Source organism: gamma proteobacterium symbiont of Lampromicra miyakona, assembly GCF_059730895.1.
Map to the genome: position 1 here is coordinate 1,430,529 of NZ_AP035932.1, position 458,933 is coordinate 1,889,461.

Here is a 458,933-nt window from a genome sequence, read left to right on the forward strand (position 1 = left end):
GATTATCGTCGTCACATTGTGCGCGCCGATACCTTCCATCTCAGCGCGGTGAACTGGTCGAACATTATGATGCTCGGCGCGATTGGTATTGTGTTCTTCATGGCCAATGGTCTCGGCTGGGCCAATACCGCTGTCGCCGCGACCTATTCGCTGACGCTGCTGTTCCTGCGCACGCCGCTGCTGGCGGCAGTAGGCGCGCTGCCGACGCTGCTCAGCGCACAGGTGGCGTTGCGGAAAATTAATACCTTCGATCTGGCTCCCTATAGCGCCGGTTTCAAAGCGCTGCCGACGGTGAGCGACTGGCAGACGCTGGAGCTGCGCGACGTCTGTTTCCATTATGGCGAGCACGGTTTTTCCGTCGGGCCGATCAACCTGACGCTGCGCCGCGGTGAACTGGTGTTTCTGATTGGCGGTAACGGCAGCGGTAAATCCACGCTGGCGATGCTGCTGACCGGCCTGTATCAGCCGCATTCAGGCCGCCTGCTGCTGGACGGTAACGAGATGGACTGGCATAACCTTGATGCCTATCGCCAGCACTTCTCGGCGGTGTTCACTGACGTGCACCTGTTTGACCGCCTGATTCGTCGTGGTGGTGAGCCGGCTAATCCGGCGCTGGTGCAGCAGTGGCTGGAGCGGCTGAAAATGCAGGACAAGCTGAAGCTGGAAGGCAACCGGGTACTCAACCTGCAGCTGTCGAAAGGGCAGAGCAAGCGGCTTGCTCTGCTGCTGGCGGCGGCAGAGGAGCGCGATATCCTGCTGCTCGATGAGTGGGCGGCCGATCAGGACCCGCACTTCCGCCGCATCTTCTACCGCGAGCTGCTGCCGTGGCTTCAGGCGTCCGGCAAAACCGTGTTCGCCATCAGCCATGACGATCACTACTTTATTCATGCCGATCGGCTGCTGGAAATGCGCGATGGGCAGTTAAGCGAGCTGACCGGCCGCGAGCGCGAAATGGCCACGCTGGACGCCGTCAAACGCACCGATACCGGCCATTGACGGCTGGCGGCAAAGCTTAGCAAAAACCCTTATTGGGCAGGACGTTGTCAGCGGGATACAGTGAATGGCAGCAGAGATCCTCGTCTCTGCCTCCCTGGAACACTTCTGTCGTCTTGTGTTGTCACCGGCCCGGGCTTATTCCGCGCCGGTTTTTTATTGCGTGCAGGCCGGGTGAGTGAGCAGTGTGACCACGCGCGCCGGCTGCAGCCAGAAGCGTGCGTCCAGCACGGTGCTGCGGGTAAATTCCGCGCTGAAATCCTGACACAGCTGCAGCCTGGCGCGCTGCTGCGGCAGGTCGAGCTCGATCAGCGCTGCCTGATGAAACGCCATCGGCTGATGCAGCCGCGGCCATAGCGCCTTATAAAGACTCTCTTTCAGCGAAAACAGCAGCGTTGCTGCCTGCGCAAAGGGCAGCGGCTGGCCCTCCAGCAGCGCGCGCTCCTGCGCGTTCATCAGCAGTTCCGCCGTGTCCTGCGCGGTTTCCTCTGCCATCACCTGCTCAACATCAATGCCCACATACAATGCCTCGCGCGTCGCGGCCATCACCACGCAGTCATGGCTATGCGACAGCGAAGCACGGATGCCTGCCGGCCAGCACGGTGAGCGGTCCGGTGCGTTGTGCAGCACGAAATCGCTGATGCCCAGCTGCGCCAGCTGTTGCCGCACCAGCCAGCGGCTGGCGAGATATTCAATTTTGCGTTTGCTGGCTGCCTGCTGTAGTGCAGACGGCAGCGGCAGTTGCCACTGCGCAGGTAAAGCGGCGTGCCACTGTTGCCGATCAAAGCGGCACCACGCCAGCGACAGCGATTCAGCGGTGTGGCCAGCGGCGGTGATGAAACCACAAGCGGGCAGCGGCAGGGATGTTTCGGCTGAGAACATAACGAGTAACGGCTGATGGAAAAGCGTGTTTTACCAGTCAGCCGCGGGCAGAGCAAGCCGAAAAGGCTGCTGCGGGTTAGCGATTTGGCGGGATAGCGAAGCTCTTCATCTGCACCACAAAATGGTGGTGGCCTTTAGTAATGCGTGCACCACGGTCACACCAGTGGCTCGCCAGGCGGAAGAAATCATCGCTGCCAATATCATACGCCAGCTCCACTTTGCTGATGCCTGAGTGCAGGAGTTCTTCCGCATCCTGCAGGTTTTTTGCTTTGATGACCATAACGAGATTCCATCAAATAAACGGGAGCTTTAGGGTAGGGGAAATCTGTGACAGTTTTGTTTCACTTTAATGAAATGCTGTCACAAATCAGTAAAAACGTGATCCCGGTCCGCTTTAATGATTGCAGATAAGTGCCTGATTCGCAGCATGAATGAAGTGTGATGCGAGATTATGCTGCAGGATTTTGCACTCTGAACAGTAAGGTCAGGGCCTGTCGTAGTGGTGGCGAATAGCCGCGTCTGGCGCGGTAATGACGCGGTAATGACGCGGTCATTTTCCATCTCTATCCTTCCTGTGGTGGCTGTATTATGAAGCCCATCACACATCGATAGCCGCTTCGTTTAACCGGGGTAAAGCGTGGGCGTAACATGCTGGTGGCTGACGAAAGAGGCTAAGGAGCGAACGATGCAAAAACTGGCTGGCATAATGTTACTGGGTTGCATGAGCGTAGGCGCTGCACAGGCAGCAGATCTCAGCTTCCAGAATGCGCAGGGCAATATTGAAATGGTGCCCGGCAAACCCACCTTTGTGCATAAACTGCACTACCGCAAGCTCTATGATGAAAAGCCGTTCCCGGATGCGGTGATTTATTACTACAGCAACGGGGTGTATAAGATCCTGTCGCAGGGCGAAAATCATTATGGCCTCTACGTGATGCAGGGCAGCGTTGAGGACCAGAGTTACACCATCCGCTATATTTCAGCGCCGTCAAAAGACTGGGGCAACAAAACCGCCTTCCATCAGCTCACCTTTGTGAATGGCGCGCAGGCAAAGGTGTTTATTCAAAACGCGATTACGGATACCGGTGAGCAGATCGCCCAGCAAAACGGCGAGTTTTTGCTGCAGGATCACGATCCCGCGCACGCGGCGGCAGACAGCTGGGACGATGATTTAAAAATCAAACGCTGACGGTTTCGCCCTTTATCTGTGCCGCGACCGTCGCGCATTTGGTGGCGGCACCCGATGCATTGTCCACAGCAAAGATTTTTCCTATCCCAGCGAGAATTGTTTCCGGCTGGCAACGCAGCGGAAACTCGATAATTATCAGGGCATGACTAAATATCGTGTAAGAGTGGGTTTTCACAACCCCTCAGCCCTGACCTTCAGGCAGCTGGATGAAATACTGGAACCGCAACGCTTCTGGCGCAGTGACACGCGCAGCGGTACGTTTCGCTACTTCATGGAGTATGAATATGAGTCGGACGTGCGCGATATCTGCGAAGTGTGCGAGCTGGCTTACTCGCAGGCGTGTAAGGTGAAGAAATGTCCGCTGATTCTGGTACAGCCCTGCGAGGCAGAGGTTTCACTCAGCGTTAACGATTGAGACTCGCCGCAGCGAATCTCAATCCTGCTGGCATCATGCCGCCATTTTACGGCACTCTTCTGCACAGCGCTGACAGGCCTGAGCGCATTGCTGGCAGTGCTGGTGTTGATGCTGCTGGCACGCCTGCGCGCACTGCTGGCAGATGTCGGCGCAGAACTGACAGAGCTGCTGCACCGATGCACTGTTTAGCGCCATGAACTGCGCCGTGAGGCGACAGGTATTGGCGCACTGCATATCCAGCCTGATGCATTCGCGCATCATCTCCACATTTTCCTCATCCAGACAGGATGTTGCGCAGTGGTCGCACGCGGCTGCGCACAGATAACAAGCCTCCACGCAGCGTTTATATTCATCAAGCATGTTTCCTCCTTGCATTGGTGATTAACCGTTTAAGCCTGGAAAGGATTGGTCATTATGCAATGAAGGAAAGCGTTAGGATTTATTACCGCGCTGTGCTTAACGCCGCGATTTTACAGCAGAAAATAAAAAAGCAGCCATAAAGGCTGCTTTTCTTTGGGATTTTGGTCGGCACGAGAGGATTTGAACCTCCGACCCCTGACACCCCATGACAGTGCGCTACCAGGCTGCGCTACGTGCCGAACGTGGAGGGTTATACTACTGGTTCCGTTGGCGATTGCAATATGCCGGCAGCTTAACTGCCTCATAATTAATCAGTTTGCCGTGAACCGTTTCTCTTCCGTCAGCACTTGCAACAGTAGCGCCAGCTGAGGTTTATGATCTTTCAGCTCTTTGCCCTGGGCATCGTACGCGCTGTAGTTACCGTTGTTGCTGAGCACCAGCGTCACCGTTGGCGTAGTCACCACCAGTTTGCCATCTTCACTGCTGGCGACCCAGTTATGGCTGCGCTGCGCGGCAAACAGATCTTCACCCTGTGAATAGTTAACCGGATTGGTGCGCACGTGCAGCAGGCGCTGCATCAGCGTGGTCATCACATCCTGCTGATCGGTCAGGCGATCGATGCTCTGCGCCGGGGTATTCGGCCAGTGCACCACCAGCGGCACCTGCAGCGTCGCGCGGTTGCCCGGATTATCGCTGTTGTCGAAGGTAATGGCGCGCTGCGCCGTGATCACCACCACGGTATTCTTCAGCGCATCATTCTGCTGCAGCGTATGCAGCACCGTTGCGATTTGTTCATCCACGCCTGTCGCCTGGCGCATATAGCTGCGCTGGCGCGCTTTGGTGCTGTCGCCGGTTACCGTCACGCCGTTGAGCGCGATCCATGAGAACCAGGGCGCGCCGCCTTTCTGACCATTGAGCCAGTTCTGCCACTGCGTCACCGTGGTGCTGTTGGGCTGGGTATCAGCCTGCGGCAGGCTGTAATCCGCCAGCAGCGCCTGACGGTACAGCGGCTGGCTAAAGCCATCGGAAGAGAACAGGCCGAACTGATAACCCTGGCTGTTCAGCGCGCCGAGCAGGGCAGAGGGCATGCGCGCCGCCAGCACGCCGTCCATGTAGCTGGAGGAGATACCATAGAACAGGCCGAACAGGCCTTTTTCCGGCTGCAGTCCGGCGCTGTAATGCTGGGTAAAGCGCACATTTTCACTGGCGAACTGATTGAGCGACGGCAGCGCTTTATCCACCGTGGCATTGTTCAGTCCGTCCACCGTCAGAATCAGCAGGTTGTGGCGCGTTCCGCCATCGCGGAACGTAATATCGCTGAGCGGATACTGCACCGACAGCGCTTCCGGATCGCCCTGTTGCACCAGACGGCGCTGATACTCCTGCGCATCCAGCAGGCCGTGTCGCTCCAGAAAGCGCCGTGCGGTCATCGGATAGGAGAGCGGCAGGTTGGCACGCTGCATGGTAATCGGCCGGTAGAAGTTGGCGTCGGCCCAGATATACAGCAGATGACTGGCAAAGAAGGCGCTGATAAACAGCGCGGCCAGCGGCTTGCCAAACGAACGCCGGTTAAGGCTGCGCAGCTTTTGCCAGCTCCAGGTGGCAAATAGCATCTCAACGAGGAAAATCAGCGGTACGCTGATAAACATCAGCTGCCAGTCGCGCGCCATCTCGCTTTGATCGGGGTTGACCACCAGTTCCCACACCACCGGATTGAGGTGCAGATGGAAACGGTTGAACACCGCGCTGTCGACCATAATCAGCGTCAGCCCGGCCGTGGCGACCACGGCGGAGAGCACGCGCAGCAACCGCTGCGACATGGCGACAAACGTCAGCGGGAAGATAATCAGCAGATAAGCGGCAAACACGATAAAGCTGAAATGGCCAATCCAGCTGGTAAACGCATAAATACGGCCGGCGAGGGAAGAGGGCCAGTCGGCGACCAACAGGTAGCGGCTGCCTAAAATAAGCGCAAACAGAATATTAAACAGGGCAAACCAGTGCCCCCAGCTGATCATCTGGGAGACTTTTTCACGGTAGCGCTGCCGGTTGGTTACCATATTTATGAGGTCAAATCTGCAATTTAGTGGGCGTTGTCATCGCGCACGGAAGACTGCAGCGCTTCCGCAAACGAGCGGGCGAGGCTGCGGCGCTGGGCCGGTGCGATGTCGGTGTTGATCAAATTGGTCACCATGTTCCCCAACACCATCAGGGAAAGATCGGTTGGCGCTTTGTCTTTTTCAAGAACCTGCGCCAGCTGCGCGAGAAGCTGTTCGACGCGCGCGTCGCTGTAACGGGATGATTGTGGCATATCGTCGACTAATCAAGTGTGAAAACGCGGTATATTACCGTAACAACGCACTTTTTTCCGCAATTTTATCGCAAGCAGAACGATCAGTTTGTGCGCGCAGTTGAAAGCGGCTGCGGGCGGTGTTTGAATACGCGCCTGAGCCAAAAGGAGAGTCTACCATGAGTCTGGATATCGACCAGATTGCCCTGCATCAGTTAGTCAAACGTGATGAAAACCAGCTGGAACTGGTGCTGCGCGATACTCTGTTACCTGCCACGCAGGCGGTAGAAGAGATGGCGGAAGAGTTACACCGCGTCTATAGCGCCAAAAGCAAGGCTTACGGCCTGTTTAATGAAGACAGCGAGCTGGCGGAAGCGCTGCGCAACTGCCGTAAAGGGCAGGATGACTTCCTGGCGTTCAGCCGTGCGGCTACCGGACGCCTGCGCGACGAGCTGAGCAAATACCCGTTCGCCGAAGGCGGCGTGGTGCTGTTTCTGCACTATCGCTATCTGGCGGTGGAGTATCTGCTGGTGGCGGTGCTGAACAGCCAGTCGAGCATGCGCGTTAATGAGCAGCTCGACATCAGCAGCACGCACTATCTGGATATCAACCATGCCGATATCGTGGCGCGTATCGATCTCACCGAGTGGGAAACCAACCCGGAATCCACGCGCTACCTGACCTTCCTGCGCGGACGCGTGGGGCGCAAAGTGGCCGATTTCTTCATGGATTTCCTCGGCGCCAGCGTCGGTCTGGATACCAAAGCACAGAACCGCGGGCTGCTGCAGGCGGTAGATGATTACTGTGCCGAGTCGAGCCTGGATAAAAATGAGCGCCAGAACTATCGCCAGCAGGTCTACAGCTACTGCAATGAACAGCTGCAGGCGGGCGAGGAGATTGCGCTGGAAGATCTCTCCAGCGAGCTGCCGCCGCTGGGCGAAAAAACCTTTCAGGCGTTTACCCAGGAGCAGGGTTATGAGCTGGAAGAGCATTTCCCGGCCGACCGCAGCACCCTGCGTCAGCTGACGAAATTTGCCGGTAGCGGCGGGGGATTAACGCTTAACTTTGATGCCATGCTGCTGGGCGAGCGCATTTTCTGGGATCCGGCCACCGATACGCTGACCATCAAAGGCACGCCGCCGAATCTGCGCGATCAGCTGCAGCGTCGTACCGGCGGCCAGTGATCGCCGGATTTGCGCCATAAAAAAACGCCGCAGATGCGGCGTTTTTTCGTCAACCCGTTAGCGATTAAGCGCGAACGAAGTCGATGTGGTGCAGTTTTGGCTTGAACGGGTGACGCTGAACAGCCTGAACTTTAACTTTGGTTTCTTTACCGTCAACAACCAGAGTCAGCACGTCGCTGTAGAACTCAGGCTTAGCCTGCATGTTCATCACAGCGTCGTGGTCCAGTTCGATAGAAACCGCAGCGTCTTTACCGCCATAGATGATGGCCGGGAATTTGTTCGCTGCGCGCAGGCGGCGGCTCGCACCCTTACCCTGCTCTTTACGTACTTCTGCATTAATAGTGAACATCTTAAGATCTCTTCTATAGTTCCTGCTACAGGCGACCCAGCAACAGGACGGTTATTCAATACGCTTTTACGGATGCAAAAGCGGGCGGCATTATAGCCGGATTGCCACAGCGGGGCAAATGATTCCGCCGTTTAGCGCAGCTCGTTGGCGCGGCGATAGCGTCCCTGATAATCGAACATTTTTTCCCGCACCTGCCAGAAGTGGCCTTTGGCGCGCGCCACCACAAAATCGGGATGGCGCAGCAGCGGCTGCAACGCCACCACATCGGCGGCGGTCTGCCAACCGAGCTCCACGCCGGGCGCACGCTGATGTGGCCGCATAAACAGCTGCTCAAAGGCGGTGCGCTGCGCCGGGGTGCGCAGGCGAAAGCGCTCGCTGACGCTGGTGCCATCCTCATCAAAATAGGTGGCTTGCAGCCACTCGCCTTTATCATCGCGTCCGTGCGCCAGCGTCATACCACTGCAGCGCAGTACGCGCGCGTCTTTCAGCTTCAGCGCCGCTTTCAGCATATCATCGGGGTCGACCAGCACCTTGTCGCACTGCTGGCAGCGGCGTGCGGCGATATCATTTTCTGCACCGCAGTCCGGGCAGCTTTTAAAGCGGAAACGGTAGTCGCACTGCGCGCGATTGCCCTCGTCATCGTCGATCACGCCCTGACAGCGGCGGCCAAAGTGCTCAATGATGTGGCCATCTTCGGTCGCCTTGCCCCAGAAGGTGTTGGCAAAGCCGCAGGCCGGACAAAACACCTGCACCGGCTGGTTATCGCTGGCGCCTTTCGGTGCGCCGACTTCGGGCGTAAAGAGATCGTGCGGGTTTCCGGCGTAATCAAGGATCAGGCAGTCGGTTTTGCCCGGTGCCAGCCGCAATCCGCGACCGACAATTTGCTGATACAGGCTGACCGATTCGGTCGGGCGCAGAATGGCGATCAAATCGACGTGCGGCGCGTCAAAGCCGGTGGTCAGCACCGCCACGTTAACCAGAAACTTAAGCTGCTGCGCTTTGAACTGCTGAATCAGCCGGTCACGCTCTTTCACCGGGGTTTCTGCCGATACCAGCGCACTGTTTTCCGGCAGCAGGCTGAGGATTTCCCGCGCGTGTTCAACGGTTGCGGCAAACACCATCACGCCGCGGCGCGTCTCAGCGAACTCGATAATCTGTCGCATGATCTGCGGCGTGACGCGCTGCTGCTGTTTCAGTTCGCGGTTAAGATCGGCCTCACTGAACAGGCCATTATTCTGCGGGATCAGCCGACTGAAATCATACTGCACCACCGGCATATCCAGCCGCTCGGGCGGCACCAGAAAGCCATGTTTGATCATGTAGCGCAGCGGTAATTCGTAGATGCAGTCGCGGAACAGCGCATTATCATCGCCGCGCACCATGCCGTGATAGTGGTACTGGTAAATCCAGCCTTTGCCCAGACGGAATGGCGTGGCGGTCAGCCCCAGCAAACGCAGCTGCGGATTGTGCTGGCGCAGATGGGCGAACAGCTGCTGATACTGGCTCTCCTCGTTGTCGCTGATGCGATGGCACTCATCGACGATCACCAGCGAAAAGGCGCTGTCAAAACTGGCCAGATTGCGCGCCACTGATTGCACGCTGCCGAACACCACTTTACCGTCGCTCTGCTTGCGCTGCAGGCCCGCGGCGAAGATGTCCGCCTGCAGGCCATACGCCTGATATTTACTGTGGTTCTGCTCCACCAGTTCTTTGACGTGAGCCAGCACCAGCACGCGACCGCGCGCCAGCCGCGCCAGTTCGGCGATCACCAGGCTTTTGCCGGCGCCGGTCGGCAGCACAATCACCGCTGGCGTGGCGTGGCGGCGAAAATGGGCAACGGTGGCATCAACGGCTTCTTGCTGATAGGGGCGCAGGGTAAACGACATGGGAACCGGCTTTTTCTGGAACGGACGCGCATTATGCCATGAAAGTGGCTGAAACGCAGGATCGGCACTATTAGCAGGCGAAGGTTCAGGCTATACTGCCCACACTTTTTCAACGGTTAACCCTGCTCTCAATTATGCCGTGGCCGCCGCGCTACGCTGTAAATGATTTACCGGGCAAACGCCGTTTCAGTTCCCCTCCGCAGTAACAGGCAAAAAAGCGAATTCATGCGACTCGACAAATTCATATCTCAGCAACTGGAAGTTAGCCGTGCCATCGCCGGCCGTGAAATACGTGGCAGAAAGATCACCATCAATGGCGAAGTGGTGCGCGACACCGCGTATAAAGTCCTGCCGGACGATGCCGTAGAGTACGACGGCAATCCGCTGACGGTGCAGCAGGGCCCGCGCTATTTCATGCTGAATAAACCGCAGGGCTATGTCTGCTCCACCGACGATCCGGATCATCCCACCATTCTCTATTTCATTGAGGAGCCGGCGGCGTTCAAACTGCACGCGGCAGGGCGGCTGGATATTGATACCACCGGGCTGGTGCTGCTGACCGATGATGGTCAGTGGTCGCATCGCATTACCTCTCCGCGCCATCACCTTGAGAAAACCTACCTGGTGGAACTGGAGCAGCCGCTTGACGCGGGGCTGATCGAAAAATTTGCTGCCGGCATTCAGCTGCACAACGAGAAAGATCTGACCAAACCGGCGCAGCTGGAAATCCTCGATGAGAAAGCCGCGCGCCTCACCCTCAGTGAAGGGCGCTATCACCAGGTGAAACGTATGTTTGCGGCGATGGGCAACCACGTCACGGCGCTGCATCGTGAAAGCATCGGTGAGATTGTGCTGGATGAGGAGCTCGGTGAAGGCGAATACCGTGAACTGACCGAGGCGGAAATCAATAGCATCGGCCTGCCGGACGAACTGAAACAGCGCAAATAGCGGGAGACAGCGGTGCGTAAGGAAAAAAATTCACCGGTGGGATTAGTGGTGATTCTGGGATTGCTGGCGATGCTGATGCCGCTATCCATTGATATGTATCTGCCGGCGATGCCGCAAATTGCCCGTGAATTCGCGGTGTCGGCCGGCAGCGTACAGATGACGCTGAATCTCTACATCCTCGGCTTCGCCATTGGTCAGCTGGTGTATGGCCCGCTGGCCGACAGCTACGGACGTAAACCGGTGATTGTGCTTGGCACGCTGATTTTCGCCTGCGCGGCGGCAGCCTGTGCGCTGTCGCAATCCATTGACCAGCTGATTCTGATGCGTTTCCTGCACGGGCTCTCCGCCGCCGCGGCCAGCGTGGTGATCAACGCCCTGATGCGCGACAGTTATTCGAAAGAAGATTTCTCGCGCATGATGTCGTTTGTCATGCTGATCACCACCATTGCGCCGCTGCTGGCCCCGATCATCGGCGGCTGGCTGCTGCTGCTGTGGAACTGGCACGCCATCTTCTGGACGCTGGCGCTGGCGGCGCTGATTACCACCGTGCTGGTGGTAACGCAGATCCGCGAAACGCTTAAGCCCGAGCAGCGGCAGCGTTTTCACCTGCGCACCACGCTGAGCAATTTTGTCGCGCTGGTGCGGCACAAACGCGCCTTCAGCTATATGCTGGCAAGCGGCTTCTCGTTTGCCGGGCTGTTTACCTTTCTTAATGCCGGGCCGTTTGTTTACATTGAAGTGAACCATGTGTCGCCGCAGAATTTCGGCTACTACTTTGGCCTCAACGTGGTGTTTCTGTTTGTCATGACGCTGATTAACAGCCGCGCGGTGCGCCGTTTCGGACCGCTGGCGATGTTCCGCCTCGGTCTGCTGATTCAGTTTGCCATGGGCATCTGGCTGCTGATTGTCAGCGCGCTCAACCTCGGTTTCCTGCCGCTGGTGTTTGGCGTGGCAATGTTCATTGGCTGCGTATCGACCGTCTCCTCCAATGCGATGGCGGTGATCCTCGACGAATTTCCCCATATGGCCGGCACCGCATCCTCGCTGGCCGGTACGCTGCGCTTTGGCGTCGGTGCGCTGGTTGGCGCGCTACTGTCGCTGGTCAGCGTCAACAGCGCCTGGCCGATGGTCGCCACCATCGCGCTGTGCGCTACCGTCTCAATCGTGTTGTTCAGCTACGCCGCCCGTCCGCGCCACACCGCGTGATGGCGGCGGGTCGATCCTTAGCCTGCTGTTATTTCACCTCCTGATTTGCCCCTCTCCGCATTCTCGCTCTGCTTAATGTTTCCATATTGTGAAAATTAATTGATAAAAAAGTAACGACATTGCGTCTAAAATGATTGTTAAGCGCCGCGTAACGCGGTAAACATAGGCATAAATGCGAGAAAGCTCGCAAATAATAAAGTTGCATCACGCTTTGTGCTTAAAACGAGAAAGCTATCCTTGACGTCCGTATGCTGAGCTTGCCAGGTGGGGATTCACCGCGATGAAGCCGTCCGTTGTGAATAACGTTAATGTCTCTGGGAACCGAAACACTATGCTGCAACTCTCGGTTGTGCATCGTTTACCACAACTTTACCGCTGGTCGCTGGAACATGCCGGCGCCATTGAACGCCAGGAAGCAGCGAACGGCGCGCATGACGGGGATCTGGTCGCGCTGCGCCTGCTGAGCCATGATGGCCATCCGGCGCTGGAAATCCTGCAGCAGCTCCAGGAAACGCTGGCGCAGATTCAGGTCGAGTGCAAAATTGCCGAATGTGAAGGGCAGCCGTGTTTGCTGATTCAGCGCGGCGACGAGAGCGCCACTAACTGTTGTCTGAAAAATCAGGGCGTGGCGATCGCCGAAACCTTTGACGGTCACTGAGGCCCGATCTCGCCCTGCGCGGAGGCCAGCAGCTGACGCGTATACTCTGCTGCGGGCGCGTTGAACAGCGCTTCGCATTCACCCTGTTCCACCACTTCACCCTGGCGCAGCACCACCAGCTGATGACACAGCGCGCGCATCACCTGCAAATCGTGACTGATAAACAGATACGCCAGCTGATGCTGCTGCTGTAAACGGCGCAGCAGGGTGAGGATCTGCTTTTGCACCGAGCGGTCCAGCGACGAGGTGGGTTCATCCAGCACGATCAGCTGCGGCTGCAGGATCAGCGCGCGGGCAATGGCGATGCGCTGGCGCTGACCGCCAGAGAATTCCGCCGGGTAGCGGCTGCGGCTCGCTGCCTCCAGGCCAACCTCTTCCATCACCGCAATGACTCTGGCTTCCTGTTCGGCAGCACTAAGCTGCGGCTGGTGCACCGCCAGCCCTTCGGCAATCACCTGCTGTACCGTCATGCGCGGATTGAGTGAAGAGTTGGGATCCTGAAACACCACCTGAATGCGCTGGCGCAGCGGCAGTAGCTGCTTCGCGCTCAGCTGATGCAGCGGCTGGCCGTCGAACCAGATCTCGCCGCGCGCAGCAATCAGGCGCAGCAGCGCCAGGCCGGTGGTGCTTTTGCCTGACCCGGATTCGCCGACTAACCCGAGGCTTTCGCCGCGCCGCAGGGTAAAACTGAGATTGTGTAGCGCGGTTTTTTCCGCCACGGTGCGCTTCAGCAGTCCACGGCGAATCGGGAAACCCACCTGCAAATTAGTTACCTGCAACAGCGGCGGCGCGTCGATCAGCGGCACCGGTGCGCCGTCCGGCTCGGCGGCCAGCAGCTCGCGGGTATAAGGCTGCTGTGGCTGGCGAAACAGTGCGTCACAGCGGTTGTGTTCCACCTCGCGCCCGTTGCGCATCACCGTCACGCTGTGGGCCAGCTGACGCACAATGTTCAGGTTGTGGGTAATGAACAGCATGCCCATGTTCAGTTCACGCTGCAGTTCGCGCAGCAGCTGTAAAATCTGTGCCTGCACCGTGACGTCCAGCGCCGTAGTAGGCTCATCGGCAATCAGCAGTTTGGGCTGCGTCAGCAAGGCCATGGCGATCATCACGCGCTGGCGCTCGCCGCCGGACAGCTGGTGCGGAAAATCCTGCAGGCGCGTCGCGGCCCGGCGAATGCCTACGCGATCGAGGCAGTTGAGAATCTCAGCGCGCGCCGCTTCACGCCGCATGCCACGGTGCAGCGACAGCACTTCATACAGCTGCTTTTCCACGCTGTGCAGCGGATTGAGTGACACCATCGGCTCCTGAAAAATCATCGCCATCTGGTTGCCGCGCAGCCCGCGCATCTCACGTTCGCTGGCCTGTAACACATCGCGCCCGTCAAACAGGATCTCGCCCTGCGGATAACTCACCGGCGGCTGCGGCAGCAGACGCATAATCGACAGCGCCGTCACGCTCTTGCCCGATCCCGATTCGCCCACCAGCGCCAGCGTTTCGCCGGCGTCGATACGCAGCGAGATATCTTCCACCACGCGGCGCTGCTGAAACGCCACCGCCAGATGATTCACCGTTAACAAACTCATTTAGCGCCCCCGGCTCGGATCAAAGGCATCGCGCACCGCTTCGCCGATAAAAATCAGCAGCGACAGCAGCAGGGCGAGGGCGAAGAAGCCGGAAAGGCCAAGCCACGGTGCCTGTAAATTGTTTTTTCCCTGTAGCAGCAGTTCGCCCAGCGACGGCGAGCCCACCGGCAGGCCGAAGCCGAGAAAATCCAGTGAGGTCAACGTGGTGATCGAACCGCACAGGATAAACGGCAGAAAGGTGAGCGTGGCAACCATGGCGTTGGGCAACATGTGGCGCAGCATGATGCGGCTATCGCTCACGCCCAGCGCGCGTGCGGCGCGGATATAGTCAAAGTTGCGCGTGCGCAGGAACTCGGCGCGCACGACGCTCACCAGGCTCATCCAGCCGAAGATCACTGTCAGCAGTAACAGCCACCAGAAATTGGGCTGAATCACGCTGGAGAGCAGAATCAGCATGAACAGCGTCGGCATGCCGGACCACACTTCAATCAATCGCTGGCCGATGAGGTCAACGCGGCCGCCAAAGTAGCCCTGCAGGGCACCCACCACAATGCCAATCACGCTGGAGAACAGCGTTAACAGCAAACCGAACAGCAGCGAGATGCGCGTGCCGTACAGCAGACGCGCCAGTACATCGCCACCGTTAGCATCGGTACCCAGCCAGTTTTGCGCCGACGGCGGTGACGGGAAGGGCACGTCGGTGGCGAAATGAATGGTGCTGTCGCTGAAGCGGATGGGCGCCCACAGCGCCCAGCCCTGCTGATCAATACGTTGTTTCAGCCACGGATCCTGATAATCCGCCGGCGTGGCAAACTGGCCGCCAAAATCACTCTCGCTGTAGTTAAACAGCAGCGGTGCGTACCAGCGCTGCTGATAGTGCACCAGCAGCGGTTTGTCATTGGCTAATAATTCCGCGCCCAGCGACATCACAAAGATGAGCAGAAACAGCCACAGCGACCAGTAGCCGCGCCGGTTGTGACGAAAGCGCTGCCAGCGCTGCTGGTTAACGGGAGATAAACGCATCATCGGCCCTCAAAATCAATGCGTGGATCGACCAGCGTATAGGTCAGATCGCTGAGAATATTCATCAGCAGGCCAATCAGCGTAAAGATATACAGCGTGCCGAACATCACCGGATAGTCGCGCTGAATGGTGGCATCATAGCCGAGCAGCCCCATGCCGTTGAGTGAGAACATCACTTCGATCAGCACCGAGCTGGTGAAAAACATACTGATAAAGGTGGCGGGAAACCCGGCGATCACCAGCAGCATGGCGTTGCGGAACACGTGGCCGTACAGGATGCGCTTCTCATCCAGGCCCTTGGCGCGCGCCGTGACGACGTACTGTTTGCGCACCTCATCAAGGAACGAATTTTTCGTCAGCATGGTCAGGGTGGCAAAGCCGCCAATTACCGTAGCCAGCACCGGCAGGGTGATATGCCACAGATAATCGCTGATTTTGCTGTACCACGGCAGCGTATCAAACTGCGGCGAAGTGAGGCCGCGGAGCGGGAACCAGTCGAGATAGCTGCCGCCGGCAAAAAGCACAATCAGCATGATGGCAAACAAAAACGCCGGAATTGAGTAGCCGATGATGATAAAGATGCTGCTCCAGATATCAAACGCGCTGCCGTTGCGCACCGCTTTTTTGATGCCCAGCGGAATCGACACCAGATAGATGATCAGCGTGCTCCACAACCCGAGGCTGATCGACACCGGCAGGCTCTCTTTAATCAGCTGCAGCACCGAGGCGTTACGAAACAGGCTGTCGCCAAAGTCAAAACGCAGGTAATTCCACAGCATTTCGCCATAGCGCTGCAGCAGTGGCTTATCGAAGCCGTAGCGATGGGTTATTTCTGCCACCACCTCCGGATCCAGCCCGCGCGCGCCGCGGTACTGGCTGTCGCCGGGATTGTCGCGCACCAGCGCACCGCGCGCGCCGCTGTCACTGCCGCCGCCGCCAGGCAGACCGGTGCTATGACCAAACTGGATGTTGGCCAGCGCCTGATCGACCGGACCGCCCGGCGCAATCTGTACGATAAAGAAATTCAGGGTGATGATGGCCCACAGCGTGGGAATAATCAGCAACAGCCTGCGCAGGAAATAAGCACCCAAACCGCTCTCCTCAGCGTCGATCGGCCGGTAAACGACCGGCTTTGTTCACATCGTACCACCAGTTTTCCAGCCCGGTGGCAAACGCCGGTTTAATCTGCGGATGGGAAAACTTGTCCCACCAGGCCAGCCGCTGTTCGGCGTTGTACCACATCGGAATCATGTAGGCGTTCCACAGCAGCAGGCGATCCAGCGCCTGACCGAGCGGCAGCAGCGCTTTTTCATCGCCCTGATGCGCCACGATCTGCTGCACGAAATGGTCGACCAGCGGATCTTTTACCCGCGCGGTGTTCCATGAGGAGCTGATGTAATCCGACTGCCAGACATATTGCAGGCTGGTGGAGGGCCACGGCATCGCCTGATAAAGCGACGGAATCATGTCGTAATCGCCTTCGCGCAGCCGGCGCAGATATTGCGAACTGTCCACCTGACGCAGCGTCATCGTAATGCCAAGCCGTGCCAGGCTGTGCTGGAACGGCAGCGCCCAGTCGTTCTGAGAACCGCTGCGCAGCAACAGTTCAAACTGAAACGGCTGGCCGGTTTTCACGTTCACCAGCTGCTGATTTTTGATCTGCCAGCCGGCCTGCTTCAGCAGCGCCATCGCCCGCAGCAGATTGTTGCGGTCAAAGCCGCTGCCGTCAGAGTGCGGCGGCGCGTAGGCGTTGTTAAAGACCTCGGCAGGCAGCTGCGCCTTGTAGGGCGCGAGCAGGACCAGCTGAGCGGCGTCAGGATAGCCTTTGGCGGCATAAGCGGTGTTCTGGAAGTAGCTGTCGGTCCGCTTGTAAGCGCCGTAGAACAGCGCTTTGTTCATCCACTCAAAATCAAACGCCAGCGTCAGCGCCTCGCGCACGCGGCGGTCGGCAAACAATGCTTTCTCGTTATTGAACGCCAGCCAGCGCGTGTCGGTGGCGACGTCATTCGGCGTGGTGGCTTTCACAATGGCGTGGCTGGTGAAGTTGCGCCCGCGATATTGTGTGGCCCATTTCTTCGCCGAACTCTCTTCGCGCAGGTCATAGGCACCGGCCTTAAACGCTTCAAAAGCCACGTTGTCATCAAGATAGTAGTCGTAGCGCAGGGTATCAAAATTAAAGCGACCGCGGTTCACCGGCAGATTGGCCGCCCAGTAGTTCTTCACCCGGCTATACTGGATGAACTGGCCGGATTTGTACGAAGTGACGCGGTAAGGCCCGCTGGCGAGCGGCGGATAGCCAATAGGCTCATTGAATTTTTTGTTCTGCCAGAATTTTTCCGGCAGCACCGGCAGCGTGATCCAGCTCAGCACCAGGTCTTTGTCTGGTTTGGGCATCTCAATGCGCACCGTCAGCCGGTTCAGCGCTTTCACCTGCACGCCACGAAACGCCACGCGAAACTGCGGCACGCCTTCGGTCATGAATTTGCCGAAGGTGAAGGCGACATCCTGTGCGGTGATCGGCGTACCGTCCTGAAACTGCGCGTGCGGATTGATCGACACTTCCATCCAGTGATAATCGCTGGGATAGCGTGCTGATTCGGCGATCAGCGGATAGTAGCTGCCGGGCTCATCGTCTGAGGTGGTAAACAGGCCGTCGTACAGCGTGTCAGTGCCGATACCGGGGTTGCCGCGCGACGCATAGCGGTTGAAGTTGTCGTAAGTGCCCACCACGGCGAGGGTGATCTTGCCACCTTTTGGCGCCGCCGGATTGGCGTAATCATAATGGCTGAAGTTGACCGCGTATTTCGGTTCGCCCAGCTTCGCAAAGGCATAGCTTTCATGGATAGTGACCGCGTGCACCGGCGCAATGGCGCTGCACATCAGTAGTGCTGTGGCAAGACGAAGCAGCATAAGTGGGGCGCTCTCCTGTGGTAATCCGCACTGTATGGTAGCAGTTTCATGCGCGGTACGTGACGTTAACCCAAACTGGCCTGGCTCTGATAGTAGCTGATCAGCTTTTCCGGGCGCAGCGGGCGGCTAAACAGATATCCCTGCAGATGCGTGACGCCGCGGTTAACCAGCCAGGCCGCCTGGTCGCCGGTTTCCACCCCTTCCGCCACGGTTTTCAGGTTGAGTTTCTTTGCCAGCAGCAACACGGTGTCAAGCACCGGCGAGGTTACGGTTTCGGTGCCGATACTCTGCACAAAGCCGCGATCGATTTTCAGGTAATCGAACGGATATTTTTCCAGGTAGATCAGCGCGCTATGGCCAGTGCCGAAATCATCGATGGCAATCTTGAAATTGTGTTCATGCAGCCAGGCGAAGATTTCGCCGGCGTTCTTCTCCCGCACCATGGTGCGCTCGGTGATTTCAAAGACATAGTTAAAATGATCGGCGGGCATACTGGCGATCCACGCCTGGACGTCGCGGCGAAAACTGGCCGATGCCAGATGCTGCGGTGACATATTCAGACTGAGACGGGTGCCGCGCGGCAGTTGCTGACAGAGAAAACGCGCGTCGCGCGCTACCAGGCTGAACAGATGTTGGGTAAGAGGAATAATCAGGTTTTGCGCTTCGGCGTGGCTGATAAATACATCGGGTGGGATCATGCCTTCAACCGGGTGGGTCCAGCGCAGCAGCGCTTCAACGCCATAGGGTTTGCCGTTGTGTGCCGTTACCAGCGGCTGATACTCAACGTGAAACTGACCGCGCCGGATGCCGAGCAGGATTTCACGTCCCGGTCGCTGATGCAGCGACAGCAGCAGCCAGCTGATTGCGGCAACCAGCAGCGCCAGCAGCAGGCCGGTCAGCAAAGCCAGCGTGTAATCGCGTGAGGCCAGCGTGCTGCCGTAAAGCACAAAGCGCATGCTGCCGTCATCAAGCGTCAGGTCGGTGAGGGCGGGCGGCAAATCGCGGCTGCGCACCACCTGGCTGGTGCCGCTGAGCAGCGCGCTGTCGCCTGCCACCAGCGCCATGCGCGTGATTTCGGGATGGTAAGAGGCCAGCAGCTGGTAAGGCGTCATGCTGAGGTTCATGGTGGCGAGGATGCCGGTTTCGTTCGCTCCCGGACTTTTCAGCCACAGCGCCAGCGCTGGTTTGGCGGGCTGCAGCGGCGTGCCGGGCAGCAGGCGGACATCACGGTCGCGCTCCAGCTCTGAATCGGGTGAAATGGCGCTGGCGGCCAGCAGAAATGCGCCGGTAGCCGAGGAGCAGTAAGCGTTGCCGTCGCGTACCAGTAATATCGCGCGAATGTTGCCGGCAAAGGCGGCGCGAGAGGTCAGCTCACGGTTGACGCTGTTGCAGCTGAGTTGAGTGTATTGCTGCAGTGGATAAAGGCTCTCGACCAGGGTTGACATCACCTGTTGCAGATCGTCACGGCTGTGAGCCAGCAGCTGCTGGTGTTGCTGGACGCGTTTTTGCCAGGTCAGCGTGAGCAGGACGGTGACAAACAGGATAAAAAACGCGACCCCAATAATTACGCTACTCCAGGCGATGCGCCGCGAGTAGCTGGCATGACGATTTAACGTCCCCGACAGTGGCATGGAGTTGGTTCCCCTGATCTTGCCCTTTTTATTATAAAAACGCATACAACTGTGCTGGTTCAAGGCAACGAGAATATAACGAGGCTGCGCGAAAAGTCTCGTTATATTTTTGATTCACAATTACTTTTTCCGCCATGGATTTGGCTTAAGCAACCGCAGACGAAAAAAACGCTGCCGGGGCAGCGTTTTCAGATTCTCTGGCTGAGAACATCAGGAAGGAAGGGGGTTAACTGGGGTTTTTTGCCAGTACCCGACGCGCTTCGCGGTAGCGGTTTTTCCAGTAACTGTCGTTAAGGCTGGAAATCATCACGCCGCTGCTGGTAGACGCGTGTACAAAATTGTCGTTGCCGAGATAGATGCCGACATGACGACCGGTGGAGCCGGCGCGGAACAGCACTAAATCACCCGGACGCAGTTTACTGCGTGAAATCTCTTTACCGCTGTCCTGCTGTTCCGAGGTGGAACGCGGCAGCTCTAAACCAAACTGTTCGCGAAAGGTGCGCTGAACAAAAGCAGAACAGTCAATGCCGCGTTTGGTGTCGCCGCCTAAGCGATAACGCACACCTTTCCAGTCACTGTACTGCTCCATGATGCGGGACTTAACGTCCACGTTCTGCACCATTTGTTCAAATTCGTCCTGAGACGCCTGAAGTAAAAAACCATTCTGGTTGTTAACTTCATGATTCTCGTTATTCGCGTTCTGACCGTTATGGGTACTGCTACATGCCGATAAGAGGGTTGCTAATGCTACTGCGGGAATAATCCGCCTGAGGTATCTCAGAATTGGTTGAGACTTGACCATTGTACGTGTTTTCCTTCGATGTCCTTACGACAGAATGTCGCCAGCCAGATGACAAAACGGGTTGAGATTAATAAGTGCGACCCTCTAAGACAATTCCTTAATTACTAAAATGTGTTAATGCACACATTTTTGTTGCTTAAGGTACCGAATTTTATGCTGCACGGTAGTAATCGGAGTTGAGGTTAACCGATTACAGACCGCGTGGCGAGTGCTTTTATATAAATTTTTATAGGTTTTTTTGATGTGAAATCAATCTGTAACACAACGGTTACTTTATCAACAACTGGTAGCGATTTAAGCGTCAATTAACGGCAGGAACAGCGGCTAATTCTGGCGCTAAGGGAGATTTTAAGAGGGTTCTGACTGGACAGGCCAGGAATAACGCCATTGTCAGACGATTTGACGCATAGGTTTTTCTTTTATCAGAAAACGCTTAGTTAGCTAATAATTTATTGCAGGATTAAATAAGCGCAGGCGATCTTAAAAACAGGAAATAATCGCCCGCGCTAAACAATTACGCCTGGGGTTTATATTTTCCGGGCAGCGAACGATAGAGCCAGTTCACCAGTTTGTCGCTGGCCGGTGTTAATAACCACCAGCTCAGGCCCACCAGCACCACCGACAGCGAACCGACCGCGATATCGGTAAACCAGTGCGCGCCTGCCATTACGCGCGGCAGGGAAAAGAGCACCACAATCAGCAGGCCCATCAGGAAGGCGCGGAAGCCGAAATAGCGCCACATAAAGCAGGCGAAGATAATCAGCATCATGCCGTGGTCGCCGGGGAAGCTGTCTCTGGACGCATCTTTTGCCGGAATACCGGTCAGTTCGCTGACGCGATGCACGTTATCAAAGAACAGCGTCGGGCTGGCATGCTTAACCGGCAGCAGGTGGCCCAGCTGGTTAAGAATCACCGCCGTCAGCAGCATGGTGATACCAATCGCCAGCATACGACGTCGGCCCTGCGGCGTTTCGCGGCGCCAGAACCACAGATAGAGCAGGCCCATCGCCAGCAGCGACACCGCATCAAAACCGCGGAAATTGGTGATCGCCACCAGCAGCGCAAAGCCGTGATGGTCGACCATCTGGTCGTTAAAGCCAAAAAAGATGCCTTTGTCGAGAGCGAACCAGAACCCGTGCTCTGGCGGCAGATACCACGACATAAATAGCATCACACCCAGTGCATTCAGCAGCAGGATGGTGATCAAACGAGTAGTGCGCATAAAAGTAACTCAAAAAGAAAAAAATAACGGGCAAACCTACCGCAGCTAATTTAAACGAATCTTCAACAGGGCAGTCTGCAAGGCGTTCCAGTCGGTGGCCTGATGGTGGATCAATTCGATACGGCTATCCGGCGGCGTGACCGGGCGCGTTTCGATGAACAGGTCTTCGCCCTGACGATTAATGCTGACCAGACCGTCAGCGGTACGCAGCACGCCTTTCACGCGATCCACCGGCGCAAGCCGCGCCCACTCTAAAGCCGGAATGGTATCGAACACCGTGTCACCATCGAAAATCCAGCCACAGGAAGCATAGCCCTGACCTTCATTTAACGCACGACGCCAGCGCGCTTCGCCTTCCAGTTTCAGCGCCGCCAGCCCCTGCGGGCGTGGCGAATGATGATGATGCGCGGCATCGGGTACCGCACGATCCGCCAATGCCGGCTGACTCAGCAACGCCGGATCAATGTTGCCCCAGCTGGCTTCCACCAGTTGACGGTCGCCCAAATGCTGCTGCTGCCAGCTCGCCAGCCGCTGACGATCTTCCGCATCCCATTTGTCGCTCTTGTTGGCGATGATGATGTCTGCGGCGATCAGCTGGTCGCGAAAGTTTTCATTCTCCGTGACGCGCGTATCGGCTAACTGACGCGGATCGAGCAGCGTCAGCGTGGCGTCCACGCGGATCCACGGCTGATAGACCGCCGCACGCAGCATATTCAGTAACTGTTTGGGATGGCCAAGGCCGGTGGGTTCGATAATCAGGCGGTCCGGCTGAGTCTGCTTCAGCAGCATATTCAGCCCAACCTGCAGCGGCAGGCCGTTAACACAGCACATGCAGCCGCCGGGGATCTCTTTCAGCGTGGCGCCGCGGTCGGCGAGCAGGGCGCCGTCAATGCCGATCTCGCCAAACTCGTTGACCAGAATGGCCCACTTTTCATTGGCCGGTTTGTGCGCCAGCAGATGTAACAGGGTGGTGGTTTTACCGCTACCGAGAAAACCGGTAATCAGGTTCACGCGCGTCATGATTTACTCCGTTAAAATAGCCGCGCCGGACAACCGCATCCGGCGCGCAGGCTGTTGTTATACTATAACAATCAACCGCCGCCGGAGAAAATCGTGCGCTTAATCGGCGCGTCCCATATAACGACGCTCGGCAATATGGATACGGATGCGATCGCCATTGCTCAGGTACTCCGGCACCTGAATCGACAGCCCGGTGCTCATGCCCGCCGGTTTGGTGCGCGCACTGGCGGATGCCCCTTTGATGCCAGGTGAGGTATCAACAATCTCCATGTCTACCGTCTGCGGCAGTTCCAGCGCCAGCACCTGACCATCCATGGTGAGCACCTGGATACCGGGAATGCCGCCTTCCGGAATAAACAGCAGCTCTTCTTCGATCTGATCTTTTTTAAAGCTGTACGGCGTGTAATCTTCGTCATCCATAAACACGTATTCGTCGCCGTCGATGTATGAGAAGGTCACCGCGCGGCGGCTGAGCTGGATGGCATCAATAATGTCGTCACCCTTGAAGCGCTCTTCTACTTTCAGGCCGGTGCGCACATCGGTGAAACGCATCTTGTACAGCGTGGCGGCACCGCGCGCGCTCGGGCTCTGGACATCGATATCCTTCACCAGCAACAGTTTACCGTTCCAGGTGACGGCCATTCCTTTTTTGATTTCGTTTGCCTTTGGCATAATGCTTGACTCGCTATAACCAGGTAGATGCGCGCCAACTTACTCGCGCGGTGAAAAACAGGCAAGTGAGGCCGGTGAAAATTGTTGGTCGCGCATAGAATTCCGCGGTGCAGACTGCTATTGTCGGCCGCTAATCTTTGCAGGAGCGCATGATGTTATGTCGAGACCAGTGCGGTGCCTGCTGCACAGCCCCCTCCATCTCTTCCCCCATTCCGGGTATGCCTGACGGCAAACCGGCCAATACCCGCTGCGTTCAGCTTGACGAACAGCAGCGCTGCAAAATTTTTGGCTCGCCGCTGCGTCCGGCGGTGTGTGCCGGTTTACAGCCACAGGCGGAGATGTGCGGCAACAGCCGTGCCGACGCCATGATCTACCTGCTGCAGCTGGAAGCCGATACCGCGCCCTGAGTTTAAGCTGACGCGAGCTGAACAGAACGCTCGTCGCAGGTGCCGCGTTACAGCAACCCGTCAGCGCGCCCGCTGTGAAAAATCCTAAATCCGCCGCGAAGTGTGCGGAGCATCAAAAATCTGCTACGCCGATTGCGCATTTTCTTGCCTGTAATCGGGTGCTGTACCATATTCCCTGAAACGTTTCAGCGTTGTCCTCCCGGCTAAGTCCGTGTCGCACAGCGTATTTTTTCGCCATCAGGCTGAAACGATTCACTTTCAGCAAGCGAGGAGAAATATGTTCCAGCTCGAAGTTCAGGCCATTCACACCGGCGCCAGCGCGTCCGATAAAGAACAGGCCATTCGTCAGGTTGCCGCTGCGCTTACCGCGGCCGGAAATGTGGCCGAAGGCTACGTCGACGGCATGCTGGCGCGCGAACAGCAAACCACCACCTTTCTCGGCAACGGCATCGCCATTCCGCACGGCACCACCGATACCCGCGATCTGGTGCTGAAAACCGGTGTGCAGGTTTATCAGTTCCCGCAGGGCGTGGACTGGGGCGATGGCCAGACGGCGTACGTCGCCATCGGCATTGCCGCCAAATCTGACGAGCACCTCGCGCTGCTGCGCCAGCTGACCCACGTATTAAGCGATGACAGCATCGCGGAGCAGCTGAAATCTGCCTCTGCTGAAGAGCTGCGCGCGCTGCTGATGGGTGAAAAGCAGGCCGCTGAATTCCAGTTCGATACGTCGCTGATCGCCACTGACGTGGCCGCCAGCGATCTGATGACGCTGCAGGCGCTGAACGCTGGTCGTCTGCAGGCGGCCGGTGCCGTTGACGCCAGCTTTGTCGCGGACGTCGTCTCGCACGCGCCGCTCAGCCTCGGTCAGGGCATCTGGCTGAGCGACAGCACGCACGGCAACCTCAACAGCGCGGTGGCAGTGAGCCGCAGCGCGACGCCGCTGACACATCAGGGCGAACCGGTAGCGCTGCTGCTGACGGTCGCCGCCACCGATCAGCGCCCGCTTGAGGTGTTGGGTTACCTCAGCAATCTGCTGCTGAACAAGCAGGCTGAACGCCTGCTGAAGGCGGACGCGGCAGGCATTCTCGCGCTGCTGACCAGCGAAGTGGATGAAGCTGCGGACGTCTTAACCGCGGAATTCACCATCCGCAACGAGCACGGTCTGCATGCGCGTCCGGGCACCGCGCTGGTGAGCGTGATCAAGCAGTTCAACAGCGATATCACCGTGACCAATCTCGACGGCAGCGGTAAGCCGGCTAACGGGCGCAGCCTGATGAAGGTGGTCGCGCTGGGCGTGAAGAAAGGCCATCGTCTGCGTTTCACCGCCAGCGGTGACGATGCGCAGCAGGCACTGCACGCTATCGAAGAAGCCATTAATAGCGGTCTGGGCGAGGGGGCAGCATGAGTCGTCGCGTTGCCACTATCACCCTGAACCCGGCGTACGATCTGGTCGGCTACACGCCGGAGATCGAGCGTGGCGAAGTTAACCTGGTCAAAACCACCGGGCTGCACGCTGCGGGTAAAGGCATCAATGTCGCCAAAGTGCTGAAAGATCTCGGCATCGACGTCACCGTCGGCGGCTTCCTCGGCAAAGAGAATCAGGACGGCTTTCAGCAGCTGTTCAGCGAACTCGGCATCGCTAATCGTTTTCAGGTGGTGCAGGGCCGTACCCGCATTAACGTTAAGCTGACGGAAAAAGACGGCGACGTCACCGACCTCAACTTCTCGGGCTTTGACGTCACGCCACAGGACTGGGACCGCTTCACCGCCGACTCGCTGACCTGGCTGGGTCAGTTCGATATGGTGTGCGTCAGCGGCAGCCTGCCAGCCGGCGTTGCGCCGGACGCGTTCACCAAATGGATGAGCGATCTGCGCACCCACTGCCCATGCATCATTTTTGACAGCAGCCGTGAAGCGCTGGTGGCCGGTCTGAAAGCGGCACCGTGGCTGGTAAAACCCAATCGCCGCGAGCTGGAGATCTGGGCCGGCCGCAAGCTGCCGACGCTGCAGGATGTGATTGACGCCGCGCACCAGCTGCGCGAGCAGGGCATTGCCCACGTGGTGATCTCCCTCGGTGCGGAAGGCGCGCTGTGGGTCAATGCCTCAGGCGAATGGATCGCCAAACCGCCTGCGTGTGAAGTGGTCAGCACCGTAGGCGCCGGAGATTCGATGGTTGGCGGCCTGATTTATGGCCTGCTGATGCGGGAATCCAGTGAACACACGCTGCGTCTGGCGACGGCGGTGGCGGCCATGGCCGTCAGCCAGAGCAACGTCGGCGTGACCGATCGTACCCAGTTGGCCGCGATGATGGCGCGCGTCGACTTACAACCCGTTAACTAACAGCAGGAGAGCGATAATGAAAACGCTGCTGATAAAAGATTCGTCACTCGGCCTGGCATCGGGCCATTTAGCCTCGGAACGTCTGCAGGCGGCGGCAGGGCAGGCAGGACTGACGCTGGTCGACAGCGCCGCGGACGCCGAACTGGTGCTGGTGATTGGCCAGCAGGTTACCGACAACGCGCAGCTCGCCGGCAAGTCCGTTGCCCTCGTGGACGTGCAGCAGGCGCTGCGCGATCCGCAGGCCGCGCTGGCGCTGGCTAAAGATGCGGCGCAACCGTGGCAGCCGGCTGCGGCAACCCCGGCGGCAAGCGCACCGGCGCAGAGCACCGGGCAGAAACGTATTGTGGCCGTCACCGCCTGTCCGACCGGCGTGGCGCATACCTTCATGGCAGCCGAGGCGATTGAGGCGGAAGCCAGCAAGCGCGGCTGGTGGGTAAAAGTGGAAACCCGCGGCTCAGTCGGCGCCGGCAACCCGATCACCCCGGAAGAAGTGGCGGCGGCCGATCTGGTGATCGTTGCGGCGGATATTGACGTTGATCTGGCGAAGTTTGCCGGCAAGCCGATGTACCGCACCTCCACCAGTCTGGCGCTGAAGAAAACCGCACAGGAGCTGGATAAAGCGCAGGCGGAAGCCAAAGTCTGGCAGCCTTCCGGCAACCAGGCGGCAGCCAGCCAGAGCGACAGCAAAGAGAAAGCCGGTGCCTATCGGCATCTGCTGACCGGCGTATCTTATATGCTGCCGATGGTGGTCGCCGGCGGTCTGAGCATTGCGCTGTCATTCGCCTTTGGGATTACCGCGTTTAAAGAGCAGGGCACCTTAGCCGCGGCGCTGATGCAGATCGGTGGCGGCAGCGCCTTTGCGCTGATGGTGCCGGTGCTGGCGGGCTTTATCGCCTTCTCGATTGCTGACCGTCCGGGCCTGACGCCGGGTCTGATTGGCGGCATGATCGCCACCAGCATCAACGCCGGTTTCCTTGGCGGCATCATCGCCGGTTTCATCGCCGGTTACGCCGCGAAACTGCTGAGCAGCAAAGTGAAGCTGCCGCAAAGTATGGAAGCGCTGAAGCCGATTCTGATCATTCCGCTGGTGGCCAGTCTGATTACCGGCCTGCTGATGATTTACGTGGTAGGCAAACCGGTTGCTGGCATCATGAGCGGCCTGACCAGCTGGCTGGCGAACATGGGCACTGCTAACGCGGTCCTGCTGGGCGCGATTCTGGGCGGCATGATGTGTACCGACATGGGCGGTCCGGTGAACAAAGTGGCTTACGCGTTTGGTGTTGGTCTGCTGAGTTCGCAAACCTACGCGCCGATGGCCGCGATCATGGCGGCCGGTATGGTGCCACCGCTGGCGATGGGGCTGGCAACGCTGGTAGCGCGTCGTAAGTTCAATAAAGGTCAGCAGGAGGGCGGTAAAGCCGCGCTGGTACTCGGCCTGTGCTTTATCTCCGAAGGTGCCATTCCGTTTGCGGCGCGTGATCCGATGCGCGTGCTGCCATGCTGTATCGTGGGTGGCGCAGTGACCGGTGCGATCTCCATGGCGATGGGTGCCAAACTGATGGCGCCGCACGGCGGGCTGTTCGTCCTGCTGATTCCAGGCGCCATTACGCCGGTGCTGGGTTACCTGCTGGCGATTGTGATTGGTACGCTGATTGCGGGTCTGGGCTATGCGATTCTGAAACGTCCGGAAGAGGAACTGGCCAAAGCCGCGTAACGGCAGCCAGGAACAACAAAGGGAGCCGCGGCTCCCTTTTTTATTGACGACAGGCCCCGGTGAAACCCGTTACGCCTGCTGCTCGGCCTTCAGCCAGGCAATTTCATCCTTCCAGATATCCGGATTGATGGTTTCGAGAATCATCGGGATACCGTCAAAACGTGCATCCTTCATCAGCCAGCTAAACGCGGTCTTGCCAATGTTGCCCTCGCCGAGGCTGTGATGGCGATCCACGCGGCTGCCGAGCGTGCTTTTGGCATCGTTGAGGTGCATACCGCGCAGATACTGAAAGCCCACCACGCGCTCAAACTCGGCAAAGGTGGCTTCACAGGCGGCTTCGCTGCGTAAATCATATCCGCCAGCGAAGGCATGGCAGGTGTCGATGCATACGCCGACGCGCGACTTATCCTCGACGTGGTCAATAATCGCCGCGAGGTGTTCAAAGCGGAAACCGAGGTTGCTGCCCTGGCCGGCGGTATTCTCAATCACCGCTACCACGTTGTGGGTTTTATCCAGCGCAATGTTGATCGACTCGGCGATGCGCTTCAGGCAGGCATCTTCATCAATCTGCTGCAGGTGGCTGCCGGGATGGAAGTTGAGCAGCGTCAGACCAAGCTGTTCGGCGCGCTGCATCTCATCGATAAACGCCTCGCGCGATTTCTCCAGCGCGTCCATCACCGGGTGACCGAGGTTAATCAGATAGCTGTCGTGCGGCAGGATTTGCGCGGCGCTAAAGTTGTATTGATCGCAGGCGGTTTTAAAAGCGTCGATCACCTGCGCAGAGAGCGGCGCGGCTTTCCACTGGCGCTGATTTTTAGTGAACAGCGCAAAGGCTGTGGCTTCGATTTCATGGGCCCGGATCACTGCCTGGTCTACGCCGCCGGATGCGCTTACGTGTGCGCCGATATATTTCATGCCGCTCTCCTGAATGGGCGATTGCTGATGCAAAACGCCCATGATAGCGGATGCGCTTACGCCATGAAATGTTGCACCAGCACATTCAGTGCGCCGCCGCCGAGAATCAGCCAGATAAACATCAGCAGACCAAGCAGCAGCGGTTTGACGCCCGCCTGCTTCAGCGCGCCGAAACGGGTGGTTAAGCCCAGCGCCGCCATCGCCATCGCCAGCAGCAGATTCGCCAGCTGATTCAGTCCCGCTACCACCGGCGGTGGCAGCAGATGGAGCGAGTTAAACAGCGCCACCACAATAAACAATAGGGCAAACCACGGAAAGCGGATCGGCTGCTGTGCCTGACGCTGGTGGCTGCGCTGGCGCTGCAGCCAGCTGCCGAGGATCAGCAGAAACGGTGCCAGCATCATCACCCGCAGCATCTTGGCGATCACCGCCGTGTTCTCCGTTTCCGCGCCCATTGCATGGCCAGCCGCCACCACCTGCGCCACTTCGTGTAGCGTCGAGCCGGTAAAGACGCCAAAGTGCTGCGCGCTGACCTGCGGCAGCAGCGTCCAGAGAAACGGGTACAGCACAATGCCGACGGTGCCAAACAGCACCACGGTGGCCACCGCGACCGCCACTTTCGACGGTGCGGCTTTGATCACCGGTTCACTTGCCAGCACCGCTGCCGCACCGCAGATGCTGCTGCCGGCACCAATCAGCCACACGGTTTCGCGATCCATTTTCAGTAAACGGATGCCGATCAGGCAGGTGATCAGAAAGGTTGAGCTCAGCACCAGCACATCAATCAGCACGCCGCTGACGCCGACATCGGCGATCTGCTGCACGGTGATGCGGAAGCCGTAAAGAATGATGCCGAGTCGCAGCAGTCGCTGTTTGGCCAGCATCACCCCACTGTCACACGGTGTCGCAACGCGGGGATACAGGCTATTACCCAGCACGATGCCGATAATGATGGCCAGCGTCAGCGCGCCGAATCCCGCGCCCGCCAGCCACGGCTGACTGGCCAGCCACGCGGCGCCTGCGGCGATGGCGGCGGTCAGCAGCAGTCCCGGCAGCCAGCGATGAACATGAAAAGGGGTTTTGTTGACGCTTAGTTCAGCCATAATACGCTTCTCCTCAGTGAGGCTTTAGCGTGCGCCTGGCTGGCTTAAAAGTGAAATTGATAATATATTTATAATCAACCGGAATAAGTGATAAGGAAGGGCAACAATGTTCATGCGCTTGCGCCGCTGGGCGAAGCTCATCAAACGGGACGTGCTGACGCTGTGGTTTGCCTGTCGCGATCCGCGTACGCCGTGGTGGTTTAAGCTGCTGGCGTTTGGCATCGTCGCTTATGCGCTCAGCCCCATCGATCTGATTCCGGACTTCATCCCGATTATTGGCCTGCTGGATGACGCGATTATCATCCCGCTCGGCGTGATGATCCTGCTGCGTCTGCTGCCGCGCGACGTGCGCATCAGCAGCGCCGAACGCGCCGAGGTGCAGCGGGCGCGCGGCAAAAAGATCGTCAGCTGGAGCGGCCTGATTCTGATGCTGCTGATCTGGCTGGCGGTGGTGATCTATCTGGTGAAGCGGTACGCCATGTAAGGAGCACGCATGCACATTACGCTGCGTCAGATTGAAGTGTTTACCGAGGTGCTGAAAAGCGGCTCCACCACTCAGGCCTCACAGGTGCTGGCGCTGTCGCAGTCGGCGGTCAGTGCGGCCCTGGCCGATCTGGAAAGTCAGCTCGGCGTACAGCTGTTTGACCGCGTCGGCAAACGGCTGGTGCTCAACGAGCACGGCCGGCTGCTCTATCCGCGTGCGGTCGGGCTGCTGGAGCAGGCGATTGAGATCGAACAGCTGTTTAAAGAGGACAACGGAGCGATTCGCCTGTTTGCCAGCAGCACCATCGGCAACTATCTGCTGCCGGGGATGATCGCCGCGTATCGCCGTGATTTTCCCACGCTGCCGCTGGAGCTGAGCGTTGGCAACAGCCAGGACGCCATCAATGCGGTGGCCGATTTTCGCGTCGACATTGGCCTGATTGAAGGGCCGTGCCATGAGCCGGATATCATCAGCGAACCGTGGCTGGAAGATGAACTGGTGGTGTTCGCCGCGCCGGATGCGCCGCTGTTACAGCAGCCGGTGACGCTGGAGACGCTGGCCGCTGCGCCGTGGATCCTGCGCGAGCGCGGTTCCGGTACGCGTGAGATTGTCGATTACCTGCTGCTGTCGCACCTGCCGCAGTTTCAGCTGGGGATGGAGTTAGGCAATTCGGAGGCAATTAAACACGCGGTGCGCCACGGCATGGGCATCAGCTGCTTATCGCGCCGGGTGATTACGGATCTGCTGGAGGCGGGCACGCTGACGGAAGTGCCGGTGCCCCTGCCGCGCCTGACGCGTACCCTGTATCGCATCCATCACCGGCAGAAACATCTGTCGAAAGCGCTGAGCCGCTTCCTCGCCTATTGCCGGGAATAGCCGCGGTCTGCCCTGTGCTGTGGCTAATAATTCCCGGCCGATTATGAAGGTAACTAATAACCCGAGGCGAATGCTATACAGTGCAGGCTTTGCTGCTACAATCGCGCCTTATTTTTATCCAGCATAGCGTTTACACATGCATAATGACTCAAAAACAACACAACAACCTGGGCTGCGCCGTGAATTAAAAGCGCGCCATCTCACCATGATCGCCATTGGCGGTTCTATCGGCACCGGCCTGTTTGTCGCCTCGGGTGCCACTATCTCTCAGGCGGGTCCTGGCGGTGCGTTACTCTCCTACGCGCTGATCGGCCTGATGGTCTACTTCCTGATGACCAGCCTCGGCGAACTGGCGGCGTTTATGCCGGTCTCCGGTTCCTTTGCCACCTACGGCGCCAAATATGTCGAAGAGGGCTTCGGCTTCGCGCTGGGCTGGAACTACTGGTACAACTGGGCGGTGACCATCGCCGTTGACCTCGTCGCCTCACAGCTGGTGATGAACTACTGGTTCCCGGACACGCCAGGCTGGATCTGGAGCGCGCTGTTCCTCGGTCTGATGTTCCTGCTCAACTACATTTCGGTCAAAGGCTTCGGCGAGGCGGAATACTGGTTCTCACTGATCAAAGTCGCCACCGTCATCATCTTTATTGTGGTCGGTGTGCTGATGATTACCGGCATCCTGCGCGGCGCGGAAAATGCTGGCTGGCACAACTGGACGGTGGGAGATGCGCCGTTTGCGGGCGGGTTTGCGGCGATGATTGGCGTGGCGATGATTGTCGGCTTCTCCTTCCAGGGCACCGAACTGATCGGGATTGCCGCCGGTGAATCAGAAGACCCGGCGAAGAATATCCCGCGCGCGGTGCGCCAGGTGTTCTGGCGCATTCTGCTGTTCTATGTGTTCGCGATCCTGATCATCAGCCTGATTCTGCCGTATACCGATCCGCAACTGCTGCATAACGATGTCACCGATATCAGCGTCAGCCCGTTCACGCTGGTGTTCCAGAATGCCGGTCTGCTGTCCGCAGCGGCGGTGATGAACGCGGTGATCCTGACGGCGGTGCTGTCGGCGGGTAACTCCGGCATGTACGCCTCAACGCGTATGCTGTTTAACCTGGCGCAGGAAGGCAAGGCACCGCGCATTTTTGCGAAACTGTCGAAAGGTGGCGTACCGCGCAATGCCCTGCTGGCGACCACGGTGGTGGCAGCGCTGTGCTTCCTGACCTCGAAATTTGGCAATCAGGAAGTGTACCTGTGGCTGCTGAATACGTCAGGGATGACCGGCTTTATCGCCTGGCTCGGTATTGCTATCAGCCATTATCGCTTCCGCCGCGGCTATGTGGCACAGGGGCTGAATCTGGCCGATCTGCCTTACCGCTCCGGCTTCTTCCCGCTGGGTCCGATGTTTGCGTTCGCGCTGTGTCTGATCATTACGCTGGGGCAGAATTATCAGGCATTCCTCGCCGATCGCATCGACTGGTACGGCGTAGCCGCAACCTATATCGGCATTCCGCTGTTCCTGGTGATCTGGCTGGGCTATAAGCTGACGCGCGGCACCCGCTTCGTGAAATACAGCGAGATGGAATTCCCCTCCTTTAAGCAGTAATGCCTGACAACGCGGCCACGGCCGCGTTTTTTTTTGCGATCTATTACGCTATGCAAACCTGGCGCAAACCATTCGGGCTTTGTTACAGAGACAGCATTGATAATTATTATCACCTGCTCTATTGTGGCAGCCGTTATAAGGCGACAGGAAACAGGTAGAACAATGCGTAGTACGGACTCCGCGCTGGTGGCGGAACATGGCACCGAAGCCGATACCCTGACCCGTTATCGTCAGGTTCTGCGTCAGCGACTGCTGCTGATTGGTGTGCTGGTGCTGGCGATCCTCGCTTCAGTTATCCTCGATTTCACCCTTGGCCCGGCCGGCCTGACTCTCGACACGCTGTGGCAAACGCTGCTCCATCCCGCAGCGGTGGACGCCGGCACGCGCGTGATCGTCTGGGACATCCGTCTGCCGTATGCGCTGATGGCGGTGGTGGTCGGCTTCTCACTCGGCCTCGCCGGTGCTGAAATGCAGACCATCCTCAATAACCCGCTGGCCAGCCCGTTTACGCTCGGCGTCTCGTCGGCAGCGGCGTTTGGTGCCGCGCTGGCGATCATTCTCGGCATTGGTATTCCCGGCGTGCCGGACCAGTGGCTGATCTCCGCCAATGCCTTTGTCTTCGCCTTGTTTGCCGCGCTGATGCTGGATGGCATCACGCGCTGGACCAAAGTCTCAACTTCCGGCGTGGTGCTGTTTGGCATCGCGCTGGTGTTCACCTTTAACGCCCTGGTTTCGATGATGCAGTTCATCGCCAGCGAAGATACGCTGCAGGGCCTGGTGTTCTGGACCATGGGCAGTCTGGCGCGTGCTTCATGGGAAAAACTGGGCGTGCTGAGCGCCGCCTTTGTCATCCTGCTGCCGTTCTCGATGCTCAGCAGCTGGAAACTCACGGCGCTGCGCCTGGGTGAAGATCGCGCGGTGAGCTTCGGCATTGATGTGCGGCGTCTGCGGCTGGCGACGCTGTTGCGCATCAGCATTCTCTCGGCGCTGGCGGTGGCATTCGTCGGCCCGATCGGCTTTATCGGCCTGGTCGCGCCGCACATTGCGCGCATGATGTTTGGTGAAGATCACCGCTACTATCTGCCGGCCAGTGCGCTGACCGGCGCGCTGGTGCTGTCGCTGGCGTCGGTGGCCTCGAAAAACCTCATTCCCGGCGTCATCATTCCGGTCGGCATCGTCACCTCGCTGGTGGGCGTGCCGTTCTTTCTCAGCATTATTCTGCGGCATCGGGGGACAGTGTGATGGAGCAGGGCTTACGCGTCAGCCACTTTTACGCCGGTTACCCGAAGCGGAACGTCATCGAGGATCTCAATGTCACGCAACTGCCACGCGGCAAAATTACCGTGCTGCTGGGGCCCAACGGCTGCGGCAAATCGACGCTGCTGCGCGCGCTGGCCGGTCTGAGCAAAGGGCAGGGCGAGCTGTGGCTCAACGGTGAAGAGCTGATGAGCCAGCCGTTTGCCCGGCGCGCGCAGCGCGTGGTCTATCTGCCGCAGACGCTGCCAGCCGGTGTGCATCTGCACGTGCTGGAGTCGATCATCGTGGCGCAGCGTGCCTCCGGCGGATTACACAGCGCCGCCAGTGAAGCGGAAATCATGCACCTGCTGGAGCAGCTGGGCATTGCCCATCTGGCGATGCGCTACCTCGATCAGCTGTCCGGCGGCCAGAAGCAGCTGGTTGGGCTGGCGCAGTCGCTGATTCGCCGTCCGGAACTGCTGCTGCTGGATGAACCGCTCAGCGCGCTGGATTTGAATTATCAGTTCCACGTGATGGATTTGGTGCGGCGCGAAACCCGGCTGCGCAACATGGTAACGGTGGTGGTGGTGCATGATATCAACATCGCGCTGCGTCATGCCGATCACGCGCTGATGCTGAAGCAGGGGCAACTGCTGGCCGACGGTGTGCCGTCGCAGGTGATTACGCCGGAGACGCTGGCGCAGGTGTATGGCGTGCGCGGCCGCATTGAGCACTGCTCACAGGGCATGCCGCAGGTAATGATTGATGGGCTGGTGGCAGAATCGCTGGCCTGACGCCAGACACGTTCTGCCCCTCAGCATCAGAGGGGCAGAGAAGTGCACTACGCCAGTAAATGCTGCGCGTGGAACCGCAGATGGTCCTCCACAAAGCTGGCGATAAAGAAGTAGCTGTGGTCATACCCCGGCTGGATACGCAGCTCCAGCGGGAAGTTCTGCTCGCGCGCCACTGCTTCCAGCCGCTCCGGGCGTAGCTGATCGGCGAGGAACTGATCGCTATCGCCCTGATCGATCAGCACCGGCAGGCGATGTTCAGCGTTCTGCATCAGCAGGCAGCTATCCCACTCGCGCCACGTCTGGCGATCGTCGCCCAGATAGGCGGCAAAGGCTTTCTGTCCCCACGGCACTTCGGTCGGGTTGACGATTGGCGCAAACGCGGACGCCGACGCAAAGCGCCCGCCGAGGCGCAGCGCCAGCACCAGCGCGCCGTGGCCGCCCATCGAATGCCCCATTACCGACTGGCGATCGCTCAGCTTGAAGTTATCCGCCACCAGCGCCGGCAGCTCCTCGCTGAGATAATCGAACATGCGATAATGTGCCGCCCACGGTTGCTGCGTGGCGTTGAGATAAAACCCGGCACCCTGGCCCAGATCGTACCCGCTGTCATTGGCCACTGCATCGCCGCGCGGGCTGGTGTCCGGCATAATCAGCACCAGACCGAGTTCGGCTGCCACGCGCTGCGCACCGGCTTTGGTGGTGAAGTTCTCATCGTTGCAGGTCAGCCCGGCGAGAAACCACACCACCGGCGGTGGCGCGTCGTCGCGCGGCGGTGGCAGAAAAATGCTGAACGTCATCGGGCAGTTGAGCACGGCGGATTGATGACGCCAGCGCTGCTGCCAGCCGCCAAAAATACGGTGTTCTTCCAGCAGCTCCAGAGTGGATGCCATGTCGCCTCCTGCTTATTTATTAAAATGCACCACGGAACGGATCGATTTGCCTTCATGCATCAGCTCAAATGCCTCGTTGATCTCTTCCAGCGGCATGGTGTGGGTGATGAAATCATTCAGCGCAAACTTACCGTCGAGGTAATCCTGCACGATGCCCGGCAGCTGAGTGCGTCCTTTCACGCCGCCAAACGCCGACCCGCGCCATACGCGACCGGTAACCAGCTGGAACGGCCGGGTAGAAATCTCTTCGCCGGCACCGGCAACGCCGATAATCACTGATTCGCCCCAGCCTTTATGGCAGCACTCCAGCGCGGAGCGCATCACGTTGACGTTACCGATACACTCAAACGAGAAGTCCACGCCGCCGTCGGTCATCTCGACGATAACCTCCTGAATTGGCTTGGAAAAATCTTTCGGATTAACCAGGTCGGTCGCGCCCAGTTTGCGCGCCAGGTCAAACTTGCTGGTATTGATATCAATACCGATGATGCGACCGGCCTTCGCCATTTTCGCCCCAATGATCGCCGACAGGCCAATACCGCCGAGGCCGAAAATCGCCACGGTGTCGCCTTCTTTCACTTTGGCGGTATTCATCACCGCGCCCATGCCGGTGGTTACGCCACAGCCGAGCAGGCACACTTCTTCCAGCGGCGCTTCTTTGCTGATTTTCGCCAGGGAGATTTCCGGTACGACGGTGTACTCAGAGAAGGTCGAGGTGCCCATGTAATGGAAGATTGGCTTGCCGTCTTTGAAGAAGCGGGTGGTGCCGTCGGGCATCAGCCCTTTGCCCTGCGTGGTGCGGATTGCCTGACACAGGTTGGTTTTGCCGGAGAGACAGAATTTACACTTGCCGCACTCTGGCGTGTACAGCGGGATCACGTGATCGCCGACCGCCACGCTGGTAACGCCTTCGCCCACCGCTTCAACCACGCCGCCACCTTCGTGACCGAGGATCGCCGGGAATACGCCTTCCGGATCTTTACCTGACAGGGTGTAAGCATCGGTATGGCACACGCCGGTGGCAACGATGCGCACCAGCACTTCCCCTTTCTGTGGCGGCATCAGATCCACTTCTTCAATCTTCAGCGGTTCGCCAGCAGCCCAGGCCACGGCCGCGCGGGTTTTAATCATGTTCATGCAATCCCTCTTCCTGTGATGTCGTGATTGGATAAAAAATAACGCTTACTCAGCGGCCTGCAGCGGATGCAGCAGTTCATCGTTGAGCGGGCGGTCATCAAACATTTCAATAATCAGATACTTCAGCGCCTCAACGTTGGGCGTAAAGGCGTCGCGGCGCCACATCAGCCAGGTGGCCGTGTCGCGCCAGGTCGGCGGCAGGCTGTGCTGCTGCACGCGCGCGCGGGCCGGCATCTGCGCCAGCACCGAGGCGGGAATCATTGCCACGCCGCCACCACCGGCTACGCAGGCGACCATGGCGTGATAAGACTGAATCTCCATAACGCTGTGCGGTGCGCTCTGGCTGTCGCGATACCAGGACTCCAGCCGGGTGCGGTACGAGCAGCTGTTGCCAAAGGCAAACAGCGTATCGCCCTGCGTATCGCGGGCGCTGTGAATCGGCGCGTGTTCGAGGCTGGTGATCAGCACCATCTCTTCACGAAAGGCGATGCAGCCATTCAGGTCGTCATGACTGGCCGGACCGTCCACCAGCGCCGCCGCCAGCGTGCCGGCGCGCACTTTATCGATGATATCGCCTGAGGTGCCGGTCACCAGCGACAGCGCGACGTTGGGGAAGCGCTGATGATAGGCGGCCAGCAATCCCGGCAGGCGGGTGGCGGCGGTGCTCTCCATCGAACCGAAGGCAAAGTTACCACCGGGTTCACCGGCGCGCGCCATGTTCAGCGCCTCGTCGCTCAATGCCAGAATACGCTGCGCATAATTGAGGAAATTGTGGCCCATCGGCGACAAACGAATGCGCTGCTTCTCACGAATAAACAGATCGACGCCGATTTCTTCTTCCAGCTGTCGCAGTCGCGTGGTGAGATTAGACGGCACGCGATGCAGCATTTCGGCGGCGCGCGCCAGTGAGCCGGTTTCGGCCACGGAACAGAACATGCGGAGCTGTACTAAATCCATATTCTCTTCTCGTAAACAACTTGGTTAATATTATTCACTTTTCGTGAGTCTAAACGTCATGCATGCTGCTGACAAGTGATAATCCAATCGATCCGGAGTCAGAATGGCGTGGCGAGTCGCGCTTAGCGCGTTTTTAAGTTTAGTGGTTGCAATGGGGATTGGGCGATTTGCGTTTACCCCGCAGGTGCCGCTGATGATTCACGACGATCAGCTCACGCTCGCCAGCGCCAGCCTGGTCGCGGCGCTGAACTATCTCGGTTATCTGGCCGGATCGTTTGACGCGATGCGCGCGCAGCGGCGCGTGGAGTGGCGGCTGCAGCTGGGTGTCTGGGGTGCCGTCGCGCTGACGTTGCTGTCCGCCTGTATCAGCGGGCCGTGGCTGCATGCGGTGGTGCGTTTTCTGATCGGCGTCGCCAGCGGCTGGGCAATGGTGCTGGTGGCAGCATGGAGCAATGAGCAACTGCTGCATCACGGCCGGCCGGGCCTGTCGGCAGCGGTGTTTGCCGGTCCCGGCACCGGCATCTTCATCAGCGGCATGCTGGCGGTACTGCTGCACGCCAGCGGCGTGAGCGCGGCGTTTGCCTGGGCGGCATATGGTGTGCTGGCGCTTCTGCTAATTGCCGCGATTGCGCGTTTCCTGCCGCGCAGCGGACAGCTGCATCGTCCGCAACAGGCCGCCGCACCGCTGCTGCTGACGCGTGACCTGAAGCGCCTGATCCTCAGCTACAGCCTCGCTGGCTTTGGCTATATTCTGCCCGCCACCTTCCTGTCGCAAATGGCGGCGGCGCGCTTCCCTGATAGCGCTTTTGCGCAGTTTGTCTGGCCGGTGTTTGGCGGGGCGGCGGTGATCGGCATCGTGCTGGGGATCGTGACGCGCCACTGGGGCAGCAGCCATCGGCGGCTGGCGCTGGTGCTGTGGGCGCAGGCGCTGGGCGTGATCGCCGCCATCGTACTGCCGGGCATCAACGGTCTGTTGCTGGCGGCGCTGCTGATTGGCGGCGGCTTTCTCTGCGTGGTGCAGCTGTCGCTGCAGTACAGCCGGGAGCTGGCGCCGCACCACGCGCGCTATCTCGCCGGCCTGCTCACGACCGGTTATGCCATCGGACAGCTCGGTGGGCCGCTGCTGTCCTGGATTTCCAGCCTGCTGTGGCACCGGCTCGATCCGGCGCTGTGGGTGGCCGGAGGCGGGTTGCTGCTGGCGGGGGCGCTGGTGATGCGGCGATCGCCCACCTGAAACGCTTTCATTTCCAATCGGATTGATTGCTGGATTAAGCGCGCGTTGTGTTTCACAATACGCGCTCAGAATTTCCCCCGCAGGCGCAGACCTGCGGGCGCATCACCTGCCGGAGAAGAGTACGATGAGCACCTTAAGTCAGGAAGCCGCCCTGGTTCACGAAGCACTGCTGGCGCGTGGCCTGGAAACGCCATTACGCGCCCCGGTGCGCGACATGGACGACGCGTCACGCAAGCGCGAGATCGCCGGCCACATGACCCAGATTATGCAGCTGCTGAATCTGGACCTGGAAGACGACAGCCTGATGGAGACGCCGCACCGCATCGCCAAGATGTATGTCGACGAAATATTTTCAGGTCTGGATTACGCCAACTTTCCGAAAATCACCGTCATCGAAAACAAGATGAAGGTGGACGAAATGGTCACCGTGCGTGATATCACCCTGACCAGCACCTGTGAACACCACTTCGTGATCATCGACGGCAAAGCCACCGTGGCCTATATCCCTAAAGACAAGGTAATTGGCCTGTCGAAGATCAACCGTATCGTACAGTTCTTCGCCCAGCGTCCGCAGGTGCAGGAGCGTTTGACCCAGCAGGTGCTGGTGGCGCTGCAAACCCTGCTGGGCACCAATAACGTGGCGGTGTCGATCGATGCGGTGCACTACTGCGTGAAAGCGCGCGGCGTCAAAGATGCGACCAGCGCGACCACCACCACTTCACTCGGCGGATTGTTCAAATCGAGCCAGAACACGCGTCAGGAGTTCCTGCGCGCGGTACGCCACAGCTAAGCAGCGCGGGCGGCGTCGTTGTCGCCCGTGTTCCTCTCACCGTCAGGGCACTCGATGCAACGCTATCTCGCGCTGGATTTCATTCGTGGTTGCGCCATTCTCGGCATATTGCTGCTGAATATCGTCGGCTTTGGTCTGCCCTCGGCGGCCTATCTCAATCCGGCCTGGCAGGGTGAAGCCTCCGTTTCTGATGCCTGGACCTGGGCAATCATGGATGGCCTGGCGCAGCTAAAATTCCTGACGCTGTTTGCGCTGCTGTTTGGTGCCGGACTGGCACTGCAGGTGCCGCGCGGCAGCCGCTGGATCTCCTCGCGCTTAACGCTGCTGGTCTTCATCGGGTTCATCCACGCGGTGTTCCTGTGGGAAGGCGACATCCTGCTGGATTATGGCCTGATTGGGTTGATTGTCTGGCGCATGCTGCGTGACGTGCCGTCGGAGCGGGCGCTATTACACACCGGCGTGCTGCTCTATCTGGTGGGCTGTGCCGTGCTGCTGGTGTTTGGCGTCATCTCCAGTCCGCAGCCGACGCGCTCATGGCTGCCGGGCGCGGCAGATCTGGAGTATGAGAGCTACTGGAAACTGGTCGGCGGCTGGGAAGCGGTGCAGAATCGCCTCGAACACCTGTCATCCGGCCTGATGGCGCTGGCTTCGCAGTATGGCTGGCAGCTGGCCGGGCTGATGCTGATCGGTGCCGCGCTGATGCGCAGCGGCTGGCTGAGCGGCCAGTTTAGTCTGCAACACTACCGACGCGCGGCGGCGCTGTTACTGACCATCGGCTGGCTGATTGCCATACCCGGCGTGCTGGCGCAGTGGCTGCTACAGTGGGAATTTCGCTGGAGCGGCTTTTTCCTGCAGGTGCCACGCGATCTTGCCAGTCCGTTTATCAGCCTTGGCTACGCTGCGCTCTGTCTCGGTTACTGGCCGGCCATCGCCGCCACGCGGTTCAGTTACGCCATTCAGTGCGTCGGGCGCATGGCGCTGAGCAATTATCTGCTGCAGACGCTGATCTGCACCACGCTGTTCTACCGCTTCGATCTGTTCCTCAAATTTGACCGCCTGCAGCTACTGGCCTTTGTACCAGCTATCTGGCTGGTCAATATTCTGTTCTCCGTGCTGTGGCTGCGCGTCTTCCCGCAGGGACCGATGGAGTGGCTCTGGCGCCGGCTGACGCAGCTCGCCGCCGGAAAAGCGGATAACGCGTCCACCGGCAGATAATGATGTTCATCACAAAGGTTGCATAATTGTATGTAACCGTTTTCATCCGTGTGACGTAATTCACGCAGCTGTTTCCGATGCCCTGACAGAATAGCGCCGTTACGCGCCAGTCGCGCATTTTCTCCTCTGTGGAACAACTGCATGATAACGATTCGTGATGTCGCCCGTCAGGCCGGGGTTTCCGTTGCCACCGTGTCGCGGGTGCTCAATAACAGCAGTGCAGTCACCTCTGATACCCGCGAAGCCGTGCTGCAGGCGGTTGAATCGCTCGGCTACCGGCCGAATGCCAACGCGCAGGCGCTGGCGACCCAGGTGAGCGATACCATCGGCGTGGTGGTCATGGACGTTTCCGATCCCTTCTTTGGTGCGCTGGTTAAAGCGGTGGATACCGTGGCGCAGCGCATGCACAAGCATGTGCTCATCAGCAATTCGTGGCATCAGGAAGAGAAAGAACGCCATGCCATTGAAGTGCTGATTCGCCAGCGCTGCAACGCGCTGGTGGTGCACGCGAAAACGCTTACAGACGCGGAGCTTGCCCGGTTTATGGATCAGGTTCCCGGTATGGTATTGATTAATCGTACTATTCCCGGTTACGAGCACCGCTGCGTCTGCCTCGACAATGTTACCGGGGCGCAGGTAGCGACGCGCATGCTGTTACAGCAGGGCCATCAGCGCATTGGTTACCTCAGCTCCAGCCATCCGATTGAGGACGTGGCGCAGCGCCGCGACGGCTGGCTGCAGGCACTGGCGGAGCAGGGCATCCGCCCGCCGGAGGGCTGGATTGCGCATGCCGAACCGGACATGCAGGGCGGTGAAGCCGCGATGGTGGAACTGCTGGGGCGCAATCTGCACCTCACTGCGGTGTTCTCCTATAACGATGGCATGGCGGCCGGTGCGCTCACCGCGCTGAAAGATAACGGTATTCAGGTGCCGCAGCATTTCTCTGTCATCGGCTTCGATGACATCCCCATTTCCCGTTACACCGACCCGCAACTAACCACGGTGCGCTATCCCATTGTTTCTATGGCGAAACTGGCGACTGAGCTGGCCCTGCAGGGCGCAGCAGGCACGCTCGATCCGCACGCCGCGCACTGCTTCATGCCTACGCTGGTGCGGCGCCATTCGGTGGCGCAGCGGCAAATTGTGGAGTCGGTCACTAATTCAGGCGATAGCGCCGTGTAACCGTTTCCAATCTGTGATTGTATTCACAGTTAATTAACATGGCGCTCACTATGATGGCAGCGTCTTACCGGACTGAAACATTATGTAACGCCGGGCTTTCCTTCCCCGGTCTGGTTTCAGTAGCCGATTGAAATGGTTCACAACACACTTCAGGAAGCGTTTACCTACAGGGAAGTCAGGATAGCGATGGTGGTCCGGCTTGGTAGCAGCGCCTGCCCCATAAAAAATAGCGTTTCAACCGACTGCGCTGTCTGCCCGCAGGCAATACGGCGCGATGAAATACCCTGCATAAAAAAACCGGAGATACCATGAATAAGAAGGTTTTCACGCTCACAGCACTGGTTGCCAGCATGATGTTTGGTGCAACTGCGCACGCCGCCGATACCCGCATTGGCGTGACAATTTATAAATATGACGACAACTTCATGTCGATGGTGCGCAAGGACATCGAAAAAGAGGCGAAAGCCGTTGGCGGCATTCAGCTGCTGATGAACGACTCACAGAACGACCAATCCAAACAGAACGACCAGATTGACGTGCTGATGGCGAAAGGCGTGAAAGCGCTGGCCATCAACCTGGTGGATCCGGCTGCTGCGGCAGTGGTGATCGACAAAGCGCGCTCGAACGACGTGCCGGTGGTGTTCTTCAACAAAGAGCCTAACGCGAAAGTGCTGGCCAGCTACGACAAAGCTTACTATGTCGGTACCGACTCCAAAGAGTCCGGCATCAAGCAGGGTGAGCTGATCGAGAAACACTGGAAAGCTACGCCAGCCTGGGATCTGAACAAAGACGGTCAGATTCAGTTCGTGCTGCTGAAAGGTGAACCGGGCCATCCGGATGCCGAAGCACGTACCAAATACGTCATCGAAACCCTGAACAAAGACGGCATCAAAACCCAGCAGCTGGCGATGGATACTGCAATGTGGGATACCGCGCAGGCGAAAGACAAAGTGGATGCCTGGCTGTCTGGCCCGAACGCCAACAAAATTGAAGTAATCATCGCGAACAACGATGCGATGGCGATGGGTGCGGTTGAAGCGCTGAAGGCGCACAACAAAACCAGCATTCCGGTGTTTGGTGTTGACGCCCTGCCAGAAGCGCTGGCGCTGGTGAAATCCGGTGCGATGGCCGGTACCGTGCTGAACGATGCGGAAAACCAGGCGAAAGCCACGCTGGACATTGCTAATAACCTGGCCAATGGCAAAGAGCCAACCGCAGGTACTAACTTCAAGATGGACGGCAAAGTGGTCCGCGTACCGTACGTACCGGTTGATAAAGAAAACCTGTCGCAGTTTGTGAAGTAATTCGTCCCGGGCGCGGCTTTTCTGCCGCGCCTTATTGCATCTGACCAACGCTTTTTTTAGCCAGGTAAATTATGGCCAGTGAGAATCCGACCACACAGCGAGAATATCTGCTGGAGATGACGAATGTCTCGAAATCATTTCCAGGGGTGAAAGCCTTAGATAATGTGAATTTAAAAGTGCGGCCGCACTCCGTCCATGCCTTAATGGGTGAAAACGGCGCCGGTAAATCCACTTTATTAAAATGCCTGTTTGGGATTTATAAAAAGGATACGGGGAGCATCCTGTTTCAGGGTGAGGAAATAGATTACAAATCCTCCAAAGAGGCGCTGGAAAATGGCGTTTCAATGGTGCATCAGGAATTAAATCTGGTGCTGCAGCGCAACGTGATGGACAACATGTGGCTGGGGCGCTATCCGCGCAAAGGTCCGTTTGTCGATCAGGATAAAATGTATCGTGATACCAAAGCGATCTTTGATGAATTAGATATTGATATCGATCCGCGCGATAAAGTCGCGACGCTTTCGGTATCGCAAATGCAGATGATTGAAATCGCCAAGGCGTTTTCCTATGACGCGAAAATCGTCATTATGGATGAGCCCACGTCATCGCTGACCGAAAAAGAAGTTAACCACCTGTTCACCATTATCCGTAAGCTGAAAGATCGCGGCTGCGGTATTGTTTATATTTCGCATAAAATGGAAGAAATTTTCCAGCTGTGCGATGAGATCACCATTCTGCGTGACGGCCAGTGGATTGCCACCCAGCCGCTGGAAGGGCTGGACATGGACAAGATCATCGCCATGATGGTCGGCCGTTCGCTCAACCAGCGCTTCCCGGACAAAACTAACGTGCCGGGTGAAGTGATTCTGGAGGTGCGCAATCTGACCTCGCTGCGCCAGCCATCGATCCGTGATATCTCGTTTGATCTGCATAAAGGCGAGATTCTCGGGATTGCCGGCCTGGTGGGCGCCAAGCGTACTGACATTGTGGAAACCTTATTTGGTATCCGTGAGAAGTCGGGCGGCACCATTAAACTGCACGGTAAAGCGATTAATAACCACAGCGCCAACGAAGCCATCAACCATGGTTTTGCGCTGGTAACGGAAGAGCGGCGTTCCACCGGGATTTATGCCTACCTGGATATTGGTTTTAACTCGCTCATTTCTAATATCAAGAAATATAAATCCAGTATGGGTCTGCTGGATAATAAACGCATGAAAAGCGATACCCAGTGGGTCATTGATGCCATGCGGGTGAAAACGCCCGGCCATCATACCCAAATTGGATCGCTCTCCGGCGGTAACCAGCAAAAAGTCATTATTGGTCGCTGGTTATTGACGCAGCCGGAAATACTGATGCTTGATGAACCGACGCGCGGTATTGACGTTGGCGCTAAATTCGAGATTTATCAGCTGATCTCGGAGCTGGCGAAAAAAGAAAAGGGCATCATTATTATCTCTTCTGAAATGCCAGAGCTGCTGGGCATTACCGACCGTATTTTGGTAATGAGTAATGGTCAGGTAGCGGGCATTGTCGATACTAAAACGACCTCGCAGAATGAAATCCTGCGTTTAGCGTCATTACACCTTTAATGAAGCAAGGGCTTTAACATGAAAGCGACTACTAAAAAGAATGCGCTAACCTGGTTAAAAGAGGGCGGCATTTATGTTGTCCTGTTGGTACTGCTGGCGATTATTATTTTCCAGGATCCGACCTTTTTAAGCCTGATGAACCTGAGTAACATTCTGACTCAGTCATCGGTCCGTATTATTATCGCCCTCGGCGTAGCCGGTCTGATCGTGACCCAGGGCACTGACCTGTCGGCGGGTCGCCAGGTGGGTCTGGCGGCGGTGGTGGCAGCAACGCTGCTGCAGTCGATGGATAACGCCAATAAGGTGTTCCCGCATCTGGAAACCGTGCCGATTCCGCTGGTGATTTTGACCGTGTGCATCATCGGTGGCGTGATTGGTCTGGTTAACGGCGTGATCATCGCTTACCTGAAGGTGACGCCGTTTATCACCACGCTGGGCACCATGATCATCGTTTACGGCATCAACTCGCTGTACTACGACTTCGTGGGCGCTTCACCGATTGCCGGTTTTGACGCTGGCTTCTCGAAGTTTGCCCAGGGCTTCCTGCGCTTCGGCGACTTCAAGCTGTCGTTCATCACCTTCTATGCGATTATCGCCATCGTGTTCGTCTGGATCCTGTGGAACAAAACCCGCTTCGGCAAAAACATCTTTGCTATCGGCGGTAACCCGGAAGCGGCGAAAGTCTCTGGCGTTAACGTTCCGCTTAACCTGATCCTGGTGTATGCGCTGTCCGGCGTGTTCTATGCCTTCGGCGGGATGCTGGAAGCGGGCCGTATCGGCAGCGCCACTAACAACCTCGGCTTTATGTATGAGCTGGATGCGATTGCGGCCTGCGTGGTGGGCGGCGTGTCGTTCGCTGGCGGGGTAGGTACCGTCGCGGGTGTGGTGACCGGTGTGATCATCTTCACCGTCATCAACTACGGTCTGACTTACATCGGCGTGAACCCGTACTGGCAGTACATCATCAAGGGCGGCATCATCATCTTCGCCGTGGCGCTTGATTCACTGAAATACGCGCGCAAGAAATAGCAGAGAACAAGGCCACCCATCAGGGCTGCGGCAACGCGGCCCTTTTTGTTTTTATTGCACAATAAGGATAGCGGTGAGAACTGCAGGGGATGGCCGGTATTTTGTAGGGTGCGCATTGATGCGCACCGGCAGCATCGCCGCGATCCTGCTTAACTCACCAACGTCAGATCCGGCTGCTGGCCTCTCGCCGATTATTTCCGCAGCTTCTCTTCCAGCTCGAGCAACTGTTCCGGTGTGACCGCCGGGTAGCTCTGCGCATCTTCCGGCACTTCATGCACCGCCGGAATCGGCACCAGCGGGCCAAGGAAACGCGGCTCGCGCTTCATCAGATAGAGATCCGCCAGCGCACCGAGACGCGCACCCACCTCGCGGAACCGCACCGACAGCATATTCTTGGGCGACGGCACGGCGTAGCACTGCGCCTGAATACCAAGGTGCTGGGCGATATACAGTGCGCGTTCACAGTGGAAGCGCTGGGTAATGATGATGAAGTCGTTGGTGTCGAAGACTTTGCGTGTGCGCACAATCGAATCCAGCGTACGGAAACCGGCATAATCCAGCACGATGTCCGAGGGATCGACGCCAGCTTTGATTAAATCGCGTCGCATGGTCATCGGCTCGTTGTAGCTCTGCAGCGCATTATCGCCGCTCAGTAGCAGATAATTCACCTTGCCGCTGTTGTAAGCGTTGAGCGCGCCCTGAATGCGATACAGGTAATACTGATTGATGACGCCGGTGCGGTAATACTTGGCGGTGCCCAGCACCACGCCGACCTGACGATGCGGCAGCGAAGCGACATCTTCATAAATAAACGGCGCGGTTCGCCAGCTAATCCAGCGATCGAGGCCGAGCGCGGTCGCCATCACCAGTAAGATGATGATAAACAGACCAAAGAAAACGCGTTTAAGTATGCGCACGGGCACTCGGTTGACGAAAATTCAGATGGGTCAAGGCTACTTGAGGCGGCACGGCTAAGCAAGTTTGCGCCGGTCGGCTGGCGTTTTTTTAAGCGCTGCCGCACCTGAAGCGTGCGGCAGCGTCGGTCTGCAATTAAATCGAGGTACGGCGATAGTGACGATACTGCGGCAGCCAGAAGTTGTTGTTGATGGCTTTCGACAGCACGTCCTCGGAGGTGACCACCGCCACGCCCGCCAGCTGCGCCGCTTTGCCCACTTCCATGGCGATCACTTTGGAGACGCCCTGGATATCCTTAATCTCTGGCAGCACCGGACCTTCACCGTCGTTAACCAGCGGTGAGCAGTCAGCCAGCGCGCGGCTGGCGGTCATCAGCATCGAATCCGTTACGCGGGTGGCACCGGCAGCGATCACGCCGAGACCGATACCCGGGAAGATATAGGAGTTGTTGCACTGGGCAATCGGGTAGGTTTTGCCTTTCCAGGTGACCGGTGCAAACGGGCTGCCGGTGGCGACCAGCGCGTCACCGTCGGTCCAGGCGATGATATCTGCCGGCGTTGCTTCCACGCGCGAGGTCGGGTTAGAGAGCGGCATCACGATCGGGCGTTTGCAGTGCTTGTGCATCTCGCGAATGATCTCTTCGGTGAACAGTCCCGGCTGGCCGGAAACGCCGATCAGGATATCCGGCTGGGCATTACGCACCACGTCGAGCAGTGAGATCGAATCGCTGGTGACATCCCAGTCTTTCAGATTGTCGCTCTTCTGCACCAGCTTGCTCTGGAAATCGAGCAGGTTAGGCAATTTGTCAGTGAGCAGGCCGAAACGGTCTACCATCATCACGCGCGCGCGCGCTTCATCATCGCTCAGGCCTTCGGATTTCATCTGTGCGACGATCTGCTCGGCAATACCGCAGCCGGCGGAACCGGCACCGAGGAACACCACTTTCTGCTCGCACAGACGGCTGCCTGCGGCGCGGCTGGCGGCGATCAGCGTGCCCACCGTGACAGCGGCCGTGCCCTGAATATCATCATTGAAGCAGCAGATCTCATCGCGGTAACGCTCCAGCAGCGGCATGGCGTTTTTCTGCGCGAAATCTTCAAACTGCAGCAGCACGTTTGGCCAGCGGCGCTTCACCGCCTGAATGAATTCATCAACGAAGGCTTCATACTCTTCGCCGGTGATGCGCGGATGGCGCCAGCCCATGTAGAGCGGATCGTTCAGCAGTTGCTGATTATTGGTGCCGACATCCAGCACCACCGGCAGGGTGTAGGCCGGGCTGATGCCACCGCACGCGGTGTACAGCGACAGCTTGCCGATAGGAATGCCCATGCCGCCAATGCCCAGGTCGCCGAGGCCGAGAATACGCTCGCCGTCGGTGACCACGATGACTTTGACATTCTGCTTGGTGGCGTTTTGCAGCATGTCTTCAATGCGGTCGCGGTTGTTATAGGAGATAAACACCCCGCGCGCGCGACGGTAGATTTCTGAGAAGTGTTCGCAGGCCGCGCCAACCGTTGGGGTGTAGATGATCGGCATCATCTCTTCCAGGTGGTTGTCCAGCAGGCGATAGAATAGCGTTTCGTTGGTGTCCTGGATGTTGCGCAGGTAGACGTGCTTGTCGTTATTGTTTTTGAAGTCCAGGAACTGACGCCAGGCGCGCTCGGCTTGCTCTTCGATGGTTTCTACGGCGTCTGGCAGCAGGCCATTGAGGTTAAATTCGTTACGTTCTTCCAGCGAGAAGGCGCTGCCTTTGTTCAACAGCGGAAATTCCAGCAGGATCGGACCCGCGTAAGGAATATACAGCGGACGTTTACTTTCGTACTCGAGTTCCATGCAGTGTTTGCTCCGGTTGCAGTGTTTTCTGACGTGTCGCCAGCAAGAAGGTAACGCCAGACCCGTTTATTGTGAAGTTCTGGCGCCCGATCCTATGAAAATTCCTGCAGATGTACAGCTTTTGTTAATAGAAGGTCACAAAAGCGGTAAAAGGATCACTAAACTGTTGGTTTCGAAACTAAAGTAACTGAGAAATTGCTGCAGCCGAGCGCGGCGAGGGTGGTGCGCGTGGCATCAAACTGGCTCAGCGTGGCGTCGGCGCTTTCTGCCAGCACCGCCTGCTGAATCTCCTCCAGCGCTTCGTTGTGCATATTCATCAGAATCAACGCGGCCTGTAATGGCGGCAGGCTCGGGTTAAAGGCGGCATTTTCGGCATAGCGCCCGGTGTAAATCTGGCCGCTGCGGCTCTGTAACGCCACGCCGCTATAACTCTGGCTGTAAGGTGCATGGCTGCGGCTGGCGGCATCAATCGCGGCCTGCTGCAGCGCATCGCCCTGCGGCAGGAAACCGTGGTCGACCGGCGTCAGCAGCCGTTCACTGATATTGAGATCGGCCGGGCCAAAGGCATCGGGTAAATAGTCGGCCAGCGTGCTGACCGCGCGGCCCGGCAGGCTGATGCGAATCGCCGTACCGCTATTGAGTTCATTCATAAACTGGCGGCAGTGCCCGCACGGCGTGTAGTTGACGGTAATGGTCGCCAGCTGCGCTTCGCCCCGCAGCCAGGCATGCGTGACTGCGCTCTGCTCGGCGTGGACCGTTTGCTGCAGCGGCGCATGTAAAAACTCCATGTTGGCACCGAAGTACCAGTGGCCAGTGATGCCGCGCGCAATAGCGCCCACGTTAAAGTGCGAAACCGGTGCCACGGCACAACAGGCGGCAATCGGCAGCAGTGCGAGTGCCAGCGCATCATCATCCAGACCGGTTGCCTGTTGCAGCTGAGTCACCTCCTGCGGTCGCAGCACGCCGTGAAAATCAGCGGCGTCCAGCAGCGGCTGAAGCGCGCTCTGCAGCGCAGCGGGCAGGGCAGAGAAAGCGGAAGTGAATCGTGCATGCATGATGTTATGGCCTCATTAACTCGTCAGCGGCGAAGCGCCGCCTCAAGGTTTATATGTGATCCATGTCGCTATGACAATGCAAGCTGATTGGCTTGTTTCAACTTTGCGAGATCTCTCGCAAGTTTTACCCCAGTAAGCGCATCAGCAAAGGAAAAATGAAAGGCGCCAGTAACGAGGTGATGATGCCGCAGATTACCAGCGCCAGTGAACTGAAGGCGCCTTCCTGATAGTCAATCTCCGCGGCGCGCGCGGTGCCGAGCGCATGAGACGCGTTGCCAATCGCCAGCCCGCGTGATGACTTGCTGCGCACTTTAAACAGATTCAGCAGCATGTGACCAAACACCGCGCCCAGCACGCCAGCAATCAATACACAAATGGCGCTGATGGCGGGAATACCGTGTAGCGAGCCCGACACTGCCATGGCGATGGGCGTGGTCACCGACTTCGGCAGGATGGTGGCTGCGATTTCCGGAGTCGCCCCCATCCACAGCGCGATCGCCGTGCCGGACACCATGGCGGTAATGCTGCCGATAAAGCAGACGCTAATGATGGTTTTCCAGCGCGCGCGAATCTGGTGCATCTGCTCATACAGCGGCAGCGCCAGCGCCACCACGGCGGGCTGCAGCAGCTGATTAAGCAGCGCGCTGCCAGCGAAATAGCGCGCGTAGGGCAGGTGCGTCAGCAGCAGCAGTGGAATAATGATCGCCATGGCCACCAGCAGTGGATTGACAATGGAGAGGTTGATTCTGGCTGCCAGACGGCGTGCCAGCAGATACGCCACCACAGTAAGCGGCAGTGACCACCAGGCGTCACTCATGGCCAGACTCCTTCGGACGCTGCAGGCGCTCGGCGCTCAGGCCGACAATCAGTAATACCAGCAGGGTGCTGACCATGCAGGAGACGACAATCGGGCCAAACTGTGCGCTGAGGATATCGGTGTAGCCCATCACGCCAACGCTGATCGGTACAAACAGCAGCGCCATGTAGCGGATCAACAGCTGACAGCCGGGTTTCACCCACGTTACCGGGATAATCTGCAGCGCCAGCAGGGCAAACAGCAACAGCATGCCAAGGATGCTGCCGGGAATGGTAAATGGCAGCAGGGCCGCAAGGCCGTTGCCGGCGTACAGCGCGGCATAGACGATGGCAAAGGCGCGCAGATAGCGCCAGCAGGCAGATAGCACGGTGGGCATGTCAGGCTCCTGTTTTCGTGGCGCTTCATCATACGCATTAAGCGCTTAGCGTGCTAGCGATCACACTGGAATGCAGATTCAGGATTTCAACACCTTTGCTTTGAAGCTGAGTAAAGCGGCGTAAGCTGGTGGGCAGAGCGAAGGAGCAGCGATGAACGACACCGTGCAACCGCAGCGCGCGCTGCGAAAAGCGATGCCGCAAGCGGAGCAAAAACTATGGCGTTATTTACGCAACCGAAATGTGTGTGGCGCGAAGTTTCGCCGCCAGCATCCAGTAGGAGGGTACATCGTTGATTTTGCCTGCGTTGAGCGATCGCTGATCGTGGAACTGGATGGTGGACAGCACAATACGCCTGAAGAGCAGGCTTACGATGCCCGGCGCACGGCGTATTTACAGCGCTGCGGCTGGCGCGTAATTCGCTTCTGGAATCATCAGGTGTTTAATGAGCTTGAGGCGGTGATGGCGGAGATTTATCGCTGTCTGATGTTGGCGCGATAAGCGCGGTGCGGTTTTCCCCTCACCCCAGCCCTCTCCCGCAGGCGGGAGAGGGGGTAGTCTTATGCGGGGTTTAGCTATGTGCAGGCCTGGCTCTGAACCCAAACCCCGCACTTAACGGTTCCCTCTCCCGTAAGCGGGAGAGGGTTAGGGTGAGGGCCAGCGCGCACCAACCGTTATTACACCGGCATAGTCGGCTGGGCACCGCTATTCACTGTCAGCACAAAGCTGCGCTTCTGGAATCATCAGGTGGTTAATGAGTTTGAGGTGATGATGGCGGAGATTTATCGCTGCCTGATGCTGGCGCGATAAGCGCGGTGCGGTTTTCCCCTCACCCCAGCCCTCTCCCGCAGGCGGGAGAGGGGGTATTCTTGTGCGGGGTTTTGCTATGTGCAGGTTTGATACATGGGTAACAACGTGCGCTGTTCGGCCCTTTCAATGCGGGAGAATGAGTCAAGCGAACAAGGTGCAGGCCTGGCACTGAACCCAGACCCCGCACTCAGCGGTTCCCTCTCCCGCAGGCGGGAGAGGGTTAGGGTGAGGGCCAGCGCGCACCAACCCTTACTTCACCGGCATACCCGGCTGGGCACCGCTATCCACTGACAGCACAAACAGGTCTTTGCCGCCAGGGCCGGCAGACAGCACCATGCCTTCGGACACGCCGAAACGCATTTTGCGCGGCGCCAGGTTGGCGACGATGATGGTCATCTTGCCCACCAGCACCGACGGATCCGGATAAGCGGCGCGAATGCCGGAGAAAATCTGGCGCTTCTCGCCACCCAGATCCAGCTGCAGACGCAGTAGCTTATCGGAACCTTCTACCAGCTCAGCCTGCTCGATCAGCGCTACGCGCATGTCGACTTTGGCGAAGTCATCAATGGTGATGGTCTCACCAATCGGTGCATCGGCCAGTGGACCGCTTGCCGCCGGCTGATTCGCCACTGCTGCGTCCTCTTTCGAAGCCGCAATCAGCGCCTCCACTTTTGCCATTTCAATACGACCATACAGCGCTTTAAACGGCGCTACGCTGTGGTTGAGCAGCGGCTGCGCAATGCCATCCCAGCTCAGTTCGCTTTGCAGGAAGGCTTCTGCGCGCTCGCTCAGCGACGGCAGTACCGGCTTCAGCCAGGTCATCAGCACGCGGAACAGGTTGATACCCATCGAGCAAATCGCCTGCAGGTCGGCATCGCGGCCTTCCTGTTTCGCCACCACCCACGGTGCCTGCTCGTCAACGTAGCGGTTGGCCAGGTCGGCCAGCGCCATGATCTCGCGGATCGCACGGTTGTACTCGCGGCTGGCCCAGGCTTCACCGATCTTCTCTGACGCATCAACAAAGGTCTGATACAGCGCCGGATCTGCCAGTTCGCTTGCCAGCTGGCCGTTAAAGCGTTTGGTGATAAAGCCAGCGTTGCGCGAGGCGAGGTTCACCACCTTGTTGACGATGTCAGCGTTCACGCGCTGAACGAAATCTTCCAGATTAAGGTCAATATCGTCGATGCGCGAAGAGAGCTTGGCCGCGTAGTAGTAGCGCAGGCTGTCGGCATCAAGGTGCTGCAGCCAGGTGCTGGCTTTGATGAAGGTGCCGCGCGATTTCGACATCTTCGCGCCGTTCACCGTGACATAACCATGCACAAACAGGTTGGTCGGCTTGCGGAAATTGCTGCCTTCCAGCATCGCTGGCCAGAACAGGCTGTGGAAATAGACGATGTCTTTGCCGATGAAGTGATACAGCTCGGTGCTGGAGTCTTTCTTCCAGAACTCGTCGAAATCGATGTCGCCGCGTTTGTCACACAGGTTCTTGAACGACCCCATGTAGCCGATTGGCGCATCCAGCCAGACGTAGAAGTATTTGCCCGGCGCACCAGGGATTTCGAAGCCGAAGTACGGCGCATCGCGGGAGATATCCCACTGTTGCAGACCGGCTTCAAACCACTCCTGCATCTTGTTTGCCACCTGCTCCTGCAGCGCGCCAGAGCGCGTCCACGCCTGCAGCATCGCGCTGAAGGACGGCAGATCGAAGAAGAAGTGTTCGGAATCGCGCATCACCGGCGTCGCACCTGACACCACCGATTTCGGCTCAATCAGCTCAGTCGGGCTGTAGGTCGCGCCGCACACTTCGCAGTTATCGCCGTACTGATCGGGCGATTTACATTTCGGACAGGTGCCTTTGACGAAGCGGTCAGGCAGGAACATGCCTTTTTCCGGATCGTACAGCTGCGAAATGGTGCGGTTTTTAATGAAACCGTTCTCTTTCAGGCGCGTGTAAATCAGCTCAGACAGCTGGCGGTTTTCGTCGCCGTGCGTGGAGTGATAATTGTCATAGCTGATGTTGAAACCCGCGAAATCGGTCTCATGCTCCTGCTTCATTTCCGCAATCATCTGCTCCGGCGCGATACCCAGCTGCTGGGCTTTCAGCATGATCGGCGTGCCGTGGGCGTCGTCCGCACAGATGAAGAACACCTGATTGCCACGCATTCGCTGGTAACGGACCCACACGTCAGCCTGAATGTGTTCAAGCATGTGACCTAAGTGGATAGAGCCGTTTGCGTACGGCAGGGCGCACGTTACCAGTAGTTTTTTAGCGACTTGAGTCATAATTTGCGTAGCATTCCGTGAATAAAAAATCGGGCTTAGATGTTAACCGAAGCACCCTCTGGCGTAAACACAGCAGCTCGGCCACGTCACTTTTAGCGCCTATCTGATATGATTGATGGCACACCGCCATCGTCTGGCGTCATGACTAAATAAGGAGTTGGGATGACCGCACAATCCCGGGACCATCATTCACCTGAAGCGTTGCGCGCCGTGGTTGTCGGCGTGCTGAGCGAGTTTGAGCATCCGACGCTGCAACACAATCTGACTACCCTCAAAGCGCTGCGCCACGTGGCGCTGCTCGACGACAAGCTGCACATTGAACTGGTGATGCCATTTGCCTGGGCCAGCGCGTTTGAGGCGCTGAAAGCCCAGACCAGCGCGGAACTGCTGCGCCTGACCAACACGCGCGCCATCGACTGGCGGCTGCGTCATGACATCGCCACCCTGAAACGCGTGAAAAATCAGCCGGGCGTCAACGGGGTGAAAAACATCGTCGCCGTCAGCTCCGGCAAAGGCGGCGTCGGCAAATCCAGCACCGCCGTGAATATGGCGCTGGCGCTGGCGGCCGAAGGGGCGCGCGTCGGTATTCTCGATGCGGATATTTACGGCCCGTCGATCCCGGACATGCTGGGCACCGAAAAGCAGCGCCCCACCTCGCCGGATGGCACGCACATGGCGCCGATCATGGCGCACGGCCTGGCAACCAACTCTATCGGCTATCTGGTGACCGACGATAACGCCATGGTGTGGCGCGGACCGATGGCCAGCAAGGCGCTGATGCAGCTGCTGAACGAAACGCTGTGGCCGGATCTCGATTACCTGATTCTGGATATGCCACCGGGCACCGGTGACATTCAGCTGACGCTGGCGCAGAACGTGCCGGTGACCGGCGCGCTGGTGGTGACCACGCCGCAGGACATTGCGCTGATTGATGCGCGCAAGGGCATGGTGATGTTCGAAAAAGTCAGCGTGCCGGTGCTGGGCGTGGTGGAAAACATGAGCATGCACATCTGCAGCGAATGCGGCCATCACGAGCCAATCTTTGGTACCGGCGGTGCGCAGAAGCTGGCTGAGGATTATCACACCCGCCTGCTGGCTCAGCTACCGCTGCACATTAATCTGCGCGAAGATCTCGACGACGGTGAACCGACCGTGATTCGCCGTCCGGAGAGTGAATTCACCGCGCTGTATCGTGAACTTGCGGGCCGGGTTGCCGCCCAGCTTTACTGGCAGGGTGAGGTGATTCCGGGCGACATCGCCTTCCGCGCGGTTTAAGCCTTAGCTGCCGCTGGTGCGCGACGCCAGCGGCAGGTGCATCAACACGTATTGGCCCTGTTCGCTCTCTCCCAGCGCTTCGCGCTGCCAGCCGTGCTGCTGATAAAACTGCAGCGCCGCTTCGTTCTGGAGCAGACATTTCAGCGCGCCGGTGGAGGTAAAACGCTGCTGCACCGCGTTCAGCAGCGCACTGCCGACGCCCTGGCCCTGAAAGGCCGGATCAACATACAAACTGTGCAGAAAATTATCGTTATCCATCACGCCGGCAAAGCCTGCGCGGTGGCCGTCGACCTCCGCTACCAGTACCGTTTCACCGGGAATAATCGCGTCGAAATCTTCCAGCTGCCAGTCGTCGCCGGCCAGCCATGTCCAGCTATGACGGCGCGCCGCGAGATACAGCGTGCGTAAAAAAGGGCGGTCGGCTTCTTCAAAAAGACGAATTTTCACTTCCAGACTCCATGCGAGTAAGCGGGCACGTTTTGTAGCGGCGTTGTGCACGCAGTAAAATCGTGCAGCAAAGATGATTGAATGTTTATAAAAAAATAGCAGTTGCCGCGCGCAAAGATAAAGCCTGTTAACTCTGCGGCTTTTCTGTGTAGAATGCCGCGGCAAGCCGCATCAAATCTGGCGTCGGCACTTTGATAGCTTTTGATTATCTGATTGATAACGTCTGCATATTAGAAGTTGGCCCGAAAATTATGTAGCCTGCATCACATCTTTTTAACGGAGGTCACCCATGTCTATCATCAATACCAAAATCAAACCGTTCAAAAACGCTGCATTCAAAAACGGCGAATTCATCGACGTAACCGAGAAAGACGTTGAAGGTAAATGGAGTGTTTTCTTCTTCTACCCGGCTGACTTCACCTTTGTATGCCCGACTGAACTGGGTGACGTGGCAGACCACTACGAAGAGTTCCAGAAACTGGGCGTAGACATCTACTCCGTTTCAACTGACACGCACTTTACCCACAAAGCCTGGCACGGTTCTTCAGACACCATCGCGAAAATCCAGTACGCGATGATCGGCGACCCGACCGGTGCTCTGACCCGTAACTTCGAAATCATGCGTGAAGCAGAAGGTCTGGCTGACCGCGGTACTTTCATCGTTGACCCGGAAGGCATCATCCAGGCCATCGAAATCACTGCAGAAGGCATCGGCCGTGACGCATCTGACCTGCTGCGTAAAGTGAAAGCGGCTCAGTACGTGGCTTCTCACCCAGGTGAAGTTTGCCCGGCTAAATGGAAAGAAGGCGACGCAACGCTGGCTCCATCACTGGACCTGGTTGGCAAAATCTAAGTCACCAACGCCCTTTGATCTTTCTTCCATCGGGTGCTGCGGCACCCGATTTTCTTCACAGGAACTCACTATGCTCGACACCAATTTAAAAACCCAGCTCAAGGCCTATCTTGAGAAACTAACGAAACCGGTTGAGTTGATTGCCACACTGGACGATGGCGCAAAATCCGCAGAGATCCGTACTCTGCTGACCGATATCGCGAGTCTGTCTGATAAAGTCAGCTTCCGTGAAGAGAACGATCAACCGGTACGTAAGCCATCATTCCTGATTACTAACCCAGGCAGCCACAGCGGTCCGCGCTTTGCCGGTTCGCCAATGGGCCACGAATTTACCTCACTGGTGCTGGCACTGCTGCAGACCGGTGGACATCCGTCGAAAGAGGCGCAGAGCCTGCTGGATCAGGTTGTTGCGCTGGACAGCGACCTGCATTTCGAAACCTATTATTCTCTGTCGTGCCACAACTGTCCTGACGTGGTACAGGCGCTGAACCTGATGGCGGTGCTCAATCCGCGCATCCGTCATACCGCCATCGACGGTGGCATGTTCCAGAACGAGATCACCGAACGCAACGTCATGGGCGTGCCGGCGGTTTACCTCAACGGCAAAGAGTTCGGTCAGGGTCGCATGAGCCTGGCAGAAATCGTCGGTAAGGTAGACACCAACGCGGATAAGCGTGCGGCTGAAGAGCTGAACAAGCGTGATGCCTATGAAGTGCTGATCGTCGGCAGCGGCCCGGCGGGCGCTGCGGCGGCCATCTACTCGGCGCGTAAAGGCATCCGTACCGGCCTGATGGGCGAGCGCTTTGGCGGCCAGGTGCTGGACACCGTTGACATTGAAAACTACATCTCCGTGCCGAAAACCGAAGGGGCCAAGCTCGCCGGTTCCCTGCGTGCGCACGTTGATGACTATGACGTGGACGTGATCGACACCCAGAGCGCCATCAAGTTGATTCCGGCAGCGAAAGAGGGCGGCCTGCACGCCATCGAAACCGCTTCCGGCGCAGTGCTGAAATCACGCAGCATCATCATTGCTACCGGCGCACGCTGGCGCAACATGGGCGTTCCAGGCGAAGAGCAATATCGCACCAAAGGTGTGACCTACTGCCCGCACTGTGACGGCCCGCTGTTTAAAGGCAAACGCACGGCGGTGATCGGCGGCGGTAACTCCGGCGTTGAAGCGGCCATCGACCTGGCCGGTATTGTCGAGCACGTTACGCTGCTGGAATTTGCCAGCGAAATGCGCGCCGATAAAGTGCTGCAGGATAAACTGCGCAGCCTGAAAAACGTCGATGTAATCCTGAACGCGCAGACCACCGAAGTGACAGGCGACGGCAGCAAAGTTACCGGTCTGACCTACATCGACCGCAATAACCAGACCAGCCACGAACTGGCGCTGAGCGGTATATTCGTACAGATTGGTCTGCTGCCTAACACCAACTGGCTGGAAGGCGCGGTAGAGCGCAACCGCATGGGCGAGATCCTGATCGACGCCAAAGGCGAAACCAGCCTGAAAGGCGTATTTGCCGCCGGCGACTGCACCACGGTGCCATACAAGCAGATCATCATTGCCAGCGGGGAAGGGGCCAAAGCGTCACTGAGCGCGTTTGATTACCTGATCCGCACCAAACCGGCTGAATAAGTTTTGCGATAGCCACGCAAGCGCCCTGCAACCTGTGTTGCGGGGCTTTTTTTTATCCCAGCCAGCGACGCGCCTGTTCATCGCTGATATCGCGATAATAAATTTTATGGATGCGCTCGCCGCAGCGTTTGCATTCGGCTTCGAGGTACGTGGAGTACCTGTAACGGCCGCCGGGGGCAACGGCGCCTTGACGGGAAATGGTGATATTGTGCCAGTAATGCGCGTGCGGAAGAAAACTGAATAAAGTCATTAGCGATTCCGGGTGAAGGTGAAACAGCGGTCTTCAAATCCGGAGGGGAATTAGGCCGCGTTATGCCGCCGGCCGGTTTGATATTAATCAAGTTGCGCGCTTTCTCCTGTTTATTTCCCGCCTACTGCCCCGGCAGATTAAATTAACTATCCTGATGAATTTTAGGGATTTTGTGAAAATTGATCTCCATCGATTTGTTTATATTTTCCTGATGAACACAAAATCATGAAAATTGATGGCGCACGTATTTTTGCTCTTCGTTGTCCGGCAAAAAAAGCGCACCCGCCGCAGGATTTACAACTTTAAGCTGACCCTTTATGCTGTGAAGGCACGTCTGACACGGACGTGCATGACTCGGGGTGCCCTTCTTTGTGGAGGCTGAGAAAGACCCGTAATACCTGATCTGGATAATGCCAGCGTAGGGAAGTCAGATGCCTGACCGCATTCGCCTTCCTGATTGCCGGTTGGGAGCCTTATGACACAGCCTGACCCTCTTTCCCCGGCGCAACTCGCGCATTCTCTGCAACTGCTGCGGCAGCAGGCACCGCTGGTGCATTGTATGACCAACGACGTGGTGCAAACTTTTACCGCCAACGTGCTACTGGCACTGCAGGCTTCGCCCGCGATGGTGATTGATGGCGATGAAGCGGCGCAGTTTGCCGGTTTCGCCGATGCGCTGCTGATCAACGTCGGTACGTTAACCCGTGAGCGCCGCGATGCGATGCTGGCGGCGGTACAGGCCGCTAACCAGGCCGGCACACCGTGGACGCTCGATCCGGTGGCGGTAGGCGCGCTAACCCTGCGTACGGAATTCTGTCAGCAGCTGCTGAGCCTGCGACCGGCGGCCATTCGCGGCAACGCTTCAGAAATTCTCGCCTTAGCCCACCAGGGCACAGGTGGACGCGGTGTGGATAGCGCGCATCAGGCCGATGCCGCACTGAACGCTGCGCAGCAGCTGGCGCAACGCTGCACCACTATCGTCGCGGTAACCGGCGAAGTCGATTACGTCACCGATGGCCGCCAGACGCTGGCAATACCCGGCGGCAGCCCGCTAATGACGCGCGTGGTCGGCACCGGTTGTGCGCTATCCGCCGTAGTCGCGGCGTGCAGCAGCCTGCCGGGCGAGCGCATCCAGCACGTGGCAGCGGCCTGCCGCGTAATGTCACTGGCGGGAGAGCAGGCCGCGCGCAGCGTGGCAGGGCCGGGCAGCTTCGTCGCCGCTTTTCTCGATGCGCTGTGGACGCTGGAGGTGGCGGCATGAAACGCATCAATGCATTGACCATTGCCGGCACCGATCCCAGCGGTGGCGCGGGTATCCAGGCGGATCTGAAAGCGTTTTCCGCGCTCGGCGCGTACGGCACCAGCGTGATTACCGCGCTGGTGGCACAGAACACCCGCGGCGTGCAGTCGGTGTATCGCATCGAACCGGCATTTGTCGCGGCGCAACTCGACTCGGTGCTGAACGACGTGCGCATTGACGCCGCCAAAATCGGTATGCTGGCGGAGACGGCGATCGTTGAGGTGGTGGCAGAGAAGCTGAAACGCGCCAGCCTGCCGTTTGTGGTGCTGGATACGGTGATGATTGCCAAAAGCGGCGATGCGCTGCTGTCGCACGATGCGGTAGCCAGCATTCGTGAACTGCTGCTGCCGCAGGTATCGCTGATCACGCCCAATCTGCCGGAAGCCGCGGCGCTGCTGGGTTGCCGCATGGCGCAGGACGAGGCGAGTATGCTGCAGCAGGGCGATGCGCTGCTGGAACTGGGCTGCGAAGCGGTGCTGATGAAGGGCGGTCATCTCAGCGATGCGGAAAGCCCGGACTGGCTGATCACCCACGCCGGCCGCCAGCGCTTTACCGCACCGCGCGTTAACACCCGTCATACGCACGGCACTGGCTGTACGCTGTCGGCGGCGCTGGCGGCATTGCGACCGCGCCATGCGGACTGGGCGGGCACCGTAGCGGAGGCCAAGGCCTGGCTGCAGCAGGCGCTGCTGCACGCCGATTCGCTGGAGGTCGGCCACGGCATTGGGCCGGTGCATCATTTCCATCAGTGGTGGTAGGGCGTAACGCCAGATTGCCGTTTTTTCACTGCGTATCCGTCTGAAAAATGGAGTCAGCAATTTGCCAGCCTGGCGCGTTTCGGTCCAGGCTGTGGGGGCGAATCGGCAGGTGCCGGTTCTTTTCCAGCCATTTATCAGGAGCGAACATGACGGACATCGTACAGTTATTGGGTAAAGAGGCGGATACGCTTCTTCAACATCGCTGCATGACCATTCCAGCGGATAGCCTTTATTTGCCGGGCGCGGATTATGTCGATCGCGTGATGATTGATAACAATCGTTCTCCTGCGGTACTGCGCAATATGCAGACGCTCTACAACACCGGCCGTCTGGCGGGTACCGGCTATCTGTCGATTCTGCCGGTGGATCAGGGCGTGGAACACTCTGCTGGCGCCTCGTTCGCTGCCAATCCGGCCTATTTCGACCCGAAGAATATCGTCGAGCTGGCGATTGAAGCTGGCTGTAACTGTGTGGCATCAACCTATGGCGTGCTGGCCTCCGTGTCACGTCGCTACGCGCACCGAATCCCGTTTATGGTCAAGCTGAACCATAACGAAACCCTGAGCTATCCCACGCAGTATGACCAGACGCTGTACGCCAGCGTCGAGCAGGCGTTCAACATGGGCGCGGTTGCGGTCGGCGCCACCATCTATTTTGGCTCTGAGCAGTCACGCCGGCAGATCGAGGAGATTGCAGCGGCCTTCGAGCGTGCGCACGAGTTGGGCATGGTGACGGTGCTGTGGGCCTATCTGCGCAACAACGATTTCAAGAAGGATGGGGTGGATTATCACGCCAGCGCCGATTTAACCGGTCAGGCTAACCATCTGGCGGCCACCATTGGTGCCGACATTGTGAAGCAGAAAATGGCGGAGAATAACGGCGGCTATAACGCGGTGAAGTTTGGCCACACCGATGAGCGCGTGTACAGCAAGCTGACCAGTGAGAATCCGATCGATCTGGTGCGCTACCAGCTGGCCAACTGCTACATGGGCCGCGCCGGGCTGATTAACTCCGGCGGTGCTTCAGCCGGTGCGACCGATGTGGCGGAGTCAGTGCGTACGGCGGTGATCAATAAACGCGCCGGCGGCATGGGGCTGATTCTTGGGCGTAAGGCGTTTAAGAAGTCGCTGAAAGAGGGCGTGGTGCTGATTAATGCGGTGCAGGATGTGTATCTGGCGAAGGATGTGACGATTGCCTGATGGTGTGAGGGCGTTTTTTTCACCCTCACCCTAGCCCTCTCCCGCGCGCGGGAGAGGGGACAGAAATGTGCGGTTTTTTAATGCGTTAATTCTCTGACAGCTTACTGGAACAGCTCCCTCTCCCGGTGGGAGAGGGCCGGGGTGAGGGCATCACACCGCACCGTATCAAACCGCACCACACCTCAAGCTCAAAGCCCCCCAAAACACTACGGCCCTTCAAACCATTCGCTGTTGCGCTCGGCAATCGGCGTGATGGTCAGAATCATCTCCTGCAGATGTCGCCGCATCGCCTTCTCCGCCGCATCGGCATCTTGCGCTTTCAGCGCGGCAAAAATCTCTTCGTGCTGCTGAATCAGGCTCTCCGGCGGCGACACTTCGCTCAGCGTCAGAAAGCGCACGCGGTCCATCGTCGCTTTAATGTTCTCCACCGTTTCCCACGCCAGCAGACAGTCAATGCCTTCGGCAATCAACCGGTGAAACTCATCGTCGAGCGCCAGAAACGCCTGGCTGTCGTGGCGTTCCGCTGCCAGACGCTGCAGCTGCAGATTGTGTTCCAGCGCCATCAGTCCGGTGGCAGCGATCTCCAGCGCGGCGCGGCGAACCACAGCGATCTCCACCGCTTCACGAATGAAACGGCCATCGGCCACGCGCTGGGCGGAGATTTTGCGCACGAAGGTGCCGCGCTGCGGCAGGACCTGCACCAGGCCGGCTTCCGCCAGTTTGATAAAGGCTTCCCGCACCGGCTGCCGCGATACGTTGAAGCGCGCCGACACTTCTTTCTCCGACAGCAGCGAGCCCGGATGGATCACGCAGGTCACGATATCCTTCCGCAGATAGCGATAAATTTGCTGATTTACCGGTTCGCTGGTGGTTATGGTATAGGCAATCGACATGCAGCAATATCCGTATTACGGCTGGCCGCCGCCAGCCCGATGAGAAAGCGTCAGTCTAATCAGCACGCTGCGTCTGCGCTACACATTTGTGCAGGCGGCTTAGCCTTCTGTGACCAGCGCCTGCACCGTGGCGCGTGCACCGGTAAGCCGCAGCTGCTGATACAGCTCGGTAAGCCGCGTAACAAACACCGTGTGATAACGTAAGTCGTCGCCGAACACCGCCTGCAGGCGCAGTAAGGCCTCAACGCGCTGCGGGCCATCCTCGCTATTGGCAACAATGCTGGCCAGCTGCGCGCTGAGCGGATCGCGAATCTCAATCGCCGCGCCCTGCTCATCGGCGCCGCTGATATAGCGCATCCAGCCTGCCACGCCCAGCAGCAGATAATCACAGGCCGTCCCGTTACGCAGATGCCAGCGCACGCTATCCAGCAGGCGCTGTGGCAGCTTCTGCGTGCCGTCGGTGGCGATTTGATAAGTGCGATGTTTAATCGCCCGGTTTTCGTAACGGGCGATCAGCGAGTCGGCATAGGCGACCAAATCTACATCCTGCGTGCGCAGCGTGGGTGCCTGATCCTGCAGCATCAGCGCGCGCGCCGCCTGACGAAAATTGGCATCGGCCATGCAATCGCTGATGTGCTGATACCCGGCCAGATAGCCGAGATAAGCCAGGAACGAGTGGCTGCCGTTGAGCATGCGCAGCTTCATCTCTTCGTACGGCAGCACATCACGCACCAGCTCAGCACCGGCCTGTTCCCAGGCCGGGCGGCCGCTGACGAAGTTATCTTCAATCACCCACTGGAAAAAAGGTTCGGCCTCCACCGCCACCGGATCGCGACTGCCCAGCCGCGCTTCCAGCGTCGCGAAAGCTTCATCGGTCATCGCCGGTACGATGCGATCCACCATGGTTGAGGGAAAGGTGAGGTGGGTCTGAATATAATCCGCCAGCGCCAGGCTGCGACGCTGCGCCAGCTGGGTTATCACATTGCGCGTAACGTGGCCGTTCTCCGGCATGTTGTCACACGACATCACGCTAAACGGCGGCAGATCGCGCTGGCGACGGCGTTCGATCGCCGCCAGGATCACGCCGGGCAGCGAGCGCGGCGCGTCAGGATGCGCCACATCGTGCATGATGTCCGGATGCGTCAGGTCGAGCTGGCCGCTCGACGGCAGCGAACAGTAGCCTTTTTCCGTGACCGTCATCGACACGATGGCGATTTCCGGCTGGCTCATCGCTTCAATCACCGCCTCAATACCGTCACTTTTCGCGTGCAGCGCCTGGGTAATTACGCCAACAATGCGCGTGTGCAGGCTGTCGTCGGCCATTTCGGTCACGCTGTACAGCAAATCCTGCTGGCGCAGAGCGGCGATCAGCGCGCCGCTGTTGAGATTCACTTCGCAGTAGCCCCAGTCGCTGCCGTGCTGCGCCAGTTGGTCAGTGGCCAGCGCCTGATGCGCGCGGTGAAAGGCACCAAAACCGATGTGCACCATGCGGGTTTTCAGCTGGCTGCGGTCGTAACGGGGGTGCTGTACGTCAGCGGGAAGGCGATCGGGTTGTAACATGCATAATCCTTGTGGCAAACGGGGCGCGCGGCGCCCCGGCAGAGTCATTCGATTAAACGGAAACCGGTTTGTCGCTGGCTTTCGGGCTGCGAATCACAAACAGCACCAGCAGCGCGCCAAGGGCCGCCACCACGCCCGCCAGCACAAAGGCGCTGTCAAATTTGCCGGTGTGCTGCACGATGAAGCCGGTAACGATCGGGCCGATAATGCCGGACAGGCTGCCAATCAGGTGAATAAAGCCGCTGATGCTGCCGACGCGGCTCTTGTGCACCACATCCTGAATAATCGCCCAGTAAATGGCACCGGTGATGTAGAGGAAGAAGATGGAGATCGACATCATGATCACTGCCGAATTCACCTCTTTGATGGTGCCCGCCAGCGCCACACATATCGCTGCCGCCAGCAGCGACACTACCAGCACAATCTTGCGCGATAGCAGCAGCTTACCGGTGATATTAAAGATTTTATCGGAAATCCAGCCGCCCAGCGCCAGGCCAATGAAGCCGACAATCCACGGGATCATGGTCGTGATGCTCATGGCTTTGATATCCAGCCCGTGCGCCTGCACCAGATAGGCCGGGAACCAGCTCAGGAAGAAGAACAGAATGTAGTTGTAGCAGAAGAAGGCGAACGCGGTGACGAGGATAATCGGCTGACGCAGATAGTAGCCCATGCCGTGCGCTTTGCCGTCCGCGTCGATGATATCTGCCGGCTCTTCCGCTTTCAGTTTCTCTACCAGCGCGCGCTCCTGCGCAGAAACGCGCTTACTGCGCGCCGGATTATCGGCGGCGAAGAAGAACCACAGCGCCATCCACACCAGACCAATCAGGCAGATCACCACAAACGCCGGACGCCAGCCGAAGGAGAGCGCCAGGTAGCCGACAATCGGCCCGGCGACCGCGCCGCCGAGCGGGGAGCCGGCACTCAGCAGGCCCATGGCGGTGGCGGCCTGCTTTTTCGGGAACCAGCCATTGATGGCTTTGTTGGCCGAGGCGCAAATCGGACCTTCCGCCATGCCGAACAGCACGCGCAGAATCATCATCGACCAGAAACCGGTCGCCAGCGCGGTCATACCACAGAACAGCGACCACATGCCGACGGCGGTGCCGAGCACAATCGTCGGACCAAATTTATCGGTGGCTAAGCCGCCAATAAAGTTGAACAGCGCGTAGCCGAAGAAGAAGCTGCCGAAAATCAGGCCGAACTGCTCGGCATTGATCATCAGATCTTTTTCCACCAGCGGCACGGTGAGCGACAGGGCAATACGATCGAGGTAATTGATCATATAAACCAGGAACAGCAGCAGTACGAGGGTCCAGCGTAGATTCTTCAGCATAGAAACTCCGTTTCCCTGTTCTTCTTCAGGCTGCAGCGTCACGGGGAGATGACCTTGATGACCGCGGCGCTGCGCCTGATTTATGCAGGGGATTATTGTTGTGGCCGGCGGGTACGCACCGGCATCAGGGACATCTGGTGTGGCGCATCATTCAATCCATTTGCAGGATCACTTTGCAGCAGGTGCGCGGGTCTTGTTCAAACAGCGTCATGGCGCGCTCGATCTGCGCCAGCGGGAAATAGTGGGTAACCAGTTTCTCCGGCTGGATCAGTCCCTGTTCCAGCCACGCAATCACCTGCGGGAAGCGGTTGCTGTTCAGGCGCGAGGTAAACAGCGACAGCTCTTTACTGGTCAACGCCTGCTGCGTCAGGCTACACGGCTCAGCAGAAAACCCGAGCAGGCCGATGCGCGCCGCCGGCGAGGCCAGCGCAGCCGCTTCAGCGAGGATCGCCGGATGGCAGGCGGCGTCGATAATCAGCGTCGGCTGAACGCCTTCCAGCTGCGCCGCCAGCGGGATCTCGCTGTTGTTGAACAGGCGATCGGCACCGTTTTGCTGCGCCAGCGCCAGCCGCTCCGGCAGGCGGTCCACCACCAGCACCTGCTGTACGCCGTACACGCCTTTCAGCACCTGAATCGCCGTCAGCCCCATCGGACCGGCACCGTAAATCAGCGCCACATCCTGTGGCTGCGGTTTGAGGAACGCCGTGATATTCGCGGCAATGGTGAAGGGCTCAACCAGGCTGGCGAGTTGGTCGGGAATGCTCGCCGGCAGGCGATGGGCATTTTTTGCTGGCGCCACCGCATACTCACTGAAGCCGCCGTCGCGGTGGACGCCAATCACCTGCAGTGACTGACAGACATTAGGACGGCCAACGGAGCAGGGATAGCAGTGGCCGCAGCTCACCACCGGATCGACCGCCACGCGCTCGCCCAGCCGGCTGGCATCAACGTCCTGTCCGACCGCGTCAATCACGCCAAAGAACTCATGGCCGATGACGCGCGGATAGCGGGCAAATGGATTGTGACCGTGCCAGATGTGCACGTCAGAGCCACAGATGCTGGCAAATTTCACTTTTACCCGTACTTCATCAGCGGCGGGCTGCGGCAGCGCGCGCTCGGCCAGTAGTAGTTTACCCGGTTGTTCAATCACCACACTTTTCATCATTTACTCCTGGCTGGTGGCCTGAAGGTGCGGCACATCAGCAATAACGCGACAGTAATGACGAAAAAATACGCGCAATAATACTACCATACAAGTTGCTGTTGCAGAGTTGTGAACGCAATCACAGAGCGGATGGGGTAGTTGCATAGAGAGTTTTAAGAATGGCGTTGCGGTGCGCATCACTGCGCACCCTGTAAGGTCATTAGCCAGTTTGCAGGCTCGCCATTTATGGCAACCGTGAAAAACGCAGCAAAATGACAGGCCTGCTGCGATCGACGGCACGCTCGCCGCGCAACATTACGGCTGCCGTAACGTTACCGCGCTGAGCGTGCGCCACAATAACTCTTTATCCTGCGGTGACACGTTGCGCTGCTGAATGTCACGCATAAATTCGGCCTTTTGCGGTGCCTGCAGCGTCGCGCCCTGTTTCAACTGCGCGGCAAGCTGCGTCAGAATCGCGTCGCTGTAATGACCAATGCTTTTGCGCACCTCATCCAGCGGACGCGGCTGCCAGTGCGGCTCCGGCGTTGCCAGCCAGTCGGCGCGATAGCGATACTGCACCGCTTTCGCCACATCCATCTGTGCCTGAATAAACGGCTGCACCGTGGCATCGTCCAGGCCCAGCTCACGCGCTTCCGCCAGGGCTTTGTCCAGCACCTTGCGCTCCTGACCCAAATCTTCAATCGGCTGATGATGCTGCGCTTTATAGCCCGCCACATCCTTCATGTAAGACAAACGCGTGTTGATAAGCTGGCCTGGCGAAGGACTGCTGAGTTCTGCCGCGGCGGCGGAACAGCTGCAAATCAGCAGCGCTAACGTGGCCGATCGTAACTGCATTTCCATACTGATGCTCCCAATGTTCAACCCAGGCGCTGGATCTGCGCGAGGCTCAGGCTAAGACAAAATAATGACATGACAAAGTACAGGGTGAAAAATTATCTTGTTTTTTAATCTACCAACTAGTAGGTTTGTTTTCCAGCGCCTTTTGCCGCAATGTTATTGCGCTTCAGGTTGAATGATTTCTGGCACAGGGCTGCCGCTGAGGCAGCGCTTATCATCAAAAGGAACACTCCATGACGGTCTTATCACATTACAAACGCCTTTCACTGCTGATTGCCGGTTCACTGCTGGCCGGCGCCACGCTGTCGCCGGCGATGGCGGCAGAGATGGCAGGGCAAAAAGTGCAGGTACGTGGCGTTGTTGAATCGGTAAACGGGCAGCAGCTCACTATCAAGTCACGCGAAGGATCGGAGGTCAGCGTGGCCATGAAGCCAGGCGCGATGGTGTCTGCGGTGGCGAAGGCCAGTATCAGCGACATTAAAAAGGGCGATTACGTGGGCATTGCCTCGCTGCCGAAAGCGGGCGGCGGTGATGGCGCGCTCGAAGTGCTGATTTTCCCGGCGCAGCTGAAAGGTGCAGGCGAAGGCAACTTCAGCTGGGATCTGAAGCCGGGCAGCTCAATGACCAATGCCACGGTCGCCAATAGCGTCACCTCGGTGGACAACAGCGAAGTGACGGTGAGCTATCACGGCCATCAGAAAAAAATTGCTATTCCGGCCGGTACGCCGGTGGTGACGTTGGCGGCGGCCACCCCGGATGACCTGAAACCCGGCACCACGGTGTTTGTTCCTGCCGAGAAGGGCGCCGACGGTAAGCTCACCGCAGGCAATATCATTGTCGGCAAAAACGGCGTAGTGCCGCCGATGTAATCCGGCTCCAGCCAGGCCTCGCCTGGCTGGTAAGGGGCTCGATGATGCAACAGCCTTCACCTTCCCGCAGTAAAACGCTAATCCGTCGTCATTCGCTGCTGGTGCGAGTGACGCACTGGGTCAACGCCCTGTGTTTTGCCGTACTGCTGATGAGCGGACTGCAAATCTTTAATGCGCATCCGCGTCTGTATGTCGGCCTGTATGGCGCGGACCATGAGCAGCCGGTGTTTGAAATCGGCAATCGTCAGCAGCAGGGATTTGTCCGGCTCGGCTCGCTGCAACTGAATACCACCGGCGTGCTCGGTGTCTCGAAGCTGGAGGGCACGCTCACAGCGCGCGCGTTCCCCGGCTGGCTGACGCTGCCGTCGTGGCAGGATTTGGGAGCCGGTCGCCACTGGCACTTCTTTTTTGCCTGGCTGCTGCTGTTCAACGGCGTGATTTATCTGCTGCACGGTTTCTGGCACCGGCACTTTCGCCGCGATCTGTTGCCCGACCGTCAGCAACTGGGCGCGCGTCATTTGTGGCAGGAGATTTGCGACCACGCCCGGCTGCGCTTTGCCCGCGGTGAAGCGGCGCGGCGCTATAACGCGCTGCAGAAACTCAGCTATCTGCTGGTGATCTTCATACTGCTGCCGCTGATGCTGCTCAGTGGATTAACCCTGTCGCCAGCGCTGGATGCGGCGCTGCCGTTTTTACCCGATCTGTTTGGCGGCCGTCCGACGGCGCGCACGGTGCACTTTGTCACCGCCACGCTGCTGGTGCTGTTTGTGCTGGTGCATGTGGTGATGGTGCTGGTGTCAGGCGTGTTCAATAACCTGCGTTCGATGATCACCGGCCGTTACGCGATCGACAAAGAGGATACCCCATCATGAAAATCGAGCTGTCGCGTCGCCGCCTGCTGCTGGGCGCGCTGTCCGGCGCCGGCGCGGCGCTGCTGAGCGGTTGCGATCAACTGACGCAAAACGACACGGTCAGCGGCTGGCTCAATCAGACCGAGCGGCTGACGCGTGCCAGCCAGCGCCTGCTGGGCGGCCAGCGGCTGGCACCAGAGTTCAGCGAGGCCGATATTTCGCCGCTGTTCCGCGCCAACGGCACGCAAATGCCTGACTCCGACGAGTATGCGCGTTTGCTGGCGAACGGGTTTGCCGACTGGCGGCTGCGCGTCACCGGGCTGGTGCAACAGCCGCTGAGTTTATCGCTCAGCGATCTGCAGCGTTTTCCCAGTCGCACGCAAATCACCCGTCACGACTGCGTGGAGGGCTGGAGCGCGATTGGCAAATGGCAGGGCGTACCGCTCGGACTGGTGCTGGATGCGGCGCGCCTGCGGCCAGGTGCCCGCTACGTGGTGTTCCTGTGTGCCGACGAGCTGGAGCAGACGCTGGACGGCAGCGGGCGCTACTACGAAAGTATCGATCTGCAGGATGCGTGGCATCCGCAAACGCTGCTGGCCTACCGTATGAACGATCAGCCGCTGCCGGTCGCGCACGGCGCGCCGCTGCGTCTCCGGGTCGAGCGCCAGCTCGGTTACAAGCACGCCAAGTATCTGATGGAAATCAAAGTGGTGGATTCGTTTGCCCAACTGTGGGGCGGACGCGGCGGCTACTGGGAAGATCGCGGTTACGAGTGGTATGGCGGTATCTAACCGTCAGAACGCAGAAAAGCAAAAAGCCTGCTGTAAAAGCAGGCTTTTCTAAATCTGGCTCCTCTGACTGGACTCGAACCAGTGACATACGGATTAACAGTCCGCCGTTCTACCGACTGAACTACAGAGGAATCGTTTGGAACGGGGCGCATATTATCGGGCAGGCTGTGGCTTGTCAAAGCTCTTTTTCACAATTTTTTCTGACTGCTGAATAAAGCGTCAATTGCCCGGCGCGGGCCCGCGCGATGGCGCGAATTAGCGCCAGCACTGCGCCTGATTGTGAGAGATGTCACCAATGCTATGCAAAATTACATTCTGATTTGTCGCTTCTGTCAGATACCTCGCATGTATGATCACAGATATTTCATTTCGCCGTTGTCGCCGCCCAAAACGAAACATATATTCCGGGAAACTCTTCCCCGTGAACCGCAGGTGCAGCATGAACAAAGTCAGAATCGGTATGATTGGCAGTGGATATATTGGGCGTTGTCACGCGATTGCCTACGCGCAGGCACCCACGGTGTTTGCCCTGAAGGGCGAGATTGTGCGCGAGATGCTGGCAGAGGTGAATCCGGCGCTGGCGGCGCAGCAGGCGGCGACGTTTGGCTTTGCCCGTTCGACGGGCGACTGGCGCGAGCTGGTGCGCGATCCGCACATCGACGTAGTCGATATCTGCGCGCCCAATTTCCTGCACAAAGAGATGGCGCTGGAGGCGATTCGCCACGGCAAGCACGTCTACTCCGAAAAGCCACTGTCGCTCTCGGTGGCCGATGCCGAAGAGATGGTGCAGGCGGCGCAGCAGGCGGGGGTGAAAACCCTGGTGGGCTTCAACTACATGAAAAACCCCACCAGCCAGCTGGCACGGGAGATTATCGCGCGCGGTGAGATCGGCGAAGTGGTGCACTTTTACGGCACCCATAACGAAGATTACCTGGCGCGCGCGGAGACGCCGCTCGACTGGCACTGTCAGAAAGCACTGGCCGGTCTCGGCGCGCTTGGCGATCTGGCGGCGCATATCGTCAACATGGCGCACTATCTGGTCGGTGATATTGATGAGGTGAGCGGTGACATGATGACGGTGATCAAACAGCGACCGGATCCGAAGGCGCCGTCACGAATGTTGCCGGTGGAAAATGAAGATCAGGCCAGCGCGCTGCTGCGCTTTAAAAATGGCGCGCACGGCGTGATTGAAACCTCGCGTATCGCCTGCGGCAGCAAGATGGGGCTGACTTATGTGGTGACCGGCACCAAAGGCACGCTGCGCTACACGCAGGAGCGCATGGCTGAGCTGGAACTGTATCTGCACGACGATCCGGCCGGTCGCCAGGGCTTTAAAACCATTCTCACCGGCCCGGCGCACCCCGATTACGCCAGCTTCTGCGTCTCGGCTGGCCACGGCATCGGTTTTAACGATCAGAAAACGGTCGAGATTCGCGATCTGATTAACGGCATCGCCGCCGGCGATCGCATGTGGCCGGATTTTGCCGAAGGGCTGCAGGTGCAGAAGGTGCTGGAAGCGGTGGCGATTTCCGCCGTGGAGCGCCGCTGGATGAAGGTGTGATGCAGAGCGTCAGCCGCAGACGCACGTAACCGCTCGCCATCAACGGCGACCCTACACGGTGCGTGCAGGGATGGCGAGCCTCACAGGGTGCGCATTTATGCGCACCGGGATAATGCAGAAATTTTCCAAAGATTACGCCAGCAACGCACACTGCGGCGGCAGGCGGCAGCTCAGCGCGCCGGGCTGCACCTCAATCACAAACTCGCTGCCGGACAGCGGCTCGCCGTCGAGGTTAAAGGTCATCTCATGCGGTGAACGGATGGTCAGTGACGTCAGCTGTGCCGCGACAATGTTCGGGTTTTCGTCGTCGCGCGTCAGCGAGTGCAGCAGCGTTGGCAGCAGCTCCTGGGCGGTTACGATGCTGAGATTAAGTTGTCCGTCATTGATCAGCGCTTCCGGACACAACCGCTGTCCGCCACCGGCCTGACGGCCATTGCCAATGCCAATCACCAGCGCGTCACCCTGCCAGTGAAAGCCCGGTCCGCTGATTTCGCAGCTGTCCGGCTTCAGCGCATCAACGCGCATCAGGCCATGAATAAAATAGGAGACGCCGCCCAGCGCCGATTTCAGTTTCTCCGGCGTTTCCGTAGTGATGCGTGTGCCAAAACCGCCGGTCGCCATGTTGATGAAGTAACGGTCGCCGTTCACCCGCGCCAGATCGATGGCCGTGGCTTTGCCCAGCACCGCCAGCCGCAGTGCCGCTTCCATTTCTGCCGGGATACCGGCGCTGGTAGCAAAATCGTTGGCAGTGCCAAGCGGTAAAATCCCCAGCACCGGCCGCTGCGCTGGCGGCAGGGCGGCCAGCGCGGTGGCAATCTCATTGATGGTGCCATCGCCGCCGCCAGCCACTACGGTTTCCGCCTGCAACTGCAGCGCTTCCTGCACGTAGCGGTCACCGTCGCCTTTTTCCCAGGTCACGCGCACCGCCAGGTTAAAGCCTTCGTCGCGCAGGGTATTCACGGCGGCGCGCAACTCTTCATTGCCTGCGCCTTTTCCATTCAGAATCAGCAAAGTGAGGGGTTTATTTTGCATTATCGCTTCCCTGATGAGTAAGACAGAGCTGTGGTTATAGCATAGCTGCGGCGGGAACTTTATCGGCGAACGATGAAAAAAAGAAAACCCGCACGGGGGAGCCGGGCGGGTGAATGAGGTGGTTCCTGGTACTACCTGCTGTTTGTTGTTACTCGTTAGCAGCAGGCGCGATTCTAAAGCGCGGCGAAGCGGCGGTCTGTGATCCTGTTCTAACTTCGCCGTTTTCTTTTCATTTAGTGCGATTTTTACCGTGCGGATCGTAAGTGCTGTTACCGTCGGTAAAATTGCGCAGCAGCAGCGCATAAGCCAGATCGACCCCCTCCGGCACGCTGATCCAGACGCGATGACCATCTCCCGGAGCCACCTCAACCGCGGCACCCTTGTCATTCTGCATCGCCTGCAGCGTGCAGTTGAGATTGCCGTCCGGCGTCATGATCTCTACGCTATCGCCCAGCATGAACTTGTTCTTCACCGCCACCTGCGCCCACGTACCGCGCCGCTCACCAGTGAATTCACCTACAAACTGCTGACGCTCCGAAATGGAAAAACCCTGCTCGTAGTTTTGATAGCTGTCATGGGTGTGGCGACGCAAAAAACCTTCGGTATAGCCGCGGTGCGCCAGCCCTTCCAGCGTCTCCAGCAGTGCCGGATCGAAAGGTTTGCCGTCGGCCGCATCGTCGATTGCGCGGCGGTACACCTGCGCGGTGCGCGCACAGTAGTAGAACGATTTGGTGCGGCCCTCAATTTTCAGCGAATGCACGCCCATCTGGCTCAGGCGTTCGACGTGCGCCACCGCGCGCAGATCTTTCGAGTTCATGATGTAGGTGCCGTGCTCATCTTCGAACGCGCTCATCACCTCGCCTGGCTTCATCTTCTCTTCCAGCAGGAATACCCGGTCGGTAGGCTGACCGACGCCGAGCGTCGCGGACTGCACCGCAACCGGCTGATGAAAGCCAACAATGTTGCCGACTTCATCCTGCTGGCCTTCGGCCACGTTATATTCCCAGCGGCAGGCGTTGGTACAGGTGCCCTGATTGGGATCGCGCTTATTCAGATAGCCAGAGAGCAGGCAGCGGCCGGAGTAGGCCATGCACAGCGCGCCGTGAACAAAGATTTCAATCTCCATCTCCGGTACCTGCTGGCGAATTTCGGCGATCTCCTCCAGCGACAGCTCGCGTGACAGAATCACGCGCGTCAGCCCCATCTGCTGCCAGAACTTCACCGTGGCCCAGTTCACCGCGTTAGCCTGCACCGACAGGTGAATCGGCATCTGCGGGAAGGCGTCGCGCACCAGCATGATCAGGCCAGGATCGGACATGATCAGCGCATCCGGCTGCATTTCGATGACCGGCGTCAGATCGCGGATAAAGGTTTTCAGCTTGGCGTTGTGCGGGGCAATGTTTACTACCACGTAAAACTTCTTGCCGAGCGCGTGCGCTTCGCTGATGCCTTTAGCGAGGTTTTCATGGGTGAATTCGTTATTGCGCACGCGCAGGCTGTAGCGCGGCTGGCCGGCATACACCGCGTCGGCGCCGTAGGCAAAGGCGTAACGCATATTTTTCAGCGTGCCTGCCGGCGAAAGCAGTTCGGGTTTAAGCATGGGAAGTTCTCACTGATGTCAGGTCAGCATGTCATCACGGATGGCACGTGCAGCGGCCGCGTCAGGCGGCCCTGCAAAAGGTGGGGAATTGTAGGCAGGGCGACTCCCGATGTAAATTGACCTGGATCAATCTAAGCGGTTACAGCAGGCGGCCAACATCCGCTTCCCAGCGATATCCCATGCCGTACACGGCGCGAATAAACGGCTGTTCGGCATCAAGGTTCTCCAGCTTGCGCCGCAGGTTCTTGATGTGGCTGTCAATGGTGCGATCGGTGACCACGCGATAGTCGTCATACAGATGGTTCAATAGTTGCTCGCGCGAGAACACTTTGCCCGGCTCCAGCGCCAGCGTTTTCAGCAGGCGGAACTCGGCGGGCGTCAGCTCCAGCGGCTGTTCGCGCCAGCTGGCCTGGAAACGCCCTTCGTCGATCAGCAGATGCGAGGCCAGCTGCGCCTCTTCTGGCGAACGTTTCACCCGGCGCAGAATGGTTTTCACCCGCGCCACCACTTCACGCGGGCTGAAGGGTTTGCAGATATAGTCGTCAGCGCCAATCTCCAGCCCGAGCAGGCGATCGATCTCTTCCGTGCGTGCGGTCACCATGATAATCGGCAGCTCGGAGAAGCGGCGGATTTCCCGACACAGCGTCAGGCCGTCACGGCCCGGCAGCATCAAATCCAGCAGCATCAGGTCTGGTGGCGTTTGCTGCACGTAACTCAGTACCGCGTTGCCATCGGCGAGATGGTGCGTGCGGTAGTTTGACGCCTGCAGATAATCAATCATCAGCTGCGCCAGTTTGGGTTCGTCTTCCACAACAAGAATCAGGGGATCGCTATTTTCCGTGCTCATAAAGGGTGTCTAGTGAGGAACATACGGCAAGTTTAGCGTGATTTTCAGCCCACCTAAATCAGAGTCGGCCGCATTAATGCTGCCGTCATGCGCCTCAACAATATTCTTGCAGATCGCCAGACCGAGCCCGGAGCCGCCGCTGGCGCGATTGCGCGAGCTTTCGGCGCGGAAGAAGCGCTCAAACAGCTGCGCCTGCTGCTGGCGCTCGACGCCCGGTGCGCTGTCGGCAAACTGCAGCTGCCACTGCTCGCCGCTGAGCTGCATACTGAGCTGCACCGTGCCGCCGGCATCGGTGTAGCGCAGGCTGTTTTCCAGCAGGTTAGTAAACAGCTGCATCAGCCGGTCCGGATCGCCAAAGCTGCTGGCCTGCGCCGGCAGCATCAGGCTGAGCGTCAACCCCCGGCTGCGATAGCGTTCGCCAAAACTGCCCGCCACCACCTCCAGCAGACTGACCAGATCCACCGGCTGTTTGCGGTAGGCGAGGGCGCCCGCGTCGGAGAGCGACAGCTGGTGCAGGTCTTCCACCAGCTGGGTCAGCAGCGCGACTTCGCTCTGCAGCGAACTGATGGCGTCGGGCGTCAGCTTGCGCACGCCATCCTGCATCGCCTCCAGCTCACCGCGCAAAATCGCCAGCGGCGTACGCAGCTCATGGGAAATATCGGCCATAAAGGCGCGCCGGTTGCTCTCGTTTTTCTCCAGCGAGCGCGCCAGCTGGTTGAAGTCGCGCGCCAGCTGACCAATTTCGTCGCTGCTGCCGACCTCCACCCGGGTGGTAAATTTGCCCGCCGCCAGCTGATGGGTGCCGTCCACCAGCCGTTTCACCGGCGCCAGCAGGCCGCGCGCCAGCAGCCAGGTGACCAGCGCGGCCAGCAGCGTGGTGAGGCCGACGATCAGCCAGCTGGTCTGGCGCTGCTGATGGTCAAAGTTGATGTCGGTGCTGCGCGTCAGTCGCTCGGCGGGCGAGGCAATCACCCAGCCAACAATCTTGCCGTTGCTGGTGGTGATATTGCGGCGCGAGCCTTCCGGCGGCACCGGCGAGCGCGGGCCGGACAATATTTTGTACTGCTGATCGATAATCCAGAACTGGGTGCGCCAGCCGTGCGGCGGCAGCTGAGTGCCGCTGCCGGGATTCTGTTCCAGCGAGCGCAGAATGGTGAAAATCAGCCGGTCGTTGTTACGCAGAAAATCCCAGCTACCGTGCTGTTCGTATTGATCGGCCAGCGCATCGCTCAGCAGCGTCAGGCGCTGCTCGTTGCCCTTTTTGATGTAATCGACAAAGCCATGCTCAAAGCTGAGGCGCACGCCCCAGTGCATGGTGATGATCACCAGCATGCAGGTGGAAAAAATCGCCATAAACAGTTTGGCGCTGATGCCGAGTTTTACCGGCTGCTTCATCCTTTACTCCTGCCTCTCAGGTCCACATTTTTACTCACATCGGCGGGTACGCGCCAGAACACCAGCGCCGGCAGCGCAATCACCAGCGCCATGCACAAATAGGTGTACATAAAGGTTTGATGGGTCGCGGCGCTGTCGCTCACCGCGCCATGGCCGAAAGCGCCGAGCAGCAAACCAGCCACGGTGACGCCGATACTCATCGACAGCTGCATGATCATCGACAGCAGGCTGTTGCCGCTCGAGGCCAGCTCGTCCGGCAGCTCTTTCAGCGTCAGGGTATTCATGGACGAAAAGCGGATGGCATTGACCATGCCCTGCAACAGCAGCACCACGGGCAGCAGCCAGATCCAGCCAAGCAGCGCCACCACGGGAAACAGCAGCACCACCAGCGCCAGCGCCAGGGTGCCGCCCACCAGCGCGTTACGATAGCCAAACAGGTTCACAATGCGCACCACCACGCGTTTGATGCCCATGTTGCCCAGCACCATCGGGATCATCATCAGACCCGCGTGGAACGGGCTAAAGCCGAGACCCACCTGCAGAAAAATCGGCGTCATAAACGGCAGCATGCCGCTGCCGATGCGGCCGGTGAAGCTGCCGAGCAGGCCGATGGCGTAAATGCGGTTGTCAAATAGCTTCAGGCTAAACAGCGCGTTATCGTTGTTGCGGCCGTGCATCAGGTAGAACAGCAGGGAAAACACCCCCAGCAGAATCAGCAGGCACAGCAGCAGCGGCGAGCCGCCGGCGCTGCGCTGGCCGTCGAGCGCCAGCGTCAGCGTAGCCATGCCGACCGCCAGCAGCACAAAACCGAGGAAGTCAAAGCGTCGCGTCTGCATGGTGTAGTTCGGCATCAGCAGCAGCGTGGCAATGGCACCGATGATGCCGACCGGAATGTTGATCAGGAAGATCCAGTGCCAGCTGGCATACTCCACCAGAATGCCGCCCAGCGCCGGGCCGAGCAGCGGGCCAATCTGGCCGGGCAGGGTGACAAAGGTCATGGCCGACATGTACTGCTCACGCGGCACGATTTTCATCACCGTCAGCCGGCCGACCGGCACCATCATCGCGCCGCCGATGCCCTGGACCACGCGCGCCATCACCAGCTGCTCGAGTGACGTGGCGAAGGCACACAGCAGCGAACCGAGGCTAAACAGCACGATGGCGCAGAAGAAGATGTTGCGCACGCCAAAGCGGTCCGCCAGCCAGCCGCTGAGCGGCAGCGTGACCGCTACGGTGAGCACGTAGGAGACAATCACCGAGTGCATATGCAGCGGGCTGACGTTGAGATCGTGGGCCATCGCCGGAATCGCGGTGTTCACAATGGTGGTATCCAGCGTCTGCATAAAAAAGCCGAAGGCCACAATCCACAGTTGCCAGCGGACGGTGGCGGTTTGTGCGTTCATGGTCATCCCGTGTTAACAGTTTCATCAGCCGCAGGTCGCGTAGCGGCGCGATTTATCGCGCGTTGAATTGCGCCGCTACGCTTAGTGCAGGTATGACGTCATGGCTCCGTTATCAACCGCGGCTGCTTTTTCCGACGGCGCAGTTTATCCATCATCAGGTACACCACCGGTGTGGTGTACAGCGTCAGCAGCTGGCTCATCACCAGCCCACCGGCAATGGTGATGCCCAGCGGCTGGCGCAGCTCCGCGCCGTCCCCGCTGGTCAGCACCAGTGGCAGCGCACCAAACAGCGCCGCCAGCGTGGTCATCAGAATCGGGCGGAAACGCAGCTGGCACGCCTGGAAAATGGCGTCGCGCGCCGACAGGTTGCCGTTGCGCTCCGCCTCCAGCGCGAAATCCACCATCATGATGGCGTTCTTTTTCACGATACCGATCAGCAGCAGGATGCCGATCAGCGCAATCAGGCTGAACGGCGTATTAAACAGCTGCAGCGCCAGCAGCGCGCCGACGCCCGCCGAGGGCAGGGTAGAGAGAATCGTCAGGGGATGCACGTAGCTCTCATACAGAATGCCGAGCACGATATACACCGCGGCAATCGCCGCCAGCATCAGCCACAGCTGGTTCGACTGCGAATCCTGAAATACCTGCGCGGTGCCGGCGAAGCTGCCGCGCACGCTGGACGGCACGCCAATCGCCGTAATGGTGCGGTCAATGGCCTCTGACGCCTGCGACAGCGAGACCCCTTCCGGCAGGTTAAACGAGATGGTCGAGGCCGCCGACAGCCCCTGATGGTTGACCGACAGCGGCGCGTTGGCCGGCTGCCATTTGGCAAACCAGCTGAGCGGAATCGCTTTGCCGTCGCTGTTGATCACGAACATCTGATCCAGCGCGCTGACATCCTGGGTATAGCGCGGATCCACCTCCATCACCACTTTGTACTGATTCAGCGGCTGGTAGATGGTGGAGATTTGCCGCTGGCCGAAGGCGTTATTCAGCAGCGCATTGGCCGCCGACACGTCGATGCCGAGGCGCGCCATGCTTTCGCGATCGTAAGTCAGCGCCATTTCGCTGCCGTTGTCCTGCTGATCCGAATTCACATCGGCCAGCTCTGGCAGCGCGGCAAACGCCTTGCGGATTTTCGGCTCCCACTCACGTAAATCGGCGAGGTTATCCGACAGCAGGCTGTACTGGTAGCTGGCGTTCGACTCGCGTCCGCCGACGCGAATATCCTGCACCGCATTAAGGTAGAGGTTGGCACCCGGTTCTTTCGCCAGCTTCACGCGCAGGCGGGCGATCACTTCCTGCGCGCTTTCGCTGCGTTCTGACAGCGGCTTGAGTGACACAAACATCGAGCCGCTGTTGGTGCGCGAGCCGCCGGTGAAGCCGGTGACGTTATCGACCGCCGGGTCAGCCTTGATGATGTTCATGAAATCCTGCAGCTTGCCGCGCATCGCCTGAAACGAAATGCTCTGATCGGCGGAGATAAAGCCGTTGAGACGGCCGGTGTCCTGTTCGGGCATAAAGGTTTTCGGGATGGCGATAAACAGCCAGATGGTCAGCCCGACGGTGCCGAGCAGCAGCAACAGCACCCAGATCGCGTGGTTCAGCACCCAGCCCAGCGAGCGCGCATAGCCCTGCTGCACCGCCAGCAGCACGCGGCCAAATCCGCGCGTACGCGGCTGGCTGCGCTTCGCCTGCGGTTTCAGCAGATACGCGCACATCATCGGCGTCAGGGTAATGGAGATAAACAGCGAGATGAGAATCGCCACCGACAGCGTGATGGCAAACTCCGAGAAGAAGCGGCCAATAATACCGCCAATCATCAACAGCGGCAGGAACACCGCAATCAGCGACAGGCTCATCGACAGCACGGTAAAGCCCACCTCGCGCACCCCGGTCAGTGCCGCCTGCAGCGGCTTCATCCCAGCTTCGACGTGACGCGCGATGTTCTCCAGCACCACAATGGCGTCATCCACCACAAAGCCGGTGGCGATGGTCAGCGCCATCAGCGACAGGTTATTCAGGCTGAAACCGCACAGGTACATGGCGGCGAAGGTACCAATCAGCGACACCGGTACCGCCGCCGCCGGAATCAGCGTGGCGCGGCCGTCGCGCAGGAAGAAAAACACCACCAGAATCACCAGCGCCACGGCGATCACCAGCGACTGCTCCACTTCATGCAGCGAGGCGCGGATGGTGGGCGAGCGGTCCTGAGCGATTTGCAGGTCGATGGCCGCCGGGATCACCTCATGCAGCTCCGGCATTTCCGCCCGGATGCGGTCGACGGTATCGATAATGTTGGCGTCCGGCGACTTGCGCACCACCAGCAGCACCGCTGGTTTACCGTTGGTCATCCCGGCGTTGCGCACGTCCTGTACCGAATCCTGCACGTTCGCCACATCGCTCAGCCGTACCGCCGCGCCGTTGTTGTAATGCACCACCAGCGGCTGGTAGACGCTGGCGGTTTGCAGCTCATCGTTGGTCCGTACCTGCCAGCGCTGCTGGGTATCGTCGATGGCACCCTGCGGACGGCGCTGGTTGGCGTTGCTGATGGCGGTGCGCACCGCATCCAGCGACACGCCCTGATTAAACAGCGCCTGCGGATTGAGGTCGACGCGCACCGCCGGCAGCGAACTGCCGCCTACCGTGACATCACCGACGCCATCAATCTGCGACAGCTTCTGCGCCAGTTGCGTCGACGCGTAATCATACAGCTGACCGGGATTATAAATATCCGAGGTCATGGTGAGGATCATGATCGGCGCATCGGACGGGTTGGCTTTGCGGTAGGTTGGACGATTGGGCATGCCGGTCGGCAGCAGGCTCTGGGCGGCATTGATCGCCGCCTGCACATCGCGCGCCGCGCCGTTGATGTCGCGGTCGAAATCAAACACCAGGATGATGCGCGTGCTGCCCAGCGAGCTGGTGGAGGTCATTTCACTGACGCCGGCAATGCGGCCCAGCGAGCGCTCCAGCGGCGTGGCGACCGAGGCCGCCATGGTTTCCGGCGACGCGCCGGGCAGCGAGGCCGAGATCAGAATCACCGGGAAATCCAGCTGCGGCAGCGGCGCCACCGGCAGCAGACGGAAGCCAAGAATGCCCGCCAGCGCAATCGCCAGCGTCAGCAGCGTAGTGGCAACCGGCCGATGGATAAACAGGGCGAAAAACTTCACGACTGCGCCTCCGTGCCTTTCAGACGCCGGCGCGTGGCGTGGGCAAGGCGATCAAACAGCAGATAGATCACCGGGGTGGTAAACAGCGTCAGCACCTGGCTCAGCACCAGGCCACCGACCATGGCGATGCCGAGCGGACGACGCAGCTCCGCGCCGACGCCGGTGCTGAGCATCAGCGGCAGCGCGCCAAGCAGCGCCGCCAGCGTGGTCATCAGAATCGGCCGGAAGCGCAGCAGACAGGCCTGATAGATCGCCTCACGCGGCGCCATGCCCTGTTCACGCTCGGCGGCCAGCGCGAAGTCGATCATCATGATGGCGTTCTTCTTCACGATACCGATCAGCAAAATGATGCCGATGATGGCGATGATATCCAGCTCGTTGCCGCTCAGCATCAGCGCCAGCAGCGCGCCAACGCCGGCGGTGGGCAGCGTCGACAGAATGGTAATCGGGTGGATGAAGCTCTCATACAGCACGCCGAGCACGATATACATCGCCACTACCGCCGCGACGATCAGCCAGATGGTGCTGGTCAGCGCCGCTTCAAACGCCAGCGTGCTGCCCTGGAACTGCGTCATCATCTCTGCCGGCATGCCGACCTGATCTTCTGCCGTGGTGATCGCCTGCAGCGCATCGCCGAGCGAGTAGCCGTGCGCCACGTCAAACGAGAAGGTGGCCGACGGGAACTGGTCGAGATGATTAATGCTCAGCGCAGCGTGGCGCTCTTCGATTTGCGCGATGGCGCTGAGCGGCACGCTGCCGCCGTCGCTACTGTTCAGGCGAATCGCATCGAGACTAGCGAGACCGGGGGTTTGCGTGTTGTCCTGCTCCAGCACCACGCGATACTGATTGGCCTGGGTGTAAATCGTTGAGATCAGGCGCTGGCCAAAGGCGTTGTACAGCGCGTTATCAATGTCGGCCATGCTGATGCCGAGCCGGCTGGCGCTGTCGCGATCGACGCGCACAAAGGCTTCCAGCCCCTGATCCTGCCAGTCGCTGCTGACGTTGCGCAGTTGTGGCAGCGTATTGAGCTGTGCCAGCAGTTTCGGCACCCAGCTGCCCAGCGACTCCAGCGAACCTGACTGCAGGGTAAACTGGTACGGCGTGCGGCTCGCCTGGGTATCAATGGTCAGGTCCTGTACCGGCTGCAGCCACAGCGACACGCCGGGCAGGCGATCGATCGCCTGCTGCAGCCGCTGCTGCACTGCCGGAATACGATCGTCACGCTGGTCCAGCGGTTTCAGGTTAATTTGCAGCCGCGCGCTGTTAAGCGCCGCGTTGGTGCCATCCACGCCGACGAACGAGGTCAGGCTCTGCACCGCCGGATCTTTCATAATGATCGACGCCACGTCGCGGGTGCGCTGCGCCATACTGGCGTAAGAGACCGACTGTGGCGCCTGCAGCGTGCCCTGAATGATGCCGTTGTCCTGCTGCGGGAAGAAGCCCTTCGGAATCACCACCCACAGCAGCACCGTCAGCAGCAGTGTGCCAAGCGCCACCGACAGCGTCAGCCACGGGTGGCGCAGCACGCGCGTCAGCCAGCGGCCATAGCCGGCAATCACCTTATCGAACATCGCCTCGCTGGCGCGGGAGAAGCGGTTCTGCCTGCGCAGCGATTCGGCGCTCAGCATGCGCGCGCACATCATCGGCGTCAGCGTCAGCGAGACCACCGCCGAGATCAGAATCGCCACCGCCAGCGTCACGGCGAACTCGCGGAACAAACGGCCAATCACGTCGCCCATAAACAGCAGCGGAATCAGCACCGCGATCAGCGAGAAGGTGAGGGAGATGATGGTGAAACCAATCTCACCGGCACCTTTCAGCGCGGCGGTCATCGGCTTTTCGCCTTTTTCGATGTAGCGCGAGATGTTCTCGATTACCACGATGGCGTCATCGACCACAAAGCCGGTGGCGATGGTCAGCGCCATCAGCGTCAGGTTATTGATCGAAAAGCCAAGGAAATACATGGCGGCGAAGGTGCCGACCAGCGACAGCGGCACCGCGACCGCCGGAATAATGGTGGCCGGGACGTTGCGCAGAAACAGATAGATGATCATCACCACCAGCCCGATGGCCAGCATCAGCTCATGCTGGGTATCCGCTACCGAGGCGCGAATGTTGGTGGTGCGATCGGTGAGCAGTTTGACGTCAACCGACTTCGGCAGCGTGGCGGTCAGCGACGGCAGCAGCGCGCGGATGCTGTCAGCGGTAGCGATAATATTGGCGCCCGGCTGGCGCTGCACGTTCAGCACAATCGCCGGCTGACGGTTGGCCCAGGCGCCCAGCCAGCTGTTTTCTGCGCCCTGTTCAACCGTGGCGACGTCGCCCAGCCGCACCGGCGCGCCGTTGCTGTAGCTGACGATCAGCTTGCGGTAATCCTCCGCGGAGGTCATCTGGTCATTGGCTGACAGCGTGATGGAGCGCGTTGGGCCATCAAGACTGCCTTTCGCCGAATTGACGTTGGCGTTGCTGATGGCGGTGCGCACCGTCTCGCTGGTAAGGCCGAGGGCCGCCAGCGCCTGAGCGTTCATCTTCACCCGCACTGCCGGGCGCTGGCCGCCGGAGAGCGTGACCAGACCGACGCCGGAGACCTGGGAAATCTTCTGCGCCACCCGCGTCTCCACCATGTCCTGCACCTGTGTCAGCGGCATGCTGGTGGTGGTAACGGCCAGCGTCATGATTGGCGGATCGGCCGGATTCACTTTGCTGTACACCGGCGGATTTGGCAGATCGTTAGGCAGCAGGTTAGTGGCAGAGTTGATCGCCGCCTGCACTTCCTGTTCGGCAACGTCGAGCGCCAGCGTCAGCTGGAACTGCAGCGTAATCACCGAGGCACCGCCGGAGCTTTGCGACGCCATTTGCTTCAGGCCGGACATCTGCCCGAACTGGCGCTCGAGCGGCGCGGTAATCGACGAGGTCACCACATCCGGGCTGGCGCCGGGATAGAGCGTGACGACCTGAATGGTCGGGTAATCGACTTCCGGCAGCGCGGAAACTGGCAGGAAGCGATAGCCCAGCACGCCGGCCAGCAAAATCGCGATCATCAGCAGCGTGGTGGCCACCGGGCGCAGAATAAACTGGCGTGACGGGCCGCCGCTGGCGTCGGGAGGCATCACCTGCATTATTGACGTTCTCCGCGAGCCGGTTGCGCCGCGCGCGTGCTGTGCGTGGCGGTACTCTGTGCGGCGACAATTTCCACCGTGGCGCCTTCGGTCAGACGGTCGAGACCGTCAGTGACCACGCGCTGACCGGCCTGCAGCCCGGCATCAATCACCACTTTCTGGCTATCCTGCAGCCCGGCGGTGACGCGTTTCTTACTCACTTTGTTATCGCTGTTCACCACCCAGACAAAGTGGCCGTCGTTGCTCATCTGCAGCGCGGCGGTCGGGATCACCACCGCGTTTTGCAGCGTATCGACCTTCAGCCGGGCATTAACAAACTGATTGGGAAACAGGGCGTCGTCCTGATTGCTGAAGCGCGCCTTGAGTTTAATGGTGCCGGTGGTGACATCGATCTGGTTATCAATGCTCAGCAGCGCACCCGTGGTCAGCAGGGTTTTATTGCTGCGATCCCAGGCTTCAACCGGCAGCGGCTGGCCGCTTTTCTGGGCTTTCAGGATCTGGCTGATATTGTTCTCGGCAACGCTGAACACCACGTCAATCGGGTGCGTCTGGGTGATCACCACCAGACCATTGGTATCGCCGGCGGTAATGTAGTTGCCGACATCCACCTGCTTCAGCCCGACGCGTCCGGCAATCGGCGCGGTGATGCGGCTGTAGGTCAGATTGAGCTGCGCGCTGGCCACATTGCCTTCGTCGGCTTTGATGGTGCCGAGGGTTTCACTGACCAGCGAGCGCTGGGTATCCAGCTCCTGCTGCGACACCAGCGAGGTTTTCGCCAGCTTTTCATAACGGCTGAGGTCGCGGCGCGCGTTAGCCAGCGTCGCCTGATCTTTGGCCAGCTGGCCCTGCGCCTGGGTGAGCGCTACCTGCCATGGGCGGGGATCGATTTCTGCCAGCAGCGCGCCGGCCTCCACCTGCTGACCTTCCGTGAAGTGCAGCGCCATCAGCTGGCCATCGACCCGACTGCGCACCGTAACGGTATTGGCCGCGGTGACGGTGCCAAGTCCGCTGAGGTAATAGGGCACGCTTTCGGTGGTCGCCGTTGCGGCCTGCACCGGTGCCAGCGGACGGCGTCCGCCGCTGTTGTTGCCACCGCGTCCGTGATGCGGCTGACCATCAGCCTGGTTAGCCTGTGCTGGCTCGGCCGGATGCTGCCACCAGTAGTAAGCGCCCGCCAGCGCAGCCAGTACCACCACGCTAATCAGGCCTGTTTTTAATCGTTTATTCATTGCTCTGTGTGCTCTCCGGCGGTTTCGTTTTCCCCACATGCGCGCGCAAACGAACCGCGGCGCAAACGAAATGATTGTAGTCGCCCGGGTCGGGCAAAAATTGAAGGAATTAAGAATATCGCCCCGGGCACGCTAAGTATTCATATTCAGTAAATATTTTGGCAGCAATACGCATAAGCGTGACTTTTTCCTTTGCTAAGCTGAATGACAGACCAGTCTCGTTTCACTAAGGAGGATCACATGCGTCAACACAAAACCCGTCAGCTGGGCGACAGCGGTATCAGCGTGCCGCTGCTGACGTTTGGCGGCAACGTTTTTGGCTGGACGGTCGATGAAAAAACCTCGTTTTCACTGCTCGACGCGCTGGTGGAAAAGGGGCTGTTCTTCATTGATACCGCAGACGTTTACTCACGCTGGGCGCCGGGCAACGCCGGCGGTGAATCGGAAACCATCATCGGTAAATGGCTGAAAAAAAGCGGTAAGCGCGACAGTATCGTGCTCGCCACCAAGGTAGGCATGGAGCTGACGCCGGAGAAAACCGGGCTGAAACCGGCCTATATCCGCCAGGCCGTGGAAGATTCGCTGCGCCGCCTGCAGACGGATGTCATCGATCTTTACCAGGCGCACCGTGATGACGACAGCACGCCGCTGGTGGAGACGCTGAAAGCCTTCGACTCGCTGATCAAAGAGGGGAAAGTGCGGGCAATCGGTGCGTCCAACTACAGCGCGCAGCGCCTGCAGGAAGCGCTCGACATCAGTAAGCAGGAGGGACTGGCGCGCTATGAAACCCTGCAGCCGGAGTACAACCTGTACGATCGCCAGGAGTATGAAAGCGGACTGGAGCAGGTGGCGGTGAAAAACGGTCTCGGCGTGATTAACTACTACTCGCTGGCCAGCGGTTTCCTGAGCGGGAAATACAAAAAGCCGGAAGACGCCAGCAAAAGCGCGCGCGGCCAGGGCATTGTAGAAAAATACCTCAACGATCGCGGTAAGCGCATCATTGAAGCGCTGGAAGATGTCGCGGCCTCGCACGACGCCTCTGCTACCCAGGTGGCGCTGGCGTGGCAGATTGCGCGACCGAGCATCACGGCACCGATTGTCAGCGCCACCTCGCTGCAGCAGCTGGATGAGCTGGTGAAAGCCACCGAGCTGGAGCTTAGCAAGCAGGAGATTGAAGAGCTGGCCAGCGCCAGCAAGCCGTAACGCGAAGCGGGACGCTGCGGCGTCCCGTCACGTAATAATTTTTTCGCCACGCAAAAAATGCCTTTTTCCTCCAGAACATATCCATTCATCGATCGCTGTCACAATTGCGTTAAGTCACTGTCACCTTTGCACTCACTGCGCACAGATTTGCAAAAACTGACATAACCTCAGCATTATTCTCTGCCCGTTCCTCTCCGGAAATTCACAGAAGAATAATCATCATGAACAGAAAAAAAGCAGTGCAGCATATGCCTCGCCTGGCAGCGGGCACCCTGATGTTTGCCATGTTGAGTGCGTCGGCGGTGGCAGCCGATGCGTTCAGCTACGATTCCCCCTACATGTTTGGCGACTGGGGCGGTAACCGAACGCAGCTGGAAAACGACGGCGTGAAGTTCGACGTTAACTACACCATGGAGAGTGCCTCGAACCTGGGCGGCGGTGCCGATACCAACACCTCGATGCGCTACAGCGATCAGTGGGCGTTTGGCCTGAATCTTGACCTGCAAAAACTGCTCGACTGGCAGGATGCGCAGTTCCAGATGACCATTACCGACCGTAACGGTCGCAACATCTCCGATCAGGTGGCAGACCGCCGTACCGGCATGCTGTCATCGGTGCAGGAAGTGTACGGACGTGGCCAGACCTGGCGTCTGACGCAGTTCTGGCTCAGCAAAGGGCTGTTTGATAACACCGTTAACCTGAAAGCCGGTCGCGTCACCGTCGGGGAAGATTTCGACAACTTCGATAGCAAGTTCCAGAACCTTGCATTCGGCAGCGGCCAGGCGGGTAACTGGCGCGGCGACCGCTGGTTTAACTGGCCGGTTTCCCAGTGGGGCGGCCGCGTGAAGGTTAACTTCACGCCGGAAGTGTTCTTCCAGGTGGGCTTCTACAACCAGAACAGTGCCAACTACGATCGCGGTGACGGTTTCCGTCTGGATACCAGCAACTCCGAAGGCAATCTGGTGCCGGTGGAACTGGGCTGGAAACCGACCTTCGGGCCGGCCAACCTGCCGGGTAACTACCGCATTGGTTACTACTACTCGTCGGCCAACGGCGATAACTACGGCAGCTGGCGCGATGGCGCTTATCAGAGCAAGGATCACGCTTACGGCGGCTACGTGCTGTTACAGCAGCAGCTGACCGCGCAGGGCGGCGATGCCAGCCGGGGTCTTGGCGTGACGGTGCAGGCGGTGATGAACGATCACAAGACCTCGAAAACCGACAACTATCAGTCGATCAGCTTTACCTGGAAAGGGCCGTTTGATGCGCGTCCGCAGGATGAGATTGGCGTCGGCGCGGCGCGTATTCACGTCAACAGCGCGTATACCCGTTCGCTGCGTCAGCAGAATGATGCCAACGGCGAAACTGATTTCGACAGCCCAACTTATCTGCCGATTCAGGATGGTTCCGAGTACAACTACGAGGTTTATTACAATGCGCAGCTGACCAAATGGCTGCAGCTGCGTCCAAACCTGCAATACGTGGTGGCACCGGGTGCGGTGAGCGAAGTGAAAGATGCGTTTGTGGGTGGAATCAGTGCGAACGTGAATTTCTAATCTGGCAGAATGTGTGACTTTTCCCTCTCCCTTTGGGAGAGGGCAGGGTGAGGGGAAAATCGCACGGAGCTGTCTGGCCCTCACCCTAACCCTCTCCCGCAAGCGGGAGAGGGAATTATCTGAACATCACTTCGGCCCAGCGCGCCAGGCCGGCGGTGACCGAGCCGAAATCATCGCCGCTGGCGATGGGCGTGTCGGGCAGTGCCTGCTGCAGCGCGGCGCGCAGGATCGGCGAACGGGCGCTGCCACCGGTGAGGTAAATCACCTCCGGACGGGTGTCACAACTGGCCAGCGCCAGCTGCACCTGCTCAAGAATGCGCGCCAGCGGCTGGTTGATCGCCTCTTCCAGCTGCGCGGCGCTGATCTCCGCCTGCAGCGTTTGCGCAATAAACGCCAGCGAGGCCGCAGTCTCGCGCTGATCGGAGAGCGCAATCTTGCTCTCTTCCGCCGCGCGCACCAGCCGGTAGCTCAGCTTCTGCTGCCATACTTTCAGCAGATGCGCGACTTTATCGCCCTGTTCGGCATCACGCACCAGATCGCGCAGCAGCTTACCGCTGGCGGCCGAGTAGAAGTCGCTTTGTGCCGGCACATCGTTAATCGCCACCGCGTTCCACCACGGCAGGGCGGGCAGGGCAGTGCCCTTCAGCGTGTTACCGCCCAGACCCAGCAGCGGCATCAGCGTTTTGAACGCCAGCATGATATCGAGGTCGTTACCGCCGACGCGGCAGCCGCTGTGGCCAAGCAGGCTGGCACGGCGATCGGACTGATTACGCCACTGCGGCCCCATCAGCAGCATGGAGCAGTCGGTGGTTCCGCCGCCGATATCCACCACCAGCACGCGTGTCTCCTGCTGCAGCGTGGCTTCAAACTCCAGACCGGCGGCAACCGGCTCGAACTGAAACTCGACGTCGCGGAACCCGGCACGCTGTGCAGCACGCAGCAGAATGCCCTGCGCCTGCTGGTTGGCGTCTTCACCGCCCAGCCCCTGGAAGTTGATTGGCCGGCCAATCACGGCCTGATCAATCGGTTGATCGAGCTGGGTTTCACCCTGCTGGCGAATGTGCAGCATCATGGCGCACACCAGATCTTCAAAGAAGGCGATCTGCTGGGGTTTCAGGCCGCTGGCACCGAGGAACGACTTCGGCGATTTGACGAACCACACCTCTTCCGGATCGACCATATAGTGCTGCAGCGCGGTCAGACCAAACTGTACGCTGGCAGGCGTTACCTCGATATCCTCTTCGCGGTTATAACGCAGCGCGCGCTGCAGCAGCGCGGTACTTTCGCTGTCTGGCGTGGGGACCTGATGGTGGCGGTGCAGCCATTCACTGATGGCTTCGCGCGTGGGCGCGCAAATCATGGAGGGAAGCAGGCGCTGACCGTTTTCCAGGGTCAGTAACCGCGGTGTGCCGCTATCCGTTACCGCGATGGAACAGTTAGCCGTGCCGTAGTCGAATCCGATAAACATTGTATCCCCCATGCCAGAAAAAAGGGGGCGACTTTAGCGCAGCCAACGCGGGCTGGCAATGGGCAGCGCCGCAGTTTATCCCTGAACTTCCTGGTAAACCTGATACTGGCCGCGCCCGGCGTGTTTGGCGCTGTAACAGGCGACATCGGCCTGCGACATCACCACATTGCTGATGCAGTTATGCTGATCGATTTGCGTGATACCGGCGCTGGCACCGACGTGATACGGCCGGTCCTGCCAGATAAAGGTAAAGTCATGCACCGCGCTGACGATGCCCTGCACCACCTCGCGCACCTGGTCAACATTGCTGTAGGGCAGCAGCAGGCCAAATTCGTCACCGCCGAGGCGCGCCAGCACATCGCTATTGCGCAGGTGCTGTTGCATGAGATCGGCCAGTGCGCGCAGCAGCGCATCGCCGGCGGCATGGCCGGCGGTATCGTTGACCGCTTTAAACTTATCCAGATCGATAAACACCAGCACGTGCTCGCTGTGATGCGCGGCAGCGTCATTTACCAGTCGCTTCAGCTGCTGTTCAAAGCTGTGACGGTTCGGCAAACGCGTCAGCATATCGTGAGAGGCGCTGTAGCTCAGGCGTTTCATCATGCGGCGCGACTCGCTGACGTCATGAATGACCATTACGGCACCAATGTCGCTGCCGGTCAGGGTTTTCAGCGGCGTGATGCTGTAGTGAATCTCGACCTGGGCACCATCCGGCGTATGCAACACCAGCTCTTCTTCGAGGTCCGGTGTGGTTTTGCTGGCGGGCAGGCTGCACAGCAACAGATTCTCCACGCGCGGCCCCTGCGCGCCACGCGTAATCGTCAGCAGTTCGCTCAGCGCCACGCCAGCCGCTTTCGCCTGCGGCCAGCCGCTCAGCGTCTCGGCCACCGGATTCATGAAGGTCACCCGCATCTCATCGTCAGTACAAATCACCGCTTCACCAATCGAGTCGAGGGTGATGGCCATGCGTTCCTTCTCCTGGAACAGCGCTTCATTCAGCGTGCGCAGCGAAGTAATGTCCTGGCAAATGCCGAGCATGCGTTCGATCTGCCCGTCCTTGCTGATGATGCTATTGGCCTCGGAGCGCACGTAGCGCACGCCCTGCGGCAGGTTGATGCGGTACTCCAGCTGGAAGGCGCTGCGGCGTTCAATCGCCTGCTGAATGGTGAGCGCGGCCGCTTCACGTTCCTGAACATCGACCAGATGCAGCCACAGGTCGTAGCTCGGCACCCGGTGCGGCTCCAGCGCAAACAACTCGTACATGCGCTTGTCCCATAACATCTCGCCGTTTAGCAGGTTCCACTCCCACACGCCGATGCCGCCCGCTTCATTGGCCAGCGTGATGCGTTCCATCAGCCGCTGGTTGACCTGCTCGCTCTGCTTCAGCTCGGAGATATCCACAATCTGCGCGATAAAGTAGAGCGGTTGCAGCCGCGCATCATGCACCATCGAGACCGTGAGGCGCGCCCAGACGATCTCGCCATCTTTGCGGAAATAGCGCTTTTCCAGGGTATAGGTCAGGATCTCACCGGCGATCAGCCGCTCCAGCTGCTGCAGGTCGCTGTTGAGATCGTCCGGATGGGTGATCTGCTGGAAGGTGAGTTTTTTCAGCTCTTCCGCCGCGAAGCCCAGCGTGCGGCACAGCGACTGGTTGACCTGCTGCCAGCCGCCTTCCGGTGATACCAGCGCCATGCCGATGGCGGAATACTCCATGGCGTTGCGGAAGCGGGTTTCGCTTTCGCTGATGTGGTGCTTTTCACGCTGGAAGGCATCCATCACCAGCGACATCACGTGGCTCGGCAGCAGCACCAGCAGAAACGGCAGCCAGGTGCTGACCTGGCCGAGCAGCAGATCGTTGCGCGCCAGGTTGACCCAGTCGAGCGCCAGCAGCAGCGAGATAAAGCTGGCGTTAAGGAAAAACAGCAGAAAGGCTTCGAATTTGGGCAGGCGCACCGCGCACCAGAACAGAATCACCACGATAAAGGTAAACGGCCACGGCAGGAAGCGCAGCGCCAGATAGCTGGCCAGCAGCGTGACCATCAGCGTGAGCAGCGTCTCCAGCTGACGTTCCGGCGTGATCAACTGGCGCAGCGGTTTATCAGGCCACAGCAGCAGCACCGGACCGAAGGCCAGCACGCCAATCACTTCAGAGATCACCCAGGTGGAGAAAAACGGCAGCGAGGCGTGGCCGTCGACGTGCAGCATCCACAGCGCCACGACGCCGCCCAGCAGCGGCGCGATCAGGCCCGCAGCCAGCGCAAAGCGTATCCAGTCGGCCAGTGAGTTGAGCGGGGCTTTGCGGTCGAGCAGCGCGCGCAGCATCAGCCCGCCGAGGATGGCCTGCACCATATTAAGGATGGCGAATTTGACATTGCTCAGGGCCGGGCCGATCACCAGCAGATTGGCCAGCGCCGTGCCGAGCACGCAGCTGGCCAGCAGCAGCGGTACCTGTCGCGAGGGCGCGCGGAACACCACGACGGTCATTAACGCGGTGGAGTACCAGAGCGGGGAAATGCGGCCGCTGACAACAATCAGTTCCAGACAGAACAGCGTCAGTAAAAATGCCAGCGCGCAAAGCAGCAGGGCGCTGAGCCACTTTTTTTGCGGATTATCCTGCGAGGTTACTATCTCAAGAGTCATGCACGAATCCAGCAGCGCGCATTGATTACTCGAAGAAAAATGCGCCAGTCAATCTCTTAATCCATGCTAGCACATCTGTCAGATATCTTTGTGCGGAAATGTTTTTTTGCGGCCTGCATCCAGGTGCGCATGAATGCGCACCCGACAAAAACGGTGAAATCTGCTGGCAGTATCGCGCCTGCTGGATCTGCAGCGATTCAGGTAAGGACACGACAAATTGCACAATTTTGTAGCGGCGCGATTTATCGCGCAATAAATTGCGCCGCTACCGTATGTGCAATCATTTGTGGAACGTGTTCAAAACGTAATGGACAGACCTTACACCCTTTACCGCGCAACGCACTCAGCGGAACAAATCGGCGCGGGTGAAGGGCTTTTCCAGCCCGGCGAGGTCAGCGGAAAAACGCTCGAGGAACTGCTGGGTGGTGGCGACGCGGCCGTGGCCCATCAGCAACAGCGGAATCAGAAATGCCACTGCCACCTGCACCACGCTAAAACCCTTCAGCGCGGTGCGACGCTGGCTCAGCAGGAACGCGCTGCTCAGGGTAAAGCCCAGCATAAGTCCGGCCAGCACTTCACTCACCGAGTGCGCATGGATCACCAGGCGCGATAATCCCACCATCAGCGGAATCAGATAGCCGATACCGATGGTCAGGGCGCGCCAGAACGTAGGCCAGCGGCCGGAAATCAGCCACATCATCACCGGCCACAGCGTCGCTGACATCGCGCTATGGCCGCTGAACCCGGTAAAGTTGTAGCGCGCGCTGCCAATGCCGAAGCCGAGAAACATAATCTTCGAGATGCTGACCAGCAGGCCCGCCAGGCCAAACGCCAGCAGCCAGTACCAGACGGTGCGACGGTTGTCGCTTTTCCACGGCAGCACCAGTGCGATGATCACCGCAGTGGGGATCAGCAACATACTGTCGCCAAAATAGGTCAGGGTTCTCCAGCTCATACTTTTCCTTGCAACGACTATCGGGCTCCCGCCAGTCACACGGCGGGCAGAGAAACAGTGTATCGATTAAGCCGCTGGCTGCAAAACGGGATAGTCTGAAAAGGCGGCGCGCCGGTTTTCACTGGCATCAACCCGGTGAAATCCCTATAATTGCCGCCAACTAACCCTCTCAATCGGCCTGTTTTTGTGCAGACAGAAACCGGCTCCAGTTATCAGGTCTTAAAAAAGTATGACTGACAAGTCTCATCAGTGCGTGATCGTTGGCATTGCAGGTGCATCCGCATCCGGAAAAAGTCTTATTGCCAGCACGCTCTATCGTGAAATCCGTGACCAGGTCGGTGACGAGCATATCGGTGTGATCCCCGAAGATGCCTACTATAAAGATCAAAGCCACCTCACCATGGAAGAGAGGGTGAAAACCAACTACGACCATCCGAGCGCGATGGACCACGATTTGCTGCTGCAGCATCTGCGCGCACTGAAGGCCGGCGAAAATATCGACCTGCCGGTTTACAGCTACGTTGAGCACACCCGCACCGACGAGTGTATTCACCTGAAGCCGAAGAAAGTGATTATTCTGGAAGGGATTCTGCTGCTGACCGATGCACGGCTGCGCCAGGAGCTTAACTTCTCGATCTTCGTTGATACCCCGCTGGATATCTGCCTGATGCGCCGTATGAAGCGCGACGTCAACGAGCGCGGGCGCTCGATGGACTCGGTGATGAGCCAGTACCAAAAGACCGTGCGCCCGATGTTCCTGCAGTTTATTGAGCCTTCTAAGCAGTATGCCGACATCATTGTGCCGCGCGGTGGTAAAAACCGCATCGCCATTGATATCCTCAAGGCCAAAATTAACCAGTATCTTTGACGACGCCCGTCCGGTTCAGCGTGACCGGAACGGGACACCGTGCGTCCGGATGGACGTGACGCGAACGGTTTGTCACAACCTGACCACCTTTCGCTACACTTAAATCATGGAGTTTCTGCGATGAGATTATGCGATCGCGATATTGAAAGCTGGCTGGACAGCGGCAAGCTGGCCATCGATCCCCGTCCGCCGGTTGAGCGCATCAACGGTGCCACCGTGGATGTGCGCCTCGGTAACCAGTTCCGTACCTTTAGCGGCCACACCGCACCGTTTATAGATTTGAGTGGTCCAAAGCATGAAGTGAGCGCGGCGCTGGATCGCGTAATGAGCGATGAGATTGTGCTGCCGGAAGGCGAAGCGTTCTTTCTGCATCCGGGTGAACTGGCGCTGGCGGTGACGCTGGAATCCGTCACCATCCCCGACGATCTGGTGGGCTGGCTGGATGGCCGTTCGTCACTGGCGCGCCTCGGGCTGATGGTGCACGTTACCGCGCACCGCATCGATCCGGGCTGGCAGGGCCGAATCGTGCTGGAGTTTTACAATTCCGGTAAGCTGCCGCTGGCGCTGCGTCCCGGCATGCTGATTGGCGCACTGAGCTTTGAACCGCTGTCCGGGCCGGCGGCGCGTCCTTACAATCGCCGCGAAGACGCCAAATATCGCGGGCAGCAGGGCGCTGACGCCAGCCGTATTGATAAAGACTAACGTTTCTCCTGGAGTGATTTCGCGCCAGCGGCCTGAAATCTGACGGTGATGAGGATGCAATGAGAAGACTGATAACCACGCTGGCCATCCTGTTAGTGGTGGTCGTAGCGGGCATGACGGCACTGGTGTTGCTGGTCAATCCCAACGACTTTCGTACCTATATGGTACAGCAGGTAAAACAGCGCAGTGGTTATCAGCTTGAAGTGAGCGGCGACCTGCGCTGGCACGTCTGGCCGCAGCTCAGCATTCTGGCGGGCCGCATGAGCCTGACCGCGCCCGGCGCCAGCCAGCCGATGGTCACCGCTGACAATATGCGCCTGGACGTCAATCTGTGGCCGCTGCTGTCGCATCAGTTGAGCGTCAGCCAGGTGATGCTGAAAAACGCGATTATTCGCGCTACGCCGGACAGCGCGGTGCAGAAACCGCAGGGCGCGCCGATTGAGCCGGGCGATAGTGAACCGGCCATCGCCGCCAGCAATGGCTGGACCTTTAACATCAGTAAACTGCGCATCGCCGATAGCCTGCTCATCTGGCAGCAGCCGGGCGGTGACGAGTACAACTTCCGCGATCTCAACCTCAACCTGAATCAGGACGATAACCGGCAGGCCAGCGTTGAGCTGGCGACACGCGTGTCACGTAATCAGCGCAATCTCAGCCTGAACCTAAAAGGGCAGATGGACGTGGCGCACTATCCGCACCGTATCAGCGGCCAGCTGGATGAGCTGGATTACACGCTGGACGGCGCGAACCTGCCGCCGCAGGGCATCAAGGGCACGCTGAGCGGGCAGGCGCAGTGGGATGGCGACCAGCAGCAGTTTGCGCTGAACAAGCTGCAGTTAACCGCGAACGACAGCGCCCTCGACGGCAGCGCTGAGGGCCGGCTGGCCCTGCCGCAGCAGCTCAACCTCGCGCTGCATGCGACCTCGCTCAATCTGGATAACCTGATGGCCAGCGCGCCCGCCAGCGATAACAGCACCACGCAGCAGGCTAACGTGATGCGCACGCCGGTGATCGCTGAGCCGCGCGCGCACAATAATGCCGACTCGCCGCTCAATAGCATGGATTTGCAGCTGACGCTCGACGCTGACAGCAGCGTGTGGCGCGGTCTGACGCTCAGCAATCTGCAAATTGACGCCCGCAATCAGCGCGGACTGCTGACGCTCAACAAGCTGCAGGGCAAATTTGGTGACGGCCACTTTTCCATTCCCGGCTCGGTGGATATCCGTCAGCCGGTCACGCAGGTGGCGTTTCAGCCGGAGCTGAGCAGCATTGCCATTGCGCCGCTGCTTAAAGCGCTGGAACTGCCGGCTTCGCTGCAGGGCACGGTCTCGCTCAAGGGCGACATCAGCGGTGCCGGGCTGAGCGTGGCAGAGGCGAAACAGAACTGGCAGGGCAATGCAGAACTGGAAGCCACTAATCTGCAGCTGGCGCAGCTGAATCTGCAGCAGATGGTGCGCCGCGCCGTGGCGCGCGTCAGCAATCGCGTCAGTAACGATCAGCCGGATGATCAGGGAATTGAACAGTTAAGCGGGCGCATCAGCCTGAAGCAGGGCAACGTCACGCTGCCGGATCTGCAGGGCGGCAGCAGCCGGCTGGCGCTGCAAACCCACGGCAACGTGGATGTGGTGAAGCAGCAGCTGGATGTCACCATTAATATGATTCTGCGCGGCTGGCAGGGCGACGACCGGCTGGCGAAAGTACTCAACGGCCAGCCGATTCCGCTGCGCATGTACGGCAGCTGGGGCAATCTGCAGTATTCACTGCCAGTGGACGACGTGGTGCGCCAGCAGTTGCAGGGCGAAGCCAAAACGCGCCTCAATCAGTGGCTGGATAGCCAGAAGTCTGCACCGCGGCAATAAAACCCGATGCCGGTGCGCATGAATGCGCACCCTACAAAAAACCGATGCTTTCCGTGTAGGGTCGCCATTTATGGCGACCAGCTAAGCAACACGCGATAAATCATGCCCCGGCGCCGGGTTAAATAAACGGTGCGGGCGCGACCGGCACAATCTCGACTTTTTGCACCCGATGGTTCTCCACCTGCAGGGTGCGCAGCAGATAATCCCCGACGCGCAACTCCTCACCTTCGGCCGGCACGTGCTGCAGGCTATCCATCAGCAATCCCGCCAGCGTATGGTAATTGCGCCTCTCGTCGAGCGGCAGCGCTACGTATAGCGCTAAATCTTCCAGCGGCATATGGCCGTTGGCGATCCAGCCGCCATGCTCTGCGGGCTGAATATCGTAACGGGCATCAATCTCTTCCCCTTCATTGGGCAGGTTGCCGGCGATGGTCTCCATCACGTCGCTCAGCGTTACCAAGCCTTCCACCGAACCAAACTCATCCACTACAAAGGCAAAATGGGTGCGCGCATGGCGAAACTGCTCCAGCGCCTGCAGCAGGGTGACGCGCTCGGGAAACACCAGCGGCTGGCGAATCAGCGCACGCAAATCCAGCGATTTACTGTGCAGCGACTGATGCAGCAGATCGATCACATGCACCACGCCCAGTGGCTCGCGTCCCTGTTCGGTGATCAGCAGGCGCGTATGCTGGTTGCGGTCGAGTTTATCCATGATCGACTGCGGGTCTTCGCTCAGATCGATGTGCTCGACGTCATGGCGTGACGTCATGATGCTGTTGATTTGGCGCTGACCCAGACCCAGCACGCGCATGATCATGCGCCGCTCCTGACGGTTAAACAGCGCTGCGCCCTGGTTATCACTCAGCAGCGATGCCGTGTCGGCATCCAGATCGGCGCGCTGCGCTTCACCGCGCAGAATGCGCAGCACGGCTTCGGCAGTGCGCTGGCGCAGCGGCCGTCCGGCGGTAAGAAAACGGCGGCGATTAAACAGCGCCAGCTGGTTAAAGATCTCAATCACAATCGAGAAGCCAATGGCCGCGTACAGATAGCCTTTCGGGATGACGAAGCCGAAACCCTCTGCCACCAGACTAAAGCCGATCATCAGCAGAAAGCTCAGGCAGAGAATCACAATGGTAGGATGGCCGTTAACGAAGCGCGTCAGCGGCTTGCTGGCCAGCAGCATTAACAGTATGGCGATGGTCACGGCGATCATCATCACCGGCAGGTCGTTGACCATACCGACGGCGGTAATGACGGCATCAAGTGAAAAGATGGCGTCCAGCACCACGATTTGCGCCACCACTGGCCAGAATTTAGCACCGCTGTTATTTTGACCCGACTCCTCGTCGCTGCCCTCCAGCCGGGCGTTCAGTTCGGTGGTGGCTTTAAACAACAGGAAGATACCGCCGCCCAGCAGCAGCAGGTCGCGTGCGCTGAAGCTGTGCTGGAAGAGGGTGAACAGCGGTTGGGTCAGCGTAACCAGCCACGACAGCGACGCCAGCAGCACCAGCCGTGATACCAGCGCCAGCAGCAGGCCGAACACCCGCGCGCGGTCGCGCAGCGTCGGCGGCAGCTTCTCCACCAAAATGGCAATAAAAACCAGGTTATCAATACCCAGCACCAGCTCAAGAACGATTAGCGTGACTAATCCTGCCCAGAGCGACGGATCGATGATCCACTCCCACATACTTTCATCACCATAATGTCTAAAAATGAGCTTAGTCTGATGATAGTTAATCGTCAGACAGGGTACAAATACGCCCCGGCCGCGCGGATGTCGCGGGCTGGCGGCTTATTAGGATTAATCTTACCTTGTTCAGCCGGGAGATAAGTGAAAAGTATGGATAAACATCCTGTGTGGATGAAGACCACTATTTATTCTTATCCAGCGGCAAAAGCGTACATTTTTAATGCGACTAATCTGAAGGCGGGTATCGAATTATTCTGAATTTTGGCGTGAAATTGCCTGGCGGGGCTGGCATCAATACTTATGGCTGGTAGTCTTTTTCCTAAAATAGTGCAGGGAAGACGGGGCCTACTTGTAAACAAGCCAGTAATAACTAGTATAGCAACGTGTTAGTAAATGTCTGCGCCAATGTTGTTAATAGCGCGCTGTTTAGCTTCTTAATGTTGTGAATTGTGATCGTGCACGGGTTAAGGCGGGTATTTCCCGGCGTGGCGACAAAGCGCGGACAAAAAATAGGGTGTTGTAAGCGGTATTGGCAGCGACAGCCAAGGGCGGTAGCGTGCCTGACGTAGTTTTCACAGGTTAAGAATTGTCTGGCCTTGCGGCAAAAGGAAGTCAGACTAATCTGTTGGTATTTATCACAATTTTCTTGCTTAACTGGAAAGAGAATTGGCCTAAATGCCGGGGAGTTCGCCGCAGTTTGTCTCGCTGGTTTAGTTAGTGCATCGCTCATTAATTACTCAGGCTTAGGCGTTAGGGATTAAGGGAAATAAAATAAAAGAGTCAAATATGCGCGATAATGAATTTACATATAAAAGTCTTCTGACAAAAATTTTACTGGCGTGCTCGGATTTAATTTGTTTCAACGCGGCATTGTTTATTGCACTCGCGCTGATTAATTCGTTCGCCGATTCTCCACTGGCAGATATTTCTGAAAAAGACCTCAACTTAAAAATCGCCACCCATATCTGTCTGTCCTTAATTTGTACAGGCTGGTTCTGGGTTCGCCTGCGTCATTATACCTATCGCAAACCCTTCTGGTTTGAGCTGAAAGAGATCTTTCGTACCATTCTCATTTTCTCTGTCATCGATTTGTCAATTTCAGCATTATCACAATGGCAGATGTCCCGTTTTGTCTGGGTATTAACGTGGATTTTAGCGCTGGTGTTGATTCCGCTGGCGCGCGCTATTTCCAAACGCGTACTGAATCATTTCGGTATGTGGAAAAAGCAAACCATTATTATTGGCAGCAACCGTAACGCGCAGGAAGCCTGGCAGGCGCTGCAGAGCGAAGAGGTGATGGGCTTTGATGTGATCGCCTTCTTCGACGTCGATGGCAGTTGCCCGCAGGCCAGCATCTCCGGTGTACCGGTGCTGCATAACGAGCAGGAGCTATGGCAGCTGACCAACAGCGAAACCCAGTTTATCGTTGCGGTTGAGTTTGAGCAGAGTCAGCACCGCGACCGCTGGCTGAAAATGCTGGCGATGCATAACTGTCGCTCGGTCTCGGTTATCCCGACGTTGCGCGGCGTACCGCTGTACGGCACCGATATGGCTTATATCTTCAGCCATGAAGTGATGATTCTGCGTGTGAATAACAACCTGGCGAAACGCACCTCGCGTGTCCTGAAGCGGGCATTCGATATCGTCGGCGCGCTCAGCATCATCATCGCGCTGTCACCTGCGCTGCTGGTACTCGGCTTCATGGTTGGCCGTGATGGCGGACCACCGATTTACGGTCACGAACGTGTGGGTCTCAATGGCCGCAAGTTCAAGTGCCTGAAGTTCCGCTCGATGGTAATTAACTCGAAAGAGGTGCTGGAAGAGGTGCTGCGCACCGACCCGGTAGCCCGCGCCGAGTGGGACAAAGATTTCAAACTGAAAAACGATCCACGTATTACCAAAGTCGGTCATTTCATCCGTAAAACCAGCCTGGATGAGCTGCCGCAGCTGTGGAACGTCGTGCGCGGTGACATGAGCCTCGTTGGCCCGCGCCCGGTGATTGAAGATGAACTCTGCCGTTATGCCGGTGATGTTGATTATTACCTGATGGCAAAGCCAGGCATGACGGGATTGTGGCAGGTCAGCGGTCGTAACGACGTTGACTATGAGACGCGCGTCTATTTCGATTCGTGGTATGTCAAAAACTGGTCGCTGTGGAATGACATCGCGATTCTGTTTAAGACGGTCGGCGTGGTACTCAAACGCGACGGCGCTTATTGATAGACAGCAAGGGCAGGGGACGAAATAACGTTCCCGCCTGATAACTGCCGGTGCTGGGAGTGTCTGTAACTGATAACTGCCATTATCGAGCCCGAACAGAGCGGGTTATTAAGCCGCTTAACGATAACCCACTTTAATTGAAGTCGTCTGCAACCAGGATGACAACATAAACCAGGGAGCTAATGATAATGAACCTCAGTTTCAGTGTTTAATTCCTTGCCTTTATTTTTGTTAGACGCTTACACAGCGGCGTTTTCGCCTCTATCAATCATTAACTGATAGCGAAGAACCAGATGATAATGAAAACTAAATTGATACCGTTACTGGTATCCGCGACTTTCCTCTCCGGGTGCACCATCGAACCAGGTTCGCACCTTTCCACTAGCGGAAAAGATGTCATTGAGCAACAGGATAGCAATTTTGACATCGACAAATACGTTAACGTCTTCCCTCTGACGCCGCGTCTGGTTGAACAGATGCGTCCGAAGCCGCTGGTTGCTCAGGCTAACCCGCTGCTGCAGAACGAGATTCAGAGCTATCAATACCGCGTTGGCATCGGCGACGTACTGAACGTCACCGTATGGGATCACCCTGAGCTGACCACGCCGGCCGGTCAGTACCGTAGCGCCAGCGACACCGGTAACTGGGTGCAGGCAGACGGTACCATCTTCTATCCGTACATCGGTAAAGTGCGCGTTGCAGGCCGCACCGTGACGGAAATCCGCAGTGAAATCGCGCGTCGTCTGGCGCAGTTCATTGAAAGTCCGCAGGTGGATGTCAATGTGGCCGCGTTCCGTTCGCAGAAAGCCTACGTGACCGGTTCGGTCACCACGTCCGGCCAGCAGCCGATCACCAACGTGCCGCTGACCGTGCTGGATGCGGTGAACGCCGCGGGTGGCCTTGCCGCTGACGCCGACTGGCGCAACGTGGTGCTGACGCACAACGGCCGCGAGCAGCGCATTTCGCTGCAGGCGCTGATGCAAAACGGCGACCTGAGCCAGAACCATCTGCTTTATCCGGGCGACATCCTTTACGTACCGCGTAACGACGATCTGAAGATCTTCGTGATGGGCGAAGTGAAACAGCAGACCACGCTGAAGATGGACCGCAGCGGCATGACGCTGGCTGAAGCGCTGGGTAACGCACAGGGCATGGATCAAACCACCTCTGACGCCACCGGCGTATTCGTCATTCGTCCGATTCGCGGTGCTAACCGCACCAAGATTGCCAACATCTATCAGCTGAACACCAAAGATGCGGCGTCGATGGTGATGGGCACCGAATTCCAACTGGAGCCGTACGACATTGTCTACGTCACCGCAACACCAATCACCCGCTGGAACCGCGTGATTTCCGGACTGCTGCCGACCATCGTGGGTATCGACGATGCAAGCTCCGCAGCGCTGCGTTTCCGCAACTGGTCGGACTAAGGTTTTACCATGATTAAGTCAGTGTTAGTCGTCTGCGTCGGCAACATTTGCCGCTCCCCCACCGGGGAGCGTCTGTTTAAACGCGCACTTCCGCATACCCGTATCGCCTCTGCCGGTCTTGGCGCCCTGAAGGGCCATCCGGCGGATAAGACGGCCAGCGCCGTCGCCGCTGAACATGGCGTCTCGCTGGACGGTCATGAGGCTCAGCAGTTAACGGCCAGCATGTGCCGTGACTTTGACCTGATTCTGGTAATGGAGAAGCGCCACGTTGAGCAGGTGAATCGCATCGATCCGGCTGCGCGGGGGAAGACCATGCTGCTGGGCCACTGGCTTAACCAACAGGAAATTGCGGATCCGTACAAAAAAAGCCGTGAGGCCTTTGAAGAGGTTTACGGGTTACTGGAAAACGCTACCCAGAAATGGGTTAACGTACTAAGCCGATAGTTGGGAATATCCATGAATATCAAAAACAAGGTTATGACTGCGCCAAAAGAAGATTCGAATGGATGGGATCTGGCGCATCTTGTGGGACAGCTGATCGATCATCGCTGGATCATCGTGGCGGTCACCGCTTTCTTTATGCTGATGGCAACGCTCTACACACTGTTTGCTACGCCAATCTATAGCGCGGACGCTATGGTGCAGGTGGAGCAGAAAAACACCGCCTCGGTGCTGAACGAATTACAGGATGTGATTCCGACCACGCCAGCATCAGACACCGAGATTCAGATCATCGAATCCCGCATGGTGATTGGTAAAACCGTTAACGACCTCGGTCTGGACACGGTCATTCAGCAAAACTACTTCCCGGTGATCGGTAAAGGTCTGTCGCGCCTGATGGGCAACAAGCCGGCGCAGATTGCCATTTCACGCCTGGAAATTCCGCGCAGCATTGACAAACGTACCGTTGAGCTGGAAGTCACCGGTCCGCAGACCTATACCGTGAGCAAAGACGGCGACGAGCTGTTCAAAGGCCGCGTCGGTCAGCTGGAGCAGCACGGCGACGTCACCATGCTGGTTAGCGGCATTCAGGCTGACGAAGGCACCAGCTTCAGCGTCACCAAGCTGAGCGACCTGCAGGCGATTAAAACCGTACTGGGCGCGCTGACCGTCGCCGATAAAGGCAAAACCACCGGCGTGCTGGGCCTGGAGTTCCAGGATGAAGATCAGGAGCAGGCGAGCCGCGTGCTGAACCAGATCGTCAACAACTATCTGCTGCAGAACGTTGAGCGTAAGTCTGAGCAGGCGGAAAAGAGCCTCGAATTCCTGCGCACCCAGTTGCCTAACGTGCGTGCCAAGCTGGACGATGCGGAAGACAAGCTGAACACCTTCCGTCGTCAGAACGAGTCGGTCGACATGTCGCTGGAAGCCAAATCGGCGCTCGACTCTTCCGTTAGCGTCCAGAGCCAGCTGAACGAGCTGACCTTCCGTGAAGCCGAAGTTTCCCAGCTGTTCACCAAAGACCACCCGACCTACCGCGCACTGCTGGAAAAACGCAAAACGCTGGAAGCGGAACAGGCGCAGCTGAACAAGAAAATCTCGGCCATGCCGCAGACCCAGCAGGAGATTCTGCGTCTGACGCGTGATGTGCAGGCCGGTCAGGAAATCTACATGCAGCTGCTGAACCGTCAGCAGGAACTGGGCATCAGCAAGGCCAGCACCGTGGGTGATGTGCGCATCATCGACCGTGCTGAAACCAGCACCAGCCCGGTAGCACCGAAGAAGCTGCTGATTATTGTCGCGGGCCTGATTGTGGGTCTGATGCTGTCGGTTGGTCTGGTGCTGCTGAAAGCACTGTTCCACCACGGTATCGACAATCCGGAGCAGCTGGAAGAGCTGGGCATGAACGTCTATGCCAGCGTACCGCTCTCCGAGTGGCAGCGTAAGAAAGACACCGAAGCGCTGGCGCGACGCGGCAGCAAAGAGAAGTCGGATCCGCACAACACGCTGCTGGCGCTGGGTAACCCGACTGACCTCTCCATCGAAGCGATTCGTAGCCTGCGCACCAGCCTGCACTTCGCCATGATGGAAGCGAAAAACAACATCCTGATGATCACCGGTGCCAGCCCGGGTATTGGTAAAACCTTTATCTGTGCCAACCTGGCGACGCTGGTATCCAAAGCAGGTCAGCGCGTGCTGTTCATCGATGGTGATATGCGTCGCGGCTATACCCACGAGCTGCTGGGTGCGGACAACAAGACCGGCCTGTCTAACGTACTGTCAGGCAAGAGCGAGTTCTCGCCGGCGATGATTCAGAAGGGCGTGTACGGTTTTGACTTCCTGCCGCGCGGTCAGGTGCCACCGAACCCGTCTGAGCTGCTGATGCATCGTCGCATGCAGGAGCTGCTGGACTGGGCAAGCAAGAACTATGACCTGGTGCTGATCGATACGCCGCCGATTCTGGCTGTGACCGACGCTTCCATCATCGGTAAGCTGGCCGGTACCTCGCTGATGGTGGCGCGTTTCGAAACCAACACCACCAAAGAGCTGGATGTCAGCTACAAACGCTTCGCCCAGAACGGTATCGAGATTAAAGGCGTCATCCTCAACGCCGTGGTCCGTAAAGCGTCGAATGCCTATGGTTATGGCTACGACTATTACAACTACGAATACGGTAAAGAGAGCAAAAGCTAAGCACTATCGGGGGCGGATTTTCCGCCCCTTTTTATGGCTAAAAAGCGTTAGCGAGGTGCGCATAAATGCGCACCCTACGTGGACGGTGCAGGAGAATTGACCTGTTTGCCGGTGCGCATAAATGCGCACCCTACGTGGACGGTACAGGAGAATTGACCTCTTTGCTGGTGCGCATAAATGCGCACCCTACGTGGACGGTGCAGGAGAGTTGACCTCTTTACCCGTGCGCATACATGCACTGACGGTCAGAACCGTGCCCGACGCCGTAGGGTCGCCATTCATGGCGACCGGAAAACCGCTCTGTCGGATATAACGTCATTGATGGCGACCGGCAAACCGCTTTCTCGAACATAACGCCATACATGGCGACTAAATTTTTCGGTGCGTTTTGCACCATCAAACATACACACAGCACAATCTTAGGTATTTCCGTGACGGTACGAAAAGTCTTATTGAAAAAGAATACTAACGGCATGATTTTTCAGAACAAAGCCGATTCCTTTCTACAGGCCGCTCGCGTTACCGTTGAATCTGGAACAGCTGTTTAAGAGGTGCTGGCAATGCAGGACATCCGCTTCTCAATTGTAATTCCCGCTTATAACGCGTCGAAATCGATTGTCACGACGCTGGATTGCGTCAAAGCGCAAACCTATCGCAACTTTGAAGTCATCATCGTGGATGACAAATCCGCCGATGCCGCGGAACTGGCGCAGGTGGTGCGCGGCGAGCGCTATCAGGATCTGGACATCAAACTGGAGCTGTCTGAGGTCAAACTCAACGGTGCCGGCGCGCGCAACAAAGGTATTGAACTGGCGCAGGGCGACTTCATCAGCTTCCTCGACGCCGACGACGAGTGGCACGCGGACAAGCTGCTGGAAGTGTGCGATACCATCCGCAAGCTGGAAGCGCAGGGTAAATCGCGCTATGTCATCTTCAGCCAGGTCAATATTCATCAGGACGGCAGCTTTCTCAAAGTGATGCCGATGCAGCCGCCGGGTAAAAACGAGACCGTGGCGGAGTACCTGTTTGGCTGTTACGGCTTTATCCAGACCAGTACCATCGTGCTGAAACGCGAAGATGCCGCCAGAATCCAGTTTGATGCGCGCTATATTCGCCATCAGGATTATGACTTCTGCATCCGCGCCGACCGCATGGGCTACGAATTTGTGATGATCGCCAAACCGCTGGCGACCTACCATCTGGTGACCAAATTTGGTTCCAAACACAAAGGCGAGTCGGTGAAGTACTCCTTCTTCTGGCTCGACACCATGAAGCCGCACCTGACGGCGCGCGATATCCATACCTATAAAGCGTTCAAGCTGCCGCTGCGCTACAAAATGGATGGCAATTCGCTGCTGGCCAGCGTCAGTTTTGCGCGCTACTTCTTCCTCACCAACCGTGATAACCGCGCCTACTTCATCAATCGCCTGGTCGATAAGCTGAAGTCGCGCTTCACGGGGCGAAGAGCGGTTTCCTGATCGATTTATGACTTTCACTTGCTCCCGCAGCGGGAGCATTTTTTCGGTTCCTGACACTCCGGGTATACAAATGACAAATCATGTTGGCACCATCGGTATCGTGATGCCGATGTACAACGCGCGCAACACCGTGCTGCGTGCGGTTGAGTCGATCGTGAATCAGACCTACAGCGACTGGCATCTCTACCTGGTCAATGATAAATCCACCGATGATTCACTCGCTTTTGTGCGCGAGCACTGCCAGGACGCGCGCATCACTATCCTCAGCAACGAGGTCAACCTCGGCGCGGCGGAAACGCGCAACGTGGGTCTGCGCGCGGCCAAAGAGGAGATCATTGCGTTTCTCGACAGCGATGACGAATGGCACGCGGAGAAACTGGCCGAGCAGGCCGCGGCGCTGGCCGCCGGTGACGACTTTGTGATCACCCATTATCACTACAAAACCAAAACCGCCGATCACGACATCAACTACAACAAACCTTATCTGCAGCAGGAAAACTTCGTGAAGAAGCAGTATCGCGTCTGCTTCTCCTCGGTGTGTTTCCGTCGTCCGCCACAGGGCATCTTCTTCCAGCGTAAAGGCCATGAAGACTTCCTGTTCCTCTATGAGCTGTTCCTCCGCTACAAACAAGCCCGGGTGATCCAGAAGACGCTGGTCAACTACTACGAGCTGGGCGATTCGCTGTCGCGTAACAAAAATAAAGCGGCGAAATGGCACCTCGAATTATTAAGAATTATCTATAAAAACAATCCTTTAAAAATCTATTACTATTACGGCTGGTATATGGTGAATGGGGTTCTTTTCACCCTTAAACATCGCTAAGACCCTGTGTCCTTCGCGCTGCCGCTACGTTGGCTGCGCACGTCCCTCCCGGTCACTTACCTGAGTAAGCTCCCGGGAATGAACGCACTTGCCGCCTTGCGGCAACGCAAATGACTTGGGTCTGGATTTGAGCAATTTGAGGTGAAAAGTATCAGATGAAAAAGATTGTTTTGGTTATTAAGGATGCCTACTCCTACGCAGGCACGGAGAATATCTGCAACTTCATGTCGGAGTGCCTCGGTGAAGAGCATGCCGTCACCATTTACTCGCTGGAAGGGCACGGCAAAACCTTTTACCCGTTTGAGCGGGTGAAAGAGATTGTCAGCTTCGAAGGCCACAGCAACCCGATTAAAAGTGCCGTGGCGCGCATCCATCAGGAGGGCTTCGACAGCGTATTCCTGATCAGTATGGGGCGCCTGAGCGTGATGTTTGCCTTCTGGAACCTGATGGCAATGAAGAAAAAAACCTTCAAAGCCTACGCCTGCGAGCACATCGCTATTAACTCGTTCAGCAAGCCGATCAAACTGCTGAAGTGGCTGCTGCTGCGCTACTACGACCAGGTGATCGTGCTGACTGACAAAGACCATCAGGTCTTCACCCGCTGGCATATCCCCAGCCAGCAAATTCCTAATCCGGTGGTGTACAAATCCTGGCAGCGCGAGACGCGCAGCCGTCAGGCGCTGGCGGTAGGCCGCCTCGATAACCAAAAGGGCTTTGACCTGCTGCTGGATATCTGGGCCGACTTCAGCAAAAAACACCCGGAGTGGAAGCTGGTGATCGCCGGTGACGGCGAACTGCGCCAGCAACTGCACGATCAGGCCGCGGCGCTGGGCATCACCGGCAGCGTTAACTTTGTCGGCAAAGTCAGCAATATCAATGATTACTACCGCGACAGCGACATGGCGCTGATGACCTCACGTTATGAAGGGCTGCCGCTGGTACTGCTGGAAGCCAAATCCTGGTCGCTGCCGGTGGTGGCCTATGACTGTCCGACCGGACCGCAGGAAATCATCAATCACGGCGAAGATGGCTTCCTGGTGCCAATGAACGACAAAGCCACTTTCCTGGCGCGCATGGAGCAGTTGGCCAGCGACGATCGCCTGTTCTTTGCCATGAGCGAAAAAACCAAAGAGACGGCGCTGAAGTTTGACGGTAATCAGATCAAACAGAGCTGGCTGGCGCTGGTGTAACCACTTTTATCGTGCCTCGGGGATACCTTTTCGGCCGCCATGCGGCCCCATGACCACGGGATTGTTAGCATGAAAAGAAGAGAAGTCTTGCAAACTGCAGCCTCCTCCATTGTTGCCGCGCTGTCGGTGAGCGCGTTTTCCAGTTACGCCGCCAAAAGTGGTCAGCCGGCGCTGAAAGCGGTTGATGCCTCCAGCGTCCCGCCGGGCGATGTGCCGATTCTGACGCCGGAAAACGTCTATACCATGCCACCGCAGTTCTGGCAGAACTTTGAAGGCAAACTGTGGATTGGCGCAGCAGGCAAAGATGCCAGCCAGGCCGGCAACCAGATTCCGGTGTATCTGCGCGACGCCAGCGGTAAGGTGTCCCAGGTGAGCCAGCCCATTGCGCTCAATAAAGGCAACTTTGCCCAGTTTATTCACGATAATGCCGCGTTAATCGCCAATCCCGCGCACTCGATGGTGGTGGAAGATAACCAGGGCAATACGCTGTTTTCCATCAGCGACGTGTCGCGCCCGAACGCCAGCAACTTCAGCCAGCGCCTGGCGCAGCCGAACGGCTATCAGCTGATCGGCGAAATTCCGTCGGTGGAAGAGCTGCGTAAAACCCGACCGCTGTTTGCCGGGGCGAAAATCAAGCTGAAAAGCTGGCACGAAGGGCTGGAAGTGGGCGGCGGCGAGTTCGTCGGCGTGTATGGCGAAGGCGAAGATGATGGCGGCGTGATTTTCAGCGGCAACGGATTCTACTGGCGCCGCGTGGTGGAAGATTTCAACCGTCTGACGCTGTTTGACTTCGGCGCCATCGCCGACGGCAAAACCGATACGGCACCGGCGATCAAAGCCATGTATCAGTGGTCGCTCAAGGCTAACCAGCAGATCTGCGTACAGTTTCCGGCAGGCACCTTCTTCGTGACCGGCTGTGACTTTGGCGATCAACAGCAGCGCTTTTTCCGCATTTCCGGCGCGATGGTTAACTTCGGCTATTTCCCGGCGACCACGCTGGTTTCTGACGGTCGTTCCGAATTCCTGTTCCAGGTGAATGCGCGCTGGACCGAAATCTCCAACCTGATCTTCAACGGTCAGAACGACAAGCGGCCAAACAAACAGGGGCTGTTCCGCAACACCTGTCCGGGCGGTCAGTTCTTCCGCGGTGCCTGCCTGCGCTTCAACCGCGTCGGCGGCACCTCAATCAGCCTGCTGGATACGCTGGACTGCAAAATCGACCAGTGGTACGCCGACACCTGTACCGGTGACGTGATCAAAGCCAGCTGGTCCGGACAGAAGCAGGGTGCGTGGGACCACAGTACGGCGATTGAGCTGTCGAACTTCAACGCCCAGCGCTGTACCGGCGGCATGGTACTTAACCTGCCGCGCTGCAGCCAGTCGATCATTCATAACGGCTGGATTGAGCACAGCGAGCACCCCGGCGATATCTCGAACGGTCAGTGGATCATTGATGCGCTGAGCCTGGAAGATTGTAAAAACCCGCTGAACGCGCGCAATTCCCGCCTCAACATGCGCCAGACCAATCTGCAGTCTGGCAGCTGGATCGATAACTCGCTGGAAGGCGAGCGCTGGCTGAATATCTGGGAGATGGGCTCAACGCGGGTGGAGTCTTACGGCGTGGCCATCGACGGCAGCCTGAAATACAACTACATCACGTCGCGTTTCCGTCTGACCAACAACACCAATCAGGCCACCTGGTTCGAGCTGGGTAATTTTTACTCGCCAACCGTGGGTGACAGCTGGGAGATCGAGCTGTTTGGTCAGTCGCAGTTCAGCAACGGCAGCGACAAACAGCCGCTGCTCGACGTGATGGGCGGTAAACAGACCGGCGGTCGCGCGGTGATTCATCTGCAGCGCAAAACCAGCAAGGCGGAAGCCAGCTGGTCCGCGGAAGGCAGTTCGCCGGTGCTGGAGGTGCGCGTCGATGCGCGCAGCGATACCGATAGCAAAGTGTTCGTCAAACTGGCGGGCTGGACGCCGACGGCGGTGGTGCTGATTAAGAGCACCGCCAAAGACCGTTTCCTCACCGGCCGCTGTGCGCGCGTTGACGCCACCATGGCGCAGGGCAGTCCGACCAGCGGCAGCCAGCCGGCCCCGCAGCGGTTTAGCCTGCACAACGGTAAAGCCGGCATCGGCGGCAACGAGCAGGGCGATTTGCTGCTGGCGTCGCGCGCGCTCAAGGCCGAAGAGGTGGATACGCGCCAGCCGAAGGGGTTTGTTTCAGTGGTGATCAACGGCGAGCAGGTGGCGCTGCCGTATTTTGCGCTGAAGTCGTGAGGGTGAGCGGCGGTCGCCATGAATGGCGACCCTACGTCCGTGCACTTCTCATCATCGCGCACAGGACTTGTAGGGTGCGCATTTATGCGCACCGCTAAACAGGTAACGCATTTACGTCACAACAGGCAGTCGTTAATTTCGGGCCGCTGGCCCATTAGCAGTTTTTTCTTACAGAGTTCACTTAGCCAGTATGGAACTGGCGGCTTGTAAAAAATTACAAAAATTTATCTGGAGTTTTTATGAAGATTTTATTGGTGGGTAACCATACCTGTGGAAATCGTGGGGATGGCGCGATTTTACGTGGACTGATTGATTCATTGCAGGCCGCGCGTGGGGATCTGGATATCGATGTCATCAGCCGCTATCCAACCAGCTCCGGATATTTACTGCAGCAGCACATCCAGCAGGATTCGCTGTTTCTACACAACAGTAAGGCGCCAAAAGGGCTGGTCAGCAGCCTGAAGCGCAAAGTCGCCAACCGTCTGATGCCGGACATCATGATGGCGCACCTCGGCAAAGGCGGCGTGTATAAATCCTTCTCGGTGCCGCCGCATCTGGCGGAATTCACCCGCAGCCTGGCGAAATATGACGCCATCATTCAGGTCGGCGGCTCGTTCTTCGTCGATCTGTACGGCGTCACCCAGTTCGATCACGCGCTGTGCGCGCTGATGGCGAAGAAGCCGCTGCACATGATCGGTCACTCGGTGGGCCCGTTCGAAAACCCGCGCGTCAATGCGCTGGCAAACTTTGTTTTTGACCGCGTCGACAGCCTGGTGCTGCGCGAAGAGGTCAGCCTCGATCGCCTGAAGCAGGATGGCGTGACCACCAGCCGGGTGAAGAAGGGCGTGGACACCGCGTTCCTGGTGCAGGCGCGCGAGGTGGAAAATCCGAGCCACAACCTGCTGCACTGGCAGAACATCATTCAGTCGCGCAAAACCATCGCCATCACCGTGCGTGAGCTGGCACCGTTCGACAAACGTCTTGGCGTTACGCAGAAAGAGTATGAAGCCGCGTTTGGCCGGGTGATCAACGCCATGATCGCCGAAGGTTATCAGGTGGTGGCGTTCTCCACCTGTACCGGCATCGACAGCTATGCCAAAGATGACCGTATGGTGGCGCTGACGCTGCGCGACCACGTTGAGCAGCCGGAGCACTACCATGTGATCATGGACGAGTTCAACGACCTGGAACTCGGAATCCTGCTCAGCCACTGCCATCTCACCATCGGCACACGCCTGCACTCGGCAATCATCTCCATGAACTTCGGCACACCAGCCGTGGCCATCAACTACGAGCACAAATCGCTCGGCGTGATGAACCAGCTGGGTCTGCCGCAGATGGCCACCGACGTGCAGAGCCTGATGGACGGCTCGCTGATCGACAAAGTGCAGACGGTGCTGGCGGACTACGACAACGTGAAGCAAAAAGTGAACACCGCGGTGGCGCAGGAGCGTGAAATCGGCAACCGCATCACCGAAGAAATTCTCAACGTCCTGGGGTAAGTGATGAAGCTAACCTTTTTCACCATGCGTTTTCCGGTTGCCTCTGAGACGTTTGTCCTCAATCAGGTGACGCATTTCATCGATGCCGGCTATGACGTCGAGATCATCTCGGTGTTTCCGGGCGACATGATCAACCGTCATGCCGCGTTCGATGAGTACAATCTGGCGGCGAAAACCCACTATCTGCTGCCGGAAGAGAAGGTATCAAACCTCGACAAACTGACCCAGCGCATCGGTCTGATGCTGCCGAAAATCGCCAAACCGGCGCTGCTGAAGTCGCTCAACGTTGGCCGCTACGGTGCGCAGGCGAAAAAACTGCTGCTGCCAGCCATTGTCGCTAATGCCCGGCAGACCTTTACCGCCGATGTGTTCCTGGTGCACTTCGGCTATGCCGGTGCGCTGGCGAATAAACTGCGCGAGCTGGGGGTACTGAAGGGCAAGCAGGCGACGGTGTTCCACGGCGCGGACATCTCGCGTCGCCACATTCTCGAAGAGCACAAACTGGATTACATCAACCTGTTCAGACAGAGCGAACTGATGCTGCCGATCAGCCATCTGTGGGAGAACAAGCTGATTGAGATGGGCTGTCCGCGCGAGAAAGTTCACGTCACGCGTATGGGCATCGAGCCGGAGAAGTTTAACTTCCAGCCACGCGACGCGTTCCACAAACCGCTGCGCATTGTTTCGGTGGCGCGCCTGACCGAGAAAAAAGGGCTGGACGTGGCGGTCAAGGCCAGTGAAATCCTGCGCGATAACGGCGGTCAGTTCCAGTTCACCATCATTGGTAACGGCGAGCAGGACGGCATGATGCGTGAGCACATCGCACGTGCCGGCCTGGAAGACATGGTGACCATGCCGGGCTTCAAGCCGCAGGAGGAGATTCGTCAGGCGCTGAGCGAGGCCGATATCTTCCTGCTGCCGTCGAAAACCGCCGCCGATGGCGATATGGAAGGCATTCCGGTGGCGCTGATGGAAGCGATGGCGGTCGGCTTACCGGTGGTGTCCACCTACCACAGCGGCATCCCGGAGCTGATTCAGAATAACGTCAGCGGCTGGCTGGTATCGGAAAATGATGCCGGTGAGCTGGCGGACACCCTGCTGCGCCTGTCGCGCGGCGACGTTGACGTTGCACCGGTGGTGGCCGCAGCGCGCCATAAAGTGGAAACCGAGTTCAATCAGCACATCGCTTACGGTGAGCTGGCGAAAATTCTGGAGCGCATGGTGTGAGTGGATTAAAAAAACAGGCGGTGTGGCTGTTTGGCAGCACCTGCTTTGCCGCGCTGCTGCAGGTGCTGCAGCTGGCGGTGCTGGCGCGCAAGCTGGAAGCTCACGAGCTGGGTTTGCTGGCGATCATCAACGCTATTCTGGCGGTGGCTACCGTGCTGCAGGACATGGGCATGAGCAGCTACATCGTGCATCGTCAGGAGATTACACGTCGTGAGCAGAGCACCATTTACTGGGTTAACGTCTCGCTGAGCTTCTGTACCGGTCTGATCATGCTGGCCATCGCCTGGCCGGTGGCATGGTTCTACCATCTGCCGGAGCTGACAGCACTGATTATGCTCACCAGCCTCAACTTCCTCGTGCTCGGTCACCTGTCGCAGTATCAGGCGCACTATGTGAAAACCAAACGCATGGTGACGCTGGCGAAGATTGAGATGGGAACTAAGCTGTTTGCCTTCCTGTGTACGGTGGCGATGCTCTATTTCACCTCCCTGACGGTAGCGGCGGCGATTCTCGGGCTATTCATCAATGCCTTCACGCGCATTCTCTGCATGATCTACTTTGGCGAGAAGTCGTGGCGACCAACGTGGGAGTTCGACGGCAAAACCTTTGTCAGCGCGGTGCGTTACGGTATCTATCAGCTGGGTTCGCAAACCATCAACCAGCTGCGTACTCAGGCCGATGCGCTGATCGTCGGTAAAGTGATGGGTGCCGAGATGCTGGGGATTTACTCGCTGGCGAAAGAGCTGATTCTGCAGCCGCTGAAGCTGGTGTCGCCAGTGATTAACCGCCTGGCGCTGCCGCGCTTCGCCGAGAAGCAGCACGATCCCGAGCAGCTGAAAAAACTGTTCCTTAAGGGCACCTTCGTCATCATGCTGTTCAGCAGCGCGATGTACCTGGCGATTGGTATTCTCTCTCCGGTGATTGTGCGTGTGCTATATGGCGCTTCGCATGAGCAGGTGTATCACCTGATCCCGCTGATGCTGCTGTTCGGTATGCTGCGCCCGATGGGCGGACTAACCGGCGCGATTTCTCAGGCGAACGGACGCACCAACGTCGAGTTCTACTGGAATATCGTCGCCAGCCTGGTGGTGGTGGTGGTGCTGGCGACCACGTGGATCTGGCCGAACGTGATTTACGTGGCGCTGACGCTGTCGATTTCACAGGTACTGATCTCCGCCTTCGCGCATCCGTTCTTCATCAAACCGGTGATTGGCATCCGCTTTATGCCGTATGCGCGCCAGTGGGTGTCGGTGTCGGTGGTGTTTGTCGGCCTGATGCTGCTGGTGAATCATTTCAACCTGTTCGTGATGCCCGAGTGGTTTGAGGGCTGGCTGTAAGCGGTGATGACAGGGGCGGTCGTTGGCAACGGCGACCGCCCGGCATCATCAGATGTGATCGGTGACTGACGTGCAACCGCCGGTGCGCATCAATGCGCACCCTACAAAAACCTGCTGTGATCCTGTAGGGGCGCCATTCATGGCGACCTTCCAAAAATACGCTTCCATCTTCGCCCCAATGATGTTTCCGCAATGCCGGTCTGAACGCTCAACAATCACTGGCCTCACTAGTTATCGCCTTGCACTCTGCCTTCCACTGTTTTTCAGCCATTTAGCCGCTTTTTTTTCCCACCTCATCGCTGACTGGCAGATGGACTTTTTGACGATTTTTTATGTGTTGACAGAGAGTTAGTGCCGGTTTTTCAGATAAAGATTATACTTGCTCAACCGGCCGATCCTGCATAATCGACCCCACGTATTCACTTCATGAAATGGAATAAATATGACCAAGCTTAAAGCAGTAATCCCGGTTGCGGGTCTCGGTATGCATATGCTCCCTGCGACTAAAGCCATTCCGAAAGAGATGCTGCCTATCGTCGATAAACCAATGATTCAGTACATTGTCGACGAGTGCGTGGCGGCGGGCATCAAGGAGATTGTGCTGGTCACCCATGCTTCCAAAAATGCAGTGGAAAACCACTTCGATACCACCTACGAGCTGGAAGCGCTGCTTGAAGCGCGCGTGAAGCGCCAACTGCTGAGCGAAGTGCAGTCAATCTGCCCGCCGGGCGTGACTATCATGAACGTGCGTCAGGCGAACCCGCTGGGTCTTGGCCACTCAGTACTGTGTGCCCGTCCGATGATTGGCGACAACCCATTTGTGGTGGTACTGCCAGACGTGCTGCTGGATGACTCCACCGCTGACCATCTGCGTTACAACCTTGCCGCGATGGTGGCACGCTTCGAAGAGACCGGCCGCAGCCAGGTTCTGGCGAAACACATGCCGGGCGAAGACCTGTCTGAATATGGTGTGCTGACCACCGAGCAGCCGCTGGATAACCCGGGCGATATCAGCACCATCACTAACTTTGTGGAAAAACCCGAGCATCCGTCCGAGCTGAACTCAGACCTGACCGCCGTGGGCCGTTACGTGCTTTCTGCGGATATCTGGGGTGAACTGGAGCGCACAGAGCCCGGCGCCTGGGGCCGTATCCAGCTGACCGATGCCATCGCCTCTCTGAGCCAGAAAAAACCGGTTGATGCCCAGCTGCTGACCGGCACCAGCTTCGACTGCGGTCGTAAACTCGGCTACATGCAGGCCTTCGTCTCTTACGGTCTGCGCAACAACACCCAGGGCCGCGATTTCCGCGAAGCAATCCAAAAAATTCTGGCAAAATAATCTCTTTCCCCGCCGCGCAGGTTGCGCGGTTTTAAAGGAGTACACATGGCTATTTTGGTAACGGGCGGAGCAGGGTACATCGGCTCCCATACGGTGCTGGCGCTGTTAGAGCGCGGCGACGACGTTGTAGTCCTGGATAACCTTTGCAATGCCTCGCGCGAAGCAATTAATCGTGTTGAGAAGCTGGCCGGTAAGAAAGCGGTCTTCGTTGAAGGCGACATCCGCGACCGCGCCTGCCTGCGCGATCTGTTTGCCAGCAATGACATCTCAGCCGTCATCCACTTCGCCGCGCTGAAAGCGGTGGGCGAATCCACGCGCATGCCGCTGGAATATTACGAGAACAATGTCGCCGGGACCGTGGTGCTGCTGGAAGAGATGCGCGCCGCTGGCGTGTGGAACTTTATCTTCAGCTCATCCGCCACCGTGTATGGCGCTGACGCACCGGTTCCGTACGTCGAAACGACGCCGATTGGTGGCACCACCAGTCCGTACGGCACCTCCAAGCTGATGATTGAGTTCGTGATGCGCGACTTCGCCAAAGCCGAGCCGAACTTCAAAGCCATCGCGCTGCGCTACTTCAACCCGGTCGGCGCGCACGAATCCGGTGAGATTGGCGAAGACCCAACCGGTATTCCGAACAACCTGCTGCCGTACATTGCGCAGGTGGCGATTGGGCGTCTGGACAAGCTGGGCGTGTTTGGCGATGACTACGCGACGCCAGATGGCACCTGCCAGCGTGACTATATTCATGTCGTCGACCTGGCGGAAGGGCACCTGAAAGCGCTGGATCACCTGCCAAAAGTTGAAGGCTACAAAGCTTACAACCTCGGCGGCGGCAAAGGCTTCTCGGTGCTGGAGATGATCAAGGCGTTTGAGCAGGCGTCCGGTAAACAGATTCCGTTCGAGTTTAAACCGCGCCGCGACGGCGATCTGCCGGCGTTCTGGGCGGATGCCAGCCTGGCGAACAAAGAGCTCGACTGGCGCGTCACGCGCGGTATCGATGCGATGATGCGCGATACCTGGAACTGGCAGTCGAAGAACCCGAATGGCTTTAAGTGATTAAGCAGGTAATGAGTAAAAACCCGGCATATGCCGGGTTTTTTTATGGGCAAATAATTTACTTTGGTGTTTTTTTGTTCAGGCATTCATTTGCGGGATGCAGAAAAATCCTAATCAGCGTCAGGCCAATGCATCAACTTCACAACTCATCATATTGATTTAGTGAAACCCCGCTGCAGCCTTTCATTCTGCGAATCGGCGACTATATTCTTTCAGACTCAGTAGCTTGGCGATAAACGCACCGGTGAAAGAAAATTAAGATTCGTCGCGCTGGCATCGGACAATAACCATGTTAATTCGGCAGCACAAAATGTATTATTTGCGATGGTCTCAGACAAAGCGGTTGGTGCTGCAATATTGACCATAATTAGCCGAGACGGAAAGCACAGGATTGACTTGTTACACAGCATATTGGTTGCTGCAAGCCAAGGGCGGTAGCGTGGCTATTTTTTGTTTTGCTGAAAAATTGTCCCGCTGGAAATGATAGAGCAGTCTAAAAGACACATTTGAGGTTGTGGAATGTTACTTCCCGTAATCATGGCCGGAGGAACCGGCAGTCGTTTGTGGCCCCTTTCACGTGAATTGTATCCAAAACAGTTCATCAGCTTGCACGGACAGCACTCGATGCTGCAGGAGACTGTCAACCGCCTGACCGGTGTTGAAGCGCGAGCTCCACTGGTCATCTGCAACGAAGAGCACCGTTTCCTCGTCGCTGAACAGCTTCGTCAAATCAACAAACTTTCCCATAACATCATCCTTGAGCCGGTTGGTCGCAACACGGCGCCGGCGATTGCTCTGGCAGCGATTAACGCGATTGAGCAAGGCGATGATCCGGTGCTGTTAGTGTTAGCCGCCGACCATGTCATTGAGAACCGCGCGGCATTCCACCAGGCCATCACCACCGCAACGAAATATGCCAAGCAGGGACATCTGGTCACCTTCGGCATCGTGCCCACCGGACCTGAAACCGGTTACGGCTATATTCATCGCGGTGAGCAGCTGGCGGGGGATGAACATGCGCCGTTTAGCGTGCTGCGTTTTGTTGAAAAGCCGAATCTGCAAACGGCTCAGGATTATCTGGCTTCCGGTGAATATTACTGGAACAGCGGGATGTTTATGTTCCGCGCCAAACGTTATCTGCAGGAACTGGAAAAGTTCCGTCCTGATATTCTGGATGCCTGCCGCCGTGCGATGGCGAACGTGGCAGAAGGTAACGACTTCATCAGCATTGATAAAGACGATTTCATTGCCTGCCCGGATGAGTCCGTTGATTATGCCGTGATGGAGCAAACGGACGCAGCCGTCGTGGTGCCACTGGATGCGGGCTGGAGCGATGTCGGATCCTGGTCCGCGCTGTGGGAAGTGAATGAAAAAGATGCAGCCGGTAACTCGCTGAAAGGCGATACCTTCCTGCACAACACTAAAAATTGCTACATCAACAGCGAAGATCAGTTAGTGGCAGCTATCGGCGTGGAAAATCTGGTGATTGTTAACACCAAGGATGCCGTACTGGTGGCGCGCAAAGATCAGGTTCAGGACGTCAAACGCGTGGTGGAGTTCCTGAAGAGCGAATGCCGTACGGAATATCGCCGTCATCGCGAAACTTACTGGCCATGGGGACGCTGCGATCTGGTGGTTAATACCGGCCGTTTCAACGTGAACCGCATTACGGTAAAGCCGGGCGAATCATTTGAATTACAGATGCATTATCACCGAACTGAGCACTGGGTAATTTTATCCGGCACTGCCAAAGTGTCTATTCAGGATAAAACCTTATTGCTGACGGAAAACCAGTCGACCTTTATTCCGATTGGCCATCAGCACACGTTAGAAAATCCAGGCAAGATTCCGTTAGAGCTGCTGGAAATTCAGTCAGGCTCCTATCTGGGCGATGACGACTTAATTCTGATAAAAGAACAATTTGCAAGTAAGTAAGGACAGACGAGATCATGGCTGCATTGACCTGTTTTAAAGCTTATGACATTCGCGGTGAGCTTGGCGCGGAATTAAATGAAGAAATTGCATATCGTATTGGCCGCGCTTATGGCGAATTTTTAAAGCCGGAAACGATTGTCGTGGGCGGCGATGTTCGGCTGACCAGTGAAAGCCTGAAAATGGCCCTGGCCAATGGTTTAATGGATGCGGGTACCAATGTACTTGATATCGGCTTAAGCGGCACGGAAGAGATTTATTTCGCCACCTTCCATTTAGGCATTGATGGTGGCATTGAAGTGACGGCAAGCCATAATCCGATGAACTATAACGGCATGAAGCTGGTGCGCGAAGGTTCCCGTCCTATCAGTGGCGATACAGGCTTACGTGATGTTCAGCGTCTGGCTGAAGCTAACGATTTTGCGCCGGTAGATGCAGCTAAGCGTGGCAGCTATAAACAGATCTCGGTATTGGATGCCTATGTCGATCACCTGATGGGCTACATTGATCTGGCAAATTTCACCAAACCCATGACGCTGGTCATCAACTCGGGTAATGGCGCAGCCGGTCACGTTATCGATGAGATCGAAAAGCGCTTCCGGCAGGCGAATGCACCGGTCACCTTCGTTAAAGTTCATCATGAAGCGAATGGTCATTTCCCGAACGGTATTCCCAATCCCTTACTGCCAGAGTGCCGGAAAGATACCTCCGATGCGGTGAAAGCGAACAAAGCCGATATGGGCATCGCATTTGATGGCGACTTTGATCGCTGCTTCCTGTTTGACGAGAACGCAGAGTTCATCGAAGGTTATTACATTGTTGGCCTGCTGGCCGAAGCGTTCCTCAAGAAAGAGCCTGGCGCGAAGATCATTCACGATCCCCGTTTGACCTGGAACACCATCGACGTCGTCACTAAAGCGGGTGGCATACCTGTTATGTCTAAAACAGGTCATGCGTTTATTAAAGAGCGCATGCGTGAAGAAGATGCGGTGTACGGCGGTGAAATGAGTGCGCATCATTATTTTCGCGACTTTGCTTACTGTGACAGCGGTATGATCCCCTGGCTTTTAGTGGCAGAATTACTCGCAGTAAAGGGGCAGACATTATCTCAGCAGGTTTCAGAAAGAATGAAAGCCTTCCCTTGTAGTGGCGAAATAAACTTCAAAGTAGTGAATGCCACTGCCATTATTGCCTCACTTTCTGAAAAATATTCACCCTCGTGTGTCGCTAAAGATACTATTGATGGCCTTAGTCTGGATTGCTCAGACTGGCGATTTAATTTAAGAACGTCTAATACAGAGCCTTTATTGCGGTTGAATATTGAAACTAAAGGCAATATAGAAAAAGTTGATGTTTTACTCGCAGAGTTTACTTCTATTATTAACTCAAATTAATCACATGTAATAAATGGTAGATCAAAATATGTCAAATAAAGTTGCAATCGTTACCGGTATTACAGGCCAGGATGGTGCGTATCTGGCTGAATTATTGTTAGAGAAAGGTTATACCGTTTACGGCACCTATCGTCGCACCAGTTCCGTCAACTTCTGGCGTATTGAAGAGCTTGGAATTAAAAACAACGCTAGCCTGCATTTAGTTGAATATGACCTTACCGATCTTTCCGCCAGCATTCGTCTGCTTCAGCAAAGTGGCGCGACAGAGGTTTATAACCTTGCTGCACAAAGCTTCGTTGGTGTCTCCTTTGAGCAACCTGTAACTACAGCAGAGATCACCGGTATTGGTCCGGTTAATCTGTTGGAAGCTATTCGTATCGTCAACCCGAAAATTCGTTTTTATCAGGCTTCTACATCAGAAATGTTTGGTAAAGTGCAGGCAATTCCGCAAAAAGAAGATACACCATTTTATCCGCGCAGCCCGTATGGTGTTGCCAAGCTTTATGCACACTGGATGACGATTAATTATCGTGAAAGCTACGATATTTTTGCCTCAAGCGGAATTCTGTTCAACCACGAGTCTCCTTTGCGCGGTCAGGAATTTGTCACTCGTAAGATTACTGACTCAGTAGCTAAGATTAAACTCGATAAGCTCGACGTACTTGAACTGGGCAACCTTGACGCGAAACGCGACTGGGGCTTTGCTAAAGAGTATGTAGAAGGAATGTGGTTGATGCTTCAGGCAGATGAACCGGATACCTTTGTACTTGCTACCAACCGAACAGAAACTGTACGTGACTTCGTATCGATGGCATTTAAAGCTGCTGGTATTGAATTACGTTTCGAAGGTAAAGACGAACAGGAAGTGGCAATTGACGTGGCAACAAATAAAGTTGTTGTAAAAGTAAATCCGAAATTCTACCGTCCAGCCGAAGTTGAATTACTGATCGGTAATCCTCAGCGTGCTAAGGATATTCTTGGATGGGAACCTAAAACTACTCTTGAAGAGTTATGCACTATGATGGTTAAAGAAGACCTTCGCCGTAACGAACAAGGATTCTCTTTCTAATATGACTAATGGCAAAAAAGCATTGATCACCGGGATCAAGGGCTTTACCGGCCATTATATGGCAGCGGAACTTTCCGCTGCTGGATATGATGTTTATGGCCTGGGCTCAGCTTGCTCGGATAATATCGATAACTATTTTCAAGTAGATCTCACAGATAATATTCAAGTTAAAAACGCAGTAGATTGTATAAGTCCCGATGTTGTCGTTCATTTGGCAGCAATTGCTTTTGTTGGTCACTCAAATCCGAACGCATTCTATGATGTCAACCTTTCCGGCACGCGCAACTTGCTATCTGCATTAACAGAAACAAAGAAAAAGCCCGAAGCCGTATTAGTGGCAAGTAGCGCAAACGTTTATGGAAATAATATTTCTGGTAAGCTTGATGAATCAACGCTTACGAATCCTGCTAATGATTATGCCGTTAGCAAGCTTGCTATGGAATATATGGCGAACCTATTTAAAGATAGGTTGCCATTAATTATTACCCGTCCTTTTAACTACACGGGAGTGGGACAAGCTGGAAATTTTTTAATTCCTAAAATTGTCAAACATTTCCGCGAACGCAAAGACGTTATTGAACTTGGTAATATAGATGTATGGCGTGACTTCTCTGATGTACGAGATTTAGTTAAATGCTATGCTGAATTACTAAAGTGTAAAGCTTTTGGGGAAGTGGTCAATGTTGCTACTGGAGAGATGCACTCACTTAGAGATGTTATTAGCCTTTGTGAAGATATTACCGGTCACTCCATAACCATTGAGGTAAATCCTGGTTTTGTTAGACCAAATGAAATCAAAGAGTTGTGCGGTGATATTTCGTTGCTGAATAGTCTGATTGGCCATGAAATGCAAAAAGTACCACTTAGGGAAACTCTGAAATGGATGCTGGAAACAAAAAGCTAGAGGTTGTTTTCTCGACGGATTGCATAAAATACCCTTTAACGGGTATCGGGCGTTATGCTTTTGAACTGGCGAAACAACTTCAGCAACGGGAAGATAAACTTTCACTTACTTTTTTGCATGGAACAAGAGTAAGAGATTCATTGGCGGTTGCAAGTGAATCTTCGCAATCCGTTCAGTCGCTTAAGCGAGAGTTACAAAAAAGCAAAATAGTTAGTGAACTTTATCGCCTTGTTTTTCCTCATTTAAAGTCCCGGGCACTTAAAAAATTCAAAGAATACATTTACCATAGTCCTAATTATTATCTCCCTCCGCGTGTTAAAAATTGCGTTGCGACTTTTCACGATCTGTCAGTATTTCATTGGCCACAGTTCCATCCTGCTGGGAGAGTGCATCTCATGCAGAAAGAGCTGCGTAACACTGTAAAGCGTGCTTCGGTATTGATAACGGATTCGTATTATACAAAAAATGAGTTGATGGAATTTTTTTCTTTGGATGAAAAGAAAATATCAGTTGCACCATTGGCGTGTAATCACCAATTTCATTCGCGCACTCAAGAAGATGTTCACGCAGTATTGGATAAGTATCAGTTAAAATGGCGTCGCTTCTTTCTTTATACTGGTACAATCGAACCCAGAAAAAATATTTTAACGCTTCTACGTGCATATGATCGCTTGTCATTACAAGAGAAGAAAAATTTCCCGCTCGTAATTAGCGGATATAAAGGCTGGGAAAATGAAGAGCTCTTTCGTCTTTTTGATAAAGGTGAGCGGGAAGGCTGGTTGAAATATTTAGGCTTTGTACCAGGTAACGATTTACCCATGCTCTTTAGTGCTGCTAACAGTTTCCTCTTCCCTTCGATTTATGAAGGGTTTGGATTACCAGTTTTGGAGGCTATGTCATCTGGCACTCCCGTTATTTGTTCAAATGCAACGTCATTACCTGAAGTTGTTGGAGATGCCGCGCTAATGCATGAACCGGAAGACATAGAATTGCTCACGGATTATCTAAAAATGATGATTAATGATGAGGAGTTGAAACAGAAAATGATCCAGGTTGGTCTTAGCCAAGCCCAAAATTATTCGTGGTCATTCTGTGCCGATAAAACGATAGAAGCGTATGATCAGGTTTTTAAATTAATATGATGAAAGTCCTTCACTGCTATAAAACATATTACCCGGATACTTTTGGTGGGATTGAGCAAGTTATTTATCAGCTCGCTGAAGGCGGTGTGAAAGAAAATATCCAATCAACGGTTTTTACGCATAGCCCTGATTTTGATGATGCTATTTCAATGTTGGATCATCATACCATTCATCGTGTTAAAACATTATTAGAGTATGCTTCTACGCCAATTTCATTTGCTGCTATTACTGAGTTTAAAAAGCTAGCAACACATGCAGATATTATTCATTATCATTTTCCCTATCCCTTTATGGATGTCCTGCATTTCACAAATTTTACAAAAAAGCCATCGATCGTAAGCTATCATTCCGATATTGTTAAACAAAAGGCCCTGCTAAAACTTTATACACCATTGATGAATAGGTTCCTTTCCAGTGTAGATTGCATTGTTGCTGCATCACCAAATTATGTCGAAAGTAGCCCGATTCTGCAAAAATTCAAAGATAAAGTTAAGGTTATTCCCTACGGTCTGAATGAAAGTTTTTATCAAAACAATGATCCCCAGGTATTAGAAAAGTGGTCCCAGCGATTCCCTAACGGCTTTTTTCTTTTCATTGGGACCTTTCGTTACTATAAAGGGCTTCACATACTCATCGATGCTGTCGCTGATAGTGATTATCCTGTTGTCATTGTTGGTGCGGGACCCATTGAATCTGAACTGAAAGCGCAAGCCCAGTCGTTGGGTATCGACAATATTCATTTCCTTGGTGCATTACAGGATGACGATAAATCTGCGTTATTACAGCTTTGTACTTGCTTAGTTTTTCCTTCACATCTTCGTTCAGAAGCTTTTGGTATTTCCTTGCTTGAAGGGGCTTTGTACTCAAAACCACTGATTTCAAGCGAAATTGGAACCGGTACTACTTTCATCAACATTGACGGTCTTACCGGTCTGGTTGTCCCGCCTTCAGACCCCAGGGCTTTACGCAAAGCTATGGATGAGATCTGGTTCAACCCAGAGAAAGCTCGTACCTTTGGCCAGGCTGCTCAACAACGATTCGAAAAACTTTTTACAGCAGACAAGATGATTGAAAGTTATGCAGGTTTATATATGTCTCTGTTAAATAAGTAAATTTCATCACTCGCTGCATTTCTTAAAAAGCATCAATAATTACCTCTTATCACCTCTCATGAGTTAACATATTGGTCACTTACTGAATGGTGTTACTGGTAACACCTAGCGAGACCACAGACAGGAGTATGTAATGTCCAAGCAACAGATCGGCGTTGTAGGTATGGCAGTGATGGGGCGTAACCTTGCTCTTAACATCGAAAGCCGCGGTTACACAGTCTCAATCTTTAACCGTTCACGTGAAAAGACTGATGAAGTTATCGCTGAAAATCAGGGCAAAAAACTTGCTCCTTATTACTCCGTGGAAGAGTTTGTTGAGTCGTTAGAAAAACCCCGCCGCATCCTTCTGATGGTACAGGCAGGTGAAGCGACAGACAAAACCATCGCTTCACTGACGCCACACCTCGATAAGGGCGACATTCTGATTGATGGTGGTAACACCTTCTATAAAGACACTATCCGTCGTAATAAAGAACTGTCTGATCAGGGCTTCAACTTCATCGGTACCGGTGTCTCCGGCGGCGAAGAGGGCGCTCTGAAAGGCCCATCGATCATGCCTGGCGGTCAGAAAGAAGCGTATGAACTGGTAGCGCCAATTCTGGATAAAATTGCTGCGCGTGCAGAAGACGGTGAAGCCTGCGTTACTTACATCGGTCCGGACGGTGCTGGTCACTATGTGAAGATGGTGCACAACGGTATCGAGTATGGTGATATGCAGCTGATTGCAGAAGCATATGCTTTACTGAAAGGTGCACTCGGTCTGAACAATGAAGAGCTGGCTAAAACCTTCACTGACTGGAACAACGGTGAGCTGAGCAGCTACCTGATCGACATCACTAAAGATATCTTCACCAAGAAAGATGAAGACGGTAAATACCTGGTTGATGTGATTCTGGATGAGGCAGCCAACAAAGGTACCGGTAAATGGACCAGCCAGAGCTCCCTGGATCTTGGCGAGCCACTTTCTCTGATCACTGAGTCTGTATTCGCACGTTACCTCTCTTCACTCAAGTCACAGCGTGTTGCAGCTTCTAAAGTGCTGAGCGGCCCTCAGGCGCAAGCCTTCACCGGTGATAAAGCTGAGTTCATTGAGAAAGTGCGCCGTGCACTGTATCTGGGTAAGATTGTTTCTTATGCTCAGGGCTTCTCTCAGCTGCGTGCGGCTTCAGAAGAGAACAACTGGGATCTGCATTACGGTGAAATCGCGAAGATCTTCCGTGCGGGTTGCATCATCCGTGCACAGTTCCTGCAGAAAATTACTGATGCTTATGCGACCGATGCTAACATCGCAAACCTGCTGCTGGATCCCTACTTCAAAAACATCGCTGATGAATATCAGCAGGCGCTGCGTGATGTTGTCTCTTATGCCATCCAGAACGGTATTCCAACGCCAACCTTCTCAGCGGCAATTGCATACTACGATAGCTATCGCTCAGAAGTACTGCCTGCCAACCTGATTCAGGCGCAGCGCGACTACTTTGGTGCGCACACTTATAAGCGTATTGATAAAGACGGTGTGTTCCATACTGAATGGTTAAGCTAATCTAAAAAGTCATATCATTAATTCTTAATTAATAAAGCACATCAACTGATGTGCTTTATTTTATTCCAATGAAACATATAAAAATACGTAATTGCTGGTGTTCAGAAAAGCCTAAAAAATTTTGGAAAAGACTGATGCAATTAAGTTATCATTGCATGCTAAGGAAAATAAATGATTTATTACGATATTACTGATATTATCAATCACTCGAAGTTCTCAACTAAAGTTAGTGGTATTCAGCGTGTTGTCTTAGAGGGGTTGAAAGGGATTGAGGGTGAGCATTGTATCTTTTTTATGAGTCCAATTACAGGGAGAACTTATAAAGTAGATGGGCTTAAAAAAATAAATATCAATGATCTTTCTCCATTTGTCAATATGTGGATTTACGCTGACATCTATGTGTCAAAATCTGAAAGTAATATCGATGAATATTTTAAAAAAAATTAGGTATTTAGGTAGAAAGAAAAAATTAATAAGTGATACCTACTTTATTCTATCTAAAATTCCTGGTGTTAAGAAGGTGAGTCACGGAGCTGTTTTTAGATTCCTTCAAAACCGTATTTCACTTTACCCGGGTTTAACAATCTCTGAAATTGACAAATTTCGGGAAAGTGCTTCAGTAGCTTTGTTTGGTGGTGTATGGAACTTTCAGGACAAGTATCAGGAAGTCATAGAAAGGAAATGGTACGGGTTGCGTAAAATATTTATGGTTTACGACATGATTCCCATTGTATCAGCTTATGTACCAGACGAATTGAAAGTAATGTTCAAAAAGTATATTCCATTTGTTCTGGAATATGCCGATAAAATTATTGTTAATTCTCATAGTTGTAAAAATGATTTGGAGAATTATTGTATACAACGCGGTACTGCAATTCCAGATATTGAGGTTGTACATTTATCACATAATCTACCAGAAGGTTCAGGGAAAATATCGGAAGAGGAAGACTATGAATTCCCCCTCCGTGTGCGTAAGCTTAAGTATGAGCAATATGCGTTTTGCGTTGGTTCAATAGAATCACGTAAAAACCATGTTAACCTAATTCTTACATGGATAAAATTTTTTAACAGTCCACAGTACGCAAATCAGAAGCTTGTAATTGCAGGAAAATGGCTTTGGGATACGGCTGCATTTGAGCAACAGTTGCTTCATTCAGGAAACGTTTATGGAAGTGTGATTATAATGCAAGACGCTTCCGATGCTGAGATTGGAGAACTTTATAGAAATTGCAGATTTACGGTTTATCCTTCTCACTATGAAGGCTGGGGCTTGCCATTAGGAGAGTCTCTTGCTTCGGGAAAACCTTGCCTGCATTTTGATACTTCTTCGCTAAAAGAAGCAGGGTATGGGTTGACGAACGCAGTTGAATATCCAAACTATATGCAATTTAATCAGATGTTTAGCAAGTTAATGTCAGATGATGATTTCTATAGTGAACAAGTTCAGTATATTGCATTGAACAAAGAAAAGCTACGCAGCTGGAAAGATTTCTCTACAGACATTAAGAAAATGTTTATTCATGAAGAGGAAGTTCAATGAGTGATTCAGGAAAAATGATTTGGTTCGGAAAAAGACCACCAAAATCCTGTGTTAGTTTAAGCACTGAATTTATTGGAACTGTAGATGCCCGACTTTCCCCTGAGCATTATTATCAATATAACAACATTAATTTCACCGAAGCTTTGATATCAAATTACAGGAATTGGCCATTCATTGTTGATGAAATATTTAAACTATCTAAAGGAAAAACAACTTTTTCTTTCAGATTTAAAGCAAATGCGCCTTTTTTTTCGATTCCAAAATTTTACAAGCAAATTTACCATTTGTCTGCAGGAAGCGTAGAGTTCGTAAGTATTGAAAGTGACGATGATGTTGATGGCTATGTGCTCTGTTTTACCGCAACTCGTAGGGAATTTGATACCAGCAGGGATTGGTCGTTTGGGATTTTATGGGATGGGAAGAATGAAAACTATTTAAAAGATTACATTGATAGTGTTAGTAAGTTAGTTTCATCCGATTTAAATGTTGAAGTTATAATCTGCGGTCCAAAGCCATCATTTGAAATAAAGCTTGATAATACAATAATTCAAGCTGATCAGAATACCGAAAAGTTTTCAAATATTTCCCATAAGAAAAACCTCATTATTAACAAAGCGAAATATGCGAACATCTGTCTGGCACATAACCGATATCAACTAGATGAGAACTTCATAAAGTCATTTGACCGTATTAATCATGACTTTGATGTGTGCGTAGTAAAGCAAGTTCTTGCTGAAACGGGTGAAAGGGTACCCGATTGGGTCTCTCAGGCCTCTGACCAAAGGCTGACAGCTAATTATCTGCTTACTTATGGCGAATATTCTCCCTACATCTATATTCCTGGTGGTTTAGTCATTGGTAAAAAAGATGTCTTAATGAAAAATCTATTCAACGATTTAGGTACGTGGAATATGGCAGAAGACGTAGAACTATCTCAGCGTCTTATGGCATTAGACTACCTTCCAAGACTTAATACAAAGACAGTAGCCCGTGTACTACAACTTAGAAAAGAAATTATTGCTGATTTTAAGAAGCCCGATGTAAGCAACTTTTATCATCATATCGACCTCTTCCAAGGTTCTCATAAGCGTAACATTATTTACGGTGCTCTCGTCAAAAGAAACACTAAGTTGCTGCTCACCAACCCAATCTCTTTTTTTAAAAAAATAAAGATAAAAATAAAGGATGTTTATAAATAAAAGAACTCAATAATAAAATTGATTTTTATTAACCTTATATCAATATTATCGAAATATTCTAAATTCGTGAGGTTTTTATGTTGAACATTGTTATCCCTATGGCCGGTGCAGGTAGTCGTTTCGCCAAAGCAGGTTACTCTGATCCTAAACCACTGATTAAAATTCATGATGTAGCAATGGTGAATATAGTGGTGAATAATTTAAAACCTACTTGTCCTCATAAATTTATTTTCATCATTCAACGTGCACATGATGAAAAATACAATCTGACTTCGCAACTGAAAGAATGGGAATCGGACTGTGAAGTAATATATGCTGATGGTTTGACGGAAGGTGCCGCGTGTACAGTCTTGCTGGCAAAACACTTAATCAATAATAATGACCAGTTAATGATAGCAAACAGCGATCAGTTTGTTGATTGTCATATTGACGATTACCTACGTGCTATGGATGAAAATCAGTATGATGGCATGATAATGACCATGGAAGCAGATGACCCTAAGTGGTCTTATGTTGGTTTTGATGCGAATGGCAAGGTTAATCGAGTCGTTGAGAAGGCTGTTATTTCAAAAGAAGCTACTGTCGGTATCTATAACTTCCAAAAAGGTTGTGACTTTGTTAATGCTGCGGAGCAGATGATTCGAGATAATGAACGCGTCAATGGCGAATATTATGTTGCACCAGCCTACAATTATCTTATTGAGAATGGTTCAAAAATTGGTATTTATAATATCGGGTCTGAAGCTAATGGTATGTATGGCCTGGGAATTCCTGCAGATCTTGATCTCTTTTTAAACCTTGAGTTATCGTATAAAGCTGCACAAGGAATTAAAAATGGAAATTATTAGTCATCGTGGTTATTGGAAAAATAGCCTGGAAAAAAATACGTATCAAGCTTTCAAGCGCTCTTTTGATCTAAATTTCGGTACTGAAACAGACATCAGAGATTTCAATAATAAACTTGTTATCTCACATGATATCCCAACAGGTCATGAGATGCCCCTTGATGATTTTTTGGGTTTAATCGATGGCAAGGATTTCTCAATTGCTTTGAATATTAAAGCAGATGGGTTAGTCAATCATCTTGCTGAACATTTATCCAAATTTAATATCAGGAAAGCATTTGTATTTGACATGTCAGTTCCGGACCAAATTAGTTACTGCCGCGATGGCAGGTTAAGCTTCTTTTCTCGAGCGAGTGAGTATGAACCTGTCATTTCACTTTATGATAAGTGTGAAGGCGTCTGGTTAGATGCATTTGAATCGACGTGGTATGACAACGATTACATTGGGAAAATTTTGAGTGTCGGTAAAAAAGTTTGTGTTGTTTCATCTGAACTACATAAACGCGACGATTATAAAATGTTGTGGAGAATGCTGGCTGAATCCGAGTATATTGATTCAGACAACCTCATTTTATGCACGGACTTACCTGAGGATGCAATGCATTTCTTTAAGGAGCTAAAATGATCAAAGCAGTCATATTTGATATGGATGGCGTGTTAATCGAAGCCAAGGATTGGCATTACGAAGCTCTTAACAAATCACTAAATTTATTTGGATATAATATTAGTCGCTTTGATCATCTGACTAAGTTTGATGGTTTGCCAACAAAAGATAAGTTGAATATTCTCACTACTGAATATAATCTGCCTGTCGAGTTGCATTCATTCATTAACGAAATGAAACAACATTACACGATGGAAATTGTTCATACGAAATGCAAGCCATTATTTATTCATGAGTATGCTCTGTCAAAATTAAAAAGCGAAGGGTATAGATTGGCTGTGGCTTCAAACTCAGTAAAAAATACTGTAATTACAATGATGGATAAGGCTTCACTTACACCATACCTGGACTTTCTAATTTCGAATGAAGATGTAAAAAAAGGAAAGCCTGATCCGGAAATGTATATTAAGACGATAGAATTACTTGGCTTTAAACCAGAGGAGTGTGTGGTCGTTGAAGATAATGAAAATGGTATTCGTGCAGCTAAAGGTGCTGGGGCACATGTCCTTGCAGTAAATGAAGTTACGGATGTTATTTACCGCAATATTAAAAGCTTCATCTTATCAATAGAGGGAGTGAAATCATGAACATCCTAATTTTGGCTGCTGGTGAACATTACATAGATAGCAATGATAAAAATTACCCATTCTGTTTATCTGAGTTTCTTGGTAAACCCCTGATTCAATTGATCGCAGAACAAATTAGTTTTAATAAAGGGCATGCCGCATTCCTATTTCAGGATAAACATATCAAAAAATATCGTTTAGATAACATTGTTCGCTTGCTATCCAATGGAAGTTTTTACTCCATTGCAGTACCAGAAGATACCGCTGGCGCCGCCTGCACCGCAATGTTGGGCGTAGTAAGTTTAAATCAAGATGCGCCTTTATTGATCGTAAGTGCGAATCAATTTGTCGATATTGATCTCAACAATTTCACCTCATCAATGTTGGACTCACATTATGACGCTGGTACAATCGTTTTTGATTCCGTCCACCCCCGTTACTCATATGTCTTGATTGATGATGATCATGTCGTTGAAGCGTCCGAAAAAAACCCAATCAGTCGTAACGCCACAGCAGGTGTGTATTGGTACAGAAAAACATCGTACTTTACTGAAGCGGTGAAGCAAATGATCAGGAAAGATGCTCGAGTGGATAATATGTTTTATATTTGCCCTTCATTTAACGAACTTATTCTTCGTGGTCTAAAAATTGGTATCAAACGTATTGATAGTGAAAAATATCATCCTTTGAAAACTATTTCTCAGTTTGAAGTATTGAAAGGTCATCAATGAAAAATTACAAATTATCTGATATGAAGGGTGGTTGGATTGTTGGTGGCTTTAACCCCACAGTATATTCAACAAATGATTGTGAAGTTGCTATCAAGTATTATAATTCAGGAGACAGCGAAGTGGCGCATTACCACAAGATCGCCACTGAAATTACCTGTATCGTTTCGGGTGAAGTCCTGATGTGTGGTCAACGCTGGAAAGCTGGCGATGTAATTGTTTTATCACCAGGAGATGTCACATCGTTCGAAGCATTAACAGACGCCATTACTACCGTTGTTAAATTACCGGGTGCGTTAAACGATAAGTATATCGTTTAGCAATGTAAAAAACTCTGATTAAGTCCTCATTCACATTAGTCTGATTTTATCTGCAGCACAAAAAAACCAAGGTGCAAGGACTTGACTGTGATAGAGGTGGCATTAGAATGTCTAAATTTTCACTAATGGAACAAAATAATGCAAGGTAGTTTCGTTCAGGTTGCCTTAAAGGATATTTTATCGGCAATTAACCGCTATTCGTTAGTTGGAATGTTAGGATGGCAAGATGTAAAGCAGCGCTATCGTCGTTCAGCGTTAGGACCATTCTGGTTGACAATCAGTATGGGTGTGATGATTGGTACTATTGGCATTGTTTTTGGTTCAATCTTTAAAACATCACTTGAAGAGTTTTTGCCGTTCTTAGCCAGCGGCATGATTCTTTGGTCTTTCTTTACAACAATTGTGAATGAAGGATGTGTTGGTTTTATTAACGCTGAACGTATTATTAAACAATTACCTATACCCTTATTCGTCCATATCATGAGGATTATTTGGAGAAATATAATTATATTGGTACACAATATGATCATTCTTCCACTAGTCTTTATTGCTGTGGGTAAACCAATATCGCTTGACGTGCTACTTGTTATTCCTGGCTTTATTCTGGCTACACTAAATCTAGCATGGATTGCTCTGCTGCTTGGCATCCTTTGCGCTCGTTACAGAGACCTGCCTCAAATTATCACTAGCATTTTGAATGTTATTTTTTATTTCACACCTATAATGTGGATGCCGCATTTAGTTCCTCAGCGCGCTGGTGAATACATTCTAGGCCTCAATCCGGTGTATCATTTAATGGAAATTGTAAGAGCACCTTTATTGGGACAAATTCCTGCAACATCAAGTTGGCTGGTTTGCTTAGTCATCGCTATATGTGGATGGGCCATTACTATTTTTGTCTATGGACGCTACAAGCGTCGTATCGCTTACTGGTTATAAGAAATTATCATGGCTTCTATCGAATTCAAAAATGTATGCGTTGACTTTCCTATTTACAACGCAAATGGACGTTCACTAAAGAAACGTCTTATGCAAGTTGCAACAGGCGGACAGTTAGGCTCTGATGCACAGGGTCGAGTCGTTGTCCGTGCAATAGATAATCTTTCATTTAGCTTGAAAGATGGGGATCGAGTTGGACTTCTGGGCCACAATGGCGCAGGCAAAAGTACACTCCTGCGTTTACTCAGTGGTGCTTATGAGCCCTCATCTGGCACTTCTGTTAGTCATGGGGAAGTCGGTTCACTCATTGATATTTCATTAGGTATTGATGTCGAATCTACTGGACGGGAAAATATATTCCTACGTGGCCAATTATTGGGTCGTACACGATCACAAATAAGTGAAAAGCTAGACGAAATCATCGAGTTTTCTGAACTGGGTGATTTTGTGGATATGCCTGTACGCACTTATTCATCAGGTATGCATTTGAGGTTAGCTTTTGCAGTTTCGACGATTGTTCGTCCAGAGATTCTTTTAATGGATGAGTGGCTTTCTGTGGGTGATGAGGCATTTAAACACAAGGCTGAATCACGTCTTTCAGAGATGGTACAGGCAACTAATATCCTGGTTATTGCTTCACACTCAAAAAGTATGATTATGAAGTCTTGTAACCGCGCGATCTGGTTAGAGCATGGAAAAATCTTAATGGATGGTGACGTTGAAGAGGTATGTTCAAGCTATTTTAAAAAATAGTTGTCGTTTTTGAAGCAACATCACCTCTCTGGTATCTTAATATATCGAGGCCACAACGTAGTATATTATTTCGGCGTGGCTTTGATGTTTTTTATTACTGTCTTTTCCAGTCTCTTAATGCTTTTCTTTATTACGAGAAAACGTTAATTACCGGTTAATCTGAGCGTGTTTTTTAATTCACCTATGAATTTAAATTTTTATAAATTCAGTAAATGATTTACGATTAAATAACCGCATTCGTATAAAGCTACTTCTGGTCGCATCAAACCATAATCAAGCACATCTCAACAACAATCTACTGACGATTGTTGTTTTTATTTTTTGCAACTCTTAAAATATTAAATGGATTGATATGAAAAAATTAGTTCACATCAAAGTCTCAGACAAAGGTTGGATTCTGGAAAAGTTAGCCAGAGAAATTACAAATCGATTACCGTACGTCAGTTATGGCATTGAATCCGATTCCTCTGCACAAATCCAATATTATATGACATATGGATGTCGCCATGACCGGGTTTCTCCTGTCGAAATTGCTTTGTTTACACACAAAGAAGAAGTTCCTTCAGCAGCCGCCAAGTTCGATGCTGTTGCATCATCGGTTGATTTTTGTATTGCTCAATCTTTGAATACTGAAAGTATTATTAGAAATTCTGGGCGAACCAACGTTCAAACTATTTCACCTGGAGTAGATCTTGATAAATATACGCCAAGAGTACGGATTGGTGTTGTAGGTCGAACATATCACACTGGGCGCAAGGGGGAAAAAATCGTGGCCCAGGTTATGGATATTCCGGGAATAGAGTGGCATTTCACTGGTGAAGGTTGGCCGGGACCAGCTCAGTATATTCCTGAAGATCAGTTGCCCCAATTCTACCGTTCTCTTGATTATGTGTTAGTGCCAGCCTTAATTGAAGGCGGTCCAATGTGCGTATTAGAAGCACTTGCAAGTGGTTGTAAAGTAATTGCTTCTCCAGTCGGTTGGGTACCGCAATTTCCTCATGTAGAATTTAAACTTGGTGATGCGGATGATCTTCGTCGTGTTTTACTTGATATTGTAGCGGAAAAAAATGCACTTAGAAAAAGTGTAGAAGATTACACCTGGGAATCATGGGCTTTTAAACATCATGCACTGTTTACTGAATTATTAAAACAAGATCCGTTGAATAATAACAACGATGGCGACTCAAACGTTAATAAAAGATTGCCAGTTAAGATTAAAGAAGATTTCCGGGCTTTAGTAGCAGTTCATGGTGCCGAAATGACCGCTTCATTAGGCGGACCTTCTGTGCGGGCACCGCGTACAGTAGCAGCGTTGAAAAAATTGGGTGTTAATGCTGACTTGGTTACGAACAGGGGTTTTGCAGCAGAAAATATTGATGTTGTCCATACTCTTAATGTTTGGCATCCTGATGAGTGTGAGGCTTTATTACGGGAAGTCGAGAAAAATAAAATTGCCTCAGTACTTTCTCCTATTTTTCTTGATTTATCAGAGCTCAATTTTTATAACGTCAGGGTCAGAGCCGCTCTCGAAGAATCTGAAAGTTATGATGAAGTTAAAGATAAGCTTTCAGTTATTTGTCAGGAAAATGCCAATCATCGATTAATATCTTTGAAAGATAAGGAACCTTTTCCTAATTATTTCACCTCAGTTCGTAGACTAGTGTCTTATGCTAATCATTTAATTCTTTTGAGTGAGCATGAAGAGAAGCTATTGAAAGAAATTGGCATCACTCATCCATCGACTAGTATCATAAAAAATCCCGTCAGCACGAAAATTTTTGAACATGGTGATGCCGAAATGTTTAGAGAACATATTGGGGTTGATGAATATGTTCTTTGTGTTGGGCGAATTGAATCAAGAAAAAATCAGGCACTATTAGCACTTGCGCTACGAGAAACTACTCTACCGTTGGTATTAATCGGACATGAAGCAGATTCGCAGTACGCTGAATTAGTGCGTAAATGGGGTAACAGTAAAGTTATATTTGCTGGTCGTATCGAACCTAATAGCCCTATGCTCGCATCAGCATTTGCCGGAGCCAGAGTTTTCTGCTTGCCTTCCTGGAGTGAAGGTGCTCCTTTAGTTGCTCTCGAGGCTGCAGCTGCTGGTTGTAATATGGTACTAAGTGATAGATCTGCTGAGAATGAGTATTTTGGAGATCTGGCTCGTTATGTTAATCCTGCTGATGTCAATGACATTAAAACAAAAATTTTGGAAGCATGGAATGATACACCTCAAATCAACGCTTCCAAAAAATTGCTTTTAAAGAAAAGGATTCATTCTGAAAATAGCTGGGATAAATATGCGGTCCAGACAAAAACTGCATATGAAACTGCACTAGAGATTGAATATTCTAAAAAAGAATCTGTTCCTTTAGTTACTAAAAAGCATCTTTATGTAGACCTTACAACTTTAGCCCATCATAATGCACCACCAACGGGGATTGCTCGTGTTGAAAGTCGCTTAGCTGATGAATTACATCTTTTTTATGGCCGAGACGTTGAATACATTGTTTGGAATTCTTTTTATGGTGTATTTTTAAAAGTAAATTACTCCCATTTAATTAATGGTGAGATTAAAGCATATGCTGGTGAGTTTATTCCTGGTTTTCCTCCGGGAAAACCTCAACTTAATATCAATTTCATGCCTAATTCCGTTGTGGTTATATTTGGCGGTGCGTGGATAAGAAACACTAATTACTTAAGAGACTTGCAAGCTTTAAAACAAATTCACGGTGCAGCTATAGTTAGTACCGTTTATGATGTCATTCAACATAAGATGAAGTTTTTGTTTCCAGATGGTGTTGGTGAGCAATTTGCGTTAAATTGTAAGGAAATAATTTCACTTTCTGATAAGGTCTTGACTTGCTCGGAGAAAAGTCGCGAAGATATTGTGGGTTTTTGCCTTGAGACATCAACACCAGTTTGTCCTATTTCAGTATTCAGATTGGGTGATGAGGCTGTTCATTCCGATGCGAACTCCGATATTGAATTGCAAATAGAAAGTCTTGCAGGGCTTGATATTAATGATAAGTTCGTTATGTTTGTTAGCACTATTGACGTCAGAAAAAATCATTCTCTTTTACTCATGCTATGGAAAGGTTTAATAAAAGAATATGGTGATGCTGTACCCAAATTAGTCTTGGTGGGAAGCATAGGTTGGAGAGGTAATGAGGCTATCAATATCCTAAATGCTAATCCAGAACTTCAGGAAAAAGTCTTGATGTTGCATGGAATTAAAGACTCAACATTAGACTGGTTATATAAACATTGCATGTTCACTGTTTTTCCTTCGCGATACGAAGGTTGGGGACTCCCAGTCGCAGAAAGTTGTCGTTACGGAAAGTTCTGTTTAGCCTCTGATGCTGGCTCATTGCCGGAAGTAGCGCCAGGATGTGCTGAGTATATTGACCCATTAGATTGTATTGAGTGGTACAAAGCCCTACAAAAGTATTGCTTTGATACTGAATTATTAGCAGCCAAGACTGCACTTGCGAAGCAATATCAAGTGACAAACTGGCATCATACTGCACAACAAGTTGTTGATGCTATTGAAAATGTGACCACTACGATTAGGTATGCATCCCTTGGTCTTGAAAGTGACATCTCTTTTTCAACTAATTCCGATGAGATTGCCTTATTGAGTAATGGCTATACATCAAGTGGTTGGTATCAATCTGAGACTACCGGTACATGGACCTCAGGCAAACAGGCCTATTTTGTTTTTCAATATGATGAGGAAAGAGATAATGATGTATTCCTCACTTTTGCTGCCTTTGGTTATGTACCCACAACTGAGGCAATTGATGTAAGCGTTTTCGTTAATAATAACTTTGCTACTAAATGGCAAGTTGGTGCTCAAGTAACTAATCTCGTACTGCCTATCAGTTCCTCGTTGTTATCATCAAGTAAGAATTTTATTATCAGATTTGATATTGCAAACCCCAAATCACCTCTGGACTTTGGATCTGCAGATACACGCTTGCTCGGATTACATGTATTAAGCGCAAGATTTTCCATTAAGCCTGTTGATAACTCGAATTTGATGATTCGTGGTGTAAACCTGACCAATTCTTTAGTAAAAGTCCCGAGGTTAACATACAAGATCATAAATAAATTGAAGAGAATCAGAAATGTAAATTAAAGCTATTACACAAGTTTTAAGTAGCGAATAAATTATATCTATATATGCCAGCCTTCTTTAATTCATTGGAGGCTGGCAAACGATCACTAAAATAATATTAATATTGTTGCTTAGCCGTCAAACCACCAGCAACTCCCCCTTACGTCCCGCATTTTCCCCCGCCAGCCTCACCACCAGCATCCCGGCCGTGACAAACTTGGTCAGGTTTCGTGCATACAGCACGCCGCCAAACTCAGCCACCAGCGGTGTCACGTAGTCATTGATCGGGTCGACAATCTCCGCCACCACTTCGCCCGCTTTAACCCACTCACCTAATTTTCTGCGGTTCAGCAGCAGTCCGGAGTGTGGCGCGTGGATGTACTCACAGCCCGCCAGTTGAGTTGGCGCATGGATCAGGGCAGGGGAGTCTCCGGTTTCTCCGGCAATATAACCCCCTTCAATCAGCGCATTGATAATCGCATCTGCATCTTTCTCCGCCTGTTCCGGCGACACATCGGCTACGCCGCGCAGTTCCAGCGTCACCGGCAGCAGGCCGCGCGGCATCGGGTAGTCCTTGCCAAAACGCTCAGCCAGCGTCAGCCACGGTTCGCAGCAGGCCTCATCAAAGGGCTCTCCACCGGAGATCTGCGCCAGTAGCTGCACTTCACTGCCAAGCCAGCGCGCCAGCGGCTCAATCTCCGGCCAGGCGTGCGGTGTGGTGTAAAGATGCGGCAAGGCATCCCAGTCGCAGTGCAGGTCAATCATCAGGTCTGCCTGGCTGGCCATGCGCATCAGGGTGAAGCGCTGGGCCTCCAGTTCGCTTTTGGCGATGCGGTCGCGGTAGTGACGATCGATGGCGTCGCGAATCAGTCGTTTGTTTTCATATTCACTCTGTGTCAGCGAGCCAGCCAGTTCTGCCGCCAGCGTATCGCCCAGCGCCGGAAAGCGACGGTTAAAATCCTGACCAGAAAGAGTATGAAAACGTCCGAGGTGAGTGCCGTGCCAGTGCTGACCCAGCGCGAGCGGATTCGCGACCGGCACCAAAGTGACTTTGGCTTTCAGCTTGCCCGCCGACTCCAGCGCCAGCAGCTTCTGCTTGAGATACCATGCCACCGCCATGCCCGGCAGCTCATCGCCGTGCAGCGCCGCCTGAATATACACCCGCTGCTGTGAGTCGGTGCCGAAGTGGAAGCTGACAATTTCCCGCTGGGTGCCCAGCGTCGCGCTTAACAAAGGATGATGTTGTTGTTGCATAACGCAGTCGATGTCCTGTGTCTGGGGCACGCTAGTGGCCGCGCCGCATGAAATTGATGAAGGGAATTATAGTTCTGCTGGAAAAAGGGCGGCAAATGCGCCGCCCCATCGATCACGGCTCAATAGAGATATCCGTCGCAAAATACTTCTTCTGCAAGGTATCAAAGGTACCGTTCTTTTTGATTTCCGCGAAGGCGTTGTCCAGCGCGGTTTTTAATTCGGTGTCGCCTTTGCGCAGGCCGATGGCGGTGCCGGGGCCGATAATCGGATCCTGCACAATCGGGCCAGCCAGTTCGAAATCTTTGCCCTGCGGATGTTTCAGGAAGCCGTTTGCGGCTTGTGCGGCATCGGTGAACACCACGTCAAGGCGTCCGGAAATCAGGTCGCTCTCGACCTGTGCCTGATCGCCATACGGCACCACGTTCACGCCGTGCGGCTGCCATTTTGCCAGCGCGTAGCGCTCCTGCACGGTACCCTGTTCCACGCCCACGGTTTTGCCTTTCAGCGATTCCGCGGTGGGCAGCAGGCCGGAGCCTTTACGCGCAATCAGCTGAGTGTGGGTGTCATACAGCGGCACGGTGAAGTCGATCTGCTTCAGACGCTCTTCGGTGATACCCATATCCGACAGGATGGCGTCAAACTTACGCGCCTTCAGCGCCGGGATCATGCCGTCGAACTGGCTCTCGACCCACACGCATTTGGCCTGCATCTGCGCGCACAGCGCATTGCCGAGGTCGATGTCAAACCCGACCAGCTTGCCCTGCGGCGTTTTGGATTCAAAAGGGGGATAGGTAGGATCAACGGCGAAACGCACCTGATCGATTTTTGCCTGAGCGCCGAACGCGCAGCCTGCCAGCACAGCCAGTGCCAGCGTCTGGCGCAGACGGGCGGTAAAACGGGAACTTGCCATAGTTGCGGTCTTCTTTTGTCGTGATGATAAGTCATCGAGAGTACCGCTCAGCGTGGTGTATGGCAATTAGAGTATTATTTTCATCACGTTACCATTATGCAGTGCGCGGTAATCCTCCACCTGCAGTACCACCGACTTCTCCAGCAGCCCGGCGTTAAAGGCAATTTCGTCGTAGCGCTCGAACAGCAGCGGGTCGACCACCAGCTGTAAATCCGCATGAAAGCTAAACGGCGGAATCGCGCCAAACACGCAGCCGGTCAGCGCATCCACCTCAGCCGGCGAGGCCAGCGAGGCGCGACGGCCACCCACGGCGGCTGCCACTTTACTCAAGTCAGCCTGCTGGTCGGCTGGCAGCACCGCCAGCACATGCTGTTTGATGCCGTTGCCCTTGACGTGACACACCAGCGCTTTGGCACCTTGTCCCACTTCCGTGCCACGAATCGCGGCCACGGCTTCACACTTTCCGGTCGCTTCATGCTCCATGAGTCGGTAACGGGCGTTATGCTGATCGAGCAGGGCCAGCAGTTTTTCATGCGTGGTCATGGGGGTTTCCATTCTGATGAAGCGCAATTGATCGCATTCTTTTGAGAAGTATGCTGCTCAAAATCGAGCCAGAAAGCCCGTTTGAGCAGCATGGCGTACAATTGTTACTTATGGCGTGCGCGCAGGTTGTTGATGATGGTGCTGAGATCCAGCTCCTGATCCTGCAGCAGCACCAGCAGATGGTACAGCAGGTCGGAGGCTTCGTTGGTCAGTTCGTGGCGGTCATTGACGGTAGCGGCCAGCGCGGTCTCAACACCTTCTTCTCCCACCTTCTGTGCAATGCGCTTGGTGCCGCTGGCGTACAGCTTCGCCGTATAGGAGCTGGCCGGATCGGCACTTTTACGTGAGGCCAGCAGTTGCTCCAGCTGATACAGGAACGTCCAGTCCGGTGCGGCAGGCGAAAAGCAGCTCGAGGTACCGAGATGGCAGGTGGGGCCAATCGGATTGGCCAGCACCAGCAGCGTGTCGTTATCGCAATCCGGCGTGATGCTGACCACTTTGAGGAAGTGGCCCGACGTTTCGCCTTTGGTCCATAAACGGTTTTTGGTGCGGGAGAAGAAGGTGACGTTGCCGTCGGCCAGCGTCTTGTGCAGCGCGTCCTCGTTCATATAACCGTGCATCAGCACTTCGCCGGAGACGTTGTGCTGGACGATGACGGGCATCATGCCCGCGGTTTTGGCCCAGTCCAGTCTGGCCAGTTGTTCTGCAGTTAACACGCGCGAATCTCCACACCGTTGTCGATCAGGAAGTTTTTCAACTCGCCGATATTGATAATTTGTTTGTGAAACACCGAAGCCGCCAGCGCGCCGTCGACGTTTGCCTGCTCAAAGGCTTCGAGGAAGTGCGCCATGGTTCCTGCGCCACCGGAGGCGATCAGCGGCACCTTACACACGTCACGCACCTTCTTCAGCTGCACCAGGTCGTAGCCGTTACGCACGCCGTCCTGGTTCATCATATTCAGTACGATCTCGCCAGCGCCCAGCTTCTGCACTTCCTCTACCCAGTCCAGCGTTTCCCACTGGGTAACGCGGGTGCGCGCTTCGTCGCCGGTGTACTGATTGACGTGATACTTGCCGCTGGCTTCATCAAACCAGGTATCGATGCCGACCACGATGCACTGCACGCCGAAGCGGTCCGCCAGCCGGGTAATCAGCGTCGGATCGGCCAGCGCGGGCGAGTTGATGGAGATCTTATCTGCGCCAAACTGCAGAATGCGCGCCGCATCTTCCGGGGTTTTGATGCCCCCGGCGACGCAGAACGGAATATCGATCACTTCCGCCACGCGGGATACCCAGCTTTTATCTACCACGCGGCCGTCGGAAGAGGCGGTGATATCGTAAAACACCAGTTCGTCAGCGCCTTCCTGGGCATAGCGCTGCGCCAGCGGGACGATGTCGCCAATGATTTCGTGGTTGCGGAACTGCACGCCTTTCACTACTTGCCCGTCACGCACGTCCAGACAGGGGATTATCCGTTTTGCCAGCATGCAATTGCCTCCGCTACCGTAAATTTATCTTCCAGCAGGGCGCGACCGACAATCACACCCTGTGCACCGCTGCCGCGCAGGGCAGCGATATCGTCCAGTGAACCGATGCCGCCGGAAGACTGGAACGCGATGTCCGGAAACGCCTGGGATACTTCCTGATACAGCGCCACATTGGAACCGCTCAGCGTGCCGTCGCGCGAAATATCGGTGCACAACACATGTTTCAGGCCCACCGGCTGGTACCAGCCAATCACCTCTTCCAGCGTCACGCCTGCCGCTTCCTGCCAGCCGCTGATCGCCACTTCTTTGCGATTGCTGGCGTCAATGCGCACGTCAAGCGCCAGCACAATGGCGTCGGCACCGAATTCGCTGAACCAACTTTTCACTTCTTCCGGCTGCTTGACTGCGGTGGAGCCAACCACCACGCGCGTGGCGCCGGCTGCCAGCAGGGCGGCCACATCGTCACGATGACGGATACCGCCGCCAACCTGCACCGGCACGCTGACGCCGCGTAAAAGCGTGGTTAGCAGCGGGATCTGGCGCTTTGCCGGATCTTTCGCTCCGGTCAAATCCACCAGATGTAACACTTCCGCGCCCTGGCGTTCATAATCCTGCAGGCGCGGCAGGGGATCGTTGCCGTAATCGCGCTGCTGGCCGTAGTCGCCCTGATGCAGGCGTACCACTTTGCCGTCGATCAAATCTAATGCGGGGATAATCATCACATCTCCAGGAAGTTTTTCAGCAGCTGCGCGCCGGCTTTACCCGAGCGCTCCGGGTGGAACTGCACGCCGAAGAAGTTATCTTTCTGCAGGGCGGCGGTGAACGGCAGGCCATAGTCGCACTGGGCGATGGTGGCGGCATTCACCGGCATGGCGTAGCTGTGCACAAAGTAGAAGTAGCTGCCGTCCGGAATGTTGCGGAACAGGTGATTGCCGGCCTGCGCGGTGATCTGGTTCCAGCCCATATGCGGCAGCGGTAAACCCCGGGTATCCATCAGCGAAACCGGCTCATCAACGATGCCCAGCGTGCTGACGCCGCCGTTCTCATCGCTGCCGCGTCCGAGCAACTGCATGCCGAGACAGATGCCGAGCACCGGCTGGGTGCAGGCTTTCACCAGCTCGATCAGATTGCGCTCCTGCAGCTGGTCCATCGCCGCCCGTGCGGTACCGACGCCGGGCAGAAACAGTTTGTCGGCGCGCAGCACCACGTCCGGATCGCGGCTCACCGCGGGCGTGTAGCCAAGGCGCTCAATCGCCCACTTAACCGAAGAGAGGTTGGCGCAGCCGGTATCAAGAATCACCACGTTCATTACAGCACTCCTTTCGAGCTCGGCAGGGTGTTGCCCTCAACGCGAATCGCCTGACGCAGCGTGCGGCCAAAGGCTTTGAACAGGCTTTCCACGCGGTGATGATCGTTGCGGCCTTTGGTTTTCAGGTGCAGCGTGCTCATCATGGCGTACGACAGCGAGCGGAAGAAGTGCTCGACCATTTCGGTGCTCAGGTCGCCAACGCGCTGGTAGCTGAACTCGGCTTTGTATTCGAGGTGCGGACGGCCGGAGATATCCAGCGCGCAGCGCGCCAGGCACTCATCCATTGGCAGCACGAAGCCGAAGCGGCCGATGCCGCGCTTGTCGCCCAGCGCCTTCAGCAGCGCTTCGCCCAGCGCCAGGCCGGTGTCTTCTACCGTGTGGTGATCGTCGATATACAGGTCGCCTTTCACCTCGATGTTCATGCGGAAGCCGCCGTGCACGGCGATCTGATCCAGCATGTGATCAAAGAAGCCGACGCCGGTGTTGATTTTGCTGCCGCCTTCGCGATCCAGCCACACTTCCACTTTAATCTGCGTCTCTTTGGTGTTGCGGTTCACCAGCGCGTGACGATCGCGTTTGGTCAGGCGCGCCTGAATCGCGTCCCAGTCTTCGCCTTCCGCGCCGTAGCGCAGACCCTGAATGCCCATGTTCTGCGCCAGCTGGATGTCGGTCAGACGGTCGCCAATCACATAGCTGTTGGCGGTATCCAGCGCGCCGTCGGCCAGCCAGGCTTCGACCATTTTGGTCTTTGGCTTGCGGCAGTCGCAGTTCTCTTCCGGCAGATGCGGGCAGATTAGGATATCGCTGAAGTTCACGCCCTGTGAGCGCAGGATCTGCATCATCAGGTTGTGCGGGCCGTCAAAATCGGCCTGCGGGAAACGTTCAGTGCCGAGGCCGTCCTGGTTGGTGATCATCACCAGCTGATAACCCGCCTCCTGCAGCGCCAGCAGGGCCGGGATGGCGTTCTTCTCAAACGCCAGCTTCTCCATACGGTCCACCTGAAAATCCGTCGGCGGCTCAGAGATGAGGGTGCCATCGCGGTCGATAAAAAGGATCTTCTGACTCATGCTTGCTCCACAGATAAGGCTTGCAGCGCGGCGATCAGGCGCTCGCACTCTTCACGGGTGCCGATGGAGATGCGCAGACATCCCGCCAGGCCAGGGTTTTTGTTTTGGTCGCGCAGAATAATGCCCTGATCCCACAGCGTTTTAAACACTTTTGGCGAGTCGGTGAAGCGCGCCAGAATATAGTTGGTCTCGCTCGGGAAGACCTGCTGCACTACGCTCAGCTGCGGCAGCTGTTCGCACAGCCAGGCGCGGTTGTCGTTAAGCTGCTGCGCGTGCTGACGCATCAGCGCGATGCCTTGCTCGCTCAGCGCCTGCGCCGCCACGTCGGCCACCGGCGTCGCCAGCGGGTAAGGTGCAATCACCTTCAGCAGCAGATCGATCACCGGCTTGTTGGCCAGCGTAAAGCCGCAGCGCAGGCCAGCCAGCGCAAAGGCTTTTGACAGCGTGCGCAGAATCACCAGATGCGGGAATTCCTGCAGCCAGCCGGCCAGCGTTGCTTGCGGGCAGAACTCAATATAGGCTTCGTCGGCCACCACCAGCGCTTTGCCGGCGGTCATCGCCAGCAGCTGGCGGATGTCATCCTGATCAATCAGATTGCCGGTCGGGTTGTTCGGGCTGCACATGTATACCACTTTCACGCCGTCCAGCTGGTCCGCGATGGCGGGCAGGTTGAGCTGCCAGTTGTCCAGTGCCGGCACGGTGCGGTACTCAATGCCGATGGTTTCGGCGCTGACGCTGTACATGCCGTAAGTTGGCGGACAGAACAGGATGGCGTCTTTGCCCGGCTCGCAGAAGGCGCGCATCAGCAGCTCAATCCCTTCATCCGCCCCGCGGCTCACCAGCACCTGCTCCGGCTGGACGCCGGCATAGGCGGCATAGCGCGAAATGACTAATTTGGGCTGGCACTCCGGATAGCGATTCAGCGTCTGCTGCGACAGCTCAAACGGCACCGGCAGCGGAAATTCGTTGGCATTCAGCCATACGTCACCGTTGCCACCGAGACGACGAGCAGACTGATAGGGCGTCAGCGCGCGCACGTTGGCGCGGGCTAAATCTTCAACGTTGTTGCTCATGCTTGCTCCTTCAGGGCGGCGACGCGCAGGGTCACGGCATTTTTGTGCGCGTCCAGCTGTTCCGCGGCGGCGAGGGTTTCAATGGTGGCGGCGAGGTTGAGGAAGCCCTGCGGCGTCAGCTCCTGTACCGTCATGCGTTTCTGGAAATCGGCCAGCCCAAGGCTGGAGCAGGTCGCGGTGTAGCCATAGGTCGGCAGCACGTGGTTAGTGCCGGAGGCATAATCACCGGCGGATTCCGGCGACCAGTCGCCGAGGAACACCGAACCGGCGCTGGTGATCTCCTCAACCAGCGCGCGCGGCTGGCGCGTCTGAATAATCAGGTGCTCCGGGCCGTACTGATTGGAGATTTCCACGCACTGCGCCAGATCCTGCGCCACAATCAGGCGGCTGCTCTCCAGCGCCTGACGGGCTGTGGCGGCACGCGGCAGCTGCGCCAGCTGTTGTTCAACCGCCAGCGCCACGGCGTCGGCCAGCTGCCGTGAAGGCGTCAGCAGGATCACCTGGGAATCCGGACCGTGTTCGGCCTGTGACAGTAAATCTGAGGCGACAAACGCCGGCGTCGCGCCTTCGTCGGCAATCACTAGCACTTCAGACGGACCGGCAGGCATGTCGATCGCTGCGCCGTCGAGACGCTGGCTGACCTGGCGTTTTGCTTCGGTCACGTACGCGTTGCCCGGGCCAAAAATCTTGTCTACTTTCGGCACGCTTTCTGTGCCGAAGGCGAGGGCAGCAATCGCCTGCGCGCCGCCGACCTGAAACACTTCCTGCACGCCGCACAGCTGCGCCGCATACAGAATTTCATCGGCAATTGGCGGCGGCGAGCACAGCACCACGCGGCCACAGCCGGCGATGCGCGCTGGCGTTGCCAGCATCAGCACGGTGGAGAACAGCGGCGCCGAGCCGCCAGGAATATACAGGCCGACCGATTTCACCGGACGGGTGATCTGCTGGCAGCGCACGCCCGGCTGAGTTTCCACGTCCACCGGCGGCAGAATCTGCGCGTTGTGGAAGGTTTCGATATTCGCCATGGCGTCTGCCATCGCCTGCTTTAAATTGTCGCTCAGCCGCTCGCCGGCCGCCTGCATCTCAGCGGCGGACACGCGCAAATTCTCCACCTGAGCTTTGTCGAAGCGCGCGCTGAACACCCGCAGTGCCGCATCGCCCTGCTGTTTTACCTGCACCAGCACGTCCTGCACGGTGGCGCTGATGCTGGCCGATGCCGAGATTGCCGGACGCTGCAGCAGCGCCTGCTGCTGTTCGGCACTGCACGCCTGCCAGTCGATAGGTTGCATGATTGCGCTCATCGGTTACTCCAGCATTTTTTCAATTGGCAGCACGAGGATCGAACTGGCGCCCAGCGCCTTCAGTTTTTCCATGGTTTCCCAGAACAGCGTTTCGCTGCTCACCATGTGCATCGCCACGCGGCTCACTTCACCGGCCAGCGGCAGCACGGTAGGGCGCTCGGCACCCGGCAGCAGGGCGATAACTTCTTCCAGCCGCTCGCTCGGCGCGTGCAGCATGATGTATTTGGATTCACGCGCTTTAATCACGCCCTGAATACGCGTCATCAGCGTATCCACCAGCTGCTGTTTCGCCGCCGGCAGTTCGCCATCGCGCTGGATCAGCACCGCTTTGGAGCGGTAAATCACTTCAACCTCACGCAGGCCGTTGGCTTCCAGCGTGGCGCCGGTGGACACCAGGTCGCAAATGGCATCGGCCAGACCGGCGCGCGGTGCCACTTCAACAGAGCCGTTCAGCAGGCAGGATTTAAACGCGATGCCTTGTTTATCGAGGTATTTCTTCAGCAGGTGCGGGTAAGAGGTGGCGATACGGGCATTATTCAGGCATTGCGGACCGGTGTACTCGGCATCGACTGGCATTGCCAGTGACAGGCGGCAACCGCCGAAATCGAGGCGGCGCAGCGTAAAGTAGCGCGGGTCTTCGCCCTGCGCGCGGCGCGTCAGCAGCTCCTCTTCCAGCACGTTTTCGCCAACGATACCGAGGTCGACCACGCCATCCATCACCAGGCCAGGGATATCGTCATCGCGCACGCGCAGGATGTCGATCGGCATGTTCTCCGCAAACGCAATCAGACGCTGCTGCTGAAGGTTAATTTTAATACCGCAGCGTGCCAGCAGTTCGCGTGATTCATCACTCAAACGGCCAGATTTCTGCATAGCTATGCGTAAACGGGTGTTATCTAACATGGTTCCTGTCCTCTTATTCAATCCTGTCTGAAGCGTTTTGGGTTGCGTTCGCCCATAAAAAAACCCCCGGAAGATGATCTTCCGGGGGCTCTCTTTGCGCTCGCACCACTGGAAGATCCTAAACGTCTTCCAGCACACATCGCCTGAAAGACTAGTCAGGGTGATGGTGATGATGGTGGTTGAACTGAACGCGTGTCATAAAAAATTCCGTTGCTGAATGAGTATTCATTTGCGTGCTGATTAACCTAACGAAGATGGCGGCGCTTGGCAACCCTTTTTTAACGTCAGTTTTCGCAACCTTCGGCAACAGTTTGCGCTGGTCTGGCTGGCGCGCTGGCACTAAGATGGGATGTCTTAGCGCGGTAGAGCAGGAGTCGATATGAAAAAGGTGGCGATTGTAGGTCTGGGATGGCTGGGAATGCCGCTGGCGATGGCGCTGTCAGCGCGCGGCTGGCAGGTGACCGGCAGCAAAACTTCACCGGATGGTGTCGATGCGGCGCGCCGCTGTGGTATTGATGCGTTTCAGCTGGTGCTGTCACCGGAGCTGGAGTGTGAAGCAGACGATTTGGCCGCGCTGATGGCGGTGGATGCGCTGGTGGTGACGCTGCCTGCCAGCCGCACCGTGCAGGGCGGCGAAGATTACATGCAGGCGGTGCAGAACGTGGTTGATACCGCGCTGGCGAATAAAGTGCCGCGCATCATCTTTACCAGCTCTACCTCGGTATACGGCAGCGGCGACGGCGTAAGAAAAGAGAGCAGTGCGCTGCAGCCGGAGACGGTAGCGGGCAAAACGCTGGTGGAGCTGGAAAACTGGCTGCATGACCTGCCGGGCACCAGTGTGGATATCGTGCGTCTCGCCGGACTGGTCGGCCCGAACCGCCATCCGGGACGTTTCCTCGCCGGTAAAACCAACCTGGAAAACGGCGCGCACGCGGTGAATCTGGTGCATCTTGATGATGTGGTCGACGCGATTGTGCTGCTGCTGCAAACGCCAAAAGGCGGGCACGTTTACAACCTGTGCGCCCCGAAACATCCATCACGCGATAGCTTTTACCCGAGCGTGTCGAAGCAGTTGGGCCTGGTGCCACCGACGTTTGTTGCCGAGCCGGTGCGCGCCAGCGGCAAGGTGATTGACGGTTCGAAGATTTGTCACGAGCTGGGGTTTGAGTACAGCTACGATGACCCGATGAAGATGCCGCTGGAGTAGGGGGCGGTGCGGGGTTGCCCTCACCCTAACCCTCTCCCGCCCGCGGGAGAGGGAACCGCCCGAGCGTTTATTTCGCTGGTTTCGTCACTTTGACAAACGGCAGCATCACCCTCAGACAGATGATCTCACGACCATTTTCCTACTCTATACAGATGAACGCACCATCATTCTCCCTCTCCCTGCAGATGAACGCACCATCCTTCTCCCTCTCCCCGTGGGAGAGGGCCGGGGTGAGGGCAGCAAACCGCACCCACCTAAACCCCCAGCCGATCCCTTAACGCATACCAGGCCGCACCCATCGCCGTCAGTGGCACCTTAAAGCGTCTTCCGCCGGGAAACGGCAGGTGCGGCAGCTTCGCAAATGCATCAAACCGCTCTGCATGGCCGCGCAGCACTTCGGCGATCAGCTTGCCGGAGAGGTGCGTGCAGGTCACGCCATGTCCGCTATCGCCCTGCATAAAGAACACATTCTTCTCCAGCTGACCAAACTGCGGCATGCGCGACAGCGTGAGCAGGAAGTTACCGCTCCAGCGATGGCTGATCTTCACGTCGCGCAACTGCGGAAAGGTGCGCAGCAGCTTGGGCCGGATCAACGCCTCGATGTCTTCCGGTTCGCGCGCCCCATACACCACGCCGCCGCCGTACAGCAGACGGTTGTCGGCAGTCAGGCGAAAGTAATCCAGCAGATAGTTACAATCTTCCACGCAGTGGTTATTTGGCATCAGCCCTAGCGCCTGATCGCGGCTCAGCGGCTCGGTGGTGACGATCTGCGAGCCGCACGGCATGCTTTTGCGCCCCAGCCGCGGTTCCAGCTGCGACGGCAGATAGGCGTTGCCGGCAAAAATCACAAAGGTGGCGCTGACTTCACCCTGCGCGGTTTTGACCCGATTGGGTGCGCCGTAGGTCACTGCCAGCGCCGCCGACTGCTCATAAATACGGCCGCCGTGCCGGCGAATTGCCTCGGCTTCACCTAACGCCAGATTGAGCGGATGCAGATGACCGCCGCGCCGGTCCAGCAGACCGCCGACGTAACGGTCGGTGGCCACTTCACGGCGGATACCGCGCTCGTCCAGCAGCTCCAGATCGCTGTTGCCGTAACGCGCCCAGCTGGCCTGCTGGCTGCGCAGATGCCCCATCTGGCGCTGATTGAGGGCTGCAAAAATGCCGCCGGGACGATAGTCGCAGGCGATGGCGTAACGATCGATACGGTCGCGGATAATCTCCGCCCCTTCGAACATCATGCTGCCCAGCATCTGCGCAGTCTGTTTGCCGTAGCGCTGCTCAATCACATCGACATCGCGGCTGTAAGAATTCACCACCTGGCCGCCGTTGCGGCCGCTGGCGCCGAAGCCGACGCGGGCCGCTTCCAGCACCACCACATCGTAACCGGCTTCGGTGAGAAACAGCGCGGAAGAGAGCCCGGTAAACCCGCCGCCGATGATGCAGACGTCACACTGAATGCTCTCCTGCAGCTGCGGCCACGGCGCGTGCGCGTTGGCGGTCGCGGCGTAATAACTTTGCACGTGGTGCATCATAACCTCCTGTAGCGCGTGAACTCAGAAATTGGCGGGCGTATGCGCGCTGACAATGCGACACGGCTGATCTGACGTATTGGTAAAACTGTGCGGCAAACCGGTGTCAATCACGTAGCTTTCGCCGCGGTTAAGGTGATAACTCTGACCGTTCACCACCAGGGTGATTTCCCCTTCCAGCACCGTGCCGGTCTCTTCCCCCGGATGGCGCAGCTTTTCACCGGTGCTGGCCCCCGGCTCGTAGCGCTCCAGCAGCATGGCCAGCGCGCGCTTCGCCGCACCGTTATCAATCAGCTGTAAAGAAACACCGAGGCTGCCGATCTCAACGCAATCATCCGGGCGTACGATGATGCGCGGCGTGGCATTCTCTTTCGGCTCCGAGAAAAACTCCGACAGCGACAGCCCATACACTTTGAGTAGCTTTTGTAACGTGCTGACTGCCGGGCTGACTTTATCCTGCTCAATGGTGCTGATAGCGCTATGTGTTAAACCTGACAACTCAGCGACGCGACGCTGAGACAATCCCAACTCCTGCCGGATTTGCGATAAGCGTCGTCCGGGCGCCAGAGTGGCATCATTCATGGCTGCTTTTCCTTGTGATAACGTGCTGCGGCGTGGATAAAGGCCTCGAATAAACGGCGCGAGACCGGATCGCGATCGGATTGCCACTCCGGATGCCATTGCACCGCCAGCGCAAACGGATGCTGGCGCAGGCTGACGGCTTCGATCAGGCCATCCGGTGCGCGGGCTTCAATGCGTAACTGCGGGCCAGGCTCGCGGATGCCCTGGCCGTGCAGCGAATTGACCGCGAACGCAGCAGCGCTGCCCAGCAGCTGGCTCAGCAGGCCATCGGGTTCGGGCTGCACCAGATGCGCCGGCGCGTACTGTTGCTCCAGCGGCTGGCTGTCATCTTCGCGGTGCTCCTGAAACAGGTGCGTCTGATGCAGCTGGCGATGCAGCGCGCCGCCGTTGGCAACCACCAGCTCCTGCAAACCGCGGCAGATGCCCAGCATTGGCATCTTTTTCCCGCTGGCGTGGGTGATAAGCGCAAAGGACAAGCGGTCACGCGACGGATCGGCATGCGCTTCATGACCTTCTTCACCGTAATGCCAGGGTTCAATATTGCTTGGACTGCCGGTGAGCAAAATGCCGTCCAGCAGCGTCATACTGTTTTCTAATAGCTGCGGCGCGTGCATCAGCTGATGCGGTAAAGGCAGCGGCACGCCACCGGCCAGCACCACGGCGTCGAGGTATTTGTTATGCACGGTCTGCCCAACGTGGTTGCCGATGGGGTTCTGGCACATCACTACGCCAATCAAAGGCTTGTCAAAAATAATGCCCATTACGTCACCACGCTGCTGTTCAATATTTTCGCCGGTTTTGCGCACTAAGTAGAAAAAGTGTGCAATATATTGTCAATCTAGCAACCGTCTGGTTGTTCTTCAAACAGAATTGTTACATTTGCACACCATTTGCGTTAGAGCTATGTTAGAGGTGTGGCTGTTATTTTGAGCATGTGCAAACCATCTTAAACGGTATAGGGCGGGTGGGAAGATGACGAACCTCGTGGAAGTAGAAGACTTCACGCGACACAGTGAAGAAAAACGAACCAGCGCGTTCCAGCTGGAGGTGAAAACCTGGCTGGAACGCCATCCGGAAACGCAGTATGTCGATATTCTGTTAAACGATCTCAACGGGGTATTTCGCGGTAAACGCATTCCCGTCTCCGCGTTAGCTAAGCTGGAAAAAGGGTGTTACTTTCCGGCCTCGGTTTTCGCCATGGACATTCTCGGCAACACCGTCGAGGAAGCCGGCCTCGGACAGGCGCTCGGCGAACCTGATAACCTCTGCATACCGGTCCCCGGGACCTTAATTCCTTCCGCCTCTGACCCGCAACGCATCGCCCAGCTGCTGCTGACCATGTGCGACCAAGATGGCACTCCCTTTGACGTTGAACCCCGAAACGTGCTGAACCGGCTGTGGCAACAGCTGCGCAATCGCGGTCTGTTTCCGGTGGTAGCGGTAGAGCTGGAGTTCTATCTGGTGGACAAAAAGCGCGATGCCGAAGGCTATATTCAGCCGCCGTGTGCGCCGGGTAGCGAAGAGCGCAACATGCAGAGTCAGGTGTATTCGCTGGATAATCTCGACCATTTCGCCGATGTACTGCGCGATATCGACGCGCTGGCGAAACTGCAGAATATCCCCGCCGACGGCGCGCTGGCGGAAGCCTCGCCGGGCCAGTTCGAAATCAACCTGCACCATACGCGCGATATCCTCAAAGCCTGTGACGACGCCATTCTGCTGAAGCGGCTGGTGCGTCAGGTGGCAGAAAATCACGGCATGACCGCCACGTTTATGGCCAAGCCGTATGAGGAGTATGCGGGCAGCGGCATGCACGTACACATCAGTATGCTGGATGCCGCCGACCACAACGCCTTTGCGCTGGATGATGGCAGCGATTCGCCGCTGCTGAAGCGCGCGCTGGCTGGCATGATCGATCTGATGCCGGCATCAATGGCGCTGCTGGCACCTAACGTCAACGCGTTTCGTCGCTTCCTGCCGGAGGCGTTTGTGCCGCTGCAGGCGTCATGGGGACATAATAACCGCACGGTGGCGCTGCGCATTCCCTGCGGCGATGTAGAAAACCATCGCGTCGAGTACCGTGTGGCGGGTGCCGATGCCAATCCGTATCTGGTGGTGTCAGCAATTATTGCCGGTATCTTGCACGGTCTGGATAATCAGCTACCCTTACCGCATCCGGTGAAGGGCAATGGCCACGAGGCGGAAGGGCTGGAACTGCCGATTCGCCAGAGCGATGCGCTGTACGAGTTTGAAAACAGCTATCCGCTGCAAAAGCTGCTCGGCGAGCGTTTCAGCGGCGTGTGGCACAGCTGCAAACAGTATGAACTGCGCGAGTTTGAACGGCTGATCACCGCCACGGAAATTGACTGGATGTTAAAGAACGCCTGACCGACAGAAGAATTGATCCAACATCTTGTGTCGATGGCCTGAGTTGGGGCAAAATACGCGCCCTGCAAAAGACAAAACATAACCGACGCTTATTACGTCGGTTATTTTTTTGCATGGTGCTTTCACTACATGAACGAGGCCGGACACGCATCCGGATAGATAGACACTGAAACACGCTTGTGCGTGAGATTTGAGGAACAAAGATGGGACTGTTTACAATTGCACCAGCGCAGGCTGGTTCTCGCTTCCGTGATGATTATGGCGCGGCGACAATCGCAAACACTAATATCACTTCTCACTGCAGCACATTGCGCAGTATCCCTGTGGTACAACTGAACTCAGTTGTTGCTGTAGGGGGCCTGAACAATGTCGCTTAATACCTCTGCCGCACCACAGCGTGCACATCTGAAAAAATCTCTGACTCTGATCCCGGTCGTCATGATGGGCCTGGCGTATATGCAGCCAATGACCCTGTTTGATACCTTCGGCATCGTGTCAGGCCTCACCGACGGTCACGTCGCCACCGCTTATGCTTTCGCGCTGATCGCGATACTGTTTACTGCCGTGAGCTACGGCAAGCTGGTACGCCGCTTCCCATCTGCGGGCTCCGCTTACACCTATGCTCAGAAGGCTATCAGTCCGCACGTCGGCTTTATGGTGGGCTGGTCATCACTGCTGGACTATCTGTTCATGCCGATGATCAACATCCTGCTGGCGAAAAGCTACTTTGAGTCGCTGGTGCCGGGCATTCCGTCGTGGATTTTCGTGGTGCTGCTGGTGGCGTTTATGACCATCTCCAACCTGCGTGGGATCAAAACCGTGGCCAACTTCAACAGCGTCATTGTGGTGCTGCAGGTAGTGGTGATGGCTGTGATCACCGGTATGGTGGTGTATGGTGTGGCACACGGTATTGGCGCCGGTACGCTGACCAGTACGAAGCCGTTCTGGTCTGAAAATGCGCAGGTGGTGCCGATGATTACCGGTGCGACCATTCTGTGCTTCTCGTTCCTTGGCTTTGACGGTATCAGTTCGCTGTCGGAAGAGACCAAAGATGCCGAGCGCACCATTCCACGCGCGATTTTCCTGACCGCGCTGATTGGTGGGGTGATCTTTATTGGCGTCTCGTACTTCCTGCAGCTGTACTTCCCGGATATCTCGCGTTTCCAGAATCCGGACTCTTCACAGCCGGAAATCATGCTGTTCGTGGCGGGTAAAGCGCTGCAGATCGGCATTCTGATTTTCTCGGTGGTGACGGTGCTGGCCAGCGGCATGGCGGCACACGCTGGCGTTTCGCGTCTGATGTACGTGATGGGCCGTGACGGCGTATTCCCGCAGCGTTTCTTTGGCTTCGTGCATCCGAAATTCCGCACGCCGTCGCTGAACGTGCTGCTGGTTGGTGCGGTAGCGCTGCTGGCGATCAACTTCGACCTGGTTACTGCGACCGCGCTGATCAACTTCGGTGCGCTGGTGGCGTTCACCTTTGTGAACCTGTCGGTGATTGCCCAGTTCTGGATTCGTGAGAAGCGTAATAAAACGCTGAAAGATCACCTCAACTATCTGGTGCTGCCTATTATGGGGGCGCTGACGGTGGGTGCGCTGTGGATCAACCTGGAAGAGACCTCGATGGTGCTCGGCCTGGTGTGGGCGGCGATTGGTATTGTTTACCTGGCGTTTGTGACCCGCACGTTCCGCAATCCGGTACCGCAGTTTAGCGAAGAGGTGTAAGGCTTTCCCTCACCCTAACCCTCTCCCGCCCGCGGGAGAGGGAACCGCCCGAGCGTGTGTCAGGTATCAGCCCTGGAGTTGCACCAAAACGCACTATACCTCTCCCTCTCCCCGTGGGAGAGGGAACCGCCCGAGCATGAGTCAGGTATCAGCTCTGTAGCTGCACCAAAACGCACTCTACCTCTCCCTCTCCCCGTGGGAGAGGGCCGGGGTGAGGGCATCAGCCCGCACGAAACCCTGCTACGACACCAGCTCCTGCGCATACAAATACAGCGCTTTCAGCTGCGCCATCTTCTCTGCATCGCCCTCATGTAAACTGGCCAGCGACTCCAGCTCCAGCAAAAACGCCTGCACCCGCTCCGCATTAAGCTGCTCGCGGCGGTGCTGCAGCCAGCGCTGCTGCTCTTTATCATCCAGCGTGCCGGGGAAGTTGCGGGCGCGATAGCGGAACAGCAGCTTCGCGATACGCTTATCCTCAAAGGTCAAATCCAGCGCCGGCAGGTTCTGCGGCGGCGTCTGACGCAGGATGTTCATGCCGGCGCGATCGGCGTCGCTGAAGAAGCCGTCATACAGCTGCGCATCGACATCCTCCGACGGCGTGAACGGCTCCGCTTCGGCAAACAGCGTCACCACATTTTCCCGCACTTCGGCATGCTGGCGCAGCAGGGCCAGATTCGCCAGACAGTGCTGACGATCGATACCCAGTCGTTCGGCATCTTCCGGGCGCAATGTATTGGCCGGCGCCAGAACCGGGCACTTATTGATGTGCACCAGCTTGATCGGCACCGCCGGCAAATCGCCCAGATCGCTGTGTCGCGTATACAGCCGCTCGCGCAACTCATCCGGCGACAGTGTCAGCAGCGGCGTCATGTCGCCGGCCAGATCGGCCACGATCAACGCGTTTTTGTTATCCGGATGCCACGCCAGCGGCACAATCCAGCTGGTATTGCCGCGCGCCGCGCCGAACATGCCGGAAACGTGCACCAGCGGCTTCATCTGCGGAATATCAATCAGCGTCATCAGTTTCTGCTTGTTGCGATGGGTAAACAGAAACTCAAACAGCTTCGGCTGCTTCTCCTGCACCAGCTTTGCCATCGCCAGCGTGGCGTACACATCGGACATCGCATCGTGCGCCTGTTCGTGTGCCACGCCGTTAGCCTGGGTGAGATGCTCCAGCTTAAAGCTCGGGAAACCGTCGTCGTTCTCCGGCCAGACGATGCCTTCCGGGCGCAGCGCATAACAGGCGCGCATCACGTCGAGCAGATCCCAGCGCGAATTGCCGTTCTGCCAGCTCCAGCCATACGGGTCGATAAAGTTGCGGTAGAAGATATTGCGCGTCACTTCGTCATCGAAGCGCACGTTGTTGTAACCGATCACACAGGTCTGCGGTTCGCTGAACAGCGCGTGAATGCGCTGAGCAAACTCCACTTCCGGCACGCCGCGCGCGTTGGCCACCTGCGGCGTGATACCGGTGATCATTACCGCTTCCGGCTGCGGCAGGTAATCGTCCGCGAGCTGGCAGTAAAACACCTGCGGTTCGCCCACGGCGTTAAAGGCTTTGTCGGTGCGCAGGCCTGCAAATTGCGCCGGACGATCCAGCGACGGGCTTTTGCCGAAGGTTTCATAATCGTGGAACAGAAAAGTGAACTCAGAGGCGGGCACGGCGTTATCCTGGCTATGGAAAATCAACGCACAGAATAGTCGTCAGCCCGGTACAGCACAACCTCGATCGCCATCGCTGCGAGCGGGCGCGCAGCATTTGTCCGCGGTTCATACTTTTTTTCAATTTATTCAGATATCAAAGCGCTATTTGCCGTAAAACGTGCGGCGGTAAATTCATTTATTTGATGTTGAGGAAGAAGTGTTGAAAAGGCGTCTGTTGGTAACTGTATCTGGAATGATTGTTTGGGCATCGCTGGCGCACGCGGATGACAGCATGCCGTTTCCCCTGACGCCGCCGGCCATTGATGCCGCGTCCTGGGTGCTGATGGACGCCACCACCGGGCAGATCCTCACCGCAGGCAACCCGGATGCGGAACGCAACCCGGCCAGCCTGACCAAACTGATGACCGGTTATGTCGTCGACCGCGCGGTCGATCAGAAGAAAATCACCCGCGACGATGTGGTCACGGTGGGTAAAGACGCGTGGGCCGCCGGCAATCCGGTGTTTAAAGGCTCGTCGCTGATGTTTCTTAAGCCGGGCGATAAAGTCACCGTGCGCGATCTGATGCGCGGCGTGATCATCGATTCCGGCAACGACGCCTGCGTGGCGCTGGCCGACTATGTGGCCGGCAGCCAGGAGAGCTTCGTCAACATGATGAACAGCTACGTGCAGAAGCTCGGTCTGACGCACACCCACTTCGAAACCGTGCACGGTCTCGATGCGCCGGGGCAGCACACCACCGCGCGCGATCTGGCGGTGCTGTCGCGCGCCATCATCAACGGTGAGCAGGATTTCTACGCCATGTACAGCGAGAAAACCCTCAGCTTCAATGGCATTACCCAGAACAACCGTAACGGCCTGCTGTGGGATCAGAATCTGCACGTCGACGGCATGAAAACCGGCCACACCGAGAGCGCCGGGTTTAACATCGTCGCCTCGAACATCGTCGGTCGCCATCGTCTGATTGCGGTGATCATGGGCGGGAAAAGTTCGAAGGGACGTGAAGAGCAGGCGCGTAAACTGCTGGTGTGGGGACAGAACAACTTCGACACCGTGCAGCTGTTCCACGCCGGGAAAAAGATCGGCAGCGAAAACGTCTGGTACGGCAACCCGCACAAAGTGGACGTCGGTACCACCGAAGATATCTATCTGTCACTGCCGCGCAGCGAAGTGTCGAACGTGATGGCGAAGTATGTGATCAATCGTAAAGACCTCGAAGCGCCACTCAAAGCCGGCGAGCAGGTGGGCGAAATTCAGGTGCTGGATAAAGACAAGCAGCTGGCCAGCTATCCGCTGTACGCGCTGCAATCGGTCGATGAAGCAGGCATCATCACGCGCATCAGCGATTACGTGAAACAGAAACTGTAAGCCGTCGGGCAATAAGCAACCGCTGCGTTACATCCTTGTGTGCACTGAGAAAACAAGATGTAGCGCAGTTGTATTATTGCGCAAAAAGTTGCGCCAGCCCCTCAATGTTCGTGCTGCGCCAGGGTAACATAGCGCGCAAATTTTTTTCGCACCCGGACCACCATGTTACGCGCTGACAAGCCCATCTCTCCGATTGAGTTCTGGTTTTACCGCCACTACCGCGCCGTGCACGGCGTACGCATTGCTATCGCCTTTGTGCTGTGCTTTCTGTTTGTCCGTCTCACCGATATTCCGGAAGGCACCTGGCCGCTGATCACGCTGGTGGTGGTGATGGGACCGATCTCCACCTGGGGCAATGTTTTGCCACGCGTGGTGCAGCGTATCAGCGGTACCTTTGCCGGGCTGATATCAGGGCTGATCGCGCTGAAGCTGGAGCTGCTGTCACTGCCGCTGATGCTGGTGTGGTGCTTTATCGTGATGATCGTCTGCGGCTATCTGACGCTGGGCAAACACCCGTATATGGCACTGCTGATCGGCATTACGCTCGGCGTGGTGGTCGGCGCGCCGGCCGGCGATTTCACCGTGGCGCTGTGGCGCGGCGGCGATGTGATCCTCGGCTCGCTGATGGCTTTACTGTTTAGCGCCATCTGGGCGCAGCGCGCCTATACTCACTGGCGCATTCAGCTGTCGGACGCCTTTATCAACATGGCGAAGATTCATCACGCTGGCTTTTCTGCCAATCTGGTGGAGAAGCCGCGCCTCAATCCGCGCTTCCAGAAGCTGCTTACCAGCGTGATCAAAATGCGCGCGCTGCTGGAGCCGGCGAGCAAAGAGACGCGCATCCCTAAATCGGTGTTTGAAGCCATTCAGACCATTAACCGTAATATGGTTAACACCATGCAGATGCAGATTGAAGCCTGGTGGGCGTCGCGCGAAAGCCATCTGATTTTACTTAACGCGCCGACGCTGCGCCGCACGCAGCAGATGACCGAGAACACCCTGAACGCGCTGTCAGCGCTGATGGTAAAAGGCGAGACTGAACAGGTGATTGCCAACAGCCACGAGCTGGAAGCCATCACCCAGGAGCTGGAAGCGCTGATCGCCAACGGCAGCGCGCGGCTGGAGACCACCGCGATTTACGGTTACGTCTGGCTGAGTCTGGAGCAGGCGCGTCAGCTGGAGCGCATGACAGACCTGGTGCGTCTGGCGCTGCGCAAATAGTTTTCTCAGGCAATGACTTAGTGCGAATTGCCCTTTCTTTGCGCTAAGATAAGTGCCAGTCCGAATTTAGCGGTGAAAATTGCGAACCCGGCTTATAAGCCGCTAAGCTAAATGTCTTCCCGGTTTATGACTATTTTGCCTGCCGCGGCAGGCCACAAGAAAGGTGCCAACATGGAAAATGCCAAGCAATCATTTCAGGACGTACTGGAGTTTGTGCGTATGTTTCGTCGTAAAAACAAACTGCAGCGCGAAATTACGGACAACGAAAAGAAAATCCGTGATAACCAGAAACGTGTGTTGCTGCTGGACAACCTGAGCGAGTACATCAAACCTGGTATGAGCGTGGAAGCGATTCAGGAAATCATCGCCAGCATGCGCGTGGATTATGAAGATCGCGTAGATGAGTACATCATCAAAAACGCCGATCTGTCGAAAGAGCGTCGCGAGCTGTCGAAAAAGCTCAAAGCGATGGGCGAACCAAAAGGGCAGTAAGCCTCACGGGCCTGATAGCCGCGTTTTGCTCCAGGGTCGCCATTTATGGCGACCTTTTTAATGCCCGCGCCAGCTGCTGTAACTGATGCGCAATCTCCGCCACATCCACCTGCTGCTGCAACGGCGCCGCTGTGGTGGCGCGCAGGACCAGCCCGGTCTCCAGCGGCTGACTGTCCGGTATCTCTCCCTCCAGCTGCGCCAGCAGACGATCGACGCTCACTGTGCCTAACTGCTGTAAATCCTGGCGCACCGTGGTCAGCGGTGGCTGATACCACGCGCTCTCCGCCGTATCGTCGTAACCGATGATCGACATCTCCGCCGGAATTTGTACGCCATGCTGATGCAGCGCGCGCATCGCCCCCAGCGCCATTTGATCGTTAGCCACCAGCAGCGCCTGCGGCAGCTGGTCGGGCAGCCGGGTCAGCAGCGCCTGGTAGCCGGACGCTGCGCTCCAGTCGCCGCTCAGTACGCAGTGCGGCACCAGCTGATGACGCGCCAGCGCCTGTTGCCAGGCGCTAAATCGCGCCCGGGCTGACGCGGAGCTGGCAGGCCCGTTCAGCACGCCAATCTGCCGGTGGCCGAGCGCCACCAGATGATCCACCGCCTGCTGCGCACCGCTGGTGCTCCGGTACTGACACTGCGCCACGACCGCGCTGCGCTCCACATCCAGAAACAGCGTCGGTTTGCTGCCGCATTGCTGCTGAATCTGCGCCGCCTGCGCGGCATCCAGCGGCAGGTTGATCAGCAGAGCATCGACGCGCTGCGCCAGCAATTCATGCACCGTGTCCTGCGCGTGGCTGGTGGCATTGGCCATGGCGATCACCAGATGATAGCCCTGCGCCGCCGCGCGCTGCTGAATCGCCGAAGCAATCTGCGCCGGCGCCATTAGCGCCAGATCGCTGGTCGCCAGACCGAGCGTGCGCGTGGCCTTGCCGGCCAGCTGCTGCGCGACCCGGTTTGGCACGTAGCTGAGCTGCTGCATCGCGGCTTCCACCCGCGCGCGGGTGCGGGGTGACACCTGCGCCGAATGGTTCAGCACCCGGGAAACCGTTTGATAGGAGACGCCAGCCAGCCGGGCGACATCGTCAAGCGTTACGGAACGCGCTGTCATTGATCCCTCCTGATGAGAATGCGGCGAGTGTAGCAAATTTTTCCCTGCCGTCGCGGTATTAAGGCGTTACACTGACAGTGATAACGCAAGGAGAAAGTGATGCAGCTCAATGACCATCAAATTCAGGATATCAACACCATTGCCGCCTGGCTGGCGCTCGATCAGCTGCCAAAGGACGGTACGCTGGAGGTCGATTTAGCCATACTTGCCGGACATGCGGTGCTGCCGAACGTCGAAGCGGTGATTGCGCTGGCGAAGAAATATCAGCTGCCGTTGCTGATCAGCGGCGGCATCGGTCATTCAACCGCGCTGCTGGCCGCGATGATTGCCAGCCATCCGCTCTATCGCCAGATCGACACCGCCGGCAAGGGCGAAGCGCAGCTGCTGGGCGAGATGGCGCGCGTGTTCGCTGAGCTGCCTGACGATCAGCTGCTGCTGGAAACCGCCTCACGCAACTGTGGCGAAAACGCCGCCCTGAGCCAGCGCCTGCTGGATGAGCAGCAGTGGCAGCCGCAGCGCGTGCTGCTGGTGCAGGATCCGTTGATGCAGCGCCGCAGCTGGGAAACCTTCCGCTGGCAGTGGCGCGATCGCGAGCATGCGCCGGAATTCATCAGCTGGCCGGTGTTTGTGCCGCAGGTGATGATGGATGCGGGCATGCTGCGCATCGTTGGCGCGCCGCCGCAGGGGTTGTGGTCAGTGGAGCGTTTTCTGTCGCTGCTGATGGGCGAGGTGCAGCGCCTGCGTGACGACGCCAGCGGCTACGGCCCGAACGGCAAGGGGTTCTTCGGACACGTTGATGTACCCGACGCGGTCGAAGCAGCCTGGCAGCGCCTGATGCAGCTGCCCGGCGTGCAGTCAAGGTTGGGTTGAGCCGTCACCAAAAGCATATGTGATTGAGTAAAGAGAATATTCTGCCTTATCCGTAGCGGCGCAATTTATTGCGCAACCGGCCGCGGTGCGGAAATGCACATTGCGCGATAAATCGCGCCGCTACGGTTTGTGCGACTGGCTGGTGCCGCAATGACATGTCGCACAAATAACAGGATGCGCATTCATGCGCACCTGGCACGCACCGGACCGATCACCGCGTCTGCAAATACACCTGCAAATTCACATACACCGCGTTCAGCAGCGGCGTCGCCACCGCATGGCGCGCGCCGCGCACCAGCAAATCGCCGATGATCTGATCGGCTTCGATATCATAGCCCTGGGTTAAATCGCGGTACATGGATGAGGTCATCGCCGCATCAGGATTGTTCAGCGTCTCATAAATCTTCGCCGTCACGGCCGGACGCTGTTGGTAGCCATCAGCGGTGATCACCGCCAGCACCTCGGCGAAAATGCCCTGTAGCAGCGCTTCACCACCGGCTGAACGCAGGATGTGCTGCGTATTGCCGCGCGCCACACAGCACACGGCACCCAGCGTGCTCAGCAGCAGCCACTTTTCCCACAGCTCACTGATAATGTTATCGGCGAACACGCTATCAAACTGCGCATCACGCAGCGCGGCATCCACGCGCGCCAGACGGGCATCGTTGTTGCCGTCCAGCGCGCCGTAGTAAAGCACGTGCAGCGGAGAGAGCTGCATCACTTCGCCGTGCTCGCCCAGCGTGGCGTGAATCTTACACAGCCCGCCAATCACCTTGTCACCGAAACGTGCGCGCAGCGTATCAATATGACGCATACCATTGAGGATCGGCATGATCAGCGTCTGCGCGCCAACCGCCGGAGCGATGTCTTCAATCGCCTGTTCCAGCGCAAAGCTTTTCACCGTCAGGATAATCAGATCGTAATCACCGGTCAGCGTCGAGGCCAGCGCCAGCTGCGGTTGCAGCACCGTGCTGCCTTCCGGCGTTTGCAGCACCAGTCCGGTCTGTTGCAACTGCTGCTGCCGGCGCTCGCGCACCAGAAAGGTCACATCACGGCCGGCCTGCGCCAGGCGCGCGCCAAAGTACCCGCCGGTGGCACCGGCTCCCACAATCAGAATACGCATGGACTGTTTTCCCGTTAAGCATGAAAGCCTTACCTTAAAGCGCTGCGCGTCACTGCGCCACACCGCAAATGCGGAAAACCGTGACAATCTCAGCGATGAGCAAAAAAAGCTCAAACTGTTCGTATTCATTCGTACAATGGGTTTATGCTGGGGCACAGCGGCGGGCAACGGTGCCTGCCGGTTTTTTTCGTCAACAGACTAAGGACGCATCATGCCCCGACCCCTCCCCATCGAACGTTATCGCAACATCGGCATCTCCGCGCATATCGATGCCGGTAAAACCACCACCACTGAGCGCATCCTGTTTTACACCGGAATGAGCCACAAGCTGGGTGAAGTGCACGATGGCGCGGCAACCACCGACTGGATGGCGCAGGAGCAGGAGCGCGGCATTACCATCACCTCGGCGGCGGTCAGCTGCTACTGGCCGGGCATGGACGGCAGTTTTACGCCGCACCGTATCAACATCATTGATACTCCCGGACACGTTGACTTCACCATTGAAGTGGAGCGCTCAATGCGCGTGCTGGATGGTGCCGTGATGGTGTACGACGCGGTCGGTGGCGTTCAGCCGCAGTCAGAAACCGTGTGGCGGCAGGCGAATAAATACCACGTGCCGCGCATTGCGTTCGTCAACAAGATGGACCGCCAGGGCGCGGACTTTTTCCGCGTGGTGCAGATGATGAAAGATCGCCTGCAGGCGCATCCGGTGCCGATTGTCATTCCCATCGGCGCTGAAGAGCAGTTCAGCGGGGTCATCGATCTCAACAAAATGCGCGCCATCTACTGGGACGACGCCAGCCAGGGCATGAGCTTTAGCTATGCGCCGATTCCGGACGCGCTGCAGGCGCAGGCAGCGGAGTGGCGGGAAAACATGGTGGCAGCAGCGGCAGAAGCCAGCGAAGCGCTGATGGATCGCTATCTGGAGCAGGGCGATCTCAGTGAAGACGAGGTGATTGCCGGGCTGCGGCAGCGCACGCTGGCGGGCGAAATCCAGCCGATGCTGTGCGGCAGCGCGTTTAAAAACAAAGGGGTGCAGCGCATGCTCGATGCGGTCATCGAACTGATGCCTTCGCCGCTCGACGTGCCACCGGTCGCCGGCATCAACGAGCGCGGCGAACACGACGAACGCCATGCTGACGATGAGGAACCTTTCTCGGCGCTGGCGTTCAAGCTGATGAGCGATCCTTATGTCGGTCAGCTGACCTTTGTGCGCGTCTATTCTGGCGTGCTGCGCAAGGGTGACAGCGTGTGGAACGCGGTAAAAGAGCGTAAAGAGCGCATTGGCCGCATCGTGCAGATGCAGGCTAACGATCGCATCGAAATTGATGAGATCCGCGCCGGCGATATTGCCGCCTGCGTCGGGCTGAAAGAGGTCACCACCGGCGAAACGCTGTGCGATCCTAATGCGGTAATCACGCTGGAGCGCATGGAATTTCCCGATCCGGTGATTTCGCTGTCGATTGAGCCAAAGACCAAAGGCGATCAGGAAAAAATGGGGCTGGCGCTGCAGCGGCTGGCGGCAGAGGATCCGTCGTTCCGGCTGCACACCGATGAGGAGTCCGGTCAGACCATCATTTCCGGCATGGGCGAACTGCATCTGGAGATCATCGTCGACCGTCTGAAACGCGAGTTCGGCGTGGAAGCCAATATTGGCCGGCCGCAGGTAACTTACCGCGAAACCATCCGCAAAACGGTGCGCGAGGTAGAAGGGAAATTTGTGCGTCAGTCGGGCGGTAAAGGCCAGTATGGTCACGTGGTGCTGACGCTCGAGCCGCAGGCGGCCGGAACCGGTTTCGCCTTTGAAGACGCGACCAAAGGCGGCGTGGTGCCGCGCGAATTCATTCCTTCGGTGGAGAAGGGCATTCGTGAAGCGCTCAACAGCGGCGTGCTGGCCGGTTATCCGGTGGTCGATATCAAAGCCACACTGACGTTTGGCTCTTATCATGACGTTGACTCGTCGGAGATGGCGTTCCGCATGGCGGCGATCTTTGGCTTCAAAGCGGCAGCGAAGCAGGCCGATCCGGTGATACTTGAGCCGGTGATGCAGGTGGAAGTGGAGACGCCGGAAGAGTATGCCGGCGGCGTGATGGGCGATTTGTCATCCCGGCGCGGCACGCTGCAGGGCATGGACGAGCGTTTCGGCGCGCGCATTATCCGTGCTGAAGTGCCGCTGGCCGAGATGTTTGGCTATGCCACCACGCTACGCTCAATGTCGCAGGGTCGCGCCACGTACAGCATGGAGTTTGCCCACTACGCCGAAGCACCGCGTAACGTCGCAGAGGCGATTATCGCGGCTCGCGCACAGTAAGCTTGCTGGCGGCAGGGATGTCGCCGGTTAGTGCTTTATTTACAGCGCCGTCACGCCCAGCGCGGCGGCTTCATCTTCCCAGCGTTTAACCTCGTCAAACCAGTCGCGCTGCGGCACAGAAAAGCCCGCCAGCAGGTTGGCCTTCATCACATCCTTGTAATCCTCCACATTGGCCAGCTCAAATAGCGTGCTGCGCAGCTTTTCCAGCAGCAGACTGTCGGTTTTCGCCGAGGTTATCAACGGCAGCGCGGCACACAGCGGGGTTTCACCGATAATGGCTAAGCCCTGCAGCTCCTGCGGCCGGTATTTGCGCAGCAGCGCCCAGGTGATGCAATCAATCGCGGCGAGGTCGGCCTCTCCGGCGCGCAGCGCGGCCAGCGACTGGCGGTGGCTGCCGCTGAACCGGGTAGTGGCGAAGAATTTGCCGTTCTGGGCCAGCGGCGCGACCACATAGCGCAGCGAATTGTATCCGGAGTGTGAGTCATTGCTGTTGCACACTGCGCGACGGTCGCGGAAATCAGCGAGGCTCAGGTTCTCATCTTCCTGCCGCGCCACCAGCCAGCTGCGATAGCGCAGATCATGGCAGCCAGGCGCATTGGACTGAAACGTGCCCACCAGTTGCACGTCAGGCAATAGCGCGACCAGCGGATAGCCGCAGGTCTGACTCAGCAGCAGATTGTCATCACGCCAGTGTGGCAGCAGGTCGTCGTGCCACTGCACCTCAGCCTGCACGCCGCGCTTCGCCAGCAGCCGCGTCAGCACTGAGGTCATGGCCAGCGTGCTCGGGTGGTCGATGTCGTACATCGGTAAAGAGATGATGTGCATTCTGTGCGTCCTTGTGGTGTCCCGGGTGGGCGTTAACGTCGATCGGCTGACGCCAGAAGCGCTTCATCCATTCGCCGTAACCGGCAACGCGAAAACCCTGATTACGCTGATAGTAGCCGTCGCGGTAGAGCAAATAGACTTTGCGCAGACCGTACCAGGGTAAACCGGGCAGATCGTGATGTACAGAATGATAGTTGAGATTCAGGAACAGCAGGCGCCACGGCCAGGCCGCCTCGTTATTTACCGAGCGCGCCAGCGGCGCCTCATCGGCACGATGTTCGTAAAATGAGCGCACCTTGGTCAGCATCAGCGCCGGATAGCTCACCGCAAGCACCAGCCACAGCGGGGAAAAGCCACGCAGGCTGAGCCAGTAAAACAGTCCGGCCAGCAGTAGCAGATGCACCAGCCACATCATCATCGCCGGCACGTCGCGCTGCACCACGCTTTGCGTCAGCGCGCGCAGCGTGGCGAGGATATCCAGCAGCGGTCCCAGCAGCAGACGTCCCGGAAAGGTGTTGCGCAGATGGATAACGCGCTGCTGCCAGGGTTTGAGCCGAGCCCAGTGCGCCGGCGACAGATAATAGGTCTCCGGATCATCATGCGGATCGGTCAGGGTGTGGTTGCGGTGATGCGCCAGGTGCGAATCCCGGTACAGACCATACGGATACCACACCGCCAGCGGCAGCGTGCCAAACAGCTGATTAAGGCGCGGCAGGCGCGTCGGATGACCATGAATCAGCTCATGCTGCAGCGACAAATACCAGGTGGTGAACAAAATCAGCAGCAGCGTGGCGAGGGGCAGGCCCAGCGTTTGCCAGTACAGCACGCTGGCGAACCAGCCGCTATAAACAGTAATGATTAACAGCCAGGTCGGCAATTCGCTGCGCCATAGCCAGCTGCGCGCCAGCTGATGCACCACTTCGCGCTGTTGCGCACTGAGGTAGGCGGAGGTTCCTTTGACCTTGTTCATGTGTTCAGTCAGCGAGACGGGAAAAGATGCGCTCACGATGCGCGATACGCGTGATAAACACAAAGACGGAAAATTGCTTTGTTATGCAAAAAAGTTGAAGAAGCGCGCGAAAACTATTGGCTATCAGTCCTCTTCGCACAGGCGTAACCTTACCTCATCGAATTCTGATTGATGACGCCGGCGCCGTTCTGGCCCGCGAGGAGCATTTAGCATGAAAAAAATTGGCTTTTTATCTTTCGGTCACTGGACCCCGTCACCACACTCGGCCACCCGTTCGGCGCAGGATGTGCTGCTGCAGTCGATTGACCTGGCGGTCGCCGCCGAAGAACTGGGTGCCGACGGTGCCTATTTCCGCGTACACCACTTTGCCCGCCAGCTGAGTTCACCGTTTCCGCTGCTGGCGGCGGTCGGTGCCAAAACCAGCCGCATCGAGATTGGTACCGGTGTGATCGACATGCGTTACGAAAATCCGCTGTATATGGCGGAAGACGCCGGAGCAGCGGACCTGATCGCCAACGGCCGTTTGCAGCTCGGCCTGAGCCGTGGCTCGCCGGAGCAGGTGATTGAAGGCTACCGCTACTTTGGCTTTAATCCGCGCGAAGGGGAAACCGATGCGGATATGGGACGTCGTCACACCGAAGAGCTGCTGGAAGTGCTGCGTGGCGAAGGGTTTGCCAAACCCAATCCGCAGCCGATGTTCCCGAATCCACCGGGACTGCTGCGCCTCGAGCCCTATTCCGAAGGCCTGCGCGAGCGTATCTGGTGGGGCTCCGGCTCGAACGCCACATCGATCTGGGCAGCCCAGCTGGGGATGAATTTGCAGAGTTCGACGCTGAAGGATGACGAGACCGGCGAACCGTTCCATGTGCAGCAGGCGAAGCAGATCCGCGCCTATAAAGAAGCGTGGCAGGCGGCAGGGCATCAGCGTGCGCCGCGCGTGTCGGTCAGCCGCAGTATTTTTGCCCTGATGAACGACACCGACCGCGCTTACTTCGGTCGCGGCGGACAGGAGCAGGATTCCGTCGGGTTCCTCGATGAGAAAACCCGCGCCATCTTTGGGCGTAGCTATGCCGCAGAGCCGGAGCAGCTGATCAAACAGCTGGCTCAGGATGAAGCGATTGCGGAAGCCGATACCCTGTTGCTGACCATCCCTAATCAGCTTGGCTTGGATTATTGTGCGCACGTGATCGACAGCATTCTGACCCACGTCGCGCCAGAGCTCGGCTGGCGTTAAGCGACAGTGCGCAGGGAAGCGCACAATTATTGCGCGATGAATCGCGCCACTACCAGGTGCGCATAAATGCGCAACCTGGGAAATTCAGCAAAGGCTTTGACCCGTTTTAGATTCTGCGGGGTCGCCATTGATGGCGACAACGCGCCCTTCACGAATGCACTAAGACCTTGTAACCCGCATTCAACCCTGTAGGGTCGCCATTTATGGCGACCAACCATTGCGCGATAAATCGCGCCGTTACCAGATGCGCATAAATGCGCACCCTGGGAAATTCAGCAAAGGCTTTGACCCGTTTTAGATTCTGTAGGGTCGCCATTGATGGCGACCAACCATTGCGCGATAAATCGCGCCGTTACCAGCCATTAACCCGCACCCAGCTCCCACCACAGCTTATCCAGCGCGTAATAACGATCGCGCTGCGCCTCTGGCTGGTTCAGATCGCGCTTCCACGGTTTGGCGAGAATGTAGTGCAGATTCTTCACCTCATCGTCATGCCATAAGCCGGCATGCTGGAACGGCAGGGTTTTCAGCGCGTTATAAATGTACGGCAGCGGCAGCCAGCGTCCGGCAAACACCTCATTGAGCAAATCCTGTTCGGAGAACGGATAGCGGCGCAGGTCGTCAATCTCAGCCACTTTCTGCTGCAGCCAGTCGAATACCGCCTGATCCGGCTGCAGCACCAGAAAGCCGCCGTTGAGATAGTTATCAAGATCGGCGGGCGGCGTTTCACCGCGCGCCTGCCAGGTGTAGTGACAATGCTCCGGCTGCCAGCTGTCAGGATAGCTGGCGATTTGATTCGGGTTGCAGCGGCAGGCGTGACAGGCCGCCAGCGCATGCTTGCCGAGGTCAAGCGTAAACAGCTCATCCATGTTGCGCAGCACCAGCATATCGGCATCAAGAAACACCACGCGCTCGCAGCCGGTCAGCTCCCAGGCGCGCAGCTTGCTCCACACTTCACCAAACTGTGCCGAGGCATAATGCTGCTCCAGCGCGGCGTCCGGCATCAGCGGCTGGACCGGATGGATCACGCAGCCCAGCGCCTGTAATGCTTCGCGCATGCTCAGATCGATGGCATCGGTGACCATCACAATCAGCGGCCAGCGCGTTTCGCTGCGTTTGAGTGAGCGATGCAGCGCTTTCACCCCGACATAATATTCCGGCTGCGTTAACAGCGTTACCCAGGCGTACATAGCTTCTCCCCATCAAAATCAATCAAACTCAATCAAACAAAGCCGTGACATAGTCATTGCTAAAGCGGTGCGTCGGATCCAGCTGTTCACGTACCGCACGAAACGCATCCCACTGCGGATAGATGGCGCGCCACTGATAGCGCTGCGGATCGTAATATTTACCCCAGTGCGGACGTCCACCTTCTGCCGCCAGCAGTTTTTCCACTTCGGTGAGGAAATGCAGTCCGTCCTGCGACAGCGAGCCGTCATCCGCGTAATACACCACAAAACCAAAAAAGCAGGTCGGCTGCTGATGCGCCGGGCTCATCCACGCCTGTGAAGCGCCGGTGCAGCGCAGGATGATGGGATAGTGCATGTGCGGTCGATTCTGTGCGTACCAGGCTTTGATCTTGCCAATAATTTCCGGCGTTTTGGCCAGCGGCACGCCAATCTCAACGTTGATCTGCGGTACGGCGATACCACGACAAAACAGCTGGTAAATATCGCCGCTGATGTCGGTGAAGTCACGGAAGCGGGTGACGGTACGGAACTGTTTGCCGCCTTTACCGTGAATCTGCGTGTCGCGATGCATGTGTTCCAGCGTCTGATCGATGGTGTCGTTCAGGCTGCTGTCGGCCTGATCGCCGTGCTCAATCACTTCGCGCTGATGGTCGTACCACGCCTGGGTGTCTTCCGCACTGGCGACATCGGCGTTCCAGACATGCATCAGGTTGTCATCGACAAACCACCAGGCTTTGCTGAGTTCGTGCTGCTCATTCCACGTCAGCAAATCCTGCTCCAGTGAATCGGCAGATGCCGCGAATTTATGGCAGGTAAACAGGCGAAATGGCTGAGTGCGCAAGGTAATGGCGGTGACGATGCCGAGCGCGCCAAGCGACACCATCGCCGCCGGGAAATCGGCGTCACCGCGCTGAAACTCGCGCACGCTGCCATCGGCCAGCACCATGCGGATATGCAGTGCTTCGTCTGCCAGCGAACTCTGTGCCAGACCCTGACCGTGGGTGCCGGTTGCCAGCGCGCCGGCCAGCGTCTGCACCGCTATCACGCCGGGCGAGGAGGCGAGCATGCGATCCATCTTTGTCAGGCTGTCATACACCTGCTGCAGCGGCGTGCCCGCGGCAAACGTGACGCTCTCTTCATCCTGAGCGAGGATGCCGTGCAGCGCACTGAGATCCAGCAGTACGTCCTGCGGCTGTACGCACAGCATGCGACCGGGCGACAAACGGCTGCCGAGCACGCGCACTTTGCCGTGCGAGTCGCGCAACAGCTGTTGCAGCTCGGCTTCACTACGCGGCTGATGCAACTGCTGGCGCTGGCCAACTACCGAATTCTGCGCCCAGTTCCATAGCGCAGGCGTGTCATCGGTATTTTGCGTGTTGCGTAACGGATAGAGGAGAGCATCTTTCTTCACTGCAGCGTTCCTTAATCTGAGGTCTGTCACGGTCCCGTTTATTTGATCAAGCGTAGACCATCACAGCGAACCCGCAGATTACGGGGCTTTGCGGATATAGCGCAGCGTGGCCGTCACCGCCAGCTGACGGTTGCGGCGAATACTGTCCTCTTCACTGTCGTGGGGGGTAAACAGCGTGTGGAAGGTGTAGCGGTTGGAGACGTGATGCACACAAATACTGCTGAGCAGGCGGTGTACGTCCACGGTATCCAGGCCGTCGATAAAGATGCCCTGACGCTGGCCGCGGGACAGGATGTCATCCAGCAAATCGAGGGTACTTTTGTTCATCGCTTTGATGCGCTCAGACTGCATGATGTAACGCCCGCGCAGCAGGTTTTCTGTACACACCAGGCGCATAAAATCGGGATGCGTGACGTGATAGTCAAAACTGGCTTCCACCAGTTTGATCATCGCCTCTTCCGGCTCCAGCGTAGTAAGATTCAGGCCGGTTTCATGCTGGCGGATCGCCTGATACACCTGCTCCAGCACCTCAATATACAGCTTCTCTTTGTTGATGAAGTGATACACCACCATGCGCTTGGTGGTCTGTGCCAGTTCAGCAATCTGCTCCATTCGCGCGCCCTGCATACCGTATTCGGCGAAGGTTTGCAGCGCACCCGCGAGGATGCGTTTTTTCAACCCTTCCGGGTCATTTTTACGTTTGGGTGTGGTATCCGACATAGCGCTCAATAACGGTCAATCAAACAGGCATGGTAGCACAGCCGCCCGGGGCCTTTTGGCGCGATGAGCGGCGGCATGGCTTTATTCATTTCAGGAATAGCATTCCCGGATAAATCATAATGCTGGAATAAGCAACTGCGTATACTGCGCGTATCTGTCGATCACGGCAGCTTATTTTGACTCGCGTAATAATAACACTCAGGAAATAATTTATGCACACACGCTTTGTATCAGCCAAAAATAAATTGTTGTTAACCGTCGGCGCGTTACTGGTTGCCGGCAGCGTGGTCGCGCCGTTTTCAGTGGCGCAGGCGGCGGATAAAACCGCGGTGAAGGTTGGTATCATGAGCGGCGAGGACGAAGACGTCTGGCGTGAAGTAATAAAGCAGGCCGCCGCGAAAGGGCTGACGGTGAAAACCGTGATTTTCAATGATTATAATCAGCCCAACGAAGCGTTACAGAATGGTGAAGTGGATGCCAATGCCTTCCAGCATCAGCCGTTCCTGAATAATCAAATCAAGGTCAATCATTACGATATCGTGCGCGTCGGCGATACCGCCGTCTGGCCGATCGGTCTCTATTCGAAGAAAGTGAAAAGCGCCGCCGCTCTGAAAGAGGGAGCGGTAATCGGCGTGCCTAACGATCCGTCGAACGAGGCACGCGGGCTGGTGCTGCTGCAGCAACAGGGGCTGATCAAACTCAAACCGGGCGCCGGCATTGCCGCCACCACGGCCGACATCACTGACAATCCCCATCACCTGAAAATCAAAGAGCTGGATTCCGGCATCATTGGTCGCTCGGTGCCGGATCTCGATGCGGCAGTGGTCAATACCGACTGGGCGCTGAAAAGCGGTCTGACCGCGGCGGATCGTATCGCGCAGGAGCCGGTGAAAGACAATCCGTACAACAACTTTATCGCGGTGAAAAAAGAGAACGCCAGCGCCCCGTGGGTGAAAACCCTGGTCGCATCGTACCAGAACGATGCCGTCAAAACGGTGTTTGACAAGGTCTACAAAGGCACGGGCGAAACCGCCTGGTAAGGAACCCATCCATGACGCTATTTTCCGAGGCCACCGTGCCCCTGACCGCCGTGGCGCGCGGCGTGATCGAAGAGGCAACAGTACGCGATCGCGTGGCGCAGCACAGCAACGTGGTGCGTTTGCAGGGCGTGTCGCGCCGTTTCGGCCAGACACAGGCGCTGCGCAATGTCTCACTGACGGTGCAAAAAGGCGAAATCCTTGGCCTGATTGGGCGCAGCGGCGCCGGAAAATCGACGCTGATTCGCTGTCTCAACGGGCTGGAGCAGCCCGACGAAGGCGTAATCGAGATTGAAGGGCGGCGTATTACCGGTCTGTCGGAACAGCAGCTGCAGGCGGTGCGCAGTCGCGTCGGCATGGTGTTTCAGCACTTCAATCTGCTGTCGGCAAAAACCGTGGCACAGAATGTGGCGCTGCCGCTGAAAATAGCCGGCATGGAAAAGGCGCAGCGCAACCAGCGCGTAGCGAAACTGCTGGCGCTGGTGGGGTTGAGCGACAAGGCCGGACACTATCCGGCGGCGCTCTCCGGTGGACAAAAACAGCGCGTCGGCATTGCCCGAGCGCTGGCCGCCAGCCCGGCGCTGCTGCTGTGTGACGAAGCCACGTCGGCGCTCGATCCGGAAACCACCCGCTCGATTCTCGCGCTGCTGAAATCGCTCAATCAGCAGCTTGGTATCACCATTTTGCTGATCACGCATGAGATGGAGGTGATCAAATCCGTGGCGCATCGCGTGGCCGTTATCGATGCCGGGGAGATTGTCGAGCAGGGCCCGGTGTGGCAGGTGTTTGCCCATCCGCAATCCGCGCTGACGCGCACGCTGCTGCGCGGGCTGCTGCCGCAGCTGCCGGAGAATCTCGCAGCGCGGCTCAGCGAACAGCGTGAAGGTGAGGCGATCTATAGCGTTCACTTTGCTGGCGTGGCGGCGCAGGGGGATTTGCTGACGCAGTTTGCCAGCGCTCTGCCGGGTAAATTTCGCCTGCTGCAGGGGGGCATCGACCACATTCAGCACTACGCGGTAGTGCGTTTCTTTATTGCGCTCCCGGCCGCCAACGCTGCCGATGAGTATCAGGTTCTCAGCTGGCTGCGTGCGCAGCAGGCACAGGTGGAGTTGGTCGGTTATGTCGCCAGTGATGATTGATTTACTGCTCAGTGCGTTGGGTGAAACGCTGCTGATGACGGCGGTGGCCGGCCTGTTTTCGCTGCTGGCCGGATTACCGCTGGGACTGATTCTGGTGACCACCAGCCCGGGCGGCATTGCTGAAAACCGGAGCATCAACCGCCTGCTGGGCGTAGTGATCAACGGCTTTCGCTCGCTGCCGTTCATTATTCTGCTGGTGGCGCTGATTCCCTTTACCCGTCTGCTGGTCGGCACCTCTCTGGGCACCTGGGCCGCAATTGTGCCGTTATCGATCACCGCCACGCCGTATTTTGCCCGGGTAGCGGAAGTTTCACTGCGCGATGTCGATCGCGGGCTGATTGATGCGGTGCGTGCCATGGGCGCCAGCAAATTACGTATTGTCTGGGAGGTGCTGATTCCTGAAGCGCTGCCGGGCATTCTTTCCGGTTTTGTCGTCACGCTGGTGGCGCTGATCGGCGCCTCGGCAATGGCGGGTGCCATCGGGGCAGGCGGTCTGGGCGATCTGGCGATTCGCTACGGTTATCAGCGTTTTGACACGGCAGTGATGGTGGCGGTGATCGCCGTACTGATCGTGCTGGTGTGCGGTATCCAGTGGCTCGGCGATCGGCTGGTGCAGCGCATTGACAGGCGGTAAACGGAATCTTTCCGTTTCCTCTGCGCGGGGCACATTTTCATGTCAGGCAGGTATTCTCAGCATAGTATTACGTACCTTCTGAAGAGTAGCCGATCGGCAACCTGAATATACTCTCCTTATCGCATCGCAAATATCCGTTCGGATCGTTAATTGCACGTTAAGGAGAGTTTTATGGAATTAACCGGTAACACCATTTTGATCACCGGCGGCGGTTCAGGCATAGGACGTGCTATGGCTGAAGCGCTTTTGGCTGCAGGTAATCAGGTTATTATTGCTGGCAGGCGAAAAGAGGTACTGGATGAAACTATCGCAGCCAATCCTGGCATGCACGCCATCGTAATGGATATGGATAGTCATGATTCAATTCTCAGCGGTGCGCAAACTGTCATTCAGCGCTGGCCGGCACTGAACGTGGTGATCCATAACGCCGGCATTATGCGCAGGGAAGATCTGAAAAGGGGTGACGTCACTGTGGCTGAAGCAGAAATCACCACCAATTTATTAGGACCGATTCGCTTAACGGCTGCGCTAATTGAACATTTTCTGGCGCAACCCCGCGCCGCTATTCTGACCGTTTCTTCCGGTCTCGCTTTTGTGCCCCTGTCGCTTACCCCTGCGTATTGTGCCACCAAAGCGGCAATTCACTCCTGGACGCAGAGTCTGCGCTATCAATTGCGTGATACCGCCATTCAGGTAACGGAACTGGTTCCGCCGCTGGTACAAACTGAATTAATGGGCAGGCAGCACGCAACGAATCCGGCAGCGATGCCGTTGGCGGAGTATATGCAGGAAACGCTGCAAATATTGCAGGAACAGCCGGACACTGCCGAGGTGCTGGTTGAAAGAGTTAAGCCTCAGCGCTTTGCCGCTCGCAAAGATTATACTGCCTTTTATCAGGCGTTTAACGATCGCCTCGCGGGGCAAAATAATTAAGCCTGATAGTGCAATATCTACTCACAACGTGGCGTTTTGTTGCTGTTGACGATGCTCTCGCGGAGAGCATCCCCACTCTTTTTTAAACGCGCGTCCAAATGCGCTTTCCGTATCATATCCGGCAGAAAATGAAATCTGCGAAATAGGTTCGCGCGAGCTTCTCAGGCGCTCGCCTGCCAGCAGCATTCGCCATTTCGACAGGTATCGCATCGGCGTCATCCCCACCCTGGTTTTAAATTTTTTCGCGAATACCGTACGCGACATCCCCGTCCGATGGGCCAGTTCCTGCAACGTCCACGGGAAAGCGGGATCGGCATGCATTAAATTAAGTGCGGCTTTGAGTTGGGGATCGCAAAGGGCAAATAGCCAGCCAATACGCTCTTCACCTTCCTGCTGAAGAAATACCCTGAGCGCCTGCACCAGCATGATCTGCACCAGTTGCTGCGAGAGTAAAACGCTGCCTGGCTGCGAAGTTTGTATCTCCTCTCTCAGGCATTCCATCGCACTGCGCATAATGTTGGTCCCCGTACCCTGCCTGACAGGAATGATCGCTGGCAGAGCCTGCAGCAGGATATCTGCCAGTGCGCTATCGAAGGTATATCGACCGCCGAGAATAAAAGCACCCTGATCGGGCGCGACCTGCGTCAGCGCGCCCGTTTCGCTGTCGGGCGGTACAAAAGGCTGTCTTTTAGCCGCGGGATGGGTGGCCAGACTAAAGGATTTGCCAGAGGTGAGAAATACACAGTCGCCGGTTTCCAGTAACAGAGGCTGCTGGATTCCGTCAACCGCTACCCAGCAGCTACCTTCCACGACACAGTAGCATTTGATGCCCTGATGAGGCGCAAACACCAGCGCGGTCTGTGCTTCCACTGGAAAACCGCCTGAGATAGCCCCCTGCAATCTGAGCAGAGTAAGCACTTCGGAAAGTGGATCCATAAAATTCCGTACGATCTGCATAAAATTACCTCGTTATAGCAGAGACCGTACCATTATTCATATTTTAATCTGCTTATCACCGGGACGTTGTTGTCCCAGACCATCGATAAGGGGATTGTAATGAAAGTGTTCATAACAGGTGCAAGCGGGTTTATCGGTATGGCGATCGCCGCTGAGCTGATTCAGGCGGGTCATCATGTCACCGGACTGGCTCGTTCGGAGCAGACTGTTCAGCGTCTCAATCGTATTGGCGCGGACGCGCACCGGGGCGAACTGAAGAATCTTCTGAGTCTGACCGTGGGTGCCCGCGCCGCTGACGCGGTGATCCACTGCGCTTATGACCACGCTTTTGCTCACCCACAGGACACGGTAATGCAGGAAACACAGGCAATTGCAGCCTTAGGTAAGGGGTTACTGGATTCGACGCGACCATTACTTATCACTTCAGTTGCTGCCATGGGCAGTCGCGCACCGGGTCAGCTTGCCAGCGAGGATTTTTACGACCCGTCGACGCATAATCCGCGCAAATCGACCGAAATAGCAGCAGCCCAGGTCGCAGAAAGTGGCGTCAATGTTTCCATTATCCGGTTGCCACAAGTGCATAACGAGGTAAAGCAGGGGTTCGTCTCAGCGTTAATCCAGCTGGCGCGAGAAAAAGGCGTTTCAGCCTATGTGGAAGAGGGAAACAATCAATGGGCTGCGGCGCATGTTGCTGATGTCGCCTCACTTTATCGGACAGTGCTTGAAAAAGCGCTGCCTGGCCAGCGTTACCATGCCGTTGCGGAACAGGGCATTTCATTGCGCAACATTGCCGAAGACATCGGAGCGGGCCTGGGTGTTCCTGTCGTGCAACTGACCCGCGAAGAAGCCAGTGCCCACTTTGGCTGGCTGGCGCTGTTCGTTACCATGGATATGCGTGCATCAGCAGAACTAACCCGGCAGCGTACCGGCTGGCAACCTTCGCATCCGGGTTTACTGCAGGATCTGGAACGCTACTTCAGATTAGCGTAAAACCATAGCGGCACAGCAGCATCCTTAGAGATGCGCAGGGCATGACTGTCGGCTGCGGCGCGTTACGGAGCGTGACACCCTCCATCGCCCAGCAAACTCACCACAACAAAAAGCCCGCTCAGCTTTGCCTGAGCGGGCTTCTTTCAATCTGGCCGGATATTAAAATTGATATTTAACGCCGCCCTCGCGGGTACGCCAAATCATCATAAGAATATTTTTGTCGATACAATTTTTTGGCGGTTTCATATCAGAGAAGCAAAGCCTGTCTTCGTTACCTTGCGCTTGATAGCCTTTTCCCAAAGCATAAATAGCAATCAGGAATGGCGTGTTATTTCCAGATGGAATGTTATATTTATCCAGTATTTTTTCACGATTATTTGTCCACCATTCAATTTTTCTGGATTCAGCGGAAGGTAAATTATTAACAATAATCTGTGCTGTGTTGCCATCATAATGAGCATCAATAACAGAAACTTTATCATTTCCGAAAGAAAGATAAATGAGGCTGCATAAAGCTATCACCAGGGCTGGAATAACTAACTTACGCATCATCGCTTTCCCTCGATATCGATCACCGCTTCCATGTTAGTCAGAAATGGACGGAAGCCGAATCTGTCAAAATGTTGCAAGACAAACCAGATTTTGAAAAACTGGAACTGGCTGAATTTTTGCTTACCTATATCACGGGCGTCAAGCCCAAAATGATCTTGCCCGGAAAATTTGATACTCGCACGCCATCCAGCGTTGTTAACATTAAGACGGATAATTTCTATTTTCGTTGCATGGACATCATGCACAGTAATCCCCATGCCATTGATTTTATCAAGTAGCATCGAGTCAAATTTCGGTAGAATTGACAATTTAATGGCTGAAGTTAATTGCTCTAATTTTTCCTGAGGAAATCCCATGCTGTTATAGTCAATAAATAACCCAATGGTCTCACGCATGATCGACGTTGTTTTTCTGGCATCATAATCAGAATGTAACTTATCACGGTACGCTAAATTAAGTTGAGCGTTATAGAATGCTGAACCGCGTGAAAGCTGAAAATGCCTCAGCATTTGATTGATAAGATATCTGTGCGGACCGTTGAAAGAGTAAGGCAGAGAGGTTACCTGCATCTCTTCAAACAGCAGTTGCGCGCATTGTTCAACGCTGAGTTTGCCACCACGGTGTATGCCATTGTATGCCCCTGCGAACCTCGATTGCGGAGTATCAAAGGCAGTCAATCGGGTCAGGGTGTAAGGATCCACCACGTTTGATATGTTGACCAGTCCAAACTCTCTTTTCAGCCTCTCTTCCGGGATATCCCCATAACGCATGTCGTCAGAAGAGTAATCATTAAAACGCCGCTGGGTGGTGAAAACCGTTGCTGGAAATACAGCATTACTCATAGAAAGTGCTCCCTTGCTGGTGTTTGTCCCTGTTGAAACACACATGAATGCGCAGATTTGCCCATGCTGCGGGTTTTACCGCTTCACTGCCTGGTGCCAGAACAAAAAATGGTCATTAAATTCCGTAAGCGGCACAGAGTTTTTGCGGAGCATCCCCGGGGAGCACATGCCTGCGACTGAGGACAGGGTGAATACAGCGCTGGTCAGCCAGCAAGCCATGGCAGGATGGCGGTGTGGAGAAGGGGGAGGGACGCAGAAGACAAAAAGCCCGCTCAGGTTTCCCTGAGCGGGCTTCTTTAAATCTGGCTCCTCTGACTGGACTCGAACCAGTGACATACGGATTAACAGTCCGCCGTTCTACCGACTGAACTACAGAGGAATCGTTGGAACGAGGCGAATATTAGCGATGCCGATCCCCGTTGTCAAAGCCCGATCGCACACTTCTGGTTTAAGTGCGCGTAAAAGCAGCGGATTGCTGCTTTTCTGCCTTGAATGGGCAGATTTCAAACTGCCAGCAAGATCTCACTTTAAACGCATTTCCTTTGAGATGTTAGATGCGTGTCAAAGTTTTGTTATTTGCCGATTTTAAAACAATCATTTCAGTGCTTTTATGATGAAAATTTCAAAAGAAGAAAGGATGAAACAAATGAACTGCTTATCATCACGCCCGAAACGAGTTTTGTCCGCTCAACGCTTCTTTCGAAAGTAACATATTGATAAGGAAGATGTTGAAAAAAGGAGCAGCACGGTACCGATAGCGTCAGACCAGAAGCCTTACCTCTACGAACAGAAAAAAAACGCCAGCGACGTTGAGTGAATGTAAAAGATATTTTTCATTCGCGGACTCAGCCAACCTGAGCACGTTAACAAATAAGAAGGGTTACCTATGAAATTCAAAAAAGCGTTAGTGACTTCCCTGTTAGCTTGCATGTTACCTGCCGCTGTGATGGCAAAAGATATCCAGCTGGGCGTTTCTATGGCGCTGTTTGATGACAACTTCCTCACCATCCTGCGCACAGCCATGCAAAAAGAGATGCAAAAAGACAACGTGAAAGGCCAGGTGGAAGATGCCAAAGGCGACGTCTCTCAGCAGCTGCAGCAGGTACAAAACTTCATCGGCCAGGGCGTCGACGCCATCGTCGTTAACCCGGTCGATACTAACGCGGTGAAGCCGATCATGGATGCCGCGACCAAAGCCGGTATTCCACTGGTATTCGTCAACCGCAAACCGGCGGGTCAGCTGACCGACAAGATGGCGTACGTCGGCTCCGACTCTGAACTGGCGGGCCGTCTGCAGATGGAAGCACTGGCCAAAGCGATGAACGGCAAAGGCAACGTGGCGATCCTGATGGGCGACCTGGCGAACGAATCAACCCGTGACCGTACTAAAGGCGTCGAAGCGGTGGTCGCCAAATATCCGGGCATTAAGGTGGTACAGAAGCAAACCGCCAAGTTTACGCGTAACGATGCGGTAGACGTGGTGAGCAACTGGATGACCGCCGGTGACGATATCCAGGCTATTGCCTCAAACAACGATGAAATGGCGATTGGTGCGCTGCAGGCGCTGGGTAAAAACCCGAACCACATCCTGATTGCCGGCGTGGACGGTACGCCTGATGCGCTGCAAATGCTGAAGAATGGCAAAATGGTTGCCACCGTATTCCAGGATGCGAAAGGTCAGGGCGAAGGTGCCGTACAGACTGCGGTGAAACTGGCGAACGGCGAAAAAGTGGAAAAAATCATCAACATCCCTTACCAGCTGATCACCAAAGACAACATGACGCAGTTCGAAAACCGTAACCAGAAATAATCGCTCCCCCTTAAGCCGTACGGAGGTGATGTATGACCGCTTTTGCGCTTGAAGCCGAAGGCATCAGCAAGTTCTTCCCCGGAGTGAAGGCACTCGACAATGTCTCACTGCGTATTAAGCCGGGGTCGGTACATGCCCTGATGGGTGAAAATGGCGCGGGCAAATCCACTTTAATGAAATGCCTTATCGGGATGTATCGTCCCGATAAGGGCACCATCCGCATTAAAGGGGAGCCAGTGCAGTTTCAGGACACCATGGACGCGCTGCGTTCCGGCATTTCCATGATTCACCAGGAGCTGAATCTGGTGCCTTACATGACCGTGGCGGAGAATATCTGGCTCGGTCGTGAACCGATGAAATACGGCTTTGTCGATCACGGCAAGCTCAATCAGCAGACGCAGGAACTGCTTAACAAACTTAATATCCGTCTGAAAGCCGATCGGCTGGTCGGCGAGCTCAGCATTGCGTCCCAGCAGATGGTGGAAATTGCCAAAGCGGTGTCGTGGAACTCCGACATCGTGATTATGGATGAACCGACCTCGGCGCTGACGGAAACCGAAGTGGCGCATCTGTTCACCATCATCCGCGACCTGCGTGCCCAGGGCAAAGCCATCATCTATATCAGCCATAAAATGGATGAAATTTTCGCCATCACCGATGAGATCAGCATCTTCCGCGACGGCACCTGGGTCGGCAGCAACAGCACCACCGCCTTTACCCGTCAGTCGCTGATCACCCAGATGGTGGGACGCGAACTGACGCAGTTGTTCCCTAAATTCAATAGCGCCATCGGCGAAGAAGTGCTGACGGTGCGCAACCTGACCTGCAAAGATCGCTTTACCGATGTCAGCTTCAGCGTGCGCAAAGGCGAGATCCTCGGCGTGGCCGGGCTGGTGGGTGCCGGACGCAGCGAGGTGATGGAGAGCCTGTTCGGCATGGAAAGCTTCGACAGCGGTGAAGTGCTGATTGATGGTGTGCCGGTGAAAATCGACTCGCCGTCGACGGCGATTGAGAAGGGCATGGCATTTCTCACCGAAGACCGCAAAAAGTCTGGGCTGTTTCTGGTGTTGTCGGTGCTGGAGAACATGAGCATCGTCAATATGCCCGATTACATCGGCAAAAGCGGTTTCGTTAGCCACATGAAGATGGCGCAGGACTGCATGGAGCAGATCCGCAAACTCAATATTAAAACGCCGACCATGGATCAGATCATTAATAACCTCAGCGGCGGTAACCAGCAGAAGGTGCTGATTGCGCGCTGGCTGCTGGCGCAACCGAAGATTCTGATCCTCGATGAACCAACCCGCGGCATTGATGTTGGCGCCAAAGCCGAAATCTACCGCCTGATCAGTGAACTGGCTAACCGTGGCGTGGCCATCATCATGGTGTCCTCTGAGCTGCCGGAGATTCTCGGCATGAGCGACCGGGTGATGGTGATGCACGGCGGACGTATAACCGGCATCCTCGATAAAGAAGAGGCCGACCAGGAAACCATTTTGTCGTTGGCATCCGAGTGAGGCACGAGACCCCTATGAGTAACGTAAAAGTAACGGCCCCGCAGGCCACCGAACAGAGTTCTTTCTTCGGCAATCTGCGCCATAAACTGCCGAAAGACACCGGTATCTTTGTCGTGATGTTAGGCATTGCGCTGATTTTTGAAATAGCCGGCTGGTACGTGCGTGACCAGTCATTTTTGCTCAACACCAACCGTTTAGTGCTGATTGTGCTGCAGGTAGCGATCATCGGTATTATCGCCGTCGGCGTCACCCAGGTCATTATTACTACCGGTATCGACCTGTCGTCCGGTTCTGTTATCGCCCTGACGGCGGTGGTTGCCGCCAGCCTGGCGCAGACGTCTGACAGCCTGTCGCCGATGTATCCGTCACTGGTCAATCTGCCCGCCGCCATCCCGATCGTCGCCGGCATCGGCGTCGGCCTGCTGTGCGGCGTGGTCAACGGTGTGCTCATCACCAAAACCGGCATTCCGCCGTTTATCGCCACGCTCGGTATGATGGTGTCGGCGCGCGGTCTGGCACAATATTATACCCAGGGCAACCCGATCAGCTTCCTGTCGGACGGTTTCACCTCCATCGGTCAGGGCGCGATGCCGGTGATTATCTTCCTGGTGGTCGCCTTCCTGTTCCACATCGCACTCAAACACACCCGCTACGGCAAATATGTCTATGCGATTGGCGGCAACATGACCTCCGCCAAAGTATCGGGCATCAACGTTAATAAATACCTGATCATCGTGTATACCATCGCCGGGGCGCTCTCGGGTCTGGCGGGAGTGGTGCTGGCGGCGCGCGTCAGCAGCGGTCAGTCGAGCATGGGGATGGCGTATGAACTCGACGCCATCGCCGCCGCAGTTATCGGTGGCAGCAGCCTGATGGGCGGCGTCGGGCGGATTACCGGCACGCTGATCGGCGCAGTGATCCTCGGTTTAATCAAAAGTGGCTTTACCTTTGTTGGCGTCGATGCTTACGTGCAGGACATCATCAAAGGGATGATCATCGTCGCGGCGGTTTCAATTGATATGCACCGCAACCGCAAAAAACGCTAACCCGTTCTGCTCCTCTCTTTCGGGAGAGGAGCAGGGTTAAGGCGGTAATTGCACGCTGCCGGGCTGCCGGCATCGTCAGACACAATAAGTTTTCCCACTGATAGCCACCGCGCAATTTCTCTTTATTCTCCTTTCTGCCCCCGCAATCCGTACATTTTCTGCCCGTTTTGCACCACTGCAGCACGCGGAGTCATCACTTTTTTGCACATCTGCCTCGCAAATGTTGCACCATCAGGGTGCGTCATCGCCAGCGGATAAACGTTATGGGTCATGTGCGGCACTTATTAACCCATTCGGGGTAATCAGAAACGCTTATTTTCCCGTTCGTTAGGAAAATTCTGGTCAGTGCCCGCCGGGTAAAGATCAAACCTGGCCTGCATATTGCAATTTCTTTGTCACAAGCCAGCAGGCTGAGAACTCATCATTTGGGCATTCGGGGATCCGTGACGGAGGCAATATGAACTTAAGACGACTGAAATACTTTGTAAAAATCGTCGATATCGGCAGCCTGACGCAGGCAGCAGAAGTCCTGCATATCGCACAACCTGCACTCAGCCAACAGGTGGCGACGCTGGAGAACGAACTCGACCAGCAGTTGCTGATCCGCACCAAGCGCGGCGTAACGCCAACCGAAGCCGGTAAAATTCTTTATGCTCACGCACGCACCATCCTGCGCCAGTGCGAACAGGCGCAGACAGCGGTGATCAACGCTGGCCAGGCGCTCAATGGTCAGGTATCGATTGGCCTCGCGCCGGGCACGGCAGCCTCTTCGCTCACCATGCCGCTGCTGCAAACGGTGCGCGAGCAATATCCTGATGTGCTGGTCTATCTGCACGAGAACAGCGGCACTTCACTTAATGAGAAAGTGATGAATGGCCAGCTGGATATGGCCGTGCTGTACGATCGCGCGCCGACTGCCGGTATCAACAGCATTCCGCTGATGAAAGAGGAGCTGTATCTGGTAGGGGCGACGGCCTGTCCGGGGGCTACGGTGGATCTGGCTGACGTGGCACAGATGAACCTGTTCCTGCCGCGTGACTACAGCGCCGTGCGCAAACGCGTGGACGAAGCGTTCTCGCTGCGTCGCCTGAGTGCGAAAATAATCGGTGAAATTGAGTCGATCTCAACCTTAACCGCGGCGGTGTCGAGCGGCATGGGCGTCACCGTACTGCCGGAATCGGCGGCACGCGCGCTGGTGAGTTCAACGCATGCGTGGATGGCGCGCATTAACAGTCCATCGCTGAATCTGCCGCTGTCGCTGAACGTCTCAGCGCGCCTGCCGCTGTCGCCATCGGCGCAGGCGGTAAAAAATATCCTGCTGTCGCTGCTGAATAAGCCGATGGTGGAAGAGCGCGAGCTGATGTTAGTGGGTTGATAGAGAGAGGTTTTTCCCCTCACCCTAACCCTCTCCCGCTCGCGGGAGAGGGAACCGTCTGGCGCTGCCATTCATCCCGGCACGCCATCTCACTCTCGCGCGATCCGCTCTCTCCTCATGGGTGAGGGCGGCAAATCGCATCACATTTACCCGCACCTGCGCGCGTTCCACTCCCTCTCCCTATGGAAGAGGGCCGGGGTGAGGGCGGCAAAGCGCACCCATTCCCAATCTCACGCTTATTACTATTCCGCATAACACACCGTTTTTTATTATTTGTTGCAATCACACCAACTTCATAACATGGACGAAACAGGGGCAGGAAACAGGAGAAAAGGGTGTGAATTTCCAGCAACTTAAAATTATACGCGAAGCAGCCCGTTGCGAATTCAACCTGACAGAAGTCGCCAATACGTTGTTTACCTCACAATCGGGGGTGAGCCGGCATATTCGCGATCTGGAAGATGAACTGGGCGTGGAAATCTTCATTCGTCGTGGCAAGCGGCTGTTAGGCATGACCGAACCGGGCAAAGCGCTGCTGACCATTGCTGAACGCATCCTTGATGAGGCCGGCAAAGTGCGCCGGCTGGCGGATGTGTTTACCAATGAGACCAGCGGCGTGCTGACCATCGCCACCACGCACACCCAGGCGCGCTATAGCCTGCCGCGCGTCATCAAAGCGTTTCGCCAGCTCTATCCCAACGTGCGGCTGGAACTCAATCAGGGTTCACCGCAGGAGATCGTCGCCATGCTGCTGGCCGGTGAGGCCGATGTCGGCATCGCCTCGGAGCAGCTGGTGAATAACACCAGCCTGGCGGCATTCCCGTGGTTCAGCTGGCACCACTCGCTGCTGGTGCCGCACGATCACGAGCTGCTGGCGAATCAGCCGGTCACGCTCGCCAGCCTCAGCCGCCATCCGCTGATCACCTATCGTCAGGGGATCACCGGTCGCTCGCGCGTGGACCGTGCATTCCAGGCTGCTGGCCTTCGCCCGGATATCGTGCTCAGCGCGCAGGATTCTGACGTGGTGAAAACCTATGTCGAACTCGGGCTGGGCGTCGGTATCCTCGCCGATCAGGCGTGCGATATTTACGATGGCGAAGACCTGGTGAAGATCGATGCTCACCATCTGTTTGATGCCAACACCGTGTGGCTCGGGCTGAAGCGCGGCCAGCTCCAGCGCAACTACGTCTGGCAGTTCCTTGAACTGTGTAACGCTAACCTGTCACTGGAAGAGATCAAACGGCAGGCGCTCTCTTACGAAACCGACGACGAACCCGCCATCGATTTCCAAATCTGAGTTTCCTCTCTGGCCCGGTGCGGGCCTTTTTTATTTGCTTCCGCAAACGGACGTGGCAAGCTGGCGGGCAGAACGCCTCTCAGGGAGAACAGAATGAATTCGATATTGCGCGCCATGACCCTCGCGGACGCCGAAGCGGGTTATCGCCTGACTCAGCAACTGGGCTGGGCGCACCGCCGTGAAGACTGGCAGCAGCTCATCGCCCTGGGTGAAGGCGTGGTGGTTGAGGCGCAGGGCGACTATCTCGGCGGGGCGATTGGCTGGCGCTGGGGGCCGGACGCCGCCACTATCGGTCTGGTGATTGTGAGCGAACAGGCGCGCGGACGCGGTATTGGCCGCCAGGTGATGCAGGCAATGCTGGAAAAATTCTCCGGCTGCAACGTGCGGCTGCACGCCACCGATATGGGGCAGGTGCTGTATGAGAAGCTCGGCTTCCAGGTCTGCGATCGCGTGGCGCAGCATCAGACGCGCGCGCTGGCGCAGCAGCCTGCGGTAATGGTACCGGATGGCCTTACGCTGCGGCCGGCCGTTGAAGCGGATGCCGCCGCCATCGACGCACTGGATTATCAGGCGAACGGGCTGCGGCGAACGCGTCTGCACCAGCAGCTGCTGGCGCAAAGCGTGGTGCTGCAGGATGCACAGGGCACGTTACAGGGGTTTGCCAGTCGCCGCCGCTTTGGGCACGGCTGGACCATCGGTCCGGTGATTGCTGACGATGTTGCGGCGGCGCAGGCGCTGGTGTCGCAGCTGATGCAGGATCTGACGCAGCAGTTTGTCCGGCTGGACACGCCCGATGCCCGGCTCGGCGCGTGGCTGCTCAACCTTGGGCTGGCGCAGGTCGATGCGCCTTATGCGATGGTACACGGCACACCGTGGCGAGCGGCACCTAACGGGCCGCAGACTTTCGCGCTGGTCTCGCCTGCGCTGGGTTAACTAAGCGTAACGGCGGAGATTTCTAAGCCAGACGCGGCAAACGTCGCCGAACAGGCGTAATCTGTCACATTCCATTTCGTCGGCTACCCTTAACGTTTATTGCAAACGTCTAAGGGAGAGCCCGTCATGAGCAAGAAAACCAGCGATTTCTTTGTTGAACGCCTGCAGGCATGGGGCGTCACGCGCATTTATGGCTATCCGGGCGATGGCATCAACGGCGTGCTGGGCGCTATCCAGCGGGCCAATAAAGCCGGTGCAGGCATCGAATTTATTCAGGTGCGACATGAAGAGATGGCGGCCTTTATGGCTGCCGGTCACGCCAAATTTACCGGTGAGCTCGGCGTCTGTCTGTCGACCGGCGGGCCCGGTGCCACCCATCTGCTCACCGGCCTGTATGATGCCAAAATGGATCACGCGCCGGTGCTGGCGATTGCCGGCCAGGCGGAAACCACCGCGCGCGGCGCCAGCTACCAGCAGGAGATGAATTTAGACCGCATCTTCGCCGATGTGGCGAACTTTGTGCAGGAAGCGGCAGCGCCGGCGCAGGTCCAGCATCTGGTCGATCGTGGCGTGCGCATTGCCAAAGCGCAGAACGGCGTCGCGGTGATCATCCTGCCGAAAGATCTGCAGGATGAGAACTGGCAGCCACCGCAGCATGCGCACGGATTTACCCATTCCGGGCCGGGCTATCAGCGGCCGAAGATTGTGCCCTACGACGAGGATTTGCGTCGCGCCGCAGAAGTGCTTAACGCCGGCAAAAAAGTCGCGGTGCTGATCGGTGCTGGTGCGCGCGGTGCTGCGGTTGAAGTGGTGCAAATTGCCAATGTGCTCGGCGCGGGCGTAGCCAAAGCGCTGCTGGGCAAAGACGTGCTGCCGGACGATGCGCCTTTCGTCACCGGCTCGATTGGCCTGCTCGGCACCAAACCGTCGTGGGAGCTGATGCAGAATTGCGACACTTTACTGATGATTGGCAGCGGTTTTCCGTGGACCGAATTTCTGCCGCCGGAAGGTAAAGTGCGCGCGGTACAAATCGATATCGATCCGGCGATGCTGGGGCTGCGCTATCCGTGCGAGGTCAATCTGCATGGCGACGCGGCAGAGACCCTGCGTGCGCTGTTGCCGTTACTGACGCATAAAGCGGATCGCCACTGGCAGGAGGAGATCGCGGTACAGGTGCGCGACTGGTGGACGTTGATGGAACAGCGCGCCATGGCACCCGCCAACCCGGTCAATCCGCAGCGCGTGGTGTGGGAGATGTCCCCGCAGCTGCCGGAAGATGCGATTGTCACCTCGGACTCGGGCTCCTGCGCCAACTGGTTTGCGCGCGATTATCGGGTGAAGCAGGGCCAGCGCGCCACGCTGTCGGGTGGGCTAGCTTGCATGGGGGCCGCCGTCCCGTTTGCCATCGCCGCGAAATTTGCCTTTCCCACTCAGCCAGTGGTGGCGCTGGTGGGCGACGGGGCGATGCAGATGAACAACCTCGCCGAGCTGATCACCATTCAGAAATACTGGCAGCAGTGGGCCGATCCGCGCCTGATTGTCTGCGTGTTCAATAATCAGGATCTCAATCAGGTCACCTGGGAACAGCGGGTGATGGAAGGCAATCCGCGCTTTGAAGCTTCGCAGCAGCTGCCGGATGTGCAGTATGCGCGCTTTGCCGACAGCCTCGGTTTGCAGGGCATCTATGTCGACCGGCCGGAGGATCTGGCGACGGCGTGGCAGCAGGCGCTCAGCGCCACCCGACCGGTAGTGCTGGAGGTTAAAACCGATCCGGAAGTGGCCCCGCTGCCGCCGCATATCACGCTTAAGCAGGCCGCAGCCTTTATGTCGTCAATGGCGAAGGGCGACCGCGGCATGGCGCAGGTGATTAGCGACACCGCCAGCCAGTTGCTGCACAGCAAGGGTTAGCGCGCCGCTACAATGTGTGCAGGATGGTGGTGTAAAAATTCAATCCCGCACGAATCGCAGCGGCGCAATTCATTGCGCATTCTGGCAGTTGTGGAATGGTTAACCTGGCGCGATAAATCGCGCCGCTACAATGTGTGCAGGATAGTAGTGCAAAAATTCAATCCCGCACGAATCGTAGCGGCGCAATTCATTGCGCATTCGGGCAGCTGTGCAGCGTTTCACTCAGCGCGATAAATCGCGCCGCTACAATGTGTGCAAAATGGTGGTGCAGAACTACAATGCCGTACGCATCGTAGCGGCGCAATTCATTGCGCATTCTGGCAGCTGTGCAATGTTTAACTCAGCGCGATAAATCGCGCCGCTACAATATGTGCAGGATGGTGGTGCCGAAATAAAATGCCGCACAAGTCGTAGCGGCGCAATTCATTGCGCATTCGGGCAGCTGTGCAGTGTTTCACTCAGCGCGATAAATCGCGCCGCTACAATGTGTGCAGGATGGTGGTGCAGAAATAAAATGCCGCACGGATCGTAGCGGCGCAATTCATTGCGCATTCTGGCAACTGTGAAGTGTTTAACTCAGCGCAATTCATTGCGCATTCGGGCAGGTGTGCAGTGTTTAACTCAGCGCGATAAATCGCGCCGCTACAATGTGTGCAGGATGGCGGCGCAGAAATACAATGCCGCACGAATCGTAGCGGCGCAATTCATTGCGCTTTATAACCGGCATCACTCTTGTTGATAATAATGATCCAGCTCCCACCTCAACGGGTTTTGCTCAATATATTGCCGTGCGAAAAACAGCTCTTTTTCATTGCGTATAACCCGCTCATAAAAATTGTGTTGCCACACTCTGTTTGCGATAACCCGACTGACGCCTGCCTTATAACCAGCTATGACTCTGCTTAAGGAATTATTGTTCTCGCCGGACAGCCACAAAATGCCGTGTAGGTGATTTGGCATCACAACAAATGCATCTGTCATCAATCCTGGAACACGTAACGACAGATTAAGCCATTCCTGATATACAACACTCCCTGTTTTACTGGGAATCAGTTGCGCCTGCCTGATACGGCCGAAAAGACATAACCGTTGTCGTGTAACAATGGTAATGAAATAAGCTCCCGCTGCAGCGTAATCGTAATGCAACAGTCGTAATTGTTTTCTGAATAGCATAACAGCCTCCTTTCACAGAGCATCTGCTATCCGAATCAATTTTTCAGATTGTTTTTAACTTCTCCGATCCAGATTCAAAAAAGCGCGAAAAATAACGCCGCTACGATGTCGGTTATAGACCAGCACGTAAATACATTCCCGCACAAATCGTAGCGCCGCAATTTATCGCGTCTCTTCTGCATCCTCACACCATCCGCTCAATCTCGCTCAACGGCACTGCCCGGCTGAACAAATATCCCTGCAGCTCATTACACCCGGCATCGGCCAGCGCGTTTTTCTGGCCCTCGGTTTCGACGCCTTCGGCGGTGACGGTCAGGCCCATGGCGTGGCCGAGGCGCACCACGGATTCAACAATCGCGGTGGAGTTCTCCGCCACGCCCAGCGACTGGGTAAACGACCGGTCGATTTTAATCTTGTCGACCGGAAACGTGCTGAGATAATTCAGGCTCGAATAACCGGTGCCGAAATCATCCAGCGCGATACGGAATCCGGCGTCGCGCAGCGAGATGATGCTGTTGCGCGCTTCGTGTTCATCCTCAATCAACACGCCTTCGGTGATTTCCAGCTCCAGCCGCTGCGGATCGGCTCCTTCCGACTGCACAATCTCAATCATGCGTTCGACAAACCCGCTGGCGCGGAACTGCACCGGCGAAACGTTCACCGCCACAATCACCTGCGGTAACTTCAGGGCGGTTTTGCAGGCCTCGCGCAGCACCCATTCGCCCAGCGGAATAATCATGCCGGTCTCTTCGGCGATGGCGATAAAGTCCGCAGGCGACACATCGCCGCGCTGCGGATGATGCCAGCGCAGCAGCGCTTCCAGTCCGACAATCTGCTGGCCGCTGATCTCCATCAGTGGCTGATACCACACCGCCAGACCGTCGTACGTGACCAGCGCCTGACGCAGATCCGCCGCTATCTGCTGCCGCGTACGCAGCGATTCATCCATCACCTTTTCAAACTGGCGATACTGACCGCGTCCGCCATTTTTCGCTTCGTATAGCGCAATGTCGGCTTTGCGCATCAGCTCCAGCCGGTCAATGCCATCGCGGGGTGCCAGCGCCAGGCCAATGCTGACGCCAACCCACAGTTCGTTGCCCACCAGCTGATACGGCTCGCCCAGCGCGGCGATGATGCGCTGCGCCAGCGCCTGCACCTGACCGATATTCTCTACCTCCGGCATCACGATGATAAATTCATCGCCGCCAATACGCCCGACGGTATCGCTGGCGCGCACCAGGTGGCTCAGGCGGCGCGCCACCTCGATAATCAGATCATCGCCGGCGTGATGGCCCCAGGTATCGTTAATGATTTTGAAGCGGTCCAGATCCAGCAGCAGCAACGCCACGCGCTGGTCGTGACGGGTCGCGGCGGCCAGCGCCTGAGTCAGCCGATCTTCAACCAGCGCCCGGTTCGGCAGCCCGGTCAGCACATCGTGAAACGCCAGATGCTGCGCCTGCGCCTCGCTGGCCCCGAGCTTCAGCAGTGACTGCGATAAATCGAGCGAGGAAGTCCAGATGCGCCGCACCATAAACAGACACAGCAGGGTGATCAGCAGCACCGAAATCAGCGTGGAAGGACCGAGGGTACGCAACATCTGCGCGCCCGGCTTGTCCGGATCCCAGCTGAGGTAGCCGACGATATCGCCCTGACGCGAGGTCAGCGGATAGCGCGCTTTGTGTTCGTTCTGCGGTACGCCATCGCTAAAGAAGAGCTGCCGCAGCTGGCTGCGTTCAGACAGGTTGCGCAGATAGCCATCATCAAGAAACTTAATACTCACCAGCCGGTAGCGCCCGGCCTCGCGCGTGCTGCTGATATCGCCCACCGCCAGCGCTGCCGCACGCTGGCCGATGCGCACAAAATCCGCGCGGTCGGCCGGACCGGGTACCTCATCACTGCTTTGCACCAGTGGCGTCTGCAACAGATCGCGCAGGTACGGCCCGATGCGCAGATCCGCCACCGGCTGACCGTTGCGCCACACGGCGGTCGGCTGATTGGTGCGGTCAAGCAGCACAATCAGCTGATGATCAAACATATCGTACAGCCAGCTACCGACGTTTTGATTCAGCCAGTCGCTGTCAGGCTGCGGCTGCGCCAGTTGATCGGCGAGCGGGGACCAGCGCGTCAGGCTGCGCAGCTGGCGCAGATGTTCACTCAGGCTCTGATTGAACGAGGCGGCGATCATCCGCTGCTGCTGCTCGCGCGCCTCATGGTTGGTGGCCGAGGTGCTCCAGAACAGGCCGAAACCGGCACCGAGAAAAGTCAGCAGCAAAATCGCCACCAGCGGCAGGATCACTTCGCGCAAAAAATTGCGGCGAAAACCGTGCGAAAGTTTGAAGGTGTTTATCATTTTAAGGTTTCGCGCTCCGGGCAGGGCTTACTGATTAAATTAGCAGAATTTACGCAGCCTGCATCCGGTAAGGGAAGCGTTAAAGGCGTGAAACTGCACGCAATTTTTTTGCGCATAGTCACAAAGGTAACAGTTAAGTGGATTTTATTGAATTGGTTGCCGTCTGGCTGCCTTAAAGCAAATTCATCCGCACGTCACTGAGCCGTCACGGCACTGTCATCTGTCTCCCGCACTGTAGTCGCCATTCCGCAGCCTCTTCCGCTGCGCCCCTCAACCTGAAGCGAATGAGGTATTGAGCGTGATGGAGATATCCAGACATCCGACCACTGTCTATCAGGCGGTTGCCGCCCAGCTGGAGCAGGCGCTGCAGGAGCGCTATCGCTGCGGCGATTATCTGCCGTCTGAACAGCAGCTGGCCGATCACTATGCCGTCAATCGCCACACGCTGCGCCGGGCCGTGGATGAGCTGGTGAACAAAGGCCTGCTGCAGCGGCGCCATGGCGTCGGCATCCTGGTGCTGATGCGCCCGTACGACTACCCGCTGCATGCCCAGGCGCGCTTTAGCCAGAACCTGCTGGAGCAGGGCAGTCATCCCACCAGCGAACGGCTGCTGGCGGTACTGCGTCCGGCCAGCAGCGACGTGGCCGCCGCGCTGGGCAGTGACGAGGGCGCCAGCGTCATTCATTTACGCACCCTGCGGCGCGTCAACGGCGTGCCGGTGTGCGTGATCAACCACTATCTGCCCGACCTGCGCTGGTGGCCGGCGCTGCAGACGTTCCAGCACGGTTCCCTGCACGACTTCATGCAGCAGCAGCTCGGCCTGCAGCTGAGCCGCCGTCAGACCCGCATCAGTACCCGCCGCGCACAGGCCAAAGAGTGCAAACAGCTGGAGATTACGCTGCACGCGCCGCTGCTGTGCGTGCGCACCCTGAACACACAGCCGGACGGTCAGGTGGCGGAGTACTCCGTCAGCCTGACGCGTGGCGACATGATTGAACTCACCCTGGAGCACCAATGAAACAGCAAACCGCCCGTCAGCACTGGCTTTCGGTGCTGGCGCACAGTGAAGCCAGCGCGCTGGCCAGCCACTGGCAGTCGCTACAGCTTACACCCGCCTTCGAGCGCCTGCGCCCGGCGGAAACCGGTTTAACCCGTCTGCAGGCGCGCATGGGCGGCAGCGGGAAACGCTTCGTCATGGGCGATGCCACCGTCACCCGCGCGGTGATCAGACTGCACGACGGCACGCTGGGTTTCAGCTATGTGCTGGGGCGCGATAAGGCGCATGCCGAACGCTGCGCGCTGATTGATGCGCTGCTGCAACAGCCGGAAACCCAGGCGCTGCTGCAGGAAAAAATTATTGCCCCGCTGGCGGCACTGCGTGAAGAGCAGCGCCAGCTGCGCGCGCGGGAGATCGCCAGCTCCAAAGTGGATTTCTTTACGCTGGTTCGCGGAGATAACGAATGACATTACTGGCAAGTTTTAACCATCCGGTTGCCGACGCCCAGCGCGCCTTCCGCCGCATTCTCAAAGCGATGAGCGAGCCGGGCGTGATGGTCTCGCTGCCGCTGGCGCAGGGCTGGGGCGATCTCTCCCCGGCCGCAACGGCGGTGCTGCTGACGCTGGTCGATCAGGAGAGCGCGCTGTGGCTGGATCGCCGCGTGGACAGCGATATCGTGCGCAGCAACCTGCGCTTTCACACCGGCGTACCGATTGTCGATGAGCGCGATGCCCCGTTTGCGCTGACCCACGCGGCGGCCAATCCCGATCCCGCCAGCTTCGCTGCCGGTGACAATCTGTCCCCCGAGAAGAGCACCACGCTAATTGTCGAAGTGCCGTCGCTCAACGGCGGGCTGACGCTGCGCCTCTCCGGGCCCGGCCTGCGTGAGCCGCGCGCCATCGCGCCGCAGCTGCCGGCCGCCATTCTGACCTATCTGCGTGAGCGCCCGCATCCGTTCCCGCAGGGGGTAGATCTGATTTTCACCTGCGGTGAAGCGATGATGGCGCTGCCACGCACCATCGACGTGGAGGTGTGCTGATGTACGTAGCCGTGAAAGGGGGCGAAAAGGCGATTGCCAGCGCCCATCAGCTGCAGGCCGATCTGCGCCGCGGCGACCGCAGCGTCGCGGAGCTGGGCTGCGACCAGGTGGCGCAACAGCTGGGACTGGCGGTGGACCGGGTGATGACCGAAGGCGGCATCTTTGACACACAGCTGGCGGCCTTAGCCATCAAACAGGCCAGTGGCGATTTGGTCGAGGCGATTTTCCTGCTGCGCGCCTACCGCACCACGCTGCCGCGCCTCGCGGACAGCCTGGCGCTGGAAACCGCGGAAATGCGCATCGAGCGCCGCATCTCGGCAGTTTACAAAGATCTACCCGGTGGCCAGGTGCTGGGCCCGACCTATGACTACAGCCACCGCCTGCTGGATTTTACCCTGCTGGCCAACGGCCAAACGCCGGCCGCCGCGCGTGACGATCAGGCGCTGGCGCAGCGTTGCCCGCATGTGTTCAGCATGATGACGCGTGAAGGGCTGGCAGCGCGTGAAGAGGATGACGGCAGCGAGCCGTGCGACATCACGCGCCAGCCGCCCGGTTATCCGGCGTCACGCGCTGCCCGCTTACAGCAGCTGGTGCGCGGCGACGAGGGGTTTTTGCTGGCGCTTGGCTATTCGACCCAGCGCGGCTATGGCCGCAACCATCCGTTTGCCGGTGAAATCCGCACCGGCTATCTCAGCGTGTCGATCTGCCCCGAAGAGCTGGGTTTTGAGATTGAAATCGGCGAGATCCTGCTGACCGAATGCGAAATGGTCAACGGCTTCACCACCCAGGGCGACAGCGCGCCGCACTTTACCCGCGGCTATGGTCTGGTGTTCGGACGCGCAGAGCGTAAGGCGATGGCGATGGCGCTGGTGGACCGTGCGCTGCAGGCACCCGATTATCAGGAGCGCATTGCCGGGCCGGCGCAGGACGAAGAGTTCGTGCTGTCGCACGCCGATAACGTCGAAGCCGCCGGCTTTGTCTCGCACCTGAAACTGCCGCACTACGTGGATTTCCAGGCGGAGCTGGAGTTGCTGCAGCGGCTGCGCCAACAGCATCAGGAGCAGAATGATGAGTGAGTTAACCGGCTACAACAACGGCTACCTGGATGAGCAGACCAAACGCACCATCCGCCGCGCCATTCTGAAAGCGGTCGCGATCCCTGGCTATCAGGTGCCGTTTGCCGGCCGCGAAATGCCGATGCCGTATGGCTGGGGCACTGGCGGCATCCAGATCACCGCCAGCATTATAGGCGACAGCGACGTGCTGAAAGTGATCGATCAGGGCGCGGATGACACCACCAACGCGGTCTCTATCCGGCGCTTCTTCCAGCGCGTCAGCGGGGCGGCAACCACCGAAGCCACCAAAGACGCCACGCTGATCCAGACGCGGCACCGCATTCCGGAGACACCGCTTGAAGAGGATCAGGTGCTGATTTTCCAGGTGCCGATCCCGGAGCCGCTGCGCTTTATTGAGCCGCGTGAGACGGAAACCCGCACCATGCACGCGCTGGAGGAGTACGGCATCATGCAGGTCAAGCTGTATGAAGATATCGCCCGCTACGGCCATATCGCCACCACCTATGCCTATCCGGTGAAGGTTAACGATCGCTACGTAATGGATCCGTCGCCGATTCCTAAATTCGACAACCCGAAGATGCACATGATGCCGGCGCTGCAGCTGTTTGGTGCCGGACGTGAAAAACGCATTTATGCGCTGCCGCCCTACACCAAAGTAGAAAGTCTTGATTTCGACGATCACCCGTTCAGCGTGCAGAGCTGGGAACACCCCTGTGCGCTGTGCGGTTCGCGCCACAGCTATCTCGACGAAGTGGTGATGGATGATGCCGGTACGCGCATGTTTGTCTGCTCCGATACCGATTTTTGCCACCAGCAGCAGGAACAACAGCATGCACAGTGAACAGCCGCTGCTCGCGGTCAATAACCTGACGCACCTCTACGCGCCGGGCAAAGGTTTTGAAGACGTCAGTTTTGCGCTCTATCCCGGAGAGGTGCTGGGGATTGTCGGTGAATCCGGCTCGGGAAAAACCACGCTGCTGCGCAGCCTGTCGGCGCGTCTGGCGCCACAGCAGGGCAACATTCTCTACCGCGGCCGCGATCTGTATCAGCTCAGCGAGAGCGAGCGCCGGCGGTTACTGCGCACCGAGTGGGGCGTGGTGCATCAGCATCCGCTGGATGGCCTGCGTCCGCAGGTGACGGCGGGCGGCAATATTGGTGAGCGTCTGATGGCGATTGGACAGCGTCATTACGGCGACATCCGCAACGAGGCGCTGCGCTGGCTGCAGGACGTCGAAATTCCGGCCAACCGCATCGACGATCTGCCCACCACCTTTTCTGGCGGCATGCAGCAGCGTTTGCAGATTGCGCGCAACCTGGTGACGCAGCCGACGCTGGTGTTTATGGATGAGCCGACCGGCGGGCTGGATGTCTCGGTGCAGGCGCGCCTGCTGGATCTGCTGCGCACGCTGGTACGCGAACTGAATCTGGCGGTGATTATCGTCACCCACGATCTCGGCGTCGCGCGTTTGCTGGCGCACCGCCTGCTGGTAATGAAGCAGGGCAAAGTGGTGGAGAGCGGACTCACCGACCGGGTGCTCGACGATCCGCACCATCCGTACACCCAGCTGCTGGTTTCATCGGTGCTGGCATAGAACACGCTGGCGGTGCGCATTAATGCGCCCTACTCATGAGGTGTGCACCAATCGTAGCGGCGCAATTTATTGCGCCCAGTTGAACAGCGAGCGTTGCTGTTAAATGCGCGATAAATCGCGCCGCTACGGTTACGTGCGGCTGCACGAATCATTATCAGGACATCAACATGCAACCCATTTTGCGCGTAGAGAATCTCAGCAAAACCTTTGTGCTGCACAACCAGAACAGCGCCGAGCTGCCGGTGCTGCAGCACGCCAGCCTTGAGGTGGCCGCCGGCGAATGCGTGGTGCTGCACGGGCGCTCCGGCAGCGGTAAATCCACGCTGCTGCGTGCGCTGTACGGTAACTATCAGGCCAACAGCGGTCACATCTGGCTGCAGCATCACGGCCAGTGGGTCGATCTGGCACAGGCACCGGCGCGTCAGATGCTGGCGATCCGCCGTGACACCGTCGGCTGGGTCAGCCAGTTTCTGCGCGTGATTCCGCGCGTACCGACGCTGGAGATCGTCATGCAGCCGCTGCTGGAGCGCGGCGTCGAACGCGCCCGCTGTGAACAGCGCGCCCGCGAACTGCTGACGCGTCTTAACGTGCCGCAGCGCCTGTGGTCGCTGGCCCCCTCGACCTTCTCCGGCGGGGAACAGCAGCGCGTCAACATCGCACGCGGCTTTATCGCTGACTATCCGGTGCTGCTGCTGGATGAACCCACGGCGTCACTCGACAGCGCTAACAGCGCGGCGGTGGTGGAGCTGATTGAACAGGCGCGCGCCCGCGGCGCCGCTATCGTAGGTATTTTCCATGACGAAGCGGTGCGCGCCCGGGTGGCCGACCGCCTGCACGTCATGCAGCCGCTGCACACAGGAGAACAGGCATGATCGTGAATAATGTCCGGCTGGTGCTGGAAAATGAGGTCGTCAGCGGATCGCTGGAGATGCGCGGCGACCGGATCGCCAGCTTCAGCGACAGCGGCAGTCAGCAGCCAGGCGCGCTGGACGGCGGGAACGCGTTTTTGCTGCCGGGGCTGGTCGAGCTGCATACCGACAACCTCGATAAATTCTTTACGCCACGGCCCAAAGTCGACTGGCCAGCGCATTCGGCGATGAGTAGCCACGATGCACTGATGGTCGCCAGCGGCATCACCACGGTGCTGGACGCCATCGGCGTCGGTGACGTGCGCGACGGCGGTCATCGCCTCGAAAACCTGAGCAAAATGATTACGGCGATTCAGGACAGCAACCGCAAGGGCATCAACCGCGCCGACCACCAGCTGCACCTGCGCTGTGAGCTGCCGCACCACACTACGCTGCCGCTGTTTGAAGCGCTGATGAGCACGCCGGAGCTGTCGCTGGTGTCACTGATGGATCATTCACCCGGCCAGCGCCAGTATGCGTCGCTGGAGATGTACCGCACCTACTATCAGGGTAAATATCAGCTCAACGATGAGCAGATGGATCAGTTTGAGCGCGAACAGCTGGCGCTGGCTGCCGAATTTTCCACGCCGAACCGTAACGCCATCGCTGGCCTGTGCCAGGCGCGCGGTATTCCGGTTGCCAGCCACGATGATGCCACGGCGGCGCACGTTGCGGAGTCACACGCTGTTGGCAGCGCCATTGCCGAGTTTCCCACCACGCTGGAAGCGGCTCGCGCCTCGCGCGACTGCGGCATGCGGGTGCTGATGGGCGCGCCCAACATTGTGCGCGGCGGATCGCACTCCGGCAATGTCGCGGCGTGGCAGCTGGCCAGCCACGGCCTGCTGGACATCCTCTCGTCGGATTACTATCCGGCCAGCCTGCTGGATGCGGTATTCCGCCTGGTGGCCGACGAGCGTAATGCGCTGACGCTACCGCAGGCGGCGGCGCTGGTCACGCGCAACCCGGCACAGGCGATTGGCCTGCACGATCGCGGCACGATTGCGGAAGGGCTGCGCGCCGATCTGGTGCTGGCACACACCGATCACGGTCATGTGCACATTCGCCACGTCTGGTCACAGGGCAGGCTGGTGTTCTGATGGCGCGCCTCATCTGGCTGACCGGGCCCTCGGGCTCGGGTAAAGACAGCCTGCTGAACGCGCTGCGCGAGGCGCCGCCGGACAAGCTGGTGATCGCCCATCGCTATATCACGCGGCCGGCCGATGCCGGCGGTGAAAACCACGTGGCGCTGAGTGAAGCCGAATTCCGCCGGCGGGAAGCGCTCGGCCTGTTCGCCATCAGCTGGCGCGCACACGGCCTGAGCTACGCGCTCGGCGAGGAGATTGACCACTGGCTGGCGCGCGGTCTTAACGTGCTGGTCAACGGTTCACGTCTGCATCTGCCAGTCGTGCGCCAGCACTACGGCGAGCAGCTGCTGCCGCTGGTGCTGCAGGTCTCGCCAGCCGTACTGGCGGCACGGCTGCGCCAGCGCGGGCGCGAAAGTGAAGCCGACATTCAGCGACGGCTGGCGCGCGCAGCAGAACCGCTGCCTGCCCACTGCCACGCGCTCAACAACGACGGCGCGCTGATCGACACGCTCCATCAGCTGCGCCAGTTACTGGAGCATCCGCCATGAATCTGACCTTTCTCGGTACGGGCGGCGTGCAGGCCGCGCCGCTGTTCGGCTGCGACTGTCGCGCCTGTGAACGCGCCCGGCAGCAGCCACGCTATGCGCGTCACGCCACCAGCGCGCTGATCGACACCGGTCGCGAGCGCATCCTGCTCGATGCCGGTCTGCCCGATCTGCATCAGCGCTTCCAGCCCGGTGAGCTGAGCCGCATTCTGCTGACGCATTTCCACATGGATCACGTGGCCGGCCTGTTCAGTCTGCGCTGGGGCCGGGGCGCGTCGATTCCGGTGTGGGCGCCACCGGATGAAAAGGGCTGCGACGATCTGTTTAAGCATCCCGGCCTGCTGGCGTTTCGCCCGGCGCTGACGCCTTTTGTCGCGCACAGCTTCGGCAGCCTGCAGGTGACGGCGCTGCCACTGCAGCATTCGCGGCTGACTTACGGCTACCTGTTCGACTGGCATGGCACGCGGCTGGCGTGGCTGTGCGACACCTGTGGTTTGCCGCCGGACACCGCCGATTTCCTGCAGGGCCAGCCGCTCGATCAGCTGGTGATCGACTGCAACGATGCGCCGCGCGCCGCGGTGGGTAATCACAACGACGTTACCCGCGCACTGGACATCGTGGCCCGGCTGGCTCCGCGCCAGGCATGGCTGGTGCACCTGTCACATGAGATGGATAACTGGTTGCTGGACAATGGGTTACCGGAAAACGTCAGCGTACCGTTCGATGGCCAGCAGATTGCTGTCGGTTTGCGCGACGCTGTCACCGTTTAATCATGGTTCTGTCATCAGACCTTCATCGCCAGTGTCCGTAATAACGGGCAATCAACACCTCAGAAGAGATGGAGCGCAACATGGCACAGGCACTACTCAAAACCGTCGTCGACAATGCACATCCTGCCCAGCGCCATGGCGACAAGGTGCTGTCGGTGCAGGGGCTGTGCAAAGCCTTCGGTGATAACCGCGTGCTGGATGATGTCAGTTTCGATCTGCATGCGGGCGAGCTGGTGGCGGTAATCGGCCGCTCGGGCGCAGGCAAATCGACCCTGCTGCATATGCTGAACGGCACCATTGCCAGCAGCGAAGGCGCGATTCTCAGCATGCGTCACGGCGAGGCGGACCGCGATGTGGTGACGCTCAACAGCCGGCAGATGCGCGAATGGCGCAGCGAGTGCGGCATGATCTTTCAGGACTTCTGCCTGGTGCCGCGCCTCGACGTGCTGACCAACGTGCTGCTGGGCCGGCTCAGCCAGACCTCAACGCTGAAATCCTTTTTCAAAATCTTCTCCGACACCGACCGTGCGCAGGCCATTGAACTGCTGCAGTGGATGAACATGCTGCCGCAGGCGCTGCAGCGGGCGGAGAATCTGTCCGGCGGCCAGATGCAGCGCGTCGCCATCTGCCGCGCGCTGATGCAGCGCCCGAAAATCCTGCTGGCCGACGAGCCGGTGGCCTCGCTCGATCCCAAAAATACCAAACGCATCATGGATGTGCTGCGCCAGGTGAGCGAGCAGGGCATCAGCGTGATGGTCAACCTGCACTCGATTGAACTGGTGCAGCAGTATTGCACCCGGGTGATCGGCATCCAGCGCGGCAAAGTGCTGTTTGACGGCCATCCCGCTCAGTTGACCGACAGCCTGCTGCATGCGCTGTACGGCGACGAAATTAACCAGCTCCACTAACTCCCACGGCAAGAGAAAATCTCACAATGAAACTGACTGCTTTAGCTTTACTGACAGGCGCTCTGATGGCTTTTGGCGTCAACGCAGCGGATGCACCGAAACAGCTGAACCTGGGAATTCTGGGCGGGCAGAACGCCACCCAGCAGATTGGCGATAACCAGTGTGTGAAAACCTTCTTCGATAAAGAGCTGGGCGTGGATACGCAGCTGCGCAACTCGTCTGACTATGCCGGCGTGATTCAGGGGCTGCTGGGCAATAAGATCGATATGGTGCTGAGCATGTCGCCGGCCTCTTATGCCTCGGTCTATCTGCAAAACCCGAAGGCCGTGGATATCGTCGGTATCGTGGTGGACGACAAAGATGGCTCGAAAGGCTACCACTCGGTGGTGATCGTCAAAGCCGACAGCCCGTATAAGAAGCTGGAAGATCTGAAAGGTAAATCGTTTGGCATGGCCGATCCGGATTCCACCTCCGGCTTCCTGATGCCCAATCAGGCCTTTAAGAAAGAGTTTGGCGGTACGGTGGATGATAAGTACAACAATACCTTCTCCAGCGTGACGTTTTCCGGTGGCCACGAGCAGGACATCCTCGGCGTGCTGAATGGCCAGTTCGACGGCGCGGTGACCTGGACGTCGCTGATTGGCGATTACAACAGTGGTTATACCTCGGGGGCCTTTGGTCGTCTGATTCGTATGGATCACCCGGATCTGATGAAGCAGATCCGCATCATCTGGCAGTCGCCGCTGATTCCTAACGGCCCGATTCTGGTGAGTAATAACCTGCCCGCTGACTTCAAAGCGAAAGTGGTGGCCGCGATCAAAAAGCTGGATAAAGAAGATCACAGCTGCTTTGTTAAAGCGGTGGGCGGTGCCCAGCAAATCGGCGCCGCCAGCGTCGCGGATTACCAGAATATCATCGATATGAAGCGCGACCTGATGAAGGGTGCTCGCGGGTAACGAGCGGGTGGCTTCGTGCGGTATTTCCCTCACCCCAGCCCTCTCCCGGGGGGAGAGGGGGCCGCACGTGCTACCGGACAATTCCCTCGCCGCTGGCAGCAAAGGATAGGGTACGTGCCTGCATCAATCTGCCGGACAATTCCCTCTCCCGCTGGCGGGAGAGGGTTAGGGTGAGGGCAATCCCTCGCCATCAACAAAGGATCTCTCCCTTGACCGATTTCGAACACTACTACCAACGTATTCGCCGCCAGCAAAAGCGCGACACGCTGCTGTGGTCGCTGCTGCTGGTGGCGCTCTATCTCGCAGCTGGCAACGTGGCGGAATTCAACCTGGTCACGGTCTGGCAATCGCTGCCACACTTCTTTGACTACATCGGCGCGACGCTGCCGGTGCTGCACCTGCCGCTGCTGTTCGCGGACGTCAAAACCGAAGGTTCGCTGGCTTACTGGGGCTATCGTCTGCACTTTCAGCTGCCGCTGATCTGGGAAACCCTGCAGCTGGCGCTGTCCTCCACTCTGATTGCAGTGCTGATCGCCGCCGTGCTGGCGTTTTTCGCCGCTGATAACACCCAGACGCCGCGCAGCCTGCGCATGGCGATTCGCGCCTTTGTTGCCTTCCTGCGCACCATGCCGGAACTGGCGTGGGCGGTAATGTTCGTGATGGCGTTCGGCATCGGCGCTATCCCCGGCTTTCTGGCGCTGGCGCTGCACACCATCGGCAGTCTGACCAAACTGTTCTACGAATCGATTGAGAGCGCCTCCGATAAACCGGTGCGCGGTCTCGCCGCCTGTGGTGCCAGCAAGCTGCAGCGTATGCGCTTCGCCTTCTGGCCGCAGGTGAAACCGACCTTTCTCTCCTACAGCTTTATGCGGCTGGAAATTAATTTCCGCTCCTCCACCATCCTCGGGCTGGTGGGCGCGGGCGGCATCGGTCAGGAGCTGATGACCAACATCAAACTGGATCGCTACGATCAGGTCAGCATGACGCTGCTGCTGATCATCGTGGTGGTGTCGCTGCTGGATACGCTATCCGGCTGGCTGCGCCGCCGTGTGGTTGAAGGAGACGTAAAATGATCGCCTTAGCGCCCGACGTGGCGAAACTGAAACAGCAGCACGCTGCACTGTTTGCCGCGCAAAACCGTTATCTGCGCCGCATCGCGCTGATTGCGCTGGCGCTGGTGCTCTACTATCTGTTCTTCTTCAGCGTGTTCGGCATCGACTGGCAGCGCTTTGTCATCGGCTGCCAGCAGCTCGGAAGCTATTTCCTGCGCATGTTCGTCTGGCAGGATTTCGTCAACTGGCCGTTTGGCTACTATTTCTCGCAGGTCGGCATCACGCTGGCTATCGTGTTTGCCGGCACGCTCACCGCCACCGTCATCGCGCTGCCGGTCTCCTTTCTGGCAGCGCGCAATGTGATGCACGATCCGCTGACGCGGCCAATATCGCTGCTGGTGCGCCGGCTGCTGGATGTGCTGCGCGGCATCGACATGGCCATCTGGGGATTGATCTTCGTGCGGGCGGTAGGCATGGGGCCGCTGGCCGGGGTGCTGGCGATTGTGATGCAGGACATCGGCCTGCTGGGCAAGCTGTATGCCGAAGGGCATGAAGCGGTTGAACGCTCACCCAGTCGCGGCCTGAGCGCAGTGGGGGCCAACAGCCTGCAAAAACACCGTTACGGCATTTTTACCCAATCGTTTCCCACCTTTCTCGCGCTGAGTCTGTATCAGATTGAGTCCAACACCCGCTCGGCGGCGGTGCTGGGCTTTGTCGGCGCCGGTGGCGTCGGGCTGGTCTACGCCGAAAACATGCGCCTGTGGAACTGGGATGTAGTGATGTTTCTCACCGTGATTCTGGTGGTGGTGGTGATGGTGATGGACGCCATCTCCAGCCGGTTGCGTAAACGCTACATCACCGGGAAAGGGGTGCCGCTGTGGCAGCCTGCCGCGCGCGACTGAGCCGTTCGCTGCGCTGCCAGGCGCGCTCCAGCGCCTGCACCAGCTGCGCCTGCTGCCAGGGTTTCGCCAGCCGTTCACACAGCGGTAGCGTCACCGGCGTCTGGCGCAGATCCTGACCGCTGATCAGCAGGGTGGCCAGCTGTGGCCACTGCTGCTGCGCCTGACGAATCACATCCGCACCGTTCAGGGCACCCGGCAGCATCAGGTCACTGATAAGCAAATCGATATCCGGCGTCTGGCGCAGCAGCGTCAGCGCGCTCTCGCCGTCAGCACACTCCAGCGTCAGATAACCCAGCTGATGCAGATGTTCGCACAGCGTCTGGCGCACCGCCGGCTCGTCATCCAGCACCAGTATCAGGCGATCGCGGCTGGCGCGCGGCGTCAGCACCGGCGCGCTCACCAGCGGCTGCGCGGCTTCCGGCGCGCGCGGCAGCAGCAGCCGCACCGTGGTGCCCTGGCCCGGCGCGGTCTCCAGTTCGATCTGTCCGCCGGACTGGCGCACAAATCCGTACACCATCGACAGCCCCAGCCCGCTGCCGCTGCCGGTGGCTTTGGTGGTAAAGAAGGGTTCAAACACCTGTTCCCGCACCTCGGCGGACATGCCGCAGCCGTGGTCAATCACTTCAATGGTGACGCGGTCGCGCTTGCCATCGGCCTCCTGAATTCGTTGATTCCAGATGCGCAGGCGGATCTCGCCGCTCTGGCGCTCCATGGCATCGCGCGCGTTCACCACCAGATTCATCAGGGCGTTCTCCAGCTGGCCGGCATCAATCCACGCCGGCCAGCCTGGGCGCTGCGCATCCACCACCAGATGCTGGCCGGGCAGCAGGGAGTGCTGCAGCAGCGACTGCAGATTTTCCACCAGCTCCACCACCGCAACGGCACGCGGATAAAGCGCCTGCTTGCGTGAGAAGGCCAGCAGGCGCTGCGTCAGCTGAGCGGCACGATCGGCGGCCAGCCGCGCGCGCTCAATGCGGCTGGCCAGCGTGCCGGGCGGTAGCTGATCGACGGTCAGCGCCAGGCTGCCGATGATCACCGCCAGCAAATTATTGAAATCGTGCGCCAGGCCGCCGGTCAGCTGACCGACCGCTTTCATCTTCTGGCTGTGCAGCAGTGCCGCTTCCAGCGCCTTACGCGAGGTGCGCTCCAGCACCGTGTTGACCATGCCGCGCCGCGGTACCGGGCTGAAGCGCAGTTCGAGCGTGCGGCCATCCGGCAACCTGACTTCCTGCGCGTCGTGCAGGCTGCTGAGCTGCACATCGACGCGATCGAGCAAACGCTGATAGTGCATGCCGCGATGCAGCTCGCGCGGCGCGAAGCCCAGCAGTTCGGCGTACTGCGCATTCCACACCACCAGCTGACCGCTGTTATCAAACAGCGCGAAGCCGTCGCGCATGGCGAGGAAGGTCGATTCCAGCTGGTTGCTTTTCTCTTTCAGTAGCTGCGAGGTGTGGGCCAGCGAAGCGGTGTTGCGCGCGAACACGTTAAAGGCGCGCGCCAGATCGCCCAGCTCATCGCGCCGTGCCAGGCCGGGCACGCTGACGCTTTTCTCCCCCTGCGCCAGCCGCGTCATGGCGTGCGCGATGGCGGTAAGGCTGGAACCGAGATTGCGGTAGATGTAGTAACCGGCGTAACCGGTAATCAGCAGCGCCAGTAACATAAACAGACCGATGAAACCGATGATTGAATCCAGTTCCTGATGGGCGGTGGCGCTGCGCGCATCGCTCTGCTGCGCTACCAGCTGAACGTAGTGGGTGATGTCTTCGTTGAGCATCGCCACCAGCGCCTTGATGCGATAGGTGGCGTAGGCGATGGCGATGTCACTCTGCTCCAGCTGACCGGCCACCGGCAGCAGCTGCTGGCTGGTGCTGACCAGCCGAGCGCGCTGCATCGCCAGTACGCCCTGCAGCGGCAGCGCAGACCAGATCGGCAGCACGCTGTTGAGCTGTTGCACTGCGGCCTGCGGCGTGGCGGACTGAATTGCCACGGTTAACAGCGCGGCCGTCTGCTGGCGCAGCGGCAGAAACGCACCGTCGCTGGCCAGCAGGTCGATACGGTTGAGCAGCAGCTGCGCCTGCCACAGGCCGCTGAGCATCACGTTACGCTGTAAATGGCGCTGATGCCCCTCCAGCAGCAGCTGGCTGATGCTTTGCTCCAGCATCTGACTGCGCTCGCGGATGCGTGCCAGCAGCGCCGGCTGCTGTGCGGCCAGCGGCGCGCTGGCCAGCTGACTCAGCGACTGCTGCAGCGCCTGCTGAGTCTGCTGCAGACGCGCCGATTCGCTCTGGTATTCGAGCGCGCCCACCACCTGCGCCAGCCGCACCGCGGCGATGGCGACATTGGCCGTATCACGCGCCAGCGCCAGGCTGCCGTTCATATCGGCCAGCGTTTGTGCCTGTGCCTGCTCCTGAATGTGACCGGCGTGGCGAAAACCGAAAATAGCCACCAGGCTCACCGCCAGCGTAACGCTCACCACCAGCAGGTTAAACATCAGCAGGCGCCCGCGCGCGCCGGCGTGCCAGTGCAGACTGTGACTCATTGCTGCCGCTCCTCACCGCTCAACTCCGGCGAGTATAGAAGCGCGGCCGGGGCGCAATATGACAAATATGAACGGCGTCTGACATTTTCCATTTATCTGGCGTTGCTTAACTCGCGGCTATCCACTGGCAGCAGGAGCCTGAAGATGGCGGCGACACCGATATTAGAAATGCGGGCAATTACCCGGCGCTTCGGCAGCTTCTATGCGCTGAAAGGCGTCGACCTGACCGTCTGGCCGGGTGAAGTGCACGCGCTGATGGGCGAAAACGGTGCCGGTAAAAGTACCTTAATGAAGATTCTGGCCGGCGCGTATACCGCCAGCAGCGGGGAAATTCTTATCGATGGTCAACCCTACGCGATCAGGGGCCCGAAAGAGGCGCTGGCGGCAGGGATCACCCTGATTTATCAGGAAATCAACCTGGCACCGAATCTGACGGTGGCGGAAAACATCTTTCTCGGCAGTGAAATTTCCCGTGGCGGGCTGGTGAAGCGTCGCCAGATGGCCGAAGAAGCGCAGCAGGTGATTAACCGCCTTGGCGCGCAGTTCAGCGCCACCGATCTGGTGAGCCGCCTGAGCATCGCCGAACAGCAGCAGGTGGAAATTGCCCGCGCGCTGCATCGCAACAGCCGCATCCTGGTGATGGACGAACCCACCGCTGCGCTCTCGAATCGCGAAACCGAACAGCTGTTTGCGCTGATCAAACGCCTGCGCAGCGAAGGCATGGCGATCATCTATATCAGCCACCGCATGGCGGAAGTGTATGAGCTCTCCGATCGCGTCAGCGTGCTGCGCGACGGCCAGTACGTCGGCAGCCTGACGCGCGAACAGCTGAACGCCAGCGAACTGGTGCGCATGATGGTTGGCCGTCCGCTTAGCGATCTGTTCAACAAAGATCGCGCCATTAGCTTCGGCGAAATTCGTCTGGCGGTAAATCATCTGACCGACAACCGCAAAGTACATCCCTGCAGCCTGGCGGTGCGCGCCGGGGAGATTGTCGGGCTGGCCGGGCTGGTCGGTGCCGGCCGCAGCGAGCTGGCGCAGCTGATTTTTGGTGTGCATCAGCCAGCCGGCGGGGAAATCTGGATCGACGGGGAAAAAGTGCAGATTCACTCGCCGCGAGACGCCATTGCGCGCGGCATCGGTTTCCTGACCGAAAACCGCAAAGAGCAGGGGCTGTTTCTGGAACTGGCGGCGCAGGAAAACATCGTGATGGCCACGCTTGAGCGCGATGCCAGCTACGGCCTGCTTAACCGGCGCAAAGGGCAGAAGATCGCCAGCGAGGCGATTCAATCACTGAATATCCGCGTGCCGCACGCCCAGGTGCGCGCTGGCGGCTTATCCGGCGGCAACCAGCAGAAGCTGCTGATTTCGCGCTGGGTATCGATAGCGCCGCGCATCCTGATTCTGGATGAGCCGACGCGCGGCGTGGATGTCGGCGCCAAGAGTGAAATCTACCGCATGATGAACCAGATGGCGCAGCAGGGGGTGGCAATTTTGATGATCTCCAGCGAGCTGCCGGAAGTGGTGGGCATGAGCGACCGCGTGTACGTGATGCGCGAAGGCACCATCGCCGGCGAGCTGAGCGGCGAGCAGATTAGCCAGGAAAACATAATGACACTGGCCACCGGCGCGCAGCCGGTCCAGGCCTGAGGAGACGGGAATGACCAGTGAAACCGCACGCGTAAAAAGTCCAACGCTAAAACGTGCGTTGATGAGTGACCTGCTGCAAACCGTGGGTATTTTGCCGATTCTGATCCTGATCGTGGCGGTATTTGGCTTTGTCGCCCCGAACTTTTTTACCGAAGCTAACCTGCTGAATATCACGCGTCAGGCCTCCATCAACATTGTGCTGGCGGCGGGCATGACGTTTGTCATTCTCACCGGTGGTATTGACCTGTCGGTTGGCTCAATGCTGGGCACCACGGCGGTGGTGGCGATGGTGGTGTCGCTCGATCCGGCGTTTGCCGGGCTGACCATCCCCGCCGCGCTCGGAGCCGGGCTGATCATGGGGCTGTTCAACGGCATTCTGGTCGCCTGGGCGGGCCTGCCGCCGTTTATCGTCACGCTGGGCACCTATACCGCGCTGCGCGGGGCGGCCTATCTGCTGGCTAACGGCACCACGGTGATTAACTCGGATATCAACTTTGAGTGGATAGGCAACGGTTATCTCGGACCGATCCCGTGGCTGATTATCATTGCCTTTGCGGTGATTGCGCTGTGCTGGTTTATTTTGCGCCGCACCACGCTTGGCGTGCACATCTATGCGGTGGGCGGCAACATGCAGGCAGCGCGCCTGACCGGCATCAAAGTGGGTGCGGTGCTGGTGTTTGTCTACGCCATGAGCGGCCTGCTGTCCGGGCTTGGTGGCCTGATGAGCGCATCGCGCTTGTACAGCGCTAACGGCAACCTCGGCGTGGGCTATGAGCTGGACGCGATCGCCGCGGTGATTCTGGGCGGTACCAGCTTTGTCGGCGGCATTGGCACCATTACCGGCACGCTGATTGGCGCGCTGATTATCGCCACGCTGAACAACGGCATGACGCTGATGGGCGTGTCGTACTTCTGGCAACTGGTGATTAAGGGCGGGGTGATCATTATTGCGGTGCTGATCGATAAGTACCGTACGCGGCATCACGTGGGGTGAGGGGGCGGGCATCGGCGCTAGCCCTCACCCCAACCCTCTCCCGCTCGCGGGAGAGGGGGCTGTCCGGAGAGAAGATTTTGAAAACAAGTGCTTCACCTGAACACCACGCAGAACGGTTCCCTCTCCCGCGGGCGGGAGAGGGTTAGGGTGAGGGCAAAGGCAAAGGCAATCAGGGCATAAAACCAAAAAAGCAGGAGAACATCGACTATGCGTTTTAATCCGATTATCACCGGACTGCTGGCCGCGACACTGTTCAGTGCGCCATTTGTGCAGGCCAAAGAACTGAAATCCATCGGCGTGACGGTGGGCGATTTGGCTAACCCGTTCTTCGTCCAGATCACCAAAGGGGCGGAGCTCAAGGCGCGTCAGCTGGCGGGCGATAAGGTCAACGTGACGCTGGTCTCCAGCGGCTATGATCTTGGCCAGCAGGTGGCGCAGATTGACAACTTCATTGCCGCTAAAGTGGACATGATCATCCTCAACGCTGCCGACTCCAAAGGCATCGCGCCGGCGGTGAAGCGTGCGCGTGATGCCGGCATCGTGGTAGTGGCGGTGGACGTGGCTGCGGACGGTGCCAATGCCACCATCACCTCTGACAACACCCAGGCCGGGGCCATGGCCTGTAAATACATCTCCGACCGCCTGAAAGCCAAAGGCAACGTGGTCATCATCAACGGACCACCGGTGTCAGCGGTGCAGAACCGCGTGGAAGGTTGCATGAATGAGCTGAAAACCCACCCGGATATCAAACTGCTCTCTTACAACCAGAACGCCAAAGGCAGTCGCGAAGGCGGACTGGAAGTGATGACCGGCCTGCTGTCGGCCAATCCGAAGATTGATGCCGTGTTCGCCATCAACGATCCTACCGCTATCGGTGCCGATCTGGCGGCGAAACAGGCGCAGCGTAGCGAATTCTTTATCGTCGGCGTCGATGGATCGCCAGACGGCGAAGAGGCGCTGAAGCGCAAAGGCTCGCTGTTTGTCGCGACGCCAGCCCAGGATCCGCAGGTGATGGCGGCCAAAGCAGTTGAGATTGGCTATGACATCCTGCAGGGCAAGCCAGCGCCGGATAAGCCGGTGCTGATTCCGGTAACGCTGATCGATCGTAACAATGTCAGCAGCTACAAAGGCTGGACGGTGAAATAAGCCACACGGGCGTCGCGGTGCACACTGCGCGCCGCGACGCCCGCCGGAGACGCAGCTATGCGACGTTCCGAAGTTAACGCTATTTTGCAACTGACCCGTGAATTCTTTCTGCGGCAGGATGTGCATCTGCCGCCGTGGGCCGACTATGGTCTCAGCCAGTGGCGCGCGCTGGACACCTCAGCCGCCGCCGAACTGCTGGCGCTGCACCTCGGCTGGGATGTCACCAGTTTTGGTGCCGATGATTTCAGCCAGACCGGCCTGACGCTGTTTACCCTGCGCAACGGTTCACGCGGCGGACAGCCGTGGAGCAAACCGTATGCGGAGAAGATCATGCACGTGCGCGAAGGGCAGGTGACGCCGATGCATTATCATCCGCAAAAAATGGAAGACATTATCAACCGCGGCGGTGGCAACCTGATTGTCACGCTACACAATCGCGACGGCGATCGGCTGGCGGATTCGCCGGTACAGGTCACGCTGGATGGCATCTGCCAGACCCATGCCGCCGGTTCCCAGCTGCGGCTGTCACCCGGCGAGAGCGTCACGTTACTGCCCGGTGTCTGGCACAGCTTCTGGGGCGAAACCGGCTACGGCGATGTGCTGGTGGGCGAAGTCTCCATGCCCAATGACGATGAGCACGACAACGTCTTTCTTACCCCGCTGGCGCGCTTTAATCCGATTGATGAGGATGAAGCGCCGCGCTGGCTGCTGTGTAACGAATATCACCGCTGGCTGGCATAACAGGAGTGTTCCATGGCACTGATCTCTCTGGCGCAGGGCCTCGCCCATGCGCAGCAGCACGGTTACGCGCTCGGCGCGTTCAACGTTCTCGATACCCACTTTCTGCGCGCGCTGTTCCATGCGGCGGAGCAGCAGCGTTCGCCGTTTATCATCAACATTGCCGAGGTGCATTTTAAATACGTCAGCCTGGAACCGCTGATCGCCGCTATCCGTGCCGAAGCGGCGCTGCACGCCATCCCGGTGGTGCTCAACCTCGATCATGGCCTGCATTTTGATGCGGTGATGCAGGCGATTCGCCTCGGCTTCACCTCGGTAATGTTCGATGGTTCAACCCTGAGCTATGACGAGAACATTCGCCAGACGCGGGAAGTGGTGAAGATGTGCCACGCGCTGGGTATTTCGGTTGAGGCCGAGCTGGGCGCCGTGGGCGGCGATGAGGGGGGCGCGCTGTTTGGCGAAGCGGACAGCAATAAATTCACCGACCCGGCGCTGGCGGCGGAATTTGTCCAGGCAACCGGCATCGACTGCCTCGCAGTGGCCATCGGCAACGCGCACGGCAAATACAAAGGCGAGCCAAAGCTTGATTTTGACCGTCTGGCGGCGATTCGCGCAGCGGCCGGCATTCCGCTGGTGCTGCACGGTGGTTCCGGCATCAGCGACGCTGATTTCCGCCGCGCCATCAGCCTCGGCATCCACAAAATCAACTTCTACACCGGTATGTCGCAGGCGGCGCTCGGGGCGATTGAAACGCAAATCACCCAGCGCGACGCGCGCTACGACTCGTTCGCCGAACTGTTAATGGCGGTTGAACGCGACATCGCCAGCGTTGTGGCCCAGCAGATGCAGGTGTTTGGCAGCGCCGGGAGGGCCTGACATGGCAGCACGCAACGGCATTCTGGCGGCGGGTAATATGCTGGTGGATCACGTGCAGCGCATCAGCCACTGGCCAGAACAGGGCTGGCTGGCGGAGATTAGCCACAGCGAGAAATGCAGCGGCGGTGCAGCGCTGAATGTGCTGTTTACCCTGGCGCGCATGCAGGTCGGTCTGCCGCTGGCCGCCGTGGGGATGCTGGGCGAGGACAGCGACGGCGATTATCTGCTGCAGCTGCTGGATGAACATCATGTGGATCGTCAGCACGTGCAGCGCACCGGTGCGTCAGCCACGGCGATGACGCAGGTGATGACCGCGCCGGACGGTCAGCGCACCTTTTTTCATGCGCGCGGGGCCAATGCGCAGCTCGATGTGGCGCACTTCGCTCACCTTGCCACCGCGCACCGCATCTTCCACCTCGGCTATCTGTTGTTACTGGATAAGCTCGACCAGCCCGATGCGCAGTACGGTACCCGCAGTGCCCGGCTGCTGGCGGAGATGCAGCAGCGCGGCTATCTCACTTCGCTCGATCTGGTCTCACGCGCCGGCGAGTATCAGACGCTGGTGAAGCCGGCGCTACGCTGGCTCGATTATCTGGTGATTAACGAACTGGAAGCGCAGGCGCTCACCGGCATCGAGCTGCGCAGCAGTGGCACGCTGGCGTCACCGGCGGCGTTTGCTGCGGCGGCACGCTGGCTGCTGGCGCAGGGTGTGCGCCAGCGCGTGGTGATTCATGCACCGGAAGGCGCCTGGGGCCAGCAGCCAGAGGGCGACGGTCTGTGGCAGCCCGCCTGGTGCTTAGCGGCAGAGGAGATTGTCGGCAGCGTCGGGGCGGGCGATGCCTTCTGCGCCGGCGTGCTGTACGCCAGCCATCAGAACTACAGCCTGCAGCAGACGTTAAAGCTGGCCCATACCTGCGCCAGCTTTAATCTGCATGCGGCCAACGCGCTGGACGGCATCCGGCCACTGAGCGAGATGCAGCGCTGGATGGATCAGGCGATTTGCGTCTCGCGCGCCGCGGCGGACGGGCGCATCACATCGGCGGAAAAAACATAGCCCAGTCCGCGAATGGTGCGGATCAGGATCGGCTGATGCGGATTAGCCTCGATTTTGCGTCTGAGGCGCATGATCAGCACATCAATGGTGCGATCGAACACGTCGAGGCTTTCGCTGTGGGTCAGCTCCAGCAGCTGGTCGCGCGTCAGGACCTTACGCGCGTGGCCGACCAGCGCGCGCAGCAGACTGTATTCGCCCTGAGTGAGCGGCACGCTTTCACGCTGCGGATTGAACAGCTGACAACGCACATCATCCAGCCGCCAGCCATTAAACTGCCAGCCCTCATCAATCACCGTTTCCGGCTGCGCCAGTCGCCCGCAGCGGCGCAGCGCCGCACGGGCCCGCGCCACCACCACACGGGGATTAAAGGGTTTGGCGATATAGTCGTCGGCGCCCATCTCCAGCCCAACCACCATATCGGCTTCCGATCCCATGCCGGTCAGCATGATCACCAGCAGCTCAGGGCGCTGACGCTGCATCTGCTGTAATACCAGCAGGCCGTTGGTATCGGGCAGCATCATATCCAGCATCACCAGGGAGATTTCCGGATGCTGCGCCAGCAGCGCCAGGGCGTCGCGCCCCTGATGACAGCTATAAACGGTAAACACATGTTCGCTCAGCACATCGTGCAGCAATTCGCAGATGGCACGATCATCATCAACGACCAGAATCGCGGGCTTCATTGCACTGCCTCTTTTGTTGCGAAAGGGTTAAACGCAGTGTAACCCGGCGTTTTTAAGCTGCTGAAACGCGCAGCAGAAACGTGAGCGCCATCGCCTGGCAGAGTGTGAAAGCGTGCGTTACCGCAATATTTCACCCCCGGCTGCGCACGGCGGGAAAACGTTTGCGCGCAGGTGGTGCAATGCACCATAATCGCGCCTCGTTCTGGTTCAGAATTTTCTTAGCCGCAACGGCACGCTGAAACGGAAACGATTGCGTCAGGGAGTGGCATAGCAATTGCTATGTGGACAGGGGATAGCACACGACGTTCTGCTGCCAGCGGTGGCAAAACGCCGGCATAAAAAAATAATTTTCCTCACTTTTTCCGCGTCAGCTTAGCCACCACGCGCGGAATAGCGGGAAAACGCCTTGGCAAGAGAGAGCAGGCCTGCGGGCCGTCTCCGCTGATGAGAGATGATGATGTTAGAAAAACTTTTTAAGTTAAAAGCTCACCACACCACGGTGCGCACCGAAATCATTGCCGGTATCACGACCTTTCTGGCAATGGCCTACATCCTGTTTGTGAATCCCAGCATCCTCGGGGCGACCGGTATGGATAAAGGCTCGGTGTTTGTTGCCACCTGTCTGGCCGCGGCCATCGGTTCGATTCTGATGGGCCTGATCGCCAACTATCCGATCGCGCTGGCACCGGGCATGGGCCTGAACGCCTTCTTCACCTACACCGTGGTGCTGCATATGGGCTACACCTGGCAGATCGCGCTGGGTGCGGTGTTCCTCTCGGCGGTGATCTTCTTTGCGCTGTCGATTTTTAAAATTCGCGAATGGATTATTGCCAGCATTCCGCTGCCGCTGCGTGCCGGGATTGCGGCAGGCATTGGCCTGTTCCTCGCACTGATTGCGCTGGAAGGAGCGGGCATCGTGGTGGATAACCCGGCTACGCTGGTCGGTCTGGGCGACCTGACCAAACCGGGTCCGCTGCTGGCGCTGCTGGGCTTCTTTATCATTGTGGTGCTGGAAGCGCGTCGCGTGACCGGCGCCGTACTGATCGGCATTCTGGTTGTTACCTTTATCTCGATGGGCATTGGCCTGACACCGTTCGCGGGCGTGTTCTCTGCGCCGCCGTCAATTGCGCCGACCTTTATGCAGCTGGATATCGCCGGCGCGTTCAACGTTGGCCTGGTGAGCGTGATCTTTGCGTTCCTGTTTGTCGACGTGTTTGATAACACCGGCACGCTGCTGGGCGTGACGAAACGCGCCGGTCTGGCCGATGAGCAGGGCAACGTGCCGAAAATGGGCCGTGCGCTGATCGCCGATAGCGCCGCTGCACTGTTCGGTTCACTGCTGGGTACCTCAACCACCACCAGCTATGTGGAGTCCGCTGCGGGCGTCAGCGCCGGCGGCCGTACCGGTCTGACGGCGATTGTGGTCGCCATTCTGTTCCTGCTCAGCCTGTTCTTCTCGCCACTGGCGGGTAGCGTGCCGGTCTACGCCACGGCACCAGCGCTGCTGTTCGTCGCGGTGCTGATGGCTTCCGGTCTGGCAGAAATTGACTGGAAAGATGTCACCACGGCGGCACCGGTCACCGTGACCGCGCTGACCATGCCGCTGACTTACTCAATCGCTAATGGTATCGCCTTTGGTTTTATTACCTGGACGGTGGTGAAACTGCTGAGTGGCCGCACCAAAGAGGTCAATGCGGCGCTGGTGATTCTGTCGATTCTGTTTGTGATTAAACTCGGCTGGCTGAGTGCCTGATGCTGTGTAACGGAAGCCCGCCCGGGCTTCCGTGTAAGTTGTTACATGCGCGCAATGATTGTTTGCGTGATGTCTCGCAATTCCTGCCCGTACCCACTTTTCTCTTTCAGGCCTGATGTTTACTGTTTTTCCGTAAATTCTGCCATGCGCAAATTTTTTGCCTGCAGTGGCGGGATCGTGGAATGTTTAATCGCTGCCGCTCTGCTTAAATAGCGGTGGAGTGAGGCGATGACACAAGGTTGCTGAAGAAGGACAAGATAATGGATTATCCCGTTTACACGCTGCCGCATCGGTTGCCGCCTCGCCTTCCGGCGTTAAGAAATCAGGGAGCACCGCTAATGGTACGATTAACCCAACACGTGGAACAGCTGGCGAACACCACCCGGCTGTTACAGCAGGATGTTGCGGTCCTGACCGCGCGTTTTGAAAACCTTGCCACCAGAGCGGACGTGGAACGCGTGCGTACCGAACAGGGGCTGATGTGCAATCAACTGATGAATGAGATCGGTCAGGTGGAGAAGCGTATCGATAAAAAGTTCGAACGGTTAAATGACAGACTGATCTGGACACTCATGTTACCGGCTCTCCTCGCCGTACTGGCATGGTTTGTAAAAGTGGCGGTGCTGAAAATTTAAGGTTGTCAGCAGAAATCCGGCCCGTCCATGGGCCGGAACAGCGGGTTTAGCGGAAGGGCGGTTCGTTGAAGGTGCGTAGTTTCCTGGAGTGCAGTTTGTCACCCTCGGCGCGCAGCAGCTCAACGGCGCAGATGCCAATCTGCAGATGTTCCGAGATGGCGCCCTCATAGAAACGGTTGGCCTGGCCGGGCAGTTTGATTTCACCGTGCAGCGGTTTATCCGAGACGCACAGCAGGGTGCCGTACGGTACGCGGAAACGATAACCCTGTGCGGCAATGGTGGCGCTCTCCATATCCACCGCCACCGCGCGGCTCAGGTTGAAGCGTAACGCAGATGCGGAGTAGCGCAGCTCCCAGTTGCGGTCGTCCGTGGTGACGACCGTACCGGTGCGCAGGCGCTGCTTCACCTCTTCGCCGGGCATACCGCTGACTGCTTTGGTGGCGTCGTACAGGGCACGCTGCACCTCCGCAATGCTCGGGATCGGGATATCCGGTGGTAATACGCTGTCCAGCACGTGGTCGTCACGCAGATAGGCGTGCGCTAGCACGTAATCGCCGATGCTCTGGCTTTCACGCAGGCCACCGCAGTGACCAATCATCAGCCACGCATGTGGGCGCACCACCGCGAGGTGGTCGCAGATGGTTTTGGCGTTCGACGGACCGACGCCAATATTCACCAGCGTGATGCCGCGACGATTGGGCGAGGTTAAATGCCAGGCGGGCATCTGATGCTTCTTCCACGCCAGATCCGACATCATCGCCGTTGGGTCCTGCGTTTCCGCCGTGATCACCACATCGCCGGCGCAGGCGAGACTGTCGTAAGGCGTGCTGGGGTCCTGCACCTGCTCAATCGCCCAGCGCACGAACTCATCGACGTAGCGCGTGTAGTTAGTGAACAGTACAAACGGCTGGAAGTGTTCTACCGCGGTGCCGGTGTAGTGACGCAGGCGCGCCAGGGAGAAATCGGTGCGCAGCGCGTCGAAATGCGACAGCGGGAACAGCGCGTCGGCGTTGAACAGGCCATCAGCGGTTTCATCGCCAATCTGCGACAGTTCGGTCGTCGGGAAATGGCGCGCAATACTGGCGCTCATGGAGCGGTCCAGCGACAGGTCGGAGCCATCAATCACATAGGGATAAGGGATTTCCTGCTGTGACGGACCCACCTCAATCAGCACGTCGTACTCTTTTTCGATCATCTGCAGCTGTTCGCTGAGATAGTGACGCAGCAGCGCCGGGCGCGTGATGGTGGTGCTGTAGCGACCGGTGTGGGTAAAACGTCCCCAGGCGCGGGTGCGATTTTGCTGCGGGCCTTCACCCTGCCAGGTGATGCGCAGCTCCGGATAGACAAACAGCCCCTGCTGGCGCAGCCCGGCGTCCGGCAGTGTGCCGCTGGCAGTGAACGTGCGAATGGCGTTGCGCAGCGCTTCAACCGCGTCGTCATACAGACGCTCCAGTTGATCCAGCGCCTGTTCGGTGGTCAATCCGTTCCGTTGCGTATTCATAGATTCTCCTTCAGCAATTTGGACCGATTTGACCAGAGCATAGCGGATAAACCTCTCATCACGATGAAGAATCTGTGATCGACCGCATTCTGCACCATCACGGTGCTGGTAGGCGGCAAAAGGCTGGCTATGTTTATCAGGTGCAGGGAGGCCACATCGCACGTTTTCCGCCCGGCTGCGATGCCGCTGCAAAAAAATTGTCACCGATTGTCTTCTCTGGCGAGCTTTTTGCTTAAATTTCAACCGTGGTCGCACAGGCCACACTGCTCTCGAAGTGTTTCAGATTGATTTCTCCCAGGCCGTGGTATGGCTCCGTTCCTGACCCGTTGAGGATTGAAAGCATGTCTTTGAAATTCATAAAACACCCATTGAAGGTGGTGATGGCAGGTTGTTTAAGCATGGCGTTCTACGCGCAGGCTGACATAAAGATTGGCGTGGCCGGTCCGTTTACCGGACCGAATGCTACGTACGGTACGCAATACTGGAAGGGCGCCAGCCAGGCCGCGGCGGACATTAACGCTGCGGGCGGCATAAACGGTGAAAAAATTGTGCTGGTGCAGGGCGATGACGCCTGCGAACCCAAGCAGGCGGTGGCCGTTGCCAACCGGCTGGTGGATCAGGACAAAGTGATGGCGGTGGTGGGCCATTTCTGCTCATCCTCGACCATGCCAGCCTCAGAGGTGTATGACGAGGCGGGCGTACTGGCGATTACGCCCGGTTCAACCAATCCACAAATCACCGAGCGCGGCATGAAAACCCTGTTCCGCATGTGCGGGCGTGATGACCAGCAGGGAACTATCGCCGCGAACTATATTCTCGATACGTTGAAAGCGAAGAAAGTGGCGGTGATCCACGATAAAGATACTTACGGTCAGGGGCTGGCGGATGCCACCAAAGCGGCGCTGGAGAAACGCGGCGTGAAAGAAGTGCTGTATGAGGGGCTGTCGCGCGGTGAAAAAGACTTTAACGCGCTGGTCACCAAAATCGGCGCGGTGAAACCGGATGTGGTCTATTTCGGTGGCTGTCATCCGGAGGCGGGTCCGCTGGTGCGGCAGATGCGTGAGCAGGGCGTCAATGCGGCTTTCTTCTCCGGCGACTGCATTGTGACTCAGGAACTGGTGACTGCCGCCGGCGGTCCGCAGTACACCAAAGGTGTGTATATGACCTTCGGTAATGATCCGCGCACGATTGCCGATGGCAAAGCGGTGATTGAAAAATTCCGCGCCAGCGGTTTTGAGCCAGAAGGGTATACGCTCTACGCCTACGCCTCCATTCAGGCTCTGGCCGCCGCCTACAAAGCGGCAGGTAAAGACAATGCCAAAGCCAGCGACTGGCTGAAGGCCAACAGCGTTGACACCGTGATGGGCAAGAAGGCGTGGGATGAAAAAGGCGACCTGAAAGTCTCGGATTACGTGGTCTATCAGTGGGATGACAAAGGCAAATATCACCAGCTGTAATTCGCTCTGCGGCTCCGCGCGCAGCGGGGCCGTTCGCATCTGAGCGTGACCTGTGCACGCCTTCCACCTGCGAGAGACAATATGGACGCCTTTTTTATACAGCAGCTGATTAACGGCCTGACGCTGGGCGCGGTCTACGGGCTGATCGCCATCGGCTACACCATGGTTTACGGCATTATCGGCATGATTAACTTCGCCCACGGCGAGGTGTACATGATCTCTGCTTATCTGTGTGCGATCGGGCTGGCGCTGCTCAGCTACTTTGGCATTCACTCCTTTCCACTGCTGATCTTTGGCACGCTGTTGTTCACCATCGTGGTCACCGCCGCTTACGGCTGGGCCATTGAGCGCATTGCCTATCGTCCGCTGCGCAATTCCACCCGGCTGGCACCGCTGATCTCTGCCATTGGTATGTCGCTGATTCTGCAAAACTATGTGCAGCTCAGTCAGGGACCGAATCAGCAGGGCATTCCCACCTTGCTCAGTGGCGTGCTGCGTATGGAGATCGACGGCGGCGTGGTGCAAATCACCTGGACCAAAGTGTTTATCCTGGTGGCGGCGCTGTGCGGGATGGCGCTGCTGACCTGGATTATCCAGTACACCAAACTGGGCCGTATCTGCCGTGCGGTCCAGCAGGATCGGCGCATGGCGTCGATTCTCGGTATCAATACCGACCGGGTGATTTCGCTGGTGTTTGTCATCGGCGCGGCGATGGCCGGGCTGGCCGGGGTGCTGGTTACCATGAACTACGGCACGTTTGATTTCTACGCCGGCTTCATTATCGGCATCAAAGCCTTCACCGCGGCGGTGCTGGGGGGCATCGGTTCGCTGCCCGGTGCGATGCTGGGCGGTTTGCTACTGGGCGTGGCCGAGGCGCAGTTCGCCGGGCTGGTGAACTCTGATTACAAAGATGTGTTCTCGTTTTCGCTGCTGGTGGTGATTTTAATCTTCCGTCCGCAGGGACTGCTGGGCCGGCCGCTGGTCGCCAAAGTGTGAGGAAGCCAGAATGAATGCAATGACGCAAACAGGCGGCATCCGTCAGGTGCTGCTCGACACGCTGCTGGCCGGTGCCGTCGCGCTGGTGGTGTTCGGCCCGGTAGTGGGCGTGGTGCTCAGCGGCTACAGTTTTACGCTGTCGCCGCTGCGCGTGGCGCTGCTGGTGGCGGTGGTGATGGCAGGACGTTTGTTGCTGGGGCTGTTTCTGCATACCGCCGTGGGGCGCCGTTTTCTGCGCAACTTTGAGGGCAACGATGACGGCGTATACGTGCGTGAACCCGGTTACCGCTCGCGCCTGCGCTGGATAATACCGCTGCTGCTGGTTGTGGCTCTGGCGTTTCCGTTTCTCTCCAGCAAGTATCTGCTGACGGTGGCGATTCTCGGGCTGATCTACGTGCTGTTGGGACTCGGGCTTAATATCGTGGTCGGCCTCGCCGGGCTGCTCGATCTGGGCTACGTGGCATTTTACGCCATTGGTGCCTACGGGCTGGCGCTGGGCTATCAATATCTCGGGCTGGGTTTCTGGAGCATGATCCCCATCGCTGCGCTGCTGGCGGCATTGGCCGGTGCGCTGCTCGGCTTTCCGGTGCTGCGCATGCACGGTGACTATCTGGCTATCGTCACGCTCGGCTTCGGTGAAATTATCCGGCTGGTGCTGAATAACTGGCTGTCGTTCACCGGGGGCCCGAACGGCGTCTCGGTGCCGTCACCAACCTTTCTCGGCCTTGAATTCGCCCGCCGGGCAAAAGAGGGCGGCATACCGTACCACCAGTTTTTGCATCTCGATTACAACCCCAACATGAAGTTCATCTTTATTTACGTGGTGCTGGTGCTGGTAGTGCTGCTGGTGCTGTTTATCAAGCACCGGCTGACGCGCATGCCGATTGGCCGGGCGTGGGAAGCGTTGCGTGAAGATGAAATCGCCTGTCGCGCGATGGGGCTGAATCACGTGCTGGTGAAGCTGTCGGCCTTTATGCTCGGCGCCTCAACCGCCGGTATCGCCGGGGTGTTTTTTGCCAGTTACCAGGGGTTCGTTAATCCCACCTCATTTACCTTTTTTGAGTCCGCGCTGATTCTGGCTATCGTGGTGCTGGGCGGGATGGGCTCGACGCTTGGCGTGGTGCTGGCTGCGTTTGTGCTGACGGTGGCGCCCGAGCTGCTACGCAGCTTTGCCGAGTACCGCGTGCTGCTGTTTGGCATGTTGATGGTGCTGATGATGATCTGGCGTCCGCGCGGCCTGGTGCGCACCGCACGCGTCGGTGTGCCGCTGAGAAAAGGAGTACGCCATGAGTGATGCCATCCTGCAGGTTGATAACCTGATGATGCGCTTTGGCGGCATCAAAGCGCTGAATGATGTCAGCCTGCGCGTGGAGCGCGGCTCGGTCACCGCGCTGATTGGCCCCAACGGCGCGGGCAAAACCACGGTATTTAACTGCCTGACGGGATTTTATCGCGCCAGCGGCGGGCGCATTGTGCTCAATGCCCATCAGCGCAGCACCGATGTGATCCAGGTGCTGGGCCAGAAGATTCAGCCGGGTGACTGGTTGCGGCCGGCGCGGCTGGGCTCGCGTATCTGGTACAAGATGTTTGGCGGCGCACATCTGGTCAACCGCGCCGGTCTGGCGCGTACCTTTCAGAACATCCGCCTGTTTCGCGAGATGTCGGTGGTGGAGAACCTGCTGGTGGCGCAGCATATGCAGGTCAACCGTCAGCTGCTGGCCGGCATCCTCAATACCCGCGGCTATCGGGCGGCGGAGAGTCGCGCGCTCGATCGCGCTTTTTACTGGCTGGAGCGCGTTGATCTGGTCAGCAGTGCCAACCGGCTGGCCGGTACGCTCTCTTACGGCCAGCAGCGCCGGCTGGAGATTGCGCGCGCCATGTGCACCCGGCCGGAGCTGATCTGCCTGGATGAGCCCGCAGCGGGGCTTAATCCGGTCGAAACCGAGGCGCTGAGCCAGATTCTGCACCAGCTGCGCGCCGATCATCGCATCAGCGTGCTGTTGATTGAACACGATATGCCGATGGTGATGCGCATTTCCGATCACATCGTCGTACTGGATCACGGTGACGTGATCGCCCAGGGCACGCCGCAGCAGATTCGACACGATGCGAAGGTGATCGCCGCTTATCTCGGCGCGGAAGAGGAGAGCGAGCATGGCTGAAGCAATGCTGGCGTTTGAACAGGTGGATGTGTTTTACGGCCCGGTGCAGGCGCTGAAGCAGGTGTCGCTGACCGTGGCGGAAGGGGAAACCGTGGCGCTGATTGGGGCCAACGGTGCGGGAAAATCCACGCTGCTGATGTCGATTTTTGGTCAGCCGCGCATTGCCAGCGGTGAAATTCGCCTGCGCGGAGAAGCCATCAGCCAGCGGTCGACCCATTTTATCGCCGCCAGCGGTATTGCCCAGGCGCCGGAAGGACGGCGCATCTTTCCGGATATGACGGTGGAAGAGAACCTGCTGATGGGCACCATCGCCATCGGCGAGCGCTACATGAAGCAGGATAAAGAACGCATGTACACGCTGTTTCCACGCCTGCTGGAGCGGCGAAAACAGCGGGCAATGACGCTCTCCGGCGGCGAGCAGCAAATGCTGGCGATCGCCCGCGCGCTGATGAGCCGGCCGCGTCTGCTGCTGCTGGATGAACCCAGCCTCGGTCTGGCCCCGCTGGTGGTAAAGCAGATTTTCAGCATCCTGCGCGAGCTGACGCAGCAGGGCATGACGCTGTTTCTGGTGGAGCAGAACGCGCGCCACGCGCTGCAACTGGCGGATCGCGGGTATGTGATGGTCAATGGCGAAATTCGTCTGAGCGGCAGCGGCAGCGAACTGTTGCACAACGAAGAGGTGCGCAGCGCCTATCTGGGCGGCAGCGTCGGCGCGGGCGGGGAGTCAGCAAAAAGTTTGTAATAATGATTAAATGGTGACGGGAAACACTTTGCATAATCGTTAGCAGCCTATCATCATTATTACTCTACTTCTTAACCAAAGTGATTTGGTATTCCCTTGCAAAATCCTGGCGTAGCAGTAATGCGGGCGATCAGAAACACGGCGTGGTATCCCAAACGCCGTGCTTATCGCACGCTGTTGTGGCGTGAAATCACCCCACTGGCGGTGCCCATCTTTATTGAGAACCTGTGCGTGATGCTGATGGGGGTTCTCAGTACCTTTCTGGTGAGCTGGCTGGGCAAAGAGGCGATGGCGGGCGTGGGGCTGGCCGACAGCTTCAACATGGTGATCATCTCCTTTTTTGCCGCCATCGATCTCGGCACCACGGTGGTGGTGGCGTTCAGCCTGGCCAAACGCAACGGCAAGCGTGCGCGTGCGGCGACGCGGCAGTCGCTGGGATTGATGACGGTACTGGCGTTTGTGCTGGTCATTGCCATCGAGTTCTGGGGGCATCTGATTGTTGACGTGATCGCCGGTAACGCCGAGCCGCAGGTAAAAGAACTGGCGCTCAGCTATCTGCAAACCTCCGCGTGGAGCTATCCGGCGGCGGCGATTGCGCTGATAGGCAGCGGCGCGTTACGCGGTGCCGGCAACACTAAAATTCCGATGCTGATTAACGGCGGCATGAATATCCTGAATATCATCATCAGTAGCGTGCTGATCTACGGTGCGCTTGGCTGGGAAGGGATGGGATTTGTCGGTGCCGGGCTGGGATTAACCATTTCACGCTATATCGGCGCGGCGGCGGCCATTTACGTGCTGTATCGCGGCATCAGTCCGGCGCTGAAAATCACGCTGGCCAGCTATTTCCGCCGCTGGGATCGCAACATCCTGATGGAAGTGCTGGGGATTGGCGTACCGGCCAGTATCGAATCGGTGTTGTTTAACGGCGGCAAACTGCTGACGCAGATTTTTGTCGCCGGCATGGGCACCAATGAGATCGCCGGTAATTTTATTGCCTTCTCCATCGCCACCCTGATCAACCTGCCGGGCAACGCGCTGGGTTCTGCGTCGACCATTATCACCGGCAGGCGGCTGGGGAAAAATCAGGTGATGCAGGCGGAGCGGCAGATCAAGCACGTATTCTGGCTGGCGATGATTGGGCTATGCACGCTGGCGTTTATCACCGTGCCGCTGGCGGGCATGCTGGCGCGATTCTACACCCGCGATCCGCAGGTGATTGAGGTAACCAAACACCTGATCTGGCTGAATGCCGCCTTTATGCCTATCTGGACCGCCTCCTGGGTGCTGCCGGCCGGACTAAAAGGCGCGCGCGACGCACGGTACACCATGTATGTATCGATGTTCAGTATGTGGGGCGCGCGCGTGGTGGCCGGTTATCTGCTCGGCATCGTGCTGGGCATGGGGGTGATTGGCGTCTGGCTCGGCATGTTCCTCGACTGGACGGTGCGCGGTATCAGTTTCTGGTGGCGTTTAACCAGCGGCAAATGGCTGAACAATTACCGCAAAATGCTCGCGAAGAGCAGTGGCCCATAGGGCTGAGGAATCCCACAAAAAGACAGGCACAGGGTTTTATGATCGGGTTATTGCGCCAGCAAAAACAGATCGCACCCTATGCCTGCCATACCCGGCCCCGCCTCAAGCCGCACGGCTATTTTCGGGCTGACCGCTGCCTTTCCGCTGGCAACCTAACTCAGCGCTTTCGTGAATTCGATCGTGATGCGACAACTGTGCGCCTTGCCAGTAAACCTAAAAAATTTTTTTAATTTCCTTAAGAATTGTCTTTATTGCGCCGTCCTGAAAATGAGAGCTTTCTTAGTGCGATGGGTGTAGAGATGATGGCAGTCAACTGGCAGACAATAGATAAGGTTGTATACATCAACCTGAACAAACGCAAGGATCGCAGGGTACGTATCGCTCGTCAATTAAAAGCAATTGGCGTACCACGTGAAAAGATTGTCCGTTTTGAGGCTATTGAAGAAGCGCCAGGCTATATCGGCTGTATTAAATCACATATTCTCGTGCTGCAAATGGCTCAGCAAAACGGCTGGAAAAATTTATTGATTCTGGAAGACGATATGGTTTTCCATGATGATATTCAGACCAAACAGCGAATTGATCTATTTCTCTCCTCTTTACAGCAGATCAACTGGCATGTCGCGCTGCTCGCTGCCAACTATGATAACGTCGTGCCGTTAAAAAGTGTGGATTATATTGTTAAGCCGCAATATGCATGGTGCGCTTGCGCTTACATTGTGAACGGTGATTATTACTCCACTCTCATTGATAATTATGCAGAAAGCTTGCAGGGGTTACTGGCGGGTGGCGTTCCTCAGTGCTGGGCTTTAGATGTACGCTGGAATAGTTTGATAAAACGTGACCGCTGGTTGGGTATCTTTCCCAATGCGGGCTATCAGGCCGCTGATAAAAGTGATATCGAAAACCAACCTGTTGATTATCGAGCGCATTTCGCTAAAAAATTAGAAGAAATAGTGTGGCCAGCCTATCAACCTGGCGAAGAAAAGATAAAAGTGGATATCTTTTTCCAGTGGGCCCCCGGCTGGACTAACTTTGAGTCGGTATATCGCGCTATGCAGGCCAAACCGCATTTTGATTGCCAGATTATCCTTGCGCCCTATTTCAGTCGGGGCGCAAAAGCACCGGATTACACTGCACAGCGTGATTTATTAAATGATAAGGGTATCCGGTATACCGAGTATCACGAGTATGAGATTACGGCGCGTAAGCCGCATGTGGTTTTTTTACAAAATCCTTATGATGATGCACGTCCCAATGAACTGCAAAGTTTGACGCTTAATCGACGCAATATTTCTATCGCCTATATTCCTTATGGGTTAGATATGGGTGATGGCGAGAGAAACCGTGTTTATCAGTACAATCTTCCCTGTCAAAATGTTGCCAGGTGGGTATTCGTTCGCTCTCAGCGGCATAAAGATGAGTTTGCTAAATATTGCGGAAATGGCAATCAACACGTCTATGTTAGCGGACATCCAAAGCTTGATAACTATCCATCACGCTTTGGCGCCCAGGCGGATGGCAAAGTTAATAAAGACAAGCCAACGCTATTATGGGCACCGCATTTCGTCATGCCTGATGATGAAAAGATGTGGTCTACATTTAATTTATATACACAGGCAATGCTCGATATCATCAAACGTGATGACGTTAATTTGATTATTCGGCCACATCCGCTTTTTAAACAATTTCTGGATATTCGTATAGAGCGCGGAACACACAGCGAAACTGCTCACAACTGGCAAATGCTGCGCGAATACTCTCATCTCAAATCACATGTGGAGTGGGATTTTTCTGCAGATTATCGCTACGCCTTTTCACAATCAGATGCGCTGATGGCAGATGCAGGATCGTTTTTGCTGGAGTATTTACCTTCGCGCAAGCCAATCCTTTTCCTGACTCATAAAAACTGCCTCGGTATTAACAGTAGCGCTGAATTTATTTATGACGCTTATGACGTTGCGAATGAATCCGCAGATATTAAAACTTTCGTTGATAATCTTGTTTCAGGCAAGGATCCCATGCGTGATAAGCGACTGCAGGTTTTACGTGATGAACTTCATATGCCAGAGCAGGGCGCAGGCAGTGAGATTGTAAAAATCATTGAAAAAACCCTTATGCCCGCTGGAGTTCATCACAATGTCTTCTAAACGCGCCGCAATATTACTGGTTGCTGGTCAGGGAACGAGAATGGGGCATCTGACCCTGAATTATCCTAAATGCTTGCTGCCGGTCGGTGAAATCACCGTGCTGGATACGTTGCTGACTGAGCTGTTAAAATGCGGCGAGCGTGAAATTGTACTGGTTACCGGTCATCAGTCATCAGTTGTAGAACGCTGGATTAAAGATAATTATGCTGATGCTAATATTAAGTTAGTGCACAATGATAATTATAAAAATGATGTCAACATATTATCCGTTGAAAAAGGTGTCAGCGCGCTTAATCATCCTGAATATGGCTATACAATTATCGAAACGGATGTTTTGCTGGATCCACGTGTATGGCCGCGGTTAATGCAAGCTGAAATGGGCAGTGACAGTTTTTGGCTCACCCATGGTTATTACAACGCTTGCCTTACTGGCGGTATTGTCGAAGCCAGTAAAGCTGAACCTGCTATAAAGAAAATTGCCTATGTGCCCGATTACGACTCCGCATTTGATGGCTGGATGAAAATGGTCGGCTTGCTAAGTGTCTCTCCGGAACAGGTGGAAAACGATCGACGCCTGCGGCAGACGTTTTTACAGACAAGTACCCAGCAATATTACATGGCACCCTGGATTGTACACCGCTCTTGCTTACCCTGCCGTGCTGTAGATATTACGGATTTGTTTGCAAGATCTTTCAACGAAGAAGTCGATTACCGGCAGGCGGTTGCGGATTATCATTTATTATTAGAAAATTTTGAGGCACTAAAATGAATGTAGAGTTTTTTGAACCACAAAAATTGCGCCATATTGAAAAATTCAGTTCACGTCGCGTTGAATGGTTGCGTGATAAAATCCTTCAGGAAGGCGTTTGGATAAAACCTCTGGCGCTTGATCTACACCATAATCTGGTACTGGACGGCCAGCACCGTATGGAAGTCGCGCTCAGTCTGGGACTAAAAAGAGTGCCGGTCGTACGATTTGATTACGCCTCGGTGCCCTTAAGATCGTTGCGCGAAAATCATCAATTTGACTGGCAGGAAGTGGCGAGGCGTGCATTAATCAATGACATCTACCCTTATAAAACGGTAAAGCATGATTTCGTTGTACCCATGCCGGTATGTCAATTTTCGCTGCAGGAGTTAGGCTATCATGGTTGAAAATGCCATCATTCTGGCCGCCGGCAGAAGCCTGCAACTGGATGGTAAAAATAAAGTTTTAATTCGCCATCCCAAAACGCGGAAAACGATTCTCGACTATGCTATTGATGCCTTTCATGGGAAAAAAATCACCGTAGTGATTGGCTTTGGTGCGTTACAGATTATGGAGTCCTACCCCGATCTGAATTACGTTATCAATGACAACTGGGCAACGACTAATAATGCAATGAGTCTGGGATTGGCCCTGAATCAGATTAATAGCCCCACGTATGTTGTCTCGGGAGATATGTTTTTTTCTCCTCAGCTTATCAATGAAATGGATCACGCTGAGGGAAATCTCGTTTTGACTCACCAGCGGCATAATCGCATGCTGACCTCCATTCATTGTGACGTTAATCGCCAGGGCATCGTGGAGGAGACGTATCTGGGACCGATACGCGCCGCAGAGCACCCTGAGGCTATGGGTCTGTTTAAAGTCAGTGATATGGCACTCCTGAGTCAGTGGCATAAGCAATGCCTGCGGTATGGTAATTTGTATGCCGCCCAAACGTTACCGTGTCAGAAAACGACAGCACTCTACGCTCACGACCTGGGGGAGCATGCATTTAATGAAATTAATACGCTGGCAGATTACTGGCGTCTGATGCAGGAGGATCACGGTTAATGATACGAGCTATTACGCTGGGCTTGCCTTACTCCGCTATTTCCGACGGGCATTCTGAGTCACGTTTACATCACTTTCGCACGTTAGTGATTGATAAACTCCAGTCTCGTCGTTGGCCACTGCGAACATTACGTTTAACCCTGCCACCATTGAATGATCGTGATGAAGATGAGATTTATACCCTGCCAGCACGAATAAATTCAATCAATGCGTTGGCTGAAAGACTTGATATTCGCTGGTTTTGCTTACCGCTGGACTTAACGCATGGCGATAATTACCGCGGACGGTTAGATGCCGCGTTTGCTTTACTCTTCAGGCAACCGCGTATGTTTCTGAATCTGATGGTAGCCGATGAGCAGGGTATAAATATTCGAGCCAGCCATGACGTTGCCCGTTTCATGTTGCAGGTAGCACATCGCAGTAATAATGGCTTTGATAATTTCCGCCTCGGTGCCTCATTGCGTTGTCCGCCAAATGCCCCGTTTTTTCCGTTTTCCCGGCATGAAGGTGAGACACTGAAGTTTAGTTTTGCCCTCGAAACTACCGATATTGCTTTGGAATTGAGTGAGCAGGTGCGGGAAGGCAACATGCTGCTGGCGGACTTTGCTGACCAGTTTATTCTTCGACTCTGCGCACGCTTACGCGAAATTGATGCATTCGGTCATGAGCTGGCGTCTGATTCAGGGCTTGACTATGCCGGTCTGGATGCCTCGCTGGCACCTTTTCCGGATGGCAGTATTTCTGTCGGCAGGTTAGTTGAAAATCTTGGTGCGCGTCCTGGTGGCGTTCAGGGATCACTCTTTATAACCAGTATTCTGACGAATGCGATTAAAAGCGCAGTCGCAATCAGTGGTGCTCGCGCAACGGGTTTCAATGGCGTCATGTTCTCAGTACTGGAAGATGATGCCCTGGCGAGTACCAATAATCGTCGTGCATTAAGCATTGATACGCTTAATGCATGGTCAACTGTTTGTGGTTGTGGATTAGATATGCTCCCGGTGCCAGGTTCGACACTGCCTGAAGATATTGCCGCGATTATTCTTGATACGGCTGCACTCGCGGTGCGGTTAACGAAACCGCTCGGTGTACGTTTATTACCTATTCCTGGCGGAGAGGTAAATGAATTTACACGCTTTAATTATGACTTCCTCTGCAATAGCCGCATTATGAATGTCGCGAAAAGTGATGTTGATTTTTCTGCTGATAATGAACGCTGGACGTATCGCTAAAATCAGGCTTAATGAAATGTTAGATGCAAAAAAAGTGAAGGATTTTTGGGATCGCCGACCGGATAATTACAATAAGTTATCGTTTGAAAGTTTAGCAAATCTGGAAAACGATCCAAAATTTCTCGATATTAAAATTCGCACAGAGATGCAAAAAGTTTTTGCCTGGTTACCTGACCTGACAGGGAAAACGGTACTTGATCTCGGCGCCGGGGTCGGGCAGTGGGCTTTTCGCTTTCAGCATGAGGGCGCAAAAAAAATCACCGCTGTAGAGTTTTCAGCTGCAATGATTGAAGTGGGTAAGCTTGAAGCCAGCAAACGCAATATTGAAAATGTCGATTTCATTCTTTCATCTGCCGAGAGTTATTGTAGCTCAGAGCAGTACGATGTCATTTTCATATCTGGCCTGATGATCTACCTTAATGATGAGCAAGCTGAAAAATTGTTAAGTAATTTGCGTACTTACAGTAAACCAGAAAGCACTATATTATTGCGTGATGGTACGGGTGTCGGTGAAAGATTCGAAATCAATAACCGCTATTCTGCGAATCTGCAAGCAGAGTATTCGGCTACATATCGAACTGCTGAGCAATACGAAGCTATATTTGCGCGGTATGGTTTCAGCTTAACCAGGAGTGAAAATATGTTCCCTGAAGGTCATATGCTTAATAAGTATCCTGAAACCCGATTACGCCTTTATCACTTTGAGCAAAAAAATGGTTAATATCTCACCTCTCTATGACGATGTTAGCTGGCCGGCAGATGAAGGTGTTTTAGGCGTCGTAGGCGTAGCCCCCTGGGCAACACTGGATTTTTGCCAGCAGCTGTATGGCCTGGTTCAGGCAGATAAAGAGTGGCAATATCCGCGACTTATTATTGATAATAATAGTAAAATTCCCAGCCGCGGGCGTCATTTGCAACTGGGTGAACGTGATCCTTCTCCGTGGATTCACGCAACTATTACAGAACTCGCTGCTGCGGGTGCGACGGTTGCCGTTGTGCCTTGTAATACCGCTCACCTCCTTTGGTCGCGCTGGAGCAAGGACGCAGCTATTCCGGTTATTAATATTATTGATGCCACACTTGAGCATATTGCGCCTCAGGGCAAGCGGGTCGTTGTGCTCGGTTCGCAAATGTTGTATCAGAGCAGGCTGTATCAGGATGCGCTTACGCAACAGCACGCCGAGATCGTCAATGTAGCTGCATCCACCCAACAGCTAGTGACACGCTGCATTAACGAGATAAAAGCCACAAAAAGCGTGTCTGAACTATCAATGCGCCAGTTAGCGGACGCCGTAAGTAGCTGGAAGCAACAGGGCGCTACGCACATTATTCTGGCTTGCACAGAGTTGAGTTTGTTAAAACACAGCGCGATCTGGCAGGAAATGACGTTAATTGATTCGAGCGAAGCTCTCGCGCGTGCCGCTTTGCGCGCCATATCATTTCGCCGCCTGCGTGATTAAGGCGGACGAATTATTTCCACGATGAAGGGCCGCTTAACTCATTAATTTTCCCGCCCCCGGGCGGGGTAAACATCAATTTGTATCACACTGTATCTCCCGCCACACAGCACACACGCCGTTGCATAACCCGCCAGTCTGTACATATCCGCTATACATCGCCGTGGTCTTCTGTACGCATCAACCGAATGCATGGAGATACCACGATGTTAACCCGACTGTTTATTTCAACGTTACTGATGGGCGCCTCTGCGACCTGCGCCTGGGCGGAGCGACTGAGCGCTGCTGACGTGCTCGGCCCGGCGGCCGTGGCGCCACTGGATCATCCCCAGCCGCCTGCGCGATTAATTGTGGATGCGCCGCTGGCCGGACCGCTGCGCAAGGGCGCGGTGTTTATCCAGTACCGGGCAGAAAATCTGCGCATCGAGCCCGTGTTTGGCCAGGAAGCGCTGAAAATCACGCCGCGCATCGGCCACATTCACGTCATCGTGGATGACAACCCGTGGCACTGGGCGGACACCAGCGGTGAGCCGGTGATTCTGGTCGGTCTGCCTGTCGGGCCGCACAAGGTCACCCTTATTCTTGCCGATCCTACGCATAAACCGATCGACAGCAAAACCATCACCTTTAACGTGCCCGTACAGATTGCACCGCACTGATTACCCGGAGATAAATTATGAAAACACTGTTACGTCAGACTCTGTTGGCAACGCTGGTTCTCACGGCGGCAGGCACCGCGTTTGCCGCCACCCCGGCCTCACACGATTACGCCGCTGACTTCAGCCACGTGCAGCAGATCAACGCGGGCGTGCTGAACACAGGCTATGTGGACATCGGTCCGCGTGACGGCCAGGCGGTGATTTTGCTGCACGGCTGGCCGTACGATATCCAGAGCTATGCTCAGGTGGCACCGGCGCTGGCGGCAAAAGGGTATCGGGTGATCGTGCCGTATCTGCGCGGCTTCGGCAGCACGCGTTTCCTGTCGGATAAAACGCCGCGTAACGGCCAGCCTTCGGCAATCGCAGCGGACGTCGTGGCGCTGATGGATGCGCTCAATATCAAGCAGGCCGTGCTGGGCGGCTTTGACTGGGGCGCACGCACCGCGGACATCGTCGCGGCGCTATGGCCAGAACGGGTAAAATCGCTGGTGTCAGTCAGCGGCTATCTGATCAGTAGCCAGCAGTTGGGTAAAAAACCGCTGCCGCCAGAGGCCGAACAGCAGTGGTGGTATCAGTTCTATTTCGCCACTGAGCGCGGTCAGCAGGGGTATGCCGCCCATACACACGACTTTGCGAAACTGATCTGGCAGCAGGCATCGCCCGGCTGGAAATTCAGCGATGCCACCTTTAACCAGAGCGCCAAAGCGCTGGATAATCCGGATCAGGTGGCGATCACTATCAGCAACTACCGCTGGCGCCTGGGCCTGGAAAAAGGTGAGCAAAAATATGCCGCTTATGAGAAAACATTAGCCACGTTACCGACAATTCGCGTCCCCACCATCACCATCGAAGGGGATAATAACGGGGCGCCGCACCCGGCACCGGAGACGTACCGCACCAGGTTCAGCGCCAGGTACCAGCATCGCACCTTCACGGGCAATATCGGACACAATCCGCCAGCGGAAGCACCGCAGGCGTTTGTGCAAGCCGTTGAGGATGCGGCCGCACTGTAGCGGAGTAATTCACGACCCTGACCGGCCATCGCGTGCCGGTCTTTTTTGCATAAGCGGCTGACAGGAGGCTGTTTTGGAGCACGTTGATCACATTCTGGTGGTGGATGATGACCGGGATATCCGCGAACTGATAACCGACTATCTGATTAAGTCCGGTTACCGCGCCACCGGTGCGGCCAATGGCCGCGAGATGCGCGCCGTGCTGAGCAGCAGCCTGGTGGATCTGGTGGTGCTGGATATCATGATGCCGGGTGACGATGGCCTGACGCTGTGCCGTCAGCTGCGCAGCGATCCCCGGCAGAACCTGCCGGTACTGATGCTTACTGCCCGCAGCGAAGAGACCGATCGCATTCTCGGGCTGGAGATGGGGGCGGATGATTACCTGATCAAACCCTTTGTGGCGCGTGAGCTGCTGGCGCGCATCAAAGCGATCCTGCGCCGTACCCGGGCGCTGCCGCCAAATTTACATATTACCGGGGCCGGCCGCATCATTGCCTTTGGCGAGTGGCAGCTGGATACCTCCGCGCGCCATCTGCTGGACAGCGACGGCGTGATTGTGGCGCTGAGTGGCGCAGAGTACCGCCTGCTGCGCGTGTTTCTCGACCATCCGCAGCGCGTGCTGAATCGCGATCAGCTGCTCAACCTGACGCAGGGCCGCGACGCGGAGCTGTTTGAACGCTCGATCGATCTGCTGGTTAGCCGGCTGCGCCAGCGGTTACGCGAAGATGCCCGTGAACCGGCCTACATCAAAACGGTACGCAGCGAAGGTTACGTACTGGCGAGCACGGTGGTGATCAAAGAGGCGCATCAATGAGGCTATGGCCGCGATCGCTGCTGTCACGCCTGCTGATTATCGTGCTGGGCGGGCTGCTGCTGGCAAATACTCTCACGCTGGCAAGCCTGCTGATTGAACGCATGAGCAGCGCTAAAAGCGTGATGCTGGGCAACCTGGAGTACGATGTGGCGACCAGCGTGGCAATCCTCGATCGTCTTCCGGCGGACGAGCGTCCGGGCTGGCTGGCGGAGCTGGCGCGCGGCAACTATCGCTACAGTCTGTCGCCGGGCGAAGCGGGGCCGTATCCCTCCAGCTGGCGCACGCGCGACGCGGTACATTCACTGCAGGAGGCGCTTGGCGGGCGCTATCAGATGAGCATTCATGCGATTCCGGGGCCGCGGGAGCATATTCAGGTGCATCTGACGCTGCATGACGGCGCGCCGCTCACGCTTGATCTCTGGCCGCACATGCCGGCGATTGCGCGCTGGCTGCCGCTGGTGCTGATGGGTCAGTTGCTGCTGCTGCTGTGCTGCGCATGGCTGGCGGTGCGGCAGGTGGTGCGACCGTTTGTGCGCTTTACCCAGGCGGTTGATGCGCTCAAACCGGCCGCCAGCCACGCACAGCTGATGGCAGAGAACGGCCCGGATGAAGTGCAGCAGGCGGCGCGTGCGTTTAACGCTATGCAGCTGCGGATTCAGGATCACCTCAAAGCGCGTGCGCAAATCCTCGCGGCCATCTCCCACGATCTGCAAACCCCGATCACGCGCATGAAGCTGCGGGTGGAGATGGCGGAGCAGCCTGAGCTGCGCGATAAACTGCTGAGCGATCTCGATAACATGAGCCGCCTGGTGCGCGAGGGCATCGCCTATGCCCGCTCATCGGAAGTGCTGGAGGAGAAGCGCCAGAGCGTCAGTCTCAACGCGCTGCTGGATAGCGTCGTCTGTGACTATCAGGATGTCGGTAAAGCGGTGAACTTTGTGCCGTGCACCGGCCATGACACCTTCGCCGTGCGGCCGCAGGCACTTCGGCGCATCATGACCAACCTGATCGACAATGCGCTCAAGTTTGGCGGCGAAGCGGAGGTTGAACTCTGTTCACCCCAGGGTGACAGCGTAGAGATTCGGGTGCGTGATAACGGGCCCGGCATCCCGGAGGAGGCGTTACAGGCGGTGCTGGAGCCCTTCTACCGCGTGGAGAGTTCGCGCAATCGCCACACCGGCGGGACCGGGCTCGGCCTGGCGATCGCCACCCAGCTGGTGAGCCAGATGGCGGGTAGCCTGCAGTTGCGTAACCGGGCAGCTGGCGGGCTGGAAGCGTGCATCATCCTGCAGCAGCAGGATGTGTAACCTGATGTATCTGCCTGCCCGCCACACACATAACCCGACAAAACGGCGTTCCCGCGACACAGCCTGAACACATGCGGTGGATGTAATAGACGTACTGCCGGACGCGCAGACGTTTATCCACCGTATGAGGTTCCCTATGACACTGCTTATCGCTTTTCTCGCCGGGATGCTGACGCTGCTCAGCCCCTGTACCTTACCGATTATTCCTTTTGTATTTGCCAGCGTACGCGGCCGTAGCGAACAGCTGCTGGCGCTGCTGAGCGGCATGGTCCTGATGTTCACGCTGGTGGCGCTGCTGGTATCGCTTACCAGCCACTGGGTCAGTCAGGTCACCAGCATTGGTCGCGACCTGGCGCTGTTGTTCCTGGCGATAGTCGCACTGACGTTAATCTCGACGCGCTTCGCCCAACGCGTCACCCGGCCGTTTGTCGCGCTGGGTAATCGCCTCAACGATGCCAGCCAGCGGCGAAGCGGGGTGCTCGCCGCGCTGCTGGCGGGCCTGGCAACCGGTCTGCTGTGGTCGCCCTGTGCCGGACCGGTGCTGGGCGCAATCCTCAGCCTGGCCGTCGTGGGCGATCATCCCCTGTCGGTTGGCGTGTTGCTGCTGGCGTATGGCAGCGGTGCCGCGCTGATGCTGGCGCTGCTCTATTTCGCCGGACGATCGCTGGTGGCGCGACTGCGTCCGGGGCTGGCGATGAGCGCGCGGCTGCGTCAGGCGGCGGGCGTGCTGATGCTCGCCTCGGTGGGCGTGATTGTTACCGGCTCACAGAGCCAGCTGCAGGCAGCGCCCGCTTTTGCCCTGAAGCTGGAGCAGCAGCTGAGCCAGTGGCTAACCACGCCGGCACCCAAAGTGCGCCTGGAGCCGGTTAGCCTGCCGCAAACCAGCAGCGCGTTGCCAGCGCTGGAGGGGGGCACGGCGTGGCTGAACGGGGCGCCGGTGACGCCTGCCACGTTAAAGGGCAAAGTGGTACTGGTCGATTTCTGGACCTGGGATTGCATTAACTGCCAGCATACGCTGCCATACGTGCGCGACTGGGCCGGTAAGTATCAAGGTGACGGGCTGGTTGTCGTGGGTGTGCACACGCCGGAGTACCCATGGGAGCGCGATGAAAAGGCGCTGAAGCGCGCGATTACGCGCTGGCAGCTGCCCTACACCGTAGTGGCGGATAACAATTACAGCATCTGGAACCGTTTTGGTAATCAGTACTGGCCCGCGCACTACATCTTTGATGCACATGGCCAGCTGCGCTACACCGCGTTTGGTGAAGGCAACTATGAAGAGCAGGAGAGGGTGATTCAGCAGTTGCTGAAAGAGGCGCGTGCATGACAGGTCAGGCGGCCCGCCCGGGCCGCCACTGCTTCTCATTTAGGTTGTGATTCGCGGGGGATGCCTTTGAAAGCTGGGGTGACTCAGGGACTATCAGGCAAACAGCGTGCGGCATTGCCGGGGACCTCCCAGCCCGTAGGGTCACTCTTCAGGGTGACCGTCATGGCGCAGCCCCCTTACCACCCCGATATGCAAAATGCAGTAATCCAACGCATAACTTGTCGTTTGGTTCCGCGTTCGGGCTGGGGTTTACTGTCAGCGTTAACCTTTTATGGAGAAGCTGACAATGAAGAAGATCCTGCAGCAGTGGCTGGCGCGTCTGGCAGCCAGCAAAGCCGCCACCCCTGACGGGCGCGAATTCGACCCCGGTGAGCATATCGATCTGCTGATCCCGATCAGCCAGCTGTACGGCGTGGAGTTTCATCCTTCCGTGTATCGCTACTATGAACGATAACCGCCGCCACCAGCGCATGCGCTATTGCTACTGGAATGAACTGTGCACGCCAGACTAAAAACCCGCTCACGCCGAGCGGGTTTTTTTATGCTGTTTGCCCGCCTGATGAAAAAATTGCCGCAACTTCCCGCCGGTTTGTTCAATTGTATTGATTTCGTAATTTTAACGTAAAGAAAAGTATTCCCAAGCGGCAGCGTGCGTGTAAGAATATAAAGGTAAATGATAACCATTGGCGTTATCATTTAGGTGTTGTCTGGGAAAACCGTGTTGATTCAGTGCTATGTCTGAATGGCAGGTGCGGTTAAGACAATGAGTGCGTTAATAACGATAAGAAACTCACCTTTTAACATGGATAAAAATCGCCAGCTGCCGTTTGGTAGCTTCAATTCGCTGACCCTGTTCACCGGGCTTTGTATTGGTATTTCGCCGGCTGCGGCGCTGGGTGTCGATAACTCCGGCAAAAAATCTGATGATACATTAGTGGTTGAAGCGCGCACGCCTTCGCTGTACGCGCCAAATGCCTCGGCCGATCCCAAATTTACCCGTCCGCTGGTGGATACCACCCGCACCATGACGGTGATTCCGGATCAGGTTATTAAAGATCAGGGCGTCACCAATCTGACCGACGCGCTGAAAAACGTGCCGGGCGTCGGGGCGTTTTATGCCGGGGAAAACGGCAGCTCAACCACCGGCGATGCGGTGTACATGCGCGGTGTCGATACCTCCAACAGCATTTACGTGGATGGCATTCGCGACATCGCCAGCGTCACGCGCGACACCTTCAACACGCAGCAGGTGGAGGTGATCAAAGGGCCTTCCGGCACTGATTATGGTCGCAGCGCACCATCCGGCTCGATCAATATGATCAGCAAACAACCGCGGCTGGATACCGGGCTTGACGCGTCAGTCAGCGCCGGCAGCGCGTGGATGCGCCGCGGCACGCTCGATTACAACCAGGCAATCAACGACAATGCGGCGTTTCGCCTTAACCTGATGGGTGAGAAAACCCATGATGCGGCGCGTGACAACATCCAGAACGAGCGTTATGGCGTCGCGCCTTCGCTGGCGCTGGGCCTGGACACCGCAACGCGGCTATACGTCAACTATTTGCACGTCCACCAGAACAACACACCGGACGGCGGTATTCCGACCGTTGGCCTGCCCGGCTATTCGGCACCGTCTGCCGCGTATGCTGCGCTGAACAATTCCGGCAAGGTCGCCACCAGCAACTACTACGGCACCGATTCTGATTTCGATAAATCGACCACCGACAGTGCCACGCTGCGCTTTGAACACGATTTGAGCGATAACACCACGCTGCGCAACACCACGCGCTGGTCGCGGGTGAAGCAGGAGTATCTGCTGACGGCGGTGATGGGCGGAGCCAGTAACATTACTGCACCCAACCCGAACGATGTGGGCAGCTGGCGCTGGTCGCGCCTGGCAAACACCAAAGATATCAGCAACCGTATTCTCACCAACCAGACCAATATCACCTCGAAATTTGCCACCGGTTCCGTCGGGCATGATGTGAGTGCGGGCGTAGAGTTCACGCGTGAAAACCAGACCACCTATGGCGTCAACGCGCTGACCCCGCCTGCGGTGAATATCTACCATCCCATCAGCAGCATTTCGATTGGCGGTCTGGACCGCAACGGTGCGAACGCTAACGGGCAGACTGACACGTTTGGCATCTATGCATTTGATACGCTGGCGATTACCCCTGACTTTGAGCTGAACGGCGGCATTCGTCTCGACAACTATCACACCGAGTACGACAGCGCGACGGCCTGTGGCGGCACCGGACGCGGCGCGCTGGCTTGTCCGGCGGGTGTGGCGCGTAATACGCCGGTGACCACGGTGGACACGGCGAAATCCGGCAATCTGGTGAACTGGAAAGCGGGGGCGCTCTATCGTCTGACCGAACAGGGCAACCTGTATGTGAACTACGCCATCTCCCAGCAGCCGCCGGGTGGCAGCAGCTTCGCGCTGGCGGCGGGTGGCAGCGGCAACAGCGCCAACCGTACCGATTTTAAACCGCAGAAGGCCAAATCCAGCGAAGTGGGCACCAAGTGGCAGGTGCTGGACAAGCGGCTGCTGCTGAACGCCGCGCTGTTCCGCACCGACATCGAAAATGAGGTCGATGCCAACGATGACGGCACTTACTCGCAAACCGGCAAGAAGCGCGTGGAAGGCTATGAACTCTCAGCAACCGGCAACATAACGCCAGACTGGGAAATCATTGCCGGTTACACCATGCAGCACGCGTCGGTGCGTGAAGGTGCCAGCGTGGCGCAGGATGGCTCATCCGCGCTGGCCTATACGCCGAAGCACGCCTTTACGCTGTGGACCAACTATCAGGCCACTGATGCGTTGTCGGTGGGCGCGGGCGCACGTTACGTTGGCAGCCTGCGTCGCGGCAGCGATGGGGCCGTGGGCACGCCGGATCACACCGAAGGCTACTGGGTGGCTGACGCGAAGCTTGGGTATAAGGTCAACAATAACCTCGACCTGCAGCTCAACGTGTATAACCTGTTTGATACCAACTATGTGGCATCGATCAACAAGAGTGGCTACCGCTATCATCCGGGCGAGCCGCGTACCTTCCTGTTGACGGCTAACGTGCATTTCTGATGGTCAACCGTGGGGCGTTCGCGCTCCACGCTTAATGGCGAGAACTCCGCGATGATGTATCACATTCCTGCCGTGCTTAACGCTGAACAGCTGGCGCACTTTACCGCACAGCTGCAGCAGGCTGACTGGGTTGACGGACGGGCGACGGTCGGCAGCCAGGGCGCGACCGTAAAAAATAACCAGCAGATTGACACCGGCACGCCACTCTATGATCGGCTGCAGGCTACAGTGCTTCAGGCACTGAATAGCCATCCGCTATTCTTTGCCGCCGCGCTGCCGCGCACGCTTTCTGCGCCGCTGTTTAACCGTTATCAGCAGGGGGAAACCTACGGTTTTCATGTTGATGGTGCGGTACGCCACAATGGCGCGGCCGGCTGGATGCGTACCGATCTCTCCGCCACACTGTTTCTGTGTGAACCCGACAGTTACGAGGGCGGGGAACTGGTGATCGAGGATACTTACGGTCAGCACCGCGTAAAACTGCCGGCCGGCGACCTGGTGCTTTATCCCTCCAGCAGCCTGCACTGCGTCACGCCGGTCACGCGCGGCGCGCGGGTCGCCTCGTTTTTATGGATTCAGTCGATGGTGCGCGATGATAAGCAGCGCGCGATGCTGTTTGAACTGGACCGCAACATTCAGAGCCTGAAAGCGCGCCACGGTGACAGCGAAGAACTGCTGTCGCTGCTGAATATGTACCACAACCTGCTGCGCGGCTGGACGGAAGTTTAGCCGTCACGCAATAACAAAAAGCCCGCTCAGGTTTCCCTGAGCGGGCTTCTTTAAATCTGGCTCCTCTGACTGGACTCGAACCAGTGACATACGGATTAACAGTCCGCCGTTCTACCGACTGAACTACAGAGGAATCGTTGGAACGAGGCGAATATTAATGGCAGCCCCTGTGAGTGTCAACCGCTAAAAACACATTTGTATTCAACTGGCTAGCAAAGCGGCAAAGCGATCGTGATTTAAGCAGATTCCGGTGCCTGCTGCGCCAGACGCGCCAGCGGATCCTGATGGTAAAACTGCTGCAGGTGGCGATACATGGTCGGAAAACGGCTGGCGAGCAGGTCGGGGGCGCTGAAAAAGTACTCCGACAGCACGGCAAAACATTCCGCCGGATCGCTGGCGGCATAGGGATCGAGGGTCGCGGCCTGTTCACCCACCAGATCCACTTCCGCTTCAATCTCGGCCATCGCCTGCAGTAAATCTTTCTCCCAGCTGGCCACATCGCGCAGCGCGATGGCCGGGATGCCGCTGGTGTAACCGCTGCCGCGCGCGTCGAGCTTGTGCGCTACTTCGTGGATCACCAGGTTGTAACCAGAGAGATCATACGAGTCCTGGATGTCCAGCGCGTTCAGCACCACCGGTCCCTGCGTCCAGCTCTGGCCGGCATGCACGGCCGGCGCGTGGTGCACCAGGCCGCTGTCGTCCTCCCAGCGATCGTCAACGCTGAACGGCTCCGGGTAGATCAGCACTTCGTGGAAGCCGTCGAGCCATTCCAGACCCAGCTTTAATACCGGCAGGCAAAACAGCAACGACAGGCGAGCCAGACGCAGTTCGCTGAGTTCCAGACCCTGCAGCGGAGTGATTTTTTTCTGCAGCAGGAAGCGTTGCGCCAGCGCTACCAGCGCCTGCTGTTCGTCGCTGTTCAGCAGAGAAAAGATCGGCTGCCCCAGCGCCTGTTGCCAGGGCAGGGCAGTCACGGCAGCATCTTTTTGTGCACGCCACGGCCATTTGATCATTGCGTCACTCACTCTGCAGGGCGGAAATCATATCCTGACGCGGCAAACGATAAATTGCCAGCGTGGAATCAAAGCCGCTTATTCAACCTGTTAGCGGCGGATTTGTCTGTGACAGGGATTGCAAACTGGCAAGGTGGGAAAGGGGCGCGCTGTGCCGCCGGCGAGGGGGCAAGGGCTGATGATTCACTGAATCGCGCAAAAGATGACGCCCTCTTCTGTGCGGAAGAGGGCAAACGGTTAGCCTTCACGCTCCACACGCTGGAATGCGATGACCCAGACCCAGGGATTCACCTCCCAGCTGGTGGCGCCGTACTGCTTCTGCCACGCCTTGCGGTAAGCTTCTTTCGGCGATTCGGAATTCATGTTCATAGTGAAGAAATTATTGAGGAAGTGCGAATCGGTCTGCACGCCTTCCGCCATGATGTCGTCTTCGCTGATGTCCTGAATTTTCTCCGCGCGTACCGCCGTGATTTCCAGATCGATGCGGCTGGCCCAGCGCGGCATATGGATGGCGGTCTGCCAGCCAAACTGCTCGGCGACCTGCTGATTTTCTTCCTGTTGTCCAAGTTCATGGCTGTCGGCGCGATACTGGCAAAACGCCGGATTGCGGAACGGCAGCGGATCGCGCTCGTATTCCGCCAGCTGCGCTTCAGGCACAATCGGACCCCGCCAGGTTTCACGCACCCACAGGCGATCGCCGACCTGGCCAAACGGGCACTGGGCGCCAATGTCCGCCATCGACATCAGCTTATAGCCATGCAGATGATTAGCGCTGACATCAAACGCGTGCACGCCTTCATGATGATCCTGTCCCGGGCCAAACGCCTGAGTTTTCATAATGCGCCGGGTCTGAGTTTGCTGGCCAACCAGCAGGGCGCGCACCCGCTGTTCGGAAAAAAGAATCGGCCGTTCTTTCATTATGTACCTCATGTTGTATCACGTACCCGGAGAACTTCGACGAAACATCCGTATCCTCGGATGAGAGCATTAGCATAATGGGTTTGAATCAATTTGCTTAATAATTTGTCGCCTTATTATCGGGCAATAACTGCCGCTTCCGGTATTAAAAATGGCTCATAAGCAAACAGAGTGCTGACGAAGGCTCCGGGTACAGGTGAGAGCCGTAAATTTCCCCTATACAGTACGTTATAACGGTCGCAATGGGAATCTTTTCAGATTATGTCGCTATGCAAATGGACGTTTTAATGCTGGGGTTGCGACAGGCTAAACTGGACCTTTGGCAATGCTGAAAATTCACCCAGCGGAAAATGCATCACCGAAATTAAACAGAGTGGCTTAACTAAAACAGGTTAAGGAAATACTGAAAACCGCATCGCGGCTGGGCAAGCGGCTTTAACAGCGCTATAACATGATCGGGATCGCATTTTTTTGCGCTGGACATCCGGGAAGGGTGTAAAGAAAGTGTCATCACCGGGCCGCTATGATGGGCGCAAGCCGTACCCGGTGCGAAATAATAGCAATAACAGGAGAAGCACGATGTCACTGACCCATTGGCAACACCGTTACGAAAGCTGGCTGCAGCTGAACTGGCTGCACGATGATAAAGCCCATGATATCGCGCACCTGCGCCGCGTCTGGATGAGCGCGGCCCGCATTATGCAAAACACCAATGCCGATCCGCTGGTGGTGCTGACCGCCTGCTATTTTCACGATGTGGTGAACCTGCCGAAAAACCATCCGGAACGCCATCTGGCTTCGACTTACGCGGCGGAAGAGACGCGCCGCATTCTGCAACAGGATTTTCCGGACTTCCCCTCAGCGCTGCTGGACAGCGTGGCGCATGCGGTGCAGGCCCACAGTTTCAGCGCCCGCATCACGCCAAAAACGTTAGAAGCGAAGATCGTTCAGGACGCCGATCGTCTCGAATCATTAGGCGCGATTGGCCTTGCGCGCGTTTTCTATACCGCAGGTGCGCTGGGACGTCCGTTGTTCGACAGCGACGATCCGCTGGGTAAGGATCGTGAACTGGATGACGTCAAGTGGACGCTGGATCATTTCCAGAAGAAACTGCTGAGCCTGCCGCATACCATGCAGACGGAAACCGGCCGTCTGCTGGCGGAACACAACGCCGATTTTCTCGTCCGCTATATGGCGAAGCTGTGCGCCGAACTGCAGGGCAATCTGACCGATATTGATGAGTCCGTGTTACGCGATTTCAGTCCCATACCGGCACAATATTAAATTTTTATGACAGTCTGTTAACTTTCATCTGCTTCCGCTACGTTGTTGTAAATCAAGAGGGAGTGTGAAGATGACCGAGACCGTTAACTTAACCATTAAAATTGACCCGGCCCTGAAAGAGCACATTAAACAGTTAGCCGCTGATAACCAAATCTCCATGAGTCAGGAGATCGTTAACCGCCTGCAGGCCAGTTTAGATGCCGTTGAGCCACCGGCCGTCGACAGCCTGCATACCGAAGAGGCGGGCGATCAACTGAGCGCCGCCGAGCTGAAGCAGGTGCGTGCACTGCTGAAGAAAAGTAAGAAAAAGAAATAATACGAAAACCCGTCGCTGACGGGTTTTTTCTTTCTGCGCCTTAGCTAACGCGGAACTGCTGCGCGCGCTGCGTCAGTCGCGCTGAAAGTTCACTCAGCTGCGCCGCTGCCTGCACCTGCTGATCAGTCAGGGCTTCGTTTTGCTGGAGCTGAAGACTCATTTCCACCACTTCCCGGGCAATTTTGCTCACGCGATGGCTCTGCGCCGTACTGTTATCCTGTAGCTCATTCAGCTGGCTGACCACGCCCGATACCGCCTGGCCAATCCGCGCAAACAGCACTTCCAGCGCCTGCACCTTCGCAAAGCCATCCTGCACGTGCTGCTGCGTGTGCTGGATTAAACCGTCGATCTGCCGCGTGGATGCGCCGCTCTGCTGCGACAGCAATCCCATCTCTTTGGCGACGACCGAAAAACTGCGCCCGTAAGCGCCAGCATGCGCAGACTCTATCGCCGCATTAAGCGACAGCAGACGCGTCTGCATCGACAGGCTATCCAGCATGCCGACGATGCCAGCGATATCGCCGGCGGCCGCGACGATCTGCTGCATCTGGTGCTCCATATTGTCGACTTCATGGGCGCAGTGACGCATCAGCGCATCCGCGGACTGCGCGTCGTGCGTCGCCTGTTGCGAGAAGTGTGCACCTTTTTCCACCTCTTCTGACACGCGATGCAGCCGCTGCGACAGATGATGGAAGCTGGCATTTTGCGCCTGATGCTGCTGCATCACCTGCTGATTATGCTGCTGCATCTCGTCAGCGCCGGCCGCCACACGGGTTGCTACCGTCGTAATGTCGCTGACGATCTGCTGCAAACCCTGACGCATGGTACCGATGGACTGGAGCAGCTGGCGCGTTTCCAGCGACTGACGGCGCGTCGGTGCCGGGCTGGCGACCAGATCGCCCGTCGCGATTTGTGCCAGCTGGGCGTTGGCGTGACGCAGCGGCAGCAACACGCCGCGCATCAGCAGCGCGGCGGCCAGCAGCAGCAGCGCCATTAATAACGCGGCAATCGCCAGCGCCAGATTGCGGCTCTGCTTGAGCGTGCTGAGCGAATGCTGGTTGACGCTGCCGAGCTGCTGATTGGCCTGTTCAATTTCGCTAAACCAGGCATCGTTGAACTGCTGCTGGAAAGCCTGCATCGGCACCATAAAAAATGCGTTGATATCATTAGCTGCCAGCCCTTTCAGCTGCTCCTGCAGCCCGCCAGCCAGCAGCACGAAGCCCTGTGCCAGCGGGCTATCGCTTTTCGCCTGATAGGCAGCAAACAGCTGCTGCGCCTGCTGCAATGAGGTAGTGGCTGCCGCCGCCAGGCTTTTCCAGCTGTCGACCGAACCGCTTTGCTGGTCCTGCATCAGATAAATGCCGGCACGATGGCTGTTGTCGCTGGCGGTGAGTAACTCAATACGTGCTTTATCCAGCAGGGCCAGCCGTTCGCGCAGCTGGCTGGCCTGCTGCAATGAGTGTTGCGTCTGATTCACGTGCTGGTTGAGCAACAGCACCCCGGCAAACTGCAGCAGACAAAACAGCACAATAAACAGCATGAACTGGCTGCGCAGGCTGGAGAGCCAGACGGGCAGACGCAGGGTAAAACGAGGTCGCAGCCGCAGCGGCAGGGAGATTACAGACAGGAGAGACATCAAACAGCTCCGCAAAAAATAAAACGCAGTATTGGTTTGATGCGTGACAGTCCGGTGACAGTGCGCGCGATGTGCGGCAAAACAGCACATCGCGCGTTACTAAAGCAAATTGCGGGGCGGAAAACCGGGGCGTGAAGCGCGGCTGCGTTTTCAGCGGCGCTGACGCGCGTGCTGCTCAATCAGCGGCAGCAGCAGTTTCGCTACGGCGGCGAACACCGGTACCACCACCGAGTTACCAAACTGTTTGTAGGCTTGTGTGTCGGAGACCGGAATGCGGAAGCGCGCTTCGCCCGGCGCTTCAAAGCCCATCAGGCGGGCACATTCACGCGGCGTCAGGCGGCGCGGGCGGCGCGCCATGTTCGCGGCCTGCTGAAAATCCTGTTCGCCCAGCGCGTGATCCCAGCCGCGATCGATCAGGATTTCCGACCCGTCTTTATAGTAGCGCGCTGACAGCGTGCGCACGCAGCAGTGCGGATTGCGCGGATCGTTGAGGCCAAAGCCAAAACCGTTGCCTTTGGCTTTATGCTTCTTCGCATACTGGTAGAGATAGTGCCACAGCGTGGGCGACAGGGTATATTTTGCCGCCGGCTGCGGCTCCAGCAGGCTGTGCAGCGGCGGAACTTCAGGCGGATAGAGTGCCGCCAGCGCGCGCAGCGAAAAACCTTCGCTCAGGCCGGTATCGCGCCGGATCCCTACCAGCACGATGCGCTCGCGGTGCTGTGGCAGGAAGTGACGCGCATCGACCACTTTGGCATCCGGCGATGAGTCGTCAGCCGCGTCAGCGACGTCGTAACCCAGCTCATCCAGCGTGGCCATAATAATGGCAAAGGTGCGGCCTTTATCATGGCTCTTGAGGTTCTTCACATTCTCCAGCACGAAAAACGGCGGTTTTTTGGCGGCGAGGATGCGCGCCACATCAAAAAACAGCGTGCCCTGGGCTTCACATTCAAAACCGTGGGCGCGACCCAGCGCATTCTTCTTGCTGACGCCGGCCAGCGAAAAGGGCTGACAGGGAAAGCCGGCCAGCAGCACCTGATGGTCGGGAATCGTCTTATCGATATGCTGATAAATCGCCTGCTCATCCGGCAAACCGGCCGGCTGGGTAATCAGCCGGATATCACTGTTGAACTGATGCCGGGCGGGATCGCTGTAGTGATTGGCTTTATAGGTGCGCACCGCTTCTTTATTCCACTCGCTGGTGAATACGCACTGGCCACCAATCTGCTCAAAGCCGCGGCGAATACCCCCGATGCCGGCAAACAGATCGATAAACTGAAAGCGGGGATTGTCATAATGCGCCGGTCGCGACGGCAGCAGCGCCTGCAGACGGGCGACCTCCGCCGCTGACAGCGCGGGCGCGGCACTTTTTCCCGCGCGAATACGGTTAAGCTGCGTGATACTCCAGTCGCGGCCGCCGGCCTCGCTCAGGATGACCACCAGATCGCGGGCCGCGTAGATATCCAGTACCTGCAGCAGTAACGCGGTGGCGTCATCATCAGCGGAGTGCGGGGAGGGCGAAGCCGTCGCGGCGGGATCGAGTGCAAGCATGCGTTTTTCCTTAACAGTGAAGCGGCTATGCTACCACTCCTGGCGCGGCGTGGAAATTACGATGGCTGCGTAGCGTCTCGCAATCTGCTCCGCACAAACTTTCGCTTTCGCCTCAACGCGCTAAAGTTGAAGAAGCCCGCAAAAAAGGAGACGCCATGGCAGACGTCCACTCGCATGATATTCGCAGCAAAAATATGCGCGCCATTCGCAATCAGGATACGGCGATTGAGCAGCGTATTGCGCTGCTGCTGAAAGATCGCGGCTTTAGCTTTCGTGTACAGGATAAAGCGCTGCCGGGCCGGCCGGATTTTGTGCTGCCGCAGCACAAAGCCATTATCTTTGTGCACGGCTGTTTCTGGCATCGTCACCACTGTTATCTGTTCAAAATGCCGGCCACGCGTACCGAATTCTGGAGCGGCAAAATCAACAGTAACGTGGAGCGTGACCGGCGCTATGTGCAGCAGCTGCAGGAAAGCGGCTGGAAGGTGCTGATCGTCTGGGAATGCGCGCTGCGCGGCAAACTGCGGCTGGAAGATGAGGCGCTGGTGGAGCGGCTGGAAGAGTGGCTGCTGGCTGCCACGCACAGCAGCGAGATCGATCATCAGGGATTGCATCACTATCGGGCGGATTAAGGCAGGGTGATTGCTTTTACCTGCCATAACAGTTTAGATCAGCGTTTTCTCTGGGACGCGGAACACCACCATGAGCAGCATCAAACTGACGGTCAGACGCCTGTATCAACTGCGCGATGAGCGCATGGTCAATGCCCATGCCACGGCGCGCATTTACCTGGACGATACGCTGGTGGCCACCGAGGAGATAAGCGGCATGACAGAAAGTCCGGTGAGCAAGTATCTGCACGCCGACGATCTGCACGGGAAAACGTTACGCGTCGAATGGGACTGTGCGGGCATCGCCGATATGACGGTGACGGCGATTGAGCGGTGCCCCTGTTGTCAGGATCACGAACCGGAATAAGGAATGACATTTTGGCAGGAACCAGCTTACTGACTCTTCTGGATGATATTGCCACGCTGCTCGACGACATCTCCGTCATGGGCAAAGTGGCGGCAAAAAAGACCGCCGGCGTGCTGGGCGATGACCTGTCGCTCAATGCACAGCAGGTGACGGGCGTGAAGGCCAATCGTGAGCTTCCGGTGGTGTGGGGCGTGGCGAAGGGCTCGTTTATCAACAAACTGATCCTGGTGCCGCTGGCGCTGCTGATTTCCGCATTTGCGCCCTGGCTGATTACGCCGCTGCTGATGATTGGCGGCGCCTATCTGTGCTTTGAAGGAGTGGAAAAAGTGCTGCACAGCCTGCACCACGACAAAGCGGAGAAGAGCCCGGAAGCGCGGCAAAAGCGCCTGGATAATCTGGCGCAGCAGGACCCGCGCCAGTTCGAAAAAGATAAGGTGAAAGGCGCAGTGCGCACCGACTTCATTCTGTCGGCTGAAATTGTGGCGATTACCCTGGGCATTGTGTCGGATGCGCCGCTGCTCAATCAGGTGTTAATCCTCGCCGGTATTGCCATTCTGGTGACCATCGGCGTGTACGGTATTGTGGCGATGATCGTTAAGATTGACGATCTCGGCTACTGGCTGCGTGAGAAGTCTTCCACGCTGGCGCAGGCCACCGGCGGCGCGCTGCTGGCGCTGGCACCGTGGCTGATGAAAATCCTGTCGGTGGTTGGCACCGTCGCGATGTTCCTGGTGGGCGGCGGCATTATCGTGCACGGTATCGCGCCGCTGCATCATGCTATTGAAGAGTACAGCAGCGGCTTCCCGGGTGTGGTTTCCATGCTGCTGAGCAACGGCGCGAATCTGGTGCTGGGCTTTATTGTTGGGTCGATTGTGCTGTTAGTGGTAAATCTGGTTGCGAAGCTGCGCGGTAAATCGGTATAAAGCGCAGGAAATTTCTAATCACGGGTCAGGAGAACGATGATGAACGACGATATGTTTGAATTTGATATCGATGCACAGCTGGAGCAGGCGGAAGCCAAAGCGGCAGAAAAAGCCAGTGAAGTGCCGGCAGATATCAGCGACGAAGCCGACTGCGAAGGTTGCAAAATCTGATTTTCCACCCGGGAAAATCGTTCAAAGCCGATAATAACTTTTATCGGCTTTGTTTATTTACGGCATTTTTCACTGCTTATTCCGAATTTGTCACAGTAATAGCAATATCCTATAGGCAAAAAACGCGCACAGCTGCTATACCTTAATCCGTTCAATCAACGGTGAGAAGGGAGGGCGCGGTATGACCTTTGCAATCAGTGACGAAGTTCAGCACAAACAGGGCGGACCCACCATGGTGGTGACCGGCTATGCCAGCGGAATGGTAGAGTGTCGTTGGTATGATGGCTACAGTGTACGCCGCGAAGCGTTCCGCAGTGATGAGCTGACGCATCTGTCGGCCGCGCGCCAGCTGGCCAGCTGAGCCCCTCGGGACGGTCAGCGCGCCGTCCCGATGTCATTGTCACTTTTCACGTTTTTCCTGATCTCTGCCTGTACGCCGTTTTCCCGCCTGACTACACTTCTTCAATTCGTTGTTATCCGGAGCCTGGCTACTGATGCCAATCTCGCCACTGTCATCACGCCGCATGACGCCTGCGCTGCGCGTGCATCTCTGTTTTCTGGCGGTCTTTCTCTTTTCACTTTTTCTCACCGTCCATGAAGCGCTGGAATTAAAAAATAACTATCAGCAGCGGCAGCGCGCCCAGCTGTCCGAGATCCAGCGCAGCCTCGATAGCCGCTTTCAGGAGAGTCTGGACGAGCTTAATTACTATCAGCGGATGCTCAGCTACGCGCTGACGCACCCGCTGGACGCCGATTATGGTCAGCACGCCCTGCAGCGTTTTCAGCAGTTGCGCCATCAGCCGGTGTGGCAGTTGCAGATCGCTAACCTGCGCAGCATGCCGATTAACGGCGTCAGCGACGAATGGCTGCAGCGTGATGCGCTGCTGCAGCGCGATGATACTTATCTGCTGCCCGAGCTGCGCGCTGCGCTGGAGTTCAGCTTTATCATGCAGTTCAGCGATGAGGCGCAGGACTTTCATTCACGCTTCTGGTACACCTCACGCGCGGGCTATTACATCAGCTCACGTCCGCCGCGCGACGCGCAGGAGCTGGCGCAAAGTTACGCCACCATGACGCAGCGACCCTATTTTCGCGACCAGCAGCCGGGCCGGGCGCCGCAGACGCGATGGCACTGGACTGAAGCCTATCAGGGGGAGTTCAACGAAGGGTTGATGCTGACGGTGAGCGCGCCGGTGATCGCCCATCAGCACTGGTACGGCGTGTTATCGATGGACTTCACCCAGCAGCGAATTAATGCATTGCTGCACCAGTCGCGTCACAGCGTGCTGCAGGGCAAGCTGGTGCTCGAAGATCGTGCACTCAACGAGATCACCCGGCTGCCGGCGCCGCACGATGTGGCATTAACCCCTGCGCAGCGCGGCCAGCTGATGCAGGCGATGCACCAGCAGCCGGCCGGAACACTGTGGCTGGGCAGTCAGCTGGCCAGTTGGGTTAAGTTAAAAAATGTCGATGCCTGGCTAATCAACGTGCAGAGCCTGCGCCAGGGGCTGGCGCAGGAGCTGGGGCGGGTAGCGCTGTTTCTGTTGGGCATGTGGCTGCTGTTCGTGCTGTTACTGGCGCTAGCGCATCAGGTGATTTTCCGCCTGGTGAGGCGACTGGAAGACCTCTCGGCGCGACTGGCCTGGCGCGCTAATTATGACGGCCTGACGCGCCTGCTTAATCGCAGCGCCTTTTTCGACCAGTTTATCGCGCTGGCGCGGCGCTGCGAACAGCAGCAACAGCCGCTGGCGGTGATCCAGCTCGATATCGATCATTTCAAAAAGGTCAATGATAGCTGGGGCCATCACGCGGGCGATCAGGCGCTGATGCGCGTGGCCGGCGTCATCAAACATACGCTGCGCCCTTACGACGTAGCCGGACGCATCGGCGGCGAAGAGTTTTGTATCGTGCTGCCGCACACCACGCTGGCTGAGGCGCAGGGCGTGGCGGAGCGTATCCGCAGCCGGCTGGCGGCCAAAACCATTCTGGTCAACGCCAGCACCACCTTTAGCGTTACGTTGTCAGCAGGTGTCAGCTGCAGTACTGAGCAGGGCAGTTACCATGCAGAGAGCCTGCAGGCGGTAGCGGACCGCCGCCTGTATCTGGCGAAAAGCGGCGGTCGCAATCGGGTGTGCGCGGCCGGTTAGACTTTGCCCTCGTTATCCTCTTCTACCGCCTGGTAGATGCGCTGCAGGATATCGGGGAACGCCGACTGCACGCGGCTCCAGCTGGGGATAAACGGTTTCTCGTTTGGCCGCTCGATGAACGACTGGCCGGCGTCGAGAATCGCCTGAGTGAACATCTCGACCGCCGCTTCTTCAATGTGCTGATCAAACTTCAGTCCGTTCATGGTGGCTTCGTGGTTGTAGATCTCCATCATGTCGAGCGCGTTGCGATAATAGGTGGCCTTCAGCACGCGGAACGAGTCGCTGGTGAGCGGCACGCCCATTGTCGCCAGCTTACGCAGTAGCGACTGCACGATATCGTTACTCATGCGTTTCAGGCCACCGGTGCCGTCCTCTTCTGCCAGCGGCTGATGCTTATGGTCGTAGTTGTCCGCGATTTCCACCTGGCAGGTCTGCCGCGTGGTGTAATTGCGATAAATCTCTGACAGCACGCCAATCTCCAGCCCCCAGTCGCCAGGGATTTTGATGCCGTTCAGCACGTGGGTGCGCATGGCAAACTCGCCGGACAGCGGATAGCGGAAACTGGTGAGATAATCGAGATACTCCGAATGGCCGTAGACTTTCTGCAGCGAGCGCAGCAGCGGGCCCACCAGCAGACGTCCGACGCGGCCATTAAGCTTGCCGTCCGCAACGCGCGCATAGAAACCTTTGCAGAATTCATACTGAAACGCCGGGTTGGCCAGCGGGTAGAGCAGACGTGCCAGCATGCCGCGCTCATAGGTCACGATGTCGCAGTCATGCAGTGCCACGCACTGCGAGCGGTCGGAGGCCAGCGTGTAGCCGGTGCAGAACCACACGTTGCGACCCTTGCCGGGCTGGCTGGGCGACAGACCCTCTTTATCCAGCTCGGCGTCCAGCGCTTTCAGCCGCGGGCCATCGTTCCACAAAATGCGGTGGCGCTGCGGCAGGCGCGAGAAAAATTCGCGCGCGAAGAGAAACTGATCGCGATCGGCACGATCGAGGCCAATCACAATCTCCTCCAGATAGGGCACTTTCGCCAGTTCATTGACGATATTATCCAGCGCCGGGCCTTCCAGCTCGGAAAACAGCGAGGGCAGAATCAGCCCCATTTTGCGCTTGCGCGCAAAGCGCACCATCTCTTTTTCCAGCGACTCCACGCTGCGGTGGGTGAGATTATGAAAGTTGGTAATTACGCCGTTCTGGTAAAAATCACTCATCGTCTCATCCTTCTGGTCAGCTGCCGTTATTCAGGTTGGGCAAGAAAGTAATCCAGACCTTCGCGCCAGCCCTCAGGGCCAACGTGTGCGGTGTGGTAAACGTTATGATGATCGCTGCGTTGCAGCACCACCGGGTTTTTACTGAAACCTTTAATCACCACGGCATAATCGACGCGCTCCAGCATCGGCGCATCGTTAGGGCCATCGCCCAGACCAATCGTGGTGCGCTTCGTGCCTTCCTGCTGCTGCAACTGTTGCAATAACTGTTCCAGCGCCACGCCTTTTCCGCTGCCCGCCGGCATCACGTGCCAGAAACGTCCGCCCTGCGTCAGGGCCAGCTGATGCTGCGCCAGCGCCGCGCGGAAGGCGTCGAGCCGCGTTTCATCATCGCGCCATACGATGACTTCAGACGCGTCGCGCAGTCGGCTCTGGCTGGCTTCCGTCAACGTCAGCCCGGTGAAACGGGCCACTTCTGCGTCGCTAAAGTCATGAAAGCCGGTGAAGCGAAAATCCGCCTGCAGGGTGCTGAGCGTGGCACAGAGCGCAAGATAATCGGCACCGGGCTCTTCGGCGATCTGCGCTTCCCCGCCAAAGGCGACACGGGCACCGTTTTCCGCGATAAAGGGCGCACCGGCGATGCCCAGCCGCTTCTGCAGCGGAATAATTTCGGCTGCGGTTTTACTCGAACAAATCACCAGCGGAATCTGTTGCTGCTTAAGACGCGCCAGCCACTCGCTGGCGGCCTGCCAGTTATAGTCATGATGATCGAGCAGCGAACCATCGAGATCGGTCACGATCAGCAGGGAGGAATCTAACGGGATCATCAATACACTCCTTACGCCCAAAGGCATCCGTAAAGCGATGTGTAATCAGTATAATAGCGTAATCACGATCACACTTTTCCTTGCCGCCGGCGCGGCCACTATCCAGGATAATTCTTAAAACACCGCCCGGATACCGAAGCGGCTGCACGTTTTGTGCATGCAGAATGTCAGCCGTAGCGCGATGTTTTCGGTAACAGCAGTGCATGATTATGCAGATTTGTTCGAATTGCGTGCAGAATTGAGACTTGTCTTACTTCAGCTAAGGCGTACTCTGAAGCGGTGTTAAGATTTTCCTGGTGTAACGAATTTATTCTTTTTTCAACCCGGCCAGCGTGCCGGGTCTTTTTTTGAAATCGATTTCAGCGGTTCACCTCAGTGATGGTGAAATCACGAATATCAAGTTCAAACGCCTCGGCCAGTTCGGTGTAGGAGTCAAACGCTTCGCCATTCACCTTCACGCGGTGCGCATCTTCAGCCTGCATAAACTCCTGCACTTCGCCTGACGTTTTTTTCTGAATCGCTTCCAGCAGCGCGTCCACGTCGATGTTCACTTCGCGCTGCACGTTATCGCTGTACTCTTTTGCTGTAGCCATGACAGCCTCCCGGAGGCAAACGGATTCCTGACAAGTATAGACGGTGACAGCGGGCGAGGGACGTGGACGGGAAACGGGCAAAAAAAAGCCCGCGCTGCGCGGGCAAAAATCCTTGTTACTTTTAGGTTGACTGCCCCTTTGGGGTTGGTGCAGTGATGACAAGTGTACGAGGGTGCCGCGTCAAAAGTCTTTCCGGGAAACGTTAAGAAAGTGAAAAGCCCGGCTTTGACACTTCTTTACCCGCTGCATTCCCCATTCTGGCGTAAAGCAGCTATGCTTACAGCTGGTTGATTATTATGGTTATCAGGGAGTTAGTATGGATTTAATTCGGATCATTATTGCCATTCTGTTGCCACCGCTGGGCGTGTTTTTACAGGTCGGCTTTGGCGGCGCCTTCTGGCTCAACATTCTGCTGACGCTGTGTGGTTACATCCCCGGCATCGTGCATGCGGTGTGGGTAATCGCCCGACGCTGATCGCGATCAGGCAGCGCTGACTATCTTCCGTTACACTATGCGCAGGACTGTTTCTGGAGAGAAATCAATGAAGGTCAATGACCGGGTAACGGTAAAAACCGACGGCGGCCCACGTCGCGTCGGTACTGTGCTGGCTGTGGAAGGCTTTAATGAGGGCACCATGTATCTGGTGGCGCTGGAGGATTACCCGCTGGGGATCTGGTTCTTTAATGAGAGCGATCACGCCGAAGGCGTGTTTGTCGAGCCGTATGCGGGGGAAGGGTAGTGTGGCTTTGTGCTCACGTTGTCACTACGTAGCTCTCAGGTTGCCCTCACCCTAACCCTCTCCCGCACGCGGGAGAGGGAACCGTTTAGTGCTCGTGGGAGAGGGAACCGTTTAGAGCCGGCATTAAGTCGCTCATTATTACACCATTCCAGAAGCGTTGTGTGAAAACCATACTCAACAGCCGCACGGACGGCCCCCTCTCCCGCAAGCGGGAGAGGGATGGGGTGAGGGAAAAATACCGCACCCCACCTCACTCCTCTTAAAACGTCTCCCAGTTATCATTGCCCGCTGCAGCCAGCGTCGGACGTGGAGCGAGCGCTGGCGCTTTCAGCGCCGACTGCGGCGCAGCAGCCACCAGCGAAGCCGGCGTATCATTCAGGCGGAACACCGCCACCGCCTGCGTCAGTTTACCGGCCTGATCTTCCAGCGAAGCCGCGGCTGAAGAGGCTTCCTCCACCAGCGAAGCGTTCTGCTGCGTCACGTTATCCATCTCGGTCACCGCCAGGCTGACCTGCTGAATGCCACGGCTCTGCTCATCAGACGCTGCCGCAATCTCGGCCATAATGTCGGTAACGCGGCGCACCGCTTCGACAATCTCGCCCATGGTGCTGCCGGCTTCGCCGACCTGATGCGAGCCGTTACTGATCAAATCCACCGACTCGGCAATCAGCGACTCAATCTCTTTCGCTGCCTGCGCACTGCGCTGCGCCAGATTGCGCACTTCACTGGCGACCACGGCGAAGCCACGGCCCTGTTCCCCGGCGCGCGCGGCTTCTACCGCAGCGTTCAGCGCCAGGATATTGGTCTGGAAGGCGATACTGTTAATAACATTGGTAATCTCGGCAATTTTCTTCGAGCTGCCGGAGATGTTATTCATGGTTTTCACCACGCCGCTCACCAGTTCACCACCGCTGCGCGCTTTGCCAGACGCATCGGCGGCCAGCTGGCTGGCGTGATGGGCGTTTTCGGCGTTCTGCTTCACCGTGGCGGTGAGCTGCTCCATGCTGGCGGCAGTCTGCTCCAGCGCGGAAGCCTGCTGCTCGGTGCGTGATGACAGATCGGTGTTACCTGCGGAGATCTCGCTGGAGCCCTGATAAATCGCCACCGCGCCTTCACGGACAGTGCCAACGGTGCGCACCAGCGACGCCTGCATCAGCTGCAGGTTGTGCAGCAGGCTGCCAATTTCGTTGCGACCATAGGCCTGTTCGGGGGCGGTGAGATCGCCCTGCGCGATGCGCTCAATGCGACCCACCGACAGGCGCAGCGGATTGATCACCACGCGGCGCAGGAACACGAAGGTGAGCAGCACCAGCAGCAGTGCGGCGGCAAAAGCCGCAGCCATCGCGATAAAACCGACGCGCGACTGATGCGCCGCTTCGGCGTTAATCGCTTCGGCGCGCTCGGTGCGGATCTTAATCGCCTTCAGCAGCACGGCATTATAGGCATCATCAAGCTTGCGCGTGACATCGGTCTCCTGCGCGACAATCCCCTCAAAGCTGCCCTGTTTCGCCGACTCGATCATCGGCTTCAGGCCTTTATCAATATAGGCGTTGAAACTGGTAGTGAGTGGACCGTCGAGCGCCAGGTCAGCCGGCGTCTTCATTTTGCGATCCATATAAATTTTGAAGCCCTCGCGCGCCTGCTTAATGCGCGTTTCGGTGCGCGCCAGATCGGCACGATAGCCATCCATTTCACCGATGCGCGCCGCCGCGCCTGACTGCAGCACGTTCAGGCGTGCGGTTCGCAGATGGTTTGAGCTGTTAGAAATGCCCATGCGCACCTGAATCTCATCGGTGGCGTCATTGAGGGAATTATTGCTCTGAATCAGAAAGTAGCTGGCGAGTCCAATGCACAGGGCAAAAAGCAGCAGAATGCCACCAAAGATTATGCTGAACAGAGGCATCAGGCGTAGGTTTTGCCAGATGCTGAGCTTATGTTGCTCATCTATCGATGCTGTTTTCATTTCCTTGCTCTCATAGTGGTAAGGGGTTCTGAAAACAAGCATCGGCAGCAGGGGATAAAGGCTTAGCGGGGAAGTGGGATCGCGCTCGCAAAACGCTCAAAAATAATCAAGGCCAGTCGCGGGGACTGGCCTTGACCACAAAGCGTATTATCGTAAGGTGAAATTATCGCACGTTGACATAAATGCCCGAGGTAACATTATCTGTCAGGCGCACCACATGATAAATAACCTGTTTATTGTGCGTTTTAATTTTGCGTTTAATATTGCCTTTATGTGACGAAACAGTTTTCGCTTTGATTTGCATCTTATCCGAAATCTGAATGGTGTCATGACCTGACATCCACATTTTCAGCATATTTGATTCAGTCTGGCTCAATGTCAGTGGATGAATATCCAGCCCGGCAGAAATGCGCGGTGAGGCATTGAGTTTCTTTTGCAGGTAGGTGCCCAGCAGGGAGTCCAGTGTCGATGTTTTTATCGATTTTGACGTAATAATCAGGTTCTTACGAACGTAGAGGTATTCCTCAAAATGGATATTCGAGATCGCCATAAAAATAAAGAATAGCGTATCCGGATGCTGCATGATAATAGAACGAATGCGATCGCTGGAATCGGATTCGTGAATAAAGCATTCTTCGTTAATAAATACTACGCCCGGTTTTAATTGCTCACACCGTTGTTGCAATTGTTCGATGTCAGACACGGAAGTAATATTTTTCTTTTTGACTCCTTTTGCCGACATATAGTCTGACAAACCCAGGCGTGTGTAGTTACATGAATCCATAATAATCGTTGGCATTATAGCGACCCTCACCAATTTGTTATCCGTTTAAATCAACGATGAATACGCGTTTGCGGTACGAGAGAGATTTCCAAAGACACTTTTTTATTCTGCTCGGCAGACTGGCGTAATGCATTCCTGCGCCATCTTGACTCGTCCCTGACCCGTTCTGCGAAGTTTATTGTGTTACTTCCACGTCACTCTTGTCCCCGCGATAGTGGGAATCGCCGGGAATTTGGTTTATGTGTTTCTTTCGCTCTGTTTTGAGAGCCCTGTCACTATCGCGCAAGTCACAGACAAATCTGATAGGACAATTCTTAAAAACATTTGAATCGCGAAAGTGTGACGTTTCAGCGAGTGTTGACAATGCCGGAAAAAAGGGATTTAGACAAGAAAAATCGCTGTAATATTTTTTTTGTTTAAAAACAGCCCTTTGAGCATTTTATCAACCGATTCACAAGCTTAACCGGCTTAGGAATCGTCTGACTAAAATACGCGAAGCGCCGTTTAATAAGAATAATTTTCACCATAAATGCGCATTTATCAGAATATCCTCAGTTGATTTCTGAAAAATATGGTTCGAAAAATGCACAGAATGTTTTTGATTACTTAACTATCGTATAAGAAGGTTAACAGTATCGTTAATCAACGGGCAGGGGAAAGTTCTGATACAAACTGCGCGAGTAAATCAAAGACTTCACCGAACAGATGTTCACAGAAAGGTGCAAGCAACGGCATCATCATACCCAGACTCAGGATCCCTACCGTTAAGGTGATTGGGAAGCCGATGGCGAAAACCGACAGCTGAGGTGAAACGCGGTTTAACAAACCTAGTGCCAGGTTTAGCGTGAGGAGCAGAATTATTAAGGGTAGCGCTAACATCATGCCATTAAGGAAAATTAAGCTGGCGGCTTTGGTCAGCGCCATAAAGGCGTTGGCGTTGAGTGGCTGATCGTTAATCGGCAACGTGTGAAAACTGTCCACCAGTAACGAGATCAACCACAGGTGACCGTTGAAGGTCAGGAACAGCAGCATCGCCAGCATGTCGAGAAAACGGGCCAGCAGCGGCATGTTGATCCGGCTGTTCGGGTCGAGCAGGGTGGCAAAAGAGAGACCCATCTGCAGACCAATCATCTCACCGGCCAGCCGCACGGCAGAAAAAGCCAGCTGCATGGTCAGACCAATCCCAACGCCAATCAGCAACTGCTGCACCAGCATCCAGAAGCCCGCCGGAGTAAACAGCGTCACTTCGACCGGCGGCAGCAGCGGCATCAGAATCCAGGTGGTGACTACCGCCAGTCCAATTTTGACCCGTTTCGGAATCGAACGTTCATTCAGCAGCGGCGCGCTGGCAAACAGCGCCAGCAAACGCACCATCGGCCAGAAGAATTGCGCCACCCAGTGCACCAGTTGGCTGCTGTCGAGGGTGACCATTAGCCGATGATATAAGGCAGGTTGCTGAACAGGGTACGGATGTAGTCCAGCATCAGGTTGAGCATCCACGGTCCGGCCACCACGGCGGTGGCCGCAACGGCAAGAATTTTCGGGATAAACGACAGTGTCTGTTCGTTAATCTGCGTTGCCGCCTGCAGAATACTGATCAGCAAACCGCTCACCATCGCTACCAGCAGCAGCGGAGCGGCCATCATCAGGGCGATACGCATCGCTTCCTGGCCCATTACCATTACCGATTCCGGTGTCATGTTGCGCTCCTGTCGAGAGAAAGGTGAGGGCGGAAAGCCACTCAGGAGTAAAAACTTTGCGCCAGCGAGCCCACCAGCAGCTGCCAGCCATCCACCAGCACAAATAGCATCAGCTTAAACGGCAGCGAAATCGTGGCCGGCGGCACCATCATCATCCCCAGCGCCATCAGTACGCTGGCGACCACCAGGTCGATGATCAGAAACGGGATAAAGACGGTGAAACCAATCTGGAAAGCGGTTTTCAGCTCGCTGGTGACATAGGCGGGCAGCAGAATACGCATCGGCACCGCTTCCGGACCCTGAATCGGCGCGCTGTTGGCGAGACGGGCGAACAGGGCCAGGTCGGCTTCGCGCGTCTGGCGCAGCATGAACTCACGCAGCGGCTGGGCACCTTTGTCGATCGCCACGTCCATGCTGATTTTGTCCTGGCTGAACGGCAGATAGGCATCGGTGTAAATCTTGTCGAAGGTCGGCGCCATGATAAAGAAGGTCAGAAACAGCGCGAGACCCAGCATCACCTGATTCGGCGGCGCGGACGGCGTGCCCAGTGCGTTACGCAGCAGACCAAACACAATAATGATGCGGGTGAAACTGGTCATCATCAGCAACACCGCCGGAATAAAGGTCAGCGAGGTAATGAAGACCAGCGTTTGCACCGGCAGCGACCAGCTCTGGCCGCCATTGGCCAGCGGCTGGCTGATCAAACCCGGCAGCTGCGCATGGGCAGCCGGTGCCAGCAGCATCAGCAGCGGCAGAAGAGGGAGCAATCGACGCATCATTGGGGTTTTCCGGGACGTTTAACCAGGTTCTGAAACAGCTGACGAAAATCCTGCGGCGCCGCGCTGACGGGCAGGGACGCTTCCGGTGGCAGCGGCGGCAGCGAGTGCAGATGGGTGATCTGCTGAGCGGTGACGCCCAGCACTAAACGCGCATCGGCGGTATCAACAATCACCACCCGCTCCTGACGGCCAACCTGCACGCTGGCGCTGACTTTCAGCGCCTGGCCGCTCACCGCTTTAGGCGCAAAGCCGAGGCGTTTCGCCAGCCAGCCGCAGGCCAGAATCAGCAGCACGATCACCGCCAGCACGCTACTGACTTGCCCAACGACCGAACTGGTGGACACCACCGGCTGGGCGTGAGCGGGCTGAACGGTTTGCGCGTTTTTTAACATGATTAGCGGCTCAGACGACGCATACGTTCGGACGGGGTAATAATGTCGGTGATGCGCACGCCATATTTGTCGTTCACCACCACCACTTCACCCTGCGCGATCAGATAGCCGTTGATCAGGATGTCCAGCGGCTCGCCGGCCAGGCCGTCAAGCGCCACCACCGAACCCTGCGTCAGGCGCAGCAGCTCTTTGATGGTCATCTTGGTACGGCCCAGTTCCACGGTCAGTTTGACCGGGATATCCATGATCAGATCGATGTCCTGCAGCGAGCCGCTGGCGGCGCTGGCCTCAAGCGACTTAAATACGTTATCGCCTGGCTCCGCCGCACTGCTGGTCGCCGCCTGCTCGTTCATCGCTTCAGCCCACAGATCGTCCGCAGAGATATCATCGGACGGTTTTTTGCTGTCACTCATTGGGCTGTTCCTCATTCAGCGAATTCAAAATCGGGTTAATCAGATGTTCTACACGCAGCGCATACTGGCCGTTGAGCGTGCCATACTGGCTCGTCAGTACCGGTACGCCGTCGACGTGGGCAATGATGCGGTCCGGCTTCTCAATGGGCAGGACGTCACCAGGTTTCAGTTGCAAAATACGTGACAGACGCAGCGACGTTTCAGCGAAGTGGGCAATCAGCTCCAGCTCCGAGTGCTGCACCTGTTTCACCAGATTGTCGCGCCAGTGGTTATCTTCCTGACGCGAGTTCTCCAGCGGTGGATTGACCAGCAGCTCGCGCAGCGGCTCAATCATCGAAAACGGAATACAGATATTGAACTCACCCACCAGGTTGCCAATCTCCACCTGGAACGGTGTGTTGACCACGATATCGTTCGGTGAGGTGGTGATGTTGGTGAACTTCACCTGCATTTCAGAACGCACGTATTCCACTTCCAGCGGATAAATGGCTTTCCATGCGTCGCTGTAGCCTTCCAGCGCCAGCTTGAGCATGCGGCGAATCACGCGCTGCTCGGTGTGGGTGAACTCACGGCCTTCCACTTTGGTCGGAAAACGACCGTCGCCGCCAAACAGGTTATCCACGGCGATAAACACCAGGCTCGGCGAGAACACCACCAGCGCAGTCCCCCGCAGCGGCTGCAGGTGAATCAGGTTCAGGTTGGTTGGCACCGGCAGGTTGCGGGCAAACTCATGGTACGGCTGAATCTTGATTGCCCCAACGCTGATATCCGGGCTGCGGCGCAGCAGGTTGAACAGCGCCATACGGAAATGACGGGCAAAACGCTCATTGATGATCTCCAGCGCCTGCAGACGCTCGCGCACCACGCGACGCTGGGTATTGGGATCATAGGGGCGGATATCGCCATCGGCCCCTTTGGAACTGTTCTCTACTTCCGCACTGTCACTGTCGCCATTGAGCAGCGCGTCAATCTCAGCCTGGGAGAGAATGCTATCGCCCATTAAGTCACCTCAAAATGAAGGCGGTAAACAGCACGTCACTGACTACCTGCGCAGGTTGACCTTTTACCAGCGGTGGCGCCAGCACCTGTTTGATCTGTTCAACCAGGGCCTGTTTGCCTTGCTCGGTTGCCAGCGCGCTGGCGCTCTGACGTGAAAGCAGCAGCAGCAAACGGCTGCGCACCTCAGGCAGGTAGTCATTCAGCCGACGACGGGTATCCTCATCCGGCAGACGCAGGGTAAAGCCTACGTACAGCACGCGATCGGGATCGTTGTCGGGATTGACCAGGTTAACCGTAAACGTATCCATTGCAAAAAATACCGGGGCGGGCGGCGGCTCCACTTTGGCAGCCTCCGGCTTGTCACCCTCGTGTTTATTCATCATTCGCCAGACTGCATAGCCTGCCACGCTGCAAGCGGCCAGCGTTACAATCAGTAACACCGGAATTAGTAATGAACGTTTGCGGCCTTTAGCTTTCGCGTTATCAGACATGTTTGCAGTTACTTCCTGTGAATTATGGGCAAGCCTCTCGGCTTACCTGGACAGATTATCCCGCGTCTTAAGTCAAACAATGGGAAGAAAAGACGCGGGTTTTACGCTTACCTTCAGCGTTTAGTCGCTGTCAGGCAAAGATATCGACAGCGCCGTTGCCGGTCGCGCGCGCCTGGAGGGCTGCCGGGACGGCAATAGGCGTTATCTCGTTGTCACTGTCCTGGGAGAGGGTAAAGCTGCCGTACTGGCCGTCGCGACGTCCTTCCTGCTGGCCCTGATAACTCTGGCCCTGTGCGAAGGCGTCGCTGTTGACGTTACTCTGTCCCAGGTTAATGCCGCTCTCCGCCAGCGCCGTACGCAGCTGTGGGAGCGCCGCTTCCAGCGCGGCCCTCACATGGCTGTGGCTGGAAACCATTGTTAACTGTGCCTGATCTTTATCCAGCGTCAGGCTGATCTGTATCGCGCCGAGGTCTTCCGGATGCAGACGTAATTCGGCGTTCTGCTGGCCGTTACGGCTGAACATCACAATCTGCTGGCTCAGCGCCTGCTGCCACTCGTTGCTGCCCAGCTGCGCATTCAGCATCGGCGTGGAAGGCGCGGTGCTGGTGCTGGCCGTGGTGCTGACCAGCGGACTGGTACTGCTCAGCGGGCTGCTGATGGCCGGCGCGCTGCTGTCATGGCTGCTGAGCATCTCGCGCCGCTCTTCCGGTTTGCTCAGCGTGCTCAGCACCTGCTGAAAACTCTCATCCAGCGTCATACCGCTGTTGCTGGCCGGCGTGCCGCTGGCGGCCGCGCTCTGCACCGGGCTATGGCTGACACCGGTCAGGCTGGTCAGCGCATCTCCGCCTTTAGATTGCTGGCCATCCGGCTTCGCCTGTTCCTCTTTCAGCGCACTTTGCAGCGAACTGTTAAGTAACGCAGCGTTTAAGCTGGTGCGCGCCTCACCCCGGGTTTCCAGCGCGGTGCTGTTATCCGCTGGCGGGCTGCTGCGGTTTTCAACCACCGCTGGCAACATGGCAAACAGCGCCTGCACATTCTGTAAGTCGCTGGCAGTTAACGAACTTGCTGCGCGCTTGTCATTATCATCGGCTGATTTCAGCCCGGCTTTAGTGTTTTCCGGCTGTAAAAGTGCGTTTAACGCCTCTGGTTTGTCCAGTGCCTGCAGCAGGGCGCTTAATGACGCTTTTGTGACGTTTTTCGCGTCAATTTCTGCCGCCAGATCAGCGGATTGCGCGCCATTTCCCTGCTGCTTAACCAGCGTCAGCAGGCGGTTGCCCAGCTCGGTAATAAATCCCTGCGGCAGGTTGTCAGCAGCGGACAGATTGTCCACTGCCGCTGAAGGTTGTGCTTTGCCGGTTTTAGCAAGCTGTGTCAGCAGTGTTGGCAGCGTGTTCATTCGCTTTTCCTCAATGCGGCCCGTTGGGCAAATTCATCCATCCGTTTCTGATCGAGACGGCTTTCCTGTCGTAATGCGTTCTCTTCCGCGCGGGTAATCAGCGTCTGATAGGCATTCAGCTTCTTATGCTTTTCACGCCAGTTGCTCAGCGCCTGTTCCAGCCGCTGGTTCCACTGATTAAGCTGCTGGCGATGCTGTTCGATGGCTTTTTCCAGCGTCTGAATAAACTGGTGATAATTGCTCCAGCGCGTGCTGGCGATGCCGCCGGACATATCCTGATTGAGCTTATTACGGTACTCATCCTGGTAATCGAGCAGCATGCTGAGCTGCTGATCGGCCTGCTGCTGACCGCGACGCATGTCGCCGAGGTGGATCACCGCCTGTTCCAGATCCTGCTCCGCCAGGTCGCGCAGCGTATCAATCGCATTGGCTGTCTTCATCGCGTTACCTCAAGTCGGGCGGCGTTAGCCGAACATCGCCTGCAGGTGCAGGCAGGCATCGTCATAATCGCTGCGTTCAAAAATGCCCTGCTGCAGGAAAGCTTCCATCTGCGGATAGAGCTTAATGGCCCGGTCCAGCATCGGATCGCTGCCTGCGGCATAAGCGCCGACGCTCACCAGATCGCGGTTACGCTGAAAGCTGGAGAGCAACTGCTTGAACTGGCGCACGCGCGCATAGTGGGTTTCATCAATCAGCGAGGTCATGGCACGGCTGATCGACGCTTCAATATCAATGGCCGGATAGTGACCGGCCTCCGCCAGGCGACGCGACAGCACGATGTGGCCGTCGAGAATGGCGCGCGCCGAGTCGGCAATCGGGTCCTGCTGGTCGTCGCCTTCGGTCAGTACGGTATAGAACGCAGTGATTGAACCGCCGCCGTGAATGCCGTTGCCGGCGCGTTCTACCAGCGCCGGCAGCTTCGCGAACACCGATGGCGGATAGCCTTTGGTGGCCGGCGGCTCGCCGATTGCCAGCGCGATCTCACGCTGCGCCATGGCGTAGCGGGTGAGGGAGTCCATAATCAGCAGCACGTGCTGACCGCGATCGCGGAAATCTTCGGCGATGCGCGTGGCATAAGCGGCCCCCTGCATACGCAACAGCGGCGAAACGTCGGCCGGCGCGGCGATCACCACCGAGCGCGCGCGCCCTTCGGCGCCAAGAATGTTCTCGATAAACTCTTTGACTTCGCGGCCACGTTCACCAATCAGGCCCACCACGATGACGTCGGCTTTGGTGTAACGCGCCATCATGCCGAGCAGCACCGATTTCCCCACGCCGGAGCCGGCAAACAGCCCCATACGCTGGCCGCGGCCCACGGTGAGCAGGGCGTTGATCGCCCGCACGCCGGTATCCAGCACATCGTGGATCGGCGTACGCTGCAGCGGATTGAACGGCGCGGTGATCAGCGGCGCGCGGTAGCCGGTTTCCGGCGCGGGCAGGCCATCCAGCGGTTTGCCGCTGCCGTCCAGCACGCGGCCGAGTAGCTCCGGCCCCAGCAGCAGCTGTTTACCGCTGTGATCGCCGTGCACGCGGGCATACACGCGCGCGCCGGGCAGAATGCCATCGACCTCTTCCAGCGGCATCAGAAACAGTTTCTGGCCGTTGAAGCCGACCACTTCACTTTCCACTTCGGTAATCGTGCCGTTGTCGTGGCGCTCAATAATGCAGGTGGCGCCCAGCGGCAGCTGCAGGCCGGTGGCTTCCAGCACCAGACCGGTGGCGCGCGTCAGGCGGCCGTAGCGGCGCACCGTCTGCACCTGACTGATGCGGTCTTCAAAACTGTCGAGCGCGCCCAGCCAGCGCGAAAGGCGTGACGTCATCAGAATGCTCCCGGTGCCGCCAGACGGCACAGCTCCTGCCAGCGCGTGGCGACGCTGGCATCCAGATCGCCGTCTTCGGCGCTGAGTTTACAGCCGCCGGGATGCAGCGAACTGTCGGCCAGCAACCGCCAGCCGTGTAAATCGAGCGTTGGGCCCAACGTCTGCTCAACGCGCTGCAGATCGTCCGGGTGCACGCGCAGCTGCGGTTTGCCGCTGAACATTGGCTCCTGCTGAATCAGCTGCTGGATCTGGCGCAGCAGGGCGCTGCCATCCACCTGCGTCGCCTGGCCAATCACCGTGCGCGCCGCTTCCAGCGCCAGCTGCATCAGGCGCGACGCAATCACGCTATCCAGCGCTTCCAGCGTGTGATGGAACTCGGTGACCAGCTGCTGCATACGCGCCTGTAACGGAGCCTGCTGCTGCTGGGCATCAGCCAGTCCCTGCTGGAACCCGGCGTCATAGCCGTTTTGCTGCGCTTCGGCGAAGCCTTTCTGATAACCTTCGCTGTAGCCCTGCGTCTGGGCGTCTTTACGCATCTGCTGCTGCAGACGTTCCAGCTGCTGCTGCTGTTCATCTTCTTCGCTCAGCACGAGGTCGCTGTCCGGCTCCTCTGCCAGCAGCAGTTCAGGTTCGGGCGGCTGCGGTGCGCCTAAATCATCAGGCTGCCAGCGCTGCCATGCACGGGCGGAAAAGGCATCAGACATAGGTTTCCTCGCCACCACCAATTACCATCTCGCCTGCTTCCGCCAGACGGCGCACGATAAGCAGGATTGCTTTCTGTTCGTTCTCCACCGCGGACATACGGACCGGGCCACGGTTGGCGAGGTCATCGCGCAGGATATCGGCGGCACGCGCCGACATGTTTTTGAGGAATTTCTCGCGCAGCGGCTGCTCGGCGCCTTTCAGGGCAATCAGCAGCTGCTCGGACTCCACTTCCTGCAGCAGGCGCTGGATGCTGCGGTCGTCCACTTCCACCAGGTTTTCGAACAGGAACATCTCGTCGATGATCTTCTGTGCCAGCTCGCCATCGAAGTCGCGTACTGCTTCGATAACCGCTTCTTCCTGCTGGGTTTTCATCAGGTTGATGATTTCCGCTGCGGTTCTCACGCCGCCCATCTTCGCGCGCTTGAGGTTGGTGCCATCCAGCAGGCCGTTGAGCACTTCGGTCAGCTCCGCCAGCGCCGCCGGCTGTACACCGCCGAAGGTGGCGATACGCAGCATCACATCGTGGCGCAGACGCTCGTCGAACAGCGCCAGAATATCCGCCGCCTGGCCGCGCTTCAGGTGCACCAGAATGGTGGCGATAATCTGCGGGTGCTCGTCGCGGATCAGATCCGCCGCCGCCTGCGGTTCCATAAAGTTGAGGGTTTCCATGCCGCTGGTGGTTTCGCGCGTTTCGAGAATGTCCTCCAGCAGGCTGGAGGCGCGCTCTTCGCCCAGCGCCTTGATCAACACCGAACGCAGGTAGTCGTTGGAGTTGAGGCTCAGCGCAGCAAACTGTTCGGCATCGGTTTCGAACTCGCGCAGCACTTCGGTCAGCTGCTTGTGCGAAATCTGTTTCATGCTGGCCATCGCGGCGCTGAGGTGCTGCACCTCACGCTGGTTGAGGTGTTTGAACACCTCCGCCGCACGCTCTTCGCCAATGGTCATCATCAGAATGGCGCTTTTTTCAGTACCGGTCAGACTCATAGTTCGTTACTCATCCATTCGCGGATAACCAGCGCCACAACGCGCGGATCGTTTTCAGACATATCGCGGATGCGCTGGCTCATCACCTCGGCGCTCATGCGGTTGTTAGATTTGCGCTCCTGGTCCAGCTCGTCTTTGTTGATCTGGACGCTGTAAGCGGCTTCTTCCTCACGGGCGGCAGCACGGGCAGCGGCGGCTTCGGCGGCGGCTTTCTCGGCTTCACGTTTACGCAGCAGCTGCGGACGCACCATTTTGCGGTAGAGGATGAAGGCAACCAGTGCCACCAGCAGCCAGCGACCGGCGGTCATCAGCTGATCAAAGAACGACTGCTGCTGCCAGAAGGGCAGGTCGCCGCCGGTTGGCTCGGTGGTGTTGAACTGCGAGTTCACCACGTTGACGCTGTCGCCACGCGTTTGCGAATAGCCCATCGCTTCGCGGGTCAGATCTTCAATCTGCTTGATCTGCTGATCGTTCAGCGCCACCGCTTTGCCTTTGCCGTCATCGCGGTAGTTGACCACCACGGCGACCGACAGGCGCTGCACGTCACCGACGTTGAGTTTGGTGTGACGAATGGTGCGATCCAGCTCGTAGTTCACCGTATCGTTGCGGCTGGAGCTGCTCGGGCCGCTGCTCTGCGCGGTGCTGGTCGAGGTGCCGGCATTCTGCGCGTTGTTGTTGTTCTGCTGACCGTTAGCGTTGTTATTGTTCTGCTGCTGCGGGTTGGTGACCGGCGCGGTATTGGCCGGCGCAGGCTGATTCGACAGCGCACCCGGTACGCCGCCCGGATATGGGCTGCCGTTCTGATCGCTGGTGCTGGTCTGGCGTGAGCGAATCGCCGTGTTATTCGGGTTCGCATTCGGCTGATACTTCTCATCCGTCTGCTCGCTGCGGTCAAAGTTAATCTGCGCGGTCACCTGCGCATGCACATTACCCTGACCGAGAATCGGATTCAGAATCGCTTCAATGCGCTGCTGATAGCGTGCTTCCACTTCAGAGGCGTATTTCAGCTGGGCATCGTTCAGATCGCGGCCTTCGCTGTCGGAGCGCGTCAGCAGGCGACCCGCCTGATCGACCACGGTTACATTGCCTGGTGGCAGACCGGCAACGCTGCTGGAGACCATGTGCTGAATCGCCTGAATCTGGCCCTCATCCAGCGCACGGCCCGGTTGCAGGTTCAGCGTTACTGAGGCAGACGGGGATTTTTGCTCGCGCACGAACAGCGTCGGTTTTGGCATCGCCAGATGCACGCGCGCGCTCTTCACCGGTCCGAGCGTTTCGATGGTGCGCGCCAGCTCACCTTCCAGTGCACGCTGGTAGTTAATCTGCTCACTGAACTGGCTGATACCAAACTTCTCTTTATCCATCAGCTCAAAGCCTACCGAACCCCCTTTCGGCAGTCCCTGCTGGGCAAGGCGCAGACGCAGCTCATGCACTTTATCGGCGGGCACCATCAGGGCGCCGCCGTTTTCAGCGAACTGGTAAGGGATGTTCATCTGGGTGAGCTGGGTAACAATCGCGCCGCCATCCTCATCAGAGAGGTTGTTATAGAGAACGCGATAGTCGGGCGCTTTGGCCCACAGCACCAGCGCCAGAACCACGGCGATAGCGGCCGCGGCAGCAACGATTAATGGAATACGCGGATTTGCGCGCAGGCGGGCGAGAAGGTCATTAAAGCCTTTCTTTGCTGTATCCTGTGTGGCGGCTGCACTCGCATTCATGACCAATTCCTGCCTGACATAATTGACCGGGTGTATGTAGGTGACAAAACTGACTCCCTGATACGCATCCCCGCCCGTTGATGCCGTGTTGCTGGCCGACGGGGTAGGGGAAAAAATGAAATTCCAATCTAATGCCTGGCATTATTTGATGAATCGTGTCACTTCGATGGCTGGATAAGCCGGGTTTTTTGCAGTCATTTAGCGCCTTTGTCCTATTGACAGTGTGTTAACTTTTCCTCCGTGAAAAAAAGAACCCTTCATCTATGAGGTACAGGCAATGTCAATTCAGGCAATTGATGGCGTACTGCAGCAGCTGCAGCTGACGTCACTGCAGGCCAGTGGCAAACCGACCGAGTCCGCCAGTCAGCTCGATTTTGGTGCCACCATGAAAGCCGCGCTGGATAAAATCAGCGCCACCCAGACCGCTGCGCGCAGTCAGGCGCAGGATTTTGAGCTGGGTAAACCGGGCATCCAGTTGAATGATGTGATGGTCGATCTGCAGAAATCGTCGATTTCGATGCAGATGGGGATTCAGGTGCGTAACAAGCTGGTGAATGCCTACAGCGAGATCATGAGCATGCAGGTCTAGCGGCGCGCAATAAAAAACCGCCTGAGAGAGGCGGTTTCGTCAGGGTCAGGGCAGTGACAGTTTTTCGCTGATCGTCCTGTAGCCCTGTTCAGCGAAGCGTTGCTTGCTGATGGCATCGTTTTTGGTGGGTTCAAACCAGGCACCTTCTCCACTGGTTGAGAAAAACCAGACTTCTGGCTGTTCTGCGCCGCGCTGCACCCAATAAAATCCTTCCTGCATTATCATGTCCTCCTCACAGGAATATAGTTCAGCTACGCTGCGCTTAACAGCGTAACTGACAATATTCTCACCTGCAGACGAAAACCTAAGCAGATTGCACCTCTTCCGGTGGCATCAGTTTGCCACTGAGAAGTTTAAAACCGGCAGATTTAAAACGAGGCAGAGAAAGCGGTATCGGCTCCATCGGGCGATAAAAACCGCGTCCAGCATCCCAGTACCATACCTCAGGCTCAGTTGTGCTGCTGCCTACCCAGTAAAAACCCGTATCCATCAGTGCTCTCCAGAAATGAATGAAGGCACGCCTTCTCTAATTTCCGCAAAATAATGTCTTAATTAAACTCAATGATCAATCTCGGTTGCCGCTTCGCTTATTAACGCCAGCAGTCAGCGGCCACGAAAATAACATCCGGTGGGTCGGTCCAGATATCATCGAAGGTATTTTACTGATCCTGATAAGGATCTTTTTTGTCATCCTGACTGTCATCGCGTGTACGCGGGATTTCGCCGTGCTCACGAGCATCATCATGGGCTGGATGATCATCTTCCTCATAAGCATTACCTGCATGCGGCGCGGCTTCCGGTAAACCCTTGTGTACCTCGCCCTCGTTTTTACGCTCCTTGTTGGTTTCGTGTTGTTTCATCTTTCTCTCCAGTAGGGGTTTTGTTGTGATGAATTTTAGCTGATCGCTGGCCGTTTCTGGCGGCCGTAATCGTTTTCACACTCTACACGCAGAACGGCTAAATTGTACAGTTTTGCAAAGTTGTACAAGTTTATGGGGGCTGTATAGAAGTGCACGCGTCAGCTAGGAGTAAAAATAATTTTGTTGAGCAGAAAGAGAGGTTTAGCACAGCGCCTGATATTTTATTCAGGTTAACCGCATGATTTTTCCTGCAAAAATGGTGATTTATTGTTGAAGAGAATGGCAAAATTATTGTGCAAATCTCCTCTGACCACACGAAATGCTAACTAAATTGTTGTACAAGTTTTCCATCTTTGTATAACTTCTCGCTTGTGGCAGTCAGTCACACGTAACGAATGATGCTTTGCATCGCCTCTGAAGGTGTTGTGGATTTCCACTTTCAGAGGCTGCTTTTTTACCTGTGCTGATTCAAAAATTTAACCTGAGTAACCGATTAATCACTGCAGTTTGCACTGCAGCTTACCCGATGAGGCTTGTTATGAAACAGAATGCATCGACGTCAGCAGAGTCTCAATTGTCAGAATATTTCCAGCACGCGGGTTCAGAATATGCCAGTGAAAAAGAGGTCATCGCGCTGATTTACAAACAGCTGGCGGCGGTGAAACTGCGTGTGAGCAATAAAGATATTATTCTGGCCCTGCTGGAGCGATTAGAGTCTGAACATGACGTGGTTCAGCTGGATATTTATCGCCAGGCACTGGAACTTATTGTTCAGCGCACGCCTGACGATATCGCTTCCTGAAACCTGTGTCTGTCGTACTCCACTCCATTGCCGAAACACGGACGTTTAGTTGCCTGTTTGTTTCGCCCCTTAGCTTAGGGGCATTTATTCTCTTCGCGTCTCGTTTCCTGCCTGAATAAGCCCAGCGTGAAATGCACAATTGCCTCTATTCTCTGCTACAGTATTTAGCTGGAGTAAGCTTTCATGCAAGCAGGGTTACTCATTACGCCAGAGGGCGTATCACTTTATCGGGCACGCATGAATGTCTGATTCGCGGCTCAGGCCGCTGGGCAAACCTATGAATGATGGTTATTACTGGATTAAAGATGGCGAGCGCTATCCGGAAGTGTGGCTGTACCAGAAGCAGTTTGGCTGGTTTCGCCCGTGCAGCGCGGTGCCAATGACGCAGCGTACCTTTGAGATGATGAAGTACGTAGTGCTGAGTGAACGGCTGGAAGAACCGGCGCGTGAGACTGAGTGTTAAGCCTGTGACCGCCGTTACGGCGGTCAGCTTTGCCGGTTACTTAATCTCCGGCCAGGCTACTGCCGGGAAACCATTAAACTGTGGGCGGGCAAACAGATAGCCCTGGAATTGACTGACACCGACCGCTTCCAGCCACATCCACTCCTCGGCTTTCTCCACGCCTTCAGCAATCACCGCGATCTCCAGCGAAGCGCAGCACTTAATGATGGCATGCACAATCGCCTGTTTTGGGCCGCTTTTGTGCACGTCACTGATGATTTCCCGATCGATTTTGATCTTGTCCGGCTGGAATTTAGACAGCAGCGACAACCCCGCAAACCCGGCACCAAAGTCATCCAGCGCCAGGCTGATACCCGCCGCCTTAAGTTTTCTTACTTCTGCTGTAAACTCTTCGGCACGCGAGATGATTTCATTCTCCGTCACTTCCACCACGATCTGCTCCGGTACCAGACCGTTGGCCGCGATTTCCTGTAGCAGGAAATCCACCGCATTCGGGACGGTGACCAGCGACATCGGCAGCAGATTGATGGTCAGCGTCTGCTCGCCGAGGCCGAGATTTTTCGCCAGGTTGAAGGCCAGACTCTTGGACTGAATATCGGCGTGGTAAATCGCATCACCGCCAAACGCAGAGAAGTATTCCTGAGGTGAACCGCCGTCCGGCGTGCGAATCAGCGCTTCATAGGCCGTAATACGCCGCGAGAAGGGATCAACAATCGGCTGAAACGCAAACCGGCAATCCTGTACATAGTGCTGCAGACTCTCCAGCTGACGCTGGCTTTCCGCATCAGTAATAAATTCCCAGGTATTCGCCGGCGGGATCTCGAAATAGTTCTCTTTTTCCCGCGCCTCAACGAAGGTACGCAGGAACTGCAGTGCACGGTCGTCATAGGTGAGCTGGTAACGCGAAGTGCCTTTATCCAGCACCGCCTGCAGCACGCTGGATTTGTCGTGCTCGCGCAGGTCAAACAGCTCCATTCCGACGTTACCAAAGCGCCGGGCTGGCGCGAAGTCATGCATCAGCTCCACCAGATTGTGATGGCGGGCGTCGCGGCAGATACGGTCGTAAATGCCCTGAACGGCCTGATCGGGCCCTTCAAGCAGCTGGAAGAAATGTCGTCCATCAAACAACAGAATGCCGGTGACATCTGAAACTTCGTTTTTCTTATTGGCTTTGCCAACCATATCCTCCAGCGTTTTGATGGGAACGTGATCATAGAGGTGGCTGCGGTAAAGGATGGTAGTCAGCATGAGATTGTCCGGCGCTATCGTTATTTTGCCTTACATTAACAGCCAGACGGCAGGATCTGTCCAGCGCTGAGACGCGTGATCGTTAACTATTTTATAAAATTCCACTTAACCGAAGCGGCTGGCGGCTCACGGCAGGGGGAATTTTTACTCAACAGCTGGTCAGCGAGGTTAACGATAAATAAATTCGATTGAAAGGATAAATGAAAAGCGTATCGTTAGCCGGGTTAACCGGAGGTGATAAAGATGTTGCGTGATTATTTGAAGATTGATGAAAGCGATCGTTTAGTTGAGCAGAGCTTGTTACGCCTGCATAACCGTGGACAGGAAGATGTCACCGAATGGCACATTGTCGGTGCCAACGGTGAGCAAAAGGGCAGCGTGGCGCTGTTCGATAAACTGAGTAACCGTCGCTCTTATCGCGTTAGTTACCGTATAACGCAAACCGATCCCGAGGGAAGGGTGATCGTCGATCATCTCACCGACACGTTGTGATTTTTGCCGTAGTCTTTTGTTGGATTTGACCCGCCGCGTGGCGGGTTTTTTGCTGCTTCAGCGGCTGCCGCGCCGCCGCATTTCTACCAGCGTGCCAATCAGTTCCAGCGTACTTTTCTGACTCTGCTGCACGGGAAAATCTTCGTTCAGCGGCCGTAACGAGAAAATTTGCTCGTCGTGCATCCGAATAATTCGCACCATCGCGGCGTCATCTACCCGCGCCAGCACCACATCACCCGGCTGGGGCACGCGTTGCGGATCAAAGATCAACCGGTCGCCGGCGCGATACGCCGGGTTCATGGCGTCATCTTCCAGCGTTACCGCCAGCGCACTGTCGCTCAGTGCTTCGTCACTGTAAAGAAAGCGGACGGCCTGCTGCTGCCACTGCAGTCGCTGCTCATTCAGCCAGTCCGCGGCCTGCACCAGCGTGACCAGCGGCACGGCAGTGAGAGCGGGGGAAGCGTGCGTACTGGCAAACGGCTGGCCGTCGCCATCAATAATCCACGCCGCGCTACACTGCAGCAACTCCGCCAGCCGCAGCAGATGCTCACCACGCGGCACCGTCTCTTCTTTCTCCCACTGCGAAACCGCAACGTGCGACACGCCAATGCCATTGGCCAGCGCCTGCTGCGTTAATTTCAGTGCCTTACGGCGCTGGCGAATGCGCTCACCACCAGATTCTTTTTTCATCATCTTGACAACTCCTCCAGGCTTGACTTAAGTATACTTAAAATCATTATTTAAAGTAAACTTAAATATGCCGCTGGCCGTGATACTGGCGAGGGAGGTCAGCGGGGTGTCCGGCTAACCCTCGCCAGGTGAGAGAGGTAGGGCATGGAGAGTAGTTTGGTCACCAGCGTAGGCGCACTGCTGCTTGGCGGTGGCGCGGCAGCGGTGTTCTGGAAACCCCTGATGGCGGGGATCGCGTCAATCGTCACCAGCAATCGCGCGGGCGGCGAGATCATCACCAGCTACAAAGAGCAGGTGCTGCTTCTCAAGGAGAGCCATGCGCTGATGCGCCAGGAAAACGATGAACTGCGTATCCGTCACGACAAAAACCTGCGGCGTATCTCATCGCTGGAGACCGATCTGCGTTTGATCAAGAACGCACTCGGTATCCTGCTGGCGACCACCGAAGCCGAGCACAGCGATAAGTTTCGCAGCCAGATTAATCAATTGATCACCACTCTGGAGGAGAACCGCGATGGTGCAGATAAACAGTGAACTGCTGGTGCGAAGCCACCGCCGTCATTTGATGCTGGGTGGCCTGCTGATGCTGTTATCGCTGCTGTGTGTGGCGATGACCATTCTGTTTCTTTACGTCAATAACGACGCCAACCGGCGCGTGGAGGAGATTCGCCAGCAGTACCGGGCGATCTCTGATCGACGCGAAGCAAAGGTCGCCGAACTGACCAGCCAGCTGGTTGAGCTGCAGAAAAAGCTGGATGCCCAGCCGCCGCGCAGCACCAGCCACACCTCAACGCCCTCCACGCCGCCGGCCGGTCAGCAAACCGCGCCACAGCCGCGGCGCTAAGGAGGACCTGATGCGTATTACTGAGCGGATCGCAGTCCGTTTGCAGCAACTGCGGTCTTTATTTAGCAATAAGGAGAAAATTATGAGCGATCAAACTGTCATCAACCCAACCAGCGCTGCGGCGCAACAGGAATTGTCACCGCTGGAGAGTTTTGCCAACGAAACGGCCAGCGCGCCGGCTGCCGCTGACAGCGCAGCTGACAGCGTTGCCCAGCCAGCGACGCCGCCGGCAGCCGCAACGCCGGTAGTCGCAACGCCAGCTGCGCAACCGGCAGCGCCCGCCAGCGCTGAGCAACCCTTTCATGCGGATGCTCCGGTCGATCTCGATCAGCAGCTGGCAACGCAGGATACGCTGGCGAACGGCTCGGCCAGCGCAGGCGCCTCAGCGGCCGCCACGCCTGGTGTGCGCAACGCGCAGGCCGCCGCACCGGTTGCTGTCCCCGACGCGCCGGCTGCTGCGACCGCCGCCAGCGATGCGGTGGCGCAGGATATCAGCGCCGGGGTGAAGGACTTTGTCCAGGCCTTCAGCTTTGTTGAACAGGGCGTGCTGAAGCTGGGCAGCGCCGCGAAGGATGAACTGATTGCGCTGGCGAAGAAGTATCTGTAATTCAGGCGGGCATAACAAAGGGACCGGGATGTCCCTTTTCCCTGCGGCTACATACTTCGGATAATTCTGCAGGCGGCTTCGCTATTATCTGCTAACTTTAATTGCTCAGGCGTTATTTTAACTGGCTTTATCAGCAAAAAGGAAAATAGCATGAGTGATACAGAGGCAATCAAAACCAAAACTGACTACCTGCGTGATGTCACCTCACAGCTAAAAGAGATGCGTCACTATGCGCAGACCAACACTGAGACGCTTTCCAGTCACTGGCTAGCCTTTGATGCCGGGGAGTATAAGGATAAAGAGTACGCCACGCGTTTTGAGACGCTGATCAACAAGCAGGGACAGCTGCTGGATGATATCGATCAGGCGATTCAGGATCTGGAAATCGCCATCAATCACAGCGAGCAGGAAAGCTAAGCGCGGCTGCTGGTGGCCTAATCGGCCACCAGCCACATCTCGGCTTCATCGAACATCTCTTCAACAATACGCGCAATCGTCGCCTTGTCGTTTTTACTCATATCGGTTTCGATGGCGTTACGCTCCATCGGCTTAACCCGCACCTCCAGATCCGGAAAGACGCGCTGCACGCGCTTCTCCAGCTCCTGCAAAATCATTTCGCGCGCGCCCGGTAAACCGGCTACGTTGCGCTTGTCGTAAATCAGCTCCACAAACATCAGGGCATTCCAGTAATCAAAGTGGGAGCGCCATATTACTGTAAATAAAACCAGTGACAAGCGGCAGGGCGGCAATTATTTTCAAACGGGTGAAACAGCGCGGCGTAAAGATGCAACGACAGAGGAGTAAAGCGGGCAAAAGCAGAGGGCGCACGCAAAAAATCGAACCTCTGGAGGTGGAAATCCAGCAACACCTCCAGAGGCGGTGCAATAGCACCTTTCGTTCAAGGACAATCGACGACAGTCGTCGTGAGTATTAAGTTATACAACTTTTCCCATCTTGTACAACTTTTTCCCCGGAAATTTCTCTCCGATCGCCTTTTTATCAGTGCATCGCTTATAACTCGTTCTTAATACAGAACTCTTCCCACGTCATACCCAGCGCTTCCGCGTGAGACTTCAGATAGGTTTCAATTGCTTGTGCAGCAACCGCTTTATCCGGTTCCGCCAGCTGGATGGAGAACAGCATGCCGTCGAGCTTCTTCTGACGCAGAAACGCGGCATAGATGCGCTCGGCGTGCCACGCGCGCAGTTCACGCAGGGACATATTGGCGGCGCGCGCATCACTCTCACTCAGTTCATCCAGCGCGGACTGAAAATCAGGGTGGGCGGTGAAAAACAGGCTGCGAGCCAGGGCGTAATACTCTTCAGGGGTTTTCATTCGGGGGTTCCTGCCGGTCAAATTGCGCGTTAGTGTAACCCGCACACGGCGACTTGTCAGGAACCCCGAATGTTTACTGCTGTGCGGCTTGCAGGCGCGTCACGTCCTGCTGATTTTTTTCCAGCGTTTGGTCCACCGTCAGCTTGCCCTGCAGCAGCGCCGCCAGATTCTGCCCGACGGCGTTACCCATCTGATCAAAGCCAGCAATACTGACGTACTGCACACCGGTGTAAGGTACGGTGTTCAATGTCGGTTGATCGACGGTGGCGGATTCAATCGCGTTGCGCACCTGAGCGGCGTAAGGCGCCAGGCGCTGGTAGTTTGGCTGCTGGTAGGTGGAGTTGCGGCTGCCGGGTGGCACCGCTCCCCAGCCGACGGTATCCGCGACCTGCTGAATATACTGCCGCGAGGTCGCCCAGCTGATGAAGTCCACGGCGGCGGCGCGCTGCGGTGAGTTAGCCGGTACCGCCAGCGCCCACGACCACAGCCAGTGCGAGCCGTTGCGCGTAATGCCGCCCGGCGCCGGCGCAAATGCCAGCTTGTCCGCCACCAGCGAGATCTGCGGGTTAATCAGCAGCCCGGCGGCGACGGTACTGTCGATCCACATCGCGCATTTTCCCTGTGCGGTAAGACGCAGGATCTGGCCAAAGCTATTGCTGGCCGTATCCGGCGGACCGTCCTGTTTCACCATCGCCAGATAATCGGTCAATACCTCACGCCACTCTGGCGAATTCAGCGTCGGCTGCCAGCGATCGTCAAACCACTGCGCACCATAGGCGTTGGCCATGGTGGTGAGCAGGGCAACGTTATCGCCCCAGCCGGGCTGGCCGCGCAGGCACAGGCCATAGATACCGTGCTGAGGATCGGTGAGTTTCGCCGCGAAATTTTTGATGTCGGTCCAGTCGGGATCGTCCGGCATGGTCAGCCCTTTCGCCGCAAACAGATCTTTGCGGTAATAGGTCATGCTGCTTTCCCCGTAAAACGGTAGCGCGTACAGCGTTTGCTGCCAGGACAGTGCTTTGCGCACCGGCGTCAGCAGATCGTCGCTGTCATACTCTGGCGGCAGGTTGTTGAGCGGCGCCAGCCAGCCTTTTGTACCCCACAGCGGCGCTTCATAGGTACCCACGGTAATCACATCAAATTTTGCGTCACCGCTGTTCATGGCTGCCAGCACCGCCTGGCGCAGGGCGCCATCATCCATCACGTGCCACTGCAGTTTGACGTCCGGATGCTGCTGTTCGTAACGGCTCGACAGCTGCTGCATGATAGTCATGTCACCATTGGCAATGGTGGCGATATTGAGCGTGGTGGCGGCCTGGCTGAGCAGCGGCAGCGCGGCCAGCAGCGCGATTATGGTACGCTTCATGGCGGCTCCTTATGGCTGCTGCAGGCGGAAGAACGCCATTTTTTCCACCAGCAAACCGGCATGCTGGCTCACCGTCTGGCTGGCCGCGCTGGCCTGTTGCACCAGCGATGCATTCTGCTGGGTGGCGCCGTCCATCTGGATTACTGCGGTGTTCACCTGCTCGATACCGCTGGATTGCTGGCGGCTGGCCACGGCGATCTCGCCAACGATATCCACCATGCGCGCCACGCCGTGATTGATGTCGTTGAGCATCTCGCCAGAGCGCTGCACCAGCGCGCTGCCGGCTTCGACTTTACCTACGCTGGCATCGATTAGCGCTTTGATCTCCTGTGCTGCACCGGCCGAACGCTGCGCCAGCTGTCGCACCTCTGACGCCACCACCGCGAAGCCGCGTCCCTGTTCCCCGGCGCGCGCCGCTTCCACCGCCGCATTCAGTGCCAGCAGGTTGGTCTGGAAGGCGATTTCATCAATTACGCGGTTGATATCCGCGATGCGCTTGCTGGAGGATTCAATCTCCTCCATCGCACTCACCGCGTCGCGCAGTACACCGCTGCCGCGCTCGGCCTGATGGCGCACATCGCTTGCCAGCTCGTTGGCCTGCGCGGCGTTGTCCGCGTTGTGTTTCACCGTGGCGGTCATCTGCTCCATACTGGCCGCAGTCTGCTCCAGTGAACTGGCCTGCGCGTGGGTGCGCTCCGACAGGTCGTCGTTGCCATCCGCCATCTGGCGTGCCGCATCGCTCAGTGCATGGGCACTTTCGCCCACCTCACGCACGATCTCCGCCAGCCGCACATCCATGCGCAGCAGCGCCTGCATCAGTTCACCCATCTCATCGCGCGTAACCGTGCCGATGTGGTGATTGAGCTCGCCGCCGGCGATGGCATCCGCCAGCTCGCGCGCCTGGGCGATGGAACGGTTAATCGAGCGGATCAGCAGCCAGCCGGAGACCAGCGCCAGACTCAGACCCAACAGCAGGATGGCGATCAGGCTATTGCGTGCCAGCAGGTAGTCGCGGTTGCCCTGCTGCCAGGCCGTCTGGGCATGCTGCCGCATCAGCGTATCCAGCTGATCGATATCCTGCTGCAGCAACTGGCTGCCGCTGCGCAGGCGGGTTTCGATCACCACCAGTGCGGCGGACGGGTTACCGCCTTTCAGCAGCTCACCGGCTTCATGCAGCGCACCCTGCCAGCCGTCGAGATGGGTCAGGAAGCGCTGGCTCAGCGGTTTGGTCTGCGCATCAAACGCCAGCTGCTGCCAGGTATGGCGATCGGCGTTGATTTGCTGACCGTACTGCGCAATGCGCGCCAGGCGTTTTTCCACTTCACTGCTGTCGGTCCAGTAGCGCAGCGCATCGAACAGGGTAGCGGATTGCTCCTGCACCATGCGGTACAGGCGTGAAGAGTATTGCAGCGGGAGCAGCTCGTTCTGATAGGCATTTTGCGCGCGCTGATCGGCAGCGCGCAGGCCGATAATTCCCCAGACGGCAGCAATAATCAGTAACAGGCACAGCAGGCTGACAATCGCAGCCAGACGTGCGCGAAGGGTCAATCGCATAACAGCGTTCTCCGAAACCAGGGTGAGTAAGTCGTCAATATTGTTATGGGTGCAGGTGCTTTAGACTTCACATCAGGTTATCGGCGAAGAGTTGAACAGCTTGAGGGCGCCGGAGAAAGAGAAGGGGGATTCCACTGCAGATACCTTGCGTCACGCCGGGAAAACATTATAACGTAGCCGCCATTGATGCGAGTGTAGGGACCGAAGATGAAAAAGTGGATGGTACTGGCCGCGCTGGCGCTGAGCGGCTGTGCGCAAATCAACAGTTATGACGAAGCGGTAAAAACCCCGGCACCGCTGGAGCTGCAGGGTAACTGGCAGACGATGGGACCGCAGAGCAAGCTGATCAGCAGCGAGGCCATGGCCAGCCTGATCGTCAGCGCTGATGGCACTACTCTTGACTGCCGCCAGTGGCAGCGGGTGATTGCCAAACCGGGCAAGCTGACGCGCCTGGATGATGACTGGGTTAACGTTAATCGTCAGGCGCGTGTGATGCCGCTCTCGCTGGAGAACGGTGAGCTGCACTACGATGGCCTGACGCTGCGTAAAGTGGATCGCCCAACCGTCGAGTGCCAGCAGGCGCTGGACGAAGTGGCAAAGCGTCCTGGCGACGCGGTGATTCAGGATATTGAGCCGCAGATTCTCAGGCCGGTTACGGCAGAGAAATAATCCGATTGCGCGGGTAAGGCCACAGTGCCGTTACCCGCGCAATCTGTGGATTAAAGGTTCCCCGGGTAGAGTACCTTGTTAGAGAAGCGGCCATAGGCTGAGGTGACTTTTTGTTGTTGCGACGTCGTTTGCACCAGCGATCGCAGTTCATCCATGCGCTCAGCCAGTAACGTCTTCATCAAGACTTCATTATCCAGTATCTCTTTAATCAGTGCGCGAATTTGCACACGCAGGGCCGCAGGGAGTGCACCCGGATCCTGATTACGTGCCATGCACTCGACGTTGCGGACATAAGTACTTTCATTCGCCACCAGATCATCCCACAGTCCTTCCCGCGCCTGATTCAGCATAGTGTTACTTAACTTCAGTAACTGCTGATATCCCTGCAACACATCGCCAGGTGCCATCATCAGTAAGATTCCTGTACGTGATGAGGACCAATTTGCTTCCATGCATCGGCGATATTGGTGAGTAACCCTTCAACCTCGACAATGGCCTCTGCATCATTACGCAGGTTAGCTTCAAGCAAACGTCGTGTCATGTAGTCATACAGGTTGTCGAGGTTTGCGGAGAGTTCACCGCCCACCTCATGATTTAATCCTGCGCGTAAGCCGTTGGTAATAATATTGATGGCTTTGGAAAGTGCCTGGCCTTTACCGGGAATGTCGCCCTGTTCCATCAAAATAGTGGCTTTTTTCATGGCGCTCAGTGCGCCATCAAATAGCAAAACTACCAGCTGGTGTGGGCTGGCACTTAACACGGCACTCTCCAGACCGACCTGTGCGTAGGCCTGCGTTCCCGATTTTGCGTACATTTTTAACTCCTGTTAACTGCTCATCGCCGCAAACTGCTGCGTCAGATAGTTCTGGGTTTGCGTCATGGATGAGACCAGCGTATTCAGATTCGTGAACTGGGTTTTGTAGCGTGCCATGGTGGCGGTAATCTGAGCATTCACCCGGTCGTAATCATCAGACAATTTCTTCAGTGTCTTGTTGATACCGTCTGTGGCGTTTTGCACTGAACCATCAGTGCCCAGGATCTGATCGAGATAGTTACTGGTCTGCGTTGCGAAGCCAGTCGTTTTACCGTCACCTGACAGGAACGTCACGACATCTGCGGATTTTTCATCCAGCGCTTTATTCAGTTTGGTGCTGTCGACGGTCAGCTTGCCGTTAATATCCTGAGTGATACCAATCTGAGAAAGCAGTGAAATACTGCCGCCGCTCTGGGCACTGGTGGACAGCTTGGAGCGCAGGCTGGTCTGAATGTTACGCAGCGTGCCGTCGCCCAGCAGATCGCCATTACTGGTATCCTGGGACGTACTGCCCTGATCTACGGCAGTGTACTTCGTCTGGTTACTAATGGTGGTTTGCAGCGAGTTATACGCATCAACATAGGCCTGCACCGCAGCGATCATCGGCGCATTATCCTTGGTGACGGATAAGGTCTCCGGGCTGCCGGTATTGGTTTTGGTCAGGTTCAGCGTGACGCCTTCCGGCGCATCAGTAATGGTGTTGCTGCTGCGGGTGATGGCGACGCCGTTGATGCTCAGTTTGGCGTCGGCAGCGGTTACCTGCTCTGTCATGCCATTGCTGCTGCCACCTTTAGTAAAACCAATGTACTGCGCCAGGGCGCTGTCATCGGTAGAAACCGTCATCTCGTTGGTGGTGCCGGTATCACGCGAGGTCAGGGCCAGATAATAGGTATTGTCATCAGACTTGATGATACTGGCGGTAACGCTGCCCTGCTGTTTGTTAATCGCATCTTTAATGTCCGTCAGGCTGGTTTGATCTTTGCTCAGCGTGATGGTCATTGGGTCTTTCTGACCAGGTTGCGTAATGGTAATAGTGCGCGAGGCGAGGCTGGAATCGCCTAAATCGCCATCTTTACTGGTCGCGCTTTTCGACAGCAGCGACTGCGCTTTAGCCAGTTGGGTAACTTCAACCGAAAAGTTACCGGCTGCCGCGTCATTGGCCAGCGTGGCGGTGAACGCAGTGTTGGTGCTGCTGACTTTGGTTGAGGCAATAGCAGAGGTATCTTTTAAGGCCGCTGCGGCCGTTTGCACTTTTGCCAGTGCAGTTTGTACCACCCCCCAGGCCGTTAATTTTGCTTTATAAGACGTTTGCTGCTGCGTAATTGGCGTCAGGTTCGCTTGTTCAGCGGTTTGAAGCTGGTCATACAAATCGCTTAAGCCGAGGCTGTTACCGGCATTGAGGTTGCTTACACTTGCCATGTTGGAATCCTTAGGGTTGACGATCACTGGAGAGAGTATCGGCAGCGTTGTAAGGAATATTAGAGAAGGTGAAAAAAAACAATAAGCCAAATAGGGTCGAAATCGTGGCGTGTTTCTGGCCTTTAAAAAAAAGCTAAGGTTTTTATCCGGGTCGACGATAACCATAACAAGCTAATTGGCCTCGGGCCATAAGCCCGATTGAAACCCACTTTTAGAATACAGGACATCATCATGGCCGTTATTAATACGAATACCCTGTCTCTGGTTACCCAGAACAACCTGAACAAATCTCAGTCTTCCCTGGGCACGGCGATTGAGCGCCTGTCTTCCGGCCTGCGCATCAACAGCGCTAAAGATGATGCTGCAGGTCAGGCGATTGCTAACCGCTTCACCTCTAACATCAACGGCCTGACCGTTGCTGCCCGTAACGCCAACGACGGTATCTCTCTGGCACAGACCGCTGAAGGCGCGCTGTCCGAGATCAACAACAACCTGCAGCGTGTGCGTGACCTGACCGTACAGGCGCAGAACAGCTCCAACTCGGCTTCAGACATCGACTCCATCCAGGCTGAAGTTAACCAGCGTATGGAAGAGATCAACCGTGTTACTGCACAAACTGATTTCAACGGTATCAAAGTACTGAACACCGGTTCTGGTTCTAAAGATTACAGCTTCCAGGTGGGTTCAAAAGACGCCGAGACTATCTCCATTACTATTAGCTCAAGTAACGGTTATAACCTGGCGAAAGCAGGGGCTACTGGTACTGCACTGAACACCCGTACTATGGGCACTGGCGATACAGTTAACGGTACTGCTCGTGCAACTCAGGCAGTAGGTTTTGACGTACTCAAAGGCTCTGTAAGTGCTTCTGGTACCGCAGCCGGCACAACACCGCTGGCTGATATTGATGCTGCCATCAAATCTGTCGATTCACAGCGCAGCCTGCTGGGTGCTTCGCAGAACCGCTTTGAATCTACCATTACCAACCTGAATAACACAGTGAACAACCTCTCAGCTGCGCGCAGCCGTATTCAGGATTCTGACTACGCAACCGAAGTGTCGAACATGTCGCGCGCGCAGATCCTGCAGCAGGCAGGTTCTTCTGTGCTGGCGCAGGCCAACCAGGTACCACAGACCATGCTGTCATTGCTGCGCTAATCGCCAGCACCATAAAAAAACGGAGCCAATATGCTCCGTTTTTTTTTGGCCGTTGTTCTTGGCTTTTATTCAGCAAAATCTTCTATTCATATGTCTGGATTAATTTTTAAATTTTTAGGCATTCTTTTATTAAAGATAGTGAAGTTTTCCCGGATGGTGTCGATAACTTTTGTACGGTGAGTAACCGCAGGCCTGAAGGGCTGAATCCACTTACTTAATAAAGGATATTTGCTATGGCAGTGATTAATACCAATACATTATCGCTGGTTACCCAGAACAACCTGAACAAATCTCAGTCTTCTCTGGGCACGGCTATTGAGCGCCTGTCTTCCGGCCTGCGCATCAACAGCGCTAAAGATGATGCTGCAGGTCAGGCGATTGCTAACCGCTTCACCTCTAACATCAACGGCCTGACTGTTGCTGCCCGTAACGCCAACGACGGTATCTCTCTGGCACAGACCGCTGAAGGCGCGTTGTCCGAGATCAACAACAACCTGCAGCGTGTGCGTGACCTGACCGTGCAGGCGCAGAACAGCTCCAACTCGGCTTCAGACATCGACTCCATCCAGGCTGAAGTTAACCAGCGTATGGAAGAGATCAACCGCGTCACTGCGCAAACTGACTTCAACGGTATCAAAGTACTGAACACCGGTTCTGGTTCCAAAGATTACAGTTTCCAGGTTGGCTCTAAAGATGCTGAAACCATCGCTATCACCATTAGTTCCAGTGATGGTTATAACCTGGCGAAAGCGGGCACCGGTACGGGCACTGCTCTTAACACCCGCGCCATGGCTTCCGGAACAGATTTAGTCAATGGTTCTGCACGTACAACTGCTGCAATTGGTTTTGACGTACTGAAAGGTAAAGTGACCGGTGGTGCATCTGGCGCCGCTTCTGGTACCACGCCACTGGCAGACATCGATGCAGCGATCAAATCTGTTGACTCGCAGCGCAGCCTGCTGGGTGCCTCACAGAACCGCTTTGAGTCGACCATCACCAACCTGAACAATACCGTGAACAACCTGTCAGCTGCGCGCAGCCGTATTCAGGATTCTGACTACGCGACAGAAGTGTCGAACATGTCGCGCGCGCAGATCCTGCAGCAGGCAGGTTCTTCTGTGCTGGCGCAGGCCAACCAGGTACCACAAACCATGCTGTCTCTGTTACGTTAATTACGCGTACAGTCAAAAAGCTCCCAATTGGGAGCTTTTTTTTTCAAAGTGTTTACTTTGCCAGCATTCAAAAATTCAGTCGTAATTTTAATAAAATCATCATTAAAGGTTGTTCGCCTCCTGCCGATAAATTTTCACGACGGCGTGATTGCCTCAGGCTTGATCGAGCCTGCATCCACTATCTGTTGAAGGAAAAATATTATGGCAGTAATTAATACTAACACCTTGTCACTGGTCACCCAGAACAACCTGAACAAATCTCAGTCTTCCCTGGGCACGGCGATTGAGCGCCTGTCTTCCGGCCTGCGCATCAACAGCGCTAAAGATGATGCTGCAGGTCAGGCGATTGCTAACCGCTTCACCTCTAACATCAACGGCCTGACCGTTGCTGCCCGTAACGCCAACGACGGTATCTCTCTGGCACAGACCGCTGAAGGCGCGCTGTCCGAGATCAACAACAACCTGCAGCGTGTGCGTGACCTGACCGTACAGGCGCAGAACAGCTCGAACTCTGCCTCAGACATCGACTCCATCCAGGCTGAAGTTAACCAGCGTATGGAAGAGATCAACCGCGTAACGTCGCAGACCGACTTCAACGGCATCAAAGTGCTGAACACCGGTTCTGGCACCAAAGATTATAGCTTCCAGGTGGGTTCAAAAGACGCCGAGACCATCTCCATTACGATCAGCTCAAGCGACAAGTTCAACCTCGCTAAGACTGGAGTTACTGGCGGTACTGCACTGAATACCCGTAGCATGGGTACGGGTGACACTGTCAATGGAACTGCACGTGCTACAGAAGCTGTCGGTTTTGATGTTCTCAAGGGCAAGGTTACCGGCGGTGCATCGGGTACAGCAGCTGGCTCGACGCCACTGGCCGATATCGATGACGCGATCAAATCAGTAGACGCACAGCGCAGCCTGCTGGGTGCCTCACAGAACCGCTTCGAGTCAACCATCACCAACCTGAACAATACCGTTAACAACCTGTCAGCTGCGCGCAGCCGTATTCAGGATTCTGACTACGCGACAGAAGTATCAAACATGTCGCGCGCGCAGATCCTGCAGCAGGCAGGTTCTTCGGTACTGGCGCAGGCCAACCAGGTGCCACAGACCATGCTGTCTCTGCTGCGTTAATATTGCCGCTTATTTCAAAGCCCTGCCATTGGCAGGGCTTTTTTTTACAAATAGTAATAACCGGGAATGAGAAGGTTTTATAGCGCTTATACTGCGATTGCATACGAAACTCCTGAGTAGACTTAACCGATATGGTTTTGTCTATTCAAAGAACGTTATGCAGGAGAGGGTATGAATAACAATCTAATGGTGACCAGTCCACTATTGCCACCGCTTGATGAGTTTATCCCCTATCTGGAAGATATCTGGCAGAGCAAACGACTTACCAATGGTGGCCCTTTTCATCAACAACTTGAGCAGGCACTGGCTGATTATCTCGGCGTGCAGCACCTGAGCTTGTTTGCTAACGGAACGCTTGCTCTTGTGACAGCATTACAGGCATTGCGTATCACCGGCGAAGTCATCACAACCCCGTACTCCTTTGTGGCGACATCGCATTCTTTATTATGGAACGATATTAAGCCGGTATTTGTAGATATTGATCCGATCAGCTGCAATCTTGATCCTGCTAAAATTGAAGCAGCGATTACGCCTCAAACTACAGCAATCATGCCAGTTCATTGCTATGGCATACCCTGTGATGTTGATGCCATCCAGGAAATCGCCGATAAGTATGGTCTGAAGGTAATTTACGATGCTGCACATGCTTTCGCCGTGAAACGAGAAAATGAAAGTGTATTACTGCATGGTGATCTGTCCATTTTAAGCTTTCATGCTACAAAAGTATTTAATACATTTGAAGGTGGGGCGATTATTTGTCCAAATGAAAAAATAAAACGTCGTATTGATTACCTCAAGAACTTTGGATTCGCAGATGAGACGACAGTTGTCGCTGCAGGAATCAATGGTAAAATGAACGAGGTACAGGCTGCATTTGGATTATTGCAGCTGAAACATGTGGATAATGCTTTTCAGTGTCGGGCTGAAATATTTCAAAAATATGTTAATGCACTATCAGGCATTCAAGGCGTCTCTTTTAGCCATCTATCCGAAAACCTTGAATGGAATTATGCATATTGCGCAATTTTTATTGACGATACTCTTTTCCCAATGACAAGGGATGAGTTATATCAACAATTCAAAAAACAGGGAATATATGTACGTCGGTATTTCTACCCGTTAATTTCAGAATTTCCAATGTATAAGAATTATAGCTCCTCAGCTGTGGAAAACTTGCCTAATGCTATGGCTATTTCAAGAAAGGTGCTCTGTCTGCCGATCTATCCAACATTGAGTGAGCAAGAGCAGGATGACATTATTCAGGTAATTCTGGCTGCTGGTCAGGTTAAAGCAGCATGACGACCAAAAACTACACAAGATATGTTATTTTTAGCGGTGCTAATGAGAGGGCTATAATTGCCTCTTGCCGCTATTTTATAAGTAATAAAATTAGATTCTCCATAATTTCACGTCCCGCTGGCGATAAAGTGACCAGCACAAGTTATCGTCGATATATCCATGCAATCAGAAAGCAAGATGAATTAGATATAGAGGATATGCTACATTGCGTAAAAGAAATAACAAAGAAATTTCCAACTGATAAATTAATGTTGTTGCCGACGGCTGAGTCAATTAATCGTATTTATTTGAATTTTCGTCAACGGTTTATCACTACAGGACTTCATAGTGATCTATGCGATGAGGAGATTTATATGTTAATTTCTAACAAGTCGTCTTTTATCGCTCTGCTGGAGAGTTTTGGACTGGAAGCTCCAAAACAGATTAATGATCCCTGCGAGTTGGATATCCCATTCGTTGCCAAGCCGCTACGGGAATTTTCCCAGCAATCTGGTGAAAAATTGTATCCGGAATTAATTTTAGATAATTGTGGCCTTAGTAAACATCAGAAAATAAAAAATAAGAGCGATTATTTCTATCAAAAATATATAGACGGTGCCAGCTATTACTTTCTGATGAGAGTTAACAAGGATGGTACGGCTCAGATTTGCTACCAGCGAAACTTATTGCAGCAGGCGAATGGTAAATCAATGATTGCTGCGCAAGCTTGCGATTGTCCTGATCTTCTTTTTGAACAACGGATTATTGATGCATTTACTAGCGTAGGTTTTTACGGATTGGTAATGGTTGAAATTATGATTAGTGAAGGCAAGAGTTGGGTAATTGAAGCAAACCCTCGCTTGTGGGGACCTTTTCAGCTTGCTATCCAGCAAGGCATGTCGCCTGTAGATAATCTTGTTAATTCGAAAAAAGAAAATAAAAATACCAGTAACTATTTGTGGCTTAACGGATTAATCGAGACATGGGTCAAAGGTGGAAAGGTAAGGGACTATTTTTCACTGAATGAATCTTCTCTGTTTTTTATTTTAAAATCTATACCAGGAGACATCTATCTTCATAGGGATACCTGGCGTCTTTTTTTTCTGGAGTTGAGAAAAAACTTTTCCATGTATTATTTCAATAAATTAAATGCTTTTAAGTGGGTGAAGCGCAATGAATAATAATTTAATCGATGAAATTAAAGACAGATTGAAGTCAGAATCCAGTTCTGGCAAACATGCGCTGTACCAGGTATTGCCTGAAGAGCTACGTATTAGACTTGGTCATGTTGATTATAATCCAGGTTCTCGTTCCGAAGAGGCACGCCTGGATTATATTAAAAATAAAATAAAAATCAAAGACAAGGTGATATTTGATATTGGATGTAACCTGGGTTTTTTCTCACTCTCGTTTCTCAGTTTAGGCGCGGCGCATTTAATCTGTTATGAAGGCAATAAAAACCATGCCGACTTTGTGAAGCAAGCTGCAAATTTACTGGGATATCAAGAAGTAATTACAGTTAACAATAGTTATTATGAGTTTTCAGACTCCTCACTAAGAGCCGATGTCGGCTTGCTTCTGAACGTTTTACACCATGTTGGCGATGACTATGGTGATGCATCCGTTTCAAAAAATAATGCCAGGCATAAAATAATTGAACAGCTAAATAAGGTATCTGAAAGCTGTGAAACATTGATTTTTCAGTTAGGGTTTAACTGGCGCGGTGATAGTAAACTTCCACTTTTTACTACAGGTACAAAAAAAGAGTTGATTGAGTTTATCACTGAAGGAATTGAAGGGTTTTGGCAGATTGAGAGTATTGCTGTAGCTCAAGTTAAGACGGATAAAGAGGTTGTTTATGAGTCGATCAATGAAGGCAATCTGCAGCGGGACGATGCTTTAGGCGAGTTTCTTAATCGGCCTTTATTTATCCTTAAAAGTTTGCGTTATAAACGTAATTAATTTCTGCTGATATTTAACCTCAGTAAGCGGTGATGCGATGAAAGAGAATAAACTGGTTTCAATAATAATACCAGCATATAAAGGTGATTTCTTTGAACTGTCTTTGCAAAGTGCTGTGCAGCAAGATTATCCTGCGGTTGAAATAATAGTTTGCGATGACAGTGATAGCGATTTAATTAGTAACGTTGTCAGGAAATATCAAAACACTACGCCTGTAAAAATATCATATTATAAGAATGAGCAAAGATTACAGGAAATTGGCAATGTCAGACGCTGCCTGTCACTTTCTAACGGTGAGTATGTCAAGTTTCTTTATGATGACGACATATTACGGAAAGATTGCGTTTCTAAACTAATGAAAGCATTCACTGCCTCTTCGGATATAGTGTTAGCTTCCTCGCGCCGCCAGAGGATCAATGAACAAGGCGATGTTCTTCCTGATATCATGGCCACAGCATATCCTTTTCGTGGAGACGTTATCATTGAAGGGCGAGATTTAATCGCGTTCCTTAGTGATTATATCATCAATTTTATTGGTGAACCTTCATGTGTGCTTTGCCGTCGTCAGGATTTAGTGGATCTGGGAGATGAATTATTCTTCCTGAATGGAAAACGCATGCGCTATCTGGGTGATGTGGCGATTTATGTCAATTTACTCAGTAAAGGAAATTTTGCTTTCCTGAGCGAACCACTTTCAAAATTTCGTATTTCAGAGCAGCAAGTTAGTCAGATGGCCGCATTGGATCAGGAAGCGGTGGCTACGACTTACCAACAATTTCCATTGATGATCGAAGCATTAGGTTGGTATAAAGGCGATCATATCTCCAACCAGACAGTACGCGCATCTGCTCTTACTCATCCAGGAAATTATATTGAATGTAATTTGCTCGCGGCGCTGAGTAGTGCTTTGCATCTTTCAGGTGGCAGTCGTGCTAACAAGAACCTTGGTGACTGGTTAAAAAGTCGGGAAATAACGAAAGTTCAGTCTGCTTATATAGAAAATCACCTGTCTTCAATTTCAATTAATAAAGTTGTTGTATATGTGCTTGCCAGAGAAGCAGATAATGAAAATATTAATGTCACACTAGATAGCCTGGAGAAAAATGCCACACCAGGATTGATAGTTCATCCAGTGCTGATCAATGCAAATTTAACTGATTTTACCTCCATTGAGAATCTGAAGAATAGCGATCTTAATGAGTTTGAGCTTATTAATCAACATTTGTCAGAAGCTACAGTTGACTGGATTCTCATTCTTAAAGCAGGCTCTATTTTGACTAGCAGTGGTTTATTGCAAATGTCGTTCGCCCTGCCTGATGCGAAGGGATGTGCTGCAGTTTATGCTGATGAGCTTTATCATCAATCTGGTGAGGTGACAGGCTCATCATTTCGGCCTGACTTCAATCTTGACTTGTTACTAAGCCATCCTGCTGAAATGGCAAGACACTGGCTTTATAATCGAAATGTGCTGTTGAATGTGGGCGGATTTGACCCAGCCTACCATAAAGCATCAGAATTCGAACTTATTGTTCGTCTGGTCGAGCAATATGGTATCAATAGTATTGGTCATCTGCCAGAACCTTTGGTTATTTCTGAAAGTTTTTTATTAACTGACGAACCAGAGTATCGGGATATTCTTCAGAAGCATTTGCACAGGCGTGGATACACAAAAGGCTGGGTGAAAAACACATGGCCTGGTTTATATAGTCTTCGCTACGAACACGCAAATCAGCCGCTGGTTTCAATTATCATTCCTACTAAAGACCAATTGCCAGTCCTCATCACATGTGTCACTTCTCTTTTAGAAAAGACGCATTATAAAAACTACGAAATCATTGTCGTAGATAATAACAGTGAATCCGCTGAAGCGCAGCAGTGGCTGGCCGGATTAGCTGAAATTGATCCGAAACGCATAAGAGTACTTAGTTATCCCCACCCCTTCAACTACTCGGCCATAAATAATTTTGCAGCTCGTGAAGCCCGTGGTGAGTATTTGGTTTTACTCAATAATGATACAGCAATAATCAGTGAAAACTGGTTAGACGAACTGTTGAATCACGCACAACGGCCTGAGGTTGGGATCGTTGGGGCCAAATTGCTTTATCCTGATGGTCGTGTACAGCATGCTGGTGTAATTCTCGGTTTACGTGGTCCAGCTGAGCATCCTTTTATTGGCGAAGCTGCAGACGCACCTGGTTATATGCGCCGCCTGTTGGTTGACCAAAACTACGCCGCAGTTACGGCTGCGTGTCTGATGATTCGTGCAGAAATTTACAGAGAAGTAGGTGGACTCAACGAAGAAGACTTTAAGGTTTCATACAACGATGTTGATCTATGTTTAAAAGTACGTGAATCTGGATATTTAACTGTATGGACACCTCACGCTGTGGTAATGCATGAAGGTAGCGTGAGCCAAAAGCGAGTCGATAAAACAACGCAGGAAAAAAAGATCCGCAGATTTACTGATGAGCAGGATGCTTTTTATCGCCGCTGGATGCCATTAATTGCAAATGATCCTGCATACAATGCTAATCTTTCACTCAATGGTAATGGTTTTGAACTTGAGCAAGGTGATGCTTTAACCTGGCGGCCGCTCTCATGGAAACCAATGCCTGTAATTACCGCATTAATGGCGGATTTTACCGGATGTGGTCAATATAGAATCATTCAGCCACTGAATGCAATGATCTCAGAAGGGCTGGTTGAGGGCAGATTAACCGATGTAATGCAGCATGCTTCGGAACTTGCCCGTTATGCACCGGACAGTATAGTGTTGCAAAGGCAGATCACTCCTGAATCACATGAGTGGTTAAATCGATTGAAGGTGTTACCTGACATTTTTAAAGTTTTTGAGCTTGACGACTACTTACCTAATTTACCGATGAAGAGCATTCATCGTGAACATATGCCTAAAGATATTTTGAAGTCGATTCGCAAAAGTCTCAGTTTGGTAGACCGTTTCATCGTTTCTACCTCAGCGCTGGCAGATGCGTTTTCAGGCGCTCATGCTGATATCAGAGTGGTGGAAAACCGACTTCCGCCAGCTATATGGGGCAACCTGACTAGTTTGCGAGGGCAAAGTAAAAAACCGCGGGTGGGTTGGGCAGGAGGCTCAAGCCATACAGGCGATCTGGAAATGATTTATGATGTGGTAAAGACTCTTTCGGATCGAGTGGAGTGGGTATTCTTCGGCATGTGTCCAGCTAAATTGCGTCCATATATTCACGAATATCATCAGGGCGTTGAGATTAAAGACTACCCAGAAAAACTCGCATCATTAAATCTTGATCTGGCGTTAGCGCCGGTTGAAGATAATTTATTTAACCGCTGTAAGAGTAATTTACGTCTGCTTGAATATGGCGCCTGTGGTTTTCCAGTCATTGCAAGCGACGTTGAGTGTTATCGCTATAACCTGCCAGTGACTTTAGTACGTAACCGTTACAAAGACTGGATTGAAGCCATCGAAATGCACCTGAACGATCGTGATACGTCCTGGCTTATGGGTGATGCGCTGCGCGAGGCAGTAAGAAGTGACTGGCTGTTGACGGGCGAACCGTTAAGGCAGTGGGCAAAGCTCTGGTTGCCTGATTAAGTGAATAAAAAACCCGGTTTAATCCGGGTTTTTTTATGCATGAAGCAAATCAGCTATCGTGTTATCAGGCGATAGCTGAACTTTCACTCTGCGGAAAAAAATCCGCGGTAAGTTTATTTTGCCAGTCGGATGCTTCAACCCCCAGCGCCGCTATCCGCACGGTATTCAGTACGCTATTTGCCGGCCTTGCCGCTGCCATCGGATATTGCGCACTGCCAATCCCTTTCACCAGCACATCCCGCTGCGCGGCCACAAAAATCGCCTGGGCGAATTCGCACCAGCTGACCGCCACATCGCCACAGTAGTGATAAACACCAGCGGCTTCCGCACGGGATGCCAGGGTGATAATCGCCTGTGCCAGATCGCCGGCATAGGTCGGGCAGCCGAACTGATCGTTCACCACGCTGATTTCGCTGCGGGTTTCTGCCAGTCGCAGCATGGTTTTGACAAAGTTTGCACCGTATTCACTGAACACCCACGAGGTGCGAATCACTACGGCGTCCGGCAGCACGGAGAATACGCGTTTCTCACCCTCCCATTTGCTCAGGCCGTAGAAATTAATCGGGCAGGGCAGATCGCTTTCGGTATAAGGCGTTTTTTTACTGCCATCAAACACGTAATCGGTGGAGAGATGAATCAAGCGGGCGCCCTGCTGGTGAGCGGCGATGGCGAGATTTTCCGGGCCGATGGCGTTGATCTTCATGGCGCGGATACGGTCGGTTTCAGCCTTATCGACCGCGGTATACGCGGCGGCATTGATGATCACATCGGGACGGAATTTCTTCACCACCCGTTCCACCGCCGGGCGGTCGGTAATATCTAACTCGGCAGAGCCACAGGCCAGCAGGATCCACTCTGCCGGCACCCGATCCAGTAAACAACGGCCAAGCTGGCCATAAGCACCGGTTAACAAAACGCGCATTGCACTAACTCCTGCAGGGAGAGTCCTTGTTGATCTTTTACCGATAGCAGAGGCGTCGCTACCGGCCATTGCACCGCAATTTCAGCGTCATTCCACATCAGGCAGGCTTCATCCTGTGGGTTGTAGTAATCAGTACATTTGTATTCGAAGTCAGCGACCTCGGAGAGCACCACAAAACCGTGTGCCAGACCCGGCGGGATCCACAGCTGGGTTTTGTTCTCTTCAGACAGCTCCAGCCCGGTCCATTGGCCAAAGGTGGGCGAATCCGCACGGATATCGACGGCAACGTCAAATACCGCGCCGCGTACCACGCGCACCAGTTTGCCTTGCGGCTGGGTTTTCTGAAAATGCAGCCCGCGCAGCACGTTACGCGCCGAACGGGAGTAGTTGTCCTGCACAAAATCCAGGTCGATATCCAGCAGTTGCTGATAACGCCGCTTCTCAAAGGTTTCGAGGAAGAAGCCGCGGGCATCGCCAAACACTTTAGGCTGGATAATTTTGACATCAGCAATTTTCGTGGTGATGACCTCCATCTCACTCCTCCACCAGCATCTTCAGATAGTGACCATACTGCGTTTTGCCGAGATAGGCGGCGCGCTTCAGCAGCGATTCGCTGCCGATCCAGCGCTTGCGCCAGGCGATCTCTTCCAGACAGGCAATTTTGAAGCCCTGGCGCTTTTCAATGGTATGAATGAAGTGTGACGCTTCGAGTAAGCTCTCGTGGGTACCGGTGTCGAGCCAGGCAAAGCCACGTCCCAGCACTTCGACGTTGAGCAACCCATCGTCGAGATACATCTGATTGAGGGTGGTAATTTCCAGCTCGCCGCGGGGAGAAGGGCGAACTTCCCGCGCCATGGCGCAGACGTTTTTATCGTAAAAATAGAGGCCGGTGACGGCATAGTTCGATTTTGGCTGTGGCGGTTTTTCTTCAATGGACAGCGCGCGGAATTGCTTATCAAACTCCACCACGCCGAAGCGCTCGGGATCCATCACCTGATAGCCAAATACCGTAGCGCCCTGCGGCCGCGCGACCACGTCTTCGAGCTTTTTACCAAAGCTTTGCCCAAAGAAAATGTTATCGCCCAGCACTAATGCGCAGCGCTCACCGGCAATAAAAGACTCACCGATGATAAACGCCTGGGCCAGGCCATCGGGCGATGGCTGCACCGCGAACTGCAGATTAACGCCGAAATGGCTGCCGTCGCCCAGCAAACGCTGGAATCCCGCCAGATCTTCAGCGGTAGTAATCACCAGGATGTCACGAATGCCTGCCAGCATCAGCACCGAAAGTGGATAGTAAATCATCGGTTTGTCATAAACCGGTAACAACTGCTTCGATACGCCGCAGGTTACAGGATGCAGGCGGGAACCTGTCCCGCCCGCCAGCACTATACCTTTCATCATTGCCTTCCTTATTACGCGTCTCTGCTCTCCACAGAGTCATGCTGTGAGCATACGAGCGCGCAGGAATAATTGATGGCGCGAATAACCGATAAAAAAGCGGGCATTGCCGGGGATAAGCGGAAGGAGAGAAAAGCAGCGCGTGGGCATTCCTGCTGAGCTAAATCAAATTGGGCTCTTGCGCGGCAGACGATTTCCCCTTGCGCATCATAACCTCAAAAAAGTAACCATCCTGTTACAGCCTGGGTCAGAACTGCCGATAACCCTCTTCAGAATCATTCCAATTTTTAAGCTCTATTTTTCCTGTTTCTGGGGTGTCTATGCGCTTCAATTATGACTTGTTACCGGGTGAGCAACTGACCTTCGATGAGATCGCGCTGCGCTATGCGCAGCAGCATCCGGAGGAGAAGGAGCTCACCGCCCGCGGGTTGCTCAGCCCGTCAACCAGCTACCGCAACCTGGTGATCCGCGCGCTGTTTGCGCAGCAGGAGCTGAACAGTCCGCTGGAAGACCTGCTGTTCGTCTCTGACGATAATGAGCGCAAAAACTACCTGCGCCGCTTTGAGCACTACCTGAAAAACCAGCAGGCGTTTCTCTATTTTCGCCGCAACGACGAAGCGCGCAAAAGCGGGCGCTGGAAGGTGATCGGTGAAACGCGGGTCTACGCGATGCTCGATCCGCGCTCGGCGGAGGCGCAAAACCTGCTCAACAGCCGCGGCTTTAAGCTGGTGCTGATGCGCCAGACCGAAGAGGAAGAGTACTGGCAGCTGTTTGATCCGCAGGCGCACCCGTGTTTCCCGCTGTCGCGCAAGATCCAGTTTTTAGTGGTGCTCAGCACGCCGCAGCAGAAAATGCCCAGCGCGGTGATGCCGGGTACCGAAGTGGGGCGGCGCGTCAAGGCGAAAGTGTTCCAGCGCGCCAGCCAGGCGGAGTTCAGCGCGGCGGTGAAAGCGCGCTATGGTGCCTGCATTATTACCGGTACGCGTTTAACCGAGCGCCACAGCTGGCCGTGGGTGGAAGCCTGCCATATCGACACCCAGGAGAATGAAGAGGGCTTTCTGGCGGATAACAGCGTCGACAACGGCCTGTTCCTGCGCAGCGACCTGCAGCGGCTGTTTATCAATAAAATGATTAGCATTGACGCAGAAACCGGTCAGGTGCTGTTTAATTCCGCGCTGGAATGCGACGAGTCCATTAGCCCTTTTTATCAGGCGCTTGAGGGCAAAACCTGTGCGCTGTGGGACGCCGTCCCGCCTGGCACAAGGCAGCGGCTGCGTAATCTGCGCTGAACCTGCGCACAATGGCGGTGCGATCCACCGCCATCCATAACAAATTTGAAATAACCTCGCTTTTGCCTGCCTATTCTGCCAATCGAAACCGCTACAGAATTGGATAATCATGCCGATAACTTTATTAACGCAGGGTAGTCAACGTGAACGATCTCTATACCGCCGATGGCGTGATGGATAAACATTCGCTCTGGCAGCGCTACGTTCCTCTGGTGCGGCATGAAGCGCTGCGCCTGCAGGTGCGTTTGCCAGCCAGCGTTGAGCTTGACGATCTGCTGCAGGCCGGTGGTATTGGCTTACTGAATGCCGTGGAGCGCTATGACGCGCTGCAGGGCACCGCCTTTACCACCTACGCCGTGCAGCGTATCCGGGGCGCAATGCTGGATGAGCTGCGCAGCCGCGACTGGGCACCACGCAGCGTACGTCGTAATGCGCGCGAGGTGGCCGGCGCCATGCATCAGGTAGAGCAAGCGTTGGGGCGCGCGGCTACCGAGCAGGAAGTGGCTGAGCGGTTGAATGTTTCGCTGGAAGAGTACCGGCAGATACTGCTGGATACCAATAACAGCCAGCTTTTCTCGTACGACGAGTATCGGGAAGAACACGGCGACAGTGCGGAACTGGTCACGGAGGGGCATGAGGAAGCCAACCCGTTGCATCAGTTAATGGAAGGAAACCTGCGTGAACGCGTGATTGAAGCGATTGAGGCGTTGCCTGAACGCGAAAAATTGGTGCTCACACTGTACTACCAGGAAGAACTGAACCTGAAAGAGATTGGCGCGGTGCTGGAAGTGGGGGAATCCCGCGTCAGCCAGTTGCACAGTCAGGCGATCAAACGCCTGCGGGCCCGTTTGACGGGAGCGCGCTAACAGACTCAGTTCCTGGGGAACCAAAAATAAAAAAACCGGGGACTCAGCAATGGGAGCCAAAGTTAAAGCCAGACCGTTAAGTCGCTACCTTAAAGACTACAAACACAGCCAAAGCAACTGTTCACACTGTGGCAAAGTTTTAGACCGTATGGCGTTAGTGTTCCGCGGCCAGATCATCAATAAAGAGGCCATCGCACGCATGGACCAGATGATTGACGATCAGGTATGGATGAAACTCCAGCCGGAACTGACGGCGCTGTGCCGTTTCTGCAGCGATATTTTTTGTAATACCCATCCGAATTACTTCGATATCATGGCGTTCAAACAATATCTGTTTGAGCAGACCGAGATGAGTCACAGTACCATTCGTGAATATGTGGTGCGTCTGCGTCGTCTTGATGACATGCTGAAAGCGAAAAATTTCCCGGCAGAAAGGTTACGGGGCAACAGCTGGCATGAGTGTCTGCAAAACGATCTGCCCGATGCGGGCAACAATAACTACCGTATTGCACTGCGCAAATATGACCAGTTCTTAGGCTGGCAGCGCGGCTAAGGGTGATTCAACCCCGGTTACTGGTGAGCATGCCAGCAACCGGGGCGCGTCGCGATCAATTCCGGATGCGACTTTTCTCATCTTCTGCAACACTGTAGGGATAACTGCACATTGCCCGAATGGAGGCTGCATTGTCCTTACATCTTCTGCACCAGTTTCCCCGTCTTGAACTGCTTGGCGCACCGACGCCGTTAGAGCATTTGCCACGCCTGTCTGATTACCTCGGACGCGATATCTTTATTAAACGTGATGACGTCACGCCGGTGGCGCTGGGCGGTAACAAGCTGCGTAAACTGGAGTTTCTCGCTGCCGATGCGCTGCGTGAAGGCGCCGATGTGCTGCTGACCGCCGGCGCGATCCAGTCCAACCACGTGCGCCAGACGGCAGCCGTGGCGGCGCGTCTGGGCCTGAAGTGCGTGGCGCTGCTGGAGAACCCGATTGGCACCGACGCCGCCAACTATCTGAGCAACGGCAACCGCCTGCTGCTGGACCTGATGGATGTCGAGGTTGTGATGGTTGATGCGCTGCACAATCCGCCGCAACAGCTGGCAGAGCAGGCAGAACGGCTGGAAGCGCAGGGCTTCCGGCCTTACATTGTGCCGGTGGGCGGCTCGAATGCGCTTGGCGCGCTCGGCTACGTCGAATGCGCGCAGGAGATTGCCCATCAAAGCGAAGGCGTGGTGGATTTCGCTGCGGTGGTGGTGGCGTCGGGCAGTGCCGGGACGCATGCCGGGCTGGCGGTCGGTCTGGAACAGCTGCTGCCGAATAGCGAGCTGGTGGGCGTGACGGTGTCGCGCAAGGTCGAGGCGCAGCTGCCGATGGTGGAGCGCATTCGCAGCGCGCTGGCACAGCAGCTGGAGCTGGAAGCGCGTGCGCCGGTAACACTGTGGGATGACTATTTTGCGCCACGCTACGGCGAACCCAATGACGAAGGCATGGAAGCGGTGCGCCTGCTGGCGCGGCTGGAGGGCATTATGCTCGACCCGGTCTACACCGGCAAAGCGATGGCGGGTCTGATTGATGGCATCAGCCAGAACCGTTTCCGCCGGGAAGGGCCGCTGCTGTTTGTGCATACCGGCGGCGCACCAGCGTTATTTGCTTATCATCCTTCGGTATGAGACAGCAGCAAAAAAAGGTTTATAATCCAGCGGTTATTACAAAGAGCACATGCCGGAGCGGCACCCTTTATTGCGAGATAAAGCACGCCGCGCCCAAAATGAGCGTTAATTAACCATAAGCACACAACACATCACAATAATGGGGTAAACATGGCTTTCTCTCCGATTCGTCGCCAGCTGGTGATGGGAATGATGGCGGTCGCACTGGTGGCGGGCGTGAACGTAAAAAGCTTTGCGGCAGAAGATTTGCTGGCGCAGGTCAAGAGCAAAGGTGAGCTGCGCGTCGGGCTGGAAGGCACCTATCCGCCGTTCAGCTTCCAGGATGAAAACGGCAAGCTGACCGGTTTTGAAGTCGAGTTTGCCCAGGAGCTGGCAAAACACCTCGGCGTGAAAGCGGATCTCAAACCGACCAAATGGGACGGTATGCTGGCCTCGCTGGATTCCAAACGTATCGACGTGGTGATCAACCAGGTGACCATCTCCGACGAGCGCAAGAAGAAGTATGACTTCTCCACGCCGTACACCATCTCTGGCGTGCAGGCGCTGACGCTGAAGAAGAACGCGGGCTCGATCACCAAACCGGAAGATCTGTCCGGCAAGAAAGTTGGCGTGGGTCTCGGTTCTAACTATGAGCAGTGGCTGCGCGACAACGTCAAAGGCGTCGATATCCGCACCTATGATGATGACCCAACCAAATATCAGGATCTGCGTTCAGGCCGCGTTGATGCCATTCTGGTTGACCGCTTAGCCGCGCTGGATCTGGTGAAGAAAACCGGCAATACCATGGCGGTGGCTGGCCCGGCGTTCTCCCGTCTGGAAGCGGGCGTGGCGCTGCGCAAAGGCAATGAATCGCTGCTGAAAGCGATTGATGGTGCGATTGCCGACATGCAGAAGGATGGCTCGCTGAGCAAGCTGTCTGAGAAGTGGTTCGGCGCGGACGTCACGAAATAATGCAGGAAAGTTTACAGCTGGTGCTGGATTCAGCACCTTTTCTGCTGAAGGGCGCGCTGTTCACGCTGCAGCTGAGTATCGGCGGGATGTTCTTCGGCCTGATACTCGGCTTCGTGCTGGCGCTGATGCGCCTGTCACGCTTCTGGCCGGTCAACTGGCTGGCGCGTTTCTATGTGTCGATCTTTCGCGGCACGCCGCTGATCGCCCAGCTGTTTATGATCTACTACGGTCTGCCGCAGTTTGGCATTGAGCTCGACCCGATTCCGTCAGCCATGATTGGTTTGTCACTTAACACCGCGGCCTATGCCTCGGAATCGCTGCGTGGCGCGATTGCGGCTATTGAGCGCGGTCAGTGGGAAGCGGCCGCCAGTATCGGCATGACGCCGTGGCAGACGCTGCGTCGCGTTATTCTGCCGCAGGCGGCGCGAACCGCGCTGCCGCCGCTCGGTAACAGCTTTATCAGCCTGGTGAAAGATACCTCGCTGGCGGCCACCATTCAGGTGCCGGAGCTGTTCCGGCAGGCGCAGCTGATCACCTCGCGCACGCTGGAAGTGTTCACCATGTATCTGGCGGCCTCGCTGATTTACTGGGTGATGGCTACGGTGCTGTCGGCGCTGCAAAACCGGCTGGAAGCGCACGTCAATCGTCAGGATCGGGAGGCAAGATGAGTGCAATTGAAGTGCGTCAGCTGGTGAAACAGTTTCACGGCCAGACGGTGCTGCACGGCATCGACCTCGATGTCGCGCCCGGCGAAGTGGTGGCCATCATCGGTCCGAGCGGCTCGGGCAAAACCACGCTGCTGCGCAGTATTAATCTGCTGGAAGTGCCGGAAAGCGGCCTGGTCAAAGTCGGTGACATCAGCATCGACGCCAGCCTCGGTCTGCATAAGCAGAAGGATAAAGTGCGGCAGCTGCGCCAGCAGGTCGGCTTTGTGTTCCAGAACTTCAATCTGTTCCCGCACCGTTCGGTGCTGGAGAACATCATTGAAGGGCCGGTAATCGTCAAAGGCGAAGCGAAGGCGGAAGCCATTGCGCGCGCGCGCACGCTGCTGGAGAAGGTTGGTCTGCACGGTAAGGAAGAGAGTTTTCCACGCCGGCTTTCCGGCGGTCAGCAGCAGCGCGTCGCAATTGCCCGGGCGCTGGCGATGCGTCCGCAGGTGATTCTGTTCGATGAGCCAACCTCGGCGCTGGATCCTGAACTGGTGGGCGAGGTGCTCAGCACCATCCGCGCGCTGGCGCAGGAGAAACGCACTATGGTGATCGTTACGCATGAGATGAGCTTCGCGCGTGAAGTCGCCGATCGCGCCATCTTTATGGATCAGGGGCGTATTGTGGAGCAGGGCCCGGCTAAAGCGCTGTTCAGCAATCCGCAGCAGGCACGCACCCGGCAATTTCTCGACAAGTTTCTCAATCAATAATCTCTCCGGGCCGGTTCGCTGGCCCGAATTATTTTTCCTCTAGCAAAATATTAAATACCGCGCTTACCTTTTTGACGCATTAATAAATTTATTTCCCGGCGATATAATTAATGCTGGTTTACTCCGCTGCGGAATGTTCTTAATTTCCACGCGGCATTACGTGCGCGGCGCACCGTCAATTTATGCCATGAAGGCTTAAATAACAGCTATTCACAGCTAACCCGCCGGGCGGTCAATTTATCTCTGGTACTGTAAAGTATTGTTATATCAGGACCAGCGAAAAAGTTTTAGGAGTTTCGCTAGAGTCAGCCCCTGCTGCTTGTTGAATAATCGTTGAATAACCATAAAGGCTTCACTGCCTGTTTCTTCATTCTTCTCCTTTAAGACCTACACCGCAGCAGGAGTCAAAAATATGAATAACGCCAGGAAAGAAGATATTGCATGGGTGAATACCCTGAAAGGGGTGTGCATATTGCTGGTGGTGCTGTATCACACCGTATTACCCGGCTTTGAGGGCACGGTTAAATATCTCAGCGCCGGCTGGATCCCGGCGGAAATATGGGTGCAGTTTAATACGGTGTTATCACCGTTGCGTATGCCCGCCTTTTTCTTTGTCTCCGGCCTGCTTGCCACCAACGGCATTCTCAACCGGCCGTGGAAACAGGTGTTTACCAGTCGCATTACTAATCTGTTCTATCTCTATGTGCTGTGGGGCTTTATTCAGTGGTGGTCGATTGTCGGCATTTCGACTGAAATCACCGGCCAGCGTATCTCGCAGAACCTCAACGCGGCTTACGCCGGTTCGCTGCTGGAGTTCCTTAAGCTGACCTTCCTGGCAATGAGTACCTCGTGGTACCTGTACGGTCTGGCGATCTACTTCCTGTGCGCCAAAATCTTCCGCCAGCACAAAGTGGCGCTGCTGGTGGCGGCGGTGGTGCTGAATTATCTGGCGGTGGAGAAGATCATTCCCTACTGGGGACCGCAGAGCGTGGCACAGTATTTCCTGTTCTTCCTGCTGGGCGCGTTCTGGAGCCCGCTGATGTTGCGCCTGAGTCAGCTGCGCCGCGAGAACCTTCTGCCGTGGGCCGCGCTGGCAGCGCTGTCCGGCCTGCACGTGATTTTTGGTCTCGATAAGAGCCTGTTCATGTGCATCATCGCGGTGCTGGTGAGCGTGGCGGCATGCCGCTGGCTCAACGCGCACTTCAGCATGCGTTACTTCAACTGGATTGGCCGCAACACGCTGCAGATCTACGTTATCCACCGCATTTTTATTGAGTTCTTCGGCATGTCGGCGATTCTGTTTGCGCAGCGCCATCATCTGTTTGAGCAGGCGTGGTTTGCGCTGCTGTGGGCGTGCTTCTATCCGCTGGCAATTGTCGGCATCTGTTCGCTGTGTTCGGTGGCGGTGTGGTCGCTGACCAACCGCGGGCTGGGGCAGTCGCTGTTTGTGTTCCCGACGCTGATTGGTTTGAAACGCAGTAAGTCGGTGGCGTGATGTTCGCTGGTAAGTTTTAAAGTGGTACAAAAACGACGGAACGTTTCGTAGCGGCGCGATTCATCGCACAATGAATAGCGCCGCTACGGCCTTATTGCAACTTGCGGTGTCCTTCACCGATTCCTATTACGCCATCCATGGCGATCCTGCTTTACTTAACCAATGGTCATCAGGCTGGCGTTGCCGCCGGCGGCCGCGGTATTGACGCTCAGCGAGCGCTCAATCAGCAGACGTTCCAGCAGCAGATTGGTCTCGCCGCGGGCAAAGCCCTGCACTGACACAATCGCGCCTTCGCGGGCGGCAATCTGTTCGCACAGGCTGCGCAGCTGATCGGCATCGCCGTGATAGATCACCGCATCAGACTCCGCCGCCAGCACATCTTTCGCCAGCGTGATGCGCGCCTGCACCGCGGCCGGCAGCGACTGGCGCAGCGTCCGATGCAGCTCGTCATCCTGCCACAGTGCCTGGCTACCTACGCTGGTGACCGCCGCCAGCTGAATCAGCGCATCCTGCTGATTGTCCGCGATACACAGTACCCGATCGCGCGGCAGCAGCGTAAAGGTGTTGCGCTCACCGGTCGGGCCTGGCAGCAGTCGCACGGTCCCGGCCTGACTCAGCGCATCGAAACGCTGACACAGCGCCAGCAGCTCCGGCTTATCCTGTGCCCAGCTCTGCAGTGCCTGATGCGCGCTCAGTAGCGTGGTGCGCACGCTGCTGTCCACTGGCCGTTCGGCATCCTGACGATCAAAGGTGATGCGCAGGGCGCCGTCCGGACGATGGGCCAGCAGGCGGTAAAGATAGAGCGGACCGCCGGCTTTCGGACCGGTGCCCGACAGGCCTTCGCCGCCGAACGGCTGCACGCCGACCACCGCGCCCACCATGTTACGGTTAACGTACAGGTTGCCGACTTTCGCCCCGGCCGTTACCTGCGCAATGGTTTCATCGATTCGGGTATGCACGCCGAGCGTCAGGCCATAGCCCGAGGCGTTGATCTGCTCAATCAGCTGCGGCAGGTTGTTGCGCGCAAAGCGCACCACGTGCAGCACCGGACCGAAAACCTCTTTATCCAGATCGCTGACCTGATCGAGCTCAATCAGCGTCGGTTTGATAAAGGTGCCGCTGTGCCACTCTTTGCTGTCCTGCGGATGCTCCTGCACCGCCTGATACACGGTAAAGCCTTTATTGCGCATCGCCTGGATATGGCGCTCGATGTTGGCTTTGGCTTCAGCGTCGATCACCGGACCGACGTCGGTCGACAGACGCTCCGGATTGCCCATGCGGCATTCGGCCATGGCACCTCGCAGCATCTTCAGCGTGTGGTCAGCCACATCGTCCTGGATGCACAGCAGACGCAGCGCCGAGCAGCGCTGACCGGCGCTGTCAAACGCGGACGCCACGATATCCACCACCACCTGTTCGGTGAGCGCTGAAGAGTCGACGATCATGGCGTTCATGCCGCCGGTCTCGGCGATCAGCGGCGTCGGGCGACCCTGCGGATCGAGGCGGCCAGCCAGGTTGCGCTGCAGCAGGGTGGCGACTGCGGTTGAGCCGGTGAACATCACGCCGCGCACCCGCTCGTCGCCGGTCAGCTGCGCACCCACCGTTTCGCCCTGACCGGGCAGCAGTTGCAGCACACCGGCCGGTACGCCGGCATCCAGCATGATCTGCACCGCCTGCGCGGCAATCAGCGGCGTCTGCTCGGCGGGTTTCGCCAGCACGCTGTTGCCGGCCGCCAGGGCGGCGGCAATCTGGCCGGTGAAAATCGCCAGCGGGAAGTTCCACGGGCTGATGCACACTACCGGACCGAGCGGGCGATGGGTTTCGTTATCGAAATCGTCACGCACCATGCCGGCGTAGTAGTAGAGGAAATCCACCGCTTCGCGCACTTCGGCAATGGCGTTGTTGTAGGTTTTACCCGCCTCTCGCACCAGCAAACCAATCAGCTGCTGCATCTGGTCTTCCATCGTCTGGGCGGCACGTTCGAGGATCGCGGCGCGCTCCTGCGGCGGCGTGGCGAACCAGATCGGTCCGGCATTCACCGCGGCATCCAGCGCACACGAGACCTCTTCAGGGGTGGCTTCCCGCACGCTACCGACGATATCCGCCGGCGTGGCCGGGTTGATCACCGCGCGGCTGCTGCCGCTACCCAGCTCGCCATCAATGATCGGCTGAGCCTGCCACGGCTGGCTGGCGCTGGAGAGCAGGGCGCTGGAGAGCGACGCCAGGCGGTGTTCGTTGGCCAGATCCAGACCGGCAGAGTTAACACGCTTGTCGCCATACAGATCGCGCGGTAGCGGAATCTTCGGATGCGGCAGGCCAATGGCGCCTTCTGCGACACCCATTTTCTCCACCGCAGCCACCGGGTCGGCCACCAGCTCGTCAATCGGCAGCGTGTTGTCAGCGATGCGGTTGACGAACGAGGTATTGGCGCCGTTTTCCAGCAGGCGACGCACCAGGTAGGCCAGCAGCGTTTCGTGGGTACCGACCGGCGCATAAATCCGGCACGGCCGGTTCAGCTTGCCGTCGGCCACTTTGCCCACCACCTGCTCGTACAGCGGTTCGCCCATGCCGTGCAGGCACTGGAACTCGTACTGGCCAGGATAGTAGTTGTTGCCCGCCAGCTGGTAGATCGCCGCCAGGGTATGGGCGTTGTGGGTGGCAAACTGCGGATAAATCAGGTTAGGCACCGCCAGCAGTTTACGCGCGCAGGCGAGGTAGGAGATGTCGGTGTACACCTTGCGGGTGTAAACCGGATAGCCTTCAAGGCCTTCCATCTGCGCGCGCTTGATTTCGCTATCCCAGTAAGCGCCTTTCACCAGACGGATCATCAGACGACGGCGGCTGCGCTGCGCCAGATCCACCAGCGCATCAATCACAAACGGGCAGCGCTTCTGATAAGCCTGAATCACGAAACCGATGCCGTTCCAGCCTTCCAGCTCCGGCTCAAAACAGAGTTTTTCCAGCAGATCGAGCGACAGCTCCAGGCGATCGGCTTCTTCGGCATCGATGTTGATGCCGATGTCATACGAGCGCGCCAGCAGCGTCAGCGATTTCAGGATCGGGTAAAGCTCTTCCATCACCCGCTCATACTGCGCGCGGCTGTAGCGCGGATGCAGCGCCGACAGCTTGATGGAAATGCCCGGACCTTCATAAATGCCGCGCCCGTTGGAGGCTTTACCAATAGCGTGGATCGCCTGCTGATAGGAGATCAGATAGGCTTTGGCATCGCTGGCGGTGAGTGCCGCTTCGCCCAGCATGTCATACGAGTAGCGGAAGCCTTTCTCTTCCAGCTTGCGCGCGTTGGCCAGCGCCTCGGCGATGGTTTCGCCAGTGACAAACTGTTCGCCCATCAGGCGCATCGCCATATCCACGCCTTTGCGGATCAGCGGTTCGCCGCTCTTGCCGATGATGCGGTTCAGCGATTTAGACAGGTTGGCTTCATTGTGCGTGGAGACCAGACGACCGGTAAACAGCAGGCCCCAGGTGGCGGCGTTGACGAACATCGACGGGCTGCGGCCCAGATGGGACTGCCAGTTGCCGTTGCTGATTTTATCGCGGATCAGCGCATCGCGGGTGGGCTTGTCAGGAATACGCAGCAGCGCTTCTGCCAGACACATCAGCGCTACGCCTTCCTGAGACGAGAGCGAGAACTCCTGCAGCAGGCTTTGCACCATGCCGGCGCGTCCGGTTGCCCCTTTTTGGTGCCGTAGCTTGTCCGCCAGGCTGTATGCCAGCTGGTGGGTTTTCTCTGCCAGCGGGGCAGGGAGACGCGCCTGCTCCAGCAGCATCGGCACCGCATCGGTCTCCGGACGACGCCACGCGGCGGTGATGGCCGAGCGGCTGACCGACTGCGGCAAAATATGTTCGGCGAAGTCGAGGAAAGGCTGGAAGCTCTCTTCCGGCACGCGCTCATCGTCTACGGCATCATTCAGCTGCAGCGGGATCTCCGCCAGCGTTTCTCCCGCTTCCAGCTGGCCGAGATAGTTAAAAATTGCCTGCTTGATCAGCCAGTGCGGCGTGCGGTCAATCTTTTGCGCCGCCAGTTTAATGCGATCGCGGGTGGCTTCATCCAGCTTCACCCCCATGGTGGTGGTTCCCATGATTTCCTCGTCCTCAAAGTGTGAATCAACTTCAGCGTGGGCTGCACTATCACTCATGTTGCAACTTTGTGCAACCGTGTTAAATGTGACCCCGGTTGCACGTTTTTAACCGGCTTTTTTGTTAACGCAGCAAAAGCGGCACAGAACTTGCTGCAAGAATCTCGCCAGAGTTGCAACCCACCGCAACAAAACGCATCCTGGCTGACATCAGGTGCAACTTAAAATGTGAACAGGCGCAACCTGTGAGCATGAAAAATGCAAAGCCAGGTGAAACCCAGGTAACAGCTGTGTTAAATGCATTGTGCGCGTCGCACCTTTGCGGCAGGATACCGCGCCTTATGAGAAATCGCTTTCTCTGGATGCGGTAAAGCCCTGACGTTATCCCGTTCCGGTAACGCAGGAAAAAGATTTCTCTAAAGAGATCAAATAATAAGTGGAGAGACAGATGACAGTAAGTACACCGATGCTGGTGACATTTATCATTTACATCCTCGGGATGGTGTTGATTGGTTTTATCGCGTACCGCTCAACCAAAAACTTTGACGACTATATTCTGGGCGGTCGCAGCCTCGGCAGCGTGGTAACCGCGCTGTCGGCCGGGGCCTCGGACATGAGCGGCTGGCTGCTGATGGGACTGCCGGGCGCGATTTTTCTCTCCGGGATCTCTGAGAGCTGGATTGCCATCGGCCTGACGATTGGCGCGTGGCTGAACTGGAAAATTGTTGCGGGTCGCCTGCGCGTGCAGACCGAGCATCACAATAACGCTTTAACCCTGCCAGACTTTTTCACCAGCCGCTTCGAAGACCACAGCAAAATTCTGCGCGTCATCTCGGCACTGGTAATCCTGATCTTCTTCACCATTTACTGTGCCTCGGGCGTCGTGGCGGGGGCGCGCCTGTTTGAAAGCACCTTCGGCATGAGTTATGAAACCGCGCTGTGGGCTGGCGCGGCAGCAACCATTCTATATACGCTGGTGGGCGGTTTCCTGGCGGTGAGCTGGACCGATACCGTGCAGGCCAGCCTGATGATTTTTGCCCTGATTCTGACGCCGGTGATTGTGATTATCGCCGTCGGTGGCCTGGATGATTCGCTGGCCGTGATTGAAGCGAAAAGCCTGGAAAACCTCGATATGCTGAAGGGCCTCAACTTCGTGGCGGTGATTTCACTGCTCGGCTGGGGCCTTGGCTACTTCGGCCAGCCGCATATTCTGGCGCGCTTCATGGCGGCAGACTCGCACCGTTCTATTCGTACCGCACGCCGCATCGGTATGGCCTGGATGATCCTGTGCCTGGCCGGCGCCGTCGCGGTGGGCTTCTTCGGCATCGCCTATTTCCAGAACCATCCGGATCAGGCGGCGGGCGTGAGCGAAAACGGCGAGCGCGTGTTTATCGAGCTGGCACGTATTCTGTTCAATCCGTGGATCGCCGGTATTCTGCTGTCAGCTATTCTGGCGGCGGTGATGTCGACCCTGAGCTGTCAGCTGCTGGTGTGCTCGAGCGCGCTGACCGAAGACCTGTATAAAGGTTTCCTGCGTAAAAATGCCAGCCAGAAAGAGCTGGTGTGGGTTGGCCGTTTGATGGTGCTGGTGATTGCGCTGGTGTCGATTGCGCTGGCCTCCAACCCGGAGAACCGCGTGCTGGGGCTGGTGAGCTACGCCTGGGCAGGCTTTGGTGCCGCATTCGGTCCGGTGGTGCTGTTCGGCGTGTGCTGGAAGCGTATGACGCGCAACGGCGCGCTGGCCGGCATGATTATCGGGGCCGCTACGGTGCTGATCTGGAAGCAGTACGCCTGGCTCAACCTGTATGAAATCATCCCGGGCTTCCTGTTTGCCAGCATCGCGATTGTGGTGGTGAGCCTGGCTGGCCGCGAACCGTCGGCTGAAGCGCAGCAGCGTTTCGATGCCGCCGAAGCGGAATACAACACCAAATAAGGGTGATGGTCTGAGTAAAGCGGGGAGCGCGAGTGCCGTGCTCCCCGCACTGTTAGTGTCACGTCCTCTGCGCGCAATTCATCGCCTAATCTGTCACTCCGCTCTGACTTTCCCGCATCGCACCCTGACCCGCAAAAGCAAAATTAATTTCGCGCGGTGACTTGTATTTTTATCCGCGATAATGATAATCGATATCGTTCGCACTTTACGTATTTTTACCTAAGGTTTACCCTCCTTAACATTCAAGAGGTTGGTGATGTTCGTTCCCTTTCTCATTATGCTGCGCGAAGGTCTCGAGGCAGCGCTCATCGTCAGCCTGATTGCCAGCTATCTCAAACGCACCCAGCGCAGCCAGTGGTTCCCCGCGATGTGGGCCGGCGTGTTTATCGCTGCGGTGTTGTGCCTCGCGCTCGGTATTTTCATCAACGAAACCACCGGTGAGTTCCCGCAGAAACAGCAGGAGCTGTTCGAGGGCATCGTGGCGGTGATTGCCGTGGTGATCCTCACCTCGATGGTGTTCTGGATGCGCAAGGTTTCGCGCAATATCAAAGCCACGCTGGAAAAATCCGTTGATCAGGCGCTGCAGAAGCCGGGCGGCAGCGGGTTGCCGCTGGTGCTGATGGTGTTTCTCGCCGTAGCGCGTGAAGGGCTGGAGTCGGTGTTCTTTCTGCTGGCGGCCTTCACCCAGGATGTCGGTTATGCGCCGCCGATTGGCGCAGTGCTGGGTCTGGCGACCGCCATCGTGCTGGGCATGCTGATTTACTACGGCGGCGTGCGTCTTAACATGGCGCACTTCTTCCGCTGGACCAGCCTGTTCATCCTGCTGGTGGCGGCCGGACTGGCGGCGGGGGCGATCCGCGCCTTCCATGAGGCGGGACTGTGGAACCACTTCCAGGCGACCGCGTTTGACTTCAGCAACACGCTCTCTACCCATTCAATCTTTGGCACGCTGCTGGAAGGCATTCTGGGTTATCAGGAAGCGCCAAGCGTCAGCGAAGTCGCGGTATGGCTGATTTATCTGATCCCGGCGCTGCTGCTGTTTTTCTTCCCGGCGCGTCCGGCACCCAGCGCCGCACGGTCGGTGCGCTAACTTTTCGCAGGCGCGTGTGCGCCTGTACCTTCATGTAACAGGGATATGACTATGACGATTCGCTTCCGCCGTAAGGCGCTGTTGCTCTCCATGCTGGCGCTGTCCGGTGCCGCTTCTGCCGCTGCCGTACCGCAGGTCACGGTGACGGTCACTGACAAGCAGTGTGAGCCGATGTCGCTCAACGTGCAGGCCGGTAAAACCCAGTTCATCATCAAAAACAACAGCCAGAAAGCGCTGGAATGGGAAATCCTCAAAGGCGTGATGGTGGTGGAAGAGCGCGAAAACATCGCGCCTGGCTTCAGCCAGAAGCTCACCGCCAACCTGGAAGCGGGTGAATATGACATGACCTGCGGCCTGCTCACTAATCCGAAAGGCAAGCTGGTGGTCAGCGGTGACAGCCAAAAAGCCAGCAGCGGCAAGCCAGACGTGCTGCAGCTGGTCGGGCCGATTGCCGATTACAAAGTCTACGTGATGGGCGAGGTGAGCGCGCTGGTGGCCGGCACCAAAGCCTTTACCGACGCGGTAAAAGCCGGTGACGTGGAAAAAGCCAAAGCGCTGTATGCGCCGACGCGTGTGCACTATGAGCGCATCGAGCCGATTGCCGAACTGTTCTCTGACCTCGACGGCAGCATTGACGCGCGTGAAGATGACTTCGAGAAAAAAGCGGAAGATCCGAAATTTACCGGCTTCCACCGGCTGGAAAAACTGCTGTTCGCCGACAACACCACCAAAGGCGCGGACGCGTTCGCTGACCAGCTGTATAAGGATGTGCAGGATCTGCAAACCCGCGTCAGCGAGCTGGCCTTCCCGCCGGCGAAAGTGGTTGGTGGCGCGGCAGGACTGATTGAAGAGGTGGCGTCCAGCAAAATCTCTGGTGAGGAAGATCGCTACAGCCGTACCGATCTGTCCGATTTTCAGGCCAACATCGACGGCGCACAGAAAATCGTTGATCTGCTGCGTCCTCTGCTGCAAAAAGCCAATCCGCAGCTGCTGGCGAAAGTGGACGCGAACTTTAAGAAGGTGGATGGCATTCTCAGCAAATACCGTACCAAAGACGGTTTTGCCTCCTATGAAAAGCTGACCACCAGCGACCGTAATGCGCTGAAAGGGCCCATCACCACGCTGGCGGAAGATCTCTCCCTGCTGCGCGGCACTTTAGGTCTTGATTAATCATGAGTAAAAAAAATGACGCGGCGCAACCGTCGCGTCGTCGTCTGTTACAGGGATTGGGCATGCTGGGTGGCGCGGCGGCACTGGGCGGCGGCTGTCCGTTCCATGCCGCCAGCGCGGCAGAGAGTTTCTCACCCGGCACGGTTGCACCCGATGCGCGCCAGCAGGCGCAACCGTTTTACGGCGCTCATCAGGCCGGCATCCTGACGCCGCAGCAGGCATCTATGATGCTGGTGGCGTTTGATGTGCTGGCCAGTGATAAAGCCGAACTGGAACGCCTGCTGCGGCTGCTGACGCAGCGCTTTGCCTTTCTCACCCAGGGCGGACCGGCGCCGGCGGTGCCCAATCCGCAGCTGCCGCCGCTCGACTCCGGCATCCTGGGTGCGGACATTGCGCCCGATAACCTGACCCTGACGCTGTCGGTGGGGCATTCACTGTTCGACGAGCGCTTCGGGCTGGCCGCGCATAAACCCAGCCAGCTGCAGACGATGACACGCTTTCCCAACGATTCGCTCGACGCCGCGCAGTGTCATGGCGACCTGCTGATTCAGATCTGCGCCAATACCCAGGATACGGTGATTCACGCGCTGCGCGATATCATCAAGCACACGCCGGATCTGCTGGCGGTGCGCTGGCGGCGCGACGGCTTTATCGCCGATCACGCTGCACGCAGCAAAGGGCGCGAAACGCCGATCAACCTGCTGGGTTTCAAAGATGGCACCGCCAATCCGGATACCCACAATGCGCAGTTGATGGACCAGCTGTTGTGGGTGACACCGGAACAGCAGGAACCGGCGTGGACGCACGGCGGCAGCTATCAGGCGGTGCGCATCATCCGTTTTCACGTTGAAATGTGGGACCGCACGCCGCTGGGCGAGCAGCAAACCATTTTTGGTCGTGAGAAGTTGTCCGGCGCGCCGCTGGGGATGCAGCACGAGCACGACGTGCCGGATTACGCCGGCGATCCGGACGGCGAAATTATTGCGCTGGATGCGCATATCCGGCTCGCCAATCCGCGCACGCCGCAAACCGACAGCAGCCTGATGCTGCGGCGCGGCTACAGCTATTCCTCGGGGATTACCGGGGCAGGGCAGCTGGATATGGGGCTGCTGTTCGTCTGTTATCAGCACGATTTAAGCAAAGGCTTTATTACCGTGCAGAAACGACTCAACGGCGAAGCGCTGGAAGAATATATTCGTCCCATCGGCGGCGGATACTTTTTTGTTTTGCCCGGCGTGGCGGACAAAAATCATTATCTGGGGCAGCCGTTGCTCGAAGCCTGATTAATTAATGTACAGTGCTTGTCCGCCGTTCGCGGTGCCAGGCGCTGCTGTTAAGCCCGCCTTAAATTTCTCCTGTCTCGCTGTGACGTCCGAATTTTCTGAAACAGTTTGTTAAGTGCTGAATTACCTATCTTACTGAATATTATTATTAATTTAATTTAAGCGCACCGGGCTAAGGCAGCGCCACGCAGGTTTTCTTTGCCGTAAAGTAAAAATAGTGTTGCAAATCGGCGGAAATATGATGAACTTTAGTCATAGCGTCGTCAGTTGTGTGGCTAAGTCCACTGGAGTTCGCGCATGGCCCGGTCCTTATACGGACAGTTAAATACACTTCAGCTAGCGCAGTACGCTGCGGGGGATTGCCTCCCGCGTGAGAATCCTCTTCACTTTTCTTTTATCGCCTTCAAATTCTTTTCCGATGTTTACCGGTGCGCGGCAGCGTTTCGGCGTTGTTGCACACTTTTCTCACTGGCTCGATACGGCTTACAAGGAAGCCAACAAAACCTCTAAAGCGTTCAAATCATCGCCGCGGGTGATCCGCCGCGATAAATGAAACCAACTGTAAGGTGCCACTATGGGAAGACAGAAAGCAGTGATCAAAGCGCGTCGTGAAGCCCGCCGAGTGCTTCGCAGTGACTCTCGCAGTCATCGTCAGCGTGAAGAAGAATCGGTCACTTCGCTGGTGCAGATGGGTGGGCTGGATGCAATTGGCATGGCGCGCGATGTGCGTGACCGGTCACCAATTGAGGCCAGAAACGATGCTCAGGCGCACTATCTTAACGCCATAGAAACGAAACAGCTGATATTCGCGACCGGTGAAGCCGGCTGCGGTAAAACCTGGATCAGCGCTGCGAAAGCAGCCGAGGCCCTGATCAATAAGGACATCGAAAGGATCATTGTGACGCGCCCGGTTTTACAGGCGGATGAAGATCTCGGTTTCCTGCCAGGAGACATCTCCGAGAAATTCGCTCCCTATTTCCGACCGGTTTACGACGTTCTGGTTAAACGTCTCGGCGCTTCCTTTATGCAGTACTGCCTGCGACCCGAAATCGCCAAGGTAGAGATCGCGCCCTTCGCTTATATGCGCGGACGTACCTTTGAGAATGCGGTGGTGATTCTGGATGAGGCGCAAAACGTCACCGCTGCGCAGATGAAGATGTTCCTGACCCGCCTGGGCGAAAACGTCACCGTCATTGTCAACGGTGATGTCACCCAGTGCGACCTGCCCGCCAGCGTCAAATCTGGCCTTGCCGATGCCCTGGCGCGCTTCGAAGAGGATGAGATGATTGGCGTGGTGCGTTTCGGTAAAGACGACTGCGTTCGCTCGGCACTGTGCCAGCGCACGCTGCATGCTTACAGTTAACCTTAAAAAAATAGCTAATCTCAACCCGGCTGCGGCCGGGTTTTTCATTGCTATGCTTACGGGACGAAAAAGGGCGGAAACGATGAGCGGAGAAAGTCATGCACTCTCTTGATGTGCAGGTGGTAAGGATGGCGCAGCAGTGGGCGGAAGCGCAGCCGGTGTGGCTGTGTACCGTGCTCAGCACGTACGGATCATCGCCGCGCCCGCCGGGCGCGATGATGGTGATTCGCGCCGATGGGCGCTACAGCGGTTCCCTTTCCGGCGGCTGCGTCGAGGAGAATTTTATCACCCGCGTTCAGCAGCAGGCGTTCTCTGCCGCCAGTCAACGGGTGCGCTACGGCGAGGGGGGCGATACGCCTGATCGCGCGCTGCCGTGCGGCGGCGTACTGGATATTCTGGTCGAACGGTTGCCTGCCGGTGCCGCTACGCTGCGCTATTTACAGCAGCTGGAGGATGCGCTGACCGGCGCGCGTGCCATCACTAAACGCCTGACGCTGCCGCAGCCGTGTCACGCCCTCGAACCGGCGCCTTATACCCGTCGCGCCCGCACCCAGGTCACTGACGGTGAAATCGTTCTGACCCTGAGTGCCGCGCCGCGCCTAATCCTTGCCGGACTCTCCAGCGTCGCCGTTTACTGTGCCAACTTCGCGCTGGCGCTGGGATTCGAAACCATCGTCTGTGAACACCGTGAAGAGGTGCTGAGCAATATGGCGGCCGAACTGGCGCCGGATGTCAAACTGGTGCAGCAGTTTCCGGCAGTGTATCTGGAACGCGAGGGCTGTCATGCCGCCACGGCGATCCTCTCGCTGACGCATGATGCGCGTATTGATGATCTCACCATGATGGAAGCGGTCAATCTGCCGGCATTTTATCTCGGTGCGATGGGCTCGCAGCGCAACAGCGCCAAACGCAAAGCGCGCCTGAGCGCGATTGCGGAGCTGACGCCGGCGCAGTTGCAGCGCGTTCACGCACCGGTTGGGCTGGATATCGGCAGCAAAACCCCGGCGGAAATCGCGCTGGCAATCATGGCGGATATTGTGCGTCACAAAAATGGGTTAGCGGCAACGGATGCGCTCAGCCCGGTGCACGCAGCGTCTGAAGGATAATATCACTCACCCCACGAAAAACCCGGATGCACCGGTACGCCAGCAGACTGGCAAACGGCTATGCCAAATTTTCGCGCCGCAAATAATCAATAAGCTGTGCTTTATGTTTCATGATGTGATCAACGCTTGCGCTTTACCGGTAACATCTTATCTTCAGAGAAGCGTGTACAAACACCTGAACTGAGAAGGGGTATTTATGGCTAAGCGTTATTGGATTAAATCAATTGAAATTACAGCAATTATTGTCTTCGCGCTGGTGATCGTCTGGCTGGCCGTCACAGGCATCCTGTCATCAACCGGCCTCGATCATGCGTGGCCTTATCCACATCAATAACTGAGTTCGGCACCAGGGAAATCAATTACGCTTAAATATAAACAGAATAAATTATCTAACCTGTACACCAGTATCAGCGGTAACACCGTGGCAGCGCACAGGGTTTTGGTGTCAGATTTGCCGCGTATAAATCAGCGACGTTCGGGAACGCGTTATGCTGTTATTCGAAATCCGCATGGCGGCTGAACATGCTCTCGCTGGTTTCACCGCACTGATGCATGATTTCAAGCACCATGGCGTCACAGGTAATGAAGCAGAGTTGCTCAAAGGCCGAGCCCATTGGCTGCGAGAATCGTCCGGCGCTACGTGCGTTATCGGTTTTAACGTTGCCGGGTAATACCAACACGCATTTGGCCAGTCTGCCGATGCCTGAATCTGCTTTCAGGGTAATCAGCGCCACATCGACACCGCGCTCAACGGCGTTCAGCGCCAGTGCTTTCAGGCTCGCGGTTTCGCCACTGCCAGAACCAATAATCAATAAATCGCCAGGTCTGGAGTGGGGTGACGAGATTTCACCGACCAGGCTGACCGAGAAACCCAGATGCAACAGACGGTTAGCGAACGCGCGGATAGCAATGCCGCTGCGCCCGGCACCCTGCAGGAAAATGTGTTTGGCACTGCGAATTTGTGCAATCAATGCCTGCGCCTGGCTCTCGTCTATCTGCCGGGCGTTGTGGGCGAGTTCGGTAAGAATATGGGATACGTTTGACTGTACGGCCATGTTAACGCTCTCCCGTCAGGCAATGGTTCGTCCGACTCATTAAACAGCGAAAAGAGAGGCCGGAACAAGGCCGGTGCTTTTTCAGTCTGGTCATAGCGCATTCCCTCTTAATTCAAAGACCTCATCAGTGGATGAAAAGGATACCCTGCAGAATTTCCGGTAAGAGTACACGGTCCGCTGCCCACGCGATATTGCAGCGAAAGGGGATCTTTCGATTATGCGTCCTGTGGCACAAAAGCACCTGGAGAACAGACAAATAAAAATGCCCGGCTATTAACCGGGCACTTTTACATAAATGATGGCGGTGAGGGGGGATTGATGTCACCCGGCACATCCCTGTGCCTCGCCCTCCTGGTGGCTTGCAGCCATGCAAAACGGCTATCCTGCCGTTTTGTCACTTCGCTCACCCTGCGGGCAGCGTCGCAGGCTCCGCTGTCCAACTGGCATGCGCCAGTTGTCGAACCCCCCATCGGGGATTTTCATCCCCCCACGTCTGGAGAATATAAAAGAAAAAAGCCCGTACTTGCGTACAGGCTCTTCTCTGAATGATGGCGGTGAGGGGGGGATTGATTCGCTTCGCTCACCCTGCGGGCAGCGTCGCAGGCTCCGCTGTCCAACTGGCATGCGCCAGTTGTCGAACCCCCCATCGGGGATTCTCATCCCCCCACGCGTGGAGAATATAAATGAAAAAAGCCCGTACTTGCGTACAGGCTCTTCTCTGAATGATGGCGGTGAGGGGGGGATTGATTCGCTTCGCTCACCCTGCGGGCAGCGTCGCAGGCTCCGCTGTCCAACTGGCATGCGCCAGTTGTCGAACCCCCCATCGGGGATTCTCATCCCCCCACGCGTGGAGAATATAAATGAAAAAAGCCCGTACTTGCGTACAGGCTCTTCTCTGAATGATGGCGGTGAGGGGGGGATTCGAACCCCCGATACGTTGCCGTATACACACTTTCCAGGCGTGCTCCTTCAGCCACTCGGACACCTCACCACATTTTGTTTGCTGACCGCACTGGGTCAACGGGGCGCTACTATAGGGAGTTCAGCGATAAGGGTCAAGGGCTATTTTCTCCTTTTTTTCTATTCGCTTAACCTCTGCGCAGATTGCCTTAAGCCTCTCCACTTTGCCGCTTTTGTCATCAAAACATTCCTTAACTGACACAAAAGTGTCACCGCACTGTCGCAGACTTGTCGGCGGAAACATTTGGTTATATCTACGGATAAGGATGCTGATAAATGAAACGCTTACCTCTTTTCACGCTCTCTCTGCTGGCTTCACTCACCACCATGTCCGCGCTGGCAGAGAGCGCCAGCTATCAACGCGCCGCCATTGGCGATATTACCCAGCACGGCGGCGCGCGTCGCCTGAGCGGCGACCAGACCGAGGCGCTGAAAGCCTCATTGAGCAATAGCACGGCGAAGAATGTCATCCTGCTGATTGGCGATGGCATGGGCGATTCCGAAATCACCGCGGCACGCAATCAGGCAATGGGGGCCGGCGGTTTCTTTCCCGGTATTGATGCGCTGCCGCTCACCGGCCAGTACACCCATTACTCGCTGGACAAGAAAACGCATAAGCCAAACTACGTAACGGATTCTGCCGCGTCGGCCACCGCCTGGGCCACCGGCACGAAAACTTATAACGGCGCGATAGGTGTCGATGTCAACGGCACAGATCAGGTCACGCTGCTTGAGCTGGCCAAAGCAGCCGGTAAAGCCACCGGCAACGTCTCGACTGCAGAACTGCAGGATGCCACGCCGGCCGCGCTGATGGCGCACGTCACCTCGCGCAAATGCTACGGCCCGGAAAAAACCAGCGAGCTGTGTCCGGGTAACGCGCTGGAGCAGGGCGGGAAAGGATCGATCAGCGAGCAGCTGCTGCAAACCCGTCCCGACGTCACGCTGGGCGGCGGTGCCAAATCTTTCGCTGAGCGGGCTAAAGCGGGCGACTATCAGGGCAAAACCCTGCGCGAGCAGGCCGAAATACGGGGGTTCCAGCTGGTCGATAATCTCGCCGCGCTGAATGCGGTACAGCAGGCGAATCAACAGACGCCACTGCTGGGGCTGTTCTCGGAGGGCAACATGCCGGTGCGCTGGCAGGGGCCGAAAGCCAGCTATCACGGTAATCTGGATAAACCGGTGGTGACCTGTGAGGTCAACAAAGATCGTCCGGCATCAATGCCAACCCTGGCGCAGATGACGCAAAAAGCCATCGACCTGCTCAGCCACAACGACAACGGCTTCTTCCTGCAGGTGGAGGGCGCGTCGATTGATAAGCAGGATCACGCCGCCAACCCGTGCGGTCAGATTGGTGAAACCGTCGATTTAGATGAGGCGGTGCAGGTGGCGCTGGCGTATGCGCGCGAGCATGGCGATACGCTGGTGGTGGTCACCGCCGATCACGCGCACAGCAGCCAGATCGTCGAAAACGGCACTAAAGCGCCAGGTCTGACTCAGGCGCTCAACACCAAAGATGGCGCGGTGATGACCATCAGCTACGGTAACTCGGAAGAGGATTCCCAGGAGCACACCGGCACCCAGTTGCGCATCGCGGCCTACGGTCCGCACGCGGCGAATGTGGTCGGCCTCACCGATCAGACCGACCTGTTCTTCACGCTGAAGCAGGCGATGGCGCTGAAGTAAGCGCGTCAGTGCGGGCGGATGCGGAGCACCAGCAGCCCGCCCACCACCAGTCCGCCAGCGGCCAGCAGCAGCGCGGGGTGCAGGGAAGCAAAAATCTGCACGCTGGCGGCGGAGATCAGCGGCCCGATCAGCTGGCCAGTGGCATAGCCTGACGTCAATATCGCCACGGTTTTTGCCACGCTGATATTGGAGACGGCGCGCGCCAGCTGCATCGACAGCTGCATAATCGAAAGAAACCCCAGCCCGACCATCACCGTTGAGATCAGCAGCCCGCTCACGCCCGGGATGAGCACGCCGCTGGCCACGCCCAGCCCCTGCAGGATCATAACCCACGCCAGGCTGAGGCGCGTATTCAGGCGCGCTGAAAACAGCATAATTAGCACCACACCAGCCACTGCGCAAAGTCCAAACAGCGGCCAGAAAAGCGCTGCCAGCTGACCCTGCGCAAACAGGCTGTGCGCCATTTGTGACAGAAACGTCGCGGGCAAAATGTAGCCGAAACCGGCCAGCGTATAGGCCAGCCATAGCCGTGTCACCGCGCGACCCGGAGCCGTCGACGCACTTTCCCGCTGCCGGGCGGGGAGCGAAGCGGGCAGCGCGCGCCACAGCAGCAGCACGCCAGCCAGCGCGACCACGCCATAGCATTGCCAGGCGCGATCGTCATTCAGGTGTAACCGGGTGATAAGCCACGCCATCACGCCGCTCAGGGTGATGCCGGCTCCCGGGCCGGCAAATACCGCGGCGGACATGCGCGGGGCCTGCTGCTGTGCCAGCACCATCTGCGTCCAGGAGGTGACGATAATCAGGGCCCAGGCACCACCGATACCCGCCACCACACGGAACAGGCACTGCAGTACCCAGGCATGACTAAAGCCGGAGAGCAGGGTCACCAGCGCGGTGGCCAGCAAACCGGCCTTCAGGTAGCGCGCGTGATGGGCGGTGATCCGGCTCACGTGCAGTGCGCCCAGCAGATAGCCGATGTAATTCATCGCTGCCAGCACACCAGCGCTGGAGAGCGTCAGGTGACCGTTGGCGATCATCAGCGGGATCTGCGGCGTGAGTGAAAAGCGGCCGATACCCATTACCACAATCAGGGTCACCATGCCGGTGAGCATGGTGATCAGGCTCACCCGGGTGTGCCGGACTGCTTGCCGTCCGGCGGAAACTGAATCTGCTGACATACTTTGCTTTACTCCGCTGAGATACCTTACTCTGTCCGGTGATAGTAAATGTCAATCAGTCAGTGAAAAATGGGGTGGTTTATCCTATGACTACAGGTCATACCCAGGCCGTAAAATCGCGTGGTGAAGATGTGAAAAACTTCCTTACCCGCCAGCGCGCGCGTATTGATCCGCAGATCTATGGCTTCAGCCGGCAAAACCGGCGCGTCAGCGGACTGCGGCGCGAAGAAGTGGCACAGCTGGCGGCGGTCAGCGTCAGCTGGTACACCTGGCTCGAGCAGGGTCGCGACATCAGTATTTCGCCGGCCGCGCTGCAGCGCATCGGCAAAGTGCTACAGCTCTCGGTTACCGAGCAGGAGTATCTTGAAGCGCTGGTGTTTGGTAACGCACACTCGCAACCCTTCAGTCATGAGTTGCCGCCTGAAGTGAGGGCGATGGTGGATGCGCTGGACCCGCATCCGGCGTTTGTGCGCCGCGCCAACATGGATATTGTCTACTGGAATCCGGCGGCGCAGTCGCTGATTGTCGACTGGGCGGCCCTGCCGCCGGCGGATCGCAACTCGCTCAAGCTGATGTTCATCAGTGAAGCCTACCAGCAGCGCATTCATGGCTGGGAAGAGGCGGCGCGCCATACGCTGTCGGCGTTTCGCGCCGGTTATGCCGCCAGCAATCAGGCGCAGGAATTCGAAGTGGTGATCGAGGATTTGCTGGCGCGCAGCGCCGGGTTTCGCACGCTGTGGAATGACCATGATGTGGGGAAAATCGGCGCGGGCAATAAAACCCTGATTGATGTCGAGGGCAGGATGCAGACATATACCTTTACCTCGCTGCAAATTGAGCAGGCACCGGGTATGCATCTGATCTTCTATCTGGCGCATTAGCGCGGCGTGCGCGGGTCGGGCGCACGCCGCCGGGGAGATTACAGACCGCGCTGTGCCATCAGGCGCGCGAGGTCAACCAGACGGTTGGAGAAGCCCCATTCGTTATCGTACCAGGCAAGGATCTTCACCAGGTTGCCACCAATCACCAGCGTCGATAAGCCGTCGATGATCGATGAACGCGCATCGCCCTGATAATCGCTGGAGACCAGCGGCTCATCGCTGTAGCCGAGGATACCCTGTAGCGGACCCGCAGCAGCAGCGGCTTTAAAGGCGTCATTCACCTCTTCGGCCGTCACGTCGCGTTTCAGCGTCACCGTCAGATCCACCACCGAGACCACCGGCACCGGCACGCGCAGCGAGTAACCGGTTAAGCGGCCTTCCAGTTCCGGAATCACCCGGCCAAGCGCTTTAGCTGCGCCGCTGGAGTACGGCACAATCGACAGCGCCGCCGCACGCGCGCCGCGCAGATCTTTCTCTGGCTGGTCATGCAGCGCCTGACTGTTGGTATAGGCATGGGTGGTGTTCATCAGACCGTGCTCAATACCAAACGCCTGATGCAGCACCTGCGCGGCCGGTGCCAGGCCGTTGGTGGTACAGCTGCCGTTACTCACCACAAAGTGCTGTTGCGGATCGTAGCGCTGGTCGTTGACGCCCATCACAATCGTCAAATCATCATTTTTGCCCGGCGCAGAGATGATCACGCGTTTGGCGCCGCCGTGCGTGATGTGCACCGCGGCCTTGTCACGCTCGGTAAAAAAGCCGGTGGCTTCGATGACGATATCCACGCCCACGTCACGCCAGCGAATATTGGCCGGATCGCGCTCGCTGAACACCCGCACTGGTTTGCCATCAATGCGCAGTTCACCGTCGCCAGCGCTGACTTCTGCCGGCAGCCGACCCAGCAGGGAGTCGTGCTTCAGCAGATGCGCCAGCGTTTTGCTGTCGGTGAGATCGTTAATCGCCACAATATCGATGTCGCTGCTGCCCAGCGCGGCGCGGAATACGTTACGTCCGATACGGCCAAAACCGTTAATGCCTACCTTGATCATGACTGACTCCTTAGTGAAGTTACTGCAATCACTGTAGGCCTGGCGGGCACTGGCGTAAACGACAAAAAAGGATCACTTTACGCCATTTTGCGGCTGTGAAAGCGCTGGCGATATTCGTTGGGCGTGAGATGCAGCTGGCGCTCGAAGCTGCGCCGCAGGTTGATGCTGCTGCCAAAGCCGGTGGCGGTGGCGATGCGTTCCAGCGTCTCGCGCGTCTGCTCCAGCCGCTCGCGCGCCGCCGCCAGCCGCGCTTCTGCCACATAGCGCGCCGGTGAAACGCCGGTTTCGCGGCTGAACACGCGGGTAAAGTTACGCGGGCTCATCGCCACCTGGGCCGCCAGTTTCTCCACCGACAGGTCTTCCGCCAGATGGGCGGCGATCCAGCTCTGCAGCTGAGCAATCGGCCCCGACTCGCTGACGGACTGCAGGTGAAAGCGGCTGAACTGCATCTGGCCGCCGGGACGACGCAGATACATCACCATATCCTGCGCGATGTCGCGCGCCACGCTGAAACCAAAATCTTCCTCTACCAGCGCCAGTGTCAGATCGAAGCCGGAGCTGACGCCGCCAGAGGTCCAGATTGGGCCGTCCTGGATATACAGCGGGCCGCCTTCAACCTGCACGCGCGGATAGCTGGCCTGCAGCGTGTCCAGCAGACGCCAGTGGCTGGTGGCGCGCCGGCCATCCAGCAATCCCGCCTCCGCCAGCAGCATTGCCGCCCCGCAAATCGACACCACGCGGCGCGCCTGCGGGGCAGCCAGCTTAATCCAGTCCACCACCATGTTGCGTTCTTCAGGGTTATCACCGCGGCCGGTAATCATGATGGTGTCCCAGCGTTCGCGCGGATCGAGTTCAGCCAGTTTGAGGTCGGCGAGCAGATTGAGGCCGGACTGGCCGTGGATCACCTGGTGCGGCTGCGTGGTTGCAATGCTGATGCGATAGCGTGCGCCAGCAACGCCCACCGGCAGGTGCAGGTTGGCGTGCATGAGGATGTCGGCGATACCCGCCGCTTCGAACAGCATGCCGCCGTCCGGGACAATAATCAGAAAGGTTTTCATGGCGTAAAATGTACCTGCGCCACGAAAGAAGTCAATGTGCTATGGGCGATCAGGCGCGTGAGCTGAATACCCGGCCGCGGCCATCAGACGGGGCGCTTCCGGCCTGTTGGTTCAGGCGCTATATTTATATAAAATCATGATGTCGCAAATGATCTTATATCCATCATCGTGCAGTTAAAAATATCTGCAGACTGAAGCGTTGAATGCCAGATTAATCAGGTGTCTGTTATTTTGGAAGTGAAATGCCAGGATGGGTTAAGAGAAACACTGTTTTATAAAGCATTCCTTTGCCAGGCAGTGATAATGACTAGGATAATGAGCAGCTGAGTAAATCAGACTTAAAACCATCAATTATATTCTACCTGCAGAAAAGTCAAACCACGCTCACGGATAATGCGCGCGGTGCCCAGCGCGTAAGGTAATTCACGCGCGGCACCATTAACCTGCAGGGTTTCGCTCTTTTTAATCCCTTCGCGCGTGCAGTTCAGCGAGACGCTGCGCGTCACGGCATAATCACAGGAGGGTTCAACAATCGCGCCGACGAACGTGATTTGACCGTCGGCGGCAAGGGTGGAGTGGCTGGCAAGTAAAGCTATCATCGGTAACAGCAATCTTTTCATCACAGAGGCCCTTTGAGAAGTCGGGAATTACCCGGTTAATGTCGTCTTAATGACTAATAGCGCGCCACAGTTGAATATTGCTTAAACCGCGGCGTTTCCGTGTTGAGGCATAACATTGCGATGGCTTAGCCAGTGCGTCGTCATGTTTTACGCAATCGCCTCAGCAGTAAACGCTTATGCCTGCATTAAGCGCAGCTATTATATTAGTAAGCGACCAGGATTAATCGGGTGAGCAGGGCGGTGAAATAAGCGTATTAAACCGGATAGATTTATTAGCGGGATAACGTCGGGATAGAAAACGGGCAGATATCGTGGTGGTGTAAGCTGCTGAGGGAGAGAAAAGCGGACTGCGATGAAGGTAATCAGGCGCACCCGACATCGGTGCGCTCTTGCTTTTATCAGCTGCGGGAAATCTGCGCCAGCGTCACGTCGGCTGACGCAGCGCCTGCGGCGACACCATCGATAAACAGCGCACGCTGTTCACCGGCGGGCAGGGCAATCTGCAACGTTTGCCATGCCGGCTGATAATCACCCTTGCGCCGCAACGTAAGGTGAATGGCTGTGGCTTCGCAGCGCATTTCCCACTGCAGCCACAGCGCATTGCCCTGCTGATAGCCCCAGGATTCGCCATCATCTTCGAACAGTTCGCCGTGGCTAACGCCTTTGCCCTGCAATGGATAAAGCTGCAGCGTGCGACGATCGTCTGCGGCCGCGTTGACGTGAGCAATACGCTCGCTGAGTGGCAGTGCCGCACCTGCGCGCACCAGCAGCGGCTGCGTTTCCAGGGGCGCAGGCAAGGTGGTCCACTGACCCCCGCTGTACCACTGCTGCGTGGCGAAATCATACCAGCCTGTCTGGTTGTCGGGCAGCCACAGGCGGCGTTCACGCTGGCCGGGTTCCACCACGCTGGCGACCAGCAGATCGCGGCCGAGCAGGAATTCATCACACTCAGCAAAGGTCTGGGCATCGTGTTCATGATCAAGGAACGTCGGGCGCAGCATCGGTTCATCGTCCGCATGCGCCTGCCACAGCAGCGTGTAGAGATACGGCAGCAGGCGATAGCGCAGCGCGATGGCCGCCCGAATCGCGGGCGTGACCGAAGGATACATCCACGGCTCATTCACGGTGTGATCGTCATTCCATGAATGAATGGTGAAGCGCGGATGCATGACGCCATTCTGCACCCAGCGCACAAACAGCTCCGCGTCGGGTTTATCGCCCGAGAAGCCGCCGACGTCGTGACCGACGTTATACAAGCCGGACAGGCTCATGCCAAGGCCCATGCGAATGTTGTAGCGCAGCGAGGTCCAGTTGGTGCGATTATCGCCGCTCCATGTTTGCACGTAGCGCTGCATCCCGGCGCAGCCGGAGCGCGAAATCAGGAACGGTCGCTGTTCGGGGGCAAAGCGCTGTTGCGCTTCCATCGAGGCGCGCATCATCAGCAGCGGCATCACCGGGCGAATATGCTTGATGGCAATCGGCGTGCCGAAGCCGTGACAGCGCGCTTCGCCGTCCCAGACTTCATACTCGTTGTTATCATTCCAGGTGGCGTCGATGCCTTTTTCCAGCAGCTGACGGGTGACGTTCTCCTGCCACCAGGCCACCGTTTGCGGATGGGTGAAATCGAGGTGCGATCCTTCATCATCCCAGAACACCGAGCGCTCTGGCACATCCTCTTCCGAATCGCGGATAAACAGTCCCTGAGCCGCGACTTCTTCATAGCGCGGGTGATCCTGCAGCAGGCAGGGTTTGATGTTGGCCGCCAGGCGCAGGCCGGCATCGTGAAACGCCTGACTCATCGCTTCCGGCTGCGGCACTTTGTCGTAGTTCCAGTTGAACACATAGCGCTTGTTATTGATCGAGGTATAACCCGATGAGAGCTGGAAGGAGTCGCACGGAATAGCGTGCTCTTCGCACAGGCGAATAAAGTTCATCAGCTGGTTTTGCGCATCCGGCGCATCGGTATAATGCATGGTCGAGCCGCTGTAGCCCAGACTCCATTTGGGGCCGAACAGCGTTTTGCCGGTCAGGCGTACGAAGGTTTTGGTAATATCCAGCACCCGCTTACCGACAAACAGGTAGTAATCGATATCGCCGCTCTCCGCCTGCCAGCGGCGATACGGCTGGTGATAGTTATCCAGCTCGTTACCCAGATCGAACCAGCTGGTGCTGAGGTTATCGTAGAACAGGCCAAAGCTGACGTCGTTACGCCGCGTGAGGGTGAAGGGCACATGTTTGTACAGCGGATCGGTGGAGGAGGCGTTGTAGCCCATAGCATCCAGATTACGCATCTCATAGCGTTTGCCGTTGCGTTGCAGATCGCCGGTTTTTTCGCCCAGACCGTAGTAGCGGTCGTCCGCCATGCGGCGCTGATAGTGCGCCACGCCGTCGCCGTGTGCGTTGATCTGATAGGCGCTGGTGGGGCGATCGCCGGTCAGCAGTTGCCAGTCGCCTGCGGCATCACGGTACTGCCACTCCAGCGCCAGTGGCTGACGCACCATCACGCGCAGCGTGTCGGTGCTAATGGTCAGACAACTGGCTTCTTCCTCCAGCGTAAAGCCGGGCAGGCTAAACCCGGCCAGGCTGTCGCGCGGACGCCCTTCCCACGGAACATCCTGTTCCGGCGCAATGCTCCAGGTACGATCCAGACTGTAGTTGCCGTGGCGCTTGATCACCACGCGGAACAGACCTTTTTCCAGCACGTACAGGCACAGATGGTGTTTGCCATCGACGTTAAGCACCACATGGTGACGATCAGAATGGGCTAAGGACCAGTTTTTTAAGGTTTTCATCATTACCTACTTCATTGGGTCGCTGAACGACGCTCAGCAATAAACGCAATCAGGAAGACTGCACCGATCAGGTCAAAGAAGCCCATGGCGACAAACAGCGGGTTAAAGCCGATTTTGTCAGCCGTCACGCCAATCACCAGCGAAAACAGGAAGCTGGAGATCCAGGCAAACGAGCCGCGCATGCCATTCACCGTGGCCATCTGGCCCTTATCAAATTTTTCCACCACCAGCGCACTTAACATGCACGAGATGATCTGATGACCAAAACCGCCAATTGAGATCAGGGCAATCGCGACATAGGGGTCTTTGGTCATCGCCACCAGTGCCAGCGACAGCATCAGAAAGGCGCCGGTGACCGAGCTGGCGACAACGGAATTTACCAGCCTGAAGCCAAACAGCCGGGTATAGATGCGCGTCAGGTAGCCGCTGGCTGCACTGCCGAGATCCGCCGCGAGGAACGGCAGCCAGGCGAACATAGCAATCTGTTTCAGGTCCATTCCCAGGTCTTTTGCCAGATAAAGCGGTACCCAGAAGCTCAGCACGCCCCATGCCGGTTCAGCCATAAAAGCGGGAATGGCGATACCGTAAAAACGCTTGTTTCTGGAGACGGTTTTCAGGGCTTTGAAGAAGGGCAGTTTGACCGCCGGTGGCTCATTATCCTGACGAATAAAGGCCAGCTCATCGCTGCTGAGATTCGGGTTACGTTCCGGATCGCGATACAACAGCCACCACAGCACCACCCAGCCCAGAGCCAGACAGCCGGTAAACAGGAATGCGCCCTGCCAGCCGAACGAGGCGTGGGCAAAGTAGATGATGGGAGGTGCCAGCATGGCGCCAATCGAGAAGCCGACGCCGGCCCAGCCGGCCGCGATCGGACGCTCTTTTTTCGGGAACCATTCACCAATCACTTTGGCGTTAGCCGGCGTGGCGGCCGCTTCAGCTCCGCCCATGACAAAGCGCAAGATGGCCAGGTGCAACCAGCTGGCGGCGCCGGCATGGAACAGACAGGCCAGCGCCCAGATGGTAGCGCAGATGAAGAAGCCGAGTTTGAGGCCAATGACGTCAATCAGCCAGCCGCAGATCGGTTGAAAGAAGGTATAAGCCAGCTGAAAAGCGCCGACTATCCATGAATATTGTTCTGTGGTGATGCCGAGACTGGTTTTCAGCTCGGGGGCCAGAATGCCTAACGAGTTACGGGTAATGTAGTTGACAGTGACGCCGGCGAGAAACAGCACCAGCACCCACCAGCGCAGATGACGGATGACGCGTTTCGTGCCGGTTGCGGCAATCCCTGGATTCAAACTGCGGTTCATCGGATTCTCCATTCATTATTAACAGCATGTGTGAGCAACGTCTGTGACTGCCTGGCCGGAGGTGGAGTCCATACCGGCCAGCGCATAACCCTGGCCCTTGATTGCCGGGCGTGGCGTGATGCGTCCTGTTTTACCTATCCGCCGGGAGTGAACCACAGTTAGGTCAGGTGGTCGCCAGCCTGATGCGGTATTTGTGATCTGGTTAACCAAAATCATTTATCAGGTTGACTTCCGCCGGTGAAAAGCCGAATTTGACGCTGCGCAGGCGCTTTTTATGACTCATAAAGCGCTTCGCTTGTAAAATTGGTCAACCAAAATGGAAGGGCTTTGAGGATGATGCTCAGGCCCGCAGGAGAGAACGACATGAAGCAGACCTGGCGCTGGTATGGCCCTGACGATCCCGTTTCACTCGCCGATGCCCGACAGGCGGGCGCTACCGGCATTGTGACTGCCCTGCATCACATCCCTAACGGCGAGGTGTGGCCGGTTGAGGAGATTTTGCAGCGCAAAGCGATGATTGAGGCGGCCGGGCTGGTCTGGTCGGTGGTGGAGAGTGTGCCGATCCATGAGGAGATCAAAACCGGCAGCGGGCAGTGCCAAAAGTGGATCAGCAACTATCAGCAGTCGCTGCGCAATCTGGCGCAGTGCGGCATCCACACCGTATGCTACAACTTCATGCCGATTCTGGACTGGACGCGCACCGATCTGGCGTTCGAGCTGCCGGATGGCGCGAAAGCGCTGCGCTTCGATCAGATTGAATTTGCGGTATTTGAGCTGCATATCCTGCAGCGTCAGGGCGCAGAAAATGATTACAGCACTGACGAGATAGCCCAGGCTGCTGCGCGCTTCGCCAGCATGAGCGAAGAGCACAAGCTGCGTCTGACGCGTAACATCATCGCCGGATTACCCGGCGCGGAAGAGGGCTATACGCTGGCGCAGTTTCGTGCTCAGCTGGCGCGTTATGACGGCATCGACAAAGCCCGGCTGCGCGAGCACTTCGCCACGTTCTTGCGCGGTATCATTCCGGTTGCTGAAGAGGTCGGTATTCGCATGGCGGTACATCCTGACGATCCGCCGCGCCCGATCCTCGGCCTGCCGCGTATCGTCTCCAATGCCGACGACCTGCAGTGGATGATCGACACCATCGACAGCCCGGCCAACGGCTTCACGATGTGTACCGGTTCGTACGGCGTACTGGCGGAAAATGATTTAGCCGGCATGGTGAAACGTTTTGGGCCGCGCATCTATTTTGCCCATCTGCGCTCAACCCGGCGTGAAGCCAACCCCAAAACTTTCCACGAAGCCGCGCACCTTGGCGGTGATGTCGATATGTTTGCGGTGATCAAAGCGATTGCCGAAGAGGAGCAACGCCGTCGTAATGCGGGGCAGGAAGACCTGATCCCGATGCGGCCCGACCACGGGCATCAGATGCTGGACGATCTGCACAAGAAAACCAACCCGGGTTATTCCGCGATTGGCCGACTGAAAGGTCTGGCTGAGATTCGTGGCGTTGAACTGGCGATACACCGCGCCTTTTTCTGACACCGATCGCCCTGTACCGCTTGCCCGGCGGACGCGCAGTCGCGCCGGACACTGAGGAGTTCACATGCAACACAACCTTGCCGACGCCAGCATTAAGGTGGCGCGGCCCGCATGGCAGCAGCAGCGGCTGGTGCCGCGCATCGTGCACATCGGCTGCGGTGCGTTTCATCGCGCGCATCAGGCGCTCTATCAGCACCATCTGCTGGAGATAAGCGACAGCGACTGGGGCATTTGCGAGGTCAACCTGATGTCGGCCAGCGGCAGACAGCTGGTGGAACAATTGCGCGCGCAGAATTTGCTCTACAGCGTCACCGAGCAAGGCGCGACGCGTCATGACGTCAAAATCATTGGTTCCGTGCATTCAGCGCTGCACCCGGCGCTGGACGGTTGTGACGGCATTCTTAACGCGCTTGCCCGCGCGGAAACCGCCATCGTCTCGCTGACGATAACCGAAAAAGGCTATTGCACTCATGGCGCAACCGGCGAACTGGACAGCACCCATCCGCTGATCGTGCACGATCTGGCCCATCCCCGGCAGCCGAAATCCGCCATTGGCTTTATCGTTGAGGCGCTGCGCTTGCGGCGTGAAGCCGGGTTAGCGCCTTTTACCGTGCTGTCATGCGACAATCTGCGTGATAACGGCCACGTCGCGCGGGCTGCGGTCATCGGTCTGGCACAACGGCAGGATGCGGCGCTGGCGGCATGGATTGAGCAACAGGTCACGTTTCCCTGCACCATGGTTGACCGCATCGTGCCGGCCGTGACGGAAGAGACGCAGCGCGAGATTACCGGGCTGCTGGGCATCGCCGATCCCTGCGGTGTCGCCTGTGAGCCGTTTCGTCAGTGGGTGATCGAAGATAATTTCGTGGCTGGACGTCCCGACTGGCAGCGCGTTGGTGCGCAATTTGTTCCGGATGTCGCCCCCTACGAGTTGATGAAACTGCGTCTGCTGAATGGCACGCACTCGTTTCTGGCGTATCTCGGCTACCTCGGCGGTTGTGAAACTATCGCTGATACCATGCAGCTGCCCGCTTACCGTCAGGCCGCGCTGTCGCTGATGCTGACTGAACAGCGTGCCACGCTGACGATGCCGGCAGGCAGCGATCTCAACGCGTATGCGCATCAACTGCTTGAGCGCTTCAGTAATCCGTCGCTGCGCCATCGCACGGCGCAAATTGCCAGCGATGGCAGTCAGAAACTGCCACAGCGCATGCTGGATTCGCTGCGCTATCATCTGCACCACGGCAGTGACTGCCAGCATCTGCTGCTCGGCATCGCGGGCTGGATGCGTTATATCCTCGGCGAAGACGAAAAGGGCGAGCGTTACCCGGTGGCTGATCCGCTGGTCGCTAAGTTTGAGTGGATTAATCAGCAGTTCCCTTCAGGTCCCGCCCGCGTGCAGGCGCTGCTGGGCATTAACGAGATCTTCGCGGACGACTTACCCGCCAATCCGGCCTTTGTTGCCGCCCTGCAACACACCTATGACCGCCTGTGCCAGTTGGGTGCCAGAGCCGCGGTTGCATCCCTCAATCCGGAGGCCAAATGAAGCGTTTTATGGATGACGATTTTCTGTTGCACAGCGAGGTGGCGCGTCGCCTGTATCATGACGTGGCGGCGGGGATGCCGATCTATGATTATCATTGCCACCTCAATCCGCAGCAGATTGCAGAAGACCGACAGTTTGCCAACCTCGGGCAAATCTGGCTGGAGGGCGATCACTACAAATGGCGCGCACTGCGCGCGGCGGGTGTAGAGGAATCATTGATCACCGGTAACACTACCAGCGATTACGATAAATATCTGGCCTGGGCGCAGACCGTGCCAAAAACGCTCGGCAATCCGCTCTATCACTGGACGCATCTGGAGCTGCGCCGGCCGTTTGGTATCACAGACACGCTGTTTGGACCAGAAACCGCACCACGCATCTGGCATGAGTGTGCGGAGAAGCTGGCCACGCCTGAATTTTCCGCGCGCGGCATCATGCGCCAGATGAACGTGCGTATGGTGGGCACCACTGACGATCCGATCGACTCCCTGCAGTACCATCGTCAGATAGCTGAAGACAGCAGCTTTGATATTGAGGTGGCACCGAGCTGGCGTCCGGACCGGGTGTTCAAGATTGAACTGGAAGGATTCACCGATTACCTGACCCGGCTGGAAGCCGCCGCAGATGTCAGTATCGACAGCTTTGATGCGCTGCGTGTGGCGTTACTGCGCCGACTGGACCACTTTTCCGCCCATGGCTGCCGTGCCGCCGACCACGGCATTGAAACGCTGCGCTATGCTGCGGTGCCAGCCGACAGCGTGCTGGATGGCATTCTCGCCAGACGCCGCAGCAATGCGGCGCTGAGCGAGCTGGAGATTGCGCAGTTCAGTACCGCTGTGCTGGTGTGGCTGGGCGCGGAGTATGCCCGCCGTGGCTGGGCGATGCAGTTACACATCGGTGCAATCCGCAATAACAGCACGCGCATGTTCCGTCAGCTCGGCCCGGACAGCGGTTTCGACTCCATCGGCGACCATCCTGTTGCCTGGCCGCTGGCGCGCCTGCTGGACGCGATGGACACCAATGACCAGCTGCCAAAAACCATTCTTTACTGCCTCAATCCGCGTGACAACGAAGTGCTGGCTACCATGGCGGGTAACTTTCAGGGCGCAGGGATGGCGGGCAAGATGCAGTTCGGCTCTGGCTGGTGGTTCAACGATCAGCGTGACGGCATGCTGCGGCAACTGGAGCAGCTGGCGCAGATGGGGCTGCTCAGCCAGTTCGTTGGCATGCTGACCGATTCGCGCAGTTTTCTCTCTTATACGCGGCACGAATACTTCCGCCGCATTCTGTGCAACCTGTTTGGCGAGTGGGTGCGTGACGGTATTGTGCCGCACGATGAAGCTGCGCTGGGCGCGATGTTGCAGGATATCTGCTTCCATAACGCCCGACGCTACTTCACCCTTAACCCACGGTGAAAATCACGCCCTGTGTTATAGTGCAGGGTAGAAAATTTGGCGGCCTAATGTCTGAACCAGCAGAAAAGAGCGTTATGAAACCACAAGCTTCAGCACAGCGACCCTATCAGGAAGTGGGCGAGATGCTTCGCAACATGATTATGCAGAAACAGTACGCGATTGGTGAGCGCTTGCCGCCGGAACGTGAACTGGCGATGCTGCTGAACGTCACGCGCACGCTGGTGCGTGAGGCGCTGATTATGCTGGAGCTGGAAGGGTTGATTGAAGTGCGGCGTGGCGCAGGCATTTATGTGATCAACGACACGCCGGGACCGCGTGCCGCTGCGCAAACCGCCTGCAATGCGGCCGGTCCGTTTGAGATGCTGCAGGCCCGCCAGCTGCTGGAGAGCAATATCGCCGAGTTCGCTGCGTTACAGGCGACGCGTGAAGACATCATCAAAATGCGCCAGGCGCTGGCGCTGGAAGAACGCGAGCTGGCGTCAGGCGCGGTGAACGACAGTGAAAACGGCGATCGTAATTTCCATCTGGCGATTGCCGAAGCCACGCACAACAGCATGCTGGTGGAGCTGTTCAAACAATCCTGGCAGTGGCGGGAAGACAACGTGATGTGGAGCCAGCTGCACCGGCATCTGATCAACACTAACTACCGCAAAAAGTGGCTCGACGATCATAAAAAGATCCTCGCCGCCTTAATCAAGAAAGACGCGCGCGCCGCGAAACAGGCGATGTGGCAGCATCTGGAAAACGTCAAGCAACTGCTGCTGGAGTTCTCCGATGTGGACGACATTGATTTCGACGGCTATCTGTTTGAGTCATGGCCGCTGTATGCCACTAACGGATCGGATAATTAGCCTGGCGACAGGGCTTCAGAAAACATTCGCGCGGCCGCGTTGCTGCCATTCAGTCAATGAAACCGCAATTCGCAAAATAGCCGGAGCGGCGCGATTTATCGCCTTGTGTGGAGTTTATTTACCGGGCTCATGAGATTGTGTGAAGCCTGATGGCACATCAGATTGCCGAGCCAGAAGGGGACGTGATGTTGTTTCAAAGCTTTGATATACTCTTGAGGCTATAGTGTCTTACGCAACTGCACTGATGTAGAGAGGGCTTAATGACCAACAACAGAAAAAAAGCGCATTCAGGTTATGCTAAACCTTCTCGCTCCGACATCATTCGCTCAGTAGCGACGTCAACGGCTGTTGAAACTGGCCAGTCTTCAGCTAGCGTCGAGGCTTCACTTGAAGCCGCGCGCAAAAAATTCGCACATCTTCGCCTGGCTTAGTGCCTTCTCAGTGCCCGACTGACCCAGTATTTCATTGGCGCGTAGTCCATTGACATACCAGCATGAATAGCCGAAATATACTGGGTTTTATTCTGCTCCCAGCTTTGATAATCCAGCGGTTTGTATCCTCCCTGAACCGCCATGACATCCGCTAACAGCCGCGACAAACGTCCGTTTCCTTCTCTGAAGGGATGTATAAGTATCAGCTCGACATGGGTAACGGCGATAGCAATGATGAGTTCTTCTTCTTCCATGACGTTACAGGGCGTGTAATGCGCAAGATACTTGTTGTATTCGTTCAGCAGTTTTGGCAATTGTGCTGAAGGCGCAAACATAAAACCACCCTTGCTAATATTGACCGTTCTCTCTTGTCCAGCCCATTCGTAGATGTTACCCAGTCAGCGGCGATGCCAGCTTTTTAGTAGCGCGACGTTAAGTTTCCCTTCGGGAAAGTTTTCTTCAAAAACTGACTGGTAGAGTTGTTCTAACAGAACAAGTTCTGCCTCGTTCATCTCAGTGGAATCGGTGAGCCCCAGCTTATTGGCCATGACCTGCTCGCCTGAGTCTTTTTCAAACTTACCTTCACTGCCAGCAACATGGTATCGGCTCATGAGTGCGCTCTGTAATAATGACAAACGAAGCGTAAGTATATTTAGGTCCATCAGGTTTATCAGCCAATCCTGCCTCGAAACCTTTCGTTCATCAGGATAAGTTAAATTGCTGTATATCCAGGGAGTACCGTTGGTTGCAGCCAGGCTGTACCTCAATAGCATCAGCCCGGTTGCCCGTTTCGATCAAACAGGTAATGTGGTTCGGTAAGGGGAGCTATAAGTAGCGCTGCAGCCGAGATTTTGACCAGCCGCCGTAAAGAGTGCGATGTGACTGGCGCTGGCAATTTATCCCCGCCCGTAAAAAGCATGTAATAAAAAATCCACGCAATTGCGTGGATTTTATAGTTATTGCGCTCTCTATGAGGCTCGGTGAAACATCATGAGACAACGCATTTTATTTAAACGTTAAACAGGAAGTTCATCACATCGCCATCTTTCACGATGTACTCTTTACCTTCTGAACGCATTTTGCCGGCCTCTTTCGCGCCTTGTTCACCTTTGTAAGTGATGAAATCTTCGAACGCGATGGTCTGAGCGCGGATAAAGCCTTTTTCGAAGTCGGTGTGGATTTTACCGGCTGCCTGCGGTGCGGTGGCGCCAACCGGGATGGTCCAGGCACGCACTTCTTTCACGCCTGCGGTGAAGTAAGTCTGCAGGTTGAGCAGGGCATAACCGGCGCGGATCACGCGGTTGAGGCCCGGCTCTTCCAGGCCCAGCTCGGCCATGAACTCGTCGCGCTCTTCATCTTCCAGCTCGGCGATGTCCGATTCCACTGCCGCACAGACCGGCACCACTACTGAGCCTTCGGCTTCAGCAATCGCGCGCACCTGGTCGAGATACGGGTTGTTCTCGAAACCGTCTTCATTGACGTTGGCGATGTACATGGTCGGCTTCAGCGTCAGAAAGCTGAGATAGCGGATCGCGGCTTTCTCATCGGCGTCCAGCGCCAGCGAGCGCAGCATACCGGCGTTTTCCAGATGCGGCAGGCACTTCTCCAGCGCGGCCAGTTCCGCCTTAGCATCTTTGTCGCCGCCTTTGGCTTTCTTCTGGCAGCGCTGAATGGCACGTTCGCAGGTGTCGAGATCCGACAGCGCCAGCTCGGTGTTGATGACATCAATATCTTCTGCCGGGTTTACTTTACCGGAGACGTGGATGATGTTGTCGTTTTCAAAGCAGCGCACTACGTGGCCGATGGCTTCAGTTTCGCGGATGTTGGTCAGGAACTGGTTGCCCAGGCCTTCACCTTTCGACGCGCCTTTTACCAGACCGGCGATGTCCACGAACTCCATGGTGGTTGGCACCACGCGCTGTGGCTTAACAATCTCGCTCAGCTGATCGAGGCGCAGGTCAGGCATCGGCACCACGCCGGTGTTGGGTTCGATGGTGCAGAACGGAAAGTTGGCTGCTTCGATACCCGCTTTGGTCAGCGCGTTGAACAGGGTGGATTTACCGACGTTCGGCAGGCCCACAATACCGCATTTAAATCCCATGATCTTACCTTTCTCACTGAGTGTGCAGCGCTGGCAGACAGCGCCGACTGATTCAAAAATTTTCGCGCATTATACACAGAATTCCCTGCGGCGGCGCGGGAATTGGCTTAGCTGGCTTTGAAGGCGTGCAGACGGTTCATCGCCTTAATCTTATCTTCTTTTAGCCACAGTTCGGTGCAGCGCACCGCTTCGTCGACCGCCTCGTCAATCAGCTTCTGCTCGCTGGCCGGTGCCTTGCCGAGCACAAATCCGGTGACCTTGTTACGATCGCCCGGATGGCCGATACCGACGCGCAGGCGATGAAAATTGTTGTTATTACCGAGCTTGCTGATGATGTCTTTCAGGCCATTATGACCGCCATGGCCGCCGCCCTGTTTGAATTTCGCCACGCCCGGCGGCAGGTCCATTTCATCGTGTGCCACCAGAATCTCTTCCGGCGTAATGCGATAGAACGTTGCCATCGCCGCCACCGCTTTGCCGCTCAGGTTCATAAAGGTGGTGGGCACCAGCAGGCGCACATCCTCGCCGGCCAGCGACAGGCGCGCGGTGTAGCCGAAAAACTTCGGCTCCTCTTTGAGAGACTGATTATGGCGCGAGCAAAGTAAATCCACATACCAGGCGCCAGCGTTATGGCGCGTTGCCGCGTATTCAGCGCCGGGATTGGCCAGCCCCACAATCAGTTTAATGCTGCTCACGATGTTTATCCTGTCTCGCTGCGAAAGGGCGATAGTTTACTGCCTGCCAGCGGGGATGACAAAGGGCGCAATGACAGATTAATGACCAAAGGTGAATAATCAATTTCTATCGAAATCAAGGTGCTGGCGGTAAAGTTTTGTCAGACATTGTGAAGGATGTGTGATCCTGTACGCATCTTAACCGCCAGCCATTGCCTAAACTTATGGCCAGTTAACCAAACGTGCTGTTTTCTGCGTTGCTGAAAAGGATGGAGGTGAATCATGAAACGTCAACACTGCCGCACCGTCGGTAATGGTTTGATGTGTCTCGGCTTGTTAACCATGGTGCTCGGGGTGGGTTATTCCATCATTAACCAGCTGCCGTCGGTCAACCTGCCACAGTTCCTCGCGCATGGAGCGATGTTCAGTATTTTCGTGGGTGCGCTACTGTGGCTGGTCGGCGCACGCGTCAGCGGACGGGAGAGGGTGGAAGACCGCTATTACTGGCTGCGTCACTACGGTGACAAACGCTGCCGTCGCGATCACCACTCAACGCACTAACCGGCTTCCGCCATTGCCGCCTGCAGCGTCTGATAACCTTCGACGCGGTTACGTCCGGCGGCTTTAGCGCGATACAAGGCTTCATCAGCCAGCGCCAGCAGGGCGGGAAACGCCTGATGCCGCTGGCTGGCAGTGGCAAAGCCAATGCTCACCGTATAGCCGATGTCGTTGGGTAGCGACAGCTGTGTCGCCAGCCGGATACGCTCACATATGCGCTGCGCCTGCTCACTGTCGCCAGGAAGCAACGCGGCAAACTCCTCACCGCCCAGCCGGGCAAACTGACCCTCAACCGGCATTAACGCTTTCACCACCTGACAAAAATCGACCAGCACCCGATCCCCCTGCTGATGACCATAGCGATCGTTGATGCTTTTGAAATGATCGAGGTCGAACAGCACTGCACTGTAAATATAGGGCTGCGGTAGACGCCCCTGACGCAGCAGCAGTTTTTCTGCGGCTTCAAACAGTGCGCGCCGGTTCCATACGCCGGTGAGCGGATCGTGTAGCGACGCCAGCTTATGGGCGATCTGCGTCCGCTCATTGACCATCGCCAGAATGGTGAAGGTCAGGCCGATGACGAAGAGGATCGACTCCAGAATCACATACACCGAAAAGCCGGAACCGCCAATGGCACCCGGAACGGGGGTGGCCACCGCATCGTCAAGGAAAATGCGGGCCATATGGAACAGTAAGTGGATCCACAGCAGTATCTGCGCGGGCCAGAAAGTGACGGTCAGCGTGGCGCGTGCCTGCCACAGCAGACGAATCAGCGCGGCAGTAAAGATGATGCACAGCAGGCACATGACCAGCACGCGTTTCGGCTGGCCGTGATAGAACTGCGGAAAGGCACAAAGCAGGGCCCACAGTAGCGCGCCAGTGATCCAGCAAAAACCGAGCGGAAGGCGGCAAAAAGTACGAAAGGCGTTGAGCAGGGTGCCGTAGGCCAGCAGCATGATGACATTCCCGACCGCCACCGGCAAAAAGTGCAAACCGGCGCTGCGCAGGCTGCTGAGCAGCACGGCGGCAAGCGTCAGTATTAGCGTCAGGGTGGTAAAACCCAGCACCCGGTCGTACTGCGCCCCGACCCAGGCAAAAATCAAAATAATGCTCAGAAACCCCAGCACGTAGAGCTCGCAAATAAACAACGTATAAATGTCGAGTGGCATGGTGGTCGGAGTTCTCAGCAAAAGTGTGGTGAAAAATATCACTAATCACTGGACCGCTAAAGCCCGGATGCGCTTGTCTGATAAAAAGAGTGGAAGGCGGGGAGATTGGTGGATTTTGAGGCCATTTATCGCGCAAATAGTGGCGGCGGAAGCGGCTTTATCGGGATGTTACTCCGCCCACAGGCAATAAAAAACCGGGCAGGGCGCCCGGTTTTTCGCGAACAATTAATGTTCGAACATCGCCGAAATCGATTCTTCGTTGCTGATACGACGAATGGCTTCGGCCAGCATGCCAGACAGCGTCAGCGTACGCACATTTGGCAGCGACTTCATCTCTTCCGACAGCGGAATAGTGTCGCAAACAATCACCTGATCAATCACTGATTTGCGCAGATTTTCCACCGCGTTGCCAGAGAAGATTGGGTGGGTGGCGTAAGCGAACACGCGTTTCGCGCCGCGCTCTTTCAGTGCTTCAGCCGCTTTGCACAGCGTACCGCCGGTGTCGATCATATCGTCGACCAGTACGCAGTCACGACCGGCAACGTCACCGATGATGTGCATCACCTGCGACACGTTCGCACGCGGGCGACGTTTGTCGATGATGGCCATGTCGGTGTCGTTGAGCAGTTTGGCGATAGCGCGAGCGCGCACTACGCCACCGATGTCCGGCGAAACCACAATTGGGTTTTCCAGACCAATCTGCAGCATATCTTCCAGCAGAATCGGGCTACCGAACACGTTATCCACCGGGACATCAAAAAAGCCCTGGATCTGTTCAGCGTGCAGGTCAACCGTCAGTACACGGTCCACGCCGACGCTGGAGAGGAAATCAGCCACAACTTTGGCGGTAATTGGCACGCGGGCAGAACGCACGCGGCGGTCCTGACGGGCATAGCCAAAGTAAGGGATTACAGCAGTAATACGACCAGCAGAAGCCCGACGCAGTGCGTCGACCATCACAACCAGCTCCATCAAGTTATCATTGGTGGGGGCACAGGTGGACTGGATGATGAAAATATCACCACCGCGTACATTTTCATTAATCTGTACACTTACTTCGCCATCGCTGAAACGGCCGACAGCGGCGTCTCCGAGGCTGGTGTAAAGGCGGTTGGCAATACGTTGTGCTAGTTCCGGGGTGGCGTTACCAGCAAATAGCTTCATATCAGGCACGAGAAGAACCTCAGGCTTGGCGTCCAGAGAATGAACCGCTCAAAAATAACCGGCGAATACATTTGAGCCTGTTCATACGGGTGTGTTAATGCGTCACGTGCAGTATCTGGAACAGGGTGACACTGTCACGTTTACGCTTAGAGCCCGGAAAGGGTGCGCTGTAACGGCGAGAGATTAAGCCCACGCGCCACAAATCCGCACATCCATTTCGGGGCAAGCTCCAGCACCTGACGAGCAGCGGACTCGGTGTCAAATTCAGCAAACACACAAGCGCCGGTCCCTGTCAGGCGCGACGGCGCGTATTCTAGCAGCCAGGAAAGCAGCGCATCAACCTCACGAAAACGTTTTCTTGCTACCGCTTCACAATCATTGTGAAAAGGACGCTGCAACAGTTCATCTAATGTGCGTATTGGTGAATCGCGCGTCAGTTCAGGATCGCGAAACAGATCCGGGGTGGCGATGCTGACGCCAGGATGCGCCACCAGATACCATTTTTCCGCCGGAAACGCAGGCTGCAATTGCTCGCCGACCCCTTCGGCAAACGCCGCGTGGCCGCGCACGAATACCGGTACATCGGCACCGAGACGCACGCCAAGCGTAGCCAGCTCATCCACGCTGAGCTGGGTGCGCCACAAATGGTTCAGCGCCACCAGCACCGTCGCCGCATCAGACGAACCACCGCCCAGACCACCGCCCATCGGCAGGCGCTTCTGCAGCGCGATCCGGGCACCGGCCTGCGGCGGCAGCGTGCCTTTGTCCGCCGCTGCAGCGCGCAGCGCCAGCGCCGCCCGCACGATCAGGTTGTCTTCATCGGCCACGCCGTCGAGCGGCGTCAGCAGGGTGATACTGCCGCTGTTATCCGGGGTAATCTCCAGGGTGTCGCCAACGTCGAGAAACTGAAACAGCGTCTGCAAATTGTGGTAGCCGTCTGCACGACGGCCGGTAATGTAGAGAAACAGGTTGAGCTTTGCCGGCGCGGGCCAGGTGGTGATCATTGTGTGGTCCAGCTATCCATGCGCAGTTTGATGCGCTGACCGCCTTCGGTCAGTTCGAGGTTGGCCGGCAGCGGCGGGTTCACCTTGCTGTCGTAATCGCTGATATTCACCTTCCACTGCTGGCCGTTGCGGCTGTAGGTCAGGCTTTGCAGCTGATAATTGTTGTTCAGCTGATAGTCGCTGGCGTCGCCTGGCAGCCCCATCATCCACTGACGCAAATTCGCCAGCGGAATATCCATGCCGGTGAGCTGGGAAATCATCTTCTCCGCGTCGTTGCTGACGTAGCGTTTGCCTTTGTTATCGACAATCTGCACCACCGAACCCTGCGCGTCGAGCTGCAGTTCTGTGCTGCCGAGCGGGTTAGTCAGCAGCAGACGGTAACGGTCTGCAGCAGTTTGCTGCCAGTTAAAACGGGCATAAACCTTCTGCTTATCCGACAGATAGGCAAACGCGCCGCGCGTCTGGTACTGGGTAATTTTCGCTACCGCCTGCTGGTGTTGCTGCCACTGCGGCGATGTCGTGCTGGGACCGGGACCTTGCTGGGGTTTGTTGATGCTACAGGCAGCCAGCAACACGCTGGCAAGGGGCAAAAGGCGCAACAGCTGGCGCGGGGGCAAATGCATCACGTGGTCGTCTCCTCAGACACGTTTTTACGTCGTAACCGGTAACGCTAACCATCCGTCTCTGTGCCGTCAATGGCGATGTCAGGATAATTGCGCACGATCAGTTTAATCTTATTACAGTCATAGGCTTTGTATGGCTTTTCTTGATCTGTTGCATCTTGTAGAATGCGCAGCACAAAACCTGACAATTATTGGGACTTCCCAACCCGAATCACCATGACGCTGCTTGCTCTCGGAATCAACCACAAAACCGCACCTGTTGCGCTGCGCGAACGTGTTTCGTTCACGCCAGACACGCTGGACCAGGCGCTGAACAGCTTGCTGTCTCAGCCGATGGTGCAGAGCGGGGTGGTGCTTTCTACCTGTAACCGGACGGAACTCTACCTCAGCGTAGAGCAGCAGACCGATCTGCAGGAGCAGCTGGTGCGCTGGTTGTGCGAGTATCACGACTTACGTGAAGAGGACGTGCGCAACAGCCTGTACTGGCATCAGGACAACGCGGCGGTCAGCCACCTGATGCGCGTGGCCAGCGGACTCGACTCGTTGGTGCTGGGCGAGCCACAGATTCTCGGTCAGGTCAAAAAAGCCCATGCTGACTCCTCGCGCGACCATGCGCTGAGCAGCGAGCTGGAACGCATGTTCCAGAAAACCTTCTCGGTAGCCAAGCGCGTGCGCACCGAAACCGAAATCGGCGCCAGCGCGGTGTCGGTCGCCTTCGCTGCCTGCTCCTTAGCCCGTCAGATTTTCGAATCACTCAGCAGCGTTAACGTGCTGCTGGTCGGTGCCGGTGAAACCATCGAACTGGTGGCGCGTCACCTGCGCGAACACAGCGTGCGCAAACTGATGATCGCCAACCGCACGCGCGAACGCGCACAGCTGCTGGCGGACGAAGTCGGCGCCGAAGTGATTGGCCTTGCCGATATCGAAACCCGCCTGGCCGATGCCGATATCATTATCTCCTCCACCGCCAGTCCGCTGCCGATTATTGGCAAAGGCATGGTGGAACGGGCGCTGAAGGCGCGCCGCAACCAGCCTATGCTGCTGGTGGATATCGCCGTGCCGCGCGATGTTGAGCCGGAAGTGGGCAAGCTGGCTAACGCCTATCTGTACAGCGTGGATGATCTGCAGGCGATCATCGAGCAGAACATGGCGCAGCGCAAAGCGGCGGCGGTGCAGGCGGAAAGCATTGTGGTGCAGGAGAGCGGTGAATTCATGGCCTGGCTGCGCGCGCAAAGCGCCGGTGAGACCATCCGCGAATACCGCGCGCAGGCTGACGACGTGCGCGCCGAGCTGCAGGATCGCGCGCTGGCGGCGTTGCGTCAGGGTGCTGATGCCGAAAAAGTCTTACAGGAGCTGGCACACAAGCTCACCAACCGTTTAATTCATGCACCAACCAAATCACTGCAGCAGGCCGCGCGCGACGGCGACAGCGAACGCCTGCAGATCTTACGTGACAGCCTCGGTTTAGAGTAATCTGGTCTGTCACGACCTATCACTGGGATACCCTCTATTAGATGAAGAGCTCGATTGTTGCCAAGCTGGAAGCGCTGCAGGAACGCCATGAAGAAGTTGAAGCGTTACTGGGCGATGCCGGCGTAATTGGCGATCAGGACCGTTTCCGCGCGTTATCACGTGAATATGCCCAGCTGAGCGACGTCACCCGTTGTTTCCGTGAATGGCAGCAGGTGCAGGAAGATGTCGAGACCGCAGAAATGCTGCTCGATGATGCGGAAATGCGCGACATGGCGCAGGAAGAGTTGAAACTATCGCGCGACAAGCGCGAGTTGCTGGAACAGCAGCTTCAGGTGCTGCTGCTGCCGAAAGATCCCGACGATGAACGTCCGTGCTTTATCGAAGTGCGCGCCGGCACCGGCGGCGACGAAGCGGCGATTTTCGCTGGCGATCTGTTCCGTATGTACAGCCGTTATGCCGAAGCGCGTCGCTGGCAGGTGGAGATCATGAGCGCCAACGATGGCGAGCATGGCGGCTACAAAGAAGTCATTGCGCGTATCACCGGTGACGGGGCTTACGGTCGCATGAAGTTTGAATCCGGCGGTCATCGCGTGCAGCGCGTGCCGGAAACCGAATCGCAGGGGCGCATTCATACTTCCGCCTGTACCGTGGCGGTGATGCCGGAGCTGCCGGAAGCCGAACTGCCGGACATCAATCCGGGCGATCTGAAAATCGACACCTTCCGCTCTTCCGGCGCGGGTGGTCAGCACGTTAACACCACCGATTCGGCGATCCGTATCACCCACCTGCCAACCGGCATCGTGGTGGAGTGCCAGGATGAGCGCTCGCAGCACAAAAACAAAGCCAAAGCGCTGGCGGTGCTGGGCGCACGTATTCACGCGGCGGAAATGGCGAAGCGCCAGGCGGCGGAAGCCTCAACGCGGCGTAACCTGCTGGGCAGCGGCGACCGTTCCGACCGAATCCGTACCTATAACTTCCCGCAGGGGCGCGTCACCGATCACCGCATCAACCTGACGCTCTACCGCCTCGACGAAACCATGGAAGGCAAGCTGGATACGCTGATCGAGCCGATTGTGCAGGAGTATCAGGCTGACCAGCTGGCCGCACTGGCCGGGCAGGAGTGATGAACGTCCGGCGCTGGCTGCAGCAGGCGCAGGCTGCGTTGTGCGGAGGCGATAGCCCGAAGCGCGACGCGGAGATTCTGCTGGGTTTTGTCACCGGCAAGTCGCGCAGCTGGCTGATAGCGTTTGACGACAGCCCGCTCGATGATGCGCAACTGGCACAGCTGGAGACGTTACTGGCACGCCGCGTGCGCGGTGAGCCGATTGCGCATCTGGTGGGCGAACGCGAGTTCTGGTCGCTGCCGCTGCGCGTCAGTGATGCCACGCTGATTCCGCGTCCGGATACCGAAGTGCTGGTGGAGCAGGCGCTGCTGCGGCTGCCCGCGACGCCGTCCGCGGTGCTCGATCTCGGTACCGGCACCGGCGCCATTGCGCTGGCGCTGGCCAGCGAGCGGCCCGATTGTAAGATTACCGGCTGCGACCGCATCGCCGCCGCGGTTGCGCTGGCGCAGGACAACGCCCAGCGCCTGCACCTCACCAACGCCGGATTTGTGCTCAGCCACTGGTTCGACGATCTGCCCGCCCAACGTTTCGATCTGATTGTCAGCAATCCGCCTTACATTGATGCCGCCGATGAACATCTGCAGCAGGGCGACGTGCGTTTTGAGCCGCTCAGCGCGCTGGTGGCGGAGGAGGCTGGGCTGGCCGATTTACGATTAATCATTGAACGCGCGCCGCACTGGTTGCAGCCGCAGGGTTGGCTGCTGCTGGAACACGGCTGGCAGCAGGGCGAGGCTGTACGCGCGCTGCTGACCCATCACGGTTTCCTGGCGGTCACCACCGTTGAGGATTACGGCGGCAATCCGCGCGTCACGCTTGGACAACTTACTTAAGGAAGCACTATGGCCAGCTGGTATCCGCTGATTAAAAATTTCCATCTGCTGACAGTCGCGATCACCATCACACTGTTTCTGCTGCGTTTTTACTGGCTGACCACCGGATCTGCCCTGCTGCAGCGCCGCTGGGTACGCATTGCGCCGCACATCAACGATACATTCCTGCTGCTCAGCGGTGCACTGCTGGTGCTGATTACCCACTTTTATCCGTTTACCCCACAAGGAAGCTGGCTGACGGAGAAGCTGTTAGCGGTTATCATCTACATCGCCTTAGGTTCCGTGGCATTGAGTCGTCGCCCGCGCAGCATGGCGACCCGCTGGGTCGCCTGTTTAGTCGCCATCGTCGCGTTATTGTTCGTGATTAAACTGGCGATGACCAAAATGCCGTTATTGGGGATAGTATGACCTCGCCAGTACAACTTGATTACAGTGAAACACCGTTAAGTGAAGCGGTGATTGGCGCAACCTGCGCCATACGCAACGATTTTTCCGCGCCCTCGGTCCAGCAGCAGCTGGCTGAGCTGGTTGAAGAGGCGCGGCGCTATGTCAGTAGCGAACAGGATGCGGATCTGCAGCTGGAGAAGCTGCTCGATCTGTTTTACCAGCAGTGGGGCTTTGGCGGTGCCAGCGGCGTCTACAATCTGTCAGACGCGCTGTGGATCGATAAAGTGCTGAAGAGCCGGCAGGGAACGGCGGTGTCGCTCGGCGTGATTCTGCTGCACATTGCGGATGAGCTTGAGCTGCCGCTGATGCCGGTGATTTTCCCGACGCAGCTGATCCTGCGTGCCGACTGGCTCGACGGTGAAATGTGGCTGATCAATCCGTTTAACGGTGAGACGCTCGACACCCATACGCTGGAAGTGTGGCTGAAGGGCAACATCAGCCCGACGGCAAAGCTCTACTCTGACGACCTCGATGAAGCGAAAACCGTCAGCGTGATGCGCAAAATGCTCGACACGCTGAAAGCGGCGCTGATGGATGAGAAGCAGATGGAGCTGGCGCTCAACGTCAGCCAGGTGCTGCTGCAAATCGACCCGGACGATCCCTATGAGATTCGCGACCGCGGTTTGATTTACGCCCAGCTGGAGTGCGAGCATATCGCACTGACCGATTTGACCTATTTCGTTGAACAGTGTCCTGAAGACCCGGTTAGCGAGATGATTAAAGTGCAGATCCACGCAATTGAACAGAAACAGGTGACGCTGCACTAAGCGTCCCCCGACATTTAAGGAAAGGGCATGACACAGAAAGTAGTGAGTATCGGCGATATCAAGGTCGCAAACGATCTGCCATTTGTTCTCTTCGGCGGCATGAACGTGCTGGAATCCCAGGATCTCGCCATGCGCATCTGCGAACATTACGTGAAGGTAACCGACAAGCTCGGCATTCCGTATGTGTTCAAAGCCTCTTTTGACAAAGCCAACCGCTCTTCCATCAAGTCTTACCGTGGCCCTGGCCTTGACGAAGGCATGAAAATTTTCCAGGCGCTGAAGCAGGCGTTCGGCGTGAAAATTATCACTGACGTGCACGAAAGCTGGCAGGCGCAGCCGGTCGCCGACGTGGTGGATGTGATTCAGCTGCCGGCCTTCCTGGCACGTCAGACCGACCTGGTGGAAGCGATGGCGAAAACCGGTGCCGTGATCAACGTGAAGAAGCCGCAGTTCGTCAGCCCGGGCCAGATGGGCAATATCGTCGATAAGTTTGCCGAAGGTGGTAACGACAAGGTGATTCTGTGCGACCGCGGCAGCAACTTCGGGTATGACAACCTGGTGGTTGATATGCTCGGTTTCAACGTGATGAAGAAAGTCACTAACAACAGCCCGGTGATTTTTGACGTTACCCATGCGCTGCAGACGCGCGATCCGTTTGGCGCGGCTTCCGGTGGTCGTCGTGCGCAGGTTGCCGAACTGGCGCGTGCGGGCATGGCGGTAGGCATCGCCGGTCTGTTCATCGAAGCGCACCCGGAACCGAACAGCGCCAAATGCGACGGCCCGTCCGCGCTGCCGCTCGATAAGCTGGAACCGTTCCTGGCACAGATGAAAGCGATTGACGATCTGGTTAAAAGCTTCCCGGAGCTGGATACCAGTAACTGATTGTTATTAATCAGTAAGATGACGTTGCAATCATCCCCGTCATTGAGCCGTTAGGATATCTCTATCCAGGTGCGCATAAATGCGCACCCTACATTGTACGGTCGCCCGCTCATGGCGACCGGTTCACCTGATGCACATGAATGCACGCCCAGCGTTGTTGGGTCGCCATTTATGGCGACCGTTTCACCTGATGCACATGAATGCGCACGCTGCGCTGTAGGGTCGCCATTTATGGCGACCACTTCATTCCACGTTACAGCATAATCGTCAGAAGATAGCCGGCAAACAGGGCCAGATGTGCTGCGCCGTTGAGCACGTTGGTGCGGCCAGTGGAGAACGAGATGTGACACAGAATCAGCACCGCGCTCATCACCACCATATGCGGCGGCTCAAGGCCGAAAATCAACTGCTGACCGGTCAGGGTGGCAATAATGGTCACCGTCGGCACCGTCAATGAAATGGTGGCCAGCACCGAACCGAAAAACAGGTTCATCGCGCGCTGCACCTGATTCATCAGCACCGCCTTGATTGCGCCCAGACCTTCCGGCGACAGAATCAGCAGCGCGACGAGGAAACCGGTAAACTGCTCCGGCGCGTTCATTTCAGTGAGCAGCATTTCCAGTGAGTTGGCGTTCATCTTGGTCACGCTGATCACCGCAATCAGATGCACAATCAGCCACGCGGTGTGCCACAGCGAGCTGTGCGCGGAAGGCTTACCGTGATGCGGGTCGCCATCATCGCTCTCGTCTTCATGCTCGTAAACAAACAGGCTCTGGTGGGTTTTGGTCTGAATCAGCAGGAACACGCCGTACATCGCCGCAGAGATCGCAGCAATGATCAGCGCCTGCGCGGTAGTGAAATTGCCGCCGGGCAGGGCATTGGGAAACACCAGCACCAGAATCGCCAGCGGGAAAATGGCGATCATGTACTGCTTCACGCCGGCCAGGTTAACGTACTGGGTGGCAAATTTACGCCCGCCAAGCAGCAGGGCACAGCCCACCAGCCCGGCGGTAACAATCATGATGATGGAGTAGAGCGTATCGCGCATCAGCGCGGGCGCTGCATCGCCGGTCGCCATCAGCGCCGAAATCAGGCTCACTTCCAGAATTACCACTGACAGGCTGAGGATCAGCGAGCCGTAGGGTTCACCTAACCGGTGCGCCAGAACGTCGGCGTGACGTACTACGCTGAAGGCGCTGCTTAAAATCGCTACCAGCGCCAGCAGATTGATGCCGATTACCGGCAGAAGCGCTGTCTGGCCGCCAAAAAAGCTCAGCACCGCCAGCGCCAGAATCGGGAAAATCAGCGAATACTCGCTGTGTCGGGTCTTCTCATGTCCAGCCATGCGCCATCCTCTTCGGCAAAAAGAACAAAAACAGGCAATTGCTGCCTGATAAATATAGTGACTCATCTGACGAAGCGCAGTGTAACTTTTCACCACTGCTCACGCAGATTTTTTACGCGTTTTTACTTTTTGTCATTTTTCTCTGAACGAAGAGAAATTCGCGTTAATCAGCGAATTAACCCTGTTCATCAGCAGGTTAATAGTGCGTGTTTCTCATCTATCCTGCGTGAAACGAGGAAGAACAGAACTGAATTATCTGGCCTTATCCTCACTACCCGCCTTTTTTGCTGGCAGAAGTATGAAATAGCAGGTTTGCGTTTTTGCCGTTCTCTTCCAGACTTATACATGGAACCTGAAACAGGAGGAATTATGCCTTATTCATCGAACCGGGAACTGCCGGACAGCGTGCGCCACGTGCTGCCGGGCCATGCGCAAACCATCTACCAAAAGGCGTTTAACAGCGCCTGGGATCAGTATAAAGATGAAGACGATCGTCGCGGTGATGAATCGCGCGAGCAGGTGGCACACAAAGTCGCCTGGGCGGCGGTCAAAAAAGAGTACGCCAAAGGCGAGGACGACAAGTGGCATCCTAAACACTAGCTCCCGCGCGGGCCACTGCGGCCCGCTTCACACTTCTCCGCGCTTCGTTCAAGAATCCTGCCAGGCAGCCGATGCTATTTACAGATAATTTCCCCTTTGTGATCGGGGTCAATCTTGAAACGTTTATGGCAAATGCATTACTGTCTTGTCTTAAGTCGACGCCGCAGGCGCCGCCTGTAAAATCGCAGATTCAGGGAGCCATAACGACAGGAAGGTCAGCGCAGTAGAGGAGATCGCAGTGTTAACCCGGGAATTCTTACTAAAAGCGGATTGCAAAACTTCATTTGGTGATATTGACGAAGCGCTGCTGTGGAGCTGTGAGAAGCGCGCCGCGTCGCTCTGCGCCACGCTTGCCTGTCGTCCCGATCAAAGCCCGGTGTGGATCTTCGGCTACGGTTCCCTGATGTGGAACCCGGTCTTTGAAGCGGAAGAGGTGGCGACCGGACGGCTTGAGGGCTGGCATCGTGCTTTTTGCCTGCGGCTGACCGCCGGACGCGGCACCGTTGCCACACCGGGACGGATGCTGGCGCTGAAAGAGGGCGGTTCTACCAGCGGTCTGGCGTTTCGCCTGCCGGAAGCGCGCCTGCATGAAGAGCTTGAGCTGCTGTGGAAACGGGAAATGATCACCGGCTGCTATCTGCCCACCTGGTGTGAACTGACGCTGGAGGATGGCCGCACGGTTACGGCGCTGGTGTTTATCATGGATCCGCGTCATCCGCTGTATGAAGCCGACTCCTGCCGCAGCACCATTGCTCCGCTGATCGCTCAGGCTAGCGGTCCGCTCGGCAGCAACGCGCAGTATCTGTTTTCGCTGGAACAGGAACTGGGCAAACGCGGCATGCAGGAAGAGGCGTTAACGCGCCTTGCGGCCGAAGTGCGCGCGCTGCAGCAGAGCGCCGCGCGCGGCTAACCTCAATTACCCGGATTAATCAGCCAGGTACCCGGCTGGTTAATCGTCAGCATCTGGCTGCGCACCTGGCTGCCGTGATGCACTTCAATACGATAGCTGCCTGCCGCCAGATTCAGCGAGGCGAAACCGCTGCTGGCGGGTTTCACATCCTTCGCTTCGCCGTTCAGCACGATATTTTCCCCTGCCTGCAACTGCAGATAAACCGTCGCCATGGTTGGCGCGCTGCTGGCGGGCGCGCTGCCCGCTGAGGACGTCGCCGCCGGGGCGCTGCTGGCCGCCACCGGCGGTGCGTCGCTCGGGCGATTGGCTTTCCACACTACGACCACCACGGCAAGCAACGCCACGGCAGCGGCAGCGAGCAGGGCAGGCGACAAACGGCGCACATTGCGCGGCGTCACCGGTTCAATCGCGGCGGCGGCATGATTAACCGCCATTACCTGCGGTTCCGGCACGGCCGCTACCGGCTCCGGCACGGGCTGGCTCTCCGCGGTCACCGGGAAGGTCGTCACCAGCGCTTCGACATCGCTCACCGGCAGATCGATCAGCCGGGCAAAAGCATCAATACTCTGTGGCCGGTCTTCCGGCTTCATCGCCAGCGCGCAGTCGATCGCGTGCAGCAGCGGCAGCGAATACCCCTCAGGCTTGCGCTCCACCAGCGGCTGGTAGTTATCTTCAATGCAGCGCACCACGCTGACCGGCGGCGCGTGGCCGGTGATCAGCGTATGCAGCACCGCGCCCAGCGCGTAAATATCGGTCCACGGTCCCTGTTCGACTTCTCCCTCTTCGCTGTACTGCTCAATTGGCGCGAAGCCCGGCTTGAGCATGATCTCGGTTTCATCTGACAGGTTGCCAATCTCTTTGCGCGCCGAGCCAAAGTCGAGCAGCACCGGCAGCTGGTTTTCCTGAATCTGAATGTTATCGAGCGAAATATCACGATGCAGGTAACCGGCGGTGTGAATGGTGTTGATGGCACCAAACAGCGGCGGTAACAGACGGCGAATCCACGCTTCGTCAATGCTGTCCGGGCTGGTGAGCTGCCACTCTTTCAGCGTCATGCCGCTGTAGTAGAGCGTGCCCATGTAAGCCGTGCCGTTCTCTTCCCAGAAGCGCAGGACGTGCAGCAGACCGGGATGATTGAAGCGCGCCAGCAACCGTGCCTCCTGAATAAAGCTGTTGCGTCCGGCATTAAACAGTTTCTGGAAGCGCTCGCCGCGCAGTTCCAGCGCCAGATCCGCACCGCGTACCGCCAGTGACACCGGCATGTACTCTTTGATGGCGATGGTGCGTTCCAGCTGATGATCCCAGGCGCGATAGACAATGCCAAAGCCGCCGCCGCCGATCACTTCCTTGATTTCAAACTCGTTAAACCGGTAGCCCGCAGGCAGGGCATTGGGGGTATGATTTTCGTTTGCCGACATAGTGAGCTCTCTGAACACGTCCTGTAGCGCCCCGTCACGCCGGTGACGGCGGGCAACAACCGCTAATTAATTAATGTTACGCCAGGCACCAATTGCCGGATCGGCCAGATCGGCGTGCAGGGTGTCAATCAGTAACACAGTCACTTTTTGCTGTGGCATAAACTGCGGCGACCAGATGCCGCGTAAGCTATCAACCCGCGATTTCACCGCTTCGCTATCCGTGCCGGTGTTTTTATCCATTTTAATCAGCAGCGTGCCGCTGAAACGCCAGACGTGCTGCTGAGCATCAAACGGCAGCACCAGCCAGCTATCACTGGCATCGGGCCGCGTGACAATCATGCGCTGTTTGTTCACCGCTACCACCTCCAGCGGCGTGCGGGTCAGCGTAAGATCGGCGATGGGATAACCCTGCAGGAAGGTTACCGTCTGGCTGCGCGTTTTGCCGTCACTCAGCAGCGTCATTGCCGCCGGACCTTCCAGCCAGCCCTCGGTTGAGCAATGCTGCTGCGGGTTCTCAGGGATAAACAGCGAACCGCCGTTTTCATCCCACCAGGTACGGAAATGGCAGCCGCCGGGCAGGGCGAAGTGCTGCAGCGGCGTGCTGTCGGCCGGACGCGATAAATCCAGCGGCGCCGCGGTATTGGCGCTGGCGGTTGCGTCGTTGAGGATGATCGGCCGCCAGTTCTGCAGTTTTGCCGCGCTGCCGTTAGCCAGCACGCTGCCCTCTTTGCTGGTCATCTGCCAGGGGATCTCATCCAGCAGGCCGCACTGGTTCGCCAGCAGCGTACCGACGCGCGGCAGGAAGCTGGTAAGAATGCTGGTGTCGCTGCTTTTACCGGACACGATGCGCAGCGGCAGCGTCTCTTTACACCAGTCGTCGGGCGCATTACTGGCAACGTTATCGATATAGACTTCCAGCGACAGGCTGGGCGAGTAGACCACCCGGTAATCTTCCGCCTGCGCATTCAGGGCCAGTAACAGGGCGGCAATGCCCGGCAACCACAGTTTCATAATGATCCTTGCAATCAATAACGTGACGGCAGAAAACGTGCCGCATCAGCCTGGGAATAAAGCAGCGTCGCGTCCTGCGGTTCGCCAATCCAGATTGCCAGAGCGCTGAGATTGTCGCTTTTAACACTGCGGTTTACGGCCTGTTCCATCAATGCCAGCCACTCTTCGCAGGCGTTTACCATGCGCAGTGCCTGTTCCATTTCGTCGGTGGTGAGGTTGAGCCAGAAACCGTCGGTACAGACCAGAAATGCGTCACCATCGGTCAGCTCAATCACCTCGCTGAAGGTGGCCGGTCGGGCCGGCTCAATACCCAGCGCATTATAAAGTAAATTACTGTTAATGCCGGTATTTTCATAGCCGGCTTCACGCAGATGCTGCGCCAGACTGTGGTCACGCGTCACCTGATGCAGCACCCCGTGGCGGAAGTGATAAACCCGGCTATCACCAGCGTGCGCCCACCATGCGCGCTGCGTTGTGCGGTCAATAAACAGGGCGGCAAGGGTGGTGCTCATGCGCGAAAAATTCGGATTGTTCCCCTGGGCGCTGACCAGCGTTTGCTGACACTTTTCAATTGCCGCGCGTGTACTCTCCGGCGTGAACGTGTCGTTTTGCTGCAGCTGCGTCAGCAGGGTATCGCGCACCAGCTGGGCCGCATAATCGCCGCCGGGCAGACCGGCCACGCCGTCGCATACCAGAAAACAGGCTTTGTGTTCATCGACTTCGGCACCGGTGCGATCCTGGTTTTCGTCACGCATACCCTGCTGGCAGCGGCTGGCAAACTTCATCTTCATGCGTCTTCGGTCCGCGTCTGGGAATCTTTGTACTGATTCACTTCCATGTCGTAGGCATGCAGAAAGGCTTCACCAAACAGGGTGTGGAAGTCATCTTCAATCTCGCCCGCGGTGCGCTGATAGTGACGGAGAAAATAGTCCCACAGCGCCGCTTTACGTCCGCCGCTGAACGGCATCTTAGGCAGCACGCCGTCTTTGCGCGCTTCCTCTTCCAGACGCTGCGGATTAAACGACTGCAGCATCGCGGCAATGATGGCGCGAATGCCGGCAATCATCCCCAACTGATGCGCCTGTAAATCCACCAGCGCATCGCGCACCGCTGCTTCCGGTGGCATAAAGCCAGGCATCTGGCTCTGGTACATCTGCATCAGCACGGTTTTGCCGGAAGGCAGAATTTTAAACGGGTTATTGGCTTCGTTAAGGATCATCGTCATGTCGGCTTTCACGCCGCGCTTGAGGATGGAGCGCGAAGAGAGCAGGGCCACCGTACCCTGCGAAAACAGGCTGAGCATGCGACCAGTGACGCGCATCTGCTCTTCGGTGATTGGCGTCTGGTGACCATTATTCAGGCCCATGCCTTCCAGCAGCGCGGCGATCAGTTTGTCCTGATCGGCGCCTGCCAGCACGGCTGGCATCACGGGCGCATCGCTTTGTGGATCGATCGCCAGGCGCGCGTCCGGGCGGCGTTCGTGACGCGGACTGTCACTCTGCGGCAGGACTTCCGGTTCCGGCACGCTTTCGTCCTGCTGCATACCCAGCGGATCGGCGGCGCTGTCAGCAAAAAACGCCAGCGGATCATCCTGCGGTGCGTTCTGACACGCCGGGTCGCGCACTTCCAGGCCATATTCGCCAATCTGCAGCGTATCGCCGTGGCGCAGCCGCACCTGCGAGCCGCGCTGCAGCGCCACGCCGTTCAGCACCACTGAAGTGACGCTGCCCTGATTGGTCAGGCGGCACTCGCCGTCTGGCGACAGGTGCACCAGCGCCTGCAGGCGCGAGATAGCGCGCGATTCATCGGGCAGCACCAGGTCGTTATCCTGGCTGCGGCCGATGGTCCCGCCGGGCGGGCTAAACGCGACGGTTTTGGCGGGCACATCCGTATTGCACTGCACAATGGTAAATTGCATGAGTCATCCCGTTAACAAGGCAAGCGCACTGGCCTACTCAAACATCGGTGGATAGAGGCCATTACGTCCCGGCTGGGCACCCGCCGCCGGGTTAAACAATAACGAAAAAAGTTGCGCGGTGAGCGGGCCACTGTGTTTATGCGTGGCGTGGGCAAAGCCGTCACTGCGATTACTCCACCAGTAGCTAATGTGCTGTTGGGGATCAAAACGGTCGGCCACTTCACGCCAGCTCAGGGTGCAGGGCAAATCGTCAAAACCAATCACATCCATGATGTCGCTGCGCTGCTTATCCGGCAGCAGCAGCGGAGCCAGCTGCTGAATCTGCGTCTCCAGCGCGTCCGGGCTGTGGCGATCGCGCACCGCCTGCCACAGCAGCGCGCCAAGTTCCTGATACCAGTCGCCGGAGATCGCCAGCTGTGAAGCATGCCACGCGCTGAGCGGAATGCTGTGCAGCGCCAGCAGCGGCCACGCACGGCCGACGCGATCGCACGAGGGCAGCAGACAGCCCAGCTGCACCTGCTGGCGCAGCGGCGATAGCGGCAGGACAAAATTCCATACCGGCGCGCGTAAAAACTGTTGCGTGCTGGCCTCTTCCTGCTGATGCCAGTGGATTAAGCCTTGTTGAAACCAGTGGCTCCACGGCGTCACCGTGGCTTCACTGAGCCGCTGGCGCAGAAAATCACCGGTGGCCGGTAATTTGCCATACCAGCCCGGCGCGGTGTAACTCGCCATGGTTACCTCACCATTACTCACTGTGTCCGGTCAATCGCTGCGATACGGTGTGTGGCGCAACCGCCAGCATACGGCCATTCTGACCGGCATTTTTCAGATTTTCCGCAAGCTTACGCATCATCAGCGCATTGTCGCGCGCATAAGGCGACGACTGAATCTGCTGATCGAGCAGCTGGCTAAGGTGCCAGTCAAGCTGCTGCAGATCGCGCGCGCTGACATTGTCCGGCAGCGTGCGCTGCAGATTTTGCATCAGCCAGCCGCGCAGAAATTCGCCGTCATAGTTACGCGGCTGATACAGCATCTGATAAGCGCGCAGCGCATTGCGGCTGTAGTCATTGTCGGTGCCGGGATCGTCACGCAGCAGGTTGGTAATTTGCTGGGCCACGCGCGGCAGCAGTAAAGACTTAAGCGCATTTTGATAAAGCACCCATGCGGCATCGCTCACCTGGTTACCGCGATACAGTCCAGCGCGCATGGTAAGCGGTGGATTGTCGAGAGAAAAATGCGCCGACAGCGGCAGTTTCACCAGGTTATTTAAGAAGGGTAGCAGATCAAAAATATTATCGGCTGGCTGATGAATAACCTGCTGACTTTGCGCGGTAATCGGCCCGATACGCGCCGCGACCTGATCGAGATAACGCTGATTCTGCACGTAGCTGGTGAGCCACAAACCGGAGAGCAGCACCAGCGCGCCGGTGAGCGCGCCGTAACCGATCCAGTGCAGCAGCCGGTTACGATACTCCCAGTGACGGTTGCTGCCGGCGAGGCCGCTTTCGCGGAACACCAGGTCGCTTAACAGGTCGCGAATAAAGAAGCTCTGGCCTTTGGTACCCGGAATCGGATTGCTGCGGTTAACGCTGTCCCATGCGGCAAGGCTCGACTCGCCGGTGTGTGGCAGCTGTAGCTTGCGGTTGAGTTCGCCCATGATGCGGTCAAACGGCAGGCCTTCCTGGGTACCGCTGGTGAAGAACAGGCCGCGCGCCGACCAGGCAATCTCATCCTGATGGCGGGAAAACACCACGTCGAGATATTCGTTAAGTAAAGGACGCAGCGAACTGAACTCCTGCGGGAACAGGAAGCTGTCGGCGCGCTGGGTGAGATCGCGCTCGCCGGCCATCACGTCGGCCAGCTGTTGCTGCAGACGCTGCTCCAGATGCTGAAAGCGCTCGCTAAAGCTGCGGTGCCAGTCATCTTTATGCGGCTTGCCCGGTTCCCACGGGAAGGTGAAGCCCCAGATGGCATCGCGCTGCGGCTTACTCAGGTTGCCGTAAAAGCTCATAAACCCTTTCAGCAGGTCGGTTTTGGTGACCATCACATACACCGGGAAATGAATGCCGGTTTGCTGATGCAGCTCAACCATGCGGCTGCGCAGCGCGCTGGCCTGGGCGTGACGTGCCTCGGCAGAATCGGTCAGCAGGTCAGCCACGCTGATGGTCATGATCACGCCGTTGATCGGCTGGCGCGTGCGGTAGCGCTTTAGCAATTTAATGAAGTTATGCCACTCGGCACCGTCGCGCGCGCGCTGGCTCTCCTGCAGTGCGTAACGGCCCGCGGTGTCGATTAAGACTGCACTGTCGGTGAACCACCAGTCGCAGTGACGCGTGCCGCCGACGCCGCGTACCGCCTCTTTGCCGAGGCTGTCAGTTAACGGAAACTCCAGGCCAGCATTCAGCAGCGCGGTGGTTTTACCGGCGCCGGGCGCGCCTATCATCACGTACCACGGCAGCTGATACAGATAGTGACTCTGAAAACGCGCCAGCCAGCTTTTCTGATGCCGGCGACCAAACTGAGTGCGTTTCAGCCGCAGCGCCGCTTCACTGAAGCGCTGGGTCAGCAGCGTCTCGGTCGCCTGGCGATCGGACGCTTCTTCGTGACTCATCTCCTGCAGGCGATTGAGCAGCTTGCTGTTAAACCAGCCGCGCCAGATGGCGGGAATAAACTGGAACAGCACCCAGCAGAAATAGAGCAGGCCGACCGCCAGCTGGCGCGGGAATACCGGCTCCAGTGGACGGGTATCTCCCCAGCTCCACAGCGGACCGAGCATCCACAGCACGCAGCTCAGCGCCGTGACGCCAATCAGGCCCCACAGCAGGCGATGGGTTAACAGATGTTGGAGTGATGCGCGCATCACTGGCCTCCCTGATGGTTGCCGAGGGTTTCCGGTGCCGCAAACAGGGTGATCTCCACCCGGCGATTGCGGGCGCGGTTTTCATTGCTGTCATTGGGTAAGAGCGGATTGCTGTCGCCACGGCCTTCGGCTTTAACGCTGTGACCGTCCGCCAGCTGCGTATTCAGCAGTTGCGTAACGGCACGGGCACGGGCGAAGGAGAATTCATAGCTGGAGGCGAAACGGCCATCCACCGGACGATTATCGGTATAGACCGATACCAGCACCGTGCCTTTTACCGTCTTCATCGCGCTGGCCACGTGCGCCAGCAGCGCGCGGCCAACCTGGTTCACTACGGTACCGTCCGGCGCAAACAGCTTGTCCGCAGGGATGATCACTTTACTGCCAAAGGCACCGTCGCTCACTTCCAGCTGGCCTGCGGCAATCACGTCGTTAAGACGCTGATGCAGATCGAGCAGCGCCTGCGGTGAGGTGGGGCGGCGGCCCGGCATGATTTGTGGCAGCGGGGTTTGATAGATGGCGCGCAGCAGCGGTTCGGCCGCATTGCCCAGCCGCCAGTTGAGCCCGCTGTAGATTAGACAGGCAATCAGCGTAGCCAGCGTGACGCAGGCCCACAGTGGTACCATCGGCCGCGTCAGGGTGCTGACCAGCGGATGCACTTCCACCAGCGGCGCGCGCGGTGGTGGTGCCGGGCGGGTTTCCGCAATCAGCTGCGCCAGCCGTTTACGGATGCCTTCACACTGCGCGCGTCCGCTGTCGCTGCCGCGATAGCGCCCTTCGTAGCCAAGCAGCAGGCAGTAGTGAATCACTTCCAGCAGCCATAAATGCTGCTGCGGGCTTTGCGACACGCGTGACAGCAGCTGGAACACTTTTTCGCCGCCCCAGCTTTCGTTATGAAAGGTCACCAGCATGCCGTTGCCGGACCAGACGCCGCGCGTGCCCCAGGGAGTTTGCGCCGCCGCTTCGTCCAGCACGCTACACAGGCAGTAGCGTGCGCCGATGATCATCTCAAACGGCAAACCCGCCTGTTTACAGCGTTGCTCGAACTGGCGGATCTCTTCAATCAGCAGCTGACGCAGGCCGGCGGGATCGTCGTGCGTCGCCGCCTGCCGTATACGCACGACGGCATTCAGAATCGGTGCTGCGGCATTCAGCAAAAGGTTATCGTTGCCCGCGACAATGCCATCGCGGGCAAGGGAGTCCTGAGTCATTAAATCTCGATTATCCTGGCAATAACGGAACGGTTAGCCCGCAAAGCAGCGGTGTGCTGCGGGCAATATGCGCCGGATTGCATCATCAGTCTAAGATCCAGGTCGCGGTATCATTGGTGCGGCATGCTTTACTGGCGCCGCCCACGGCCACGCAGACCTGTTTAGTACGACGGGGACGCGGCCGGTCGCTGCGCAGCGTGGCATCATAGCGGCTGCTCTCCACGCCAGCTTTGGGGGGCACGTAGCCAATCAGCTGACCGCTGGGTTCTTCTGCAATCGCCAGCCAGTTGTGCTCGACGCGACCCAGCACCTCAAAGGTTTGGGCGTTATCCAGATAACGCACCACTTTGCCGCCGTAATCCGGCAGGGTCATCACAGAGGCGGCATACAGCGCGCGAAAGCTCTCATTCACCGGGGTAAATTCACCGGGTGCTGCCACTGCATGACGATGAACCAGTTTTACGCCGTTCACTTCGCTGGTGACCAGGGTGTCATCCGTCACGGGCGGTGGAGGCGCTTTACATCCCGCCAGCGTTAAAGCCGCCAGCAGCGTTAGCAAGAGACTCTTATTCACCATGATCCTCAAATTTTCATCAGTATCGCTGCAGAGTTGTATCCGGCACGCACTTAGCGGGCGGGCAGATTATGCAGTGAGAAGGCCACTAAAAAACAGTCAAATTACAGAAAGATAGTGCTGACTTAAGTCTACCTAAGACTTTTGAGAATTCAAACCATTGCACCGCGGCAAATCCCGTGCTACCGGGCGAAAAAACGCCTTAAAGGCACCCCACGATCGTTCTGGCGGGGACGATAGATAAGCTGCATTAATTTATTTGCGTAAGCAAGCGCGGCTGGCGTGCGGCGCGACATTTGCCCCCTGATGGTGCTTAGGTGAATTGGTAAATAAGATTTATCTATTTTTTCAGATAAAAAAAGATTGCGCGGCGAAACAATTTTATGATTTTCGGAATTTCCGGGCGCAGCCGTGTCATTAACCCAGCCAGTCCGGCACGGCTTTTGCTTGGCAGCGCCACTTAATCCGTAATGAGCAGCAAAGGTCGCGGAACCGTGCGCTGGTGATTGGCCCGCACCAGGTTAGCGCAGGGCCTGATTTCACTTATGGCTAAATAAACCCATCTTTTTCTCGCTTAATCCGCGCTTTAGACCCGAAGGGTTTTGGCATCCTATGCTCAGAATTCCTGCCAGCTGAGGTATGTCGTGGCTGAAGAGAGCAACGAGGACAAAACAGAATCGCCCACCCCCCACCGACTTGAGAAAGCACGGCAGGAGGGGCAGATTCCGCGTTCGCGCGAGCTGACTTCGGTACTGATGCTGCTGGCCGGGCTGCTGATCATCTGGCTGGGCGGCCACAATATGGCGCAACGGCTGGCCAGCATGGTGGCCACCGGCTTCCGCTTTGACCACGGCATGGTCAACGACGATAAAATTATCGTCTCGCACATCGGCAACCTGGTGATGCAGGCGGTGATCGCGCTGCTACCGCTGATGGCCGGGCTGGTGATCGTTGCCATCGCCGCGCCGATGATTCTGGGCGGAATCAACATCAGCGGAAAATCCATCAAATTCGATTTCAAAAAGCTCAACCCGTTACCGGGCATTGCGCGCATGTTTTCCGGTCAGACGTGGGCGGAACTGGTGAAGGCAATTCTCAAAGCGGTGCTGGTGGCGCTGGTGGCTGGCTGGTATCTGTGGAGTCACTGGCAGGAGATGCTGCGCCTGATGAGCGAATCGCCGGTGAATGCGCTGCAGCATGGCCTGTCGATGACCGCCATCAGTTGTGCGCTGGTGATGCTGGGACTGATCCCGATGGTTGGCTTTGACGTGTTCTGGCAGCTCTACAGCTACTTCAAAAAGCTGCGCATGACGCGCCAGGAAATTCGCGATGAACACAAGCAGAACGAAGGCGACCCGCACGTTAAAGGGCGTATCCGCCAGGCGATGCGTGCCGCTGCCCGCCGCCGCATGATGGCCGACGTGCCGAAGGCGGACGTCATCGTGACTAACCCGACGCACTACTCGGTGGCGCTGCAGTATCAGGAAGGCAAGATGAGTGCGCCAAAAGTGATTGCCAAAGGCGCCGGTGACATTGCCCTGCGCATTCGTGAAATAGCAAAAGAGCACCGCGTACCGATTCTGGAAGCGCCGCCGCTGGCGCGTGCGCTCTATCGTCATACGGAAATTGGCCAGTTTATTCCCGGCGCGCTCTATGCCGCCGTGGCAGAAGTGCTGGCGTGGGTCTGGCAGCTGCGACGCTGGAAGCGCGAAGGCGGCCTGATTCCAAACAAACCAAAACATCTGCCGGTCCCGGCAGAGATGTACTTTGCAGGAGAGAACACCAACCATGGCTAATCTGGCCGAAAAGCTGCGTTTACCGGGCAATTTTAAAGACACGCAATGGCAGGTGCTGGCTGGTCCGGTGCTGATCATGCTGATCCTGTCGATGATGGTATTGCCGCTGCCGGCGTTCATCCTTGACCTGCTGTTTACCTTCAACATTGCGCTGTCCATCATGGTGCTGCTGGTGGCGATGTTCACCCAGCGCACGCTGGAATTCGCTGCCTTCCCGACCATTTTGCTGTTCTCAACGCTGCTGCGTCTGGCGCTGAACGTCGCCTCAACGCGTATCATCCTGCTGGAAGGGCATACGGGTGCTGATGCCGCCGGGCGCGTGGTTGAAGCCTTTGGTCACTTCCTCGTCGGCGGTAATTTCGCCATTGGTATCGTGGTGTTCATCATCCTCGTGATCATCAACTTCATGGTCATCACCAAAGGTGCCGGACGTATCGCCGAAGTGGGCGCGCGTTTCGTGCTGGATGGTATGCCCGGCAAGCAGATGGCGATCGATGCCGATTTGAACGCCGGCCTGATTGGTGAAGACGAAGCCAAACGCCGGCGCACCGAGGTGACCCAGGAAGCGGACTTCTACGGCTCAATGGACGGTGCCAGTAAGTTTGTGCGCGGCGACGCCATCGCCGGCATCCTGATCATGGTGATCAACGTGATCGGCGGCCTGCTGGTGGGCGTGGTGCAGCACGGTATGGATCTCGGCCACGCCGGGGAAACCTATACGCTGCTGACCATCGGTGACGGCCTGGTAGCGCAGATCCCGGCGCTGGTGATCTCTACCGCTGCCGGTGTCATCGTTACCCGCGTCAGCACCGATCAGGATGTCGGCGAACAGATGGTGGGCCAGCTGTTTAACAATCCGCGCGTGCTGATGCTGAGCGCCGGCGTGATTGGCCTGCTGGGTCTGGTGCCCGGCATGCCGAACTTTGTGTTCCTGCTGTTCACCGCGGCGCTGCTCGGCCTGGCCTGGTGGCTGCGCGGCCGCGAAATGCAGCCGAAGAAGCAAAGTGATGCCTCCAGCGTGGTGAAAACGCAGGAGACGCCGGCCACGGTCGAAGCCTCGTGGACCGACGTCCAGCTGGAAGATTCGCTCGGCATGGAAGTGGGCTATCGTCTGATTCCGATGGTCGATCATCTGCAAAACGGCGAGCTGCTCGGGCGTATCCGCAGTATCCGTAAAAAGGTGGCGCAGGAGGTTGGCTTCCTGCCACCGGTGGTGCACATTCGTGACAACATGGAGCTGCCGCCGGCGCGCTATCGCATCCTGATGAAGGGCGTGGAGATTGGCAGCGGCGATGCTTATCCGGGACGCTGGATGGCGATTAACCCGGGCACGGCGGCGGGCACGCTGCCGGGTGAAGCGACGGTTGACCCGGCGTTTGGCCTCGCGGCCATCTGGATCGACAGCGCGCTGAAAGAGCAGGCACAGATTCAGGGCTACACCGTAGTGGAAGCCAGTACCGTGGTGGCTACCCACCTTAATCACCTGATCGGCCAGTACGCCAGCGAGCTGTTTGGGCGTCAGGAAGCGCAGCAGCTGCTGGACCGCGTCACCCAGGAGATGCCAAAGCTGACGGAAGATCTGGTGCCGGGCGTCATTACCCTGACCACGCTGCACAAAGTGCTGCAAAATCTGCTGACCGAGCGCGTCTCGATCCGCGACATGCGCACCATTATCGAAACGCTGGCCGAACATGCGCCGGTGCAGAACGATCCGCAGGAACTGACCAGCGTGGTACGCGTCGCGCTGGGCCGTGCGATTACCCAGCAGTGGTTCCCGGGCAACGGCGAAGTGCAGGTGATTGGACTGGATGCCACACTGGAACGTCTGCTGCTGCAGGCGCTGCAGGGCGGTGGCGGTCTGGAACCGGGTCTTGCCGATCGGCTGCTGATGCAGGCGCAGGCCGCGCTGCAGCAGCAGGAGATGACCGGTGCGCCGCCGGTGCTGCTGGTTAACCATCCGCTGCGGGCGCTGCTGGCGCGCTTCCTGCGCCGCAACCTGCCTCAGCTGGTGGTGCTGTCCAATATGGAGCTGACCGATAACCGGCAGATCCGCATGACTGCTACCATAGGCGGCAAATAATGCGCGGCGTGACGCTCTCATGGCTGCTGGCGACGCTGCTGGCGCTGCCGCTAACGGGCAAAGCCGCCAGCGGTGCTTGGCAGGCCAGCGCCAGCGGCCCGAGCCTCGGCGTGCGCGGCAACTGGCTGCTGTCGCCGGCGCTTAAAGCGCCCTCGGCGGCTGCAGGGACTATTTCGCTGGTGAACTGGCGCTACACGCTGAGCCGACCGGCGCCATCCGGTCTGGTGGTGCGGCTGTGCGCCAGTAAGCGCTGCGTGGAGCTGGACGGCGCCAGTGGCAGCACGCGCGGCCTCGCCAACGTGGCAGCCGATGAAACGCTGCATCTGGCTTTCGGATTTCAGGGGCAGGGCGCGTTGCCGCCCGGCCTGCGGGTGGTGAGCAGTGAAGTGATGGTCAATTACCAATAGCAAATAGCCAATAGCCAATAAAAAACCCGCCGCAGCGGGTTTTTTTAGGCTTACATTCGCTCGACGGTTTTGATGCCCAGCGTATCCAGCCCCTGCTTCAGGGTTTTCGCCGTTAGCGCAGCCAGTTGCAGACGGCTGTTGCGTACGTTTTCCTCTTCGGCGGAGAGAATCGGGCAGTGCTCATAGAAGCCCGAGAACAGACCGGCCAGATCGTACAGATAAGCACACATCACGTGCGGCGTGCCGTCGCGCGCGACCTGGGTGATGGTCTCTTCAAACTGCAGCAGACGGGTCGCCAGCAGCGCTTCGCGCTCGTCAGTCAGGATGATATCACCGTGCAGGCTGTCTGCCTCAATGCCCGCTTTACGGAATACCGAGAGCACACGCGTGTAGGCATACTGCATGTACGGCGCGGTGTTGCCTTCAAACGCCAGCATGTTGTCCCAGTCGAAGATGTAATCGGTGGTGCGGCTTTTCGACAGGTCGGCGTATTTCACCGCGCCGATGCCGACCACTTCCGCCAGCTCTTTCAGCTCTGCCGCGCTCATCTCCGGATTCTTCTCGCTGACCAGCGCATGGGCGCGCTCAACGGCTTCATCCAGCAGATCGGAGAGTTTAATGGTGCCACCGCTGCGCGTCTTAAACGGACGGCCATCTTTGCCCAGCATCATGCCGAACGCATGGTGCTCCAGCGGCACTGACTCCGGCACATAGCCCGCTTTGCGCACGATGGTCCACGCCTGCTGCAGATGCTGATGCTGGCGGGAATCGATGTAGTACAGCACGCGATCGGCATGCAGCGTTTCATAGCGATATTTGGCGCAGGCGATATCGGTGGTGGTGTAGAGATAGCCGCCATCCTTCTTCTGGATGATCACGCCCATCGGTTCACCTTCCTTGTTTTTAAACTCATCAAGGAAGACCACGGTGGCGCCTTCGCTGGTCACCGCCAGCCCTTTTTCGCGCAGATCGGCGACGATGCCCGGCAGCATGTCGTTATACAGGCTTTCACCCATCACATCCTTACGCGTCAGGGTGACGTTAAGGCGGTCATACACCTGCTGGTTCTGACTCATGGTGATATCCACCAGCTTCTTCCACATGGCGCGGCAATATTCGTCGCCACCCTGCAGTTTCACCACGTAACCGCGGGCGCGCTCGGCGAAGGCTTCGTCTTCGTCATAGGTGCGTTTCGCTTCGCGGTAGAAGGCTTCCAGATCAGCCAGCGCGATATCTTCATGATGCTCGTTCTGCTGCTTCTCCAGATAGGCGATCAGCATGCCAAACTGTGTACCCCAGTCACCGACGTGATTAGCGCGGATGACGTGATGGCCGAGGAACTCCTGGGTGCGTACCGCGGCATCACCGATGATGGTGGATCGCACGTGACCGACATGCATCTCTTTCGCCACGTTGGGCGCCGAGTAGTCAATCACGATAGTCTGAGGTGTCACTTCGCTGACGCCCAGGCGTGGCAGCTGCAGCGCCTGCGCGGCCTGCTGTGCCAGCCACTGGCGGTCGAGGAAGATGTTGATAAAGCCGGGACCGGCGATGTCGACTTTGCTGGCGATGCCAGCCAGATCCAGATGCTGAACTACCTGCTCAGCCAGCTGGCGCGGCACCTGACCGAGCTTTTTCGCCACGGCCATGATACCGTTCGCCTGGTAATCGCCGAACTGCACTTTTGCAGACTGACGAACCTGCGGTTCGCAATCGGCCGGTGCGCCTGCCGCCACCATCGCCTGACTGACTTTATCGGAAAGAAGAGCCTGAATATTCACCGCGTTACCTTCATATGCTGAAAAGGCCCGCCAGCTGAGGGCGAGCCGATGTCGTCATCCCGCGTGCGTGTCGGGACGGAAAAAATAAGAGGAGAAGTATACGTGAAATGTTGGGGTGCGTCAGCAATCGGTTATGGCTGCCGGTGGACGCAGGCCCGCGCGCCGGTTAACGGCGGCGCGGGTGGCGACGGGGATTTTTAACGCTTTTGTCTTCACGCACCTTCCAGTGGCGGGAAATTGCAAATCCCATCAAGGCTATCAGGACCGCGACAACAATGAGCATAGACATAGGGCCATTCCTTGTAGTTGTGAAACCCAAATTTATAAGAAAGGATCAGCTACTGCAATTGATTGACGGGTAAATAAGAGTTATCTCATTGTATTAACTATTGTTAATAATAACAGTTGGTTAAGGCACTTTTATAAAGTAACGTGTGGACCTGATTACGCGATTAATCCGAAAGAGAGGGGCGGTTTATGCGGTTTTTGAAGGTTTTTGGCGTGAAATCGGATGAATCCGAGCATTTTGTCAAGCGAAAGCTGCGGCAACCCTGTTTTTTTATTGATTAAAAGATCTGAACTGAGTTTGAGGTATTTAACGTATGAATCTGGATTTTCCTTCAGAACTGAGTGACTTAAAACAAGACCTGTCCCGATTTGAACAGGCTTTGCAACATTTTGCGGCACGCCTCGGCCTTGACCTCACGCAGCATGAGGCGGACCACGTGGCGGTGCGCTGTCACCAGTTCGCCACGGCAGAACGCTGGAAAGCCGGGTTACTGCAAATCGGCGATCAGTTTTCCGAAGCGATGATCAACGGACGGCCGATCTGCCTGTTTAAGCTGCATCAGCCGCTGCGCATCGCGGGCTGGCAGGTGGATGTGATCGAGCTACCGTGGCCCGGTGAGAAGCTGTATCGCCACGAAGGCTGGGAACATGTGGAAATTGTGTTGCGCGGCGAGCCGGAAACGCTGGGCATGCGTGCGATGGCGTTGCTGGCAGACGAGGCGCTGACGCAGCCGGGCATCGCGTTTAAAACCAGCACGCCGCAGGGCGAAAATGAACGTCTGCCCAATCCGACCTTAGCGGTGACGGACGGGCAAACCACCATTAAGTTTCATCCGTGGCGGCTGGAGGAGATCGTTGCCAGCGAACAGGCTTAGCGCCGCGCTGCCACTGCCTGCTGCAGGCGCGATACCGCCTGCTGCAGGGTGGCGTGCGTGCAGCCAAAGTTGAAGCGCACGAAGCGATCGTCGCCGAAATCACGGCCCGGCGAGAAACCGAGACCGTGTTTTTCGAAATACAGCGCCGGGCTGGCGACATCCAGCTGGCTAGCGTCAATCCAGCCGAGGTAGCTGGCCTCTGGCGCGACCATGCTGAGTTCCGGCAGCGCATTCACCTGCTGCACCAGCCAGTCACGATTGGTGCGCAGGTAAACCAGCTGGTCCGCCAGCCATGCATCACCGCCGCGCCATGCGGCTTCCGCCGCTACCAGCGCCAGAATATCCACACCCGGTACGATGCCTTCACGCACCTGCTTAAAGCGTTTCCGCAGTTCGGGATGAGGGATAATGGCCATGGACGCACCCAGCCCGGCGATGTTAAAGGTTTTAGACGGCGAAATCAGGGTAATGCTGCGCTGGGCGGCGTCTTCGCTCAGCGAGGCAAACGGAATGTGCTGTACGCCGGGCGTTAACAGCAAGTCACAATGGATTTCATCGGAGCACACCAGCAAATCGTGGCGTTGGGCAAAGGCCAGCTGCGCCTCCAGCTCATCCCGGCGGTAGGCGGTGCCGCCCGGATTCTGCGGATTGCACAGCATGAGCAGGCGCTCGTTGCCCTGCATCTGGCTGTCATCCAGCTGCATCACCCAGCGATCCTGCTGTAACTGCAATGGCAGATTGACCTGAGCGCGCTGCGCCAGCCGCGCCGCCGCGCGAAACGGCGGATAAATCGGCGTCGGTGCCACGGTGCTCTGCGACGACTCGGTAAATGCCCGGACCGATAAATTCAGTCCGCTCACCACGCCCGGCAGCAACACAATCCATTCCGGCTCAATCTGCCAGCCATAGCGCTGGGCTAAGCGGGAAATAGTGATATCAATCAAACCGTGCGGCGTCGCGCCATAGCCGAAAACACCGTGGTCGGCACGCTGTTTAATGGCCTCAATGATGCACGGCGGCGAGCGAAAATCGGTGTCGGCAACCCACAAAGGCAGCACATCGCGATCACCATATTTGTGCCATTTCAAACTATCGCTGTGACGACGGTCTATCCCTTGATCAAAATCGAATGCCATAGTGCGCTTTCCACGTAAACTGTCTGAATGAGCAGACTAACTGATGCACTCCTCCCGAGCCAGCAGTCATGAAAAGGAGCAAGGTATGACGAAACTGGAAATTTGTTGCTATGGCATCGACTGCGCAATGACTGCGCAGGCGTCCGGTGCCGATCGCGTGGAGCTGTGCAGTGCTCCGCGTGAAGGCGGACTGACACCTTCGGCGGGTATGCTGGAAGCCGCACAACGTGAACTGACCATTCCGGTCCACCCGATCGTGCGGCCGCGCGGCGGCGATTTTTGTTACACCGCACGCGAATTTGAGGTGATGAAATCGGACGTGGCGCGCATTCGCGAGCTGGGTTTTCCTGGCCTGGTGATTGGCATGCTGGACGAAGATGCGCACGTCGACACGGTACGCATGCAGCAGATTATGGCGCTGTGCGACGGCATGGCTGTGACCTTCCATCGCGCCTTTGATTTGTGCCACAGCCCGAAGCGTTCGCTGGAGGTGCTGACTGATTTAGGGATCGCCCGCGTTCTGACTTCCGGTCAGCAGCAGAGCGCTGAAACCGGAATTGCATTATTACGGGAACTAAATGAATACAGCACCGGTCCAATCATTATGGCAGGGGCAGGCGTGCGCCTCAGCAATCTGCAAAAGTTCCTCGACAGCGGATTGCAGGAAGTCCACAGCTCCGCCAGCCGCGCCGTCGCGTCACCGATGCGCTACCGTAAAGCCGGTGTCTCGATGTGTTCTGAAGCGGAAACCGATGAATTCAGCCGCTCCTGTGTCGATGGCGATGTCGTCGAAGCCATGAAGAGCATGATGCAGATGAGCGTTGACCGGGTCGCCTGACCCGTACCAATTTTGCCGCGCAGCACGCCGAAAACCTGACGTGATGTTTGCAAGTACCAAACCCCAGTTCCTTGCTGGGGTTCTTTTTGTCTGCCGCTTCGCCATGAATAGCGCATTGGTGAAAAAGATGCTTTGATTACTCTATGGCTTAACGCGCGGATAACGCTGATGAAATCCCTCCCTTATGCTGTTGTGATTCTGCTGTTCCCCGTTGCCGGCGCGGCGCTGGCCGCCAGCAGCACCTGCCCGCCGCTGAGCAAAAACATCACCAGCAGCAACAACTGGATTATGCTGGGCGGCGACGCCAAAGGCGCGGTGCGCCAGGTGGTGGCCGGGGAGTTTGGTAAAGACGTCAACTCGCAGAAGCGCGTGCTCGGTCAGTTTGACCAGTGCGGCGATCTGATGGTGGCTGACATCACCTATGACAAAAGCGAAGGCAACGTGGTGCTGAGCATGGAGCAGCATATCGCGCGCGTGCAGCGCGGCTGGGTGGCTGACTATGCTTATCTGGTTAAAGTGACCCGCGCGGGCAAAGAGGAGGTGGTGGATAACCGGCAGGGCACCATTAGCTGGCAGATGGGGCAACACGGCAACATCATCAGCGCCTCGGACAAATTTACCAGCATGGGGAAAGAGGGCTTTACCGATACCACTTACCGCTACGATAAACACTTCCGGCTGGAAAAAAGTATTGCGCGCGGCAGCGATGAATTGACTAACGGCGAGAATACCTGGCGCTGGAATCCGCAGGGGCTGGTGGTGGCATCCACCAGCGCGCGCAGCAAAGAGACCTACAGCTACGATAATCAGTGGCGCGAACTGCGGCTGCACGGCACCTCGACCACGCCGGTCAGCACTTTGCGATCGGTGGATGAGTGCCAGTTGTGGGACGAGGTGGGCAATTGCACGCTGAGCTATTTGCATGAGACCGAAGTGTTTGCCAAAGGCACCATTGAGCGGCATCTGAGTTCGGCCTACAAATATCAGTACTGGGATCGTCCGGCGACGGACAATTGATGCGCCGTCGCGTATGCTGTTCTGTGCACAACCCGGGAGCCCATCATGACACTGATTATTTCATTCCTTTTCGCCATTACCCTGCTTACGCTGACGCCCGGCTTCGATACCGCGCTGGTGCTGCGTTCGGCGGCTGCGCAGGGATGGCAGCGTGCCTCGGCGACGGCATTGGGCGTTACGCTCGGCTGTCTGGTGTGGGGCGTGGCGGTCGGGCTGGGCTTAGGCGCGCTGCTGCTGGCTTCGGAAATGGCTTATAACCTGCTGAAAGGCATCGGTGCCGTGTACCTGCTGTATCTCGGCGTCAGACTGCTGCTTAACCCGCGCAGCACGGTGGCCAGCGGGCAGGAGGGGCAAAAGCGGGAAGAGCGCTATCTGACCTGCTTTGCGCGTGGCCTGACCGGTAACCTGCTCAATCCCAAAGTCGGGGTCTTTTACGTCACTTTTCTGCCGCAGTTTATCCCGGCCGGCGGATCGGTGGCGCTGTGGTGCACGCTGATGGCGCTCACCCACATGGTGATTGGCTTAGTGTGGAACGCGGTATTGATTAGCGGCAGCCAGTACTTTGCCGGTCATCTGCGCCGTCCGGCAGTGTTAAAAGTGATGGATCGCCTGACCGGCTGCGTGTTTATTGGTTTCGCCGCGAAGCTGGCGCTGTCGCGGCGTTAAGCGTTACGGTTTGCGCGCCACCAGCACGGCACGCAGCGGGGCGGGATAGCCTTCAATCGTTTTGCTGCTGTCGTGCGGATCGAGGAACTCCGCCAGCGATTCGCTGGTCATCCAGTCGGTGCGACGCTGCTCTTCCACCGAGGTGATGGCGTAATCGGCGATGCGCACATCGACAAAACCGCACTTCTCCAGCCAGTTTTTCAGCGCCGCCGCAGACGGAATAAAGTAAACGTTGCGCATCTGCGCATAGCGTTCACCCGGCACCAGCACCGCGTTTTCATCGCCTTCAATCACCAGCGTTTCCAGTACCAGTTCGCCGTCGCTGACCAGCTGATTTTTCAGTTGCAGCAGATGGTCGAGCGGCGAACGCCGGTGATAGAGCACGCCCATGGAGAACACGGTATCGAACGCCTGCAGCGCCGGCAACTGCTCAATGCCCAGCGGCAGCAGATGCGCACGGCGATCGTCACCCAGCAGCTTACGTACCGCTTCGAACTGGCACAGGAACAGCTGCATTGGATCGATACCGACTACCAGCTGCGCGCCGGCACCAATCATGCGCCACATGTGATAACCGCTGCCGCAGCCTACATCCAGCACGGTTCGACCGGCCAGCGAAGAGATATGCGGCAGCACGCGGTCCCACTTCCAGTCGGAGCGCCATTCTGTGTCGATGTCGCAGCCGTAGAGCGAAAACGGCCCTTTGCGCCACGGCATCAGGTTACGCAGCAGCTTTTCGATGCCGGCGCGCTGGCGATCGGTTAACGCGTCATGCTGCGCGCTGACGCTGTGCAGCAGATCGAGCTGCTGCGGCACCAGCAGCGGCAGATTGTCGACCGACTTCTCCCAGTTGCGAAAATGTCCGTGCAGGTTTTCACGCTGCCAGGCGGCGACCTGCGCCGGCAACACTTCCAGCCAGCTGGCGAGCGGGCCGGTGGCGATTTGCTGATAAAAACGGCCAAAATCAATCATTTCAACGCCACCAGTGAGCCAAAGTTAAAGCACTGGAACCACAGCTCGGCGTGGGCAAAGCCAGCACTTTTCAGGCGGGCTTTATGCGTTTCCACGCTGTCCGTCAGCATCACATTCTCCAGCATGCTGCGCTTCTGGCTGATCTCCAGCTCGCTGTAGCCGTTGGCGCGCTTAAAATCGTGGTGCATGTTGAACAGCAGTTCGCCGACGTCGGCATCTTCAAAGCTGAACTTTTCCGACAGCACCAGCGCACCGCCCGGATTGAGGCCGGCAGCGATTTTTTGCAGCAGCGTCAGGCGCGCGTCCGGCTCGAGAAACTGCAGGGTAAAGTTGAGCACCACCAGTGAGGCGTTTTCGATGTGGATATCGCGGATATCCGCTTCCAGCACCTGCACCGGCGTAGCGGCGCGGAAGGCGTCGATGTGACGGCGGCAGCGTTCCACCATCGCCGGCGAATTATCGACGGCAATAATCTGGCAACCCGGTGCCTGAATATTGCGGCGCACCGCCAGCGTGGCCGCGCCCAGCGAGCAGCCGAGATCGTAAACCTGGCTGTTGGGCTGTACAAAGCGTTCTGCCAGCATGCCAATCATCGAAATGATGTTGGAGTAACCCGGCACCGAGCGCTGAATCATATCGGGAAAGACTTCAGCCACGCGCTCGTCAAAGGTCCAGTCGCCCAGTTTATCGATGGGCGCGGAGAATAGCGTATCGCGGTCAGACATAATGAATTATCCGGAGAGAAAACGGAAAGGGCGCTATTCTGGCAGAAACTGCCGCAGGCTGCACCCGTTTCCCTGCGTTTAGAACAGGCTGGATTGCTGTGGCCAGGCGGGCAGCGGGCGCAGCATCGGCTCCAGCTGTTGCAGCTGCGGCCAGAGCGCCTGCAGCAGCGGAAACACCGCGCCCATATCCGGCGTGTGGATGAACAGCAGCGGGTCGCTGTCGTGCTGCCAGTCCGCCAGTTTTTGCTGCCAGACATCAAACAGTGGCAGGCTCTCCTCCACGCTGTCGCTGCCGATAAAGCGCACCATCGGCTGACCGGCAGTGCGCACCGCGTGCGTCGGCACGCGCGGCTTTTGCGCGCGCGCATGCACGGCGGCCGGGCTGAGCGAGGCAGAGGCGTGCACCGGACGGCTGTCGAGAATCACCCGATTAACCCCGCGCTGATGCAGGCCGCGATTCAGCGCGCGCTCGGCCTCGCCTTTAGCAAAAAAGGCCGCATGGCGCACTTCCACGCCATAGTGAAAGCTGCGCGGCAGGCGATCGAGAAACGCCCATAAATCTGTCAGCTGCGCCGGTGAAAAGGCGGCGGGCAGCTGCAGCCAGTACTGGCCGATGCGCTGGCTGAGCGGATCCAGCAGGCGCAGAAATTCATTCACCAGCTCATCACAGTTCTTCAGCGCCGCTTTGTGGCTGATGGTGTCAGGAAATTTAAAGCAGAAGCGAAAGGCGTCGTCAGTCATGTCATACCAGCGCTGCACTACTTCGGGTTTGGGCAGCGCGTAAAGCGTGGTGTTGCCTTCGACGCAGCCGAACAGCCGGGCGTAATCCGCCAGGGTTTCGATACCCAATACTTTCCAGTTGGCGTGCTGCCATTGTGGTAATCCAATACGAAGTGTCAAAACTGCTCCTGCCTGCTGTGGCGCGGAAAATGCGCCGTACGTTACCCGGTTTTGCCACGGGCAGGAACCGATCGCGCGGCAAACGCTGACGATTTGTCCGCTTTGCGCGGGATCTGCTTATCCTGCCTGCCATTTTCCATTATAATAGCCGCCTTTTTTGCGGCAGCATCTCAGAAGGTTACGCGGCCTGATGCTGTCTGGCAGCAGCGGCGAAGTTAAAAGGATACGTTATGCGTACAGAATATTGCGGACAGCTCAATCTGTCTCATGTGGGTCAGCAAGTTACTCTCTGCGGCTGGGTCAATCGCCGTCGCGATCTCGGCAGCCTGATTTTTATCGATATGCGTGACCGCGAAGGCATCGCGCAGGTGTTTTTCGATGCCGATCATCAGCAGGCTTTCCAGCTGGCGTCTGAACTGCGTAATGAATTCTGTATCCAGATCACCGGTACTGTGCGTGCGCGTGAAGAGAAAAACCGCAACAGCGACATGGCCACCGGTGACATCGAAGTGTTCGCCCATGAGCTGAACATCATCAACCGCGCAGAACCGCTGCCGCTGGACTCTAACCAGACCAACAGCGAAGAAGCGCGTCTGACCTATCGCTACCTCGACCTGCGTCGTCCGGAAATGGCGCAGCGTCTGAAAACCCGTGCCAGAATTACCAGCTTTGTGCGCCGCTTTATGGACGGTGAAGGCTTCCTCGACATCGAAACCCCGATGCTGACCAAAGCCACGCCGGAAGGCGCGCGTGACTACCTGGTGCCGAGCCGGGTGCACAAAGGTAAATTCTACGCGCTGCCGCAGTCACCGCAGCTGTTTAAACAGCTGCTGATGATGTCTGGTTTTGACCGCTACTATCAGATCGTCAAATGCTTCCGTGATGAAGACCTGCGTGCTGACCGTCAGCCGGAGTTCACCCAGATCGACGTGGAAACCTCGTTCATGAGCGCGGAGCAGGTGCGCAGCGTGATGGAGCGGATGATCCGTGAACTGTGGCTGGACATCAAAGGCGTCGACCTCGGTGACTTCCCGCAAATGACCTTTGCCGAAGCGATGAACCGCTATGGTTCGGATAAGCCAGACCTGCGTAACCCGATGGAGCTGGTGGACGTTGCTGACCTGCTGAAAAGCGTTGAATTCCAGGTGTTCGCCGGCCCGGCAAACGACCCGAAAGGGCGCGTTGCGGCGCTGCGCGTGCCGGGCGGTGCCGCCCTGACGCGTAAGCAAATCGACGAATACGGCAGCTTTGTCGGCATTTACGGTGCCAAAGGTCTGGCGTGGATGAAGATCAATGCGCGCGCCAGCGGTTTCGACGGCGTGCAGAGCCCGGTGGCCAAATTCCTGACGCCGGAGATCGTTGAAGCTATTCTGCAGCGTACCGACGCGCAGGACGGCGACCTGATCTTCTTCGGCGCCGACCGTGCCAAAGTGGTGGCGGATGCACTGGGTGCACTGCGCCTGAAAGTGGGCCGTGACCTGCAAATCACCAATGATAAAGCCTGGGCTCCGCTGTGGGTGGTTGACTTCCCGATGTTCGAAGAGGACGACGAAGGCGGCCTGGCGGCGATGCACCATCCGTTCACCTCGCCAAAAGCGCTGACGGCGGAACAGCTGGCGGCCGATCCGACGCAGGCGGTGGCTAACGCCTACGATATGGTGATCAACGGTTATGAAGTGGGCGGCGGTTCGGTGCGTATCCACAGCGGCAATATGCAGCAGACAGTGTTTAGCATTCTGGGCATCAGCGAAGAAGAGCAGCGTGAGAAGTTTGGCTTCCTGCTGGATGCGCTGAAGTTCGGTACCCCGCCGCACGCAGGTCTGGCATTCGGTCTTGACCGTCTGACCATGCTGCTGACCGGCACCGACAATATCCGCGATGTGATTGCGTTCCCGAAAACCACTGCGGCGGCCTGTCTGATGACTGAAGCGCCAAGCGAAGCCAATCCGGCGGCGCTGGCGGACCTCGGTATCCAGATCGCGCCGAAGAAAGTCACTCCAGAGACGAAATAATGGGCTATAAACACCCGGTATCGGTGCTGGTGGTGATTTTTGCGCAAGATACCGGCCGGGTGTTAATGCTGCAGCGGCGCGATGACCCCAGCTTCTGGCAGTCGGTTACCGGCAGCCTGGAGCCGGGCGAAACGCCGGCGCAAACGGCGCAGCGCGAAGTGGCTGAAGAGCTGGCGATTGATATTGCCGCAGAGGGGCTGGTGCTGGAAGATTGCCACAAACAGATTGAGTTTGAGATCTTTCCGCACTATCGCCATCGTTATGCGCCGGGCATCACGCATAACCGGGAACACTGGTTCCGGCTGGCGCTGCCCGCCGAACGCCAGCCACTGCTGAGCGAGCATCTCGCCGCACAGTGGCTGACACCGGCCGCCGCCGCCGCACTAACCCGCTCGTGGAGTAATCGTCAGGCAATCGACGAATTTATCTGAATGCCCGCCACCGCGCGTTTTTCCGGTGGTTTTATCGTTAAATTACAGACATACGGTGTAAGTCGAAAGATTTGCACCGCTAAAATAGAACAGTCAGGCGTCATCGGCGCAGCAAGGTTGTTCACCGCCAGCGCACAGCAACCGGAGCGTACATGAGTACGTGAGGATTGCGCGCACTGCCGGGGAACAAGATTGCCAGCAAGATAGCCTGCACCCTGTTAAAGATCGGAGAATATGTAAGATGGCTGGACATAGTAAATGGGCGAATACAAAGCACCGCAAAGCGGCTCAGGACGCCAAGCGCGGTAAAATCTTCACCAAAATCATTCGCGAGCTGGTGACAGCGGCCAAGCTGGGCGGTGGCGATGCCGGCTCCAACCCTCGTCTGCGCGCAGCGATGGACAAAGCCCTGTCCAACAACATGACGCGTGACACCATGAACCGTGCTATCGCGCGCGGCGTCGGCGGTGAAGATGACAGCAACATGGAAACCATCATCTATGAAGGTTACGGTCCGGGCGGCTCTGCAGTCATGGTGGAGTGTCTGAGTGATAACCGTAACCGTACCGTGGGCGAAGTGCGTCACGCCTTCAGCAAAACCGGCGGTAACCTCGGCACCGACGGTTCGGTATCTTACCTGTTCAGCAAGAAAGGCGTGATCTCCTTCGCGCCAGGCCAGGACGAAGATGCCGTGATGGAAGCGGCGCTGGAAGCCGGTGCAGAAGATGTCGTGAGCTATGACGATGGCGCGATTGACGTCTTTACCGCGTGGGAAGAGCTGGGCAGCGTGCGCGATGCACTGGAAGCCACTGGTCTGAAAGCCGACAGTGCTGAAGTGTCGATGATTCCATCAACTAAAGCGGAACTGGATGCCGAGACCGCACCTAAACTGCTGCGTCTGATCGACATGCTGGAAGATTGTGATGATGTGCAGGAAGTTTACCACAACGGTGAAATTTCTGATGAGGTAGCGGAAACGCTGTAATGGCGTTACGCAACTCCCTGCAATACGGAGACGCGCTATGGCGATAATACTCGGGATTGACCCCGGCTCGCGCGTCACCGGCTACGGTGTCATCCGCCAGACCGGCCGCCAGCTCAGCTATCTGGGCAGCGGCTGTATCCGCACTAACGTCACCGATCTGCCTTCCCGCCTCAAACTGATTTACGCAGGCGTCAGCGAAATCATCACCCAGTTCGCGCCGGATTACTTCGCCATTGAGCAGGTGTTTATGGCGAAGAACGCGGACTCGGCGCTCAAGCTGGGGCAGGCGCGTGGCGCGGCAATTGTCGCAGCGGTTAATCTTGATCTGCCGGTGTTCGAGTATGCGGCCCGTCAGGTGAAGCAGACGGTAACCGGCATCGGTAGCGCGGAAAAAAGCCAGGTGCAGCACATGGTGCGCACGCTGCTCAAACTGCCGGCCAATCCGCAGGCGGATGCCGCCGATGCGCTGGCCATCGCCATCACCCATTGCCACGTCAGCCAGAATGCGGCGCGCATGAGCGACAGCAAACTGGTGCTGACGCGCGGACGTTTGCGATCCGGTTAGCAAAAGCGTGGCCATTCAATAGGCTGGATATGCATCCAGCCTTTTTTATGATATACATAGCCGACATTTTACCTCCAGCAGGCGCGCGGTTGAGCGCGGTGTGGCAGGAGGCCGATGATTCAGACGCTTACACATACACTAAGGAATTGCTCAGGTGATTGGTCGTTTACGAGGCATTATTCTGGAAAAACAGCCGCCGCTGGTGCTGATTGAGGCGCACGGTGTGGGTTACGAAGTGCACCTGCCAATGACCTGCTTTTACGAGCTGCCGGACATCAACCAGGAAGCAATTATCTTCACCCAGTTTGTGGTGCGGGAAGATGCGCAGCTGCTGTTCGGGTTTAACAGTAAGCAGGAGCGGGCGCTGTTCCGTGAGCTGATCAAAGTCAACGGCGTCGGGCCCAAACTGGCGCTGGCGATTCTTTCCGGCATGTCAGCGCAGCAGTTTGTCACGGCGGTGGAGCGCGAAGAGATCGCCTCGCTGGTGAAGCTGCCGGGCGTGGGCAAGAAAACCGCTGAGCGTCTGGTGGTTGAGATGAAAGATCGCTTCAAAGGCATGCACGGCGACCTGTTTGGTGGCGACTCGGCGTTTACCCTGACCACGCCGTCGGCACAGCAGGATAACAACGACGCCGAGGCTGAAGCAGTTGCGGCGCTGGTAGCGCTGGGTTATAAACCGCAGGAAGCCAGCCGTATGGTCAGCAAGGTTGGCAAACCAGATGCGGATTGTGAAACCCTGATTCGCGAAGCCCTGCGCGCTGCTATTTGAGGTAATGCATGATTGAAGCCGACCGCCTGGTCTCGGGCAGTTCTTTCACTGAGGAAGAGAGCCTCGACCGCGCTATTCGCCCCAAACTGCTGACGGAATATGTCGGGCAGCCGCAGGTGCGCGAGCAGATGGAGATTTTCATCCAGGCCGCCAAACTGCGCGGCGATGCGCTGGACCACCTGCTGATCTTTGGTCCGCCCGGGCTGGGTAAAACCACGCTGGCCAACATCGTAGCTAATGAGATGGGCGTCAATCTGCGCACCACGTCCGGTCCTGTGCTGGAAAAGGCCGGTGACCTGGCGGCGATGCTCACCAATCTTGAACCGCACGACGTCTTGTTTATCGATGAAATTCATCGCCTGTCGCCGGTAGTGGAAGAGGTGCTGTATCCGGCGATGGAAGATTATCAGCTGGATATCATGATCGGTGACGGACCTGCAGCGCGCTCGATCAAACTGGATTTGCCGCCGTTTACCCTGATTGGTGCCACCACCCGCGCAGGCTCGCTCACCTCACCGCTGCGCGATCGCTTTGGGATTGTGCAGCGCCTGGAGTTCTACAATGTGCCGGATCTGCAGCACATCGTCGGACGCAGTGCCGCCTGCCTGGGGCTAACGCTGAGCGAAGAGGGCGCGCTGGAAGTGGCGCGCCGTGCGCGCGGTACGCCACGTATCGCCAACCGCCTGCTGCGCCGTGTACGTGACTTCGCCGAAGTGCGCGCCAGTGGCAACATGAGTGGCGAAGTGGCCGCAAGCGCGCTGGATATGCTCAATGTGGACAATCAGGGCTTCGACTATATGGACCGCAAGCTGCTGCTGGCGATCATTGACAAGTTCATGGGCGGTCCGGTGGGGCTGGATAATCTGGCGGCGGCGATTGGTGAGGAGCGTGAAACCATCGAGGACGTTATCGAACCGTTCCTAATCCAGCAGGGCTTTATTCAGCGCACTCCCCGCGGCCGGATGGCCACGCAGCACGCCTATAAGCATTTCGGCATCAGCCGCGAAGAGTAACCGGCGTCACGCCGCCGGTTTTTTTGCCATGCTGATAATGAACAGTACCGCAGCACACAGCACCACCGACGGACCGGCCGGAGTGTCGTAGCTGGCAGAGAAGGTCAGGCCACCGGTGACGGCAATGATGCCGATGAGCACCGCAAAGCCGGCCATCTGTTCTGGCGAACGCGAGAAGCGTCGCGCCGTGGCGGCCGGGATGATCAGCAGTGAAGTAATGATCAGCGCGCCAACAAATTTCATCGCCACACCAATGGTCAGCGCGGTTACCAGCATCAGCATCAGGCGGGTACGCTGTATGTTTACGCCGTCCACCTGCGCCAGCTCCGGACTGATGGTCATCGACAGTAGCGAACGCCATTGCCACGCCATCACCACCAGCACGATTGCCACGCCGCCCGCCATCAGCGACAAATCATCCGGGGTGATCGCCAGCAAATCGCCAAACAGATAGGCCATCAAATCAACGCGCACGCCCTGCATCAAACTGACCACCACCAGACCCAGCGACAGCGCGCTGTGCGCCATAATCCCTAACAGCGTGTCGATCGCCAGATGCGGGCGTCGCTCCAGCCACACCAGCCCGAGCGCCAGACAGATGGTGACCAGAATCACCGCATAATAGGGGTTCACATTCAGCAACAGACCAAACGCCACGCCGAGCAATGACGCGTGGGCGAGGGTATCGCCAAAATAGGACATGCGGCGCCAGACGACAAAAGAGCCGAGCGGACCGGCCGCCAGGGCCAGCAATACGCCGCCCAGCCAGCCGGGTAATAACAGTTCAATCATGACGGGCCGTTTCCTTTGCGCAGAACAATGCGTCCCTGTAAATCGTGACGGTGATTATGGTGATGGCGATAAATCGCCAGCTGCTGTGCGCCGCGCGGACCAAACATGGCGATAAATTCCGGATGCTGCGAGACGGCTTCCGGCGTGCCGGAACAGCAGATGTGATGGTTGAGGCACAGCACTTCGTCGGTCTTTGCCATCACCAGATGCAGGTCGTGCGACACCATCAGCACGCCGCAGTTGAGCTCGCGTCGCAGTTGATCGATCAAGTCGTAGAGCGCCACCTGGCCGTTCACATCCACGCCCTGCGTCGGTTCGTCCAGTACCAGCAGCTGCGGCTGGTTGAGCAGGGCGCGCGCCAGTAGCACGCGCTGCGTTTCGCCACCAGACAGTTTTTGCAGCGGTGACTGCAGCAGATGGCCGGCCTGCACCCGCTTCAGCGCCGGCAAAATATCATCACGGCGACTGCCGCGCGTCAGACGCATAAAGCGCTCAACGCTGATCGGCAGCGTCGGATCGATGTGCAGCTTTTGCGGCACATAGCCAATACGCAGCCCCGGCGCGCGGCGGACGCTGCCGCTGTCTGGCGTGAGCAGGCCGAGTACCGTGCGCACCAGCGTGGACTTGCCGGCTCCGTTGGGACCCAGCAGGGTGAGAATTTTGCCCGGCTGCAGCGACAGGCTGATGCCTGCCAGCACCGCGCGCTGGCCAAACTTCACCGAAATGTTTTCGAGTGTAACAAGTGACGACATGATATTTACGGGTTGCATTGAATTTCGAATGTTATAATATCACATTCCATCACCTGGTCACGATGGAATGACGCATTATGTTACACAATAAAAAGCGCCTGGCTTTTACCCTTTCTGCGGCGGCGATCGGCCTCGCCACCACGTTTTCCGCGCAGTCTGCGGTGGTGGCTTCAATCAAGCCTCTCGGATTTATCGCAGCCGCCATTGCCGATGGCATTACGCCGGTTGAAGTATTGCTGCCGGACGGTGCCTCAGAGCACGATTATGCCTTACGGCCATCCGATGTAAAACGTATTAAAAACGCTGACTTAGTAGTATGGACCGGTCCGGAGATGGAAGCCTTTCTGACGAAGTCCGCCGGGGAGTTACCGGCCAGTAAAAACCTTGAAATTGCCGCCTTGCCTGGCGTAAAACCGCTATTGATTAGCGGTGGTGAAGATGAGGACGAACATGAGCACGGTCACGATCACGACCATGACTCAGACAATTCTGAGAACCAGGACCCGTCTCATACTCATCATCACCACGGCGAGTTTAATATGCACCTGTGGATGTCGCCGGAGATTGCGAAACAATCTGCTGTTGCAATCCACGGAAAATTATTGGAACTTATGCCGCAAAGCAAAGCCAAACTTGACGCCAACCTGCAGCAGTTTGAGGCACAATTGGCGGACACAGACAAACGGATTGGCGCACAACTCGCGCCGGTACGGAACAAGGGTTATTTCGTTTTTCACGACGCTTACAGCTACTTTGAGAAACATTACGGTTTATCACCATTAGGTCATTTTACCGTCAATCCTGAGATCCAGCCGGGCGCCCAGCGTTTACATCAAATACGAACACAGTTGGTTGAGCAGAAAGCAGTCTGCGTTTTTGCTGAACCACAATTCAGGCCGGCGGTCATCGATGCCGTGTCTCGCGGAACCAGCGTGCGTAAAGGCACCCTCGACCCGTTAGGCATGGGAATCAGCTTAACCAAAGACAGCTACGTGAAATTCCTCTCACAGCTGTCAAGCCAGTATGCGAGCTGCCTGAATGGAGCATAGAGGAATAGGTAAAAGTGCAGCAGATAGCCCGCTCTGTCGCCCTCGCATTTAATAATTTGCCGCGCCCCCACCGCGTTATGCTGGGGTCACTCACCGTTGTTACACTGGCCGTCGCTGTCTGGCGGCCTTACGTCTATCATCCCCGCGATGTTGCGCCCATCGTGAAAGACATCACGCTGGACAAAAACGAACTGCGCACGCTGCTGCCGGAAGCCAGTGAACCGATCGATCAAACCACGGCGGAACCGGAAGACGAAATCCCGTCGGATGACATCGACAAAGACGTACCGGTCAATCCCGATCAGCATGATTACACCGTATCCTCAGGCGATACGCTGAGCAGCGCGCTTAATCAGTACGGTATCGATCTCGGTGACATCAACGCGCTGGTCAGCAGCGACAAGAGTTTGCGTAATCTGCGCGTGGGACAGCAGCTGAGCTGGACGCTGGATGCTGATGGCGCGCTGCAGGACTTCACCTGGGAGATTGATCGGCGTGAAACCCGCACCTACGCGCGTCAGCCGAACGGCAGCTTTAAGATGCAGCAGGAGATGCAGAAAGGTGAATGGCAGAACAGCGTCCTGAAAGGCGAAGTGCGCGGCAGTTTCGCCGCCAGCGCCCAGCGCGCCGGCCTGACCAGCGCCGAAACCAGCAGCGTGATTAAAGCCATGCAGTGGCAGATGGATTTCCGCAAACTGCGCGCCGGTGATGATTTCAGCGTACTGATGTCGCGTGAGATGCTGGACGGTAAAAGTGCGCAGAGCCAGCTGCTCGGCGTGCGGCTGCGCACCGGCGGTAAAGATTACTACGCGTTCCGCGCGGAAGACGGCAAGTTCTACGACCGCAACGGCTCCGGTCTTGCGCGGGGCTTCATGCGCTTCCCGACGGTGAAACAGTACCGCGTCTCGTCAAACTTCAATCCGCGCCGCCTCAATCCGGTGACCGGGCGCATCGCGCCGCACAAAGGCGTCGATTTTGCGCTGCCGATTGGTACGCCTGTGCTGGCTGTCGGCGATGGCGAAGTGGTGATCGCGAAAAACGGCGGAGCCGCCGGTAACTACGTCGCGATCCGTCACGGTCGCCAGTACATGACCCGCTACATGCATCTGAGCAAAGCGCTGGTGAAACCGGGACAGAAAGTGAAACGCGGCGATCGCATCGCGCTTTCCGGTAACACCGGTCGCTCCACCGGACCGCATCTGCATTATGAAGTGTGGATCAACAACCAGGCGGTCAACCCGCTGACGGCGAAATTGCCGCGCATGGAAGGGCTGACCGGTAAAGATCGCAGCACCTATCTGGCGCAGGTGAAGAGTTATCTGCCACAGCTGACGCTGAAATAACGTTAATTTCCGGGCAAACGCGCAAAAACCGACGGATTCTTCGTCGGTTTTTTGCTATCTGGCCTGTGAAGATTGCAAAATTACCTGCCGTCACTATTATTGAGCCGTCATTGTCAGAGGCGAGTGCATGGAAACCCGAAAAAAAAATAACAGTGAGTTTATTCCCGTTTTTCAACGTTCTTTTTTAAAGCCGAAATACTGGGGCAGCTGGCTGGCGATTGGTGCGCTGGCCGGTATGGCGATGCTGCCGGCCAAGGTGCGTGATCCGGTGCTGGGCGGGCTGGGTAAGTTTGCCGGCAAGCTGGCGAAAAGTGCGCGCCGCCGTGCGCTGATCAATCTCTACTATTGCCTGCCGGAGCTCAGCGAAGCACAGCGCGAAGAGATTGCTGATCGTATGTTTGCCACCGCGCCGCAGGCGATGGTGATGATGGCCGAGCTGGGGATGCGTAATCCTGAACGCGTGCGCCAGCGCGTTGAGTGGCACGGCCGCGAGATCATCACGGCGCTGCAGGAGAATCATGAGAACGTGATTTTCCTCGTGCCACACGGCTGGGGCGTGGATATTCCGGCGATGCTGCTGGCCTCGGAAGGTCAGATGATGGCGGCGATGTTCCACAATCAAAGCGATCCGCTGATGGATTATATCTGGAACACCGTCCGTCGCCGTTTTGGCGGCCGCATGCACGCGCGCAACGACGGCATCAAACCGTTTATCGCCTCGGTGCGTCAGGGCTATTACGGCTACTATCTGCCGGACCAGGACCACGGTGCAGAGCAGAGCGAGTTTGTCGATTTCTTTGCTACCTATAAAGCGACATTGCCGGCGGTCGGGCGTCTGATGAAAGTGTGCCGCGCGCGCGTAGTGCCGCTGTTCCCGGTGTATAACAGCGCGACGCACAAGCTGGAGATTTATGTGCGCCCGCCGATGGACGATTTGCTGGATGCCGATGACACCACGCTGGCGCGGCGCATGAACGAAGAGGTGGAAATCTTCGTGCGCCCGCATCCGGAGCAGTACACATGGATTCTCAAATTGCTGAAGACGCGTAAAGCAGGGGATATTGAGCCTTACGCGCGAAAGGATTTGTACCCGCGTAAATAGCTAACGCGTGCTGAACCGTGCCGCCCGGCACGGTTCGTCATTACTCATTCGACACTTGTCAGGCGACTGCGCCGCTTGCGCTCGCGCAGGAACAGCGTCACCAGGCCAAACCACAACACGCCGGCGACGAAGTTTATCGCGCTGAACCACGGCGTACCGCCGCTGAAATAACCGCTTTTTGCCACTTCAATCCCTGCCGCCAGCGTCAGAATGCTGATCATCCCCAGCATGGCGGCGATGCTGCCTTTACCTTCGCTGCTGGAATAGAGCGTCAGCCGGTACAGCCCGGCGTTGACCATCCCGGCACCAAATGCATACAGGCTAAGGCCGGCGGTGAGCAGCAGGTAACTGTGGCTGTTGAGCAGGTTCGCCACCAGCGCGATGCTCAGGCCGAGCAGAATCGGCCAGGCGGCAAATTTAACCGGTTGCTCGATGGCCACGCGTCCCGCCAGTTTGCCCAGCGTCAGGTTACCGGCGATCATCGCCAGAAACACCGGTAATTGCAGTAATGCATACTGCAGGCGGGATAAGCCCTCTTCATGCATCAGGATCACCGGCGACAGCGCCACCCAGGTAAGAATCGGGATGAACACCAGGCCGATAGCGAAGGAGCCGTACATCACCTGCTTATCGCGCGCCAGCCGTCCGTAGCCGCGCGCCAGGTTCGGTAACGCAATGGAGTGGCTGCGATCGCCGGCGGTTTCCGGCATGATGCGCCACAGCACCACAAACGCCAGCAGGCTGCAAACCGCAAACAGCCAGAACATGCTGCGCCATTCGCCCACCGTTAGCCAGGCGGCACCGGCCAGCGGACCCGCCAGCGGTGCCAGCAGCGCCACGTTAGCCATCAGCGCCATCATGCGCACAGCTAACGCCTCGTCAAACGCCTCCTGCACTGCGGCATAGCTTACTGCGCCAATGAAGCACAGGCTGATGCCCTGGATAAAGCGCAGCGTAACGAACTGCTCGATGTTGCTCACCCAGGTGGTGAGAACACAGGCGGCGGCAAAGAACAGAATGCCGAACAGCAACACCGGACGCCGGCCATATTTATCCGACAGCGGACCGAGCAGCCACTGCAGCACCACGCCGCCCATCAGATAGGCAGTGAGTGAGGTGGATACCCATTCCGGGCCGACGTTAAACTCGGCGGTGACCAGCAGCATGCCGGGCTGAATCATGTCGTGGGCGATGTAAGTCGCGAACTCAAACAGCACCAGCGCGAGCGGAAACAGCAGCACGCGCCCGGTGAGTTGACTGATGGGTTGATAGCGGGCCATCTGGCCTCCTTGTCAGTGAAAAATAAAACGCGACTGCCAGGCAGTCGCGTTTGTCCATGTTGTTACAGCCGCTGTCAGGAGGTGCGTAAAACTCAGTCTACGCGCAGGACACGGCTGGTGTTGGTGGTGCCGGTGGTCGCCATCACGTCGCCCTGGGTGACAATCACCAGATCGCCGGAGACGAGGAACCCTTTGTCGCGCAGCAGATTAACCGCATCGTGCGCGGCGGCGACACCATCGTTGTTGCTGTCAAAGAACACCGGCGTCACGCCACGGTACAGCGCGGTCAGGTTCAGGGTACGTTCATGACGTGACATTGCGAAGATCGGCAGACCGGAAGTGATGCGCGACGTCATCAGTGCGGTACGGCCAGATTCGGTCATGGTAATGATGGCCGACACGCCCTGCAAATGGTTAGCGGCGTACATTGCCGACATGGCAATCGCTTCTTCGATGTTGTCGAACTGCACGTCCAGGCGGTGTTTGGATACGTTCACGCTTGGAATTTTTTCCGCGCCGAGACACACCTTCGCCATCGCCGACACGGTTTCCGCCGGATACTGACCGGCCGCCGTTTCTGCCGACAGCATCACCGCATCGGTGCCGTCCAGCACGGCGTTTGCCACATCCATCACTTCCGCGCGGGTCGGCATCGGATTGGTGATCATCGACTCCATCATCTGGGTAGCAGTAATGATGGTGCGGTTCAGCTGACGCGCACGCCGAATCAATGCTTTCTGAATGCCCACCAGCTCCGGATCGCCAATTTCCACACCGAGATCGCCACGCGCCACCATCACCACGTCGGAGGCGAGGATGATGTCGTCCATCGCTTCCTGCGTTGCCACTGCTTCGGCGCGCTCCACTTTTGCCACCAGTTTGGCGTCGCAGCCGGCATCGCGTGCCAGACGGCGCGCGTAGTTCATGTCTTCGCCGTTACGCGGGAAGGAGACCGCCAGATAGTCGACGCCAATTTTCGCCGCGGTAATGATATCCAGCTTATCTTTTTCGGTTAGCGCTTCAGCCGACAAACCGCCGCCGAGCTTGTTGATGCCTTTATTGTTGGAGAGCGGACCGCCGACGGTCACTTCGGTGAACACTTTTACACCCTGAACTTCCAGCACCTTCAGCTGCACACGACCGTCGTCCAGCAGCAGGATATCGCCCGGCACCACATCTTCCGGCAGGCCTTTATAGTCGATACCGACTTTCTCTTTGTCGCCTTCGCCTTTGCTCAGGTTGGCATCCAGCAGGAAGCGGTCACCGACATTGAGGAAAACTTTGCCTTCTTTGAAGGTTGATACGCGAATTTTAGGGCCTTGCAGATCGCCAAGAATGGCGACGTGGCGACCGAGTTTGGCCGCAATCTGCCGCACTTTATCGGCGCGCAGTTGATGATCTTCCGGGGTGCCGTGGGAGAAATTGAGTCGCACAACGTTAGCGCCTGCCGCGATGATTTTTTCGAGGTTGTTATCGCGATCGGTGGCGGGGCCGAGGGTTGTAACGATCTTGGTTCTTCTGAGACGTCTGGACATGAAGGACTCCGTTGACAAAGTATCGTGTCGATCACAAGTGACACGCAATGGTCACTCATTCTATATGATCGAGGGGCTGTGATTCGACTCACATTGTAAATGTGATGTTAATTATTTTGCTGTGCACGTGATTCCGGTGCCGGCTTTTCGAGGCGCGATGCTTTTAGTGCCTCTTTTACCCGTTTGAGATTCTCGCGGAAAGCGGTACCGCGCTCCAGGGTAAAACCGGTTGCCAGCACGTCAACCACGGTGAGCTGCGCCAGGCGGGAAACCATCGGCAGATAGATGTCGGTATCTTCCGGTACATCCAGCGTCAGCGCCAGCGTGGCTTCATCTGCCAGCGGCGATCCGGGCGAGGTGATAGCCAACACGGTGGAAGCGTTTACACGCGCCAGGCGAGCCAGTTCTATCATATTTTTGGTGCGGCCAGTATGCGATATCAGAACAAACACGTCATTTGGTCCACTATTTATGCAACTCATGCGCTGGATCACAATATCCTCGGACCAGATGACCGGCAGATTAAAACGCAGAAATTTATTGGTGGCATCATGCGCCACTACCGCCGAGGCGCCAAGACCAAAGAAGGCCACTTTATGCGCCTGTGACAATGCCTGCACCGCCTGAGCCACCACCTGCATATCCAGTTGCTGACGCACGCGGCTGAGTCCCGCCAGCGCGGAATCAAAAATCTTGTGGCTGTAGCGTTCTACGCTGTCATTTTCTTCGACATCGAGACTGACCCAGCTCGGTCCTTTGGCCAGACTCTGTGCCAGCTGCAGCTTGAAATCAGGAAAGCCGCGCGTGCCCATGCGGTGACAGAAGCGGTTCACCGTCGGTTCGCTGACCTGGGCCGCCTGTGCCAGCGTGGCAATGCTCGAGTGCATCGCCTGCTGCGGCGCGGCCAGAATCTGTTCTGCCACTTTGCGTTCTGATTTGCTCAGCGCGGCCAGCTGCGCCTGTATTTGATCCAGCATGTTGTTAACCCGATGACCATCAATCACTTTTTTGCGTTCACCCGTGCGTGAAATCGCTGCCAATTATGCGGAATATACCGTGTAATAGCCTGACGTACGCAGCGGCGGACAAATGTAACCGCGCTTTTTTTGTCATACTTTGATCGCTGCCGGGTTTTCGCCCGACAAACATCGAAACAGAAAAAGGCGCGTTAGCGCACTTCGCAACACGTTAAATGCGCCCCGGCGGTGCAGGATTATCACCTGTAACCGACCGCAGCCGGGTTGTCCTGGCGCGGTGAAAAAAGTACATTGTGCTGTAAGAAAATTACAATAAGGACCCGGCAGGATGAGGACGCTCAGGCCGGGTATATCCTGCAACGAGGAGAGGAAAATGGCGGTAACACAAACAGCCCAGGCATGCGATCTGGTGATTTTCGGTGCCAAAGGCGATCTTGCACGCCGGAAACTGTTGCCTTCACTGTATCAGCTGGAGAAAGCCGGTCAGATTCACGATACCACGCGCATTATTGGCGTGGGTCGCGCGGAGTGGGACAAAGAGGCCTACACCAAAGTGGTGCGTGAAGCGCTGGAAACCTTCATGAAGGAGAAGATTGACGAAGCGCTGTGGGACAAACTCAGCGGCCGTCTCGACTTCTGCAACCTCGACGTTAACGACACCTCGCACTTCTCGAAACTGGGCAAGATGCTGGATCAGAAAAACCGCGTCACCATCAACTACTTTGCCATGCCGCCGAGCACCTTTGGCGCCATCTGTGAAGGCCTGGGCGCCGCTAAACTCAACGCCAAACCGGCGCGCGTGGTAATGGAGAAGCCGCTTGGCACCTCACTGGAGACCTCGCAGGAGATTAACGACAGCGTCGGTAAATTCTTCGATGAAAGCCAGGTGTTCCGTATCGACCATTATCTCGGTAAAGAGACGGTGCTCAACCTGCTGGCGCTGCGTTTTGCCAACTCGATTTTCGTCAATAACTGGGACAACCGCACCATCGACCACGTGCAGATCACCGTGGCGGAAGAGGTGGGTATCGAAGGCCGCTGGGGTTACTTCGACAAAGCCGGCCAGATGCGTGACATGATCCAGAACCACCTGCTGCAGATCCTGACCATGATCGCCATGTCGCCGCCGTCCGATCTCAGCGCTGACGCGATTCGTGATGAGAAGGTGAAAGTGCTGCGCTCGCTGCGCCGCATCGACCAGACCAACGTGCGCGAGAAAACCGTACGCGGTCAGTACACTGCCGGTTTTGTGCAGGGCAAAAAAGTGCCGGGCTACCTGGAAGAAGAGGGGGCTAACAAGCAGAGCAGCACCGAAACCTTCGTTGCCATCCGCGTGGATATCGATAACTGGCGCTGGGCGGGCGTGCCTTTCTACCTGCGCACCGGTAAGCGTCTGCCGACCAAGTGCTCAGAAGTGGTGGTGTACTTCAAAAATCCGGAGATGAACCTGTTTAAGGACTCTTACGCCGAGCTGCCGCAGAACAAGCTGACGATTCGTCTGCAGCCGGACGAAGGCGTGGATATTGAGATCCTCAACAAGGTGCCGGGTCTCGATCACAAGCATAAGCTGCAGACCACCAAACTGGATCTGAGCTACTCCGAAACCTTCAATCAGTCGCATCTGGCGGATGCCTACGAGCGTCTGCTGCTGGAAACCATGCGTGGCATTCAGGCGCTGTTTGTGCGCCGCGATGAAGTTGAAGCGGCGTGGACCTATGTCGATTCGATTATTGAAGCGTGGAATGCGGATGGCGACGCCTCCAAACCGTATCAGGCCGGCACCTGGGGCCCGGTGGCGTCGGTAGCGATGATCACCCGCGACGGCCGTTCGTGGAACGAGTTTGAATAACCGGTCCTGCATCGCTGACTGAGAAGTTTATATTTACGCCCCTGCGCTGTTCGCCAGGGGCGTTTTGTTTTTAGCCAGCGAGGTTAACCCTGGTCGCCATTAATGGCAACCCTACAGAATGGTGCGCAATGATGCGCAAATGATAATGCTAAGGAAACGTATGGAAACGCTATTGCGCAATAAATGGAGTTCTGTCGGTATGCTGCTGGGGGCCATAGCATTCATGCTGGTTGCAGTTCACTTTACTTTCGGCCCGTTCCAAAATCGTCCCTCAATTGAGCAGGTGGTAGCAGAACAGGTTGCCGCAGTGAAGAAAGGTGTTCTTGCCGGACTAAAAGGAGAGAACGTGCAAAGTTCTACATCGAAAACCAGCAAGATGGACATCGATGGGCTGCTTACCATTACGGATGTCGTGCTGGCGGCTATTGCCCTGCTGCTGGCCGCGTTTGGTGGTATGCGCAAAGAGAGCCGCTGGAGTGTTTACGGCGCGCTGTTTTTCGCAGGTGCCACTCTGACGTTCCATGCCATCGTGGCTGGTATGGCTCTGGTCAGTGCACTGGTGTTTTTATTAATTGTTTTAGCGGTTGTCTCACTGGTGCTGGGTTAAAACTGCAGACGCAGGCATCAGGCTCAACTTGCGAGCGGATACAGGTCATCACCAAAATGAACCGCGGTTTCAAAAATTGATGATATCCAATAGACGTCCGTCCGGCCGATCTTGTATGGTAGGGATCTCTTTCTGACAGCCGGACCGCGCGTCGGGCTGTCTCTCCTGAGGAAACGTAATGAAGAACTGGAAAACGAGTGCGGAACAGATTCTGACTACCGGCCCGGTTGTGCCGGTGATTGTCGTCAACAAGCTGGAACATGCGGTGCCGATGGCCAAAGCGCTGGTCGCAGGTGGCGTACGCGTGCTGGAAGTGACGCTGCGCACGCCGGTAGCAATGGATGCGCTGCGGGCAATGATCAAAGAAGTTCCGGAAGCGATTGTGGGTGCCGGCACGGTGATCAATACCCAGCAGCTGAAAGAAGTGACCGACGCCGGTGCGCAGTTTGTCATTAGCCCGGGGCTCACCGAACCGCTGCTCAAGGCGGCGGTGGAAGGCCCGGTGCCGCTGATTCCAGGCATCAGCACCGTGTCGGAACTGATGGTTGGCATGGATTATGGTTTGCGCGAGTTCAAGTTCTTCCCGGCAGAGGCGAACGGCGGCGTGAAAGCACTGGCAGCGATTGGTGGTCCATTCCCGCAGGTGCGTTTCTGCCCGACCGGCGGCATTTCACCAGCCAACTATCGTGACTATCTGGCGCTGAAAAGCGTGCTGTGTATTGGCGGTTCGTGGCTGGTGCCAAACGATGCGCTGGAGAGCGGCGACTGGGATCGCATTACGCAGCTGGCGCGTGAGGCAGTGGCGGGCGCGGCTTCCCCCCGCTGATCGGTAATAACGCTGCCGCACAGAGGCTACGCGGCAGCAATCCATCTTTACGGGTGGTGATGACAACGCTTCACCACCCGGGCAATCAGCCCTGAACCTGCACCGCCGCGGCGCTGGCAATGGCGCGAGCCACGGCATCATCGGTGCTGTCACCGGTCGCCAGCGCGACGCCCAGACGGCGCTGCCCCGCGATTTCCGGCTTACCAAACAGGCGCAGCTGCAAACCGGCGCCAAGTGCGGCTTCTACATTCACAAACTGCACGTTGTGGCTATCGAGCTGTGGCAGGATCACCGCCGAAGCAGCCGGTCCATACTGGCGAATGCCGCCAATCGGCAGGCCGAGGAAGGCGCGCACGTGCAGCGCGAACTCAGAAAGATCCTGCGAAATCAGCGTCACCATACCGGTATCGTGCGGACGCGGAGAGACTTCGCTAAACACCACCTCGTCGCCGCACACAAACAGTTCCACGCCAAACAGGCCGTAACCGCCCAGCGCTTTCACCACGTTAGCGGCGATGTCCTGCGCGCGCTGCAGGGCCAGTTCGCTCATCTGCTGTGGCTGCCAGGATTCACGATAATCACCGTCTTCCTGACGATGGCCAATTGGCGCGCAGAAATGGATGCCGTCCACCGCGCTGATGGTCAGCAGGGTGATTTCAAAATCGAACTTCACGACGCCCTCAACAATCACCCGGCCCGCGCCCGCGCGTCCGCCTTGCTGCGCATAATCCCAGGCGTGATCCAGCTGGCTGGCTTCGCGAATGAAGCTCTGGCCTTTACCGGAGGAGCTCATTACCGGTTTCACGATGCAGGGAAAACCGATCTCGTGCGCGGCCGCGACGAAACGCGCTTTGCTATCCGCAAACTGATAGGTTGAGGTTGGTAACGCCAGCTCTTCGGCCGCCAGACGGCGAATGCCTTCACGGTTCATGGTCAGACGTGCAGCACGGGCCGTCGGCACCACTTTTTGCCCCTGTGCTTCCAGCTCCAGCAGTTTTTCGGTGGCGATGGCTTCGATTTCCGGCACCACAAAGTGGGGCTGCTCCTGCGCAATCAGCGCCGCCAGTGCGTCACCGTCCAGCATGTTAATGACGTGGCTGCGATGCGCAACGTGCATCGCCGGGGCATCGGCATAGCGATCGACGGCGATCACTTCCACCCCGAGACGCTGACACTCCAGCGCCACCTCTTTGCCCAATTCACCTGAACCTAACAGCATGACACGCGTTGCGGCAGGACGCAGCGCGGTTCCGAGAGTCGTCATAATTTCACCTTAGCAGTCAAAATGCGCGCGCAGTATAAACGAAAACGTTTGCGTACTCACGCATTGCGCACGTCCGGCTTTGCCATACTTTGCCGGCTCTGACGTTAACTGACACAGCGTGCGGCAGCATAGTGAGCGAAAACTTAAACAGGAGTTAAACGATGAGTAACTGGCTGCAGCAAATTCAATCGGTTCTGGCAAAGAAGGGCGGTGACGGCAAATCAGGCGGCCTGAGCGATATGCTGGCACCCGGCGCGCTGGGTGGCCTGGCGGGTTTACTGGTTGCCAGCAAATCGTCGCGCAAGCTGTTAACCAAATACGGCGGCACCGCGCTGCTGGTCGGCGGTGGGGCGGCGGCGGGCGCGGTGCTGTGGAATAAATACAAGCAGCGCGTGCGGGAAACCCATCAGGATGAGCCTGCGTTTGGCCAGCTGCAGACGCCGCTCGACCAGCGCGCGGAGCGACTGGTAACTGCGCTGGTGTTTGCTGCGAAAAGCGACGGGCACATTGACGATCGCGAGCGCACGGCCATCGAGCAGAATATTCATCAGGCCGGTTACGGTGCGCAGGCGGAAGCGCTGATTCAGCAGGCGATGAACCGTCCACTCGATCCGCAGTGGCTGGCCGCCGACGTGAAAAACGAAGAGGAAGCGCTGGAACTCTATTTCCTTAGCTGCGCGGCGATCGATGTCGATCATTTCATGGAACGCAGTTATCTCTCCGCGCTCGGCGATGCGCTAAAAATTCCGCAGGACGTGCGCGACGGTATTCAGCGCGACATCGCGGCGGAAAAAGCGGCCTGAGTCACGCCGGGGGCGGCTGTGGCGGCCTCCGGTTACACTTCGCGTGCGTTTCCGGCTTGGCTTCCTCTGCCAGAAGTGCCACGCTTGCAGGATGTCGTCTTTCAGGGAGAAACTCTGTAATGAATCAGCCGCAAGCGAAAAAAATCCCCCACCACATGACGTTACACGGCGAAACGCGCACCGATAACTATTTCTGGCTGCGTGATGATGACCGGCAAAATCCCGAGGTACTGGCTTATCTGGAGGCGGAAAACCGCTACGGTAAAGCGATGATGGCTTCTCAGGATGCGCTGCAGGATCGGGTGCTGAAGGAGATTATTGACCGGATGCCGGCGCAGGACCATTCGGTACCGTATGTGAGAAACGGCTACCGCTATCAAAGCCGTTACGAAGCCGGCAATGAGTACGCGGCCTATTTCCGCCAGCCGGTGGATGTGCCCGCCGACCAGCCGTGGCAGCTGCTGCTGGATGGCAACCAGCGCGCGGCACACAGTGACTTTTACACCATGGGCACACTGGATATCAGCCCGGATAACCAGGTGATGGCGCTGGCGGAAGATTTTCTGTCGCGCCGCCAGTACGGCATCCGCTTTCGTAATCTCAACAGCGGCAGCTGGTATCCGGAGGTACTGCGCGACGCGTCCTCCAGCGTGGCGTGGGCCAACGACTCACGCACCCTCTACTACGTGCGCAAGCATCCGAAAACGCTGCTGGCTTATCAGGTGTGGCGTCACGAACTGGGGCATCCGCAGTCGGAAGATCAGCTGGTGTATGAAGAGCAGGATGAGTCTTTCCACCTCAGCGTGCATAAAACCACTTCGGAACACTTCATCCTGATCGCGCTGTTCAGCACAACTACCAGTGAAATTCTGCTGATTGACGCGGAATATCCGGACGCACAGCCGCAGGTGTTTTGTCCGCGGCGGCGCGATCATGAATACAGCATCGATCACTACAATCATCAGTTCTTTATCCGCTCCAACCGCGACGGCAAAAATTTCGGCCTGTACCGCAGCGCGTGGCTGGCTGAAGATCGCTGGCAAACCTTGATTCCACCGCGCGATAACGTGGTGATGGAAGATTTCCAGCTGTTTCGTAACTGGCTGGTGGTTGAAGAGCGCCAGCGCGGGGTAAATACCCTGCGCCAGATTAACTGGGCGAGCGGCGAGAGTTACGGCATCGCGTTTGACGATCCGGCCTATGTCACCTGGCTGGCCTACAACCCCACGCCGGAAAGTGACACGCTGCGCTACGGCTACTCGTCGATGACGACGCCGACCACGCTGTTCGAACTGAACATGGAGACCGGCGAGCGGCGCATCCTCAAGCAAACCCCGGTGCCGGGCTTTGACTCTGCCGACTACAAAAGTGAACATCTGTGGATCACGGTGCGCGACGGCACGGAAGTGCCGGTCTCACTGGTTTATCACCGTAAACACTTTCAGCGCGGTGCCAATCCGCTGCTGGCGTACGGCTACGGCGCGTATGGCAGCAGCATGGAGGCCAGCTTCGGCACCAGCCGCATCAGTTTGCTGGAGCGCGGTTTCATCTACGCGATTATCCACGTGCGCGGCGGCGGCGAGCTGGGCCAGCAGTGGTATGACGATGGCCGGCTGCAACATAAAATGAACAGCTTCACCGACTTCATTGATGTCACTGAAGCGCTGGTGGCGAAAGGCTACGGTAACCCGCAGCAGCTGTACGCCATGGGCGGCAGTGCCGGGGGCTTGCTGATGGGCGGTGTGCTGAATATGGCGCCGCAGCTGTTTCACGGCGTGATCGCTCAGGTGCCGTTTGTCGATGTGGTCACGACCATGCTCGATCCGTCGATTCCGCTGACTACCGGTGAATATGATGAGTGGGGCAATCCGGAGCAGGCGGAATTCTATCGCTACATCCGCCAGTACAGCCCGTATGACAACGTGACGGCGCAGGCGTATCCGCACCTGCTGGTGACGACCGGGCTGCACGATTCGCAGGTACAGTACTGGGAGCCGGCGAAGTGGGTGGCAAAGCTGCGTGAGCTGCGCACCAACGATGCACTGCTGTTACTCTGCACCGATATGGATTCCGGCCACGGCGGCAAATCAGGACGTTATAAATCCTATGAAGGCGTGGCGCAGGAGTTCACTTTCCTGATCGCCCTGGCGCAGGGCACGCTGCCGCCGCGCAGCGATTATTGAGTATCCTTAACGTATTTGCGCAGCGTCTGCCGCAGCGGCGCGCGCAAATCACGTACGTTTTCCAGTACCCAGCGCAGATAGCCCGGATCTTTACGCGCGATGCTGCCGATGCTCTGACCGCGATACTTACCAAACGGGAACACCTCGTCACTGACCGGCGCCGGCTGGCAGCGACTCACCATCTCGCTGGCGCTCCAGCCGGAGGTTTCCATAATGCGGATCAGCAGCGCGGCGGTGACGTAGCAATCGTACAGCGCGCGGTGCGCGTGCAGATCATCCGGCGGCGACACCTCGAGTTTGAGGCTGTGGCGCAGCGCCTGATTACCGTATTTAATGCCCGGCCACAGCTGGCGCGCCAGCGTCATGGTGCAGATCCATTCGCCCGGCATCGTCGGCAGCATGCGCCGGTCAAAGCTGGCGTTATGCGCCACATAGTGCGGGCTACCGTGATAGCGGCCAATCGCCTCTTCGATGGTCGGTTTGCCTACCACCATGGCTTCAGTGATGCGGTGCACCGCCATCGCCTGACGACTGATGGGCCGGTCCGGGCAGATCAGATCGCTCATCGGATTGACGATCTGGCCGTCAATGACATCCACTGACGCCACTTCCACCACGCCGCCCTGCAGGCCACAGGTTTCCGTATCGATTACGCGTAACATAAATTATTTCTGCTTAGGTTCGTAGGGCAGGCGGGAGAGGCTGAGCGATGCCTGGCGATAGGCCATCAGGCGCTGACGGAACCAGTCGCGCAGCGCTTCCGGCTGCTCGCGCTCCACCATCTCGGCGATCACCGGCATGTTGTAGCGCTCTTTAAACGCCACGCCAGCGGCGGCGAGATCGACGTTTACTTTGTCTTTCTCTTCCTGCGACAGCAGGGCAAGGTTTTGGCTCATGCTTTTCTCCTGATAAACAGGGGCAAAAATAATGGTTTCGCCCTGCTGGATCAAGGGAATTGGATCGCACCGCAAGTCTCGACAGCCTAAAAGCAGCGGCGTATCCTGCTGCCACATTTGCGGCGCAGTGCCGCAGTTAAAAGGGAAGACGTGATGATGAAAACTGCATCCAGGCGCGTTATCGTGCTACTGCTGGCGGGCGCGACGCTGGGCTTCAGCCAGCTGGCTCTGGCGCATGCCCACCTGAAAGCCCCGGTGCCGGCGGATAACGCCGTGGTGGAGCGCGCGCCGCAGCAACTCACCCTGACATTCACCGAAGATATTGAACCGGCATTCAGCGGCGTGGAAATGATCAACGCGCAGCAGCGACCGGTGGCGCTGAAGAAAGCCCAGCTGAATCCGCAGCAGCACGATCAGCTGATTGTGCCGATCGCCCAGCCGCTGGCGTCGGGCCATTATCAGGTCAACTGGCACGTGCTGTCAGTGGACGGCCACAAAACCAAAGGTAGCTACAGCTTCAGCGTGAAGTAATGAGTCTTAGCGCGTTCTGGATCGGCCTGCGGGCGCTGCATTTTCTGGCGCTGTTTCTGCTGACCGGCAGTGCATTTTATACCGCGCTGCTGGCGCCGGCGCGCTACCGACCGCTGCTGGCCCAGCGCTGGCGGCGGCTGATGGGATACAGCGCCGTGCTGAGTTTACTCAGTGCGCTGTTGATGCTGGCGGCGCAGACCGGGCTGATGAGCGGCGACTGGCGCAGTATCGCCAGCATCGACGTCTGGCTGGCGGTGCTGGGCACGCGCTTCGGCGCGGTGTGGCGCTGGGTTATCCTGTTTGCCCTGCTCAGCACGCTGGCGCTGCGCCTGCGTGGTAATTTGCGCCAGCAGGCATTACTGGCGACTGCGCTGTTGCAGCTGGTGGCACTGGCGGGCGTCGGCCATGCGGCGATGCGCGACGGCATGCCGGGACTGCTGCAGCAGGGGAATCATGCGCTGCACCTGATCGCGGCCGCCTTCTGGGCCGGTGGTCTGCTGCCGCTGCTGCTATTAATGCGCGAGGCGCGTAACATTGCCTGGCGCACCGATGCCATTCGCAGCATGATGCGCTTTTCACGCTATGGTCATCTGGCCGTGGCGCTGGCGATTGTTACCGGCACGGTCAACAGCCTGCTGATTGCCGGCACGCCGCTAAACTGGACCGCCACGCTGTGGAGCGAGCTGCTGGTGAGCAAAGCGTTGCTGGTGGCACTGATGGTGCTGATTGCGCTGCTTAATCGCTATCTGCTGGTGCCGCGTTTTCGCCTGGCCGCCAGCCGGGCACCGAAACTTTTTATCCGTCTGACGCAGCTCGAGCTGCTGCTGGCGTTGATTGTTATCGGGCTGGTGAGCGTGTTTGCTACGCTTTCGCCGGCCTGAATCTGTTAAAAGATGAGATGAGGTCGAGATTTTGCTGAAGAAACTGATTCCAGCTGGGTTACTGATGGCGTTGTGCAGCCAGGCGTTCGCCGGGCAGATTATCACCGTCAGCCGTTTTGAAATGGGCAAAGATAAGTGGCCGTTCACCCGTGAAGAGGTGATGCTGACCTGCGAGAAAGATGGCGCGCTGTTTGCCATCAACCCCAGCACACTGCTGCAGTATCCGCTCAATGATAAAGCGCTGGCGCGCGGCAATGCAGGGCAGGGCACATTGCAGTCCATCGATACCATCCTTGCCGCCGATAAAGCGCATCCCGGACAAAAGATGAGCCTGCAGCCGATCGTCGATCGCGCCCAGCAGCTGTGCGGTAAATAATCCCTGCATTTTCAGGCGTAGCGCACATTTTTGCCGCTGCGCCTGCCAGCCGTTAGTGCCAGCCCGATCACAGAGTTGGCAGCTTTTGCCGGCGGCGTAGCCCGCTGGCTGGAAAATCACCGATGCTGGTCTACCTTTAAAAGGCAAGGCGTCCTCGCCTGCAAAAATGCCAACTTTTAGCGCACGGCTCTCAACGAGCCATTTCCCTGGACCCGATACAGGAATCGTATTGGGTCTTTTTTTGTCTCTTTTTCGGCTTACTCTTTACCTGGCGCAATGGCAGTCGTGGCCGCAGTAAAATAATTATTTTAAATGCCTGAGGCTTTCAGAGATTAAAATAGTGACTGATTCTATCCACTTAAAAATTTTAACGCGGAGCGTTCACCGTTTCGTTACGCCTTTAATTGGCCATTAAATTTTATTACCCCTTGTGTTTACCCGCCAGACGTGCGTTAATGCATCTCCGGTCTGATAAGCAGACAGTCCCATAGTTAGTTCGTTTTGTATCTCTCATCTGTGTTAGTGCCTTTCCTGTGCCTTTCTCTTTGAGTTTTATCTCAGGTTCTGATGTGTCGCTGCGGTTCAGCCTCTAATGCCATATGGCTCATTATCAAGGTATAAACATGTCAAATAAAATGCTCGGTACAGTAAAATGGTTCAACGCTGAGAAAGGTTTCGGCTTCATTTCTCCGGAAGACGGCAGCAAAGACGTTTTCGTCCATTTCTCTGCCATTCAGGGAACTGACTTCCGTTCACTCGATGACGGTCAGAAAGTTGAATTCTCTGTAGAAAACGGCCCTAAAGGTCCGTCAGCTGTTAACGTTACAGGTCTCTGATTATTATAGTAATTAATGCTATGAGATGCCCACAATGTCAGGGCTCTCAATATCGCCAGTCCGTTTTTGACAGGAACAGGCAAAATCCACTCGGTGCAAAATGTATTTTTTGTAAGTCGATTATGGTTGCCTTCCCCTCGTCGTTGTATGTGATGAAAGAAGCGAATTAATTCAGTTGTGTTATTCATGTGGCGAAACAAATTAATAACCACACCTGATGACTAACGCAGCGAGTACCCTATTATTGGTCACCTTCGGGTGGCCTTTTTTGTTTATCGCGTTAGCCGAGGGCAGGCGATAAGCAAAGCGTTAACCCATAACTAATTTACTTCTTACGCTTAATTCACAGATGCGTGATAAACCCGCCGGGCTGAAGGATAACGCAACTAAAATAGTTATTACCCAATGTGGGGTATGGAGGTGCTTATGTCAGAACGACCCGATGATGTCACTCCGCTGCCTGATGATGCGCAGGTGCCCGGCGAAGAGCCGCTTGATGACGATGATGATACCGGCACCGGATTGCCTGAAGACGATGGGCAAAAACCGATCTAATCGATAAACCTCCCGCGGGAGGTTTTTTTATCATGTGGGTATTGGCTGTGGTGGAATCAATAGCTTCCCCAATCATCCACATTTCCATTCAGCGCGGTGGTTTATGCTGTTCACGTTGAGGCGTTTTTCTTCGCGCGCCGGGTACGCAGATATTCTTCCAGATAAGGCAGCAGTTCAAACACCACGATTGCGCACAGTACGCCAATAATATAACCCTGCGGCAGCGGATCGGCACGTAGCGTAAGAGTAAACCGGGGCGTTTCATTGCCGGCCCCAAACAGCGCGAGAAATTGCGGCCAGTGACGGGAGATCACCAGTAGCAGCGCCATCAGCGGCACCATTTCGAGAAAACTGTGGATGTGTTGTTCGACCGGCGTCACTTTTCTGCTTTTCACCGCATAGCTGACGTCCCATAACGCAGTGGCTTCATGACAAAAAAACAGCACGATCATTAGCGCAATAATCAGCGCATTCACCTCAAGAAATAATGCCAGCAGCAGCGGAGTGCCCATCTCCAGAAACATTAAAATATGTATCCACGTCTCTTTAACGCCGGAGGTGTGCTCTATTTCGGTTGCGCGATGACAAAGCCAGTCGGCAAAACCAGCAATAAGCCAAACCGGTAGGACAAAATAGAGTAACAGCAACATTTGTGGATCAAGACTGTGCATCAGCATATCCTTTAGTTCAGCGTAATAACCAAGCATAGCCATGAAAATTTAATCAGGGTAATGGTGGTGGGCGTTAATTAAGCCAGACGTAAAAATGCCGCCGGTAATAATACCCGGCGGCAATAAGGACAATAAATTTTCAGGGCAGGGCGCGGTAAGTACTGATGCCGCTAACGGTCAGGCCTGCGGCTGGCCTACCGGTCCTTTACTCATTGGACCGCCGGGCACCGGTTGTTCTGCAGGGACATTAGGGCGTCCGTCCGGACCAATTGGCCGTTCAGGTTGCTGACAGCCAGCCAGCGCGGTCAGGGTGGAGAGGATTAACAGACTGGCAAACAGGCTCTTCATGCGATGATTTCCTGCGAATGGGATGATAATGTCCGCCGCACACGCGACGGCGGACCGGACGATAACGCATTAAGGTTCTTCGATACGTGCAACATCCACACGGGTATTTTCGCCCCGGCCATACACTTTGCCGCTCACCCGGACCTGATCCTCGGCGTTATAGGTTTTGCCTTTGAAGGTATCGGCTGCAGCCTTAATGGTCACGGTGCCGGTGCTGTCGCGAAACTGATAATTATCACCGCTTAACTTTTTAACGATATAACCTTCCAGCGTGACATAGCCGCCCTGACGAAAATCCCGAATCTGTTCGATATGCGTCTGGCCGGTGTCTTCAGAACCTTTATAACCGGCGTCCTGTTGTTTCTGCGGCGGCGGGGTTTTACCGCCCTCAAAGCCGCCCTGTTCAGCGATAGCGCCCAGACTAAACACCATCAGCAGTGACGCCAGTACCGTTTTCTTCATCATAATCATTCCCTCTTGATTGCAACATTCCACAATGACTTAAGCCTGGCACAGGATCGCGCATCCCGGGAGCCGTTACGCTGAATCGTTATTTAACACGCTGGCCGGAATGTCGATGCGATCGCCCAGCGACCAGCGTTTTTGCCCCAGCACGCGCTGCGGCGTGGTGTCCGGTACGTTGAAATAGTAACCGGCGGCGCCGTTATCGTCGGGCTGCGCTTTAAACAGCGTGTCCGGACGGATGCCCATCTCATTGAGGTCGTCGTGGCTTAACGCAAGGTAGGTGGCTAATGCAGACTGGCTCATGGCTTTCCTCCTGTCTTATGGGTACGTATTCAGTTAAGCATCGATTGGTATTTATGCCATCGGCTGCGCTTAATGCAGGCGGTGATGATTTGACGAACGCCAGATGCTGTTCTTGACTGAGTCGTACAGGCATTAAATTGAGGTCGCTACCATGACTGAGCTATTCCATATTATTTCCGTCGGTACCCTTGTTGCCGGACTTTATTTGCTCAATTAGCGCATTTATTAAGCGCAATAACATTGCGTGAGATAATACGCAAGTGACGTTGTCACATGTGATGCATTGTTATGCTGAGCGCAACACAGCGGATATTTGCAGCAGCCAGCCATAGCGAAAAATGGTATAACAGGGCGCATTGATTGATGGCCGCTTAACAGGATTTCGCATGGCAGCAAATACACACTATCTTCTCTGGGTAATGATTGGCACGCTCACCATTCTGAGCATTTTTATCGGCGCGATTGTCGGTCAGGCCAAAACGCCGCGCACCGGATTGCTGACCTTTGCCGGTTTGTTTGTCGGTTTTATGCTGGCGATCTTTTTAATCACGCGTTAGCCGGGGATTCGTCATAGCGAATCTATGACTTTCAGCTGCGCCGTTACCAACTGCTGCCGTTGCGAATATGGCCCCAGCGCGGGGTGATATTCTGCTCCAGCTGATATATAAGCGCCAGAATCAGGTTGAGGTTATAGCGGGTCACCTCATTATGTTGCGTGATGCAGGATGATGACGATTCAATCAGATTGAAATTACTGTATTTTTCCAGCAGCCCGAGGTGCGGTAACACTTCCTGCTCGCGCTGATGATCGGCCAGAGCAGTAAACAGATAAATATTTTTCTGCGTCTGGCGATCGCGACGCAGGGCATTGGGCAGGTATTTATTTAGCAACGCGACCGCAGCCGGGCTTATCTCTCCCATCATCGCTTTCCCCACACTGGGCCAAATCTGGCTTGCATAGTCACCGAGAAAAAACTGCGGTACTGCAGTAATAATGTTTCTGATGTTGTGGCGGATACCAAAGTAGAGCGCGGCACTGCCGCCTTTCGACGCGCCGAGAATGGTCACGTCAGAAGGTTGGGTTAGCTCAATCACCGCCCGGATGAGCTGGCTGACGCCGTGCTCGATGTTGAACTGAAGATTGTTACACAGGTAATACGCTGGCAAACCGTTGAAATCGTCTTTGATCCATAACACGGCTGCGCGGGTGTGCTCCAGCAAAGTAAAATCATACACGGTAGGATCGGGCAGGTTAAACCCGGACATGACAATCAACAGATGCTGATTATCCAGACTGGCCGGTTTATAGCGGTAGTGCACATCCAGGCCATTCAGATAGTTAAAGGTGTAGTCAGTGATCATGCGGGCTCCTGTGGGATTCAGCAGACAGAAGCGACACAAACGCAACGGGCATTAACAGCGCGCCAGATCAATAGTTGAGAATGATAGTTAATATCATTTAACTTGTTCGGAATAATCTTAAGCGTTACAGTAGGTGCCGTCCCTTACAGAGCTAACACCTTGATTGAGTGCCGGAGATAAGCGCCGGGGGGAATTTTCACAGGGCTGCAGGATGCAGCCACTGCTGAAAACCTTACAGCGGCCTGCGCGCCGCCAGCAAAAACAGCATCGGACGCTCGCGCTCCTCGTCCAGCGCCGGATTCTCCGCTACCTGCTGTACATCCGGACCCCACTCATCCAGCCGTTCAATCACCAGACCGGCGGCAATCAGCGCGTTTATCCACGTTGCCAGCTTGCGGTGCTGCTTCTTCACGCCAGCGGCAAACCAGTTGCTGACCCGTTCCCCTTCCTGCTGATACTGATTGACTGGCCAGCTGCGCTGCCCGGCATCATCAATGAACCACTCCTGCTGACGCGGAGCGGTATAAATTGGGTGCTCGCATGAAAACACCAGCGCGCCGCCGGGACGTAACGCATGAAAGATCGTGGCAAACAGGGCGTCGATATGGCTGAGATAGTGCAGCGCCAGCGAACTGTACACCACATCAAAGGTGCTGCTGAGCTGCAGGGTTTCGAGATCAGCGCGCTGGTAAGTGATGCCAGGCCGATCGGTCATGGCAGCGGCCTGCGCCAGCATTTTTTCTGACACATCCAGCCCCAGCACTTCACGCGCGCCTTGCTGCTGCGCGTAACGACAAAACCAGCCGTAGCCGCAGCCCAAATCCAGCACGCGCTGGTCGCGCAGTTCAGGCAGCATGGCCCGCAGCGCGGGCCACTCGGGCGCGCCGTCCAGTCCATTGACCGAACGCGGCAGGGTGGCGTAGCCAGCAAAAAAATCGGGGTTATCGTAGATATTCTGACTCATGGAGACTCCTTTCAGTGATACGCAAAGGAGTGTAAGCGTTTAGCGCGGCATGAAACACCGCTCAGCCAACAAAAAGCAGATGCACCAGGCGCGCGAGCGACTCCAGCAGCAGCAGGCTGCCAATAAAAATCATCACGAGGATGCCAACAAACTGTTTCCGACTGCTCACGCTGATGCCTCCGCGGCTACCCCTCACCGGACTATACTTTATGCCGGGTTTACTAAACTTCCAGTCAACCGGGGCAGATTACATGTTTTATCAGACGCTGCGTGCAAATAACTGGCGCAATATTTGGGTGGTCGGTGATTTGCACGGCTGCCGCGCGCAGCTTGATGCGCAGCTGCTGCGGCAGGGCTTTGATCGGCAACAGGATCTGCTTCTATCGGTCGGGGATTTAATCGACCGCGGGCCGGACAGCCTTGGCTGTCTGCAACTGCTGGAAGAGCCGTGGTTCCGCTGCGTGCGCGGTAATCACGAGCAGATGGCGCTCGATGCGCTGCAGGGCGACGATCCGATGCTGTGGATGATGAACGGCGGGGACTGGTTCTGGCAGCTGAGCGGTGCGCGGCTGATTGCCGCGCGTCATGCGCTGAAGCGCTGTGCCGATCTGCCGCTGATTTTACATCTGCAATTTGAGGAGCGCGTCATCGTCATTGCTCATGCCGACTATCCTGCCAGTGCCTATGCACTGGGACAGGATGTCGACTGGCATCAGGTCGTCTGGAGCCGCGACCGGCTCGCTCGCCATCAGCGCGGCCGCTCGCAGCCGATCGCCGGTGCCAGTGCGTTCTACTTTGGCCATACGCCGCTGGAGCAGCCGCTTAACGCCGCGAATCAGCATTACATTGATACCGGCGCGGTATTTGGCAACCGGCTGACGCTGGTGCAATTGCAATAATGCGTGTTAGCGGAACAGCCGCCCGTCGCGCACCAGTTCGCGCGGGTAGCTGTTTTTGATGCGGCTTCCAACGCGTTTCGCCAGGCCCAGCGGCTGCTGCTGGTGGGTGACAATCACTTCATCGCGCGCGGGCGGCGTGTCGGGATGGATATCCTGACCGCGATACCAGCTTTCCGCCTGCGCTTCGTCCAGTTCGAACGCCAGCGCGCTGTCCGGTTGCGCCAGCGCCACCACCGCTTCATGCTGCCAGCGAAAGCCTTTCGGGAAGGTTTCCGCCAGTTTGAGACCGATACGTGAGAAACGCACTTTGCTGAGCCAGCTCTCCAGCGCCGCCGGGAACAGCCACAGCTCTTTGTCGCGCTGCCACAGCGTCAGGCTCTCATCCCAGTGCAGTCCCACCTTGTGCGCGGCCTGCGCCACCTCCGCCACCAGCTTGCGGCTGGCAGGCGAGAAGGGCAGCTTGCCGAGTTTGTAGGTCGGCGCCGGCAATGGCGGCACGCTGGCAGTTTTGCGCAGCCGCGCGACGAAAAAGCCTTCGCTGTCGAAGATATGCGGAAACACGTGCAGGAAGCCTTCCGGCGTCAGCGCGCGTTCGGCGCCAGCGAACAAATCGTTGAGCGGCACAATTTCCAGCGCCTGCGGATAGCGCTGCTGCAGCCAGGCAATCACCTGCTGGTTTTCGATGGTATTTAGCGTACAGGTCGAGTAAATCAGCGTGCCGCCGGGTTGCAGCGCGTGAAAAGCGCTGTCAATTAAATCGCGCTGGGTGGCGGCGATGGCCTCGGTGCTGGCCAGCGTCCAGTTGCGCAGCGCGTCAGCATCTTTGCGCACCACGCCTTCGCCGGAGCAGGGCGCATCCAGCAGAATGGCGTCGAACTGTTCCGGCAGCGCGGCACCAAAGACGCGCCCGTCGAAATGGGTTAGCGCCACATTGCTGACGCCGCAGCGGCTGATATTGGCATGCAGCACTTTCACCCGGCTGGCGGAGTATTCATTGGCGAGGATCGCGCCCTGATTGCGCATCAGCGCGGCCATCTGCGTGGTTTTAGAGCCCGGCGCAGCGGCCACATCCATCACCTGGCGGGCATCCGGCGCGGCGTCAAACAGCGCGCTGACCGGCAGCATTGAGCTGGCTTCCTGAATATAGAACAGACCGCTGAGGTGCTCCGCGACGCTGCCGAGCGGCAGCGATTCGTCATCACGCGCAATCCAGAAGCCTTCCCGACACCACGGAATCGGCGTCAGCTGCCAGCCATAGCCCGCCACGCGCGTGAGAAAATCCTCCACGCTGATTTTCAGCGTATTGACGCGCAGACTGCGGCGCAGCGGCTGCTGACTGATGGCGAGAAAGCGTTCGAGTTCGGCCTCGTCGGCCAGGCTGGCGCGCATCAGCGCGAGAAAATCTTCAGGAAAACGATCGGACACGGATATCTACCGGACTAACAAAGTGAGGGCGAAGTGTAACGCCGAGCCCGGCTCAGGTACAGCCGTGCGCAATATCCCTGACGCAAATAAGTCGGGCAGCCCGCAGGCTGCCCGTTGTCTTAGTTTGGCGACGGAATCGCCGTGCCCCAGTTGCGCCACTCTTTTGGCGCTTCATCCTGCAGCAGGAAGTGCTTGTCGGCACCGGCCTGCGGCGCCAGCGGCACCGTTGGTGGTGTGGCAAACTGGATGCCGCCGCGAATGAACTGCTGGAAGGTGCCGGTTTTCACCACGCCGCCAATCAGACCAAAGTCGAGGTTATAACCGGAGGCCAGCCAGAACACCGAGTTGTTACGCACCAGATGCTGATACTTCTTGCTGATGCGCAGCGCGATTTGCACGCGGTCGGCCATGTTACCCAGCGAAGTGCCGGTGACTGTGCCGACTTCTACACCGCGGAACAGCACCGGCGTGCCAATCGACAGCGAACCGGCTTCGGTGGTATCCACATAGATGTTCAGCCCGTTAAGGTAACGCGAGTCGGTAATGGTGCTCTCCTGCAGCTCAAAGCTGCGCGCCAGCGCGCCTTTGCCCGGGTCCACGTTCACATACGGCTGCAGCAGCGTTTCCAGGTGATTAACGCCGGCGGGCGAAATCTCCGGCGAGACAACAGAGAAGCGGCTGCCGATGCGCGCGAAGTCCTGCACATACTCCGGATAGAGCACCGCTTTCGCCACCACCTGGTTGTTATCCTGGCTCAGCGCCAGCGACTCCACCTGACCGACGTTGATGCCGAGGTAGCGGATTGGCATGCCTGCCGACAGTTTGCTGGCATCAAAGGTGTGCAGGGTAATCTGGCTGCCCACCGCACGCGCGGCGGTTTCAGACGGATAGAGCACGCGCTTAGCGCCTTTCGCCGCCTGCGCGCCCGACAGGTTATCAAAGCTGATTGCGCCTTTCAGCGCGCGGTTCAGCGGTGAAGCCTGAACGGTCAGACCGCTGCCGTTGAGCTGGACTTTGGCACCGCCTTCGGCCCAGAACACGCTTTCGCTGGTCAGCAGCTTGCGATACTGCGGCTGGATATGGACCGAAATCTCAAACGCATCGGCGCGCGGCACCACATCCACCACTTCACCGACCTGGAACTTGCGGTACAGCACCACCGAGCCGGCCTGTACATCCGGCAGGCTGTTGGCGGTCAGTTTGAGCGTGGTCGGCGGCTGATCGCCGGTAATGCCTTCCGCCGCGCGCTCTGAGTCGGCGTACAGCGGATAGCGGCTGGACGGCTGACCTTTCGCACCCGGCACCAGACGGATACCGCCGTCGACCCATTCGCGCGCGCTGGCGCCCAGCACCTGCATGCCGTCGAGGCCAAATTTAACGTCGAGACGGCTGTTAACGATGAACTTGCTGTCGGCGTGCACCAGCTGGCGGTGCTCCGGATTGATGGCCGCCACAAAGCTGATGCCGTTTTCATCCAGCCGGCGCGAAATCACCTGGCCGATCTTCACGCCATACAGCATCACCGGCTGTCCGGCGTCGATACCGTAGGTTTCCGGCGCGCTGAGCTGAACGGTGAGCACATCCGGCTTCTGCAACAGCGTTTCGCTGGCCGGCAGCACGCTGAAGTGATCCTGCGGCTCACCTTCGCCCGGGACCAGTTCCAGCGTATTGCCGGTCAGCAGGCTGCTCAGGCTGGTGTCGGTCAGGCTGAGTTTCGGCGCGCGCATCTCAATCCGCGTGCCGCTGCGCATCAGGCCGGTGACGGAGGGATCGATCGTCAGCTCGCCGGACACTTTGCCGCCCGGCAGCAGCGTCAGTTTGGTCAGAGTGCCCACTTCCAGCCCCTGATACATCAGCGGTGTGCTGTCGGCTTTCAGGTTGTCGCCGTTGGGCAGATCGAGCGAAATCAGCACGCCGCGCTGGCTGTGTGCCAGATCCGAATAGAGCTGATAGTTTTGATCGCTGTTGGCCTGTTCGCCGCTGTCCGGCGAGTCAAAGGCAATCGCGCCATTCACCAGCGCGGCCAGGCTCTCCAGCTTCACTTTGGCGCCGCTCAGGCTGACATCGGCGTCAACGCCCGAGACATTCCAGAAGCGGCTCTGTTTTTTCACCAGGTTGGTGAAGCGCCGCTCAATCAGCACGTCGATGGTCACGCCATCGGTATTACCGTTGATGCTGTAGTCATAGACGCGGCCGACCGGAATTTTACGGTAATAGACCAGCGAACCGGTGTTGAGCGAGCCGAGATCGGGCGCGTGCAGGTGAATCAGCAGTTCGCCGGTGTTTACCCGGTATTTTGGCTGGGTATCCAGCGCGGTAAAGTGATCGCGCTCTTTGCCGTCGCCGGGCATCATGCCGATGTAGTTACCGCCCACCAGCGCATCCAGCCCGGAGACGCCCGCCAGCGAGGCTTTTGGCGTCACCAGCCAGAACTGGGTGTTCTCTCGTAGCGCATCGCGCATGTCGCTCTTGATGCTGGCTTTGATCTGAATGCTGCGGTAGTCATCGCTCAGCACAATGCCCTGCACGGTGCCCACTTCCACGCCCTGATAGCGAATCGGCGTGCGGCCCGGCACGATGCCATCCGCGGTCTGGAAGTTGATGGTGATGGTGGTGCCGCGCTCCTGATAATTGGTCCATAACAGCCAGCCGGCAATCAGCAGGGCGATAATGGGCAAAAGCCAGAACGGCGAAATCTTGCGTTTATTACGCAGATTAGCGCTAGTCGGTGTAGTCGGCGTTTCCTGTTGCATGTGCATCCCAGATCAGGCGGCTATCGAGCCACTCAACGGCCATAATGGTCAGGATGACTGCCGCGCCAAAGTAGAAGGCGGCAGGTCCCATGGTAAAAGCCAGCAGCTGGTCACGATTGACCAGCGACATGGTTAAAGCAATGACGAACAGATCCAGCATCGACCAGCGGCCCACCCAGGTGACGGCACGCAGCAGACGGATGCGGGTTTTCAAACCCTGTTCACACTTAAAATGGATGCTAAGCAACAGCGTCAGCATCACTAACACCTTGGTAAACGGCACCAGAATACTGGCGATAAACACCACCGCGGCCACCGGCACGTTACCGGAGGCGAGGCCAAGAATACCGGAGAAAATGGTGTCTTCGCGCCGCGCACCGTTGACGTACACCACCGAAATCGGCAGCAGGTTAGCCGGGATCAACAGCACAATCGAGGCGATCAGCGCCGCCCAGGATTTTTGCAGGCTGTGGCGGCGGCGAAAATCGAGCGGCGTATGGCAGCGCGTGCAGCGTCCGCGTTCATCGGGCATACCGGTATGGTGGCAGTTCAGGCAAACCTGCCACCGCTCGGGCGGTTCGTGCGGCACCGACTGCGGGTAATAATGTTCCCACAGCTCCTCCACGTTGAGATGAATCAGCGTCAGCAGGCTCATAATTGTTAGCGCGATATAGGCGACCAGCCCGTAGCCGACCTCCAGCGCGGCATAATCCTGCACCTTAATCGATGCCACCGCCACGCCGACCAGATAGATATCCAGCATCACCCACTCTTTGAGTTTCTCCAGCATCAGCAGGACCGGACGCAGGTTCATGCCGAGCGCGTGGCCAATCCACAAATAGCAGATGCCGGCCACCAGCGTCACCGGCGCGCCAATCGTGCAAAACGCCACCATGGCGGCTGTCAGCACGTTGCCCTGTTGCGCCATCTGCAGCACGCCCTCCAGCAGGCTGGCGTTGATGCGCATGCCAAGCAGGCGGATATCCACCAGCGGCAGGCTGAAGGCGAACGGCATCAGTACGATCATCGTGACGGCCATGGCGGTGAGCCGCGTCATTGACCAGTCGCGACCGTTCTGAATACGGGCATGGCAGCGCGGGCAATAAGCCGACTGATGCGATTTCACATCCGGTAAGGAAAAAAGGGTATCGCATTGCGGGCAACGCTGATAACGTGCGTGGGGCAACGTCTGGCTGATGGCGTGAATTTTCATAAATGACGCAAGGGGCCCATTGTTCGTTACAGTTACCGGCATGCGGAGCAGAGCACGTCTGTCTGCATCAATCTATGGTACGAGAATAGTCTCAAGCATAGCGTGCTAAGGGTATAGTAACTAACACAATGATTCACCTTGTGGGGTTGGATTATTAGTGCTTATTTTAACAACTGAGTGACAACGAGGTCACGCCAGTGATGAGTTATGGTTAAACAATGAACAAAAAAGCCTTTTACGAGGATTTAAATCGCGATGTCCGCGCACTGTTAGCGGGCGAAACTTCTTTCCTGGCGGCGCTGGGCAACTGCAGTGCGCTGCTGTTTGAACGCCTGGAAGGAGTTAACTGGGCAGGCTTCTATCTGCTGACCGAGCCGGAGACGCTGGTGCTGGGTCCGTTCCAGGGCAAAATCGCCTGCGTCCGCATTCCGGTGGGTAAAGGAGTATGTGGCACCGCGGTTGCGGAGGATAGCGTGCAGCGGGTTGAAGACGTGCACGCTTTCCCGGGCCACATTGCCTGCGACGCCGCCAGTAACGCGGAAATCGTGATTCCTCTGAAAGTGAATGGCACGATGGTCGGTGTTCTCGACATCGACAGTACGGTTTATTCTCGCTTCGATAGCGAGGATGAAGCGGGGCTGGTAGCCCTTACCGACGGGCTTTGTGCAGTGCTGGCGAACAGCGACATTGAAAAATTTCTTCAGCTGACGCGCAGCTAATCGACTGGATCACATAGCATTTGGCGATGTTGTCATTATAATGTCGCCTGTTCATGCCTGCTCTGGTCGGCAAACCCGTTGTAATCAGGAAATTTCATGGAAAATCAACCTAAGTTGAACAGCAGTAAAGAAGTCATCGCCTTTCTGGCGCAGCGTTTTCCGCACTGCTTTAGCGCCGAAGGTGAAGCGCGTCCGCTCAAAATCGGTATCTTTCAGGATCTGGTGGAGCGCGTTCAGGGCGAAAACAGCCTGAGCAAGACGCAACTGCGTTCGGCCTTACGCCTTTATACCTCAAGCTGGCGTTATCTTTACGGCATTAAAGCCGGTGCCACCCGTGTCGATCTCGACGGCAACGCCTGTGGCGTGCTGGATGAGCAGCACGTAGAACATGCGCGCAAGCAGCTGGAAGAAGCCAAAGCGCGCGTGCAGGCGCAGCGCGAGCAGCAAAAAGCGAAAAAACGTGAAGCCGGTGAAGAGACCGCTGAGCGTCGTCCGCGCAAGCCTGCTGCCCGTAAAGCGGCGGAGGGTGACGCACCGCGTAAGCCACGTCCACAGGCACCGCGTGCTGCGGCCGGTGAGCGTCAGGCTGCTCCGCGTCCACCGCGGGCAAAACCCGTCACTGACACTTCAACGTTGCAAGCGGGTCAAAACATCAAAGTCAAAGCAGGCAAAAGTGCAATGGACGCTACCATCCTGGAAATTACCAAAGATGGCGTCCGGGTCCAGCTCGCTTCCGGCCTGGCAATGATTGTGCGCGCAGAACACTTGCAGTTCTGAAACGGAGGCCCGACCCTGGCATGAACAGCATTTTTAAGATCGGTATGATCGCGGGCCTGCTGCTGGCAGGCCCCACCTTTGGCGCGGACAACATTACCCGCGCCGACCAGATTCCCCAGTTACACGAAGAAGCACAGCATCCTACCGTCAGTGAACGCGTCACTTCGCGTTTCACCCGCTCTCACTATCGTCAGTTCGATCTGAATCAGGATTTTTCGGCGAAAATTTTTGACCGCTACCTGAATCTGCTCGATTACAGCCATAACGTGCTGCTGGCGTCGGACGTGGCACAATTCGCCGACAAGAAAACCACGCTCGGTGATGAGCTGCGCAGCGGCAAGCTGGATGTGTTTTACGATCTCTATAATCTGGCGCAGAAGCGCCGCTTCGAGCGCTATCAGTATGCGCTCAGCGTGCTGAACCGCCCGATGAACTTCACCGGCAATGACACCATCGATATCGATCGTGCCAAAGCACCGTGGCCGAAAAGCACAGATGAGCTAAACGCGCTGTGGGATGCCAAGGTGAAGTATGACGAGCTGAGCCTGAAGCTGGCCGGGAAAGATGACAAAGAGATTCGCGAGACGCTGACCAAGCGCTACAACTTTGCCATCCGTCGTCTGGCACAAAGCAACAGCGAAGATGTGTTCCAGCTGGCTATGACCGCGTTCGCGCATGAAATCGACCCGCATACTAACTATCTGTCACCGCGCAACACCGAGCAGTTCAATACCGAAATGAGCCTGTCGCTGGAAGGTATAGGTGCCGTGCTGCAGATGGATGATGACTACACGGTGATCAACTCGATGGTCGCCGGTGGTCCGGCGGCCAAGAGCAAATCCATCAGCGTGGGCGACCGCATTGTGGGCGTCGGCCAGCCGGGCAAGCCAATGGAAGATGTGATTGGCTGGCGTCTGGATGACGTGGTGTCCAAAATTAAAGGGCCGAAGGGCAGCAAAGTGCGCCTCGAGATCCTGCCAGCCGGCAAGGGCACCAAAACCCGTACCGTGACGCTGACGCGTGAGAAAATCCGTCTGGAAGATCGCGCGGTGAAGGGCACCGTGCACAACGTCGGCAAAGAGAAAGTCGGCGTGCTGGATATCCCGGGCTTCTACGTTGGCCTGACCGATGATGTGAAAGTGCAGCTGCAGAAACTGCAGAAGCAGAACGTCGACAGCATCGTCATCGATCTGCGTACCAACGGCGGCGGCGCGCTGACCGAAGCGGTATCGCTCTCCGGCCTGTTTATTCCGAGTGGTCCGGTGGTGCAGGTGCGTGACAATAATGGTCGCGTGCGTGAGGACAGCGACAACGACGGCATCGTTTACTACAAAGGTCCGCTGGTAGTGCTGGTCGATCGCTTCAGCGCCTCGGCGTCGGAAATCTTCGCCGCGGCGATGCAGGATTACGGCCGCGCCCTGATTGTCGGCGAACCGACCTTTGGTAAGGGCACGGTGCAGCAGTATCGCTCACTCAACCGCATCTACGATCAGATGCTGCGTCCGGAATGGCCGGCGCTGGGCTCAGTCCAGTACACCATTCAGAAGTTCTACCGCATCAACGGTGGCAGTACTCAGCGGAAAGGCGTCACGCCAGACCTGCTGATGCCGACCGGTGTGGAAGCGGCAGAGACCGGCGAGAAATTTGAGGATAACGCGCTGCCGTGGGACAGCATCAACGCAGCGACCTACACCAAAACCGGCGATATCACGCCGCTGGTGCCGCAGCTGACCAAAGAGCACGCCGATCGCATCGCCAAAGATCGCGAGTTCCAGTACATCATGAAAGACATCGCGCGTTTCAACGCGATGAAGGACAAGCGTAACATCGTGTCGCTCAATCTGGCCCAGCGCGAGAAAGAGAACCACGAAGAAGATGCGCTGCGTCTGGAACGCATCAATGCGCGCTACCAGGCGGAAGGCAAAGCGCCGCTGAAGAGCCTGGACGATCTGCCGAAAGACTACAAAGAGCCGGATCCGTATCTGGATGAAACGGTGAAAATCGCTAACGATTTGGCCCAGCTGGAAAAAGACCAGTCAGCGCCGGCGGCAGCGAAGTAACCCTTCGGCCTGAAATCACAGCACCGCTGCGGCGGTGCTTTTTTTTGCCTGCAACTCGCCGCCCGGCAGGCTGCAGCCGCTACCATTACCAAATGTAAAGTTATGTCTTTTTAGGCACTTAAAGATTAAGGTCGCTTGAAAAGCGCCACAATGGACATAGGATGTATATCCGCGCATGAGCGCGAGCACAACTGAGGAAGATTAACGTTTATGATGCGTATTGCGCTTTTCCTGGTCACCAACCTGGCGGTGATGTTGGTATTCGGACTGATTCTGAGTCTGACAGGAATCCAGTCAAGCAGTGTTCAGGGTCTGATGATTATGGCAGGTCTGTTTGGCTTTGGCGGTGCGTTTGTTTCACTGCTGATGTCCAAATGGATGGCGTTACGCTCGGTCGGCGGTGAAGTGATTGAACAACCCCGTAACGAGACGGAACGCTGGCTGATGGAAACCGTCGGCCGCCAGGCTCAGCAGGTCGGCATTGCGATGCCGCAGGTGGCGATTTACCACGCGCCCGATATCAACGCCTTTGCCACCGGCGCACGCCGTGATGCCTCGCTGGTAGCGGTCTCAACCGGCTTACTGCAAAACATGAGCCGCGACGAAGCGGAGGCGGTGCTGGCGCACGAGATCGCCCACATCGCGAACGGTGACATGGTCACCATGACGCTGATTCAGGGTATCGTGAACACCTTCGTGATCTTCATTTCGCGTATCATTGCGCAGGTGGCGTCTGGCTTCCTGTCCGGCAACCGCGACGGTGAAGAGAGCAGCAACGGCAATCCGCTGGTCTATTTTGCCGTGGCGACGGTGCTGGAACTGGTGTTTGGTATTCTCGCCAGCATCATTACCATGTGGTTCTCGCGCCATCGCGAATTCCACGCCGACGCCGGTTCTGCGAAGCTGGTGGGTCGTGAAAAGATGATTGCCGCGCTGCAGCGCCTGAAAACCAGCTACGAACCGCAGGAACCCAGCAGCATGATGGCGTTCTGTATTAACGGTAAAGGTAAGTCGCTGAGCGAGTTGTTTATGTCGCACCCGCCGCTCGACAAGCGTATCGAAGCGCTGCGCAGCGGTGCCTACCTTAAGTAAGCCACATAGAAAATGAACAGGGCGCCTGCGGGCGCCCTTTTTTTATGACTCTGCCGGCTGACGGCTTTGCGTCATGCGCAGCATACTGACGATCGCCGCCACGCTGGCAAAGGTTCCGGCCAGCAGCAGCGAGGCATGCGTGCCGCTGTCGTTGAACAGGTTAAACATCAGCGCCACCAGCGCGGCGCCGGTGCTTTGCCCGACCAGTCGCGCGGTGCCGAGCATGCCGCTGGCACCGCCGCTACGCTGGCGCGGAGCCGACGAGATGATGGTGTGATTATTGGGTGACTGGAACAGCCCGAAGCCGGCACCGCACAGCATCATGCGCCAGATAATATCGGCATCCGTGGGTTGTGCAGGCAGCAGCGCCAGCAGAAACAGCCCGGCGGCAAACAGCGCCAGCCCCAGCCCACCCAGCAGCCCGGCATGAAACTTCTCGATCAGACGGCCGGCAATCGGTGCCATCACCATGGTAGCCAGCGGCCACGGCGTAAGCAGCAGGCCGGTCGCGACCTCATCCCGACCCAGAACGTTTTGCAGGAAAAACGGCAGCGACACCATCGCCAGCATTTGTGCACAGAACGAACAGATCGAGGTGCCGATCGACAACGAAAACACCGGAATGCGCAGCAAATCTACTGGCAGCAGCGGCACCGGCATCGCCAGCTGACGCCGCACAAACACCACGCCGATCAGCAGCAGCGCCAGCAGCATACCCGCAATCAGCCAGCCATTTTCTCCCTGCGCGAAGCCGGTCAGCGCTGAAATCAGCAGGCCGAAAAACAGCGCATTCATGATGGCGCTCGGCACATCAAATTTCTGCTGCTTCGCTTTCTGCGTGTTATCCGGCAGGAAGCGCAGCGCCAGCCACAGCGCCACCACACCGAGCGGCACGTTGATCAGGAACAGCCATTTCCAGCTGGCGATGGAGAGAATCGCGGCCGCCACCGTGGGACCGGCGGCGCTGGAGACGGCCACGATCAGCGAGTTGATGGCCATGCCGCGTCCCAGGAAGCGCTGCGGGTAAATAATACGGATTAGCGCAGTGTTGACGCTCATCAGCGCCGCACCGCCGAAGCCCTGCAGCACGCGCGCCACGGTGAGCATATTCAGCGAAGAGGAAAGGGCGCAGAACAGCGAGGTGAATACAAACAGCACCAGCCCGACCTGATAGACGCGCCGGTAGCCGAACATATCGCCAAGAAACGACAGCGACAGCAGCGAAATCACGATAGCGATTTGATAGGCGTTGACGATCCAGATCGATTCCGCCGGGCTGGCGTTCAGCTCACGCGCAATGGTCGGCAGCGCCACGTTGGCAATCGCGCCGTCCAGCACCGCCATCATGATGCCAAGCGCAATGGTAATTATCGCGCCGTAACGCTGTGGAACGGGTAATCCATCCTGAGACACGGTAGGAGACATAAACAGAGAGAAGTGAAGTAAGTGAATATCATCATGCTAATCAATTTTCTGCCTGAAATCACCGCATTAATGGACAAAAATTACAAGTGGATGTGTCGTTGCCGCCGTCCGGCTGTAACCTCTATACTGGCGTTTTTTGCAAAAGCGTTAAGGAAGTCCCGCATGGCGAGCCGCGATAACGATAAACAGCCGGATGCCGTTTCATCGGTGATGAAAGTGTTTGGCATTCTGCAGGCGCTGGGTGAAGAGCGCGATCACGGCATCACCGAGCTTTCGCAGCGGGTTATGATGTCAAAAAGCACGGTCTACCGCTTTCTGCAGACTATGAAATCGCTCGGCTATGTGGCGCAGGAGGGCGAGAGCGAAAAATATTCGCTGACGCTCAAGCTGTTTGAACTTGGCGCGCACGCGCTGCAGAACGTGGATTTGATTCGCAGCGCCGATGTGGAGATGCGCGAACTGTCGCGCCAGACCAAAGAGACCATTCATCTCGGCGCGCTGGAAGAAGACAGCATCGTCTATATCCACAAGATTGACTCGCTGTATAACCTGCGCATGTATTCGCGCATCGGCCGGCGTAATCCGCTGCACAGTACCGCCATCGGCAAAGTGCTGCTGGCGTGGCGTGAGCGCGCGGAGGTGAACGACATTCTGCGTGAAGTGGAATTCCGTCGCAGTACCGCTAACACTATCGTCAGCGCGCAGGCGCTGCTGCCGGTGCTGGATCAGGTCAGGCAACAGGGCTTTGGTGAGGATAATGAAGAGCAGGAAGCGGGGATTCGCTGTCTGGCGGTACCGGTATTTGATCGCTTCGGCGTGGTGATTGCCGGCATGAGCCTCTCGTTCCCGACGGTGCGCTTCTCCGAACCGGCAAAAAAAGAGTATGTGGCGATGCTGCACCGTGCTGCGCGTAAGGTGTCGGAGCAAATGGGTTATTACGACTATCCGTTCTGAATCCTGCCGGGCTGACGCGCAGCCCGGCAGGCGGCTTAACTTAGTTATCGACCACTTCGCCGCTTTTCTTCAGCAGCGGACAATCGGTAACGCCAACAATGCCGCTGTCGGTGTGCAGATACTGTGCGGTAATCATGCCGCGCGCGGTCAGGTAGCTACACTGTAAGCCCAGCCCGGCTGCGTTTTTATTGCTGCCGGTTAACACGCCGTAGCCGGTAAACAGCATCGCCAGCCACAAGACAGCCAGCACCATCACCGCACGAATCAGTAGTTTCATTTTTATCTCCTTGTGTTACATAACGCAGCTGTTCCCGCATTGCTGCGAACTCTATAGTAGCAGCATGCCTCGCTTTTCTCGCCGGATCGATCAGAGATAACTGAAAGCGGCACGCAGGGGGGATAATCTGCTTTATCTTCGCAACCATATCTTTTCCGCACGCAACGAGTAGAATCAGCGGCGATGTACCTGAATGATGTTTGAGGATTGATGCAGTTATGAACGAATTAGCCGCCAGTACCGGTCCGCTGTTTAACTATGGCGTGCTGGCCATCATTGTGGTTGTGGCCTTTATTGCCTGGTTTTTTGTTAACCGGGCCAGCGTGCGCGCCAGTGAACAGCTTCAGCTGCTGGAAGCGCTGCTGGAAGAGCAAAAGAAACAGAACGCGCTACTGCGCCGTATCGCTGAGGCGCAGCCGGTGGCCGAAAAAGCGCAGGATGAGCAGGATACCGGGGACAAGCGCGACTTTATTCGCCTGATCCCGGAACGTTAAGCACACAACGGAGAGGCCATGGCCTGGCAAAATCCCTGGTATGACGCTTCGCTGGCCCATCATACGCCGCACGGCTTTCGTAACCCGGAAGAGGAGTTGCGTCAGCCTGGCGATCTACAGCGCTGGCGGCGCGAGCGTAAGCAGCAGAATCTGCCGCTGCCACCTCAGCCCGGCTATGCGGCCTTTACCACCAGCTGGTGCCAGCAGGCCGACCTGAGCGGTGAAGATGACCGTGTCTGGTGGCTGGGCCATGCCGCGCTGCTGCTGCGTCTCAATCAGCGCTATATTCTGATCGACCCGGCGCTGTCGACACGCGCTTCGCCGCTGCCGTTTGCCGGGCCGCAGCGTAAAACCCCGGCGCCGATCAGCGTGGCGCAGCTGCCGCATCTTGATTATGTGCTGATCTCGCATAACCATTACGACCACCTTGATCGGCCTACAGTGAAACGCATCGCCCGCCGCTTTCCTGCCGCGCACTTTCTGGTGCCGCTGGGAATGGCCGACTGGTGTCGCCGCCGTGGCGTGCGCACCGTCACCGAACTGGACTGGTGGCAGCAGGTGCAACTGGATGAGATCAGCTTCACAGCCGTTCCCGCGCGCCACTGGAGCATGCGCACCTTCTGGGATCGCAACCGGTCGCTGTGGTGCGGCTGGGTCGTGCGTAATGCGCAGCTCAATTTCTGGTTCTCCGGCGATAGCGGCTACAGCGATAATCTCTCAGCCATCGCGCAGCGTCTGGGGCCGTTTAATCTGGCTGCGTTACCGATAGGTGCTTATGCACCAAAATGGTTCATGCGCGGTCAGCACATGGACCCGGATCAGGCGGTACAACTCTGGCAGCAGATAGGGCGACCGCTGGCAATTCCTATTCACTGGGGCGTGTTTGAGCTGGCGGACGAGTCGCTTGACGATCCGCCGACGGTGCTGGCGCAAGCATTGCAGCAGGCGGGCGAGGTCGATGCGCCTTTTGCCCCATGGCGAATTGGCGAGAGCCGCAGCCTGATGAATTACGATTAAGATTTATCCTAAGCCATTTTTGTTAAATGCCAGCGGCTTCCGCGCTTTTTAACATTTAATTGTTGGGTGTTTAGAAAAAAATGAGATAAATGCCAGCGTACAGTCTGCCTATATTTGGGGCAACGGCGATTATATTTTCCTGATTTTGGTGCAAAACTATTATTAACTTGTACTGCCAGGAATTTATTGTACAAGATTTAAGCGCTGCGCAGTTATGTTGCTCATTGCACAACGGCCAGTGAAATAGCTTATCTGTGCCATATTAATGCAATATTTTTTGCCTAGAATTATTCGGTTTAAATGTGAAAAAGCAGCGTTTGCCGCTGCGCTTGACGAAACGCGAGTCTGGCGCTAACTATACTGACGCATAGACTTTTTTGCACACGCCGAGGCGTTGCTGTCAATAACGTTATCCACCTTTCGCTGCCGGTTTCAGGCAATTATGTGCGGCATGTCGATCACTGTTTAAAAATGGCTTGCCATTAATTAGCGGATATGTGATAACGAATCGTGGGTCAAACGAGGTACAGTTCTGTTTATGTATGGCATCTTCAGTAAAGAAGTTACGAGTAAAGACGTTGACGTTGAATACCGCTTCCTTGCCGAACCTTAAATTAGTGCCTCATTCAGTAATGTCTCTGGTTTCTCTGTAAGACTGCCTGCGGGCAATATAAACACTCTAAGGAATTTGCAAAAATGGCAAAGATTAAAGGTCAGGTTAAGTGGTTCAACGAGTCTAAAGGTTTTGGTTTTATTACTCCTGCTGACGGCAGCAAAGACGTGTTCGTTCACTTCTCTGCTATCCAGGGCAACGGTTTTAAAACCCTGGCCGAAGGTCAACAAGTTGAGTTTGAAATTCAGGACGGCCAGAAAGGCCCGGCAGCAGTTAACGTTACTGCTATCTGATTTCGCTCTCAGGCTCGGTGTCATGCACCGCTGAATCGAATCTTAAAAGCCCTGCTCAATGAGCGGGGCTTTTCTTTATCCTTTCTGTTACCGGATGATCAGGGTAAACTGCGCCGCGAATCGCTAACCCGGAGTTATCTATGTCGTTGATTTGCCCACTTTGCCACCTCGCTTTGCACCTGCACGCCAGCAGTTATCGCTGTGCGTCCGGTCATCAGTTCGATCGGGCGAAAGAGGGGTACGTCAACCTGCTGCCGGTGCAGCACAAAGGTTCACGGGAACCGGGCGACAGCGCAGAGATGCTTCAGGCGCGCCGGGCCTTTCTGGATGCCGGACACTATCAGCCGCTGCGCGATCGGGTGGCGCAGCGTCTGGCTCAGCCGCTCACGAACCGGCCCACGCAGCTGCTGGATATCGGCTGTGGCGAAGGCTATTACACCGCCGCCCTGGCTGCCGCGTTGCCCGACAGCCAGCTGTACGGTCTGGATGTGGCCAAAGCCGCGGTGCGCATGGCGGCAAAGCGCTATCGCGCGGTTAACTTTTGTGTCGCCTCCAGCCAGCGCCTGCCGTTTGCTGATGGTTCACTGGACGCCATCGTGCGCATTTACGCGCCCTGTAACGAGCAGGAGCTGAGCCGCGTCATCAGGCCCGGCGGCTATTTGCTGACGGTGACGCCGGGGCCGCACCATCTGCAGCAGTTTAAGGCGTTGATCTATCGCGAAGTGCAGCTGCATACAGCGGAAGAGAAAAACTATGCGGGATTTGAACAGATCGATCAGCAAAACCTTCACTACACGATGACACTGAACGGGGCGGAAGCGGTGAGCCTGCTGCAGATGACCCCCTTTGCCTGGCGTGCGCGTGAAGCGGTGTGGCAGCAGCTGGCCTCCAGCGCCAGCTTTAGCTGTGACGCGGATTTCACCCTGACGCTGTGGCAGCGCGTTTAACGCGCCTCCACCAGCGTATGATAGATTTTCTCGAGATCGTCGAGCTGTTTCACCGCTATCAGCAAGCGACGCTGCTCCAGCTGCATCACCAGAATGCCATCCTCTGACAGGTTCATACTCTGAATACGCCGGTAATCGATCCACACGCTGGCAAAAAACAGGCCGTCATTTTTCATCAGCAGCCGCGGGCTGCGGATCCAGAACAGCCAGATAGCCATAAAGCACAGCACCATCAGCAGGGTAGTGGTGAGCTGCGGGCCATGATGGCTGACGTTGTTCCACAGCAGAATCAGTAGCAGCACGATAAAGATGCCGCTGTCGATTTTATGGCGGCGGCGCAGGGTGACGCGCAGTCGGGTCGGTCCATTGCGGCGGGGCAGGATGACATCGTCGTAAATCGCAAACAGCGCGAGAGCGGCGATCAGCAGGGCAATCAGGGCGTCAGTCAGTGACATACAGGCTTCTTCCTCAACCGAAGTGACCTCAGCGTTGGCGCTCAGGTCACGCCGTTCAAAAAACGCCGGGAGTCTGACTCCCGGCGGTGAGATTAGAGACCGAGCAGGCCGATCCAGTAACCAAAGATACCGATGGCAAAGAAGCCAACGATGATCCACAGCGCGTTAACTTTACGGCGCAGCAGCCACATACAGCCAAAGGTCAGCAGCAGTGGAATCAGGCCGGGCATCAGCTGGTCGAGAATCGACTGCACGGTGGTGACCGTGGTTTTGCCGGTCTGGTCGGTGATGCGGGATACCACCAGCGGCACGTTGACGTGTGTCCACTTATTGACCAGCGCCCCCATGACAAACAGGCCGAGTATCGATGCCCCCTCGGTCAGTTTTTGCAGGAAGCCGCCGCCCATATCGCTGACGATATCCACCCCTTTGCGATAGCCATAAGCCACGCCGTAATAGCGGGTCAGCATGCGCGCAATGTTAAACAGGAAGAAGAACAGCAGCGGACCGAGCAGGCTGCCGCTCATCGCGATACCGGCACCCAGCGCGGCGAACACCGGACGCACGGTCCCCCAGAAAATCGGGTCGCCCACGCCAGCCAGCGGCCCCATCAGGCCCACTTTGATGCCGTTAATGGCACCGTCATCGATCGCTGCACCGTTGGCGCGCTGCTCTTCCATGGCCATGGTCACGCCGAGCACTGGCGCGGCCACGTAAGGATGGGTGTTGAAGAACTCAAGGTGACGCTTAATCGCCTGCTTGCGTTCGTCGTTGTTTTCCGGATACAGGCGACGGATCACCGGCACCATTGAGAAGCAGAAGCCCAGCGCCTGCATGCGTTCAAAGTTCCACGAACCCTGAAACAGGTTGGAGCGCAGGAACACACCGCGCACGTCACCGGGGGTGAGTTTCTTTGGAGTATTGGTTGTATCTACCATGATGTCACCTGTTCCTAGTCGAGTTCGTTGTCGAGGTCGTTGTTAGCCGGGCCCGCCGAGGCAGCGCCTGCAACGCGGTTGTATTTTGGCGCCAGCTGGATATACAGCACCGCCATTACCACGCCAATCACGCCCAGCGCCACCAGGTTAAAGTTGGTGAACGCGGCGGTGACAAAGCCAAGATAGAAGAACGGCATCAGGTAACCGGCACGCATCATGTTGATGACCATCGCGTAACCGACCACCACGATCATGCCGCCGGCGATGTTCAGACCATTGGTGACCACTTCCGGAATTGAACTCAGCAGGCTGTGTACCGCGCTGGTACCGACCGAGACCGCCACAATCAGCGCCGGGATAGCGATACGCATCGCCTGCAGCAGCAGGGCAGAGACGTGGATCCACGAAATCGCCGTCAGGTTGCCTTTCTCCGCAGCTTTATCCGCGGCGTGCTGGAAGGCGACAGTGATGGTACGCACGATGATGGTCAGCACCTGACCGGCCGCGGCCAGCGGGATGGCCAGCGCAATACCGGCACCGACGCTTTGACCGCCGGCAATGACCAGAATGGTGGAGATGATGGAAGCCAGTGCCGCATCCGGTGCCACTGCCGCACCGATGTTCATCCAGCCCAGCGCGATCATCTCCAGCGTACCGCCGATGATGATGCCGGTTTTCATATCACCCAGCACTGCACCAATCAGGGTACAGGCCACCAGCGGCCGGTGGAACTGGAACTCATCGAGAATCGATCCCATCCCGGCAATACAGGCCACAATAAATATCAACACTATTTGTAGCGAGGTTATTTCCATTGCATTTTTCCTCAGCAAGATCAGAACTTTTTGCCCACGCGCGCAGGCACAGGCGAATCAGGCATTGACCTTCGCAATCAGGTCCATCATTTTCAGTTTCGGGTCGTTGGAGACTTTACGCACTTCCAGTTCGATACCGCGCTCATTCAGCTTGCGGAAGGCAGCGATGTCCTTCTCATCCACCGACACCGCGTTATTAACCTGCGTTTTCCCCTGACGGAAGGCCATGCCGCCGATATTCACCGACTTGATATCCACGCCTTGCTCTACCACGCGCTCAACATCGGTCGGATTGGTAAACAGCAGCATCACGCGATCGGAACCGTACTTCGGGTTGTTCCACACGCGGATCATCTTGGCGATATCCACCACGTGGGCGGTCACGCCCGGCGGCGCTACCTGAGTCAGCAGGGTTTTGCGAACGTGATCGTTGGCCACTTCATCACTGACGACGATAATGCGCGTCACGTTGGTCTCTTTGGTCCAGCGCGTGGCTACCTGGCCGTGGATCAGACGGTCATCGATACGGGCCAGGCCAATTTTCATGTGCTCGCCCGGCGCCAGCGGTTTCTGCGGCTGGGCAGGGGCTTTCGGGGCGGGCGCTGCCGCTGCCGGCGCGGCGGATTCGGTTTTGAGCGCTTTCACCCCCTCGCGGCCGGCCTCGACGGCGATATGGATCAGCTCTTCCAGCGATGGATCGTCATCGCGCCCCATCAGGGTTTCCACCAGCATGGGAATGTTGACCCCGGCAATAACGTCATAGCCCGGTTTATCCACCACGATGCGGCTGGCGGCGTTAAACGGGCTGCCGCCCCAGGTGTCCACCAGAAACAGCACGCCTTTCGACGTGTCGAGTCGGGCGAGCTGTGCCTGATATTTTTCGATTAGCGTTTCTGCATTCTCGCCGGGCACGAAATCAATCCATCCGACATTTTCCTGCTCGCCCAACAGCATTTCTGCTGTTTTCAGCAGCTGTTCTGCCGCCCAGCCATGTGTACCAATTACAAGCGCAATGGTCACTTGCTACCTCCGTTCGCATGAGAGTTCCCGACCATGGCCGGGAATCATTGAGAATTACCGTTGTTATTATCTGTGGATCGCCCGGGACTAAATTGAAGAAAGTCATCAGGAAAAGGCCCAAAACATTCCGCGATACAGCAGTAAGGTCGCGATTTATTTTAGTGAGCGAAAAAATAAAATATGTGACGTTGCTCTGCTATTCAGAGCGTACCGGCGGCAACGGGCATTTTTATGGCAGTTTCTTGCGCTGGCGCAGTTATTTGTAAATGTAAGAAAATTTTTTGACGTTATTGATGTAACTGATACATTAGCTTTCTGTTTATTACTCAGGAGTACCGGGCTTTAGCTCACCTATATGGACCGTCACCGACGTCGCTTCACTTGTTCCCCGCGCTGCTCAGCGCGCACCCTGACACCTGCCGGTGTTGCTTCATCCGTTAACGCTCTCTCGTCTCGCCTTCCGGCGCAGGCTCAGTCGCGTTCGCCCTTACGTTTAGCAAGGAGTCATTGATGGAATTTCTCTTCGACCCCTCAATCTGGGCGGGTTTACTGACGCTGATCGTGCTGGAGATTGTGCTCGGCATCGACAACCTGGTGTTTATCGCCATTCTTGCCGACAAGCTGCCACCGAAACAGCGTGATAAAGCGCGCCTGATTGGTCTGTCGCTGGCGCTGGTGATGCGCCTCGGCCTGCTGTCGCTGATCTCCTGGATGGTGACGCTGACGCGACCCCTCTTCAGCGTAGGCGATTTCAGCTTTTCCGGACGAGATTTAATTCTGTTGATTGGTGGTTTGTTCCTGTTGTTTAAGGCCACCATGGAACTGCACGAACGGCTGGAAAACCGCGGCATGGAGCATCAGGGCAACAAAGCCTATGCCAGCTTCTGGGCGGTCGTGACGCAGATTGTGGTGCTGGACGCGGTGTTTTCCCTGGATGCGGTGATTACCGCCGTCGGTATGGTGAACCATCTGCCGGTGATGATGACTGCAGTGGTGATTGCCATGGGCGTGATGCTGCTGGCCTCAAAACCGCTGACCCGCTTCGTCAACGCGCACCCAACGGTGGTGGTGCTGTGTCTGAGCTTCCTGCTGATGATTGGTCTGTCGCTGGTGGCGGAAGGCTTTGGTTTCCATATTCCGAAAGGCTATCTGTACGCGGCAATTGGCTTCTCGATTTTGATCGAGCTGTTCAACCAGATTGCGCGCCGGAACTTTATCCGTCATCAGGCGCACCGTCCGATGCGTGAACGTACCGCCGAAGCGATTCTGCGTCTGATGGGCGGGCGCCAGCGTAACCAGCCGGCGCATACCGAAGAAGCGTCACTGACCGAAGCGATGCCGCAGGAAGCGTTTAAAGACGAAGAGCGTTACATGATTAACGGCGTGCTGACGCTGTCACAGCGTTCGATTCGCAGCATCATGACGCCGCGCGGCGATATCTCGTGGGTCGACGTCTCGCGTCCGCTGGATGAGATCCGCATTCAGCTGCTGGATACGCCTCACAGTCTGTTCCCGGTGTGTCGTGGCGAACTGGATGAGATCATCGGCGTGGTGCGCGCCAAAGAGCTGTTGGTGGCGCTGGAGCACGGTATGGATGTCGCGACCTTCGCGGCCAACACGCCGCCGATTGTGGTACCGGAAACGCTGGATCCGATCAACCTGCTGGGCGTATTGCGTCGCGCTAAAGGCAGCTTCGTCATCGTTACCAACGAATTTGGTGTGGTACAGGGCCTGATTACGCCGCTGGACGTGCTGGAAGCGATTGCCGGTGAGTTCCCGGACGAAGACGAAACGCCGGATGTGGTGGCGGATGGCGACGGCTGGCTGGTGAAGGGCGGTACCGATCTGCACTCGCTGCAGCAGCTGCTCGACCACCATGAGCTGGTCGATCCGGATGAAGATCACGCGTCGCTGGCCGGCCTGTTGATTGAGCAGAAGGGGCAGCTGCCGCTGCCGGGCGAGATTATCGATTTGCCACCGCTGCACTTCCAGATTATCGAAGCCACGGATTACCGTATAGATCTGGTGCGCGTCACCAAAGACAAGCCGCATCATGACGAGGAAGAGGGCGACGCCTGATGTGGTCCGGCATCAGGCGCCCAGCTGCGCCTGATGCTGCGCCAGCCATTGCGGGAAGTCCTCAATCGGCATCGGGCGCGCATAGTAGTAACCCTGCAGATGATCCACGCCGCGCTCGCGCAGATAATGCGCCTGCTCGGCGGTTTCCACGCCCTCCGCGACCAGCGCGATATTCAGCCGCTGCGCCAATGAAATCACCATATCGGTCACCGTGGCGTTGATCGCGTCAGTACCAATCGCGGCGGTAAAAATTTTATCGATTTTCAGTACGTCCGGCTTCAGGTCTTTCAGATAGGCCAGCGAACTGTGGCCGGTACCGAAATCGTCAATCGCCAGCCGCACGCCAATTTCATGCAGCTGCGCCACGACCGTCTGGTCGATAACTGGCAGCGCATCGCGCTCGGTCAGCTCCACCACCAGTTTCGGCAGGGGATTGGCGGGCCACCAGTAGCGCTGTAAATCCTCAACAATCAGGCGATCGCGGAAGTGGCTGGCCGCGACGTTAATCGCGATATGGAAAGCCGGGCACTGTGGCAGATTAGGCAACTCCGCGACGACTCTGGCAATCACAAAGCGCGTCAGCGGTGCAATCAGATTCTGGCGTTCGGCCAGCGGAATAAATACGTCCGGGGCAATCCAGCCCTGACGCGGATTGTGCCAGCGCAGCAGCAGCTCGATACCATCGCAGTCGCCGCTGCGGGCATTGATCAGCGGCTGGCAGTAAACCATAAATTCGTTAGCGGTGATGCCATAGCTGATTTGCCAGCTCAGGCTCATGCGATTGGCGGTGGCCAGCCAGACGATATAGCCCAGCAGCAGGCTCAGCAGTACCGCCAGCGGCAGCTGAGACGGCAGCGTGTTGAGCGCCAGCCGCGCCGGAGAGGGACCGTACAGTGTAATGCTGTAGGGATAACGCAGCGAGGCCTGATCGTACGCCACTTCGTCATCGGACGGCACGGTATGCTCGATCAGCGGATTACCGTACTCGAGGCTCTGTCCGCCTACGTTGAAGATTGCGCGTTCCACCCACGGCAGCTGCGGCTCCAGCAGATAGTTGGTCATCAGCTCAATGTTGATGATCTGCAGCAGGCCGTCCTGGTTATCCAGCGACTTTGGCGTCCACAGCAGCAGCACCGGCGAACCTTTCAGCAGGTAGTCGTCGGTGGACAGCATCATGCGCTGGTTGTTGATCGCCAGCTCGGGATAGGTCTGGCTGAACGAGATGTGGCGCGGGCCATAAATACTCGAACAGTAGATGGTATCGTCCTGCACCAGCAGCACGGTGCGCACGGTTTGCAGCGCGGCGATCTTCTCAATCAGCGGGTAGCGCACCTGCGTGCAGGGCACGCCCACCAGCCCCAGCGTGTTGTTGGCGGAGACGTCCAGCGGCGAAAACATGCGGTCAAAGCGTTCAATCGCGCGGGTGGCAAAGTTAAGGGACTGCTGCTCAATGCGTGACTTCTCTTCGATGTAGCGAAAAGTCAGCGTAAGAATGAGAACCAGCGACGCGATCACCAACGCAATAAGCAGGCGCTTACGGCGAAATTGACCCACAAATTGCTGGGGAAGGAGCATCAGTAACCACCTTGCTAAGACAAAGAATGAGGCCAAATTAACGTGAAGGTTATCGGCATGGCGGCGGCCAAATTTAGCGCGGCTGGAGAAAAAAAGCGGCACTAAAAAATCGCGCGACCGGTAGAGGTCGCGCGCAAAAATAATGTATCTGGTTTGATAACGCGGAGGTAGAGGCCATTGCAGAAATAATGGCCGATCGCTGCAATTGTCAGCAGCGAAACGCGACGTTGCCGGTCAGTCGCACTGCACCTTGATCGCCAGACCGCCACGCGAGGTCTCACGATATTTAGCGTTCATATCTTTGCCGGTCTCGTACATCGTCTCGATCACCTTATCCAGCGATACGCGCGGCTCGCTGGTGCGGCGCAGCGCCATCCGCGCGGCGTTGATCGCTTTCACCGAAGCAATGGCGTTACGCTCAATGCACGGCACCTGTACCTGACCGGCGACCGGATCGCAGGTCAGTCCGAGGTTGTGTTCCATGCCGATTTCAGCGGCAACACACACCTGCTCCGGGCTGGCTCCCAGCAGTTCAGCGAGGCCAGCGGCGGCCATTGAGCAGGCCACGCCTACTTCGCCCTGGCAGCCGACTTCGGCACCAGAAATCGAAGCGTTCATTTTGTACAACACGCCAATCGCGCCCGAGGCGAGGAAGTAGCGGATAAAGATATCCGGCGTGACCGTTTCGATGAAGTGATCGTAATACGCCAGCACCGCCGGCACGATGCCGCAGGCACCGTTGGTCGGTGCGGTGACCACACGACCACCGGCCGCATTCTCTTCATTCACCGCCAGCGCAAACATATTGACCCAGTCGATGACGTTCATCGGATCGTTGGAGTGTTTGGTCGAGGAGACCAGCAGACGTCGCAGCGACGCCGCCCGACGCGGCACGCGCAGCGGGCCCGGCAAAACGCCTTCGGTATTCAGGCCACGATCGATACACGCCTGCATGGTTTGCCAGATGTTGCCAAAATAGGCGTAAATCTCGTCACGGCTGTGCAGCGCCAGTTCGTTTTTCATCACCAGCCCGGAAAGCGACATGCCGGTATCGCGGCAGTGGCTGAGCAACTCTTTGGCTGAATGGAACGGGTAGGGTACGGCGACCTCATCCAGTACTGACTGACCAAAGTGCGCTTCATCGACGATAAAGCCGCCGCCAATTGAGTAATAGGTTTTGCGCTCAAGCAGACGATCGCCGGCAAAAGCGTACAGAGTCATGCCGTTTTCATGCAGCGACAGGTTTTCGCTGCGGAATACCATGCCGCCGTCACGCGGGAAGTCGACCTCGCGCGCGCCCTGTGCCAGCAGCAGCCGCTCACGCGTTTCGACATCTTTGATAAACGCCGGAATGCTGTCGATGTCGACGCTGGCAGGCTCAAAGCCGGCCAGACCCATGATGATGGCAATGTCGGTGTGGTGTCCTTTCCCGGTGAGCGACAGTGAGCCGTAGACATCCACCGCCACGCGCGTCACGTCCTGCAGCTTGCCCTGTTCGATCAGCAGGTCAACAAACTGTTTGCCCGCTTTCATCGGGCCAACGGTATGCGAACTGGACGGGCCGATACCCACTTTGAACATGTCAAAAACACTTATCACCGGTGACGCTCCTCACAAATCTTCTTTTCTACGGCGCAGGCCGTTAATGCGGCTAATAGTAATCGCCAGCGGGCGGCAGCGAGCAGCTTTTCGCATGAAATAAACTAATTATAAACCACAGAAATAGTTATCCGTATCCCCGGATGTGAACGGGATCAATTTTTCGGCCAGGGTGAAACGGGACGGGGGATCAGGGCAGGGCGATCTGCTGACCGAGCGCGCGCAGGATACCGGCGGTCATGCCCCAGATAAAATAATCTTCATACCACGACAGCCACACCTGGTGCTGGCGATGACCGCGGCGCAGCGTCAGTCCGCTGTAGCGCCCCAGCCGCAGCGCCTCTGCGAGCGGCATGGAAAAGGCGCTTTCAACTTCATCCGGGTTGAGCCGCAGCGGTAAGTGCGGCGGAATGATACCGACCACGGGCGTGACGGCGAAACCGGTACTGCTGGTGACTGGCGGTAACACGCCGACCACCCGCACCTGCTGCGGCGCGATGCCCACTTCTTCCTGCGCCTCACGCAGTGCGGTGGCGATCAGCGAATCGTCAGTGGCATCCATCATGCCACCGGGGAACGCCACCTGCCCGGCGTGTTTGCGCAGTAGCGCGGAGCGGCGGGTCAGTAGCAGTTCAGGCTGGTCGCCATCAATCACCGGTACCAGCACCGCGGCACGGCGTCCGCTGATCACGCTGTGCGCGGTCGCCAGCGGCGGCTGCAGCACAAAGCGACTGAGAAACTGCGCCAGCGTCAGCTCCATATCACGCCTCATCACGCAGACAGGGCAGAATACGGTTGAGCTTGTGCAGCGTCTCCTGATATTCCGCCTCAGCCTCGCTGTCAGCCACCAGACCGCCACCCGCCGCGCAGTACAGCTGCTGGTTTTCGGCAATCAGCGTGCGGATGGTAATGCTGCTGTCCATACGCCCGCACAGGCTGATGTAGCCGATACTGCCGCACCACGCATTGCGCCGCTGCGGTTCGAGTTCTTCGATGATCTCCATCGCGCGGATCTTGGGTGCGCCGGTAATGGAGCCGCCGGGGAAACAGGCGCGCAGCAAATCGGTAGCGGAGAGCGCGTCTGGCAGCCTGGCCCGCACCGTGCTAACCAGGTGATGCACCGCCGGGAACGGCTCCACCACAAACAGCTCCGGCACGCTGACGCTGCCCGGCTCGGCGACGCGGCCAATATCATTACGCAGCAGGTCCACAATCATCAGGTTTTCCGCCCGATCTTTTTCGGCGCTGGCCAGTTTCTCCGCCTGCAGCCGATCGGCCTGCGGATCGGCCAGGCGCGGCAGCGTGCCTTTAATCGGCCGGGTTTCAATCTGCTGCTGCTGCAGCGAGAGAAAACGCTCCGGTGACAGGCTCAGCACGGCACTGTGCGGCAGACGAAGGAAGGCGCTGAACGGCGCGCGGTTGGCGCGGTTGAGACGTAAAAACGCCTGCCACTCATCGCCGCGATAGCTGGCCTGAAAACGCTGCGCCAGATTAACCTGGTAGCAGTCGCCCGCCTGAATGTAGGCCTGCACTGCCTGGAAACGCGCGGCGTACTGCGCATAGCTCATATTGGCCTGCCAGTCGCTGGTCAGGGCAAAAGGTTTGGGCTGCGGCACCGCCAGCGCCTGTAGCCACTGCCAGCGCTGCTCCGCGTCGTGCAGGGCAATCAGCGTCAGCGTCTGGCGATGATGATCGGCAATCAGCGCCCAGTCATAAATGCCGACCGCCATATCCGGCGTGTGTAAATCCTGCTGCGCCCGCTGCGGCAGCGTTTCGAAACGGCGACCGAGGTCATAACCAAACAGACCCAGCGCGCCGCCCTGAAACGGCAGATTTGCATCAAACGCCGGCCGGATGCCCAGCGCGTCCAGCTGTTGCTGCACCAGCTGCAGCGGATCGGCGTTAGAGTGGCTGATGCCGGTGCCGTCGTCGATGGCGGTACTGTCACCGCGCGTCGTCAGGGTCACCCGCGGGTCGGCGGTGAGGATATCGAAACGGTTATCCGCGTGCTCGGCGTGACCTGAGGTCAGCAGCATCGCCCACGGACGGTGCGCCAGCGTGGAAAAACGGTGTAAAAGTGTATCGGGCGTATACTGTAGCGAGAGGGTTTTCACGTTCGTTTGGCTAAATCAGTTCAGCAGGCAGGCGCGTAGCCTGGCATATTTTTTTGCTGCTGGCACCTGTTTGTTCAGCGTGGAATAATGCGTCCCCCCATTACAGGAGTGCATCATGTTTTCAGGTCTTCCGGCTTTATCGCACGAACAACAGCAGCAGGCAGTGGAACGTATTCAGGAACTGATGGCCGGCGGCATGTCCAGCGGGCAGGCGATTGCGCAGGTGGCGCAGGAAATTCGCCAGAGCCATCAGGGCGAAGCGATTCGGGCGCGCTTCGAAGAGGACGAAGACGACGAATAGCGCCCGGCGAGCGTTATAGCGCGGCGATGATTTTGATTTCCACTTTATAGTGCGGATTCATCAGGCCGGCCTGCACCGTGCAGCGTACCGGCGCATTACCCGGCGAGACCCACGCATCCCAGGCGCGGTTCATCGCGGCAAAGTCCTCTTTGTCTACCAGGAAAATGGTGGCGTCGAGAATTTTGCTTTTATCCGAACCCACGCGCGTCAGGATGCGGTCAATCACCGCCAGCGCGTTGGCGGTCTGCGCTTCCGCATCGTCATCCAGATTCTCCGGCACGCTGGTGTAATACACGGTCTGGTCATGTACAACCGCTTCGGACATGCGGTGCTCGGCATCAATACGCGTAATGGTCATGCTGTTCTCCTTTATTTTTGCTGCGTTAGCCTGCCATATCCCATGGCCGGCTGTCATCTGTTGTGGTCGCCTGCGGTGAATCCTGACATAATTACAGTAGTTTTAAGAGCAATCGGTGAGGATGTGTGGCAGACGATTTTGCAGCGGATGGCGCGTTAGCGCAGGCGATTCCCGGCTTTAAGCCGCGCGCGGCACAGCGCGAAATGGCGCAGGCAGTGAGCGAAGCGGTGCAGCAGGCGGGCGAGCTGGTGGTCGAGGCCGGCACCGGCACCGGTAAAACTTATGCTTATCTGGCACCGGCGTTGCGGGCGAAGAAAAAAGTCATTGTATCGACCGGTTCCAAAGCGTTGCAGGATCAGCTCTACAACCGCGATCTGCCGACCATTGCCCGCGCCCTGGCGTTCAGCGGCAAAACTGCGCTGCTGAAAGGGCGCTCCAACTATCTGTGCCTGGAACGGCTGGAACAGCAAAATCAGACCGGCGGCGATCTCAGCGTGCAGGCGCTCGGTGATTTGATTAACGTGCGCAGCTGGTCATCGGAGACCGTCGATGGCGACGTCAGCAGCTGCGCCGGCGTTGCGGAAGACAGCCCGATCTGGCCTTACGTTACCAGCACCAACGATAACTGCCTCGGCAGCGATTGCCCGCTGTATAAAGATTGCTTCGTGGTGAAGGCGCGCAAAAAAGCGATGGATGCGGATGTGGTGGTGGTGAACCATCACCTGTTTCTCGCTGACCTGGTGGTCAAAGAGGGGGGATTTGGCGAGCTGATCCCGGAAGCCGACGTGATGATCTTCGATGAAGCGCACCAGCTGCCGGATATCGCCAGCCAGTATTTTGGCCAGCAGCTGTCGAGTCGGCAACTGCAGGATCTCGCCAAAGACATTATTCTTGCCTACCGCACCGAGGTGCGCGATGTGCAGCAGCTGCAGAAATCCGCCGACCGGCTGGCGCAGTGCGCACAGGATTTTCGGCTGACGCTGGGCGAGCCCGGTTTTCGCGGCAATCTGCGCGATCTGCTGAGCGACAACAACATCATGCGCATGTTTACGCTGCTGGATGATGCGCTCGAGCTGTGTTACGACGTGATTAAGCTGTCGCTGGGCCGTTCCGCGCTGCTGGATGCTGCCTTCGAGCGTGCCGCGCTGTATCGCACCCGGCTCAAGCGTTTACGCGCGATTGATGAACCGGGCTTCAGCTACTGGTACGAATGCAGCAGCCGGCACTTTACGCTGGCGCTGACGCCGCTGTCGGTCGCGGAGCGCTTCCGCGAAGTGATGGACGGACGCAAAGCGGCGTGGGTGTTTACCTCAGCGACGCTGGCGGTCAACGAACAGATGAGCCACTTCGCCAGCCGGCTCGGCGTGGATAATGCCCGCACCCTGATCCTCGAAAGTCCGTTTGATTATGCGCAGCAGGCCTTGCTGTGCGTGCCGCGCAACATGCCGGAACCCAACTATCCTGGCGGTGCGCGTCAGCTGGCACGCATGATGAAACCGCTGATTGAAGCCAACAAAGGGCGCTGCTTCTTCCTGTGCACCTCGCACAAAATGATGCGTGAGCTGGCGGCGGAGTTCCGCGCCTCCATGACCTTACCAGTGCTGTTGCAGGGCGAAACCAGCAAAGGGCAGCTGCTCAAACAGTTTCTTGATGCCGGCAACGCACTGCTGGTGGCCACCAGCAGCTTCTGGGAGGGCGTTGACGTGCGCGGTGATGCGCTGTCGCTGGTGATCATCGACAAGCTGCCGTTTACCTCGCCGGAAGATCCGCTGCTGAAGGCGCGCATGGAGGATTGCCGTCTGCGCGGCGGCGATCCGTTCAACGATGTGCAACTGCCGGACGCGGTGATCACCCTCAAGCAGGGCGTGGGCCGTCTGATTCGCGATACCGACGATCGCGGCGTGCTGGTGATTTGTGACCAGCGGCTGGTGTCGCGTCCGTATGGCGGTCTGTTCCTTAATAGCCTGCCGCCGACACCGCGCACCCGCGATTTACAGCGTGCGATTGACTTTGTGCGTCCGCCAGAGCAGCACTAATTTGTGCCAGGCTGTGGTAAGATGCGCGCCATTTTGATTCTCTGAGGTTGTTATGTCCGCCCGAATTTTAGCCCTGGACACCGCGACAGAAGCCTGTTCTGCCGCGCTGCTGAATCAGCAGCAGATCGATGCCCGCTTCGAAATCGCGCCCCGCGATCATACTCAACGTATTCTGCCGCTGGTGCAGGAATTGCTGCAGGCGCAGTCGCTGGCGCTGAGCGCGCTGGACGCGCTGGCGTTTGGCCGCGGGCCCGGCAGTTTTACCGGCGTGCGCATCGGCATTGGCATCGCGCAGGGCCTGGCGCTGGGCGCAAATCTGCCGATGATTGGCGTATCCTCGCTGGCAACCATGGCGCAGGGCGCCTGGCGTTTGACCGGGGCAACGCGCGTGCTGGCGGCGATTGATGCGCGCATGGGTGAAGTCTACTGGGCAGAGTATCAGCGTGATGAGCAGGGCGAGTGGCAGGGCGCTGAGAGCGAAGCCGTACTCAAGCCGGAAGCGGCACAGGCGCGCATCGCGCAGCTGAGCGGCGAGTGGGCCACTGTCGGCACCGGCTGGCAGGCTTATCCGCAGCTGCTGGCTGGCGCGACCGGGGCACAACTGCTGACCACCACGGTCACGCTGCCTGCCGCAGAAGATATGCTGCCGCTGGCGCTCAGCGCCTGGCAGCGCGGCGATAGCGTGGCGGTGGAAAATGCTGAGCCGGTTTATCTGCGCAATGAAGTGGCATGGAAAAAGTTGCCGGGACGCTAGGCGCCCACGCAACTTATTTTTGCGCCTTCAGTCTAACGGAGAAATAACAGGAGAAGTGCTATGCCAATTAGTCGTAAAGGGATGTCTGGCGCTCTGTTAGCCTGTGCGCTGTTGCTCAGCGGCTGCGTGTCAGTGCCGGATGCCATTAAAGGGAGTTCTCAGCTTCCACAGCAGGATTTATTACGCGTGATGAATGCGCCGCAGCTGTATGTCGGCCAGGAGTCGCGCTTCGGCGGCAAAGTCGTGAAGGTAACTAACCTCAACGGCCTGACCCGGCTGGAAATTGCCACTCAGCCGCTGGATGACAGCGCGCGACCGCGCCTCGGTGCTGCCTCAATTGGCCGCATTTATGCGGACATTCATGGTTTTGTTGATCCGATCGACGTCAATAATCAGTACGTCACGGTGCTGGGCAACATCAAAGGCACCGAGAAAGGAGAAATTGGCAAAGCCAGTTACAACTTTGTGGTGATTGATGTGCGCGGTTATCAGCGCTGGCATTTGACTCAGCAGGTGATGACGCCGCCGCAGCCGATCGATCCGTGGATTTGGTACGGGCCGACGCGTCGCCATCCCGGCTATTGGGGGCCTAACCCCTACTGGGGCATGAATACCGGCGGTCCGGCGCAGGTCGAGACCATTCTTACCGAATAGCGCTAAACAGGTTTTTTTACGGCCCGGTCGCGGTGCTCGCGAACGGGCCTTTTTATTGGGCGCGCAACCGATGCGCGAAATTTAGTGATGCGCCTCGCAACCTGAAAATGCCGGAACAGGCAAACTGGTACAATCAGTTAAAATATTGTTAACAACACTGATTGCAGAGGCGGCGATGGCTACGCAACAAGAATATCGGGGTGAATCTTTGAACAAGGTTTGGCTGAAACGCTATCCGCCAGATGTACCAGCGGAAATTAACGCAGACCGTTATCCCTCTTTGGTCGATCTTTTCGAACACGCAGCGCAACGTTATGCCGATCAGGTGGCTTTCATTAACATGGGCCAGCCAATGACTTACCGCCAGTTGGAGCAGCAGAGCCGTGCTTTTGCGGCCTGGCTGCAACAGGGATTAGGCTTACAGCAGGGCGATCGCGTCGCGCTGATGATGCCGAATCTGCTGCAGTATCCGGTGGCGCTGTTTGGTGTGCTGCGTGCCGGTATGGTGGTGGTGAATGTTAACCCGTTGTACACGCCGCGCGAGCTGAAGCACCAGCTTAATGACAGCGGTGCCAATGCAATTGTCATTGTCTCCAACTTCGCCCATACGCTGGAAAAAGTGGTCGCGGAAACCCCGGTTAAGCACGTGATGCTGACGCGCATGGGCGATCAGCTGGCGCCGGTAAAAGCCACGCTGGTGAACTTCGTCGTTAAATATGTGAAAAAGCTGGTACCGAAATACCATCTGCCAGGGGCGGTACCGTTCCGTCATGCGCTGCAGCAGGGCGAGCAGATGAGCTATCATCGTCCTGTGATCAATAATCAGGATCTGGCATTTCTGCAGTACACCGGTGGCACTACCGGCGTGGCGAAAGGCGCCATGCTGACCCACGGCAACATGCAGGCTAATCTGGAGCAGACCAAAGCCACCTACGGTAAACTGCTGCGCGCCGGTCAGGAGCAGGTGGTGACCGCGCTGCCGCTTTATCACATCTTTGCCCTGACGGTGAACTGTCTGCTGTTCCTCGACCTGGGCGGCACCAACCTGCTGATTACCAACCCGCGCGATATTCCCGGCTTCGTTAAAGAGCTGAGCAAATTTCCCTTTACCGCCATCACCGGTGTTAATACGTTGTTCAACGCCCTGCTGAACGATGCCAATTTTAACCAGCTGGATTTCTCCACGCTGCGTCTGTCTGCCGGCGGCGGTATGGCGGTGCAGAAAGCGGTGGCCGAGCGCTGGGAGAAACTCACCGGACACTATCTGCTGGAGGGCTACGGACTCACCGAATGCTCACCGCTGGTGTCGGTTAATCCTTATGATATTACCTGCCACACCGGCAGCATCGGTTTGCCGGTTCCGTCCACCGACGTGCGTATTGTCGATGATGAAGATCGCGACGTGCCGCCGGGCGAACCGGGCGAACTGTGCATTCGCGGGCCACAGGTCATGATTGGCTACTGGCAGCGGCCGGATGCCAGCGAGGAAGTGCTGAAAAATGGCTGGCTGCACACCGGTGATATTGTTACCGTGGACGCGGAAGGGTTTATCCGCATCGTCGATCGTAAAAAAGACATGATACTGGTGTCCGGCTTTAACGTGTATCCTAACGAAATCGAAGATGTGCTGATGCAGCACGCCAAGGTGCGCGAAGCGGCGGCGATTGGCGTGCCGAGCGATCTCTCCGGCGAAGCGGTGAAAGTGTGCATCGTGAAAAAAGATCCGTCGCTGACGAAAGAGGAAGTGCTGGATCATTGTCGCCGTCAGCTCACCGGCTATAAAGTGCCGAAGATTATCGAGTTTCGTGATGAGCTGCCGAAGACCAACGTCGGTAAAATTTTACGTCGCGAATTGCGCGACGAGGCGAAGCGCGAAGCGTAGTACTGGCTTCCGCTGAATGCTCAGGTTAACGCCGGCACCGTCCGGCGTTTTTATTGCTTTTAACATGGAGCGCTGTGCGAGGTTTGTCGCAGCGAGAAAGACAACGTGAATTACACCCTGATCGACCACAATGACCAGCTGGCCGCGGTATGCCAGCAGGCCCGTCAGCATCGCGCCGTGGCGCTGGATACCGAATTCGTGCGCACCCGCACGTACTATCCGCAGCTTGGCCTGATCCAGCTCTTCGATGGCGAGCAACTGGTTCTGATCGATCCGTTAACCATCAGCGACTGGGCACCGTTTATTGCGCTGCTGCAGGATCGTCAGCTGACCAAGTTCCTGCACGCCGGCGGGGAAGACCTCGAAGTCTTCCTGCATCGTTTCGGCTGCCTGCCGGAGCCGATGATCGATACGCAGATTCTGGCCGCTTTCGCCGGGCAGCCGCTGTCATGGGGCTTTGCCGCGATGGTCAATCATTTCAACCAGATTGAGCTGGATAAGAGCGAAGCGCGCACCGACTGGCTGGCGCGTCCGCTTACCGAGCGGCAGTGCCAGTACGCTGCGGCCGATGTGGCTTATCTGCTGCCGATTGCCCATCAGCTGGTGACGCAGACCGAAGCGGCAGGCAACATGGCGGCGGCGCTGAGTGAGTGCGCTACGTTGTGTCAGCGACGTCTTGACGTGCTGCAGCCGGAAGAGGCATGGCGCGATATCACCAATGCGTGGCAGCTGCGTCCGCGCCAGCTGGCGGTGCTGCAGCGTCTGGCCGCGTGGCGTCTCAACCTCGCCCGGCAGAAAGACATGGCGGTGAATTTTGTGGTGCGCGAAGAGAACCTGTGGAAAGTCGCGCGCTTTATGCCCGGCAGCCTTGGCGAGCTGGATCATCTCGGCCTGAACGGTCACGAAATCCGCTTCCACGGTAAGGCGCTGGTGGCGATGGTGGCAGAAGCGCAGGCGCTGGATGAGGCCGCGTTACCGCCGCCGTTGCCTAATCTGATTGACCACGCGCATTACAAGCAGGCGTTTAAAGCGATTAAAGCGCTGGTACAGCAGGTGAGTGAGCAGACCGGTTACAGTCAGGAGCTGTTAGCATCACGGCGCCAGATTAATCAGGTGCTGAGCGTGCACTGGGGACTGAAGAGCGCCACGCGTCCGCCGGAACTGCTGGCAGGCTGGCGGGGTGAGGTGTTGAAAGCCGGTATCGACGAGATTTTACACACGCTGTAAGCGGAACGTTTTCCCCTGCGCAACCACGCAGGGGAAAATCAGGAACCCGCTACAATCATTTAGGAACGTCTTCCGTCTCCGGCAGCGTCACGTTGAGCTCGAGGATGGAGATGTCATCCCCTTTCTGATCCAGCTGCACCGTGACCATGTCCGGGTCAATTTTCACGTATTTACAAATCACTTCCAGGATATCGCGCTTCAGCTGCGGCAGATAGTGGGGCTCACTGTCGCCCCTTCTGCGTTCGGCCACGATAATCTGCAGCCTTTCCTTGGCTATGTTGGCTGTGTTCTTCTTACGGGATAAAAAGAAATCTAGTAATGCCATTGGTTATCCCCCGAACAGGCGTTTCAGGAAACCCTTCTTCTCTTCTTCGATAAAGCGGAAGGGGCGTTCTTCGCCAAGCAGGCGATCTACGGTATCAGCGTAAGCTTTACCGGCGTCAGAGTTTGCATCGAGGATCACGGGCTCACCCTGGTTAGACGCGCGCAGCACCGACTGATCTTCCGGAATCACGCCGACCAGAGGAATGCGCAGGATTTCCAGCACGTCTTCCATGCTCAGCATGTCGCCACGCGTTACGCGTCCCGGGTTATAGCGGGTCAGTAACAGGTGCTCTTTTACCGGATCTTCGCTGTTTTCAGCGCGACGCGATTTCGACGAGATGATGCCGAGAATACGGTCTGAGTCACGCACGGAAGAGACTTCCGGGTTGGTGGTAATGATCGCTTCATCCGCGAAGTACAGCGCCATCAGCGCACCGGTTTCAATACCGGCCGGCGAGTCGCAGACGATAAAATCGAAGTCCATTGCCGCCAGGTCGTTCAGCACTTTTTCCACGCCTTCGCGGGTCAGGGCATCTTTATCACGGGTTTGTGAGGCGGGCAGAATGTAAAGCTGCTCGGTGCGCTTGTCGCGAATCAGCGCCTGATTCAGCGTCGCATCGCCCTGGATAACGTTGACAAAGTCATACACCACGCGGCGTTCACAGCCCATGATCAGATCGAGGTTACGCAGACCGATATCGAAATCGATCACCACGGTTTTTTTGCCTTTCTGCGCTAACCCTGTGGCGATGGCCGCGCTTGACGTGGTCTTGCCAACGCCCCCTTTACCCGATGTAACTACAATGATGCGTGCCATAAATGTTGATTTCCTTAACGAAAGAAAAGGGGCCTAATTAAGTGTCTGGATGGTGAGCGCGCCCTCTTTAAGGCACAGGCGCGCGGCTTTACCAAAGAATTCCGCCGGGATCTGGTCCATGATCCAGTATTCGCCGGCAATGGAGACCAACTCTGCTGACAGGTTGGTGCAAAAAATCTGGCAGTCGCGATCGCCGCTGGCACCGGCCAGCGCGCGGCCGCGCATCATGCCGTAAATATGAATGTTGCCGTCAGCCACCAGTTCGGCACCGGCGCTGACGCTGCTGGTGACGATCAGGTCGGCGTTGCGCGCGTAAATCTGCTGACCTGAACGCACTGGCGTATTGATGATACGCGTTTTGCTGGCCGGTTCGCTGACCGGCGTCGCGACCGCTTCCGGCTCCGGCGCGGGCGCATCAGCGCGTTTGCGGTTCTCTTTACCCTCTGACAGCACCGGCAGGCCAGCGCGGGCAATCATCTTTTTCAGGGCTTCATCTTTGCAGCCGCTCACGCCCACAATGCGTAAGCCGGTGGCGCTGACGGCCTGCTGCATCTGCTTCCAGTTGATGTCACCGTTCAGGGCTGACACGTTCAGCACCACCGGCGCGTTGTGCAGAAAAGCCGGGGCCTGGTCGATTTTGTCCTGCAGCGCCTGACGAATCACCTCGGGTTGCGAATGGTGCAGATGAACAACTGACAGGGTAAAACTGCTGCCCTTGAATTCGATTGGCGATTGCGACATCTGTCCTGACTCAGTCCTGTTTTACGACCCTGAAGTAAACGCCGATAAAATCGTCATTAACACCCGCGGGTCAATATTCGAAGTTCTGCAAGCATGTTATAGTTACTGCTATATTCAGGCAAGTGACGCCCTTAGTTAATTCGAGTAAAAAATATGTTTTGTGTGATCTATAGAAGCCCGCAACGCGACCAGACTTATCTGTATGTAGAAAAAAAAGACGATTTTTCGCGCGTCCCGGAAGAACTGCTGCGCGGCTTTGGCAAACCGCAGCTGGCGATGGTGCTGTCCCTCGACCAGCGCGACAGGCTGGCCAACGCTGACATCAATAAAGTGAAGCAGGGTTTAAGCGAGCAGGGTTATTATTTGCAGATCCCGCCGCCGGTTGAAAGTCTGCTCAACATTCATCTTGAACAGGGTAAAAAAGTTTAATTCAGATTCATCTGTAAAAATATAGCCTGTAAATATAATCAGTGCTTCGGCATTAATTTAATTGCTCACCTTAACCCATTATTGTGAGCAATAATCGCCGTCTTTAGCGTCGGACGTGATGAATGATTAACAGCTTTGACCCTTTCCGCCACGTCCGCCGCGATAAACCCGCTAATATAGTGCTCAGCAGCCTGCCACGTTCCGGCGGCTGATGAGCCACCTTTGCCAGCCCGGCTGGCAGCAAACACAACTCAAGCAGGGGATTAGCATGTATCAGCATCGTAACTGGCAGGGCGCGCTGTTGGATTATCCGGTCAGCAAAGTGGTGTGCGTCGGCAGCAACTATGCAAAGCACATTAAAGAGATGGGCAGCGCTACACCGAGCGAGCCGGTGGTGTTTATCAAACCTGAAACCGCGGTATGCGATCTGCGCCAGCCGCTGTCAATCCCGGCCAGCTTCGGTGAGGTGCATCATGAAGTGGAGCTGGCGGTACTGATTGGCGCCACCCTCAAGCAGGCCAGTGAAGAGCACGTGGCAAAAGCGATTGCCGGTTATGGCGTGGCGCTGGATTTGACGCTGCGCGACCTGCAGGCCGGGTTCAAGAAGGCTGGTCAGCCATGGGAGCGCGCCAAGAGTTTCGATAACTCCTGTCCGCTCTCCGGATTTATTCCGGCTGCGGAGTTCAGCGTCGACCCGCAGGACGCCGAACTGAAGCTGGTCATTAACGGCGAGGTGCGTCAGCACGGCACCACGGCAGACATGATCCACAAAATTCTGCCGCTGATTGCTTATATGAGCCAGTACTTTACGCTGCGCGCCGGTGACGTGGTGCTGACCGGGACGCCTGAAGGCGTGGGTCCGCTGCGCTCCGGCGATAAGCTGGAAGTGTCGCTGGCCGGTCACGGTATCAGCACCCGCGTGCTGTAATACTTGCATCACCGCACCTGAAGCTTTATAAGGTGCGGTCTTGTTGCTCAACCCGGACCGCTATCATGACCGAACAACCCTTCTGGCAGACCAAACGCCTTGACCAAATGAACGACGCAGAGTGGGAATCGCTGTGCGACGGCTGTGGACAGTGCTGTCTGAATAAGTTGCAGGATGCGGATACCGATGAAATCTACTTCACCAACGTCGCCTGCAATCAGCTGAACATTAAGACCTGTCAGTGCCGCAATTATGAGCGCCGCTTCGAGTATGAAGAGGATTGCATCAAGCTGACGCGCGAGAATCTCACCACCTTTAACTGGCTGCCGCGCACCTGCGCTTATCGTTTGTTAGGTGAGGGCAAAACGCTGCCGGCGTGGCACCCGCTGATTGCCGGGTCGAAGAAGGCGATGCATGCTCAGCGTATTTCGGTGCGATACATCGCGGTGCGCGAGAGTGAAGTGCGCGACTGGGAAGAACACATTATAGACCGGCCGGATCGGAACGGCTGATAACGCAACAGGCAGCCGCGGCTGCCTGTTTTGTCTGAGACTTAGTTTGACTGGGACTCAGCGACCAAACAGATCGCGACGTTTTGCTTTGAACGGTTGCGCAATCAATACCAGAATGCCCACCAGCAGATAAGCGGCAAAAATCACGATCATCCACTGCGGCATGCTCCAGGTCAGGAAAGTCCATCCGCGTTCGGCGCAGTCACCGCTGGCGACAAATACCGCCGGCAGCCATTTATCCAGCGGCAGCCAGCTCGGGAAGCGAGCAGCAAAATCGCAGGTCACAAACGGGTTGGGATGCAGCTGAATCATGGTGTGCTCATAAGAGAGGCGTACCCCTTCATAAGCGCTGTAGAGCCAGATGGCGATGGCGGCCCAGCGCAGCGGCGTTTTAGGCGCAATTGCACCCACCAGGCCGGCGCCCATGACGCCAAACAGCGCACAACGCTCATAGATACACATTACGCAGGGTTGCAGTCCCATTACGTGCTGAAAGAACAGCGCAACCAGTTCAAAAACCAGGGCGGTCAGGGCCATTAATAACCAGGCACCGCGTCCGCGTGAGCATTGATTCAAGTATCGCAACATATTGCTTTTCCCGTAGCCGTTAATGCATCGCAGTGTAAACCAAAAGCGTACCCGTGCCAGCCAGGCAGGGGGAAAAAATCATGTATAAAAATGACTTATCCCTGATCCACGCCAAAAAATCGTGGCTTTTAGCACACGGCATCAAAAGCGCACACGTAAGCGCAGCGTAACCCACGGCTTTTTTCGCTGCGCAGCTGCTGAATTTTGCGCCAGCGCGCGCTTTTAATCCGCTGGCAGGCTATTTCCGCTATGACCCCTCTGGTATGATGAGTGCCATTACGACAAAGAAAGCAACGAGAAATAAATGCTATGGTGATTAAGGCACAGAGCCCTGCAGGATTCGCTGAAGAGTACATAATTGAAAGCATCTGGAACAGCCGTTTTCCGCCGGGATCGATTCTTCCTGCCGAACGTGAGCTTTCTGAACTGATCGGCGTGACCCGCACCACTCTGCGTGAAGTGCTGCAGCGACTGGCTCGTGATGGCTGGCTGACCATTCAGCATGGTAAACCCACCCGCGTCAATGATTTCTGGGAAACGTCTGGTCTTAATATCCTCGAAACGCTCGCCCGTCTTGACCACGACAGTGTGCCGCAGTTAATTGATAACCTGCTGTCAGTGCGCACCAATATCGCGTCGATCTTTATCAGCCGCGCGCTGCGCCATCACCCGGATAAGGCGCGTGAAGTGCTGGAGAGTGCGCTGAGCGAGGAAGATCAGGCTGAAGCCTATACCGAGCTGGATTACCGTGTGTTTCGCGGCCTGGCCTTTGCTTCCGGCAACCCGATTTACGGCCTGATTCTCAATGGTCTGAAAGGGCTGTACACCCGCGTTGGCCGCCATTACTTCTCAAATCCGGAAGCGCGTGAACTGGCGCGTAACTTTTATCGTCAGCTGGCGGATCTGTGTGGCAAACAGCCGACGCAGGATCAGATCGTCGACAGCGTGCGTAACTATGGCCGCCGCAGCGGTGAAATCTGGCACAGCATGCAGAAAAGCATGCCGGATGATTTGAGCAGTAAGCGCTAAGTTTGCCCTGCCAGGTACGGTTTTAGCCGGGCACAATTTTGACTGACCTGACGCGTCGGCTGATGCAAGGGCAATCCGCAGCGCTGAGGCTTTTACGTTGCGCCAGGAGATTCCCGTGGGAAGCGGGAATCAGGCCGGGCCGGTCAGGATGACCGATACCGGCCGGTCCGTAAGGCGTAACGTAAACGCCGCAGGTACCGCGTAGCGGCGCGAGGACCTGGCCCGGCAGCAGCCGATGCGGCAGGTCCAGCGCAACCCTGCGCGTTTTATCTTCCTCTCAAAGCGCCGGTCCGCGCGCCGGACAGCGATCCAGCAGCTCCACGCTGCCATCTTCGTTCTGCTGTTCCAGATTGACATCAAAACCCCACAGCCGATGCACATGCTTCAGCACATCGCGACGGCTCTTATCGAGCGGGGCGCGCTGCTGCGGCACATAGCGTAGCGTCAGCGAACGGTCACCGCGCAGGTCAACGTTGTACACCTGAATATTCGGCTCCAGATTGCTCAGATTGTACTGCGCTGACAGCTGCTGACGAATCGCACGATATCCCGCCTCATCATGAATGGCGGCAATCTCAAGATAGTTATTGCGATCGTCGTCCATCACCGTAAACAGACGGAAATCCCGCATCACTTTCGGCGACAGGAACTGGCTGATGAAGCTCTCGTCTTTAAATTCGCGCATGGCGAAATGCAGCGTCTTCAGCCAGTCGGAGCCGGCGATGTCCGGGAACCAGTAGCGATCTTCCTCGGTTGGCGACTGACAGATGCGCTTGATATCCTGGAACATGGCAAAGCCCAGCGCATACGGGTTGATGCCGTTATACCACTGGCTGTTATACGGCGGCTGATACACCACGTTGGTATGACTGTGCAGGAACTCCATCATAAAGCGCTCCGACACTTTGCCTTCATCGTACAGGTGATTCAGGATGGTGTAGTGCCAGAAGGTCGCCCAGCCTTCATTCATCACCTGGGTCTGTTTCTGCGGGTAAAAATACTGGCTGACTTTACGCACAATGCGCAGCACTTCACGCTGCCACGACTCCAGCAATGGCGCGTTCTTTTCCATAAAGTACAGCAGGTTTTCCTGCGGCTCAGAGGGATAGCGTGCCGCCTCGACCTGAGTAAACTCTTTTTCTTTGCGTGGCAGGGTGCGCCACAGCGTATTGACCTGGCTCTGCAGATACTCTTCCCGGCTTTTCTGCCGCGCTTTCTCTTCCTGCAGCGAAATCTTTTGCGGGCGTTTATAGCGATCGACGCCATAGTTCATCAGCGCATGACAGGAGTCCAGCAGCCGCTCGACCTCTTCCACGCCATAACGCTCTTCGCAATCAGAGATGTAGTTACGTGCGAACAGCAGGTAATCGACAATCGAGCTGGCATCGGTCCAGCTGCGGAACAGGTAGTTGTTTTTGAAGAAAGAGTTGTGGCCGTAGCAGGCATGCGCCATCACCAGCGCCTGCATGGTCATGGTGTTCTCTTCCATCAGGTAAGCAATACAGGGATTCGAGTTAATGACGATTTCATACGCCAGTCCCTGCTGACCGTGTTTGTAGCGCTGCTCGGTTTCGATGAACTTCTTGCCGAACGACCAGTGGGCATAATTGATGGGCATCCCCACGCTGGAGTACGCATCCATCATCTGCTCGGAGGTGATCACTTCGATTTGGTGCGGGTAGGTATCGAGCCCATAGCTTTTGGCCACGCGGTCGATCTCCGCCAGGTAGACATCAAGCAGCTCAAAGGTCCAGTCGGGACCGTCACTGAGTCGTTTGCTGTTGCGGGTTGGCTCGTCAAACATTGTCGTCATAGCGCACCTCTGTTTTGCAAGCGGCAGGCAACAGAGTGTCACCTGTCACGATCGTTTAAGGCTTCATCCTGAGAAAGACAGCCCAAAAAAACTGAGCGAACACTTCAATGATAGTCCACTGTCGCTTATCCGATGCGGGAACTCAATCGAATTCTTTTGGTACAAAATCATCATAATAGGCGTGCTTTGGTAGCTAATAAGGTTATGTGTTATCTGAGTGATGAATTGCAGCATTAAATCCTGTTTATAAGCGCGCGATATGACTGCGGCGCTTTCTCCTGAAAAAAGTGAGATGCTCTGCCTTTCGCATAATAATTCGCTGGTTAACGCTTTTAAGGCACAAAAAACTCTGATTTTGGCGCGAGCGCATGATTTCAGTGTGCAGTTAAGTGAAAAACATGTGAAATGAAAGGGTCGAATGTAATATCAGTTCAGCCATCGGGTTATGCTAAACCCGATGGTGATACCAGTTAATTATGCTTTTCGCGATGAGGGGCTTATGCGCGTAGTCATTCTGGGTAGTGGTGTCGTAGGGGTAGCCAGTGCGTGGTATCTGGCGCAGGCGGGGCATGACGTCACCGTAATCGATCGCCAGCCCGGCGCGGCGCTGGAAACCAGTGCCGGCAATGCCGGGCAGATTTCGCCCGGCTATGCGGCACCCTGGGCGGCGCCCGGTGTACCGCTCAAGGCGGTAAAGTGGATGTTTCAGAAACACGCACCGCTGGCGGTGCGACTTGACGGCAGCAAGTTCCAGCTGGAGTGGATGTGGAATATGCTGCGCAACTGCGACATGCGTCACTACCAGGAAAACAAGGGCCGTATGGTGCGCATCGCCGAATACAGCCGCGACTGCCTGAAAGCACTGCGCAGCAGCACCGGCATCGCCTATGAAGGGCGCCAGGGCGGCACTTTGCAGCTGTTCCGCACGCAGCAACAGTTTGACAGCGCCAGCAAAGACATCGCGGTACTGCGTGAAGCGGGGGTGCCTTATGAGCTGCTGGAAGCGCATCAGCTGCACAGCGTGGAGCCGGCACTGGCGGGTACCGCGCACAAGCTGACCGGCGGCCTGCGCCTGCCGAATGACGAAACCGGTGACTGCCAGCTGTTTACCCAGCGTCTGGCGGCGATGGCAGCCGCAGCCGGTGTCACTTTCCGTTATGACACGTCGGTGGATCAGCTGTTGCGCGAAGGCAACCGCATCTATGGCGTGAAGTGCGGCGATGAGGTCATCAAAGCCGATGCTTACGTCGTGGCGTTTGGCTCTTACTCCACGGCGCTGCTGAAAGACATCGTGTCGATTCCGGTCTATCCGCTGAAAGGCTATTCCCTGACTATCCCGATCAAAGATCCGCAGGGCGCGCCAGTCTCCACCATCCTGGATGAGACCTATAAAGTGGCGGTGACGCGGTTTGATGACCGCATTCGCGTCGGTGGCATGGCCGAAATCGTTGGTTTTAACACCAAACTGTTGCCGGCACGACGTGAAACGCTGGAGATGGTGGTCCGCGATCTCTATCCTGAAGGCGGGTATGTTGAACAGGCTACGTTCTGGACCGGACTGCGCCCGATGACGCCGGATGGCACGCCAATTGTCGGGCGCACGCCGCTGACCAATCTCTGGCTGAACACCGGGCACGGTACGCTGGGCTGGACGATGGCCTGTGGTTCCGGCCAGTTGCTGGCCGATCTGATTTCGGGACGTAAACCGGCCATCGCCGCCGACGACTTGTCGGTGCTGCGTTACCTGCCGGGCTTTGCGGCCCCGGCATCGCCGCTGCGTAATGCCAGCGCGACGCGCTGATACTTCAGGGAGAGTAAAAACATGTCACGTCCTACGGGTGCCACCATTAATCAACAGGCGCTGCGCCACAATCTGGCGATTGTGCGTCAGGCGGCACCGCACGCGCGCGTCTGGTCGGTGGTGAAGGCCAATGCCTACGGCCACGGCATTGCCCGCGTATGGCAGAGTCTGGCGGAGACCGACGGTTTCGCGCTGCTGAATATGGAAGAGGCGATCCTGCTGCGCGAGCAGGGCTGGAAAAAGCCAATTCTGCTGCTGGAAGGCTTCTTTCACGCCGATGACCTGACGCTGATCGATCGCTATCGCCTGACCACCAGCGTACATAGTAACTGGCAGATTCAGGCGCTGGCGAAGGCGCAGCTGTCGGCGCCAGTCGATGTTTATCTGAAGATCAACAGCGGCATGAACCGTCTCGGTTTTCGTCCGGAACAGGCGCAGGCGGCCTGGCACAAGCTGCGTGCGTTGCCCAACGTGGGGGAAATGACGCTGATGGCGCACTTTGCCGATGCGGAAAACCCGCAGGGGCTGGTGGAACCGATGCAGCGCGTGGAACAGGCGGCGGAAGGACTGAACTGCCCGCGTTCGCTTGCCAACTCCGCGACCACGCTGTGGCATCCGCAGGCGCATTTTGACTGGGTGCGGCCCGGCATTATTCTCTACGGCGCGTCACCGAGTGGCGACTGGCAGGATATCGCCAGTACCGGTCTGCAGCCGGTAATGACACTCAGCAGTGAAATTATTGGCGTACAGCAGATCGGTGCCGGCGAGGGCGTTGGCTACGGTTATCGCTACCACGCGGCCGCGCCGCAGCGTATCGGTATTGTGGCCTGTGGCTATGCTGACGGCTATCCGCGCCATGCGCCGACCGGTACGCCGGTCAGCGTTGACGGCATCCGCACGCAAACGCTTGGGGCGATCTCGATGGACATGATGATGATTGACCTCGAACCCTGCCCGCAGGCGGGTATCGGTTCGCGCGTGGAGCTGTGGGGCAACGAGGTGAAAATTGATGAGGTGGCGAAAGCCGCCGGAACGGTAGGCTACGAGCTGATGTGTGCACTCGCGCCGCGCGTCCCGGTCACGCTTAGTTAAGCGCCGTCACTGTACCACGCATGTTCTTACTGCAGCGCCAGGCGATCAGCGCCAGCGCTGCACCCACCAGCATCATCAGCGCTAACGCTGATTTCTCTGCCACCGGCAGCGCCACCATCGCCAGGCTGCCACCCGCACCGCCCGCCATCTGAATAAATCCCTGCAGCGCCGCCGCCACACCCGCCTGCTGCTGATACGGCTCCAGCGCATAGCTGGTGGCCGGCCCGACGGTGAAGGCCAGGCCGGCTACCGAGATCGCCACCGGAATCATGTACAGCGACCAGTGGGTTTGCCAGGCCGCAGGTAACAGCGTCATCCCCGCCACCAGCAGCAGCGCACCGAGCAGCATGGTGATAAACCCCATGGCGAGACAAAATGGGCGGCCCGCCTTGCGAATGGTTTTATTAACAAAGGCACTCACCAGCATGATCCAGAAACCATTGGCACCAAAGGCAAAGGAGAACTGCAGCGGCGTCAGGCCACCTTCGGTCATCAACACGTGCGGCGCCAGCGAAACGTAGGTCAGCACCATGCCGAGCGCGCCCGCGTTGGCAAAGGCGAAAGCGAGAAAGCGCGGCTGCCGGGCGATGGCAGCATACTGCGCCAGCGGCAGCCCTTTAACGCGCAGCGTGTCCGCCGGACGCGTTTCCGGCAGCGCGACTACCACAATAATGGCAATCACCAGCGCATAACCGCACAGGAACCAGAAGGGCGCACGCCAGCCATAGGCTTCCGCCAGAATACCGCCGAGCAGCGGTGCCAGCGCCGGCACGATGTTCAGCGCGCCATTGAGGAAACCATAAGCGCGCGCCGCGGCATCGCCGCTCAGCCGATCGCGCACGCCGCTAAATGCCACCACCGCACTACAGCATACCGCACAGCCCTGAATCAGGCGCGCCAGGAAGAACACCGGCCAGACGGTGGCGGTTGCGGCCACTGCGCTGCCGATGATGTAGAGCGCGAGGCCGATCAGCGCGATCGGCTTACGGCCAAAATTATCCACCAGCGGACCAGTAACCAGCTGACCGATACCCATCACCAGCAAAAACAGCGGAATGGTGGTCTGGATCAGACTGACCGGGCTGTTAAGACCGTCGGCAATCTGCGGCAGCGTGGGGAGGTAGAGATCGATGCCCAGCGGTGCCAGCAGCACCAGGCTCAAAAGGAGTAGGGTAAACTTTTGCATTACGAACCAGTAACGTCCTGTTAAACAGGCGAGAAGGGTAATGAGTCTGCGGCCAAAAAGAAAGGGCTAAAACGAAAAGGCGATGTCTGCCGGGACGGCGCAGACATCGCGTCGAGGGTATCAGTAAGCACCGTCGCGGCGCAGCACCACGCCAGCGGTTTTGAACAGAATGGCGATGTCGGTCCACAACGCCCAGTTCTTCACGTACCAGGAGTCAAAATAGACGCGCGTGTCGTAGTCGATATCGTTACGCCCGCTGACCTGCCACAGACCGGTCATGCCCGGTTTGGCCATCAGATAGTAGTCGACATCGCCGGCGTAGCGTTCCAGCTCAGCTTCAATCACCGGACGCGGTCCCACCAGACTCATTTCGCCACGAATCACGTTCCACAGCTGGGGCAGTTCATCCAGGCTGGTTTTACGCAGGAAGCCACCGATTTTGGTGATGCGCGGATCGTTCTTCAGTTTGAAATCACGATCCCACTCAGCGCGCGCTTCGGCACTGGTGGCCAGCAGATTCTGCAGCACTTCCTGCGAGTTGGTCACCATTGAACGGAACTTCAGGCACTTAAACTTCACGCCATCCTGCCCGACGCGTTCGTGGCCGTAAATGGCATTGCCGCCATCGCGTTTTACCATCCAGCACAGCAGACCGAATACCGGGGCAAGAAACAGCAGCAGCAGGGAGGCAACCACTACGTCGAAGGTGCGCTTGAGGAAACGCGAGGAGCGTTTCGCCAGGTTGTTACTGACGCGCAGGATCATCACTTCATGGCTGAAGATAAACGACATATCGGTGCCATACAGCGGCACACCGCGCAGCGTAGGGATAACCGAAATTGAGCGGCATTTCATCTTGGACAGAAACTTCAGCCATTTATCGCGCACCACCTGCTGTTCAAATTCGGTGGCGACGATAAATTGCGTGTTGTCACGGTCCATGGTTTGCCAGTTGATGTCTTTCCAGGTAATAACCGGCACGCCGTTAACACTTTCCTGATGAGGCTCATCATCCAGCGAGATAAACGCCTGCACGTTATAGCCCAGAATCTCCTCGCTCTGCAGCGCCGCGTAGGCTTCCATGGCGTTCTTACCGGAGCCGATGATAATGGTCTCTTTTTGCCACTGGCCCGCGCGGTTGATGGCACGCTTCACGCCGGCGCGCATCAGCGGCAGCAGCAGCAGGGCATAGGTCCAGCTAAATACCCACACCATGCGCGAGAAGTCCCATTTGGAAAAGGCAATCAGCGCCAGATCCAGCAGCGAAAACACAAACAGCGTTTTGACGATTTCTTTCAGCTCAAACCAGAACGGTTTGCGGTAGGTGTAGTGGCGCATACGCACCCAGAACCAGGCCGTGCACAGCACTGACAGGCCTAACTGTGCGACAAAGCGGTATTCAATTTGCTGCGGCGGAATAAAACTGTCCAGTTCTCCCCAAATACCCTGGACGGTGGCCGCGGATAAAAATAATGCCAGGTTCAGTGCAATTAAATCCGAAAAGCTGAGTGCCACTTTCGCGATGAGATTTTTGCGCAGTCCGCTCCACGAGCGGGTTGCATCGTTCATTACCAATGTACTTGCCATAAAACCTGCTCTCTTTTCTTAAGTAAAAGATGGCCTGACCAGAATCAAGTACGCGCTCAGGAGTCGTCCGCTGAAAGCAGAAATAAAATAATATTCAGCGAGATATGAGTCAGTGCTGCCATAAGCGCTGCATGGAAAGGGCCGTTTGAGACGTGATTTACGTCACGAAAAGCTGCAGCAACGTTTAAGAGTATGCAGGAGTTATTTGACAGAGTTAATATGGAAAGAGTCTGAAAAAACAATATTTGATTAAAGTATAAACTGCCTAATCTGTTGAAAAATAATATTAAAAGTAAAAGGTGCCATGAAATAACAGACTATTTTAAGACTACTTTTCGGAATGACCGCCAGTCAAAGTGAATGGCGGTGAGGAAAATATCAGGCCGGTTTTTTCAATACCCAGCGGTCTTGCTGCTTGTCATAGTGGCCGATCTGCAGATCGACCGGTTCGCCATCAATCCACGCCGGTACGCTGGTTTCATGATCCCAGCCGTCGAGCTGATAACTCAGGCCGGGGTTGGTATGGCAGGGAATGCCGACGGTATCCAGCTTCTCCACATCCATTACTGCATCGACGATCTCGTAACGACCAATCTTCACCACGTGTCCCATCATCTTCTCCCGTTTGCTGGGTGGAATAGTGATCATAGACGCTGACACGCAGTTTACGAGCGATACGGCCTCGGATTATTCCTTCTCTTCCCGCACGCGCACCCCAATTTTGACGATTTGGTTATCCTCTTTTTCCGCCACTGTCCACGTCAGTTGGTTCCACTCGACCTGATCTCCTACCACCGGCGTGCTGCCGAGCAGACCCATAATCAACTGGCCGAGCGACTGCTGATCGTTAGTCTCTTCATCAAGCTCGAGGCCATAGATCTGCGCGACATCGCGCAGGCGCGCCTCGGCATCAAGGATAAAGTCACCAAAGAAGCGCTGATCCAGCGCCACCGGCGGCGTCTGGCTGAACATTTTGCCAAGCGCCGGCAGGTCGCGCTCGCGGCCAATAACGCACAGCACGTCACCCTCTTTCAGACGCGTATTGCCGTTGGGGTGCATCAGCGCGTTATCGCGGAACAGGGCGGCAATACGCGTTTCGCGCGGCATTTGTAAATCGCGCAGCGCGGCGCCGACGCACCATTTGTCGGCGCTGAGCTGATAAACAAACTGCTCCCACGGATTTTCCGGATGGATATCCAGCCCGACGCGGCTGATGGGCGACGCGGTCGGCGGTACCACCACCTTAGCCCGTTTAGCGGCATAGCCCAGCGACGTGCCCTGCAGCATCAGAGATACCAGTACCACGAAGAAGGCGATGTTGAAGTAGAGTTTAGAATTCTCCAGCCCGGCCATCATCGGGAACACCGCGAGGATGATCGGCACCGCACCGCGCAGGCCTACCCAGCTGATAAAGATGCGTTCACGTCCGGTAAAGCCTTTAAACGGCAGCAGCCCGACCAGAATCGACAGCGGACGCGCCACCAGAATCAGCCACAGCGAGAGAATCATCGCCGGCAGCGCGATATGCCACAGATCAGACGGCGTCACCAGCAGGCCGAGCACGATAAACATACCAATCTGGCTCAGCCAGGCCATGCCGTCGAAAGTTTGCAGAATGCCGTGGCGGTTACGAATCGGGCTGTTGCCCAGCAGGAAACCACACAGATAGACCGCCAGAATGCCGCTGCCTTCCATCACCGTGGTCAGGGCAAACACGATAATGCCGCCGCTCAGCGCCAGCAGCGGATAGAGCCCTTGTGCCAGGCTGATGCGATTGATCAGTTGCTGCAGCGCCCAGCCGCCGCCCAGTCCGAGCACAATGCCCAGGCCGAACTGCTGCACCAGATGCACCACAAACATCCAGCTCAGGCCGCTCTGCCCCTGCTGGATCATGTCGATCAGCGTAATGGTAAGAAACACCGCCATTGGATCGTTGCTGCCTGATTCAATCTCCAGCGTGGAACTGACGCGCTCGTTAAGCCCTTTGTCGCCCAGCAGTGAAAACACCGCTGCGGCGTCGGTCGAGCCGATAATGGCGCCAATCAGGAAGCCCTGCATCAGATCGAGCTTAAACAGCCAGGCGGCAGCCAGACCGGTGAGCCCGGCGGTAATCATCACGCCAACGGTGGCCAGCGACAGCGCCGGACCAAGTGCCACCTTGAACGAGCTGGCCTTGGTGCGCATGCCGCCATCAAGCAGAATGATGGCCAGCGCCAGGTTGGACACCAGATAGGCCACCGGGTAGTTATCAAAAGCAATGCCGCCGATGCCGTCCACGCCGGTCAGCATCCCCAGCGCCAGGAAGATCACCAGAATCGGGATACCGAGACGCGACGAGAAGGAGCTCAGCAGAATACTTGCTGCGACCAGCACGGAACCAATAATGAACAAACTGTAAATCATGCTGGCATTCAACGGCGTTCTCCTGCGGCGGGGCATAAAAAAGCAAATTGCGGGCAATTCACACAGACAAGGTGAAAAGATAATGCCTTATCAATAGCTTGTCAGCGGTTAATTGCACATTTTTTCATTCTGTGGCGCGCCATCCCATAGAAGGTTAAATCCGCACAGAAAAACAGCAGGGTTTTCAGAGGGGTTAAGCCGGGCGGGGTAAAGAAAAGCCGGTCGGTGACCGGCTGGTAAACTCAGGCTTCAGCGACTTGCTTATGGAAAAGCTCACGAAATACCGGGTAGATGTCTTCCGGCTCGCGGATGTGCTGAATGGCAAAGTTATCAAACATCGCCTGCAGATGCTCGTACTCGCGCCACAGGGTTTGGTGCGCCCGTCGGGTAATCTCAATGTAGCTGTAGTAGCGCACCACCGGCAGAATATGCTTCGCCAGAATTTCATGACACAACGGTGAGTCATCCGCCCAGTTATCGCCGTCCGAGGCCTGCGCCGCATAAATATTCCACTGCGACGGGTCATAACGCTCTTTTACCACTTCGTCCATCAGCTTAAGCGCGCTGGAGACGATAGTGCCGCCGGTCTCCTGCGAGTAGAAGAACTCCTGTTCATCAACTTCTTTCGCCTGAGTATGGTGACGGATATACACCACATCGACGTTTTTGTAAGTCCGGCTGAGGAAAAGATAGAGCAGAATATAAAAGCGTTTCGCCATATCCTTGGTTGCCTGGTCCATCGAACCGGAAACGTCCATTAAGCAGAACATTACCGCCTGGCTGGACGGTTCAGGCCGCTTCTCGAAATTCTTGTAGCGCAGGTCAAAGGTGTCGATAAACGGCACGCGCTCAATGCGTGCCCGCAGTTCCGCAATCTCCTTGCGCAATCGCTCCTCTTCCAGCAGTTGCGCCGGCTCGCTGTTTTCGACTTCGCTCAGTGTGGCTTCCAGTTCATGCAACATACGACGTTTGCCTGCGGTCATGGCGGTTCGTCGCGCCAGCGAGTTTTGCAGCGAGCGTACCACGCTGATGTTGGCCGGCACGCCATTCGAGGTGAAGCCCGCGCGGTGAGTTTTGTACTCATTGAGCTGGCGATGCTGATTTTTGCGCAGGTTAGGCAGTGCTAAATCTTCAAACAGCAGATCGAGGTATTCATCCTTCGAAATCTGAAACACGAACTCGTCCTGACCTTCTCCGTCCTGGCTGGCATTGCCCTGACCGCTGCCGCTGCCACCGCCGCCCTGCGGCCGCTCAATGCGGTCGTTTTGCACAAAGTGGTCGTTCCCCGGATGCACGCGATGGCGGCTGCCGCCGCGCCCCTGATGGAAAATCGGCTCGTTGATGTCGTCAATAGGAATCGACACCGATTCGCCACTTTCCACGTCGGTGACCGAACGCTTGTTGATGGCCTCGGAGATCGACTGTTTGATTTGCGACTTATAACGGCGCAAAAAGCGCTGCCGGTTGACCGCACTTTTATTCTTGCCGTTAAGACGCCGATCGATGAAATAGGCCATAAATTCCCCCAAACTACGCTGTAAGCCAGGCCGGAACGGGTCCGGCCTCCTCAGGCGGCATGTGGATGCCGCGTAGCTTACCGCTGTCGATTATGACGATTTGCGCACGCGCAGATACCATTCGCACAGCAGACGCACCTGCTTGCGGGTATAGCCTTTTTCCATCATGCGATCGACAAAATCGTCGTGTTTTTTCTGTTCGTCCGTGGATGTTTTGGTGTTGAACGAAATCACCGGCAGCAACTCCTCGGTGTTGGAGAACATTTTCTTCTCGATCACCGTGCGCAGTTTTTCGTAGCTGGTCCAGTTTGGATTGCGTCCGTTATTCTGCGCCCGTGCGCGCAGCACAAAGTTGACAATCTCGTTACGGAAATCTTTCGGGTTACTGATCCCGGCAGGTTTCTCAATCTTTTCCAGCTCGGCATTGAGTGATTCACGATCGAACAGCTGGCCGGTATCCGGATCGCGGTACTCCTGATCCTGAATCCAGAAATCCGCGTAAGTGACGTAGCGGTCGAAGATGTTCTGACCATACTCCGAATAGGATTCGAGGTAAGCGGTCTGAATCTCTTTGCCAATGAACTCCGCATATTTCGGAATCAGATAGCCTTTCAGGTGTTCCAGATACTTCTCCGCCTGATCCTGCGGGAACTGCTCGCGCTCGATCTGCTGCTCCAGCACGTAAAACAGGTGTACCGGGTTAGCCGCTACTTCGGCATGGTCGAAGTTAAACACGCGTGACAGAATCTTAAAGGCGAAGCGGGTCGACAGGCCGTTCATGCCTTCATCCACACCGGCGTAATCGTGATACTCCTGCCACGATTTCGCTTTCGGATCGGTGTCTTTAAGGCTTTCACCGTCATAGACGCGCATCTTCGAGTAGATGCTGGAGTTTTCCGGCTCTTTCAGGCGCGACAGAATCGAGAAGCGCGCCAGCGTTTCCAGCGTGCCGGGTGCGCAAGGCGCGGTGGTCAGCTCACTGTGGTTGAGCAGTTTTTCATAAATTTTGATCTCCTCGGATACGCGCAGGCAGTAAGGCACCTTCACGATGTATACACGGTCAAGGAAAGCTTCGTTGTTCTTGTTGTTACGGAATGTCACCCATTCTGACTCGTTGGAGTGCGCCAGAATAATGCCGTTAAACGGCAGGGCGGAAATCCCTTCGGTACCGTTATAGTTACCTTCCTGAGTAGCGGTCAGCAGCGGATGCAGCACTTTAATGGGTGCTTTGAACATCTCCACGAATTCCATGATGCCCTGGTTGGCGCGGCACAGCGCACCCGAATAACCGTAGGCATCCGGATCGTTTTGCGCGTGGTTTTCGAGCTTACGGATATCCACTTTACCCACCAGCGCTGAAATATCCTGGTTGTTCTCATCACCCGGTTCGGTTTTGGCGATAGCCAGCTGTTCCAGAATCGACGGCCACACTTTCACCACTTTGAAGCGGGTGATGTCGCCGCCAAAGTCATGCAACCGTTTTGCCGCCCACGGCGACATAATGGTGCCAAGGTAACGCCGCGGCACGCCGTACTCTTTTTCCAGAATATTGGCGTCTTCCTGCGGATTAAACAGGCACAGCGGATGGTCATTGACCGGGCTGCGTTCACCGTCGGCACTCAGCACATAGATTGGCACGCGCTGCATCAGCGCTTTAAGCCGTTCGGCCAGCGAGGATTTACCGCCGCCCACCGGGCCGAGCAGGTACAGAATCTGTTTCTTCTCCTCCAGCCCCTGTGCGGCGTGTTTCAGGTAGGAGACGATCTGCTCAATCGCTTCCTCCATACCGTAAAACTCTTCAAAGGCCGGGTAGCGTCCGATGACGCGGTTCGAGAAGATACGGGAAAGGCGAGGCTCCTGGGCAGTATCGACCATCACAGGCTCACCGATGGCCATCAATAGTCGTTCTGCCGCGTTGGCGTATGCACTGCGATCCTGCTTACAGATGGTGAGGAATTCCTGCAGTGTGAACTCTTCGTCCTTGGCAGCTTCATAACGCTGACGATAGTGATCGAATATATTCATAGCGATGCCCGTCCTTTCGTTTTTAGCACAGGTAAAGGAGCGTAATAAGATGCTCTTGCAGCTCCCGGAAGATATTCTTTATTGAGTACAGCAACCCTTATGCCAACCTGACGATTTTTTATCGGGATTCACAATTCTTATGGTTACTCTGCTCGTACAAAAATTCTCGTCTTACTTTTACTGTAGAAGGCAATCAGAAAAATTGCTCCGTCTTTTCTCCTTATTTAGCGATATATCAATAACAAAGTCTCATAAGCGCTAAGGCCGTCACGCCCTTGCGGCAACAGGTGCACTGCATCTCAGACGCTTCTGACAGGATAAAAAGGAAATCAACATTAAAAGTTAAACCAGTGGCAAAATTTGGTTAGACTCTGCGTGTGATTGTTATATTAATGGAATGAATAAATTGTGAACCATTTCAAACTTAAAGCGCTTGCTCTGATGTGTCCTTGCTATTTTGCGGCGTTCAGCACTTACGCTGAACCCGTGTCACTTGGGGCTTCGGTTATTTATGCCCAGTCGCCGTACCGCGGCGGCCAGGACCGTTATCTGCCGATCCCGGTCATCAATTATGAGGGGGAAAACTTTTGGTTCCGCAGCCTGCAGGGCGGTTATTACCTGTGGAAAGACCCGCAGAATCAGCTGTCGTTAACGCTGCTGGGCTCGCCGCAGCAGTATGACCCGAAAGATAACGATCTGGGCGATATGAAAGGGCTGGACAAGCGTCGTATGACGCTGATGGCCGGCGCAACTTATCGTCACGTTGCTGACTGGGGGATTGTGCGTACCGCGCTGCTGGGCGATGTGCTGAATAACAGCAACGGCATGATTTGGGACCTGACCTACCTGTACCGCTTTGATTTCGGCGCGTTCAGCCTGACACCGGGCATTGGCGCAATGTGGAACAGTGCCAACCAAAACCGCTATTACTACGGCGTTTCCGGCCACGAAAGCGCGCGTACCGGCATCGATCGCTATCACCCGGACGACAGCTGGTCGCCTTACGTCGAGATGAACGCTAGCTACCAGATCAGCGAGAGCTGGAACGCCAGCCTGTCAGGCCGTTACACCCGCTTCGCCAGTGAAATTAAAGACAGTCCGATGGTGGATAAAGACGGTCAGTTTACGCTGTGGACCGGCGTCAGCTACAGCTTCTGATGACCACACGAACTCCTCATAATGAGGCGTTTTTGTTACCTTGCACCAATATTGCGCCCCGTAATGGCGCAGCGGGAGGTGAGATGAAGACGATTCAGTTTAACGACGATACGCCGTTACCGGCTATCGGCCAGGGCACCTGGTTTATGGGCGAGAATCCGGCACAGCGGGCGCAGGAAATCGCTGCGCTGCAGGCTGGACTGGACGCCGGACTGAAACTGATCGATACCGCTGAGATGTATGCCGAAGGCGGCGCGGAAGAGGTGGTCGGCGCAGCGCTGCGCGGACGGCGCGATCAAGCCTGGCTGGTATCAAAAGTTTACCCGTGGAATGCCGGTGAGGTCGATGCGATTGACGCCTGTGAGCGCAGTCTGCGCCGTCTGCAGACGGACTATCTCGATCTTTATCTGTTGCACTGGCGCGGTAATGTACCGCTGGAAGAGACCGTGCGCGCCATGCAAACGCTGCAGCAGCAGGGCAAAATCCGCCACTGGGGCGTCTCCAATTTTGATAGCGACGATCTGCAGGAGCTGTGGAGTGAAGCCGGAGGGATGGGCTGCGCGACTAATCAGGTGCTGTACCATCTGGCTTCGCGCGGTATTGAATTTGATTTACTGCCGCTCTGTCAGCAGCACCATACACCCGTCATGGCTTACTGTCCGCTGGCGCAGGCCGGACGGCTGCGTCAGGCGCTGTTTGACGATGCGACTCTGCAGCAGATTGCACAACAGAAGGGCATCAGCATCGCTCAGTTGCTGTTGAGCTGGGTGATTCGCCAGCCGGGCGTAATGGCCATTCCCAAGGCGGGCAGCGTGGCGCACGTGCAGGAGAATGCGGCGGCCCTGAATATCACCCTGACCAGCGATGAGCTGGCGCTGCTGGATCGCGCCTTTCCGCCGCCGCAGCATAAACTGGCGCTGGATGTGGTGTAAACGGCGCGTGCGCGCCGTTCAGCATTACTTATTGCGGATTCTCAGCGTGACGCCAAGGCGGGCAGGGGTTTCTCCGGCACTTTTCATCGGCTTGTTAATCCGCGCCGTCTCCACGCAAACCATGGTTTTATAACCATCATTAGGCATATCGGCCATGCTGCAGGACAGTTCCGGGCCAGGATTCCAGGTGACAACGTCACTTTGATAATGGTGGTAGACTTCAATCTGGCGCTTACCGGCGCGATCGTGGATCACGCTGCAGTCTTCCGCTGCGGTATGAATGCGATCAACCCGATCGGGATAGGTTTGTTTACCGTCCGCTGCGCTGCCGATGGCATTGTCCTGCACCTTATCGATGTAGCTGTTGCCGAGCCCGCTGACTTCAATCTGCGCAATGTCCGCCACCTGAAAATAGCTGTGCAGCGCGGCAGTAGCTTCATAATCGCCCCAGGCTTCCAGCTCAATCTCACAGTGTTCAGCAATGCGGAAGCGCGCCAGCAGCGTGAAATCGTGCGGCCACAGTTTTTTCGTTTGTGCATTACTTTCCAGCGTGAACGTCAGCATGACCGCATCTTCGTTCTCATCATGCGCCGTCAGCGTCCATGGCTGATTACGGGCAAAGCCATGTGCAGGTTCACCTGCCGGACCAAACCACGGCCAGCAGACCGGCACACCGCCGCGAATGGCTTTGCCGCTGACAAACGGCGTCTTGTCGCTAAGCCAGATGGCGGGCTGCTGACCGGCCGGCTGCCATGCCAGCAGATGCGCGCCCTGCAGCGCAATGGCCGCGCGCACTTTCGGATGGCTGATCACCAGAATCGATAATTCACCCATCTGACGCTGCGACAGGTAAGGGGTGATCTGCGTCACCACGGGCAAGTTAAAGAGCGAATTGTGCATTGTCAGACCTTCTCTCATCCAATCGAAAAAAAAGGGGCGACCGAAGTCACCCCTTGTCTGTTTAGCCGGTTAGCTTACTTAGCAGCAACCAGTGCAATCAGATCCAGAACCTTGTTGGAGTAACCGGTTTCGTTATCGTACCAGGAAACCAGTTTCACAAAGTTGTCGTTCAGAGCGATACCGGCTTTCGCGTCGAACACGGAAGTCAGGGTTTCGCCGTTGAAGTCGGTAGAAACCACGTCGTCTTCGATGTAGCCCAGCACGTCTTTCATGTCACCTTCAGCAGCGGCTTTGATGGCTGCACAGATGTCTTTGTAAGACGCTGGTTTTTCCAGACGGACGGTCAGGTCAACCACAGACACGTTTGGCGTCGGTACGCGGAACGCCATACCGGTCAGTTTACCGTTCAGCTCTGGCAGAACTTTACCTACTGCTTTCGCTGCGCCAGTTGAAGATGGGATAATGTTCTGTGCTGCACCGCGGCCGCCGCGCCAGTCTTTGTGAGACGGGCCATCAACGGTTTTCTGGGTGGCGGTGGTGGCGTGAACAGTGGTCATCAGACCTTCAACGATACCGAACTTGTCGTTGATCACTTTAGCCAGCGGTGCCAGGCAGTTGGTGGTGCAGGAAGCGTTAGACACGATGTCCTGGCCGGCATATTTGTCGAAGTTGGCACCACGAACGAACATTGGGGTGTCATCTTTAGACGGGCCAGTCAGAACCACTTTCTTCGCGCCGGCAGTGATGTGTTTACGTGCGGTTTCGTCGGTCAGGAAGATACCGGTTGCTTCAGCAACAACGTCAACGCCCACTTCGTCCCATTTCAGGTTAGCCGGGTCTTTCTCAGCGGTAACACGGATTTTTTTACCGTTAACGATCAGCGCGCCATCTTTCACTTCTACGGTGCCGTCGAAACGACCGTGTGTAGAGTCATACTTCAGCATGTAAGCCATGTAATCGGCGTCGAGCAGGTCGTTGATCGCGACGATTTCGATGTCAGAACGCTGCTGAGCAGCACGGAAAACGATGCGACCGATACGGCCAAAACCGTTGATACCTACTTTGATAGTCATATATTCCACCA

430 protein-coding genes, 5 tRNA genes, 1 pseudogene, 1 riboswitch and 1 other annotated feature (1 of these 438 only partly in view) are annotated in these 458,933 nt (G+C 56.8%); of the genes and pseudogenes, 246 read left to right on the forward strand and 190 right to left on the reverse strand.

Annotated elements, in window-relative coordinates; all coding sequences use genetic code 11:
- Window positions 1-996: the 3' portion of a multidrug ABC transporter permease/ATP-binding protein gene (locus AC6I8P_RS06550; RefSeq protein ID WP_481657513.1), read on the forward strand. Its footprint begins 657 nt before the window's first position; only the last 996 of its 1,653 coding nucleotides appear in the window; the start codon falls outside the window, past its left edge; it ends in the stop codon at window positions 994-996.
- Window positions 997-1,149: 153 nt separating this feature from the next.
- On the opposite strand, the gene AC6I8P_RS06555 is transcribed toward AC6I8P_RS06550, so the two are convergent.
- On the reverse strand, window positions 1,150-1,875 hold the full coding sequence (locus AC6I8P_RS06555; RefSeq protein WP_104093080.1) for a 4'-phosphopantetheinyl transferase family protein: 726 nt from the start codon (window positions 1,873-1,875) through the stop codon (window positions 1,150-1,152).
- A gap of 76 nt (window positions 1,876-1,951) precedes the next feature.
- Complete coding sequence (locus tag AC6I8P_RS06560) at window positions 1,952-2,155, reverse strand: hypothetical protein (RefSeq protein ID WP_010618078.1); 204 nt, start codon at window positions 2,153-2,155, stop codon at window positions 1,952-1,954.
- A gap of 405 nt (window positions 2,156-2,560) precedes the next feature.
- Here AC6I8P_RS06560 and AC6I8P_RS06565 point away from each other — a divergent pair, with 405 nt between their 5' ends.
- Complete coding sequence (locus AC6I8P_RS06565; protein WP_498031070.1) at window positions 2,561-3,064, forward strand: hypothetical protein; 504 nt, start codon at window positions 2,561-2,563, stop codon at window positions 3,062-3,064.
- A 142-nt stretch (window positions 3,065-3,206) separates the two neighbouring features.
- Window positions 3,207-3,479: a hypothetical protein gene (locus AC6I8P_RS06570; RefSeq protein ID WP_031280046.1), complete on the forward strand. Its 273-nt coding sequence runs from the start codon at window positions 3,207-3,209 to the stop codon at window positions 3,477-3,479.
- 33 nt (window positions 3,480-3,512) lie between these two features.
- Here AC6I8P_RS06570 and AC6I8P_RS06575 read toward each other — a convergent pair whose 3' ends face one another.
- The 4 genes from AC6I8P_RS06575 to AC6I8P_RS06590 all read right to left on the reverse strand — a co-directional run bounded on the left by AC6I8P_RS06575 (window position 3,513) and on the right by AC6I8P_RS06590 (window position 6,150).
- Window positions 3,513-3,839, reverse strand: a complete 327-nt coding sequence (locus tag AC6I8P_RS06575; RefSeq protein WP_159378540.1) for a four-helix bundle copper-binding protein — start codon at window positions 3,837-3,839, stop codon at window positions 3,513-3,515.
- A gap of 162 nt (window positions 3,840-4,001) precedes the next feature.
- Window positions 4,002-4,078: transfer RNA gene (locus AC6I8P_RS06580), tRNA-Pro, on the reverse strand.
- Window positions 4,079-4,150: 72 nt separating this feature from the next.
- A complete protein-coding gene (gene yejM / locus AC6I8P_RS06585; RefSeq protein WP_021509248.1) occupies window positions 4,151-5,899 on the reverse strand; it encodes an LPS biosynthesis-modulating metalloenzyme YejM in 1,749 nt (582 codons plus the stop codon).
- Window positions 5,900-5,922: 23 nt separating this feature from the next.
- Entirely contained in the window at window positions 5,923-6,150 is a 228-nt protein-coding gene (locus AC6I8P_RS06590; protein WP_021509249.1) for a YejL family protein, read from the reverse strand.
- A 158-nt stretch (window positions 6,151-6,308) separates the two neighbouring features.
- Here AC6I8P_RS06590 and yejK point away from each other — a divergent pair, with 158 nt between their 5' ends.
- Complete coding sequence (yejK, locus tag AC6I8P_RS06595; RefSeq protein WP_021509250.1) at window positions 6,309-7,313, forward strand: nucleoid-associated protein YejK; 1,005 nt, start codon at window positions 6,309-6,311, stop codon at window positions 7,311-7,313.
- Window positions 7,314-7,377: 64 nt separating this feature from the next.
- On the opposite strand, the gene rplY is transcribed toward yejK, so the two are convergent.
- Both rplY and radD read right to left on the reverse strand, forming a co-directional pair.
- Entirely contained in the window at window positions 7,378-7,662 is a 285-nt protein-coding gene (rplY, locus tag AC6I8P_RS06600) for a 50S ribosomal protein L25 (protein WP_010618083.1), read from the reverse strand.
- 131 nt (window positions 7,663-7,793) lie between these two features.
- The gene (gene radD, locus AC6I8P_RS06605) at window positions 7,794-9,548 is read right to left on the reverse strand and encodes a DNA repair helicase RadD (protein WP_394541806.1); all 1,755 of its coding nucleotides are present in this window, start codon (window positions 9,546-9,548) and stop codon (window positions 7,794-7,796) included.
- 225 nt (window positions 9,549-9,773) lie between these two features.
- On the opposite strand from radD, the gene rsuA reads away from it, so the two are divergent.
- From rsuA to AC6I8P_RS06620, 3 genes are all read left to right on the forward strand, one after another.
- Complete coding sequence (gene rsuA / locus AC6I8P_RS06610; protein ID WP_021509252.1) at window positions 9,774-10,496, forward strand: 16S rRNA pseudouridine(516) synthase RsuA; 723 nt, start codon at window positions 9,774-9,776, stop codon at window positions 10,494-10,496.
- A 12-nt stretch (window positions 10,497-10,508) separates the two neighbouring features.
- The gene (locus AC6I8P_RS06615; protein WP_021509253.1) at window positions 10,509-11,702 is read left to right on the forward strand and encodes a Bcr/CflA family multidrug efflux MFS transporter; all 1,194 of its coding nucleotides are present in this window, start codon (window positions 10,509-10,511) and stop codon (window positions 11,700-11,702) included.
- A gap of 331 nt (window positions 11,703-12,033) precedes the next feature.
- Window positions 12,034-12,360 (forward strand): YejG family protein, encoded by a 327-nt coding sequence (locus tag AC6I8P_RS06620; protein WP_021509254.1) that lies wholly within the window; start codon window positions 12,034-12,036, stop codon window positions 12,358-12,360.
- On the opposite strand, the gene yejF is transcribed toward AC6I8P_RS06620, so the two are convergent.
- The 9 genes from yejF to yeiP all read right to left on the reverse strand — a co-directional run bounded on the left by yejF (window position 12,354) and on the right by yeiP (window position 23,223).
- A complete protein-coding gene (gene yejF / locus AC6I8P_RS06625; protein ID WP_498031071.1) occupies window positions 12,354-13,943 on the reverse strand; it encodes a microcin C ABC transporter ATP-binding protein YejF in 1,590 nt (529 codons plus the stop codon). The genes AC6I8P_RS06620 and yejF overlap by 7 nt on opposite strands.
- Window positions 13,944-14,966, reverse strand: coding sequence for an ABC transporter permease (locus tag AC6I8P_RS06630; protein WP_498031158.1), 1,023 nt, complete (start codon window positions 14,964-14,966; stop codon window positions 13,944-13,946).
- On the reverse strand, window positions 14,966-16,057 hold the full coding sequence (locus AC6I8P_RS06635; protein WP_058757245.1) for a microcin C ABC transporter permease YejB: 1,092 nt from the start codon (window positions 16,055-16,057) through the stop codon (window positions 14,966-14,968). Before AC6I8P_RS06635 ends, AC6I8P_RS06630 begins: the two co-directional genes overlap by 1 nt.
- Before the next feature lie 10 nt (window positions 16,058-16,067).
- Window positions 16,068-17,876 (reverse strand): extracellular solute-binding protein, encoded by a 1,809-nt coding sequence (locus tag AC6I8P_RS06640; RefSeq protein ID WP_498031072.1) that lies wholly within the window; start codon window positions 17,874-17,876, stop codon window positions 16,068-16,070.
- Window positions 17,877-17,941: 65 nt separating this feature from the next.
- The gene (gene pdeN / locus AC6I8P_RS06645; RefSeq protein ID WP_058757525.1) at window positions 17,942-19,507 is read right to left on the reverse strand and encodes a cyclic di-3',5'-guanosine monophosphate phosphodiesterase PdeN; all 1,566 of its coding nucleotides are present in this window, start codon (window positions 19,505-19,507) and stop codon (window positions 17,942-17,944) included.
- A gap of 226 nt (window positions 19,508-19,733) precedes the next feature.
- Entirely contained in the window at window positions 19,734-20,309 is a 576-nt protein-coding gene (mepS, locus tag AC6I8P_RS06650; RefSeq protein ID WP_031280047.1) for a bifunctional murein DD-endopeptidase/murein LD-carboxypeptidase, read from the reverse strand.
- Window positions 20,310-20,823: 514 nt separating this feature from the next.
- Window positions 20,824-21,531 (reverse strand): phosphatase PAP2 family protein, encoded by a 708-nt coding sequence (locus tag AC6I8P_RS06655; protein WP_058769930.1) that lies wholly within the window; start codon window positions 21,529-21,531, stop codon window positions 20,824-20,826.
- 45 nt (window positions 21,532-21,576) lie between these two features.
- Entirely contained in the window at window positions 21,577-22,551 is a 975-nt protein-coding gene (locus tag AC6I8P_RS06660) for a CobW family GTP-binding protein (RefSeq protein ID WP_021509262.1), read from the reverse strand.
- 99 nt (window positions 22,552-22,650) lie between these two features.
- Window positions 22,651-23,223, reverse strand: a complete 573-nt coding sequence (gene yeiP / locus AC6I8P_RS06665; RefSeq protein ID WP_031280049.1) for an elongation factor P-like protein YeiP — start codon at window positions 23,221-23,223, stop codon at window positions 22,651-22,653.
- 152 nt (window positions 23,224-23,375) lie between these two features.
- On the opposite strand from yeiP, the gene AC6I8P_RS06670 reads away from it, so the two are divergent.
- From AC6I8P_RS06670 to fruA, 4 genes are all read left to right on the forward strand, one after another.
- Window positions 23,376-23,630 carry a YkgJ family cysteine cluster protein gene (locus AC6I8P_RS06670; RefSeq protein ID WP_058757250.1) on the forward strand — a complete coding sequence of 85 codons (255 nt, stop codon included), beginning with the start codon at window positions 23,376-23,378 and terminating at the stop codon, window positions 23,628-23,630.
- A 277-nt stretch (window positions 23,631-23,907) separates the two neighbouring features.
- Window positions 23,908-25,038, forward strand: a complete 1,131-nt coding sequence (gene fruB / locus AC6I8P_RS06675; RefSeq protein WP_058769932.1) for a fused PTS fructose transporter subunit IIA/HPr protein — start codon at window positions 23,908-23,910, stop codon at window positions 25,036-25,038.
- Window positions 25,035-25,973, forward strand: coding sequence for a 1-phosphofructokinase (gene fruK, locus AC6I8P_RS06680; RefSeq protein ID WP_021509266.1), 939 nt, complete (start codon window positions 25,035-25,037; stop codon window positions 25,971-25,973). Before fruB ends, fruK begins: the two co-directional genes overlap by 4 nt.
- Before the next feature lie 16 nt (window positions 25,974-25,989).
- Window positions 25,990-27,687, forward strand: a complete 1,698-nt coding sequence (fruA, locus tag AC6I8P_RS06685; protein ID WP_021509267.1) for a PTS fructose transporter subunit IIBC — start codon at window positions 25,990-25,992, stop codon at window positions 27,685-27,687.
- Window positions 27,688-27,756: 69 nt separating this feature from the next.
- On the opposite strand, the gene nfo is transcribed toward fruA, so the two are convergent.
- Window positions 27,757-28,602: a deoxyribonuclease IV gene (gene nfo, locus AC6I8P_RS06690; RefSeq protein WP_058775787.1), complete on the reverse strand. Its 846-nt coding sequence runs from the start codon at window positions 28,600-28,602 to the stop codon at window positions 27,757-27,759.
- A 56-nt stretch (window positions 28,603-28,658) separates the two neighbouring features.
- Window positions 28,659-29,705: a YeiH family putative sulfate export transporter gene (locus AC6I8P_RS06695; RefSeq protein WP_494260160.1), complete on the reverse strand. Its 1,047-nt coding sequence runs from the start codon at window positions 29,703-29,705 to the stop codon at window positions 28,659-28,661.
- 106 nt (window positions 29,706-29,811) lie between these two features.
- Between AC6I8P_RS06695 and AC6I8P_RS06700 the strand changes: the two genes are divergently transcribed.
- The 5 genes from AC6I8P_RS06700 to AC6I8P_RS06720 all read left to right on the forward strand — a co-directional run bounded on the left by AC6I8P_RS06700 (window position 29,812) and on the right by AC6I8P_RS06720 (window position 34,698).
- On the forward strand, window positions 29,812-30,189 hold the full coding sequence (locus tag AC6I8P_RS06700; protein WP_058757253.1) for a YkvA family protein: 378 nt from the start codon (window positions 29,812-29,814) through the stop codon (window positions 30,187-30,189).
- Between the two features lie 9 nt (window positions 30,190-30,198).
- Window positions 30,199-31,065 (forward strand): DNA-binding transcriptional regulator YeiE, encoded by an 867-nt coding sequence (gene yieE, locus AC6I8P_RS06705; RefSeq protein ID WP_058775786.1) that lies wholly within the window; start codon window positions 30,199-30,201, stop codon window positions 31,063-31,065.
- 136 nt (window positions 31,066-31,201) lie between these two features.
- Window positions 31,202-32,668 (forward strand): amino acid permease, encoded by a 1,467-nt coding sequence (locus tag AC6I8P_RS06710; protein WP_021509272.1) that lies wholly within the window; start codon window positions 31,202-31,204, stop codon window positions 32,666-32,668.
- A gap of 162 nt (window positions 32,669-32,830) precedes the next feature.
- The gene (locus tag AC6I8P_RS06715; protein WP_315655068.1) at window positions 32,831-33,910 is read left to right on the forward strand and encodes a FecCD family ABC transporter permease; all 1,080 of its coding nucleotides are present in this window, start codon (window positions 32,831-32,833) and stop codon (window positions 33,908-33,910) included.
- On the forward strand, window positions 33,910-34,698 hold the full coding sequence (locus tag AC6I8P_RS06720) for an ABC transporter ATP-binding protein (RefSeq protein WP_141495207.1): 789 nt from the start codon (window positions 33,910-33,912) through the stop codon (window positions 34,696-34,698). Before AC6I8P_RS06715 ends, AC6I8P_RS06720 begins: the two co-directional genes overlap by 1 nt.
- Before the next feature lie 47 nt (window positions 34,699-34,745).
- On the opposite strand, the gene fghA is transcribed toward AC6I8P_RS06720, so the two are convergent.
- From fghA to ptrR, 3 genes are read right to left on the reverse strand one after another with little or no spacing between them, the layout of a single operon-like run.
- On the reverse strand, window positions 34,746-35,588 hold the full coding sequence (fghA, locus tag AC6I8P_RS06725; protein WP_021509275.1) for an S-formylglutathione hydrolase: 843 nt from the start codon (window positions 35,586-35,588) through the stop codon (window positions 34,746-34,748).
- Between the two features lie 12 nt (window positions 35,589-35,600).
- Window positions 35,601-36,725 carry an S-(hydroxymethyl)glutathione dehydrogenase/class III alcohol dehydrogenase gene (locus AC6I8P_RS06730; protein ID WP_152390648.1) on the reverse strand — a complete coding sequence of 375 codons (1,125 nt, stop codon included), beginning with the start codon at window positions 36,723-36,725 and terminating at the stop codon, window positions 35,601-35,603.
- A 45-nt stretch (window positions 36,726-36,770) separates the two neighbouring features.
- Window positions 36,771-37,682 carry a putrescine utilization regulator PtrR gene (gene ptrR / locus AC6I8P_RS06735; RefSeq protein WP_058757258.1) on the reverse strand — a complete coding sequence of 304 codons (912 nt, stop codon included), beginning with the start codon at window positions 37,680-37,682 and terminating at the stop codon, window positions 36,771-36,773.
- A gap of 103 nt (window positions 37,683-37,785) precedes the next feature.
- On the opposite strand from ptrR, the gene AC6I8P_RS06740 reads away from it, so the two are divergent.
- The 7 genes from AC6I8P_RS06740 (at window position 37,786) to mglC (ending at window position 46,028) form a co-directional block, all read left to right on the forward strand.
- The gene (locus AC6I8P_RS06740; protein WP_127834345.1) at window positions 37,786-38,916 is read left to right on the forward strand and encodes a YbfB/YjiJ family MFS transporter; all 1,131 of its coding nucleotides are present in this window, start codon (window positions 37,786-37,788) and stop codon (window positions 38,914-38,916) included.
- A gap of 124 nt (window positions 38,917-39,040) precedes the next feature.
- Window positions 39,041-39,706 (forward strand): GTP cyclohydrolase I FolE, encoded by a 666-nt coding sequence (gene folE, locus AC6I8P_RS06745; protein WP_021509279.1) that lies wholly within the window; start codon window positions 39,041-39,043, stop codon window positions 39,704-39,706.
- A 54-nt stretch (window positions 39,707-39,760) separates the two neighbouring features.
- On the forward strand, window positions 39,761-40,921 hold the full coding sequence (gene yeiB / locus AC6I8P_RS06750; protein ID WP_498031073.1) for a DUF418 domain-containing protein YeiB: 1,161 nt from the start codon (window positions 39,761-39,763) through the stop codon (window positions 40,919-40,921).
- 141 nt (window positions 40,922-41,062) lie between these two features.
- Window positions 41,063-42,103, forward strand: coding sequence for an HTH-type transcriptional regulator GalS (gene galS / locus AC6I8P_RS06755; protein ID WP_021509281.1), 1,041 nt, complete (start codon window positions 41,063-41,065; stop codon window positions 42,101-42,103).
- 308 nt (window positions 42,104-42,411) lie between these two features.
- Window positions 42,412-43,407, forward strand: a complete 996-nt coding sequence (gene mglB, locus AC6I8P_RS06760) for a galactose/glucose ABC transporter substrate-binding protein MglB (RefSeq protein ID WP_021509282.1) — start codon at window positions 42,412-42,414, stop codon at window positions 43,405-43,407.
- 71 nt (window positions 43,408-43,478) lie between these two features.
- Entirely contained in the window at window positions 43,479-44,999 is a 1,521-nt protein-coding gene (mglA, locus tag AC6I8P_RS06765; RefSeq protein WP_021509283.1) for a galactose/methyl galactoside ABC transporter ATP-binding protein MglA, read from the forward strand.
- A gap of 18 nt (window positions 45,000-45,017) precedes the next feature.
- On the forward strand, window positions 45,018-46,028 hold the full coding sequence (gene mglC, locus AC6I8P_RS06770; protein WP_021509284.1) for a galactose/methyl galactoside ABC transporter permease MglC: 1,011 nt from the start codon (window positions 45,018-45,020) through the stop codon (window positions 46,026-46,028).
- Between the two features lie 191 nt (window positions 46,029-46,219).
- Here the strand turns inward: mglC and sanA are convergent, their stop codons facing one another.
- The 5 genes from sanA to AC6I8P_RS06795 form a co-directional block, all read right to left on the reverse strand.
- Window positions 46,220-46,939, reverse strand: a complete 720-nt coding sequence (gene sanA / locus AC6I8P_RS06775) for an outer membrane permeability protein SanA (protein ID WP_104093252.1) — start codon at window positions 46,937-46,939, stop codon at window positions 46,220-46,222.
- A gap of 139 nt (window positions 46,940-47,078) precedes the next feature.
- Window positions 47,079-48,776, reverse strand: coding sequence for an NAD-dependent malic enzyme (locus AC6I8P_RS06780; RefSeq protein ID WP_058757262.1), 1,698 nt, complete (start codon window positions 48,774-48,776; stop codon window positions 47,079-47,081).
- Between the two features lie 158 nt (window positions 48,777-48,934).
- The gene (gene cdd, locus AC6I8P_RS06785) at window positions 48,935-49,831 is read right to left on the reverse strand and encodes a cytidine deaminase (RefSeq protein ID WP_481657521.1); all 897 of its coding nucleotides are present in this window, start codon (window positions 49,829-49,831) and stop codon (window positions 48,935-48,937) included.
- A gap of 124 nt (window positions 49,832-49,955) precedes the next feature.
- Window positions 49,956-50,648, reverse strand: a complete 693-nt coding sequence (locus tag AC6I8P_RS06790; RefSeq protein WP_021509288.1) for a CidB/LrgB family autolysis modulator — start codon at window positions 50,646-50,648, stop codon at window positions 49,956-49,958.
- Entirely contained in the window at window positions 50,641-51,024 is a 384-nt protein-coding gene (locus AC6I8P_RS06795) for a CidA/LrgA family protein (protein WP_021509289.1), read from the reverse strand. The genes AC6I8P_RS06790 and AC6I8P_RS06795 overlap by 8 nt, the downstream gene beginning before the upstream one ends.
- Before the next feature lie 151 nt (window positions 51,025-51,175).
- On the opposite strand from AC6I8P_RS06795, the gene AC6I8P_RS06800 reads away from it, so the two are divergent.
- Window positions 51,176-51,523 (forward strand): endonuclease domain-containing protein, encoded by a 348-nt coding sequence (locus tag AC6I8P_RS06800; RefSeq protein ID WP_481657522.1) that lies wholly within the window; start codon window positions 51,176-51,178, stop codon window positions 51,521-51,523.
- Window positions 51,524-52,081: 558 nt separating this feature from the next.
- On the opposite strand, the gene metG is transcribed toward AC6I8P_RS06800, so the two are convergent.
- Entirely contained in the window at window positions 52,082-54,115 is a 2,034-nt protein-coding gene (gene metG / locus AC6I8P_RS06805) for a methionine--tRNA ligase (RefSeq protein ID WP_498031074.1), read from the reverse strand.
- Window positions 54,116-54,277: 162 nt separating this feature from the next.
- Between metG and apbC the strand changes: the two genes are divergently transcribed.
- Window positions 54,278-55,390, forward strand: coding sequence for an iron-sulfur cluster carrier protein ApbC (gene apbC / locus AC6I8P_RS06810; RefSeq protein WP_262264442.1), 1,113 nt, complete (start codon window positions 54,278-54,280; stop codon window positions 55,388-55,390).
- A 3-nt stretch (window positions 55,391-55,393) separates the two neighbouring features.
- Here apbC and AC6I8P_RS06815 read toward each other — a convergent pair whose 3' ends face one another.
- Complete coding sequence (locus tag AC6I8P_RS06815; protein WP_058775777.1) at window positions 55,394-55,837, reverse strand: GNAT family N-acetyltransferase; 444 nt, start codon at window positions 55,835-55,837, stop codon at window positions 55,394-55,396.
- A gap of 289 nt (window positions 55,838-56,126) precedes the next feature.
- On the opposite strand from AC6I8P_RS06815, the gene ahpC reads away from it, so the two are divergent.
- Window positions 56,127-56,690 (forward strand): alkyl hydroperoxide reductase subunit C, encoded by a 564-nt coding sequence (gene ahpC / locus AC6I8P_RS06820; RefSeq protein ID WP_010617942.1) that lies wholly within the window; start codon window positions 56,127-56,129, stop codon window positions 56,688-56,690.
- 70 nt (window positions 56,691-56,760) lie between these two features.
- The gene (gene ahpF / locus AC6I8P_RS06825; RefSeq protein ID WP_211727179.1) at window positions 56,761-58,329 is read left to right on the forward strand and encodes an alkyl hydroperoxide reductase subunit F; all 1,569 of its coding nucleotides are present in this window, start codon (window positions 56,761-56,763) and stop codon (window positions 58,327-58,329) included.
- A 52-nt stretch (window positions 58,330-58,381) separates the two neighbouring features.
- On the opposite strand, the gene AC6I8P_RS06830 is transcribed toward ahpF, so the two are convergent.
- Window positions 58,382-58,579 (reverse strand): hypothetical protein, encoded by a 198-nt coding sequence (locus AC6I8P_RS06830; protein WP_127834340.1) that lies wholly within the window; start codon window positions 58,577-58,579, stop codon window positions 58,382-58,384.
- A 345-nt stretch (window positions 58,580-58,924) separates the two neighbouring features.
- A riboswitch (TPP riboswitch) is annotated at window positions 58,925-59,021 on the forward strand.
- A 33-nt stretch (window positions 59,022-59,054) separates the two neighbouring features.
- On the opposite strand from AC6I8P_RS06830, the gene thiM reads away from it, so the two are divergent.
- The 3 genes from thiM (at window position 59,055) to fbaB (ending at window position 61,836) form a co-directional block, all read left to right on the forward strand.
- Entirely contained in the window at window positions 59,055-59,840 is a 786-nt protein-coding gene (gene thiM, locus AC6I8P_RS06835; protein WP_159378519.1) for a hydroxyethylthiazole kinase, read from the forward strand.
- A complete protein-coding gene (gene thiD / locus AC6I8P_RS06840) occupies window positions 59,837-60,637 on the forward strand; it encodes a bifunctional hydroxymethylpyrimidine kinase/phosphomethylpyrimidine kinase (RefSeq protein ID WP_394516052.1) in 801 nt (266 codons plus the stop codon). Before thiM ends, thiD begins: the two co-directional genes overlap by 4 nt.
- A gap of 146 nt (window positions 60,638-60,783) precedes the next feature.
- Window positions 60,784-61,836 (forward strand): class I fructose-bisphosphate aldolase, encoded by a 1,053-nt coding sequence (gene fbaB, locus AC6I8P_RS06845; protein WP_498031075.1) that lies wholly within the window; start codon window positions 60,784-60,786, stop codon window positions 61,834-61,836.
- A 206-nt stretch (window positions 61,837-62,042) separates the two neighbouring features.
- On the opposite strand, the gene AC6I8P_RS06850 is transcribed toward fbaB, so the two are convergent.
- The 5 genes from AC6I8P_RS06850 to AC6I8P_RS06870 all read right to left on the reverse strand — a co-directional run bounded on the left by AC6I8P_RS06850 (window position 62,043) and on the right by AC6I8P_RS06870 (window position 67,630).
- Complete coding sequence (locus AC6I8P_RS06850; RefSeq protein WP_021509299.1) at window positions 62,043-62,729, reverse strand: GntR family transcriptional regulator; 687 nt, start codon at window positions 62,727-62,729, stop codon at window positions 62,043-62,045.
- Window positions 62,730-62,828: 99 nt separating this feature from the next.
- Window positions 62,829-64,289 (reverse strand): mannitol dehydrogenase family protein, encoded by a 1,461-nt coding sequence (locus tag AC6I8P_RS06855; RefSeq protein WP_498031076.1) that lies wholly within the window; start codon window positions 64,287-64,289, stop codon window positions 62,829-62,831.
- Between the two features lie 52 nt (window positions 64,290-64,341).
- Window positions 64,342-65,625 (reverse strand): MFS transporter, encoded by a 1,284-nt coding sequence (locus tag AC6I8P_RS06860; RefSeq protein ID WP_021509301.1) that lies wholly within the window; start codon window positions 65,623-65,625, stop codon window positions 64,342-64,344.
- A 151-nt stretch (window positions 65,626-65,776) separates the two neighbouring features.
- Window positions 65,777-66,787: a Zn-dependent oxidoreductase gene (locus AC6I8P_RS06865; RefSeq protein WP_222986676.1), complete on the reverse strand. Its 1,011-nt coding sequence runs from the start codon at window positions 66,785-66,787 to the stop codon at window positions 65,777-65,779.
- Window positions 66,788-67,084: 297 nt separating this feature from the next.
- A complete protein-coding gene (locus tag AC6I8P_RS06870) occupies window positions 67,085-67,630 on the reverse strand; it encodes a chorismate mutase (protein WP_141495216.1) in 546 nt (181 codons plus the stop codon).
- A 230-nt stretch (window positions 67,631-67,860) separates the two neighbouring features.
- On the opposite strand from AC6I8P_RS06870, the gene AC6I8P_RS06875 reads away from it, so the two are divergent.
- The 3 genes from AC6I8P_RS06875 to AC6I8P_RS06885 are packed head-to-tail and all read left to right on the forward strand — an operon-like array spanning window position 67,861 to window position 70,138.
- Window positions 67,861-68,496, forward strand: a complete 636-nt coding sequence (locus AC6I8P_RS06875) for a hypothetical protein (RefSeq protein ID WP_104093096.1) — start codon at window positions 67,861-67,863, stop codon at window positions 68,494-68,496.
- Window positions 68,497-68,537: 41 nt separating this feature from the next.
- Window positions 68,538-69,368 carry a cytochrome b/b6 domain-containing protein gene (locus AC6I8P_RS06880; RefSeq protein ID WP_058769953.1) on the forward strand — a complete coding sequence of 277 codons (831 nt, stop codon included), beginning with the start codon at window positions 68,538-68,540 and terminating at the stop codon, window positions 69,366-69,368.
- Window positions 69,365-70,138, forward strand: a complete 774-nt coding sequence (locus AC6I8P_RS06885) for a molybdopterin-binding protein (RefSeq protein ID WP_021509306.1) — start codon at window positions 69,365-69,367, stop codon at window positions 70,136-70,138. The genes AC6I8P_RS06880 and AC6I8P_RS06885 overlap by 4 nt, the downstream gene beginning before the upstream one ends.
- A gap of 55 nt (window positions 70,139-70,193) precedes the next feature.
- Here AC6I8P_RS06885 and AC6I8P_RS06890 read toward each other — a convergent pair.
- Window positions 70,194-70,269: transfer RNA gene (locus AC6I8P_RS06890), tRNA-Asn, on the reverse strand.
- A gap of 308 nt (window positions 70,270-70,577) precedes the next feature.
- Between AC6I8P_RS06890 and AC6I8P_RS06895 the strand changes: the two genes are divergently transcribed.
- Window positions 70,578-71,699: a Gfo/Idh/MocA family protein gene (locus tag AC6I8P_RS06895; protein ID WP_058769954.1), complete on the forward strand. Its 1,122-nt coding sequence runs from the start codon at window positions 70,578-70,580 to the stop codon at window positions 71,697-71,699.
- A 132-nt stretch (window positions 71,700-71,831) separates the two neighbouring features.
- On the opposite strand, the gene yegS is transcribed toward AC6I8P_RS06895, so the two are convergent.
- The 8 genes from yegS to AC6I8P_RS06935 all read right to left on the reverse strand — a co-directional run bounded on the left by yegS (window position 71,832) and on the right by AC6I8P_RS06935 (window position 85,497).
- Window positions 71,832-72,731 (reverse strand): lipid kinase YegS, encoded by a 900-nt coding sequence (gene yegS, locus AC6I8P_RS06900; RefSeq protein ID WP_058757280.1) that lies wholly within the window; start codon window positions 72,729-72,731, stop codon window positions 71,832-71,834.
- Window positions 72,732-72,960: 229 nt separating this feature from the next.
- Window positions 72,961-74,331: a prephenate-dependent tRNA uridine(34) hydroxylase TrhP gene (trhP, locus tag AC6I8P_RS06905; protein ID WP_394541814.1), complete on the reverse strand. Its 1,371-nt coding sequence runs from the start codon at window positions 74,329-74,331 to the stop codon at window positions 72,961-72,963.
- Between the two features lie 139 nt (window positions 74,332-74,470).
- Window positions 74,471-75,178: an envelope stress response regulator BaeR gene (gene baeR / locus AC6I8P_RS06910; RefSeq protein ID WP_031280058.1), complete on the reverse strand. Its 708-nt coding sequence runs from the start codon at window positions 75,176-75,178 to the stop codon at window positions 74,471-74,473.
- Between the two features lie 9 nt (window positions 75,179-75,187).
- Entirely contained in the window at window positions 75,188-76,573 is a 1,386-nt protein-coding gene (gene baeS, locus AC6I8P_RS06915; protein ID WP_058757282.1) for an envelope stress sensor histidine kinase BaeS, read from the reverse strand.
- Complete coding sequence (mdtD, locus tag AC6I8P_RS06920) at window positions 76,570-77,976, reverse strand: multidrug transporter subunit MdtD (protein ID WP_498031077.1); 1,407 nt, start codon at window positions 77,974-77,976, stop codon at window positions 76,570-76,572. The genes baeS and mdtD overlap by 4 nt, the downstream gene beginning before the upstream one ends.
- A 98-nt stretch (window positions 77,977-78,074) precedes the next feature.
- Window positions 78,075-81,149: a multidrug efflux RND transporter permease subunit MdtC gene (mdtC, locus tag AC6I8P_RS06925; protein WP_498031078.1), complete on the reverse strand. Its 3,075-nt coding sequence runs from the start codon at window positions 81,147-81,149 to the stop codon at window positions 78,075-78,077.
- The gene (locus AC6I8P_RS06930; protein WP_282995954.1) at window positions 81,146-84,268 is read right to left on the reverse strand and encodes an MdtB/MuxB family multidrug efflux RND transporter permease subunit; all 3,123 of its coding nucleotides are present in this window, start codon (window positions 84,266-84,268) and stop codon (window positions 81,146-81,148) included. Before AC6I8P_RS06930 ends, mdtC begins: the two co-directional genes overlap by 4 nt.
- Window positions 84,268-85,497 carry an MdtA/MuxA family multidrug efflux RND transporter periplasmic adaptor subunit gene (locus tag AC6I8P_RS06935; RefSeq protein WP_021509315.1) on the reverse strand — a complete coding sequence of 410 codons (1,230 nt, stop codon included), beginning with the start codon at window positions 85,495-85,497 and terminating at the stop codon, window positions 84,268-84,270. The genes AC6I8P_RS06930 and AC6I8P_RS06935 overlap by 1 nt, the downstream gene beginning before the upstream one ends.
- Window positions 85,498-85,737: 240 nt before the next feature.
- On the opposite strand from AC6I8P_RS06935, the gene AC6I8P_RS06940 reads away from it, so the two are divergent.
- Window positions 85,738-86,700: an aldo/keto reductase gene (locus tag AC6I8P_RS06940; protein ID WP_021509316.1), complete on the forward strand. Its 963-nt coding sequence runs from the start codon at window positions 85,738-85,740 to the stop codon at window positions 86,698-86,700.
- A gap of 221 nt (window positions 86,701-86,921) precedes the next feature.
- Complete coding sequence (locus AC6I8P_RS06945; protein ID WP_021509317.1) at window positions 86,922-88,256, forward strand: carbohydrate porin; 1,335 nt, start codon at window positions 86,922-86,924, stop codon at window positions 88,254-88,256.
- A 115-nt stretch (window positions 88,257-88,371) separates the two neighbouring features.
- Here AC6I8P_RS06945 and yegD read toward each other — a convergent pair whose 3' ends face one another.
- The 3 genes from yegD to AC6I8P_RS06960 form a co-directional block, all read right to left on the reverse strand.
- Window positions 88,372-89,724, reverse strand: coding sequence for a molecular chaperone (gene yegD, locus AC6I8P_RS06950; RefSeq protein WP_021509318.1), 1,353 nt, complete (start codon window positions 89,722-89,724; stop codon window positions 88,372-88,374).
- A gap of 75 nt (window positions 89,725-89,799) precedes the next feature.
- Entirely contained in the window at window positions 89,800-92,364 is a 2,565-nt protein-coding gene (locus tag AC6I8P_RS06955) for a diguanylate cyclase (protein ID WP_498031079.1), read from the reverse strand.
- Between the two features lie 343 nt (window positions 92,365-92,707).
- Entirely contained in the window at window positions 92,708-93,319 is a 612-nt protein-coding gene (locus AC6I8P_RS06960) for a phosphatase PAP2 family protein (RefSeq protein ID WP_021509320.1), read from the reverse strand.
- Window positions 93,320-93,548: 229 nt separating this feature from the next.
- On the opposite strand from AC6I8P_RS06960, the gene udk reads away from it, so the two are divergent.
- The 3 genes from udk (at window position 93,549) to asmA (ending at window position 96,748) form a co-directional block, all read left to right on the forward strand.
- Window positions 93,549-94,187 carry a uridine kinase gene (gene udk / locus AC6I8P_RS06965; RefSeq protein WP_498031080.1) on the forward strand — a complete coding sequence of 213 codons (639 nt, stop codon included), beginning with the start codon at window positions 93,549-93,551 and terminating at the stop codon, window positions 94,185-94,187.
- A 120-nt stretch (window positions 94,188-94,307) separates the two neighbouring features.
- On the forward strand, window positions 94,308-94,889 hold the full coding sequence (gene dcd / locus AC6I8P_RS06970; protein ID WP_021509321.1) for a dCTP deaminase: 582 nt from the start codon (window positions 94,308-94,310) through the stop codon (window positions 94,887-94,889).
- Window positions 94,890-94,948: 59 nt separating this feature from the next.
- Window positions 94,949-96,748 (forward strand): outer membrane assembly protein AsmA, encoded by a 1,800-nt coding sequence (asmA, locus tag AC6I8P_RS06975; protein ID WP_058757289.1) that lies wholly within the window; start codon window positions 94,949-94,951, stop codon window positions 96,746-96,748.
- A 118-nt stretch (window positions 96,749-96,866) separates the two neighbouring features.
- Here asmA and AC6I8P_RS06980 read toward each other — a convergent pair whose 3' ends face one another.
- Window positions 96,867-98,435 (reverse strand): TerC family protein, encoded by a 1,569-nt coding sequence (locus AC6I8P_RS06980; RefSeq protein WP_498031081.1) that lies wholly within the window; start codon window positions 98,433-98,435, stop codon window positions 96,867-96,869.
- A gap of 789 nt (window positions 98,436-99,224) precedes the next feature.
- Here AC6I8P_RS06980 and wbaP (AC6I8P_RS06985) point away from each other — a divergent pair.
- The 31 genes from wbaP (AC6I8P_RS06985) (at window position 99,225) to AC6I8P_RS07135 (ending at window position 137,751) form a co-directional block, all read left to right on the forward strand.
- Window positions 99,225-100,658, forward strand: a complete 1,434-nt coding sequence (gene wbaP / locus AC6I8P_RS06985; protein ID WP_498031082.1) for an undecaprenyl-phosphate galactose phosphotransferase WbaP — start codon at window positions 99,225-99,227, stop codon at window positions 100,656-100,658.
- Between the two features lie 299 nt (window positions 100,659-100,957).
- Window positions 100,958-102,088 carry a polysaccharide export protein gene (locus AC6I8P_RS06990; protein WP_031280061.1) on the forward strand — a complete coding sequence of 377 codons (1,131 nt, stop codon included), beginning with the start codon at window positions 100,958-100,960 and terminating at the stop codon, window positions 102,086-102,088.
- A gap of 9 nt (window positions 102,089-102,097) precedes the next feature.
- Window positions 102,098-102,532 carry an arsenate reductase/protein-tyrosine-phosphatase family protein gene (locus tag AC6I8P_RS06995; RefSeq protein ID WP_021509326.1) on the forward strand — a complete coding sequence of 145 codons (435 nt, stop codon included), beginning with the start codon at window positions 102,098-102,100 and terminating at the stop codon, window positions 102,530-102,532.
- Window positions 102,533-102,544: 12 nt separating this feature from the next.
- The gene (gene wzc, locus AC6I8P_RS07000) at window positions 102,545-104,722 is read left to right on the forward strand and encodes a tyrosine-protein kinase Wzc (protein WP_021509327.1); all 2,178 of its coding nucleotides are present in this window, start codon (window positions 102,545-102,547) and stop codon (window positions 104,720-104,722) included.
- A gap of 560 nt (window positions 104,723-105,282) precedes the next feature.
- Complete coding sequence (locus AC6I8P_RS07005) at window positions 105,283-106,200, forward strand: glycosyltransferase family 2 protein (protein WP_058757292.1); 918 nt, start codon at window positions 105,283-105,285, stop codon at window positions 106,198-106,200.
- 70 nt (window positions 106,201-106,270) lie between these two features.
- On the forward strand, window positions 106,271-107,023 hold the full coding sequence (locus tag AC6I8P_RS07010) for a glycosyltransferase family 2 protein (protein ID WP_058769966.1): 753 nt from the start codon (window positions 106,271-106,273) through the stop codon (window positions 107,021-107,023).
- Window positions 107,024-107,178: 155 nt separating this feature from the next.
- Window positions 107,179-108,213: a glycosyltransferase gene (locus AC6I8P_RS07015; RefSeq protein ID WP_021509330.1), complete on the forward strand. Its 1,035-nt coding sequence runs from the start codon at window positions 107,179-107,181 to the stop codon at window positions 108,211-108,213.
- A 69-nt stretch (window positions 108,214-108,282) separates the two neighbouring features.
- Window positions 108,283-110,493 (forward strand): phage tailspike protein, encoded by a 2,211-nt coding sequence (locus AC6I8P_RS07020; RefSeq protein ID WP_104188463.1) that lies wholly within the window; start codon window positions 108,283-108,285, stop codon window positions 110,491-110,493.
- A gap of 239 nt (window positions 110,494-110,732) precedes the next feature.
- Window positions 110,733-111,995, forward strand: a complete 1,263-nt coding sequence (gene wcaK, locus AC6I8P_RS07025; RefSeq protein WP_058757295.1) for a colanic acid biosynthesis pyruvyl transferase WcaK — start codon at window positions 110,733-110,735, stop codon at window positions 111,993-111,995.
- Window positions 111,996-111,998: 3 nt separating this feature from the next.
- On the forward strand, window positions 111,999-113,222 hold the full coding sequence (locus tag AC6I8P_RS07030; protein WP_150058654.1) for a glycosyltransferase: 1,224 nt from the start codon (window positions 111,999-112,001) through the stop codon (window positions 113,220-113,222).
- Window positions 113,219-114,559 carry an MOP flippase family protein gene (locus tag AC6I8P_RS07035; protein ID WP_021509334.1) on the forward strand — a complete coding sequence of 447 codons (1,341 nt, stop codon included), beginning with the start codon at window positions 113,219-113,221 and terminating at the stop codon, window positions 114,557-114,559. The genes AC6I8P_RS07030 and AC6I8P_RS07035 overlap by 4 nt, the downstream gene beginning before the upstream one ends.
- 442 nt (window positions 114,560-115,001) lie before the next feature.
- Window positions 115,002-115,898, forward strand: coding sequence for a UTP--glucose-1-phosphate uridylyltransferase GalF (galF, locus tag AC6I8P_RS07040; protein WP_021509335.1), 897 nt, complete (start codon window positions 115,002-115,004; stop codon window positions 115,896-115,898).
- 45 nt (window positions 115,899-115,943) lie between these two features.
- Window positions 115,944-116,957 carry a UDP-glucose 4-epimerase GalE gene (gene galE, locus AC6I8P_RS07045; RefSeq protein WP_058757297.1) on the forward strand — a complete coding sequence of 338 codons (1,014 nt, stop codon included), beginning with the start codon at window positions 115,944-115,946 and terminating at the stop codon, window positions 116,955-116,957.
- A gap of 519 nt (window positions 116,958-117,476) precedes the next feature.
- Window positions 117,477-118,892 (forward strand): mannose-1-phosphate guanylyltransferase/mannose-6-phosphate isomerase, encoded by a 1,416-nt coding sequence (locus AC6I8P_RS07050; protein WP_477530545.1) that lies wholly within the window; start codon window positions 117,477-117,479, stop codon window positions 118,890-118,892.
- 14 nt (window positions 118,893-118,906) lie between these two features.
- Window positions 118,907-120,283, forward strand: coding sequence for a phosphomannomutase CpsG (gene cpsG / locus AC6I8P_RS07055; protein ID WP_477530546.1), 1,377 nt, complete (start codon window positions 118,907-118,909; stop codon window positions 120,281-120,283).
- 28 nt (window positions 120,284-120,311) lie between these two features.
- Window positions 120,312-121,352 (forward strand): GDP-mannose 4,6-dehydratase, encoded by a 1,041-nt coding sequence (gmd, locus tag AC6I8P_RS07060; RefSeq protein WP_477530547.1) that lies wholly within the window; start codon window positions 120,312-120,314, stop codon window positions 121,350-121,352.
- A 1-nt stretch (window position 121,353) separates the two neighbouring features.
- Window positions 121,354-122,256, forward strand: a complete 903-nt coding sequence (locus AC6I8P_RS07065; RefSeq protein ID WP_498031083.1) for a GDP-mannose 4,6-dehydratase — start codon at window positions 121,354-121,356, stop codon at window positions 122,254-122,256.
- Window positions 122,232-123,398 carry a glycosyltransferase family 4 protein gene (locus AC6I8P_RS07070; RefSeq protein WP_477530549.1) on the forward strand — a complete coding sequence of 389 codons (1,167 nt, stop codon included), beginning with the start codon at window positions 122,232-122,234 and terminating at the stop codon, window positions 123,396-123,398. The genes AC6I8P_RS07065 and AC6I8P_RS07070 overlap by 25 nt, the downstream gene beginning before the upstream one ends.
- The gene (locus AC6I8P_RS07075) at window positions 123,398-124,510 is read left to right on the forward strand and encodes a glycosyltransferase family 4 protein (RefSeq protein ID WP_498031159.1); all 1,113 of its coding nucleotides are present in this window, start codon (window positions 123,398-123,400) and stop codon (window positions 124,508-124,510) included. The genes AC6I8P_RS07070 and AC6I8P_RS07075 overlap by 1 nt, the downstream gene beginning before the upstream one ends.
- A 133-nt stretch (window positions 124,511-124,643) precedes the next feature.
- Window positions 124,644-126,053, forward strand: coding sequence for an NADP-dependent phosphogluconate dehydrogenase (gene gnd / locus AC6I8P_RS07080; protein WP_477530551.1), 1,410 nt, complete (start codon window positions 124,644-124,646; stop codon window positions 126,051-126,053).
- Between the two features lie 171 nt (window positions 126,054-126,224).
- On the forward strand, window positions 126,225-126,500 hold the full coding sequence (locus AC6I8P_RS07085; RefSeq protein WP_498031084.1) for a hypothetical protein: 276 nt from the start codon (window positions 126,225-126,227) through the stop codon (window positions 126,498-126,500).
- Complete coding sequence (locus AC6I8P_RS07090; RefSeq protein WP_498031085.1) at window positions 126,478-127,593, forward strand: glycosyltransferase; 1,116 nt, start codon at window positions 126,478-126,480, stop codon at window positions 127,591-127,593. Before AC6I8P_RS07085 ends, AC6I8P_RS07090 begins: the two co-directional genes overlap by 23 nt.
- Window positions 127,590-128,792, forward strand: a complete 1,203-nt coding sequence (locus AC6I8P_RS07095; RefSeq protein WP_481657533.1) for a hypothetical protein — start codon at window positions 127,590-127,592, stop codon at window positions 128,790-128,792. The genes AC6I8P_RS07090 and AC6I8P_RS07095 overlap by 4 nt, the downstream gene beginning before the upstream one ends.
- Window positions 128,793-128,869: 77 nt before the next feature.
- The gene (locus AC6I8P_RS07100; RefSeq protein WP_477530554.1) at window positions 128,870-129,640 is read left to right on the forward strand and encodes a glycosyltransferase family 2 protein; all 771 of its coding nucleotides are present in this window, start codon (window positions 128,870-128,872) and stop codon (window positions 129,638-129,640) included.
- Window positions 129,627-130,262 carry a PI-PLC domain-containing protein gene (locus tag AC6I8P_RS07105; RefSeq protein ID WP_477530555.1) on the forward strand — a complete coding sequence of 212 codons (636 nt, stop codon included), beginning with the start codon at window positions 129,627-129,629 and terminating at the stop codon, window positions 130,260-130,262. Before AC6I8P_RS07100 ends, AC6I8P_RS07105 begins: the two co-directional genes overlap by 14 nt.
- Window positions 130,259-130,888, forward strand: coding sequence for an HAD family hydrolase (locus AC6I8P_RS07110; protein ID WP_477530556.1), 630 nt, complete (start codon window positions 130,259-130,261; stop codon window positions 130,886-130,888). Before AC6I8P_RS07105 ends, AC6I8P_RS07110 begins: the two co-directional genes overlap by 4 nt.
- Window positions 130,885-131,598 carry a glycosyltransferase family 2 protein gene (locus AC6I8P_RS07115; RefSeq protein WP_477530557.1) on the forward strand — a complete coding sequence of 238 codons (714 nt, stop codon included), beginning with the start codon at window positions 130,885-130,887 and terminating at the stop codon, window positions 131,596-131,598. Before AC6I8P_RS07110 ends, AC6I8P_RS07115 begins: the two co-directional genes overlap by 4 nt.
- A complete protein-coding gene (locus AC6I8P_RS07120; RefSeq protein ID WP_477530558.1) occupies window positions 131,595-131,915 on the forward strand; it encodes a hypothetical protein in 321 nt (106 codons plus the stop codon). The genes AC6I8P_RS07115 and AC6I8P_RS07120 overlap by 4 nt, the downstream gene beginning before the upstream one ends.
- 138 nt (window positions 131,916-132,053) lie before the next feature.
- Window positions 132,054-132,854, forward strand: coding sequence for an ABC transporter permease (locus AC6I8P_RS07125; RefSeq protein WP_477530559.1), 801 nt, complete (start codon window positions 132,054-132,056; stop codon window positions 132,852-132,854).
- 9 nt (window positions 132,855-132,863) lie between these two features.
- Window positions 132,864-133,607 (forward strand): ABC transporter ATP-binding protein, encoded by a 744-nt coding sequence (locus tag AC6I8P_RS07130; protein ID WP_477530560.1) that lies wholly within the window; start codon window positions 132,864-132,866, stop codon window positions 133,605-133,607.
- Between the two features lie 352 nt (window positions 133,608-133,959).
- A complete protein-coding gene (locus tag AC6I8P_RS07135; protein WP_477530561.1) occupies window positions 133,960-137,751 on the forward strand; it encodes a glycosyltransferase in 3,792 nt (1,263 codons plus the stop codon).
- 117 nt (window positions 137,752-137,868) lie between these two features.
- Here AC6I8P_RS07135 and AC6I8P_RS07140 read toward each other — a convergent pair whose 3' ends face one another.
- The 12 genes from AC6I8P_RS07140 to hisL all read right to left on the reverse strand — a co-directional run bounded on the left by AC6I8P_RS07140 (window position 137,869) and on the right by hisL (window position 147,778).
- A complete protein-coding gene (locus tag AC6I8P_RS07140) occupies window positions 137,869-138,984 on the reverse strand; it encodes a succinylglutamate desuccinylase/aspartoacylase family protein (protein WP_141495234.1) in 1,116 nt (371 codons plus the stop codon).
- Window positions 138,985-139,096: 112 nt separating this feature from the next.
- Complete coding sequence (locus AC6I8P_RS07145) at window positions 139,097-139,894, reverse strand: ABC transporter substrate-binding protein (protein ID WP_498031086.1); 798 nt, start codon at window positions 139,892-139,894, stop codon at window positions 139,097-139,099.
- 66 nt (window positions 139,895-139,960) lie between these two features.
- Window positions 139,961-140,437, reverse strand: coding sequence for a YbaK/prolyl-tRNA synthetase associated domain-containing protein (locus AC6I8P_RS07150; protein ID WP_072209928.1), 477 nt, complete (start codon window positions 140,435-140,437; stop codon window positions 139,961-139,963).
- Between the two features lie 104 nt (window positions 140,438-140,541).
- The gene (gene hisIE, locus AC6I8P_RS07155) at window positions 140,542-141,153 is read right to left on the reverse strand and encodes a bifunctional phosphoribosyl-AMP cyclohydrolase/phosphoribosyl-ATP diphosphatase HisIE (RefSeq protein WP_021509350.1); all 612 of its coding nucleotides are present in this window, start codon (window positions 141,151-141,153) and stop codon (window positions 140,542-140,544) included.
- Window positions 141,147-141,923: an imidazole glycerol phosphate synthase subunit HisF gene (gene hisF / locus AC6I8P_RS07160; RefSeq protein ID WP_021509351.1), complete on the reverse strand. Its 777-nt coding sequence runs from the start codon at window positions 141,921-141,923 to the stop codon at window positions 141,147-141,149. Before hisF ends, hisIE begins: the two co-directional genes overlap by 7 nt.
- Entirely contained in the window at window positions 141,905-142,642 is a 738-nt protein-coding gene (gene hisA / locus AC6I8P_RS07165) for a 1-(5-phosphoribosyl)-5-[(5-phosphoribosylamino)methylideneamino]imidazole-4-carboxamide isomerase (RefSeq protein ID WP_059011594.1), read from the reverse strand. Before hisA ends, hisF begins: the two co-directional genes overlap by 19 nt.
- Entirely contained in the window at window positions 142,642-143,232 is a 591-nt protein-coding gene (gene hisH / locus AC6I8P_RS07170) for an imidazole glycerol phosphate synthase subunit HisH (protein WP_058771092.1), read from the reverse strand. The genes hisA and hisH overlap by 1 nt, the downstream gene beginning before the upstream one ends.
- Window positions 143,232-144,299 carry a bifunctional histidinol-phosphatase/imidazoleglycerol-phosphate dehydratase HisB gene (gene hisB / locus AC6I8P_RS07175; protein WP_021509354.1) on the reverse strand — a complete coding sequence of 356 codons (1,068 nt, stop codon included), beginning with the start codon at window positions 144,297-144,299 and terminating at the stop codon, window positions 143,232-143,234. Before hisB ends, hisH begins: the two co-directional genes overlap by 1 nt.
- Window positions 144,296-145,372 carry a histidinol-phosphate transaminase gene (hisC, locus tag AC6I8P_RS07180; protein WP_058757314.1) on the reverse strand — a complete coding sequence of 359 codons (1,077 nt, stop codon included), beginning with the start codon at window positions 145,370-145,372 and terminating at the stop codon, window positions 144,296-144,298. The genes hisB and hisC overlap by 4 nt, the downstream gene beginning before the upstream one ends.
- Entirely contained in the window at window positions 145,369-146,676 is a 1,308-nt protein-coding gene (gene hisD, locus AC6I8P_RS07185) for a histidinol dehydrogenase (protein ID WP_477530563.1), read from the reverse strand. The genes hisC and hisD overlap by 4 nt, the downstream gene beginning before the upstream one ends.
- 3 nt (window positions 146,677-146,679) lie before the next feature.
- A complete protein-coding gene (gene hisG / locus AC6I8P_RS07190; RefSeq protein ID WP_031280070.1) occupies window positions 146,680-147,579 on the reverse strand; it encodes an ATP phosphoribosyltransferase in 900 nt (299 codons plus the stop codon).
- A 54-nt stretch (window positions 147,580-147,633) separates the two neighbouring features.
- Window positions 147,634-147,755 (reverse strand) — a sequence feature (His leader region).
- Window positions 147,731-147,778, reverse strand: coding sequence for a his operon leader peptide (gene hisL, locus AC6I8P_RS07195; protein ID WP_100396937.1), 48 nt, complete (start codon window positions 147,776-147,778; stop codon window positions 147,731-147,733). (Overlaps the previous feature by 25 nt.)
- A 180-nt stretch (window positions 147,779-147,958) precedes the next feature.
- Here hisL and AC6I8P_RS07200 point away from each other — a divergent pair, with 180 nt between their 5' ends.
- A complete protein-coding gene (locus tag AC6I8P_RS07200) occupies window positions 147,959-148,786 on the forward strand; it encodes an SDR family oxidoreductase (protein WP_058757317.1) in 828 nt (275 codons plus the stop codon).
- A gap of 254 nt (window positions 148,787-149,040) precedes the next feature.
- Here AC6I8P_RS07200 and AC6I8P_RS07205 read toward each other — a convergent pair whose 3' ends face one another.
- From AC6I8P_RS07205 to puuD, 3 genes are read right to left on the reverse strand one after another with little or no spacing between them, the layout of a single operon-like run.
- Window positions 149,041-150,321, reverse strand: coding sequence for an NAD(P)/FAD-dependent oxidoreductase (locus AC6I8P_RS07205; RefSeq protein WP_058771096.1), 1,281 nt, complete (start codon window positions 150,319-150,321; stop codon window positions 149,041-149,043).
- Window positions 150,322-150,342: 21 nt separating this feature from the next.
- Window positions 150,343-150,900: an HTH-type transcriptional regulator PuuR gene (puuR, locus tag AC6I8P_RS07210; RefSeq protein ID WP_058757319.1), complete on the reverse strand. Its 558-nt coding sequence runs from the start codon at window positions 150,898-150,900 to the stop codon at window positions 150,343-150,345.
- Entirely contained in the window at window positions 150,897-151,661 is a 765-nt protein-coding gene (puuD, locus tag AC6I8P_RS07215; RefSeq protein ID WP_021509363.1) for a gamma-glutamyl-gamma-aminobutyrate hydrolase, read from the reverse strand. The genes puuR and puuD overlap by 4 nt, the downstream gene beginning before the upstream one ends.
- Before the next feature lie 211 nt (window positions 151,662-151,872).
- Here puuD and AC6I8P_RS07220 point away from each other — a divergent pair, with 211 nt between their 5' ends.
- Both AC6I8P_RS07220 and AC6I8P_RS07225 read left to right on the forward strand, forming a co-directional pair.
- On the forward strand, window positions 151,873-153,288 hold the full coding sequence (locus AC6I8P_RS07220) for a glutamine synthetase family protein (protein ID WP_021509364.1): 1,416 nt from the start codon (window positions 151,873-151,875) through the stop codon (window positions 153,286-153,288).
- A 366-nt stretch (window positions 153,289-153,654) separates the two neighbouring features.
- A complete protein-coding gene (locus tag AC6I8P_RS07225) occupies window positions 153,655-155,013 on the forward strand; it encodes an APC family permease (protein ID WP_058757322.1) in 1,359 nt (452 codons plus the stop codon).
- Window positions 155,014-155,253: 240 nt separating this feature from the next.
- On the opposite strand, the gene sbcB is transcribed toward AC6I8P_RS07225, so the two are convergent.
- A complete protein-coding gene (sbcB, locus tag AC6I8P_RS07230; protein ID WP_058757323.1) occupies window positions 155,254-156,675 on the reverse strand; it encodes an exodeoxyribonuclease I in 1,422 nt (473 codons plus the stop codon).
- A gap of 202 nt (window positions 156,676-156,877) precedes the next feature.
- Between sbcB and dacD the strand changes: the two genes are divergently transcribed.
- From dacD to tmaR, 3 genes are all read left to right on the forward strand, one after another.
- Window positions 156,878-158,044 (forward strand): serine-type D-Ala-D-Ala carboxypeptidase DacD, encoded by a 1,167-nt coding sequence (dacD, locus tag AC6I8P_RS07235; protein ID WP_031280074.1) that lies wholly within the window; start codon window positions 156,878-156,880, stop codon window positions 158,042-158,044.
- A gap of 162 nt (window positions 158,045-158,206) precedes the next feature.
- A complete protein-coding gene (locus tag AC6I8P_RS07240; protein ID WP_058757324.1) occupies window positions 158,207-159,265 on the forward strand; it encodes an FUSC family protein in 1,059 nt (352 codons plus the stop codon).
- A gap of 171 nt (window positions 159,266-159,436) precedes the next feature.
- Window positions 159,437-159,757, forward strand: coding sequence for a PTS system regulator TmaR (gene tmaR / locus AC6I8P_RS07245; RefSeq protein ID WP_021509369.1), 321 nt, complete (start codon window positions 159,437-159,439; stop codon window positions 159,755-159,757).
- 43 nt (window positions 159,758-159,800) lie between these two features.
- On the opposite strand, the gene AC6I8P_RS07250 is transcribed toward tmaR, so the two are convergent.
- Window positions 159,801-160,868 carry a LacI family DNA-binding transcriptional regulator gene (locus AC6I8P_RS07250; protein WP_104093142.1) on the reverse strand — a complete coding sequence of 356 codons (1,068 nt, stop codon included), beginning with the start codon at window positions 160,866-160,868 and terminating at the stop codon, window positions 159,801-159,803.
- A 99-nt stretch (window positions 160,869-160,967) separates the two neighbouring features.
- Between AC6I8P_RS07250 and AC6I8P_RS07255 the strand changes: the two genes are divergently transcribed.
- On the forward strand, window positions 160,968-161,738 hold the full coding sequence (locus AC6I8P_RS07255) for a YdcF family protein (RefSeq protein ID WP_058757325.1): 771 nt from the start codon (window positions 160,968-160,970) through the stop codon (window positions 161,736-161,738).
- Window positions 161,739-161,949: 211 nt separating this feature from the next.
- On the opposite strand, the gene AC6I8P_RS07260 is transcribed toward AC6I8P_RS07255, so the two are convergent.
- On the reverse strand, window positions 161,950-162,861 hold the full coding sequence (locus AC6I8P_RS07260) for a ketopantoate reductase family protein (RefSeq protein WP_058782000.1): 912 nt from the start codon (window positions 162,859-162,861) through the stop codon (window positions 161,950-161,952).
- Between the two features lie 211 nt (window positions 162,862-163,072).
- Between AC6I8P_RS07260 and fusA the strand changes: the two genes are divergently transcribed.
- On the forward strand, window positions 163,073-165,172 hold the full coding sequence (fusA, locus tag AC6I8P_RS07265) for an elongation factor G (RefSeq protein ID WP_498031087.1): 2,100 nt from the start codon (window positions 163,073-163,075) through the stop codon (window positions 165,170-165,172).
- 39 nt (window positions 165,173-165,211) lie between these two features.
- Here fusA and AC6I8P_RS07270 read toward each other — a convergent pair whose 3' ends face one another.
- Window positions 165,212-165,997 (reverse strand): phosphate/phosphite/phosphonate ABC transporter substrate-binding protein, encoded by a 786-nt coding sequence (locus AC6I8P_RS07270; RefSeq protein ID WP_498031088.1) that lies wholly within the window; start codon window positions 165,995-165,997, stop codon window positions 165,212-165,214.
- Window positions 165,894-166,967 carry a fatty acid desaturase gene (locus AC6I8P_RS07275; protein WP_498031089.1) on the reverse strand — a complete coding sequence of 358 codons (1,074 nt, stop codon included), beginning with the start codon at window positions 166,965-166,967 and terminating at the stop codon, window positions 165,894-165,896. The genes AC6I8P_RS07270 and AC6I8P_RS07275 overlap by 104 nt, the downstream gene beginning before the upstream one ends.
- A gap of 211 nt (window positions 166,968-167,178) precedes the next feature.
- On the opposite strand from AC6I8P_RS07275, the gene AC6I8P_RS07280 reads away from it, so the two are divergent.
- Window positions 167,179-168,201 (forward strand): LLM class flavin-dependent oxidoreductase, encoded by a 1,023-nt coding sequence (locus tag AC6I8P_RS07280; RefSeq protein WP_498031090.1) that lies wholly within the window; start codon window positions 167,179-167,181, stop codon window positions 168,199-168,201.
- A gap of 362 nt (window positions 168,202-168,563) precedes the next feature.
- On the opposite strand, the gene AC6I8P_RS07285 is transcribed toward AC6I8P_RS07280, so the two are convergent.
- The 3 genes from AC6I8P_RS07285 to AC6I8P_RS07295 form a co-directional block, all read right to left on the reverse strand.
- On the reverse strand, window positions 168,564-169,391 hold the full coding sequence (locus AC6I8P_RS07285; protein ID WP_282995959.1) for a glycosyltransferase family 8 protein: 828 nt from the start codon (window positions 169,389-169,391) through the stop codon (window positions 168,564-168,566).
- A 28-nt stretch (window positions 169,392-169,419) separates the two neighbouring features.
- Entirely contained in the window at window positions 169,420-170,802 is a 1,383-nt protein-coding gene (locus AC6I8P_RS07290; RefSeq protein WP_498031091.1) for a D-arabinono-1,4-lactone oxidase, read from the reverse strand.
- Window positions 170,803-170,880: 78 nt separating this feature from the next.
- The gene (locus AC6I8P_RS07295; protein WP_021509768.1) at window positions 170,881-171,522 is read right to left on the reverse strand and encodes a TetR/AcrR family transcriptional regulator; all 642 of its coding nucleotides are present in this window, start codon (window positions 171,520-171,522) and stop codon (window positions 170,881-170,883) included.
- A gap of 212 nt (window positions 171,523-171,734) precedes the next feature.
- Between AC6I8P_RS07295 and AC6I8P_RS07300 the strand changes: the two genes are divergently transcribed.
- The 4 genes from AC6I8P_RS07300 to AC6I8P_RS07315 all read left to right on the forward strand — a co-directional run bounded on the left by AC6I8P_RS07300 (window position 171,735) and on the right by AC6I8P_RS07315 (window position 175,265).
- Entirely contained in the window at window positions 171,735-172,562 is an 828-nt protein-coding gene (locus AC6I8P_RS07300) for a MetQ/NlpA family ABC transporter substrate-binding protein (RefSeq protein ID WP_264442907.1), read from the forward strand.
- A gap of 11 nt (window positions 172,563-172,573) precedes the next feature.
- Window positions 172,574-173,698: a methionine ABC transporter ATP-binding protein gene (locus AC6I8P_RS07305; protein WP_498031092.1), complete on the forward strand. Its 1,125-nt coding sequence runs from the start codon at window positions 172,574-172,576 to the stop codon at window positions 173,696-173,698.
- Window positions 173,679-174,332, forward strand: a complete 654-nt coding sequence (locus tag AC6I8P_RS07310) for a methionine ABC transporter permease (RefSeq protein WP_125310077.1) — start codon at window positions 173,679-173,681, stop codon at window positions 174,330-174,332. Before AC6I8P_RS07305 ends, AC6I8P_RS07310 begins: the two co-directional genes overlap by 20 nt.
- Window positions 174,333-174,503: 171 nt before the next feature.
- On the forward strand, window positions 174,504-175,265 hold the full coding sequence (locus AC6I8P_RS07315) for an SDR family oxidoreductase (RefSeq protein ID WP_477530048.1): 762 nt from the start codon (window positions 174,504-174,506) through the stop codon (window positions 175,263-175,265).
- A gap of 21 nt (window positions 175,266-175,286) precedes the next feature.
- Here AC6I8P_RS07315 and AC6I8P_RS07320 read toward each other — a convergent pair whose 3' ends face one another.
- Window positions 175,287-176,222, reverse strand: a complete 936-nt coding sequence (locus AC6I8P_RS07320; RefSeq protein WP_477530049.1) for an AraC family transcriptional regulator — start codon at window positions 176,220-176,222, stop codon at window positions 175,287-175,289.
- A gap of 99 nt (window positions 176,223-176,321) precedes the next feature.
- Between AC6I8P_RS07320 and AC6I8P_RS07325 the strand changes: the two genes are divergently transcribed.
- On the forward strand, window positions 176,322-177,212 hold the full coding sequence (locus AC6I8P_RS07325) for an SDR family oxidoreductase (RefSeq protein ID WP_477530050.1): 891 nt from the start codon (window positions 176,322-176,324) through the stop codon (window positions 177,210-177,212).
- Window positions 177,213-177,371: 159 nt separating this feature from the next.
- On the opposite strand, the gene AC6I8P_RS07330 is transcribed toward AC6I8P_RS07325, so the two are convergent.
- From AC6I8P_RS07330 to AC6I8P_RS07340, 3 genes are all read right to left on the reverse strand, one after another.
- Entirely contained in the window at window positions 177,372-177,764 is a 393-nt protein-coding gene (locus AC6I8P_RS07330) for a DUF943 family protein (protein WP_260640445.1), read from the reverse strand.
- Window positions 177,761-178,606 (reverse strand): DUF3289 family protein, encoded by an 846-nt coding sequence (locus tag AC6I8P_RS07335; protein WP_498031093.1) that lies wholly within the window; start codon window positions 178,604-178,606, stop codon window positions 177,761-177,763. Before AC6I8P_RS07335 ends, AC6I8P_RS07330 begins: the two co-directional genes overlap by 4 nt.
- Before the next feature lie 303 nt (window positions 178,607-178,909).
- Window positions 178,910-178,985 (reverse strand) — tRNA-Asn (locus tag AC6I8P_RS07340).
- 507 nt (window positions 178,986-179,492) lie between these two features.
- Between AC6I8P_RS07340 and AC6I8P_RS07345 the strand changes: the two genes are divergently transcribed.
- The 7 genes from AC6I8P_RS07345 (at window position 179,493) to AC6I8P_RS07375 (ending at window position 188,492) form a co-directional block, all read left to right on the forward strand.
- Entirely contained in the window at window positions 179,493-180,416 is a 924-nt protein-coding gene (locus AC6I8P_RS07345) for a sugar ABC transporter substrate-binding protein (protein ID WP_104093152.1), read from the forward strand.
- Window positions 180,417-180,448: 32 nt separating this feature from the next.
- The gene (locus AC6I8P_RS07350; protein WP_021509786.1) at window positions 180,449-181,933 is read left to right on the forward strand and encodes a sugar ABC transporter ATP-binding protein; all 1,485 of its coding nucleotides are present in this window, start codon (window positions 180,449-180,451) and stop codon (window positions 181,931-181,933) included.
- Between the two features lie 14 nt (window positions 181,934-181,947).
- Entirely contained in the window at window positions 181,948-182,979 is a 1,032-nt protein-coding gene (locus tag AC6I8P_RS07355; RefSeq protein WP_058777949.1) for an ABC transporter permease, read from the forward strand.
- Between the two features lie 457 nt (window positions 182,980-183,436).
- A complete protein-coding gene (nac, locus tag AC6I8P_RS07360) occupies window positions 183,437-184,354 on the forward strand; it encodes a nitrogen assimilation transcriptional regulator NAC (RefSeq protein ID WP_058757341.1) in 918 nt (305 codons plus the stop codon).
- Between the two features lie 337 nt (window positions 184,355-184,691).
- Window positions 184,692-185,651, forward strand: a complete 960-nt coding sequence (gene cbl / locus AC6I8P_RS07365; protein ID WP_021509789.1) for an HTH-type transcriptional regulator Cbl — start codon at window positions 184,692-184,694, stop codon at window positions 185,649-185,651.
- Between the two features lie 93 nt (window positions 185,652-185,744).
- Entirely contained in the window at window positions 185,745-186,584 is an 840-nt protein-coding gene (locus tag AC6I8P_RS07370) for a GNAT family N-acetyltransferase (RefSeq protein WP_477530051.1), read from the forward strand.
- A gap of 126 nt (window positions 186,585-186,710) precedes the next feature.
- The gene (locus tag AC6I8P_RS07375) at window positions 186,711-188,492 is read left to right on the forward strand and encodes a thiamine pyrophosphate-requiring protein (protein ID WP_498031094.1); all 1,782 of its coding nucleotides are present in this window, start codon (window positions 186,711-186,713) and stop codon (window positions 188,490-188,492) included.
- 726 nt (window positions 188,493-189,218) lie between these two features.
- Here the strand turns inward: AC6I8P_RS07375 and AC6I8P_RS07380 are convergent.
- Window positions 189,219-189,665: a transposase gene (locus AC6I8P_RS07380; protein WP_481657548.1), complete on the reverse strand. Its 447-nt coding sequence runs from the start codon at window positions 189,663-189,665 to the stop codon at window positions 189,219-189,221.
- 184 nt (window positions 189,666-189,849) lie between these two features.
- The gene (locus AC6I8P_RS07385) at window positions 189,850-192,015 is read right to left on the reverse strand and encodes a putative bifunctional diguanylate cyclase/phosphodiesterase (protein ID WP_481657549.1); all 2,166 of its coding nucleotides are present in this window, start codon (window positions 192,013-192,015) and stop codon (window positions 189,850-189,852) included.
- Window positions 192,016-192,316: 301 nt separating this feature from the next.
- Here AC6I8P_RS07385 and phnF point away from each other — a divergent pair, with 301 nt between their 5' ends.
- The 14 genes from phnF (at window position 192,317) to phnE (AC6I8P_RS07455) (ending at window position 203,845) form a co-directional block, all read left to right on the forward strand.
- Window positions 192,317-193,033 (forward strand): phosphonate metabolism transcriptional regulator PhnF, encoded by a 717-nt coding sequence (phnF, locus tag AC6I8P_RS07390; RefSeq protein WP_132466836.1) that lies wholly within the window; start codon window positions 192,317-192,319, stop codon window positions 193,031-193,033.
- Entirely contained in the window at window positions 193,030-193,479 is a 450-nt protein-coding gene (gene phnG, locus AC6I8P_RS07395) for a phosphonate C-P lyase system protein PhnG (RefSeq protein ID WP_058757348.1), read from the forward strand. Before phnF ends, phnG begins: the two co-directional genes overlap by 4 nt.
- Window positions 193,476-194,051: a phosphonate C-P lyase system protein PhnH gene (gene phnH, locus AC6I8P_RS07400; protein ID WP_498031095.1), complete on the forward strand. Its 576-nt coding sequence runs from the start codon at window positions 193,476-193,478 to the stop codon at window positions 194,049-194,051. Before phnG ends, phnH begins: the two co-directional genes overlap by 4 nt.
- Entirely contained in the window at window positions 194,051-195,127 is a 1,077-nt protein-coding gene (locus AC6I8P_RS07405) for a carbon-phosphorus lyase complex subunit (protein ID WP_498002390.1), read from the forward strand. Before phnH ends, AC6I8P_RS07405 begins: the two co-directional genes overlap by 1 nt.
- The gene (locus AC6I8P_RS07410) at window positions 195,120-195,968 is read left to right on the forward strand and encodes an alpha-D-ribose 1-methylphosphonate 5-phosphate C-P-lyase PhnJ (RefSeq protein ID WP_058782061.1); all 849 of its coding nucleotides are present in this window, start codon (window positions 195,120-195,122) and stop codon (window positions 195,966-195,968) included. Before AC6I8P_RS07405 ends, AC6I8P_RS07410 begins: the two co-directional genes overlap by 8 nt.
- Window positions 195,958-196,719, forward strand: a complete 762-nt coding sequence (gene phnK / locus AC6I8P_RS07415) for a phosphonate C-P lyase system protein PhnK (protein WP_021509800.1) — start codon at window positions 195,958-195,960, stop codon at window positions 196,717-196,719. Before AC6I8P_RS07410 ends, phnK begins: the two co-directional genes overlap by 11 nt.
- A 167-nt stretch (window positions 196,720-196,886) precedes the next feature.
- Complete coding sequence (gene phnL / locus AC6I8P_RS07420) at window positions 196,887-197,591, forward strand: phosphonate C-P lyase system protein PhnL (RefSeq protein WP_021509801.1); 705 nt, start codon at window positions 196,887-196,889, stop codon at window positions 197,589-197,591.
- Window positions 197,588-198,724: an alpha-D-ribose 1-methylphosphonate 5-triphosphate diphosphatase gene (phnM, locus tag AC6I8P_RS07425; RefSeq protein WP_058774782.1), complete on the forward strand. Its 1,137-nt coding sequence runs from the start codon at window positions 197,588-197,590 to the stop codon at window positions 198,722-198,724. Before phnL ends, phnM begins: the two co-directional genes overlap by 4 nt.
- Entirely contained in the window at window positions 198,724-199,260 is a 537-nt protein-coding gene (gene phnN, locus AC6I8P_RS07430; protein ID WP_104188816.1) for a ribose 1,5-bisphosphokinase, read from the forward strand. The genes phnM and phnN overlap by 1 nt, the downstream gene beginning before the upstream one ends.
- Window positions 199,257-200,027 (forward strand): phosphonate metabolism protein PhnP, encoded by a 771-nt coding sequence (gene phnP, locus AC6I8P_RS07435; protein ID WP_215480473.1) that lies wholly within the window; start codon window positions 199,257-199,259, stop codon window positions 200,025-200,027. Before phnN ends, phnP begins: the two co-directional genes overlap by 4 nt.
- 80 nt (window positions 200,028-200,107) lie before the next feature.
- Window positions 200,108-200,935 carry a phosphonate ABC transporter ATP-binding protein gene (gene phnC, locus AC6I8P_RS07440; protein ID WP_021509805.1) on the forward strand — a complete coding sequence of 276 codons (828 nt, stop codon included), beginning with the start codon at window positions 200,108-200,110 and terminating at the stop codon, window positions 200,933-200,935.
- A 26-nt stretch (window positions 200,936-200,961) separates the two neighbouring features.
- A complete protein-coding gene (phnD, locus tag AC6I8P_RS07445; RefSeq protein WP_481657550.1) occupies window positions 200,962-201,891 on the forward strand; it encodes a phosphonate ABC transporter substrate-binding protein in 930 nt (309 codons plus the stop codon).
- A 209-nt stretch (window positions 201,892-202,100) separates the two neighbouring features.
- Window positions 202,101-202,964, forward strand: coding sequence for a phosphonate ABC transporter, permease protein PhnE (gene phnE / locus AC6I8P_RS07450; RefSeq protein WP_058757354.1), 864 nt, complete (start codon window positions 202,101-202,103; stop codon window positions 202,962-202,964).
- On the forward strand, window positions 202,961-203,845 hold the full coding sequence (gene phnE / locus AC6I8P_RS07455) for a phosphonate ABC transporter, permease protein PhnE (RefSeq protein ID WP_338670993.1): 885 nt from the start codon (window positions 202,961-202,963) through the stop codon (window positions 203,843-203,845). Before phnE (AC6I8P_RS07450) ends, phnE (AC6I8P_RS07455) begins: the two co-directional genes overlap by 4 nt.
- Here phnE (AC6I8P_RS07455) and AC6I8P_RS07460 read toward each other — a convergent pair.
- The gene (locus tag AC6I8P_RS07460; protein ID WP_058757356.1) at window positions 203,799-206,384 is read right to left on the reverse strand and encodes an ATP-binding protein; all 2,586 of its coding nucleotides are present in this window, start codon (window positions 206,382-206,384) and stop codon (window positions 203,799-203,801) included. The two genes, phnE (AC6I8P_RS07455) and AC6I8P_RS07460, sit on opposite strands and share 47 nt — an antisense overlap.
- Window positions 206,385-206,528: 144 nt before the next feature.
- Here AC6I8P_RS07460 and AC6I8P_RS07465 point away from each other — a divergent pair, with 144 nt between their 5' ends.
- The 6 genes from AC6I8P_RS07465 to AC6I8P_RS07490 all read left to right on the forward strand — a co-directional run bounded on the left by AC6I8P_RS07465 (window position 206,529) and on the right by AC6I8P_RS07490 (window position 212,842).
- A complete protein-coding gene (locus AC6I8P_RS07465) occupies window positions 206,529-208,034 on the forward strand; it encodes a sugar ABC transporter ATP-binding protein (RefSeq protein ID WP_058771123.1) in 1,506 nt (501 codons plus the stop codon).
- Window positions 208,035-208,044: 10 nt separating this feature from the next.
- Window positions 208,045-209,028: an ABC transporter permease subunit gene (locus AC6I8P_RS07470; RefSeq protein ID WP_021509811.1), complete on the forward strand. Its 984-nt coding sequence runs from the start codon at window positions 208,045-208,047 to the stop codon at window positions 209,026-209,028.
- A gap of 207 nt (window positions 209,029-209,235) precedes the next feature.
- Window positions 209,236-210,174 carry an ABC transporter substrate-binding protein gene (locus tag AC6I8P_RS07475; protein WP_058757358.1) on the forward strand — a complete coding sequence of 313 codons (939 nt, stop codon included), beginning with the start codon at window positions 209,236-209,238 and terminating at the stop codon, window positions 210,172-210,174.
- A gap of 57 nt (window positions 210,175-210,231) precedes the next feature.
- Window positions 210,232-210,915 carry a D-lyxose/D-mannose isomerase gene (locus tag AC6I8P_RS07480; protein WP_275028505.1) on the forward strand — a complete coding sequence of 228 codons (684 nt, stop codon included), beginning with the start codon at window positions 210,232-210,234 and terminating at the stop codon, window positions 210,913-210,915.
- Between the two features lie 12 nt (window positions 210,916-210,927).
- Window positions 210,928-211,788 carry a ketose 1,6-bisphosphate aldolase gene (locus AC6I8P_RS07485; RefSeq protein WP_058757359.1) on the forward strand — a complete coding sequence of 287 codons (861 nt, stop codon included), beginning with the start codon at window positions 210,928-210,930 and terminating at the stop codon, window positions 211,786-211,788.
- A gap of 1 nt (window position 211,789) precedes the next feature.
- A complete protein-coding gene (locus AC6I8P_RS07490; RefSeq protein WP_104188829.1) occupies window positions 211,790-212,842 on the forward strand; it encodes a carbohydrate kinase family protein in 1,053 nt (350 codons plus the stop codon).
- On the opposite strand, the gene AC6I8P_RS07495 is transcribed toward AC6I8P_RS07490, so the two are convergent.
- Window positions 212,779-213,525 carry a response regulator gene (locus AC6I8P_RS07495; RefSeq protein ID WP_021509816.1) on the reverse strand — a complete coding sequence of 249 codons (747 nt, stop codon included), beginning with the start codon at window positions 213,523-213,525 and terminating at the stop codon, window positions 212,779-212,781. The two genes, AC6I8P_RS07490 and AC6I8P_RS07495, sit on opposite strands and share 64 nt — an antisense overlap.
- Window positions 213,526-213,982: 457 nt before the next feature.
- Here AC6I8P_RS07495 and AC6I8P_RS07500 point away from each other — a divergent pair, with 457 nt between their 5' ends.
- Both AC6I8P_RS07500 and AC6I8P_RS07505 read left to right on the forward strand, forming a co-directional pair.
- Window positions 213,983-215,278 carry an NCS2 family permease gene (locus AC6I8P_RS07500; protein WP_031280170.1) on the forward strand — a complete coding sequence of 432 codons (1,296 nt, stop codon included), beginning with the start codon at window positions 213,983-213,985 and terminating at the stop codon, window positions 215,276-215,278.
- A gap of 338 nt (window positions 215,279-215,616) precedes the next feature.
- Window positions 215,617-215,913: a hypothetical protein gene (locus AC6I8P_RS07505; protein WP_058771127.1), complete on the forward strand. Its 297-nt coding sequence runs from the start codon at window positions 215,617-215,619 to the stop codon at window positions 215,911-215,913.
- A 46-nt stretch (window positions 215,914-215,959) separates the two neighbouring features.
- Here the strand turns inward: AC6I8P_RS07505 and AC6I8P_RS07510 are convergent, their stop codons facing one another.
- The gene (locus AC6I8P_RS07510) at window positions 215,960-217,414 is read right to left on the reverse strand and encodes an AMP nucleosidase (RefSeq protein WP_021509819.1); all 1,455 of its coding nucleotides are present in this window, start codon (window positions 217,412-217,414) and stop codon (window positions 215,960-215,962) included.
- A 74-nt stretch (window positions 217,415-217,488) separates the two neighbouring features.
- On the opposite strand from AC6I8P_RS07510, the gene AC6I8P_RS07515 reads away from it, so the two are divergent.
- The 23 genes from AC6I8P_RS07515 to ybiX all read left to right on the forward strand — a co-directional run bounded on the left by AC6I8P_RS07515 (window position 217,489) and on the right by ybiX (window position 239,899).
- Window positions 217,489-217,650 (forward strand): hypothetical protein, encoded by a 162-nt coding sequence (locus tag AC6I8P_RS07515; protein ID WP_155519940.1) that lies wholly within the window; start codon window positions 217,489-217,491, stop codon window positions 217,648-217,650.
- A gap of 162 nt (window positions 217,651-217,812) precedes the next feature.
- Window positions 217,813-218,871: a branched-chain amino acid ABC transporter substrate-binding protein gene (locus AC6I8P_RS07520; RefSeq protein ID WP_459747410.1), complete on the forward strand. Its 1,059-nt coding sequence runs from the start codon at window positions 217,813-217,815 to the stop codon at window positions 218,869-218,871.
- An 81-nt stretch (window positions 218,872-218,952) separates the two neighbouring features.
- Window positions 218,953-219,867, forward strand: coding sequence for an ABC transporter permease subunit (locus AC6I8P_RS07525; RefSeq protein ID WP_021509822.1), 915 nt, complete (start codon window positions 218,953-218,955; stop codon window positions 219,865-219,867).
- A gap of 10 nt (window positions 219,868-219,877) precedes the next feature.
- Window positions 219,878-221,161, forward strand: coding sequence for a high-affinity branched-chain amino acid ABC transporter permease LivM (gene livM / locus AC6I8P_RS07530; RefSeq protein ID WP_459747021.1), 1,284 nt, complete (start codon window positions 219,878-219,880; stop codon window positions 221,159-221,161).
- A complete protein-coding gene (locus AC6I8P_RS07535; protein ID WP_021509824.1) occupies window positions 221,154-222,029 on the forward strand; it encodes an ABC transporter ATP-binding protein in 876 nt (291 codons plus the stop codon). Before livM ends, AC6I8P_RS07535 begins: the two co-directional genes overlap by 8 nt.
- A complete protein-coding gene (locus tag AC6I8P_RS07540) occupies window positions 222,022-222,771 on the forward strand; it encodes an ABC transporter ATP-binding protein (protein WP_058771132.1) in 750 nt (249 codons plus the stop codon). The genes AC6I8P_RS07535 and AC6I8P_RS07540 overlap by 8 nt, the downstream gene beginning before the upstream one ends.
- A 120-nt stretch (window positions 222,772-222,891) precedes the next feature.
- Entirely contained in the window at window positions 222,892-224,307 is a 1,416-nt protein-coding gene (locus AC6I8P_RS07545) for an EmmdR/YeeO family multidrug/toxin efflux MATE transporter (RefSeq protein ID WP_459747025.1), read from the forward strand.
- The gene (locus AC6I8P_RS07550; protein ID WP_168926257.1) at window positions 224,259-224,537 is read left to right on the forward strand and encodes a hypothetical protein; all 279 of its coding nucleotides are present in this window, start codon (window positions 224,259-224,261) and stop codon (window positions 224,535-224,537) included. The genes AC6I8P_RS07545 and AC6I8P_RS07550 overlap by 49 nt, the downstream gene beginning before the upstream one ends.
- Before the next feature lie 69 nt (window positions 224,538-224,606).
- Window positions 224,607-226,457 (forward strand): glycosyltransferase family 25 protein, encoded by a 1,851-nt coding sequence (locus tag AC6I8P_RS07555; protein WP_498031096.1) that lies wholly within the window; start codon window positions 224,607-224,609, stop codon window positions 226,455-226,457.
- Window positions 226,447-227,226, forward strand: a complete 780-nt coding sequence (locus tag AC6I8P_RS07560; protein ID WP_211725532.1) for an NTP transferase domain-containing protein — start codon at window positions 226,447-226,449, stop codon at window positions 227,224-227,226. Before AC6I8P_RS07555 ends, AC6I8P_RS07560 begins: the two co-directional genes overlap by 11 nt.
- Window positions 227,223-227,612, forward strand: coding sequence for a ParB N-terminal domain-containing protein (locus AC6I8P_RS07565; protein WP_211725531.1), 390 nt, complete (start codon window positions 227,223-227,225; stop codon window positions 227,610-227,612). Before AC6I8P_RS07560 ends, AC6I8P_RS07565 begins: the two co-directional genes overlap by 4 nt.
- Complete coding sequence (locus AC6I8P_RS07570; protein ID WP_059012212.1) at window positions 227,605-228,276, forward strand: NTP transferase domain-containing protein; 672 nt, start codon at window positions 227,605-227,607, stop codon at window positions 228,274-228,276. Before AC6I8P_RS07565 ends, AC6I8P_RS07570 begins: the two co-directional genes overlap by 8 nt.
- The gene (locus AC6I8P_RS07575) at window positions 228,276-229,505 is read left to right on the forward strand and encodes a DUF711 family protein (RefSeq protein WP_072208521.1); all 1,230 of its coding nucleotides are present in this window, start codon (window positions 228,276-228,278) and stop codon (window positions 229,503-229,505) included. The genes AC6I8P_RS07570 and AC6I8P_RS07575 overlap by 1 nt, the downstream gene beginning before the upstream one ends.
- A 16-nt stretch (window positions 229,506-229,521) precedes the next feature.
- On the forward strand, window positions 229,522-230,226 hold the full coding sequence (locus AC6I8P_RS07580) for a class I SAM-dependent methyltransferase (RefSeq protein WP_459747030.1): 705 nt from the start codon (window positions 229,522-229,524) through the stop codon (window positions 230,224-230,226).
- Window positions 230,219-230,965, forward strand: a complete 747-nt coding sequence (locus tag AC6I8P_RS07585; protein WP_264239954.1) for an aspartate/glutamate racemase family protein — start codon at window positions 230,219-230,221, stop codon at window positions 230,963-230,965. Before AC6I8P_RS07580 ends, AC6I8P_RS07585 begins: the two co-directional genes overlap by 8 nt.
- Window positions 230,966-231,168: 203 nt before the next feature.
- Complete coding sequence (locus AC6I8P_RS07590) at window positions 231,169-231,621, forward strand: DUF6130 family protein (protein ID WP_021509834.1); 453 nt, start codon at window positions 231,169-231,171, stop codon at window positions 231,619-231,621.
- Window positions 231,622-231,638: 17 nt separating this feature from the next.
- A complete protein-coding gene (locus AC6I8P_RS07595; RefSeq protein WP_481657559.1) occupies window positions 231,639-232,634 on the forward strand; it encodes an alpha/beta fold hydrolase in 996 nt (331 codons plus the stop codon).
- Between the two features lie 73 nt (window positions 232,635-232,707).
- Window positions 232,708-233,448, forward strand: a complete 741-nt coding sequence (locus tag AC6I8P_RS07600; RefSeq protein WP_021509836.1) for a response regulator — start codon at window positions 232,708-232,710, stop codon at window positions 233,446-233,448.
- The gene (locus AC6I8P_RS07605) at window positions 233,445-234,755 is read left to right on the forward strand and encodes a sensor histidine kinase (RefSeq protein WP_481657560.1); all 1,311 of its coding nucleotides are present in this window, start codon (window positions 233,445-233,447) and stop codon (window positions 234,753-234,755) included. Before AC6I8P_RS07600 ends, AC6I8P_RS07605 begins: the two co-directional genes overlap by 4 nt.
- Before the next feature lie 136 nt (window positions 234,756-234,891).
- The gene (locus AC6I8P_RS07610) at window positions 234,892-236,082 is read left to right on the forward strand and encodes a cytochrome c biogenesis protein/redoxin (RefSeq protein ID WP_481657561.1); all 1,191 of its coding nucleotides are present in this window, start codon (window positions 234,892-234,894) and stop codon (window positions 236,080-236,082) included.
- A gap of 286 nt (window positions 236,083-236,368) precedes the next feature.
- Window positions 236,369-236,536 carry a hypothetical protein gene (locus AC6I8P_RS07615; RefSeq protein WP_021313248.1) on the forward strand — a complete coding sequence of 56 codons (168 nt, stop codon included), beginning with the start codon at window positions 236,369-236,371 and terminating at the stop codon, window positions 236,534-236,536.
- A 348-nt stretch (window positions 236,537-236,884) separates the two neighbouring features.
- A complete protein-coding gene (locus AC6I8P_RS07620; RefSeq protein ID WP_481657562.1) occupies window positions 236,885-239,170 on the forward strand; it encodes a catecholate siderophore receptor Fiu in 2,286 nt (761 codons plus the stop codon).
- Window positions 239,171-239,221: 51 nt separating this feature from the next.
- Window positions 239,222-239,899 (forward strand): PKHD-type hydroxylase YbiX, encoded by a 678-nt coding sequence (gene ybiX, locus AC6I8P_RS07625; RefSeq protein ID WP_058757376.1) that lies wholly within the window; start codon window positions 239,222-239,224, stop codon window positions 239,897-239,899.
- A 57-nt stretch (window positions 239,900-239,956) separates the two neighbouring features.
- On the opposite strand, the gene AC6I8P_RS07630 is transcribed toward ybiX, so the two are convergent.
- From AC6I8P_RS07630 to AC6I8P_RS07640, 3 genes are all read right to left on the reverse strand, one after another.
- A tRNA-Asn gene (locus AC6I8P_RS07630) sits at window positions 239,957-240,032 on the reverse strand.
- Between the two features lie 103 nt (window positions 240,033-240,135).
- The gene (gene mtfA / locus AC6I8P_RS07635; RefSeq protein WP_481657563.1) at window positions 240,136-240,912 is read right to left on the reverse strand and encodes a DgsA anti-repressor MtfA; all 777 of its coding nucleotides are present in this window, start codon (window positions 240,910-240,912) and stop codon (window positions 240,136-240,138) included.
- A 237-nt stretch (window positions 240,913-241,149) separates the two neighbouring features.
- Window positions 241,150-241,830 carry an ASCH domain-containing protein gene (locus tag AC6I8P_RS07640; protein ID WP_058771148.1) on the reverse strand — a complete coding sequence of 227 codons (681 nt, stop codon included), beginning with the start codon at window positions 241,828-241,830 and terminating at the stop codon, window positions 241,150-241,152.
- A gap of 579 nt (window positions 241,831-242,409) precedes the next feature.
- Here AC6I8P_RS07640 and AC6I8P_RS07645 point away from each other — a divergent pair.
- Together AC6I8P_RS07645 and AC6I8P_RS07650 are read left to right on the forward strand one after the other, a co-directional pair.
- Window positions 242,410-243,114 (forward strand): phosphohydrolase, encoded by a 705-nt coding sequence (locus AC6I8P_RS07645; RefSeq protein ID WP_021509843.1) that lies wholly within the window; start codon window positions 242,410-242,412, stop codon window positions 243,112-243,114.
- A 70-nt stretch (window positions 243,115-243,184) separates the two neighbouring features.
- Window positions 243,185-243,430, forward strand: a complete 246-nt coding sequence (locus tag AC6I8P_RS07650) for a hypothetical protein (protein ID WP_021509844.1) — start codon at window positions 243,185-243,187, stop codon at window positions 243,428-243,430.
- 40 nt (window positions 243,431-243,470) lie between these two features.
- Here the strand turns inward: AC6I8P_RS07650 and AC6I8P_RS07655 are convergent, their stop codons facing one another.
- Both AC6I8P_RS07655 and dcm read right to left on the reverse strand, forming a co-directional pair.
- The gene (locus AC6I8P_RS07655; protein ID WP_021509845.1) at window positions 243,471-245,066 is read right to left on the reverse strand and encodes a methyl-accepting chemotaxis protein; all 1,596 of its coding nucleotides are present in this window, start codon (window positions 245,064-245,066) and stop codon (window positions 243,471-243,473) included.
- 150 nt (window positions 245,067-245,216) lie between these two features.
- Complete coding sequence (gene dcm, locus AC6I8P_RS07660) at window positions 245,217-246,614, reverse strand: DNA (cytosine-5-)-methyltransferase (protein WP_058757384.1); 1,398 nt, start codon at window positions 246,612-246,614, stop codon at window positions 245,217-245,219.
- A gap of 155 nt (window positions 246,615-246,769) precedes the next feature.
- On the opposite strand from dcm, the gene AC6I8P_RS07665 reads away from it, so the two are divergent.
- From AC6I8P_RS07665 to dgcQ, 6 genes are all read left to right on the forward strand, one after another.
- Window positions 246,770-247,246: a very short patch repair endonuclease gene (locus AC6I8P_RS07665; RefSeq protein WP_058757385.1), complete on the forward strand. Its 477-nt coding sequence runs from the start codon at window positions 246,770-246,772 to the stop codon at window positions 247,244-247,246.
- A gap of 70 nt (window positions 247,247-247,316) precedes the next feature.
- Complete coding sequence (locus AC6I8P_RS07670; protein WP_021509848.1) at window positions 247,317-247,592, forward strand: hypothetical protein; 276 nt, start codon at window positions 247,317-247,319, stop codon at window positions 247,590-247,592.
- A gap of 11 nt (window positions 247,593-247,603) precedes the next feature.
- Window positions 247,604-248,515, forward strand: coding sequence for a DUF808 domain-containing protein (locus AC6I8P_RS07675; RefSeq protein WP_058757386.1), 912 nt, complete (start codon window positions 247,604-247,606; stop codon window positions 248,513-248,515).
- A 36-nt stretch (window positions 248,516-248,551) separates the two neighbouring features.
- Window positions 248,552-248,686 carry a hypothetical protein gene (locus tag AC6I8P_RS07680; protein WP_254919505.1) on the forward strand — a complete coding sequence of 45 codons (135 nt, stop codon included), beginning with the start codon at window positions 248,552-248,554 and terminating at the stop codon, window positions 248,684-248,686.
- A 181-nt stretch (window positions 248,687-248,867) separates the two neighbouring features.
- Window positions 248,868-249,047 (forward strand): YodC family protein, encoded by a 180-nt coding sequence (locus AC6I8P_RS07685; RefSeq protein WP_010618657.1) that lies wholly within the window; start codon window positions 248,868-248,870, stop codon window positions 249,045-249,047.
- 133 nt (window positions 249,048-249,180) lie between these two features.
- On the forward strand, window positions 249,181-250,833 hold the full coding sequence (gene dgcQ, locus AC6I8P_RS07690; protein WP_498002414.1) for a cellulose biosynthesis regulator diguanylate cyclase DgcQ: 1,653 nt from the start codon (window positions 249,181-249,183) through the stop codon (window positions 250,831-250,833).
- Here dgcQ and AC6I8P_RS07695 read toward each other — a convergent pair.
- From AC6I8P_RS07695 to AC6I8P_RS07705, 3 genes are all read right to left on the reverse strand, one after another.
- A complete protein-coding gene (locus AC6I8P_RS07695; protein WP_058757388.1) occupies window positions 250,830-252,050 on the reverse strand; it encodes a glycosyltransferase family protein in 1,221 nt (406 codons plus the stop codon). The genes dgcQ and AC6I8P_RS07695 overlap by 4 nt on opposite strands.
- Before the next feature lie 26 nt (window positions 252,051-252,076).
- Window positions 252,077-252,874 (reverse strand): mannosyl-3-phosphoglycerate phosphatase-related protein, encoded by a 798-nt coding sequence (locus AC6I8P_RS07700; RefSeq protein ID WP_058780716.1) that lies wholly within the window; start codon window positions 252,872-252,874, stop codon window positions 252,077-252,079.
- Between the two features lie 359 nt (window positions 252,875-253,233).
- A complete protein-coding gene (locus tag AC6I8P_RS07705) occupies window positions 253,234-253,467 on the reverse strand; it encodes a YodD family protein (RefSeq protein ID WP_058757390.1) in 234 nt (77 codons plus the stop codon).
- A 316-nt stretch (window positions 253,468-253,783) separates the two neighbouring features.
- Here AC6I8P_RS07705 and AC6I8P_RS07710 point away from each other — a divergent pair, with 316 nt between their 5' ends.
- Together AC6I8P_RS07710 and dsrB are read left to right on the forward strand one after the other, a co-directional pair.
- Window positions 253,784-253,942, forward strand: a complete 159-nt coding sequence (locus AC6I8P_RS07710) for a YqaE/Pmp3 family membrane protein (protein WP_021509855.1) — start codon at window positions 253,784-253,786, stop codon at window positions 253,940-253,942.
- 67 nt (window positions 253,943-254,009) lie between these two features.
- Complete coding sequence (gene dsrB / locus AC6I8P_RS07715; RefSeq protein WP_010618650.1) at window positions 254,010-254,207, forward strand: protein DsrB; 198 nt, start codon at window positions 254,010-254,012, stop codon at window positions 254,205-254,207.
- Between the two features lie 259 nt (window positions 254,208-254,466).
- Here the strand turns inward: dsrB and AC6I8P_RS07720 are convergent, their stop codons facing one another.
- The 15 genes from AC6I8P_RS07720 to fliF all read right to left on the reverse strand — a co-directional run bounded on the left by AC6I8P_RS07720 (window position 254,467) and on the right by fliF (window position 268,351).
- Window positions 254,467-256,170, reverse strand: coding sequence for a methyl-accepting chemotaxis protein (locus tag AC6I8P_RS07720; RefSeq protein WP_498031097.1), 1,704 nt, complete (start codon window positions 256,168-256,170; stop codon window positions 254,467-254,469).
- A gap of 163 nt (window positions 256,171-256,333) precedes the next feature.
- Entirely contained in the window at window positions 256,334-256,969 is a 636-nt protein-coding gene (gene rcsA / locus AC6I8P_RS07725) for a transcriptional regulator RcsA (RefSeq protein ID WP_021509858.1), read from the reverse strand.
- Window positions 256,970-257,596: 627 nt separating this feature from the next.
- The gene (gene fliR, locus AC6I8P_RS07730) at window positions 257,597-258,385 is read right to left on the reverse strand and encodes a flagellar biosynthetic protein FliR (protein WP_021509859.1); all 789 of its coding nucleotides are present in this window, start codon (window positions 258,383-258,385) and stop codon (window positions 257,597-257,599) included.
- Entirely contained in the window at window positions 258,385-258,654 is a 270-nt protein-coding gene (gene fliQ / locus AC6I8P_RS07735) for a flagellar biosynthesis protein FliQ (RefSeq protein WP_010618647.1), read from the reverse strand. Before fliQ ends, fliR begins: the two co-directional genes overlap by 1 nt.
- Before the next feature lie 41 nt (window positions 258,655-258,695).
- Complete coding sequence (gene fliP / locus AC6I8P_RS07740; protein ID WP_031280176.1) at window positions 258,696-259,430, reverse strand: flagellar type III secretion system pore protein FliP; 735 nt, start codon at window positions 259,428-259,430, stop codon at window positions 258,696-258,698.
- Complete coding sequence (gene fliO, locus AC6I8P_RS07745; protein WP_058757392.1) at window positions 259,430-259,825, reverse strand: flagellar biosynthetic protein FliO; 396 nt, start codon at window positions 259,823-259,825, stop codon at window positions 259,430-259,432. The genes fliP and fliO overlap by 1 nt, the downstream gene beginning before the upstream one ends.
- Before the next feature lie 2 nt (window positions 259,826-259,827).
- Window positions 259,828-260,238 (reverse strand): flagellar motor switch protein FliN, encoded by a 411-nt coding sequence (gene fliN, locus AC6I8P_RS07750; RefSeq protein WP_021509862.1) that lies wholly within the window; start codon window positions 260,236-260,238, stop codon window positions 259,828-259,830.
- The gene (gene fliM, locus AC6I8P_RS07755) at window positions 260,231-261,238 is read right to left on the reverse strand and encodes a flagellar motor switch protein FliM (RefSeq protein ID WP_021509863.1); all 1,008 of its coding nucleotides are present in this window, start codon (window positions 261,236-261,238) and stop codon (window positions 260,231-260,233) included. Before fliM ends, fliN begins: the two co-directional genes overlap by 8 nt.
- Before the next feature lie 4 nt (window positions 261,239-261,242).
- Window positions 261,243-261,728 (reverse strand): flagellar basal body-associated protein FliL, encoded by a 486-nt coding sequence (gene fliL, locus AC6I8P_RS07760; RefSeq protein WP_021509864.1) that lies wholly within the window; start codon window positions 261,726-261,728, stop codon window positions 261,243-261,245.
- 130 nt (window positions 261,729-261,858) lie between these two features.
- Window positions 261,859-263,124 (reverse strand): flagellar hook-length control protein FliK, encoded by a 1,266-nt coding sequence (locus AC6I8P_RS07765; RefSeq protein ID WP_211725782.1) that lies wholly within the window; start codon window positions 263,122-263,124, stop codon window positions 261,859-261,861.
- Window positions 263,121-263,564 (reverse strand): flagellar export protein FliJ, encoded by a 444-nt coding sequence (fliJ, locus tag AC6I8P_RS07770; RefSeq protein ID WP_211725781.1) that lies wholly within the window; start codon window positions 263,562-263,564, stop codon window positions 263,121-263,123. The genes AC6I8P_RS07765 and fliJ overlap by 4 nt, the downstream gene beginning before the upstream one ends.
- A 24-nt stretch (window positions 263,565-263,588) precedes the next feature.
- Complete coding sequence (fliI, locus tag AC6I8P_RS07775) at window positions 263,589-264,944, reverse strand: flagellar protein export ATPase FliI (RefSeq protein ID WP_021509867.1); 1,356 nt, start codon at window positions 264,942-264,944, stop codon at window positions 263,589-263,591.
- A complete protein-coding gene (gene fliH, locus AC6I8P_RS07780) occupies window positions 264,944-265,648 on the reverse strand; it encodes a flagellar assembly protein FliH (RefSeq protein WP_021509868.1) in 705 nt (234 codons plus the stop codon). The genes fliI and fliH overlap by 1 nt, the downstream gene beginning before the upstream one ends.
- Window positions 265,641-266,633, reverse strand: a complete 993-nt coding sequence (gene fliG / locus AC6I8P_RS07785) for a flagellar motor switch protein FliG (RefSeq protein WP_021509869.1) — start codon at window positions 266,631-266,633, stop codon at window positions 265,641-265,643. The genes fliH and fliG overlap by 8 nt, the downstream gene beginning before the upstream one ends.
- Window positions 266,630-268,351 (reverse strand): flagellar basal-body MS-ring/collar protein FliF, encoded by a 1,722-nt coding sequence (gene fliF / locus AC6I8P_RS07790; protein WP_058771155.1) that lies wholly within the window; start codon window positions 268,349-268,351, stop codon window positions 266,630-266,632. Before fliF ends, fliG begins: the two co-directional genes overlap by 4 nt.
- Window positions 268,352-268,628: 277 nt before the next feature.
- Here fliF and fliE point away from each other — a divergent pair, with 277 nt between their 5' ends.
- Window positions 268,629-268,940 (forward strand): flagellar hook-basal body complex protein FliE, encoded by a 312-nt coding sequence (gene fliE / locus AC6I8P_RS07795; RefSeq protein WP_021509871.1) that lies wholly within the window; start codon window positions 268,629-268,631, stop codon window positions 268,938-268,940.
- 45 nt (window positions 268,941-268,985) lie between these two features.
- Here the strand turns inward: fliE and AC6I8P_RS07800 are convergent, their stop codons facing one another.
- The 3 genes from AC6I8P_RS07800 to AC6I8P_RS07810 form a co-directional block, all read right to left on the reverse strand.
- Entirely contained in the window at window positions 268,986-269,159 is a 174-nt protein-coding gene (locus AC6I8P_RS07800) for a hypothetical protein (RefSeq protein WP_158251397.1), read from the reverse strand.
- A gap of 85 nt (window positions 269,160-269,244) precedes the next feature.
- Window positions 269,245-269,430: a hypothetical protein gene (locus AC6I8P_RS07805; protein ID WP_058785645.1), complete on the reverse strand. Its 186-nt coding sequence runs from the start codon at window positions 269,428-269,430 to the stop codon at window positions 269,245-269,247.
- Window positions 269,431-269,599: 169 nt separating this feature from the next.
- Entirely contained in the window at window positions 269,600-269,800 is a 201-nt protein-coding gene (locus AC6I8P_RS07810) for a hypothetical protein (protein WP_058757398.1), read from the reverse strand.
- A 538-nt stretch (window positions 269,801-270,338) separates the two neighbouring features.
- Between AC6I8P_RS07810 and AC6I8P_RS07815 the strand changes: the two genes are divergently transcribed.
- Both AC6I8P_RS07815 and AC6I8P_RS07820 read left to right on the forward strand, forming a co-directional pair.
- The gene (locus AC6I8P_RS07815) at window positions 270,339-270,602 is read left to right on the forward strand and encodes a biofilm/acid-resistance regulator YmgB/AriR (protein ID WP_058757399.1); all 264 of its coding nucleotides are present in this window, start codon (window positions 270,339-270,341) and stop codon (window positions 270,600-270,602) included.
- Window positions 270,603-270,843: 241 nt separating this feature from the next.
- The gene (locus AC6I8P_RS07820) at window positions 270,844-271,065 is read left to right on the forward strand and encodes a hypothetical protein (protein ID WP_058757400.1); all 222 of its coding nucleotides are present in this window, start codon (window positions 270,844-270,846) and stop codon (window positions 271,063-271,065) included.
- A 36-nt stretch (window positions 271,066-271,101) separates the two neighbouring features.
- Here AC6I8P_RS07820 and AC6I8P_RS07825 read toward each other — a convergent pair whose 3' ends face one another.
- A complete protein-coding gene (locus tag AC6I8P_RS07825; RefSeq protein ID WP_058757401.1) occupies window positions 271,102-272,313 on the reverse strand; it encodes a diguanylate phosphodiesterase in 1,212 nt (403 codons plus the stop codon).
- A gap of 243 nt (window positions 272,314-272,556) precedes the next feature.
- Here AC6I8P_RS07825 and AC6I8P_RS07830 point away from each other — a divergent pair, with 243 nt between their 5' ends.
- A complete protein-coding gene (locus tag AC6I8P_RS07830) occupies window positions 272,557-272,805 on the forward strand; it encodes a hypothetical protein (RefSeq protein WP_021509875.1) in 249 nt (82 codons plus the stop codon).
- 57 nt (window positions 272,806-272,862) lie between these two features.
- On the opposite strand, the gene AC6I8P_RS07835 is transcribed toward AC6I8P_RS07830, so the two are convergent.
- Entirely contained in the window at window positions 272,863-273,498 is a 636-nt protein-coding gene (locus tag AC6I8P_RS07835; protein WP_481657566.1) for a S24 family peptidase, read from the reverse strand.
- Between the two features lie 141 nt (window positions 273,499-273,639).
- Between AC6I8P_RS07835 and AC6I8P_RS07840 the strand changes: the two genes are divergently transcribed.
- The 4 genes from AC6I8P_RS07840 (at window position 273,640) to AC6I8P_RS07855 (ending at window position 275,363) form a co-directional block, all read left to right on the forward strand.
- Window positions 273,640-274,029 carry a hypothetical protein gene (locus AC6I8P_RS07840; RefSeq protein WP_031280179.1) on the forward strand — a complete coding sequence of 130 codons (390 nt, stop codon included), beginning with the start codon at window positions 273,640-273,642 and terminating at the stop codon, window positions 274,027-274,029.
- On the forward strand, window positions 274,010-274,339 hold the full coding sequence (locus AC6I8P_RS07845) for a hypothetical protein (RefSeq protein ID WP_248295873.1): 330 nt from the start codon (window positions 274,010-274,012) through the stop codon (window positions 274,337-274,339). The genes AC6I8P_RS07840 and AC6I8P_RS07845 overlap by 20 nt, the downstream gene beginning before the upstream one ends.
- Window positions 274,340-274,421: 82 nt before the next feature.
- Entirely contained in the window at window positions 274,422-274,946 is a 525-nt protein-coding gene (locus tag AC6I8P_RS07850; protein ID WP_481657567.1) for a hypothetical protein, read from the forward strand.
- 150 nt (window positions 274,947-275,096) lie between these two features.
- Window positions 275,097-275,363, forward strand: coding sequence for a hypothetical protein (locus AC6I8P_RS07855; protein ID WP_481657568.1), 267 nt, complete (start codon window positions 275,097-275,099; stop codon window positions 275,361-275,363).
- 17 nt (window positions 275,364-275,380) lie between these two features.
- Here the strand turns inward: AC6I8P_RS07855 and AC6I8P_RS07860 are convergent, their stop codons facing one another.
- The 4 genes from AC6I8P_RS07860 to AC6I8P_RS07875 all read right to left on the reverse strand — a co-directional run bounded on the left by AC6I8P_RS07860 (window position 275,381) and on the right by AC6I8P_RS07875 (window position 279,201).
- Complete coding sequence (locus AC6I8P_RS07860) at window positions 275,381-275,620, reverse strand: DinI-like family protein (RefSeq protein WP_021509882.1); 240 nt, start codon at window positions 275,618-275,620, stop codon at window positions 275,381-275,383.
- Window positions 275,621-275,957: 337 nt separating this feature from the next.
- Window positions 275,958-276,281 (reverse strand): DUF6388 family protein, encoded by a 324-nt coding sequence (locus tag AC6I8P_RS07865; RefSeq protein ID WP_021509883.1) that lies wholly within the window; start codon window positions 276,279-276,281, stop codon window positions 275,958-275,960.
- A 73-nt stretch (window positions 276,282-276,354) separates the two neighbouring features.
- Entirely contained in the window at window positions 276,355-277,647 is a 1,293-nt protein-coding gene (locus AC6I8P_RS07870; RefSeq protein ID WP_481657569.1) for an ABC transporter substrate-binding protein, read from the reverse strand.
- 9 nt (window positions 277,648-277,656) lie between these two features.
- On the reverse strand, window positions 277,657-279,201 hold the full coding sequence (locus AC6I8P_RS07875; RefSeq protein ID WP_348879292.1) for a methyl-accepting chemotaxis protein: 1,545 nt from the start codon (window positions 279,199-279,201) through the stop codon (window positions 277,657-277,659).
- A 207-nt stretch (window positions 279,202-279,408) separates the two neighbouring features.
- Between AC6I8P_RS07875 and yedD the strand changes: the two genes are divergently transcribed.
- Window positions 279,409-279,870 carry a lipoprotein YedD gene (yedD, locus tag AC6I8P_RS07880; RefSeq protein ID WP_058757410.1) on the forward strand — a complete coding sequence of 154 codons (462 nt, stop codon included), beginning with the start codon at window positions 279,409-279,411 and terminating at the stop codon, window positions 279,868-279,870.
- Window positions 279,871-279,920: 50 nt separating this feature from the next.
- Here the strand turns inward: yedD and fliT are convergent, their stop codons facing one another.
- Genes fliT through fliD form a run of 3 tightly spaced genes read right to left on the reverse strand, consistent with a single transcriptional unit; the run spans window position 279,921 to window position 282,103 of the window.
- The gene (gene fliT, locus AC6I8P_RS07885) at window positions 279,921-280,280 is read right to left on the reverse strand and encodes a flagellar protein FliT (protein ID WP_481657570.1); all 360 of its coding nucleotides are present in this window, start codon (window positions 280,278-280,280) and stop codon (window positions 279,921-279,923) included.
- The gene (gene fliS, locus AC6I8P_RS07890; RefSeq protein ID WP_125311393.1) at window positions 280,280-280,684 is read right to left on the reverse strand and encodes a flagellar export chaperone FliS; all 405 of its coding nucleotides are present in this window, start codon (window positions 280,682-280,684) and stop codon (window positions 280,280-280,282) included. The genes fliT and fliS overlap by 1 nt, the downstream gene beginning before the upstream one ends.
- A 12-nt stretch (window positions 280,685-280,696) precedes the next feature.
- Entirely contained in the window at window positions 280,697-282,103 is a 1,407-nt protein-coding gene (gene fliD, locus AC6I8P_RS07895; protein WP_125311391.1) for a flagellar filament capping protein FliD, read from the reverse strand.
- Window positions 282,104-282,334: 231 nt separating this feature from the next.
- Between fliD and AC6I8P_RS07900 the strand changes: the two genes are divergently transcribed.
- The 7 genes from AC6I8P_RS07900 (at window position 282,335) to AC6I8P_RS07930 (ending at window position 292,402) form a co-directional block, all read left to right on the forward strand.
- On the forward strand, window positions 282,335-283,261 hold the full coding sequence (locus AC6I8P_RS07900) for a flagellin N-terminal helical domain-containing protein (protein ID WP_125311389.1): 927 nt from the start codon (window positions 282,335-282,337) through the stop codon (window positions 283,259-283,261).
- Window positions 283,262-283,494: 233 nt separating this feature from the next.
- Window positions 283,495-284,433: a flagellin N-terminal helical domain-containing protein gene (locus AC6I8P_RS07905; RefSeq protein ID WP_132462258.1), complete on the forward strand. Its 939-nt coding sequence runs from the start codon at window positions 283,495-283,497 to the stop codon at window positions 284,431-284,433.
- A 201-nt stretch (window positions 284,434-284,634) separates the two neighbouring features.
- Window positions 284,635-285,570 carry a flagellin N-terminal helical domain-containing protein gene (locus AC6I8P_RS07910; protein ID WP_125310805.1) on the forward strand — a complete coding sequence of 312 codons (936 nt, stop codon included), beginning with the start codon at window positions 284,635-284,637 and terminating at the stop codon, window positions 285,568-285,570.
- Window positions 285,571-285,741: 171 nt separating this feature from the next.
- Window positions 285,742-286,869, forward strand: a complete 1,128-nt coding sequence (locus AC6I8P_RS07915; protein WP_136548190.1) for a DegT/DnrJ/EryC1/StrS family aminotransferase — start codon at window positions 285,742-285,744, stop codon at window positions 286,867-286,869.
- Window positions 286,866-288,029: an ATP-grasp domain-containing protein gene (locus tag AC6I8P_RS07920; protein ID WP_481657571.1), complete on the forward strand. Its 1,164-nt coding sequence runs from the start codon at window positions 286,866-286,868 to the stop codon at window positions 288,027-288,029. The genes AC6I8P_RS07915 and AC6I8P_RS07920 overlap by 4 nt, the downstream gene beginning before the upstream one ends.
- The gene (locus tag AC6I8P_RS07925; RefSeq protein WP_136545833.1) at window positions 288,022-288,810 is read left to right on the forward strand and encodes a class I SAM-dependent methyltransferase; all 789 of its coding nucleotides are present in this window, start codon (window positions 288,022-288,024) and stop codon (window positions 288,808-288,810) included. Before AC6I8P_RS07920 ends, AC6I8P_RS07925 begins: the two co-directional genes overlap by 8 nt.
- Window positions 288,811-288,847: 37 nt before the next feature.
- Complete coding sequence (locus tag AC6I8P_RS07930) at window positions 288,848-292,402, forward strand: glycosyltransferase (RefSeq protein ID WP_481657572.1); 3,555 nt, start codon at window positions 288,848-288,850, stop codon at window positions 292,400-292,402.
- A 64-nt stretch (window positions 292,403-292,466) separates the two neighbouring features.
- Here the strand turns inward: AC6I8P_RS07930 and rfbD are convergent, their stop codons facing one another.
- From rfbD to rfbA, 3 genes are read right to left on the reverse strand one after another with little or no spacing between them, the layout of a single operon-like run.
- Window positions 292,467-293,324 (reverse strand): dTDP-4-dehydrorhamnose reductase, encoded by an 858-nt coding sequence (gene rfbD, locus AC6I8P_RS07935; RefSeq protein WP_498031098.1) that lies wholly within the window; start codon window positions 293,322-293,324, stop codon window positions 292,467-292,469.
- Window positions 293,309-293,857, reverse strand: coding sequence for a dTDP-4-dehydrorhamnose 3,5-epimerase (gene rfbC, locus AC6I8P_RS07940; protein ID WP_021509897.1), 549 nt, complete (start codon window positions 293,855-293,857; stop codon window positions 293,309-293,311). Before rfbC ends, rfbD begins: the two co-directional genes overlap by 16 nt.
- A 1-nt stretch (window position 293,858) precedes the next feature.
- On the reverse strand, window positions 293,859-294,725 hold the full coding sequence (gene rfbA / locus AC6I8P_RS07945; protein ID WP_088517720.1) for a glucose-1-phosphate thymidylyltransferase RfbA: 867 nt from the start codon (window positions 294,723-294,725) through the stop codon (window positions 293,859-293,861).
- 320 nt (window positions 294,726-295,045) lie between these two features.
- Here rfbA and AC6I8P_RS07950 point away from each other — a divergent pair, with 320 nt between their 5' ends.
- The 8 genes from AC6I8P_RS07950 to AC6I8P_RS07985 all read left to right on the forward strand — a co-directional run bounded on the left by AC6I8P_RS07950 (window position 295,046) and on the right by AC6I8P_RS07985 (window position 302,414).
- Complete coding sequence (locus tag AC6I8P_RS07950; protein WP_498031099.1) at window positions 295,046-296,014, forward strand: HNH endonuclease signature motif containing protein; 969 nt, start codon at window positions 295,046-295,048, stop codon at window positions 296,012-296,014.
- A 143-nt stretch (window positions 296,015-296,157) separates the two neighbouring features.
- Window positions 296,158-296,880, forward strand: a complete 723-nt coding sequence (locus tag AC6I8P_RS07955; RefSeq protein ID WP_021509900.1) for an RNA polymerase sigma factor FliA — start codon at window positions 296,158-296,160, stop codon at window positions 296,878-296,880.
- Between the two features lie 49 nt (window positions 296,881-296,929).
- A complete protein-coding gene (gene fliZ, locus AC6I8P_RS07960; RefSeq protein ID WP_031280184.1) occupies window positions 296,930-297,433 on the forward strand; it encodes a flagella biosynthesis regulatory protein FliZ in 504 nt (167 codons plus the stop codon).
- Window positions 297,434-297,564: 131 nt separating this feature from the next.
- Complete coding sequence (locus tag AC6I8P_RS07965; RefSeq protein ID WP_238561864.1) at window positions 297,565-298,551, forward strand: D-cysteine desulfhydrase; 987 nt, start codon at window positions 297,565-297,567, stop codon at window positions 298,549-298,551.
- Between the two features lie 150 nt (window positions 298,552-298,701).
- Window positions 298,702-299,502, forward strand: a complete 801-nt coding sequence (gene tcyJ, locus AC6I8P_RS07970) for a cystine ABC transporter substrate-binding protein (RefSeq protein WP_021509903.1) — start codon at window positions 298,702-298,704, stop codon at window positions 299,500-299,502.
- Entirely contained in the window at window positions 299,502-300,170 is a 669-nt protein-coding gene (gene tcyL, locus AC6I8P_RS07975) for a cystine ABC transporter permease (RefSeq protein ID WP_058757420.1), read from the forward strand. The genes tcyJ and tcyL overlap by 1 nt, the downstream gene beginning before the upstream one ends.
- Complete coding sequence (tcyN, locus tag AC6I8P_RS07980) at window positions 300,167-300,919, forward strand: L-cystine ABC transporter ATP-binding protein TcyN (protein ID WP_498031100.1); 753 nt, start codon at window positions 300,167-300,169, stop codon at window positions 300,917-300,919. The genes tcyL and tcyN overlap by 4 nt, the downstream gene beginning before the upstream one ends.
- 412 nt (window positions 300,920-301,331) lie before the next feature.
- Window positions 301,332-302,414 carry an acyltransferase family protein gene (locus tag AC6I8P_RS07985; RefSeq protein ID WP_058774543.1) on the forward strand — a complete coding sequence of 361 codons (1,083 nt, stop codon included), beginning with the start codon at window positions 301,332-301,334 and terminating at the stop codon, window positions 302,412-302,414.
- A 155-nt stretch (window positions 302,415-302,569) separates the two neighbouring features.
- Here AC6I8P_RS07985 and putA read toward each other — a convergent pair whose 3' ends face one another.
- Window positions 302,570-306,514 (reverse strand): trifunctional transcriptional regulator/proline dehydrogenase/L-glutamate gamma-semialdehyde dehydrogenase, encoded by a 3,945-nt coding sequence (gene putA, locus AC6I8P_RS07990; RefSeq protein ID WP_498031160.1) that lies wholly within the window; start codon window positions 306,512-306,514, stop codon window positions 302,570-302,572.
- A 445-nt stretch (window positions 306,515-306,959) separates the two neighbouring features.
- On the opposite strand from putA, the gene putP reads away from it, so the two are divergent.
- The 7 genes from putP (at window position 306,960) to AC6I8P_RS08025 (ending at window position 314,790) form a co-directional block, all read left to right on the forward strand.
- A complete protein-coding gene (gene putP / locus AC6I8P_RS07995; RefSeq protein WP_150057841.1) occupies window positions 306,960-308,444 on the forward strand; it encodes a sodium/proline symporter PutP in 1,485 nt (494 codons plus the stop codon).
- A 256-nt stretch (window positions 308,445-308,700) separates the two neighbouring features.
- Window positions 308,701-309,534, forward strand: coding sequence for an iron uptake transporter permease EfeU (gene efeU / locus AC6I8P_RS08000; protein ID WP_058757424.1), 834 nt, complete (start codon window positions 308,701-308,703; stop codon window positions 309,532-309,534).
- 51 nt (window positions 309,535-309,585) lie between these two features.
- Complete coding sequence (efeO, locus tag AC6I8P_RS08005; RefSeq protein ID WP_262264742.1) at window positions 309,586-310,704, forward strand: iron uptake system protein EfeO; 1,119 nt, start codon at window positions 309,586-309,588, stop codon at window positions 310,702-310,704.
- Between the two features lie 2 nt (window positions 310,705-310,706).
- Window positions 310,707-311,987, forward strand: coding sequence for an iron uptake transporter deferrochelatase/peroxidase subunit (efeB, locus tag AC6I8P_RS08010; RefSeq protein ID WP_262264741.1), 1,281 nt, complete (start codon window positions 310,707-310,709; stop codon window positions 311,985-311,987).
- Between the two features lie 574 nt (window positions 311,988-312,561).
- Window positions 312,562-313,350 carry a phosphate starvation-inducible protein PhoH gene (gene phoH, locus AC6I8P_RS08015; protein ID WP_021509913.1) on the forward strand — a complete coding sequence of 263 codons (789 nt, stop codon included), beginning with the start codon at window positions 312,562-312,564 and terminating at the stop codon, window positions 313,348-313,350.
- Between the two features lie 98 nt (window positions 313,351-313,448).
- A complete protein-coding gene (locus AC6I8P_RS08020) occupies window positions 313,449-314,456 on the forward strand; it encodes an XdhC family protein (RefSeq protein WP_498031101.1) in 1,008 nt (335 codons plus the stop codon).
- A gap of 196 nt (window positions 314,457-314,652) precedes the next feature.
- Complete coding sequence (locus tag AC6I8P_RS08025; protein WP_262264739.1) at window positions 314,653-314,790, forward strand: YtjB family periplasmic protein; 138 nt, start codon at window positions 314,653-314,655, stop codon at window positions 314,788-314,790.
- A gap of 160 nt (window positions 314,791-314,950) precedes the next feature.
- Here the strand turns inward: AC6I8P_RS08025 and hxlB are convergent, their stop codons facing one another.
- Window positions 314,951-315,511, reverse strand: coding sequence for a 6-phospho-3-hexuloisomerase (gene hxlB, locus AC6I8P_RS08030; RefSeq protein WP_059009582.1), 561 nt, complete (start codon window positions 315,509-315,511; stop codon window positions 314,951-314,953).
- Between the two features lie 903 nt (window positions 315,512-316,414).
- Window positions 316,415-316,502, reverse strand: a tRNA-Ser gene (locus AC6I8P_RS08035).
- A gap of 245 nt (window positions 316,503-316,747) precedes the next feature.
- Between AC6I8P_RS08035 and phoA the strand changes: the two genes are divergently transcribed.
- Complete coding sequence (gene phoA / locus AC6I8P_RS08040; RefSeq protein ID WP_058774549.1) at window positions 316,748-318,154, forward strand: alkaline phosphatase; 1,407 nt, start codon at window positions 316,748-316,750, stop codon at window positions 318,152-318,154.
- Between the two features lie 5 nt (window positions 318,155-318,159).
- Here the strand turns inward: phoA and AC6I8P_RS08045 are convergent, their stop codons facing one another.
- The gene (locus AC6I8P_RS08045) at window positions 318,160-319,335 is read right to left on the reverse strand and encodes a YbfB/YjiJ family MFS transporter (RefSeq protein WP_136548594.1); all 1,176 of its coding nucleotides are present in this window, start codon (window positions 319,333-319,335) and stop codon (window positions 318,160-318,162) included.
- Between the two features lie 86 nt (window positions 319,336-319,421).
- Between AC6I8P_RS08045 and AC6I8P_RS08050 the strand changes: the two genes are divergently transcribed.
- Window positions 319,422-320,216 carry a helix-turn-helix transcriptional regulator gene (locus tag AC6I8P_RS08050; protein WP_058757432.1) on the forward strand — a complete coding sequence of 265 codons (795 nt, stop codon included), beginning with the start codon at window positions 319,422-319,424 and terminating at the stop codon, window positions 320,214-320,216.
- Between the two features lie 38 nt (window positions 320,217-320,254).
- Here AC6I8P_RS08050 and gap read toward each other — a convergent pair whose 3' ends face one another.
- The 5 genes from gap to AC6I8P_RS08075 form a co-directional block, all read right to left on the reverse strand.
- Window positions 320,255-321,265 (reverse strand): type I glyceraldehyde-3-phosphate dehydrogenase, encoded by a 1,011-nt coding sequence (gene gap, locus AC6I8P_RS08055; RefSeq protein ID WP_058757433.1) that lies wholly within the window; start codon window positions 321,263-321,265, stop codon window positions 320,255-320,257.
- Window positions 321,266-321,342: 77 nt separating this feature from the next.
- Window positions 321,343-322,323 (reverse strand): GlxA family transcriptional regulator, encoded by a 981-nt coding sequence (locus AC6I8P_RS08060; RefSeq protein ID WP_058757529.1) that lies wholly within the window; start codon window positions 322,321-322,323, stop codon window positions 321,343-321,345.
- 347 nt (window positions 322,324-322,670) lie between these two features.
- A complete protein-coding gene (locus AC6I8P_RS08065) occupies window positions 322,671-322,943 on the reverse strand; it encodes a YmdA family protein (RefSeq protein ID WP_498031102.1) in 273 nt (90 codons plus the stop codon).
- A gap of 398 nt (window positions 322,944-323,341) precedes the next feature.
- A complete protein-coding gene (locus AC6I8P_RS08070) occupies window positions 323,342-325,735 on the reverse strand; it encodes a glycoside hydrolase family 31 protein (RefSeq protein ID WP_262264755.1) in 2,394 nt (797 codons plus the stop codon).
- Between the two features lie 11 nt (window positions 325,736-325,746).
- A complete protein-coding gene (locus AC6I8P_RS08075; protein ID WP_159378086.1) occupies window positions 325,747-327,048 on the reverse strand; it encodes an MFS transporter in 1,302 nt (433 codons plus the stop codon).
- Between the two features lie 363 nt (window positions 327,049-327,411).
- Between AC6I8P_RS08075 and uxuA the strand changes: the two genes are divergently transcribed.
- The 4 genes from uxuA to uxuR all read left to right on the forward strand — a co-directional run bounded on the left by uxuA (window position 327,412) and on the right by uxuR (window position 332,402).
- On the forward strand, window positions 327,412-328,590 hold the full coding sequence (gene uxuA / locus AC6I8P_RS08080) for a mannonate dehydratase (protein ID WP_262264738.1): 1,179 nt from the start codon (window positions 327,412-327,414) through the stop codon (window positions 328,588-328,590).
- Window positions 328,591-328,654: 64 nt separating this feature from the next.
- Entirely contained in the window at window positions 328,655-330,136 is a 1,482-nt protein-coding gene (locus AC6I8P_RS08085; protein WP_262264737.1) for a fructuronate reductase, read from the forward strand.
- Window positions 330,133-331,551, forward strand: coding sequence for a glucuronate isomerase (uxaC, locus tag AC6I8P_RS08090; RefSeq protein ID WP_262264736.1), 1,419 nt, complete (start codon window positions 330,133-330,135; stop codon window positions 331,549-331,551). Before AC6I8P_RS08085 ends, uxaC begins: the two co-directional genes overlap by 4 nt.
- Window positions 331,552-331,625: 74 nt before the next feature.
- Complete coding sequence (gene uxuR / locus AC6I8P_RS08095) at window positions 331,626-332,402, forward strand: Uxu operon transcriptional regulator (RefSeq protein WP_262264735.1); 777 nt, start codon at window positions 331,626-331,628, stop codon at window positions 332,400-332,402.
- A 427-nt stretch (window positions 332,403-332,829) separates the two neighbouring features.
- Here uxuR and AC6I8P_RS08100 read toward each other — a convergent pair.
- The 3 genes and pseudogenes from AC6I8P_RS08100 to pth form a co-directional block, all read right to left on the reverse strand.
- A pseudogene (locus AC6I8P_RS08100) lies at window positions 332,830-333,444 on the reverse strand (Fic/DOC family protein).
- A gap of 398 nt (window positions 333,445-333,842) precedes the next feature.
- Window positions 333,843-334,934 carry a redox-regulated ATPase YchF gene (ychF, locus tag AC6I8P_RS08105; protein ID WP_021509931.1) on the reverse strand — a complete coding sequence of 364 codons (1,092 nt, stop codon included), beginning with the start codon at window positions 334,932-334,934 and terminating at the stop codon, window positions 333,843-333,845.
- 107 nt (window positions 334,935-335,041) lie between these two features.
- Window positions 335,042-335,629: an aminoacyl-tRNA hydrolase gene (gene pth / locus AC6I8P_RS08110; protein ID WP_021509932.1), complete on the reverse strand. Its 588-nt coding sequence runs from the start codon at window positions 335,627-335,629 to the stop codon at window positions 335,042-335,044.
- 261 nt (window positions 335,630-335,890) lie between these two features.
- Here pth and ychH point away from each other — a divergent pair, with 261 nt between their 5' ends.
- Window positions 335,891-336,169 carry a stress-induced protein YchH gene (ychH, locus tag AC6I8P_RS08115; protein WP_021509933.1) on the forward strand — a complete coding sequence of 93 codons (279 nt, stop codon included), beginning with the start codon at window positions 335,891-335,893 and terminating at the stop codon, window positions 336,167-336,169.
- On the opposite strand, the gene AC6I8P_RS08120 is transcribed toward ychH, so the two are convergent.
- The 4 genes from AC6I8P_RS08120 to lolB all read right to left on the reverse strand — a co-directional run bounded on the left by AC6I8P_RS08120 (window position 336,166) and on the right by lolB (window position 340,126).
- On the reverse strand, window positions 336,166-337,335 hold the full coding sequence (locus AC6I8P_RS08120) for a GGDEF domain-containing protein (RefSeq protein ID WP_211725325.1): 1,170 nt from the start codon (window positions 337,333-337,335) through the stop codon (window positions 336,166-336,168). The genes ychH and AC6I8P_RS08120 overlap by 4 nt on opposite strands.
- Window positions 337,336-337,560: 225 nt before the next feature.
- Window positions 337,561-338,508, reverse strand: a complete 948-nt coding sequence (prs, locus tag AC6I8P_RS08125) for a ribose-phosphate diphosphokinase (RefSeq protein ID WP_006118899.1) — start codon at window positions 338,506-338,508, stop codon at window positions 337,561-337,563.
- A 137-nt stretch (window positions 338,509-338,645) separates the two neighbouring features.
- Window positions 338,646-339,503, reverse strand: coding sequence for a 4-(cytidine 5'-diphospho)-2-C-methyl-D-erythritol kinase (ispE, locus tag AC6I8P_RS08130; RefSeq protein WP_132462350.1), 858 nt, complete (start codon window positions 339,501-339,503; stop codon window positions 338,646-338,648).
- Window positions 339,500-340,126 carry a lipoprotein insertase outer membrane protein LolB gene (lolB, locus tag AC6I8P_RS08135; protein WP_021509937.1) on the reverse strand — a complete coding sequence of 209 codons (627 nt, stop codon included), beginning with the start codon at window positions 340,124-340,126 and terminating at the stop codon, window positions 339,500-339,502. The genes ispE and lolB overlap by 4 nt, the downstream gene beginning before the upstream one ends.
- Before the next feature lie 216 nt (window positions 340,127-340,342).
- On the opposite strand from lolB, the gene hemA reads away from it, so the two are divergent.
- Genes hemA through kdsA form a run of 6 tightly spaced genes read left to right on the forward strand, consistent with a single transcriptional unit; the run spans window position 340,343 to window position 345,649 of the window.
- Window positions 340,343-341,599 carry a glutamyl-tRNA reductase gene (gene hemA / locus AC6I8P_RS08140; protein WP_021509939.1) on the forward strand — a complete coding sequence of 419 codons (1,257 nt, stop codon included), beginning with the start codon at window positions 340,343-340,345 and terminating at the stop codon, window positions 341,597-341,599.
- A gap of 41 nt (window positions 341,600-341,640) precedes the next feature.
- Window positions 341,641-342,723, forward strand: a complete 1,083-nt coding sequence (prfA, locus tag AC6I8P_RS08145) for a peptide chain release factor 1 (protein WP_215787708.1) — start codon at window positions 341,641-341,643, stop codon at window positions 342,721-342,723.
- Window positions 342,723-343,553 (forward strand): peptide chain release factor N(5)-glutamine methyltransferase, encoded by an 831-nt coding sequence (gene prmC, locus AC6I8P_RS08150; RefSeq protein ID WP_498031103.1) that lies wholly within the window; start codon window positions 342,723-342,725, stop codon window positions 343,551-343,553. Before prfA ends, prmC begins: the two co-directional genes overlap by 1 nt.
- A gap of 9 nt (window positions 343,554-343,562) precedes the next feature.
- Entirely contained in the window at window positions 343,563-343,961 is a 399-nt protein-coding gene (locus AC6I8P_RS08155; protein ID WP_498031104.1) for a SirB2 family protein, read from the forward strand.
- A complete protein-coding gene (sirB1, locus tag AC6I8P_RS08160) occupies window positions 343,958-344,767 on the forward strand; it encodes an invasion regulator SirB1 (RefSeq protein WP_498031105.1) in 810 nt (269 codons plus the stop codon). Before AC6I8P_RS08155 ends, sirB1 begins: the two co-directional genes overlap by 4 nt.
- A gap of 27 nt (window positions 344,768-344,794) precedes the next feature.
- Complete coding sequence (kdsA, locus tag AC6I8P_RS08165; protein WP_021509944.1) at window positions 344,795-345,649, forward strand: 3-deoxy-8-phosphooctulonate synthase; 855 nt, start codon at window positions 344,795-344,797, stop codon at window positions 345,647-345,649.
- A 253-nt stretch (window positions 345,650-345,902) separates the two neighbouring features.
- Here the strand turns inward: kdsA and chaA are convergent, their stop codons facing one another.
- Window positions 345,903-346,994, reverse strand: coding sequence for a sodium-potassium/proton antiporter ChaA (gene chaA / locus AC6I8P_RS08170; RefSeq protein ID WP_021508693.1), 1,092 nt, complete (start codon window positions 346,992-346,994; stop codon window positions 345,903-345,905).
- 369 nt (window positions 346,995-347,363) lie between these two features.
- On the opposite strand from chaA, the gene chaB reads away from it, so the two are divergent.
- Window positions 347,364-347,594 (forward strand): putative cation transport regulator ChaB, encoded by a 231-nt coding sequence (gene chaB, locus AC6I8P_RS08175; RefSeq protein WP_021313035.1) that lies wholly within the window; start codon window positions 347,364-347,366, stop codon window positions 347,592-347,594.
- Between the two features lie 238 nt (window positions 347,595-347,832).
- Window positions 347,833-348,504 carry a gamma-glutamylcyclotransferase gene (locus AC6I8P_RS08180; protein WP_215800911.1) on the forward strand — a complete coding sequence of 224 codons (672 nt, stop codon included), beginning with the start codon at window positions 347,833-347,835 and terminating at the stop codon, window positions 348,502-348,504.
- Between the two features lie 2 nt (window positions 348,505-348,506).
- Here AC6I8P_RS08180 and AC6I8P_RS08185 read toward each other — a convergent pair whose 3' ends face one another.
- The 8 genes from AC6I8P_RS08185 to AC6I8P_RS08220 form a co-directional block, all read right to left on the reverse strand.
- Window positions 348,507-349,922, reverse strand: coding sequence for a serine/threonine protein kinase (locus AC6I8P_RS08185; RefSeq protein ID WP_498031106.1), 1,416 nt, complete (start codon window positions 349,920-349,922; stop codon window positions 348,507-348,509).
- Window positions 349,923-349,988: 66 nt separating this feature from the next.
- On the reverse strand, window positions 349,989-350,933 hold the full coding sequence (locus tag AC6I8P_RS08190; RefSeq protein WP_498031107.1) for a hypothetical protein: 945 nt from the start codon (window positions 350,931-350,933) through the stop codon (window positions 349,989-349,991).
- Between the two features lie 14 nt (window positions 350,934-350,947).
- Window positions 350,948-351,724, reverse strand: coding sequence for a PP2C family protein-serine/threonine phosphatase (locus tag AC6I8P_RS08195; RefSeq protein ID WP_498031108.1), 777 nt, complete (start codon window positions 351,722-351,724; stop codon window positions 350,948-350,950).
- On the reverse strand, window positions 351,721-352,851 hold the full coding sequence (tagH, locus tag AC6I8P_RS08200; protein WP_262264731.1) for a type VI secretion system-associated FHA domain protein TagH: 1,131 nt from the start codon (window positions 352,849-352,851) through the stop codon (window positions 351,721-351,723). Before tagH ends, AC6I8P_RS08195 begins: the two co-directional genes overlap by 4 nt.
- A gap of 33 nt (window positions 352,852-352,884) precedes the next feature.
- Window positions 352,885-353,583: a type VI secretion system-associated protein TagF gene (tagF, locus tag AC6I8P_RS08205; protein WP_058771215.1), complete on the reverse strand. Its 699-nt coding sequence runs from the start codon at window positions 353,581-353,583 to the stop codon at window positions 352,885-352,887.
- A 13-nt stretch (window positions 353,584-353,596) separates the two neighbouring features.
- The gene (gene tssM / locus AC6I8P_RS08210; RefSeq protein WP_058780676.1) at window positions 353,597-355,711 is read right to left on the reverse strand and encodes a type VI secretion system membrane subunit TssM; all 2,115 of its coding nucleotides are present in this window, start codon (window positions 355,709-355,711) and stop codon (window positions 353,597-353,599) included.
- The gene (icmH, locus tag AC6I8P_RS08215) at window positions 355,711-356,922 is read right to left on the reverse strand and encodes a type IVB secretion system protein IcmH/DotU (RefSeq protein WP_058774571.1); all 1,212 of its coding nucleotides are present in this window, start codon (window positions 356,920-356,922) and stop codon (window positions 355,711-355,713) included. The genes tssM and icmH overlap by 1 nt, the downstream gene beginning before the upstream one ends.
- An 85-nt stretch (window positions 356,923-357,007) precedes the next feature.
- Window positions 357,008-357,499: a hypothetical protein gene (locus AC6I8P_RS08220; RefSeq protein WP_021509952.1), complete on the reverse strand. Its 492-nt coding sequence runs from the start codon at window positions 357,497-357,499 to the stop codon at window positions 357,008-357,010.
- Between the two features lie 641 nt (window positions 357,500-358,140).
- Here AC6I8P_RS08220 and flhB point away from each other — a divergent pair.
- From flhB to flhE, 3 genes are read left to right on the forward strand one after another with little or no spacing between them, the layout of a single operon-like run.
- Window positions 358,141-359,292: a flagellar biosynthesis protein FlhB gene (gene flhB, locus AC6I8P_RS08225; protein WP_498031109.1), complete on the forward strand. Its 1,152-nt coding sequence runs from the start codon at window positions 358,141-358,143 to the stop codon at window positions 359,290-359,292.
- Window positions 359,285-361,372, forward strand: a complete 2,088-nt coding sequence (flhA, locus tag AC6I8P_RS08230; protein ID WP_498031110.1) for a flagellar biosynthesis protein FlhA — start codon at window positions 359,285-359,287, stop codon at window positions 361,370-361,372. Before flhB ends, flhA begins: the two co-directional genes overlap by 8 nt.
- Window positions 361,372-361,779 (forward strand): flagellar protein FlhE, encoded by a 408-nt coding sequence (gene flhE / locus AC6I8P_RS08235; RefSeq protein WP_498031111.1) that lies wholly within the window; start codon window positions 361,372-361,374, stop codon window positions 361,777-361,779. Before flhA ends, flhE begins: the two co-directional genes overlap by 1 nt.
- Before the next feature lie 50 nt (window positions 361,780-361,829).
- On the opposite strand, the gene argS is transcribed toward flhE, so the two are convergent.
- Together argS and AC6I8P_RS08245 are read right to left on the reverse strand one after the other, a co-directional pair.
- On the reverse strand, window positions 361,830-363,560 hold the full coding sequence (argS, locus tag AC6I8P_RS08240) for an arginine--tRNA ligase (RefSeq protein ID WP_031280190.1): 1,731 nt from the start codon (window positions 363,558-363,560) through the stop codon (window positions 361,830-361,832).
- A 166-nt stretch (window positions 363,561-363,726) separates the two neighbouring features.
- On the reverse strand, window positions 363,727-363,849 hold the full coding sequence (locus tag AC6I8P_RS08245) for a hypothetical protein (RefSeq protein ID WP_007889544.1): 123 nt from the start codon (window positions 363,847-363,849) through the stop codon (window positions 363,727-363,729).
- 313 nt (window positions 363,850-364,162) lie between these two features.
- Here AC6I8P_RS08245 and AC6I8P_RS08250 point away from each other — a divergent pair, with 313 nt between their 5' ends.
- Window positions 364,163-364,723: a VOC family protein gene (locus AC6I8P_RS08250; protein ID WP_058774574.1), complete on the forward strand. Its 561-nt coding sequence runs from the start codon at window positions 364,163-364,165 to the stop codon at window positions 364,721-364,723.
- Here AC6I8P_RS08250 and AC6I8P_RS08255 read toward each other — a convergent pair.
- Window positions 364,720-365,859: a MalY/PatB family protein gene (locus AC6I8P_RS08255; protein ID WP_498031112.1), complete on the reverse strand. Its 1,140-nt coding sequence runs from the start codon at window positions 365,857-365,859 to the stop codon at window positions 364,720-364,722. The genes AC6I8P_RS08250 and AC6I8P_RS08255 overlap by 4 nt on opposite strands.
- 85 nt (window positions 365,860-365,944) lie before the next feature.
- Between AC6I8P_RS08255 and cutC the strand changes: the two genes are divergently transcribed.
- The 3 genes from cutC (at window position 365,945) to AC6I8P_RS08270 (ending at window position 368,380) form a co-directional block, all read left to right on the forward strand.
- Complete coding sequence (cutC, locus tag AC6I8P_RS08260) at window positions 365,945-366,697, forward strand: copper homeostasis protein CutC (protein ID WP_058774576.1); 753 nt, start codon at window positions 365,945-365,947, stop codon at window positions 366,695-366,697.
- 168 nt (window positions 366,698-366,865) lie between these two features.
- Window positions 366,866-367,714 (forward strand): hypothetical protein, encoded by an 849-nt coding sequence (locus AC6I8P_RS08265; protein ID WP_088517807.1) that lies wholly within the window; start codon window positions 366,866-366,868, stop codon window positions 367,712-367,714.
- A gap of 45 nt (window positions 367,715-367,759) precedes the next feature.
- Window positions 367,760-368,380 carry a LysE family translocator gene (locus AC6I8P_RS08270; protein ID WP_058757506.1) on the forward strand — a complete coding sequence of 207 codons (621 nt, stop codon included), beginning with the start codon at window positions 367,760-367,762 and terminating at the stop codon, window positions 368,378-368,380.
- Window positions 368,381-368,383: 3 nt separating this feature from the next.
- Here AC6I8P_RS08270 and cmoB read toward each other — a convergent pair whose 3' ends face one another.
- The 3 genes from cmoB to AC6I8P_RS08285 form a co-directional block, all read right to left on the reverse strand.
- Window positions 368,384-369,352, reverse strand: coding sequence for a tRNA 5-methoxyuridine(34)/uridine 5-oxyacetic acid(34) synthase CmoB (gene cmoB, locus AC6I8P_RS08275; protein WP_021509962.1), 969 nt, complete (start codon window positions 369,350-369,352; stop codon window positions 368,384-368,386).
- On the reverse strand, window positions 369,349-370,077 hold the full coding sequence (gene cmoA, locus AC6I8P_RS08280; RefSeq protein WP_058757507.1) for a carboxy-S-adenosyl-L-methionine synthase CmoA: 729 nt from the start codon (window positions 370,075-370,077) through the stop codon (window positions 369,349-369,351). Before cmoA ends, cmoB begins: the two co-directional genes overlap by 4 nt.
- Window positions 370,078-370,155: 78 nt before the next feature.
- The gene (locus AC6I8P_RS08285; RefSeq protein WP_104093218.1) at window positions 370,156-370,977 is read right to left on the reverse strand and encodes a DUF72 domain-containing protein; all 822 of its coding nucleotides are present in this window, start codon (window positions 370,975-370,977) and stop codon (window positions 370,156-370,158) included.
- Window positions 370,978-371,207: 230 nt separating this feature from the next.
- On the opposite strand from AC6I8P_RS08285, the gene aspS reads away from it, so the two are divergent.
- The 6 genes from aspS (at window position 371,208) to ruvB (ending at window position 376,752) form a co-directional block, all read left to right on the forward strand.
- Window positions 371,208-372,989, forward strand: a complete 1,782-nt coding sequence (gene aspS, locus AC6I8P_RS08290; RefSeq protein ID WP_059009762.1) for an aspartate--tRNA ligase — start codon at window positions 371,208-371,210, stop codon at window positions 372,987-372,989.
- Window positions 372,989-373,420 (forward strand): dihydroneopterin triphosphate diphosphatase, encoded by a 432-nt coding sequence (nudB, locus tag AC6I8P_RS08295; RefSeq protein WP_058771222.1) that lies wholly within the window; start codon window positions 372,989-372,991, stop codon window positions 373,418-373,420. The genes aspS and nudB overlap by 1 nt, the downstream gene beginning before the upstream one ends.
- 241 nt (window positions 373,421-373,661) lie before the next feature.
- Entirely contained in the window at window positions 373,662-374,405 is a 744-nt protein-coding gene (locus tag AC6I8P_RS08300) for a YebC/PmpR family DNA-binding transcriptional regulator (protein ID WP_021509967.1), read from the forward strand.
- A gap of 37 nt (window positions 374,406-374,442) precedes the next feature.
- A complete protein-coding gene (gene ruvC, locus AC6I8P_RS08305; RefSeq protein ID WP_021509968.1) occupies window positions 374,443-374,970 on the forward strand; it encodes a crossover junction endodeoxyribonuclease RuvC in 528 nt (175 codons plus the stop codon).
- A gap of 154 nt (window positions 374,971-375,124) precedes the next feature.
- Window positions 375,125-375,739: a Holliday junction branch migration protein RuvA gene (gene ruvA / locus AC6I8P_RS08310; protein WP_021509969.1), complete on the forward strand. Its 615-nt coding sequence runs from the start codon at window positions 375,125-375,127 to the stop codon at window positions 375,737-375,739.
- 8 nt (window positions 375,740-375,747) lie between these two features.
- Window positions 375,748-376,752, forward strand: coding sequence for a Holliday junction branch migration DNA helicase RuvB (gene ruvB, locus AC6I8P_RS08315; protein WP_021509970.1), 1,005 nt, complete (start codon window positions 375,748-375,750; stop codon window positions 376,750-376,752).
- 6 nt (window positions 376,753-376,758) lie between these two features.
- Here the strand turns inward: ruvB and znuB are convergent, their stop codons facing one another.
- The gene (znuB, locus tag AC6I8P_RS08320) at window positions 376,759-377,544 is read right to left on the reverse strand and encodes a zinc ABC transporter permease subunit ZnuB (RefSeq protein ID WP_104093220.1); all 786 of its coding nucleotides are present in this window, start codon (window positions 377,542-377,544) and stop codon (window positions 376,759-376,761) included.
- Window positions 377,541-378,296: a zinc ABC transporter ATP-binding protein ZnuC gene (gene znuC / locus AC6I8P_RS08325; RefSeq protein WP_058774752.1), complete on the reverse strand. Its 756-nt coding sequence runs from the start codon at window positions 378,294-378,296 to the stop codon at window positions 377,541-377,543. Before znuC ends, znuB begins: the two co-directional genes overlap by 4 nt.
- Window positions 378,297-378,373: 77 nt before the next feature.
- Between znuC and znuA the strand changes: the two genes are divergently transcribed.
- From znuA to lpxM, 3 genes are all read left to right on the forward strand, one after another.
- Window positions 378,374-379,345: a zinc ABC transporter substrate-binding protein ZnuA gene (gene znuA, locus AC6I8P_RS08330; protein WP_058771223.1), complete on the forward strand. Its 972-nt coding sequence runs from the start codon at window positions 378,374-378,376 to the stop codon at window positions 379,343-379,345.
- 14 nt (window positions 379,346-379,359) lie between these two features.
- On the forward strand, window positions 379,360-380,688 hold the full coding sequence (mepM, locus tag AC6I8P_RS08335) for a murein DD-endopeptidase MepM (RefSeq protein WP_031280193.1): 1,329 nt from the start codon (window positions 379,360-379,362) through the stop codon (window positions 380,686-380,688).
- 127 nt (window positions 380,689-380,815) lie between these two features.
- Window positions 380,816-381,790 carry a lauroyl-Kdo(2)-lipid IV(A) myristoyltransferase gene (lpxM, locus tag AC6I8P_RS08340; RefSeq protein WP_498031113.1) on the forward strand — a complete coding sequence of 325 codons (975 nt, stop codon included), beginning with the start codon at window positions 380,816-380,818 and terminating at the stop codon, window positions 381,788-381,790.
- 44 nt (window positions 381,791-381,834) lie between these two features.
- Here the strand turns inward: lpxM and AC6I8P_RS08345 are convergent, their stop codons facing one another.
- The 3 genes from AC6I8P_RS08345 to AC6I8P_RS08355 all read right to left on the reverse strand — a co-directional run bounded on the left by AC6I8P_RS08345 (window position 381,835) and on the right by AC6I8P_RS08355 (window position 385,582).
- Window positions 381,835-383,070: an MFS transporter gene (locus AC6I8P_RS08345; RefSeq protein ID WP_058757513.1), complete on the reverse strand. Its 1,236-nt coding sequence runs from the start codon at window positions 383,068-383,070 to the stop codon at window positions 381,835-381,837.
- A 92-nt stretch (window positions 383,071-383,162) separates the two neighbouring features.
- Complete coding sequence (gene pyk / locus AC6I8P_RS08350) at window positions 383,163-384,605, reverse strand: pyruvate kinase (protein WP_021509977.1); 1,443 nt, start codon at window positions 384,603-384,605, stop codon at window positions 383,163-383,165.
- A 107-nt stretch (window positions 384,606-384,712) separates the two neighbouring features.
- Window positions 384,713-385,582 (reverse strand): MurR/RpiR family transcriptional regulator, encoded by an 870-nt coding sequence (locus AC6I8P_RS08355; RefSeq protein ID WP_264239871.1) that lies wholly within the window; start codon window positions 385,580-385,582, stop codon window positions 384,713-384,715.
- Window positions 385,583-385,955: 373 nt separating this feature from the next.
- On the opposite strand from AC6I8P_RS08355, the gene zwf reads away from it, so the two are divergent.
- From zwf to AC6I8P_RS08370, 3 genes are all read left to right on the forward strand, one after another.
- Window positions 385,956-387,431 (forward strand): glucose-6-phosphate dehydrogenase, encoded by a 1,476-nt coding sequence (gene zwf, locus AC6I8P_RS08360; RefSeq protein ID WP_021509979.1) that lies wholly within the window; start codon window positions 385,956-385,958, stop codon window positions 387,429-387,431.
- Between the two features lie 160 nt (window positions 387,432-387,591).
- Window positions 387,592-388,038: an inner membrane protein YidI gene (yidI, locus tag AC6I8P_RS08365; protein WP_058780667.1), complete on the forward strand. Its 447-nt coding sequence runs from the start codon at window positions 387,592-387,594 to the stop codon at window positions 388,036-388,038.
- Window positions 388,039-388,216: 178 nt separating this feature from the next.
- Entirely contained in the window at window positions 388,217-388,864 is a 648-nt protein-coding gene (locus AC6I8P_RS08370; RefSeq protein ID WP_058757515.1) for a bifunctional 4-hydroxy-2-oxoglutarate aldolase/2-dehydro-3-deoxy-phosphogluconate aldolase, read from the forward strand.
- Between the two features lie 85 nt (window positions 388,865-388,949).
- On the opposite strand, the gene purT is transcribed toward AC6I8P_RS08370, so the two are convergent.
- The gene (gene purT / locus AC6I8P_RS08375) at window positions 388,950-390,128 is read right to left on the reverse strand and encodes a formate-dependent phosphoribosylglycinamide formyltransferase (RefSeq protein ID WP_031280195.1); all 1,179 of its coding nucleotides are present in this window, start codon (window positions 390,126-390,128) and stop codon (window positions 388,950-388,952) included.
- Between the two features lie 161 nt (window positions 390,129-390,289).
- Here purT and AC6I8P_RS08380 point away from each other — a divergent pair, with 161 nt between their 5' ends.
- Window positions 390,290-390,931 carry a tellurite resistance TerB family protein gene (locus tag AC6I8P_RS08380; RefSeq protein WP_058757517.1) on the forward strand — a complete coding sequence of 214 codons (642 nt, stop codon included), beginning with the start codon at window positions 390,290-390,292 and terminating at the stop codon, window positions 390,929-390,931.
- A gap of 119 nt (window positions 390,932-391,050) precedes the next feature.
- On the forward strand, window positions 391,051-393,114 hold the full coding sequence (locus AC6I8P_RS08385) for a S9 family peptidase (RefSeq protein WP_498031114.1): 2,064 nt from the start codon (window positions 391,051-391,053) through the stop codon (window positions 393,112-393,114).
- On the opposite strand, the gene exoX is transcribed toward AC6I8P_RS08385, so the two are convergent.
- A complete protein-coding gene (gene exoX, locus AC6I8P_RS08390; protein ID WP_021509985.1) occupies window positions 393,108-393,776 on the reverse strand; it encodes an exodeoxyribonuclease X in 669 nt (222 codons plus the stop codon). The two genes, AC6I8P_RS08385 and exoX, sit on opposite strands and share 7 nt — an antisense overlap.
- Before the next feature lie 3 nt (window positions 393,777-393,779).
- A complete protein-coding gene (locus AC6I8P_RS08395; RefSeq protein ID WP_010616356.1) occupies window positions 393,780-394,010 on the reverse strand; it encodes a DNA polymerase III subunit theta in 231 nt (76 codons plus the stop codon).
- Between the two features lie 153 nt (window positions 394,011-394,163).
- Between AC6I8P_RS08395 and copC the strand changes: the two genes are divergently transcribed.
- The 6 genes from copC to AC6I8P_RS08425 all read left to right on the forward strand — a co-directional run bounded on the left by copC (window position 394,164) and on the right by AC6I8P_RS08425 (window position 397,189).
- Window positions 394,164-394,541: a copper homeostasis periplasmic binding protein CopC gene (gene copC / locus AC6I8P_RS08400; protein WP_104188978.1), complete on the forward strand. Its 378-nt coding sequence runs from the start codon at window positions 394,164-394,166 to the stop codon at window positions 394,539-394,541.
- The gene (copD, locus tag AC6I8P_RS08405) at window positions 394,541-395,422 is read left to right on the forward strand and encodes a copper homeostasis membrane protein CopD (RefSeq protein WP_127834155.1); all 882 of its coding nucleotides are present in this window, start codon (window positions 394,541-394,543) and stop codon (window positions 395,420-395,422) included. Before copC ends, copD begins: the two co-directional genes overlap by 1 nt.
- Before the next feature lie 28 nt (window positions 395,423-395,450).
- On the forward strand, window positions 395,451-395,798 hold the full coding sequence (locus tag AC6I8P_RS08410) for a YebY family protein (protein WP_059009741.1): 348 nt from the start codon (window positions 395,451-395,453) through the stop codon (window positions 395,796-395,798).
- Window positions 395,799-396,421: 623 nt separating this feature from the next.
- Complete coding sequence (gene cspE, locus AC6I8P_RS08415) at window positions 396,422-396,634, forward strand: transcription antiterminator/RNA stability regulator CspE (protein WP_021510003.1); 213 nt, start codon at window positions 396,422-396,424, stop codon at window positions 396,632-396,634.
- Window positions 396,635-396,654: 20 nt separating this feature from the next.
- A complete protein-coding gene (gene ymcF, locus AC6I8P_RS08420) occupies window positions 396,655-396,804 on the forward strand; it encodes a cold shock small protein YmcF (RefSeq protein ID WP_240656183.1) in 150 nt (49 codons plus the stop codon).
- A gap of 256 nt (window positions 396,805-397,060) precedes the next feature.
- A complete protein-coding gene (locus AC6I8P_RS08425) occupies window positions 397,061-397,189 on the forward strand; it encodes a hypothetical protein (protein ID WP_021510004.1) in 129 nt (42 codons plus the stop codon).
- Between the two features lie 110 nt (window positions 397,190-397,299).
- On the opposite strand, the gene AC6I8P_RS08430 is transcribed toward AC6I8P_RS08425, so the two are convergent.
- From AC6I8P_RS08430 to AC6I8P_RS08445, 4 genes are all read right to left on the reverse strand, one after another.
- Window positions 397,300-397,860 carry a diguanylate cyclase gene (locus tag AC6I8P_RS08430; RefSeq protein WP_206543648.1) on the reverse strand — a complete coding sequence of 187 codons (561 nt, stop codon included), beginning with the start codon at window positions 397,858-397,860 and terminating at the stop codon, window positions 397,300-397,302.
- 177 nt (window positions 397,861-398,037) lie between these two features.
- On the reverse strand, window positions 398,038-398,208 hold the full coding sequence (locus AC6I8P_RS08435) for a hypothetical protein (protein WP_058774586.1): 171 nt from the start codon (window positions 398,206-398,208) through the stop codon (window positions 398,038-398,040).
- Window positions 398,209-398,277: 69 nt separating this feature from the next.
- Window positions 398,278-398,670, reverse strand: a complete 393-nt coding sequence (locus tag AC6I8P_RS08440) for a YgiW/YdeI family stress tolerance OB fold protein (RefSeq protein WP_058757753.1) — start codon at window positions 398,668-398,670, stop codon at window positions 398,278-398,280.
- A 75-nt stretch (window positions 398,671-398,745) separates the two neighbouring features.
- The gene (locus AC6I8P_RS08445) at window positions 398,746-398,976 is read right to left on the reverse strand and encodes a hypothetical protein (RefSeq protein ID WP_262257873.1); all 231 of its coding nucleotides are present in this window, start codon (window positions 398,974-398,976) and stop codon (window positions 398,746-398,748) included.
- Window positions 398,977-399,362: 386 nt separating this feature from the next.
- Here AC6I8P_RS08445 and AC6I8P_RS08450 point away from each other — a divergent pair, with 386 nt between their 5' ends.
- On the forward strand, window positions 399,363-399,533 hold the full coding sequence (locus AC6I8P_RS08450) for a hypothetical protein (RefSeq protein WP_165899336.1): 171 nt from the start codon (window positions 399,363-399,365) through the stop codon (window positions 399,531-399,533).
- A gap of 43 nt (window positions 399,534-399,576) precedes the next feature.
- Here the strand turns inward: AC6I8P_RS08450 and AC6I8P_RS08455 are convergent, their stop codons facing one another.
- A complete protein-coding gene (locus tag AC6I8P_RS08455) occupies window positions 399,577-400,338 on the reverse strand; it encodes a hypothetical protein (RefSeq protein ID WP_262257875.1) in 762 nt (253 codons plus the stop codon).
- A 232-nt stretch (window positions 400,339-400,570) separates the two neighbouring features.
- Window positions 400,571-401,302, reverse strand: a complete 732-nt coding sequence (locus AC6I8P_RS08460; RefSeq protein ID WP_059009737.1) for a class I SAM-dependent methyltransferase — start codon at window positions 401,300-401,302, stop codon at window positions 400,571-400,573.
- Window positions 401,303-401,553: 251 nt separating this feature from the next.
- On the opposite strand from AC6I8P_RS08460, the gene AC6I8P_RS08465 reads away from it, so the two are divergent.
- Window positions 401,554-402,201 (forward strand): metallophosphoesterase, encoded by a 648-nt coding sequence (locus AC6I8P_RS08465; protein WP_058757749.1) that lies wholly within the window; start codon window positions 401,554-401,556, stop codon window positions 402,199-402,201.
- A 6-nt stretch (window positions 402,202-402,207) separates the two neighbouring features.
- Here AC6I8P_RS08465 and rsmF read toward each other — a convergent pair whose 3' ends face one another.
- The 3 genes from rsmF to yebS form a co-directional block, all read right to left on the reverse strand.
- Window positions 402,208-403,632, reverse strand: coding sequence for a 16S rRNA (cytosine(1407)-C(5))-methyltransferase RsmF (gene rsmF, locus AC6I8P_RS08470; RefSeq protein ID WP_459747418.1), 1,425 nt, complete (start codon window positions 403,630-403,632; stop codon window positions 402,208-402,210).
- 113 nt (window positions 403,633-403,745) lie between these two features.
- A complete protein-coding gene (locus AC6I8P_RS08475) occupies window positions 403,746-406,379 on the reverse strand; it encodes a PqiB family protein (RefSeq protein ID WP_498031115.1) in 2,634 nt (877 codons plus the stop codon).
- Window positions 406,348-407,592, reverse strand: a complete 1,245-nt coding sequence (gene yebS, locus AC6I8P_RS08480) for a membrane integrity lipid transport subunit YebS (RefSeq protein ID WP_058771236.1) — start codon at window positions 407,590-407,592, stop codon at window positions 406,348-406,350. Before yebS ends, AC6I8P_RS08475 begins: the two co-directional genes overlap by 32 nt.
- A 218-nt stretch (window positions 407,593-407,810) precedes the next feature.
- On the opposite strand from yebS, the gene AC6I8P_RS08485 reads away from it, so the two are divergent.
- The 4 genes from AC6I8P_RS08485 to htpX all read left to right on the forward strand — a co-directional run bounded on the left by AC6I8P_RS08485 (window position 407,811) and on the right by htpX (window position 412,240).
- Window positions 407,811-408,311, forward strand: a complete 501-nt coding sequence (locus AC6I8P_RS08485; RefSeq protein ID WP_058774590.1) for a GAF domain-containing protein — start codon at window positions 407,811-407,813, stop codon at window positions 408,309-408,311.
- 96 nt (window positions 408,312-408,407) lie between these two features.
- Window positions 408,408-409,088, forward strand: coding sequence for an RNA chaperone ProQ (gene proQ / locus AC6I8P_RS08490; RefSeq protein ID WP_010616374.1), 681 nt, complete (start codon window positions 408,408-408,410; stop codon window positions 409,086-409,088).
- A 20-nt stretch (window positions 409,089-409,108) separates the two neighbouring features.
- Complete coding sequence (prc, locus tag AC6I8P_RS08495) at window positions 409,109-411,148, forward strand: carboxy terminal-processing peptidase (RefSeq protein WP_498031116.1); 2,040 nt, start codon at window positions 409,109-409,111, stop codon at window positions 411,146-411,148.
- A gap of 210 nt (window positions 411,149-411,358) precedes the next feature.
- Window positions 411,359-412,240, forward strand: a complete 882-nt coding sequence (gene htpX, locus AC6I8P_RS08500; RefSeq protein ID WP_021510018.1) for a protease HtpX — start codon at window positions 411,359-411,361, stop codon at window positions 412,238-412,240.
- Window positions 412,241-412,282: 42 nt separating this feature from the next.
- Here htpX and AC6I8P_RS08505 read toward each other — a convergent pair whose 3' ends face one another.
- Window positions 412,283-413,665: an MFS transporter gene (locus tag AC6I8P_RS08505; RefSeq protein ID WP_058774591.1), complete on the reverse strand. Its 1,383-nt coding sequence runs from the start codon at window positions 413,663-413,665 to the stop codon at window positions 412,283-412,285.
- 162 nt (window positions 413,666-413,827) lie between these two features.
- On the opposite strand from AC6I8P_RS08505, the gene kdgR reads away from it, so the two are divergent.
- Window positions 413,828-414,619, forward strand: a complete 792-nt coding sequence (gene kdgR, locus AC6I8P_RS08510; protein ID WP_346302665.1) for a DNA-binding transcriptional regulator KdgR — start codon at window positions 413,828-413,830, stop codon at window positions 414,617-414,619.
- A 40-nt stretch (window positions 414,620-414,659) separates the two neighbouring features.
- Here kdgR and AC6I8P_RS08515 read toward each other — a convergent pair whose 3' ends face one another.
- Entirely contained in the window at window positions 414,660-414,896 is a 237-nt protein-coding gene (locus tag AC6I8P_RS08515) for a YobH family protein (protein ID WP_021510021.1), read from the reverse strand.
- A gap of 218 nt (window positions 414,897-415,114) precedes the next feature.
- Here AC6I8P_RS08515 and AC6I8P_RS08520 point away from each other — a divergent pair, with 218 nt between their 5' ends.
- From AC6I8P_RS08520 to rlmA, 5 genes are all read left to right on the forward strand, one after another.
- Complete coding sequence (locus AC6I8P_RS08520) at window positions 415,115-415,390, forward strand: YebO family protein (protein ID WP_021510022.1); 276 nt, start codon at window positions 415,115-415,117, stop codon at window positions 415,388-415,390.
- An 18-nt stretch (window positions 415,391-415,408) separates the two neighbouring features.
- Window positions 415,409-416,407, forward strand: coding sequence for an MBL fold metallo-hydrolase (locus AC6I8P_RS08525; protein ID WP_498031117.1), 999 nt, complete (start codon window positions 415,409-415,411; stop codon window positions 416,405-416,407).
- 538 nt (window positions 416,408-416,945) lie between these two features.
- Window positions 416,946-417,020 carry a DUF2627 domain-containing protein gene (locus tag AC6I8P_RS08530; RefSeq protein ID WP_110866451.1) on the forward strand — a complete coding sequence of 25 codons (75 nt, stop codon included), beginning with the start codon at window positions 416,946-416,948 and terminating at the stop codon, window positions 417,018-417,020.
- A gap of 83 nt (window positions 417,021-417,103) precedes the next feature.
- Window positions 417,104-417,313 carry a transcription antiterminator/RNA stability regulator CspE gene (gene cspE / locus AC6I8P_RS08535; RefSeq protein ID WP_021510024.1) on the forward strand — a complete coding sequence of 70 codons (210 nt, stop codon included), beginning with the start codon at window positions 417,104-417,106 and terminating at the stop codon, window positions 417,311-417,313.
- Between the two features lie 140 nt (window positions 417,314-417,453).
- Window positions 417,454-418,260 carry a 23S rRNA (guanine(745)-N(1))-methyltransferase gene (gene rlmA, locus AC6I8P_RS08540; RefSeq protein ID WP_498031118.1) on the forward strand — a complete coding sequence of 269 codons (807 nt, stop codon included), beginning with the start codon at window positions 417,454-417,456 and terminating at the stop codon, window positions 418,258-418,260.
- Here rlmA and AC6I8P_RS08545 read toward each other — a convergent pair.
- The 4 genes from AC6I8P_RS08545 to manX form a co-directional block, all read right to left on the reverse strand.
- Complete coding sequence (locus AC6I8P_RS08545; protein WP_021510026.1) at window positions 418,257-418,715, reverse strand: DUF986 family protein; 459 nt, start codon at window positions 418,713-418,715, stop codon at window positions 418,257-418,259. The genes rlmA and AC6I8P_RS08545 overlap by 4 nt on opposite strands.
- Before the next feature lie 92 nt (window positions 418,716-418,807).
- Window positions 418,808-419,653: a PTS mannose transporter subunit IID gene (locus AC6I8P_RS08550; RefSeq protein ID WP_021510027.1), complete on the reverse strand. Its 846-nt coding sequence runs from the start codon at window positions 419,651-419,653 to the stop codon at window positions 418,808-418,810.
- A 14-nt stretch (window positions 419,654-419,667) separates the two neighbouring features.
- Window positions 419,668-420,468, reverse strand: a complete 801-nt coding sequence (locus AC6I8P_RS08555) for a PTS mannose/fructose/sorbose transporter subunit IIC (RefSeq protein WP_031280203.1) — start codon at window positions 420,466-420,468, stop codon at window positions 419,668-419,670.
- Between the two features lie 57 nt (window positions 420,469-420,525).
- The gene (manX, locus tag AC6I8P_RS08560; protein WP_058757739.1) at window positions 420,526-421,488 is read right to left on the reverse strand and encodes a PTS mannose transporter subunit IIAB; all 963 of its coding nucleotides are present in this window, start codon (window positions 421,486-421,488) and stop codon (window positions 420,526-420,528) included.
- Window positions 421,489-421,998: 510 nt separating this feature from the next.
- Here manX and AC6I8P_RS08565 point away from each other — a divergent pair.
- Window positions 421,999-423,567 carry a TerC family protein gene (locus tag AC6I8P_RS08565; RefSeq protein ID WP_021510030.1) on the forward strand — a complete coding sequence of 523 codons (1,569 nt, stop codon included), beginning with the start codon at window positions 421,999-422,001 and terminating at the stop codon, window positions 423,565-423,567.
- 12 nt (window positions 423,568-423,579) lie between these two features.
- Here the strand turns inward: AC6I8P_RS08565 and pdeD are convergent, their stop codons facing one another.
- The 4 genes from pdeD to pabB all read right to left on the reverse strand — a co-directional run bounded on the left by pdeD (window position 423,580) and on the right by pabB (window position 428,855).
- Window positions 423,580-425,142 (reverse strand): cyclic di-3',5'-guanosine monophosphate phosphodiesterase PdeD, encoded by a 1,563-nt coding sequence (gene pdeD / locus AC6I8P_RS08570; protein ID WP_058757738.1) that lies wholly within the window; start codon window positions 425,140-425,142, stop codon window positions 423,580-423,582.
- A gap of 234 nt (window positions 425,143-425,376) precedes the next feature.
- The gene (locus AC6I8P_RS08575; protein ID WP_058774595.1) at window positions 425,377-426,741 is read right to left on the reverse strand and encodes an L-serine ammonia-lyase; all 1,365 of its coding nucleotides are present in this window, start codon (window positions 426,739-426,741) and stop codon (window positions 425,377-425,379) included.
- 190 nt (window positions 426,742-426,931) lie between these two features.
- Complete coding sequence (locus tag AC6I8P_RS08580; RefSeq protein ID WP_021510033.1) at window positions 426,932-427,501, reverse strand: CoA pyrophosphatase; 570 nt, start codon at window positions 427,499-427,501, stop codon at window positions 426,932-426,934.
- Window position 427,502: 1 nt separating this feature from the next.
- A complete protein-coding gene (pabB, locus tag AC6I8P_RS08585) occupies window positions 427,503-428,855 on the reverse strand; it encodes an aminodeoxychorismate synthase component 1 (protein WP_132462407.1) in 1,353 nt (450 codons plus the stop codon).
- A gap of 115 nt (window positions 428,856-428,970) precedes the next feature.
- Between pabB and AC6I8P_RS08590 the strand changes: the two genes are divergently transcribed.
- On the forward strand, window positions 428,971-429,156 hold the full coding sequence (locus AC6I8P_RS08590; protein WP_058774597.1) for a YoaH family protein: 186 nt from the start codon (window positions 428,971-428,973) through the stop codon (window positions 429,154-429,156).
- A 13-nt stretch (window positions 429,157-429,169) separates the two neighbouring features.
- On the opposite strand, the gene AC6I8P_RS08595 is transcribed toward AC6I8P_RS08590, so the two are convergent.
- A complete protein-coding gene (locus AC6I8P_RS08595; RefSeq protein WP_498031119.1) occupies window positions 429,170-429,514 on the reverse strand; it encodes a RidA family protein in 345 nt (114 codons plus the stop codon).
- Window positions 429,515-429,639: 125 nt separating this feature from the next.
- Here AC6I8P_RS08595 and yoaA point away from each other — a divergent pair, with 125 nt between their 5' ends.
- From yoaA to rnd, 5 genes are all read left to right on the forward strand, one after another.
- The gene (gene yoaA / locus AC6I8P_RS08600) at window positions 429,640-431,550 is read left to right on the forward strand and encodes a DNA repair helicase YoaA (protein ID WP_058771245.1); all 1,911 of its coding nucleotides are present in this window, start codon (window positions 429,640-429,642) and stop codon (window positions 431,548-431,550) included.
- Between the two features lie 52 nt (window positions 431,551-431,602).
- Window positions 431,603-432,304 carry a tRNA (adenosine(37)-N6)-threonylcarbamoyltransferase complex dimerization subunit type 1 TsaB gene (gene tsaB / locus AC6I8P_RS08605; RefSeq protein ID WP_021510038.1) on the forward strand — a complete coding sequence of 234 codons (702 nt, stop codon included), beginning with the start codon at window positions 431,603-431,605 and terminating at the stop codon, window positions 432,302-432,304.
- Between the two features lie 60 nt (window positions 432,305-432,364).
- Entirely contained in the window at window positions 432,365-432,958 is a 594-nt protein-coding gene (locus AC6I8P_RS08610; protein ID WP_010616392.1) for a Slp family lipoprotein, read from the forward strand.
- 208 nt (window positions 432,959-433,166) lie between these two features.
- Window positions 433,167-434,840, forward strand: coding sequence for a long-chain-fatty-acid--CoA ligase FadD (gene fadD, locus AC6I8P_RS08615; RefSeq protein ID WP_241798699.1), 1,674 nt, complete (start codon window positions 433,167-433,169; stop codon window positions 434,838-434,840).
- Window positions 434,841-434,945: 105 nt separating this feature from the next.
- Window positions 434,946-436,067, forward strand: coding sequence for a ribonuclease D (rnd, locus tag AC6I8P_RS08620; RefSeq protein ID WP_498031120.1), 1,122 nt, complete (start codon window positions 434,946-434,948; stop codon window positions 436,065-436,067).
- A gap of 55 nt (window positions 436,068-436,122) precedes the next feature.
- Here the strand turns inward: rnd and minE are convergent, their stop codons facing one another.
- Genes minE through minC form a run of 3 tightly spaced genes read right to left on the reverse strand, consistent with a single transcriptional unit; the run spans window position 436,123 to window position 437,949 of the window.
- A complete protein-coding gene (minE, locus tag AC6I8P_RS08625) occupies window positions 436,123-436,392 on the reverse strand; it encodes a cell division topological specificity factor MinE (RefSeq protein ID WP_010616394.1) in 270 nt (89 codons plus the stop codon).
- A gap of 3 nt (window positions 436,393-436,395) precedes the next feature.
- Complete coding sequence (minD, locus tag AC6I8P_RS08630; protein ID WP_211726126.1) at window positions 436,396-437,208, reverse strand: septum site-determining protein MinD; 813 nt, start codon at window positions 437,206-437,208, stop codon at window positions 436,396-436,398.
- A 33-nt stretch (window positions 437,209-437,241) separates the two neighbouring features.
- Window positions 437,242-437,949 carry a septum site-determining protein MinC gene (gene minC, locus AC6I8P_RS08635; RefSeq protein ID WP_498031121.1) on the reverse strand — a complete coding sequence of 236 codons (708 nt, stop codon included), beginning with the start codon at window positions 437,947-437,949 and terminating at the stop codon, window positions 437,242-437,244.
- 153 nt (window positions 437,950-438,102) lie between these two features.
- Here minC and AC6I8P_RS08640 point away from each other — a divergent pair, with 153 nt between their 5' ends.
- From AC6I8P_RS08640 to ycgN, 3 genes are all read left to right on the forward strand, one after another.
- Window positions 438,103-438,378, forward strand: coding sequence for a YcgL domain-containing protein (locus AC6I8P_RS08640; RefSeq protein WP_021510044.1), 276 nt, complete (start codon window positions 438,103-438,105; stop codon window positions 438,376-438,378).
- A gap of 268 nt (window positions 438,379-438,646) precedes the next feature.
- Window positions 438,647-439,306: a fumarylacetoacetate hydrolase family protein gene (locus tag AC6I8P_RS08645; protein WP_021510045.1), complete on the forward strand. Its 660-nt coding sequence runs from the start codon at window positions 438,647-438,649 to the stop codon at window positions 439,304-439,306.
- Between the two features lie 65 nt (window positions 439,307-439,371).
- On the forward strand, window positions 439,372-439,818 hold the full coding sequence (gene ycgN / locus AC6I8P_RS08650) for a cysteine cluster protein YcgN (protein ID WP_325971324.1): 447 nt from the start codon (window positions 439,372-439,374) through the stop codon (window positions 439,816-439,818).
- Between the two features lie 57 nt (window positions 439,819-439,875).
- On the opposite strand, the gene dsbB is transcribed toward ycgN, so the two are convergent.
- Window positions 439,876-440,406 carry a disulfide bond formation protein DsbB gene (dsbB, locus tag AC6I8P_RS08655; protein ID WP_040679952.1) on the reverse strand — a complete coding sequence of 177 codons (531 nt, stop codon included), beginning with the start codon at window positions 440,404-440,406 and terminating at the stop codon, window positions 439,876-439,878.
- A 309-nt stretch (window positions 440,407-440,715) separates the two neighbouring features.
- On the opposite strand from dsbB, the gene fadR reads away from it, so the two are divergent.
- The gene (fadR, locus tag AC6I8P_RS08660; protein WP_058757728.1) at window positions 440,716-441,435 is read left to right on the forward strand and encodes a fatty acid metabolism transcriptional regulator FadR; all 720 of its coding nucleotides are present in this window, start codon (window positions 440,716-440,718) and stop codon (window positions 441,433-441,435) included.
- A 277-nt stretch (window positions 441,436-441,712) separates the two neighbouring features.
- Here fadR and AC6I8P_RS08665 read toward each other — a convergent pair whose 3' ends face one another.
- The gene (locus AC6I8P_RS08665; RefSeq protein WP_031280208.1) at window positions 441,713-443,248 is read right to left on the reverse strand and encodes a SpoVR family protein; all 1,536 of its coding nucleotides are present in this window, start codon (window positions 443,246-443,248) and stop codon (window positions 441,713-441,715) included.
- A gap of 499 nt (window positions 443,249-443,747) precedes the next feature.
- On the opposite strand from AC6I8P_RS08665, the gene AC6I8P_RS08670 reads away from it, so the two are divergent.
- The gene (locus AC6I8P_RS08670; protein ID WP_058771249.1) at window positions 443,748-445,049 is read left to right on the forward strand and encodes a D-amino acid dehydrogenase; all 1,302 of its coding nucleotides are present in this window, start codon (window positions 443,748-443,750) and stop codon (window positions 445,047-445,049) included.
- A 21-nt stretch (window positions 445,050-445,070) separates the two neighbouring features.
- A complete protein-coding gene (gene dadX, locus AC6I8P_RS08675; protein ID WP_104189012.1) occupies window positions 445,071-446,141 on the forward strand; it encodes a catabolic alanine racemase DadX in 1,071 nt (356 codons plus the stop codon).
- Here the strand turns inward: dadX and AC6I8P_RS08680 are convergent.
- The 6 genes from AC6I8P_RS08680 to yeaG all read right to left on the reverse strand — a co-directional run bounded on the left by AC6I8P_RS08680 (window position 446,134) and on the right by yeaG (window position 454,859).
- On the reverse strand, window positions 446,134-447,327 hold the full coding sequence (locus tag AC6I8P_RS08680) for a multidrug effflux MFS transporter (protein WP_498031122.1): 1,194 nt from the start codon (window positions 447,325-447,327) through the stop codon (window positions 446,134-446,136). The genes dadX and AC6I8P_RS08680 overlap by 8 nt on opposite strands.
- A 120-nt stretch (window positions 447,328-447,447) precedes the next feature.
- On the reverse strand, window positions 447,448-448,914 hold the full coding sequence (gene wbaP / locus AC6I8P_RS08685; protein WP_058757724.1) for an undecaprenyl-phosphate galactose phosphotransferase WbaP: 1,467 nt from the start codon (window positions 448,912-448,914) through the stop codon (window positions 447,448-447,450).
- Window positions 448,915-449,292: 378 nt separating this feature from the next.
- A complete protein-coding gene (locus AC6I8P_RS08690; RefSeq protein WP_021510054.1) occupies window positions 449,293-449,526 on the reverse strand; it encodes a DUF1480 family protein in 234 nt (77 codons plus the stop codon).
- A 75-nt stretch (window positions 449,527-449,601) separates the two neighbouring features.
- Window positions 449,602-451,329, reverse strand: a complete 1,728-nt coding sequence (locus AC6I8P_RS08695; RefSeq protein ID WP_021510055.1) for a potassium/proton antiporter — start codon at window positions 451,327-451,329, stop codon at window positions 449,602-449,604.
- A gap of 230 nt (window positions 451,330-451,559) precedes the next feature.
- Entirely contained in the window at window positions 451,560-452,834 is a 1,275-nt protein-coding gene (locus AC6I8P_RS08700) for a YeaH/YhbH family protein (protein WP_104189040.1), read from the reverse strand.
- Between the two features lie 90 nt (window positions 452,835-452,924).
- Window positions 452,925-454,859, reverse strand: coding sequence for a protein kinase YeaG (yeaG, locus tag AC6I8P_RS08705; RefSeq protein ID WP_021510057.1), 1,935 nt, complete (start codon window positions 454,857-454,859; stop codon window positions 452,925-452,927).
- Window positions 454,860-455,267: 408 nt separating this feature from the next.
- Between yeaG and AC6I8P_RS08710 the strand changes: the two genes are divergently transcribed.
- Together AC6I8P_RS08710 and AC6I8P_RS08715 are read left to right on the forward strand one after the other, a co-directional pair.
- Window positions 455,268-456,017: a MipA/OmpV family protein gene (locus AC6I8P_RS08710; RefSeq protein WP_058774604.1), complete on the forward strand. Its 750-nt coding sequence runs from the start codon at window positions 455,268-455,270 to the stop codon at window positions 456,015-456,017.
- Window positions 456,018-456,100: 83 nt separating this feature from the next.
- Window positions 456,101-456,949 (forward strand): aldo/keto reductase, encoded by an 849-nt coding sequence (locus tag AC6I8P_RS08715; protein WP_282997000.1) that lies wholly within the window; start codon window positions 456,101-456,103, stop codon window positions 456,947-456,949.
- A gap of 24 nt (window positions 456,950-456,973) precedes the next feature.
- On the opposite strand, the gene AC6I8P_RS08720 is transcribed toward AC6I8P_RS08715, so the two are convergent.
- A complete protein-coding gene (locus tag AC6I8P_RS08720; protein ID WP_498031123.1) occupies window positions 456,974-457,849 on the reverse strand; it encodes a D-hexose-6-phosphate mutarotase in 876 nt (291 codons plus the stop codon).
- Between the two features lie 74 nt (window positions 457,850-457,923).
- A complete protein-coding gene (gene gapA / locus AC6I8P_RS08725) occupies window positions 457,924-458,922 on the reverse strand; it encodes a glyceraldehyde-3-phosphate dehydrogenase (RefSeq protein WP_021510061.1) in 999 nt (332 codons plus the stop codon).
- Window positions 458,923-458,933: the final 11 nt, after the last annotated feature.

Coding starts and splice junctions, on each gene's coding strand:
- AC6I8P_RS06655 (WP_058769930.1), bottom strand. CDS start 21,531: ATGCGCACTACTCGTTTGATCACCATCCTGCTGCTGAATGCACTGGGT.
- AC6I8P_RS07650 (WP_021509844.1), top strand. CDS start 243,185: ATGACCGAGACCGTTAACTTAACCATTAAAATTGACCCGGCCCTGAAA.
- AC6I8P_RS08505 (WP_058774591.1), bottom strand. CDS start 413,665: ATGTCTCCTACCGTGTCTCAGGATGGATTACCCGTTCCACAGCGTTAC.
- AC6I8P_RS07565 (WP_211725531.1), top strand. CDS start 227,223: ATGAATGTAGAGTTTTTTGAACCACAAAAATTGCGCCATATTGAAAAA.
- AC6I8P_RS07490 (WP_104188829.1), top strand. CDS start 211,790: ATGGCAGCACGCAACGGCATTCTGGCGGCGGGTAATATGCTGGTGGAT.
- AC6I8P_RS07120 (WP_477530558.1), top strand. CDS start 131,595: ATGAAAAATTACAAATTATCTGATATGAAGGGTGGTTGGATTGTTGGT.
- icmH (WP_058774571.1), bottom strand. CDS start 356,922: ATGACTCAGGACTCCCTTGCCCGCGATGGCATTGTCGCGGGCAACGAT.
- AC6I8P_RS06830 (WP_127834340.1), bottom strand. CDS start 58,579: ATGACTTTATTCAGTTTTCTTCCGCACGCGCATTACTGGCACAATATC.
- AC6I8P_RS06945 (WP_021509317.1), top strand. CDS start 86,922: ATGAACAGAAAAAAAGCAGTGCAGCATATGCCTCGCCTGGCAGCGGGC.
- AC6I8P_RS06590 (WP_021509249.1), bottom strand. CDS start 6,150: ATGCCACAATCATCCCGTTACAGCGACGCGCGCGTCGAACAGCTTCTC.
- AC6I8P_RS06865 (WP_222986676.1), bottom strand. CDS start 66,787: ATGAAAAGTGTGGTGATTGAACAACCGGGTAAACTACTACTGGCCGAG.
- AC6I8P_RS07580 (WP_459747030.1), top strand. CDS start 229,522: ATGTTAGATGCAAAAAAAGTGAAGGATTTTTGGGATCGCCGACCGGAT.
- AC6I8P_RS07115 (WP_477530557.1), top strand. CDS start 130,885: ATGAACATCCTAATTTTGGCTGCTGGTGAACATTACATAGATAGCAAT.
- AC6I8P_RS07915 (WP_136548190.1), top strand. CDS start 285,742: ATGAATAACAATCTAATGGTGACCAGTCCACTATTGCCACCGCTTGAT.
- AC6I8P_RS06780 (WP_058757262.1), bottom strand. CDS start 48,776: ATGGAACTCGAGTACGAAAGTAAACGTCCGCTGTATATTCCTTACGCG.
- AC6I8P_RS07840 (WP_031280179.1), top strand. CDS start 273,640: ATGGAGAGTAGTTTGGTCACCAGCGTAGGCGCACTGCTGCTTGGCGGT.
- AC6I8P_RS07270 (WP_498031088.1), bottom strand. CDS start 165,997: ATGCACATCATCTCTTTACCGATGTACGACATCGACCACCCGAGCACG.
- gapA (WP_021510061.1), bottom strand. CDS start 458,922: ATGACTATCAAAGTAGGTATCAACGGTTTTGGCCGTATCGGTCGCATC.
- AC6I8P_RS06875 (WP_104093096.1), top strand. CDS start 67,861: ATGACGGTCTTATCACATTACAAACGCCTTTCACTGCTGATTGCCGGT.
- gmd (WP_477530547.1), top strand. CDS start 120,312: ATGTCAAATAAAGTTGCAATCGTTACCGGTATTACAGGCCAGGATGGT.
- AC6I8P_RS07805 (WP_058785645.1), bottom strand. CDS start 269,430: ATGGATACGGGTTTTTACTGGGTAGGCAGCAGCACAACTGAGCCTGAG.
- AC6I8P_RS07250 (WP_104093142.1), bottom strand. CDS start 160,868: ATGACAGCGCGTTCCGTAACGCTTGACGATGTCGCCCGGCTGGCTGGC.
- puuD (WP_021509363.1), bottom strand. CDS start 151,661: ATGGGCATTATTTTTGACAAGCCTTTGATTGGCGTAGTGATGTGCCAG.
- yegS (WP_058757280.1), bottom strand. CDS start 72,731: ATGCAAAATAAACCCCTCACTTTGCTGATTCTGAATGGAAAAGGCGCA.
- fruK (WP_021509266.1), top strand. CDS start 25,035: ATGAGTCGTCGCGTTGCCACTATCACCCTGAACCCGGCGTACGATCTG.
- AC6I8P_RS06880 (WP_058769953.1), top strand. CDS start 68,538: ATGATGCAACAGCCTTCACCTTCCCGCAGTAAAACGCTAATCCGTCGT.
- flhA (WP_498031110.1), top strand. CDS start 359,285: ATGGCTAATCTGGCCGAAAAGCTGCGTTTACCGGGCAATTTTAAAGAC.
- yejM (WP_021509248.1), bottom strand. CDS start 5,899: ATGGTAACCAACCGGCAGCGCTACCGTGAAAAAGTCTCCCAGATGATC.
- AC6I8P_RS08195 (WP_498031108.1), bottom strand. CDS start 351,724: ATGAAGATGAAGTTTGCCAGCCGCTGCCAGCAGGGTATGCGTGACGAA.
- yejF (WP_498031071.1), bottom strand. CDS start 13,943: ATGAGTTTGTTAACGGTGAATCATCTGGCGGTGGCGTTTCAGCAGCGC.
- AC6I8P_RS07640 (WP_058771148.1), bottom strand. CDS start 241,830: ATGAAAGAACGGCCGATTCTTTTTTCCGAACAGCGGGTGCGCGCCCTG.
- AC6I8P_RS07615 (WP_021313248.1), top strand. CDS start 236,369: ATGAAGAAGATCCTGCAGCAGTGGCTGGCGCGTCTGGCAGCCAGCAAA.
- fliM (WP_021509863.1), bottom strand. CDS start 261,238: ATGGGCGATAGCATTCTCTCCCAGGCTGAGATTGACGCGCTGCTCAAT.
- AC6I8P_RS06855 (WP_498031076.1), bottom strand. CDS start 64,289: ATGTTACAACCCGATCGCCTTCCCGCTGACGTACAGCACCCCCGTTAC.
- phnF (WP_132466836.1), top strand. CDS start 192,317: ATGGAGATATCCAGACATCCGACCACTGTCTATCAGGCGGTTGCCGCC.
- yieE (WP_058775786.1), top strand. CDS start 30,199: ATGCACATTACGCTGCGTCAGATTGAAGTGTTTACCGAGGTGCTGAAA.
- hxlB (WP_059009582.1), bottom strand. CDS start 315,511: ATGGCCGTACAGTCAAACGTATCCCATATTCTTACCGAACTCGCCCAC.
- AC6I8P_RS07870 (WP_481657569.1), bottom strand. CDS start 277,647: ATGAAGCGTACCATAATCGCGCTGCTGGCCGCGCTGCCGCTGCTCAGC.
- AC6I8P_RS07010 (WP_058769966.1), top strand. CDS start 106,271: ATGACAAATCATGTTGGCACCATCGGTATCGTGATGCCGATGTACAAC.
- AC6I8P_RS07545 (WP_459747025.1), top strand. CDS start 222,892: ATGCGGGCGATCAGAAACACGGCGTGGTATCCCAAACGCCGTGCTTAT.
- galS (WP_021509281.1), top strand. CDS start 41,063: ATGATAACGATTCGTGATGTCGCCCGTCAGGCCGGGGTTTCCGTTGCC.
- AC6I8P_RS08380 (WP_058757517.1), top strand. CDS start 390,290: ATGAGTAACTGGCTGCAGCAAATTCAATCGGTTCTGGCAAAGAAGGGC.
- znuA (WP_058771223.1), top strand. CDS start 378,374: ATGTTACACAATAAAAAGCGCCTGGCTTTTACCCTTTCTGCGGCGGCG.
- nfo (WP_058775787.1), bottom strand. CDS start 28,602: ATGAAATATATCGGCGCACACGTAAGCGCATCCGGCGGCGTAGACCAG.
- AC6I8P_RS08610 (WP_010616392.1), top strand. CDS start 432,365: ATGCCAATTAGTCGTAAAGGGATGTCTGGCGCTCTGTTAGCCTGTGCG.
- AC6I8P_RS07850 (WP_481657567.1), top strand. CDS start 274,422: ATGAGCGATCAAACTGTCATCAACCCAACCAGCGCTGCGGCGCAACAG.
- AC6I8P_RS07100 (WP_477530554.1), top strand. CDS start 128,870: ATGTTGAACATTGTTATCCCTATGGCCGGTGCAGGTAGTCGTTTCGCC.
- minE (WP_010616394.1), bottom strand. CDS start 436,392: ATGGCATTACTAGATTTCTTTTTATCCCGTAAGAAGAACACAGCCAAC.
- AC6I8P_RS08425 (WP_021510004.1), top strand. CDS start 397,061: ATGTCAGAACGACCCGATGATGTCACTCCGCTGCCTGATGATGCGCAG.
- hisH (WP_058771092.1), bottom strand. CDS start 143,232: ATGAACGTGGTGATTCTTGATACCGGCTGCGCCAACCTCTCTTCGGTT.
- phnD (WP_481657550.1), top strand. CDS start 200,962: ATGAAACTGACTGCTTTAGCTTTACTGACAGGCGCTCTGATGGCTTTT.
- sirB1 (WP_498031105.1), top strand. CDS start 343,958: ATGACCTCGCCAGTACAACTTGATTACAGTGAAACACCGTTAAGTGAA.
- AC6I8P_RS07825 (WP_058757401.1), bottom strand. CDS start 272,313: ATGCTGACTACCATCCTTTACCGCAGCCACCTCTATGATCACGTTCCC.
- AC6I8P_RS08355 (WP_264239871.1), bottom strand. CDS start 385,582: ATGCTGGATCAAATACAGGCGCAGCTGGCCGCGCTGAGCAAATCAGAA.
- AC6I8P_RS07905 (WP_132462258.1), top strand. CDS start 283,495: ATGGCAGTGATTAATACCAATACATTATCGCTGGTTACCCAGAACAAC.
- AC6I8P_RS08455 (WP_262257875.1), bottom strand. CDS start 400,338: ATGATCACTGACTACACCTTTAACTATCTGAATGGCCTGGATGTGCAC.
- gap (WP_058757433.1), bottom strand. CDS start 321,265: ATGATCAAGGTAGGCATTAACGGTTTTGGCCGTATCGGACGTAACGTA.
- fliO (WP_058757392.1), bottom strand. CDS start 259,825: ATGTTAAAAAACGCGCAAACCGTTCAGCCCGCTCACGCCCAGCCGGTG.
- AC6I8P_RS06995 (WP_021509326.1), top strand. CDS start 102,098: ATGATTAAGTCAGTGTTAGTCGTCTGCGTCGGCAACATTTGCCGCTCC.
- AC6I8P_RS06860 (WP_021509301.1), bottom strand. CDS start 65,625: ATGCTGAAGAATCTACGCTGGACCCTCGTACTGCTGCTGTTCCTGGTT.
- ymcF (WP_240656183.1), top strand. CDS start 396,655: ATGAGATGCCCACAATGTCAGGGCTCTCAATATCGCCAGTCCGTTTTT.
- AC6I8P_RS08220 (WP_021509952.1), bottom strand. CDS start 357,499: ATGGTGAATAAGAGTCTCTTGCTAACGCTGCTGGCGGCTTTAACGCTG.
- AC6I8P_RS07310 (WP_125310077.1), top strand. CDS start 173,679: ATGTCGCCAGTGATGATTGATTTACTGCTCAGTGCGTTGGGTGAAACG.
- AC6I8P_RS07085 (WP_498031084.1), top strand. CDS start 126,225: ATGATTTATTACGATATTACTGATATTATCAATCACTCGAAGTTCTCA.
- AC6I8P_RS08545 (WP_021510026.1), bottom strand. CDS start 418,715: ATGTCACTGACTGACGCCCTGATTGCCCTGCTGATCGCCGCTCTCGCG.
- yeiP (WP_031280049.1), bottom strand. CDS start 23,223: ATGCCAAAGGCAAACGAAATCAAAAAAGGAATGGCCGTCACCTGGAAC.
- AC6I8P_RS07345 (WP_104093152.1), top strand. CDS start 179,493: ATGAAATTCAAAAAAGCGTTAGTGACTTCCCTGTTAGCTTGCATGTTA.
- AC6I8P_RS07350 (WP_021509786.1), top strand. CDS start 180,449: ATGACCGCTTTTGCGCTTGAAGCCGAAGGCATCAGCAAGTTCTTCCCC.
- AC6I8P_RS06955 (WP_498031079.1), bottom strand. CDS start 92,364: ATGACTCTTGAGATAGTAACCTCGCAGGATAATCCGCAAAAAAAGTGG.
- phnN (WP_104188816.1), top strand. CDS start 198,724: ATGGCGCGCCTCATCTGGCTGACCGGGCCCTCGGGCTCGGGTAAAGAC.
- hisB (WP_021509354.1), bottom strand. CDS start 144,299: ATGAGTCAGAAGATCCTTTTTATCGACCGCGATGGCACCCTCATCTCT.
- fliG (WP_021509869.1), bottom strand. CDS start 266,633: ATGAGTCTGACCGGTACTGAAAAAAGCGCCATTCTGATGATGACCATT.
- AC6I8P_RS08640 (WP_021510044.1), top strand. CDS start 438,103: ATGTTTTGTGTGATCTATAGAAGCCCGCAACGCGACCAGACTTATCTG.
- phnP (WP_215480473.1), top strand. CDS start 199,257: ATGAATCTGACCTTTCTCGGTACGGGCGGCGTGCAGGCCGCGCCGCTG.
- AC6I8P_RS07405 (WP_498002390.1), top strand. CDS start 194,051: ATGTACGTAGCCGTGAAAGGGGGCGAAAAGGCGATTGCCAGCGCCCAT.
- AC6I8P_RS06800 (WP_481657522.1), top strand. CDS start 51,176: ATGAACGACACCGTGCAACCGCAGCGCGCGCTGCGAAAAGCGATGCCG.
- AC6I8P_RS07810 (WP_058757398.1), bottom strand. CDS start 269,800: ATGAAACAACACGAAACCAACAAGGAGCGTAAAAACGAGGGCGAGGTA.
- chaA (WP_021508693.1), bottom strand. CDS start 346,994: ATGGCTGGACATGAGAAGACCCGACACAGCGAGTATTCGCTGATTTTC.
- AC6I8P_RS07145 (WP_498031086.1), bottom strand. CDS start 139,894: ATGGCAAGTTCCCGTTTTACCGCCCGTCTGCGCCAGACGCTGGCACTG.
- AC6I8P_RS07015 (WP_021509330.1), top strand. CDS start 107,179: ATGAAAAAGATTGTTTTGGTTATTAAGGATGCCTACTCCTACGCAGGC.
- AC6I8P_RS07700 (WP_058780716.1), bottom strand. CDS start 252,874: ATGATCCCGTTAGATTCCTCCCTGCTGATCGTGACCGATCTCGATGGT.
- AC6I8P_RS06990 (WP_031280061.1), top strand. CDS start 100,958: ATGAAAACTAAATTGATACCGTTACTGGTATCCGCGACTTTCCTCTCC.
- AC6I8P_RS08270 (WP_058757506.1), top strand. CDS start 367,760: ATGACACTGATTATTTCATTCCTTTTCGCCATTACCCTGCTTACGCTG.
- AC6I8P_RS07355 (WP_058777949.1), top strand. CDS start 181,948: ATGAGTAACGTAAAAGTAACGGCCCCGCAGGCCACCGAACAGAGTTCT.
- AC6I8P_RS08025 (WP_262264739.1), top strand. CDS start 314,653: ATGGCTAAGCGTTATTGGATTAAATCAATTGAAATTACAGCAATTATT.
- puuR (WP_058757319.1), bottom strand. CDS start 150,900: ATGAATGATGCCACTCTGGCGCCCGGACGACGCTTATCGCAAATCCGG.
- AC6I8P_RS08435 (WP_058774586.1), bottom strand. CDS start 398,208: ATGAAGAGCCTGTTTGCCAGTCTGTTAATCCTCTCCACCCTGACCGCG.
- yeiB (WP_498031073.1), top strand. CDS start 39,761: ATGCAACGCTATCTCGCGCTGGATTTCATTCGTGGTTGCGCCATTCTC.
- AC6I8P_RS06895 (WP_058769954.1), top strand. CDS start 70,578: ATGAACAAAGTCAGAATCGGTATGATTGGCAGTGGATATATTGGGCGT.
- AC6I8P_RS06695 (WP_494260160.1), bottom strand. CDS start 29,705: ATGGCTGAACTAAGCGTCAACAAAACCCCTTTTCATGTTCATCGCTGG.
- AC6I8P_RS07835 (WP_481657566.1), bottom strand. CDS start 273,498: ATGATGAAAAAAGAATCTGGTGGTGAGCGCATTCGCCAGCGCCGTAAG.
- hisA (WP_059011594.1), bottom strand. CDS start 142,642: ATGATTATCCCCGCATTAGATTTGATCGACGGCAAAGTGGTACGCCTG.
- phnL (WP_021509801.1), top strand. CDS start 196,887: ATGCAACCCATTTTGCGCGTAGAGAATCTCAGCAAAACCTTTGTGCTG.
- AC6I8P_RS07485 (WP_058757359.1), top strand. CDS start 210,928: ATGGCACTGATCTCTCTGGCGCAGGGCCTCGCCCATGCGCAGCAGCAC.
- AC6I8P_RS07610 (WP_481657561.1), top strand. CDS start 234,892: ATGACACTGCTTATCGCTTTTCTCGCCGGGATGCTGACGCTGCTCAGC.
- AC6I8P_RS08395 (WP_010616356.1), bottom strand. CDS start 394,010: ATGAGCCAAAACCTTGCCCTGCTGTCGCAGGAAGAGAAAGACAAAGTA.
- AC6I8P_RS07255 (WP_058757325.1), top strand. CDS start 160,968: ATGCAGCTCAATGACCATCAAATTCAGGATATCAACACCATTGCCGCC.
- AC6I8P_RS07595 (WP_481657559.1), top strand. CDS start 231,639: ATGAAAACACTGTTACGTCAGACTCTGTTGGCAACGCTGGTTCTCACG.
- AC6I8P_RS08445 (WP_262257873.1), bottom strand. CDS start 398,976: ATGAGCCAGTCTGCATTAGCCACCTACCTTGCGTTAAGCCACGACGAC.
- fliQ (WP_010618647.1), bottom strand. CDS start 258,654: ATGACACCGGAATCGGTAATGGTAATGGGCCAGGAAGCGATGCGTATC.
- AC6I8P_RS06620 (WP_021509254.1), top strand. CDS start 12,034: ATGCTGCAACTCTCGGTTGTGCATCGTTTACCACAACTTTACCGCTGG.
- AC6I8P_RS07110 (WP_477530556.1), top strand. CDS start 130,259: ATGATCAAAGCAGTCATATTTGATATGGATGGCGTGTTAATCGAAGCC.
- galE (WP_058757297.1), top strand. CDS start 115,944: ATGGCTATTTTGGTAACGGGCGGAGCAGGGTACATCGGCTCCCATACG.
- fliS (WP_125311393.1), bottom strand. CDS start 280,684: ATGTACGCAAAATCGGGAACGCAGGCCTACGCACAGGTCGGTCTGGAG.
- AC6I8P_RS07150 (WP_072209928.1), bottom strand. CDS start 140,437: ATGACCACGCATGAAAAACTGCTGGCCCTGCTCGATCAGCATAACGCC.
- yegD (WP_021509318.1), bottom strand. CDS start 89,724: ATGTTTATCGGATTCGACTACGGCACGGCTAACTGTTCCATCGCGGTA.
- AC6I8P_RS07280 (WP_498031090.1), top strand. CDS start 167,179: ATGAAAAAAATTGGCTTTTTATCTTTCGGTCACTGGACCCCGTCACCA.
- phoH (WP_021509913.1), top strand. CDS start 312,562: ATGGGAAGACAGAAAGCAGTGATCAAAGCGCGTCGTGAAGCCCGCCGA.
- AC6I8P_RS06940 (WP_021509316.1), top strand. CDS start 85,738: ATGCGTCAACACAAAACCCGTCAGCTGGGCGACAGCGGTATCAGCGTG.
- nac (WP_058757341.1), top strand. CDS start 183,437: ATGAACTTAAGACGACTGAAATACTTTGTAAAAATCGTCGATATCGGC.
- phnG (WP_058757348.1), top strand. CDS start 193,030: ATGAAACAGCAAACCGCCCGTCAGCACTGGCTTTCGGTGCTGGCGCAC.
- fliH (WP_021509868.1), bottom strand. CDS start 265,648: ATGTCTGATGCCTTTTCCGCCCGTGCATGGCAGCGCTGGCAGCCTGAT.
- AC6I8P_RS06980 (WP_498031081.1), bottom strand. CDS start 98,435: ATGTGGGAGTGGATCATCGATCCGTCGCTCTGGGCAGGATTAGTCACG.
- gnd (WP_477530551.1), top strand. CDS start 124,644: ATGTCCAAGCAACAGATCGGCGTTGTAGGTATGGCAGTGATGGGGCGT.
- radD (WP_394541806.1), bottom strand. CDS start 9,548: ATGTCGTTTACCCTGCGCCCCTATCAGCAAGAAGCCGTTGATGCCACC.
- efeB (WP_262264741.1), top strand. CDS start 310,707: ATGAGTAAAAAAAATGACGCGGCGCAACCGTCGCGTCGTCGTCTGTTA.
- znuB (WP_104093220.1), bottom strand. CDS start 377,544: ATGATTGAACTGTTATTACCCGGCTGGCTGGGCGGCGTATTGCTGGCC.
- fbaB (WP_498031075.1), top strand. CDS start 60,784: ATGACGGACATCGTACAGTTATTGGGTAAAGAGGCGGATACGCTTCTT.
- AC6I8P_RS08550 (WP_021510027.1), bottom strand. CDS start 419,653: ATGGTAGATACAACCAATACTCCAAAGAAACTCACCCCCGGTGACGTG.
- AC6I8P_RS07200 (WP_058757317.1), top strand. CDS start 147,959: ATGAAAAAGGTGGCGATTGTAGGTCTGGGATGGCTGGGAATGCCGCTG.
- wzc (WP_021509327.1), top strand. CDS start 102,545: ATGAATATCAAAAACAAGGTTATGACTGCGCCAAAAGAAGATTCGAAT.
- AC6I8P_RS07925 (WP_136545833.1), top strand. CDS start 288,022: ATGAATAATAATTTAATCGATGAAATTAAAGACAGATTGAAGTCAGAA.
- tsaB (WP_021510038.1), top strand. CDS start 431,603: ATGTCCGCCCGAATTTTAGCCCTGGACACCGCGACAGAAGCCTGTTCT.
- kdgR (WP_346302665.1), top strand. CDS start 413,828: ATGGCGAGCCGCGATAACGATAAACAGCCGGATGCCGTTTCATCGGTG.
- AC6I8P_RS07065 (WP_498031083.1), top strand. CDS start 121,354: ATGACTAATGGCAAAAAAGCATTGATCACCGGGATCAAGGGCTTTACC.
- AC6I8P_RS06575 (WP_159378540.1), bottom strand. CDS start 3,839: ATGCTTGATGAATATAAACGCTGCGTGGAGGCTTGTTATCTGTGCGCA.
- ychH (WP_021509933.1), top strand. CDS start 335,891: ATGAAACGTCAACACTGCCGCACCGTCGGTAATGGTTTGATGTGTCTC.
- rfbD (WP_498031098.1), bottom strand. CDS start 293,324: ATGCGCGTTTTGTTAACCGGTGCTTATGGCCAGCTTGGCCGTTGTTTA.
- AC6I8P_RS08590 (WP_058774597.1), top strand. CDS start 428,971: ATGTTTTCAGGTCTTCCGGCTTTATCGCACGAACAACAGCAGCAGGCA.
- folE (WP_021509279.1), top strand. CDS start 39,041: ATGAGCACCTTAAGTCAGGAAGCCGCCCTGGTTCACGAAGCACTGCTG.
- minD (WP_211726126.1), bottom strand. CDS start 437,208: ATGGCACGCATCATTGTAGTTACATCGGGTAAAGGGGGCGTTGGCAAG.
- cspE (WP_021510003.1), top strand. CDS start 396,422: ATGTCAAATAAAATGCTCGGTACAGTAAAATGGTTCAACGCTGAGAAA.
- yeaG (WP_021510057.1), bottom strand. CDS start 454,859: ATGAATATATTCGATCACTATCGTCAGCGTTATGAAGCTGCCAAGGAC.
- hisC (WP_058757314.1), bottom strand. CDS start 145,372: ATGAGCAACAACGTTGAAGATTTAGCCCGCGCCAACGTGCGCGCGCTG.
- AC6I8P_RS06935 (WP_021509315.1), bottom strand. CDS start 85,497: ATGAATAAACGATTAAAAACAGGCCTGATTAGCGTGGTGGTACTGGCT.
- AC6I8P_RS08300 (WP_021509967.1), top strand. CDS start 373,662: ATGGCTGGACATAGTAAATGGGCGAATACAAAGCACCGCAAAGCGGCT.
- AC6I8P_RS06960 (WP_021509320.1), bottom strand. CDS start 93,319: ATGAGCTGGAGAACCCTGACCTATTTTGGCGACAGTATGTTGCTGATC.
- AC6I8P_RS07985 (WP_058774543.1), top strand. CDS start 301,332: ATGAATAACGCCAGGAAAGAAGATATTGCATGGGTGAATACCCTGAAA.
- AC6I8P_RS07845 (WP_248295873.1), top strand. CDS start 274,010: ATGGTGCAGATAAACAGTGAACTGCTGGTGCGAAGCCACCGCCGTCAT.
- AC6I8P_RS07320 (WP_477530049.1), bottom strand. CDS start 176,222: ATGCAGATCGTACGGAATTTTATGGATCCACTTTCCGAAGTGCTTACT.
- AC6I8P_RS08020 (WP_498031101.1), top strand. CDS start 313,449: ATGCACTCTCTTGATGTGCAGGTGGTAAGGATGGCGCAGCAGTGGGCG.
- trhP (WP_394541814.1), bottom strand. CDS start 74,331: ATGCTTAAACCCGAACTGCTTTCGCCGGCAGGCACGCTGAAAAATATG.
- apbC (WP_262264442.1), top strand. CDS start 54,278: ATGACCGCACAATCCCGGGACCATCATTCACCTGAAGCGTTGCGCGCC.
- AC6I8P_RS08580 (WP_021510033.1), bottom strand. CDS start 427,501: ATGGAGCTGACGCTGGCGCAGTTTCTCAGTCGCTTTGTGCTGCAGCCG.
- prfA (WP_215787708.1), top strand. CDS start 341,641: ATGAAGAGCTCGATTGTTGCCAAGCTGGAAGCGCTGCAGGAACGCCAT.
- hisD (WP_477530563.1), bottom strand. CDS start 146,676: ATGAGCGCAATCATGCAACCTATCGACTGGCAGGCGTGCAGTGCCGAA.
- AC6I8P_RS06850 (WP_021509299.1), bottom strand. CDS start 62,729: ATGTCGATTGCCTATACCATAACCACCAGCGAACCGGTAAATCAGCAA.
- flhE (WP_498031111.1), top strand. CDS start 361,372: ATGCGCGGCGTGACGCTCTCATGGCTGCTGGCGACGCTGCTGGCGCTG.
- AC6I8P_RS08250 (WP_058774574.1), top strand. CDS start 364,163: ATGAATCTGGATTTTCCTTCAGAACTGAGTGACTTAAAACAAGACCTG.
- mtfA (WP_481657563.1), bottom strand. CDS start 240,912: ATGATCAAATGGCCGTGGCGTGCACAAAAAGATGCTGCCGTGACTGCC.
- AC6I8P_RS07695 (WP_058757388.1), bottom strand. CDS start 252,050: ATGAGTGATTTTTACCAGAACGGCGTAATTACCAACTTTCATAATCTC.
- tssM (WP_058780676.1), bottom strand. CDS start 355,711: ATGCGCGCATCACTCCAACATCTGTTAACCCATCGCCTGCTGTGGGGC.
- AC6I8P_RS07525 (WP_021509822.1), top strand. CDS start 218,953: ATGGACGCCTTTTTTATACAGCAGCTGATTAACGGCCTGACGCTGGGC.
- rfbC (WP_021509897.1), bottom strand. CDS start 293,857: ATGGAGGTCATCACCACGAAAATTGCTGATGTCAAAATTATCCAGCCT.
- lolB (WP_021509937.1), bottom strand. CDS start 340,126: ATGCATTTGCCCCCGCGCCAGCTGTTGCGCCTTTTGCCCCTTGCCAGC.
- AC6I8P_RS08690 (WP_021510054.1), bottom strand. CDS start 449,526: ATGGGACACGTGGTGAAGATTGGTCGTTACGAGATCGTCGATGCAGTA.
- AC6I8P_RS07105 (WP_477530555.1), top strand. CDS start 129,627: ATGGAAATTATTAGTCATCGTGGTTATTGGAAAAATAGCCTGGAAAAA.
- kdsA (WP_021509944.1), top strand. CDS start 344,795: ATGACACAGAAAGTAGTGAGTATCGGCGATATCAAGGTCGCAAACGAT.
- htpX (WP_021510018.1), top strand. CDS start 411,359: ATGATGCGTATTGCGCTTTTCCTGGTCACCAACCTGGCGGTGATGTTG.
- AC6I8P_RS07075 (WP_498031159.1), top strand. CDS start 123,398: ATGAAAGTCCTTCACTGCTATAAAACATATTACCCGGATACTTTTGGT.
- AC6I8P_RS07920 (WP_481657571.1), top strand. CDS start 286,866: ATGACGACCAAAAACTACACAAGATATGTTATTTTTAGCGGTGCTAAT.
- exoX (WP_021509985.1), bottom strand. CDS start 393,776: ATGTTACGCGTAATCGATACGGAAACCTGTGGCCTGCAGGGCGGCGTG.
- livM (WP_459747021.1), top strand. CDS start 219,878: ATGAATGCAATGACGCAAACAGGCGGCATCCGTCAGGTGCTGCTCGAC.
- AC6I8P_RS07225 (WP_058757322.1), top strand. CDS start 153,655: ATGTCGCTTAATACCTCTGCCGCACCACAGCGTGCACATCTGAAAAAA.
- AC6I8P_RS08680 (WP_498031122.1), bottom strand. CDS start 447,327: ATGCAAAAGTTTACCCTACTCCTTTTGAGCCTGGTGCTGCTGGCACCG.
- AC6I8P_RS07705 (WP_058757390.1), bottom strand. CDS start 253,467: ATGGCTACAGCAAAAGAGTACAGCGATAACGTGCAGCGCGAAGTGAAC.
- ychF (WP_021509931.1), bottom strand. CDS start 334,934: ATGGGATTTAAATGCGGTATTGTGGGCCTGCCGAACGTCGGTAAATCC.
- AC6I8P_RS08520 (WP_021510022.1), top strand. CDS start 415,115: ATGAACGAATTAGCCGCCAGTACCGGTCCGCTGTTTAACTATGGCGTG.
- AC6I8P_RS08645 (WP_021510045.1), top strand. CDS start 438,647: ATGTATCAGCATCGTAACTGGCAGGGCGCGCTGTTGGATTATCCGGTC.
- fliD (WP_125311391.1), bottom strand. CDS start 282,103: ATGGCAAGTGTAAGCAACCTCAATGCCGGTAACAGCCTCGGCTTAAGC.
- AC6I8P_RS08715 (WP_282997000.1), top strand. CDS start 456,101: ATGAAGACGATTCAGTTTAACGACGATACGCCGTTACCGGCTATCGGC.
- fliR (WP_021509859.1), bottom strand. CDS start 258,385: ATGGTCACCCTCGACAGCAGCCAACTGGTGCACTGGGTGGCGCAATTC.
- nudB (WP_058771222.1), top strand. CDS start 372,989: ATGGGCTATAAACACCCGGTATCGGTGCTGGTGGTGATTTTTGCGCAA.
- AC6I8P_RS07550 (WP_168926257.1), top strand. CDS start 224,259: ATGGCTGAACAATTACCGCAAAATGCTCGCGAAGAGCAGTGGCCCATA.
- mepS (WP_031280047.1), bottom strand. CDS start 20,309: ATGGTCAAGTCTCAACCAATTCTGAGATACCTCAGGCGGATTATTCCC.
- baeR (WP_031280058.1), bottom strand. CDS start 75,178: ATGAGCACGGAAAATAGCGATCCCCTGATTCTTGTTGTGGAAGACGAA.
- AC6I8P_RS08085 (WP_262264737.1), top strand. CDS start 328,655: ATGCAACACAACCTTGCCGACGCCAGCATTAAGGTGGCGCGGCCCGCA.
- copC (WP_104188978.1), top strand. CDS start 394,164: ATGATGAAAACTGCATCCAGGCGCGTTATCGTGCTACTGCTGGCGGGC.
- fliN (WP_021509862.1), bottom strand. CDS start 260,238: ATGAGTGACAGCAAAAAACCGTCCGATGATATCTCTGCGGACGATCTG.
- AC6I8P_RS07680 (WP_254919505.1), top strand. CDS start 248,552: ATGATGAACGACGATATGTTTGAATTTGATATCGATGCACAGCTGGAG.
- AC6I8P_RS06795 (WP_021509289.1), bottom strand. CDS start 51,024: ATGCCCACCGTGCTATCTGCCTGCTGGCGCTATCTGCGCGCCTTTGCC.
- hisF (WP_021509351.1), bottom strand. CDS start 141,923: ATGCTGGCAAAACGGATAATCCCCTGTCTGGACGTGCGTGACGGGCAA.
- AC6I8P_RS07240 (WP_058757324.1), top strand. CDS start 158,207: ATGTTACGCGCTGACAAGCCCATCTCTCCGATTGAGTTCTGGTTTTAC.
- dsbB (WP_040679952.1), bottom strand. CDS start 440,406: ATGTTGCGATACTTGAATCAATGCTCACGCGGACGCGGTGCCTGGTTA.
- udk (WP_498031080.1), top strand. CDS start 93,549: ATGACTGACAAGTCTCATCAGTGCGTGATCGTTGGCATTGCAGGTGCA.
- ptrR (WP_058757258.1), bottom strand. CDS start 37,682: ATGGATTTAGTACAGCTCCGCATGTTCTGTTCCGTGGCCGAAACCGGC.
- dsrB (WP_010618650.1), top strand. CDS start 254,010: ATGAAGGTCAATGACCGGGTAACGGTAAAAACCGACGGCGGCCCACGT.
- AC6I8P_RS07380 (WP_481657548.1), bottom strand. CDS start 189,665: ATGCTATTCAGAAAACAATTACGACTGTTGCATTACGATTACGCTGCA.
- AC6I8P_RS07295 (WP_021509768.1), bottom strand. CDS start 171,522: ATGTCGGATACCACACCCAAACGTAAAAATGACCCGGAAGGGTTGAAA.
- uxuA (WP_262264738.1), top strand. CDS start 327,412: ATGAAGCAGACCTGGCGCTGGTATGGCCCTGACGATCCCGTTTCACTC.
- AC6I8P_RS08120 (WP_211725325.1), bottom strand. CDS start 337,335: ATGCCACTCGACATTTATACGTTGTTTATTTGCGAGCTCTACGTGCTG.
- AC6I8P_RS07855 (WP_481657568.1), top strand. CDS start 275,097: ATGAGTGATACAGAGGCAATCAAAACCAAAACTGACTACCTGCGTGAT.
- prc (WP_498031116.1), top strand. CDS start 409,109: ATGAACAGCATTTTTAAGATCGGTATGATCGCGGGCCTGCTGCTGGCA.
- AC6I8P_RS07495 (WP_021509816.1), bottom strand. CDS start 213,525: ATGAAGCCCGCGATTCTGGTCGTTGATGATGATCGTGCCATCTGCGAA.
- fruB (WP_058769932.1), top strand. CDS start 23,908: ATGTTCCAGCTCGAAGTTCAGGCCATTCACACCGGCGCCAGCGCGTCC.
- AC6I8P_RS08050 (WP_058757432.1), top strand. CDS start 319,422: ATGACTACAGGTCATACCCAGGCCGTAAAATCGCGTGGTGAAGATGTG.
- AC6I8P_RS06720 (WP_141495207.1), top strand. CDS start 33,910: ATGGAGCAGGGCTTACGCGTCAGCCACTTTTACGCCGGTTACCCGAAG.
- AC6I8P_RS07665 (WP_058757385.1), top strand. CDS start 246,770: ATGGCAGACGTCCACTCGCATGATATTCGCAGCAAAAATATGCGCGCC.
- cutC (WP_058774576.1), top strand. CDS start 365,945: ATGACGAAACTGGAAATTTGTTGCTATGGCATCGACTGCGCAATGACT.
- AC6I8P_RS07570 (WP_059012212.1), top strand. CDS start 227,605: ATGGTTGAAAATGCCATCATTCTGGCCGCCGGCAGAAGCCTGCAACTG.
- AC6I8P_RS07540 (WP_058771132.1), top strand. CDS start 222,022: ATGGCTGAAGCAATGCTGGCGTTTGAACAGGTGGATGTGTTTTACGGC.
- AC6I8P_RS07950 (WP_498031099.1), top strand. CDS start 295,046: ATGCGCTTCAATTATGACTTGTTACCGGGTGAGCAACTGACCTTCGAT.
- hisG (WP_031280070.1), bottom strand. CDS start 147,579: ATGTTAGATAACACCCGTTTACGCATAGCTATGCAGAAATCTGGCCGT.
- AC6I8P_RS07125 (WP_477530559.1), top strand. CDS start 132,054: ATGCAAGGTAGTTTCGTTCAGGTTGCCTTAAAGGATATTTTATCGGCA.
- AC6I8P_RS07095 (WP_481657533.1), top strand. CDS start 127,590: ATGAGTGATTCAGGAAAAATGATTTGGTTCGGAAAAAGACCACCAAAA.
- AC6I8P_RS07030 (WP_150058654.1), top strand. CDS start 111,999: ATGAAGCTAACCTTTTTCACCATGCGTTTTCCGGTTGCCTCTGAGACG.
- wcaK (WP_058757295.1), top strand. CDS start 110,733: ATGAAGATTTTATTGGTGGGTAACCATACCTGTGGAAATCGTGGGGAT.
- AC6I8P_RS08265 (WP_088517807.1), top strand. CDS start 366,866: ATGAAATCCCTCCCTTATGCTGTTGTGATTCTGCTGTTCCCCGTTGCC.
- AC6I8P_RS07505 (WP_058771127.1), top strand. CDS start 215,617: ATGGTACGATTAACCCAACACGTGGAACAGCTGGCGAACACCACCCGG.
- AC6I8P_RS07900 (WP_125311389.1), top strand. CDS start 282,335: ATGGCCGTTATTAATACGAATACCCTGTCTCTGGTTACCCAGAACAAC.
- AC6I8P_RS08440 (WP_058757753.1), bottom strand. CDS start 398,670: ATGAAGAAAACGGTACTGGCGTCACTGCTGATGGTGTTTAGTCTGGGC.
- cmoA (WP_058757507.1), bottom strand. CDS start 370,077: ATGTCTGACCGCGATACGCTATTCTCCGCGCCCATCGATAAACTGGGC.
- AC6I8P_RS08255 (WP_498031112.1), bottom strand. CDS start 365,859: ATGGCATTCGATTTTGATCAAGGGATAGACCGTCGTCACAGCGATAGT.
- ruvC (WP_021509968.1), top strand. CDS start 374,443: ATGGCGATAATACTCGGGATTGACCCCGGCTCGCGCGTCACCGGCTAC.
- AC6I8P_RS08075 (WP_159378086.1), bottom strand. CDS start 327,048: ATGAACCGCAGTTTGAATCCAGGGATTGCCGCAACCGGCACGAAACGC.
- asmA (WP_058757289.1), top strand. CDS start 94,949: ATGAGAAGACTGATAACCACGCTGGCCATCCTGTTAGTGGTGGTCGTA.
- AC6I8P_RS08515 (WP_021510021.1), bottom strand. CDS start 414,896: ATGAAACTACTGATTCGTGCGGTGATGGTGCTGGCTGTCTTGTGGCTG.
- AC6I8P_RS06930 (WP_282995954.1), bottom strand. CDS start 84,268: ATGCAGGTGATGCCTCCCGACGCCAGCGGCGGCCCGTCACGCCAGTTT.
- AC6I8P_RS07005 (WP_058757292.1), top strand. CDS start 105,283: ATGCAGGACATCCGCTTCTCAATTGTAATTCCCGCTTATAACGCGTCG.
- AC6I8P_RS08155 (WP_498031104.1), top strand. CDS start 343,563: ATGGCCAGCTGGTATCCGCTGATTAAAAATTTCCATCTGCTGACAGTC.
- AC6I8P_RS08460 (WP_059009737.1), bottom strand. CDS start 401,302: ATGAGTCAGAATATCTACGATAACCCCGATTTTTTTGCTGGCTACGCC.
- hemA (WP_021509939.1), top strand. CDS start 340,343: ATGACGCTGCTTGCTCTCGGAATCAACCACAAAACCGCACCTGTTGCG.
- minC (WP_498031121.1), bottom strand. CDS start 437,949: ATGTCGCAATCGCCAATCGAATTCAAGGGCAGCAGTTTTACCCTGTCA.
- AC6I8P_RS07135 (WP_477530561.1), top strand. CDS start 133,960: ATGAAAAAATTAGTTCACATCAAAGTCTCAGACAAAGGTTGGATTCTG.
- yejK (WP_021509250.1), top strand. CDS start 6,309: ATGAGTCTGGATATCGACCAGATTGCCCTGCATCAGTTAGTCAAACGT.
- fghA (WP_021509275.1), bottom strand. CDS start 35,588: ATGGCATCCACTCTGGAGCTGCTGGAAGAACACCGTATTTTTGGCGGC.
- AC6I8P_RS08720 (WP_498031123.1), bottom strand. CDS start 457,849: ATGCACAATTCGCTCTTTAACTTGCCCGTGGTGACGCAGATCACCCCT.
- cmoB (WP_021509962.1), bottom strand. CDS start 369,352: ATGATTGATTTTGGCCGTTTTTATCAGCAAATCGCCACCGGCCCGCTC.
- ycgN (WP_325971324.1), top strand. CDS start 439,372: ATGACCGAACAACCCTTCTGGCAGACCAAACGCCTTGACCAAATGAAC.
- AC6I8P_RS07315 (WP_477530048.1), top strand. CDS start 174,504: ATGGAATTAACCGGTAACACCATTTTGATCACCGGCGGCGGTTCAGGC.
- fliE (WP_021509871.1), top strand. CDS start 268,629: ATGTCAATTCAGGCAATTGATGGCGTACTGCAGCAGCTGCAGCTGACG.
- copD (WP_127834155.1), top strand. CDS start 394,541: ATGAGTCTTAGCGCGTTCTGGATCGGCCTGCGGGCGCTGCATTTTCTG.
- AC6I8P_RS07685 (WP_010618657.1), top strand. CDS start 248,868: ATGACCTTTGCAATCAGTGACGAAGTTCAGCACAAACAGGGCGGACCC.
- AC6I8P_RS06730 (WP_152390648.1), bottom strand. CDS start 36,725: ATGAACATGATTAAAACCCGCGCGGCCGTGGCCTGGGCTGCTGGCGAA.
- AC6I8P_RS07820 (WP_058757400.1), top strand. CDS start 270,844: ATGTCTGATTCGCGGCTCAGGCCGCTGGGCAAACCTATGAATGATGGT.
- thiM (WP_159378519.1), top strand. CDS start 59,055: ATGACACAGCCTGACCCTCTTTCCCCGGCGCAACTCGCGCATTCTCTG.
- metG (WP_498031074.1), bottom strand. CDS start 54,115: ATGACTCAAGTCGCTAAAAAACTACTGGTAACGTGCGCCCTGCCGTAC.
- prmC (WP_498031103.1), top strand. CDS start 342,723: ATGAACGTCCGGCGCTGGCTGCAGCAGGCGCAGGCTGCGTTGTGCGGA.
- wbaP (WP_058757724.1), bottom strand. CDS start 448,914: ATGGCAAGTACATTGGTAATGAACGATGCAACCCGCTCGTGGAGCGGA.
- AC6I8P_RS06715 (WP_315655068.1), top strand. CDS start 32,831: ATGCGTAGTACGGACTCCGCGCTGGTGGCGGAACATGGCACCGAAGCC.
- AC6I8P_RS08430 (WP_206543648.1), bottom strand. CDS start 397,860: ATGCACAGTCTTGATCCACAAATGTTGCTGTTACTCTATTTTGTCCTA.
- znuC (WP_058774752.1), bottom strand. CDS start 378,296: ATGTCGTCACTTGTTACACTCGAAAACATTTCGGTGAAGTTTGGCCAG.
- phnH (WP_498031095.1), top strand. CDS start 193,476: ATGACATTACTGGCAAGTTTTAACCATCCGGTTGCCGACGCCCAGCGC.
- mdtD (WP_498031077.1), bottom strand. CDS start 77,976: ATGAACGCACAAACCGCCACCGTCCGCTGGCAACTGTGGATTGTGGCC.
- yedD (WP_058757410.1), top strand. CDS start 279,409: ATGAAAAAGTGGATGGTACTGGCCGCGCTGGCGCTGAGCGGCTGTGCG.
- AC6I8P_RS08525 (WP_498031117.1), top strand. CDS start 415,409: ATGGCCTGGCAAAATCCCTGGTATGACGCTTCGCTGGCCCATCATACG.
- zwf (WP_021509979.1), top strand. CDS start 385,956: ATGGCGGTAACACAAACAGCCCAGGCATGCGATCTGGTGATTTTCGGT.
- AC6I8P_RS07910 (WP_125310805.1), top strand. CDS start 284,635: ATGGCAGTAATTAATACTAACACCTTGTCACTGGTCACCCAGAACAAC.
- purT (WP_031280195.1), bottom strand. CDS start 390,128: ATGACGACTCTCGGAACCGCGCTGCGTCCTGCCGCAACGCGTGTCATG.
- AC6I8P_RS07375 (WP_498031094.1), top strand. CDS start 186,711: ATGAGCAAGAAAACCAGCGATTTCTTTGTTGAACGCCTGCAGGCATGG.
- fadR (WP_058757728.1), top strand. CDS start 440,716: ATGGTGATTAAGGCACAGAGCCCTGCAGGATTCGCTGAAGAGTACATA.
- AC6I8P_RS07020 (WP_104188463.1), top strand. CDS start 108,283: ATGAAAAGAAGAGAAGTCTTGCAAACTGCAGCCTCCTCCATTGTTGCC.
- rplY (WP_010618083.1), bottom strand. CDS start 7,662: ATGTTCACTATTAATGCAGAAGTACGTAAAGAGCAGGGTAAGGGTGCG.
- AC6I8P_RS07510 (WP_021509819.1), bottom strand. CDS start 217,414: ATGAATACGCAACGGAACGGATTGACCACCGAACAGGCGCTGGATCAA.
- pdeN (WP_058757525.1), bottom strand. CDS start 19,507: ATGCCACTGTCGGGGACGTTAAATCGTCATGCCAGCTACTCGCGGCGC.
- AC6I8P_RS07330 (WP_260640445.1), bottom strand. CDS start 177,764: ATGATGCGTAAGTTAGTTATTCCAGCCCTGGTGATAGCTTTATGCAGC.
- AC6I8P_RS07275 (WP_498031089.1), bottom strand. CDS start 166,967: ATGAACAAGGTCAAAGGAACCTCCGCCTACCTCAGTGCGCAACAGCGC.
- AC6I8P_RS07560 (WP_211725532.1), top strand. CDS start 226,447: ATGTCTTCTAAACGCGCCGCAATATTACTGGTTGCTGGTCAGGGAACG.
- AC6I8P_RS06570 (WP_031280046.1), top strand. CDS start 3,207: ATGACTAAATATCGTGTAAGAGTGGGTTTTCACAACCCCTCAGCCCTG.
- AC6I8P_RS08060 (WP_058757529.1), bottom strand. CDS start 322,323: ATGAAAACCTTTCTGATTATTGTCCCGGACGGCGGCATGCTGTTCGAA.
- dadX (WP_104189012.1), top strand. CDS start 445,071: ATGTCACGTCCTACGGGTGCCACCATTAATCAACAGGCGCTGCGCCAC.
- chaB (WP_021313035.1), top strand. CDS start 347,364: ATGCCTTATTCATCGAACCGGGAACTGCCGGACAGCGTGCGCCACGTG.
- cpsG (WP_477530546.1), top strand. CDS start 118,907: ATGGCTGCATTGACCTGTTTTAAAGCTTATGACATTCGCGGTGAGCTT.
- AC6I8P_RS08070 (WP_262264755.1), bottom strand. CDS start 325,735: ATGAAAACCTTAAAAAACTGGTCCTTAGCCCATTCTGATCGTCACCAT.
- AC6I8P_RS06660 (WP_021509262.1), bottom strand. CDS start 22,551: ATGACGCGCGTGAACCTGATTACCGGTTTTCTCGGTAGCGGTAAAACC.
- rlmA (WP_498031118.1), top strand. CDS start 417,454: ATGTCGTTGATTTGCCCACTTTGCCACCTCGCTTTGCACCTGCACGCC.
- AC6I8P_RS07335 (WP_498031093.1), bottom strand. CDS start 178,606: ATGAGTAATGCTGTATTTCCAGCAACGGTTTTCACCACCCAGCGGCGT.
- tmaR (WP_021509369.1), top strand. CDS start 159,437: ATGGAAAATGCCAAGCAATCATTTCAGGACGTACTGGAGTTTGTGCGT.
- tagH (WP_262264731.1), bottom strand. CDS start 352,851: ATGCAATTTACCATTGTGCAGTGCAATACGGATGTGCCCGCCAAAACC.
- AC6I8P_RS07555 (WP_498031096.1), top strand. CDS start 224,607: ATGATGGCAGTCAACTGGCAGACAATAGATAAGGTTGTATACATCAAC.
- AC6I8P_RS08555 (WP_031280203.1), bottom strand. CDS start 420,468: ATGGAAATAACCTCGCTACAAATAGTGTTGATATTTATTGTGGCCTGT.
- AC6I8P_RS06640 (WP_498031072.1), bottom strand. CDS start 17,876: ATGCTGCTTCGTCTTGCCACAGCACTACTGATGTGCAGCGCCATTGCG.
- proQ (WP_010616374.1), top strand. CDS start 408,408: ATGGAAAATCAACCTAAGTTGAACAGCAGTAAAGAAGTCATCGCCTTT.
- AC6I8P_RS08485 (WP_058774590.1), top strand. CDS start 407,811: ATGAACAAAAAAGCCTTTTACGAGGATTTAAATCGCGATGTCCGCGCA.
- AC6I8P_RS07710 (WP_021509855.1), top strand. CDS start 253,784: ATGGATTTAATTCGGATCATTATTGCCATTCTGTTGCCACCGCTGGGC.
- AC6I8P_RS08185 (WP_498031106.1), bottom strand. CDS start 349,922: ATGTCGGCAAACGAAAATCATACCCCCAATGCCCTGCCTGCGGGCTAC.
- lpxM (WP_498031113.1), top strand. CDS start 380,816: ATGGAAACCCGAAAAAAAAATAACAGTGAGTTTATTCCCGTTTTTCAA.
- dgcQ (WP_498002414.1), top strand. CDS start 249,181: ATGCCAATCTCGCCACTGTCATCACGCCGCATGACGCCTGCGCTGCGC.
- fliP (WP_031280176.1), bottom strand. CDS start 259,430: ATGCGTCGATTGCTCCCTCTTCTGCCGCTGCTGATGCTGCTGGCACCG.
- AC6I8P_RS07930 (WP_481657572.1), top strand. CDS start 288,848: ATGAAAGAGAATAAACTGGTTTCAATAATAATACCAGCATATAAAGGT.
- wbaP (WP_498031082.1), top strand. CDS start 99,225: ATGCGCGATAATGAATTTACATATAAAAGTCTTCTGACAAAAATTTTA.
- AC6I8P_RS07260 (WP_058782000.1), bottom strand. CDS start 162,861: ATGCGTATTCTGATTGTGGGAGCCGGTGCCACCGGCGGGTACTTTGGC.
- AC6I8P_RS07460 (WP_058757356.1), bottom strand. CDS start 206,384: ATGAGTCACAGTCTGCACTGGCACGCCGGCGCGCGCGGGCGCCTGCTG.
- putP (WP_150057841.1), top strand. CDS start 306,960: ATGACAGTAAGTACACCGATGCTGGTGACATTTATCATTTACATCCTC.
- phoA (WP_058774549.1), top strand. CDS start 316,748: ATGAAACGCTTACCTCTTTTCACGCTCTCTCTGCTGGCTTCACTCACC.
- AC6I8P_RS07480 (WP_275028505.1), top strand. CDS start 210,232: ATGCGACGTTCCGAAGTTAACGCTATTTTGCAACTGACCCGTGAATTC.
- galF (WP_021509335.1), top strand. CDS start 115,002: ATGACCAAGCTTAAAGCAGTAATCCCGGTTGCGGGTCTCGGTATGCAT.
- AC6I8P_RS07815 (WP_058757399.1), top strand. CDS start 270,339: ATGAAACAGAATGCATCGACGTCAGCAGAGTCTCAATTGTCAGAATAT.
- AC6I8P_RS07070 (WP_477530549.1), top strand. CDS start 122,232: ATGGATGCTGGAAACAAAAAGCTAGAGGTTGTTTTCTCGACGGATTGC.
- AC6I8P_RS08450 (WP_165899336.1), top strand. CDS start 399,363: ATGGCAGCAAATACACACTATCTTCTCTGGGTAATGATTGGCACGCTC.
- AC6I8P_RS07385 (WP_481657549.1), bottom strand. CDS start 192,015: ATGATAAACACCTTCAAACTTTCGCACGGTTTTCGCCGCAATTTTTTG.
- AC6I8P_RS07500 (WP_031280170.1), top strand. CDS start 213,983: ATGTTAGAAAAACTTTTTAAGTTAAAAGCTCACCACACCACGGTGCGC.
- AC6I8P_RS08670 (WP_058771249.1), top strand. CDS start 443,748: ATGCGCGTAGTCATTCTGGGTAGTGGTGTCGTAGGGGTAGCCAGTGCG.
- fliT (WP_481657570.1), bottom strand. CDS start 280,280: ATGATGGCACCTGGCGATGTGTTGCAGGGATATCAGCAGTTACTGAAG.
- AC6I8P_RS07860 (WP_021509882.1), bottom strand. CDS start 275,620: ATGTTTGTGGAGCTGATTTACGACAAGCGCAACGTAGCCGGTTTACCG.
- mglB (WP_021509282.1), top strand. CDS start 42,412: ATGAATAAGAAGGTTTTCACGCTCACAGCACTGGTTGCCAGCATGATG.
- fliF (WP_058771155.1), bottom strand. CDS start 268,351: ATGAATGCGAGTGCAGCCGCCACACAGGATACAGCAAAGAAAGGCTTT.
- AC6I8P_RS07535 (WP_021509824.1), top strand. CDS start 221,154: ATGAGTGATGCCATCCTGCAGGTTGATAACCTGATGATGCGCTTTGGC.
- AC6I8P_RS07645 (WP_021509843.1), top strand. CDS start 242,410: ATGTCACTGACCCATTGGCAACACCGTTACGAAAGCTGGCTGCAGCTG.
- phnC (WP_021509805.1), top strand. CDS start 200,108: ATGGCACAGGCACTACTCAAAACCGTCGTCGACAATGCACATCCTGCC.
- AC6I8P_RS07325 (WP_477530050.1), top strand. CDS start 176,322: ATGAAAGTGTTCATAACAGGTGCAAGCGGGTTTATCGGTATGGCGATC.
- AC6I8P_RS07470 (WP_021509811.1), top strand. CDS start 208,045: ATGACCAGTGAAACCGCACGCGTAAAAAGTCCAACGCTAAAACGTGCG.
- AC6I8P_RS07050 (WP_477530545.1), top strand. CDS start 117,477: ATGTTACTTCCCGTAATCATGGCCGGAGGAACCGGCAGTCGTTTGTGG.
- tcyJ (WP_021509903.1), top strand. CDS start 298,702: ATGGCTTTCTCTCCGATTCGTCGCCAGCTGGTGATGGGAATGATGGCG.
- AC6I8P_RS07220 (WP_021509364.1), top strand. CDS start 151,873: ATGACGAACCTCGTGGAAGTAGAAGACTTCACGCGACACAGTGAAGAA.
- mglA (WP_021509283.1), top strand. CDS start 43,479: ATGGCCAGTGAGAATCCGACCACACAGCGAGAATATCTGCTGGAGATG.
- yidI (WP_058780667.1), top strand. CDS start 387,592: ATGGAAACGCTATTGCGCAATAAATGGAGTTCTGTCGGTATGCTGCTG.
- AC6I8P_RS06670 (WP_058757250.1), top strand. CDS start 23,376: ATGTTATGTCGAGACCAGTGCGGTGCCTGCTGCACAGCCCCCTCCATC.
- tcyL (WP_058757420.1), top strand. CDS start 299,502: ATGCAGGAAAGTTTACAGCTGGTGCTGGATTCAGCACCTTTTCTGCTG.
- cdd (WP_481657521.1), bottom strand. CDS start 49,831: ATGCATGCACGATTCACTTCCGCTTTCTCTGCCCTGCCCGCTGCGCTG.
- thiD (WP_394516052.1), top strand. CDS start 59,837: ATGAAACGCATCAATGCATTGACCATTGCCGGCACCGATCCCAGCGGT.
- AC6I8P_RS07655 (WP_021509845.1), bottom strand. CDS start 245,066: ATGTCTCTCCTGTCTGTAATCTCCCTGCCGCTGCGGCTGCGACCTCGT.
- AC6I8P_RS07305 (WP_498031092.1), top strand. CDS start 172,574: ATGACGCTATTTTCCGAGGCCACCGTGCCCCTGACCGCCGTGGCGCGC.
- AC6I8P_RS08595 (WP_498031119.1), bottom strand. CDS start 429,514: ATGACCATTACGCGTATTGATGCCGAGCACCGCATGTCCGAAGCGGTT.
- AC6I8P_RS06560 (WP_010618078.1), bottom strand. CDS start 2,155: ATGGTCATCAAAGCAAAAAACCTGCAGGATGCGGAAGAACTCCTGCAC.
- AC6I8P_RS07765 (WP_211725782.1), bottom strand. CDS start 263,124: ATGAACACGCTGCCAACACTGCTGACACAGCTTGCTAAAACCGGCAAA.
- AC6I8P_RS07830 (WP_021509875.1), top strand. CDS start 272,557: ATGTTGCGTGATTATTTGAAGATTGATGAAAGCGATCGTTTAGTTGAG.
- mglC (WP_021509284.1), top strand. CDS start 45,018: ATGAAAGCGACTACTAAAAAGAATGCGCTAACCTGGTTAAAAGAGGGC.
- AC6I8P_RS07585 (WP_264239954.1), top strand. CDS start 230,219: ATGGTTAATATCTCACCTCTCTATGACGATGTTAGCTGGCCGGCAGAT.
- AC6I8P_RS08475 (WP_498031115.1), bottom strand. CDS start 406,379: ATGCAACAGGAAACGCCGACTACACCGACTAGCGCTAATCTGCGTAAT.
- baeS (WP_058757282.1), bottom strand. CDS start 76,573: ATGAAGCAGCCGGTAAAACTCGGCATCAGCGCCAAACTGTTTATGGCG.
- AC6I8P_RS07475 (WP_058757358.1), top strand. CDS start 209,236: ATGCGTTTTAATCCGATTATCACCGGACTGCTGGCCGCGACACTGTTC.
- cspE (WP_021510024.1), top strand. CDS start 417,104: ATGGCAAAGATTAAAGGTCAGGTTAAGTGGTTCAACGAGTCTAAAGGT.
- fliI (WP_021509867.1), bottom strand. CDS start 264,944: ATGACGTCACGCCTTTCGCGCTGGCTGGGCGCGCTCGACAGTTTTGAA.
- AC6I8P_RS07670 (WP_021509848.1), top strand. CDS start 247,317: ATGAGCAGCATCAAACTGACGGTCAGACGCCTGTATCAACTGCGCGAT.
- AC6I8P_RS08565 (WP_021510030.1), top strand. CDS start 421,999: ATGGAATTTCTCTTCGACCCCTCAATCTGGGCGGGTTTACTGACGCTG.
- pyk (WP_021509977.1), bottom strand. CDS start 384,605: ATGTCCAGACGTCTCAGAAGAACCAAGATCGTTACAACCCTCGGCCCC.
- AC6I8P_RS06885 (WP_021509306.1), top strand. CDS start 69,365: ATGAAAATCGAGCTGTCGCGTCGCCGCCTGCTGCTGGGCGCGCTGTCC.
- AC6I8P_RS07720 (WP_498031097.1), bottom strand. CDS start 256,170: ATGAAAACAGCATCGATAGATGAGCAACATAAGCTCAGCATCTGGCAA.
- uxuR (WP_262264735.1), top strand. CDS start 331,626: ATGAAACCACAAGCTTCAGCACAGCGACCCTATCAGGAAGTGGGCGAG.
- ispE (WP_132462350.1), bottom strand. CDS start 339,503: ATGATCACCACCTGGCCCGCGCCGGCAAAGCTCAACCTGTTTCTCTAC.
- AC6I8P_RS08065 (WP_498031102.1), bottom strand. CDS start 322,943: ATGAAAAGATTGCTGTTACCGATGATAGCTTTACTTGCCAGCCACTCC.
- dcm (WP_058757384.1), bottom strand. CDS start 246,614: ATGCTTGCACTCGATCCCGCCGCGACGGCTTCGCCCTCCCCGCACTCC.
- AC6I8P_RS08190 (WP_498031107.1), bottom strand. CDS start 350,933: ATGAAACTGTGGTTGCCGGGCATTGCCGCCCTGTTACTGGCCCTGAAT.
- AC6I8P_RS08370 (WP_058757515.1), top strand. CDS start 388,217: ATGAAGAACTGGAAAACGAGTGCGGAACAGATTCTGACTACCGGCCCG.
- AC6I8P_RS08245 (WP_007889544.1), bottom strand. CDS start 363,849: ATGTCTATGCTCATTGTTGTCGCGGTCCTGATAGCCTTGATGGGATTT.
- AC6I8P_RS06710 (WP_021509272.1), top strand. CDS start 31,202: ATGCATAATGACTCAAAAACAACACAACAACCTGGGCTGCGCCGTGAA.
- yebS (WP_058771236.1), bottom strand. CDS start 407,592: ATGAAAATTCACGCCATCAGCCAGACGTTGCCCCACGCACGTTATCAG.
- AC6I8P_RS08700 (WP_104189040.1), bottom strand. CDS start 452,834: ATGGCCTATTTCATCGATCGGCGTCTTAACGGCAAGAATAAAAGTGCG.
- AC6I8P_RS07410 (WP_058782061.1), top strand. CDS start 195,120: ATGAGTGAGTTAACCGGCTACAACAACGGCTACCTGGATGAGCAGACC.
- AC6I8P_RS06630 (WP_498031158.1), bottom strand. CDS start 14,966: ATGCGTTTATCTCCCGTTAACCAGCAGCGCTGGCAGCGCTTTCGTCAC.
- AC6I8P_RS07875 (WP_348879292.1), bottom strand. CDS start 279,201: ATGCGATTGACCCTTCGCGCACGTCTGGCTGCGATTGTCAGCCTGCTG.
- fliJ (WP_211725781.1), bottom strand. CDS start 263,564: ATGAAGACAGCCAATGCGATTGATACGCTGCGCGACCTGGCGGAGCAG.
- AC6I8P_RS07130 (WP_477530560.1), top strand. CDS start 132,864: ATGGCTTCTATCGAATTCAAAAATGTATGCGTTGACTTTCCTATTTAC.
- AC6I8P_RS06700 (WP_058757253.1), top strand. CDS start 29,812: ATGTTCATGCGCTTGCGCCGCTGGGCGAAGCTCATCAAACGGGACGTG.
- AC6I8P_RS06870 (WP_141495216.1), bottom strand. CDS start 67,630: ATGGAAATGCAGTTACGATCGGCCACGTTAGCGCTGCTGATTTGCAGC.
- AC6I8P_RS07090 (WP_498031085.1), top strand. CDS start 126,478: ATGAATATTTTAAAAAAAATTAGGTATTTAGGTAGAAAGAAAAAATTA.
- ahpF (WP_211727179.1), top strand. CDS start 56,761: ATGCTCGACACCAATTTAAAAACCCAGCTCAAGGCCTATCTTGAGAAA.
- fruA (WP_021509267.1), top strand. CDS start 25,990: ATGAAAACGCTGCTGATAAAAGATTCGTCACTCGGCCTGGCATCGGGC.
- dcd (WP_021509321.1), top strand. CDS start 94,308: ATGAGATTATGCGATCGCGATATTGAAAGCTGGCTGGACAGCGGCAAG.
- phnE (WP_338670993.1), top strand. CDS start 202,961: ATGATCGCCTTAGCGCCCGACGTGGCGAAACTGAAACAGCAGCACGCT.
- AC6I8P_RS07285 (WP_282995959.1), bottom strand. CDS start 169,391: ATGTACGCCTGGGTAACGCTGTTAACGCAGCCGGAATATTATGTCGGG.
- AC6I8P_RS07140 (WP_141495234.1), bottom strand. CDS start 138,984: ATGCAACAACAACATCATCCTTTGTTAAGCGCGACGCTGGGCACCCAG.
- AC6I8P_RS07205 (WP_058771096.1), bottom strand. CDS start 150,321: ATGATGCACCACGTGCAAAGTTATTACGCCGCGACCGCCAACGCGCAC.
- AC6I8P_RS07520 (WP_459747410.1), top strand. CDS start 217,813: ATGGCGTTCTACGCGCAGGCTGACATAAAGATTGGCGTGGCCGGTCCG.
- efeU (WP_058757424.1), top strand. CDS start 308,701: ATGTTCGTTCCCTTTCTCATTATGCTGCGCGAAGGTCTCGAGGCAGCG.
- AC6I8P_RS08385 (WP_498031114.1), top strand. CDS start 391,051: ATGAATCAGCCGCAAGCGAAAAAAATCCCCCACCACATGACGTTACAC.
- rcsA (WP_021509858.1), bottom strand. CDS start 256,969: ATGCCAACGATTATTATGGATTCATGTAACTACACACGCCTGGGTTTG.
- uxaC (WP_262264736.1), top strand. CDS start 330,133: ATGAAGCGTTTTATGGATGACGATTTTCTGTTGCACAGCGAGGTGGCG.
- AC6I8P_RS07800 (WP_158251397.1), bottom strand. CDS start 269,159: ATGCAGGAAGGATTTTATTGGGTGCAGCGCGGCGCAGAACAGCCAGAA.
- AC6I8P_RS07865 (WP_021509883.1), bottom strand. CDS start 276,281: ATGAAAACCCCTGAAGAGTATTACGCCCTGGCTCGCAGCCTGTTTTTC.
- AC6I8P_RS07575 (WP_072208521.1), top strand. CDS start 228,276: ATGATACGAGCTATTACGCTGGGCTTGCCTTACTCCGCTATTTCCGAC.
- AC6I8P_RS06555 (WP_104093080.1), bottom strand. CDS start 1,875: ATGTTCTCAGCCGAAACATCCCTGCCGCTGCCCGCTTGTGGTTTCATC.
- AC6I8P_RS06565 (WP_498031070.1), top strand. CDS start 2,561: ATGCAAAAACTGGCTGGCATAATGTTACTGGGTTGCATGAGCGTAGGC.
- AC6I8P_RS06740 (WP_127834345.1), top strand. CDS start 37,786: ATGGCGTGGCGAGTCGCGCTTAGCGCGTTTTTAAGTTTAGTGGTTGCA.
- AC6I8P_RS07465 (WP_058771123.1), top strand. CDS start 206,529: ATGGCGGCGACACCGATATTAGAAATGCGGGCAATTACCCGGCGCTTC.
- AC6I8P_RS07370 (WP_477530051.1), top strand. CDS start 185,745: ATGAATTCGATATTGCGCGCCATGACCCTCGCGGACGCCGAAGCGGGT.
- ahpC (WP_010617942.1), top strand. CDS start 56,127: ATGTCTATCATCAATACCAAAATCAAACCGTTCAAAAACGCTGCATTC.
- tcyN (WP_498031100.1), top strand. CDS start 300,167: ATGAGTGCAATTGAAGTGCGTCAGCTGGTGAAACAGTTTCACGGCCAG.
- AC6I8P_RS07605 (WP_481657560.1), top strand. CDS start 233,445: ATGAGGCTATGGCCGCGATCGCTGCTGTCACGCCTGCTGATTATCGTG.
- AC6I8P_RS08345 (WP_058757513.1), bottom strand. CDS start 383,070: ATGGCCCGCTATCAACCCATCAGTCAACTCACCGGGCGCGTGCTGCTG.
- ybiX (WP_058757376.1), top strand. CDS start 239,222: ATGATGTATCACATTCCTGCCGTGCTTAACGCTGAACAGCTGGCGCAC.
- fliZ (WP_031280184.1), top strand. CDS start 296,930: ATGGGAGCCAAAGTTAAAGCCAGACCGTTAAGTCGCTACCTTAAAGAC.
- AC6I8P_RS07300 (WP_264442907.1), top strand. CDS start 171,735: ATGCACACACGCTTTGTATCAGCCAAAAATAAATTGTTGTTAACCGTC.
- AC6I8P_RS08665 (WP_031280208.1), bottom strand. CDS start 443,248: ATGACGACAATGTTTGACGAGCCAACCCGCAACAGCAAACGACTCAGT.
- AC6I8P_RS08045 (WP_136548594.1), bottom strand. CDS start 319,335: ATGTCAGCAGATTCAGTTTCCGCCGGACGGCAAGCAGTCCGGCACACC.
- phnK (WP_021509800.1), top strand. CDS start 195,958: ATGCACAGTGAACAGCCGCTGCTCGCGGTCAATAACCTGACGCACCTC.
- fusA (WP_498031087.1), top strand. CDS start 163,073: ATGCCCCGACCCCTCCCCATCGAACGTTATCGCAACATCGGCATCTCC.
- phnM (WP_058774782.1), top strand. CDS start 197,588: ATGATCGTGAATAATGTCCGGCTGGTGCTGGAAAATGAGGTCGTCAGC.
- putA (WP_498031160.1), bottom strand. CDS start 306,514: ATGGGAACCACCACCATGGGGGTGAAGCTGGATGAAGCCACCCGCGAT.
- aspS (WP_059009762.1), top strand. CDS start 371,208: ATGCGTACAGAATATTGCGGACAGCTCAATCTGTCTCATGTGGGTCAG.
- ruvB (WP_021509970.1), top strand. CDS start 375,748: ATGATTGAAGCCGACCGCCTGGTCTCGGGCAGTTCTTTCACTGAGGAA.
- efeO (WP_262264742.1), top strand. CDS start 309,586: ATGACGATTCGCTTCCGCCGTAAGGCGCTGTTGCTCTCCATGCTGGCG.
- AC6I8P_RS08465 (WP_058757749.1), top strand. CDS start 401,554: ATGTTTTATCAGACGCTGCGTGCAAATAACTGGCGCAATATTTGGGTG.
- pdeD (WP_058757738.1), bottom strand. CDS start 425,142: ATGCTCCTTCCCCAGCAATTTGTGGGTCAATTTCGCCGTAAGCGCCTG.
- tagF (WP_058771215.1), bottom strand. CDS start 353,583: ATGGCGAGTTACACCGCGCCGGGCTGGTATGGCAAATTACCGGCCACC.
- rsuA (WP_021509252.1), top strand. CDS start 9,774: ATGCGACTCGACAAATTCATATCTCAGCAACTGGAAGTTAGCCGTGCC.
- AC6I8P_RS06790 (WP_021509288.1), bottom strand. CDS start 50,648: ATGAGTGACGCCTGGTGGTCACTGCCGCTTACTGTGGTGGCGTATCTG.
- rfbA (WP_088517720.1), bottom strand. CDS start 294,725: ATGAAAGGTATAGTGCTGGCGGGCGGGACAGGTTCCCGCCTGCATCCT.
- AC6I8P_RS07590 (WP_021509834.1), top strand. CDS start 231,169: ATGTTAACCCGACTGTTTATTTCAACGTTACTGATGGGCGCCTCTGCG.
- AC6I8P_RS07620 (WP_481657562.1), top strand. CDS start 236,885: ATGGATAAAAATCGCCAGCTGCCGTTTGGTAGCTTCAATTCGCTGACC.
- fliL (WP_021509864.1), bottom strand. CDS start 261,728: ATGTCTGATAACGCGAAAGCTAAAGGCCGCAAACGTTCATTACTAATT.